392 protein-coding genes, 8 tRNA genes, 1 pseudogene and 1 riboswitch (1 of these 402 cut by a window edge) are annotated in these 453,265 nt (G+C 66.9%); of the genes and pseudogenes, 194 read left to right on the top strand and 207 right to left on the bottom strand.

Annotated elements, in window-relative coordinates; all coding sequences use genetic code 11:
- The 3 genes from ACZ50Q_RS24510 to ACZ50Q_RS24500 form a co-directional block, all read right to left on the bottom strand.
- Positions 1–53 carry the 5' portion of an MSHA biogenesis protein MshH gene (locus tag ACZ50Q_RS24510; RefSeq protein WP_076518890.1) on the bottom strand. Its footprint begins 238 nt before the window's first position, so only the first 53 of its 291 coding nucleotides appear in the window; it begins with the start codon at positions 51–53; the stop codon falls past the left edge of the window.
- 102 nt (positions 54–155) lie between these two features.
- Positions 156–575 carry a hypothetical protein gene (locus ACZ50Q_RS24505; protein WP_464079811.1) on the bottom strand — a complete coding sequence of 140 codons (420 nt, stop codon included), beginning with the start codon at positions 573–575 and terminating at the stop codon, positions 156–158.
- Positions 572–1,012: a Fur family transcriptional regulator gene (locus ACZ50Q_RS24500; RefSeq protein WP_092581207.1), complete on the bottom strand. Its 441-nt coding sequence runs from the start codon at positions 1,010–1,012 to the stop codon at positions 572–574. Before ACZ50Q_RS24500 ends, ACZ50Q_RS24505 begins: the two co-directional genes overlap by 4 nt.
- Before the next feature lie 107 nt (positions 1,013–1,119).
- Here ACZ50Q_RS24500 and ACZ50Q_RS24495 point away from each other — a divergent pair, with 107 nt between their 5' ends.
- Positions 1,120–1,902, top strand: a complete 783-nt coding sequence (locus ACZ50Q_RS24495) for a helix-turn-helix domain-containing protein (RefSeq protein WP_464079810.1) — start codon at positions 1,120–1,122, stop codon at positions 1,900–1,902.
- Between the two features lie 39 nt (positions 1,903–1,941).
- On the opposite strand, the gene ACZ50Q_RS24490 is transcribed toward ACZ50Q_RS24495, so the two are convergent.
- Positions 1,942–2,403 (bottom strand): YkgJ family cysteine cluster protein, encoded by a 462-nt coding sequence (locus tag ACZ50Q_RS24490; protein ID WP_076518894.1) that lies wholly within the window; start codon positions 2,401–2,403, stop codon positions 1,942–1,944.
- A gap of 218 nt (positions 2,404–2,621) precedes the next feature.
- Between ACZ50Q_RS24490 and ACZ50Q_RS24485 the strand changes: the two genes are divergently transcribed.
- On the top strand, positions 2,622–3,233 hold the full coding sequence (locus tag ACZ50Q_RS24485) for a DNA-3-methyladenine glycosylase I (RefSeq protein ID WP_092581205.1): 612 nt from the start codon (positions 2,622–2,624) through the stop codon (positions 3,231–3,233).
- A gap of 46 nt (positions 3,234–3,279) precedes the next feature.
- Here ACZ50Q_RS24485 and ACZ50Q_RS24480 read toward each other — a convergent pair whose 3' ends face one another.
- On the bottom strand, positions 3,280–5,202 hold the full coding sequence (locus tag ACZ50Q_RS24480) for an LTA synthase family protein (RefSeq protein ID WP_464079809.1): 1,923 nt from the start codon (positions 5,200–5,202) through the stop codon (positions 3,280–3,282).
- Positions 5,203–5,545: 343 nt separating this feature from the next.
- Between ACZ50Q_RS24480 and ACZ50Q_RS24475 the strand changes: the two genes are divergently transcribed.
- Positions 5,546–7,624: an AsmA family protein gene (locus ACZ50Q_RS24475; protein ID WP_464079808.1), complete on the top strand. Its 2,079-nt coding sequence runs from the start codon at positions 5,546–5,548 to the stop codon at positions 7,622–7,624.
- A gap of 29 nt (positions 7,625–7,653) precedes the next feature.
- Here the strand turns inward: ACZ50Q_RS24475 and ACZ50Q_RS24470 are convergent, their stop codons facing one another.
- Both ACZ50Q_RS24470 and ACZ50Q_RS24465 read right to left on the bottom strand, forming a co-directional pair.
- On the bottom strand, positions 7,654–9,246 hold the full coding sequence (locus ACZ50Q_RS24470; RefSeq protein ID WP_464079807.1) for a GGDEF domain-containing protein: 1,593 nt from the start codon (positions 9,244–9,246) through the stop codon (positions 7,654–7,656).
- An 11-nt stretch (positions 9,247–9,257) separates the two neighbouring features.
- Positions 9,258–9,905 carry a TetR/AcrR family transcriptional regulator gene (locus ACZ50Q_RS24465; protein WP_076518899.1) on the bottom strand — a complete coding sequence of 216 codons (648 nt, stop codon included), beginning with the start codon at positions 9,903–9,905 and terminating at the stop codon, positions 9,258–9,260.
- Positions 9,906–10,019: 114 nt separating this feature from the next.
- Between ACZ50Q_RS24465 and ACZ50Q_RS24460 the strand changes: the two genes are divergently transcribed.
- The 6 genes and pseudogenes from ACZ50Q_RS24460 to ACZ50Q_RS24435 all read left to right on the top strand — a co-directional run bounded on the left by ACZ50Q_RS24460 (position 10,020) and on the right by ACZ50Q_RS24435 (position 18,550).
- A complete protein-coding gene (locus ACZ50Q_RS24460) occupies positions 10,020–10,766 on the top strand; it encodes an SDR family oxidoreductase (protein WP_092581200.1) in 747 nt (248 codons plus the stop codon).
- Positions 10,767–10,906: 140 nt separating this feature from the next.
- A tRNA-Lys gene (locus tag ACZ50Q_RS24455) sits at positions 10,907–10,982 on the top strand.
- Positions 10,983–11,141: 159 nt separating this feature from the next.
- A pseudogene (locus tag ACZ50Q_RS24450) lies at positions 11,142–11,592 on the top strand (DDE-type integrase/transposase/recombinase); the annotation flags it as partial.
- A gap of 159 nt (positions 11,593–11,751) precedes the next feature.
- Positions 11,752–14,010, top strand: coding sequence for a type I restriction-modification system subunit M (locus ACZ50Q_RS24445; protein WP_464079806.1), 2,259 nt, complete (start codon positions 11,752–11,754; stop codon positions 14,008–14,010).
- Complete coding sequence (locus ACZ50Q_RS24440; protein WP_464079805.1) at positions 14,007–15,233, top strand: restriction endonuclease subunit S; 1,227 nt, start codon at positions 14,007–14,009, stop codon at positions 15,231–15,233. Before ACZ50Q_RS24445 ends, ACZ50Q_RS24440 begins: the two co-directional genes overlap by 4 nt.
- Positions 15,234–15,250: 17 nt before the next feature.
- Positions 15,251–18,550 (top strand): type I restriction endonuclease subunit R, encoded by a 3,300-nt coding sequence (locus ACZ50Q_RS24435; RefSeq protein ID WP_464079804.1) that lies wholly within the window; start codon positions 15,251–15,253, stop codon positions 18,548–18,550.
- Between the two features lie 299 nt (positions 18,551–18,849).
- Here the strand turns inward: ACZ50Q_RS24435 and ACZ50Q_RS24430 are convergent.
- Positions 18,850–19,991, bottom strand: a protein-coding gene (locus ACZ50Q_RS24430; protein WP_464079803.1) for an IS3 family transposase whose coding sequence is annotated in 2 segments (ribosomal slippage) — positions 18,850–19,739 and positions 19,739–19,991 — 1,143 coding nt in all. Because the reading frame shifts where the segments join, the coding sequence is not laid out codon by codon here.
- Positions 19,992–20,277: 286 nt separating this feature from the next.
- Between ACZ50Q_RS24430 and ACZ50Q_RS24425 the strand changes: the two genes are divergently transcribed.
- Both ACZ50Q_RS24425 and ACZ50Q_RS24420 read left to right on the top strand, forming a co-directional pair.
- Positions 20,278–21,684: an AAA family ATPase gene (locus tag ACZ50Q_RS24425; protein WP_464079802.1), complete on the top strand. Its 1,407-nt coding sequence runs from the start codon at positions 20,278–20,280 to the stop codon at positions 21,682–21,684.
- Positions 21,681–22,598 (top strand): hypothetical protein, encoded by a 918-nt coding sequence (locus ACZ50Q_RS24420; protein WP_464079801.1) that lies wholly within the window; start codon positions 21,681–21,683, stop codon positions 22,596–22,598. The genes ACZ50Q_RS24425 and ACZ50Q_RS24420 overlap by 4 nt, the downstream gene beginning before the upstream one ends.
- 171 nt (positions 22,599–22,769) lie before the next feature.
- Here the strand turns inward: ACZ50Q_RS24420 and ACZ50Q_RS24415 are convergent, their stop codons facing one another.
- The gene (locus ACZ50Q_RS24415) at positions 22,770–23,069 is read right to left on the bottom strand and encodes a helix-turn-helix transcriptional regulator (protein WP_464082035.1); all 300 of its coding nucleotides are present in this window, start codon (positions 23,067–23,069) and stop codon (positions 22,770–22,772) included.
- Positions 23,070–23,579: 510 nt separating this feature from the next.
- On the opposite strand from ACZ50Q_RS24415, the gene ACZ50Q_RS24410 reads away from it, so the two are divergent.
- Together ACZ50Q_RS24410 and ACZ50Q_RS24405 are read left to right on the top strand one after the other, a co-directional pair.
- On the top strand, positions 23,580–23,780 hold the full coding sequence (locus ACZ50Q_RS24410; RefSeq protein ID WP_464079800.1) for an antitoxin VbhA family protein: 201 nt from the start codon (positions 23,580–23,582) through the stop codon (positions 23,778–23,780).
- A 219-nt stretch (positions 23,781–23,999) separates the two neighbouring features.
- Positions 24,000–24,689: a Fic/DOC family protein gene (locus tag ACZ50Q_RS24405; RefSeq protein ID WP_464079799.1), complete on the top strand. Its 690-nt coding sequence runs from the start codon at positions 24,000–24,002 to the stop codon at positions 24,687–24,689.
- Between the two features lie 115 nt (positions 24,690–24,804).
- Here the strand turns inward: ACZ50Q_RS24405 and ACZ50Q_RS24400 are convergent, their stop codons facing one another.
- Positions 24,805–25,074 carry a PAAR domain-containing protein gene (locus ACZ50Q_RS24400; RefSeq protein ID WP_464079798.1) on the bottom strand — a complete coding sequence of 90 codons (270 nt, stop codon included), beginning with the start codon at positions 25,072–25,074 and terminating at the stop codon, positions 24,805–24,807.
- A 20-nt stretch (positions 25,075–25,094) separates the two neighbouring features.
- Positions 25,095–25,349 (bottom strand): hypothetical protein, encoded by a 255-nt coding sequence (locus tag ACZ50Q_RS24395; protein WP_464079797.1) that lies wholly within the window; start codon positions 25,347–25,349, stop codon positions 25,095–25,097.
- 129 nt (positions 25,350–25,478) lie between these two features.
- Here ACZ50Q_RS24395 and tssA (ACZ50Q_RS24390) point away from each other — a divergent pair, with 129 nt between their 5' ends.
- A complete protein-coding gene (tssA, locus tag ACZ50Q_RS24390) occupies positions 25,479–26,606 on the top strand; it encodes a type VI secretion system protein TssA (protein ID WP_076518905.1) in 1,128 nt (375 codons plus the stop codon).
- Positions 26,607–26,730: 124 nt separating this feature from the next.
- Here the strand turns inward: tssA (ACZ50Q_RS24390) and ACZ50Q_RS24385 are convergent, their stop codons facing one another.
- From ACZ50Q_RS24385 to ACZ50Q_RS24365, 5 genes are all read right to left on the bottom strand, one after another.
- A complete protein-coding gene (locus ACZ50Q_RS24385; RefSeq protein ID WP_076518906.1) occupies positions 26,731–27,525 on the bottom strand; it encodes an OmpA family protein in 795 nt (264 codons plus the stop codon).
- Between the two features lie 3 nt (positions 27,526–27,528).
- Complete coding sequence (gene tagF, locus ACZ50Q_RS24380; RefSeq protein ID WP_464079796.1) at positions 27,529–28,512, bottom strand: type VI secretion system-associated protein TagF; 984 nt, start codon at positions 28,510–28,512, stop codon at positions 27,529–27,531.
- Positions 28,509–32,276, bottom strand: coding sequence for a type VI secretion system membrane subunit TssM (gene tssM / locus ACZ50Q_RS24375; protein WP_464079795.1), 3,768 nt, complete (start codon positions 32,274–32,276; stop codon positions 28,509–28,511). The genes tagF and tssM (ACZ50Q_RS24375) overlap by 4 nt, the downstream gene beginning before the upstream one ends.
- 66 nt (positions 32,277–32,342) lie before the next feature.
- On the bottom strand, positions 32,343–33,704 hold the full coding sequence (locus tag ACZ50Q_RS24370; protein ID WP_464079794.1) for a hypothetical protein: 1,362 nt from the start codon (positions 33,702–33,704) through the stop codon (positions 32,343–32,345).
- A complete protein-coding gene (locus ACZ50Q_RS24365) occupies positions 33,704–34,558 on the bottom strand; it encodes a M15 family metallopeptidase (RefSeq protein ID WP_092581293.1) in 855 nt (284 codons plus the stop codon). Before ACZ50Q_RS24365 ends, ACZ50Q_RS24370 begins: the two co-directional genes overlap by 1 nt.
- Positions 34,559–34,747: 189 nt before the next feature.
- Between ACZ50Q_RS24365 and ACZ50Q_RS24360 the strand changes: the two genes are divergently transcribed.
- The 7 genes from ACZ50Q_RS24360 to ACZ50Q_RS24330 all read left to right on the top strand — a co-directional run bounded on the left by ACZ50Q_RS24360 (position 34,748) and on the right by ACZ50Q_RS24330 (position 44,469).
- On the top strand, positions 34,748–35,650 hold the full coding sequence (locus ACZ50Q_RS24360; RefSeq protein ID WP_464079793.1) for a hypothetical protein: 903 nt from the start codon (positions 34,748–34,750) through the stop codon (positions 35,648–35,650).
- A gap of 57 nt (positions 35,651–35,707) precedes the next feature.
- A complete protein-coding gene (locus ACZ50Q_RS24355; RefSeq protein WP_464079792.1) occupies positions 35,708–38,650 on the top strand; it encodes a type VI secretion system Vgr family protein in 2,943 nt (980 codons plus the stop codon).
- Positions 38,647–39,636 carry a DUF4123 domain-containing protein gene (locus ACZ50Q_RS24350; protein ID WP_464079791.1) on the top strand — a complete coding sequence of 330 codons (990 nt, stop codon included), beginning with the start codon at positions 38,647–38,649 and terminating at the stop codon, positions 39,634–39,636. The genes ACZ50Q_RS24355 and ACZ50Q_RS24350 overlap by 4 nt, the downstream gene beginning before the upstream one ends.
- Complete coding sequence (locus tag ACZ50Q_RS24345; protein WP_464079790.1) at positions 39,629–40,408, top strand: DUF3304 domain-containing protein; 780 nt, start codon at positions 39,629–39,631, stop codon at positions 40,406–40,408. Before ACZ50Q_RS24350 ends, ACZ50Q_RS24345 begins: the two co-directional genes overlap by 8 nt.
- A 96-nt stretch (positions 40,409–40,504) precedes the next feature.
- On the top strand, positions 40,505–41,284 hold the full coding sequence (locus ACZ50Q_RS24340) for a DUF3304 domain-containing protein (RefSeq protein ID WP_464079789.1): 780 nt from the start codon (positions 40,505–40,507) through the stop codon (positions 41,282–41,284).
- Positions 41,277–42,170: a DUF3304 domain-containing protein gene (locus ACZ50Q_RS24335; protein ID WP_464079788.1), complete on the top strand. Its 894-nt coding sequence runs from the start codon at positions 41,277–41,279 to the stop codon at positions 42,168–42,170. Before ACZ50Q_RS24340 ends, ACZ50Q_RS24335 begins: the two co-directional genes overlap by 8 nt.
- The gene (locus ACZ50Q_RS24330) at positions 42,163–44,469 is read left to right on the top strand and encodes a DUF2235 domain-containing protein (protein ID WP_464079787.1); all 2,307 of its coding nucleotides are present in this window, start codon (positions 42,163–42,165) and stop codon (positions 44,467–44,469) included. Before ACZ50Q_RS24335 ends, ACZ50Q_RS24330 begins: the two co-directional genes overlap by 8 nt.
- A 69-nt stretch (positions 44,470–44,538) precedes the next feature.
- On the opposite strand, the gene ACZ50Q_RS24325 is transcribed toward ACZ50Q_RS24330, so the two are convergent.
- The 5 genes from ACZ50Q_RS24325 to tssJ (ACZ50Q_RS24305) form a co-directional block, all read right to left on the bottom strand.
- Positions 44,539–45,042, bottom strand: a complete 504-nt coding sequence (locus ACZ50Q_RS24325; RefSeq protein WP_092581189.1) for a hypothetical protein — start codon at positions 45,040–45,042, stop codon at positions 44,539–44,541.
- Between the two features lie 48 nt (positions 45,043–45,090).
- Positions 45,091–53,760, bottom strand: coding sequence for a type VI secretion system Vgr family protein (locus ACZ50Q_RS24320; RefSeq protein ID WP_464079786.1), 8,670 nt, complete (start codon positions 53,758–53,760; stop codon positions 45,091–45,093).
- A gap of 165 nt (positions 53,761–53,925) precedes the next feature.
- Entirely contained in the window at positions 53,926–54,705 is a 780-nt protein-coding gene (locus ACZ50Q_RS24315; RefSeq protein WP_464079785.1) for a DotU family type IV/VI secretion system protein, read from the bottom strand.
- 16 nt (positions 54,706–54,721) lie between these two features.
- Positions 54,722–56,068, bottom strand: coding sequence for a type VI secretion system baseplate subunit TssK (gene tssK / locus ACZ50Q_RS24310; protein WP_464079784.1), 1,347 nt, complete (start codon positions 56,066–56,068; stop codon positions 54,722–54,724).
- Between the two features lie 88 nt (positions 56,069–56,156).
- Positions 56,157–56,774, bottom strand: coding sequence for a type VI secretion system lipoprotein TssJ (tssJ, locus tag ACZ50Q_RS24305; protein WP_464079783.1), 618 nt, complete (start codon positions 56,772–56,774; stop codon positions 56,157–56,159).
- Between the two features lie 156 nt (positions 56,775–56,930).
- Between tssJ (ACZ50Q_RS24305) and ACZ50Q_RS24300 the strand changes: the two genes are divergently transcribed.
- The 12 genes from ACZ50Q_RS24300 (at position 56,931) to ACZ50Q_RS24245 (ending at position 73,917) form a co-directional block, all read left to right on the top strand.
- Complete coding sequence (locus tag ACZ50Q_RS24300; RefSeq protein WP_464079782.1) at positions 56,931–57,602, top strand: hypothetical protein; 672 nt, start codon at positions 56,931–56,933, stop codon at positions 57,600–57,602.
- Positions 57,603–57,673: 71 nt separating this feature from the next.
- Positions 57,674–58,189 carry a type VI secretion system contractile sheath small subunit gene (gene tssB, locus ACZ50Q_RS24295; protein WP_076518919.1) on the top strand — a complete coding sequence of 172 codons (516 nt, stop codon included), beginning with the start codon at positions 57,674–57,676 and terminating at the stop codon, positions 58,187–58,189.
- Entirely contained in the window at positions 58,182–59,681 is a 1,500-nt protein-coding gene (tssC, locus tag ACZ50Q_RS24290; RefSeq protein WP_076518920.1) for a type VI secretion system contractile sheath large subunit, read from the top strand. Before tssB (ACZ50Q_RS24295) ends, tssC (ACZ50Q_RS24290) begins: the two co-directional genes overlap by 8 nt.
- Positions 59,682–59,726: 45 nt before the next feature.
- Entirely contained in the window at positions 59,727–60,230 is a 504-nt protein-coding gene (locus ACZ50Q_RS24285) for an Hcp family type VI secretion system effector (protein WP_076518921.1), read from the top strand.
- A 79-nt stretch (positions 60,231–60,309) separates the two neighbouring features.
- On the top strand, positions 60,310–60,795 hold the full coding sequence (tssE, locus tag ACZ50Q_RS24280; RefSeq protein ID WP_062685260.1) for a type VI secretion system baseplate subunit TssE: 486 nt from the start codon (positions 60,310–60,312) through the stop codon (positions 60,793–60,795).
- Between the two features lie 51 nt (positions 60,796–60,846).
- Entirely contained in the window at positions 60,847–62,685 is a 1,839-nt protein-coding gene (gene tssF, locus ACZ50Q_RS24275) for a type VI secretion system baseplate subunit TssF (protein WP_076518923.1), read from the top strand.
- A complete protein-coding gene (gene tssG, locus ACZ50Q_RS24270; RefSeq protein WP_076521940.1) occupies positions 62,649–63,740 on the top strand; it encodes a type VI secretion system baseplate subunit TssG in 1,092 nt (363 codons plus the stop codon). The genes tssF (ACZ50Q_RS24275) and tssG (ACZ50Q_RS24270) overlap by 37 nt, the downstream gene beginning before the upstream one ends.
- Before the next feature lie 22 nt (positions 63,741–63,762).
- A complete protein-coding gene (gene tssH / locus ACZ50Q_RS24265) occupies positions 63,763–66,471 on the top strand; it encodes a type VI secretion system ATPase TssH (RefSeq protein ID WP_464079781.1) in 2,709 nt (902 codons plus the stop codon).
- A 17-nt stretch (positions 66,472–66,488) separates the two neighbouring features.
- A complete protein-coding gene (locus tag ACZ50Q_RS24260; RefSeq protein WP_464079780.1) occupies positions 66,489–69,218 on the top strand; it encodes a type VI secretion system Vgr family protein in 2,730 nt (909 codons plus the stop codon).
- The gene (locus ACZ50Q_RS24255; RefSeq protein WP_464079779.1) at positions 69,215–70,162 is read left to right on the top strand and encodes a hypothetical protein; all 948 of its coding nucleotides are present in this window, start codon (positions 69,215–69,217) and stop codon (positions 70,160–70,162) included. Before ACZ50Q_RS24260 ends, ACZ50Q_RS24255 begins: the two co-directional genes overlap by 4 nt.
- Positions 70,159–73,296 carry a T6SS effector BTH_I2691 family protein gene (locus ACZ50Q_RS24250; RefSeq protein WP_464079778.1) on the top strand — a complete coding sequence of 1,046 codons (3,138 nt, stop codon included), beginning with the start codon at positions 70,159–70,161 and terminating at the stop codon, positions 73,294–73,296. The genes ACZ50Q_RS24255 and ACZ50Q_RS24250 overlap by 4 nt, the downstream gene beginning before the upstream one ends.
- Positions 73,297–73,308: 12 nt before the next feature.
- A complete protein-coding gene (locus tag ACZ50Q_RS24245) occupies positions 73,309–73,917 on the top strand; it encodes a hypothetical protein (RefSeq protein ID WP_464079777.1) in 609 nt (202 codons plus the stop codon).
- 36 nt (positions 73,918–73,953) lie between these two features.
- Here ACZ50Q_RS24245 and ACZ50Q_RS24240 read toward each other — a convergent pair whose 3' ends face one another.
- Positions 73,954–74,319, bottom strand: coding sequence for a hypothetical protein (locus ACZ50Q_RS24240; RefSeq protein WP_464079776.1), 366 nt, complete (start codon positions 74,317–74,319; stop codon positions 73,954–73,956).
- A 160-nt stretch (positions 74,320–74,479) separates the two neighbouring features.
- Between ACZ50Q_RS24240 and ACZ50Q_RS24235 the strand changes: the two genes are divergently transcribed.
- A complete protein-coding gene (locus ACZ50Q_RS24235; protein ID WP_464079775.1) occupies positions 74,480–75,124 on the top strand; it encodes a YiaD family glycine zipper/OmpA-like lipoprotein in 645 nt (214 codons plus the stop codon).
- Positions 75,125–75,195: 71 nt separating this feature from the next.
- Positions 75,196–75,522, top strand: a complete 327-nt coding sequence (locus ACZ50Q_RS24230; protein ID WP_175493207.1) for a 4a-hydroxytetrahydrobiopterin dehydratase — start codon at positions 75,196–75,198, stop codon at positions 75,520–75,522.
- Positions 75,523–75,559: 37 nt separating this feature from the next.
- Here ACZ50Q_RS24230 and ACZ50Q_RS24225 read toward each other — a convergent pair whose 3' ends face one another.
- The 6 genes from ACZ50Q_RS24225 to ACZ50Q_RS24200 form a co-directional block, all read right to left on the bottom strand.
- Positions 75,560–76,033 (bottom strand): MarR family winged helix-turn-helix transcriptional regulator, encoded by a 474-nt coding sequence (locus ACZ50Q_RS24225; protein WP_464079774.1) that lies wholly within the window; start codon positions 76,031–76,033, stop codon positions 75,560–75,562.
- On the bottom strand, positions 76,030–76,272 hold the full coding sequence (locus tag ACZ50Q_RS24220; RefSeq protein WP_464079773.1) for a hypothetical protein: 243 nt from the start codon (positions 76,270–76,272) through the stop codon (positions 76,030–76,032). Before ACZ50Q_RS24220 ends, ACZ50Q_RS24225 begins: the two co-directional genes overlap by 4 nt.
- A complete protein-coding gene (locus tag ACZ50Q_RS24215) occupies positions 76,269–77,900 on the bottom strand; it encodes an FAD-dependent oxidoreductase (protein ID WP_464079772.1) in 1,632 nt (543 codons plus the stop codon). The genes ACZ50Q_RS24220 and ACZ50Q_RS24215 overlap by 4 nt, the downstream gene beginning before the upstream one ends.
- Before the next feature lie 119 nt (positions 77,901–78,019).
- Entirely contained in the window at positions 78,020–78,718 is a 699-nt protein-coding gene (locus tag ACZ50Q_RS24210) for a DUF6776 family protein (protein ID WP_092581171.1), read from the bottom strand.
- Positions 78,719–78,865: 147 nt separating this feature from the next.
- Entirely contained in the window at positions 78,866–79,552 is a 687-nt protein-coding gene (gene murU, locus ACZ50Q_RS24205; RefSeq protein ID WP_464079771.1) for an N-acetylmuramate alpha-1-phosphate uridylyltransferase MurU, read from the bottom strand.
- Entirely contained in the window at positions 79,552–80,592 is a 1,041-nt protein-coding gene (locus tag ACZ50Q_RS24200) for an aminoglycoside phosphotransferase family protein (RefSeq protein ID WP_092581169.1), read from the bottom strand. Before ACZ50Q_RS24200 ends, murU begins: the two co-directional genes overlap by 1 nt.
- Before the next feature lie 168 nt (positions 80,593–80,760).
- Between ACZ50Q_RS24200 and ACZ50Q_RS24195 the strand changes: the two genes are divergently transcribed.
- The 3 genes from ACZ50Q_RS24195 to rsmA are packed head-to-tail and all read left to right on the top strand — an operon-like array spanning position 80,761 to position 85,523.
- A complete protein-coding gene (locus ACZ50Q_RS24195) occupies positions 80,761–83,142 on the top strand; it encodes an LPS-assembly protein LptD (protein WP_464079770.1) in 2,382 nt (793 codons plus the stop codon).
- Positions 83,139–84,713, top strand: a complete 1,575-nt coding sequence (locus ACZ50Q_RS24190; RefSeq protein WP_076518939.1) for a peptidylprolyl isomerase — start codon at positions 83,139–83,141, stop codon at positions 84,711–84,713. Before ACZ50Q_RS24195 ends, ACZ50Q_RS24190 begins: the two co-directional genes overlap by 4 nt.
- A gap of 18 nt (positions 84,714–84,731) precedes the next feature.
- The gene (rsmA, locus tag ACZ50Q_RS24185; RefSeq protein WP_464079769.1) at positions 84,732–85,523 is read left to right on the top strand and encodes a 16S rRNA (adenine(1518)-N(6)/adenine(1519)-N(6))-dimethyltransferase RsmA; all 792 of its coding nucleotides are present in this window, start codon (positions 84,732–84,734) and stop codon (positions 85,521–85,523) included.
- Between the two features lie 66 nt (positions 85,524–85,589).
- Here rsmA and ACZ50Q_RS24180 read toward each other — a convergent pair whose 3' ends face one another.
- On the bottom strand, positions 85,590–86,732 hold the full coding sequence (locus tag ACZ50Q_RS24180) for a glycerate kinase (RefSeq protein ID WP_092581166.1): 1,143 nt from the start codon (positions 86,730–86,732) through the stop codon (positions 85,590–85,592).
- A gap of 105 nt (positions 86,733–86,837) precedes the next feature.
- On the opposite strand from ACZ50Q_RS24180, the gene pyk reads away from it, so the two are divergent.
- Entirely contained in the window at positions 86,838–88,280 is a 1,443-nt protein-coding gene (gene pyk / locus ACZ50Q_RS24175; RefSeq protein ID WP_464079768.1) for a pyruvate kinase, read from the top strand.
- A gap of 20 nt (positions 88,281–88,300) precedes the next feature.
- Here pyk and ACZ50Q_RS24170 read toward each other — a convergent pair whose 3' ends face one another.
- Positions 88,301–89,530: a nucleoside recognition domain-containing protein gene (locus ACZ50Q_RS24170; protein ID WP_464079767.1), complete on the bottom strand. Its 1,230-nt coding sequence runs from the start codon at positions 89,528–89,530 to the stop codon at positions 88,301–88,303.
- Between the two features lie 143 nt (positions 89,531–89,673).
- On the opposite strand from ACZ50Q_RS24170, the gene ACZ50Q_RS24165 reads away from it, so the two are divergent.
- On the top strand, positions 89,674–91,986 hold the full coding sequence (locus tag ACZ50Q_RS24165; RefSeq protein ID WP_464079766.1) for an acyl-CoA dehydrogenase: 2,313 nt from the start codon (positions 89,674–89,676) through the stop codon (positions 91,984–91,986).
- On the opposite strand, the gene def is transcribed toward ACZ50Q_RS24165, so the two are convergent.
- From def to glyQ, 7 genes are read right to left on the bottom strand one after another with little or no spacing between them, the layout of a single operon-like run.
- Complete coding sequence (def, locus tag ACZ50Q_RS24160) at positions 91,983–92,516, bottom strand: peptide deformylase (RefSeq protein ID WP_464079765.1); 534 nt, start codon at positions 92,514–92,516, stop codon at positions 91,983–91,985. The two genes, ACZ50Q_RS24165 and def, sit on opposite strands and share 4 nt — an antisense overlap.
- Before the next feature lie 14 nt (positions 92,517–92,530).
- The gene (gloA, locus tag ACZ50Q_RS24155; RefSeq protein ID WP_056320907.1) at positions 92,531–92,926 is read right to left on the bottom strand and encodes a lactoylglutathione lyase; all 396 of its coding nucleotides are present in this window, start codon (positions 92,924–92,926) and stop codon (positions 92,531–92,533) included.
- A 60-nt stretch (positions 92,927–92,986) separates the two neighbouring features.
- Positions 92,987–93,997, bottom strand: coding sequence for a M48 family metallopeptidase (locus tag ACZ50Q_RS24150; protein ID WP_464079764.1), 1,011 nt, complete (start codon positions 93,995–93,997; stop codon positions 92,987–92,989).
- Complete coding sequence (locus ACZ50Q_RS24145) at positions 93,984–94,712, bottom strand: lysophospholipid acyltransferase family protein (RefSeq protein WP_076518944.1); 729 nt, start codon at positions 94,710–94,712, stop codon at positions 93,984–93,986. Before ACZ50Q_RS24145 ends, ACZ50Q_RS24150 begins: the two co-directional genes overlap by 14 nt.
- Before the next feature lie 4 nt (positions 94,713–94,716).
- Positions 94,717–95,256, bottom strand: a complete 540-nt coding sequence (gene gmhB, locus ACZ50Q_RS24140; protein WP_092581160.1) for a D-glycero-beta-D-manno-heptose 1,7-bisphosphate 7-phosphatase — start codon at positions 95,254–95,256, stop codon at positions 94,717–94,719.
- Complete coding sequence (gene glyS, locus ACZ50Q_RS24135) at positions 95,253–97,391, bottom strand: glycine--tRNA ligase subunit beta (RefSeq protein WP_464079763.1); 2,139 nt, start codon at positions 97,389–97,391, stop codon at positions 95,253–95,255. Before glyS ends, gmhB begins: the two co-directional genes overlap by 4 nt.
- Positions 97,392–98,303 (bottom strand): glycine--tRNA ligase subunit alpha, encoded by a 912-nt coding sequence (gene glyQ, locus ACZ50Q_RS24130; RefSeq protein ID WP_025136700.1) that lies wholly within the window; start codon positions 98,301–98,303, stop codon positions 97,392–97,394.
- A gap of 270 nt (positions 98,304–98,573) precedes the next feature.
- On the opposite strand from glyQ, the gene ACZ50Q_RS24125 reads away from it, so the two are divergent.
- The 3 genes from ACZ50Q_RS24125 (at position 98,574) to ACZ50Q_RS24115 (ending at position 101,631) form a co-directional block, all read left to right on the top strand.
- A complete protein-coding gene (locus ACZ50Q_RS24125) occupies positions 98,574–99,341 on the top strand; it encodes a crotonase/enoyl-CoA hydratase family protein (protein WP_076518951.1) in 768 nt (255 codons plus the stop codon).
- Between the two features lie 157 nt (positions 99,342–99,498).
- Positions 99,499–101,022, top strand: coding sequence for a fumarate hydratase (locus tag ACZ50Q_RS24120; protein WP_076518952.1), 1,524 nt, complete (start codon positions 99,499–99,501; stop codon positions 101,020–101,022).
- Between the two features lie 162 nt (positions 101,023–101,184).
- Positions 101,185–101,631, top strand: a complete 447-nt coding sequence (locus ACZ50Q_RS24115; RefSeq protein ID WP_464079762.1) for a carboxymuconolactone decarboxylase family protein — start codon at positions 101,185–101,187, stop codon at positions 101,629–101,631.
- Positions 101,632–101,655: 24 nt separating this feature from the next.
- Here the strand turns inward: ACZ50Q_RS24115 and ACZ50Q_RS24110 are convergent, their stop codons facing one another.
- The 3 genes from ACZ50Q_RS24110 to ACZ50Q_RS24100 are packed head-to-tail and all read right to left on the bottom strand — an operon-like array spanning position 101,656 to position 104,660.
- Positions 101,656–102,879, bottom strand: coding sequence for a CaiB/BaiF CoA transferase family protein (locus ACZ50Q_RS24110; protein WP_464079761.1), 1,224 nt, complete (start codon positions 102,877–102,879; stop codon positions 101,656–101,658).
- Entirely contained in the window at positions 102,876–103,736 is an 861-nt protein-coding gene (locus tag ACZ50Q_RS24105; RefSeq protein WP_464079760.1) for a MaoC/PaaZ C-terminal domain-containing protein, read from the bottom strand. Before ACZ50Q_RS24105 ends, ACZ50Q_RS24110 begins: the two co-directional genes overlap by 4 nt.
- A gap of 9 nt (positions 103,737–103,745) precedes the next feature.
- Positions 103,746–104,660, bottom strand: a complete 915-nt coding sequence (locus tag ACZ50Q_RS24100; protein WP_092581156.1) for an SDR family NAD(P)-dependent oxidoreductase — start codon at positions 104,658–104,660, stop codon at positions 103,746–103,748.
- A gap of 151 nt (positions 104,661–104,811) precedes the next feature.
- Here ACZ50Q_RS24100 and ACZ50Q_RS24095 point away from each other — a divergent pair, with 151 nt between their 5' ends.
- Both ACZ50Q_RS24095 and ACZ50Q_RS24090 read left to right on the top strand, forming a co-directional pair.
- A complete protein-coding gene (locus ACZ50Q_RS24095; protein ID WP_092581155.1) occupies positions 104,812–105,711 on the top strand; it encodes a LysR family transcriptional regulator in 900 nt (299 codons plus the stop codon).
- 219 nt (positions 105,712–105,930) lie between these two features.
- The gene (locus ACZ50Q_RS24090) at positions 105,931–106,953 is read left to right on the top strand and encodes a Bug family tripartite tricarboxylate transporter substrate binding protein (RefSeq protein WP_464079759.1); all 1,023 of its coding nucleotides are present in this window, start codon (positions 105,931–105,933) and stop codon (positions 106,951–106,953) included.
- A gap of 62 nt (positions 106,954–107,015) precedes the next feature.
- On the opposite strand, the gene ACZ50Q_RS24085 is transcribed toward ACZ50Q_RS24090, so the two are convergent.
- From ACZ50Q_RS24085 to ACZ50Q_RS24060, 6 genes are all read right to left on the bottom strand, one after another.
- Complete coding sequence (locus ACZ50Q_RS24085) at positions 107,016–107,687, bottom strand: lysozyme inhibitor LprI family protein (RefSeq protein ID WP_092581154.1); 672 nt, start codon at positions 107,685–107,687, stop codon at positions 107,016–107,018.
- A 505-nt stretch (positions 107,688–108,192) separates the two neighbouring features.
- A complete protein-coding gene (locus tag ACZ50Q_RS24080; RefSeq protein ID WP_464079758.1) occupies positions 108,193–109,167 on the bottom strand; it encodes an NAD(P)H-dependent flavin oxidoreductase in 975 nt (324 codons plus the stop codon).
- Between the two features lie 19 nt (positions 109,168–109,186).
- On the bottom strand, positions 109,187–110,161 hold the full coding sequence (locus ACZ50Q_RS24075; RefSeq protein WP_464079757.1) for a Bug family tripartite tricarboxylate transporter substrate binding protein: 975 nt from the start codon (positions 110,159–110,161) through the stop codon (positions 109,187–109,189).
- Between the two features lie 55 nt (positions 110,162–110,216).
- Positions 110,217–111,734, bottom strand: coding sequence for a class I adenylate-forming enzyme family protein (locus tag ACZ50Q_RS24070; RefSeq protein WP_464079756.1), 1,518 nt, complete (start codon positions 111,732–111,734; stop codon positions 110,217–110,219).
- 16 nt (positions 111,735–111,750) lie between these two features.
- The gene (locus ACZ50Q_RS24065) at positions 111,751–112,923 is read right to left on the bottom strand and encodes a thiolase (protein WP_464079755.1); all 1,173 of its coding nucleotides are present in this window, start codon (positions 112,921–112,923) and stop codon (positions 111,751–111,753) included.
- Positions 112,920–113,324 carry a Zn-ribbon domain-containing OB-fold protein gene (locus tag ACZ50Q_RS24060; protein WP_464079754.1) on the bottom strand — a complete coding sequence of 135 codons (405 nt, stop codon included), beginning with the start codon at positions 113,322–113,324 and terminating at the stop codon, positions 112,920–112,922. Before ACZ50Q_RS24060 ends, ACZ50Q_RS24065 begins: the two co-directional genes overlap by 4 nt.
- 217 nt (positions 113,325–113,541) lie before the next feature.
- Between ACZ50Q_RS24060 and ACZ50Q_RS24055 the strand changes: the two genes are divergently transcribed.
- From ACZ50Q_RS24055 to paaG, 3 genes are read left to right on the top strand one after another with little or no spacing between them, the layout of a single operon-like run.
- Positions 113,542–114,732 carry an acyl-CoA dehydrogenase family protein gene (locus ACZ50Q_RS24055; RefSeq protein ID WP_464079753.1) on the top strand — a complete coding sequence of 397 codons (1,191 nt, stop codon included), beginning with the start codon at positions 113,542–113,544 and terminating at the stop codon, positions 114,730–114,732.
- A 38-nt stretch (positions 114,733–114,770) separates the two neighbouring features.
- Positions 114,771–115,883, top strand: coding sequence for an acyl-CoA dehydrogenase family protein (locus ACZ50Q_RS24050; protein ID WP_464079752.1), 1,113 nt, complete (start codon positions 114,771–114,773; stop codon positions 115,881–115,883).
- Positions 115,880–116,686, top strand: coding sequence for a 2-(1,2-epoxy-1,2-dihydrophenyl)acetyl-CoA isomerase PaaG (gene paaG, locus ACZ50Q_RS24045; protein WP_464079751.1), 807 nt, complete (start codon positions 115,880–115,882; stop codon positions 116,684–116,686). The genes ACZ50Q_RS24050 and paaG overlap by 4 nt, the downstream gene beginning before the upstream one ends.
- A 12-nt stretch (positions 116,687–116,698) precedes the next feature.
- Here the strand turns inward: paaG and ACZ50Q_RS24040 are convergent, their stop codons facing one another.
- Complete coding sequence (locus ACZ50Q_RS24040) at positions 116,699–117,592, bottom strand: LysR family transcriptional regulator (RefSeq protein ID WP_092581869.1); 894 nt, start codon at positions 117,590–117,592, stop codon at positions 116,699–116,701.
- A gap of 190 nt (positions 117,593–117,782) precedes the next feature.
- Here ACZ50Q_RS24040 and ACZ50Q_RS24035 point away from each other — a divergent pair, with 190 nt between their 5' ends.
- From ACZ50Q_RS24035 to ACZ50Q_RS24020, 4 genes are read left to right on the top strand one after another with little or no spacing between them, the layout of a single operon-like run.
- Positions 117,783–118,613 (top strand): HTD2 family dehydratase, encoded by an 831-nt coding sequence (locus tag ACZ50Q_RS24035; RefSeq protein ID WP_464079750.1) that lies wholly within the window; start codon positions 117,783–117,785, stop codon positions 118,611–118,613.
- Positions 118,610–119,803 (top strand): CaiB/BaiF CoA transferase family protein, encoded by a 1,194-nt coding sequence (locus ACZ50Q_RS24030; protein ID WP_464079749.1) that lies wholly within the window; start codon positions 118,610–118,612, stop codon positions 119,801–119,803. The genes ACZ50Q_RS24035 and ACZ50Q_RS24030 overlap by 4 nt, the downstream gene beginning before the upstream one ends.
- Entirely contained in the window at positions 119,800–120,633 is an 834-nt protein-coding gene (locus ACZ50Q_RS24025; RefSeq protein WP_464079748.1) for an HpcH/HpaI aldolase/citrate lyase family protein, read from the top strand. The genes ACZ50Q_RS24030 and ACZ50Q_RS24025 overlap by 4 nt, the downstream gene beginning before the upstream one ends.
- Before the next feature lie 51 nt (positions 120,634–120,684).
- Positions 120,685–121,581: a sugar kinase gene (locus ACZ50Q_RS24020; protein ID WP_464079747.1), complete on the top strand. Its 897-nt coding sequence runs from the start codon at positions 120,685–120,687 to the stop codon at positions 121,579–121,581.
- A 24-nt stretch (positions 121,582–121,605) separates the two neighbouring features.
- On the opposite strand, the gene ACZ50Q_RS24015 is transcribed toward ACZ50Q_RS24020, so the two are convergent.
- From ACZ50Q_RS24015 to hda, 4 genes are read right to left on the bottom strand one after another with little or no spacing between them, the layout of a single operon-like run.
- The gene (locus tag ACZ50Q_RS24015) at positions 121,606–122,094 is read right to left on the bottom strand and encodes a 2-amino-4-hydroxy-6-hydroxymethyldihydropteridine diphosphokinase (protein WP_464079746.1); all 489 of its coding nucleotides are present in this window, start codon (positions 122,092–122,094) and stop codon (positions 121,606–121,608) included.
- A gap of 4 nt (positions 122,095–122,098) precedes the next feature.
- The gene (gene pcnB / locus ACZ50Q_RS24010; protein ID WP_464079745.1) at positions 122,099–123,463 is read right to left on the bottom strand and encodes a polynucleotide adenylyltransferase PcnB; all 1,365 of its coding nucleotides are present in this window, start codon (positions 123,461–123,463) and stop codon (positions 122,099–122,101) included.
- Positions 123,463–124,161 carry an HAD family hydrolase gene (locus ACZ50Q_RS24005; protein ID WP_464079744.1) on the bottom strand — a complete coding sequence of 233 codons (699 nt, stop codon included), beginning with the start codon at positions 124,159–124,161 and terminating at the stop codon, positions 123,463–123,465. The genes pcnB and ACZ50Q_RS24005 overlap by 1 nt, the downstream gene beginning before the upstream one ends.
- The gene (hda, locus tag ACZ50Q_RS24000; protein ID WP_076518976.1) at positions 124,158–124,859 is read right to left on the bottom strand and encodes a DnaA regulatory inactivator Hda; all 702 of its coding nucleotides are present in this window, start codon (positions 124,857–124,859) and stop codon (positions 124,158–124,160) included. Before hda ends, ACZ50Q_RS24005 begins: the two co-directional genes overlap by 4 nt.
- 405 nt (positions 124,860–125,264) lie before the next feature.
- On the opposite strand from hda, the gene purM reads away from it, so the two are divergent.
- Complete coding sequence (gene purM, locus ACZ50Q_RS23995; protein ID WP_076518977.1) at positions 125,265–126,314, top strand: phosphoribosylformylglycinamidine cyclo-ligase; 1,050 nt, start codon at positions 125,265–125,267, stop codon at positions 126,312–126,314.
- Between the two features lie 138 nt (positions 126,315–126,452).
- Here purM and miaA read toward each other — a convergent pair whose 3' ends face one another.
- Complete coding sequence (gene miaA / locus ACZ50Q_RS23990; RefSeq protein ID WP_464079743.1) at positions 126,453–127,412, bottom strand: tRNA (adenosine(37)-N6)-dimethylallyltransferase MiaA; 960 nt, start codon at positions 127,410–127,412, stop codon at positions 126,453–126,455.
- 1 nt (position 127,413) lies between these two features.
- The gene (gene mutL / locus ACZ50Q_RS23985) at positions 127,414–129,405 is read right to left on the bottom strand and encodes a DNA mismatch repair endonuclease MutL (protein ID WP_464079742.1); all 1,992 of its coding nucleotides are present in this window, start codon (positions 129,403–129,405) and stop codon (positions 127,414–127,416) included.
- Positions 129,406–129,504: 99 nt separating this feature from the next.
- Here mutL and ACZ50Q_RS23980 point away from each other — a divergent pair, with 99 nt between their 5' ends.
- A complete protein-coding gene (locus tag ACZ50Q_RS23980) occupies positions 129,505–130,143 on the top strand; it encodes a VTT domain-containing protein (RefSeq protein ID WP_092581879.1) in 639 nt (212 codons plus the stop codon).
- A gap of 73 nt (positions 130,144–130,216) precedes the next feature.
- Here ACZ50Q_RS23980 and ACZ50Q_RS23975 read toward each other — a convergent pair whose 3' ends face one another.
- Both ACZ50Q_RS23975 and tsaE read right to left on the bottom strand, forming a co-directional pair.
- On the bottom strand, positions 130,217–131,599 hold the full coding sequence (locus ACZ50Q_RS23975) for an N-acetylmuramoyl-L-alanine amidase (RefSeq protein WP_139208580.1): 1,383 nt from the start codon (positions 131,597–131,599) through the stop codon (positions 130,217–130,219).
- A complete protein-coding gene (tsaE, locus tag ACZ50Q_RS23970; protein ID WP_464079741.1) occupies positions 131,527–132,066 on the bottom strand; it encodes a tRNA (adenosine(37)-N6)-threonylcarbamoyltransferase complex ATPase subunit type 1 TsaE in 540 nt (179 codons plus the stop codon). Before tsaE ends, ACZ50Q_RS23975 begins: the two co-directional genes overlap by 73 nt.
- A gap of 162 nt (positions 132,067–132,228) precedes the next feature.
- Between tsaE and fumC the strand changes: the two genes are divergently transcribed.
- Positions 132,229–133,626 (top strand): class II fumarate hydratase, encoded by a 1,398-nt coding sequence (gene fumC / locus ACZ50Q_RS23965; protein ID WP_464079740.1) that lies wholly within the window; start codon positions 132,229–132,231, stop codon positions 133,624–133,626.
- 82 nt (positions 133,627–133,708) lie between these two features.
- Here the strand turns inward: fumC and ACZ50Q_RS23960 are convergent, their stop codons facing one another.
- From ACZ50Q_RS23960 to ACZ50Q_RS23950, 3 genes are all read right to left on the bottom strand, one after another.
- The gene (locus ACZ50Q_RS23960) at positions 133,709–134,392 is read right to left on the bottom strand and encodes a hypothetical protein (RefSeq protein WP_464079739.1); all 684 of its coding nucleotides are present in this window, start codon (positions 134,390–134,392) and stop codon (positions 133,709–133,711) included.
- Between the two features lie 11 nt (positions 134,393–134,403).
- Entirely contained in the window at positions 134,404–135,498 is a 1,095-nt protein-coding gene (locus ACZ50Q_RS23955) for a hypothetical protein (protein ID WP_464079738.1), read from the bottom strand.
- Positions 135,499–135,762: 264 nt separating this feature from the next.
- Positions 135,763–136,662, bottom strand: coding sequence for an AEC family transporter (locus ACZ50Q_RS23950; RefSeq protein ID WP_092581884.1), 900 nt, complete (start codon positions 136,660–136,662; stop codon positions 135,763–135,765).
- A gap of 243 nt (positions 136,663–136,905) precedes the next feature.
- Between ACZ50Q_RS23950 and ACZ50Q_RS23945 the strand changes: the two genes are divergently transcribed.
- Positions 136,906–137,898 (top strand): tripartite tricarboxylate transporter substrate binding protein BugE, encoded by a 993-nt coding sequence (locus ACZ50Q_RS23945; RefSeq protein ID WP_464079737.1) that lies wholly within the window; start codon positions 136,906–136,908, stop codon positions 137,896–137,898.
- A gap of 85 nt (positions 137,899–137,983) precedes the next feature.
- On the opposite strand, the gene ACZ50Q_RS23940 is transcribed toward ACZ50Q_RS23945, so the two are convergent.
- On the bottom strand, positions 137,984–138,889 hold the full coding sequence (locus tag ACZ50Q_RS23940) for a LysR family transcriptional regulator (protein ID WP_464079736.1): 906 nt from the start codon (positions 138,887–138,889) through the stop codon (positions 137,984–137,986).
- A gap of 154 nt (positions 138,890–139,043) precedes the next feature.
- On the opposite strand from ACZ50Q_RS23940, the gene ggt reads away from it, so the two are divergent.
- On the top strand, positions 139,044–140,807 hold the full coding sequence (ggt, locus tag ACZ50Q_RS23935) for a gamma-glutamyltransferase (protein WP_464079735.1): 1,764 nt from the start codon (positions 139,044–139,046) through the stop codon (positions 140,805–140,807).
- A gap of 39 nt (positions 140,808–140,846) precedes the next feature.
- Here the strand turns inward: ggt and ACZ50Q_RS23930 are convergent, their stop codons facing one another.
- From ACZ50Q_RS23930 to ACZ50Q_RS23915, 4 genes are all read right to left on the bottom strand, one after another.
- Positions 140,847–142,256, bottom strand: coding sequence for an APC family permease (locus ACZ50Q_RS23930; RefSeq protein WP_464079734.1), 1,410 nt, complete (start codon positions 142,254–142,256; stop codon positions 140,847–140,849).
- A 204-nt stretch (positions 142,257–142,460) separates the two neighbouring features.
- Positions 142,461–143,588: a CaiB/BaiF CoA transferase family protein gene (locus ACZ50Q_RS23925; RefSeq protein ID WP_464079733.1), complete on the bottom strand. Its 1,128-nt coding sequence runs from the start codon at positions 143,586–143,588 to the stop codon at positions 142,461–142,463.
- Between the two features lie 12 nt (positions 143,589–143,600).
- Complete coding sequence (locus tag ACZ50Q_RS23920) at positions 143,601–144,590, bottom strand: Bug family tripartite tricarboxylate transporter substrate binding protein (RefSeq protein ID WP_464079732.1); 990 nt, start codon at positions 144,588–144,590, stop codon at positions 143,601–143,603.
- A gap of 70 nt (positions 144,591–144,660) precedes the next feature.
- The gene (locus ACZ50Q_RS23915; RefSeq protein WP_464079731.1) at positions 144,661–146,361 is read right to left on the bottom strand and encodes an acyl-CoA dehydrogenase family protein; all 1,701 of its coding nucleotides are present in this window, start codon (positions 146,359–146,361) and stop codon (positions 144,661–144,663) included.
- 121 nt (positions 146,362–146,482) lie between these two features.
- On the opposite strand from ACZ50Q_RS23915, the gene ACZ50Q_RS23910 reads away from it, so the two are divergent.
- A complete protein-coding gene (locus ACZ50Q_RS23910; RefSeq protein WP_464079730.1) occupies positions 146,483–147,391 on the top strand; it encodes a LysR family transcriptional regulator in 909 nt (302 codons plus the stop codon).
- A gap of 3 nt (positions 147,392–147,394) precedes the next feature.
- On the opposite strand, the gene purU is transcribed toward ACZ50Q_RS23910, so the two are convergent.
- The 6 genes from purU to ACZ50Q_RS23880 form a co-directional block, all read right to left on the bottom strand.
- Positions 147,395–148,249: a formyltetrahydrofolate deformylase gene (purU, locus tag ACZ50Q_RS23905; protein ID WP_464079729.1), complete on the bottom strand. Its 855-nt coding sequence runs from the start codon at positions 148,247–148,249 to the stop codon at positions 147,395–147,397.
- Positions 148,250–148,288: 39 nt separating this feature from the next.
- Positions 148,289–149,398: an NAD(P)/FAD-dependent oxidoreductase gene (locus ACZ50Q_RS23900; protein ID WP_464079728.1), complete on the bottom strand. Its 1,110-nt coding sequence runs from the start codon at positions 149,396–149,398 to the stop codon at positions 148,289–148,291.
- Complete coding sequence (locus tag ACZ50Q_RS23895) at positions 149,395–149,919, bottom strand: flavin reductase family protein (protein WP_464079727.1); 525 nt, start codon at positions 149,917–149,919, stop codon at positions 149,395–149,397. Before ACZ50Q_RS23895 ends, ACZ50Q_RS23900 begins: the two co-directional genes overlap by 4 nt.
- A gap of 75 nt (positions 149,920–149,994) precedes the next feature.
- On the bottom strand, positions 149,995–150,624 hold the full coding sequence (gene pdxH / locus ACZ50Q_RS23890) for a pyridoxamine 5'-phosphate oxidase (protein ID WP_092581895.1): 630 nt from the start codon (positions 150,622–150,624) through the stop codon (positions 149,995–149,997).
- Positions 150,625–150,739: 115 nt separating this feature from the next.
- Positions 150,740–151,402: a gamma-glutamylcyclotransferase gene (locus tag ACZ50Q_RS23885; protein ID WP_464079726.1), complete on the bottom strand. Its 663-nt coding sequence runs from the start codon at positions 151,400–151,402 to the stop codon at positions 150,740–150,742.
- A 2-nt stretch (positions 151,403–151,404) separates the two neighbouring features.
- Positions 151,405–152,613 (bottom strand): MFS transporter, encoded by a 1,209-nt coding sequence (locus tag ACZ50Q_RS23880; protein WP_464079725.1) that lies wholly within the window; start codon positions 152,611–152,613, stop codon positions 151,405–151,407.
- 291 nt (positions 152,614–152,904) lie between these two features.
- Here ACZ50Q_RS23880 and ACZ50Q_RS23875 point away from each other — a divergent pair, with 291 nt between their 5' ends.
- The 3 genes from ACZ50Q_RS23875 to ACZ50Q_RS23865 are packed head-to-tail and all read left to right on the top strand — an operon-like array spanning position 152,905 to position 157,488.
- Entirely contained in the window at positions 152,905–154,092 is a 1,188-nt protein-coding gene (locus tag ACZ50Q_RS23875; protein ID WP_464079724.1) for an efflux RND transporter periplasmic adaptor subunit, read from the top strand.
- A gap of 1 nt (position 154,093) precedes the next feature.
- Entirely contained in the window at positions 154,094–156,052 is a 1,959-nt protein-coding gene (locus tag ACZ50Q_RS23870; RefSeq protein ID WP_464079723.1) for a MacB family efflux pump subunit, read from the top strand.
- A gap of 5 nt (positions 156,053–156,057) precedes the next feature.
- The gene (locus tag ACZ50Q_RS23865; protein WP_464079722.1) at positions 156,058–157,488 is read left to right on the top strand and encodes an efflux transporter outer membrane subunit; all 1,431 of its coding nucleotides are present in this window, start codon (positions 156,058–156,060) and stop codon (positions 157,486–157,488) included.
- Between the two features lie 412 nt (positions 157,489–157,900).
- Here ACZ50Q_RS23865 and ACZ50Q_RS23860 read toward each other — a convergent pair whose 3' ends face one another.
- Positions 157,901–159,937, bottom strand: a complete 2,037-nt coding sequence (locus ACZ50Q_RS23860) for an alkaline phosphatase D family protein (protein ID WP_464079721.1) — start codon at positions 159,935–159,937, stop codon at positions 157,901–157,903.
- 238 nt (positions 159,938–160,175) lie between these two features.
- Here ACZ50Q_RS23860 and ACZ50Q_RS23855 point away from each other — a divergent pair, with 238 nt between their 5' ends.
- Positions 160,176–161,015 (top strand): tRNA threonylcarbamoyladenosine dehydratase, encoded by an 840-nt coding sequence (locus ACZ50Q_RS23855; RefSeq protein WP_464079720.1) that lies wholly within the window; start codon positions 160,176–160,178, stop codon positions 161,013–161,015.
- 20 nt (positions 161,016–161,035) lie between these two features.
- Here the strand turns inward: ACZ50Q_RS23855 and ACZ50Q_RS23850 are convergent, their stop codons facing one another.
- Genes ACZ50Q_RS23850 through ACZ50Q_RS23840 form a run of 3 tightly spaced genes read right to left on the bottom strand, consistent with a single transcriptional unit; the run spans position 161,036 to position 163,098 of the window.
- The gene (locus ACZ50Q_RS23850) at positions 161,036–161,347 is read right to left on the bottom strand and encodes a non-heme iron oxygenase ferredoxin subunit (protein ID WP_076519001.1); all 312 of its coding nucleotides are present in this window, start codon (positions 161,345–161,347) and stop codon (positions 161,036–161,038) included.
- Positions 161,348–161,363: 16 nt separating this feature from the next.
- Entirely contained in the window at positions 161,364–161,837 is a 474-nt protein-coding gene (locus tag ACZ50Q_RS23845) for an aromatic-ring-hydroxylating dioxygenase subunit beta (protein WP_076519002.1), read from the bottom strand.
- 1 nt (position 161,838) lies between these two features.
- The gene (locus ACZ50Q_RS23840) at positions 161,839–163,098 is read right to left on the bottom strand and encodes an aromatic ring-hydroxylating dioxygenase subunit alpha (RefSeq protein WP_464079719.1); all 1,260 of its coding nucleotides are present in this window, start codon (positions 163,096–163,098) and stop codon (positions 161,839–161,841) included.
- 218 nt (positions 163,099–163,316) lie between these two features.
- Between ACZ50Q_RS23840 and ACZ50Q_RS23835 the strand changes: the two genes are divergently transcribed.
- Complete coding sequence (locus ACZ50Q_RS23835; RefSeq protein WP_464079718.1) at positions 163,317–164,219, top strand: LysR family transcriptional regulator; 903 nt, start codon at positions 163,317–163,319, stop codon at positions 164,217–164,219.
- A 58-nt stretch (positions 164,220–164,277) separates the two neighbouring features.
- Here the strand turns inward: ACZ50Q_RS23835 and ACZ50Q_RS23830 are convergent, their stop codons facing one another.
- The 3 genes from ACZ50Q_RS23830 to uvrA form a co-directional block, all read right to left on the bottom strand.
- The gene (locus tag ACZ50Q_RS23830; RefSeq protein WP_464079717.1) at positions 164,278–164,910 is read right to left on the bottom strand and encodes an aminotransferase class IV family protein; all 633 of its coding nucleotides are present in this window, start codon (positions 164,908–164,910) and stop codon (positions 164,278–164,280) included.
- 68 nt (positions 164,911–164,978) lie between these two features.
- Positions 164,979–166,115, bottom strand: coding sequence for an aminodeoxychorismate synthase component I (locus tag ACZ50Q_RS23825; RefSeq protein ID WP_464079716.1), 1,137 nt, complete (start codon positions 166,113–166,115; stop codon positions 164,979–164,981).
- A gap of 6 nt (positions 166,116–166,121) precedes the next feature.
- On the bottom strand, positions 166,122–171,914 hold the full coding sequence (gene uvrA, locus ACZ50Q_RS23820; protein ID WP_464079715.1) for an excinuclease ABC subunit UvrA: 5,793 nt from the start codon (positions 171,912–171,914) through the stop codon (positions 166,122–166,124).
- A gap of 225 nt (positions 171,915–172,139) precedes the next feature.
- Between uvrA and ACZ50Q_RS23815 the strand changes: the two genes are divergently transcribed.
- The 4 genes from ACZ50Q_RS23815 (at position 172,140) to ACZ50Q_RS23800 (ending at position 174,781) form a co-directional block, all read left to right on the top strand.
- Positions 172,140–172,925, top strand: coding sequence for an IclR family transcriptional regulator (locus ACZ50Q_RS23815; RefSeq protein WP_464079714.1), 786 nt, complete (start codon positions 172,140–172,142; stop codon positions 172,923–172,925).
- 22 nt (positions 172,926–172,947) lie between these two features.
- Positions 172,948–173,598 carry a bifunctional 4-hydroxy-2-oxoglutarate aldolase/2-dehydro-3-deoxy-phosphogluconate aldolase gene (locus ACZ50Q_RS23810; protein ID WP_076519008.1) on the top strand — a complete coding sequence of 217 codons (651 nt, stop codon included), beginning with the start codon at positions 172,948–172,950 and terminating at the stop codon, positions 173,596–173,598.
- Positions 173,591–174,520 carry a sugar kinase gene (locus ACZ50Q_RS23805; protein ID WP_464079713.1) on the top strand — a complete coding sequence of 310 codons (930 nt, stop codon included), beginning with the start codon at positions 173,591–173,593 and terminating at the stop codon, positions 174,518–174,520. The genes ACZ50Q_RS23810 and ACZ50Q_RS23805 overlap by 8 nt, the downstream gene beginning before the upstream one ends.
- 132 nt (positions 174,521–174,652) lie before the next feature.
- Positions 174,653–174,781: a hypothetical protein gene (locus ACZ50Q_RS23800; RefSeq protein WP_006226408.1), complete on the top strand. Its 129-nt coding sequence runs from the start codon at positions 174,653–174,655 to the stop codon at positions 174,779–174,781.
- Positions 174,782–174,879: 98 nt separating this feature from the next.
- On the opposite strand, the gene ACZ50Q_RS23795 is transcribed toward ACZ50Q_RS23800, so the two are convergent.
- The gene (locus ACZ50Q_RS23795; RefSeq protein WP_464079712.1) at positions 174,880–175,845 is read right to left on the bottom strand and encodes a LysR family transcriptional regulator; all 966 of its coding nucleotides are present in this window, start codon (positions 175,843–175,845) and stop codon (positions 174,880–174,882) included.
- Between the two features lie 222 nt (positions 175,846–176,067).
- Between ACZ50Q_RS23795 and ACZ50Q_RS23790 the strand changes: the two genes are divergently transcribed.
- Positions 176,068–177,003, top strand: a complete 936-nt coding sequence (locus tag ACZ50Q_RS23790; RefSeq protein WP_464079711.1) for a glycosyltransferase family 2 protein — start codon at positions 176,068–176,070, stop codon at positions 177,001–177,003.
- A gap of 58 nt (positions 177,004–177,061) precedes the next feature.
- Here ACZ50Q_RS23790 and ACZ50Q_RS23785 read toward each other — a convergent pair whose 3' ends face one another.
- The 14 genes from ACZ50Q_RS23785 to ACZ50Q_RS23720 form a co-directional block, all read right to left on the bottom strand.
- The gene (locus ACZ50Q_RS23785) at positions 177,062–177,799 is read right to left on the bottom strand and encodes an ABC transporter ATP-binding protein (RefSeq protein ID WP_092581911.1); all 738 of its coding nucleotides are present in this window, start codon (positions 177,797–177,799) and stop codon (positions 177,062–177,064) included.
- Complete coding sequence (locus ACZ50Q_RS23780; RefSeq protein WP_464079710.1) at positions 177,799–179,592, bottom strand: branched-chain amino acid ABC transporter ATP-binding protein/permease; 1,794 nt, start codon at positions 179,590–179,592, stop codon at positions 177,799–177,801. Before ACZ50Q_RS23780 ends, ACZ50Q_RS23785 begins: the two co-directional genes overlap by 1 nt.
- On the bottom strand, positions 179,589–180,629 hold the full coding sequence (locus ACZ50Q_RS23775; protein WP_092581913.1) for a branched-chain amino acid ABC transporter permease: 1,041 nt from the start codon (positions 180,627–180,629) through the stop codon (positions 179,589–179,591). Before ACZ50Q_RS23775 ends, ACZ50Q_RS23780 begins: the two co-directional genes overlap by 4 nt.
- 188 nt (positions 180,630–180,817) lie before the next feature.
- Positions 180,818–181,969, bottom strand: coding sequence for an ABC transporter substrate-binding protein (locus ACZ50Q_RS23770; protein WP_076519015.1), 1,152 nt, complete (start codon positions 181,967–181,969; stop codon positions 180,818–180,820).
- Positions 181,970–182,137: 168 nt separating this feature from the next.
- The gene (locus ACZ50Q_RS23765) at positions 182,138–182,866 is read right to left on the bottom strand and encodes an SDR family NAD(P)-dependent oxidoreductase (protein WP_092581915.1); all 729 of its coding nucleotides are present in this window, start codon (positions 182,864–182,866) and stop codon (positions 182,138–182,140) included.
- Positions 182,867–182,903: 37 nt separating this feature from the next.
- Positions 182,904–183,689: a cyclase family protein gene (locus tag ACZ50Q_RS23760; protein WP_056568924.1), complete on the bottom strand. Its 786-nt coding sequence runs from the start codon at positions 183,687–183,689 to the stop codon at positions 182,904–182,906.
- Positions 183,690–183,741: 52 nt separating this feature from the next.
- Positions 183,742–184,992, bottom strand: a complete 1,251-nt coding sequence (locus ACZ50Q_RS23755; protein WP_464079709.1) for an SDR family NAD(P)-dependent oxidoreductase — start codon at positions 184,990–184,992, stop codon at positions 183,742–183,744.
- A complete protein-coding gene (locus tag ACZ50Q_RS23750) occupies positions 184,989–186,158 on the bottom strand; it encodes a thiolase family protein (RefSeq protein WP_464079708.1) in 1,170 nt (389 codons plus the stop codon). The genes ACZ50Q_RS23755 and ACZ50Q_RS23750 overlap by 4 nt, the downstream gene beginning before the upstream one ends.
- Positions 186,155–187,795 (bottom strand): AMP-binding protein, encoded by a 1,641-nt coding sequence (locus ACZ50Q_RS23745; protein ID WP_092581918.1) that lies wholly within the window; start codon positions 187,793–187,795, stop codon positions 186,155–186,157. Before ACZ50Q_RS23745 ends, ACZ50Q_RS23750 begins: the two co-directional genes overlap by 4 nt.
- 9 nt (positions 187,796–187,804) lie before the next feature.
- On the bottom strand, positions 187,805–188,296 hold the full coding sequence (locus ACZ50Q_RS23740) for an aromatic-ring-hydroxylating dioxygenase subunit beta (protein WP_464079707.1): 492 nt from the start codon (positions 188,294–188,296) through the stop codon (positions 187,805–187,807).
- Complete coding sequence (locus ACZ50Q_RS23735) at positions 188,293–189,612, bottom strand: aromatic ring-hydroxylating dioxygenase subunit alpha (protein WP_092581920.1); 1,320 nt, start codon at positions 189,610–189,612, stop codon at positions 188,293–188,295. Before ACZ50Q_RS23735 ends, ACZ50Q_RS23740 begins: the two co-directional genes overlap by 4 nt.
- Before the next feature lie 21 nt (positions 189,613–189,633).
- Positions 189,634–190,611 carry a PDR/VanB family oxidoreductase gene (locus ACZ50Q_RS23730; protein WP_464079706.1) on the bottom strand — a complete coding sequence of 326 codons (978 nt, stop codon included), beginning with the start codon at positions 190,609–190,611 and terminating at the stop codon, positions 189,634–189,636.
- 27 nt (positions 190,612–190,638) lie between these two features.
- On the bottom strand, positions 190,639–192,183 hold the full coding sequence (locus tag ACZ50Q_RS23725; RefSeq protein ID WP_464079705.1) for an indolepyruvate oxidoreductase subunit beta family protein: 1,545 nt from the start codon (positions 192,181–192,183) through the stop codon (positions 190,639–190,641).
- 12 nt (positions 192,184–192,195) lie between these two features.
- Positions 192,196–194,442 (bottom strand): indolepyruvate ferredoxin oxidoreductase subunit alpha, encoded by a 2,247-nt coding sequence (locus ACZ50Q_RS23720; protein WP_076519024.1) that lies wholly within the window; start codon positions 194,440–194,442, stop codon positions 192,196–192,198.
- Between the two features lie 367 nt (positions 194,443–194,809).
- Here ACZ50Q_RS23720 and ACZ50Q_RS23715 point away from each other — a divergent pair, with 367 nt between their 5' ends.
- From ACZ50Q_RS23715 to ACZ50Q_RS23690, 6 genes are all read left to right on the top strand, one after another.
- A complete protein-coding gene (locus ACZ50Q_RS23715; RefSeq protein WP_076519025.1) occupies positions 194,810–195,307 on the top strand; it encodes a MarR family winged helix-turn-helix transcriptional regulator in 498 nt (165 codons plus the stop codon).
- A gap of 183 nt (positions 195,308–195,490) precedes the next feature.
- Positions 195,491–197,062 (top strand): ABC transporter substrate-binding protein, encoded by a 1,572-nt coding sequence (locus ACZ50Q_RS23710; RefSeq protein WP_464079704.1) that lies wholly within the window; start codon positions 195,491–195,493, stop codon positions 197,060–197,062.
- A gap of 58 nt (positions 197,063–197,120) precedes the next feature.
- Positions 197,121–198,110: an ABC transporter permease gene (locus ACZ50Q_RS23705; protein WP_076519027.1), complete on the top strand. Its 990-nt coding sequence runs from the start codon at positions 197,121–197,123 to the stop codon at positions 198,108–198,110.
- The gene (locus ACZ50Q_RS23700) at positions 198,110–199,024 is read left to right on the top strand and encodes an ABC transporter permease (RefSeq protein WP_076519028.1); all 915 of its coding nucleotides are present in this window, start codon (positions 198,110–198,112) and stop codon (positions 199,022–199,024) included. Before ACZ50Q_RS23705 ends, ACZ50Q_RS23700 begins: the two co-directional genes overlap by 1 nt.
- Before the next feature lie 122 nt (positions 199,025–199,146).
- A complete protein-coding gene (locus ACZ50Q_RS23695; protein WP_464079703.1) occupies positions 199,147–200,133 on the top strand; it encodes an ABC transporter ATP-binding protein in 987 nt (328 codons plus the stop codon).
- On the top strand, positions 200,130–201,125 hold the full coding sequence (locus ACZ50Q_RS23690) for an ABC transporter ATP-binding protein (RefSeq protein ID WP_092581925.1): 996 nt from the start codon (positions 200,130–200,132) through the stop codon (positions 201,123–201,125). The genes ACZ50Q_RS23695 and ACZ50Q_RS23690 overlap by 4 nt, the downstream gene beginning before the upstream one ends.
- Positions 201,126–201,176: 51 nt before the next feature.
- Here the strand turns inward: ACZ50Q_RS23690 and ACZ50Q_RS23685 are convergent, their stop codons facing one another.
- Together ACZ50Q_RS23685 and ACZ50Q_RS23680 are read right to left on the bottom strand one after the other, a co-directional pair.
- Positions 201,177–201,695 (bottom strand): hypothetical protein, encoded by a 519-nt coding sequence (locus ACZ50Q_RS23685; RefSeq protein WP_464079702.1) that lies wholly within the window; start codon positions 201,693–201,695, stop codon positions 201,177–201,179.
- A 134-nt stretch (positions 201,696–201,829) separates the two neighbouring features.
- A complete protein-coding gene (locus tag ACZ50Q_RS23680; RefSeq protein ID WP_076519032.1) occupies positions 201,830–202,621 on the bottom strand; it encodes an AraC family transcriptional regulator in 792 nt (263 codons plus the stop codon).
- Positions 202,622–202,720: 99 nt separating this feature from the next.
- Between ACZ50Q_RS23680 and ACZ50Q_RS23675 the strand changes: the two genes are divergently transcribed.
- The 4 genes from ACZ50Q_RS23675 (at position 202,721) to ACZ50Q_RS23660 (ending at position 206,545) form a co-directional block, all read left to right on the top strand.
- Positions 202,721–203,644 carry a DMT family transporter gene (locus ACZ50Q_RS23675; RefSeq protein WP_092581928.1) on the top strand — a complete coding sequence of 308 codons (924 nt, stop codon included), beginning with the start codon at positions 202,721–202,723 and terminating at the stop codon, positions 203,642–203,644.
- Positions 203,645–203,736: 92 nt separating this feature from the next.
- Positions 203,737–205,410 (top strand): energy-dependent translational throttle protein EttA, encoded by a 1,674-nt coding sequence (ettA, locus tag ACZ50Q_RS23670; protein WP_076519034.1) that lies wholly within the window; start codon positions 203,737–203,739, stop codon positions 205,408–205,410.
- A 184-nt stretch (positions 205,411–205,594) separates the two neighbouring features.
- Positions 205,595–206,128 carry an isochorismatase family protein gene (locus ACZ50Q_RS23665; RefSeq protein WP_092581929.1) on the top strand — a complete coding sequence of 178 codons (534 nt, stop codon included), beginning with the start codon at positions 205,595–205,597 and terminating at the stop codon, positions 206,126–206,128.
- 192 nt (positions 206,129–206,320) lie between these two features.
- Positions 206,321–206,545, top strand: coding sequence for a glycine zipper 2TM domain-containing protein (locus ACZ50Q_RS23660; protein ID WP_056321146.1), 225 nt, complete (start codon positions 206,321–206,323; stop codon positions 206,543–206,545).
- 86 nt (positions 206,546–206,631) lie between these two features.
- Here ACZ50Q_RS23660 and minE read toward each other — a convergent pair whose 3' ends face one another.
- From minE to ACZ50Q_RS23640, 4 genes are all read right to left on the bottom strand, one after another.
- On the bottom strand, positions 206,632–206,889 hold the full coding sequence (minE, locus tag ACZ50Q_RS23655; RefSeq protein ID WP_006217654.1) for a cell division topological specificity factor MinE: 258 nt from the start codon (positions 206,887–206,889) through the stop codon (positions 206,632–206,634).
- 3 nt (positions 206,890–206,892) lie between these two features.
- Complete coding sequence (minD, locus tag ACZ50Q_RS23650; protein WP_056569518.1) at positions 206,893–207,708, bottom strand: septum site-determining protein MinD; 816 nt, start codon at positions 207,706–207,708, stop codon at positions 206,893–206,895.
- Between the two features lie 152 nt (positions 207,709–207,860).
- Entirely contained in the window at positions 207,861–208,748 is an 888-nt protein-coding gene (minC, locus tag ACZ50Q_RS23645) for a septum site-determining protein MinC (protein ID WP_464079701.1), read from the bottom strand.
- 159 nt (positions 208,749–208,907) lie between these two features.
- Complete coding sequence (locus ACZ50Q_RS23640; protein ID WP_464079700.1) at positions 208,908–210,674, bottom strand: glutamine--tRNA ligase/YqeY domain fusion protein; 1,767 nt, start codon at positions 210,672–210,674, stop codon at positions 208,908–208,910.
- A gap of 136 nt (positions 210,675–210,810) precedes the next feature.
- Between ACZ50Q_RS23640 and ACZ50Q_RS23635 the strand changes: the two genes are divergently transcribed.
- Together ACZ50Q_RS23635 and ACZ50Q_RS23630 are read left to right on the top strand one after the other, a co-directional pair.
- On the top strand, positions 210,811–212,154 hold the full coding sequence (locus ACZ50Q_RS23635) for a cytochrome ubiquinol oxidase subunit I (protein ID WP_464079699.1): 1,344 nt from the start codon (positions 210,811–210,813) through the stop codon (positions 212,152–212,154).
- Complete coding sequence (locus ACZ50Q_RS23630; protein ID WP_076519039.1) at positions 212,151–213,206, top strand: cytochrome d ubiquinol oxidase subunit II; 1,056 nt, start codon at positions 212,151–212,153, stop codon at positions 213,204–213,206. The genes ACZ50Q_RS23635 and ACZ50Q_RS23630 overlap by 4 nt, the downstream gene beginning before the upstream one ends.
- Positions 213,207–213,225: 19 nt before the next feature.
- On the opposite strand, the gene recQ is transcribed toward ACZ50Q_RS23630, so the two are convergent.
- Together recQ and ACZ50Q_RS23620 are read right to left on the bottom strand one after the other, a co-directional pair.
- Positions 213,226–215,055 (bottom strand): DNA helicase RecQ, encoded by a 1,830-nt coding sequence (recQ, locus tag ACZ50Q_RS23625; RefSeq protein ID WP_464079698.1) that lies wholly within the window; start codon positions 215,053–215,055, stop codon positions 213,226–213,228.
- A 91-nt stretch (positions 215,056–215,146) separates the two neighbouring features.
- Complete coding sequence (locus tag ACZ50Q_RS23620; protein WP_464079697.1) at positions 215,147–216,481, bottom strand: fimbrial protein; 1,335 nt, start codon at positions 216,479–216,481, stop codon at positions 215,147–215,149.
- Positions 216,482–216,710: 229 nt separating this feature from the next.
- Here ACZ50Q_RS23620 and ACZ50Q_RS23615 point away from each other — a divergent pair, with 229 nt between their 5' ends.
- The 5 genes from ACZ50Q_RS23615 (at position 216,711) to ACZ50Q_RS23595 (ending at position 222,286) form a co-directional block, all read left to right on the top strand.
- Complete coding sequence (locus tag ACZ50Q_RS23615) at positions 216,711–217,412, top strand: response regulator (protein WP_076521949.1); 702 nt, start codon at positions 216,711–216,713, stop codon at positions 217,410–217,412.
- Positions 217,412–219,007, top strand: a complete 1,596-nt coding sequence (locus ACZ50Q_RS23610; protein ID WP_464079696.1) for a sensor histidine kinase — start codon at positions 217,412–217,414, stop codon at positions 219,005–219,007. The genes ACZ50Q_RS23615 and ACZ50Q_RS23610 overlap by 1 nt, the downstream gene beginning before the upstream one ends.
- A gap of 73 nt (positions 219,008–219,080) precedes the next feature.
- On the top strand, positions 219,081–220,154 hold the full coding sequence (gene ruvB, locus ACZ50Q_RS23605; protein WP_076521950.1) for a Holliday junction branch migration DNA helicase RuvB: 1,074 nt from the start codon (positions 219,081–219,083) through the stop codon (positions 220,152–220,154).
- A 141-nt stretch (positions 220,155–220,295) separates the two neighbouring features.
- Positions 220,296–221,261, top strand: coding sequence for a threo-3-hydroxy-L-aspartate ammonia-lyase (locus tag ACZ50Q_RS23600; protein ID WP_464079695.1), 966 nt, complete (start codon positions 220,296–220,298; stop codon positions 221,259–221,261).
- Positions 221,262–221,365: 104 nt separating this feature from the next.
- The gene (locus tag ACZ50Q_RS23595) at positions 221,366–222,286 is read left to right on the top strand and encodes a complex I NDUFA9 subunit family protein (protein WP_464079694.1); all 921 of its coding nucleotides are present in this window, start codon (positions 221,366–221,368) and stop codon (positions 222,284–222,286) included.
- Between the two features lie 26 nt (positions 222,287–222,312).
- Here ACZ50Q_RS23595 and ruvA read toward each other — a convergent pair whose 3' ends face one another.
- The 6 genes from ruvA to ACZ50Q_RS23565 all read right to left on the bottom strand — a co-directional run bounded on the left by ruvA (position 222,313) and on the right by ACZ50Q_RS23565 (position 227,803).
- Entirely contained in the window at positions 222,313–222,885 is a 573-nt protein-coding gene (ruvA, locus tag ACZ50Q_RS23590) for a Holliday junction branch migration protein RuvA (protein ID WP_076521951.1), read from the bottom strand.
- Between the two features lie 69 nt (positions 222,886–222,954).
- Positions 222,955–223,503, bottom strand: a complete 549-nt coding sequence (gene ruvC / locus ACZ50Q_RS23585) for a crossover junction endodeoxyribonuclease RuvC (RefSeq protein WP_076519045.1) — start codon at positions 223,501–223,503, stop codon at positions 222,955–222,957.
- Positions 223,503–225,092, bottom strand: a complete 1,590-nt coding sequence (purH, locus tag ACZ50Q_RS23580) for a bifunctional phosphoribosylaminoimidazolecarboxamide formyltransferase/IMP cyclohydrolase (RefSeq protein ID WP_092581938.1) — start codon at positions 225,090–225,092, stop codon at positions 223,503–223,505. Before purH ends, ruvC begins: the two co-directional genes overlap by 1 nt.
- A gap of 100 nt (positions 225,093–225,192) precedes the next feature.
- On the bottom strand, positions 225,193–225,432 hold the full coding sequence (locus tag ACZ50Q_RS23575; RefSeq protein WP_006217670.1) for a helix-turn-helix domain-containing protein: 240 nt from the start codon (positions 225,430–225,432) through the stop codon (positions 225,193–225,195).
- Positions 225,433–225,468: 36 nt separating this feature from the next.
- Entirely contained in the window at positions 225,469–226,494 is a 1,026-nt protein-coding gene (dusB, locus tag ACZ50Q_RS23570; protein WP_076519047.1) for a tRNA dihydrouridine synthase DusB, read from the bottom strand.
- Between the two features lie 139 nt (positions 226,495–226,633).
- Positions 226,634–227,803 carry a UbiH/UbiF/VisC/COQ6 family ubiquinone biosynthesis hydroxylase gene (locus ACZ50Q_RS23565; RefSeq protein WP_464079693.1) on the bottom strand — a complete coding sequence of 390 codons (1,170 nt, stop codon included), beginning with the start codon at positions 227,801–227,803 and terminating at the stop codon, positions 226,634–226,636.
- A 68-nt stretch (positions 227,804–227,871) separates the two neighbouring features.
- Here ACZ50Q_RS23565 and ACZ50Q_RS23560 point away from each other — a divergent pair, with 68 nt between their 5' ends.
- Positions 227,872–228,336: a TM2 domain-containing protein gene (locus ACZ50Q_RS23560; RefSeq protein ID WP_092581974.1), complete on the top strand. Its 465-nt coding sequence runs from the start codon at positions 227,872–227,874 to the stop codon at positions 228,334–228,336.
- Between the two features lie 69 nt (positions 228,337–228,405).
- Here ACZ50Q_RS23560 and ACZ50Q_RS23555 read toward each other — a convergent pair whose 3' ends face one another.
- Positions 228,406–229,749, bottom strand: a complete 1,344-nt coding sequence (locus ACZ50Q_RS23555; RefSeq protein ID WP_464079692.1) for an aminopeptidase P N-terminal domain-containing protein — start codon at positions 229,747–229,749, stop codon at positions 228,406–228,408.
- 136 nt (positions 229,750–229,885) lie between these two features.
- Positions 229,886–230,083, top strand: a riboswitch (yybP-ykoY riboswitch).
- Positions 230,084–230,126: 43 nt separating this feature from the next.
- Between ACZ50Q_RS23555 and ACZ50Q_RS23550 the strand changes: the two genes are divergently transcribed.
- From ACZ50Q_RS23550 to ACZ50Q_RS23530, 5 genes are all read left to right on the top strand, one after another.
- The gene (locus tag ACZ50Q_RS23550; RefSeq protein ID WP_464079691.1) at positions 230,127–231,134 is read left to right on the top strand and encodes a sodium:calcium antiporter; all 1,008 of its coding nucleotides are present in this window, start codon (positions 230,127–230,129) and stop codon (positions 231,132–231,134) included.
- A gap of 438 nt (positions 231,135–231,572) precedes the next feature.
- On the top strand, positions 231,573–231,905 hold the full coding sequence (locus tag ACZ50Q_RS23545) for a hypothetical protein (RefSeq protein WP_076519051.1): 333 nt from the start codon (positions 231,573–231,575) through the stop codon (positions 231,903–231,905).
- A 428-nt stretch (positions 231,906–232,333) separates the two neighbouring features.
- Entirely contained in the window at positions 232,334–235,132 is a 2,799-nt protein-coding gene (mgtA, locus tag ACZ50Q_RS23540) for a magnesium-translocating P-type ATPase (protein ID WP_464079690.1), read from the top strand.
- 51 nt (positions 235,133–235,183) lie between these two features.
- Positions 235,184–236,287 (top strand): porin, encoded by a 1,104-nt coding sequence (locus tag ACZ50Q_RS23535; protein WP_464079689.1) that lies wholly within the window; start codon positions 235,184–235,186, stop codon positions 236,285–236,287.
- Between the two features lie 107 nt (positions 236,288–236,394).
- Positions 236,395–237,267 carry a cytochrome c oxidase assembly protein gene (locus tag ACZ50Q_RS23530; protein ID WP_092581944.1) on the top strand — a complete coding sequence of 291 codons (873 nt, stop codon included), beginning with the start codon at positions 236,395–236,397 and terminating at the stop codon, positions 237,265–237,267.
- A gap of 53 nt (positions 237,268–237,320) precedes the next feature.
- On the opposite strand, the gene galU is transcribed toward ACZ50Q_RS23530, so the two are convergent.
- A complete protein-coding gene (gene galU / locus ACZ50Q_RS23525) occupies positions 237,321–238,172 on the bottom strand; it encodes a UTP--glucose-1-phosphate uridylyltransferase GalU (RefSeq protein WP_092581975.1) in 852 nt (283 codons plus the stop codon).
- A 56-nt stretch (positions 238,173–238,228) separates the two neighbouring features.
- Here galU and ACZ50Q_RS23520 point away from each other — a divergent pair, with 56 nt between their 5' ends.
- Positions 238,229–239,752: a M48 family metalloprotease gene (locus ACZ50Q_RS23520; RefSeq protein WP_464079688.1), complete on the top strand. Its 1,524-nt coding sequence runs from the start codon at positions 238,229–238,231 to the stop codon at positions 239,750–239,752.
- Positions 239,753–239,758: 6 nt separating this feature from the next.
- On the opposite strand, the gene ACZ50Q_RS23515 is transcribed toward ACZ50Q_RS23520, so the two are convergent.
- From ACZ50Q_RS23515 to ACZ50Q_RS23500, 4 genes are all read right to left on the bottom strand, one after another.
- Entirely contained in the window at positions 239,759–240,859 is a 1,101-nt protein-coding gene (locus tag ACZ50Q_RS23515; protein WP_464079687.1) for a YheT family hydrolase, read from the bottom strand.
- Positions 240,860–240,876: 17 nt separating this feature from the next.
- Entirely contained in the window at positions 240,877–241,299 is a 423-nt protein-coding gene (locus tag ACZ50Q_RS23510) for a YybH family protein (RefSeq protein WP_092581947.1), read from the bottom strand.
- Positions 241,300–241,338: 39 nt separating this feature from the next.
- A complete protein-coding gene (locus tag ACZ50Q_RS23505) occupies positions 241,339–241,560 on the bottom strand; it encodes a zinc-finger domain-containing protein (protein WP_076519057.1) in 222 nt (73 codons plus the stop codon).
- Positions 241,561–241,645: 85 nt separating this feature from the next.
- Positions 241,646–242,566 carry a branched-chain amino acid transaminase gene (locus tag ACZ50Q_RS23500; RefSeq protein WP_092581948.1) on the bottom strand — a complete coding sequence of 307 codons (921 nt, stop codon included), beginning with the start codon at positions 242,564–242,566 and terminating at the stop codon, positions 241,646–241,648.
- A 234-nt stretch (positions 242,567–242,800) separates the two neighbouring features.
- Between ACZ50Q_RS23500 and ACZ50Q_RS23495 the strand changes: the two genes are divergently transcribed.
- The 3 genes from ACZ50Q_RS23495 (at position 242,801) to ACZ50Q_RS23485 (ending at position 245,754) form a co-directional block, all read left to right on the top strand.
- Entirely contained in the window at positions 242,801–243,550 is a 750-nt protein-coding gene (locus ACZ50Q_RS23495) for an AzlC family ABC transporter permease (protein ID WP_076519059.1), read from the top strand.
- On the top strand, positions 243,547–243,882 hold the full coding sequence (locus tag ACZ50Q_RS23490) for an AzlD domain-containing protein (protein ID WP_076519060.1): 336 nt from the start codon (positions 243,547–243,549) through the stop codon (positions 243,880–243,882). Before ACZ50Q_RS23495 ends, ACZ50Q_RS23490 begins: the two co-directional genes overlap by 4 nt.
- A gap of 381 nt (positions 243,883–244,263) precedes the next feature.
- Positions 244,264–245,754, top strand: coding sequence for a DEAD/DEAH box helicase (locus ACZ50Q_RS23485; RefSeq protein WP_464079686.1), 1,491 nt, complete (start codon positions 244,264–244,266; stop codon positions 245,752–245,754).
- Positions 245,755–245,835: 81 nt separating this feature from the next.
- On the opposite strand, the gene ACZ50Q_RS23480 is transcribed toward ACZ50Q_RS23485, so the two are convergent.
- Entirely contained in the window at positions 245,836–246,219 is a 384-nt protein-coding gene (locus tag ACZ50Q_RS23480) for a thioredoxin family protein (protein WP_092581950.1), read from the bottom strand.
- Between the two features lie 63 nt (positions 246,220–246,282).
- Between ACZ50Q_RS23480 and ACZ50Q_RS23475 the strand changes: the two genes are divergently transcribed.
- The 3 genes from ACZ50Q_RS23475 (at position 246,283) to ACZ50Q_RS23465 (ending at position 248,955) form a co-directional block, all read left to right on the top strand.
- On the top strand, positions 246,283–247,092 hold the full coding sequence (locus ACZ50Q_RS23475) for an EI24 domain-containing protein (protein WP_254792102.1): 810 nt from the start codon (positions 246,283–246,285) through the stop codon (positions 247,090–247,092).
- A gap of 33 nt (positions 247,093–247,125) precedes the next feature.
- The gene (locus ACZ50Q_RS23470; RefSeq protein WP_092581951.1) at positions 247,126–247,941 is read left to right on the top strand and encodes a competence/damage-inducible protein A; all 816 of its coding nucleotides are present in this window, start codon (positions 247,126–247,128) and stop codon (positions 247,939–247,941) included.
- Between the two features lie 150 nt (positions 247,942–248,091).
- Entirely contained in the window at positions 248,092–248,955 is an 864-nt protein-coding gene (locus ACZ50Q_RS23465) for an IclR family transcriptional regulator (RefSeq protein WP_076521955.1), read from the top strand.
- A gap of 102 nt (positions 248,956–249,057) precedes the next feature.
- On the opposite strand, the gene ACZ50Q_RS23460 is transcribed toward ACZ50Q_RS23465, so the two are convergent.
- The gene (locus tag ACZ50Q_RS23460; protein WP_076519065.1) at positions 249,058–250,035 is read right to left on the bottom strand and encodes a tripartite tricarboxylate transporter substrate binding protein BugD; all 978 of its coding nucleotides are present in this window, start codon (positions 250,033–250,035) and stop codon (positions 249,058–249,060) included.
- Positions 250,036–250,414: 379 nt separating this feature from the next.
- On the opposite strand from ACZ50Q_RS23460, the gene phaP reads away from it, so the two are divergent.
- Positions 250,415–250,993, top strand: coding sequence for a TIGR01841 family phasin (gene phaP, locus ACZ50Q_RS23455; RefSeq protein WP_092581953.1), 579 nt, complete (start codon positions 250,415–250,417; stop codon positions 250,991–250,993).
- Positions 250,994–251,160: 167 nt separating this feature from the next.
- On the opposite strand, the gene ACZ50Q_RS23450 is transcribed toward phaP, so the two are convergent.
- From ACZ50Q_RS23450 to ACZ50Q_RS23430, 5 genes are all read right to left on the bottom strand, one after another.
- A complete protein-coding gene (locus tag ACZ50Q_RS23450) occupies positions 251,161–252,204 on the bottom strand; it encodes a quinone-dependent dihydroorotate dehydrogenase (RefSeq protein WP_076519067.1) in 1,044 nt (347 codons plus the stop codon).
- 62 nt (positions 252,205–252,266) lie between these two features.
- The gene (locus ACZ50Q_RS23445) at positions 252,267–253,004 is read right to left on the bottom strand and encodes an arginyltransferase (RefSeq protein WP_076519068.1); all 738 of its coding nucleotides are present in this window, start codon (positions 253,002–253,004) and stop codon (positions 252,267–252,269) included.
- A gap of 55 nt (positions 253,005–253,059) precedes the next feature.
- Positions 253,060–253,830, bottom strand: a complete 771-nt coding sequence (gene aat / locus ACZ50Q_RS23440; protein ID WP_464079685.1) for a leucyl/phenylalanyl-tRNA--protein transferase — start codon at positions 253,828–253,830, stop codon at positions 253,060–253,062.
- Positions 253,827–254,408: an NUDIX hydrolase gene (locus tag ACZ50Q_RS23435; protein ID WP_076519070.1), complete on the bottom strand. Its 582-nt coding sequence runs from the start codon at positions 254,406–254,408 to the stop codon at positions 253,827–253,829. Before ACZ50Q_RS23435 ends, aat begins: the two co-directional genes overlap by 4 nt.
- 10 nt (positions 254,409–254,418) lie before the next feature.
- Positions 254,419–255,351 (bottom strand): LysR family transcriptional regulator, encoded by a 933-nt coding sequence (locus tag ACZ50Q_RS23430; protein ID WP_076519071.1) that lies wholly within the window; start codon positions 255,349–255,351, stop codon positions 254,419–254,421.
- Positions 255,352–255,482: 131 nt separating this feature from the next.
- Between ACZ50Q_RS23430 and ACZ50Q_RS23425 the strand changes: the two genes are divergently transcribed.
- A complete protein-coding gene (locus tag ACZ50Q_RS23425) occupies positions 255,483–255,884 on the top strand; it encodes a DoxX family protein (protein ID WP_076519072.1) in 402 nt (133 codons plus the stop codon).
- Positions 255,885–255,966: 82 nt separating this feature from the next.
- On the opposite strand, the gene ACZ50Q_RS23420 is transcribed toward ACZ50Q_RS23425, so the two are convergent.
- The 6 genes from ACZ50Q_RS23420 to ACZ50Q_RS23395 all read right to left on the bottom strand — a co-directional run bounded on the left by ACZ50Q_RS23420 (position 255,967) and on the right by ACZ50Q_RS23395 (position 257,740).
- On the bottom strand, positions 255,967–256,566 hold the full coding sequence (locus ACZ50Q_RS23420) for a DUF2946 family protein (RefSeq protein WP_464079684.1): 600 nt from the start codon (positions 256,564–256,566) through the stop codon (positions 255,967–255,969).
- 2 nt (positions 256,567–256,568) lie between these two features.
- Positions 256,569–256,907 (bottom strand): hypothetical protein, encoded by a 339-nt coding sequence (locus tag ACZ50Q_RS23415; RefSeq protein ID WP_076519074.1) that lies wholly within the window; start codon positions 256,905–256,907, stop codon positions 256,569–256,571.
- Positions 256,908–257,010: 103 nt separating this feature from the next.
- Positions 257,011–257,084: transfer RNA gene (locus ACZ50Q_RS23410), tRNA-Cys, on the bottom strand.
- A 55-nt stretch (positions 257,085–257,139) separates the two neighbouring features.
- Positions 257,140–257,215 (bottom strand) — tRNA-Gly (locus tag ACZ50Q_RS23405).
- Positions 257,216–257,342: 127 nt separating this feature from the next.
- Positions 257,343–257,418, bottom strand: a tRNA-Gly gene (locus tag ACZ50Q_RS23400).
- A gap of 246 nt (positions 257,419–257,664) precedes the next feature.
- Positions 257,665–257,740 (bottom strand) — tRNA-Gly (locus tag ACZ50Q_RS23395).
- A gap of 205 nt (positions 257,741–257,945) precedes the next feature.
- Between ACZ50Q_RS23395 and murB the strand changes: the two genes are divergently transcribed.
- On the top strand, positions 257,946–259,004 hold the full coding sequence (gene murB, locus ACZ50Q_RS23390; RefSeq protein WP_092581962.1) for a UDP-N-acetylmuramate dehydrogenase: 1,059 nt from the start codon (positions 257,946–257,948) through the stop codon (positions 259,002–259,004).
- 56 nt (positions 259,005–259,060) lie between these two features.
- Here murB and dapB read toward each other — a convergent pair whose 3' ends face one another.
- Positions 259,061–259,852 carry a 4-hydroxy-tetrahydrodipicolinate reductase gene (gene dapB / locus ACZ50Q_RS23385; RefSeq protein ID WP_092581963.1) on the bottom strand — a complete coding sequence of 264 codons (792 nt, stop codon included), beginning with the start codon at positions 259,850–259,852 and terminating at the stop codon, positions 259,061–259,063.
- A gap of 15 nt (positions 259,853–259,867) precedes the next feature.
- Positions 259,868–260,404, bottom strand: coding sequence for an outer membrane protein assembly factor BamE (locus tag ACZ50Q_RS23380; protein ID WP_464079683.1), 537 nt, complete (start codon positions 260,402–260,404; stop codon positions 259,868–259,870).
- A gap of 154 nt (positions 260,405–260,558) precedes the next feature.
- On the opposite strand from ACZ50Q_RS23380, the gene fur reads away from it, so the two are divergent.
- A complete protein-coding gene (gene fur / locus ACZ50Q_RS23375) occupies positions 260,559–260,978 on the top strand; it encodes a ferric iron uptake transcriptional regulator (protein WP_056321269.1) in 420 nt (139 codons plus the stop codon).
- Positions 260,979–261,116: 138 nt separating this feature from the next.
- Here fur and recN read toward each other — a convergent pair whose 3' ends face one another.
- Both recN and ACZ50Q_RS23365 read right to left on the bottom strand, forming a co-directional pair.
- Positions 261,117–262,778, bottom strand: a complete 1,662-nt coding sequence (gene recN / locus ACZ50Q_RS23370; RefSeq protein ID WP_092581965.1) for a DNA repair protein RecN — start codon at positions 262,776–262,778, stop codon at positions 261,117–261,119.
- A 12-nt stretch (positions 262,779–262,790) separates the two neighbouring features.
- Positions 262,791–263,690 (bottom strand): NAD kinase, encoded by a 900-nt coding sequence (locus tag ACZ50Q_RS23365; protein WP_076519078.1) that lies wholly within the window; start codon positions 263,688–263,690, stop codon positions 262,791–262,793.
- Between the two features lie 142 nt (positions 263,691–263,832).
- On the opposite strand from ACZ50Q_RS23365, the gene hrcA reads away from it, so the two are divergent.
- The 7 genes from hrcA (at position 263,833) to dnaJ (ending at position 270,589) form a co-directional block, all read left to right on the top strand.
- Positions 263,833–264,837 (top strand): heat-inducible transcriptional repressor HrcA, encoded by a 1,005-nt coding sequence (gene hrcA, locus ACZ50Q_RS23360; protein ID WP_076519079.1) that lies wholly within the window; start codon positions 263,833–263,835, stop codon positions 264,835–264,837.
- Positions 264,838–264,882: 45 nt separating this feature from the next.
- Positions 264,883–265,998 carry a ferrochelatase gene (gene hemH, locus ACZ50Q_RS23355; RefSeq protein WP_464079682.1) on the top strand — a complete coding sequence of 372 codons (1,116 nt, stop codon included), beginning with the start codon at positions 264,883–264,885 and terminating at the stop codon, positions 265,996–265,998.
- Positions 265,988–266,224 carry a hypothetical protein gene (locus ACZ50Q_RS23350; RefSeq protein ID WP_092581967.1) on the top strand — a complete coding sequence of 79 codons (237 nt, stop codon included), beginning with the start codon at positions 265,988–265,990 and terminating at the stop codon, positions 266,222–266,224. Before hemH ends, ACZ50Q_RS23350 begins: the two co-directional genes overlap by 11 nt.
- A gap of 140 nt (positions 266,225–266,364) precedes the next feature.
- Positions 266,365–266,922 (top strand): nucleotide exchange factor GrpE, encoded by a 558-nt coding sequence (grpE, locus tag ACZ50Q_RS23345; protein ID WP_464079681.1) that lies wholly within the window; start codon positions 266,365–266,367, stop codon positions 266,920–266,922.
- Positions 266,923–266,936: 14 nt separating this feature from the next.
- The gene (locus tag ACZ50Q_RS23340) at positions 266,937–267,341 is read left to right on the top strand and encodes a thioredoxin family protein (RefSeq protein WP_076519083.1); all 405 of its coding nucleotides are present in this window, start codon (positions 266,937–266,939) and stop codon (positions 267,339–267,341) included.
- Between the two features lie 84 nt (positions 267,342–267,425).
- Positions 267,426–269,351, top strand: coding sequence for a molecular chaperone DnaK (dnaK, locus tag ACZ50Q_RS23335; RefSeq protein ID WP_076519084.1), 1,926 nt, complete (start codon positions 267,426–267,428; stop codon positions 269,349–269,351).
- 110 nt (positions 269,352–269,461) lie between these two features.
- The gene (gene dnaJ, locus ACZ50Q_RS23330) at positions 269,462–270,589 is read left to right on the top strand and encodes a molecular chaperone DnaJ (protein WP_076519085.1); all 1,128 of its coding nucleotides are present in this window, start codon (positions 269,462–269,464) and stop codon (positions 270,587–270,589) included.
- A gap of 115 nt (positions 270,590–270,704) precedes the next feature.
- Here the strand turns inward: dnaJ and ACZ50Q_RS23325 are convergent, their stop codons facing one another.
- From ACZ50Q_RS23325 to ACZ50Q_RS23315, 3 genes are all read right to left on the bottom strand, one after another.
- Positions 270,705–270,986, bottom strand: coding sequence for a DUF4148 domain-containing protein (locus ACZ50Q_RS23325; RefSeq protein ID WP_076519086.1), 282 nt, complete (start codon positions 270,984–270,986; stop codon positions 270,705–270,707).
- A 970-nt stretch (positions 270,987–271,956) separates the two neighbouring features.
- Positions 271,957–272,346, bottom strand: coding sequence for a DUF4148 domain-containing protein (locus ACZ50Q_RS23320; RefSeq protein ID WP_092582365.1), 390 nt, complete (start codon positions 272,344–272,346; stop codon positions 271,957–271,959).
- Positions 272,347–272,638: 292 nt separating this feature from the next.
- Complete coding sequence (locus tag ACZ50Q_RS23315; protein ID WP_464079680.1) at positions 272,639–275,395, bottom strand: M16 family metallopeptidase; 2,757 nt, start codon at positions 275,393–275,395, stop codon at positions 272,639–272,641.
- 124 nt (positions 275,396–275,519) lie between these two features.
- On the opposite strand from ACZ50Q_RS23315, the gene ACZ50Q_RS23310 reads away from it, so the two are divergent.
- The 3 genes from ACZ50Q_RS23310 (at position 275,520) to ACZ50Q_RS23300 (ending at position 277,470) form a co-directional block, all read left to right on the top strand.
- The gene (locus ACZ50Q_RS23310; RefSeq protein WP_464079679.1) at positions 275,520–276,119 is read left to right on the top strand and encodes a GNAT family N-acetyltransferase; all 600 of its coding nucleotides are present in this window, start codon (positions 275,520–275,522) and stop codon (positions 276,117–276,119) included.
- 283 nt (positions 276,120–276,402) lie between these two features.
- Complete coding sequence (locus tag ACZ50Q_RS23305) at positions 276,403–276,783, top strand: hypothetical protein (protein ID WP_076519091.1); 381 nt, start codon at positions 276,403–276,405, stop codon at positions 276,781–276,783.
- Between the two features lie 129 nt (positions 276,784–276,912).
- On the top strand, positions 276,913–277,470 hold the full coding sequence (locus ACZ50Q_RS23300; protein WP_464079678.1) for an N-acetyltransferase family protein: 558 nt from the start codon (positions 276,913–276,915) through the stop codon (positions 277,468–277,470).
- Between the two features lie 27 nt (positions 277,471–277,497).
- On the opposite strand, the gene ACZ50Q_RS23295 is transcribed toward ACZ50Q_RS23300, so the two are convergent.
- Positions 277,498–278,670: a vWA domain-containing protein gene (locus ACZ50Q_RS23295; RefSeq protein ID WP_464079677.1), complete on the bottom strand. Its 1,173-nt coding sequence runs from the start codon at positions 278,668–278,670 to the stop codon at positions 277,498–277,500.
- Positions 278,671–278,695: 25 nt separating this feature from the next.
- Positions 278,696–279,577, bottom strand: a complete 882-nt coding sequence (locus tag ACZ50Q_RS23290) for an AAA family ATPase (RefSeq protein ID WP_076519094.1) — start codon at positions 279,575–279,577, stop codon at positions 278,696–278,698.
- A gap of 175 nt (positions 279,578–279,752) precedes the next feature.
- Between ACZ50Q_RS23290 and ACZ50Q_RS23285 the strand changes: the two genes are divergently transcribed.
- The 3 genes from ACZ50Q_RS23285 (at position 279,753) to ACZ50Q_RS23275 (ending at position 281,940) form a co-directional block, all read left to right on the top strand.
- Positions 279,753–280,106: a c-type cytochrome gene (locus ACZ50Q_RS23285; RefSeq protein ID WP_076519095.1), complete on the top strand. Its 354-nt coding sequence runs from the start codon at positions 279,753–279,755 to the stop codon at positions 280,104–280,106.
- Between the two features lie 12 nt (positions 280,107–280,118).
- Complete coding sequence (locus ACZ50Q_RS23280) at positions 280,119–280,481, top strand: c-type cytochrome (RefSeq protein ID WP_076519096.1); 363 nt, start codon at positions 280,119–280,121, stop codon at positions 280,479–280,481.
- A 110-nt stretch (positions 280,482–280,591) separates the two neighbouring features.
- A protein-coding gene (locus ACZ50Q_RS23275) for an IS3 family transposase (RefSeq protein ID WP_464079392.1) occupies positions 280,592–281,940 on the top strand; the annotation gives its coding sequence in 2 pieces (ribosomal slippage) (positions 280,592–281,039 and positions 281,039–281,940; 1,350 coding nt in all).
- Between the two features lie 66 nt (positions 281,941–282,006).
- On the opposite strand, the gene ACZ50Q_RS23270 is transcribed toward ACZ50Q_RS23275, so the two are convergent.
- A complete protein-coding gene (locus tag ACZ50Q_RS23270) occupies positions 282,007–282,432 on the bottom strand; it encodes a DUF1841 family protein (protein ID WP_076519097.1) in 426 nt (141 codons plus the stop codon).
- A gap of 204 nt (positions 282,433–282,636) precedes the next feature.
- On the opposite strand from ACZ50Q_RS23270, the gene icd reads away from it, so the two are divergent.
- The 3 genes from icd to ACZ50Q_RS23255 all read left to right on the top strand — a co-directional run bounded on the left by icd (position 282,637) and on the right by ACZ50Q_RS23255 (position 287,069).
- Positions 282,637–283,893 carry an NADP-dependent isocitrate dehydrogenase gene (icd, locus tag ACZ50Q_RS23265; RefSeq protein ID WP_076519098.1) on the top strand — a complete coding sequence of 419 codons (1,257 nt, stop codon included), beginning with the start codon at positions 282,637–282,639 and terminating at the stop codon, positions 283,891–283,893.
- A 159-nt stretch (positions 283,894–284,052) separates the two neighbouring features.
- Positions 284,053–285,312: an O-antigen ligase family protein gene (locus tag ACZ50Q_RS23260; protein WP_464079676.1), complete on the top strand. Its 1,260-nt coding sequence runs from the start codon at positions 284,053–284,055 to the stop codon at positions 285,310–285,312.
- Positions 285,313–285,527: 215 nt separating this feature from the next.
- The gene (locus ACZ50Q_RS23255) at positions 285,528–287,069 is read left to right on the top strand and encodes a methyl-accepting chemotaxis protein (protein ID WP_464079675.1); all 1,542 of its coding nucleotides are present in this window, start codon (positions 285,528–285,530) and stop codon (positions 287,067–287,069) included.
- On the opposite strand, the gene ACZ50Q_RS23250 is transcribed toward ACZ50Q_RS23255, so the two are convergent.
- The 9 genes from ACZ50Q_RS23250 to kdpF form a co-directional block, all read right to left on the bottom strand.
- Positions 287,047–287,946: a 4-hydroxy-tetrahydrodipicolinate synthase family protein gene (locus tag ACZ50Q_RS23250; RefSeq protein ID WP_464079674.1), complete on the bottom strand. Its 900-nt coding sequence runs from the start codon at positions 287,944–287,946 to the stop codon at positions 287,047–287,049. The genes ACZ50Q_RS23255 and ACZ50Q_RS23250 overlap by 23 nt on opposite strands.
- A 3-nt stretch (positions 287,947–287,949) precedes the next feature.
- Complete coding sequence (locus ACZ50Q_RS23245; RefSeq protein WP_231952094.1) at positions 287,950–288,273, bottom strand: hypothetical protein; 324 nt, start codon at positions 288,271–288,273, stop codon at positions 287,950–287,952.
- Between the two features lie 139 nt (positions 288,274–288,412).
- Complete coding sequence (locus ACZ50Q_RS23240; RefSeq protein ID WP_092582372.1) at positions 288,413–289,183, bottom strand: TorF family putative porin; 771 nt, start codon at positions 289,181–289,183, stop codon at positions 288,413–288,415.
- Positions 289,184–289,346: 163 nt separating this feature from the next.
- Positions 289,347–290,039, bottom strand: coding sequence for a two-component system response regulator KdpE (kdpE, locus tag ACZ50Q_RS23235; RefSeq protein ID WP_092582373.1), 693 nt, complete (start codon positions 290,037–290,039; stop codon positions 289,347–289,349).
- Between the two features lie 22 nt (positions 290,040–290,061).
- Positions 290,062–292,848, bottom strand: a complete 2,787-nt coding sequence (locus tag ACZ50Q_RS23230; protein ID WP_464079673.1) for a DUF4118 domain-containing protein — start codon at positions 292,846–292,848, stop codon at positions 290,062–290,064.
- A gap of 48 nt (positions 292,849–292,896) precedes the next feature.
- Positions 292,897–293,508 carry a potassium-transporting ATPase subunit KdpC gene (gene kdpC, locus ACZ50Q_RS23225; RefSeq protein WP_464079672.1) on the bottom strand — a complete coding sequence of 204 codons (612 nt, stop codon included), beginning with the start codon at positions 293,506–293,508 and terminating at the stop codon, positions 292,897–292,899.
- A gap of 28 nt (positions 293,509–293,536) precedes the next feature.
- Positions 293,537–295,609, bottom strand: coding sequence for a potassium-transporting ATPase subunit KdpB (gene kdpB, locus ACZ50Q_RS23220; protein WP_464082034.1), 2,073 nt, complete (start codon positions 295,607–295,609; stop codon positions 293,537–293,539).
- A gap of 150 nt (positions 295,610–295,759) precedes the next feature.
- Positions 295,760–297,538 carry a potassium-transporting ATPase subunit KdpA gene (kdpA, locus tag ACZ50Q_RS23215; RefSeq protein ID WP_464079671.1) on the bottom strand — a complete coding sequence of 593 codons (1,779 nt, stop codon included), beginning with the start codon at positions 297,536–297,538 and terminating at the stop codon, positions 295,760–295,762.
- On the bottom strand, positions 297,538–297,627 hold the full coding sequence (kdpF, locus tag ACZ50Q_RS23210; RefSeq protein ID WP_076519108.1) for a K(+)-transporting ATPase subunit F: 90 nt from the start codon (positions 297,625–297,627) through the stop codon (positions 297,538–297,540). The genes kdpA and kdpF overlap by 1 nt, the downstream gene beginning before the upstream one ends.
- 775 nt (positions 297,628–298,402) lie before the next feature.
- On the opposite strand from kdpF, the gene ACZ50Q_RS23205 reads away from it, so the two are divergent.
- Positions 298,403–298,681, top strand: a complete 279-nt coding sequence (locus ACZ50Q_RS23205; protein ID WP_092582378.1) for a DUF4212 domain-containing protein — start codon at positions 298,403–298,405, stop codon at positions 298,679–298,681.
- Positions 298,681–300,771, top strand: a complete 2,091-nt coding sequence (locus ACZ50Q_RS23200; protein ID WP_076519110.1) for a sodium:solute symporter family protein — start codon at positions 298,681–298,683, stop codon at positions 300,769–300,771. The genes ACZ50Q_RS23205 and ACZ50Q_RS23200 overlap by 1 nt, the downstream gene beginning before the upstream one ends.
- On the opposite strand, the gene ACZ50Q_RS23195 is transcribed toward ACZ50Q_RS23200, so the two are convergent.
- The 5 genes from ACZ50Q_RS23195 to trxB all read right to left on the bottom strand — a co-directional run bounded on the left by ACZ50Q_RS23195 (position 300,765) and on the right by trxB (position 304,529).
- Complete coding sequence (locus ACZ50Q_RS23195) at positions 300,765–301,916, bottom strand: hypothetical protein (protein WP_464079670.1); 1,152 nt, start codon at positions 301,914–301,916, stop codon at positions 300,765–300,767. The genes ACZ50Q_RS23200 and ACZ50Q_RS23195 overlap by 7 nt on opposite strands.
- Positions 301,903–302,496 (bottom strand): hypothetical protein, encoded by a 594-nt coding sequence (locus ACZ50Q_RS23190; RefSeq protein ID WP_464079669.1) that lies wholly within the window; start codon positions 302,494–302,496, stop codon positions 301,903–301,905. Before ACZ50Q_RS23190 ends, ACZ50Q_RS23195 begins: the two co-directional genes overlap by 14 nt.
- 86 nt (positions 302,497–302,582) lie before the next feature.
- On the bottom strand, positions 302,583–302,912 hold the full coding sequence (locus ACZ50Q_RS23185; protein WP_056321352.1) for a DMT family transporter: 330 nt from the start codon (positions 302,910–302,912) through the stop codon (positions 302,583–302,585).
- A complete protein-coding gene (locus ACZ50Q_RS23180) occupies positions 302,909–303,583 on the bottom strand; it encodes a Smr/MutS family protein (protein WP_464079668.1) in 675 nt (224 codons plus the stop codon). The genes ACZ50Q_RS23185 and ACZ50Q_RS23180 overlap by 4 nt, the downstream gene beginning before the upstream one ends.
- Positions 303,570–304,529, bottom strand: a complete 960-nt coding sequence (trxB, locus tag ACZ50Q_RS23175; RefSeq protein WP_076519114.1) for a thioredoxin-disulfide reductase — start codon at positions 304,527–304,529, stop codon at positions 303,570–303,572. The genes ACZ50Q_RS23180 and trxB overlap by 14 nt, the downstream gene beginning before the upstream one ends.
- A 42-nt stretch (positions 304,530–304,571) precedes the next feature.
- Between trxB and ACZ50Q_RS23170 the strand changes: the two genes are divergently transcribed.
- Together ACZ50Q_RS23170 and lolA are read left to right on the top strand one after the other, a co-directional pair.
- Entirely contained in the window at positions 304,572–306,956 is a 2,385-nt protein-coding gene (locus ACZ50Q_RS23170) for a DNA translocase FtsK (protein ID WP_464079667.1), read from the top strand.
- Positions 306,956–307,579: an outer membrane lipoprotein chaperone LolA gene (gene lolA, locus ACZ50Q_RS23165; RefSeq protein WP_076519116.1), complete on the top strand. Its 624-nt coding sequence runs from the start codon at positions 306,956–306,958 to the stop codon at positions 307,577–307,579. Before ACZ50Q_RS23170 ends, lolA begins: the two co-directional genes overlap by 1 nt.
- A gap of 116 nt (positions 307,580–307,695) precedes the next feature.
- Here the strand turns inward: lolA and ACZ50Q_RS23160 are convergent, their stop codons facing one another.
- The 9 genes from ACZ50Q_RS23160 to ACZ50Q_RS23120 all read right to left on the bottom strand — a co-directional run bounded on the left by ACZ50Q_RS23160 (position 307,696) and on the right by ACZ50Q_RS23120 (position 317,413).
- Entirely contained in the window at positions 307,696–308,133 is a 438-nt protein-coding gene (locus ACZ50Q_RS23160) for a RidA family protein (RefSeq protein ID WP_076519117.1), read from the bottom strand.
- 39 nt (positions 308,134–308,172) lie between these two features.
- Positions 308,173–309,642 carry an N-acyl-D-amino-acid deacylase family protein gene (locus ACZ50Q_RS23155; RefSeq protein WP_464079666.1) on the bottom strand — a complete coding sequence of 490 codons (1,470 nt, stop codon included), beginning with the start codon at positions 309,640–309,642 and terminating at the stop codon, positions 308,173–308,175.
- Between the two features lie 13 nt (positions 309,643–309,655).
- On the bottom strand, positions 309,656–310,528 hold the full coding sequence (locus ACZ50Q_RS23150; protein WP_076519119.1) for a MurR/RpiR family transcriptional regulator: 873 nt from the start codon (positions 310,526–310,528) through the stop codon (positions 309,656–309,658).
- A 29-nt stretch (positions 310,529–310,557) separates the two neighbouring features.
- Entirely contained in the window at positions 310,558–311,556 is a 999-nt protein-coding gene (locus ACZ50Q_RS23145) for an ABC transporter ATP-binding protein (RefSeq protein ID WP_092582386.1), read from the bottom strand.
- Positions 311,553–312,560: an ABC transporter ATP-binding protein gene (locus ACZ50Q_RS23140; RefSeq protein ID WP_464079665.1), complete on the bottom strand. Its 1,008-nt coding sequence runs from the start codon at positions 312,558–312,560 to the stop codon at positions 311,553–311,555. The genes ACZ50Q_RS23145 and ACZ50Q_RS23140 overlap by 4 nt, the downstream gene beginning before the upstream one ends.
- Before the next feature lie 2 nt (positions 312,561–312,562).
- Positions 312,563–313,438 (bottom strand): ABC transporter permease, encoded by an 876-nt coding sequence (locus tag ACZ50Q_RS23135; RefSeq protein WP_092582388.1) that lies wholly within the window; start codon positions 313,436–313,438, stop codon positions 312,563–312,565.
- 1 nt (position 313,439) lies between these two features.
- Positions 313,440–314,381 (bottom strand): ABC transporter permease, encoded by a 942-nt coding sequence (locus ACZ50Q_RS23130; RefSeq protein WP_092582389.1) that lies wholly within the window; start codon positions 314,379–314,381, stop codon positions 313,440–313,442.
- A 90-nt stretch (positions 314,382–314,471) separates the two neighbouring features.
- Positions 314,472–316,031 (bottom strand): ABC transporter substrate-binding protein, encoded by a 1,560-nt coding sequence (locus ACZ50Q_RS23125; RefSeq protein WP_076519124.1) that lies wholly within the window; start codon positions 316,029–316,031, stop codon positions 314,472–314,474.
- Positions 316,032–316,144: 113 nt separating this feature from the next.
- Positions 316,145–317,413, bottom strand: coding sequence for an amino acid deaminase (locus ACZ50Q_RS23120; protein ID WP_464079664.1), 1,269 nt, complete (start codon positions 317,411–317,413; stop codon positions 316,145–316,147).
- 176 nt (positions 317,414–317,589) lie between these two features.
- Here ACZ50Q_RS23120 and ACZ50Q_RS23115 point away from each other — a divergent pair, with 176 nt between their 5' ends.
- From ACZ50Q_RS23115 to ACZ50Q_RS23100, 4 genes are all read left to right on the top strand, one after another.
- Complete coding sequence (locus ACZ50Q_RS23115; protein WP_092582392.1) at positions 317,590–318,381, top strand: deaminated glutathione amidase; 792 nt, start codon at positions 317,590–317,592, stop codon at positions 318,379–318,381.
- A gap of 149 nt (positions 318,382–318,530) precedes the next feature.
- Positions 318,531–319,871, top strand: coding sequence for a replication-associated recombination protein A (locus tag ACZ50Q_RS23110; RefSeq protein ID WP_464079663.1), 1,341 nt, complete (start codon positions 318,531–318,533; stop codon positions 319,869–319,871).
- Positions 319,872–319,913: 42 nt separating this feature from the next.
- The gene (gene serS / locus ACZ50Q_RS23105) at positions 319,914–321,260 is read left to right on the top strand and encodes a serine--tRNA ligase (RefSeq protein WP_464079662.1); all 1,347 of its coding nucleotides are present in this window, start codon (positions 319,914–319,916) and stop codon (positions 321,258–321,260) included.
- A gap of 233 nt (positions 321,261–321,493) precedes the next feature.
- Positions 321,494–321,742 (top strand): hypothetical protein, encoded by a 249-nt coding sequence (locus ACZ50Q_RS23100; protein ID WP_083714258.1) that lies wholly within the window; start codon positions 321,494–321,496, stop codon positions 321,740–321,742.
- Positions 321,743–321,979: 237 nt separating this feature from the next.
- Here ACZ50Q_RS23100 and ACZ50Q_RS23095 read toward each other — a convergent pair whose 3' ends face one another.
- Complete coding sequence (locus ACZ50Q_RS23095) at positions 321,980–322,306, bottom strand: virulence factor (RefSeq protein ID WP_076519129.1); 327 nt, start codon at positions 322,304–322,306, stop codon at positions 321,980–321,982.
- Positions 322,307–322,602: 296 nt separating this feature from the next.
- Entirely contained in the window at positions 322,603–323,115 is a 513-nt protein-coding gene (locus ACZ50Q_RS23090) for an ASCH domain-containing protein (protein ID WP_076519130.1), read from the bottom strand.
- Positions 323,116–323,310: 195 nt separating this feature from the next.
- On the opposite strand from ACZ50Q_RS23090, the gene ACZ50Q_RS23085 reads away from it, so the two are divergent.
- Complete coding sequence (locus tag ACZ50Q_RS23085; RefSeq protein ID WP_076519131.1) at positions 323,311–323,508, top strand: hypothetical protein; 198 nt, start codon at positions 323,311–323,313, stop codon at positions 323,506–323,508.
- Positions 323,508–324,698, top strand: a complete 1,191-nt coding sequence (locus ACZ50Q_RS23080; RefSeq protein WP_464079661.1) for an amidohydrolase family protein — start codon at positions 323,508–323,510, stop codon at positions 324,696–324,698. Before ACZ50Q_RS23085 ends, ACZ50Q_RS23080 begins: the two co-directional genes overlap by 1 nt.
- 20 nt (positions 324,699–324,718) lie before the next feature.
- Here the strand turns inward: ACZ50Q_RS23080 and ACZ50Q_RS23075 are convergent, their stop codons facing one another.
- Positions 324,719–325,597 (bottom strand): LysR family transcriptional regulator, encoded by an 879-nt coding sequence (locus ACZ50Q_RS23075; protein ID WP_464079660.1) that lies wholly within the window; start codon positions 325,595–325,597, stop codon positions 324,719–324,721.
- A 159-nt stretch (positions 325,598–325,756) separates the two neighbouring features.
- Here ACZ50Q_RS23075 and ACZ50Q_RS23070 point away from each other — a divergent pair, with 159 nt between their 5' ends.
- Together ACZ50Q_RS23070 and ACZ50Q_RS23065 are read left to right on the top strand one after the other, a co-directional pair.
- Complete coding sequence (locus ACZ50Q_RS23070) at positions 325,757–326,884, top strand: mandelate racemase/muconate lactonizing enzyme family protein (protein ID WP_076519134.1); 1,128 nt, start codon at positions 325,757–325,759, stop codon at positions 326,882–326,884.
- A 151-nt stretch (positions 326,885–327,035) separates the two neighbouring features.
- On the top strand, positions 327,036–328,016 hold the full coding sequence (locus ACZ50Q_RS23065) for a Bug family tripartite tricarboxylate transporter substrate binding protein (protein WP_464079659.1): 981 nt from the start codon (positions 327,036–327,038) through the stop codon (positions 328,014–328,016).
- 120 nt (positions 328,017–328,136) lie between these two features.
- Here ACZ50Q_RS23065 and ACZ50Q_RS23060 read toward each other — a convergent pair whose 3' ends face one another.
- Positions 328,137–328,985 (bottom strand): IclR family transcriptional regulator, encoded by an 849-nt coding sequence (locus ACZ50Q_RS23060; protein WP_076519136.1) that lies wholly within the window; start codon positions 328,983–328,985, stop codon positions 328,137–328,139.
- A gap of 160 nt (positions 328,986–329,145) precedes the next feature.
- Between ACZ50Q_RS23060 and ACZ50Q_RS23055 the strand changes: the two genes are divergently transcribed.
- From ACZ50Q_RS23055 to ACZ50Q_RS23040, 4 genes are all read left to right on the top strand, one after another.
- Complete coding sequence (locus ACZ50Q_RS23055) at positions 329,146–330,798, top strand: MFS transporter (protein WP_464079658.1); 1,653 nt, start codon at positions 329,146–329,148, stop codon at positions 330,796–330,798.
- Between the two features lie 37 nt (positions 330,799–330,835).
- Positions 330,836–331,798: a carbon-nitrogen hydrolase family protein gene (locus ACZ50Q_RS23050; protein WP_092582399.1), complete on the top strand. Its 963-nt coding sequence runs from the start codon at positions 330,836–330,838 to the stop codon at positions 331,796–331,798.
- A 3-nt stretch (positions 331,799–331,801) separates the two neighbouring features.
- Positions 331,802–332,419: a flavin reductase family protein gene (locus ACZ50Q_RS23045; protein WP_464079657.1), complete on the top strand. Its 618-nt coding sequence runs from the start codon at positions 331,802–331,804 to the stop codon at positions 332,417–332,419.
- 350 nt (positions 332,420–332,769) lie between these two features.
- The gene (locus ACZ50Q_RS23040) at positions 332,770–334,368 is read left to right on the top strand and encodes a methyl-accepting chemotaxis protein (RefSeq protein ID WP_371467647.1); all 1,599 of its coding nucleotides are present in this window, start codon (positions 332,770–332,772) and stop codon (positions 334,366–334,368) included.
- A 115-nt stretch (positions 334,369–334,483) separates the two neighbouring features.
- On the opposite strand, the gene ACZ50Q_RS23035 is transcribed toward ACZ50Q_RS23040, so the two are convergent.
- Together ACZ50Q_RS23035 and ACZ50Q_RS23030 are read right to left on the bottom strand one after the other, a co-directional pair.
- Positions 334,484–335,692: a hypothetical protein gene (locus ACZ50Q_RS23035; protein ID WP_464079656.1), complete on the bottom strand. Its 1,209-nt coding sequence runs from the start codon at positions 335,690–335,692 to the stop codon at positions 334,484–334,486.
- Between the two features lie 411 nt (positions 335,693–336,103).
- Positions 336,104–336,194, bottom strand: a tRNA-Ser gene (locus tag ACZ50Q_RS23030).
- A gap of 244 nt (positions 336,195–336,438) precedes the next feature.
- Between ACZ50Q_RS23030 and ACZ50Q_RS23025 the strand changes: the two genes are divergently transcribed.
- From ACZ50Q_RS23025 to yaaA, 3 genes are all read left to right on the top strand, one after another.
- Complete coding sequence (locus tag ACZ50Q_RS23025; RefSeq protein ID WP_464079655.1) at positions 336,439–337,656, top strand: cation:proton antiporter domain-containing protein; 1,218 nt, start codon at positions 336,439–336,441, stop codon at positions 337,654–337,656.
- A 115-nt stretch (positions 337,657–337,771) separates the two neighbouring features.
- Entirely contained in the window at positions 337,772–338,554 is a 783-nt protein-coding gene (locus tag ACZ50Q_RS23020) for a 3-hydroxybutyrate dehydrogenase (protein ID WP_464079654.1), read from the top strand.
- A 15-nt stretch (positions 338,555–338,569) separates the two neighbouring features.
- Positions 338,570–339,343 (top strand): peroxide stress protein YaaA, encoded by a 774-nt coding sequence (yaaA, locus tag ACZ50Q_RS23015; RefSeq protein WP_464079653.1) that lies wholly within the window; start codon positions 338,570–338,572, stop codon positions 339,341–339,343.
- Between the two features lie 82 nt (positions 339,344–339,425).
- On the opposite strand, the gene ACZ50Q_RS23010 is transcribed toward yaaA, so the two are convergent.
- Positions 339,426–341,651, bottom strand: a complete 2,226-nt coding sequence (locus ACZ50Q_RS23010) for an FUSC family protein (RefSeq protein ID WP_464079652.1) — start codon at positions 341,649–341,651, stop codon at positions 339,426–339,428.
- A gap of 470 nt (positions 341,652–342,121) precedes the next feature.
- Between ACZ50Q_RS23010 and ACZ50Q_RS23005 the strand changes: the two genes are divergently transcribed.
- From ACZ50Q_RS23005 to pssA, 4 genes are all read left to right on the top strand, one after another.
- Positions 342,122–343,837 (top strand): acetolactate synthase 3 catalytic subunit, encoded by a 1,716-nt coding sequence (locus ACZ50Q_RS23005; RefSeq protein ID WP_092582405.1) that lies wholly within the window; start codon positions 342,122–342,124, stop codon positions 343,835–343,837.
- A 12-nt stretch (positions 343,838–343,849) separates the two neighbouring features.
- Positions 343,850–344,341, top strand: coding sequence for an acetolactate synthase small subunit (gene ilvN / locus ACZ50Q_RS23000; RefSeq protein ID WP_006223608.1), 492 nt, complete (start codon positions 343,850–343,852; stop codon positions 344,339–344,341).
- Positions 344,342–344,415: 74 nt separating this feature from the next.
- Positions 344,416–345,432, top strand: coding sequence for a ketol-acid reductoisomerase (gene ilvC, locus ACZ50Q_RS22995; protein ID WP_076519147.1), 1,017 nt, complete (start codon positions 344,416–344,418; stop codon positions 345,430–345,432).
- A 188-nt stretch (positions 345,433–345,620) separates the two neighbouring features.
- Entirely contained in the window at positions 345,621–346,394 is a 774-nt protein-coding gene (gene pssA / locus ACZ50Q_RS22990; RefSeq protein WP_076519148.1) for a CDP-diacylglycerol--serine O-phosphatidyltransferase, read from the top strand.
- A gap of 120 nt (positions 346,395–346,514) precedes the next feature.
- Here pssA and ACZ50Q_RS22985 read toward each other — a convergent pair whose 3' ends face one another.
- Entirely contained in the window at positions 346,515–347,033 is a 519-nt protein-coding gene (locus ACZ50Q_RS22985) for a hypothetical protein (RefSeq protein ID WP_076519149.1), read from the bottom strand.
- A gap of 315 nt (positions 347,034–347,348) precedes the next feature.
- On the opposite strand from ACZ50Q_RS22985, the gene rpsO reads away from it, so the two are divergent.
- The 6 genes from rpsO (at position 347,349) to ACZ50Q_RS22955 (ending at position 354,538) form a co-directional block, all read left to right on the top strand.
- On the top strand, positions 347,349–347,618 hold the full coding sequence (gene rpsO / locus ACZ50Q_RS22980; protein ID WP_006223612.1) for a 30S ribosomal protein S15: 270 nt from the start codon (positions 347,349–347,351) through the stop codon (positions 347,616–347,618).
- 90 nt (positions 347,619–347,708) lie between these two features.
- A complete protein-coding gene (gene pnp / locus ACZ50Q_RS22975) occupies positions 347,709–349,871 on the top strand; it encodes a polyribonucleotide nucleotidyltransferase (protein WP_464079651.1) in 2,163 nt (720 codons plus the stop codon).
- A 206-nt stretch (positions 349,872–350,077) separates the two neighbouring features.
- Positions 350,078–350,800 (top strand): hypothetical protein, encoded by a 723-nt coding sequence (locus tag ACZ50Q_RS22970; protein WP_076519151.1) that lies wholly within the window; start codon positions 350,078–350,080, stop codon positions 350,798–350,800.
- Positions 350,801–350,813: 13 nt separating this feature from the next.
- Positions 350,814–352,031: a threonine ammonia-lyase gene (locus ACZ50Q_RS22965; protein ID WP_464079650.1), complete on the top strand. Its 1,218-nt coding sequence runs from the start codon at positions 350,814–350,816 to the stop codon at positions 352,029–352,031.
- 569 nt (positions 352,032–352,600) lie between these two features.
- Positions 352,601–353,023 (top strand): tripartite tricarboxylate transporter TctB family protein, encoded by a 423-nt coding sequence (locus ACZ50Q_RS22960; RefSeq protein WP_464079649.1) that lies wholly within the window; start codon positions 352,601–352,603, stop codon positions 353,021–353,023.
- Between the two features lie 9 nt (positions 353,024–353,032).
- Complete coding sequence (locus ACZ50Q_RS22955) at positions 353,033–354,538, top strand: tripartite tricarboxylate transporter permease (protein WP_076519154.1); 1,506 nt, start codon at positions 353,033–353,035, stop codon at positions 354,536–354,538.
- 72 nt (positions 354,539–354,610) lie between these two features.
- Here the strand turns inward: ACZ50Q_RS22955 and ACZ50Q_RS22950 are convergent, their stop codons facing one another.
- The 10 genes from ACZ50Q_RS22950 to tssB (ACZ50Q_RS22905) all read right to left on the bottom strand — a co-directional run bounded on the left by ACZ50Q_RS22950 (position 354,611) and on the right by tssB (ACZ50Q_RS22905) (position 365,089).
- Entirely contained in the window at positions 354,611–355,153 is a 543-nt protein-coding gene (locus tag ACZ50Q_RS22950; RefSeq protein ID WP_464082033.1) for a PIN domain-containing protein, read from the bottom strand.
- 164 nt (positions 355,154–355,317) lie between these two features.
- Positions 355,318–356,145 (bottom strand): type IVB secretion system protein IcmH/DotU, encoded by an 828-nt coding sequence (gene icmH / locus ACZ50Q_RS22945; RefSeq protein WP_464079648.1) that lies wholly within the window; start codon positions 356,143–356,145, stop codon positions 355,318–355,320.
- Position 356,146: 1 nt separating this feature from the next.
- A complete protein-coding gene (gene tssK / locus ACZ50Q_RS22940) occupies positions 356,147–357,484 on the bottom strand; it encodes a type VI secretion system baseplate subunit TssK (RefSeq protein WP_464079647.1) in 1,338 nt (445 codons plus the stop codon).
- Entirely contained in the window at positions 357,481–358,491 is a 1,011-nt protein-coding gene (tssJ, locus tag ACZ50Q_RS22935; protein ID WP_464079646.1) for a type VI secretion system lipoprotein TssJ, read from the bottom strand. The genes tssK (ACZ50Q_RS22940) and tssJ (ACZ50Q_RS22935) overlap by 4 nt, the downstream gene beginning before the upstream one ends.
- Positions 358,488–359,852: a type VI secretion system-associated FHA domain protein TagH gene (tagH, locus tag ACZ50Q_RS22930; protein ID WP_464079645.1), complete on the bottom strand. Its 1,365-nt coding sequence runs from the start codon at positions 359,850–359,852 to the stop codon at positions 358,488–358,490. Before tagH ends, tssJ (ACZ50Q_RS22935) begins: the two co-directional genes overlap by 4 nt.
- Positions 359,849–360,868, bottom strand: a complete 1,020-nt coding sequence (gene tssG, locus ACZ50Q_RS22925) for a type VI secretion system baseplate subunit TssG (RefSeq protein WP_092582412.1) — start codon at positions 360,866–360,868, stop codon at positions 359,849–359,851. The genes tagH and tssG (ACZ50Q_RS22925) overlap by 4 nt, the downstream gene beginning before the upstream one ends.
- Positions 360,832–362,598: a type VI secretion system baseplate subunit TssF gene (tssF, locus tag ACZ50Q_RS22920; RefSeq protein ID WP_092582413.1), complete on the bottom strand. Its 1,767-nt coding sequence runs from the start codon at positions 362,596–362,598 to the stop codon at positions 360,832–360,834. Before tssF (ACZ50Q_RS22920) ends, tssG (ACZ50Q_RS22925) begins: the two co-directional genes overlap by 37 nt.
- Before the next feature lie 26 nt (positions 362,599–362,624).
- A complete protein-coding gene (gene tssE, locus ACZ50Q_RS22915; RefSeq protein ID WP_464079644.1) occupies positions 362,625–363,053 on the bottom strand; it encodes a type VI secretion system baseplate subunit TssE in 429 nt (142 codons plus the stop codon).
- 6 nt (positions 363,054–363,059) lie between these two features.
- Positions 363,060–364,502: a type VI secretion system contractile sheath large subunit gene (gene tssC, locus ACZ50Q_RS22910; RefSeq protein ID WP_231952096.1), complete on the bottom strand. Its 1,443-nt coding sequence runs from the start codon at positions 364,500–364,502 to the stop codon at positions 363,060–363,062.
- A gap of 80 nt (positions 364,503–364,582) precedes the next feature.
- Positions 364,583–365,089 (bottom strand): type VI secretion system contractile sheath small subunit, encoded by a 507-nt coding sequence (tssB, locus tag ACZ50Q_RS22905; protein ID WP_076519162.1) that lies wholly within the window; start codon positions 365,087–365,089, stop codon positions 364,583–364,585.
- 370 nt (positions 365,090–365,459) lie between these two features.
- Here tssB (ACZ50Q_RS22905) and tssH (ACZ50Q_RS22900) point away from each other — a divergent pair, with 370 nt between their 5' ends.
- From tssH (ACZ50Q_RS22900) to tssM (ACZ50Q_RS22880), 5 genes are read left to right on the top strand one after another with little or no spacing between them, the layout of a single operon-like run.
- Positions 365,460–368,051 carry a type VI secretion system ATPase TssH gene (gene tssH / locus ACZ50Q_RS22900; RefSeq protein WP_464079643.1) on the top strand — a complete coding sequence of 864 codons (2,592 nt, stop codon included), beginning with the start codon at positions 365,460–365,462 and terminating at the stop codon, positions 368,049–368,051.
- A 3-nt stretch (positions 368,052–368,054) separates the two neighbouring features.
- The gene (locus tag ACZ50Q_RS22895; protein WP_464079642.1) at positions 368,055–369,626 is read left to right on the top strand and encodes a sigma 54-interacting transcriptional regulator; all 1,572 of its coding nucleotides are present in this window, start codon (positions 368,055–368,057) and stop codon (positions 369,624–369,626) included.
- A complete protein-coding gene (gene vasI, locus ACZ50Q_RS22890; protein WP_464079641.1) occupies positions 369,623–370,312 on the top strand; it encodes a type VI secretion system-associated protein VasI in 690 nt (229 codons plus the stop codon). The genes ACZ50Q_RS22895 and vasI overlap by 4 nt, the downstream gene beginning before the upstream one ends.
- Positions 370,309–371,751 carry a type VI secretion system protein TssA gene (gene tssA, locus ACZ50Q_RS22885; protein WP_464079640.1) on the top strand — a complete coding sequence of 481 codons (1,443 nt, stop codon included), beginning with the start codon at positions 370,309–370,311 and terminating at the stop codon, positions 371,749–371,751. The genes vasI and tssA (ACZ50Q_RS22885) overlap by 4 nt, the downstream gene beginning before the upstream one ends.
- Positions 371,752–371,776: 25 nt before the next feature.
- Positions 371,777–375,442: a type VI secretion system membrane subunit TssM gene (gene tssM, locus ACZ50Q_RS22880; protein WP_464079639.1), complete on the top strand. Its 3,666-nt coding sequence runs from the start codon at positions 371,777–371,779 to the stop codon at positions 375,440–375,442.
- A 9-nt stretch (positions 375,443–375,451) separates the two neighbouring features.
- Here tssM (ACZ50Q_RS22880) and ACZ50Q_RS22875 read toward each other — a convergent pair whose 3' ends face one another.
- The gene (locus tag ACZ50Q_RS22875; protein ID WP_464079638.1) at positions 375,452–376,117 is read right to left on the bottom strand and encodes an SOS response-associated peptidase; all 666 of its coding nucleotides are present in this window, start codon (positions 376,115–376,117) and stop codon (positions 375,452–375,454) included.
- Positions 376,118–376,350: 233 nt separating this feature from the next.
- On the opposite strand from ACZ50Q_RS22875, the gene ACZ50Q_RS22870 reads away from it, so the two are divergent.
- The gene (locus ACZ50Q_RS22870; protein WP_076519169.1) at positions 376,351–376,629 is read left to right on the top strand and encodes a type II toxin-antitoxin system RelE/ParE family toxin; all 279 of its coding nucleotides are present in this window, start codon (positions 376,351–376,353) and stop codon (positions 376,627–376,629) included.
- A gap of 10 nt (positions 376,630–376,639) precedes the next feature.
- Positions 376,640–376,924, top strand: coding sequence for a HigA family addiction module antitoxin (locus ACZ50Q_RS22865; protein ID WP_076519170.1), 285 nt, complete (start codon positions 376,640–376,642; stop codon positions 376,922–376,924).
- A gap of 25 nt (positions 376,925–376,949) precedes the next feature.
- Here the strand turns inward: ACZ50Q_RS22865 and ACZ50Q_RS22860 are convergent, their stop codons facing one another.
- From ACZ50Q_RS22860 to ACZ50Q_RS22835, 6 genes are all read right to left on the bottom strand, one after another.
- Positions 376,950–377,192: a helix-turn-helix domain-containing protein gene (locus tag ACZ50Q_RS22860; protein ID WP_464079637.1), complete on the bottom strand. Its 243-nt coding sequence runs from the start codon at positions 377,190–377,192 to the stop codon at positions 376,950–376,952.
- Complete coding sequence (locus ACZ50Q_RS22855) at positions 377,185–377,883, bottom strand: Rha family transcriptional regulator (RefSeq protein ID WP_464079636.1); 699 nt, start codon at positions 377,881–377,883, stop codon at positions 377,185–377,187. Before ACZ50Q_RS22855 ends, ACZ50Q_RS22860 begins: the two co-directional genes overlap by 8 nt.
- Before the next feature lie 3 nt (positions 377,884–377,886).
- Positions 377,887–378,180, bottom strand: a complete 294-nt coding sequence (locus ACZ50Q_RS22850; protein ID WP_464079635.1) for a helix-turn-helix transcriptional regulator — start codon at positions 378,178–378,180, stop codon at positions 377,887–377,889.
- Positions 378,181–378,267: 87 nt separating this feature from the next.
- Positions 378,268–378,942 carry a hypothetical protein gene (locus tag ACZ50Q_RS22845; protein WP_464079634.1) on the bottom strand — a complete coding sequence of 225 codons (675 nt, stop codon included), beginning with the start codon at positions 378,940–378,942 and terminating at the stop codon, positions 378,268–378,270.
- A gap of 296 nt (positions 378,943–379,238) precedes the next feature.
- Positions 379,239–379,433: a hypothetical protein gene (locus ACZ50Q_RS22840; RefSeq protein WP_464082052.1), complete on the bottom strand. Its 195-nt coding sequence runs from the start codon at positions 379,431–379,433 to the stop codon at positions 379,239–379,241.
- Between the two features lie 486 nt (positions 379,434–379,919).
- Positions 379,920–380,843: a carbon-nitrogen hydrolase family protein gene (locus ACZ50Q_RS22835; protein ID WP_464079633.1), complete on the bottom strand. Its 924-nt coding sequence runs from the start codon at positions 380,841–380,843 to the stop codon at positions 379,920–379,922.
- A gap of 84 nt (positions 380,844–380,927) precedes the next feature.
- On the opposite strand from ACZ50Q_RS22835, the gene ACZ50Q_RS22830 reads away from it, so the two are divergent.
- Positions 380,928–381,863: a LysR family transcriptional regulator gene (locus tag ACZ50Q_RS22830; RefSeq protein WP_464079632.1), complete on the top strand. Its 936-nt coding sequence runs from the start codon at positions 380,928–380,930 to the stop codon at positions 381,861–381,863.
- Positions 381,864–381,887: 24 nt separating this feature from the next.
- On the opposite strand, the gene ACZ50Q_RS22825 is transcribed toward ACZ50Q_RS22830, so the two are convergent.
- On the bottom strand, positions 381,888–383,423 hold the full coding sequence (locus ACZ50Q_RS22825; RefSeq protein WP_464079631.1) for a tetratricopeptide repeat protein: 1,536 nt from the start codon (positions 383,421–383,423) through the stop codon (positions 381,888–381,890).
- Positions 383,424–383,448: 25 nt separating this feature from the next.
- The gene (locus tag ACZ50Q_RS22820) at positions 383,449–384,510 is read right to left on the bottom strand and encodes an RDD family protein (RefSeq protein WP_464079630.1); all 1,062 of its coding nucleotides are present in this window, start codon (positions 384,508–384,510) and stop codon (positions 383,449–383,451) included.
- A 170-nt stretch (positions 384,511–384,680) separates the two neighbouring features.
- On the opposite strand from ACZ50Q_RS22820, the gene ACZ50Q_RS22815 reads away from it, so the two are divergent.
- From ACZ50Q_RS22815 to ACZ50Q_RS22800, 4 genes are all read left to right on the top strand, one after another.
- Positions 384,681–385,604, top strand: coding sequence for a LysR family transcriptional regulator (locus ACZ50Q_RS22815; protein WP_464079629.1), 924 nt, complete (start codon positions 384,681–384,683; stop codon positions 385,602–385,604).
- 176 nt (positions 385,605–385,780) lie between these two features.
- Positions 385,781–386,989: a CaiB/BaiF CoA transferase family protein gene (locus ACZ50Q_RS22810; RefSeq protein ID WP_464079628.1), complete on the top strand. Its 1,209-nt coding sequence runs from the start codon at positions 385,781–385,783 to the stop codon at positions 386,987–386,989.
- Positions 386,990–387,064: 75 nt separating this feature from the next.
- On the top strand, positions 387,065–388,024 hold the full coding sequence (locus ACZ50Q_RS22805; protein ID WP_092577504.1) for a Bug family tripartite tricarboxylate transporter substrate binding protein: 960 nt from the start codon (positions 387,065–387,067) through the stop codon (positions 388,022–388,024).
- A 25-nt stretch (positions 388,025–388,049) separates the two neighbouring features.
- Positions 388,050–388,967, top strand: a complete 918-nt coding sequence (locus ACZ50Q_RS22800) for a hydroxymethylglutaryl-CoA lyase (RefSeq protein WP_464079627.1) — start codon at positions 388,050–388,052, stop codon at positions 388,965–388,967.
- 2 nt (positions 388,968–388,969) lie between these two features.
- Here ACZ50Q_RS22800 and ACZ50Q_RS22795 read toward each other — a convergent pair whose 3' ends face one another.
- The gene (locus ACZ50Q_RS22795) at positions 388,970–389,407 is read right to left on the bottom strand and encodes a universal stress protein (protein WP_076521963.1); all 438 of its coding nucleotides are present in this window, start codon (positions 389,405–389,407) and stop codon (positions 388,970–388,972) included.
- Between the two features lie 63 nt (positions 389,408–389,470).
- Positions 389,471–389,558, bottom strand: a tRNA-Ser gene (locus tag ACZ50Q_RS22790).
- A gap of 109 nt (positions 389,559–389,667) precedes the next feature.
- Here ACZ50Q_RS22790 and ACZ50Q_RS22785 point away from each other — a divergent pair.
- The 10 genes from ACZ50Q_RS22785 (at position 389,668) to ACZ50Q_RS22740 (ending at position 399,423) form a co-directional block, all read left to right on the top strand.
- Complete coding sequence (locus ACZ50Q_RS22785; protein ID WP_076519226.1) at positions 389,668–390,645, top strand: NAD(P)H-quinone oxidoreductase; 978 nt, start codon at positions 389,668–389,670, stop codon at positions 390,643–390,645.
- Positions 390,646–390,850: 205 nt separating this feature from the next.
- The gene (tpiA, locus tag ACZ50Q_RS22780) at positions 390,851–391,597 is read left to right on the top strand and encodes a triose-phosphate isomerase (RefSeq protein WP_076519227.1); all 747 of its coding nucleotides are present in this window, start codon (positions 390,851–390,853) and stop codon (positions 391,595–391,597) included.
- 21 nt (positions 391,598–391,618) lie between these two features.
- The gene (secG, locus tag ACZ50Q_RS22775; RefSeq protein WP_092577513.1) at positions 391,619–392,113 is read left to right on the top strand and encodes a preprotein translocase subunit SecG; all 495 of its coding nucleotides are present in this window, start codon (positions 391,619–391,621) and stop codon (positions 392,111–392,113) included.
- Positions 392,114–392,190: 77 nt separating this feature from the next.
- A complete protein-coding gene (locus tag ACZ50Q_RS22770; protein WP_092577515.1) occupies positions 392,191–393,132 on the top strand; it encodes a LysR substrate-binding domain-containing protein in 942 nt (313 codons plus the stop codon).
- An 83-nt stretch (positions 393,133–393,215) separates the two neighbouring features.
- Positions 393,216–394,613 (top strand): 2-oxoadipate dioxygenase/decarboxylase HglS, encoded by a 1,398-nt coding sequence (gene hglS / locus ACZ50Q_RS22765; RefSeq protein WP_464079626.1) that lies wholly within the window; start codon positions 393,216–393,218, stop codon positions 394,611–394,613.
- Complete coding sequence (locus ACZ50Q_RS22760; protein WP_464079625.1) at positions 394,610–395,803, top strand: alpha-hydroxy acid oxidase; 1,194 nt, start codon at positions 394,610–394,612, stop codon at positions 395,801–395,803. The genes hglS and ACZ50Q_RS22760 overlap by 4 nt, the downstream gene beginning before the upstream one ends.
- Before the next feature lie 84 nt (positions 395,804–395,887).
- A complete protein-coding gene (locus ACZ50Q_RS22755; protein ID WP_076519232.1) occupies positions 395,888–396,877 on the top strand; it encodes a Bug family tripartite tricarboxylate transporter substrate binding protein in 990 nt (329 codons plus the stop codon).
- 141 nt (positions 396,878–397,018) lie between these two features.
- Positions 397,019–397,103, top strand: a tRNA-Leu gene (locus ACZ50Q_RS22750).
- A 421-nt stretch (positions 397,104–397,524) separates the two neighbouring features.
- Positions 397,525–398,670, top strand: a complete 1,146-nt coding sequence (locus ACZ50Q_RS22745) for a glycosyltransferase family 4 protein (protein ID WP_076519233.1) — start codon at positions 397,525–397,527, stop codon at positions 398,668–398,670.
- A 9-nt stretch (positions 398,671–398,679) separates the two neighbouring features.
- On the top strand, positions 398,680–399,423 hold the full coding sequence (locus ACZ50Q_RS22740; protein WP_175493104.1) for a YrbL family protein: 744 nt from the start codon (positions 398,680–398,682) through the stop codon (positions 399,421–399,423).
- A 135-nt stretch (positions 399,424–399,558) separates the two neighbouring features.
- Here the strand turns inward: ACZ50Q_RS22740 and ACZ50Q_RS22735 are convergent, their stop codons facing one another.
- From ACZ50Q_RS22735 to ACZ50Q_RS22720, 4 genes are all read right to left on the bottom strand, one after another.
- Positions 399,559–400,191: a helix-turn-helix domain-containing protein gene (locus ACZ50Q_RS22735; RefSeq protein ID WP_464082032.1), complete on the bottom strand. Its 633-nt coding sequence runs from the start codon at positions 400,189–400,191 to the stop codon at positions 399,559–399,561.
- 41 nt (positions 400,192–400,232) lie between these two features.
- Complete coding sequence (locus tag ACZ50Q_RS22730) at positions 400,233–400,634, bottom strand: RidA family protein (protein WP_076519236.1); 402 nt, start codon at positions 400,632–400,634, stop codon at positions 400,233–400,235.
- Between the two features lie 29 nt (positions 400,635–400,663).
- The gene (locus ACZ50Q_RS22725) at positions 400,664–401,800 is read right to left on the bottom strand and encodes an NAD(P)/FAD-dependent oxidoreductase (protein WP_464079624.1); all 1,137 of its coding nucleotides are present in this window, start codon (positions 401,798–401,800) and stop codon (positions 400,664–400,666) included.
- Positions 401,801–401,938: 138 nt separating this feature from the next.
- Positions 401,939–402,430 carry a MarR family winged helix-turn-helix transcriptional regulator gene (locus ACZ50Q_RS22720; RefSeq protein WP_464079623.1) on the bottom strand — a complete coding sequence of 164 codons (492 nt, stop codon included), beginning with the start codon at positions 402,428–402,430 and terminating at the stop codon, positions 401,939–401,941.
- Between the two features lie 137 nt (positions 402,431–402,567).
- On the opposite strand from ACZ50Q_RS22720, the gene ACZ50Q_RS22715 reads away from it, so the two are divergent.
- The 3 genes from ACZ50Q_RS22715 to ACZ50Q_RS22705 are packed head-to-tail and all read left to right on the top strand — an operon-like array spanning position 402,568 to position 405,325.
- Positions 402,568–403,833 (top strand): flavin-dependent oxidoreductase, encoded by a 1,266-nt coding sequence (locus ACZ50Q_RS22715; RefSeq protein WP_464079622.1) that lies wholly within the window; start codon positions 402,568–402,570, stop codon positions 403,831–403,833.
- Complete coding sequence (locus ACZ50Q_RS22710; protein ID WP_464079621.1) at positions 403,830–404,315, top strand: DUF3237 domain-containing protein; 486 nt, start codon at positions 403,830–403,832, stop codon at positions 404,313–404,315. The genes ACZ50Q_RS22715 and ACZ50Q_RS22710 overlap by 4 nt, the downstream gene beginning before the upstream one ends.
- A 44-nt stretch (positions 404,316–404,359) precedes the next feature.
- On the top strand, positions 404,360–405,325 hold the full coding sequence (locus ACZ50Q_RS22705) for a Bug family tripartite tricarboxylate transporter substrate binding protein (RefSeq protein ID WP_464079620.1): 966 nt from the start codon (positions 404,360–404,362) through the stop codon (positions 405,323–405,325).
- A gap of 60 nt (positions 405,326–405,385) precedes the next feature.
- Here the strand turns inward: ACZ50Q_RS22705 and ACZ50Q_RS22700 are convergent, their stop codons facing one another.
- Complete coding sequence (locus ACZ50Q_RS22700) at positions 405,386–406,201, bottom strand: aminotransferase class IV family protein (protein WP_464079619.1); 816 nt, start codon at positions 406,199–406,201, stop codon at positions 405,386–405,388.
- A gap of 132 nt (positions 406,202–406,333) precedes the next feature.
- On the opposite strand from ACZ50Q_RS22700, the gene ACZ50Q_RS22695 reads away from it, so the two are divergent.
- The 7 genes from ACZ50Q_RS22695 to ACZ50Q_RS22665 all read left to right on the top strand — a co-directional run bounded on the left by ACZ50Q_RS22695 (position 406,334) and on the right by ACZ50Q_RS22665 (position 413,917).
- A complete protein-coding gene (locus tag ACZ50Q_RS22695; RefSeq protein WP_464079618.1) occupies positions 406,334–407,260 on the top strand; it encodes a LysR substrate-binding domain-containing protein in 927 nt (308 codons plus the stop codon).
- A gap of 168 nt (positions 407,261–407,428) precedes the next feature.
- Positions 407,429–408,028 (top strand): nitroreductase family protein, encoded by a 600-nt coding sequence (locus ACZ50Q_RS22690; RefSeq protein ID WP_464079617.1) that lies wholly within the window; start codon positions 407,429–407,431, stop codon positions 408,026–408,028.
- Positions 408,029–408,291: 263 nt separating this feature from the next.
- On the top strand, positions 408,292–409,119 hold the full coding sequence (locus ACZ50Q_RS22685) for a lysozyme inhibitor LprI family protein (protein WP_464079616.1): 828 nt from the start codon (positions 408,292–408,294) through the stop codon (positions 409,117–409,119).
- A gap of 221 nt (positions 409,120–409,340) precedes the next feature.
- The gene (locus ACZ50Q_RS22680) at positions 409,341–409,769 is read left to right on the top strand and encodes a VOC family protein (RefSeq protein WP_076519245.1); all 429 of its coding nucleotides are present in this window, start codon (positions 409,341–409,343) and stop codon (positions 409,767–409,769) included.
- A 13-nt stretch (positions 409,770–409,782) separates the two neighbouring features.
- Positions 409,783–410,709 (top strand): LysR substrate-binding domain-containing protein, encoded by a 927-nt coding sequence (locus tag ACZ50Q_RS22675; protein ID WP_464079615.1) that lies wholly within the window; start codon positions 409,783–409,785, stop codon positions 410,707–410,709.
- Positions 410,710–410,831: 122 nt separating this feature from the next.
- A complete protein-coding gene (locus tag ACZ50Q_RS22670) occupies positions 410,832–412,913 on the top strand; it encodes a DUF4387 family protein (RefSeq protein WP_464079614.1) in 2,082 nt (693 codons plus the stop codon).
- Positions 412,914–413,176: 263 nt separating this feature from the next.
- Positions 413,177–413,917, top strand: a complete 741-nt coding sequence (locus ACZ50Q_RS22665) for a DUF4377 domain-containing protein (RefSeq protein ID WP_464082031.1) — start codon at positions 413,177–413,179, stop codon at positions 413,915–413,917.
- 25 nt (positions 413,918–413,942) lie between these two features.
- Here ACZ50Q_RS22665 and ACZ50Q_RS22660 read toward each other — a convergent pair whose 3' ends face one another.
- The 6 genes from ACZ50Q_RS22660 to ACZ50Q_RS22635 form a co-directional block, all read right to left on the bottom strand.
- Positions 413,943–414,386 carry a CopD family copper resistance protein gene (locus ACZ50Q_RS22660; RefSeq protein ID WP_076519249.1) on the bottom strand — a complete coding sequence of 148 codons (444 nt, stop codon included), beginning with the start codon at positions 414,384–414,386 and terminating at the stop codon, positions 413,943–413,945.
- 155 nt (positions 414,387–414,541) lie between these two features.
- A complete protein-coding gene (locus tag ACZ50Q_RS22655; protein ID WP_464079613.1) occupies positions 414,542–417,004 on the bottom strand; it encodes a penicillin acylase family protein in 2,463 nt (820 codons plus the stop codon).
- Positions 417,005–417,273: 269 nt separating this feature from the next.
- Positions 417,274–417,606, bottom strand: coding sequence for a DUF4148 domain-containing protein (locus tag ACZ50Q_RS22650; RefSeq protein WP_464079612.1), 333 nt, complete (start codon positions 417,604–417,606; stop codon positions 417,274–417,276).
- A gap of 298 nt (positions 417,607–417,904) precedes the next feature.
- Positions 417,905–418,990, bottom strand: a complete 1,086-nt coding sequence (locus ACZ50Q_RS22645; RefSeq protein ID WP_076519252.1) for a LuxR C-terminal-related transcriptional regulator — start codon at positions 418,988–418,990, stop codon at positions 417,905–417,907.
- Between the two features lie 299 nt (positions 418,991–419,289).
- Complete coding sequence (locus ACZ50Q_RS22640; RefSeq protein WP_464079611.1) at positions 419,290–420,993, bottom strand: DUF6138 family protein; 1,704 nt, start codon at positions 420,991–420,993, stop codon at positions 419,290–419,292.
- Positions 420,994–421,063: 70 nt separating this feature from the next.
- On the bottom strand, positions 421,064–422,053 hold the full coding sequence (locus ACZ50Q_RS22635) for an AraC family transcriptional regulator (protein WP_464079610.1): 990 nt from the start codon (positions 422,051–422,053) through the stop codon (positions 421,064–421,066).
- 166 nt (positions 422,054–422,219) lie between these two features.
- Between ACZ50Q_RS22635 and ACZ50Q_RS22630 the strand changes: the two genes are divergently transcribed.
- Entirely contained in the window at positions 422,220–422,972 is a 753-nt protein-coding gene (locus ACZ50Q_RS22630) for an SDR family oxidoreductase (RefSeq protein ID WP_464079609.1), read from the top strand.
- Positions 422,973–422,981: 9 nt separating this feature from the next.
- Here the strand turns inward: ACZ50Q_RS22630 and ACZ50Q_RS22625 are convergent, their stop codons facing one another.
- Genes ACZ50Q_RS22625 through ACZ50Q_RS22615 form a run of 3 tightly spaced genes read right to left on the bottom strand, consistent with a single transcriptional unit; the run spans position 422,982 to position 426,196 of the window.
- Entirely contained in the window at positions 422,982–424,064 is a 1,083-nt protein-coding gene (locus ACZ50Q_RS22625; RefSeq protein WP_464079608.1) for an ABC transporter substrate-binding protein, read from the bottom strand.
- Entirely contained in the window at positions 424,057–425,481 is a 1,425-nt protein-coding gene (locus tag ACZ50Q_RS22620; protein ID WP_464079607.1) for a sensor histidine kinase N-terminal domain-containing protein, read from the bottom strand. The genes ACZ50Q_RS22625 and ACZ50Q_RS22620 overlap by 8 nt, the downstream gene beginning before the upstream one ends.
- Before the next feature lie 10 nt (positions 425,482–425,491).
- On the bottom strand, positions 425,492–426,196 hold the full coding sequence (locus tag ACZ50Q_RS22615; RefSeq protein ID WP_464079606.1) for a response regulator transcription factor: 705 nt from the start codon (positions 426,194–426,196) through the stop codon (positions 425,492–425,494).
- 166 nt (positions 426,197–426,362) lie between these two features.
- Between ACZ50Q_RS22615 and ACZ50Q_RS22610 the strand changes: the two genes are divergently transcribed.
- Positions 426,363–427,700 (top strand): CitMHS family transporter, encoded by a 1,338-nt coding sequence (locus tag ACZ50Q_RS22610; RefSeq protein ID WP_092577582.1) that lies wholly within the window; start codon positions 426,363–426,365, stop codon positions 427,698–427,700.
- 42 nt (positions 427,701–427,742) lie between these two features.
- Positions 427,743–428,483: an SDR family oxidoreductase gene (locus ACZ50Q_RS22605; protein ID WP_092577585.1), complete on the top strand. Its 741-nt coding sequence runs from the start codon at positions 427,743–427,745 to the stop codon at positions 428,481–428,483.
- Positions 428,484–428,532: 49 nt separating this feature from the next.
- On the opposite strand, the gene ACZ50Q_RS22600 is transcribed toward ACZ50Q_RS22605, so the two are convergent.
- Both ACZ50Q_RS22600 and ACZ50Q_RS22595 read right to left on the bottom strand, forming a co-directional pair.
- Positions 428,533–429,501: a tripartite tricarboxylate transporter substrate binding protein gene (locus ACZ50Q_RS22600; RefSeq protein WP_464079605.1), complete on the bottom strand. Its 969-nt coding sequence runs from the start codon at positions 429,499–429,501 to the stop codon at positions 428,533–428,535.
- 42 nt (positions 429,502–429,543) lie between these two features.
- On the bottom strand, positions 429,544–430,875 hold the full coding sequence (locus ACZ50Q_RS22595; RefSeq protein WP_464079604.1) for an arylsulfatase: 1,332 nt from the start codon (positions 430,873–430,875) through the stop codon (positions 429,544–429,546).
- A gap of 122 nt (positions 430,876–430,997) precedes the next feature.
- On the opposite strand from ACZ50Q_RS22595, the gene ACZ50Q_RS22590 reads away from it, so the two are divergent.
- Complete coding sequence (locus ACZ50Q_RS22590) at positions 430,998–431,900, top strand: LysR family transcriptional regulator (RefSeq protein ID WP_464079603.1); 903 nt, start codon at positions 430,998–431,000, stop codon at positions 431,898–431,900.
- A 12-nt stretch (positions 431,901–431,912) separates the two neighbouring features.
- Here the strand turns inward: ACZ50Q_RS22590 and ACZ50Q_RS22585 are convergent, their stop codons facing one another.
- Positions 431,913–432,350: a hypothetical protein gene (locus tag ACZ50Q_RS22585; protein ID WP_464079602.1), complete on the bottom strand. Its 438-nt coding sequence runs from the start codon at positions 432,348–432,350 to the stop codon at positions 431,913–431,915.
- Between the two features lie 444 nt (positions 432,351–432,794).
- On the opposite strand from ACZ50Q_RS22585, the gene ACZ50Q_RS22580 reads away from it, so the two are divergent.
- The gene (locus ACZ50Q_RS22580; protein ID WP_006223700.1) at positions 432,795–432,998 is read left to right on the top strand and encodes a cold-shock protein; all 204 of its coding nucleotides are present in this window, start codon (positions 432,795–432,797) and stop codon (positions 432,996–432,998) included.
- Between the two features lie 41 nt (positions 432,999–433,039).
- Positions 433,040–433,297, top strand: coding sequence for a hypothetical protein (locus ACZ50Q_RS22575; protein ID WP_464079601.1), 258 nt, complete (start codon positions 433,040–433,042; stop codon positions 433,295–433,297).
- Positions 433,298–433,384: 87 nt separating this feature from the next.
- Here ACZ50Q_RS22575 and norR read toward each other — a convergent pair whose 3' ends face one another.
- On the bottom strand, positions 433,385–434,914 hold the full coding sequence (norR, locus tag ACZ50Q_RS22570) for a nitric oxide reductase transcriptional regulator NorR (RefSeq protein WP_464079600.1): 1,530 nt from the start codon (positions 434,912–434,914) through the stop codon (positions 433,385–433,387).
- Between the two features lie 151 nt (positions 434,915–435,065).
- Between norR and ytfE the strand changes: the two genes are divergently transcribed.
- Together ytfE and ACZ50Q_RS22560 are read left to right on the top strand one after the other, a co-directional pair.
- Positions 435,066–435,737, top strand: coding sequence for an iron-sulfur cluster repair protein YtfE (gene ytfE, locus ACZ50Q_RS22565; RefSeq protein WP_464079599.1), 672 nt, complete (start codon positions 435,066–435,068; stop codon positions 435,735–435,737).
- A gap of 218 nt (positions 435,738–435,955) precedes the next feature.
- Entirely contained in the window at positions 435,956–436,873 is a 918-nt protein-coding gene (locus ACZ50Q_RS22560; RefSeq protein ID WP_464079598.1) for a DUF808 domain-containing protein, read from the top strand.
- A gap of 10 nt (positions 436,874–436,883) precedes the next feature.
- On the opposite strand, the gene ACZ50Q_RS22555 is transcribed toward ACZ50Q_RS22560, so the two are convergent.
- The 3 genes from ACZ50Q_RS22555 to ACZ50Q_RS22545 are packed head-to-tail and all read right to left on the bottom strand — an operon-like array spanning position 436,884 to position 442,632.
- Entirely contained in the window at positions 436,884–438,344 is a 1,461-nt protein-coding gene (locus tag ACZ50Q_RS22555) for an efflux transporter outer membrane subunit (RefSeq protein WP_464079597.1), read from the bottom strand.
- Positions 438,345–438,346: 2 nt separating this feature from the next.
- On the bottom strand, positions 438,347–441,544 hold the full coding sequence (locus ACZ50Q_RS22550) for an efflux RND transporter permease subunit (RefSeq protein ID WP_464079596.1): 3,198 nt from the start codon (positions 441,542–441,544) through the stop codon (positions 438,347–438,349).
- Entirely contained in the window at positions 441,541–442,632 is a 1,092-nt protein-coding gene (locus ACZ50Q_RS22545) for an efflux RND transporter periplasmic adaptor subunit (protein ID WP_464079595.1), read from the bottom strand. Before ACZ50Q_RS22545 ends, ACZ50Q_RS22550 begins: the two co-directional genes overlap by 4 nt.
- A 243-nt stretch (positions 442,633–442,875) precedes the next feature.
- On the opposite strand from ACZ50Q_RS22545, the gene ACZ50Q_RS22540 reads away from it, so the two are divergent.
- The 7 genes from ACZ50Q_RS22540 to ACZ50Q_RS22510 all read left to right on the top strand — a co-directional run bounded on the left by ACZ50Q_RS22540 (position 442,876) and on the right by ACZ50Q_RS22510 (position 453,098).
- The gene (locus tag ACZ50Q_RS22540) at positions 442,876–443,499 is read left to right on the top strand and encodes a TetR/AcrR family transcriptional regulator (RefSeq protein ID WP_464079594.1); all 624 of its coding nucleotides are present in this window, start codon (positions 442,876–442,878) and stop codon (positions 443,497–443,499) included.
- A 120-nt stretch (positions 443,500–443,619) separates the two neighbouring features.
- Positions 443,620–445,590, top strand: a complete 1,971-nt coding sequence (locus ACZ50Q_RS22535) for a BCCT family transporter (protein ID WP_464079593.1) — start codon at positions 443,620–443,622, stop codon at positions 445,588–445,590.
- 161 nt (positions 445,591–445,751) lie between these two features.
- Positions 445,752–446,888 (top strand): efflux RND transporter periplasmic adaptor subunit, encoded by a 1,137-nt coding sequence (locus tag ACZ50Q_RS22530; RefSeq protein ID WP_464079592.1) that lies wholly within the window; start codon positions 445,752–445,754, stop codon positions 446,886–446,888.
- Positions 446,889–446,903: 15 nt separating this feature from the next.
- Positions 446,904–450,014, top strand: a complete 3,111-nt coding sequence (locus ACZ50Q_RS22525; protein ID WP_464079591.1) for a MexW/MexI family multidrug efflux RND transporter permease subunit — start codon at positions 446,904–446,906, stop codon at positions 450,012–450,014.
- Between the two features lie 10 nt (positions 450,015–450,024).
- Positions 450,025–451,485 (top strand): efflux transporter outer membrane subunit, encoded by a 1,461-nt coding sequence (locus tag ACZ50Q_RS22520; protein ID WP_092577632.1) that lies wholly within the window; start codon positions 450,025–450,027, stop codon positions 451,483–451,485.
- A gap of 57 nt (positions 451,486–451,542) precedes the next feature.
- Entirely contained in the window at positions 451,543–452,202 is a 660-nt protein-coding gene (locus tag ACZ50Q_RS22515; protein WP_092577635.1) for a helix-turn-helix transcriptional regulator, read from the top strand.
- On the top strand, positions 452,199–453,098 hold the full coding sequence (locus ACZ50Q_RS22510) for a LysR family transcriptional regulator (RefSeq protein WP_464079590.1): 900 nt from the start codon (positions 452,199–452,201) through the stop codon (positions 453,096–453,098). The genes ACZ50Q_RS22515 and ACZ50Q_RS22510 overlap by 4 nt, the downstream gene beginning before the upstream one ends.
- Positions 453,099–453,265 lie beyond the last annotated feature (167 nt).

Below are 453,265 nucleotides of genomic sequence, written 5' to 3'. Positions count from 1 at the left end.
GCGCCCTGCGCGAGCGTGGATTGGCAAAACAGACAGGCGAGGGCGTGATTCATCGGGGCGGCCGGGACGGGGTGGGCGAAAAGCGGCCGCGCAAGGTCGGCGCCTGCCTTGAACAACGGCCGCGCGCGCCCAGTCTTAAATCGGCGATCCGACCCTTAATCCACGTTGAAGCCACCCGGCCCCGCCTGCCCCAGCAGTTCGCGGGCGCATTGCAGGGCTTCGTCCGGCGTGGCCACGGTCAGGAACGGCAGGCCGAAGGCGCGGGACATCTTTTCGGCGCGCTTGCGCAGCGTGTCCCGCGCGGCGGGATCCCGCTCCACGCCGATGAACGCCCGGCAGCGCGCCCGCAGACGCGGCAGGTTGGCCGTCTGCCACGCAATCATGGCCTTGCGGTCTTCGTGCGCGGCCTCGCGCCGCATGTCGGGCACCACCATGACAAAGCGATGCGGGTTCTCCACCAGCCACTCCATTTCCCGGATCCACCCGGTCGAGTAACCCGGTTGCGCGCCGTCGTGGCGCGCCGTGACGATGGGAAAGTGCGTCAGGTCGTGGAAGAAAAACTGATCGGGGTTCATTCGAAGGCTCCGTGGGGCAGGGCGGGTTGGTCGTCGGCGCAGCCGCAGCTGCCATAGAGGACGAGGCTGTAGGAATCCAGCGCGAAGCCGCTGCGCCGGGCGATCTTTCCGACCCGTTGCGCCATGGCGGGATCGCTGGCTTCCCGGATCTGCCCGCAGCGCGTGCAGACCAAGTGGTCGTGATGGCCTTTGTCGCTGAGTTCGAACACCATGTTGTGCGTATCGAGCTGGGTGCGCCGGAGCAGGCCCGCCTGTTCCAGTTGCGTGATCACCCGGTAAACCGTGGCCAGGCCGATATTGCTGTGGTCCGAGACGAGGCGGCGGTGGATGTCCGCGGCGCTCATGTGCTGGTCCGCGTGGCGGTAGAAGATGTCCAGGATCTTCAAACGCGGGAAGGTGGCTTTGATACCGGCGTCGCGCAGCCGTGTGTGGTCCATGAAATTTCTCCATTCGGGGGCTGATGTCCGATTGATGAGAATGATGTACATTTTCAAGTAGACCCGCTAACGGGAACCCGACAACCTGTAGCTCAAACCTGCCAATCATGCTTGAAGCGGCCGCCGCTCCCGCCTTGCCCGACGTCCTCCTGACGCCGTCCAGCGTGCGCAGGCGGCGCGAATCCAAGGGCATTTCGGTGCCCGCGCATGTGCATCAGGAGGGCATGCTGGTGCTCGTCCACGAAGGGCTGGTGGTGGTGCAGTCGGGCGGGCGCGTGCTGTCGGTGCTGCCGGGCACCCTGGGCTGGGTGCCGCCGGGCGTGCTGCATGGGGCGCGTTGGTTTGGCGAGGCGCGCGGATCGTTCCTGCATGTGCACCCCGGCATCTGCGGGCGCTTGCCGCCGGTCTGCCGGTCGTGGCCTTCTTCCCGGCTGATCGAGGCGCTGGTCGAGCGCTTCACCCAAGGTGCGTGGCAAGACGCGCCGCCGTCCTATCAGGCGCAATTGTTCGACGTGCTGCTGGAAGAGCTCAGGCAGCGCAGCGGCGAGGCGTGCGTGCCCTTGCCGATGCCGGCCGATCCGCGCCTGCAGGATCTGGCGAACACCCTGCTGGACACCCCGGACGACACGGCCGGCATCGACGAATGGGCCCATCGGCTGAACATGTCTTCGCGCACACTGATGCGGCGCTTTCGCCGGGAAACCGGCGTGACGCTGGGGCAGTGGCGCCAGCAGGCGCGGCTGTTGCGGGCGCTGGAAATGCTGTTCCGCGGCGGGTCGGTCACGCAGGTCGCGCTGTCGGTCGGCTACGAGAGCACCAGCGCGTTCATCGGCAGTTTCCGCACGGCCTTCGGGATGACGCCCACGCGATATCTCGCGGGTCGCGCCTAGGGCGTCCCCGCGCGGCGGCAGGGCGGGGCGGTGCGGAATTCAGGCCGCGGCGGGCTGGTCCGGATGCAGCGGCCCCTCGGGATCGTTCTCGGCATCGGGCCGGGGCGGGACGGGCGCCAGCCCCAGTCCCAGGCGCAGGCGCTGGCAATCCGGGTTGGGCGAGCCGTCCGGCATCCAGATATCGAATTCGCGGCAGGGCGTGGGGCGGTTCTCGTAGATGGCGCAGTGGATGCCGGGCTTGCCCAGTTCGCCGCGCAGCGAAATGCAGCGTCCTCCACCCAATTCCGTGCCCTTCATGCAGGCTCGCAATGGGCTCATCTGGGTGACGAGGTCCAGCGGCACCTGGCCGCCGTTTTCGCCGGCCAGCTCGCCGATGTAGAAGGACACGCGGAAGTGGGCGCAACAGGCGCCGCAGTCCAGGCAGGGATTGGCGGCGGGATCGTCGCCGGCCAGCACGGCGGGCGATACGAACGAGATGAGCGTAGTCAGTGGCAGGGACATGGGGCAGAAGTCCGGGTTGGCCTGTCCGGCTCCCCGCATTGACGCATGGGGCCCGCATCGCGCCGGCCCGCCATGCTGATCCGGGGTGCGCGCGGCCCAGGCCGGCGCCGAATCAAGGCGGGAAATATTATCTGGATTTGAATGCCGGCCGCTACGACTTTTTCCAGGGACGTTGCTGGAGTAGCATCGGTGGCCCGTCTGCCCTCAGGAGCATTCCCTTGTCCGCCAAAACCGATTTTCCCGATGGCCTGGCCCGCTGCGGCTGGGTGGACACCTCCCCCGAATACATGGCCTACCATGATGCCGAATGGGGCCGCCCCGAGGCCGATGATCGCGCGCTGTTCGAACAGCTCTGCCTGGAAGGCTTCCAGTCGGGCCTGAGCTGGCGCACCATCCTGAACAAGCGCGAGGCCTTCCGCCGCGGTTTCGCCAACTTCGATCCCGCGGCGCTCGCCCGCTTCGGCGAAAAGGAAGTCCAGGCGCTGCTGGCCGATCCGGGCATCGTGCGCCATCGCGGCAAGATCGAAGCCATGATCCACAACGCGACCCGGGCGCTGGAAATGGTCGAGCGCGAGGGGTCGCTGGCGGCCTACTTCTGGCGCTTCGAAGCCCCGGCCAGCGACGCATCCACCTACGGCGCGTCCACCTCCGAGCAGTCCGAAGCCCTGTCCAAGGCGCTCAAGAAACTGGGTTGGAAATTCGTCGGGCCGACCACGGTCTATGCGTTCATGCAGTCCGTGGGCATGGTCAACGACCACAGTCCCGATTGCCATTGCCACGCCGTCATCGAGAAAAAGCGCAAGGCGTTCGTGCGGCCGGCGGGGCGGTAGCTGGGAGCTGGTCGCCCGTCGCCCGTCGCCGGGCCGCGGCGCCGGCTCAGCTGGCCGGCTGCGTGCGCGGCTCGGTCTGCACCGGAGCCTGCGACGGCAGGCAATACCGGCCCTCGCGGTAAGCCCAGCTCGGCCACAGCGCATGCGCCAGCGCCTCGGTGGCCAGCCCCGCGTCCAGCGGCACGGGCGCGTAGTCTTCGGGCGCCGTGTAGCGGTACTGCACCGGGGTCTTGTTGGGCGCCAGCACCAGCAGGTCATCGCCCTTCAGGTAACCGTAGGTGTTGTCGTACTGCATGATGGCGCGCCCCGGCGTGCTGCGCGTGAGGTCGTGCCCGATCATCGGGTGTTCCGTATCCATGCCGATCAGCGACAGCAGCGTCGGCGGCAGGTCGATCTGGCTGATCAGGCGGTCGTCGCGCCGCGCCTCGATGCCGGCGCCCAGGATGACCGCGGGGATATGGAAATGGCGCACCGGCACCAGGCTGGCGCCGAACACGCGCGAGTCGTGGTCGGCCGCCACCAGGAAGACGGTGTTTTCCCAGTAGGGCGAGGCCTTGGCCCGTTCAAAGAAGCGGCCCAGCGCCCAGTCCGCGTAGCGCACGGTGTTTTCCACCGTGGCCGGATTGCCCTCGGTCTGGATGCGGCCCTCCGGGTACTCCCAGGGCGAATGGTTGGATACGCTGAAGGCCAGCGTGAAGGAAGGCCGGTCGCCGTCCTCGCGCAGCAGGCGGTCGAGCTGGTTGAACATGTCCTCGTCCGACGCGCCCCAGGTGCCGACGAAGGCGGGGTCGACGAAGTCCGGCCGGTCCACGATCTCCCGGAAGCCGTTGCCCAGGAAAAAACCCTTCATGTTGTCGAAGTGCGACTCGCCGCCATAGATGAAGCGCGAATGATAGCCATGGCGGCCCAGCAGGTCGGCCAGCGAGAAAAAGCCGCGCTGCGACCGGGGCAGCTTGAGCACCGCCTGCGCGGGGGTGGGCAAAAAGCCGGTGGTCACGGCCTCCAGGCCGCGCACCGAGCGGGTGCCGGTGGCGTAGGCGCGCGTGAAGGTCCAGGCCTCGCGCGCCAGCGCGTCCAGCTCCGGCGTGAGATCGGCTCCGCCCAGCGCGGCGCTGTACTGCGCGCCCAGGCTCTCTTCAAGAATGATCACCAGGTTGAGCGGACGCGGCGTCTGGCGCGTCGCGGGCTGGGGATGCAGGCTGGGGAAGTCGGGATTGGGCGGCGGATACGGCAGGCCGGACTGCGCAAGCACGATTTCGTGCATCTTGTCGTCGTCCATGCCGCCATACACCGCGGACGCCGACTTCTCGTTCTTCATGCTGTAGACCGCATAAAAGACGTTATAGAGCGAGTTCAGCGCCAGGGTATTGAGCATGCCGTCAGCGCAGTAGGCCACCGACGAGGGATTGATGGGGCGATGGCTCAGGGTGCCGCGGATGGCCAGGATCACCACCGCCAGGATCGCGACGCTGGCAAGCGGCATCTGCCACCACGTCAGGGGCGCATCGGGGCGCGCATGGCCGAGCAGGGCCCAGGCGGCCCAGCCGATCACCGCCAGGGCGCCCAGTCCGCCCAGCAGTGCGCCCTTGTAGCCGCGCCAGAGCATGCCCGAGACCTCGCGCGGGTGCTTCAGGTATTCCACGAACAGCCGGTTGGGGCGCGAGTCGTACTCGATGATGAAGGGCGGCGTGGCCACTTCCAGGAAAGCCAGCAGGACGAAGGCAACCAGGTACCACACCGAAGTCACGGCGGCGGCGGCGGGGATGTGGCCGAACAGCGGCGACAGCACGGCCGGCAGCGCCGCCAGCACCGCGATCTGATGCGCGTCGATGCGCAGCCCGCGCAGCAGCAGGGGCGCTAGGCCGCCCGCATTGCGCACGCGCTGCCATTGCCAGAGCGCCAGGGCCAGGCGGCTGAGCGTCAGCAGCGCAAAGGCCGCCACTACGAAAATCAGGGTTGAATGCCGCATCGGGCCTCCAGGTTGTTCTGCTTTCCGGCCCGGCTCGGGCGGATTCGATCAAATGCCATTGGAACCGCGCCGTCGTCAAAAATTCGGCAATTGCGGGGAATCCGGCTGATTCCGCCCGCCCGAGTCATCTCTCTTTGTAACGGTCGCGCGCAGCCCGGGTACGGCACTTGCTGCCCCGTCACGCGGGCGCCTGCGCCGGGCCGGACATCTCCGATGCGACGCCTGGAAAAATCCGTACACATTATGGCGCTGCCCAGTCCGGCCGGCGCTGCGGGCCGCGATACCCTTGGGTGGTAACCATGGCCGGCACCGGGTGGCCGGCAGCAAGCCAAGGATAGTAACCATGACGCGAACAAGAAAAATAGCGATCGGGATTGTAGGGGGCATTGCCCTGTTGGTGGCTGTCTTGGTGGTCGTGATCGCCACTTTTGATTGGAACCGCGCCAAGCCCATGATCAATGAGCGGGCCAGTGCCGCCCTCGGCCGGCCCTTTGCGATCAACGGCGACCTGAGCGTGCGCTGGGAGCGCGAAACCGGCGAAGGCGGCTGGCGGTCGTGGGTGCCCTGGCCGCGCGTGGTCGCCCACGACATTACGATCGCCAACGCGCCCTGGGGCAAGGCGCCGCATTTCGCCACGCTCAAGCGCGGCGAGTTCAGCCTGGCGCCCTTGCCGCTGCTCGCCCAGCGCGTGGTCATCCGCCGCATCCAGCTGACCGAGCCGGCCGCGGACCTGGAGCGTCTGGAAGACGGCCGCGCGAACTGGGTCTTCACCCTTCCCGAGTCGGGCGAGCCGTCGCCCTGGGTGCTGGACATCAACGAAATCGGCTTTGACAAAGGACGCGTCGGGCTCGTCGACCAGATGCTCAAGGCCGACCTGACCGTGCTGGTCGATCCGCTGGGCAAGCCCGTGCCGTTCGCCGACGTGGCCGGCAAGTCCTTCGTGCCGCAGGACGGATCGGCCCCGGCGCCCCGCGATTATGTGTTTGGCTGGAAGGTCGACGGCAAGTACAAGGGGCTGCCGACCAAGGGCGAGGGCAAGGTCGGCGGCATGCTGGCAATGCAGGATCCCCGGCAGCCATTCCCCTTGCAGGCCGACGTCGCCATCGGCGGCACGCGCGCGTCGGTCGCCGGCACGCTGACCGATCCCGTCAACCTGGGCGCGCTCGACCTGCACCTGAAACTGTCGGGCGCCTCCATGGCGCAGCTCTATCCGCTGACCGGCGTGACGCTGCCCGACACGCCGCCCTACAGCACCGACGGCCATCTCGTGGCCAAGCTGCAGAATCCGGGCGGCGCGGTGTTCGAGTACCGGGATTTCAACGGCAAGGTCGGCGACAGCGACCTGCGCGGGGACATCACTTTCGCGCTGGGTGCGCCGCGTCCCAAGCTGACCGGCAAGCTGTCCTCCAAGCTCCTGCGCATGGCCGACCTGGGGCCCCTGATCGGCGTGCCCTCGGGCGGGGGGGCGTCCGCCGCCTCGGACAAGTCCGCGGACGCGCCCGCCAAGCCCAAGGGCGGCAAGGTGCTGCCCACCCAGGCGTTTCGCACCGACCGCTGGCGCGACATGGATGCCGACGTCTCGCTGGACGCCGCGCGCATCGTCCACGACAGCAAGCTGCCGCTGTCCGACCTGTCGGCGCACGTCGTGCTGCAGGATGGCAAGCTCACGCTCGATCCGCTGCGCTTCGGCATGGCGGGCGGAACCATGAGCGCCACGGCGCGGCTGGACGGGTCCGGCACGCCCCTCACGGGCCGCGTCGATATGCGCGCGCGCCGCCTGCAGCTCAAGCAGCTCTTTCCGTCGGCCGAATCCATGCAGAAGACGCTGGGCGAACTGAACGGCGACCTGGCGATAAGCGGCGCCGGAAACTCCGTCGCCGCCTTGCTCGGCACCGCGACGGGCGACGTGAAAATGCTGGTCAACGATGGCGTGATCAGCCGCAGCCTGATGGAGCTGGCGGGCCTGAACGTGGCCAACTACGTCGTCTCCAAACTGTTCGGCGACGACGAAGTGCAGATCAACTGCGGCGCGGCCGACCTTGAACTCAAGCGTGGCGTAATGACCCCGCGCGTCTTCGTCTTCGATACCGAGAACGCGCTGATCAGCATTTCGGGCACGGCCAACTTCAAGGACGAGACGGTGGACCTGGACATCTCGCCCGACAGCAAGGGATTCCGCATCTTTTCGCTGCGCTCGCCGCTGTACGTGCGCGGGTCTTTCGGGTCGCCCGACGTGGGCGTGCACGTGGCGCCGCTCGCGGCGCGCGGCGCGGGCATGGTGGCGCTGGGGGTGTTGCTGACGCCCGCGGCCGGCCTGCTGGCGCTGATCGCGCCCAGCACCACGGACGAGAACGCCTGCGGCCCGCTGCTGGAGCAGATGCGCAAGCCGCCGAAGGCGCCCGCGCCCGCCAAGGGCAAGTAGTTCAGGCGCGGAGCGGCCGCGAAGCCGGGTCAGGGAGCGGATACCCGCCGGAAACCTTCCGGCACGGCATCGTCCGCCACGCAAACCCCGTCCCGCCCGTGGTTCTTGGCGTAGTAGAGCGCCTGATCCGCCCGCTGCAGCGCGGCGTCCAGCGTCGCGCCCTGTTCCGGATGGTGCGCCACGCCCGCCGAAATGGTGATGGGGGCGGGCAGCGGCGAGGCCTCGCTGGACGCCAGGCGCATGCGCAGCCGCTGCGCGATGGCAATGGCCGCCGTCATGCTGGCGCCCGGCAGCAGCATGACGAATTCCTCTCCACCCGTGCGCGCGAGCACATCGCCGCCGCGCGAGCACTCGCGCATGACTTGCGCCAGCGCCTGCAGCGCCCGATCGCCCGCGGCGTGGCCATAGCGGTCGTTGATGCGCTTGAAGTGGTCGACGTCCACCGCCACGATCGCCACCGGCGTGCCCTCGGCCGCCACGAGGGCAAGCGCCTCGTCCATGCCGCGCCGATTCAAGAGCCCCGTCAACGTATCGGTCGTGCTTTCGCGGCGCAGGTCGGTGAGCTTGTGGTGAATCGACGCCAGCCCCATCGACAGCGCGCGCTTGAGCTGCGCCGCCTCGAAATACCATGAGCGCACCTCGCGGATGCGGTCGGCGGAATCCGGATCCTGCATGCGCTTGGCGATGCTGGCCATCTGGCCCAGCGGCCGCGCGATCCAGCGCGACAGCAGCCAGATCAGCGCCACGGCAAGCAGCAACAGCGGCAAGGTGTTGCGCGCCGTGGCCATCAGCAGGTCGCCCAGCGGCTGCAGCGTGCTGGCCACGGGACGCTGGGCGATGATGCTCCAGCCGGTGCTGGCCACGGGCGCGTAGCCCGCCACCATCTCTTGCCCCTCGGCGTCCACAAAGCGCCGTCCGCCGGCCTCTCCGCGCCGGGCGGGCGCGAACACCTCGCTGTCGGGCGCGGTCTTGCCAAGCTGGCTGCGATCGGGGTGGTAGATCAGCGTCCCCTTGCGGTCGATGACGTAGAGAAACGACCCGTCGCGGTAGAAGTGCCGGTCCAGCAGCCGGTCCAGCACGTTGTCCTCGTGCAGGTAGAGCGAACCGGCAATGAAACCCAGATACCGGTAATCGCGCGAAAAGATCGGCTGGGTGTAGAGGATCTGCCACCGGCCGTTGCTCGCCTTGAAGGGTTCGCTGATCGTCGGCTGCCGGGCAGCCAGCGCCTCCCTGACCGCATCGCTGACGAGCTGATGCCCCAGCAGTTGCGGGTAGGACGTCGACACCGCCAGCACCTTGCCTTGGGGCGACGCGACGAAGGTGGAATTGAAGTGGCCAAGCTGCTGTTCGAGCCGCCGCGTCTCGGCGGTCATCTGCTCGGGGTGGCTTTCGATGTCGGCGAGAGCGTCGGCGCTGTACGCCAGATAGCGGCGGATGTCGCTGAGCAGGTTGTCGGTGGTGACGGCAAGCTTGGCCGCGTACACCCGGTTCACTTCAAGCGCGTTCTGCAGCAACAGGTCGCGCTGCACCAGGTAACTGGCGTGCAGCCCGCCCGCCAGCACCACAATGACCGACAGCAGGCTGATCCACAGGATGAGACGCCGCAGGTCAACGCGGAACATGACGGTATCCGTCAGTTGCGGGCGCGACCCGGGGGAGCGCCGGAGGGGGGCGTCACGTCGCCGGCCAGTGCGTCCCAGGCGCGCATTGCCTGCCGCGCCACCGCCTGCAGCGTCTTGCGGCTGGCGCCGTCGCGGGCCTGGATGGACATGCCGTGCAGCACCGTCGTGTAAAAGGCCGCCAGTCCCTTCAGGTCGGCCCCGGCGGGCAGTTCGCCTTGCGCGGCGCCCGCGCTCAGGCGCGCCAGGATGCGGCTCTGCATCTCGCGCCGGTTGTCCCCCAGAAAATCGCCCACGCCGGCGTGGCTTTCACAGCCGGCGGGCGCGCCCAGCACGATCATGCAGCCGGGCGGCAGGCCCGGCGTCGTGAAGCGTTCGGCGGACGCAAGCAGCATCGCGTGCATGGCATCGCGCGCGGTCGGGGCCTCGAGCAGCGCGCGCCGCGCGGAACCTCCCTCGGTTTCCCGGTAGAGCGCGACGGCTTCGCGGAACAGGCTCTCCTTGGACCCGAACGCCCCATAAAGACTGGGCGAATTGATGCCCATCGCTTCCGTCAGATCGGTCAGCGATGCTCCTTCATATCCCTTCGACCAGAAAACTTCCATGGCCTTCTTCAAAGCCTGGTCACGGTCGAAGTTCCGGGGGCGCCCACGTTCAGCCATGCCCGCGATTTTACCCGCGCGGCCTATTTTGTGTTGATCGATAAAAAATTGTTGACGCGAGGCGACGGCCGCGGCGATGATATTTGTACTGATCAATACAAAATGAGGTTGAAGATGCAGAACCTGAACGGAAAAGTGGCCTTCGTCACCGGCGGCAGCCGCGGCATCGGCGCCGCCATCGTGCGACGCCTCGCCGCCGACGGCGCGGACGTGGCCTTCACGTACGTCAGCGCTTCCTCCGCCGCGCCCGCGCAGGCGCTGGTGCAGGAACTGGCGGCGCAGGGCCGCCGCGCGCGGGCGATCCAGGCCGATTCCGCGGACGCCGCCGCGGTCAGCCACGCCGTGAAAGAGGCCATCCGCGAACTCGGCCCGGTCGACATCCTGGTCAACAACGCCGGCGTCTTCCTGGCCGGCGCCATCGGCGACGCCAGCCTGGACGACTACGAGCGGACGATGGACATCAACGTGCGCGCCCCGTTCGTCGCCATCCAGGCAGCGCAGGCGTCCATGCCCGACGGCGGACGCATCATCAACATCGGCAGTTGCCTGGCCGCCCGCGCAGGCCGCGCCGGCGTCGCGCTCTACGCCGCCAGCAAGGCGGCGCTGGTCGGCCTGACCCAGGGCCTGGCGCGCGACCTGGGCCCGCGCGGCATCACGGTAAACATCGTGCACCCCGGCCCCATCGACACCGACATGAACCCCGCCGACGGCGACCGCGCCGCGGACCTGGTGGCCGTGCTGTCCTTGCCCCACTACGGCGAACCCCGCGACATCGCCGGAACAGTGGCCTTCCTGGCCGGCCCCGAAGGCCGCTACCTCACCGGCGCCAGCCTCGCCGTGGACGGCGGCTACGCGGCGTGATGCCGATCCGCATCAAATTTTTTGCAGGACGACTTGCACAAAGAAAAAAAGCCCCATATAATCTTTCTTCTTCGCAGCACACACGTATTGAGACGCAACAGCGCAACGCGCTAACCGCGGTCAAAACTGAGTGACTTGCAGGGCTGTTAGCTCAGTTGGTAGAGCAGCGGACTCTTAATCCGTAGGTCGAGTGTTCGAGCCACTCACAGCCCACCAGAATTCTGGATTCTCTCTTGCGGAGAATCTGCAAAAGCCCACCGGAAACGGTGGGCTTTTTGCTTTCTGGGAATTTTGACCGCACTTCTAACGCACTCCGGTGTTTTGGCGGACTCTGGCAGCGACCTCTCAGCGCTGTTACAGAACACGGCCAGTCGACCGTTGGATCGAGTCAGCCGGCAGTTCTGAGCCGATCTGCCAAACCAACTGTGATTCTCGGACTTCACCTACGTCTCGACCCGGCAGGGTTGGCTGTGCGTGGTCTTCCTCATTGACGTCTACGCCCGGCGCATCGTTGGCTGGCGCGTGAGCCAGTCCATGACGACAAACTTTGTGCTTGATGCATTGTGGCAGGCTCTGTATGCCCGTCGGCCTGGCAATGATGGATCTCTGACCCATCGGAATCGCGTAAGTCAGCGTCCGCTATAGCGAACGCTTGGTCGAGGCGATCAACGGCCTGTACAAGACCGAGTTAATGCCTCGCCGCGCACACTGGAAAAGCCGGGAATCTGTCGAAATCGCAACCTCAGAATGGGTCGCCTGGTTCAACAATAAACGTCTGCATTCAGCCATCGGCTATATTCCACCAGTCGAAGCTGAGGCGACCTAATACAACCTATTCGACGAACCTGACAACGAGGCTGTTTTACTTCAATCAAACAGCTCAGCGAACCGGGGCGTTTCAGTCGACCTGCTTTCGATTCGCCATCAACGGCAACTTTCGTTTGACTTTTAAGCGCTATGGCCCAGCGTCTGGCATCATCTCCCCATGGATTACAAAGAACTCAAACAACTCGAAGACGACCTCTGGGAGGCAGCCGATCAACTTCGTGCTAATTCCAAGCTCACGGCCAGCGAATATTCCATGCCCGTGCTGGGCCTGATATTCCTGCGCCACGCCACAACGCGGTTCAACGACCTGCTGCCGGAAGTTGAAAAGGCTGTGCCTGCCCGCGCTACGGGCGCACTGCGTGAAGACCGCATCAAGCTGGGCTTTCAGGGGAGGGCCGCCATATACCTGCCGGAAGCCGCTCGTTATGACTATCTGGCGGCGCTGCCTGCCAGCACCAATGTAGGCGAGGCCATTCGCGACGCCATGATCGCCATCGAGGCGTCTGTGACCGACCAGCAAGGTAACAAGCTGCTGGAAGGTGCGCTACCCAAGGACTATCTCGGCCTCGAGCAAGATCTGCTAGCCGAACTCATCAAAATCTTCAACCGCCCTGCCTTGCAAACGGCCAAAGGCGATGTTTTCGGGCGTATCTATGAGTATTTCCTGAACCAGTTCGCCCAGAGTGGCGCTCAGGAAGGCGGCGAGTTCTTTACTCCTCCCAGCTTGGTTCGCATGATCGTGAATGTGATCGAGCCCGACCACGGCACGGTGCTCGACCCCGCCTGCGGTTCCGCAGGCATGTTTGTGCAGACCGGTCACTTTATTGAAGAGGTGCGTCACAAACATACCGTCGATACCGACATTACATTCTACGGGCAGGAGAAAGCCGACCTCAACAGCAAGCTAGCCCGGATGAACTTGGCCGTCCACGGGTTGGAGGGACAGATTCGCATCGGCAACACCTTCTACGAAGACCATCACAAATTGCTTGGGCAATGCGACTTCGTGATGGCCAATCCGCCGTTCAACGTAGATGGCGTTCAAGTTGCGAAGATCAAAAGCCAGGCGGGTGATAACCACACGGGTCGACTGCCATTTGGCCTGCCGGGCATCGCCACCAAAACAAAAGGCAAGAACAACGGCGACGGCGAAACGATATCCAACGCCAATAGCCTATGGATTCAATACTTCTACAGCTACCTGAATGACACGGGCCGCGCCGGCTTCGTCATGGCGGCCAGCGCTTCGGATGCTGGCAACAAAGACAAGGACATTCGCCAGAAGCTGGTGGAAAGCGGGCATGTGGACGTGATGATATCCATCGGCCCGAAGTTTTTCTACACGCGCAGTCTGCCATGTACGCTGTGGTTCTTCGACAAGGGTAAGCGGGAGGGACTGCTCGACACCGTGCTGATGATCGATGCTCGCAATGTTTACACCGTCGTCTCCGCCCGTTCCCATGTGTTTTCGGAAGAGCAGCTTGCTAACCTGACCGCCATTACCTGGCTGTACCGGGGCGAGCGTGAACGTTTCACGGCGCTGCTGGCCAGCTACCACAACAAGGCTGGGCAGTACCTTGGCACTCTGCCAGAGCGGTTGGCTGCCGATGCGCAGCAGATCAACGCACTCACCAGTGCTTTGCGCAACTTCGCCAAAGCTACTGAAGACGGTGCGGCCATTGCTGCTGTCCGCGAAAAGCTGGGAGAAGAGCACGGCATTACCGACGAAGCACTGGCCCACTTCCGCACCGAACTTGCCAAACTGGAAGCGCAAGCCCCGTCTTGGAATGCCACGCTGGCCCAAAGCTTGATAAACGCCAAGCCAATGCAAGAGGCGATTGCGGCGCTGGCAGATAACGCCAGCTTTGCGAAGCGAAAGGCCTTGCACGAAAAGCTGAATGAAGCCAGCCCCGACCTGAAAACCGCCCTTTCAGTATTGGAGGCACAGCATAAGAGCTGTCTCAAACTGCTGGAACTGGCTGAAAAGAGCTTGCGTGCCCGGCAGTGGGCAGCATATGACGGCGATGCCACTCGGGATGCCAAGAAGGCCTTGCTGCCCCGTGACCCAAAGAAGCGCGAAAAGCCGACCGTGCGAGACATGGGCGTTGAAGTCTTCAAGCGCGTCAGCTATTTCGTGGCCCAAGCACATTGGCTGCTGCACCGCTTCTCAGACGGACTCTACACAGACGTGTCGGGTTTGTGCAAGTGCGTGACACGCCAAGAGATTGCGGACAACGACTATTCACTAACGCCGGGGCGCTATGTGGGGGCAGCTCCGACCAGCCAGTGCGGAGATGACGGAGAGGCCTTCATCACAAGAATGAAGGAAATCCATGCTGATTTGGCAGACCTTAACAAAACAGCCAATCAACTCGCGACCAAGATTCAAGTAGCGTTTGCGGAGATAGGTGAATGACGGTAGAGCCAGTTAAGTTGGGAGATGTCGCCGACATGCTCTCCGGCTTTGCCTTCAAGAGCGCAGGGTTTCTCGACTATTCCGAAGAGGGCGTCTTCTTGGTGCGTGGCGACAACGTGCAGCAGGGTTTCATTCGCTGGGGAGAAAAGGCAAAAAAATGGCGAAGTGATGCCTACGACGATCTTTCACGTTATCACCTGCAAAAAGACGACGTAATTCTGGCGATGGATCGGCCAATTGTGGGAGGCGGTCTCAAGTTGGCATGGATAAAAGATCAAGACTTGCCAAGCTTACTGGTGCAGCGTGTCACTCGCATTCGAGGCATTAATGACAAAACACGGACAAATTTTCTACGTTACGTGCTTTCGACTCCCGACTTCCTTGCTCACATCGACAGGATAACCACGGGCGCGAACATTCCTCACATCAGCAGCAAAGACATTGCGAGCTTTACCTTTCAATTGCCCGAACTTGGTGTTCAAGATCGAATCGTCGATTTCATTGCTGCCTACGATGACTTGATTGAAAACAACCAGCGCCGCATTGCCTTACTCGAGGAGTCTGCTCGACTGCTGTACCACGAGTGGTTTGTGAACCTACGCTTTCCGGGCTTTGAGTCGGTACCATTAAATTTCGGTGTACCAGTGGGATGGAGTAAGACACCAATTGCTGAACAAACTTCCTTTCTAAATCGTGGGATTACTCCCGCATACAACGATTCTGCGCCGGGTCTGGTTATCAATCAAAAATGCATTCGAGAGGGACGCCTTTCGATGTTGCCCGCAAGAAGACAGTCCAAAGAGGTGAATCCTGAACGACTCATACAAGCTGGTGACGTTCTGATCAACTCCACTGGAGCAGGAACGCTCGGACGCGTTGCTCAAGTGCGAACTCCAGTGGAAAACTGCGCCGTAGACACGCACGTCACTATTGCTCGACCAATCGGCGAGGAGTGGGCAACTTACTTTGGTCAGGCCCTAATTAGCCTCGAACCGACGTTCTCGAGGATGGGTAAAGGAGCAACGAACCAGTTGGAGCTGAGCAGATACGACATTGGGTCGATAGAAATATGGCGACCTGCCGTAGCAGTAGCCCACGATTTCCATGAGTTGGTCAGGCCAATGCTTGAGCACGCCGAGAATTTACTTTGTGCCAACCAGAAGTTAGAGGAAGCACGTGATGCACTTTTGCCTAAACTGATCTCCGGCGAAATCCAAGTTTAAAAATAAATGGGAGCACCATGGCCAGCGCCGCCTACTCGGAAGACAACAATATCCAGGAACCCGCCGCCAAGCTGCTCGAGGAAAACCTCGACTGGCGTTCGGTCTTTGCCTTCAACACTGAGACCTTTGGTGCGGGTTCGCTCTTGGGGCGCAAGGATGCGACCGAGGTGGTACTGGTGCGTGAGTTGGATGCAGCACTGTGCAAGCTCAACCCCAAATTGGCGGCGACACCCGAGGGGCGTGCCAAGCTCAACTTGGCACGCGATCAACTGCTGGATGCCGACCCGACCAAGACGCTGCTGCAACACAACGAGGCCAAATGGCGTTTGCTGCGAAACGGTATCACGCTGAAGTCCGTCGGAGATAATGTAGCCGAAGATGTACATGTCACGGTGATCGACTTCCAGAATCCCACCGCCAACGACTTCCTGGTGGTACGTGAGCTATGGGTTCAGAGTGGTCCATTCCGGCGGCGCTGCGATTTAGTGGGTTTTGTTAATGGTCTGCCCTTGGTTTTCATCGAGCTCAAGCGCCACGACAAGGGTTTGAAGGCGGCGTTTGACGATAACTACACCGATTACAAGGACACGATCCCGCACCTCTTCCATTACAACGCGCTGGTGATTGTCTCTAATGGCCTCGATGCCCGCTTCGGTTCAATCACCAGCGGCTGGGATCACTTCTACCGTTGGAAGAGGCTCAACGAGGACGATAGCGACCCAGCGCCCAAGCATGACGAGCCGCCGCTGAAGCCCATCCTGCCGATCCTGCTGCGTGGCATGTGCTCAAAGGGTGCATTGCTTGACCTGGTAGAGAACTACACGCTCTTTGACAGCAGTGAAGAGCACACGCTGAAGGTGGTGGCGCGTAACCACCAGTATCTGGGCGTCAACAAGGCGATTGCCAAACTGAAGGCTGGCGATGCCGATGTGCTGGCGGGCAAGCTTGGCGTGTTTTGGCACACCCAAGGCAGCGGCAAGAGCTATTCGATGGTGTTCTTCTGTCAGAAAGTGCACCGAAAAATCTCAGCGGCCTATACCTTTGTGCTGCTGACCGACCGCAAGGAACTGGACGACCAGATTTATAAAACCTTCGTCGGCTGCGGTGTCTCGACGAACAGAGGTGATAAGGCAACTGGCGCAGAGGGCCTGGAGCGTTTGCTCAAGGACGAAGACCGCCGCTATGTGTTCAGCCTGATTCACAAGTTCCGCAAGCGTGTGACCGAGCCATGGAACCAGCGTGACGATGTGATCGTGGTGTCTGACGAGGCACACCGCACCCAATATGGTCGTCTGGCTCTGAATATGCGCATGGCCTTGCACCGAGCCAAGTTCATCGGGTTTACCGGCACTCCGCTGATCGACGGGCCTGAACGTAGCATGACCGAGCAGGTGTTTGGCCGGTATGTGTCGGTTTACGACTTCCAGCGCGCTGTCTCGGACGGTGCGACTCTGCCGCTGTACTACGAGAACCGGGGCGAGAAGCTGCGCATTGTTGATCCCGATCTGAACAAACGGATCGAGGAGCGCATCGACGCCGCCCGCGCCGATGGCGAGTTGACCGAAGAGCAGGAGGAAAAGCTGTACCGTGAACTGGCGCGGGAGTACCCCGTTTTCACCTCGGACACGCACCTGAATGACGTTGCCACGGATTTCGTCGAGCACTTTCATCAACGCTGGCGCTTAATGGAGTCGCCCGTCAAGGCGGGCAGCCCGTCGAAGTATGGTGGCAATGCCAAGGCCATGCTGGTGTGCATCGACAAGATCACTTGCGCCAAGATGGCCGAGCGCATCAAGGACAAGTGGCAGGCCAAGATGCTGGAGCTAGGAGGCAAGCTCCAAAAGGAAGAAGAGTACTTTGCCAAAGCGGGCAAACCTGAAACAGCGTTTGTGTCCCGTCTGCGGGCGCAGATTGCATGGATGGCCGACACACAGGTTCATCCGGTATTCAGCCCAGAGCAAAACGAAGTTAAAGAATTTGCCGATGAGGGTATCGACGTCAAGCCTTACCGCGAGGTCATGGTCAAAGGCATTGGTGGCAGGGACATTGACGAGTGCTTCAAGGACGGCAAACACCCGTTCCGCGTGGCGGTAGTCTGCGCCATGTGGCTGACGGGCTTCGATGTGAAGTCGCTGGCAACTCTCTATCTGGACAAGCCCATGAAGGGGCATACATTGATGCAGGCCATTGCCCGCGTCAATCGGATAGCGGCCAACAAGAAGAACGGCCTCATCATCGACTACAACGGCATGCTCAAGAGCTTGCGTAAGGCGCTGGCTACCTATGCGCAAGGCGAAAAAGGCACGCCCGCTGATCCGCTATTCGATGAAGATCAGGCACTGGCTGAGTACGCGTCGGCTATCGGTAAGGTGCAGGTCCACCTGAAAACAGTGGGATACGAACTGGGTGCCTTGGTACGCGCCGAGGAGGGCGAAGAGACATGGGCAGAGCTGTTGAATGCCCAAAACGCGATCAGCACATCCGCAGAAAACAAGAAGACGTTTCAGGTTCTGGCTGAGGACGTGTTTGACCGCTTCAGGGGATTGTTCCCGAATCCAGGCGTGTTTGCCTATGAGCCGCAAGAAAATGCCATTTCGGCTATCTACAACCTGCTGCAAAAGCCCAAGCCAAAAGTAGACATCGCCGCAATCATGCAGGAGATTCGCGGTGTGATTGATGCCTCGCTGGAGGTAACGCCCAGAGGGCAAGTGAACCAGCCCACCAAGCAATACGACTTGTCAGGCATCGACTTCGAGCGCCTGCGGGTTGAGTTTGCCAAGTCGCCTTACAAGGAAACGGCAGTGTTGACCTTACAGGAACGTATTCAAGCGCGACTGGATCGCATGATGGCGCAAAATCCGAGCCGGCTAGACCTCTACAAACGCTATCAGGAAATCATTGCCGACTACAACAAGGACAAGGACGACGCTGAGATCCAGCGCGTCTTTGATGACCTGATGACGCTACATGATTCGCTAGATCAGGAAGAGCACCGTTACATCAGGGAAGGCTTCAAGACCGAAGAGGAGCTGGCGGTTTTCGACTTGCTTTCAAAGGACAAGGCCAGCATCACGAGAGGCGACATCGACAAGATCAAGAAGGTCGTTCAGGGGTTGATGGATACCGTGGAACAACGCCGTCAGGAAATGGGCGACTTACGTGACCGTGCCTCATCGCAGGCCCAAATGAAGGCGGCTATCATCGACCGCCTGCTGGAAGGAATGCCCGATGAATTCTCCAGTGAGGACATCGAGGCGCGCGCTGAGGTGATCTACCAATACGTGGAAACGCAGATGCGGTCTGCGGCGGTCAATTGATGTTGTGCTCTGTGCCCCAACTAAAGAAGGCAAGAGGTGAGAATTGATCTTGTATTGATCTCGACTCGACTAGCAGAAGCGAGTCGACGCCGTAATCCCCTCATTCTTAGGGATTGCTTTTAAGGGGGATTGCCAACGACGCAGAGACGAGCGCCTCTGCCTCCTGGACTACGGCCGTATTCTGTGTGTGATAGATAGTCCGCTTGATGCGTCACGCGGGCCACGCGGTGCTTACCGCGCGGCTCTCCCATATCGTTCATATCACTGTGATCTTGACCCTAACTGACCCTAACCCCGAATTAGTCCGGTTCAGAAGTAGAGATTTCCGGCTCATTGAGGTTGATACTATGGCCGCTGGCCAAGTGCTGGCGCGCGTATTCAGCAGGTGCCTGCCACTTCAGCGCGGAGTGGGGACGAACCTCGTTATAGTACGTCCGCCAGGCATCGATTTTCTCCTTGGCATCAGCAAATGACAAGAACCAGTGGCTGTTCAGGCATTCCTGACGGAAGCGGCCGTTGAAGGATTCGCACTGCGCATTGTCCGTCGGCTTGCCGGGCCGGCTGAAGTCGATTTCCACCCCATTTTCGTATGCCCATTTGTCCATGGCTTTGGAGATGAACTCGCTGCCGTTATCGGTTTTGATGACGCGCGGCAAGCCGCGCAGTGCGCATACGCGACCGAGCGTCGCCACCACATCGTCACCCCGCAGGTTTTGCCCAATGTCGATGGCCAGACACTCTCTGGTGTAATTGTCGACCAGAGTCAAAGCACGCAGGCGGCGACCATCGAACAATTGGTCCATGACGAAGTCCATGCTCCAGATGTCATTGATGGCTTGCGCGACCGCTTTGGGTTGGCGACGTTGCGCCGACTTATTGCGCTTGGGGCGCTTGTGCCGCAACGACAAGCCTTGCTCTCGATACAAACGGTAGACCCGTTTGTGATTGTCTCGATAGCCTTCGCGGCGCAGCATCACGTGTACACGCCGGTATCCGTAGTGAACGCGCGTATGCGCTATCTCGTGGATTCGCATGACCAGCGCGCCACTGTCGCGTCGGCACGATTCGTAGCGATACAACGACCGGGAAATCATGACTGCGGCGCATGCCTTGGTCACGCCTACGCCGTAGCGCTTCATCAGATCATCCACGAGTACGCGGCGCCGCGAAGGCTTCAGAGCTTTTTTGCCAGAACGTCCTGCAACATTGCCTTGTCCAGCGACAGGTCCGCGACCAGGCGCTTAAGGCGATTGCACTCCTCTTCAAGCTGGCGCAGCCGCCGCAACTCCGAGGGGCCAAGCCCGCCGAATTTCTTCTTCCAGTTGTAGAAGGTGGCTTCGCTCACGCCCATCTTGCGGCAGACCTCGGGTACGGCCGTACCCAGTTCGGCCTGCTTCAGCGCAAAGGCGATTTGCTCTTCGGTGTATTTCGATCTCTTCACGGCATGGCTCCTATTCCATATGGTGAAATCATGCCGGATTTCTCTAATTTAGATCGGTACTAAAAACTGGGTTAGGGTCAGGGTCAGAACTCTTCTGAGAATCGCTGCTGCGATGTCGTGCCTTCCATACACACCTTTCTATTGTCTCAATTGCTAGGCAACTAAGTTTCTAGGAAATCCAGGTCGATTCAGTCCTTAGTCAAAAGTATTGCTAAATATGGCATTCTGAGATAATGTCTGCTTCCTGCGCTTCGCCCGCAATTCATCCAACAATAGAGAATCGATTATGCAATCTCCGTTTATTTCGAAAGTCCGTGTAGAGGGTATGCACGGCCAGTTCGACATTGAAATAAAACTGGAGGCGGGGCTGAACGTCCTTTACGGGCAAAATGGACGTGGGAAGACTACGCTGCTGCATTTGATTGCGAACGCCTTGGAATTAGATTTTGATCGCTTTAAACACCTACGATTCGACGAGATTACAATCGATGTTTCGAACGGGGCAAATTTGAAGATTCTGCCTGTAAAGGAAGTAGGAGACGTCACAGTATTGCTGGATGACATCGAACTCCAATGGCGCGAGAGCGGAACGGAACTGGTGAGTTCGGATCGTAGTCTTCTGCGGAACGCGTTGGGAAATCGGCCTAACTATCTCCCGGCCTTTAGATCTATTCTGGAACGTGTCAGGAATGATACTTTCTTGCAAGCATTGACCCCGCAGCAGCAACAAGAATTCGACCGAATTCGGGTTGTTGAAGCTCAGATAATAAAGGGCGATGGGGCGTCTCCTAGTCGCTTTGGCGGTCGTACGGACCCCACCGCATTGACTGCGCAAAAGACGCTGCAATGTCGGCAGTGGTTTGGGTCATTCACGCCAATTATTCGCTACCCTTCAATTGGCGAAGTGACGGAAAAAATGGAGACGGAGTTTCGAGAAGCAGAGCTGGACTCCGCTGCGTTTGAACGGCGGATGTTCTCGGATTTTTTCGTCGGTACGATGAGGGCGCTACTATCCAGTAGAGATCTGCCGTCTGAACAAGAGGTCGAAACTCTTTTGCAGCGAATCCGCGCTGCCGTTTACGAAGACGACGACGCTAATTCAGAATTTCATGGGCCTCAAATTATCCATCAATTGGCCCAAGCTGTTGACTCAGTTGCGGCAGAGGCTGCCAGGGCTGGCGCAGCGGAAAAACGTGTGCTTAGGTTGTACGCAGAAATTCTGGAAAAACGCGGCGAAGTGCGACGAAGTTCATTTGAAAAAATAAAGAAATTCGAAACCGCGGTTAATAAGTTCTTGGACGGGAAAACCCTTCACATTGGAGAAGGAGGACGATACGGGCGATCACGCGCGACCTACGTTGAGTCCGAAAACTTACATCGACACTCATTGACATCACTCTCCTCGGGCGAGCGTCAGGTGCTCACGATGCTCTTTTCTGCCAGCCGGCTGAGCGCAACGTCGGGAGCTTTTCTGATCGACGAACCTGAGCTGTCGCTTCATGTTGATTGGCAACGTATTGTTTTATCAGAACTGATGGCTCAAGCGGGGGGGCGCCAAATCATTGCCTGCACCCACTCCCCGGAGGTCGGCGCCGACCATTTGCATTCAGTACAGTTTTTTGAGCCTGTTCCCTCGCGTAGCAGGATCGAGCAAGACGGGAGCTCGGACCCGTTAATGGATGACGCGCTATGACTGCCTACGATTTGAAGTCATATGAGCTCGTTCTCAAGCTCCGTAAAAGAAAGACGATAGTCGTGGAAGGCATCACTGACAAACGTGTGATCTCTCGAATGCTCCTCGAGAAGGAAGAGGCGTCTGGGAAAGCACGTCAATGTGTTGTTGATGAAGTGTCTTTGCTCGCTCGTGAAGGAACTTTTGCAGGCCTAGGGCACCGTCAGCGTGTAATTAACACTGGAATGCACTTCGCTAATGTGGCATCCAATGTGAAATGTCTTGTCGATAGAGAGTGGGATGGTGTGAATTTGCAAAATCTGCAAGATCCACACCCCTTGATGCCTACGCAAGTGTGGGGTGAGGTAACTCATGGACATTCGATTGAGAACTATTGGTTCACCGCGACTGCGGCTTGCAGCTTTTTGAAGATGCAATACGGCGCCGAACTACAAGGGAATTACTTTACTGAGCTCGTCCAACGTTTCGAAGCTATGCTAAGGATCGCGGCTGCATTCTCTCTCGTCGCAAAGAGGCTGAATGTTATAACTACGTGTCAAAAAGGTCTATTGAAGGCAGAGCACGTGGTTTGGTCAAATAATGGCTATGAGCCGACCAATGCGCTCGTTGCGGCAGGTACAGGAAGGGGAATTGCAGCGGACTTGAAGATCGAGACACTGCAAGAACTAAGTCGCGCTGATTTGGCAGCATTATCGGGGCCAAGCATCCAATGGATTTGTCATGGGCATTTGGGCGAGCAAATGCTCAGAGCTTGTGCGGCCAACCTAGCTCTAGAATTTGGCAGTTCAGACATCGCGTCGGCGATTGAGCGAGGATTTCAAGATGCCAAACTTGCCCATGACGCGGATTGGTTGGCAGCCGAACATGCGCCGCTACCTGCTCCGTTAGATCAGCTTGTCGCATGGGCATCCTAGCGGCATATAAATGAAGGCCACAATGCGCAACACGCCGCATGTTTAGATTGGTCGGCCGCGGAGGGCGGTCCCCATCCTAATGGCGTACCGTTGGAATGGGGAAGATATGCTGTCCAATCGAAAGCTGGTCTAGGAAGAGGATGGTGCTGCCGCAGGGGCGCAGCGAGACAGCTAATCGTACTGTGCAAGTTGCCGCCGTCGAATTTGCTCAGCCTTGGTTGGTCGCCCACGTCGCCGTGCAACCTGTGGCGCGGCAGTTCGCTCTGGTGTGGCAAGCGCTACTTGTGGGACATGCTGCGCTTCACGCTGTGATACCAGCGAAGCATGGACCTCCCCTTGCTCATAGCGCAGCAGTCTGCCTTGTTTCACACAAGGAGGGAGCGGCTCCCCGCGAGTGCGCCAGTTGTACAAGGTCTGCACAGACAAGCCCAGGACGGCGGCCAGCTGATCTGAGGTAAGAAGTTTGTCCATCCTTACTTTCGCGAAGGCACTGGCACATGCCAGCAAAAAGTATAGACAGACAAGGGTAGCCATGGCCGCCTATCAGTACCTTCCGGTAGGCCGTACAATCCGCGTCGGCGCCATCGAAATTGACCGCAATTTTTGACGCACTGACCGCAGTAAAGTGCGTTAGGCTGCGGTAAGCTCCGGTAAGCTAAGCTCATGATTTTTTTAGATATTAATGTTGGCCTGTCCCTGGCAAAACACCCCTAAAACGGACTCTTAATCCGTAGGTCGAGTGTTTGAGCCACTAACAGCCCACCAGAATTCTCTAGTAGTATCAATGACAAACGCCACCCGCCTGGGTGGCGTTTGTCATTGCGGGTCAGGATCGACGGTTCCCCGTCGCGGCTTGCGCAGCAATTGACGGCCCCGATCAGGGCAACGCGCATGGACGGCCGGGCGTGCCGAATCGGACGCTTCGCGCCCTGGAACCTTGCCCTCTGGGTTAAAATAGCTTCTCTTAACCAGGGGAACGCCATGTCGACATTTTCGACCCAGTTCGACGCCGACCGTGCGATTCGTAACGCCGTGGCCCATCAGCGCTTCGAAGGAGTCGAGGCCGACCCGCGAACCATCAGCGAATTGCATCGTGTGGCCAAAGGTGAGATCCAATTCGCGGATGTGATTCGACATCTGAAGCAGAGAATCGCCTCGGGCGACTTTCAGAAGCCGGCTTAATCAGCCGGTTTTTTTCTGTCGATCGCTTTCGCTGCCGACGATGGCCAAGTATCCAGTAGACACCTTGGACCCCTATGTGGACCCAGCGACGGGTGTCCTGAAAAATAGGTTGGGAATTTCTGATCCTGAACTGCTGGAGCGGGCTGAAGCAACGTTCGCCGCCGTGCGGTCCTACGAGATGGCTGTTGAGCCGTGCACGGATCATTCGACCTGGCTCACTTGCAGCGCATCCACAAGCGCCTATTTGGCGATGTGTATGACTGGGCTGGTGAGATCCGGACCGTCGATATCTCGAAAGGCAACACGCGCTTCGCAAGCTTCTTGCAGATCACGCCGTACGCGCCGACGATCACCGGCTCCTTGTCCCATGAAAACTTTCTTAAAGGGCTCGACAGCGACGCTTTCAGCGCACGCGCAGGCGAAATCCTGGGCGAGCTGAATGTCCTTCATCCCTTCCGCGAGGGGAACGGGAGATCGCTGCGCGAGTATATAAGCCAGCTTGCACATGGAGCGGGGTACGGGATCGATTGGCAGGCTGTCAACCGCGAGGAAATGATTGAGGCTTCCATTCGTGCTTATCACGGGGACGCTAACGGCCTGATCCGGCTGATACGCGCGAACATTCAGGATCTGGATCAGGAACTTGCCGTGAGCCTGGCGAAGGCCACCGCTGGCGACAAGGTGCAGATCTACTCAGCGATGAATGGGCAGACGTACCAAGGCCCTATCATCGGGACCACGCAACGATATGTGGTACAGGCATCGGGGCCTGCAATGATCCTCCACGCGCGCCAGGCGTTGGAGAATCCTGAGACTTTGGCCCAGAAGGAACCGGTGGAAATTCGATACGCGCTTGGCGGTGTCGGCACCGTGGCGGTCCCTTCGAACACCCGCGAGCGTGACCTATAGCTGCTGCGCGACAGTGCGGCGAATCGCGGACCAGAGCCTGATCACCAATCTCGTTCCGACCTGCCTTTCAAGCGTCCTTTTGAAGGGATAGACCCAGGCACAACCGCACACCCCCTCAACCATATTCCAACTGATAAAAATGCTGGCTAGCGATCAACGTCGCCCCGCACGACGTGCGCATGCCTTCCAGCGCCGTCAAGCGGTCCGAGCTGACGTTCTGCACGCCTTCGACGATGGTGTGGGTGTCGCCGCATTGCGGGCAGGTGACGCGGTCGCCGACGCGGGCCATGGGTTGGCCGAAGATGACGACGGTTTCGTCGCCGGTCACGACGACGCCGCCGTGCGAGGTTCTATCGCCTTTGCGGATGACGGAGCGTTGGGACATGGTGCGCGCGAGAAAGTGATTTACAGATACGAGCCGTCCGGCGCGAGCCGCGCCGGGCCGACCACGAGGGTGCCGTCGGGCGCCATGCGCACGGGGCCGCCGCCGCCTTTGTAGGAGCCGTCCGGCGCGCGTTGCGGGGTTCCGGCCACGTAGGTGCCGTCCGGCGCCCGGGTGATCGGGCCGTCGCCGCCGACGAGTGTGCCGTCGGGTGCGCGGCGCGGGGTGCCGGCAATGAAGCGCCCGTCGGGCAGCATGCGGATCGATTTCGTCGTCATGAAGGCTCCTCGGTAGAGGGCAAATCATAGCGAAGCATCGTGATGCGCTTTGTAATAGGACGTGTCATCTTTGAACCTTATACGTAAACAGTTGTGGGATGATTTGCGCCTACTTACATGCTTGCGCCTATGACCGACATCAACGCCTTGTTGCAACCGATTCCCGGCGACGCGCCTTGCGGCGTCGATCTGGTTTTTTCGCCTGAGTTCGACGCGATACGCGAGGCGCGTCGGCATGATGATCCGCAACTCGACCAGGGCGACTGGGTCATCGACCTGAAAGAGGCCGACTGGCCGGAGGTGACGCGCATCTGCACGACGGTGCTGCGCGATCGCAGCAAAGACATCCGCATTGCGTCCTGGCTGGCGGAAGCCTGGGCCAAGACGCGCGGATTTGCCGGCCTGCGCGATGGGTACCTGCTGATCGATGGGCTTTGCCGCGATTACTGGGAGGGCCTGCATCCGGTGCCGGAAGATGGCGACGTGCAGCAGCGCGTCGGCAATCTGGCGTGGCTGTTGTCGCGGTCGCAGCAGCTCATCGGCGAGATTCCGCTGACCCAGGCCGATGGCGCGCGTTACGGCGCGGTGCTGTGGGAGGCGGCGAGCCAGTTGGCCAATGCCGTCAAACGCACGCCGGACAACGCCCATGAACTGACGCGCGGCAAGCTGACGCTGGACCGCTTCGATGCCGCGCGGCGCGATACGCCGCCGTCGTTCTATTCCGAGCTGGATGTGCAGCTCGACGGTTGCGCGCAGGCGCTCGCGCAATTGGAGCGCACGCTGGACGAGCGGCTGGGCGAAGACAGCCCGGCGTTCTCCCGCGTGCGCGAGTCGCTGCGTACTGTCAGGGAGCTGGTGCATCGGTTCGCGCGCGACGCCGGCCTGCTGGTCCGCGCCGACCAGGCAGCGGCCCCGCCGCCCGCGTCCATCGCGCCCGCGGAGCCTGTCCGAGTGGAGCCCACCTTGTCCGCCACCAATTCTCATCCCGCCGTCGATGCGCCGGCGCACGGCGCTGCACCGGCCGCCGCGCGCGGACCCATCCAGACCCGCGAACAGGCGCTGGCGCAACTGCGCGAAGTGGCCGAATTTTTCCGGCGCACCGAGCCGCACAGTCCGGTCGCGTATCTGGCCGAGAAGGCGGCGAGCTGGGGCGAAATGTCCTTGCACCTGTGGCTGCGCACGGTGGTCAAGAACGACGAAACGCTGTCGGGCCTGGAAGAGCTGCTCGGCATCAAGAAGGCCGGCGAGGGCAGTTGAGGCGGCCTGGCCGCCGCATGACGCGGCGCGCCGGCGCGCAGGGATCGCGGCGCCGGCAGCGCGCACCCCGTGTCATGCGCCGGCATGGCGGGACCGGCCCGGTCCCGCTGCCCGCCACGCAGCCTTACCGCGCGGCGCGGAATTCGATGCGCCGGTTCTTGGCGCGGCCTTCCGGCGTGGCGTTGGTCGCCACCGGTTGGTCTGGGCCCGCGCCCATGGCCTCGAAGCGCGACACCGGCAGTCCCTTGTCCACCAGATAATCCCGCACCGCGTCCGCGCGCGCCTGGCTGAGCGCCAGGTTGGTGCTGCGGCTGCCGGAGCTGTCCGTGTGGCCGATGATCTGGATCTTGTCGGCGCGCAGCTTGGGTACCGCGTCGGCCACCCGGTCCAGCAGCTCGCGGCCGCGCGCCGTCAAGCGGGCGCTGCCGGTCTCGAATTCCACGACCCGATTGCTCAGCAGGTTGTCCAGCACGTCCTGCTCGTCCTTGCTGGCCGACACGCGCAAGCCGTTGACGATCTTGTAGGTGGGATTGAGCGAGGTCGCGAAGGTGCTGGCGATCTGCTGGCGCGAGGCTTCGTTGTCCACCTCGCCGCGCAGGCGGATCTGCGTGCCATCGATTTCAAGCTGGCCGCGGTTGATCTGCTTGAGCGGACTGTCCAGCAGCTTGCCGACGTGTTGCGACCAATTGGGCGGGGCCACGACGCCGCCCACATCGATGCGGTCGATCACGTTGCCCACGCCATACACTTTTTGCAGCCGTTGCAGCACGTCGGCCTTGGTGGCCTCGTCCGGCACCGCGCCGCTGGCGACCACCTGGCCGGGTTGGGGAATGACATTGGCCGGAACCACCGTGGCCGCGTCCTGGGCATAGGCCGACCAGGAGCAGGCGGCGGCCAGGACCAGAGAGAGTGTGCGCATGTCCTAGGCTCCGATAAAGACTTCGCGGAAAGTTTCCAGCGCCTGCCGCAGGGACAGCCGCGGTTGATCCAGATAGCTCGACAGCTTGGCCAGGCCGTGGCTGGCGTTGACGTGGTCACGCACCCAGGGCGCGTCTTCCAGCACGATGTAGTGCTGCGACAGGGTTTGCGGCGTCGACAGCAGCGTCGCCAGCGTCTGGGGCGACGCGCCGCGGAAGCCCACCACCAGCCGGTGCTTGCCCGCGATCCGCCCGATGAAAATGGCGATCTCGAAGTCGGCGCGGGTGAGGAACGGCGCGATGAGCGTCATCCAGTAGGTCGCGACCAGATTGATGTAGAGCGGGTCGTCCGGCAGGGGCAGCGCCAGGCCGGTGTCCAGTTGCGATGAGCCGCTGGACATGACCGGCGCGAGCAGGATGCCCAGCGCCAGCACGATGTCGTGCATGTTGGCGGCGTGGCCGTTGCCGCGCAGCATGGCTTCCACCCGCTCGATCGTCTGCAGGTCGATGAAGGCGTCGAAGCCGTCATCGGCCGCCGTGCGGATTTCGCCTTCCAGGTCATTCAGCGTCTGCAGCACGGCAGCCGGGTCGCCTTCCTGCATCAGGCGCGAGGCGGCCGCATCCATGCGATTCCACATGCGGCTGAAGGCCAGTGGGCTGCGCGCGATGAAGTCCAGCGGGCGCGACACTTCCACGGAGGTCGCGCTGATGAAGGGAAAGCGCCGTCCGGACTGGTCCCGGCTGGGCTGCAGATGGCCGGCGATGGCCAGCTTTCCGCGTGAGCCCAGCACCGCGAACGGCACCGGCTGCGCCTCGTCGTACAGGGCTTTCCAGTGCGGGTCCTGCGCCAGGATCTCCATGGTGTTGGCGACCCAGGCGTCCAGCGTCGCCATCAACTGCGGATGCGAGGTGTTTTTGACGAAGTCGCCACGCGACGGAATCTTGCCGAAGTAGGCCGTACGGAACATGGGGGACTGCGGATGGCTCATTGCTGCGCTCCGGCAGGCGTCGGGGCGACGGAGGGTTGAGAGGACGTGCCCGCGACCGTGGCGGGCAGGCGCAGGTTGCGCAGGCCCTGGCTGCCCGGCTCGGTGCCGCCGGCGCTGGCGGCCTGGGCATTGCTGATGATGCGCAGCCGGACCGGGACGGTGATGTTGGACTTGGTCCAGCTCATCTCGAAGCTGCCGTCCGGGTTGGGCTTGCGCTGGGCGCCGGAAATCAGGCGCTCCAGGCCGAAGCGGCCGGGCTCGTTCACGATTTCGACCACGGTGCCATCGAAGGCGGTGGCCGTGATGCGCGCGCCGGGCGCGCCTTGCGCGTTGGGCCAGACGAAGTTGACCCATTGCGGCGGCGTGTTGCGGTAGCGCAGTTGCTGGCCGTCGATCTCGATGGTGTATTCCGTGATCCCGCCCGCGGGCTTGGGCTGGATCTGGAACAGGGTCTGCGGCTGGCTGGCCGCGCCCGAACCGGCCGCGCCGCCCGACAGCGGCGCGACCCATTGCGCGAAATTGGCGGTGAACGACGGTTGCAGATCGATGCCCATGTCGCCCCACGTGCGGGCCGTGAGGATGTCGCCCCGGCGCACGGTCAGCGGCCCCAGGGTTTCATTGACGTACTTGGCGATGCTGCCCTGCGGGCCGAACATCTGCGCGATCTCCTCGCCGCTGGCTTCCAGGCCCGCCTTGGTCGAGAACGGATACTTCTCCGACAGGTTCTGCATGAAGGCCTGATAGACCTGCGCGTTCCAGACCTTGTTCAGCTCGGCCTGGGCCGGCTGCATGACGACGGCGTAGCCCTGGATCAGCGGGCGCACCAGCAGCGGCCGCAGCGTCTCGCGCTGGGCCGGCGTCAGGCCGGCGAGCATCTGCTCGTCCACCAGCTTGAGCGCGTCGGCCAGTTCCGAATCCTTGCCTTCCAGCGTCTGGCGCATCAGCAGCAACGCGCCCGGGCCGGGATCGCCCTGGTTGTTGATCTGGTTAAAGCGCGTGCGGATCTTGGACAGGGCATTCATGTAATTGCCCAGCAGGGACTGGTTGTCGCGCGTGACGACCAGGCGCGCCACGTCGGAGAACTCGCGGCCCACCGGTCCCATCGGAATCTGCTCGCCGCCGGGCGCGGCTTCGGTCGGCCTGGGTTGGTTCTGGCGCAGGATCACGCGCTTGAACCAGGCCACGACGCCGGTCTGCGCCTGCGCAATGCCGGTGTTGATCAGTGACGGGTTGTCCCAGGAGGTCTGTTCGTACGTGGTGTTGATCAGCTTGACCAGCGGCGAGTTCTGCGGGTCGCCCAGGCGGTTCATGCCTTGCACCGCCTGATCGAAGCTCGTAAAGGGCTTGATGGTGACCCCGCGCAGCATCTTCTGCCACTCCTGCGCGTACTCGGTCTTGTACATCGTCGCCAGGCTCTTCTGGATCTGCTCGGGGCTGCCTTCCAGCGTGAGATCGTCGCGCGCATTCACGCCCAGCACCCAGTCGCTCGTCTGCACTTCGTGGCGCGCGGCTTCGCCGATGGCCGGTTCGATGTACTGCTCCCAGGCCTCGCGCGTGAACGTGCCCGGCACCGCGTAGCTGCCCGCCACGATGGCGGCGTCGGCCTCGCCCATGATGCGCGCGACGGTCATCGCGGGGAAGCGCGTGGCGGCGCGCGCCTTCAGCGTGGCATAGGCGCGTTCGCGCGCCGGCATGCCCTGCATCACGCTGCGCAGGTTGCCGCGCGTGCGTTCCACCATGGCGAGGTTGGTTTCGATCTGCGGCCAGTCCGCATCGGCGGCACGCGCCACGTAGAACGAGATCAGGCGCTCGGCGCTGCGGATCAACTGGTCGCGCGGCATGGCGCCGCGGTTGGTCTCCAGCCATCCGCGCCAGAACCGCGTGATCTGGTCGGACAGGTGCGTGGGGTCCACGTGTTCGCGGTTGGCCATCATCAGGTACGTCTTGAGCGCGTTATAGGCGTCGTCGACGTTGGTGGGCGAGGCGTCCTGGAACAGCGTATCGCCGGCATTGGCGCGCACCGGCTGGGCCTGCGGCGGCGTCGCCGCGCGAGCGGCGCCGGCCGCCGCGGCCTGCGAGACGTCCACGCGGCCCAGATAGTCCTCCAGGCTGGCCTTGACCGGCACCAGCATGAACTGGCGCAGGCCGTTGTAGTACTCGGCCAGCAGGCGCTGCTTGAGCACGTCGCCCTGGTACAGGCCCAGGCCCAGCGACAGCGGCCGGCTCGTCGAATAACGATCCAGCTGCTCGATGCGGTCCTGCAGGATCTCCATGGCTTCCAGGCGGCTTTGCAGGTCGGTGCGTTCGCTTTGCAGGCGCACCACCTTGTCCAGGTCCGCCTGCACATTGCTGGCCAGTTGCCGGTTGCCCAGGTACGACCAGCTCCAGCCGCCCAGCACCAGCCCCAACGCCAGCACCAGGCCGAAGAAGGTCAGGTAGCGCATGCGGACCTTGTTCGGGCTGGCGTGCTGGCGCACCAGTTTCTTGTCGGCGAAGATCACGCTGGAGAACAGGTCGCGCAGGAAGAACCCATTGTGCGAGGTCACGCTGCGCGCCGCTTCGCGCGAGGCGGGACGCAAGGCGAAGCGTTCCGCGAGCTTCTCGGTCGAGGTGCTGCGCGACACGCCTTCCTGCAGCGCGCTGGTGAAGTAAAAGCCCCGGAATACGGGCTTGTACTGGAACGGGTTGGTTTCGAACAGCGTGGACAGAAAGGTGCGCAGCGCCGGCTTGATGCCGGCGAATTCCAGCGGGAAGGTCAAGAGCCCCGGAGGCAGGGCGCCGCTGCGTCGCAGCGAGATCTGCGCCGTGCCCATTTCCTTCAGGCCTTCATAGAGCTCGTCGAAGCGTTCGTCGAACAGCGCGAGCACATCGCGGCTTTCGTCGGCGCCGTACGGCAGCGTCGCGCCCCAGACGCGGTCGCGCTCGCGCGCGTCGGCATCGGCGAAGAACTCGGAAAAGCCCGCGATCAGGTCGGCCTTCGTGAAAATCACATATACCGGCGCGAAGACTTCCAGCCGGTCGGTCAGTTCCTGCACGCGCTGGCGCAGGTTCTTGGCCAGGTTGATGGCGAACTCGGGGCCGGCGTCCGTCAGCTCGCTGATGCTGGCCGCCACGATGATGCCGTTGATCGGCGCCTTCGGGCGATGCCGCTTGAGCAGATCCAGAAAGCTCATCCACTCGTTGCGGTCTTCTTCGTGCACCGAATAGCGGCCGGCCGTGTCCAGCAGAATGCCTTCGGTGGTGAAGAACCAGTCGCAGTTGCGGGTGCCGCCGACGCCGCGCACGGCCGCGCCGTTCTTGTCGGCAAAGGGGAACTGCAGGCCCGAATTGATGACGGCGCTGCTTTTGCCCGCCGCGGGGTTGCCGATGACGATGTACCAAGGCAGCTCGTACAGCGCCTCGTTGCCCGACGTCTGCCCGATCTTGGACGTCTTGATGGTGCGCACGGCCTGCGCCAGACGGGTGCGCAGCGCGTCGATTTCGCTGCGGTTGGCGGCGGGGCTGGCGGCGGCCCCCGCCTGCACCTGCTGTTCCAGCATGTCGCCCAGTTTCTGGTTGGCGCGCCGCGTGCGGCGCCGCCGCCAGAGGTAGACGCAGAGCCACAGGAGCAGCAGCACGCCCAGCACCGCGCCCGCCCAGGACAGGCTGATCTGCAGGGTGTCTGCGAACAGGAAAAGGAAAACGGCCAGCGCGATCAGGCCGATGAGCATGAAGGTGCGCGGGTTGGCGAACGCGCGCCCGGTCCAGTAGCGCGCGTCGCTCATGGCGCTGGAAAATCGAGAAAGCAATCCTGATGGGCTACGCATGGTTTTCGCTGTTTTTTTTAGGGGTCAGGCGGTGGCGCTGGCGGCTGGCCGGGAGACCAGCGCGGCAGCGCGCAATGCGGGGTCTTGCAGGGTAAGGGCCAGCACCGGCTGGTCGAACTGCAGGCAGGTTTCGCCGGCCACGGCCAGCGTCAGCAGCGATGCCGCGACGCCGGTGTGGCCACAGGCCACGCCGACGGCCTGGCAGTCTTTGCCGGCATCCAGGTGGGGAAACAATTGCGAGGCCACGCCCAGCGGTTCCAGGGGGCGGCTGCCGCGGTGATCGGCGTCGCTGACGAGGTGCACGACGCTGTCGGGCGAGACGTCGGCGGCGTTGAGCAGATCGCGCGCCAGGTCCGCCAGCGGCGCTTCAGCCTGGGCGCCGCGCGCGTCGGCGGACTTCTGCCGCTGCAACACGGGCGACAGCGTGACCCGCAGGTCCGCGTCGGCATCGGGCGGCGCCAGCAGCAGGCCGGCGGCCGCTTCGCCCGGAACGCGGCCCTGCGGATTGGCGTGCGTCAACAGGATGGACAAGCCATCCCACTGGGCGACCTGTGCCGCGTCGATGTAGCCGTCGCCAGCCAGCACGATGCCCCATTGCGGTTCGGCGTGGGCGTCGCGCGGCTCGCCGGCGAGCTGACGCAGCAGATGGTCGGCGGCCATGGCGTCTTGGGCCGGATGTTCGGCGGTGCTGATGCGGGCATCGGGCCAGGCGCCGGCGGCCGCGCGCACGGCCGCGAGCGCGCGCAGGCGCGCGGCTTCGGGCCAGTGCGCCGGCATCAGCACGTCCAGGCGCAGCAGCGGCCAGTCTTCTTCGCGCGCGGGCACGTCCAGTTCGGTCACGCGCGCATGCGCATCGCGAGTCAAGGCGCTTGCGATCTCGGTCAGCAAGGCGGTGACGCGCAAGGGGGCCGTGGCCAAGGCGTCCGGCGGCGCGCCCAGATCGCGCGCGGCCGCGTACAGCTCCATGTCGTCCATGCCGGGCACGCGCGCGGCGAAGATCGGAAAGCCCTGCGGCGTCTTGAGTTCGGGGTCCAGCTCGGGACGCTTGTGTTCGGCCAGCGCCTCGACGATGGCCGGGGCGTCGGCGCCCGCGGCGGCGCGCGCGGCGACCGCCACGAGCCGCAGCTCGGCCGGGCGGGCCGGCACGTCGGCCGGCACATCTGTTCCGGCCTGGACGGGCGCAGCCTTGGGGGCGCGGGCGGCCCGCACGAGACGCGCGCCCACCAGGAACGCAAGCAGGATCGCCAGCGGCAACGCAAACAGATACAGGCCGATGTCCACGCCGGTGGGCAGGGTGCGCGACTCCTGCCACCAGATGATGACGGCCAGCCATGCGACGGCGAACAGGGCCAGGACGAGCAGCCCCTTTTTCAACGCGCGAGCCATTATTTCGCGGCCTCCCGCGCCCGTTGCATGACGCCAGGCCGGCGCAACTCCACGTGGCCGAAGTCCATCATCTTCCAGCGGCCGCCCCAGGTCAGGCCGACAAGCTCCGCCGTCTCGCCGAACAGCTCATAGCCGCGCATCGCCCAGGGGTCTTTTTCGGAAATCACGATCTTGCCGTCGCGATAGAACGCGCTGTCCGCGGCCAGGCCAAACTGGTGATAGCTCTGGAACGCGCCGGCGTTGGTCACGTGCGAGCCCATGCCGGCCAGCTCTTCCTGCCGCTCGGGACTGCGATAGCCCTCGATCAGCGCCATTTCATAGCCATGCTGCTCGCGCATGATGCGATAGGCCAGCAGCAGCCGCTGACGGAAGTCGGCATCCAGCAGATCCCAGTTCCGGCTCGCGCCACCCAGCTTGGGACGCACCAGTTCCACTTCGCGCGTGGTGAACGCTTCGGGGGGCAGGGCGGGGGGGGGAGCCAGTCGCTCGCCTTCCAGCAAGGCCTGGATCCGGGGGTCTGGACCGGTCATCGAGGTGCTGTAAACGAATGTGTGATTGTGTCGCATGACGAAAGCGAAAAGTGACGGAACGGACACAACTGTCAGCCCGATCGCCACCTGCCACCGGTACCTTGAAACCCAGTCCATCCACGCACCGACCCCTTTGCCGATGGCGCCCGCGGTGCCGCCCACGGCGCCTCCGGCATGGCTTGCGCCACGCGTTGCGCCCCGCGCCACGCCCGTTACGCACGCGCGCAATCCCCGCACGGCGCCTTGTCGCAGAGCCGGGAAAAACAGGAGCGCGGAGACGCCCACCGCCAGTAAAAAATACAGGGGCAGTAGCAACAGCAAGATGTGTCCCTCATGTGAAGGCGTAATCTTTTGTTCTATTCGCCCATGAGGCAAGTGCTCGGGCGTTGCAAACAGCGTCGGAGCCTTAGGAATCGTAACAAGAATCGATGATTGAAAGACCCCTATCGGGTATTCTCGGCGGGCTTGGTTACAGGGGGGCTGCACACGCCTCCTGCTGACACGGGAATCCGCATGGCAGAAGAGAAAAAAGACGCTCGCCCCACGATGACCGCGCCGAGTCTGCTCGGCGCATCACGCGCCGCGCGTGGCGATGCCGACTCGACGCGAATCCTGGCCGCACTGGAAGGACGTGCGCCGCAAATCGAGGTCAACCCCCTGACGACAACGCGCGGCTCGCGCGCCCGCCGCTGGATGGCGCTGGCGGTGGTGCTGGCGCTGCTGGCGGGCGGCATCGTCTGGACGATTCATGAAGAAGGCGCCGCGCCGATGGTGGCGCAGGCCCCTGCCGCCGCGCCCGGGTCCGTGCCTGGGTCCGTGCCCGGGTCCACTCCCGCGCCTTCCGCGCAGCAGGCATCGCATTCCCCGTCGTCCGCGGCCACCGCCAACAATCCGCTCGCCGCCTTGGAAAAGCCGGCCGAAGTGGCCTCCATCATCGATGAAGCGCCGCCCGCGCGCGATGCGAACCTGGGACGCGGCGAACCCGATCCGCAAGGCGAGCCCACCAACCCTCTGTCCGTGCTGGCGATGACGCCGTCACCGGCCGCCGCAGCGCCCGCGCCCGGTCCCACGCGCCAGGCCGCGGCGCAACTCGCGCAGCAGGGCAATGGGCCGCGCGCGGCCAAGCCCGCCGCGCCAGTGCCGGGCAAGAACACCCGGCCCGCCGACAAGGATGCCGCGCTCTTGTCGGCGCTCATGAGCTACGGTCTGCCGCCGGCATCGCCGCCGGGCACGCGCGTCTATAAGACGGAAGGCGTCTTCATGCGCGAAATGCCGGGCTCGCCGTTGTCCGAGCGGCTGAAGGAATGCCGCAGGCTGAGCTTCATCGAGAGCGAGCAGTGCCGCCTGCGCGTGTGCGCGGGCCAATGGGGCACGGCAGTGGAATGCCCCACGCCGCAAGCCACGATCGAACCCTGAATTTCTTCCGGCCGGAATCGGCTGGTATTGCCCACGTCCCCACGAGGTTTTTGTTCCATGGCTGTCAACGCAAGCAGCGGCGGTTTCAGCGCCCAGTCCCGTCTTTACCGGCTCGATGGCGAGGGCGCGCTGTCGTCCCTGCAGGTCGAAGGCTGGGTCGCGCGCGAAGGCCTGTCCATGCTGGGCGAGATGCGCGTGGTCGCGCTGGCCGAAGACGCCGCGCTGGACCTGGACGACATGGTGACGCGGCCCGCCACCCTGTGGACCACGCGCGCCGATGGCACTGAGGCCGGCCGCAGCGGCGTGGTGCGTGCGGCCGAATTGCTGGGCAGCAATGGGGGCATGGCGCGCTATCGCCTGACCGTGGCGCCCTGGCTGTGGCTGGCCACGCAGCGGCGCGACAGCCGTATCTATGAGAACCAGTCCGTCCTGGACATCGTGCGCCACGTGCTGGACGGCTACGAAGGCTACACCTACAAGCTGTCCGCCGACGTCGAGAACCACCTGGCCGACCTGCCGGCGCGCCCGTACACCACGCAGTATCGCGAAACCGATTACGCCTTTCTTTCGCGCCTCCTGGCGGAAGCCGGATTGGGTTGGACCACCGTCGAAGACGACAGCGCGCCCGCGCGCCACGCCGTGCTGATCTTTGCCGATAGCCGCGGCCTGGCCGAAGACGCCGAGTCCGCGGGCGCGGGCGTGCGTTTCCAACGCGCCCATGCCACCGAATCGCGCGATGGCGTGCAGGCCATCGCGCGCCGGATGCGCCGGAGCGTGGAAAGCGTGACGGTGCTGGCCTGGCATGACAGCGGCAAGCACGCCATTGCCGGCCAGGCGTTGGGCGGCGCCGCCAGCGGCGCCGACGACGAGAGCGCGGGGCTGGAATGGTTTGAGCCGCTGGGGCACGGCGGACTGCTGAACCAGACGCATGCCCAGTTTCAGGCGACTTTGCTGATGCAGGCGGTGCAGGCCAGCGCCGAGACCTTCGTCGGGCGCGGCAATGTGCGCACCTTCCGGTCGGGCGCGCGCTTCACGCTGCAAGACATGTCGCCGCTGGGGCCCGCGGGGGAATCCGGCTTCGAGCCCGTCTTCGCGCTCGACCGCGTGGAACATGTGGGCGTCAACAACCTGCCCGGACAAAACGACGCCAGCCTGGCGGACAGGCTGGGCGCGTTGGACGACTTTCTTTGCTTTGAAGATGAGGACGATGCGGGCCAGGGGCAAACGTCGGACGATGACCCGGACTACGATCAGGACCGAAGTCAGGACAGCAGTCAGGACATAAGCCAGGACCAGGACGACGCCGCGATCGGCGTGCGGCGTCCAGAGGCGGCCGTGATGGCGCGCGCGCACGACGTCGGCTATGCCAACCGGTTCCGAGCGGTGCGCTGCGACCGGCCGTGGCGCCCCTTGCCCCGGGCGGCGCGCGGCGCCCGGCTGGCGGGCGCGCCCTCCGCCGTCGGTGTCCACACGGCCATCGTCACCAACGCCGAAGGCGCCACCGAGGCCAGCGGGGAAGACGAGATCCACCGCAACGCGCGCGGCGACGTGCGCGTGCGCTTCCATTGGCAATCCGATGGCGAGGGCCTGGCGAAAAGCCGCTGGGCGCGCGTGGCGCAGCGCCAGGCGGGCGCGGGCATGGGGATGAGCTTCGTGCCGCGCATCGGCCAGGAAGTGCTGGTGCGATTCCTGGATGAAGACATCGACCAACCCCTGGTCGTGGGCGCGCTCTACAACGGGCGCGGCGAAGGCGGCATTCCGTCCACGCCCGGCGGCAAGGCGGGCGAGCCGATGAACACCGAGGTCTACGCGGCGGCCGCCGATGGCAAACCCAGCGCGCAGGCCAACCTGGCCAGCGGCAACGCGCCCGCATGGCATGGCGCGGCAAGCGGCGACGATCAGCATCGCAACGCGGCCGCCTTGAGCGGCTTCAAAAGCAAGGAATTCGGCGGCGACGGCTACAACCAGATCGTGTTCGACGACAGCGACGGTCAACTGCGCATGCAGATCAAGTCCTCGCAGGCGGCCAGCGAATTGAACCTGGGCCACCTGATCCACCAGAGCGGCAACTATCGCGGCAATGTGCGCGGCGTGGGCGCGGAACTGCGCACTGACGCGTTCGGCGCGGTGCGTGGCGGGAGCGGCGTGCTGCTCACCACCTATTCCGCGGGCGGCAGCGAGCCGGCAGGCGACGCCGCGGCGCCGCTGGCGCTGGCCGGGCAGGCCGACATCATGGCCCAGTCGTTCGATGGCGTGATCGGCGCGCACCAGGGCGTGCGGCTGGCCTCGGCGCGCGGCACGGCCTCGGCGGGCGCGAGCCGGCTGGATGGCGAACGTGCGCCGCTGGCCGCCATGGCGCACGCGGTGTCGGGAACAGTGGCGGGTGAGGCAGTGAGCGGCGCCGCGGGCGACGCGTCGGCCAAGCACACCGAAGTGGTCAACGGCAAGGTGCCGCACCTGACCGATCCGCTGGTGTTGATGGCGGGCCGCGCGGGGCTGACGCAGGCGGCGGGGCGCAACGTCCAGGTCGCGGCCGGCGAACTGGTGCATTGGTCGTCGGGCCAGGACCACAACCTGGCCGTCATCGGCTCGCTGCGCGTGCATACCGGGCAGGCGCTGGGCATCGTGGCCGGCGTGCAGAAGGGCGGCGCGGAATCCGGGCTGGATCTCATCGCGGGCACCGGAGAGGTCGACGTCATCTCGCAACACGACACGCTGACGGTGCAGGCGCAGCAGGACCTGCGCATGGTCAGCGCCAACGCCGGCATCGAATACGCCTCGCCCCAGCGCATCCGCATCGCCAACGCGGCGGGCGCCAGCATCGTGATCGAAGGCGGCAACATCACCGTGACGGCGCCGGGCCGCATCGACGTCAAGACCGGCAACAAGCAATTTGCCGGGCCGACGCAGATGCCGTATCCGTTCCCGCAATTCACCGTCTGCAAGACCTGCATCCTGGACGCCCAGGAGAGCGTGCAGTCCATTACCGACAAGGCATGACGGCGATGGAATATTCCTGGCAGGACGCGCTGCGGTCCACCTTCGACGAACTGCCCCATCACCGCGGCCCCTACGGCGAGGCTGCGCGCGCTTATGCGATCGTCGATTTCCGCGGGCATCCCGATCTGCTGGCGCGGCTGCGCACCACGCAAGACCTGAGCTTTGGCTCGATCTGGGCGCAGACGGGCCTGGACATCTATGGCGATGTGGCGCCCTTGCTGATCGAGATCGACGGCGCCTCGCAGGGCGTGTTGCGCGGGCCGCGCTACGAAGACTTCAACACCGTGCTGGTGCGCGTGCTGGAGGCGCTGCACGAACGCCCGGGCGGCCGCTACGCGATGATGAGTTTCGCGTCGGCCGTGCCGCTGGAAAAGCTGATTGCGCACTTCGGCCCCTTCTGCGACTACGCCTTGCCGGACGCCAGCGAGTTCTTCCTGCATTGGTACGACAGCCGCATCCTGGCGCGGGCCTTGCAGGTGTGGACGCCCGAGCAGCGTGCGCGCTTCGCGGCGCCCGTCATCACGTTGCGCTATGCGCAGCGCGATGGCGCGCTGGCCGAGCTGGCCGGCGAGGGCCGGCTCCCGGCCGCGCGTGCGGCCGGGATCGAACGCTTCACGCCCGAACAGCATCAGATGCTGTTCGATCTGGACTACCCCGACAAGCTGGCGGTGCAGCTGCGCCGCCTTTATGCAGGCCTGTTGCCTGGCAATCCCGATCAGGATGCGCTGGTGCCGCGCGTGCAGGCGCAGCTGGAACGTGCGCGTGCGCACGGTGTGGCGGGCGACAAGGACACGTTCGACTACGTGGCCTGGGGCGTGTCGATCTCGCCGCGCTTTGATGAACACGCCTTGATCCGCGAGGGACTGCGCGCCTATCGGCCGGGTGCCGAGGGCGGGCTGGCGCGGGCGTTGGAAGGCGTGCCGGATGCGGTGTGGGATGAGGTTCAGTCGCTGCATCGGGCTGGACGGGATGGCCGCGATGCGTAAGGCATTGGTCGGCGTATTGCTTTGCCTGGGCCTGGTGGCCGGCTGCAATGGCGAACCTACGTATCAAGGCGTGAGCTTGATTGTGTACAACTACACGCCGTGGAATTTGGAATCCGTACAACTTCGTGATGCACACGGAGGCGTGGCGGGCTCCATGGCAATTCGGGCGGGCGGTGGAGAGGGGAGAGTCGCTTGTTGCTACGCCTTCAGGGGAACGGACTTTACCGTGACGTGGAGCGGCGGCGACGCGGTGCTGATGCGCAAGCATATGTTCGACGGCAAGTACGCAGACGTGCTGTTCCAAAAAGAATCGGCGCTGCACTTTCCTGCCACGGAGGTGCCCGAAGGGGAAGGCACTCCGATCCTGGAATTGCACATCTATCCCGACGATCACATGGAGCTTGCTCTGAGCCGCAAACTACTAGGCCAGGTCAGAATCCCAATCGTCGATACCGTGAGGTGGTTGTATGGAAACCACCGGGACGAACTGGTCGGGTACAAGAGTATCCATGAGTTGGCGGACGTGCTTCCCAAAGTCGTTAAGCAGGCATGGACGAATTACAGGATCGAAGAATCCGGCGATATGCGGGCGTATATGTATCTCTACTTCACCGTGGCTTCGGATTTCTACAAAGACGCGGAGATCGCCGGGATTTTGAAAGATCCGAATCGAAATCCGGGTGACTTTGGTAAGGCTGTCGGTGCGCTGCCGGAAGAGAAACTGGCGCAGTTGAAAGCGTCTGGCACGCCTCCTGGAGATAAAGATTTGTGACAGCCATACCGATCATCACGCTGCTGGGATGCGTAAAGAGCTGGTCGTAGATATTACGGCAGCCATTGGGCGCCCTTTGATAATCTGGAGTGATCGATGCGTAAAGGACTTATCGGAATTCTGATGTGGCTTGGCCTGTTAACGGGCTGCCACGCCGAGCCCACTTATCAAGGGGTCAGCGTAGTTACCTACAACTACACGCCTTGGGATCTTGAGCTGGTGCAGATTGTCGACGCTTCGGGCGGGGTGGCGGCAACGGGTATGGTCCCATCAGGCGGTGGAGAGGGAAGTGTTTCCTGCTGCTACACCTTGAAGGGCACGGAGTTCGTCGTAAAGTGGAAAGGCGGCGACGCCGACCTCATGCGCAAACATATGTACGACGGAAAGTTTGACGAGGTGATGTTCAACAAGGAAGCCAAGGTGCACTTTCCCGCCACTGACGTCCCCAAGGGAGACGGACCGGTGATCCTGGAACTGCACATCTATCCCGACGAACACATGGAACTGGCATTGAGCAGAGATCTGTTCGGGCGGGTGAGGATCCCCATCGTCGATACGACACGCTGGTTGTACAAAAACCATCGCGATGCGCTGGGCGATTACCGCAACATCCACGAAGTCGGCAACGTGTTGGCCAAGATCGCCAAGCAGGCATGGACACGCTATCGCATCGAGAACGCCGAGGACATGCGCGGCTACATGTATTTGTATTTCGTTGTCGCCTCGGATTTCGACACGGACCCGGATATCACGGCGTTGTTGAAGGATCCGAACAGAAAGCCCGGCGATTTTGGCCGGGCGGTGTTCAAGTTGTCCAAGGACAGGCTCGCGCAGATCAAGGCTGCGGGAACGGCGCCGGGAGACAAGAATGTTTGACACCGCGTTGCCGCGCATCGTGGCGCATTGTTTGCGCACTTCGCTGGAAGGCAGGGCAACGCGCGGCCAAGCCATTTCTTGGGGGCGAGCAATACGGGAGCTATGGATGCGTAAAGGACTGATCGGAATCTTGATGTGGGTTGGTTTGGTGACGGGCTGCAACGCGGACTCCACTTATCAGGGAGTCAGCCTAATCACCTATAACTACACTCCTTGGGATTTGACATCCGTCAAAATTGCCGACGCGTTTGGCGGCGTGGCTGGTAGCGGCATGATTCGCTCAGGCGGAGGAGAGGGCAGTGTCTCGTGTTGCTATACGTTAAAAGGCACTGACTTCACCGTTGAGTGGAAGGGAGGTGATGCGGATTTGATGCGTAAACACATGTTCGATGGAAAATTCGAGGATGTGATTTTCACCAAAGAGACAAAGGTGCATATGCCACCCCAGGCGTCTCCTCCTGGAGATGGACCCGTTATTTTGGAATTGCACATCTACCCTGACGAGCATATGGAATTGGCGTTGAGCCGAAAGCTTCTGGGGCAAGTCAGAATTCCGATCCCTGATACCACAAGGTGGCTTTACGAACACCACCGAGAGGAATTGGCGAACTACGAAGACATACACGAATTGCGTTATGTCCTCGCCAAGATCGCGAAGCAGGCGTGGGTTCGCTATCGCATTGAAGACGCCCAGGACATGAGAGCGTATATGTATCTCTACTTCACAGTTGCTTCCAATTTTGATGTGGATGCCGAAATTGCAGCCATCTTGAAAGATCCGAAGCGGAAGCCCGGTGATTTCGGCCGGGCCATTACGGCGCTTAGTAAGGAAAAAATTGCACAAATGAAGGCGGGTGGAACTCCTCCTGGAGATAAGAATGTCTAAGTTTCAGTTGCCCGAGCAGGACCGTACTCCTGCATCCGTATTGAAAGCGATCGCGCAAAACGAGGCTGCTTATCCCAAGGATTCGTGCACCGAATGCGGCCTGACGCTGCGGATGGGATTTTTCTTCGATGGATTCGGGCGTAACAAAGACTTGGATGAGGCTGATCCATCGTTCTTGTCGAATGTGAGCAGGTTATGGATGGCGCATTTCGCTGAGGAAGACAGCGAACGTCCGAAGAAGCAACACTGGTTGCGTTTCTACTATTCCGGCATTGGAGTCGAACTCAACCAAGGCGCCAAGGTTGATGAGTTTGTCAATGCGATGGCGATTGCCGGCGGAAAACTCGCTGACAAGGCTGTTTCCAGCGTGAAAGGCGCGGCCCAGAACATTACTCGAGTTGATGAGGTGCCCGATGTCGATGGCATGGGGCGGGCTCGCAGGGCGGTGCAGGAGTCCATCAAGAACGGTTCTTATCAACCTATGGTCAAGGCGTACAAGGACGTCGTCAATGACGTCAGAACGCTACCTGAAAAGGCCGTTCGGATATGGAATGCGTTGGATGTTGATCGTATCGGGGACCGTGCGAAGGCTACCGTTCGAGGCGCCTGGGCGGGGTTCAAAAAGAACCCGTTGAAGGTGGCGTGGACCACCGCCAAAGAGGCCACCAAGGCCACCATGATGGAAGGCACCCCGATCATACGTGACAACGCGGGCGTTGCATTTCTGATGGGAACTGGGGTGGACACACGTCTGGATGCGGCGAAACGCCAGTTCAAGGTGGCCTACGAAGCTGCGAACGCGGGTACGGAAAAGGTCGTGCGTATAGAGATATCGGTTTTCGGTGCAGATCGAGGCGGAATTCTCGCAAAGCAGTTCATCAACGATATCGTTAAAAAGTACAAGCGCCGCCATGATCAGGACCTAGTCATCATCGGCAAGGATGGGGCACCCGATGCCGAGATACGCATACGGTTTTTGGGTCTGTTTGATTCCGTTGCGTCGATCATGGACGAGAATTCGTTCCTAAGCTTCTTTCCGATTGCCGACCTTATAAAACAGACGCACAAGGACCGCACGTTGACCGTTCCTGCTGCGGTCGAGATGGCCGTGCATTTTGCCGCGGCTCATGAGTTACGGCGCAATCAGCGCATGGACTCATTAGAAAAGACGCGCGGTTTGCAGTATCTGTATCCTGGATCGAGTGGCGACGTGACCGGAGTGGCCCCTCTTGGATCGCTCGGAACTCGGGCTTCTTTGTCTCGCGTTCCGCTTCGGGAGATGATGAACCTAGCAATTTCACGCGGAGCCGCAATTCACAGCATGGAGTATTTGGCCAAGACGCTGCCCGCCGCATACAACGCGCTGACCCTCGCCAACCCCATCGAAGACGAAGGCGAGAAACACTATGTCCAGGAACTGGTCGCCGCCTATCGCGAACTCGTCAAATACGAACCCGGCTGCGATTTCGTGCCGCACATGGAAGTCTTCCTGCGCTGGCTCGCCGTGCGTTATCAGGACCCCGTGTTTCGCGCCGGGATGTCGGACCCTGCCGAGCAATGGATCAAGGACCGGGATTTCTTCACCCCGGAGCAGGAGCTCAGGGAAGAACACCGCCGCCTGTCCATGCTGTCGTCCGAGGAACTCGCCAAGCCCGAGACCACGGCGCGCGCGCGCGAGCTGGAAGCGCTGGTGAATGAACGCCGGGAGCGCGCCAATGCCAGCCGGGGCGAAGCGCCGCCGCAGCGCTTTCTGCCGTTGTGGGAACGCCTGGAAGCGGAGTACGAGAGCCTTGAAAAGGCCGAGCGCCAGGATGCGGCGACGGAGCAGCGGCGGCAGGAATGGGAGCGCGACATGCCGGACCGGCTTCGCACTCTCGAAATGTGGGATCGGGACACGATCGTCAACGAAAACATGCGCCATGGCAGAAAGCCGGGCGATCCGGACTATGTGGATAAGCTCCCCGATCCGCTTGCCGACATGAAGGCTGAACGCGCCGTGCAGAAGCGCCTGCTGAACGCCTGGCGCGATGCGCGCGATGGCAAGACGCAATTGCCGCCCAAGGTCATGACGCTGTTCGACTGGCTGGTGCATGACGCCATGCTGAGCAGCTGGCCTGACCATCTGCTGGCCAGCACCTCGATGTATTTCCGCGTGCGCGACAAGGATGTGTTCGCCAAGACCGACACGAAGGCGGAGATGGAACAGCGCGCCAAGGACATGCGTAACGCCGAGCGGGTGGACGCGCTGGCCGCGCGCAACGAGCAGAACCTGCGGCAGATGACGCCCGTGCGGCCCTGAGCGGCGGCGTGGCGGTGATGGCATGACGGCCCTGCGGAGCAGGGCCGTCTTTTTTTGTTTGAACGTCCTTTACTTCTGGCCGTCTTCGACCTCGATGGTCACGGTGTTCGATTTCACGTCCTCGGCCTCGATATAGACTTCATACGTCGCCGGCGTGGCGGGCAGGTGCAGCACGCCGGCCATGTCCGTGGTGAAGCGCGTTTCGACCGTCATGCCGGGCGGCAGGGGGATCTTCGGGGGCGTCGGGCCGCCCTCCCTGGGGTCGACCGACACATTGGGCAGCGTGGGACGCACGTAGTTGAACGCGATGCCGCGATACACCTTGCCGGTGCGCGTATCCACCGCCACGAAACGCGGCAGTTGCGGGTTGTCGACCACGGGCAGGATGCCGCGCGCGCAGATGGGAATGGTGAGCGTGTTGCCGTCGCGGATCTTCACGCGCGAGGGCGCGGCGATGCGCATCTGCGCGTCATAGCCTTGCAGCGGCGGCATGCAGGCGTGCTCTTTCTGCGAGTGCGAGGGCACCGAGGCGAAGGTGGCGGGCTCGATCCAGTCGGTAGTCATGATGGGCATGTCGAAATCGTATTGGGCTGCAATGGTCTTCGGTGGCGGGTGGCGTCGTCAGAATGAGGTCCAGCCTTCGGAGCAGTCCACCTTGCGCACGGCCTTGCTGCAGCTGGGGCAGAAGTGGATGTTGGCGCAGGTGATGCCGTACATCACGCATTGCCCGATCTCATCGCTGTACTGTCCATTCCGGTTGGGCAGGCCAAAGTAGCAGTGCCCCCCCATGTTGTAGTAGAAGTGCGGCGGCGGATCCAGCTTGGAGTCGTCGGCCGAGGGGTCTTCGTTGCGCAGGCCGGGCCAGTCGGGGCCGCTGGGCACCATGCCGAGCAAGTGACCCATTTCGTGCGCCAGCGTTTCCGTCAGGTACGCCTGCGAGTTGGGCTCGTACGGGTCCAGCGTGGACACGAACAGCAGGTTGGTACCCGTGATGGCCAGGCCCGCGTAGCTGGCGGCCACCGTGTTGAACTGGATGTTCAGCACGCCGCGCAAGGGCGTCGACGAAATCTGGGTCAGGTCGACTTTCACGGAGAAGACGGCGCCGGAGCTTTCGCGGATCGGCGTCATCAGGTGGCGCGGGATGGGAATCGACCGTTCCGCACCCGAGGCGTCCGTGTAGATATAACGGGCGTGGACCAGCCAGTCGTCGCTGTCGTCGAACTCGTACCAGAGGCTGGCAAGCGTGCGGTCGTCGTTGACGATGGGGACGGTCATGACGCGCCCGCCGGGGCCGGCGGGCACCGGCATGCGCATGTCGCCGCTGGTGCCGGGCGCGGCCAGGCGGTCGACGTGGCAGACCACCAGGGTGTAGGGCTCGCGCTGCTTGCCGGGGGAGTTGGCGTAGACGCGGCGCACGGCGTCCATGATGGCATGCTGGGCGTCGACGTTGTCCGCGGCGTCCACCGCCGAGCGGCCCCGGAATTGCAGCCGCGGCAACTGGATCATGTCGATGCCGTGCAGCGCGAACTCCGCCGTGACCGGGGTCACGTCGGCCAGGTGGGCCGCCGGGCGCGCGCTCATGCACATGACTTCCTGGATGTACAGGCGGCGCGCGGTCTCGACGCGTTCTGTCTTGATCAGTTGGCCGCGTTCGTCGCGCACTTCGAACAGGTAGACGTTGCGGCCGGCGGCGGGCAGGTCGATGTCATCGACGATGCGGGTGCCGTCGGCGTTCGTGACGTAGCTGCGCGGGTTGGCGTGCGGTTCCTGATAGCTGGCGCGGCGGCCGCGTTCACGGGAGGAGTAGGCGATGTTGCCGGGGTCGGCCTTGACGGTGATGGTGAACCGGTGCGCGCCGGGGCGGTTGAACTCCACGTGGATGCGCGGGCGGCGGGTTTGCCGCTCGGTGGTGGTCAACGCGCTGCCGTCGTTCCAGCGTTCGTCCGCCGTTTCGAGGTTCACGTATTGCAGGCGCGCGCCGTCCTGGCGGCCGCGATACGTCGATATGCCCGGCACCCCGTGGCCGGCGCCGCCCGCCGAGGGCATGCCGCCGGGCAGGTTGGTGCCCTGCGTGCGCGCCACGGGTCCCAGGCCGATCGTGTCCAGCACGTCGCGGGCGATCTGCGGCAGCGGCGAATCCGCCACGCCGGGGATCTTCATCAGCACCTCGGCCACCTTGGGCAGCGTCTCGGTGGCCAGCGTGGGGGACTGCAGGATGGCGCCGATCACGCCCGGCACCGACGAGGACGACAGCCCCGGCATGCTGAGGATGGCGCCGGCGACGGCGGGGATGTTGGCCTGCTTGACGTCGGGCAGGTTGAAGAGGGTGTCGACGGCCGACCCCAGCGCGGCGGCGCGGTCGCCCGCCGCATTCAGCGCCTGGGTCATGACGGGCACGATGGCGGCGCTGACGTTGGCGCTGACCCCGCCGGACATGAGCGTGGACGCGCTGTTCATGGCCGTGGATGCGGCGCTGGCCTGCTGCGCAAAGGCGGCGAGCCCGCCGCCAGCGCCCACGGCGGCGATGCCCGCGGCGCCGGAGCTGCCGGCCGACGCGCCCTCTGCGCCGGCGCTTGCGTTGGTGGCTGCGCCCGCCGCCGCGCCTGCGCCGCCTGCGGCGGACAGGTCGGTGGCGCGGGTGGCCGGCGCGCTGTCGGACATGCCGGCCGCGCGCGCCGTCGTGCTGCCGAGCACGGTGTCAGGGCTGGCGGCCGGGGAGACCGCCGTAGGCGGGGCCGCCGTGGCGGGGCCGGTGTTGGAGGGGGAAATGCCTGGCGTCGCCGCAGGGCCGCTCATCGGGGAAGCGTCGGTGGGGGCGGAAGCCGCGCCAGCGCCGGCGATGGGGGGTGAACCTGCGCCAGTGACGGAGCCTGTGCCTGTGGCCGGACCGGCTTGTCCAACGGCGCCAGCACTTGGGCCAGGGGCAGCATCGGCACCGGGAGCGGCCGTGACGCCGGGATCGGCAGTGGCAGCGGGAGCGGCAGTGGCAGCGGGAGCGGCAGTGGCACCAGCCCCCGCAGTGGCACCAGCGCCCGCAGTGGCACCGGCACCAGCACCGGCACCGGCACCGGCACCAGCACCAGCACCAGCACCAGCACCAGCACCAGCACCAGCACCAGCACCAGCACCAGCACCAGCACCAGCGCCGGCACCAGTGCCGGCATCCGAACCGGCAGCGGCTCCAGCATTGGCACCCGCATCCGCAGCAGCTCCGGCTCCGGTACTTGCGCTTGCTCCGGCATCCATGTCTGTACGGGCGGATGCAGACGCACTGGCGCTCGCGCCCGTCGCCGCCGCTGCGCCCGGACCTGCTTCTGCGCCAACGCCCGCCGCGTTGGCTCCGGTGGCTACCGCGGGCGTAGCATCTGCCGCCGCGGCGCTGCCGGACGTCGCGGTGCCGGCGGCGACGCCGGCTTCTGCGATGCCTACGCCCGTCCCGGGAGGCATGCCGGCGTCTTGCGGCAGGCCTGCCATCCCGGAGCCGGGCACGAAGCCCGGCGTTTGCGCGGAGGCGTCTGCCAAGATGGGCGCCGTGTTCAAGCCGGTATCGGAGGCCGGCAGCGTCTGCGTTGGGGGCAAGACGGCGTCAGACCCGGTGAGCGTTGGGGCTTCGTTCAGGACGGGATCGGACCCGGCGAGCGTTGGGGCTTCGTTCAGAGCGGAATCGGACCCGGCAAGCGACGGCGCTTCGTTCAGGACGGGATCGGACCCGGCAAGCGATGGCGCACCTTGTTGCACCGTGCCGGAAGCAGACGTGGCGGCGGCGGACCCGTCCTGCATCGGGGCGGTCGTGGCCGTGGCGGCGGTGGAAAGATCGCCGTGCATCGCGACGCGCCCGGGCATCCCGGACGTGGCCGCGCCGGACGGCGAGACCGGAGAGGGCGTATCCGCCGCGAAAGGTGTGGCGCCCTTGTCGGTAGATGCGGCGGACGCCAGGTGTCCGGCATCGCTGGCCGCCGACGCCGTGGCGCTGAGCAAGCTGCCCGCGCCCGCAGCTAGCGACGCGAGCAATGCCGCGTCAGGCCGCTTGGCCGGTCGCGCCGTGGTGCCGTCGCGGGCCGTGCCGTGCTGCGCGGTGCCGCCTTGCGAGTCGGTCGGCGGGGTTGCCGGCCTGATGGCGCCGTAGGAGGCCGGTTTGTCGGCGGACGGGGACGAGGCCGCGGAGGAATGCGCCGCGCTGCCCGCGAACAGCGCCATCGCCGCCTGTGCGGTCTGCTTGGTCTCTGTCGATCCAGATTGCGGGTTGAGCGCATCGGGGGCATCGGACGAGAGGGGGGCAAGAGGCGCTGCGTGGGCGGTCTGCGTCAGGCCATGTGGCGCGGGCTGTGTGGAGCCATCAGCGTCGGGAGGCGTGCCGCGTGTGTTTTCGGCATGGCGGCTGTCGCCTTCGGCGTGGGCCGTTGCGGGCTGGGCCGCCGCCATCGCGCCGGCGGCCGTCGCGAGCAGGCTTGCGGCCGAGCCCCACGCGCCGGCGCGGTCCGCATCCGGTTGCGAAGCCGAGACGGCCGCCGCCTGCGGTGTCGTGATGGCGGAATCGGGGGCGGTCCAGGGTCGCGCGGCATTCAGGGCGGAGTCGGACGGCGAGGCACCGGCGCCGTGTTGCGCCGACGCTCCCGTTGTGGCGATGCTGCCGTCGGAGATGCGGGCGGCCAGATGGGTGTTCGTGTTGGTCGTGTCGGTCGTGTTCGTCACGCCGCTGTTTGCACTTGTCGCTCGGGCGTTGGTGCTCGTTGCTCCACTATCGAGGTTCGTCGCATTGCCGGTGCCTGCTCCTGGTCCTGCCATTGCTGCTGCCGTTGTTGCTGGCGTTGCGGCTGCCGTTGTTACTGCCGTGGTTGCTGCGTTTGCTCCTGCCGTTGTTGCTGCGGCTGCCGCTGCTGGTGTTGCGCTCACCCCGGTTCCGGCGGCAAGGTTCGGGCCGTTGCTTGCGGCGGCTGCGCCAGCGAGCGCGCCTGCGGCAGGGCTGGCGGCGAATACGCCAGCCGTGAGCTCCCCGCCCGCAGCCGCGCCTGCCGTTCCTGCGGTGAAGGCGGCGGCGGTACGCGCGCCAACTGCCCCAGCGGTCAAAGCGGCCGGAGTGCTTGCATCGGCGGCGCTGGCGGCCAAGGCCCCGCCCGCGCCTGCAGGCATGGCGTTGGGGGCGACACCCGATGCGGCTCCCGTGGAGGAGGGGTACGAGACGTCGGCGGTCGCGGCGGCGCGGCTGAAAGCGTCGCCTGCCGCTGAGCCCGCGCCCGAGCCAGAATCCAAATCCGAACCCGAACCCGAACCCGAACCCGAACCCGAACCCGAATCCGAATCCGAATCCGAACCCGAATCCGAACCCGAACCGGAGTCCGAATTCAAGCCTGAACCCAAGCCCGACCCAGAATCCGCGTAGGCGACGCCTGTTGTCGCGCTGGCTTGCATCGGCGTCGTGCTGGAGGATGCGTCGGGCGTTGCGGCCGTCGCGGCAGTTGCTAATGGCACGGCCTCTGCATTTGGCGCCGCCGCGCCCGCCGCCGACGCCGATGCCAATGCCGGCGTCGCGGTCATGGTCGGGGCCGTTGACGAAGGGGGCGCGGCCTGCGTTGCATATTGGGTCGCCACGTTGTCTTGGGCGATGTCCATTCCAGTTCCGACCGCGGGACTTCCCGGAGCGGACGAGGCCGCGCCGGCAAAGGCCGCTGCGCCTGCGCCTCCGGTAACAGCGCCAGCAGCGGTTGCGCTTGTGGCCGCGCCTGCGCTTCCGGCAACAGCGCCGGCAGCGGTTGCGCTTGTGGTGGCGCCTGCGCTACCGGCAACAGCGCCAGCGGCGGTTGCGCCCGTGGTGGCGCCTGTGCTTCCGGCAACAGCGCCAGCATCGGTTGCGCCTGCGGTGGCGCCCGCGCTTCCGGCATCACCGCCAGCAGCAGTTGCGCCTGTGGTGGAGCCCGCGCCTCCGGCAACAGTGCCAGCGGCGGTTGCGCCTGCGGTGGAGCCCGCGCCTCCGGCAACACCGCCAGCAGCGGTTGCGCCTGTGGTGGCGCCTGCGCCTCCGGCGACACCACCAGCAGCGGTTGCGCCCGCGTTGGCGCCTGCACTTCCGGCAGTACCGGCTGCGGCCGTCGCGCCCGCAACGTCACCAGCGGCCGACGCCGTCGCCGCGCTTGCCTCTGCTCCCGCACCCACCCCCGCATCGACACCCGCTGCACCGGATCCCACGCCCGCCAGTCCCGCCGCGCTGCGGATCATGTTGGACGCGCCCTTCGGTGCGACGGCCGCCAGCATGTCGGTGGCGGCGGGCAGGGCGGACATCGGGTTCTTGATGAGGTCAGCCGCCTTGGAGACGGTGCCCACGGCGGACGCGGCGCTGTTCAGCATGCCGCTTGCGCCCGGCGCGACCGAGCCCAGCAGGCCGGGGGCGGCCGACAGCGCGCCCATCGGATTCTTGGCCAGGCTGGCCAGCGCGCTTGCCTTGCCGGCCAGCGCATTGGCCTGACCGGCCAGCGAACTTGCCTGTCCGGCCAACTGGGAAAGCTTGCCTGCGGCGCCGGCGGCGGTCTTGCCCAGCGCGCTCAAGCCGCCAGGCACGGCATCGCCCAATGCGCCCATGCCCGTGCCCGCAGCCGCAGCTTCACCAGCCCCCGCACCCGCTGCGCCGCCAAAGCCCGCCATCAGGCTGGCGCCGGCCTTCTTGGCTGCCGCGGCGACGACGCCGTCCTTGTGCACCAGCTCGGCGCTCACGATGAGCGGATCATCGACGGTCGTGCTGGGCAGGGCAGGCAGGCTGGCGGCATCGCTGCCCGGGCCCACGAAATTGTGCGTGGCGCCTTTGACCGAAAACAGGCCAGGACCCTTGAACACGATGTCCGCGCCATCGAGCGTGACGCTGCCGCCCGCCGCTTGCAGGGTGACGCGCTGGTTGCCGAGGATTTCGATGCCCTCGGCCGACGAGGTCACGGTGATGTCCTGGCCCGCCAGCGCCTCCAGGATATCGGTGTGCGCATGCAGGGACACGGGCGCCTGCGCCGAGATCGCGCGCAGCGGACCTTGCTGCGCGAAGACGCTTGCCGACTTGGCCGAAACGGCGGCGTAAGTCTGCGTGGCCGCCACATGGGCGTCGGATTGCGCGGTGGCATGCAGATGTTCGCCCGCGTGCAGCACGGCGCTGGCCGGCGTGGCGAGTTTCAGCGAGTTCGGCGCATCGACCAGCAGGTGCGGGCCATCGATGCGTTCGATATTGGCCTCGGCCGTGCGTTGGCCATTGGCGGCCTTGCCCGCGGCCTGGCCGTTGACCTGGCGCGGGTAGCGGCCGTCCTGCTCGGGGTCCAGCGCCTTGAGCAGGTCGTCGTAGCCGTCGGCGGCGGCCAGGGGCCGCGCCTGATGCTGGCGCGCGCTGTCGTTGAGCCGGCGCGAGGCGTCCTGCGCGCCGCGCAGCAGCAGCAGCGCTTCCTGCGCGTCGGCCTGCGTCGACTTGCCCTGTTCGCGCGCCGTGGCCGAAATCAGCATGCCCTGGCCCGAACGCACCACGGCCCAGGCATCCGTGCGCAGCTCGAAGCCCGTGCCACGCCATTGGCCCCGGCTGGCCTCGTCCAGGCCCTGTTCCACCAGATGGCCCAGCCCCAGCTGCGTGGCCGCCGTGGAGCTGGCCAGGCGCGTGCGCAGCTTGCCCTTGGTGTCGTCGAAGATCCACTGGTTGCGCCCGGCGCCATCCAGCCCCTGGCTATGCCAGCCGCTCAGCACGCCGGCGTGGTTGGCGTCGCTGTTCTCGCCGGCCGACCAGGGCGGCAGGTCGGCGTCGTTGTAAAGCTGGCCCGCGATGACAGGCTGGTCGATATCGCCGTCGAGGAATTCGACGATCACTTCGGTGCCGCCGCGCGGCAGATGGTGGGCGCCCCAGTTGGGCCCCGCCTGGGCGCTGGCCACGCGCAGCCAGGTGCCGGACCGGTCGTCGCCGGGCGCGTTGCCGCTGGCATCGCCATGGGTGCGATGCGGCAGGCCACCCGGCAGCGGCTTCTCGCCACGTTGCCAGGGAAACTGGACCTTCACGCGCAGGTCGCGGTCCGACGTGATGGGCGCGTCCTGCGCGCTGACCACCACGGCGGCCAGGCCTTCGGGCGCGGTGGGACGGGCCCGCCAGGCGGGAACCAGCGCCGCCGCCTCGGGCTGCGCGCGGAAGCGGTTGCGGTAGGTGCCGCGCTCCATGTCGGGCGCGTCCAGGACCTGCGCGGCCTGGCTGCCCAGGTTGTTGGTGGCATCGTGCGTGACGTCGATCAGCACATAGCGGTTGCCGGCAAGTTCGTCGATGGCCTGCCCGCCGCCGCCTTGCGCGTAGCGGTCGTGCTGGCTCAATGCGAAGACGCGGCCCGGGGCGAGAGAACGGGCCGTGCCGGCGCCCTCGAAGCGCACCAGCCGCGATTCGTGCGCGCGCAGCGAACGCGCCGCGCCCTGTTCGGCGGCGTCATCGTCGGCGTAGCGGCCGTGGCCCGCGTAGTCGTAGTCCTCCAGCGTGGGCAGCGCTTCCACGCGGACCTGCGACTGGGATTGGGCGGCGTGCGCGGTCAACGACCGTTCGTTCCAGGCCGCGCGCGTCACGCTGTTCGGACGCACCGACTGCACGGCGGCAAAGCGCGTGATGCTGTCGCTGGCTTCCGTGGCATCGCTGCGATGAAAGCGCAGCGGCGATGACGGGTCTTCCGGGCGCGCCGCGTCCGCATCGAAAATCACCACGCGATGGCGCGCGCCGCCGCCGGCGGCCTGGCCCTCGTCCTGCTGATGCTCGAAGCGGTAGCACAGGCCGGCCTCGGCCAGGATGCGCTGCACGAACTCCAGGTCCGATTCGCGGTACTGCGTGCAGATGGGACGAGGTGGCGGCGCGTCTGTCAGTTCAAAGGCGAACGCCGCCTGGGGATAATCCGAAAACACTTCGCTGACGATGTCCTGCACCGACAGGTCCTGATACACGAAGCTGTCGCGGCGCAAGGCCAGCGCCGCCATCCACGGCGCGGCGTGCAGGCGGTATCGGGCCAGGCCACCGTCGGCGCCCAGCGCGTCCACGCCTTCCACCACCGCATGCCAGCGCCGCATCGAGCCGTCGGCCTGCAGCAGGCTGACGGTGATCTCCTTGCCCAGCAAGGCCGCCACGTCCAGCTCGGCGCTGGCGGCCAGGCAATCCAGCGTCAACGAGAACAGGCGCGAGATGCCTTCACGCAGGCGCATGTGCTCGACGAGCAGCTCGGTGTCCAGCGCGGTGGTCAGGCGCAGCAGCCGCGCGTGTTGCGACAGGGTGGCGATGTTCAGCGAAGAGTAGGCCGGGGCGTTAGAAGGCAAGGCGTTCATAGGGCTAGGCGGTATTCGGTCGGCGGCGCCGACGGCGCGCGGGACGCGCCGGAAGGGACGAAAGGGCTGGCAAACATGGCCGCGCGCGATGTGGTCTTTGCGCGGATCGCGGTTATGGCGCGATCCGCGCGGACCGCGCGGGCCCGCTTGCCGCCGCTAGGGCAGCGAAATCGTCAAATGCGCCGCGCGCGGGCCCAGCTTGACGATGTCGTGATAGGGCGCCATCGCGGTCTGCATTTCGGTGTTCAGGAAGTGGCCCATGCCCAGGAACGCAAGCAGGCCCAGCAATGCGAAGAGCGCCATGATCGACCACAGCGGCACATCGCGCTTGAGCGTGTGCGCCACCTTGTCGGGCAGCGGCCAGTGCGGCGCAAAGCCGGTGCGCTTGCCGCGCAGCAGCGCGATCTCGTCTCCCAGCCGGGCCGTCAGGTATCCCAGCTTTTCCTGGCCTTCGATCAGGTACTTGCCCTGGAAGCCCAGCAGCAGGCACATGTAATAGATTTCCAGCGACTGCAGGCGCGGCGCGCCCTGCGCGCGCAGGTCCTCCAGCCGGGCGAAGAAGTTCTCGCCCGCCAGCTGTTCGCCGAACAGCGTGAGCTGCAACGGCTGAAGCATCCAGGCGTCGCGGATCGCGAAGCGGGAGTTCAGGACGGTCTCGTCCACGGCCGCGCAGAACGCGTACTTGGTGGCGTAGACGTCCTCGGCGGCGATGTCCATTTTCTTGGCGGCGCGTTCGTAGTCCGCCAGGAACTGCTGCACGCGCGCGGAGAAGGCGGCCGCGTCGGCGGGCTCCTGTCCGCGCTTGAGCAGGAACAGCATTAGGAAGCCGTCGTACATCAGGTCCAGCAATGACTTGGCGGGGCGGCTTGCGTGAAATTCTGCCGCGCGCGGCGGCAACGTCGCGCCAGGCATCAGGGAAGGGGCGTCAGCGGTCATGGCGGTGTCGGTCCTGTCAGCGGGTCACTGCGATCAAATCCAGCTTGAGTTCGGGAATGCCTGCGGGCGCATAGATGGCGATGCTGCGCGCCTGCAGCATGCGGTCGTATAGCGAGCCCCGCGTCTGCAGGGCGAAATAGACGGCGCCCGGCTTGACGGGCACGGCGGGCGGCACCTGCGGCGTGTAGGCGAGCGGCACGCCGGGCATGGCGGACAGCACCAGCTTGTCCACGTCTTCGGGCGCGCCCACCTTGAAGCGCATGGGCACGCTCTCCGACAGATCGGCGGCGGGCATCGCGGCCTGCACGGCCAGATACAGCGACGTGGTCTCGTCCAGCTTGTCCGAGTCGAGCCGTCCCATGTGGAACGAGGGACGCAGCTCTTCGAGCATGATGGAGAAGTAGCGGGTCGAGATCACGGTTTCGAGCAGGTCGCGCAGGATCTCGTCCATGCGGGCGAACGCCGGGCCGGGGGCATCGTGGCGATACACGGGCAGATCGGCCAGCGTATGCACCTTGGAGAAGGTCATCAGCGCGCCTGCCAGCCGCGCCAGCTCCTGGAAGAGGCGTTCGGGATGCAGTTGCGGGTGATGGAACAGGTGCGACAGCGTGGCGTAGGCTTCGTTGGCCGTGTGCAGCAGCCAGAACGAGGCGACGTCGCCCGAGCGGAACTCGATGATGTTCTTGCTGGGCTCGCGATGAAAGCCATAGAGCGCGTTGACCTTGGCCTGCAGGGCGTCGAGCAGCCGGCGCAGTTGTTCGTGCAGCGCGCCCGACGCGGTGAGCGACAGGCTGGGGGCGATGAAGGTGGTGTCCAGTTCGTAGCCCGCGCTGGCGGTGCGCCGCACGCGCGCGACGGGGATCGCCAGCAACTCGTCGCGCGGTTCCAATTCGGAAATCAGGCGCACGTCCTTGCGCAGGAACGCCAGCTCGGCGGAGGCGGCGCCCGTGTAGAGATCAGGCGCGGGCGCATTGTCATGCGTGTAGCGCGTGTCGAAGCTGCCCGTGGTCTGTGCGTCGCGGTAGTTGCCGCCGATCGCCTTCAGCGGATGGATCGCCAGATAGAACACGGCTTCGCTCACGCCGTCCAGCGCCGTCAGGGCAACGGGCGGGGGCAGCTCATCGCCATGCGGCGCGCTGTAGAGCTCGCCATCGGGAAACACCGCGCTCATTTCGGTGGCGCGCAACATGCCGTTGGCGAGCGCGGCGGCATCGAAGCGCGCCGAACGCAGACCCCACGCATAGGGATGCAGCGCTCGGGCCATCTCGGCCAGCCGGTCTTCGTGATAGGCATCCTGCCGCTGGAAATGCTGCGGCCGCAGGAACAAACCTTCGCCCCAAAGGACTTTGGCTGAGTAACTCAAAATAAGCGCTCCCTCTTGCTTCTTTCCTGGTTCTATATGGCTATATAGATGAAAGGGTTGGACGAACGGCGCGCGGCCGCGATGCGCGTCAACCCGGACACTGCACGCCGGACAGGCGCGACGGATCGTAGGCGGGCATGCCCGCCGGCAGCGTGGGGCTGCCCGTGGCCACCGTCAACGCGCAAGCGTGCGCGCCCAATACGATGCCGTCGTCTTCCACGCTTTCAACCTTGAATACGTACTTCCACCGCATGGGCGCGGGGGCGTAGAACAGCCCGGCGACAGCGATGTAGTCAGCTTGCTTGGGGACTTTTTCGATGGTTTCGTATCGCTGTCCCGGCGTGAGCGTGAGCTCGCGCGAACCCAGCATCGATTCCCCCAGCGCCGCTTTCTCCCCGGCAGTGTCTATCAATTGCGTGAGCGGCGCACGCTGGAATTGCTCAGGATTCTTCAGGTAGTATATTTTTGTAACTACCGCCATCGGCTGGCCAGCGCCGGCATTCAAATTTTCTCCGGCGTGAATCGCCAATTTCACTTCCACAGGCGCGTTTTCGGGCTTTTTCAGGCCCGCCATCTCGATCGCATTCCCCGTCAAACCGGCGACCGCGCCAATGGCCGAAACGGCCGCACATCCAGTGATGGCGGTGCTTGCAAGCGCGCATGCCATGGCCGTGAACAAACGTGATAAATGGATATGTTTGGACATGGCTCTTTATACCGGAAGTGTGTGAAGCAATACAGATCGCGGCATGATGCGTGCAAATTGGCGCTAAGTAACATGAAGACACTCGCTGTAGCCTTGCACTAACAAAAGGTTGTTGAAATACGGCCCCTAGTTACAACCCCGCTAGGTGCTTAAAAAATGCCCTTTTCCCGCCTCGTTGTTATCGCAGGTGTCGTCGCATTGATGGCCGGTTGCGCGTCCGTCAAGCCGCAGTCGGAAGCCGAATACGAAAAGTCCCTGGCCGCCGCGCAAAAGACGCTGGAGCAAAAGAGTGCCGACCAGGCTGTCGCGCAGTTCGAGGAGATCGCCCAGCGCAATCCGTCCAAGGGCGAGCCGTGGTCCTACATCGCGAAGATCCGCTTCGACCAGCAGAAATACGGCCAGGCGATCGTCGCCGCCGATGAAACCCTGAGCCGCGATCCGGATGACTTCGTGGCCAAGACGGTGCGCGCCGTCGGGGGCCTGCGCGTGGCCATGCAGTCGCTGGCCGACCTGCGCGCCGACGCGCTGCTGGCCGGCAACGCCCGTGCGGATGCCGTGGCGCTGGCTGCGTCGATGCGCGAAACCCTGGGCCAGGACGTGCTGTTCCCCGAAGGCAAGCGACCGCCGCGTCCGCGCCAACCGCGCAAGGTCGAGCCGGTTGCCGCCACCCCGGCCCCGTCCGCGTCGTCGGCCGCTTCTGCCACGCCGGCCGCTTCCGGTACGCCGGCCCCGTCCGCAGCCCCGTCTTTCCCGCAGCAATCCGCCAACCCGCCCGCTCAGCCGCCCAACCGCGCGCCGAATCCGTTCGGCGACCTGCTGACCAAGTGATACCTCCGGGAGCGCGCGGCCCACGGCGGCGCCCCTGACCGACAGACAAGATCCTTTGCACGGAGCCTGCCATGGCCAAGAAAGAAAGCGTTCAGAAACGACTGCAGAAAGTCCGTCCGCCGCGCGTTCAGCTCACGTATGACGTGGAGAAGGGCGACGCCATCGAACAGAAGGAGCTTCCCTTCGTGGTCGGCGTGGTGGGCGACTTTTCGGCGCAGTCTGAAGCAGAGCTGCCCCGCCTGAAGGACCGCAAGTTCGTCAACATCGATGTCGACAACTTCGACGACGTGATGCGCGGGCTGGAGCCGCGCGCGGCGTATCGGGTGAAGAACCGCCTGACCGATGAGGGCGGCACGTTCGGCGTCGATCTCAAATTCCGTTCCATCGAGGACTTTCGTCCCGAAGCCGTGGTGCAGCAGGTGGATCCGCTGCGCGAGCTGCTGGACATCCGCACCAAGCTGGCCGATCTGCGCAACAAGCTTGCCGGCAACGACAAGCTCGAAGACCTGCTGGGCGAAGTGCTGACCAGCACCGAAAAGCTGCAACAGCTGACCAGCGAGACCGACAAGGGAGGCCGCAATGAGTAATTCCGCCGCCGCGCAAAACGCCGCCGCCACCGCCGACGCCACGCAAACGCAGAGCGGGCTGCTGGACCAGATCGTCGAGCAGAGCCGTGTCGCCAAATCCACCGCCGAGCACGACCGCGCCAAGGACATCATTGGCGAGCTGGTGCGCGAAGTCATGAAAGGCACCGTCGTGGTGTCCGACAACCTGTCGGCCATGCTGGACGCGCGCGTCGCCGAGCTGGACCGCCTGATCTCGGCCCAGCTCAGCGAAGTGATGCACGCGCCCGAGTTCCAGAAGCTGGAAAGCACCTGGCGCGGCCTGCACTACCTGTGCCAGGAAACCGACACCAGCCCGATGTTGAAGATCAAGGTGCTGAACACCACCAAGCGCGACCTGGTGCGCGATTTCCAGACGGCGATCGACTTCGACCAGAGCCTGATGTTCAAGAAGGTGTACGAAGAGGAATTCGGCACGTTCGGCGGCGCCCCGTTCGGCGCGCTGCTGGGCAACTTCGAGATCACGCGCCAGCCGGAGGACATGTACTTCATCGAACAGATGTCGCACGTGGCCGCCGCGTCGCACGCGCCGTTCATCGCCTCGGCGTCGCCCGAGCTGCTGGGCCTGGACAGCTTTGCCGACCTGGGACGGCCGCGCGATCTGGCCAAGGTCTTCGACACGGTCGAATACACTAAGTGGCGCAGCTTCCGCGACTCGGAGGATTCGCGCTATGTCGGCCTGACGATGCCGCGCTTTCTGGGCCGTCTGCCGTACGACCCGGTGGAGGGCACGACGGTCGAAGGCTTCAATTTCGTCGAGGACGTGGATGGCACCGACCATTCCAAGTACCTCTGGTGCAACGCCGCGTGGGCCTTCGGCGCGCGCCTGACGGCGGCATTCGCCGACTTCGGCTGGTGCGCGGCGATCCGCGGCGTGGAAGGCGGCGGGCTGGTCGAGAACCTGCCCACGCACACGTTCAAGACGGACGACGGCGAAATCGCGCTCAAGTGCCCGACCGAAATCGCCATCACCGACCGCCGTGAAAAGGAACTGAGCGACCAGGGCCTGATCCCGCTGGTGCATTGCAAGAACTCGGACTACGCGGCTTTCTTTGGCGCCCAGTCCGTGCAGAAGGCCAAGAAGTACAACACGGACAGCGCGAACGCCAACGCGGTGTTGTCGGCGCAGCTGCAATACATCTTCTCGGTGTCGCGCGTGGCGCACTACCTGAAGGCGATGATGCGCGACAAGATCGGCAGCTTCGCGTCGGCGCAGTCCGTAGAGAGTTTCCTGAATCGCTGGGTGTCGCAGTATGTGCTGCTGGACGACAACGCGACGCAGGAACAGAAGGCGCAGTTCCCGCTGCGCGAAGCTTCGGTGCAAGTGGCCGAGGTGCCCGGTCGTCCTGGCGTGTTCCGCGCCGTGGCGTTCCTGCGGCCGCATTTCCAGCTTGACGAACTTTCGATTTCCTTGCGCCTGGTCGCCGAACTGCCGGCCCAGGCCCAGAAATCCTGAGCGTCATTGCACTGACAACTCATCCATTGAAAGAGGTTATCCACAATGAAGGACATCTACGTCAAGTTCGGCAATCCGGCGCTCAAGGGCGAGTCGCAAGACAAGGACCACCCGGACTGGATCGAAGTCAGCTCGTGGCGCCACGAGATCATCCAGCCGCGTTCGGCCACCGCCTCGACCTCGGGCGGCCACACCGCCGAGCGCACCGAACATGGGGAAATGATCTTCACCAAGGACCTGGACGTCGTCAGCCCGCTGCTGTATCAGCACGCCTCGGGCGGCACCACGTTCGATGAAGTCACCATCGATTTCCTGCGTGCCGACGGCGAGGGCAACCGCGTCAAGTACCTGGAAATCAAGCTGAAGTACGTGATCATCGCGCGCGTGGCGCCGGAAGTGGTGGCCGAAGGCCTGCCGCACGAGACCTTCTCGCTGAAGTACGCCGCCGTGCAGTGGAAGTACACGCAGCAGAAGGTGGGCGGCAACCAGGGCGGCAATGCCCAGGGCGCCTGGAGCCTGACCAAGAACGACAAGACCTACTCGGTCTGATCGCGCCCGCTGGCAGGAAGACCGCGGCCCGACGCGGCCGTGGCCCTGCCACGTCGCTGTGTTTGTTTTCGAGGCCCCGATGAAAGGATTCGAACCGAGTCTCTTCGACAAGCTGTTCGAAGCAGAGGGCCAGTCGCCCTATGCGTTGCGGCGCTTGTCGATCGAGGAAATGAAAGAGACGGTGGCGCGCGACATCGAGGCCCTGTTGAACACCCGCATGGTGTTCACCGAGGAAGATCTGCGGCGCTACCCGAACTGCCAGCGTTCGCTGCTGACGTACGGGCTGTCGGACTTCTCCGGGCTGAGCCTGGCGAGCCACTACGACCGCGAGTTCATCTGCCGGTCGCTCGAACAGGCGATCGCGCGGCACGAGCCGCGGCTGACGCACGTGCGGGTCATGCTGCAGGTCGACGGCCGCGCGACGTCGGTGCTGTATTTCGCGATCACGGCCATGCTGGACGTGGGGCCCGCCCACGAGCCCGTGACCTTTGACGCGACGTTGCAGCCATCGACCCTGCAGTACTCCGTGACCAAGGGCTGGGCCAAGAGCCCGGCCACGGTCTGACGCATCGAACCGCGGTGCAGGTGCCCCGGCGCGCCGGACAGGAAGACATCAATGGAAGAACTGCTGCCCTATTACGAGCGCGAACTTGGCTTTCTGCGCACGTCGTCGCGCGACTTTGCCGAGCGCTATCCGAAGATCGCCGCGCGGCTGGGGCTGTCGGGCGAGACCTGCGAAGATCCGCACGTCGAACGCATGATCGAGTCGTTCGCGTTGCTGAGCGCCCGCATCAACAAGAAGCTGGACGACGACTACCCCGAATTCACCGAAGCGCTGTTCGAGGTGATGTACCCGCATTACCTGCGGCCGTTTCCCTCTTGCAGCGTGGCGCAGTTCGACCTGGGCGGCGCGGGCGCGCAGTTGACCGCGCCCGTGCGCATCGGCCGCGGCACCGAGCTGAAATCCCATCCGGTGCGCGGCGTGGCGTGCCGTTTCCGCACGGCGTATGAGGTCGCGCTGGCGCCCGTGGAGGTGCAGCGCGCGGGGTTCGTGTCCAGCGCCACGGCGCCGGCCACGGCCAAGCTGCCCGCCGGCGTCACCGCCCGCTTCTCGGTCACGCTGGGGTGCCAGGGCGAGAACCAGCACTTCGGCATGTTGGGCATCGACCGGCTGCGCGTCTACCTGCACGGCGAACCGTCGTTCGTGGCGGCGCTGCGCGACGCCTTGTTCCTGCGCGCGGCCGCGGCGTATGTGGAGTGGCAGCCGGGGCGCTGGGACCGTTTGCCCGCGATTCCGCTGGCGCAGGTCGGACTGGCCGAGGAAGATGCGCTGATCGACTTTCCGGCCAGCTCGCATCCGGCGTATCGCCTGCTGGCCGAGTACTTCGTCTTTTCCGAAAAATTCAATTTCGTCGACATCGACCTGGCGGCCCTGCGCCCCTATCTGGGCACCGTGCGGCAATTCACGCTGCATCTGCCGGTAAGCGGGGTGCGCGCCGATTCCAACACGGCGCGGCTGCTGGAGTCGACGTCGGCGGACAACCTGCGGCTGGGCTGCACGCCGGTGGTGAATCTGTTCCCCCAGCGCGCCGACCCCATCCGTGTGACGCATGCGGCGGCGTCCTATCCGGTGGTGGCCGATGCGCGGCGCGCCTATGGCTACGAGGTCTATTCCATCGACCGCGTGCGCCAGGTGCGGCAGAACGCGCAGGGCGACGCGGTGGTGGATTTCCGGCCGTTCTACTCGCTGCATCACGGCGAGTCGCCGGAGTCCGCCGGCCATTACTGGACGATGCGGCGCGATGCCGCGATGGCCCAGCGCAGCCCGGGATACGAAACCGAGATATCGATCGTGGATATCGATTTCGATCCGTCGGTGCCGCAGACCGAAACCCTGAGCCTGGACCTGACCTGCACCAATCGCGACCTGCCGTCGCACATCGCGGTGGGGCAATCGGGCGGCGACCTGTTCCTGGAAGGGGGGACGGTGGCGCGCGCCATCCGGATGCTGCGCCGGCCGACGCATTCGCACCGATTCCAGCAGGGGCGCGCGGCGCACTGGCGGCTGATTTCCCATCTGGCCCTGAACCATCTTTCCCTGGTGCAGAGCGGCCTGCCGGCCTTGAAGGAAACGCTGCGCCTGTACGACCTGTCGGGGTCGGCGGTGGCGGCGCGACAGATAGAAGGCCTGGTCGGCCTGGACTACAAGCCGGCCACGCACTGGATGCCCGGCGAGCCTTTCGCGACGTTCGTGCGCGGCATCGAGATCCGGCTGACCGTCAACGAAGACCACTTCGTGGGCACGAGCCTGCATGCGTTCGTGGCCGTCATCAACCGCTTCTTCGGCCTGTACGTGCACGCCAACAGTTTCGTGCAATTGGTCGTGTTGTCGCGCCGCGGCGCGGAGGAATTACTACGATGCCCCCCATGCAACGGCGACGCCATCCTAGCGTGATGGACGCGCTGCTGGCAGAGCCGCAGCGCTTCAAGTTTTTCCAGGCGGTGCGCCTGCTGGAGCAGTGCTTTGCGCGGCAGGAGCGCGGCGCGACGCGCCACACCGTGCCCGTGCATCTGCGCTTTCCCAATGCGCCCGGGCTGGGCTTTCCGCCCAGCGAAATCGTCGACGCGGTGGCGTATGACAAGCATGGCGAGGTGCTGGCCGACGAAGCGGCGCGCCAGGCCGCCGTGGCCGAAGGCCGGCTGGGCCGCGTGGACGTGACGCCGGCGTTCTTCGGGCTGCTGGGCGGGCAGGGCGCGCTGCCGCTGCACTATTCGGAAATGCTGGCGAACCGGGAGAGCCTGCGGCGCGACCGGGGCGCGCGCGCCTTCTTCGACATTTTCTCGAACCGGGCGGCCGCGCTGTTCTACGCCGCCTGGAAGAAGTACCGCATGCCGTTGCGGCATGAAACCGACCAGGACCATCATTTCCTGCCTCTGTTGCTGGCCTTGGGCGGCATCGGCCACCCGGCGCTGCGCGACCGGCTGCACAACGGCGCGGGCAGGGTATTCGATGAGTCCGTTGCCCACTACGCCGCGGCCGCGCGCCAGCGGCCCGTGTCGGCGCCATTCCTGCAGCGCGTGCTGCAGGACTACTTCGGCGTGCCGCTGCGGGTGGAGCAGTTCGTGGGCCGCTGGTATGACGTGCCGCCGCAGAACCGCACGCGGCTCGGACAGCCGGGCGCCGTGCTGGGCGTGTCCGCGCTGGCGGGCGATCGCATCTGGCAGCGCGACCTGCGCATCCGGCTGTGGATCGGCCCCTTGGCGCGCCAGGCCTATACCGACTTCCTGCCGGGCGGCGAGCGCGCGCGGGCGCTGGAGAAGCTGTTGACGATGTTCGGCGGCATGACCTTCGAGTACGAGGTGCGGCTGGTGCTGGCGCGCGAGAGCGTCACGCCGTGCCGGCTTGGCGAAGGCGGCGAGGTCCGCCTGGGCTGGAATTCCTTCTTATGCACCGAGCCGGCGCGCGAGGACCGCGACGACGCCAGCTACGAACTGCACACCATTCACTGACCTCATCACACCACAGAGATTCATGGGCACTCCGCTGAAGACCTTGATCGGGAAGTTGAACCAGACCTGCCGCCAGGCCGCCGAGCGCGCGGCCAGCCTGTGCATGGCCCAAGGCCATTACGAAGTGGATCTGGAGCATCTGTTCCTGGCGCTCCTGGAAAGGCCGGCCAGCGATGTGAGCATCATTGCGCGGCGTTGCCACATCCAGACCGATGCGCTGGAAGCCGACCTGAAGGCCGAGATCGGCCGCTTCAGGAACGGCAATACGCGCACGCCCGTGTTTTCGGCGCATCTGCCCAAGCTGTTCGAGCACGCCTGGCTGATCGCGTCGCTGGATACGCAGACGACCCGCATCCGCTCCGGGCACCTGCTGCTGGCGCTGCTGACGGAGCCCGACCTGGCGCAACTGGCGCAGCGGGGATCGTCCCTGTTCGAGTCGTTCCGGCTGGACGAGCTCAAGCACGATTTCGCCGCCCTGACGCAGGGCTCGGAAGAGGCGGGCCAGGCCGTGGACTTTGCCGAGGGCGCGGCGCAGGAAGGCCAGACCGGCCAGCCCGCGCCGGCGTTGTCGCAGACGCCCGCCCTGGACCAGTACACCACCAACCTCACCGCGCGCGCGCGTGACGGCAAGATCGACCCGGTGATCGGCCGGGACGCCGAGATCCGCCAGATGATCGACATCCTGACGCGGCGGCGGCAGAACAACCCCATCCTGACCGGCGAGGCGGGCGTGGGCAAGACCGCGGTGGTCGAGGGGCTGGCGCTGCGGATCGTGGCGGAGGACGTGCCGCCGGCCCTGGCCGGCGTGACGCTGCGGGTGCTGGACATGGGCCTGCTGCAGGCGGGCGCCAGCGTCAAGGGCGAGTTCGAGAACCGCCTGAAGAATGTGATCGACGAGGTCAAGAAGAGCGCCTCGCCGATCATCCTGTTCATCGACGAGGCGCACACGATGATCGGCGCGGGCGGGCAGGCGGGCCAGAACGATGCCGCCAATCTGCTCAAGCCCGCCCTCGCGCGTGGCGAGCTGCGCACCATCGCCGCCACCACCTGGAGCGAATACAAGAAGTACTTCGAGAAGGATGCCGCGCTGGCGCGCCGCTTCCAGGTCGTCAAGGTCGAGGAGCCGGACGAGGCGCTGGCGGCGTCGATGCTGCGCGGCATGGCGCCGCTGATGGAGCGCCATTTCGGCGTGCGCATCCTGGACGAGGCCATCGTGGCCGCGGCGCGGCTGTCGCATCGCTATATCACCGGCCGTCAGCTTCCGGACAAGGCCGTCAGCGTGCTGGACACGGCCTGCGCGCGCGTGGCGCTGGGCCGCAGCGCCACGCCGGCGCTGATCGACGATGCGCGCCATCGCCTGACGCGGCTGCGCACCGAGCAGGAGGCGCTGCGGCGCGAGGCGGCCACCGGGGCGCCGCAGGCGCGGCTGGCCGAGCTGGACGCGGAGATCGCGGCGGTGGAGGCCACGCTGGCCGAGGCGCAGGCCCGGCACGCGGCCGAGACCGGACTGGTCGAAAGCATCCACGCCCTGCGGGCCGAACTGGAAGCAGCGAGCCCGGAGACGCAGGGCCAGGATTCGCCCGCGCCGCAGGCGCCCGCGAGCCGGCGCAAGGCGGCCTCCGCGCCCCTCGCCCTCACGCCGCGGCAGCAGCGCCTGGCCGGCCTGATGGATGAGTTGCGCGCCCTGCAAGGGGAGCAGCCCCTGGTGCCCGCCTGCGTGGACGCCCAGGTCGTGGCCGAAATCATTGCGGCGTGGACCGGCATTCCGCTGGGCCGCATGGTGAACGACGAGATCCGCACCGTGCTGCAACTGCAGCCCATGCTGGCCGAGCGTGTGATCGGTCAGGACCACGCGCTGCATGCCATCGCGCAGCGCGTGCGCACGGCCCGCGCCGGTCTGGAAGATCCGGACAAGCCCAAGGGCGTGTTCCTGTTCGTGGGCCCGTCGGGCGTCGGCAAGACCGAGACGGCGCTGGCGCTGGCGGACATCCTGTACGGCGGCGAGCGCAAGCTGGTCACCATCAACATGAGCGAATACCAGGAGGCCCACAGCATTTCCGGCCTGAAGGGATCGCCGCCCGGCTACGTCGGCTATGGCGAGGGCGGGGTGCTGACCGAGGCGGTGCGCCGCCAGCCCTACAGCGTGGTGCTGCTGGATGAAATCGAAAAGGCGCACCCCGACGTGCTGGAGCTGTTCTTCCAGGTGTTCGACAAGGGGGTGATGGACGACGCGGAAGGACGCGAGATCGATTTCCGCAACACGCTGATCATCCTGACGTCCAACGTGGGGTCCAGCGCCATCATGCAGGCCTGCCTGAACAAGCCGGCCAGCGAGCGCCCATCGCCCGAGCAATTGTCGGCGCTGCTGGCGCCGCAGCTGTACAAGGCGTTCAAGCCCGCATTCCTGGGGCGCATGAAGACCATTCCGTATTACCCGGTGGACGACGACGCGCTGGCGCACATCATCGGCCTGAAGCTCGGACGCATCGCCCGCCGCGTCCAGGCCACGCACCGCGCGGTGTTCGAATGGGACGAGGGGCTGGTGGACGCCGTGCTGGCCCGCTGCACCGAAGTGGATACCGGCGCGCGCAACGTGGACCACATCCTGAACGGAACGCTGCTGCCGGAGATTGCCGAGCACGTCCTGAGTCGCATGGCGCAGGGTGAGCCCATCGCCAGGATCCGTGTGAGCGCGGGCAAGAACGGCGAATTCCGGTTCCGGATGAGCTGACCAGGAGAGATGCAGTCATGGCCCTAGAACTCGCCGCCGCCAGTCTGCTGGGCGCAGGCTTTACGCAGGCCGATCGCCTGTTGGACCTGACGACGCCGCTCGGGCAGGACAAGCTGCTGGCCGAGCGGTTGCAAGGCACGGAGCAGCTGAGCGACGGCGGCTTCGTGCTGCACGTGGATGCGCTGTCGGACGATGCCCACATTCCGCTGAAGTCGCTGATCGGCCAGGCCGCGCAGGTGAAGCTGCGGACCGCCCTGGGGCCGGACGAGCACCGCGTCTGGTGCGGCCTGGTGACCGAGGCGCGGTTCGAGGGCGCCAACGGCGGCTTCGCGCGCTACCGCCTGCGCATCGAACCGTGGCTGGCGCTGCTGCGCCAGCGGCGCGACAGCTACGTATTCCAGGACCTGTCGGTGATCGACATCGTCGACAGCGTGTTTGGCGACTACCAGGGCCAGGGCGCGCTGGCGCCCCTGTGGCGCTGGGAAGTCAGGGATCGCGATGCCTACGCCAAGCGCAGCCTGACGATCCAGTACCGGGAAACCGACTTCGCGTTCGTCGAGCGCCTGCTGGCCGAAGAGGGGCTGTTCTACTGGGTCGAGCATGAAGGCGGCGAGGACGCGCCCGGCACGGCCACGATCGTCATCGCGGACCACAATGGCGCATTCGAGCCCGGCCCGCAGGGCAGCATCCCGTTTCAACGCGCCGATGCCACCGAGAAGCAGGATTCCATCCAGGGCTGGCGGCAGGGCCGCGCGTGGAAAACCAATGCGGTGCGCCTGGCCACCTGGGACTACCGTGCCATGCAGGCCCGCAAGGTCAGCGCCCAGGTCGAAGACAAATTCGCCAATGCGATGGAACTGGCCGATTCGGACTACCCCGGACAGTACCTGTTCGAGGACGGCGCGCAAGGCGAGCGCCTGGCGCACAACGCGCTGGCGGCGCAACGCGTGCGCCAATCGCTGTACGAAGGCGAAGGCACCGCCCGCACGCTGGCGCCGGGGCAGCGCTTCACGCTGACGGGCCACTGGGGGCCGTCGCAAGGGGCGGGCGCGGATTTCGTGGTGATCGGCATGCGCCACGAGGCGCGCAACAACTTCGACGAAAGCCTGGGGCAGGCCGTGGCGCAAGCCCTGGGCGCGGCGGGCGAACCGGCGGCCGGCGGACCGGCGGCCGACGCACCGGCGGCCGGCGAGGCGGACTTCTACCGCAACCGCTTCGAGGCCATTGCCGCCACGCTGGAATACCGTCCCCGCACGCGGGACGGCCACGGCGCGCGCCTGCATCCCCGGCCCACGGTCCATGGCGCGCAGACCGCGCTGGTGGTGGGGACCGGCGATCCGGTCCACACCGACCGCGATCACCGCATCAAGATCCAGTTTCACTGGCAGCGCGGCAGCGCGTCCAGCAACCGCCAGGATCATCCGGCCGGCGACGACAACGCGCCGGCCAGCGAGGCCCTGGGCGCCTGGGTGCGCGTGGCCGAGCCCGTGGCCGGATCGGATTGGGGAGGCCATTTCGTGCCTCGGCTGGGGCAGGAGGTGCTGGTGCAGTTCCTGCATGGCGACATCGACCGGCCGGTCGTCGTGGGCGCGCTGTACAACGGCGCCGGCGCCGAGAACGCGGCCAACAACCAGGTCCAGGGCGGGGCGGCCAAGGCGACCGGCAACGCGCCTGCCTGGTTCGCGGGCAGCGACGCGGGGCACGCGCACAACGTGGTGATGTCGGGGTTCAAGACCCAGGCGCTTGCCACGAGTGGACAAGGCATGGGCGGCTACAACCAGCTCGTGCAGGATGACACGCCGGGCCAATCGCGGCTGACGGCGTCGACCACGCAGGCCGAGGCGCGGCTGAATCTGGGGCATCTGAAGCAGCAGCGCGACAACGAGCGCCTGTCGGACCTGGGCCATGGCGCCGAGCTGGCCACCAGCGAAGCGCTGGCGCTGCGCGCGGGGGAAGGCCTGCTGATCAGCGCGGACAAGCGCGAGGACGCGGTCGGCGGCCTGCTGGACAGCGAAGAGGCCATCAAGCAGATGGAAAAGTCCATCGCGCAGGCGGGCGAACTGTCCGCCAGCGCCGGCCGCCAGGAAGCCAATCTGCCCGGCGACGCAGACAAGACGCGCGCGCTGAAGGAGCTGGATGCGGTGCGTGAGATCATCGAGGGCACCAAGGCCGAGGCAGAGGTCCGTGTCCCGGCCTACACCACGCCGCACATCCAGGTCAGCGCGCCCAGCGGAATAGGCCAGTACACGCCGCACAACGCATACACGGTCGCCGGCGCCACGCTGTGCCAGATCGCCCCGGACGTGAACTGGGCGGCGGGCGCGAACCTGTCGATGTGCGTGGCGCAAGGCGTCGTGCTGTTCACCAAGGGCCTGGGCGGCAGCGGCCGGGCGGTTGAAGAACAAGGTATCCGCCTGCATGCGGCGGGTGGACAACTGCGGCTGCAAAGCCAGAAGGCGCGCATGCGGCTGGCGGCGGAGAAGGCGGTGACGCTGGCGTCGGCGCAGGGCGCGGTGGACGTGCAAGCGTCGAAGAAGGTGTTGGCGACGGCCGCGGGCGCGTACCTGCGGATCGAGGGCGGCGGCATCCAGCTGCACGCGCCCGGCAAGGTGGAACTGAAGGCGGGCGTGCATAACTGGGTGGGGCCGCAAAGCGGCGCCGGCCCCGCGCAGCCGCCGCAAGGCGATCTGGAAGGCTGCGCCGCGGCGCTGGAGGACGCGGCCGGCAGCGGCGCGTTGGCGGCATGACGATGGACGCGACGCCTCGCCACCCCGAATACTGGACGGACGGCGCCGAAGCCCGCGTCGAGCGCGCCATCGCGGGCCTGCGTGCGGTCCTGGACGGTCGCGCCGACCGGCGCGTGCTGCTGTTGTGCGATTCGACGCTGGGCGATCCGCTGGCAAGGCAGATCGCCTCGGCCGGCCTGGCGCGCCGCGAGGTCGATCTGCTCTCACAAGGCGCGACCGCGCCGCCCCTGTATCTGGCCGAAGTGCCGGACGAAGTGCGGCACGAGCGCCTGGTCAACGCCAGTCTGCGGCTGGCGGTGGATGAAGCCGTGCGCCCGGCGCCGGCCGCCCGGCGGGCGAGGTCGATGTCGGCGTGGCTGGCCACCGACCTGCCGCTGGGGGAAGTGGCACAGCGCCTGGTCCAGCGTGCGCGCCTGCGCGATGCGCGGGGGCGCGTGCGCATCCTGCGGTTCTGGGACCCGCGCACCACGCAATTCCAGAGCGAGCTGTACGCGGGCACGGTGCCGTCCTCCTGGATCGCGGGCGTGACGTGGATGAGCGTGGACGGGTTCGGGCAGTGGCAGGCCCTGCCGGACGCGGGCGGCCCGATGCAGACCGTCACGCCGGACTGGCCCCGGCTGGCGCGGCTGGGCCGCGTCAATGCGGTGCTGCAACGGCTGAACGCGGACGGCCTGCGCCATGGGGCGTCGGCGCTGGAACCCGTGCGGCGCGCGCTGGACGCCGCCGCGGCCTGCGGCATCGAGGATGACGATGACGCGGCGCTGTTCGCCGCCTGGCGGGTGCGCCTGGCGGCGCCGCTGGAACGCGCGCCCTCGTTCCTGGCGCTGCTGCGTGAAGTGCGCGAGGAAGGCGGCCGCCTGTATCGCGCCGCCGAGGACATGGACGACGAGGAATGGCAGGGGTTTGCGCACGAGGCGCAGGCTCGGGAGGATCTGCAAGCATGACGACTGACTACGACGCGCTGCCCTGCAAGGGCAAGTTCTGCGGCCGGCCGGGGCTGCCCATCCTGCCGATGCGGATCGCCTACGTGCCGGGCGGCAAGAACGACCTGCCCGACGGGGTGTACGTGGACCCGGAGCTGTATTACGAGACCCTGCGCCAGGGCGCGTACATGCTGCGCGCGATCACGGCGGGCTATGTGTACATCTGGGATCCGCGCCGCAGCTACGGGTGGCGCGCGTTCGCGGCGACGGCGACCGGCCAGATGAAGGAAGTCCCGGTCGACGACGACAACCGCCCGGCCGAACAGCCCACGTTCACCTGCACGCGGGAAGGCCATGGCCTGGAATCGTCGCTGATCAACGTGGAGGCGCCCGCCAACGCGTCGCGCACGGTGTGGGTGGGTTATTCACGGGTATGGTGGACGCGGGACATCCGCCGCGACCTGGCCCGCGACGACCGCTGGCGCAAGAAGATCATGGTGGAACTGGACGCCAAGGCGGTGTGGGGAGGCGGCCATCCCAAGCCCGAGACCGGCTATCGCGTGGCGGAGGACGGCGCCAACCTGGCCAAGCACGCCATTGAGTTCCGCGATGCGGCGGGCGCCGCCACCCTGTTCGGCAATACGCTGGCGCCGGCCGTGAGCGTATTCGGCGGGCAGGCCGCGGCCATGGCGGCCAAGATGCGGCAGATGACGCCCAAGGGCGGCATCGTGCTGGCGCTGCGCGATCCCGTGGGCATCCTGGCGGACGTGGCGACGTGGCGCAACAAGTGCATGGGCGAACTGGCCGAACACCATCTGGACCCGACGCGCATGCGCGAAGTGGGCGTGGCGCAAATCATCGATGGCCTGCAGAAGCAGATGGGGTCCACGGGCGATGAGATCACGCGCCTGCGCGAACGCATCGACACGGGCAAGGTCGCCAAGACGCTCAGCGACAACAAGGCCGCCATCGGCCGGATGCGCGAAAAGATCGAGGGGGCCGGCAAGGACTGGGCGTGGTGGTATGGCCGCGACACGTTCTGGCTGGCGCTCAAGGCCTATTCGTCCCAGGACGCCGCCGCCGGCGAGCGGTTGGAGGAGGACATGGCGCTGTGCGTAGATGGCGCGGGCGCGATCGAAAGCGAACACAAAGCCATCGACGACTCGCTGAAGGACGAGGACGGCTCCAGCACCTATGCGGCGATCTGGCGCGCGCTGGCGGCGAACGACGGCGAGCTGCTGGGCTTTCTGGACCGCGAGGCCAAGGGCAAGGTCATCTCCAAGCAGATATCCAGCGTGCGCCGGATGATCAAGAGCTACAACGATTGGCTCAAGGAGCGGGCGGCCAAGGGGCAGTTGCCGCCGATGCGGGTGGCCACCGCGGCGATCGGCCGCTTCATGGCGACGCAATTGCTGCGGCTGACCCTGGCTGGCGATCCCATTGCCGAGCGCGTCGCCGCGCGCGTCACGTTGACGATGTCGGCGCGCATGAACATCGTGATGGCGGTGCGCACGCACACCACCACCGTGCCCCGGATGATTGCGGACATGCACCAGATCGTCTGGGAACCGGACCGGACCTCGGTGACGGTGGGCGGCGGGAACGGCATCTATGCGAACTCGCATATGCAGTCTGGCTGGATGGGCACCCAGGCCGAGCGTTCCACGCCGGTCACGCTCAACTACATCATTCCCGAGGAAGTCGACGCGCAATTGAACGCCGCCGCCACGGCGCGGCCGCAGCCCGGGGCCGGCGCAACGCCGCAACTGTCGCTGCCGGCGCCCCCGCCGGTGCTGGCCCTGCCCGCGCCCACCATGTCGCCGCTGGCGGGCCTGGTCAAATGGGCGAAAACCAAGGACGGCGCCAATGCGGGCGCGACGGGCGTGATGACGCTGGTGGCGCTTTATTCATCGGTGTCGGATCTGCGCAAGGCGCAGGTCATCCATGACGCCAAGGCCGCGCGCAAGGCCTGGTTCGGCATCACGTCGGGTGTGCTGGGTGTGGGCAGCGTGGCGATCGAAGTGACGGCGGGCGCGATCGGCGCGCGGGTGGGCGCCAACACGGCCTTCACCATGAATCTGAAGCTGAACATGCGGTTGACGGCCGTGAGGACGGCGGGCGCCGTGTTCGCGGCGGCGGCCACGTTCGTCGACGGGGCCAACAACGCACTGAGCGCGATCGACCAGTACGACGTGAAGAACTACGAGGCGGGCAGTGCCTATGCGACCTCGTCCGTGTTCCTGCTGCTGTCCGGGCTGACCGGCGTCGCCACGGCGCTGGTTTCGCTGGGCGGGGCCTTCAGCGCGGCCGGCGTGGTGGCGGGCGCGGGGGGCTTTGGCAGCGCCATGGTTGGCCTCACCAGCGGCGGCACCGTGCTGCTGGGTATCCCGGTGTGGGGCTGGATTGCGCTGGGCCTGTGCCTGCTGGCGGCCGGGCTGTACTTCAAGTTCTGGGGCGACAGCGCCAAGGAAAGCGAGCTGGAGATCTGGTTCACCTGCTGCTGCATGCGCTCCGCGGCGTACGCGGACGTGAAGGAACGCACCCTCTACGAAACGCGCGTGGAGGAACTGGAGGCGTTCAACCGGGCCGTGTTCGGCGTGCGCGTGACGCTGGACTGGAACGGGCTATGGCAGGGCGAGGTTTTCGGCCGGGACCGCCTGGTGCTGGAAGTGGTGATGCCGGGCTATTCCGAGCATAGCGACTACGCGTATAACCTCAAGCTGGTCGGGCAGGGCGTCAGCGCCGTCGTCGCGAGCAAGGGCTCTGTGCGTTCGCGGGATCCCGAATTGCAGCCGCGCGGGCCGTCCAATGCACAATTCGTGCAGGGCCGTCCGCGCGAGGAAACGTGGGCCGACCGCGTGGACCAATACGTGGACAATATGCAGTCTCGCCCCGGGTGGGCGGATGCCTGGCGCTGGGTACGCAAGGACCGGAGCCAGTCCATTGAATTCACGGCCAAGCCCTGGGACGAGTCGGTGCAATTCCACGTGAGCAATGGCTGCGCGATCCTGCGCACGGAAGTGCTGGTCGATGACGATATCTTCCAGGAAGCGGTCATCAAGGTCGAATACTGGCCCGACCCGGACCGCATGCCCGACATCCGCTCGGTGCCGATGGGCGCCAACGGTTCCAACCTGGTGAAAGCAAACAACTGACGAGATGCAAGCATGAACAGCAACGAAGGGATTCAGGTCTCGGTCTATACCCGATGGCACCAGTTGTCGGTGCCATCGGCCTTCGCGCTGGCGGCAGGCAGTTTCATGCTCGTGGTGTTCAACCGCGGACCGATGGGCCTGGCCGCGGGGCTTGCGCTGCTGGGCCTGCTCGTGCCGCCGCTGATCGCGTACAAGGGCTTTCCCACGCGCAATGCCGTCAGGGTGACGGCCGATGGGTTGGAGTTTTCGCGCCGGTCTTCCGTGGCTTTTGCCGATCTGTCCAGCTGGGGCACGGACGACTATCTCAAGCTGGTCCGCGCCGGCCTGCCGACGTTGCTCGTCAGCGCGGTGGACCTGCCCAGCCGGGAACGCCTGTTGCGCGAGTTCGAGCAGGCATTGGCGGCCTGGCAGAAACGCCAGCCCGCGGGCACGCAGGCGGCGCGCCGCACGCATTTCTACGGGTCCACGGCCGGGCGCCTGGTGGGCTTGTTGATCACGGCCCTGGGGGCGGGGTCGGCGATCATGGCGCTGAACCTGCGCGAGCCGTCGATATCGCTGGCCATCGTCGGCGGGCTGGGGGCGTTGTTCGGATTGGCGATGCTGTTTGGCCGGCGGGGGTGACAGGCGCCGACCGGCGGCGTATTGCCGCCTCGCGGCTCATTGCGCGGTGGGCGGGCGCGGCGCTCGGGAGAACACCACGCTGAGGGAACTGTTAGACGTCACGCGCAACGTCGCGTCGGCACGAGGACGTCCGGTCGATCCCAGCGCGCGCACGGATGCCCAGATCAGGCCGACGGTCGGCGCGACACCCGATAGGAGATCGCCGATGCCAGGGGCCGCGTTGAGCGGGGCGTGCTCCACCTCGCTGCGCATGCCTGCCTGCTTGAGCATGGCCCGGATGCGGGCGACGGCGGATTCCAGGTCGTCGATGTTTTCCAGAAAGAAGTCGTCTTTTGCGCCGCACAACCCGGCCAGCTCGTTGTCGGCCATCCGGTTGAAAAAGTAGGTGCGAGCGACTGTCATGGATTTTTTCTCCGATCGGGCGATCTTAACGTGGCGGGCGTCGGCCGGCCCCGGACGGCGCCGGCGAGGCATACAAAATGTTGCCCGTCGCCCTGGCTCGCCTTGCTAGCATGTTCCACGCCGGAATGAACCGGTTTCTGGATGGACAGTGGAGGTTGCCATGAATTCAAGAACAATCAACCGGATCGCCGTGCTTGCGACGGCGGGCGTGTTGCTGGCAGGGTGCGCCACGCAACAGCAAACGAATACCGCCGTGGGAACGGGCGCGGGTGCGGCGCTGGGCGCGGGCATCGGCGCCTTGATCGGACACGGCAAGGGCGCGGCCATCGGCGCCGGCATCGGCGCGGTGGCGGGCGGCCTGGTGGGCTACAACTGGAAGGTCGTCAAGGACGACGTGCAGAAGTCCGGGGCCTCGTCGCTGGGCATCGACGTCGTGGAAATGCCCGATGGCAGCCTGAAGGTCAATATTCCGAGCGGCGTGTCGTTCGACACGGACAAGACGCAGCTCAAGCCGGCGTTGCTGCCGGTGCTGGACAGCGTGGCGCGTTCGCTGAATCAGCATCCTGAGCTGCGGGCCAAGGTGGTGGGCCATACGGACAGCACCGGATCGCTGGCGCACAACCAGACCCTGTCGGTGAACCGCGCCAAGAGCGTGACGGATTACCTGGCCCGGCAGGGCGTGGCGGTGGGCCGCCTGAGCGTGGAAGGCCGAGGCCCGAACGATCCGATCGGCGACAATGCAACCGCCGAAGGGCGCGCGCTGAACCGGCGCGTGGAGATCTACCTGTACGCGGTCCGGCAGTAGGCTCGGGGCGCGTTCCTTGCTGACAGGCGGCGGGCGCGATGCGCCGCCGCCTTTTCTTTCCGGAGTCTGACATGAGCGACTTTCCTCCCGCCCGCATCGGCACCGAGACCGCCGTCGCCGCGCTCACCGGCTGGCAGGCCGTGGCCATGCGCGATGCCATCGAAAAGCGGTATCGCTTTCCCAACTTCAACGCCGCGTTCGGCTTCATGGCGCGCGTGGCGATGTTCGCGGAAAAGCTCAATCATCATCCCGAATGGACCAACGTCTATAACCGCGTCGACGTGACCTTGACCACGCACGACGCGGGCGGCGTGACCGAGCTGGACGTGCGCATGGCACAGTTCATGGACGAGGTCGCGCAGCAGGCCGGCGCCACCGCGCCCAAGACGCAACCCTGAACCGGGCGACCGGCTGCGGGCGACCGGCGGCGGGCGGTCAGCCGCCGGCTTCGTCCGCTTCGTTCGTCTCGTTCGCCTCGGCCTGCAGGTGGCCGATCAGCCGGTCCAGCATGTCGCCGAACTGGCGCTGTTCCTCGGCGCTCAGGCAGCCGAAGATCTCCTGATTGCGGCGTGCGATGAGATCGATGATGCGGCGGTAATGCGTCATGCCCTCGGGAGTCGGCGCCAGCACCACGCCGCGGCCATCGGAAGCGGAGACCGTTTTTTCCACGAGCCCGCGGTCCACCAGCGCCTGCGCCGAGCGGCTGGCCTGGCCCTTGTTCAGGTTCGCGGCGCGCGCCAGGTCGTTGACCGACAGGGGCGCGTAGCGGCCGATGGCGGCGAGGCAGCGCGCTTCGCCCAGCGGGATGTCGCAGTCCTTGAGATAGGCGCGATTCGTGTCCCGATCCGTGATCTTGTTGAGCACGTGCAGGCGGTAGGTCAGGAATCGTTCCAGGGCAGGCGTTGTCACGTCGGGCGGGCGGGGTTTGGGGCCGTGGGGGCGCAGGCCGAATAGTTTGCCACAGCGCCGTCCTCCAGGCTGGCCGCCTCGGCCTGGTCGAGGAGCGCCTTGGCTTCTTGCGCCGAGGGCAGGCGGCTGAGCAGGGACAATCCCAGTATCGACAGAAAGAGCGGCGCGCGCGATTCGCCGACGCGCGTGAGCGCCTGCGCCATGCTGGTGTAGACCTGGTCCAGTTCTTCGTGGTTCATGCTTGGCCTTTCGTCGTGGCATTCGGGTTCAGGGAAACCGAGGGATAGTAGGGCGCCAGCGCCGCGCGCAGGTCATGGGCGGCGGGCGCCGTCCAGCGGCCCAGCACGTAGCCGTCCGGCCGCAGCAGATAGACGGTGCCGGGCTCGCCGCCATAGCGCTGGCGGAGCTGGCCGTGCGGGTCGGCCAGGCCGCCGTCGCCTGCGCGCAGCACCTGCAGCGGGTGCGGCGCGGCCTGGGTGGTCCGGGCCAGCGCATCCAGCGCCGACGACAAGGCCGCGTCCGGCGCAATGGCCAGCGCAACAAAGCCCGCGCCGAAGCGGGCGGTCAGGTACTGGGGCGCGTCGCCGTCCTGCAGCAGGACATCGGGCGCGGGCTGGCCGGGCGCCGCGGCCGGTCCGGCCTGCGGGGCGCGGTCTTCCTGATTCAGCGGCGAGGTGTCGTACGAAATGGGCGCGGACTGACGCGGATTGATCAGCGACCGCACGCCCTCGTCCACGAGCGCCAGGCGCAGGGCGGCCTCGCGCATGAGGCGAAAGCCGTAGTCCGGCGGCGCCATGAACTCGGTGCTCTTGGCGCCGTAGGCCAGGTTCTGGCGCGTGGCGTGCACGCGTTCGATGCTGTAGCTGTCCAGCAGGCTGTCGGGCGACTGGCCCTTCAGCACCCAGGCAAGCTTCCAGGCCAGGTTGCCGGCGTCGTCCAGCCCGGAGTTCAAGCCGCGCACGCCGAAGATCGGCACGAGGTGGCCGGCGTCGCCGGCGAACAGCACGCGGCCGTGGCGGTAGCTGTCCAGCGTCAGGCACTTGGCGTTGTAGATCGAAATCCAGAGCGGCTTCCAGGGCGCGGTCTCGCCGATCATGTCCAGATGGCTTTGCACGCGCGGCAGCACGTTTTCCGGCTTGACGGCCTCGTCGGGATCTTCGTCGTCGCGGATCTGGTAGTCCACGCGCCATACGTTGCCGGGCTGGCGGTGCATGAGCAGGGTGGACCCCGGGTTGGAAGGCGGGTCGAACCAGGCCAGGCGTTCGACGGGCCGCTGCGACGCCTGCTCGATGTCGACGATGACGTAGCGGCCTTCGTATTGCATGCCTTCCAGCTTCAGTCCCATGGCGTCGCGCACGGTGCTGCGGCCGCCGTCGCAGGCGACCAGCCAGTCGGCGCGCACGGTCTGGCGCGTTCCGCCGGATTCGACCTCGACCGAGACGCCGTCGGGACCGGGCTGCACGCCCACGACGCGCGCCGACCACGCCAGCGTGGCGAGGCCGGGGTGGCGCTGCATGGCCTGGTGCGCGTATTCCTCGACGTAGTACTGCTGGATGTTGACCATGGGCGCGTAGCGCTGCAGGGGATCGTGCGGCATCTGGAAGTGCAGCACTTCGCGGTCGCGGAAGTAGCTGCGCCCGCCGGTCCAGGCCAGCCCGGTGGCCATCAGCGGCCGGTCCGCGCCGATCCAGCCCAGGATTTCCTGCGAACGGCGCGACATGCAGATGGCGCGGCTGCCGCTGCAATAGCCTTCGTCGGCTTCCACGGTGAGCGAGGCGATGCCGTACTCGGCCAGCAGCGCGGCCAGGGTGAGGCCGACCGGACCGCCGCCGGCGATCAGGACGGGAACGTGCGAGGGGAGCGTCATGCTGTCTCCAGGATTTGGTTGTTTGCGCAACTATATGCCTGATAGGTTGCGCGCGCAACTATTTTCGGCGGACGTAAAAAAACCCGCAAAGCGGGTTTTTGAGGGAGGCGAGGCGGACCTCAGTTGCGCACGTTGTAGATGCGCATTGCCTGCTGCTTCTGGTTGCCATCCATCACGCGCAGCACCACGACCCTCGGGGTGAAGCCGTCGGGCAGCTTGAGCTGGCCCAGCGCGTAGTCGTAGCGGTCGACCTTCAGGGCCGGGCCTTCGGGCGTGACCGTGGCGGCGCGCCCGTTGGGATAGGAGCCTTCGATGGCGAAGGTCAGCGTGCCGTTGAAGGGCGCGCCCTCGCGGTCTTCGCGCATGACCAGCACCTGGTAGTCCAGTTGGCCGGGGGCGCGCTTGAAGGTGGCCGAGCGGATGCCCAGGTTGCCGCCGCGGGGGTCGGGCGGCATGGCGTCCTGGAACAGCACCAGTTCCTTGTTCAGGGTTTCGATCCGGGCGCGGGCCTCGGAGAGGTCGCTGGTGAGCTTTTCGTGGCCGGCCTTGTTGGCGTCGCGCTGCTGCGTGGCTTCTTCCAACTGCGCCTGCAGGCGCTGGCGCTCCATGTTGGCGGCGCTCAGTTCAGTGTGCAGCTGTTCGGATTGTTCGACGGTCAGGCGTTGCGGACCGTAGTTGGTTTGCAGGAAGAGCACGCCGCCCGCGCCAAGCGCAATGCCAACCAGCAGCAGGACAAGCCAGCGCGGCATGCGGCGCGTGCGTTGACCCGGCTGGTACACGGAGGGCTTGAATACGGCCCGTTGCGATCTTCCAAACATCCCCATTCCTAGAAAACTTCCTGTGTGTGTGCTCGTGGGCAGGCGGCGCGCGCATGCCAAAGCGTCAGAGAATACCCCGTCAGCCGGGGGCGATGCGTGCGCAGACAAGCCTCGTTGCGCACCTTGATATTGTGAAATATGTGGACGTCAGGCGGTGCCGTCGCCGAGTTCCGCGTCGAGGTCGGCCAGCCGCTGCGGCGTTCCCACGTCGGTCCATCGGCCCGTATGACGGGCACCGCGCGCCAGATCTTGCTCCATGGCCTGCCTGAGTAGCGGCGCCAGGGGCGCTGCCTGGCCGCGCGGCACATCCATGAACAACGACGGATGGTAGACGCCGACGCCGGCAAAGGTCAAACGAGGGGTTCCCTGCGCCTGCACGCGGCCATCGGCCGTCAGGACGAAGTCGCCGGCAGGATGGTGCGCGGGGTTGTCCACCAGCAGCAGCCAGGCGCCGCCCGGCTGCGCGCGCGACGCGAGGTCACGCGCCTGGGCCGGATCCCAGTCGCACCAGATGTCGCCGTTGATGACCAGGAACGGGTCGTCGCCCAGAAGGGGGAGGGCCTGCGCGATGCCGCCCGCGGTTTCCAGGGCGCGGGCTTCGGCCGAATAGCGGATGCGCACGCCCTGGGCCGCGCCATCGCCCAAGGCGCCCTCGATTTCGTGGCCCAGCCAGGCATGGTTGATGACGATGTCGTGGATGCCCGCCGCGGCCAGGCGTTCCAGATGCCAGACGATCAGCGGCTTGCCGCCGACCGGAAGCATGGGCTTGGGCAGGCGGTCGGTCAGCGGGCGCATGCGTTCGCCGCGGCCGGCGGCAAGAATCATGGCGCGCATCAGAACGTGTATCCGACGCTGACCTGGCGGTCGTCCAGGCGGTCCAGCAGCCGCAGGAGCGGCGTGAAGACGCCGTAGCGCTGCGCGACCTGGCGCACGTAGCCGTTCACCCGCGGGATGTGGGCCAGGTAGTGGGCCTTGCCGTCGCGGTGGTTCAGGCGGGCAAAGACGCCCAGGATCCGCAGGTTGCGCTGCAGGCCCATCCATTCATAGGCGCGGTGGAATTCCGCGAAATCGGCATCGACGGGCAGGCCGGCGGCGCGCGCCATTTCCCAGTAGCGGATGGCCCAGTCGAGCTGCTGCGGTTCTTCCCAGGTGGTGCGGGCATCGGTCACCAGCGACGCGAGATCGTAGGTGATGGGGCCCGAGAGCGCGTCCTGGAAGTCGATGACGCCGGGATTGGGGCCGTATTGCGGCTGGTCGCAGACCATCAGGTTGGGCGAGTGGAAGTCGCGGTGCACCAGCACCTGCGGCTGTCCGCCATTGCTGGCCGACAGCAGCGCGAAGATCTTTTGCAGGGCGTTGGCGGTCTTGTCGTCCAGCGTCACGCCGTGATGCTTTTGCACGTACCACTCGGGAAAGAGCGTGAGCTCGTCGGCCAGGCGCGCGCTGTCATAGGTGCCCAGTCCGGCGGTCGAGGCCTGCTGCAGCTTGACCAGGGCGGCCAGCGCCTCGCGGTACAGCGTCTGCAGGGTGGCGTCGTCGAGCCCGGCCTGGATGCGCTGATAGTAGGTCTGCTCGCCCAGATCGGACAGCAGCAGCAGGCCCTGGTCCAGGTCCTGGGCCAGCACCGCGGGCACGTTCAGGCCGGCGTCGGCCAGCAGCTTGTCCACGTGCAGGAACGGGCGGCAATCCTCGTGCTGGGGCGGGGCGTCCATGACAATCAGGGTGCGCGGGCCCGCGTCCAGCCGGAAGTAGCGGCGAAAGCTCGCGTCGGCCGACGCGGGGCGCAGGGTCTGCACGGCCAGGTTCAGGGCGGGAGGCAGGCCTTCCAGCCAGTTGCGCACTTGCGCCAGGCGGGGGTCGTGATCGTTTTTCAAGGAAGATCCGTGTCAGAAGGGCAATATTGCTGAAATTTGGGTCGGGCGAACTTAAGGCTGGGCGTTGTTCGCGGCTTCTCTATAATACCGGCTCGTTTCCGTCAGCATTGGCCCCGCCAGGGAGCCTTTGTCCGGCTCTCCGATGGTCAAAAAGGGCTGTTTTCATTCGTGCGCAAGGTTCCGTGGTTGATCCTCTCCGTTGTCAGCGTCGCCGCCGGAGCCGTCCAGGCTCAAGGTAGCCCGGGCGCCGCTGCTTCCGCGCCGTCGGCCACGTCAACCCCGGAATTGCGCACGTCTCCCGGCCTGCGGATGCACCGGTTGCCGGACGACAGCATTCCCGCCTTCATGGAAGCGGACAGCATCTCGGGCGATCCCGACTACGAGCTGACGCTGTCGGGCAATGCCCAGGTGCGCCGCATCGATGGCGTGATCAAGGGCGACGAGATCAATTACCGCAAGGACACCGGCGAAGTCGACGTCCGCGGCAGCGCGCGCATGATGCGCGACGGCACGCTGGTGACGGGGCCGCGCGCCAAGTTCAACGTGGACCGGTATTCCGGCGAGGTCGAAAAGCCGAACTTCTGGCTGGGCGCCACGGGCGGCTTTGCCGTGGCCGACCACGCGGACATTTTCAGCAAGTCGCAGATGCGGCTGCACACGGTGACGTACAGCGGGTGCTCGTGCGAGACGCCGTCCTGGTACATCAAGGCCAACTCGGTCGACATCGATTTCGACGAAAACGAGGGCGTGGCCCGCGGCGGCGTGCTGTATTTCAAGGACGTGCCGATCCTGGCCTCGCCCTACATGACCTTCCCGGTCAAGCGCGAACGCAAGTCGGGCTTCCTGATCCCGACGTACGGCACGACCAGCCAGGGCGGTTTCGACATCTCGATCCCGTACTACCTGAACCTGGCGCCCAATTACGACATGACGGTGCAGCCGCGCTACTTTTCCAAGCGCGGCATGCAGCTGGGCGGTGAATTCCGATACCTGGGGTCCAGCTACCTGGGGACCCTGAACGGCACCTACCTGCCCGATGACCACGTCACCGGCGAAGACCGCTGGATGTACTGGTGGCGCCACCAGCAGACGTTCTCCCGCGGCTTCTACGCGGATTGGGACATCGCCAAGGTCTCCGACGACAATTACTTCCGCGACATTTCGCAACTGGGCCTGAACCAGGCTTCCACGACCTACCTGCCGCAGCGCGGCCGCGTGGGTTGGGCCTCCGGCTACTGGAGCGCGTTCGCCCAGGTCTACAAGTACCAGACGCTGCAGGACCCGGACGCGCCGCTGGTGCCCCCGTACGACAAGCAACCCGAGCTCTACCTGCGCGGCGCCCGCTACGATTGGGGCGGCTTCGACGTGGACTGGACCTCGACCGCCGTGCGTTTCAGCATGCCGGAATTCGGCGCCGTCGCGCGGTATCCCGACGGCGACCGCCTGCAGACCTATTTGACGGCGTCCTACCCGATCGTGCGTCCGGGCTGGTTCATCATTCCCAAGGCGGGCATCAACTACACCCATTACCAGACCAAATGGTATGGCGTGGACGCGCTGGGCCTGAACAACGGATCGGCGGTGGGATTGCCCCGTTCGCAGTCGCGCACGCTCCCCATCATGTCGCTGGACGCGGGCCTGATTTTCGAGCGCGACACCACGCTGTTCGGCAAGTCCTCCACGCAGACGCTCGAACCGCGCCTGTACTACCTGCGCGTGCCGTATCGCGACCAGTCCACGCTGCCGGTCTATGACACCTCGTTGTCCGACTTCAGCTTCTCGCAGGCTTTCGAGGAAAACATCTACACCGGCGGCTGGGACCGCATCGCCAACGCCAACCAGCTCACGGCGGCGCTGACCACGCGCTGGCTGGATGCCAACACCGGCTTTGAGCGCATGTCGCTGGGCGTGGCCCAACGCCTGTACTTCGAGGACCAGGAGGTCACGCTGCCCGGCGAGACGCCGCGCGAGAACGTGCGTTCCGACTTCCTGGTGGGGGCCAGCGCGGCCCTGACCGACTCGTTGAGCACCGACATCGCCGCCCAGTACAACCCGTACGACAACAACTGGTCGCGCGGGCTCGTCAGCGCCCGCTGGTCGCCGCAGCGTCTGACCACGGTGGCCCTGGCCTACCGTTACCAGCGCGACCCCCAGCCGGGCGTGCGCTACCAGCCGCAGGGACAGAACCAGATCAGCCTGGCGGTCCAGTGGCCGTTCAGCAAGCGCTGGTACGGCGTGGGCCGGGTGGACTATTCTTTGCGTTCGGGCCCGTCCAGCACGGTGGCCAACACGACGGAATCCCCTCGCGTGACGCAGGCCATCGCCGGCCTGGAGTACAAGGGCGACTGCTGCTGGGTGGGCCGCATGGTCTACCAGCGCTACGCCGTATCGGCGGCGGACACTAACTCCGCGCTGTTCTTCCAGCTTGAGCTCACGGGCCTGGGTTCCCTCGGAACCGACCCGATGAACCTGCTGAACAGAAGTATCCCCGGTTACACGCGCATCACGCCGCCCGTGCCTGCCGGGACCACATTTGAAAGGTATGAATGATGCGTAGGTTGCACTCTTTGCGCCGGCTCTCCGGCAATGCGCTGCTGCTGGCCCTGTGCGCCGGCCTGCCCGCCGCGCACGCGGCCGAGCAAGCCGCCCGGGGCGCGAACAGCGGCGCCAAGGCCGCTCCCGTCGCGCAGAACAAAGACGCGTCCGCGCCCAAGGGCGAGCAGTTCGTGGACGGCATCGCCGCGATCGTCGACAAGGACGTGATCACGCTGCGCGAACTGCGCGAGGCCTCCCAGCGCATCGCGAGCGAATTGAAGGCGCGCGGCATCCAGGTGCCGGACGACCAGACGCTGCAGCACCAGGTGCTGCAGCGCCTCATCATGGAGCGCGTGCAGCGCCATGAAGCCGATCGACTCGGCATCCGGGTGGACGACGCGCAGATCGATACGGCCGTCCAGGCCATCGCATCCCGCAACAAGATCACCGTGGCCCAGCTGCGCCAGGAACTGGAAAAGGCCGGCACGTCGTGGGAGGCCTACCGCAAGTCGCTGCGCGACGAGATCCGCACGGATCGCCTGCGCCAGCGCGCGGTGGACTCGACCATCGTCATTTCGGATGCGGAAGTCGATGCCTTCCTGAAGGACCAGCGCCGCAACCCGGCGTTCGGCGCGGCGCCGCAAGCGCAGCCCCAGCCGCAGCCGCAGCCCGCGCCGGAGCAGGCCGCGGTGCCCGCCGGTCCCATGCTGTATGCGCTGGCCCAGATTTTGGTGCGCGTGCCGGAAGGCTCGTCGCCCGAACAACTGGCGCTGTTGCGCAAGAAGGCCGAGGGCCTGCTGGCCCAGGCCAAGCGCGGGGACGACTTCGCCAGCCTGGCCGCCGCCTCGTCTGACGGTCCCGAGGCCCTGCAGGGCGGCGTCATGGGCGTGCGCCCGCTGGACGGCTGGCCCGACCTCTTCGTCAAGGCCATCAGCAACCTGCAGAAGGGCCAGGTCAGCCAGCTCATCCAGAGCGGCAACGGCTTTCACATCATCAAGGTGATGGACCGCGGCACCGCCCAGCCCGCGCCCGGCCGCACCGCCCGCGCCCCGGCGCCGCCGCAGCCCGCGCCGCAGCCCGCCGCGCGTCCGCAGGCGCCGCAGGGTCCCACGCAGGTGGTCCAGACCCGCGCCCGCCACATCCTGATCAAGACCTCGACCGTCATGAGCGACGACCTCGCCCGCCAGCGCCTGCAGCAGGTGCGTCAGCGCCTGGTGAACGGCGATGCCAAGTTCGAGGAAATGGCGCGCCAGTATTCGCAGGACGCCACCGCGCCGCAAGGCGGCGAACTGGGTTGGCTGAATCCTGGCGAAACCGTGCCGCCGTTCGAGGCCGCCATGAACGCCCTGCAGCCTGGCGAGATCAGCCAGCCGGTGCAGACGCCTTTTGGCTGGCACCTGATCCAGGTGGAAGAGCGGCGCGACCACGATGCCACCGACGACCTGGCGCGCATGCGTGCCCGCCAGACGCTGTTCGAACGGCGTGCGCAGCCCGCCTTCGAAGACTGGCTCGAGCAACTGCGTGCGCAGGCTTACGTGGACAATCGTCTCGAAAAGCAGCAGCAAATCCAGCAGAACAACCGCTAAACGCATCACGGGCTTTTCATGTCTCAGCACCAGGCGCGCAAGCGCTTCGGCCAGAACTTCCTGACCGACGACAGCGTCGTCGAGTCCATCGTCCGGGCGGTGGCGCCTGCCCGCGACGATGCGGTGGTCGAAATCGGCCCAGGCCTGTCCGCGCTGACGAGGCCGCTGCTCGAACGCCTGGATCACCTGACCGCGGTGGAAATCGACCGCGACCTGGCCGCCCGGCTGCGCAAGCAGTTCGACGCCGCGCGCCTGACGGTGGTCGAGGCCGATGCGCTGACGATCGATTTCTCGCAGTTCGGCAGCGCGCTGCGCGTGGTGGGCAACCTGCCCTACAACATTTCGAGCCCGCTGCTGTTCCACTTGATGACCTGGGCCGACCATATCCGCGACCAGCATTTCATGCTGCAGCGCGAAGTGATCGACCGCATGGTGGCCAAGCCGGGCTCCGGCGACTTCAGCCGGCTGTCCGTGATGCTGCAATCGCGCTATCGCATGCACAAGCTGTTCGACGTGCCGCCCGAGGCCTTCGATCCGCCGCCCAAGGTGGTGTCGGCCATCGTGCGCATGGTGCCGCTGCCGGCGGACCGCCTGCGGCCCGTCAGCGAGCGCGCCTTCGAAACCGTGGTGGCGCGCGCGTTTTCGCAACGCCGCAAGATGCTGCGCCGGGTGCTGGCGGACTGGGCGCCGCAGGTGCCCTGGGAAGCGCTGGATATCGCGCCGACCGCGCGCGCCGAGGACATTTCGGTGGACCGCTACATCGGCCTGTCGGATGCGCTGGTCCAGGCGGGCGTGCTGCCGCGGGACTGAACCGCCCCGTCGGATTCGCATGCACAAAGGCCCCGCGGGGCCTTTGTGCATTTCACAGATTGCATTTCACAGCATGCGTTTCTGGGCCGCCATCCAGAGCTGCATCACGTCGCGCGCCCGATCCGCAAGCAGGCGTTCGGCGTCCGCCAGGGCCTGCTGCAGCGTGATGGGGCCGGGGGCCAGGCTGAACGCGGCGCTGATGCCGCAGGTGTGCAGGGCCTCGTAGCCTTCTCCCAGCGAACCGGCCAGCGCCACGACGGGCACCCCCGCGCGCTGCGCGATCTTGGCCACGCCGGCGGGCGTCTTGCCGCGCAATGTCTGCGCGTCCATCCGGCCCTCGCCCGTGAAGACAAGGGTCGCGCCCTGCACGGCCTCGGCCAGCCCGCCGAGTTCCGCGACGATCTCCACGCCCGGCCGGAAATGCGCATTGAGGAAGGCCTTGGCGGCAAAGCCTAGTCCGCCGGCCGCGCCCGCGCCGGGCGCGTCGCGGTGATCGGCATGCAGGTGGCGCGCGCAGATGTCGGCGAAATGGCCGAGCATCGCGTCCAGCGTCTGCACCTGTTCCGGCGTGGCGCCTTTTTGCGGACCGAATATGTGGGACGCCCCGTGCGGGCCGCACAAGGGGTTGTCGACATCGGAGGCGATGTCGATGCGGATGCGGGCCAGCCGGGGGTCCAGGCCGCGCGTGTCCAGCGAGGCAAGCTGGCCCAGCGCGCCGCCGCCGGGCGGCAGGCTGTTGCCGCCGGCATCGAGCAAACGCACGCCCAGCGCCGTCAGCATGCCGGCGCCCGCGTCGTTGGTGGCCGAGCCGCCCAGGCCCAGAATGATGCGCGTGGCGCCCGCGTCCAGCGCGGCCCGCATCATCTCGCCGACGCCGTGGCTGCTGGCGCGCATGGGGTCGCGCTTGGAAGGCGAGATCAATTCAAGCCCGGCTGCCGCGGCCATCTCGATGACGGCGGTGCCATCGTCCAGCAGGCCCCAGACGGCGTCGACCTTGTGGCCCAGCGCGTCGTTCACGGTGATCTGCTGCTCCTTGCCGCCGGTGGCCGCCAGCACGGCCTCGACGGTGCCTTCGCCGCCGTCGGCCATGGGCACGCACACGGTGTGCGCGCCGGGGAAGGCGGCCTTGACGCCGCGCGCGATGGCCGCGGCCGCATCGGGCGCGGAAACGCTTTCTTTGAACGAGTCGGGAGCGATGACGATTTTCACGGGTGTCGAGGGGCGCGTTGAAGGTCGATGTGAACCCCATGATACCCGTGCGAACGCGGCCGGCGTACCATAGCGCTTTCGTTGTTTTTGCGAGAGTGGACCGCCATGCCTGTATTGCGCCGCACCAAAATTGTCGCCACCCTGGGACCCTCGACCTCGTCGCCCGAACGCATCGACGCGCTCATCCGCGCGGGGCTGGACGTGGCGCGGCTGAACTTCTCGCACGGCAGCGCCGACGATCATCGCGAACGCGCGCGCCTGGTGCGCGAGATTGCCGCCAGGCAGGGCCGGTTCGTCGCGATCATGGGCGATCTGCAGGGACCCAAGATCCGCATTGCCCGCTTCACCGACAAGCTGGTCCAGCTTCAGGTGGGGCAGCCGTTCACGTTGTCGCGCGCGCATCCCAAGGACGCGGGCACCGCCAGCATCGTCGGCATCGATTATCCGGAACTCGTGACCGACTGCCGCGTGGGCGACGAACTGCTGCTCGATGATGGCCGCGTCGTGCTCGTCGTGGACCGCGTCGACGGCGACGAGGTCCACACCACCGTCACGGTCGGCGGGCCGCTGTCCAACAACAAGGGCATCAACCGCCGCGGCGGCGGCCTGTCCGCGCCCAGCCTGACCGACAAGGACCGGGTCGACATCAAGCTGGCCGCCGAAATGGAACTGGACTACGTGGCCGTGTCCTTTCCCCGCTATGGCAGCGACATCGACGAGGCGCGCACGCTGCTGGCGGCGGCCGGCAGCCAGGCATGGATCATCGCCAAGATCGAGCGCGCCGAAGCGGTGGCCGACGACGAGGCCCTGGACGCGCTGATCCGCGCGAGCGACGGCGTGATGGTGGCGCGCGGCGACCTGGGCGTGGAAGTCGGCGACGCCGAACTGGTGGGCATCCAGAAGCGCATCATCCAGCACGCGCGCACGCTGAACAAGGTGGTCATCACCGCCACGCAGATGATGGAGTCGATGATCTCCAGCCCCATGCCGACGCGTGCGGAAGTCTCCGACGTGGCCAACGCGGTGCTGGACTACACCGACGCCGTCATGCTGTCGGCCGAGAGCGCATCGGGCCAGTATCCGGTCGAAGCCGTGCAGGCCATGGCGCGCGTGTGCCTGGGCGCGGAAAAGCACCCCACCTCGACGAAATCGCATCACCGCCTGGGCGAAACCTTCACGCGCTGCGATGAGACGATCGCGCTGGCGTCCATGTACGCGGCCAACCATTTCCCGGGCGTGAAGGCCATCATCGCGCTCACGGAAAGCGGCCATACCCCGCTGATCATGTCGCGCATCCGCTCGGGCGTGCCGATCTACTGCTACAGCCCGCACAGCCTGACGCAGAACCGCGTGGCGATGTTCCGCGGCGTGTACACGATTCCGTTCGCGCCGTCGGACTACGATCCCGCCGAGCTGTCCAACGCCGCCATCGAAGAGCTGCGCAAGCGCAATCTGGTGCAGACGGGCGACTGGGTGATCCTGACCAAGGGCGATTTCTACCGCGACAGCGGCGGCACCAATGGGATGAAGATCCTGCTGGTGGACTGAGCCCCCGCGAATCGCCCGCCCTATCCGAAGAACCAGTAGCAGACGCCGATCGCGGCCAGCACCCCGGCCAGATCGGCGATCAGCGCGCAGCCCACCGCATGGCGGGCGCGCAGGATGCCCACCGATCCGAAGTACACCGCCAGGACATAGAACGTGGTCTCGGTGCTGCCCTGCATGACGGCGGCCAGCAGCGCGGGAAAGCTGTCCACGCCGAAATGCGTCATGGTCTCCAGCATCATCGCGCGTGCCGCGCTGCCCGAAAACGGCTTGACCAGCGCGGTCGGCAGCGCGTCGACGAAGCGCGTGTCCCAGCTGGCCTGCAGCGCCAGCCAGCGGACGCCGTCCAGCAGGAAATCCAGCGCGCCGGACGCGCGCAGCACCCCCACGGCGCACAGCATCGCCACCAGATAGGGCAGCAGGCTCCTGGCGATATCGAAGCCTTCCTTGGCGCCTTCGATAAAGGCTTCGTACACGGGCACCTTTTTCCAGGCGCCCACGACGAGAAAGGCCAGCAGGATGCCGAAGAGCGCCAGATTGCCCATCAGCGAGGACAGCGAGGCAATGGCCGCGGCCGACATGCTGGCCAGCAGCGCCATGAATCCGCCCAGCGCCAGCGCCGCGCCGCCCAGCCAGAGCATCACGACCGGGTCCGCCAGGCGCAGGCGCTGGCAGAGCGCCACCGCCAGAAAGCCGGCCAGCGTGGACGCGCTGGTGGCCAGCAGGATGGGCAGGAAGACCAGGGTGGGGTCGGGCGCGCCCTGTTGCGCGCGGAACATGAACAGCGTGACGGGCAGCAGCGTCAGCGAGGACGCATTGAGCACCAGGAAAAGAATCTGCGCGTTGCTCGCGGTTTGCGGCGTGGGGTTCAGCGATTGCAGCTCGCGCATGGCGCGCAGGCCGATGGGCGTGGCGGCATTGTCCAGCCCGAGCCCGTTGGCCGCGAAGTTCAGGGTGATCAGGCCGATGGCGGGATGATTGCGCGGCACCTCCGGCATCAGGCGCGCAAACAGCGGCCCCAGCAGGCGCGCCAGCTTTTCGACCAGGCCGGCGCCTTCGGCGATGCGCAGGAATCCGAGCCACAGGGTCAGCGTGCCGAAGAGCAGCACCATCACGTCCACGGACACGCGCGCCATGTCGAACAGGCTGGCGACCATCTGGCGAAAGACTTCGGGATCTCCGATGACCAGCCAGCGGTACAGCGCGGCCGCGGCGGCGGTGAGAAAGAAGCCTAGCCAGAGTTTGTTCAGCATGCGGACGAGCCCGGACAGCGGTTGATTGCGCATCTGCGCGGCGACGCCCATTGTCGCAGAGTCGGCAAGCCGCAGCTTGGCCGGGCAGCGCCAATTCTGGTACTTTGCCCCGGTACGTCCTGTCGCGAATACAAGGGGGATTCATGGATTTCAACGCGTGGCGCCGGCGCCGCATTTCGGAACCCGCATACCGCTGGGCGCGCAACGCGATGCCCGCCATGTCGGCCACCGAACGCGAAGCCATCGAAGCCGGGGACAGCTGGTGGGACGCCGATCTGTTCACCGGCAACCCCGACTGGCGCAAGTTGCTGAGCGTCCCCCCCGCCACGCTGACGCCGGACGAACAACGCTTCATCGACGGTCCCGTGCGCGAACTGTGCGCCATGCTGGATGAATGGGACATCACCTGGAACCGGCGCGACCTGCCGCCGCAGGTCTGGGAATTCCTCAAGTCGCAACGCTTCTTCGGCATGATCATCCCGCGGCGCCACGGCGGCCTGGGGTTCTCGCCCTATGCGCACTCCGAGGTGGTCCGGCGCATTTCCGCCTATTCCATCACCGCGGGCGTGACGGTCATGGTGCCCAACTCGCTGGGGCCCGGCGAACTGCTCATGCAGTTCGGCACGCCCGCCCAGCGCGATTACTGGCTGCCCCGGCTGGCCGATGGCCGCGAGGTGCCGTGCTTCGGCCTCACCAGCCCCGAAGCCGGGTCCGACGCGGCCTCCATGGTCGATACCGGCATCGTGTGCCGCCAGGTCGTGGACGGCCGCGAACTCATCGGTATCCGGCTCAACTGGCACAAGCGCTACATCACGCTGGGGCCGGTGGCGACGGTGCTCGGCCTGGCGTTCAAGATGTCCGACCCCGACGGCATCCTGGGCGGCGCCAAAGAGATCGGCATCTCGGTGGCGCTCGTGCCCACCGACGCGCCGGGCGTGGAAATCGGCCGCCGGCATCTGCCGGCGATGCAGGTCTTTCAGAACGGGCCTAATTCGGGGCGCGACGTCTTCGTGCCCCTGGATGCGCTGATCGGCGGCGTCGAACGCGCCGGGCAGGGCTGGCAGATGCTGATGGGCGCGCTGGCCGCCGGGCGCGGCATTTCCCTGCCATCGCTGTCGGCCGCCGCCACGTCGATGTGCGCGCACACCACGGGCATGTACGCCCGGGTGCGCGAACAGTTCGGCATTCCGATCGGCAAGTTCGAGGGCGTGCAGGAACGGCTGGCCAGCCTGGCCGGCAACGCGTATCTGGTCGAGGCCGCGCGCCGGCTGACCTGCGCCGCGCTCAACCAGGGCGTCAAGCCCGCGGTCGTCTCGGGCATCATGAAGTACCACGCCACCGAACGCATGCGGGTCTCGGTGAACGACGCCATGGACGTGCATGCCGGCCGCGCCGTCATGGACGGCCCCAGCAATTACCTGGGGGCGCTGTACCGCGCCGTGCCCATCGCCATCACGGTCGAGGGCGCCAACATCCTGACGCGCAACCTCATCATCTTCGGGCAGGGCGCCATCCGCGCCCATCCCTACCTGATGCCGGAAATCCTGGCCTTGGGCAATCCGGACGAGGAACGCGGCATCGAGGTCTTCCACGATGTCTTCTGGCGCCATCTGCGCCACGCCGGCCTGAACGCGCTGCGCGCCATCGGCCGCGCCTGGACGGGCGGCCTGCTGGCGCCCGCGCCGGCCTCCGGGCCGGTGGCCGTCCATTACCGCCGGCTTGGGCGCTATGCCGCGGGCTTCGCGCTGCTGGCCGATGCCACGCTGGCCCAGCTGGGCGGCGGGCTGAAGCGCCGCGAGATGATCTCCGCGCGCCTGGGCGACATCCTGTCCGAACTCTATCTGCTGTCCGCCGTGCTCAAGCGCTGGGAAGACGAAGGCCGCAAGCACGATGACCTGCCGCTGGTGCGGTGGTGCATGGAACGCGGCTATGCAAGCATCGAACACAGCATGGACCAGGTGCTGCGCAACCTGCCGGTCAAGCTGCTGTCCTGGGGCTTGCGCGCGGCCATCCTGCCCGTGCGCCTGGCCAAGGGGCCGGGCGACGCGCTCACGCGGGAATGCGCCGACCTGCTGCTCAAGCCGTCGCCGACCCACGCGCGCCTGGCGGCAGACCTGCAGCGCGAGCCGGGCGACGATCCGCTGGGCCTGTTGACCCGCGCGTTCGCGCTGGCCGACGCGGTGCAGCCCATCCGCGACCGCCTGCGCCAGTCCAATGTGCGCGACTGGCGCCAGGCCCATCAGCGCGGGGCGATCACGGACGCGCAGGCGGCGCAGCTCGAGGCCGCCGAAGCGACGGTGCTGCGGGTGTTGCAGGTGGATGATTTCGCGCCGCAGGAACTGACGCCGGACGCACCGATGCCGCAAGCGCGGACGCCCCAAGGCGGCGGGGCGCCGGCCGGCGGGCAGCAGGGGGAGCATCCCCCGGCCGCGCCGGAACCCGGCGACAACGCCTAGTCGTCCTGATTGGGATCCATGCCCGGAAACAGGATTTCAGTGAACCCGAACTTGCTGAAATCCTGGATGCGGGACGGATACAGGCGGCCGATCAGGTGGTCGCACTCGTGCTGCACGACCCGCGCGTGAAAGCCTTCGGCTTCCCGTTCGATCACCTGGCCGTACGGGTCGCGGCCGCTGTAGCGGATGCGGCGGTAGCGCGGCACCAGCCCGCGCAGGCCCGGCACCGACAGGCAGCCTTCCCAGCCGTCTTCCATCTCGTCCGAGAGCGGCGTGATGACCGGATTGCACAGGATGGTCTGCGGCACCGGCGGCGCGTCGGGATAGCGGTCGTTGCGGTCGAACCCGAAGATCACCAGTTGCAGGTCCACGCCGATCTGCGGCGCGGCCAGGCCCACGCCCTGCGCGGCCGCCATGGTCTCGAACATGTCGTCGATCAGGGCGTGCAGTTCCGGGGTGTCGAAGCGCTCGACCGGCGGCGCCACGCGCAGCAGCCGCGGGTCGCCCATTTTCAGGATGGGATGGATCATGGCGGGCGTCCCGGTCAGTCCTGGCGGTCTTTCTTCTGGATGAACTCGATCTTGTAGCCGTCGGGATCTTCCACGAAGGCGATGACCGTCTTGCCGTGCTTCATCGGGCCGGCCTCGCGGGTGACCTTGCCGCCGCGTTCCTTGACCTTGTCACAGGCTTCGTAGGCATTGTCGACTTCCAGGGCGATGTGGCCGTAGCCGTTGCCCAGGTCGTATTTGTCGGTGTCCCAGTTGTGGGTCAGTTCGATGACCGCGCCGTCGGCTTCGTCCTGGTAGCCCACGAAGGCCAGCGTGAACTTGCCGTCCGGGTAGTCGTTGCGGCGCAGCAGCCGCATGCCCAGCACGTTGGTGTAGAAGTCGATGGACTTGTCGAGGTTGCCGACGCGCAGCATGGTGTGGAGCAGACGCATGGGAGGTTTCCTTAAGCGGTGAGGGGTTGGGGGAACCGGGGCGCTGGGGCGCCCCGGGCCTCAGAATTGGGGCAGCGAAGCGGGATCGTGACGTCGCAGGATGTTCTTGGCGTCTTCGAAATCGGGCAGGATCTGGCCCACTTCGCGCCAGAAGTCCTGACTGTGGTTCATCTCGCGCAAATGGGCAAGCTCGTGCGCGATGACGTAGTCGATGATGGCGGGCGCGAAATGGATCAGGCGCCAGTTCAGCATGATGTTGCCGTCGCTGGTGCACGAGCCCCAGCGGGTGGCGGCCGACGATAGGCGCCAGCGGCGGATCTTCAGCCCGCTGACCTGCAGGAAATGCGCCAGGCGCGCCCCGAACCAGGCGCCCGCGCGCTGTTGCAGCCAGGCTTGCGCCGCGTCGCGGATGCGTCCCTGGTCGGCATGGGACGGCAGCGCCAGCCAGAGGGTGTCGCCGTCCTGCGGCGCCTCGGCGTCGCCGGACAGGCTGGCCTGGCGGCTGTCGCCGCCCACGCCGATGATGATGCGCCGGCCCAGGTAGGGCAGCTCGCCGCCGGCCTGCCAGCGGGTGTGCGCCATGGCGAGCTGCTGCTTGCGGGCGTGCCATTCGCGCAGCTTGGTCAGGATCCAGCGCGATTTCTCGCGCACCGCGTCGTCGATCTGCGTCAGCGTCACCCAGTTGGGAGCGGTGACGCGCAGGCCGTCGTCGGTGATCACGAAGCCGATGCTGCGGCGCCGCGAGCGCAACAGAACAAAGCCGATGGGCTGCTGCTCGGTGGGCACCTCGCGCCAGCGCGCGCCGGGCGGCAGCGGATCGGGGCAGGGCGTGGGCACGCGCGCCGTCGCGTTGGGCGACGGCGTCAGCAGCGGTTCGCCCGCGGGCGCGGGGGCCGAGGCGGCGTCGGGAAACAGGTTGGCGGGTGGGACCGGCCGAGGGGCGCCGGGTCCGGAAGCCGGCGGCCGGGGCGCGGCCGGCGGCGTCGGCGCGGCGATCAGCGGCGGCGCGCCCGTGGGCGCGTCGTGTTCCTGCGAGTCGAACAGGAGTTCGAGCTGATCAGTGCTGGGCATACCTTTCTGGGTTGAGACGCCGCATTTCCCCTTCGATCCAGTCCTGGACCTTCTGGTTCAGTTCTTCGGGGGAGAGACCCTTGGATTCTATCGCGGGACCGATCGACAGGGTAATCAGCCCGGGCTGCTTGACGAAGGCGTTGCGCCGCCAGCATTCGCCCGCGTTGTGCGCGATGGGAATGACCGCCGCGCCGGTGCGCGACGCCAGCAGGGCGCCGCCCATCTTGAAGCGTCCGGTCTTGCCCGGCGCCACCCGCGTGCCTTCGGGAAACAGCAGCGGCCAGCGGCCTTCGTCCAGGCGGGTCTGGCCCTGTTTGACCACTTGCTCGAAGGCGTCGCGGCCCTTGGCGCGGTCAATGGCGATCATGCGCAGGAGCGCCAGGCCCCAGCCGAAGAACGGCACCATGTGCAGCTCTTTCTTGTAGACGAAGCAGACCTCGCGCGGCATGTAGGCCGGAAAGAACAGGGTTTCCCAGGCCGACTGGTGCTTGGACAGCAGCACCGCCGGGCCGTCGGGCAGGTTTTCCCAGCCCTTGACCTGCCAGCGGATGCCGCAGATGACCTTGGCGCCCCAGATGGCCAGCCGCGGCCAGCCGACCGTCAGCTTGTAGCGCCAGTGCAGCGGCAGCGGCGCCCACAGGATGCAGGCGAAGGCGTAGGGGATGACCGTGACGGACAGGAACAGGAAATACAGCAGCGAACGGAGCCGGGCCATCGGGTCACGCGTCCTGCAGCAGGGTGTCGACCACGGCCAACAGGTCGTCGCAGACGCGCACGTTGTCAGGCAGTCCGCCCTTGGCAAGCGTCTTGGCGCCATTGCCCGTCAGCACCAGCCAGGGCGAGCACCCGGCGGCGGACGAGGCCTGCAGGTCGCGCAGCGAATCGCCCACCGCCGGCACGCCGGCCAGGTCGACGTCGTAGCGGTGACCGATCTGCTCGAACATGCCGGGACGCGGCTTGCGGCAGGCGCAGTCGTCGTCGGGGCCGTGCGGGCACATGAAGATGGCGTCGATGCTGCCGCCCACGGCGGCGAGTTCGCGTCGCATCTTGGTGTGGATGGCCGTCAGTGTGTCCATGTCGAAGAGGCCGCGCGCCAGGCCCGACTGGTTGGTGGCAAGCACCACTTTCCAGCCGGCCTGCGTGAGCCGCGCAATGGCCTGCAGACTGCCCGGCAGGGCGATCCACTCGTCGGGCGTCTTGACGAAGGCGTCGCTGTCCTGATTGATGACGCCGTCGCGATCGAGAATGATGAGCTTCACTGTGCGAGCCTGGAAATGTCGGCGACCTGGTTCATCAGGCCATGAAGCTGGCCGAGCAGGGCCAGCCGGTTGGCGCGTACGGCAGGATCCTCGGCCATGACCATGACGTCCGCGAAGAAGGCGTCCACGGGTTCGCGCGCCTGGGCCAGCGTGGACAGGCTGCCGGCGAAGTCGCCCGCGGCCAGTTGCGCCTCGGCCTTGGGACGCAGGGCCGCCACGGCGGCGGCCAGGGCCTTTTCAGCCGGTTCCACCAGCGCCGCGTCGTTCACCGCGCCGATCTCGCCTTCGGCCTTCTTGAGCAGGTTGCCGATGCGCTTGTTGGCGGCGGCCAGGCTGGCGGCCTCGGGCAACTGCGCAAAGGCCGCGGCGGCGCGCACGCGCTCGGCCACCTGGTGCAGCGGCGGGGTCAGCGCGATCACGGCCTCGACGGCATTGCGGTCGAAGTCGTTGATGAGCTGGTTGCGGTAGCGTTCGTAGATGAAGGCGCGGACCTCGGGGAGCGTGTCGGCCGGGATCTTGCCCTCGGGGAACGTGCCCGCGGCCAACGCCAGCAGGCCGTCCAGGCTCAGCGGACCGTCCTGGCTGATCTTCAGCCAGCCGCCCGCGGCCAGTTGTTCGAAGGCGCTGATCAGGCCCAGCGCGGCGCGGCGCAGGCCGAAGGGGTCGCGCTCGCCGGTGGGGGCCAGGCCGATCGCCCAGATGCCGACCAGCGTTTCCACGCGTTCGGCGATGAACAGCGTCGCGGCGGTCAGGGTGTCCTGTGTCACCGGCGCGTCGTAACGGTTGCGGTACTGGCTGCGCAGGGCCTCGACGACGCTGGCGGGCTCGCCGTCGCCGGCGGCGTAGTAGGCGCCCATGATGCCTTGCAGCTCGGGGAATTCGCCCACCATGTTCGAGCCCAGGTCGGCCTTGGCCAGCATGGCGGCCCGGTCGGCGGCGGATTGGTCGCCGCCGATCTGGCCGGCGATGCCGCGCGCGATGGCGCGCACGCGCTCCACGCGCTCGAGCTGGGTGCCCAGCTTGTTGTGGTAGACGATGGAGCCCAGCTGCTCGACGCGCGCGGCCAGCGGCGTCTTGCGGTCGGTTTCAAAGAAGAACTGCGCGTCGGCCAGGCGGGGACGCACCACGCGCTGATTGCCTTCGACGATGTTCACCGGGTTGTCCGTGCGCATGTTGCTCACGATCAGGAAGCGGTGCGTCAGGCGGCCGGTGGCCGGATCGAACAGCGGGAAGTACTTTTGGTTCAGCCGCATGGTCAGGATCAGGCATTCCTGCGGCACTTGCAGGAATTGTTCCTCGAACTGGCCCACGTAGACCGTGGGGTGTTCGACCAGCGCGGTCACTTCATCCAGCAGCGCGGCCACTTCGGGGTCGTCGCCCAGGGTGGCCGACAGGCGGGTCGCCTCTTGCTGCAACTGGCGCTGGATCTCGTCGCGGCGGGTCTCGAACGAGGCCACGACGCGGCCCTTTTCGGCCAGCGTGGCGGCGTAGGCGTCGGCATCGGCGATGGACACGGCGCCCTGGCTCATGAAGCGGTGGCCCAGGGTGTCGCGGCCGGCGGTCAGGCCCAGCGCCGACACCGGCACCACGTCCGCGCCGAACAGGGCGATCAGGCCATGCGCCGGGCGCACGAACTTGACGGTGGTGACGCCGTCGGCCAGCTGGTAGCGCATGACCTTGGGGATGGGCAGGCCGTCGATGGCGGCGTCGATCCCTTCCTGCAGGCCGGCGGCCAGCTGGGCGCCCGCGGCGGTGCCGCGCGCGACCAGGTAGTCCTGCTTGCCGTCGGATTCGCGGTCCAGCGTGGACACGTCGATGTTTTCCAGGCCCTTGGCGGCCAGCTTCTTCTGCAGCGCGGGCGTGGCCTTGCCGTCTTCAGTGAGGCCGATCTTCACGGGCATCAGCTTTTCGGCGTAGGCCTGGTCGGGCGCCTGGGCCAGCACGGCCGACAGGTGGACGGCCAGGCGGCGCGGCGTCGAATACGCGGTCACGGCGCAGCCGTCGGCCAGCAGGCCGTGGCGGTCCAGCGTGGCGCGCACGCCTTCGGCAAAGGCCTGGCCGAGCTTTTGCAGGGCCTTGGGCGGGAGTTCTTCGGTCAGCAGTTCGACCAGCAGCGGGCGGATGTTCGTCGTCATTTATGCAGCCTCCCCGGCGGCCTTGTCGCGGCCCAGCATGGGAAAGCCCAGTCGTTCGCGGGAATCGTAGTAGGCCTGCGCGACGGCGCGCGACAGGTTGCGGATGCGGCCGATGTAGGCGGCGCGTTCGGTCACGCTGATCGCGCCGCGCGCGTCCAGCATGTTGAAGGTGTGCGCGGCCTTGAGCGCGGCCTCGTAGGCGGGCAGCGCCAGCGGCACGTCCATCAGGCGCTTGGCCTCGGCTTCGTAGTCGTTGAAATGCGAGAACAGCATCTCGGCCGACGAATGCTCGAAGTTGTAGGTGGATTGCTCGACTTCGTTCTGGTGGAACACGTCGCGGTACAGCACGCGATTGCCGTTGGCGCCTTCGGTCCAGACCAGGTCGTAAACGCTCTGCACGTCCTGCAGGTACATGGCCAGGCGTTCCAGGCCGTAGGTGATTTCACCGGTGGTGGGCGTGCAGTCCAGGCCGCCGACCTGCTGGAAGTACGTGAACTGGGTCACTTCCATGCCGTTCAGCCAGACTTCCCAGCCCAGGCCCCAGGCGCCGAGCGTGGGGTTTTCCCAGTCGTCCTCGACGAAGCGGATGTCGTGCTGCGTGGGATCGATGCCCAGCGCCTTGAGCGAACCGATGTAGAGATCCAGGATTTCGGGGGGCGCGGGCTTGAGCACCACCTGATATTGGTAGTAATGCTGCAGGCGATTGGGGTTTTCGCCGTAGCGGCCATCCTTGGGCCGGCGCGAGGGCTGCACGTAGGCGGCGCGCCAGGGCTCCGGGCCGATCGCGCGCAGGAACGTGGCGGTGTGCGAGGTGCCGGCGCCGACTTCCATGTCGTAGGGCTGCAGCAGGGCGCAACCCTGCTTGTCCCAGTATTCCTGGAGCGTAAGGATGATTTGCTGAAAGGTGAGCATAGGATTCTTGGAATTCGGCCGCCAGGCAAGGGCTGCCCTGCGCGTGGGAAACCCGGCATTTTAACTGGCCCGCGACCGTAGCGGGCCGCGAGGGGGTCATTCCGGTTACATATGTCCGGGCGAAGCGTCCCTGAATGTGCCGCTGGTGGACACGGGCGCCGCCCGCGCCTGCGCCCGCAAACCAATGGTCGTATGATTCCGGGTTGAGCCTGAGTCTTATATAAAACCCGGAACCCGATTCCGAGAAATTCGCGAAAAAGGAGCAGTCCCATGTCCGACCTGATCACGGTGGAAGTCACCGACGGCATCCAGATCATCACGATCAACCGTCCCGAGGCCAAGAACGCCATCAACCTGGAAACCGCCGTGGCCATGGCCGCCGCGCTGGACCAGCTGGACAGCCGTGACGATGTGCGCATCGGCATCCTGACCGGGGGCGGCGGCACGTTCTCGTCGGGCATGGACCTGAAGGCGTTCGCCGCGTCGGGCCAGCGCCCCTACGTGGATGGCCGCGGCTTCGCCGGCCTGAACGAGCGTCCCCCCAAGAAGCCGCTGATCGCGGCGGTTGAAGGCTATGCCCTGGCCGGCGGCTGCGAAATGGCCCTGGCCTCCGACCTGATCGTGGCCGCCAGCAACGCCAAGTTCGGCCTGCCCGAAGTCAAGCGCGGCCTGGTGGCCGGCGCCGGCGGCCTGCTGCGCCTGCCGCGCCGCCTGCCGTACCACATCGCCATGGAAGTCATCCTGACCGGCGAAATGCTGAGCGCCGAGCGCGCCCACGCCTTCGGCCTGGTCAACCGCCTGACCGAGCCGGGCGGCGCCCTGGCCGGCGCGCTGGAACTGGCCCGCGCCATCGTCGAGAACGGCCCGCTGGCCGTCCAGACCGCCAAGAGCATCGTCGCGCAGGCGGGCGACTGGGACCAGGAAGGCATGTTCGACCGCCAGCGTCCGCTCATCGCGCACATTTTCACGTCGGCCGACGCCAAGGAAGGCGCCACCGCCTTTGCCGAAAAGCGCAAGCCCGTGTGGCAAGGCAAGTGAATTGAATTCGAAGCGCCACGCCGCAGCGCCCGAGCCTGTCCCCGGCAACCCCATTTGCCTTCAGGCGGGGCCACGGCAAAAATAGCGTTTACCTCGCGCGGCGGGCAGCCAACGCCCGCCGCGCTTTCACGTTTTCCCTCCAGACCTGCAAATCGCCATGTCCGTCATCATTAAAGAAGAAGACTTCATCCAGTCGATCGCCGACGGGATCCAGTTCATCAGCTATTACCACCCCGTCGATTACATCCGCCACCTGGCGCGCGCCTACGAGCGAGAGGAAAGCCCGGCCGCGCGCGATGCGATGGCGCAGATCCTGACCAACTCGCGCATGTGCGCCGAGGGCAAGCGCCCGCTGTGCCAGGACACCGGCATCGTCAACGTCTTCCTGAAGATCGGCATGAGCGTGCGCTTCGACACCAAGCGCACCCTGCAGGAACTGTGCGACGAAGGCGTGCGCCGCGGCTACCTGAACCCGGACAATCCGCTGCGCGCCTCGGTGCTGGACGACCCGCTGTTCGCGCGCAAGAACACGCGCGACAACACGCCCTGTATCCTGCACGTCGAACTTGTCCAGGGCGACAAGGTCGACGTGCAGATCGCCTCGAAGGGCGGCGGCTCCGAAAACAAGACCAAGTTCGCCATGCTGAACCCCAGCGATTCGCTGGTGGACTGGGTGCTCAAGACCGTTCCGTCGATGGGCGCCGGCTGGTGCCCGCCCGGCATGCTGGGCATCGGCGTCGGCGGCACGGCTGAAAAGGCCATGCTGATGGCCAAGCAGTCGCTGATGGAAGACATCGACATGTACGAACTGCTGGCCCGCGGCCCGCAGAACAAGCTGGAAGAGCTGCGCATTGAACTGTACGAAAAGGTCAACGCGCTGGGCATCGGCGCGCAGGGCCTGGGCGGCCTGACGACCGTGCTGGACGTCAAGATCAACACGTTCCCCACGCACGCGGCATCCAAGCCCGTCGCCATGATCCCGAACTGCGCGGCCACCCGCCATGCGCATTTCGAGCTGGACGGCTCGGGCCCCGCGCGCCTGGACCCGCCGTCGCTGTCCGAATGGCCGGAAGTGCACTGGGCGCCGGACTACAACAAGTCCAAGCAGGTCGACCTGAACACCCTGACCCGCGAAGAAGTCGCCAGCTGGAAGCCGGGCCAGACCCTGCTGCTGTCGGGCAAGATGCTCACCGGCCGCGACGCCGCGCACAAGCGCATCCAGGACATGCTGGCCAAGGGCGAGCAACTGCCCGTGGACTTCACCAATCGCGTCATCTACTACGTGGGCCCGGTCGATCCGGTGCGCGACGAAGTGGTCGGCCCCGCCGGTCCCACCACCGCCACCCGCATGGACAAGTTCACCGACATGATGCTGGACAAGACCGGCCTGATCGCGATGATCGGCAAGTCCGAGCGCGGCCCGGTCGCCATCGACGCCATCAAGAAGCACGGCTCGGCCTACCTGATGGCTGTGGGCGGCGCGGCCTACCTGGTGTCCAAGGCGATCCGCGGCGCCAAGGTGCTGGGCTTTGCCGACCTGGGCATGGAAGCCATCTATGAGTTCGACGTGAAGGACATGCCGGTGACCGTGGCGGTCGACGCCCAGGGCACGTCGGTCCACACGACCGGACCCAAGGAGTGGCAGGCGAAGATCGGGAAGATCCCGGTTGCCGTTGCCTAAGTCCTAAGTACAGATGAATTGGCCGCTGGAGACAGCGGCCAATTTTTTGGGCATTCCGCGCGGATCTTGGCTCAGTCAATACGCCGATTCTTGGACCTGTTTCGCCAGGTCGCCGGCAGGTAAGGTGGCGGTGTTCACTTTCGACGAACGCAAAGGACTGAAATGACCCGCATGAACTGGCAAGAGATCGCACCTGAAGGCGCGAAGGCCCTCTTTGGCGTCTACCACTACGTCACGACACGAACGAACCTGCCGGCGGAGCTGGTGCATCTCGTTTTTCTCCGCGTCTCGCAGATCAATGGCTGCGCGCACTGCATCGACCTGCACAGCCGCGACCTCCGGAAAACCATGTCGGTCGACAAGATCACGCTGCTGCCGGTATGGGACGAGGTGCCTCACCTGTTCTCCGACCAGGAACGTGCGGCGCTTGCCTGGGCGGAGGAGGTGACGCGGGTGAGCGAAACCCATGCCTCGGACGAGGCCTATGCCGCCGCCTCGGCCGCGTTCGAGCCCAAAGACCTGGTCGACCTCACGATCACGATCGCGGCCATGAATGCGTTCAATCGGCTGGGCGCCCCGTTTCGGCTTCCCGTCGCCGCAAAGGCGTGATCGGGCTTTCACGCACCGTTACGCCTATGCGCTGCCCTTGAACGCCGCAATCGCCAGCGCGGTTTTGCCCAGCACGTCGCGCAGCACTTCCTCGGTGTGCTCGCCCAGCAGCGGCGGCGCGCGCCGGTACACCACGGGCGAATCCGAAAACCGCAACGGGCTGGCCGTCACCGGCGCCACGCCGCCGGCCGGATGCGGCATGTCGCGCCGCAACTGCCGCGCCTGCGCCTGCGGGTGCGCGAACGCCTGGGCGATGTCGTTGATCGGTCCGCAGGGCACGCCCACGGCCTCCAGCTTGGCGATCCAGTCGTCGCGGCGGCCTTCGCGCATGATCGCCGTCAGGATGCCGATCAGTTCGACGCGGTTGGTGACGCGCAGCCGGTTGGTGGCAAAGCGCGGATCGTCGCCCAGTTCCGGCACGCCGATGGCGCGGCAGTAGGCGCGATATTGCGATTCGTTGCCCGTGGCCACGATCAGGTGGCCGTCGCTGGCGGCGAATACCTGGTAGGGCACCACGTTCTGGTGCGCATTGCCGGCGCGCGTGGGCGCGACGCCCGAATTGAAATAGTTGGAGTTCTGGTTGGCCAGCAGCGCCACGTGGCTGTCCAGGAGCGCGATGTCCAGGTGCTGGCCCTGCCCGCTGCGATGGCGCTCCTGCAGGGCCGCCAGCACCGCCACGGTGGCGTACATGCCGGTGACGATGTCGGTGACGGCCACGCCCGCCTTCTGCGGTCCGCCGCCAGGCAGGTCGTCGCGTTCGCCCGTGATGCTCATCAGCCCGCCCATGCCCTGGATCATGAAGTCGTAGCCGGGGCGCTGCGCGAACGGCCCGTCCTGGCCGAAGCCGGTGACCGAGCAATAAATGAGGCGCGGATTGACCGCTTTCAGGCTCTGGTAGTCCAGGCCGTACTTGGCCAGGCCGCCTACCTTGAAGTTCTCGACCAGGATGTCGCTGACCGCGGCCAGCTCGCGGATCAGCGCCGCGCCTTCCGGCGTGGCCATGTCGGCCTCGACCGAGCGCTTGTTGCGGTTGGCGCTGAGGTAGTAGGCCGATTCATTGGTGTCCTGGCCGTTGCCGTCCTTCAGGTAGGGCGGTCCCCAGGCGCGCGTGTCGTCGCCCACGCGCGGCCGTTCGATCTTGATGACGTCCGCGCCCAGGTCGGCCAGGTTCTGCGTGCACCACGGACCGGCCAGGATGCGCGACAGGTCCAGCACGCGGATGCCATCGAGCGGAGGCGGGCGGCTCATGATTGCACCGTCGCGGTGCCGTGGCTCATGACCACCACGCCGCGCTCCTTGGCGCGGGCGATGAAGCGGATCTGGCCATCCGGCATGCGCCACATGTCGCATTGCAGCGTTTCGCCGGGGTACACGGGCGCCGAGAAGCGCGTGTTCAAACTGGTGAGCCGCGTCGCGTCGTAGTCGCAGAACGTCTTGACGAGCGCGTGCGCGGCGACGCCGTACGAGCACAGGCCATGCAGGATGGGACGCGGATAGCCGGCCTGGCGCGCGACGTCCGGATCGGCGTGCAGCGGGTTGCGGTCGGCGTTCAGGCGATACAGCAGCGCCGCGCTGGGCGGGATGCGCAGTTCGCAGCGCAGTTCGGGATCGCCATCGGGGGCGGCGGGCAGGGGCTCGGGGCTGGCGTCGCCATCGCCGAAGCCGCCATCGCCGCGGCAGAACGTGCTGCTGCGAAGCGTGGCCAGGCACGCGCCGTCTTCATCGTGCAGCGTGCGTTCGCTGACGATGATGGCGCCCTTGTCCGCGCCCTTGTCGATGACATGCGTGTTGCGCGTGCGGCCAACGACCACGCCCGCCACGGGCAGCGGCGCATGCAGCGTCAGCCGCTGTTCGCCGTGCACCACCTTCACCCAGTCGACGGTGGAGCGCGGGTCGCTGACCCAGAAGCCCGGATAGCCCAGGATCACGCTCATCGTCGGAAACGCGCGCAGGTCTTTTTCGTAGACGTATCGAAGCTGGCCCGTGTCTTCCGGGTCCTGCCCCAGGCCGATGCCCAGCGCATACAGCATCGTGTCCTTCTGGTCGTAGCGCTGGCGCACGTCGTCGAAACGCCAGTCCTTCACGGTTGCATAGTCCAACGGCATGTGGCGGCCTCAGATGGGATCCCAGTCGATCACGTCGGGCGAACGCTCCAACGCGTAGAAGTGCTTGCGCATGGCGGGCGCCGCGATCTCGGCGATGCGCTCCGGCGTCCAGCCTTCGGCGTGGTGCACGGTGCGCAGCGGGCGCGGCTGGCTCATCAGCATGATCTCGTTGGCGCGCACGGCGAAGATCTGCGCCGTGACTTCGCTGGCCGCGTCGCTGGCCAGGAACACCGCCATGGGCGCCACCTTGCCGGCCTCCATCTTCTTGAGCTTTTCGACGCGCGCCTTCTCTTCGTCTGTTTCTGCGGGGATGGAGCTGGTCATGCGGCTCCAGGCAAAGGGTGCGATGCAGTTTGACCGCACGTTGTAGCGCGCCATGTCCAGCGCGATGGACTTGGACAGCGCCACGATGCCCAGCTTGGCGGCCGCGTAATTGGCCTGGCCGAAGTTGCCGATGAGCCCCGACGTGGACGTCATGTGCACGAACGCGCCGGACTCCTGCTCGCGAAAGTAGGGCGCCGCCGCGCGGCTCATGTAGAACGAGCCGTTCAGGTGCACGTCGATCACCTGGCGCCATTCTTCTTCGCTCATCTTGTGGAAAACGCGGTCGCGCAGGTTGCCCGCGTTGTTGATCACCGCGTCGATGCGGCCGAAGGCGTCGATGGCGGTCTGCACCACGCGGCTGGCGCTGTCGTACGCGGCCACGCTGTCGGTATTGGCCACCGCGACGCCGCCCGCTTCGGCGATCTCTTTGACCACGGCCTGCGCGGGACCGTCCGCGCCGCCTTCGCCCGTGAGGGACACGCCGATGTCGTTCACCACGACCTTGGCGCCCGCCTGCGCCATTGCCAGCGCGACGCTGCGGCCGATGCCGCCGCCCGCGCCCGTCACGATCACCACTTTTCCGGATACCAAGCCGCTCATTGCATCTGACTCCTGTGCTGCGGCGCGCACGCCGTGTGTGGAAAACAGTTCCGCATCAACCCGTCTGGTTCATGGGCATGCCTCATGGTAGATTCGACACGGCATTCGAAGAATTCAAAATTAGAAATGCCCCCCTTCTGCGTGGTGGAACATGAGACATGATCTGACTGACCTGCGTTTGTTCTTGAACGTGGGAGAAACACTCAATCTGACCCGTGCGGCGGAGCGCACGTTTCTGTCCCTGCCGGCCGCGAGCGCGCGCGTCAAGCACATGGAAGAGGCGTTCAAGGCCCGGTTGCTGGTGCGCATGGCCACCGGTGTCGCGCTGACGCCGGCCGGCGAGGTGCTGCTCAAGCACGCCAACGCCGTCTTCCGGCAGCTCGAATGCCTGAACGCCGACCTGCAGCCCTATGCGAGCGGCCTGAAAGGCCGGCTCAGACTGCTGGCAAACACCACCGCCACCAACTCCTTCCTGGCCGATGCGCTGTCGACGTTCCTGTCCGAAAACCCGGACGTCGACGTCGAGCTGGAAGAAAAGATCTCCGGCGACATCGTCATCGCGATTCGCGCGGGGGCGGGGGACCTGGGCCTCGTGGCCGGCAACATCGACGTCGAAGGCCTGGACGTCACGCCGTTGTTCCGCGACGAACTCACCGTGGTGACCGCGCTGGACCATCCGCTGGCCGCCCAGGAGACCGCGCATTTCGCGGACCTGGTGGATGCCTATCAATTCGTCGGCATCCATCCCGACAGCGCCATCCAGACCTTCCTGGAAGACATCGCCAGCGGCCTGGGCAAGCGCCTCTGCCAGCGCGTGCACGTGGGCAGCTTCGAGGCCGTGTGCCGCATGGTCGAGGCCGGGGCCGGCATCGCCGTCGTGCCGCGCGCCTGCGCCGCGCGCTACAGCCGACCCGACGCCCTGCACGTGCTCAAGCTCGACGATCCCTGGGCCTTGCGCGACCGCCTGCTGTGCCGCCAGCGCGGCCGCGACCTGCCCAGCTTCGCTGAATGCTTCATCGGCCACGTGCAACGCGCGGCGCGCGGACAATAACGAAAACTGCCGGCCTTGCCGGGCGTCAGGGCGCAGCGGGTTGGGCCGGCGTCCTCGTCCAGATGCCGTAGGCAGTGGGCCGTAGCGGCGTGGCGCAGCGCTTGCCGTGTCCGGTGAGCGAACCTTCAGGCCGCGCGAAAGAGGGGCTTTTGCAAATATGTAGCGGCGGTTTCCTGCATTCGGCAAATAATAAAAAACAGCGGCGGGCGGCAGTGCGCGATGCCCGACCGCGACCAGAACAAGACTCAGGAGACTGCCGTGACCAATCAAGACCGCCGCCGCGTCCTCGCGGGGCTGGGCGCCGCATGCGGCGCCGCCATGCTTCCTTCCTGGGCCCGCGCCGCCACCTGGCCGGGCCACGCCGTGACCTTCATCGTCCCCTTTCCCGCAGGCGGCCCGGTCGACACCACCGCGCGATTCACGACGCAGCCCCTGGGCCAGATGTGGTCCGTGCCCACGGTCGTCGACAACAAATCCGGCGCGGGCGGCATCGTCGGCGCCCAGTTCGCCGCCAAGGCCGAACCCGACGGCTACAACTTCTTTTTCGCGTCCATCCACCACGCCGTACTGCCCAGCTTGCGCGCCAACCTCAGCTACGACATCACCACCGACTTCGTGCCGGTCGGCATGGCGGCGGTGTTTCCCATCATCCTCGTCGTCAATGCATCGCTGCCGGTCAACTCGGTCAGCGAACTGATCGCCTACGCCAAGCAGAACCCCGGCAAGCTCTCTTTCAGTTCATCCGGCACCGGCGGCGGCACGCACCTGGCCGGCGAACTCTTCAACGCCATGGCAGGCGTGCGCATCCAGCACGTGCCCTATCGGGGCAGCGCACCGGCCATGCAGGACCTCCTGGGCGGCCAGGTCCAGGTCATGTTCGCCGACGGCCCGTCGGCGGTGCCCCACCTGAAAGGCGGCAAGATCCGCGCGCTGGGCGTCGGCAACCCCACGCGATCCAGCATGGTGCCCGACATCCCGACCATCGCCGAATCGGGCCTGCCCGGCTACGAGGCCTATTCCTGGAGCGGCGTGATGGCCCCGAAAGGCACGCCGCCCGACATCGTCAAACGCATCAACGCCGACATGGTCAAGGTCTTGTCGGACGCGGGCACGGCCAAGGCGATGATCGCGGCGGGCGCGGAGCCCAAGCCCGGCACGCCGGAGCAGTTCGGGGCGTTCGTGCGGGACGAGATCGTGAAGTGGCGCGATCTGATCAAGACCGCGAACATCAAGCTGGAGTGACCGGACTGCGTGGGTGATCGCGGCTCAGGCCACGGGGGCGTCGACAGGGAAGGGGGCGGCAGTCAGCGCACGGCGAACCAGTCGCCATAAAAGCTGCCGTTCATCCCGCAGAAGGGCGGACCAAAGCCCTCTTCCTTCACGCCAGCCGGCGGCGTTTCACGAGCCACCAGCACCGCGCCGCGACGCGTCAGCGTCAGCGTCCACGGCGCACCGTCCTGATAGGTCACCGTCAGCGTGTCCCCGGACTCGACCGCCTTGCCGCTCAAATCGCAGACCCAGCGCCCGTTGTACGGCTGCGCCGAATTGGCGGCCACCAGCAACTCGCCATGCGCGTTCTGCGTGATCTCGATTTCGCCTTCGATGTTCTTCCACTTGCCCACAAAGCCAGCGGCCGGCTTCGGATTGATGGCCTTCAGGAATTCCAGCCGGTAACGCATAGTGTCGCTGAGCGCCTTGAACGGCGTGGATTGCGAGTAGGGCTCCGCGTAGGCATTGTCGCGCACGCTAAGAAAGTACTTTTGATCGGCATTCAGCGCCTTGGCCGCCTCCGCATCCAGCGCACCGCGCACGGCCTTGTATTGCTGCGCGATCGCCGCGTCCTGGTTCGCCAGCACCGAATTGCCGCAGATGGACTTTTCAACCGGCGTCGCGGCCTTGGCGCAATTGAACGACGGCGCGGCCGCCGCGCTGCCGGCAATCGCCAGAGACGCTGAAAAGATCAGATGACGAATCATGATGCAATGCTCTCCAGATGATGCGCACCCCCGGCCGCCGACTGGCGCCGCGCCGCATGACCGCGCAGTTTACCGGTGTCAGACACCTGGAGACACCTAGAGACGCCCCCGCGAGCGCGCAGCGTCAAAGCAACGACGCAAGCCCTCGCGTAAGCCCCCAAAGGCCGCCCGCGCGGCCGGCCGGGGGCGGGCCCCGCAAGACGTTCCAACACCCAACCAGCGCAGGCAAGAACCTAAAGAACCCACCTCGTCCCAGCGCCCGCAAAGCTGAAACCACCCGAGCCCGGTGTGGCGTGGGCCTGGGGTGGGCGGGGCGTTTAGGTGCGCCCGGCGGAATCCGAAGGCAGCCGCCGGAGGCGGCAACGAGGATGAGCACGGGGCAGTCCGGAGCGAAGGCTCCGGACCGCAACCGGAGCCCCGCCCGCCCCAGGCCCACGCCGCGCCGGGCGTCTAAAGAACCCAACTCACCCGCCCCAGGTCCCAGGCCTCAGCCCTCAGCCCACCATCAGCCATGAACAGCCCCCCGCAGCATCGCCTCCCGAGCCCCCCGGTACTCCTGCGCCAACTGCTCCACCAACTCCCCCACAGCCAGGATCTCCTGCGCCGCGCCGACGCCCTGCCCAGCGCTCCACACATCCTTCCAGGCCTTCGGCCGCGAGTTCTTGTCCATGTTCGGGGGCGGCGCAACGCCGTTGGCCGCCAGCGCCACAGGGTCCAGCCCCGCGGACCGGATGCTCGCCGACAGATAGTTCGCCGGCACGCCGGAAAAATAGGGTGTATAGGTCACATCCGCAGCCTGCGCGGCCAGCACCATTTCGCGGTAGTCGTCCCCCGCCAGCGACTCCTGCGTCGCAATGAACCGCGTGCCCATGTATGCAAAATCGCACCCAAGGATCTGAGCCGCCAGAATGTCCTTGCCGTGGCTGATGCAGCCTGACAACGCCAACTGCCCGTCGTAGAACGCACGGATTTCATTCACCAGCGCGATCGGATTGATCTGCCCCGCATGGCCGCCCGCGCCGGCCGCCACCAGGATCAACCCATCGGCGCCGGCTTCCAGCGCCCGCTTCGCATGGCGCACGTTCGTGACGTCGTGATAGACAAGGCCGCCATAGGCGTGCGCCGCCTTCACCACGGCCTCCGGCGCGTGCAGCGACGTGATCAGCAGCGGCACCCGGCGTTCGGCGCAGATGGCCAGGTCGCCCTGCCAGCGCGGGTTGCTGGGGTGGATGATCAGGTTCACGCCGTAGGGCGCTACTGTCGCCGACGGGGCCTCGCGCCGCGCGTCAGCAAGGCCGTCCTCGATGCGCGTGATCCACTCGTGCAACTGCTCCTGGGGCCTGGCGTTCAGCGACGGAAACGTGCCGATGATGCCCGCCGCGCACTGCGCCACCACCAGTTGCGGCCCCGAGACCAGGAACATGGGGGCGCCGATCACAGGCAGGCGGATCTGGTCTCGCAATGCGGTCGGGGAATTCATCGTGATGCTCCGGAGTAGGTCAGTTGGCCTGGATATTGGCGGTCTGGATGACATCGGACCACAGTGCGTACTCGCGGTCGATGCGGGCCTGCAAGGCGGTGGAATCGCCCGTGTTGATCGTGTAGCCGCCCTCGGTCATCGCCTGGCGGAACGCGGGATCCTTGGACACCTCGGCCAGCGCGCGCGTCAGGCGCGCCGTCACGGCGTCGGGCAGCTTCTTGGGGCCGACCAGCGCGTACCAGCCGACCACCTCGTAGTCCTTCATGCCCGCTTCCATCATGGTCGGCACGTCCGGCAATTCAGGATTGCGCGTCCTGGACGTCACCGCCAGCGCGCGCGCCTTGCCGCTCTTGATGAACGGGATGGCCGTGCTGGTGATGTCGAACATGAACGTCACCTTGCCGCTCACCACATCCATCATGGCGGGCGAATTGCCGCGATAGGGAACGTGCAGCATCGGCGACTGGGTCTGCTTCTTGAGCAGCTCGGCCGACAGGTGATTTGACGCCCCGATCCCGGCCGACCCGAACGACACCGCGTCCGGATGCGCGCGGGCGTAGTCCACCAGTTCACCCACGTTCTTCGCCGGAATCTGCGGGCCGATCAGCAGCACATTCGCGTAATCCACAACCAGCCCGATCAGCGAAAAATCCTTGCGCGGATCAAACAGCGTGCTGCGCTGGACCTGTGGCGACATGGTCAGCGTCGGGCTGGCGGCAAAGCCCAGCAGGTAGCCGTCCGGCGTGGCCTTGGCGGTCGCGTCCGAGGCGATCATGCCGCTCGCGCCGGCCCGGTTCTCCACCACCACGGACTGTCCCAGCTTGTCGCCCAGGTACTTGGCGAAGACGCGCGCCGTCGTGTCCACCGGCCCGCCGGGCGCGTAGCCCACGAGCAGGCGGATGGGGCGGTCGGGATAGGTCTGCGCCTGCACGGCGCTGGCGCCGGCGAGGGCGGCCACGGCGGCGGCCGTGGCGATGAGGGTCTTGAGGTTCACGCTCTTGTCTCCTTGTGCATGGGGGCGGGTCGTGGAGCGGAACACCTGTCCGCGCCTACGCCAGCCTTTCTTTCAGCGGCTGCTTCAGGATCTTGCCGCTGACGGTGGTGGGAATCGTCTCGATGGGAATGATTTGCGCCGGCCGCTTGTACGGCGCAAGCTGGGCGCGCAGGTGCAGCATCAGCAGGTGGGTGTCGACCGTCGCGCCGGGCAGGGCCTCGACGAAGGCGATGACTTCTTCGTTGTGGTCGGCGGTGTCGCGGCCCACCACGGCGGACAGGCGCACGCCGGGAAAGGCGTTGATGACCGACTCGACCTCGATCGGGTAGACGTTGAAGCCCGAGCGGATGATCAGGTCCTTGGAGCGGCCCGATATGAAAAGCGCGCCGCTGTCGTCCACGTAGCCGATGTCGCCCGTGTTGAGCCAGCCGCCCGGCAGCAGCGCCAGCGCGGTCTGTTCCGGATTGCGGTAGTAGCCCAGCATCACGCCGGGACCGCGGATCAGGATGTCGCCGCGTTCGCCGGGGACGGTGGCCGCGTCCGGGCTGCCGATGCGCAGCTCGACGCCGTCCACCGCATGGCCCGCCGAGCAGTCGTCGCGCGGCGCATCGATATCGGTGATGAACATCGACCCCGCATACTCCGTGATCCCGTAGCCGTGGTGCATCGGCACGCCGAAATAGCGTTCGGCGTCGCGCTTCTGGGTCGGATCGAGCGCCGCGCCGCCGGTGTAGAGGTAGCGCAGGGCGGGCGCGCGCAGTTCCGCGCGGGGCGGCGCCGCCGCCATCAGGCGGCTGAACATCGTCGGCACACCCTGCAGGATGCTGACGCCGGGATGCGCCAGCGACTTGAACACGTCGTCCGGATCGAAGCGGCTGCGCAGCACCAGGCTGGCGCCCGCGTGCAGCGTGGCCATCAACACGGTCGCGATGCCGAAGATGTGCGACATGGGCAGCGCCGCGTAGCCGATATCCTGGGGCGTCAGGCGGCGCGAGGCGGCCGACACCCGCGCGAAATGCACCAGTCCCCGATGCGGCACCATCACGCCTTTCGGCGCGCCCGTGGTGCCGGACGTGTAGATCACGGTGGCGACTTCGCCGGCCAGTTCGCCGGTTTCCGGCTGCGTGGGCGCGGCCGCGCGCCAGAACTGCACGCCGGGGCCCCACGCGGCCGCGTCCGCCTCGATGGCGCTGGCGTCCGCGGCATGGGTGGCGGCGGCCGGCGACACGCCGCTGGTGTACAGCGCCAGCTCGGGTTGCGCGTGCTGGCGGATGTTGTCGATCTCGCGGGCCGACAGGCGAGCGTTCACGCCCACCGGCCACGCGCCCGCCACGCCGCAGCCGAACAGCGCGGCGATCATGGCCGTGCAGTTCTCGCCCACCATCATCACGCGGTGGCCGGCCTGCACGCCTTGCGCGCGCAGCCAGTCCGCCGTGTCCTGCGCCCGCTGCCATAACTGGCCGTAGGTGAGCGTGCCGCCGCCTTCCTCGTAAAGGCAGATGGCGTCGGGCTGCCGGCGCGCCTGCTGCGCCAGGACGTGGTGGATGCGGGTGATGGGTTCTGCTTGGGACATGGGTGTTACGGTCGGGTCAGAGTGTTGCCTGGGTGCCCAGGATGGCGGTCGATTGGCTGGACAGCGTACCGCCATTGCCATGCACCAGCGCCAACTGCGCATCCGCAACCTGCCGTTCGCCGCATTCGCCGCGCAACTGGCGCACCGCTTCGATCATGATGAACACCCCATACATGCCGGGATGCACGCAGCACAGGCCGCCGCCATTGGTGTTGACGGGTAGCCGCCCGCCCGGCGCGATGGCGCCGTCCGCGATGAACTCCTTGCTTTCGCCCTTGGCGCAGAAGCCCAGGTCTTCCAGGAACAGCAGCGTATTGATGGTGAAGGCGTCGTAGAGCTCCACCACGTCGATATCCTTGGGGGCCACGCCGGCCATGTCATAGGCGCGGCGGCCGGATTCGGATGCCGCGGTCACGGTCAGGTCTTCCATGGAGGAGATCTGCCGGTTCCAGACCGCCGTGGCATTGCCCAGCACATAGACGGGCGGACGCGGCAGGTCTCGCGCCCGGTCGGCGCGCACCAGCACGTAGGCGCCCGCGCCATCGGTGACCAGGCAGCAGTCGCGCACGCTCAAGGGATCGGACACCATGCGCGCGGACAGGATCTGCTCCAGCGTCGTCGGCTCGCGCAACTGCGCCTCGGGATTGAGCCGGGCCCATTGGTTGGCCGCCAGCGCCACCCGCGCCAGGTCTTCGCGGCGGGTGCCGTACTGGTGCATGTGGCGGGCCGCCGCCAGGGCATACGAGGACAGCGGGCTCAGCGGGTCGTAGGGCGTTTCGTAGGGTTGCGGATCGAACTGCTTGCGCACGCGGCCGATCTCGGCGCGGCTCAGCGTGGACGTGCGCTGCGTGCTGCCATAGCAGACCAGCACCGCATTGCACTGGCCCGACGCCAGCGCGTGCAGGGCGGGCATCAGGTGCGCCACGAAGCTGGAGCCGCCCAGCATGGTGCTGTCGATGAAGGTGGGGCGGATGCCCAGGTGTTCGATCACCGGCATGGCCCACATCGGCGCGGCCACGCTGGCGGTGCAGATGCCGTCGATGTCGCGCATCGACAGGCCCGCGTCCGCCACGGCGCGCTGCGCCGCCTGGACCAGGATTTCCATTTCGGTATAGCCCGCGGCCTGTCCCAGGCCGGCATGGCCCACGCCGGCCACGGCCACGGCGCCGCGCAGATCCTTCAGCGTCATTGCGCCTCCTTGTTGGGGATGAAAACGACCAGCCCGCGCCCGTCCTGCTGGACCACCTGCGCGCGCACCGCCATGCCGATCCGGACCGCGTCCGGCGCCACGCCGTCGACGCGGCTCATGAGCCTGACGCCCTCGTGCAGGTCGATCAGCGCCACGTTGTAGTCGCCGCCCGCCTCGGGCTTGCGCCGCACCACTGTCGTGGAATAGACGGTGCCGCGACCGTCGGGCGTTGCCCAGGCGAGTTTGTCCGCGCCGCAATGGGGGCAGACCATGCGGGGATAGAACACGGCGCGGTCGCAGCCGGCACAGCGCTGGATGAGAAAGCGGCCGTCGTCGAGCGCCTGGCGGTACTGCGCCTCGACGCCTTGCGACACGCTATCCGTCTGATCGGGAGCAGTCATGGTGCGTTGGATTTCCGGTGATGACGGGTTGAATCGGAACAGGCCCCTAGTGTCGGCACTGCGGCCCCGCTTCGGCCATTCTTCATTGCTGAAGCAGGACTTTTGCCAATCCGTAGTGGGCCGCGCGCCCTACACGCAGCGCGAAGCCCGTCTTCGGGAGAGGCAGATTGTCCGGCCGTGCGGGCCGTGGCTAGATACCGGGCAAAGGAGGTGGACCATGAACCTGACCTGGACGCCGCAAGAGCGCCAATTCCGAGAAGACGTGCGCGCCTTCGCCGCCGCCAAGCTGCCGGACGACATCCGCGGCAAGGTGCTGCGGCACCAGCGGCTGGAACGCGACGATTACGTGCGCTGGCACAACATCCTGGCCGACCAGGGCTGGGGCGCGCCCAACTGGCCCGTCGAGCACGGCGGCACGGGCTGGAACGCGCTGCAGCGCCTGATCTTCGAGGTGGAGTGCTTCAAGGCCGGCGCGCCGCGGCTGCTGCCGTTCGGCCTGTCCATGATCGGCCCCGTGCTGATGAAATACGGCAGCGCCGACCAGAAGGCCCGCCTGCTGCCGCGCATGATCCGTGTGGAGGACTGGTGGTGCCAGGGCTATTCCGAGCCGGGCTCGGGGTCCGATCTGGCGTCCCTGAAGACGCGGGCCGTGCGCGACGGCGACGATTACGTCGTCAACGGCCAGAAGACCTGGACCACGCTCGCCCAGTACGCCGATTGGATGTTCTGCCTGGTGCGCACCGATCCCGAGGCGCGCGCCCAGCGCGGCATCTCGATGCTGCTGCTGGACATGCGCTCGCCCGGCGTCACCGTGCGCCCCATCCGCACGCTCGACGGCGGCCATGACGTCAACGAAGTCTGGCTCGAAGACGTGCGCGTGCCGGCGGCCAACCTCGTGGGCGAAGAGAACCAGGGCTGGACCTACGCCAAATACCTGCTGGGCCACGAGCGCACCGGCATCGCGGGCCTGGGCCACTGCCACCGCGAGCTGGGCATCCTGAAGGACATGGCGGCGCGCGCGCAGTCGCGCGGCAGGCCGCTGCTGCGGGACAGCCGGATGCGCGACCGCATCTCGCGCATCGAGGTCGACATCATGGCGCTGGAGATGCTGCTGCTGCGCGTGGCGGCCAGCAACGACGGCACGCCGGGGCCGGAGGCCTCGGTGCTCAAGATCCGCGGCTCGGAAATCCAGCAGGATCTGGCCATGCTGCAGATGGAGGTCGCGGGTCCGGATTGCTGGCCCTACGACCCCGACTGGATGCGGGCGGACGCCGACTTTCACGGCCCGGGGCCCGAGATGGCCGCGGCGGCGGGCGCCGGCTATGCCGATATGCGCAAGACCTCGATCTACGGCGGTACGACCGAAGTGCAGAAGGGCATCATCGCCCGGCTGGTGCTGGGCGTATAGCGCGCAGGCGCCGCCGCAACCCGACAGGAACACGACGCATGGATTTCATCTACACCGAAGAACAGCGCATGCTGGCCGACAGCCTGCGCCGCCTGGTGGACCAGGCATGGACCTTTCCCCAGCGCCGCGCCCGGCAAGCCGCGGGCGCGCTGGACCGGCAGGCCTGGAATGCGCTGGCCGAGCTGGGCGTGCTGGGCCTGAATATTTCGCAGGACCACGGCGGCTTCGGCGAAGTGCCCGCGAGCCTGCTGCCCGTGCATGTCGTGCTGGGCCGCGCGCTGGTGTCCGAGCCGGTCATCCCCAGCGCCGTGATGGGCGCCGCGCTCATCGACGCCTGCGGCGATGCGGCGCGCGGGCGCTGGCTGCCGGCCATCGCCTCGGGCGAGGCCATCGTCAGCGTGGCCTGGCAGGAGCCGGGTCGCCGCTACGCGGCCGAGCCGGTGGACTGCCGCGCCGCCCGCACCGCCGAAGGCTGGCGGCTGGACGGCGCCAAGCACCTGGTGTGGCACGGCGCGGCAGCGGATGCCTGGTTCATCAGCGCGCGCGGCGACGACGGCCAGACCGTCCTGCTGGCGGTGCCGGCCGATGCCGCCGGGGTGCGCGTTACGGACACGCCCACGCTGGACGGCGCGCGCTGCGCGCGGCTGGACCTGGACGCGGTGGGCGTGCCCCAGGACGCGCTGCTGGCGCAGGGCGAGGCCGCCGACCACGCGCTGGCCCAGGCCCTGCAGTGGGGCACGGCCGCGCTGTGCGCGCATGCGGCGGGCGCCATGGAGCGCCTGCTGGAGATCACGGTCGACTATCTGAAGACGCGCAAGCAGTTCGGCCAGCCGCTGGCCGCGTTCCAGGCATTGCAGCACCGCCTGGCCGAGATGCTGGTGGCCAAGGAGCTGGCGCTGTCCATGGCGTACGTGGCGGTGGCGGCGCTGACCGAACCCGACGCCGCGCAGCGGCGCCGCATGATCGCATCGGCCAAGCTGGAGGCCGCGCGCGCCGGGCGGCTGGTGGCGCAACTGGCCGTGCAATTGCACGGGGGCATGGGCATGACGGACGAACTGGAAGTCGGCGACTACTTCAAGCGCCTGACGGTCGTGGACCTGTTGATGGGCGACAGCGCCGAGCAACTGGCCGTCCTGGAGGAACTGGCATGAGCGCGCAGACACCTGAATTCACGCAGATCCGTTTCACGCTTGAGCGCGGCGTAGGCGTCATCACGCTCAACCGCCCCGAGCGCATGAACAGTTTCACCGAGGTCATGCACGGCGAGCTGGCGCGGGCGCTGGACGTGCTGGAAGGCCATGAGGGCCTGCGCGGCCTGGTGATCACGGGCGCCGGCCGCGGCTTCTGCGCCGGGCAGGACCTGGGCGAGCGCAAGCCTGCCGAGGACGGCTCGCGCCGCGACCTGAGCCTCATTCTGGAAAAGTGCTATCGGCCCCTCATCAACCGTCTGCGCGCCTTGCCGGTGCCGGTGGTGTGTGTGATGAACGGCGTGGCGGCGGGCGCGGGCGCCAGCCTGGTGCTGGCCTGCGACGTGGTCTTTGCCGTGGAGTCGGCGCGTTTCGTGCAGGCGTTCAGCAAGATCGGCCTCTTGCCCGATGCCGGCGGAACGTGGTTCCTGCCCCGGCTGGTGGGGTCGGCACGCGCGATGGGCGCGGCGCTCTTCGGCGAATCGGTGTCGGCGGCGCAGGCCGAATCCTGGGGTCTCATCTGGCGGGTCGTGCCCGACGCGGCGCTGGCCGACACGATCGGGCAGGTGACCGACACGCTGGCCGCCGGCCCCACGCGCGCCTACGCGGCCACCAAGGCGGCGCTGCAGGCGTCCAGCGGCAACACGCTGGCGCAGCAGTTCGACCTGGAATGCCGCTTGCAGCGCGAGCTGGGCTACACCGACGACTACCTGGAAGGCATGCGCGCCTTTGCGGAAAAGCGTCCGCCAGCGTTCAAGGGAAAGTGAGGCGCGGCGGACTCAGGGCGCGGCCGGCGACTGGATCTGTTCGATGAGTTCGCGCGCGCAACCGGGCAGGGCGTCGATGTCCCGCACCAGCAGCTTGCGTTCGCGCACCACCCACGGCTCGTCCAGTTCGACGACGCGCAGCGCGGTGTCCGCCCCATAGCGGCGCGCGGCCGAATCGGGAATGACGCCGATGCCCACGCCCGCCTGCACCATGCGGCAGATCGAGTCGAAGCTGTAGAGCTGGATGCGCTGCGGCAGGCGCTGCCCGACGCGTTCGAGCTGGTCGCGCAGAAAGGCCACCAGCGTCGAGCCTTCGTGCATGGTGATGAACGGATAGCGCACCGCGTCCGCGAGCTTGACCTTGTCCTGGTCCTGCAGCGGATGGCCGTTGGGCACCACCAGGACCAGCCGGTCGGTGCTGAAGTGGATGGCCTGCAATTCGGGCGCGTCCACCGGCCCGGCGACGATGCCCAGGTCGGTGGTCCCGTCCAGCACGCCGCGCACGATGTCGCGCGTCAGGCGTTCCTGCAGGTCCACCGTGACGCCGGGATGCCCGGACAAAAATTGCGCCAGGATGTCCGGCATGAATTCCGTCACGGCCGTGGTGTTGGCGAAGATGCGGATGTGGCCCGCGTCGCCGTCCGCCTGTTCCTGGAAGTCGTGCTTCAGGTGATCCACCTGCCGCATGATGACCCGCGCGTGCTGCAGCAGTTTCTGGCCCGCGGGCGTGATTTCCACGCCGCGGCTGTCGCGATACAGCAGGCGCGTGTTGAGCTGGTTTTCCAGCGCCTTGATCCGCACGCTGACCGCGGCCAGGGACAGGTGCGCCCGCTTGGCCGCCTGGGTCAGGCTGGGGGATTCGGCGATGTGGATGAACAGACGGAGATCGGCTAGGTCGAAGTGCATGGCCCATATATTACGGCGCGCCGACGCGCCACGGGCTACTGGCGATACGAGGGTGGCGACCGGCCACCGGTCGCGGCGTGGATGGCCGATTCAGGCGCAGCAAACCCCGCCTTGAGGAAAAACGAATTCACAGGGGCGATGGCTTGCGGGCATGCTTCAGGCTGTGAAAACTCCACCAAAGGGACTCGGCATGACATCTACAGATCCGGCCGCATGGGTCGGCAGCGGCGAGCGCAAGGCGGACGCCATGGATCCCGGCCACGCCGCGCGCATCGCCGCCACGCTGGGCGGGCCCGTGCCGGCCCAGGGGGACGACCTGCCGCCGCTGTGGCAATGGGCGTTCTTCATTTCCACGGTGGGCATGGACGGTTTGGGGACGGATGGGCATCCCTCGCGCGGCGGCTTCTTGCCGCCCGCCCAGGACCGCAACCGCATGTGGGCGGGCGGCCGGGTCGAATTCCGCCAGCCGCTCAAGGTCGGCGTGCCGGCCGAGCGCGTGTCCACGGTGGCCGAGGTCAAGGAAAAGACGGGCCGCACCGGTTCCCTGCTGTTCGTCACCGTGCGGCATGAGTACGTGCAGTCGGGTGAAGTGGCCATCCTCGAAGAGCAGGACATCGTGTATCGCCAGCCGACGCCGCCCAAGCTGACGGGCAGCGAGCCCGCGCCGCGGGCCGAATGGAGCGATACCGTCCATCCGACCCCGGTCCTGCTGTTCCGCTATTCGGCCGTCACGTTCAACGGCCATCGCATCCACTACGACCATCCCTACGTCACCGGCGTCGAGGGCTATCCCGGCCTGGTCGTGCACGGTCCGCTCATCGCCACCGAGATGGTCGCCGCCTTCGTGCGCGCCCATCCCGGGGCCCGCCTCACGCATCTGTCCTACCGCGGCTTGCGCCCGCTGATTTCACCCGCGCCCTTCCAGGTTGCCGGCTGCCTGACCGAGCCGGGCGTCGCCCAGCTCTGGGCCGAGCAGGACGGCACGCTGGCCCACCAAGCCGAACTGAGGTTCACCGAATGAACACGCAGGCCTCCCGACCGCTGGACGGCATCACCGTCGTCAGCCTGGAACACGCCATCGCCGCGCCTTTCTGCACCCGCCAGCTGGCGGACATGGGCGCGCGCGTCATCAAGATCGAACGCCCGGGCAGCGGCGACTTCGCCCGCGGCTACGACGAACGCGTGCGGGGGCTGTCCTCGCACTTCGTCTGGACCAACCGCAGCAAGGAAAGCCTGACGCTGGACCTCAAACGCGAAGAGGCCGCCGGCATCATGGGCCGCCTGCTGGAATCGGCCGACGTGCTGGTGCAGAACCTTGCCCCCGGCGCCGCGGCGCGGCTGGGCCTGTCGTTCGAGGCGCTGCACGCGAAGTACCCGCGCCTGATCGTCTGCGACATCTCGGGCTACGGCGAGGGCGGTCCCTACCAGGACAAGAAGGCCTATGACCTGCTGATCCAGAGCGAGAGCGGCTTTCTGTCGGTGACCGGCACGAAGGACGATCCGGTCAAGGCGGGCTGCTCGATCGCGGACATCGCCGCGGGCATGTACGCCTATTCGGCCATCCTCAATGCCCTGCTGCTGCGCCAGCGCACGGGCCTGGGCAGCCGCCTGGACGTGTCCATGCTGGAAAGCATGGTCGAATGGATGGGCTTTCCCATGTACTACGCCTTCGACGGCGCGGCCCCGCCCGTTCGCGCCGGCGCGGCCCATGCGTCCATCTATCCCTACGGGCCGTTTCCCGTGGGCGGCGGCTCGACCATCATGCTGGGCCTGCAGAACGAGCGCGAATGGCGCGTCTTCTGCGCCCAGGTGCTGCGCCAGGCCGAGCTGGCCGAGGATCCGCGCTTCATCTCGAATTCGCTGCGCACGGCCAATCGCGAGGCCCTGCGCGCGCTGATCGTGGCCGCGTTCGCCGATCTGTCCATCGAACAGGTGACGCAGCGCCTGGAGGACGCGCAGATCGCCAATGCCCGCGTCAACGACATGGCGGGCGTGTGGGCGCATCCGCAGTTGCAGGCGCGCCAGCGCTGGAGCGAGGTGGACAGCCCCGCCGGCGCGCTGCCGGCGCTGCTGCCGCCCGCCAGCAGCAGCGCCTTCGCGCCGCGCATGGGGTCGGTGCCCGCGGTGGGCCAAAACACCGATGCGGTGCTAGCATCACTGGGATACGCGCCGGAACAGGTGGCGCGGTTCCATGCCTCGGAGGTCGTGTGATGCATCCCGTCGTACGTAGCGCGCTGTTCGTGCCGGCCTCGCGGCCCGAGCGCATCCCCAAAGCGCTGGCCGCCGGCGCGGACGCCGTGATCGTGGACCTGGAAGACGCCGTGGAGCACCTGGCCAAGGCGTCGGCCCGCGAAGCCCTGTGCGATTTCCTGGGCCTCAATCCCCAGGCGCGGCTCTGGGTGCGCATCAACGACGCGTCGACCTCCTGGCATGACGACGACCTGAAAGCCTGCCGCGGCCGGGCCAACGTGGCCGGTATTCTGCTGCCCAAGGCCGAAGGCATGATGCAGGTGCGGCATGCGGCGCAGGCCGGCTGTCCGGTGATTCCCATTCTTGAAACGGCGCAGGGCATCCTCAATGCGGGCGAGATCGCCGCGACGCCGGGCGTGGCGCGGCTGGCGTTCGGCAGCCTGGATTACGGCCTGGATCTGGGCCTGACGCCCGACACCCCGGGCGCCGACACGGTGCTGGACCAGGCCCGGGTGCAGGTGTTGCTGCATACCCGCGCCGCGGGCCTTGCGCCCGCGCTGGACGGCGTCTTTCCCGGCGTGCAGGACCTGGCGGGGCTCGCGGCCGCCGCCGGCCGCGCGCAGCAGATGGGTTTTGGCGGCATGCTGTGCATCCACCCGACGCAGGTGCCGGTCATCCATGCCGCCTTCGTGCCGGCGCAACAGGAACTCGAATGGGCGCGGCGCGTCGTCGCCGCCCATCGCGACACGGCCGCGGGCACGTTCATGCTGGACGGCAAGATGGTCGACGCGCCCGTCATCGCGCGGGCCCGGCTGGTGCTGGCGCAGGCGGGCGAACCCGCGCGCGCCTGACGCGCCCGGCGCAGCCAGACTCCTCACACTGCTTCCTGACAAGGCGGGCCCATGGGCGAGGCGCTTTTCATCGGACATACCTACATCGACGTCACCGTGCTGGCCGACGAGTGGCCCACGGGCGACCAGAAGCGCGTGGCGCGGGATTACGCCGTGTCCTTCGGCGGCAACGCGGTCACGGCCGCATTCGCCTGCGCGCGGCTGGGAAGCCCTCCCGACCTGATCTGCACGCTGGCGCCCGACTGGCTGGGCCACATGTACGCCGACATGGCGGCCGCGCACGGGGTCACGCTGCATGCGCGCCAGGTGCGCCGTTCCTCGCTGTCGTTCATCATGCCCAAGGACGGCAAGCGCGCCATCCTGCGCGCGCGCGATGCCGACTACCTGAACGATTTTCCCCGGCTGGACATCGGCCGCTACCGCGTCCTTCACCTGGACGGCCATCAGCCCGACGCTGCCCTGCATTACGCGCGCGCGTGCCGCCAGGCCGGCGTGCTCACCTCGCTGGACGGCGGCGGCGTGCGCGAGAACACCGACGAGCTGCTGCGATATATCGACGTGGCGGTGTGCGCCGAGCGCATGTGCGAGCAGCTTGGCCTGTCGCCCGAGGGGCTGCTGGACCTGCTCAAGGCGCGCGGCTGCCGCATCGGCGCGGTGACGATGGGCGAGCGGGGGATGCTCTGGTACGACGAGACGGGGCGGGTCGACACGCTGCCTTCGCTGGACGTCCCGGCGTCGCGCATCATCGATACCTCGGGCGCCGGCGACGTGTTTCACGGCGCTTACGTGTGGTCCTACCTGACGCGGCCGGAGCAGCCGTGGATCGAACACTTCACGTTCGCGCGCGCCGCGTCGGCGCACAAGATCCAGCATCTGGGCAATGAGGCGGGGCTGCCCCAGGTGGAAGACGTCGAACGCGCCATGATGGCGTTCACGCCCAAGGGATGATGCGCGGGTCCGGCGCCGGTCTGATCAGCCGGCGAGCCGTTCGATCGGCTGGTCGTGGATGGCGTCGATCCACGCCTCGACCGGCTTGCCCAATACCGGAATGCCGGGCGCGAGGTCGCGCAGGGGCAACAGCACGAACGCGCGCAGATGCAGGCGGGGATGCGGCAGGATGAGCCGTTCGTGGTCCAGCCGCGTGTCGCCGTACAGCAGCAGGTCCAGGTCCAGCGTGCGGGGCGCGTTGCGATAGGGGCGCTGGCGCCCATGCTGGTTCTCCAGCGCCTGCAGGACGTCCAGCAGGTCCAGCGGCGCAAGCACGGTATCCACGGCGGCCACGGCGTTGACGAAGTCCGGGCCGGCGGCGTCCACCGGCGCGCTGCGGTAGAACGGCGACGCGGTCACCGCGTTGATGCCGGGCGTCGCCTGCAGTTGCGCCAGCACCTGGCGCAGCGTGGCCGCGCTGTCGCCCAGGTTGGCCCCCAGGCCGACATATGCGCGCACGGTCGGCTGCGGCACGGCGCTACTCGGCGGCGGGCGCGCTGCGCGGGCCGCTGCGGCGCGGACGGCGGCGCCGGCGCGCGGGCGAGGCGGGCACGTCGCCGGCCTCGCGCGGCTGGCGCGAGACTTCTTCGATCATGTCGGCGCGGGTCGCGTCGTCGGCATTGGCCAGGTCCATCCACCACTGCGCCAGCACGCTGTCGAACTCGCCGGCGGCGGCGCGCAGCTGCAGGAAATCGCAGGCGGCGCGAAAGCGCGGCTGCTCGATCATGCGGTAGATAGTCTTGCCCATGCGGCGCTCGAAACGCGGCTGCATGAACCAGATCTCGCGCATGTCGGACGAGAAGCGGCGCTGGATGGCGAGCTTTTCCGTCTGTTCGTCCAGCACCGAGTCCGCGGCCGTCGACAGCGCCGGGATGGTGTGCTCGCCCTGGGCGCGCAACTGCTTCCAGCGCACTTCGACCTGCTGCCACAGCAGCGCGGCAAAAAGGAAGCTGGGGCTGATGGTCTTGCCGGCGCGCACGCGCGCATCGGTGCGTTCCAGCGCGAGTTCCACGAAGTGCTCGCCGCCGGGCTGCTCCAGCACCACGTCCAGCAGCGGCAGCAGGCCGTTGTGCAGGCCGTCGGCACGCAACTGGCGCAGGCAGTCCATGGCGTGGCCGCAGGTCAGCAGCTTGAGCATTTCGTCGAACAGGCGCGAGGCCGGGACGTTTTCGATCAGGTCCGCCATGGTGCTGATCGGTTCGCGCGTGGCCGGATCGATCGTGCCGTTGAGCTTGGCGGCAAAGCGCACCGCGCGCAGCATGCGGACCGGGTCTTCGCGGTAGCGCTTGACGGGGTCGCCGATGATGCGGATCTGGCGCTTTTTCAGGTCGGCCACGCCATCGTGGTAGTCGATGACTTCCTCGTTGTGCGGGTCGTAGTACAGCGCGTTCATGGTGAAGTCGCGGCGCTTGGCGTCTTCTTCCTGCGATCCGAACACGTTGTCGCGCAGGATGCGGCCGTGCTCGTCGGTTTCCTGGTCTTCCGAGGCGGGCGCGCGGAAGGTGGAGGTCTCGATGATTTCCTGGCCGAACACGACGTGCACGAGCTGGAAGCGGCGGCCGATGATGCGCGCGCGGCGGAACAGCGGGCGGATCTGTTCGGGCGTGGCGTTGGTGGCCACGTCGAAGTCCTTGGGCTCCAGGCCGACGATGAGGTCGCGCACCGCGCCGCCGACGATGTAGGCTTCGTAGCCATGCTGGCGCAGCACCTCGCACACCTTGATGGCGTGGCGCGAGACGTTGCGCCGGTCGATGCCGTGCTTGTCGCGCCCGATGCGCAACGGCCCCCTGGGTGTCGGCGCGAACAGCCGGCCGACGAATTTTTTTATGGTTTCAGTGATCATTAGGACTTCGAATCTTCCATGTGGTCGAACAGGTCGATCACTTGCCAGCCGCGTTCCTGGGCGATGGCGCGCAGGGACGGGCTGGGGTTGGCGGCAATCGGACGGGTCACTTTTTCGAGCAGCGGCACATCATTGACCGAATCGCTATAGAAAAACGATTCGGAGAAATCCGCAAGCCCCAGCCCCATGCCGCCCAGCCAGTCGTTGACGCGCACGACCTTGCCTTCCTTGAAGCTGGGCGTGCCCAGGATGCGGCCCGTGTAGCGGCCGCGCAGGTACTCGGCGTCGGTCGCGACCAGGTGGGGCACGCCGAAGGCGCGGGCGATCGGGGCGGTGACAAAGCTGTTGGTCGCCGTGACGATCGCGCAGAGATCACCGGCTTCCAGGTGCGCTTCCACGAGGTCGCGCGCGGCGGGCGTGATGGACGGGCGGATGACTTCGCCCATGAAGGTTTCATGCCAGGCCGCCAGATCATGCGGCGAATGCGCGGCCAGCAGCCCCAGCATGAACTCGGCGGCCTGTTCGGCGGTGAGCTCGCCGCGGTTGTAGCGGTCCATCAGGTCGTCATTCAGGCGGCGGGCCTGGACGGGGTCGCCCGCGCGGCCCGTGCGCGCCAGGTAATCGGCCCATTGGTAGTCGCTGTCGAGCGGCAGCAGGGTGTGATCCAGGTCGAACAGGGCGAGACGTCGGGTGGTCATGTGCGTTGTGAATCAGGATCTGCGAGCATGGCGCGCAGCAGGGGCAGGGTGATGGGACGGCCGGTGGCCAGGGAGTAACGGTCCAGCGCGTCGAGCAGCGCCGCCAGCTTGCGGATGTCGCGCTCGTGGTGCGTGAGCATCCAGTTGATGATTTCGGGCGCCAGGTGCAGACCGCGTTCGGCCGCCTGGGCGGACAGCGCGGCCAGCTTGTCGGCATCGGACAGCGGATCCAGGCGGAACACCAGGTCCCAGCCCAGGCGCGTGCGCAGGTCTTCGCGCAGCGGCATCGACAGCGTCGAGCGGTCGCCCGACAGCGCCAGCGCGAAGGCCCGGCCGGTGGCCGCGGATTCGCGCCAGCGGTTGTACAGCGCGAACAGCGCGGCCTGGCGGCTGTCGTCCATGCGGTGCACGTCGTCGACCGCCACGAACTGGGGCATGGGCGATTTGGAATCGGCCTCGGCCAGGCGGCGCAGCATGTTTTCGCCGTTGGCGGGGTCGATGAAGACGGCGTCGGGGCGCGCGGTCAGCGCGCGCAGCAGGTGGGTGCGGCCGCAGCCGGCGGCGCCCCAGATGTACAGGGCCCGGCCCGGCTTGAGCGCACGCACGGCCGCCACCGCTTCCCCGTTGGGGCCGGCGATATAGTTGTTCAGCGATGGCGCTGGCGCGGGGAGAACGTCGAGCAGAAGCTGGCGGTTCATGAGAGTTAGCAATCGGGCTTTTTCGGAACCACCGGAAATCCGCGCCGCCAGGCAGGGGATTTCCGCGGGCGACATGCCGGGCAAACATTGCCGGGGCGCCGGAAAAGCCAAGAAAATCGGTGATACACGGGTCGAAAAGCGCCCCGGCCTGGCCCATGGGGACTGTGCCGTGGGGCTTGCCGGACGGCTGCCCGGACCCGCCCGGGGGCTTGCCTTGCCAGAAACTGGCAAAATCAATACCGGCCAACCCTACACTTTAAACCACCTGGGGGGCTGGTGTCGCGTCCGAGCGCCTGCACTGGCACGGGTTTGCGCCCCGCATGCCTGTCGGCGCCCGCGTCATCGTAAAATGCAGGGCGTTCCACCAAAATCCCAGCAATTGTTACATACCCCACGGCATTTCTCATGACGAACCAACCTAAAGCCCCCCTGACCTACCGCGACGCGGGTGTCGACATCGACGCAGGCGACGCCCTGGTCGACCGTATCAAACCCCTAGCCGCGCGCACCATGCGCCCGGGGGTGCTGGCCGGTATCGGCGGCTTTGGCGGCCTGTTCGAAGTGCCGAAGACCTATAAAGAGCCCGTGCTGGTGTCCGGCACCGACGGCGTCGGCACCAAGCTGCGCCTGGCGTTCGACTGGAACCGCCACGACACGGTCGGCATCGACCTGGTCGCCATGAGCGTCAACGACATCCTGGTGCAGGGCGCGGAACCGCTGTTCTTCCTGGATTACTTCGGCTGCGGCAAGTTGTCGGTGGACACGGCCGCCGCCGTGGTGGGCGGCATCGCCAAGGGCTGCGAACTGTCGGGTTGCGCCCTGATCGGCGGCGAGACCGCCGAAATGCCGGGCATGTATCCGGACGGCGAATACGACCTGGCCGGCTTCGCGGTGGGCGCGGTGGAAAAGTCCAAGATCATCGACGGCAAGTCCATCAAGGCCGGCGACGTGGTGCTGGGCCTGGCTTCCAGCGGCGCGCACTCCAACGGCTATTCGCTGCTGCGCAAGATCCTCGAACGCGCCAACGCCAAGCCGGACGACGATTTCCACGGCCAGAAGATGGTCGATGTCGTCATGGCCCCGACCCGCATCTACGTCAAGCAGGTGCTGGCCGCGCTGGCCAAGCACGGCACGGCCATCAAGGGCCTGGCCCACATCACGGGCGGCGGCTTGCTGGACAACGTGCCGCGCATCCTGCAGGACGGCCTGGCCGCCAAACTGCACCGCGACGCCTGGGAAATGCCCAAGCTGTTCCAGTGGCTGCAGGAGCAGGGCGGCGTCGAAGACACCGAGATGTACCGCGTGTTCAACTGCGGCATCGGCATGGTGCTGGTGGTGGATCCGGCCCAGGCCGACGCCATCGCCGCCACGCTGCGCGAGCAGGGCGAGACCGTCAGCAAGCTGGGCGAAATCGTGCCCCAGGAAGCCGGCATGGCGCAGACCTTCGTGGTGTGACGCCGCGGCGAATGCGCTGCAAGAAAGATGACCGCCTGATGGCGGTCATTTTTTTTGTGAGTGGGGGGCGGATGGCGGGGCGGCGCTGCGTTGGCGGGGGTGTCTGACACCTTCGCGTACCGCGAGCCCCGCAACCCGTCAGTGCGCCAGCGCCCGCGCCACGGCGTCAATGGTCTGCGCGACAGCGTCGGCGGCCAGGCAATCCACGATGACGCGTTCGGGCTGCGCGCGCAGCCAGGTGATCTGGCGCTTGGCGAGCTGGCGGGTCGCGGCGATGCCCTGTTCGCGGGCCGTGTCCAGGTCGACCTCGCCGTCCAGGTACGCCCACATCTGCCGATAGCCGACGCAGCGCACGGACGGCAGGCCCGGGTGCAGGTCGGCGCGGGCGTGCAGGCCGCGCACTTCGTCGAGCAGGCCCTGGCGCAGCATCGCGTCGAATCGCTGTTCGATGCGCGCGTGCAGGGCGGCGCGATCGGAGGGTTCCAGGCTGATGGTCAGGTAGCGGTTGGCGTCGTCGTCCGGCTTGCGCTGCGCGCGCTGCAGCAGCGCCGACATGGGCTGGCCGGAAAGCTGGCAGATTTCGAGGGCGCGCTGGATGCGCTGGCTGTCGTTGGGCGCGAGCCGCGCCGCGGTGACGGGGTCCAGCGCCGCCAGCTCGGCGTGCAGGGCGGGCCAACCCAGGCGCGCGGCGCGCGCTTCCAGTTCGGCGCGCAGGGCCGGATCGGCCTGTGGCAGGTCGTCCAGGCCGTCGCGCAGCGCCTTGTAGTACATCATCGTGCCGCCCGCCAGCAGCGGAATGCGGCCGCGCGCGCGGATGTCGTCGATCAGGCGCAGCGCGTCGGCGCGGAATTCCGCGGCCGAATACGACTGGACGGGATCCAGGATGTCCAGCAGGTGCTGGGGCACGCGCGCCTGTTCCTCGGGCGAGGGCTTGGCCGTGCCGATGTCCATGCCGCGATAGATCGTGGCCGAGTCCACGTTGATGATTTCGAGGGGCCAGCGGTCGGCCAGGGCCAGCGTGGACGCGCTTTTTCCGGCCGCGGTGGGGCCCGCCAGGCAGATGACCGGAAGCGTTGCGGGGGTGAGGTCGGAGGGCAAGCTACTGTCCGCGCAGGAAAAGCTTGTCGAGGTCCGACATCGACCACTGCACCCAGGTGGGGCGGCCGTGATTGCACTGGTCGGCGCGTTCCGTGGTTTCCATCTGCCGCAGCAGGCCGTTCATCTCTTCGAGGGTGAGCTTGCGGTTGGCGCGCACGGAGCCGTGACACGCCATGGTCGAAAGCAGTTCGTTGCGCTGTTCGGTAAGCAGGCGCGAAACGCCCACGGCGCCCAGGTCGCGCAGCACGGCGCGGGCCAGGGTTTCGATGTCGCCGCGGGCCAGGATGGCGGGCACCGAGCGCACGGCGATGGACGTGGGACCCGAAGGCCGCATTTCGAAGCCCAGCTCGTTCAACTGTTCTTCGTACTCTTCCACCAGGGCCACGTCCTTCTCCTGGGCGTGGAACACCACGGGCACCAGCAGGTCCTGGCGCGGCAGGCTGCGCGCGTCCAGCGCCTGCTTGAGCTGCTCGTACACCACGCGCTCGTGGGCGGCGTGCATGTCCACCAGCACCATGCCGCGCCGGTTCTGCGCCAGGATGTAGACGCCGTGCAATTGCGCCACCGCCATGCCCAGCGGATGCTCTTCGTCGGTGGGCAGCGCGGCGGCGGGCGCGGGAGCCGGCTCGCGCAGCGGCGCGGTCCGGGCGGCGGTGTCGTCGTTCAGCGGGCGATAGAGGGATTGCCAGTCAGCGGCCGGAATGCCGGCGGGTTCCGCGTGCAGACGGAAGGGCACCTGGGTGTGCGGGCGCTGCGGCGCGGGCGACGGACGCAAGCCGTAGGCCGGGCCGTTGCCTGCGCCAGCGCCTGTCCCGCCGTTCATGCCGTTCATGCCGTTCACGCCGCCGTAGCCCGGGCGCGGGGACTCGGACTCGGCCTGCGCGGCGGGGCGGTAGGCGGGCGGGGCGGAAGCGGGCGAAGGCGGGGCCGTTTCGCCCGCGGGTCGCGCGACGGTTTCAAATTCCGCGTCGCCGGTTTGTCCCGCCGGGGCGACCGCCGACGACCCGCCCAACTGCGCCAGCGTCTGGCTGACCGCATGCGAGACGAAACGGTGGACGGCGCCGCTGTCGCGGAATCGGACTTCATGCTTGGCCGGGTGGACGTTCACGTCCACGGCGGCCGGGTCGATATCCAGGAACAGCACGTAGGCGGGCTGCCGGTCGCCATGCAGCACGTCCGCATAGGCGGCCCGCAGCGCGTGGCTGACCGTGCGGTCGCGCACGTAGCGGCCGTTCACATACAGGTACTGGCGGTCGGCGCGCGCGCGCGCGGCGGTCGGCCGGGTGATCATGCCGGCCAGGCTGACCGTGCCGACCGAATGCGACAGCAGCAGGCCGTGCTCGGCGAATTCCGCGCCCAGCACGTCGCGGATGCGCTGGGGCGGATCGGCCGGCAGCCACTGGCGCTGCGCGCGGTCGTGGTGAAAGAGGCGAAAGGCGATCTGCGGATGCGCCAGCGCGATGCGCTCCATGGCATCGACGCAGTGGCCGAACTCGGTGGCCTCGGATCGCAGGAACTTGCGGCGGGCGGGCACGGCGTCAAAGAGCTGGCGCACGTCCACGGTGGTGCCGGGCGGGCCCGACGCCGGACCGACCTGCATGCTGCCGGCGTCGATCTGCCAGGCGTGGTCGCCGTCGCGTGTGCGGGAAATGATGGACACCTGGGCCACCGAGGCGATGGACGCGAGCGCTTCGCCACGGAATCCCATGGACGCCACCGATTCCAGCTCGTTCAGCGATCGGATCTTGCTGGTGGCGTGGCGCGCCAGGGCGAGCGGCAGTTCTTCGGGGGGAATGCCGCCGCCGTCGTCGGTGACGGCGATGCGCCGGATGCCGCCGCCTTCCAGGCGGACCTCGATGGCGCGCCCGCCCGCGTCGATGGCGTTTTCGAGGATTTCCTTGAGCACCGACGCGGGGCGCTCGATGACCTCGCCAGCGGCGATCTGGCTGATCAGCAGGTCGGGAAGCGCGAGGATGGAACGACGTTCGGTCATGTGGCCCAGATCTTGTGTAGCAGTGCGGACGATTTTAGCGTCATGCCCCGGTCGGCTATAGTCGCTGGAAATTTCCCTTCCGATATCGGGGCCGCTTCAATGCTTGAGTTTTTCAATATGGTGCTCCACATCGACCAGACGCTCGGCCTGTGGGTCGAGCAGTATGGGGTGTGGGTGTATCTGGTGCTGTTCCTCATCGTCTTCGCCGAGACCGGACTGGTGGTGCTGCCCTTCCTGCCGGGCGACTCGCTGCTGTTCATCGCCGGCGCGTTCGGCGCGACGGGGCACATCGATCCGATCCTGATGTCGGTGCTGCTCATCGTCGCGGCGGTGACGGGCAATTCGCTGAACTATGCCATCGGCCGCTACATCGGGCCGCGGGTGTTTTCGATGAACCTGCGCTTTCTGGACCGCGGCGCGCTGATGCGCACGCACGCGTTCTACGAAAAGCACGGCGGCAAGACCATCGTCATGTCGCGCTTCATTCCGGTGGTGCGCACTTTCGCCCCCTTTGTGGCGGGCGTGGCCGACATGTCGCTGGCGCGCTTTCAGATGTTCAATATCCTGGGCGCGCTGCTGTGGGTGATCAGCCTGGTGGCGGCCGGCTATTTCTTCGGCAACATCCCGATCATCCGCGATCACCTGAACACCATCGTCCTGGTGGGCCTGGCCGCGGCCATCGTGCCGGTGGTGGGCGCCGCCCTGGTCAAGCTCTTTCGCGCCCGCCGCACGCAGTAGGGCGCCAGATGGGGTAAGCAAAAAGGCTATGCGCCGGGGCGCATAGCCTTTTTTCGTTGGGCCAGGGCCCGGGCTAGCTGATGTCGCCCAGGCGGGCCAGCGGCGGGTTGGCGGTGAAGTAGCGCTGGATGCCGGTCATCATGGCCTGCGCCAGCTTGTCCTGGTGCGAGGAGCTGCGCAGCAGGGCTTCTTCCTGGGGGTTGCTGATAAAGGCGGTTTCGACCAGGACGGACGGGATGTCCGGCGCCTTCAACACCGCAAAGCCGGCCTGCTCGACGCTGTTCTTGTGCAGGCGGTTGATCTTCTTGATCTCGTCCAGGAAGGCGCTGCCGACCTTGAGCGAATCATTGATCTGCGCGGTGGTGGACAGGTCCAGCAGCACCTTGGCGACCTGGCGGTCGTGGGTGCCCAGGTTGACGCCGCCGATCAGGTCGGCCGCGTTTTCCTTGTCGGCCATCCAGCGCGCCTGCGCGCTGGAGGCGCCGCGCTGGGACAGCGCGAACACCGACGACCCGTTGGCCGACGGCTTGACCCAGGCGTCCGCATGGATCGAGATGAACAGGTCCGCGTGCACGCGCCGCGCCTTCTGGACGCGCACGTGCAGGGGCACGAAGTAGTCGTCGTCGCGCGTCAGGTAGGCGCGCATGTAGGGCTGGCTGTCGATCAGCGCCTTCAGGCGACGCGCGATGCGCAGCACCACGTCCTTCTCGCGCAGGCCGGTCTTGCCGATGGCGCCGGGATCTTCGCCGCCGTGGCCCGGGTCCAGCGCGATGGTCAGCATGCGCGGCTTGCCCCGGCTTGCCGTGGCCGGCGGCTTGGGCGGCGTGGGCAGGGGCGGGGCGGGCTGCTGGCCGCGCACGCGGGGCGGCTCGGGGGGATCGGCGCGGGTGACCGGGTTGCGCTGGATGTCTTCGAGGATGCGCGCGAGCGGATCGTCCACGTCGGGACCGCTCGACTTGTTCAGGATCGCGATTAACGGGTCCTGCGCCACCTTCGGGTACAGGTCCAGCACCAGACGGTACTGGTAGTCGGCAACCGGCTTGAGGGTGAACACCTGCGGCGCCACCGGCTGCTTCAGGTCGAACACCAGCCGGACCACGTTGGGGCGGTTCTGCGCCACGCGCAGGCTCTGGATGTAGGGGTCGTCGGGGCGGACCTTGGAGACCAGATCGTTCAGGGCCGCACTGAGGGTCAGTCCCTCGATGTCGACCACCAGGCGATGGGGATTTTCCAGGGTGAATTGTTCCGCCTTGAGTTCGCTGTCCAGTTCCAGCGTGACGCGGGTGTATTCGTCGGCAGGCCAGGTCCGCACGGCCAGGATCGTTGCCGCCTGCGCCAGCGTCGGCACGACAGGCAGGACGAGCAGGGTGGCAGCGACGCTGATCAGGCGTCGGCGGGTGGCGCCTGCCGGGGGGAGGGCGCCGTCAGGGGCGGGGGGACAATCGCGTTCAACCATGTTTGTCCTCGGGCGGTGTACGCGGTCAGGGTGGCGTCACGTCCGTCGCCTGCATAGGCGAGGCTGATCAGCAGGTCGGGCGGGGGCAAAAGACCTTCGGCCCGCTCCGGCCATTCGATCAAAACGACCGCATCCTCACGCAGTAAATCCCGAAATCCTGCGTCCAACCATTCGCGCGAATCACTAAATCTATAAAAATCAAGGTGATAGAAGTATAAGTTAGAAACTTTATAGGATTCAAGCAGCGCGTAGCTTGGACTCTTGATTCGGCCTGTGATGCCGCTTTCCCGCAACAATGCCCTGGAGAAGGCCGTTTTTCCTGCACCCAGGTCCCCTTGAAGGTGAATGCATGCGCCTGCCGGGCCGGTTTTGCCTCCGGACACCATGGGCGCAAGCTGGCGCGCCAGCGACTCGGTGGCGGCTTCGTCGGGCAAGTGCAAAGTCAGGGTGGCGAGGGGGGCGGACATGGCGCGGGGCGAGTGGTAAAAGACGATGATCGGAGCACAGATTGGAGCAATTATAGGAATGCGGGTTTCTGCTAACCTATAACTGATTGTTATTCTCAATAATGTCGTGAACGACGGCTTCCCGCCGCCCGCGACTGACGCCGCCACGGAGTTGTACGCGCCATGAAGACCCGCATCGAAAAAGACACGTTTGGCCCCATCGAGGTGCCGGAAGACCACCTGTGGGGCGCCCAGACGCAGCGCTCCCTGCATTTCTTCGCGATTTCCACCGAAAAAATGCCGGAACCGCTGACCAACGCGATGGCGCGGCTCAAGCGCGCGGCGGCCAAGGTCAACGCCGACCTGGGCGAGCTGGACCCCAAGGTCGCGGACGCCATCATGCGCGCGGCCGACGAGGTCGTCGCCGGAAAATGGCCCAACGAGTTTCCGCTGTCCGTCTGGCAGACCGGTTCTGGCACGCAAAGCAACATGAACATGAACGAGGTGCTGGCCAACCGCGCTTCGGAACTGCTGGGCGGCGTGCGCGGCGAAGAGCGCAAGGTGCACCCCAACGACCACGTCAACCGCGGGCAGTCGTCGAACGACACGTTCCCGACCGCGATGCACGTGGCCGCCGCCGTCGAGGTCGAACATCACCTGCTGCCGTCCCTGAAGGCGCTGCGCGCCACGCTGGCCGCCAAAAGCGCCAAGTTCTATGACATCGTCAAGATCGGCCGCACCCACCTGCAGGACGCCACGCCGCTGACCCTGGGCCAGGAGCTCTCGGGCTACGTGGCCCAGCTCGACCTGGCCGAGCAGCAGATCCGCGCCACGCTGCCGGGCCTGCACCAGCTTGCCATCGGCGGCACCGCGGTCGGCACCGGCCTGAACGCGCATCCGCAGTTCAGCGCCAAGGTGTCGGCCGAGCTGGCGCACACCACCGGCACGGCCTTCGTCTCCGCGCCCAACAAATTCCAGGCGCTGGCGTCGCATGAAGCGCTGCTGTTTGCCCACGGCGCGCTGAAGTCGCTGGCGGCGGGCCTCATGAAGATCGCCAACGACGTGCGCTGGCTGTCGAGCGGCCCGCGCTCGGGCCTGGGCGAGATCAGCATTCCCGAGAACGAGCCGGGCAGCTCGATCATGCCGGGCAAGGTCAACCCCACGCAGTGCGAGGCCATCACGATGCTGGCCGCGCAGGTCATGGGCAACGACGTGGCCATCAACATCGGCGGCGCCAGCGGCAACTTCGAGCTGAACGTCTACAAGCCGCTGGTGATTCACAATTTCCTGCAGTCCGTGCGCCTCCTGACGGACGGCATGGCCAGCTTCGACAAGCACTGCGCGGCGGGCATCGAGCCCAACCACGAACGCATCGCCGAACTGGTCGACCGTTCGCTGATGCTGGTGACCGCGCTGAATCCGCACATCGGCTACGACAAGGCCGCGCAGATCGCCAAGAAGGCGCACAAGGAAGGCCTGTCGCTGAAGGAGTCGGCGCTGGCCCTGGGCTACCTGACCGAAGCGCAGTTCGCCGAATGGGTCGTGCCCGGCGCGATGACTAACGCGCACAAGCCGTCGTAATCCGCCGTCGTAATCCAGCCCGCGTCGCGTCAATCCGGAATGGCCGCCCCCCGGGGCGGCCATTTTCATGGCGCGTGGGGGCTCAGGTCTCGGTGTCGCCGTAGGCGGCATCCACGATTTCCCAGACCAGACGGCGGGACGAGTCGCTCTCCAGATCCACGTCCTGGTGGGGAACGAGCAGCCCCCGATCGCCGGCTGCCACGAGAAATCTCTCCCATGGTGCGTTTCGCGGCCAGCGGGCCAGGTAGGCGCGCCGCTGCGCGGCGTCCAGGGTTTGCCAGAACGCAAGCCAGATGTCGCCGAAGTAGCTGTCCCGGGTTCCATACCGCATCACCAGCGGCAGATTGTCCTCGTCGCCAAACATGCACAGCCAAGGGGGAGGCAGGGCGTAGTCATCCGCGGGAAGCAGGGGAAAGGGCAAGGCGGGCCCCAGGCGATCGTCCTCGCGTCCGAACAGCCCTAGCGTCCAGCGGTGCAGCCGGCGTTCCGCCACGGTGCCGGTCACGCCGGCATAGGCGCGGCGCATCCTGCGCGCGCAGTCCCAGGCCCAGGAAAGCTGCAGGTGGAAGCAGCCGCCCGCCATGCGCCATTGCGCCTCGTAGGCCATCTTTTCGGCCAACGACAAGGATTGCCAATAGGGCCACCAGACGCCGTTGAACCATCGCGATGCGGCGGGCTCGATCCAATCGGTCCAGGCCGCCGGATCGGGAAATTCGATCCAGGGCGGGCGCGGGCTGCGACACGCCGGCGGTGCAGATCGCTTCATGCATTCGTCCTTCAGTTCGGTGATATGTGGTCCGCCAGCCAATCCGCGCCAAAATAGCCGGCCGCGCCAAAAATGAGGGCGCCCAGCGCGCCGGTCACGATCAATCCCGGGCCGGTTTCAATGCCGAGCGCCGCGCCGCCGATGAACCCGATTTTTGCACCGGCCCACGCCCCGCCCCAACCCCCGGCCTGGCGAACCGCTTCGGCCGCAATCGGCCGGAACGATCGTTGCTCAGCGGATTGCCGCGTCGCGCGTGCCACGTCCACCGCGGTGATGATCAACCCCAGCACCGTCAACACCCGGCCGTAGCGGCCAATGGTGCGAGCCAGGGCGTAGGACTTTTCCAGTTGGGCAAGCCGCTGCATGGCCTGGTCGCGGCTGATCTTGTTCGCGCTCAGGTCGTTCCAGACGTTTCGTGCGGCATTGATCTGCACCTGATGCACTTCGCTGGCAACCCGGACGGAGTCGGACGTGAATCTCGTGTTCCGGATCAGCACTTCCTGCTCTGCGCCGACGATGGTGTCGATCAGCCGTTCCACACTGTGGCGGGCAGCAGGATTGGAGGCGACGAAGCGCCGGAGGTCGGCCACCACTTCCGGCACGGAAAACACCTGGGCGCCCGACGCCCTGGCCTTGTTCATGTCGATGATGAGCGGGACGCCGTCCATGGTGGGCGCGCCCAGGCCCTTCGTACTGGCGGAAAGATAGCCGCCCTGGCCCCTGCCCAGGGCATGTTCGGCCGGACTGTACATGGCCGCCGGGTTGGCGGGCGCCATGGAAAAGTCGCGCGGCAAGGCAATGACCTTGACGGTTCCTTTCAGGGAGCCCGCCGGGGGTTGCCCGCCACGCCACACGTTGCCCGCAGACTCCTTGCGGATCACGGCGTCGGCGCCGATGTCTGGCAAGACCTCGACCACGACGAACATATAGCCGCGGGCCAGGGCGATCCGCGCCGTCAGGCGGCCTTCGCCGTCGTCGGTTTGCGGGATCGAGCCTGTGCCGTTTCGCCGCATGCCGTCGGGGATCCAGATCCGTTGGCCGACATAGAGTTTCGTATCGGTAAAGCTGGTGACGGTCAGCCGCTTCCAAAGCCTGCCGTCGCCCATGTGTTTGCGGGCGATGCTCCAGAGTGAATCGCCGGGTTGGACTATGTATTCGCTCATTCCTGGTTCCCCTAAGCCTGGTCGGAAGGTGTGCGTGGCGCGCCGCGCGGCCGGCGCGCCTCGATTTCCGGGGGAATGGGCGATATCCGTCGGCGCGCCGTGCCTCAGACGCCGACGTCATACTGGTCGGCGGGCGCGCAACAGGGCAATCAGGCTTGTCCTGTTTCAGGGGTTTTTTTTCAAGGCGGCTCCGCGCCGTTGCGGGCGTTAGGGGCGGCCCGCCAGCAGCAGCCACATCGGGATCGTGACCGCCGAGAACAAGGTGCCCAGGGAGATCAGTACGGCCACCATGCGGCCGTCGCCGCCCATGCGCATCGCGAGCACGTAGGCGGCCGATGCCGTGGGCAGCGCCGCGAACAGCAGCAGCATGCGGGCCTCCAGGGGCGGCAGGTCCAGCAGGTGCGCCACCAGCAGGGCGACCGCGGGCAGGGCGACGAGCTTGACCGCCAGCATCCAGGCGATGAGCGACCCGTAGCCCTTGCCTCCTTCCCAGGCGAGGCTGGCGCCCACGCAGAGGATGCCCAGCGCGATGGCCGCCGCGCCCAGGCGCGCGAGCACCGTGTCCACGGGGCCGGGCAATTGCAGCCCGGCCAGGTTGCAGGCCAGGCCCAGCACGGTGGAGATCACCAGCGGATTGCGCGCCAGTTCGCGCAGCAGATTGCCGCCGCTGTGCCGCGCCAGGCCGTAGACGGCGGCCAAGTTGGCCATGGGCACGGCGAAGCCGACGATGAGCGCCATCACGGTCTGGCCCTGCGCGCCCGCCAGGCTGGCCGACAGGGCCAGGCCGATGTAGGTATTGAAGCGGTAGCCGCATTGCGCGGAGGACGCCAGGCCCAGCGACGAGGGCCGCAGCACCAGGCCCGCCAGCCAGGCCATCGCCACGCCGGCGGTGATGACGGCGGCGGTGGCCTGCAGCAGGAGCGCCGCGTTGCCCGCCGTGATGGGCGTGCGCAGGATGGACTGGAACAGCAGCGCGGGAAACAGCACGAAGTAGACGAGCCGTTCCGTGCCGGCGAAGAATTCGCGCGAGAAACCGAGTTTGTGACGTAGCGCCCAACCCAGCGCAACCAGCATGAAATCGGGGAAAACCAGGAGGGCTACCGACATGGGAAAAGTGGGTTTTTGTCTGGCGCCAAACGGGGCTCGGCGCGCTATGCGGGTGTAAGCGTTTGCTGCTATTCTCCGACATTCTGGCGGGCGCGTGTGCCACAAGCAACCTATAAATGCAGCGCAGACACGCTGTGCACAAGCAATGCGCCCGCACCGTTATCTGCTGGTCCGCCTACAGGCGGGCACATCACACAACGGTCCGTCTACATACGGGCTCGCAATCTTGGAGGAAACACATCTATGAATAAAGTCCGCACCCTGGCCGTGGCCATCGCCTTTGCTACCGGCGCAGCCGGCATGTTGGGCGCTACGGTCGCGCACGCCGCAGACAAGTACCCCAGCAAGGCCATCCGCGTGATCGTTCCGTTCGCGCCTGGCGGCTCCACCGACATCATCGCGCGCCTCGTGACGCAGCGCATGAGCCAGGAACTCGGCCAGCCCATGGTCGTTGAAAACAAGGGCGGCGCAGGCGGCGCCATCGGTGCGGCCGAAGCCGCGCGCGCGCCGGCCGACGGCTACACGCTGTCCATCGCCACCGTCTCCACGATGGCCGTGAACCCCGCCTGCCGTCCGAAGGACCTGCCGTACGATCCGATCAAGGACTTCCAACCGGTCACCAACTTCGCCAACACCGCCAACGTCGTGGCCGTGAACCCGAAGTTCCCGGCCAAGGACTTCAAGGGCTTCGTCGAAGAACTGAAGAAGAACCCGGGCAAGTACTCCTACGGCAGCTCCGGCACCTGCGGCGTGCTGCACCTGATGGGCGAATCGTTCAAGATGGCCACCGGCACCGACATCGTGCACGTGCCCTACAAGGGTTCGGGCCCGGCGCTGGCTGATGCCGTCGGCGGCCAGATCGAAATCCTGTTCGACAACCTGCCGTCGTCGATGCCGCAGATCCAGGCCGGCAAGCTGAACGCCATGGCCATCGCCTGGCCCGAGCAGATCGGCACGCTCAAGGGCGTCCCGACCTTCAAGGACGCGGGCTTCCCGGTGCTGAACCAGCCGGTGTGGTATGGCCTGCTGGCCCCCAAGGGCACGCCGATGGACGTGGTGAACAAGCTGCGTGACGCCGCTGTCGTGGCCCTGAAGGACCCGAAGGTCATCAAGGCGCTGGAAGAGCAAGGCTCGGCGCCGTCGGGCAACACGCCGGAAGAGTTCGCCAAGGAAATCCAGGAGCAGTTCAACTGGGCCCAGGACGTCGTGAAGAAGCAGAACATCACGCTGAACTGATGCCGCACGGGGCGTTGCGCGCCCCGGCCGACACCACAACGGGCGCCTTCGGGCGCCCGTTGTGCGTTGCGGGCCGCGCGCCCGCTCAGGCGGGCGCTTCCAGCCCGGCCAGCCGCGCGGCGCAGGCCGCCCGCAGGCGTTCGATCAGGTCGCGGTGCAAAGCGGAAAGCGGATCCTGGTTGCGCGTCATGATGCTGATCGGCACGCGCAGGGCGGGCTCCAGGCGGCGCAGGTTCATGCCCGGCCGCAGCATCGCCTGCGCGGTGATGGCGTCCACGATGGCGTCGCCGCAGCCGGCGTCCACCAGTGCGCACGCGACGTAATGCGTCTGCACCTGGATGGCGACCTGCGGGGCCAGGCCCTGCGCATCGAGCGCCAGTTGCAGCAGCGCGCCGGACGCATCGCCGGCATCCAGCACGATCAGGGTGCCGCCCGACGCATCGCCCAGCTCGGACAGCCGCATCGGCCCCTGCGCCGCGGTGCGGCTCAGGTGCACGAGTTCCGTATGGCCCAGCCCCATGCGCGTCAGGCCCGGGTAGTCGTTGGTGTCGAACGTGATGGCCAGGTCGAGCTCGCGGGTCAGCAGTCCCTGCACCAGCTCGGCGCTGTGATGGGTATGGATGTCGAAGGTGATGCCGGGCTGCGCGTCGCGGCTGTCGCGCACCACGCCGGGCAGCAGGCCCAGGCCCAGCGCGGGCGCGCATCCCAGGCGCAGGTGGCCGTGGGGACGGTCGCGCAGATTGGCCGCCAGCCGGCGCACGCTGCTCAGGTCCTGGCTCAGCCGCGCGATCTCGGGCGTGAGGATCTCGGCCTCGCGCGTGGCGACCAGCCGGCCCTTCACGCGGTCAAAGAGCCTGAAGCCGAGCTGGCTTTCGGCGTGGGCCAACAACTTGCTGGCGGCAGGTTGGGAGATGTGCAGCGCCGCGGCGGCTTCCGTCAGGGAGCCGGTGCGGCGGATCGCTTCGAAGATCTCGATGTGGCGCAGGCGCATGGCGCAAACGGGGGCTGTGGTGTTCCGGAACCGCGATTCTATGCCGGATGCGGCCGGCGGACCGCGGCGCCCGCGCCGGCCGCCGCGCGACAGCGGCGCGGCCCTTTGACTATCATGGACGCCTGCCGGACGTCCGGCGCCACCGGAGCCCATCATGCGCCTACGCCGCCACGCCGTCCTGCTGTTTGCCGCCGCGATAGCCGGGCTGCCGTTCGTTTCGTCGGGTTGGGCGCGCACGCCGCAAGCGGCCGAGGACCTGAACCCGGAAGCCGCCAGCGGCGTCCAGGCGCGCCAGCTCGTGCGCGCGCCCCATTTCATGATGGTGACGGCCAACCCGCTTGCCAGCCGGGCCGGTGAAGCGATGCTGCGGCGCGGCGGCAGCGCGGTCGACGCCGCCATCGCCGCCCAGCTCGTGCTGAACCTGGTGGAGCCGCAGTCGTCGGGCATCGGCGGCGGGGCGTTCATGGTGATGTATTCGGCCCAGGACGGCCGCCTGCACACTTATGACAGCCGCGAGACCGCGCCGGCGGCCGCGCGCCCCGACCGCTTCCTGGATGCCGAAGGCAAACCGCTGCCTTTCGCGCAGGCCGTCAACAACGGCATGTCGGTGGCCGTGCCCGGCCTCTTGCGCGGGCTGGAACTGGCGCACAAAGCGCAGGGCAAGCTGCCCTGGGCCGACCTCTTCCAGCCGGCCATCGAACTGGCGGAGCAGGGCTTTGCGGTGTCGCCGCGCCTGCATGCGCTGCTGGCCGGCAACAAGGCCCTGCCGCAGCAGGCGGCGGCCGCGGCCTATTTCTATGCGCCGGACGGCGCGCCCTGGCCCGTGGGCCACGTGCTGAAGAACCCCGAATTCGCGCGCACCCTGCGCGCGGTCGCGTCGCAGGGCGCCGACGCGTTCTACCAGGGCGACATCGCGCGCGACATCGTGGCGGCCGTGCGGAGCCATGACAAGCCGGGCGACCTGAGCCTCGCGGATCTGGCGGGCTATCGCGCGAAGACGCGCGATCCGGTCTGCGGCGCCTATCGCGGCTACCAGCTCTGCGGCATGGGGCCGCCGAGCAGCGGCCCCATCGCCGTGCTGCAGATGCTGGGCGAGCTGGAACAGTTTCCGCTCAGCCGCTATGCGCCCGGCACGGCGCAGGCGGTGCATTACTTTTCCGAGGCGGGCCGGCTGGCTTTCGCCGACCGCGACTTCTACGTGGCCGACCCCGACTTCGTGCGCGTGCCGGTGCGCGCGCTGCTGGACCCGGCCTATCTGCGCGCGCGCGGCGCGCTGATCCAGCCCGACCGCAGCATGAAGGTCGCGCTGCCCGGCGACCCCGAAGGCAAGCTGCTGTCGCTGGGCAAGGACGACGCGCTGGAGCTGCCGTCCACCAGCCACCTGGTGGCCGTGGATGCGCAAGGCAATGCGCTGACCATGACGACCACCATCGAAAGCGAGTTCGGCAGCAAGATCTTCGTGCGGGGCTTTCTGCTGAACAATGAGATGACCGACTTTTCGTCGTCGTTCCAGGACCCCGAAGGACGCCTGGTCGCCAACCGCATCGAACCGGGCAAGCGCCCGCGCAGCTCGATGGCGCCCATGGTGGTGCTGCGCGACGGCAAGCCCTACATGCTGGTGGGGTCGCCGGGCGGCAGCGCCATCATCAACTACGTGGCCAAGACCCTCGTGGGCGTGCTGGACTGGAATCTGGACATCCAGTCGGCCATCGACCTGCCCAACATGGGCAGCCGCAACAAGGACACCGAACTGGAAAAAGGCACCGCGCTGGAAGCGCTGGCGCCGGAACTGGAGCGCATGGGACACCCGGTGCGCATCACCGAGTTTCCCAGCGGCATCCACGGCATCGTGATCGATGCGCAGGGTCTGGAGGGCGGCGCGGACCCTCGCCGCGAAGGGCTGGCGGTGGGGGGCTGAGACGCCCCCTGCTGTGGCGCCCCAGCTACGGCGCCCCCCTCATTCCAGCGAGGACGGATCCAGTTCCATCCGCGACTCGCGCCGCCGCGCGAACCAGGTCACGAACCACATCACGACGCCCAGCAGCAGCAGCCAGCCGGCGACCTGGTACTGGATGACGTCGCGGCCCGTCAGCGGCGTGACGAGGAACAGGCAGGCTGCCGCGCCCAGCCAGGGCACGACGCGGCTGATGGTGAAGTGGCGGTGCTTCACCTGGTCGCGGCGCAGGACCAGCACCGCGATGTTCACGAAGGCGAACACGCCCAGCAGCAAGAGCGCCGTGGTGCCGCCCAGCGCGCGGATCGCCTGGGAATCGGCCAGCGCCACCAGGATGATCAGGCCGAACGCCAGCGCGGTGGTGAACAGGATGGCGGTCCAGGGCGTCTGGTTCTTGCGGTGCACGTGGGCCAGGAAGGCAGGCAGCACGCCCTGGCGCGACATGCCGTACAACAGGCGGCTGGCCATCATCATGTTGATGAGCGCCGAGTTCGCCACGGCAAACATCGAGATGATGGGCATGATGTATTCGACCGGCAGGTTGGGCGCGGCGCGCTTGACCACCAGCACCAGCGGCGTGCTGCTCTTGGCCAGTTCGCCCACCGGCACCAGGGCGACGGCGCAGATCGACACCAGCACATAGATGAGCGCCGTGATGCCCAGGCCCGTCAGCATGACCTTCGGGAAAATGCGGCTGGGGTCGTGCGTTTCCTCGGCCATGTTGACCGAATCCTCGAAGCCCACCATGGCGAAGAACGCGAGCGCGGTGGCCGAGGTCACGGCGAGGAACACGCTCTTGTCTTCGGGCGTATCGAACGCGACGACGCGGGAAAAGTCCGCCTGCCCGCCGGAAATGGCGTAGAAGCCCAGGATGATCACCATCAGCAGGCCTGACAGTTCGATCAGCGTGAGAATGACGTTGGCGCGCACGCTCTCGGTCGCGCCGCGCAGGTTCACCACCATGATCAGCAGCATGAACCCCAGCGCGCCCAGCGTGATCCAGCGCTTGTCGGCCTCGAAGCCCATGGCCACGAAGAGGTTGGCGGCAAAGGCCTGCGACGCGGTCGCGGCCGAGGTCAGGCCGGAACACATGACGGTGAAGCAGACGATGAAAGTCAGGAAGTGCAGGCCGAAGGCCTTGTGCACGTAGAGCGCGGCGCCGGCGGCGCGGGGGTACTTGGTGACGAGTTCAAGATAGGACAGCGCGGTCAGCAGGGCCACCCCAAAGGCGACGAGAAACGGCAGCCAGGCCGCGCCGCCGACCTCGGCGGCCACTTGCCCCGTCAGCGCATAGACGCCGGTGCCCAGGATGTCGCCGACGATGAACAGCAGCAGCAGCTTCGGGCCCATCACCCGTTTCAGCTGTGTGTGGTCTTTTGTGTCTGGCGTGTTTTGCGTGTCTTTCGTGGCCATAGTGTCTTTTTTCCTCTTATGTGGCTCGGGGAAGGCGTGCCTGGGCAACGCAGGGCGCTGAAAAAAGTCTAAGGCGGCAATCGGGCGGTGTCCTGAAACCAAATGTCTAAGTTGTTGGCGGCTGTGTATCGGCAGGTGCGCCCGTCGGCGCGGGCGCTCGCGAAAAAAAAGCCCGGCGCAAGCCGGGCTGAGTCGCAGGCGTGGTCAGGGCTGCCCGGCCGGAGGCGCCAGCGACGGCGGCAGCTTGCGCAGGGTCGCGGGCGTGCGCGACAACTTGATGGGCGAGCCCACGCCCTTGTAGTCGCCCTGTTCCAGCACCATGCCGCGATGGGCGGTATGCGGATGCGCAAGCGCCTGCTCCACCGTCTGCACCGCGGCCGCGGGCACGCCGGCGCGCAGCAGTCGGTCCGAGAGCGCGGCGGCGTCTTGGCGGGCGAGCAGCGCCGTGAGGTCTTCGCGCAGGGCGGGGCGGTTGCGCAGGCGGTCCGCGTTGGTCGCATAGCGCGCATCCTGCGCCAGGGCGGGGGCGTCGAGCGCCTGGGCCAGCATCGCGAACTGGCGGTTGTTGCCCACCGCCAGGAAGATGGGGCCGCTCGCGGTGGGCAGCGTTTCGTACGGCGCGATGTTCGGATGCGCGTTGCCGCTGCGCTGCGGCGCCTTGCCGCTGTAGAAATAGTTGGGCGCATGCGGATGCAGCAGCGACAGCGCGCAGTCGTACAGCGTGATGTCCAGGAACTGGCCCAGCCCGCTGCGCACGCGCTCGTTGAGCGCCAGCAGGATGGCGACCGCCGCGTTCAGGCCGGTCACCATGTCCACCACCGGCAGGCCGACCCGCGTGGCCTCGCCGTCCGCTTCCCCGTTCACGCTCATCAGGCCGCACATGGCCTGGGCGCAGGCGTCATAGCCCGGCAGGCCGCCCAGCGGGCCGTCCGAGCCGAAGCCGCTGACGCGGCAATGGATGAGCGCGGGAAAGGCCTGCTTGAGGTCCTGGTAGCCCAGGCCCCACTTCTCCAGCGTGCCGGGCTTGAAGTTTTCGACCAGCACGTCGGCGTCGGCCAGCAGATGGCGCAGCAGCTCCTGGCCGGCGGGTTGCGACAGGTCCAGCGTCATGCCGTCCTTGTTGCGGTTCACGCCGATGAAATACGAGGCCGTCTCGCCCAGAAAGGGCGGGCCCCAGCCGCGCGTTTCGTCGCCGCCGGGCGGCTCGATCTTCAGCACGTCGGCGCCGTGGTCGGCCAGGATCTGGGTGCAGTAGGGACCGCCCAGCACGCGCGACAGGTCGATTACCTTGCAGCCCGCCAGGGCGCCTGCGTTGGGTAGGGTAGGGGCCATGATGTGTTCGCTTCAGTCGATGGAGACGTTGGCGCTCTTGATGAGGGCGCGCCACTTGGGGACTTCGGTGCCGATGAACGCGGACAGGCCCTGCGGCGTCTTGTCCTGCGCTTCGACGATGCCCTGCGCGCGCAGGGTCTGGCCGATGGCGGGGTCCGACAGCGCGGTCCGGAACGCCTGGTTCAGCGTGCTGACGACCTCGGCCGGCGTGTTCTTGGGGGCGACGATGCCGAAGAAGACGCTGACGTCATAGCCGGCCAGTCCCTGCTCGGACAGGGTCGGCAGGTCAGGCAGCGCGTCGGAGCGCTGCGCGCTCGCCAGCCCGATGGCGCGCAGCTTGCCGGCCTTGACGTACGGCAGCGCGGTGAGGATGTCGGTGAACGACATCGACACCTGTCCGCCCAGCAGGTCGTTCAGCGCGGGGCCGGTGCCCTTGTACGGGATGTGCATGATCTGTGTGTTGGCCATGCGGTTGAACAGGATGCCTGCCAGGTGCGACGACGCGCCGTTGCCCGACGAGGCATAGCTCAGCTTGTCCGGGTTCTGGCGGGCGTAGGCGATCAGTTCCTGCAGATTGTTGGCGGGCACCGACGGGTTCACGACCAGGATGTTGGGCAGGTGGCCGATGCGGATGATGGGCGCGAAGCTGGTCTCGGGGTTGTAGCCCTGGTTCTTGTACAGGCTGACGTTGATGGCGAGCGGCCCCGAGGTGCCGAACAGGATGGTGTAGCCGTCGGGTTTGGCGGCGGCGACGTATTCGGAACCGATGTTGCCGCCCGCGCCGCTGCGGTTTTCGACGATGACGTTCTGCTTGAGCGGCTCGCGCAGCTTTTCGGCCAGTCGGCGCGCCAGCGCGTCGGTCGGGCCGCCGGGCGGGAAGGGCACGACCAGCGTGACGGGCCGCGCGGTCGGGAAGGCGTCGGCGGCTACGGCAGGCGCCGCCGTCACGGCGGCAGCGGCCGCCGCGGCGGCCAGCAGAAGGGGGGCGAAATGGCGTTTCATGGGTGTCTCCGGTGAATGACGCGCCGGCTGTGCCGCCGGCGTCGGGTGAGGGCAAAGCGGGGTGGGCGCACTACAGCGCGTATTGCAGGATGGCCCGGCAGGCCGCGCTTTCGTCGGGGGGGATGGCGTAGGGATCGCGCGGCGCCAGGCGGTGCAGCAGCACCTGATCGGCCAGCCGCGCGCGGCTTTCCAGGCCGGCGCCGGTGGCTTCCCAGCGCAGGGCGGCCATCGAGACAGCGTGGTAAAGCAACGATGCGGCCTGGCGGGCCAGCTCCGCGTGGTCGCCCTGCGCGGCGTGTTCGGCCAGCGCATAGGTCTTTTCCAGGGCGTCGGCCTGCGCGTCGGCCAGTCCGGCCGGGCAGGGCACGCCCTCGGCGAGCAGGCGGTCGATGTGGCTGCGCAGCGCGGGCAGGGAATTTTCTTTCTTGATGGCGCGCAGCACGTCCAGCGCGACGATGTTGCTGGTGCCCTCCCAGATGGAGCCCAGATGCGCGTCGCGGACCAGCCGGGGCTCGGTCCATTCTTCGATGTAGCCGCAGCCGCCGCGCACTTCCATCGCGTCGCCGGTGACCTTGCGCGCGTCGCGGCAGGCGCGGAACTTGATGAGCGGCGTCAGGATGCGGGCCAGCGCGGGATCGGCCGCGCCCTGGTCGGCGTCGGCCAGCGCCCGCGCCGTCTGGAACATGACGCTGCGCGCCTGTTCGGCCCACACCGTCATCTTGACAAGCTGGCGCTGCATCAGCGGCATGTCGATCAGCCGCTTGCCGAAGGCGCGGCGGTGCTGCGACACGTAGACGGCCTCGGTGACGGCGCGGCGCATCAGGCCGGCGGCGCGCATGCCGTTCGATAGCCGCGAGTTGTTGATCATGTCGGCCATGTGCTTGAAACCGCGGCCGCGCTCGCCCACCAGCCACGCCACCGCGCCTTCCAGGCGGATCTCGCCGCTGGCCATGGACCGGGTGCCCAGTTTGTCCTTCAGGCGCAGGATGCGGTAGCGGTTGTGCGTGCCGTCGGCCAGGTCGCGCGGCAGCAGAAAGAGCGACACGCCCTTCAGGCCGGGTTGCGCCTCGCTGCGCGCCAGCACCATCGCGAAACCGGCGTCGGGGTTCGAGCAGAACCACTTGTCGCCGTGGATGCGCCAGGTGCCGTCGTCCTGGGCCTGGGCCGTGACCTCGGTGGCGCTGACGTCCGAGCCCGCGCCTTGTTCGGTCATGAACATCGCGCCCTGGCGCAGCGTGTCGAAATCCTGCGAGGTGACCTGCGGCAGCACGCGCTCGACCAGCGCGGGATCGCCGAACTTGCGCAAGGTGCGCGCCAGCGAGTCGGTCATGCTGACCGGGCAGCACAGGCCGAATTCGGCCTGCACGAAGAGGTGGCTGAGCGCGTACTTGGCCGCCGCGGGCATGGGTTCGGGCCAGCCGAGCACGCCGCCGCGATGGGACAGCGCGGCCAGGCCGAATTCGCTGTAGGCCAGGCGTTCCAGTTCCACGTAGGCGGGGTGCTTGTCGACGCGCGACTCGTCCGTGCCGGCGCGGGTGCGCACCGACAGCGTGGGCGGATGCTTGTCGGCCACGGACGCCAGTTCGTCCATGAGGCCGCCCGCCAGTTCGCCCAGGCGCCGCAGGTGCGGCAGCAGATGCGCCTGCAGGTCGGCGGGCAGGTAGCGGCGGCTGAGCGCCTCGGCATAGGGGTCCGCGTCGAACAGGTTCAGCCCCCGGGAGTCCGGGACGGGCGTGGTGGTGGCGGCAACGGGCAAGACGGGGGTATCCATGGCGGCATCCGGGGACGAGGGCGGGAGATGGCCTATGGTGCGGGGCTTGATTAATCTATTCAAATACTGTTTTGATGTAGATCAATCCAAAGAAAATATAGATACGCCTAGGGAGCGATGCATGGACCTGGACCCGCGCCTGCTGCGGTATTTCATCGCCGTGGCCGAGGAACGCCATTTCAGCCGGGCGGCGGCGCGCCTGCACATTTCCCAGCCGCCGCTCAGCTATGCGATCCGCCAGTTGGAAGAAAACGTCGGCGCGCGCCTGCTGGCCCGCACCAGCCGGCATGTGGAACTGACCGACGCCGGACAGGTGCTGTACCGCGAGGCGCACATCCTGCTGCGCCAGGCCGAGGAGGTGCGCACGCTGGTGCGGCAGGTGGACGCGGGCCTGCGCGGGCGCCTGCGCATTGGCTTCGTGGGATCGATGCTGTACCGGGGCCTGCCCGCGCTGCTGAACGCCATGCGGGCGGCGCTGCCGGATGTGGAACACGTATTGACCGAACTGAACTCGCACGACCAGATCGAGGCGGTGCGGCGCGGCGAGCAGGACCTGGGCTTCATCCACGCCAATCCGGTGCCGGAGGGGGTGCAGGCGCGCGACCTGATGGCCGAGCCCTTCGTGGTCTGCCTGCCGGACGCGCATCCACTGGCGGGGCGCGAATCGGTGGGGCTGGCGGAGCTGGCGTCGGATGATTTCGTGTTTTTCGCCCGCGCGGCCTCGCCCAGTTATTACGAGACGGTGCTGTCGATGTGCGTGTCGGCCGGCTTCACGCCGGCGATCCGGCACGAGGTGCGCCACTGGCTGAGCGTGGCGTCGCTGGTGTCGCAGGGGCTGGGGGTGTCGATCGTGCCGGCCTGCCTGTCGCGCAGCGGGCTGGCGGGCACCCGCTTCATCGCTTTCGAGCATCAGGCGCGCTCGATCAGCCAGGTGATCTGGCCCGATACGGCGCGCTCGCCCCTGCAGGAGCGCGCGGTGGCGCTGGTGGCGCAGGCGTTTCCGCCGCCGCCGAGCGCCGCCGCGGGGTGAGGATCAGCGGAACACGACGGTCTTGTTGCGGTTCAGCAGGATGCGGTGCTCGACGTGGCTGCGCACGGCGCGCGACAGCACCAGCGATTCGATGTCGCTGCCCACCTGGGTGAGGTCCTGGGCGGTCATCGTGTGATCGACGCGTTCGATGTCCTGGTCGATGATCGGGCCTTCGTCCAGGTCCGAGGTCACGTAGTGGGCGGTGGCGCCGATGATCTTCACGCCGCGCGCATGGGCCTGGTGATAGGGCCGCGCGCCCTTGAAGCTGGGCAGGAAGCTGTGGTGGATGTTGATCGCGCGGCCCGTCAGGGCGCGGCACATGTCGGCCGACAGGATCTGCATGTAGCGGGCCAGCACGACCAGGTCGATGTTCGCCTTGTCGACGATCTCCAGGACCTGCTTTTCCTGTTCCAGCTTGGTGTCGGGCGTGACCGGCAGGTAGTGGAACGGGATGCCGTAGGAGGCGGCCAGGCTGGCGTAGTCGTTGTGGTTGGAGACGATTGCCGCCACTTCGGCGTGCAGATGGCCGCTGTGCACGCGGAACAGCAGGTCGTTCAGGCAGTGGCCCTGCTTGCTGACCATGATCAGCAGGCGCTCCTTGCGGCGCGCGTCGTGCAGCTTGAGTTCCATGCCGTACTCGGCGGACATCGCGCCCAGGCGGGCGCGCAGGTCGTCGGCGGACACGCTGACCGGCAGGTCGAAGTGCACGCGCAGGAAGAAGCGGCCCGTCTCTTCGTCGCCGAATTGCTGCGAATCCAGGATGTTGCAACCCAGTTCGAACAACAGGCCGCTGACGCGGTAGACGATGCCGGTGCGGTCAGGGCAGGACAGGGTCAGGATGTAGTCGTTGTGCTGCATGGCGGGGATGGCTGAAAGGGAAAAAAGGAGTCGGGCGGATCAGGCGGACAGGCGCGCCAGGGTTTCTTCCGCCAGGGCCAGGCTGGAGGTCAGCCCGGGGGATTCGATGCCGAACAGGTTCACCAGGCCGGGCACGCCATGCACGGCGGGGCCGGCGATGACGAAGTCCGCGGCCGGCTCGTGCGGGCCGGAGATCTTGGGCCGGATGCCGGTGTAGCCGGGCGCCAGCGCGCCGTCGGGCAGGGCGGGCCAGTAGCTGCGGACGGCTTCGTAGAACACGTCGGCGCGGGCCGGGTCGATCGTGTAGTCCTCGGTGCCGACCCATTCGGTGTCGGGGCCGAACTTGGCCTGGCCGCCCATGTCCAGCGTCAGGTGCACGCCCAGGCCGGCGTGCTGCGGCACGGGGTAGATCAGGCGCGAGAACGGCGCGCGGCCGGACAGCGTGAAATAGCTGCCCTTGCACAGGTAATCGGTGGGGATGGTGTCCGCCGGCACGCCGTCGATGCGGCGGGCCAGCGCCGGCGCCTGCAGGCCGGCCGAATTGATCAGCACGTTGCAGGACAGGGTCATGGCTTCTTCGCCGCCGAATTGCAGGTCGAACCCGCCTTCGGGGCGCACCCGGCCCGACACCAGCGGGGTGTGGAACACGCATTGGGCGCCCGCGTTTTCGGCCTCGCCCTGGAACGAGAGCATCAGCGCGTGGCTGTCCACGATGCCGGTGGACGGCGACACCAGCGCGGCGGTGCATTGCAGCGCGGGCTCCAGGCGCATGGCCTCCGCGCCCGAGATGTACTGCAGGTCGTCCACGCCGTTGGCGCGCGCACGCTGGGCGATGCCTTCGAGCTGCGTCGCCTGTTCCGGGCTGGTCGCCACGATGAGCTTGCCCAGACGCTTGTGCGGCACGCCCCGTTCGGCGCAATACGCATACAGCAGGTGCTTGCCGCGCACGCATAGGCGCGCCTTCAGGCTGCCGGCCGGGTAATAGATGCCGGCGTGGATGACTTCGGAATTGCGCGAGCTGGTGCCGGTGCCGATGGCCTCGGTGGCCTCGGCCACCAGCACTTCGCGGCCCGACTGGGCCAGCGCGCGGGCGATCGCCAGGCCCACGACGCCGGCGCCGATGACGACGCAATCGATGTCGACGCTCATAAGGCGGCCTTTCCGGAACGGGCGCCGGCCGGCGTCAGGTCGAATCCGCCTGCGTGAAAGACCAGCGGCGGCTCGCCGCTATGTCCGCAACGTTCGACTTCTCCCACCATGATGACGTGATCTCCTTCGACATAGCGGCTGCGGTTGCGGCATTCGAACCAGGCGGCGCAATGGCCGTCCAGCATGGGTGTGCCGCCCGGCGCGTGGTGCACTGTCAGCCCCGCAAAGCGGTCCGGCGTCTTGCCCGTCGCGAAGCGGCGCGCCAGCGCGATCTGATCCGCGCTCAGCACATTGACGACGTAGCGCTCGCACTGTTCGAAGGCCGCCAGCGACGACGAGCCCAGCGACAGGCTCCACAGCACCAGCGGCGGATTCAGCGATACCGAATTGAACGAGCTGACGGTCAGTCCGATGGGCGCGCCATCCGGGCCGGCGGTCGTCACGACCGTCACGCCGGTGGCGTAGCGGCCCAGTGCGGTGCGAAAGAAGGCGGAGTCGAAATCAGGGGAGGAGGCGGACATGCAATAGACGGTTCGGTCGGGCGCCCTCGGGTGGCGCGCCCGGCGTAGGGGCGCCCCGCGTGAGGGCGCCCGGTATCAGGGCGACAGGCGTTCGATCTTCCAGGCCGCGCCGTCCGCGACGTAGCGCAGGCGGTCGTGCAGGCGGGACGGGCGGCCCTGCCAGAATTCGAAGGCGGTGGGCTTGAGACGATATCCGCCCCAGTGCGGCGGACGCGGCGGTTGTTCGCCGAAGCGCTCGCGGAATTCTTTTTCGCGGGCTTCCAGTTCTTCGCGGGTGATGGGCTGGCTCTGGCGCGAAGCCCAGGCGCCGATGCGCGAGCCGGCCGGGCGGCTGTTGTAGTAGGCATCGGACTCTTCGGCCGCCACCTTTTCCACCACGCCCTCGATGCGGACCTGGCGCTCCAGCGGCTGCCAGAAGAAGAGCAGGCTGGCGCGCGGTTCGGCCAGGAGGTCCAGGCCCTTGCGCGATTCGTAATTGGTGAAGAACGTGAAGCCCTGTTCGTCAAAGCCCTTGATGAGGACGATGCGGGCGCTGGGCTGACCGCTGGCGTCCACGGTCGCCAGGGTCATGGCGTTGGGTTCCGGCACCTTGGAGGCCAGGGCCTCGTCGAACCAGCGGGCGAATTGCTCGAACGGAGAGGCGGCTGCCTGGCTTTCCAGCAGCACGTTCTTTTCATAGCTTTGACGCAGATCTGAGACGGACATGGTCTTGGGGGTTCAGCGTTGATAACAGGGAGTTTATACCGCTTGGGAGACCGGCTCCCCATTGACCCCGCGCAGGCCCCGGGCAAGTTCGCCGCGCCCGGCCGCCGCCGCGGCGTCAGGCGCCTTCGGGCAGGGAATGGCCGTCCACTTCCAGCCGGCGGGCGATGGCGTCCAGGCGGGCGTCGTGGATCCCGGCGGCGCGCAGGGCCTGGGCGGTCTGCACCACGTAGTCGGTGCAGGGGCCGTAGCGCCCCGCGGCGCGGCGCACGATGGCCAGCAGTTCCGGCTCTGGCAAGGCCCGGATATAGGCCGGGTTGCTGCGGTTCATGATGAAGACCAGCGCGCGGACGGTGCCCTCGTCGGTCGCGCAGCGGATCCAGCGGGGCAGATAGGCGCCGGTGGACATCTCGCGCTCCCAGAGCGCGGGAAAATAATTGGGGACCTGGTCCCCGGCCAGCCGGTAGACGACGCCGCGGCAGGAGCCGCCGCGGTCCAGTCCGAACACGAGGCCGGGACATTCGGGCGTGCCGCGGTTGACCCGCGACCACAGGCAGAGCGCCCGGTGATGGCCGCGCAGGGTGGCCAGCCGGCGTTCCATGAAATCGAAATCGGGACGCCAGATGAGCGATCCGTACCCGAATACCCAGACGTCCTCGCCCTCCTGCCAGTGCCGCAGCGCATCCTCGAGCGAGGCTTGCCGCTCCTCCGGGGTCCAGAGGCGAAAGGGCAGGGAGGCGCCGGAGAGATCCGAGGCGGGTGGGGATGACGCTTTGTTCACGACTACGTTTTCCGTTCAGGCTCGTGCGGAGGATTGCGATTGGCCCAGCCCCCGGCCATCAATGCCACGGAATAGGCCCAGAAAAGCGGGGCAACGCCAATTACCGCACCCAGCGCGCCGAAGGTCAACGGCAGCGACACCTGCGAACCGTTGATCAGGGCCATCCGCAGGCCCACGGCCTCGGCCGCCCGGCCCGGCGGCGAATGCTGGTGCAGCAAGGCCAGCATGCTGGGCTGGCAACAGCCCAGCGCCAGGCCCAGGATGAACGACAGCACGATCAGGACGGTAACGTCGGTGAACAGCGGGTAAAACATGAAGTCGATGGCGGCCGTGGCCATGGCTACTCGCACCAGTGTCCACGAGCGGACGCGGCGCTGGATCAAGGGGAGAACCAGGCGGATGACGAAAGTTGCCGCCGCGAAGGACGCCAGGATGACGCCGATGGTGGTGGCCGACAGGCCGATCGCCACGCCGAAGATGGGCACGACGAACAAATGGGTGTCCCAGGCGCCGGACAGAATGGTGTTCACCATGAGGATGCGGCGCAGGGCGGGGACGGCCAGCAGTTCGGTGACGCGGCGGCGCTGGGCCTCGCGCACGACGGTGATGGCGGCGTCCACGGCCTTCAATTGGTGACGGAGCGCATACAGTCCGCCGGCCGACAGCAGGGGCCCGAGGGCCAGGATGCCGAACGCCGTGCGGGTGCCCAGGTGGTCGATCGCCAGCCCCGCGATGAGCGGGCCGGAGAAACCGGAGCCCGCCAGCGCCAGCGACATGAACGAGAAGTTGCGCAGGCGCTGTTCGGGTTCGGCATGGCCCAGCAGATCCTGCGTGGCGACCTGATGCAGCATAAACCCGATGCCGATGCAGCACGAGGCGACCAGCAGGGCAGCCTGGGTCTGCGAGATGAAGGGCAGAAAGGTGCCGAAGGCGACCAAAGCCGTGCCGATCACCAGGGGGCGCACGATGCCGACCCGATCGACCCAACGCCCCGCGCGCACCGAAAACAGCATCGGCAGCACCGCGAACACGGCGACCAGGGTGCCGACCTTGAATGTCGACAACCCCATCTGCAGCGCGGTCAGGGAAACGGTGATCCGTCCCCCGGTAAGCGCCACGTGATTCATCATGGCCAGCAGGCACAACAGCACCGCCCCGGAAAATTCTGGGGAACTGGATGGCGCGGAGGGGGATCTGTTGGAGGTAGACACGGCTTAACTGCAGCCATTCTGTTCGTAACATCCGCCTATGTCGAGGCGAGGATTTTTTGCGCCGCCGCAATCGGGGGCGGGTCACGGTTGGGAGTTAGCGGTCATCTAGCCGCCAAGTCGTGTTCTTATTCATACAGATGACAGCACGTTCACGGCAGGTGCGGTAAAAAGGGTTCCGTCTTTGATCCGCACTCGTTGTATCGTTCTCGCAACGGAACAATCGTGGCGGGTGTCATTCGCCAGCATCACCGGCGCCGTTCTCGGCGCCAGCCGTCCCTCTTATCCAGTTCAATGAAAAAGTCCCGCAGCAAGCTCAAGCGCTATGGCCTGATCGCCGTCATCCTCCTGCTTCTCGTGTTCGCCGCCCGGGCCGCGTTCTTCTCCGCGCCGCCGCCGCCGACCTTCGCGGTGGCCGAGGTCACCCGCGCCGACCTGGAAGACAGCGTCCTGGCCAGCGGCACCATCGACGCCATCGAACGGGTCAGCGTCGGCGCCCAGGCCACGGGCCAGTTGAAGTCCTTGAAGGTGGAGCTGGGCGACCGGGTCAAGAAGGGCCAGCTCGTGGCCGAGATCGACGACCTGACCCAGCAGAATGAGCTGCGCAACGCCGAGGCCGCGCTGCAGACGCGACGCGCCGAGCGCGCCGCCAAGGTCGCGATGCTGAAACAGGCCGAGCTCGCCTTCAAGCGGCAGCGCCAGATGCTGGCGGCCGACGCCAGCTCGCGCGAGGCCTACGAATCCGCCGAGGCCACGCTGGGTGTGACCCGTGCCGAGATCGCCTCGCTGGACGCGCAGATCGCCCAGGCGGAAATCCAGGTCGACACCGCCCAGGTCAACCTGGGCTATACGCGCATCGTCTCGCCGATCGACGGCATGGTGGTGGCGGTGGTGACCAAGGAAGGCCAGACGGTGAACTCGATCCAGAGCGCGCCGACCATCATCAAGGTGGCGCAGGTGGACACCATGACGATCAAGGCGCAGATTTCCGAGGCCGACGTGACCCGGGTCAAGCCGGGCCTGCCGGTCTATTTCACCATCCTGGGTGAGCCCGACGAGCGCTACCGGGCGACGCTGCGCGCGGTGGAACCGGCGCCGGATTCCATCCAGAAGGACGATGCGACCTCGTCGCTGACCTCGTCCACCAGCACGTCGACCAGCGCGGCGGTCTACTACAACGGCCTGTTCGACGTGCCCAACCCGGACGAGAAGCTGCGCATTTCGATGACGGCGCAGGTGTTCATCGTGCTGGGCGAGGCCAAGAATGCCGTGGTGGTGCCCGCCTCGGCGCTGGGCAAGCGCGGCGAGGACGGGAGCTACGCGGTGCGGGTGGTGCTGGACGGCAACAAGACCGAGACGCGGCAGGTCCGCATCGGCATGAACAACAATGTGCAGGCGCAGGTGCTGGAAGGCCTGGAGGTGGGCGAACGCGTCGTGTCGGCGGACTCTGCCCCGGCGGCCGGCGCGCAGCCGGGGGCCTGACATGGCCGGCCCGTTGATCTCCCTGTCCGGGGTGCGCCGCGAGTTCCCCGCGGGCGACCAGACGATTGCCGTCCTGAAGGACATCAACCTCACGATCGAGGCCGGCGAGATGGTCGCCATCGTGGGCGCGTCCGGCTCGGGCAAGTCCACGCTGATGAACATCCTGGGCTGCCTGGACCGCCCCACGGTCGGCGACTACAAGGTCGATGGCCGCAGCACCGGCGAGCTGGATCCGGACGAGTTGGCCGAGCTGCGCCGGGAGCACTTCGGCTTCATTTTCCAGCGTTACCACCTGCTGGCCGACCTGAGCGCGCAGGGCAACGTGGAGGTGCCGGCCGTGTATGCGGGCAAGCGCCGCGAGGCCCGGCTGGAGCGCGCCTCGACCCTGCTGGCGCGGCTTGGCCTGGCCGACCGGTCCGGGCACCGGCCCGGCCAGCTCTCCGGGGGCCAGCAGCAGCGTGTGAGCATTGCGCGGGCGCTGATGAACGGCGGCGACATCATCCTGGCCGACGAGCCCACCGGCGCGCTGGACACGCATACCGGGCAGGAGGTGCTGCGCATCCTGGAGGAGCTGAACGCGGCCGGGCACACCATCATCATCGTCACGCACGACATGAATGTGGCGCGCCACGCCCAGCGCATCATCGAGATCAGCGACGGCGAGATCGTCGCCGACAAGCGCAATCCGGAAGCGCCGCGGCACCAGGCCGCGCGGGACGAGGCGCCGGCGCTGGCCCAGCGTCCGGCCTGGCAGGCCTATCTGGACCGTTGCGGCGAGGCGCTGCGCATGGCGCTGCTGGCCATGAACGCGCACCGGCTGCGCACGTCGCTGACGATGCTGGGCATCATCATCGGCATCGCCGCCGTGGTGTCGGTGGTGGCGCTGGGGGAGGGCTCGCGGCGCAAGATCCTGGAGGACATCAGCGCGATCGGCACCAATACGGTGGAGGTCTTTCCGGGCAAGGATTTCGGCGATGAGAAGGCGGTCAATATCCGCACCCTGGTGCCGGCCGACGCGGATGCGCTGGCGCGCGAGTCCTATGTGGACAGCGTGACGCCGGAAGTGGCGACCAGCAATACGCTGCGGTATCGCAATGTGTCGGTGAACGGCTCGATCCAGGGCGTGGGGGAGCAGTATTTCCGGGTGCGCGGGATCAAGCTTTTCGAGGGCAAGTTCTTCGACGAGACCAGCGTGGCGCGCCGCGCGCAGGAGGTGGTGATCGACGAGGGTACGCGGCGCAAGCTGTTCGGCTCGCACACCGAGCCCATCGGGCAGGTGATCTTCCTGGGGTCGATGCCGGCGCGCGTGATCGGGGTGACGCAGAAGAAAGACACGGTCTTTGGCAACAATGATTCGTTGAATGTCTGGATTCCGTACACGACGGCGCTGTCGCGCGTGCTGGGCCAGCAGCATCTCAAGAGCATTACGGTGCGCGTGAATGACGCCACGCCGCCCGCGGCGGCCGAGCAGGCCATCGTGCGGGTGCTGACGCGGCGCCATGTGGTGAAGGACTTTTTTGTGTTCAACACGGACGCGGTGCGCAAGACGATCGAGCGCACGACGGCCACGATGACGCTGCTGGTGTCGCTGATCGCGCTGATTTCGCTGATGGTGGGCGGCATCGGGGTGATGAACATCATGCTGGTGTCGGTGACCGAGCGCACGCGCGAGATCGGCGTGCGCATGGCGGTGGGCGCGCGCCGCAGCGACATCATGCAGCAGTTTCTGATCGAGGCTGTGCTGGTGTGCCTGATCGGGGGCGCGGTGGGCATCCTGTTGTCGCTGGGCCTGGGGGTGCTGGTGAGCAAGGCGACGGGCGGCTCGTTCCAGATGATCTATTCCACGGCATCGATGGTGGCGGCGTTTACGTGCTCGACGCTGATCGGTGTGATTTTTGGCTATCTGCCGGCGCGCAATGCGGCGCGCCTGGATCCCGTCGAGGCGCTGGCCCGGGAATGAGGACGATGAAAGCAGTTTTCCCTATGTGCAAACCGGCCGTTCTGGCGCTGCTGCTGGCGCTGGGCGGTTGCGGCGGTCTGCTGCGCACGGATTATGAGCCGCCGGCCGCGAACGTGCCGGCGGCCTGGACCCATGCCGGCGCGGACCCGGACACGGGCGCGCAGGCGATGTTGTTCGAAGGGGGCGCCTGGTGGCGCAATTTCGACGACCCGGTGCTCAATGGGTTGGTCGAGACGGCGCTGGCGCGCAATAACGATCTGGCGGCCGCGGCGATCCGCGTGCGACGGGCCCAGTATCAGGCGGGGCTGGCCGATGACCAACTGATGCCGCAGTTCGGCGGCGACGCGAATGTTTCGCGCATCCGCAATCTTTATGGCGATCGCGCCATTACGCGCGCGAATTCGGCGGAGCTGACGGTGAGCTACCAGGTGGACCTGTGGGGCAAGCTGGCGCGCCAGCGGGATGCGGCGCAGTGGGAGGCGCTGGCGACGGAGCAGGACCGGCAGAGCGCCGCGCTGTCGCTGGTGGGCACGACGGCGACGCTGTATTGGCAGACGGCGTTCATCAATCAGCGCATCGCGAGCAGTGAGGAAAGCATTGCCTATGCGCGCCGCACGCAGGAGCTGGTGCGGGCGCAGTATGCGGCGGGCGGGGCGTCGGCGCTGGAGCTGGCGGAGGCCGAGCAGACGGTGGCGAGCCAGCAGGCGGCGCATGCGCTGTTGGTGCAGCAGCGCGTGGAGTATACGAATGCGCTGGCGATTCTTTTCGACGGTCCGCCGGACCGGATCATGGCCGATCCGGCCCGCCTGCCGTCCAGCGCGTTGCCCGAGGCGCGCGCGGGCGTGCCGGCGGAGCTGCTGGGGCGGCGTCCGGACCTACGCGCGGCGGAGCTGCGGCTGCGGGAGTCGCTGGCGACGGTGGATGCGACGCGCGCAAGCTTTTATCCGCCGGTGACGCTGACCGGGGCGCTGGGCAGTTCTAGCCCGACGCTGTCGGAGGTGCTGCAAAATCCCATTGCGACGTTGGGGGCGGGGCTGACGCTGCCGTTTCTGCAGTGGAACCAGATGCAGCTCAACATCAAGATCTCCAAGGCGGATTACGAGGAGCGGGTGGTGAGCTTCCGGCAGTCGCTGTATCAGGCGATGGCGGATGTGGAGAATGCGCTGTCGAACCGCACGCAGTTGGCGCGGCGGGCTGAGCAGCTGGACCTGTCGTTGCGGTCGGCGCGCGAGGCGGAGCGGCTGTACGAGGTTCGATACCGGGCGGGGGCCGTGCCGTTGCGGGATTGGCTGGATGCGCAGGAACGGCGCAGGACGGCGGAAGTTGCCAGCGACGAGAACATGTTGAACCGGTTGGTGAATCAGGTGACGGTTTATCAGGCGCTTGGCGGGGATGATGTGGTCGGCGTGGATGTGGGTTCGGATTTGAGTTCTTAGGACGTCTGGTGCTGGGGCGGCTTTGGTTGGTTGAGGGTAGGTTCTTTTGACGCCCGGCGCGTCGGCGGCCTGGGGCGCGCGGGGCTACGATTGCGGTCCGGAGCCTTCGCTCCGGACTGCCCCGTCCTCATCTTCGTCACCGCCTTCGGCGGTTCCTTCAGATTCCGTCGGGCGCATCTACACGCCCCGCGCACCCCAGGCCGCCGCCACACCGGGCTCGGGCGGCTGGATCTTGCCGGGCGCTGGGGCGGGTGGGGTTCTTGAGGTTCTTGCGGGTGTCGGGATGGCTTTGGAGCGTCTTGCGGGGCCCGCCCCCCGGCCGGCCGCGCGGGCGGCCTTGGGGGGCTTACGCGGTGTCTGGCGTCGTGGCGGTGACGCTTCGCGTGTGGGCTGCGCAGGGGGGGGCGGGCGTTTAGGTTGTCACGATCACGTCCGGCGTGCCTGATGCCACCTTCAACACGGTTTGCGATGCGACGACGGGTGCCGCCGGGGCTTGCGTGCCGTCCAGCGGTTTGAGCTTGTTGAAGACGCAGCGCAGCTCGGTCTCGGTCAACGTCACGACGGCAAAGCCCTGTGCGTCGGTGTCGATGTGGCGCATCCAGTTTGCGTTGAACTGCCGCAGCGTGTCGTTGAACGCGTTCTGGATCTTGCCCGCCGTCTCGCCGTAGATCAGCGGCTTGGCGGCCGCGAAGCTTGGGTCGGTGTCGACGACATTCTTGAAGTAGCTGAAGAAGGAGTTGCTGGAGATGCCGGCTGTCACCAGGTCCACCATCACGGGCTTGGGGGTAGCGGCGTCGTAGTCGTCCATCACGGGGCCGGCGAAGAAGGCGTGGATGTCGCCCGTCAGCGCGACGAGGTTGCGCACTCCGGTGTCGCGTACGAAGGCCATGAGGTGCTTGCGCTCGGCGTTGTAGCCGTCCCATTGGTCGGCGTTCAGCAGGTATTCGTTCAGCAGCAGCGATGGCGGCAACTGGGCGTCCAGCAGGGGTTTTATCTGTGCGGCGAAGGCGGCGGGGGGGATGCCGGCCTGTATGTCCAGCAGCCCCGACAGCATGGGATACGCCGTGACGGGTTTGCCGCTGGTGTGGTCGGCGGCCGTGAGGTCCTGCGCCAGCGCGGCGGCCATGGCCGTGACCAGGGGGGCCAGCGCGGATTGCGCGGCGGCCAGGCCCTGGGCCAGCAGGCCGGAGACGGCCTGGGTGCCGTTGAACTGCATGCGCAGCAGCGAGACTTCATTTCCCCAGAGGTTCCATGACGTGGTGCTGGCGCCCAGTTGGGCCTTCCACCAGTCGCGCTGGGTGTCGCCCAGGATCGAGACGGGCGTCAACTGGCCGCCGGCGTTGGTCATTTTCAAGGTCTCGACTTGCGACAGCAGGCTTTTGGGCACGAAGTAGCGGCTGCCGATTTCGCTTCCCACTTGTTGTTCGGGAATGACGTGGTCGGTCCGGTACAGGCGTTCGTCCGTCATGAGCAGGGTGGCGAGGCTGCCGAAGCGGAAGGCGCGATAGATCTGGATGTTCTGGAATGACGGGTTGGTCAGGTCCAGCGACACATCGGCCGGCATGAATTCGAACCAGGCCTGGCTGGCGCCGCGGCGGCGCGATGTGATGGGCGTTTCGTCGTCGGCGACGCCGTAGGTCTGGTGGTCCTGCCAGCAGTCGTCCGAGAATTCGTGGTCGTCCCAGATGGCGATGACGGGGAATCGCGCGTGCAGGGCTTGCAGCCGGGGGTCGGAGCGGTAGCTGCGGTACAGGCTGCGGTAGTCGGCGAGGGTGGTGGCGTAGATGGCGCCGTCGGCCCGCGCGGTGCCGTCGGGCAGCGACAGGGGCGCGTGGGCGCTTTCCACGCCGCCGGTCTGGAAGCCCGCCTTGACGGTTTCGTAGATGTAATCGCCCAGGTGCACCACGAAATCCAGGTCCTGTGCGGCGAGGTCGTCGAAGGCCGCCCAGTGGTTCACGCTCCAGTCCTGGCACGAAATGAAGGCGAACTTCAGTTGCGACACGGCGGCGTTTTCGGCGGGCGCGGTGCGTGTCCGGCCGATGGGGCTGGTGCTGCCGCCGGCCACGAAACGGTAGTAGTAGTTGCTTGCCGGGTCCAGGCCCGTGACTTTGTGGCGCACGGTGTGGTCCCAATCCGGTTCGGCGCTGATCGAGGCGTCGACCAGGAGTTGGGTGAAGGATGCGTCGCGGGCCAGTTGCACGCGCACGGGCACGGCCGCGCCATCGTCTCCCAGCACCCGCGTCCACAGGATGATGCTGTCGGGCCGCGGGTCGCCGGAGGCGACGCCTTGCGGGTACTGGAAAAGCGCGGTGGGAGCGCCACCCTCGTCGCCGTCGCCGCCTTCATTGTCGTCATCGTCGTCGTTGCTGCCGTTACAGCCGGCCAGGCCGGCGGTGGCGGCGGAGACGGTCAGGAAGCTGCCCCATTTAAGGAATTTTCTGCGGTCCATGGTGATTACTACGCCCTGTCGGACGATGCCGGCGCGCGGCACCTGATTGGTGGGGAGCGGGCGTGAGGACGGTTCGCGCCGTCGCCAGCCCGCGGCGGCGTATTACCCCATCCGGGCGTTACGTGGGAGTGACAGGATGCGGCGCACGCGATCGGAAGCCCGGCGGATCGCGGCGCCGGTGGAATGTCGCGTATATCGCCAGGCGGGCAGGGTCCGCGCCTGCAATAAAATCCCGTTCATGAACTCGCCCGAACCGCTTCCTGAATCCGCCGACCTCGACCGCCGCTTCGGCGCCCTTTCGCGCCTGTACGGCCCCGAGGCGCCCGCCCGCATCCGCAACGCCCACGTGGCCGTCGCCGGTCTGGGGGGCGTGGGCTCGTGGACGGTCGAGGCGCTGGCGCGCTGCGGCGTCGGGGCGTTGACGTTGATCGACCTGGATCACATTGCCGAATCCAACGTCAACCGGCAGATCCACGCGCTGACGTCCACCCTGGGGCAGTCGAAGGTGGATGCGATGGCCGAGCGGGTGCTGGCCATCAATCCGGAATGCCGGATTACGCGGGTGGATGACTTTGTGTCGCCGGAGAACGTGGGCGAGGTGCTGCCGGGGCCGTATACCGTCATCATCGATTGCACCGATCAGGCCGCCGCCAAGATCGCGATGATCCTGCATGCGCGCACGCTGGACGTGCCGATGCTGTTGTGCGGCGGGGCGGGGGGCAAGACGGATCCGCTGGCCCTGCGGGCGGGGGATCTGTCCGGGGCGGTCAATGACGCGCTGCTTGCCAAGCTGCGCAACAAGCTGCGGCGCGAACACGGGTTTCCGCGGGCGTCCGACAAGAATGGCAAGGCGCTCAAGCGCGTGCCCAAGATGGGCGTGCATGCCTTGTGGTTCGACCAGCCGGCGATCCTGCCCGACGCGTGGACCCGTCCGTTCGAGGGTGAGGACGACATGGGGGCGTCGGGGCTGACGCTGGCGCCGCAGGGGCTGTCGTGCGCGGGCTATGGGTCGGTGGTTACCGTGACCGCCGCCATGGGCATGGCGGCGGCCAACGAGGCGTTGCGCCTGGCGGTCTGAAGGTCGCCAGGCGCGCGCCCTTACATGGCCACGAACACGACGCCGTCCTCGATGCGGACGGGGTAGGTCGCGATGTTGTCGCGCAGCGGCGAGCACAGGGCGCGGCCGTCGCGCACGTCGAAGCGGCCCTGGTGCAGCGGGCATTCGATTTCGTGGCCGGTCAGAAAGCCATCGCACAGCCTGGCGTTGCCGTGCGTACAGAGGTTGTCGGTGGCGTAGACCTCGCCGTCCACGCCGTACAGCGCGATCTCGCGCCCGCCGGCCTGCACGGCAATGACGTCATCTTCCGGGACGTCGTCGCGTCCGATGGCCTTGATCCATTGCACAGTCATTGCGTCGTCTCCTGGGTCAGATGGGATAGATCAGCGAGTTCGGAATCAGCTCGCTGTCGAAGATGCACAGCCGCGACTGGAATTTCAGGCCGTCCGGCGTCTGGCGGATCACGTCCAGGTAGCGCCCCACGTTGAAGACGGTGGTGAGCTGGCTGGGTTTGGTGCGGAATACGGCGTAGTTGGCCTCGGCTTCGATGCGCCCGTCCTGCACCAGGAGCACGCGCGGCGCGCCCACGACGTGGCGCTGGTAGTAGGGGTCGTGGAAGATCGTTTCGGTGGCGCCGTAGATGCGGTCCTTGAGCATGCCGCGGCTTTCGAATGCCATGGTCGCGAGGGGAAAGCCGCGTTCGTAGTTCTCGCGCGGCAGCACTTTGTAGATGCAGTCCTCCACGAAGAAGTCCGGCCACTTTTCCCATTCGCCGGCGTCCAGGGCGGCGGCATAGTCGCTGTACAGGCGGGACAGCTGGTAATAGAGCGGAAAGTCCAGCATGTCAGGCCTCCATCACGCGGCGCCAGTAGGCGTACATGCCGCGTATCAGCGTTTCGGTGACCATGTGGTCGGTGTTCTCGGCGGTCTTGCCGCCCAGTTCCGCGACGCTGCGGTGCCAGGGCTTCTGTTCGAAGCCGGATTGCGAAAACTCGATGACTTCGCCGTCGTCGGCCGACACGAAGCCCGCGGGGCCGAACAGGTTGGCCTGGCGCAGGCGGCGCTGCGTCATTTCCGGGGTGTCGTCCGCAAACCCGAAATGGGTCCAGACAAAGTCGAAGGCGTCGTGGCCCACGGGCTGGATGTGGCGGGTGGACAGGGAATTGACCTGCTGCTGGATGATGACGCTGGGAAACAGCGTCATCAGCACGGCGGTCGGGCCGTTCCACCAGGGCTCCGGCACGATGTCCAGAAATCGGTCGTCGTGCAGCGACATCTGTTCCTTGAAGCTGGACACGCCGCTGGTGACGGTGCTTTTGCCGCCCTGGCCGCGCGTGGAGATCATGGCGGCGTGGCGGAAATGCCGGTCCATCTTCAGTTCGGACCGGTTGTCCGCGCGCCACAGCCCGAAGGTCACGAACCAGGTGTGCAACAGGCCGGGGTGGTAGGGGTCCTTGATGTTCTCCTGCATCAGCTTCCAGTTGCCCGGAATGCGCTGGCGGCTGTAGCCGTGGATCACCAGTTGGCGGCCGTCGAAGACGCGGTCGAAGTAGTGCTGGATGTCCGGGCCCAGGTAGTCTTCCAGCGGCTCGACGTCGTGGTCGAAGGAGGCGAAGACCACGCCGTTGCGGCAGGCCACCGTCAGCTTGGTGAGGCCGTGCTCCTCGGGCTTGAAGTCGGGCGGCATGCCGCCGTTCACCTTGCCGTCCTGCTTGACGCCGCGGCGGAAGGGCACGCCGATCAGGTTGCCCTGCAGGTCGTAGTTCCACTGGTGATAGGGGCAGACGAATTCGCTGCGGTTGCCGGCGCGCTCGCGGCAGAACTGCACGCCGCGATGGGCGCAGACGTTCTCCACGACGCGGACCTGGCCGTCGTTGTCGCGCAGTAGGATGACGGACCGCTCGCCCACCACCGTGCGCTTGAAGTCGCCGGGATGGGGGATTTCGGCCTCCAGGCCCACGTAGCTCCAGTGGCCCCGGTAGAAAAAGCGCTCCAGCTCCCGCTGGTGCAGCGCGGCGTCGGTATAGACGCCGAAGGGGATGCGATGGGAGCCGTCGCCCTGCCAGGGCGGGACGATATGGATGGGCTGCTCGGGGGCGTTCATGGACGGCCCCTTTTACAGGGCGTGGCGATGCGTTGCGTGCAGGCGCGCATGGTGTGTCTCCATTTTTCCATCGGGCCGCGTGGCGGCCGGGCAGAGCCTTGCGCGACATGGGCGCAGGCGTTTGTTGCATCTTCGGGCAGCGCATCAAATTAATAAATAGAATCTGGCTAATTACATAAATCACCAGAATCAATATTGGTGCCGGTGGAGACAAGCGCATGAACCTGAAAGACGTGGATCTGAATCTGCTCGTCGTCTTCAATGAATTGCACAAGCATCGACGGGTGTCGGCGGCCGCCGAAAGCCTGGGCATCTCGCAGCCCGGGGTCAGCAACGCGCTGGGCCGGCTGCGCAAGCTGCTGGGCGACGAGCTGTTCCTGCGGACCTCGCGCGGGATGGTGCCCACGCCGTATGCCGAGAGCCTGGCCCAGCCCATCGCCGATGCGCTCGGCGCGCTGCACGGCACGCTGAATGCGCGCGTGGCGTTCGACCCGGCCCGCAGCGAACGCGCTTTCGTGATCGGCGTGAACGACGTGGGCGAGACCTACTTCCTGCCCCGGTTGATGCGGGCGCTGGACCAGGTGGCGCCCGGCGTCACCATCCGCACCGTGCGCACGACCTCGATCGACGTGCGCGATGAAATGGAACGCGGCCGCATGGATCTGGCCATGGGCTTCCTGCCGGGGCTCAAGGGCGGCTTCTTCCAGCGCCGGCTGTTCCGCCAACCCTACGTCTGCATCTTCCGCCAGGACCATCCGCTGGCGCGCTCGGGCGTGTCGGCCCGCCAGTTCCGGGCGGCCGAGCACGTGGCCATCGTGTCCGAGGGCACGGGCCATGGGGTGGTGGACGAAGTGATCGAACGCGCCGGCATCCGCCGCCGCCTGCGGCTGACGGTGCCGCATTTCATGGCGGTGGGGCCGGTGCTGCAGGCCACCGACATGATCGCGGTGGTGCCGCAGCGCTTTGCCGATTGCGCCTGCGGGCCGTTCGGGCTGGCGGCGGCGCCCTGTCCGGTAAAGATCCCGGAATCCGTGATCAACGTGTTCTGGCACGCCCGGAATCATCGCGAGGCCGCGAACCAGTGGCTGCGGCAGGTCGTCGTGGACGTGTTTGCGGAGTGAGGCGCGTGCAGCAGGCGTGCGCAGCGGCGCGTGCAACAGGCGTCCTGCAATACCCGCCCTAAGCTTCCCGGAACGTCACCGTGAACCACCCGCGCAGCGCATTCGACAGCCGGATCTCGTCGGCGGCGTGCAGGTCCGCCAGCGTCAGCACGCGTTCCTTGGCCTTGCCGGCTTCCAGCAGATGCGCGCGCTGCACGCCCGGCAGGCAGCCGCTGTCCACGGGCGGGGTGTACCAGGCGTCGTCCAGGCGCAGATAGATGTTGCTGCGGCTGCCTTCACACAGTTCGCCGCGTTCGTTCAGGTAGACCAGGTCGAAGATGTGCGGATGCGCGGGCAGCCATTCGATGGTCTTGGTGTACCAGGGCCGGTGCGTGGTCTTGTAGCGCAGCAGCGGCTCCGATGACCGCAGCGCCTCGGGCGCGAGCATGATTTCCTGATGCGCGGGCAGCGGGGGGAGGACGGCGGTCTGGATGTGGCGGCTGCCGTCGCGCGCGACCAGCAGGCGCAGGCGGTGCGGACCGGGCGTGCCCAGGGCCGTCACCGCGACCAGGATGTCGCCTTCGACGTCGCGCCCGCCCCAGACGTAACCCAGCGCCTTGCAGGAGGCTTCGAGGCGGTGGAGGTGGCGCGCCAGCAGAGGCACGCTGCCGGAGGCTTCCACCAGGATGGTCTCGATCAATTCGGGCTGCATGGGACTCTCCTGGAACATGGCGGGCGCGGGCCGCGCTCTATGCTACTACCGGTGGCGGGGTTTGCGGCTCAGGCGCGCAGGATGCGGGCCTTCCAGTGGCATTCCTGCCATTCGCCGGCGGGGTCCGAATCGTAGACGATGCCGCCGCCCACGCTGTAGACCCCGTGGCCGTCCCGGTCCAGGACCAGGGTGCGGATCGCGACGTTGAGCGAGAAGTCCCCATCCGGGGCCAGCCAGCCGATGCTGCCGCAATACAGGCCGCGCGGGGCGGCTTCCATCTGGCGGATGCGGCGCATGGCGGCCACTTTGGGGGCGCCGGTGATGGAGCCGCAGGGAAACAGGGCGTGCAGCACGTCCGACAGCGTCGCGTGCGGGGCCGTCGCCGACACGGTGGACGTCATGGTCCAGACCGTGGGGTAGCGCTCCAGCGAAAACAGCGCATCCACCTTGACCGATCCGGGTTCGGCCAGCCGCCCGAGGTCGTTGCGCAGCAGGTCGACGATCATCAGGTTTTCGGCGCGGTTCTTGTCGCTGGCCAGCAGTTCGCGGCCCAGGCGTTCGTCCTCGGCCGGGTCGGGGTGGCGCGGCGCGGTCCCCTTCATGGGCCGGGTCGTCAGCCGGGGGCCGTCGCGCCGCACGAACTGCTCGGGCGAAAACGACAGCACCGTGCGGTCGCCGTCCTGGATGAAGGCGCCATGCGCGACCGGATTGCGCGCGGCGATGCGGCGGTAAAGCGTGGCCGGATCGCCCTGGAACTGCACGTCCAGCGGCTGCGTGAAATTGACCTGGTACAGCTCGCCGTCGCGGATGAGGCCGCGGATGGCGTCGATCTGGCGCACGTAGGCCGCCTCGGTCATGCGCGGCGCGGGCAGGCTGATGGACGCGGGCGGGGCGTCCGCGTCCGGCGCGGCCCACGGCGCCTCGTCGATCTTGCGCTCGAACACCAGCGCGGTCAGGCGGGGGCGGCCGTCTTCGCGGGGCGGGGTCCACGGGCCAGCCGGCGCGGGCCGGGTGGCTTCGGGCAGCAGCCATTCGCCCAGCTCGTAGTCCAGCAGCAGAGCGATCCAGCGCCCCTGCCGGCGCGCGGCCTCGATGGCAGCCAGCGCCGGGCCGACCTCGGCGGCGGCGCGCGCCTCGATCCGGGAGCAGAAGCCGTCCAGCCGCAACGCGCGGCCGGCCAGCCGGTCTTCAAAACGACAATCCATGATGCGTTAGCGCTGTTGTTGCGCGAGGAACTCCGTCAGGACCCGGCCGGTATGGGAATGGCCGGCCAGCGTCATCACGTGCTCGGGGGAGCCTTCGCCCACCAGTTGCCCGCCGCCCGTGCCGCCTTCGGGGCCCAGGTCCAGCAGCCAGTCGGCTTCGGCGATGACGTCCAGGTTGTGCTCGATCACCACCACGGTGTTGCCCGCCTCGACCAGGCGGTGCAGCACGTGGATCAGCTTTTCGACGTCGGCCATCGACAGGCCCACGGTCGGCTCATCCAGCACGTACAGCGTGTGCGGGATGCGCGAGGCGCGGCCGGTCTTGATCAGGCCGTCGGTCAGGCGCGCCTTGGACAGCTCGGTCACCAGCTTGATGCGCTGCGCCTCGCCGCCCGACAGGGTGGGGGAAGGCTGGCCCAGCGTCAGGTAGCCCAGGCCCACGTCCTGCATCAGTTGCAGCGGCCGGTGGATCTTGGGATGGGCGGCGAAGTAGCCGATGGCGTCGTCCACTTCCATGGACAGCAGCTCGCCGGCGTTCTTGCCGCGCATCTGCACGCTGAGCGTGTCGTTGTTGAAGCGCGCGCCGTTGCAGGCATCGCACGGTACCTTCACGTCGGGCAGGAAGTTCATTTCGATGGTGCGCATGCCCTGGCCTTCGCAGATGGGGCAGCGGCCGTCGCCGGTATTGAACGAGAAGCGCGCCGCGGTCCAGCCGCGCATGCGGGCCTCGCGGGTGTCGGCGAACTGCTTGCGCACGTCGTCCCAGAAGCCCACGTAGGTGGCCGGACACGAGCGCGGGGTCTTGCCGATAGGGGTCTGGTCGACTTCCAGCACGCGGTCGATCGCTTCCCAGCCGGTGATGCTGTCGCAGCCCGCCCATCCCGGCGCCTTGCCCTGCGAGACGGCCTGGGTCAGGTTGTCCAGCAGCACTTCGCGCGCCAGGGTGGATTTTCCCGACCCGGACACGCCGGTGACCACGCTCAAGCGGCCGACGGGAATGCGCGCGTTCACGCTGCGCAGGTTGTGCAGGCGCGCGCCGCGGATCTCGATCATGGGCGTGTCGGCCTCGACCGGACGGCGGCCTTGCAGCGGGTGGGCCAGCGGTGTCTTCAGGTAGCGGCCGGTCACGGATTCGGGAGAATCGATCACGTCCTGCACCGTGCCCTGCGCCACCACGCGGCCGCCGCGGATGCCCGCGCCCGGCCCGATGTCGATGACGTGTGACGCGCGGCGGATGGTGTCGTCGTCGTGTTCGACGACCACCAGCGTGTTGCCGTTGCCTTCCAGGCGCGCCAGCGCGTCCAGCAGGATGCGGTTGTCGCGCGGGTGCAGGCCGATGGTGGGCTCGTCCAGCACATAGCAGACGCCCTGCAGGTTGGAGCCAAGCTGCGCGGCCAGCCGGATGCGCTGCGCCTCGCCGCCGGACAGCGTGGGGGCGGCGCGGTCCAGCGCCAGGTAGTTCAGGCCCACTTCCTGCATGAAGTTCAGGCGGCCGCGGATCTCGGCCAGGATGTCGCGGGCGATCTCGCCTTCACGGCCGCGCGCCACCAGGCCGGTGAAGAAGGTGTGCGCATCGGACACGGGCAGCGAGGCCAGTTCGGCGATCGACTTGTCGCGCCAGCGCACGGCGCGCGCCACGCGGTTCAGCCGCTGGCCGTCGCACTGCGTGCAGGTTTTGGCTTCGCCTTCGTACCACGCGTTCCAGGCGGTTTCCTCGCCGGTCTGTTCTTCGTCGAACCCCTGCAGTTGCAGGCCGGTGCCGTAGCAGCCCGTGCACCAGCCATGTTTGGAGTTGTACGAGAAGAGGCGCGGATCGGGTTCGGGAAAGCTTGTGCCGCACGACGGGCACGCGCGCTTGACCGAGAAATGCTGCTGCTGCAGTTCGCTGTTCAGCGCCTCGTGCAGCTTGTTCACCGGCCAGACCACCGACATCACGCCCTGGCCGTTTTCCAGCGCGCTCTTGACGGCCGCGCGCAGCTCGGCTTCGTTGGCCGGGTCCACCACCACGTCCGCCACGGGCAGTTCGATGGTGTGCTCTTTGTAGCGGTCCAGGCGCGGCCACGGCGCCACGGGAATGAATTCGCCGTCCACGCGCAGGTGGGAATGGCCCTTGGAGCCGGCCCATTTGGCCAGGTCCGTGTAATAGCCCTTGCGCGCGGTGACCAGCGGCGCAAGCAGGCCGATGTGCACGCCCTTGTGCTCGCGCAGCAGGCGCGCCACGATCTGGTCGGTGTTCTGCGGCTCCACCGCCACATTGCAGTCGGGGCAGTACTGCGTGCCCAGCTTCACATACAGCAGGCGCAGGAAATGGTGGATTTCCGTCATCGTGGCCACGGTGGACTTGCGGCCCCCGCGGCTGGTGCGCTGTTCGATCGCCACGGTGGGCGGGATGCCGAAGATGGCGTCGACGTCGGGCTTGCCGGCCGGCTGCACGATGGCGCGGGCGTAGGCGTTCAGCGATTCCAGATAGCGGCGCTGGCCTTCGTTGAACAGGATGTCGAACGCCAGGGTGGACTTGCCCGAGCCCGACACGCCGGTGATGACGGTGAACTTGTCGTGGGGGATCTCGACGCTGATGTTCTTCAGGTTGTGTTCGCGCGCGTTGCGGATTTCGATCGCCATGCTGCCCTGGCGGCGTTTGCGCACCAGCGACTGCAGCGGCGTGCCGACGTCCGCGCCCTCGCCATAATCGGCCTCGGGTTCGGCGATGCGCGCCGTCAGGCCCGCCTGTTCGGCTTCCTGCGCATCGGCGTCGCTGCTGACCACGACGTCGGCCTGTCCGCCGGCGACGGCGTCGGCGGGCAGGATGCTGGTTTCATAGTCGCGCAGCGCGGCGCCCGTGTGCGACTTGGGGTTGTCCATCAGGTCCTGCGGCGTGCCCGTGCCGAGCACCAGGCCGCCGGCGTCGCCGCCTTCCGGACCCAGGTCGATCAGCCAGTCGGCCGCGCGGATCACGTCCAGGTTGTGTTCGATGACGAGCAGCGTGTGGCCCGCGGCCAGCAGCTTGCGGAAAGCGCGCATCAGGCGCGCGACGTCGTCGAAGTGCAGGCCGGTGGTGGGCTCGTCGAACAGGAACAGGCTGCCTTTCTTGGCCACTTTGGCCGTCGAGATGCCGCTGCGCGCGGCCTCGGCCAGGTGGCCGGCCAGCTTGAGGCGCTGCGCCTCGCCGCCCGACAGCGTCGGCACCGGCTGGCCCAGCCGCACGTATTCCAGGCCCACGTCGGCCAGCGGCGCCAGTCCGGTCTGCACGTCGCGCAGGCCCTTGAAGAACTCCAGCGCCTCGCTGACCGTCATTTCCAGCACTTCGTCGATGGACGCGCTCTTGCCCAGGTGCTCGACGCGCACTTCCAGGACCTCGGGGCGGAAGCGCTTGCCGTCGCAATCGGGGCAGCGCAGGTACACGTCGGACAGGAACTGCATTTCCACGTGTTCGAAGCCGGTGCCGCCGCAGGTCGGGCAGCGGCCGTCGCCGCCGTTGAAGCTGAATGTGCCGGCCGTGTAGGCGCGCTCACGCGCCAGCGGGGCCTGGGCGAACAGCTTGCGAATGGCGTCGAACGCGCCGACGTAGCTGGCGGGGTTGGAGCGCGCGGTCTTGCCGATGGGCGTCTGGTCCACCATGACCACGTCGGCGATCTGTTCCGCGCCCAGCAGGCGGTCGAACGCGCCCGGCGCTTCCGACGGTTTGCCCTTCTGCTTGAGCAGCGCGGGGTACAGCACGTCCTGCACCAGCGTGGACTTGCCGGACCCGGACACGCCGGTCACGCAGACCAGGCGGCCCAGCGGGAGTTCGACCGAGACATTCTTCAGGTTGTGGGCGTTGACGCCTTCCAGCAGCAGGCGCGGCGTGTTGGCCGCCACCGGCATGGGACGCGGCGCTTCCACGCGCATGCGGCCGCCCAGGTAGTCGCCCGTCAGCGTGGGCGCCGCGCGCAGCTGCGCCGGCGTGCCGTCGAAGACGATGCGGCCGCCGCGTTCGCCGGGGCCGGGGCCGATGTCGATGATGCGGTCCGCGGCCACCATCACCTGCGGATCGTGCTCGACGACCACCAGCGTGTTGCCGGCATTGCGCAGGCGGTGCATGACCTCCACGACGCGGTGCATGTCGCGCGGATGCAGGCCGATCGAGGGCTCGTCCAGCACGAACAGCGTGTTCACCAGCGAAGTGCCCAGCGCGGTGGTCAGGTTGATGCGCTGCACCTCGCCGCCCGACAGCGTGCGGCTCTGGCGGTCCAGCGTCAGGTAGCCCAGGCCCACGTCGCACAGGAACTTCAGGCGCGCGCGCACCTCGGTCATGAGCAGGTCGGTGGCGGCGTCCAGCGCGCCGGAGAAGGACAGCGTGTCGAAGAATTTGCGCACGCGCTCGATGGGCAGCAGCATCACGTCATGGATGGACAGCCCATCCAGGCCATCGAGCTGCTCGCGGCTCCAGGTGGTGCCGACGGGCATGAAGCGCTTGTAGCGGCCGTCCTCGGGCGGCAGCACCGAATCGGCCTCGTCCTTGCTGCCCAGGCGCCAGAGCAGGGCGTCGGGCTTCAGGCGCGCGCCGTTGCAGGTGGGGCAGGGCGTGTAGCTGCGGTATTTGGACAGCAGCACGCGCACGTGCATCTTGTAGGCCTTGGTCTCCAGCCAGTCGAAGAAGCGCTGCACGCCATACCACTGGTGCTTCCAGGCGTCGTTGCCGCCCTTCCAGTCGGGCGTGCCGTAGAGCACCCAGCGCTTGTGCTCCTCGCTCATGTCCTTCCAGGGCACGCCCAGCGGCACGCCGGCGCGCGGCGCGTATTTCTGCAGGTCGTCCTGGCACTCCTTGTAGGAGGGCGTCGTCCACGGCTTGATGGCGCCTTCCAGCAGGGTCTTTTTCTCGTCGGGGATGACCAGGCCGAAGTCGATGCCGATCACGCGGCCGAAGCCGCGGCAGGCTTCGCAGGCGCCCAGCGGGGAATTGAACGAGAAGCTGCTGGGCAGGGGATCGGTGTATTCGATGTCGCAGTCGGCGCAGTGCAGGCGGTCGCTGTACTTCCAGAGCTGCGCGTTGCCGCCTTCGGCGTCCATGGCGTAAACCGCGATATGGCCGGCGCCCATGCGCAGCGCCGTGTCCAGGGCTTCCATGACGCGTTCGCGCTCGGTGCCGGCAAAGCGGAAGCGGTCCTGGATGACGTGCAGGATGCGGCGCGCTTCGGTGGCTGCCTTGGCGGCCTTGCCCTTCTTGGCGCCCTTGGCGGGCGCGGCGGCGCGAGGAATGGCGTTTTCCTCGGCATGCACGCGTGTGTAGCCCTGCTGTTCGAGAAAGCCGCGCACTTCGTCTTCGGTGAAGTTGGCGGGCACGGCGATCGGGAAGGTCACGACCAGGCGCGGATCGCCCGCGACGGCGGCGCGCTCGGCCAGCGAGTGGTAGACGGATTCAGGGGTGTCGCGCCGCACCAGCTTGCCGCATCCGCGGCAATACAGGCGCGCGCCGCGCGCAAACAACAACTTCAGGTGGTCGTTCAGTTCGGTCATCGTGCCGACCGTGCTGCGCGAGCTGCGCACCGGGTTGGTCTGGTCGATGGCGATGGCCGGCAGGATGCCTTCGATGCGGTCCACCTGCGGCTTGTCCATGCGGTCCAGGAACTGGCGCGCGTAGGGCGAAAAGGTTTCCACATAGCGCCGTTGCCCCTCGGCGTAAAGCGTGTCGAAGGCCAGCGAACTTTTGCCGGACCCCGAAACGCCGGTCACGACGACCAGTTCGCCGGTGGCGATGGTCAGGTCCAGGTTCTTGAGATTGTTCTGGCGGGCGCCAACGATGCGGATATGGGAGCTCATGGACGGTATCGTAGCCTGAGGAGGGAGCATGCCGGCGCGGCGACCCATCGCTGGTTCCGGGCGCGTCGATATGGAATAATTGACTATATTGTGAGGCGGCTGTCCATAATGTGGACAAAGCCCGTCTCGTTAGCTGTACAAATAAACAGTATCGCAGATTCGTCTGAAAATCGCGCTGGGCGTGTTGCGCATCTGCCGAGCCATCACCTTTATTTGGGGACGTTTGTGCAGGAATCCAAGGTCGCCGGCGCGGCGGCATTCGGAAAGTTCATGGCGGTGCTGCAGGCCGTGGCCGATGCGCCGCAGCCCCCCACGGCCGCCTTGCTGGCGCGCGCCTGCGGCTATCCCCGTCCCACCGTCTACCGCATCCTTGCGGCGCTTGCCGAGCAGGGCATGGTGTCCGAGTCCGGCGGCGCGTATCGCCTGGGGCACCGCCTGATGTCGCTGGCCAGCCGGGCGTGGGGCCAGTTCGACCTGCGCGCGGCGCTGGCGCCGGAGCTCCAGTCGCTGCGCGACCAGACCGGCGAAACCGTCCACCTGGCCGTTCCCGCCGGCCACGAAATGATCTACATCGACAAGCTGGAAAGCCCCGGCCCCGTGCGCATGGTGTCGCGCGTGGGCGCCTCGGTCGCGCTGCATTCCAGCGCGGTGGGCAAGGCCTACCTGGCGGCGCTGGACGAGACCGCGCGCGAGCGCGTGCTGCGCGACCTGCCCCTGCCGGCGCGGATGCCCGCCACCTTGAACAGCCTGCCCGCGTTGCGCGAGGCGCTGGGCGAGGCGGCCGCGCGGGGATACGCTATCGACAACGAAGAAAACGAACCCGGCATCGTCTGCTACGGGGTGGCGCTGTGCGACGCGGCCGGCAGGCCGGTCGCTGGCGTCAGCGTCAGCACGCTGCTGTTCCGCCGGCGCGACGATCCGCAGTCGGCCTATATCGAACCCCTGCTGCGGCTGCGCGACGCCGCCGCGGCCAAACTCGCCGTCCTGCCGGTATCGTCCGGCGGCGCCTGACCGTCAGCCCCAGAGGAAAACCATGACCGCAACTGCTGCTCCCATCGCCTCCAAGCTTGCCGCCCTGCTCGCCGCCCGGGTCGTGCCCGTGCTGCGCTATACCGACGCCGCAACCGCGGCGTATGCGGCCGAAGTCGCGGTCGCGGCGGGCTGCACCACGCTCGAGCTCACCTGGACCATTCCGGGGGTGACGGACCTCGTGCGCGCGCTGCGCGACAAGCACGGCGCGGCGCTGCTGCTGGGCGTGGGCACCGTGCTGGACGAGGCCCAGGCGCGCGAAGCGCTGGTGGCGGGCGCGGACTTCCTGGTGTCGCCCGCGCTGTCGACCGAAATCGTGGACATGGCGCACGCCGCCGATGCCCTGTGCCTGCTGGGCGCCTTCACGCCCACGGAAGTGCTGGCCGCGCGCCGGGCGGGCGTGGACGTGGTGAAGGTCTTCCCCGCGGACACCGGCGGTCCCCGGCACCTGGCCGCGCTGAAGTCGGTCTTCCCGGACACGATCTTCTGCCCCACGGGCGGCATCACGCAGGAAAACATGGGCACGTACTTCGCGGCCGGCGCCGGCCTGGTCGGCATCGGCAGCAATCTTTACGACAAGGCCGCGTTCGCCGCGCGCGACACCGCCGCGCTGGTGGCCCAGATCACCCGGACCCGCGAGGCCGCCCATGGCTGACTTCGACATCGTTGCGCTGGGCGAGCCGCTGGTCGAGCTGAACCAGACCCACAAGGGCCAGCGCCAATACTTGCAGGGCTTCGGGGGCGACACCTCCAATGCCGCCATCGCGGCGGCCCGCCAGGGCGCGCGCTGCGCGTACCTGACCCGGGTCGGCAATGACGCCTTCGGCCAGCAGTTCCTGGACCTGTGGCGCTCCGAGAACGTCGATACGTCCGGCGTGCAGGTGGACGACGACGCGCACACCGGGCTGTACTTCGTGCAGCACGGGCCGGACGGCCATGCCTTCAGCTATCTGCGGCGCGATTCCGCGGCCAGCCGGATGACGCCGGCCAGCCTGGACGGCGGACTGATCGAACGCGCCCGCTTCCTGCACGTTTCCGGCATCAGCATGGCCATCAGCACCAGCGCCTGCGATACGGTCTTCGCCGCCATCGCGCGCGCGCATGCCGCCGGCGTCCAGGTCAGCCTGGATTCGAACCTGCGGCTGCGCCTGTGGCCGGTGGACCGCGCCCGCGCCATCCTGCGCGAGGCGATGCGCGCGGCGGATCTCTTTCTGCCCAGCATGGACGACATGCAGCACCTGACGGGCAACGACGACCCCGAGCGCACGCTGGACTGGATCCGCGACGGCGGCGCGCCGGGCGTGGTGGTGCTGAAGCTGGGCAAGGACGGCTCCATCATCGACGACGGGCGTACGCGCACGCCCATGCCGGCCCTGCGCGTGCAGGCCGTCGACGCGACAGGGGCGGGCGACTGCTTTGCCGGCAGCCTGCTGGCGCGCCGGTGCCAGGGGGATTCCTGGGAAGAGGCCGTGCGCTATGCCAATACGGCGGCGGCGTTGTCCACGCTGGGCTATGGCGCGGTCGACCCCCTGCCGCGCGCCGAACAGGTGTGGGAACGCCTCAAAACAGGCGGCTGAGCCTCTGGAATTGGGCCGTTGGCGTGCTTTTCAGATTTCAGGCTAAAATGCCAAGTTATCCGAATTTTTTTCCGCCAGCCCATTTTCCGGTTGTGCGGGCCAATTTCCGCGAATTCAACAGGAGAAATCAACATGGCTGAACGCAAACGCGTGCGTCGTAACACCCTGGAACGCCGTTGCCTGGGCAAGGCCTTCAAGCGCTTGTTCGTCAAGTCGCCCAAGGGTGTGTTCAAGATGCTGGAAAAGATCAAGCGCGTCTAATCGACGTGCCTGGCTGGCGGGCCCTTGGGCCGGCTGGCCGAAAAAAAACCGCAGGGCGCGAGCCTTGCGGTTTTTTTTTTTGCCTGCGCGGGGGCGCCTTAGCCTTGCGGCGGACCGAGCTTGGGCCGGATGAAATCCATGAAGGCGCGCGTCTTGGCCGGCTGGATGCTGGACGGGTACACCACGTAGATCGAGATCGGGTCCACCGACCAGCCCGGCAGCACGCGCCGGAGCGAATTGCGCTGGATGATGGGTTCCAGCGCCTGGCAATGCGGCATGCGGGTGATGGCCAGGTCCAGGCCGGCCAGCGTGCCCGCGATGCTCATGTTGTTGGCGGCCAGATGGCCCTTGACGGGCACCCGCTCCGAGATGACGCCGTTTTGCAGCGTCCAGTAGGAGTGCGCCTCGTCGATGGTCGTGCGCAGGCACTGATGCTGCGACAGGTCGGCGGCCGTCTGCGGTTCGCCGTGGCGTTCCAGATAGCGGTCGGATGCGTACAGGTGGGTTTCCAGCACCACCAGTTCCTGGACCACCGCGCCTTCGATGGCGCGCAGCGGCGTGCCGCTGCCGCTGCCGGTGTCGGTCGACGCGACCGGATAATCGGCCTCCCGGCCAAAGCGCAGCACCACGTCGAACGGCGTGCCCTGCGCATCCGAGGCGGTCATCATGCTCAGGTCGAATTCGCACTCCACGTCGGGATACTGTTCGAGGAACTCGTTGATGGTTTCGGGCAGCAGCCAGATCGCCAGGCTGAACGGCATGGACACCCGCAGGTTGCCCGACGGGCCGCCCGACAGCGACAGGAGCTGCTCGTGCGCCAGGCGCGCCTCGTCGATGAGGCCCTGGCAGCGGCGCATGTAGGCCGCGCCCGCCTCCGTGAGATCGAGCCGGCGCGTGTTGCGGTTGATGAGGCGCAGCCCGATCGCGCGCTCGAGCTCGTTGATCCGGCGCGATAGCGTCGAGGTCGGCATGTCCAGCGCGCGCGCCGCCTGGCTGAAGCTTTTGCGCTTGGCAACCTCCACGAACAGGGCGATGTCATTGAGCTGGACGGGCGAGGCTTCCATAGGCGTTCCGAATTGGGCCGCCCGAGTTTACGCCAGGACGGCGCACGGCCCAATGACCCGCGGCGCGCGGGGCATCGAAAAAGCCGCACGTATTGTCAGATTTGATTGCAAATTCAAATGCCGTGGCATCGGTTCGCCCAGGCATATCCCCTACACTGCAGGCGACAACATAAGAACCAAGACCGCAGCGGTTTCCTGAAGATCGCAAGGGGCTCAGCAGGCATGACCGACACACCGATTTTTTTCACCGTTCTGACGCCAACCTACAACCGGGCAGGCACTCTGCACCGCGTCTATGAATCGCTCTGCCGGCAGAGCTTCCGCAATTTCGAATGGGTGGTGGTGGACGACGGCTCCACCGACAACACGCACGAGTCCATCCTGCACTGGCAGTCGCTGGCCGATTTTCCCATCCGCTACGTCTGGCAGAACAATCAGCACAAGAAGACGGCCTTCAACCGGGGCGTGCGCGAGGCGCGCGGCCAGATGATCGTCGGCCTGGACAGCGACGACGAAATGCCGGCCGACGCGCTGGCCATTTTTCACGAGGCCTGGAACGCCATCCCGCCCGCCCGTCGCGAATCTTATTTCGCCATCACCGGCCTGTGCGCGCGTCCCGACGGCTCCATCGTGGGCGACCGCTACCCGCAGGACGTTTTCGACAGCACAGCGGTCGACGTTTATTTCCGCTATCGCATCAAGGGCGAGAAATTCGGCTGTATGCGCACCGACATCCTCAGGAAGTACCCCTTTCCCGAGGACGTCGCGGGTTTCGTGCCGGAAAGCCTGGTCTGGTGGGCGGTGGCGCGTGCCGGCTACCTGAGCCGCTTCATCAACCGCGTCGTTCGCACCTATCACGACACGCCCGGCGGCCTGAGCCGGGGCGCGGTATCCGTGTCCAACAATGCCCAGGGCCTGTACCTGCTGGCCTGGGACATGCTGCAGCACCACCTGGAATTCTTCCGCTACCGGCCGCGCGAATTCATGATGGCGGCGGCGCGCTACACGCGCTTTCGCCTGCACCTGAAGCACTCGGGCGTGCCGACGGCCGTGCAGGCCTACCGGCTCAACAACCCCCTCGCGGCGTTTCTCGTGGGGGTGATGTATCCGCTGGGCTATGCGCTGTACCGCCGCGACCGCCGACGCGGCGTGGCCTAGCCAAACCGCCGCGCGCGTCAGGCAGGCCGCGGCAGGCCGGCGCTACTGGCCGGCCGCATCAGGCGGGCGCGCCATGCCCCAGCCCCAGGTACACCTCCACCACGCGCGGGTCCTGCGCCACCTCGGCCGCAGGCCCTTCCAGCGTGACCGTGCCGGTCTCCAGCACGTAGGCGTAGTCGGCCACCTGCAGCGCCGCGCGCGCGTTCTGCTCGATGAGCAGGATGGAAACGCCCATCTCCCGCAGCCGCGCCACGATGCGAAACACCTCGCGCACGATGCGCGGCGCCAGGCCCAGGCTCGGCTCGTCCAGCATCAGCAGGCGCGGCTTGGCCATCAATGCGCGGCCCACGGCCAGCATCTGGCGCTCGCCGCCGGAGAGCGTGCCGGCAAGCTGGTCGCGCCGCTCCTGCAGGCGGGGGAACAGTCCATAGACCTCGGCCAGGGTCTGGTCCTGGTCGCGCACGCCACGGCGATAGCGGTCGAAGGCGCCCAGCATGAGGTTGTCTTCCACCGTCATCTCGGCGAAGAGTTCGCGCTTTTCGGGCACCAGGTTCATGCCGGCGGCCACCATTTCCTCGATCTCGGCGTGTTCCTGCTCCTTGCCGCCGAAGACGATCCGGCCTTGCGACGGCAGCACTCCCATGATGGCGGACAACAGCGTGGTCTTGCCCGCGCCGTTCGGGCCGATCACGGTGACGATCTGGCCTTCGCCGACGTCCAGACCGACGCCCGAGATGGCTTCCACCTTGTCGTAGGCCACGCGCAGGTCGCGCACTTCCAGCAGTTTCGCGCTCATCATTCCACTCCGCCCAGATAGGCCTCAAGCACCGCGGGATTCTGCTGGATCTCGGCCGGCAGGCCTTCGGCGATCTTCTCGCCGAAGTCCATGACCACCACGCGATCCACCAGCCCCATCACGAAGTCCATGTCGTGTTCGACCAGCAGGATGGCCATGCCTTCGGCGCGCAGCCGCTTGAGCAGGTCCGCCAGTTCGCACTTTTCCTGGTAGCGCAGGCCCGCCGCCGGTTCGTCCAGCAGCAGGATGCAGGGATCCGAGGCCAGGGCGCGCGCGATCTCCAGGATGCGCTGCTGTCCCAGGGCCAGCGAGCCGGCCTCGTCGTGCAGATGCTTGCCCAGGCCCACGCGCTCGACCTGGCGCGCGGCCTCGGCCAGCAGGCGCGCCTCTTCCGGCCGGTCCAGCCGCCACGCCGCGGGCAGCACGCCGCGATGGCCGCGCAGGTGCGCGCCGATGGCGACGTTTTCCAGCACGCTCATGCGGCCCAGCAGGCGCACGTGCTGGAACGTGCGCGACAGGCCCAGCCGCGCGATCTTGCGGGCGCCCACGCCGGCCACGGGCTGGCCCAGCAGCGTGACCTGGCCCGAGGTCGGCGTGTCCACGCCCGAGATCTGGTTGAACATCGTGCTCTTGCCCGCGCCGTTGGGACCGATCAGCGCCAGCACCTCGCCCGCCCGGATCTCCAGGTTCATGGCGTTGTTCGCCACCAGGCCGCCGAACTTGCGTGTCACGTCCACGGCCTTGAGCACCACTTCGCCGCGCGGCGGCATGGCGCGCCGGGGCAGCGGTTCGGCCGTCATGTCGACATGGCGCGGCTGCCGCTTGACCGGCACCCAGCGCGTCAGCACCGGCCACAGGCCGCTGCGCGCGCGGTGCAGCAGCAGCACCATGCCAAAGCCAAAGACGATCACCTCGAAGTTGCCCGACTGGCCCAGCACCTTGGGCAAGAGGTCCTGCAGCCATTGCTTGAGCACCGTGAAGACGCCCGCGCCGACCAGCGCGCCCCAGACCTGTCCTGCGCCGCCGATGACGGTCATGAACAGGTATTCGATGCCCATCTGCAGGCCGAAGGGGTTGGGATTCACGAAGCGCTGCATGTGCGCGTAGAGCCAGCCCGAGGCGCAGGCCTGCAGCGCCGCGATGACGAAGATCACCATGCGCGAGCGCGCCGTGTCCACGCCCATCGATTCGGCCATCACGCGTCCGCCCTTGAGCGCCCGGATCGCGCGGCCCTCGCGCGAGTCCAGCAGATTCTGCGTGGACCACACCGCGACCAGCAGAAAGGCCCAGATCAGGTAATAGATGCTGCCCCCCTGCGTGAGCGGCCAGCCAAACAGATTGATGGCCGGGATGTCCGGGATGCCGGTGTGCCCGCCCAGGCCCTCGACGGACCCGAAGACGAAATACAGCGACAGGCCCCAGGCGATGGTGCCCAGCGGCAGGAAGTGGCCCGACAGCTTCAGCGTGATGGCGCCCAGCAGGTAGGCCAGCGCCAGCGTCAGGGCCAGCCCGGCCAGGAGCGTGAGCCAGGGCGACGCGCCCAGCCAGGCAAGCCAGGACGGCAAGGTGTCGGCGCGGGTGGTGAGCAGGGCCGTGGTGTAGGCGCCCACGCCGACGAAGGCGGCCTGCCCGAAGCTGGTGAGGCCGCCGACGCCGGTCAGCAGCACCAGGCCCAGCGCCACCAGGGCATACAGGCCGATGTAGTTCAGCAGCGTGACGTAGAACGGCGGCAGCACCAGGGGGCCGAGCGCCAGCAGGGCCAGGAAGGCGAGGAGGATGTGGCGCGGGGTCATTCGTCTTCTTCCTCGACGTGATGGCTTTTGAGTGAACGCCAGAGCAGCACGGGGATGATCAGCGTGAACACGATGATTTCTTTGTAGGCGCTGGCCCAGAACGACGAGAACGCCTCGATCAGGCCGACCAGCACGGCGCCCGCCGCGGCCAGCGGATAGCTCACCAGGCCGCCGATGATCGCGCCCACGAATCCCTTCAGGCTCACCATGAAGCCCGAATCGAAATACATGGTGGTGATGGGCGCGATGAGGATGCCCGAGACGGTGCCGATCAGCGCGGCCAGGAAGAACGTGGCCTTGCCCGCGAAGACGGGCGAAATGCCCATCAGCCGCGCGCCGATCCGGTTGAACGCCGCGGCCCGCAGCGCCTTGCCGTACATCGAGCGTTCAAAGAACTGGTACAGCACGACGATAAGCACCACCGACACCGCCACCACCCACAGCGCCTGGCTGTTCACATTGACGGGGCCCAGCGCCAGGCTGGCGTCGCTGAACGGCGCGGTGCGCGCGCCTTCCGCGCCGAACGCCAGCAGTCCCAGGCCGACCAGCGCCAGGTGGACCGCGATGGACACGATCAGCAGCACCAGCGTCGAAGCCGACGCGATCGGCTGGTAGAACAGGCGATAGAGCTGCGGTCCCATCGGCACCAGCAGCAGCAGCGTCAGCAGCGCCTGCACCGCCATCGGCAATTGCGCCAGCGGCAGCCGGTACAGCAGCAGCGCCAGCGCCAGCGGGTAGACCACCTTGGCCGCCATGCGCCAGTGCGCGCGGCCGCGGCCGGGGCGCTTGCGGCGCGCCATGAGGTCGGCGAGGACCTCGGCCAGCGCGAAGGCGGCCAGCAGCCACACCAGCAGCACGGGCTTGCCGGCCTGCATGGCCGCCATGGTGAGCGCGCCGAAGGCGACGAACTCGCCCTGCGGGATGAACAGCACGCGGGTGACGGTAAAGACCAGCAGGATGGACAACGCCAGGAGCGCGTAGATGGCGCCGTTGGTGATGCCGTCCTGCCCGAGTATCAAGGCAATCTGTGCATTCATGCGAAATTCCGGAAAACGGATTTCCCCCCCGAAGCGCTGCGCGCTCCCCCCAGGGGCATGCCTGCGGACCGGCGGAGCCGGATCCGCGGCATCCCGATGGGACGCGCAGAGACTGCTTCCTGGCGACGCCCCGCAGCGCATCTGAGCGTGGGTGGAAACCCTTTTACTTAACCAGCGTCCAGTTCCTTTTACTTAACCAGCGTCCAGTTGCCGTCCTTGACGGTGATGAGCTCGCGGCCGCGTTCGTCAAAGCCGCTGTGGTCGGCGGCGCTCATGTTGTAGACGCCTTGCGTGCCGACCAGCTCCTTGGTCTGTTCCAGCGCATCGCGCAGCGCGCTGCGGAACTCCTTGGTGCCCGGCTTGCCGGCTTTTTCCGCCAGCGGCACGGCCTTTTCCAGCAGCAGGCCGGCGTCGTAGACGTTGGCGCCGAAGGTGGCGGGCTTGGAGCCGTTGAGCTTTTCGTAGGCGGCGATGTAGTCGGTGGCGACCTTCTTGGACGGGTTGCTGTCCGGCATTTCGGGCAGCACCAGCATCAGGCTGGCGGCCAGCACCGTGCCTTCCACCTTCTTGCCGCCCAGCTTCAGGAAGTCGGGCAGCGCGGCGCCGTGCGTCTGGTAGAACTTGCCCTTGTAGCCCTGATCGAACAACGTCGTCTGCGGCAGCACGCTGGCGGCGCCGGGGGCGGCCACCAGCACGGCGTCCGGCTTGGCGGCCAGGATCTTCAGCGCCTGGCCCGTGACCGAGCTGTCAAAGCGCAGATAGCGCTCGTTGGCGGTGACCTTGATGCCCTTTTCGGTGGCCATGGCGGAGAAGACCTTGTACCAGTTCTCGCCATAGGGATCGTTCAGGCCGATGAAGCCGACCGTCTTGATGCCGGTCTTGGCCATGTGGTCCACCAGCGCGCGCGCAATGATGTCGTCGTTCTGCGTCGTCTTGAACACCCACTTCTTCTGGTCGTTCATCGGCAGCACCACCGCGGCGGTGCCCACCGGCGCCAGCATCGGCACGCCGGCCTCGGCCGCGAACTGGATCACGCCCATGGCGTTGGGCGAGCCCGACGGGCCGATCAGCGCGTCCACGTTCTGCTCCGAGATCAGCTTCTTGAAGGCCGTGACCGAGTTGGTGGAATCGCTGGCGTCATCCAGCGAGATGTATTCCACGGTCAGGTCGCCGATCTTCTTGGGCAGCAGCGGCACCGTGTTCTTCTGCGGAATCCCGACCAGCGCGGTGGGACCGGTGGACGAGGTGACCACGCCGACCTTGACCTGGGCCAGGGCGGGCAGGGCGAACAGGGCGGCGACGGCGGCGGCAGCGGCCAGGGGGAGTTTCTTCGACAGCATGGCAAAACCTCCGGATAGGGAGCAGAGTGGGAGTGCGGCTGGAAAGCGGAGAAGAGCGGGAACTGCGGGAATACTTGTTGCTTAAAATTTCTTACCATCAAGGATCAGCACTGTAGACCCGGGTCCCGGTGCTTACCTATCCGTCAAAACCCGAAGCGCGACGGGCGATCAGATGGTGATGGCGCTGACGCTGGCGCCGCCGCAGACGAACAGCGTCTGGCCGGTGACGAAGCTGTTGGCGGGATCGGCGAAGAACATGACGGCGCGCGCCACGTCGTCCGAACGGCCCAGGCGCTTGACCGGGATGCCTTCGGCCAGCTTCCTTTCGCGCTCGCTGCCGGCCTCGATCACCTCGTAGAACATGTCGGTCTGGATGGGGCCCGGCGCCACGACGTTGACCGTGATGCCATACGGCGCCAGTTCCAGCGACCAGGTGCGGGCCATGCCCACCATGCCGGCCTTGGTGGCGGAATAGGCGGTGCGCGTGGGCAGCCCCAGCGCGCCGCGCGACGACATCATGACGATGCGGCCGAACTTGCGTTCCTGCATGCCCGGCAGGGCCGCCTGCACCAGGCTGATGGCCGCGCCCAGGTGGATCTGCGTGAGGCCGTGCAGTTCCTCCTGCGTGACCTGCGGCAGCAGGTTGGGCCAGATCACGCCTGCGTTGTGGATAACGTGGCTGACGGGGAATTTCGCCGCCACCTCGGCGCTGGCCTGCGCGGTGGCCGCCGCGTCCAGCAGGTCCACCTGCATGTTGTGCAGGCGCGGATGCGTGAAGTCCGCCGCCCGGCGCGCCATCGAGATCACCTCGTAGCCCGCGTCCAGCATGCTGCGGCAGATCTCCGCCCCGATGCCGGCGCTGCCGCCGGTCACGATGGCCACATGGGTTTGCGTCATGTTTTCCCCTTGATTTATTGGTCTGGGCCGAAACGGATCAGGCCGTGGGCGCCAGCGCCAGCACGCGCAGCGGACTGCCCGAGCCGCTGCGTATCTTGAGCGGCGCCGAGAAGATCACCGCGCCCGTGGCCGGCAGCTGGTCCAGGTTGGTCAGGCACTGCAGGCCGTAGCGGTTGTTGCCGTGCATGTAGTAGTGGCAGGGGTAGGGCGGATCCAGGTGCTGGGCCTGGCCGGCGTCGGTGCCCACCGACTCGGTGCCAAAGCCATGCACGTCGCGCTCCTTGATGAGCCAGGGCACGACCTCGGCGTCCGGGCCCGGCGAATGCGCGCCGTCGGCCTGCATGTTCAGGTATTCGGCGGGCTTGGCGCGCTTGGACCAGTCGGTACGCATCAGCACCCACGACCGCGCGGGAATGCGCCCGTGCTGTTCTTCCCATTTCTTGACGAAGTCGATGGTCAGCAGAAAGTCCGGATTGCCGGCCGCTTCCGCCGAACAGTCGATCACGCAGGCGCTGGCGATGAAGGCGTCGATGGGGATCGTGTCCACCGTGTTGTCCGGCTGGTCCTTGCCCGTCACCCAGTGCGCGGGCGCGTCGAAGTGCGTGCCGGTGTGCTCGGAGCACGAAAAGTTGTTCCAGTACCAGGCCGGCCCGCGTTCGTCGTAGCGCGAGATTTCTTCGATGCGGAACGGCCAGGCCTGGCCGAATTCCGGCGGCAGCACGATGGTCGGGAATTCCGGCGTCAGGGTTTCGGTCAGGTCCACCAGGCGGATGCGTCCGGAGACCAGTTCGGTCATGAATTGGGCAAGAATGGGTTGACTCACGATGCGCTCTCCTGTTGGTTCTTTAGTTGTCAGACACCGGGTTGGCGGGGTGTCAGACACCGCCCGCGCCCAGTTCTCTTTCCAGTCCCTTCGGGTTCTCGGCCAGTCTTGCGCGGAATTCCTGCGCCACGTCGCCGACATACACGTCCTCGGTGCCGTCCTTCAGCGCGCGCACGATGGCCGCCGCGATCGCGGCCGGCGCCACGCGCGGCGGCGGCGTGCGCTGCTCCCATTCGTGGTCGACCGGGCCCGGGAACACGTTCACGACCCGCACCCCTGCCGCACGCATCTCCGCGCGCAGGCATTGCGCCAGGGAGAGTGCCGCGGCCTTGGATGCCGACCACATGCCGCGGGACGGCAGATTCATGTGCGCGTAGATCGACAGCACGTTGACCCACGCCGCGGCGCTGTTCACGCCATCTGCCGCCCGGCCGCAGAGCGCGGGGCCGAAGCTTTGCGCCAGCCGCATCAGGCCCAGCACGTTCACGTCCATGGCGTCGCGCGCGGTGTTCACGTCCTTGCGGTTCAACAGGCCGCCTTCGCGCTCCAGGTCCGCCGTGTTCACCAGGATCTCGACCTTGCCGCCAATCGAGGCGGCCACGCGTTCGACGGAATCGGTGTCGGTCACGTCCAGCGTCACGGCCTGCACGCGCGGATCGGCCGCCAGGGCGTCGAAGGCGGCATCGCGCTTCCAGGCCTGCGGATCGCCCAGGAAGACCAGCGGGCTGCCCGCGTCCAGCAGCGCGCGCGCCACCGCCTGGCCGACGGCCGATTTGCCGTCGGTGACCAGCGCGCGGCGGAATTTCGGGTCGCACGAGGTTTCGCGCAGCGTCTTGTCGTCTTCCATGTTCGGGGTATTCCTTTCGGGCAGGGCGATCATCACGGCCTGGCCGCTGCGGTCCAGTTTCAGGGCCAGGCGCACGCGGCCGCCGTCGATGCAGTCCTGGTGGACGTGCGCCACGACGGAAGGACCGGCGTCCATCCGCACCGTGCCCACGCGCCAGGGCAGGCGTTCGCGGAAGTACAGGTCGTTGCTGTGATGCAGGGTCGTGCTGACCAGCAGCGCGCCGTTCGGGTCGGCGGGCCGCCAGGGCAGCGTGTCGGACAGGCAGTGGCCGCAGACCTCGCGCGGCGGATACTGCACCGTGCCGCAGTCGGCGCAGGTCTGAAGATCGAAGCGCCCTTCGGCGGCGGCGGCGGTCAGGCCCAGCGCGCTGCGGCTGCGCGAGCCGGGCGGCAGCGTGGGCTGCCGGGTCCGAGCGACGGGATTCTTGCGGGGCGGCTTGGCCAGCGGCTCGGTCATGCGTCGCTCCTTGTCAGAATGGCCGCGGCCGTGCACAGCCCGCGGTCGTAATTGATCATGCCGAAGCCGCTCACCAGCCCCAGGCGCGCATCGGCCACCTGGGTGCCGCCCGCGGTGCCGGTCAACTGGCGCAGCGCCTCGATCAGGCCGAGATACCCCCCGGCCGCGCCCGCCTGGCCCACCGACAGCTGGCCGCCGTTGGTGTTGAACGGGAAGCTGCCGTCCACGGTGAAGGTGTTGTCCCGCACGAACTGCGGGGCCGCGCCCTTGTCGCAGAAGCCCAGGTCTTCGATCTGCATCAGGTTGATGACCGGATAGTCGTCGTAGGCCTGCAGGAAATCCATGTCGGCGGGGGCGGCCCCAGCCTGTCCGTACAGCTCGTCCACGTCCAGGGTCCAGCCGCCTCGGGTCTGGATCGGGTCGTCGATCCAGGCGTTGTGGCGTTCGATGGTGGACAGGATGCGAGCGTAAGGCAGCTTCAGCGCCCGTGCGCGGTCCTCGCTCATGACCAGGAAGGCATCGGCGCCGGCGCAGGGCATGACGCAGTCGAACAGGTGGATCGGCTCGGTGATGACGCGCGCGTCCAGATACTGCGCCAACGTCAGCGGCTTCTTCATGAGGGCGTGCGGATAGCGCAGGGCGTTGTCGCGCTGCGCCACGCAAAGCTTGCCGAAATCCTCGCGGGTGGCGCCGGTCTGGCGCATGTAGTTGGCCGTCAGCAGCGCGAAGCTGGCGTTCGGGCCGCCCGCCCCATAGGGGTAGACGGCGTCCTGCGCAAAGCGCGAAAACTGGCTGACCGTGTTGCGGAACGAGTCCACGTGGTTGGTGTCGCCGGCCAGGCAGGCCACGACCTCGGCGTCGCCCGCCTGCACGGCGCGCGCCGCGCGGCGCAGCGCGGCCACGCCGCTCGCGCCGCCCATCGGAATGTGGTCGAGCCAGCGCGGCGTCATCCCCAGGTGCTGGACCAGGCCGACCGCGGTGTCGGGCGCGAGCGTGAAGCTGGACACGCACAGGCCGTCGACGTCGGTCTTGGCCAGGCCGGATTGCCGGATCAGCGCGCCCAGCGCGCGGCCCAGCCACCAGTGCGCGGCATGCGTGGAGTAGCGTTCGTACGGAATCGTGACGGGCAGGGCCGCCACGACGCCGTTGTAGCCCAGGCGGCTCATCGGTGGGTCCCCTCGGCCGGGCGCTTCTTCATGTGGCAGGTGTCCACGCAGCGGGCCGTGCCCGGCAGGGTGGGCGCCAGCGCCTTCATCTCGCCACGCTGGATCTTGTTGGTGGTGGTCAGCGGCAGGCTGTCCACGAACGCGACGTAGCCGGGCGCCTTGTAATAGGCCAGTTGCTCCAGGCTCCATGCCACGATGGCGCGCGCGGCCTCGGCCATTGCGGCCGCGTCGGCGGGCGCGGTCTCGGGCACCACGCAGGCCAGCACTTCGTCGCCGCGCACCGGGTCCGGCACGGCGGCCACCGCCACCGCCTTGACCAGCGGGTGCTGCATCAGCACGCTTTCCACTTCCACCGCGGAGATGTTCTCGCCGCTGCGGCGGATGACGTTTTTCTTGCGGTCCACGAAACGCAGGGCGCCGTCGGCCTCGCGGCGCACGATGTCGCCGGTGTGGAACCAGCCGCCTTCCCAGGCCTCGTTGGTGGCCGCCTCGTCCTTCAGGTAGCCGGCGAAAAAGCCGTAGCGCGGATCGTCGCCGGCGTGGCGCACCAGCAGCTCGCCGGGTTCGCCGATGGCCGCGGGCTCGCCCGCGTCGGTCACGATGCGCACTTCCACGTCGTCTTCCTCGCTGCCGAAGCTGCTGGTGCCGACGTGGCGCGGCTCCTGGTTGGCGATGATGACGGCGCCCGCGCCGGTCTCGGTCATGGCCCAGGCCTCCAGCAGCGGAAAGCCGAAGCGCGCCTCGAAGGGCGCATGCAGCTTGCGGTCCACGCCCGCGCCGAAGCCGAAGCGGATGGCGGGCTGCCGGTCGCGGTCGGACGGCTCGGCCTTCATCAGGATGGCGGGCATGACGCCCAGGTAGTGCAGCACGGTGGCGCGCGATTCGCGCACGCTGTCCCACCAGGAACGGGGATGGAAGCGGTCCAGCGGGATCAGGCAGCCGCCCGTCAGCACCATCGCCATCGCCGAATACGCCATGGCGTTCATGTGCACCAGCGGCAGCGGCGTCAGCATGCGTTCCTGCCCGGGCCGCAGCGCGGCCAGCCCGCCGATGCGCGCGTACCAGCCGCCCGCATGCAGGAAATAGCGGTTAGGCAGGATGCAGCCCTTCGGGCGGCCGGTCGTGCCGGACGTATAGAGCAGGGCGCACTCGGTCAGTTCGTCCGGCGCCGCGCCTGGGCGGGGCGGCGGGAAGGGCGCGGCGGGCGGCGCGTCGTCCGGCCCCATGACGCGCAGCTCACGACCCGCCCGGCCTGCCGCGGCCAGCAGGTCCGCGTGGCGGCCGGGCAGCGCCACCGCCAGCGCGATCTCGGAGTGGCCGGCCAGGTATTCGAGTTCGGCGGCGCGCAGGTCCGGGTTGATCGGCACCACCGACACGCCCAGCGCGTTCAGCGCGAACCAGTGCAGGAAAAAGGCGGGACGGTTTTCCAGCAGCAGGCCGGCGCGGTGCCCGTGGCCGTAGCCGGCCGCGGCATAGGCGGCGCGCAGGGTCTCGATGGCGTCGGCGGCCTTGCCGTACGTCAGTTCGCCCGCCTCGATGCCATAGGCGGCGGCCGTTTCCGGCAGGATGCACAGGAACGGCTGGCCGCCATGGCGGGCGGCGGTGTCGGCGAAAGCCTGGTGGACGGTGGCGTTCAAGCTCCGCTCCTACATGAACAATTGGATGTTGCCGAAGGCCGCGTCGCAGTTGACGAGGTCCACGCGCTTCAAGCGGATGCGCAGCGCGCCGTCCTGCTCCACCAGGTGGTGCGTCGTCCAGCCCGCGTACAGGGTCTGCGCGTCCAGCCGGGTCTCCACGTAATGGAAGGCGGTGCGCACCACGTGGCGCCCTTGCGCGGGCGCGGATTCGGGATGGCCGTGTTCGACGGTGGGCGCCTGCAGCAGATGATGGCAACGGCTCTTGGGCTGCTGCGAGAACGTGCGCTGGCCCGCCAGCCGCTCCACGCGCACGCGCAGCAGCAGTTTGTCCTCGTACATCAGCGAGGCATGCAGCTTCGGGTCGGTCTGGCCGTGGGCCAGCGGCATCCAGTAGTAGCCGTCGTCGGTGTACAGGTCCAGCCAGTCCTCGAAACGCAGCTCGTCCAGCATGCGCGCCTCGGCATAGACAAAATCGATCAACTCGCGGTCGCTTGCGCTCATACCGACTCCGGTCCGGTCATGTAGCGGCCCCATGCGCGGTACTGGTTGCGCATCTGCCATTCGTTGGTGCCATTGGTGACGACGTTCTTCTGGCCTTCCTCGCCGGGCGTGAAGAGCCGCCCCACGTTCACCCAGTCGCGCGCGCGCGAATGCAGCCCGTCCTGCGCGCGTTCGTACATTTCCAGGTCGTCGTGGCCCACCACCGACGTGGGCGCGTTGATGAGCCGGTTGTACATGAGCGTGCGCTCCAGCAGCAGGTCCGGCGCGCCGACCAGGCGGAAGGTCCAGGACTCCACCAGCGTGCGGTCGGCGGCGATGGGCTTGAAGATCCGCAGCGTCTGGATCGGGCCTTTGACCATGATGTTGGGGAAGTACACCGTGTTGTGGCGCACGTCGCCCAGGATTTCCTTGGCCCGCGCTTCGCCGTAGGCCTGCACCATCGCGTCCCAATAGCCGGGAATCCCGGAGTACGAGGCGTGGATCGAGTCCGAGACGCCGGTGTGGCCGTGTCCGTTCTCCCAGACACGGATGCCCATGTTCTCGAAGAACTCGTAGGGCGAGATGAATGGCGCAAAGAGCTCCACCGCCATGGGCTTGGGCGTGCCTTCGGGCGCCTGCTCCCAGACCTTGACCGCCGTGCCCGCCGAGGATTCGTGGGCAACCATCGGATGGCAGGTGTCGGTCTGGTTGTCGACCAGCATCTTCCAGTTGCAGCGGTGCATGTAGCGCAGCACGCCGCCGGCGACTTCGAGGCGGCCTTCCGGCGAACGGTCGACCATGTTGTCCAGCGTGGACAGCGAGTCGCCGAAGAATTCCTCGAACGACTGGCCTTCGGGATTCAAGCGGCAGAACACGAAGCCGCGATGGTTGCGCACGTCCTTGACGGCGGCCATGCCCTGGCTGGCTTCGCAGTTTTCCAGGCCGGTGTTCTCGTAGCCTTTCTTCAGCGGGATCGACAGCAGGCTGCCGTCGGTCTTGAAGGTCCAGGCGTGGTAGGGGCAGCGGAAGAACTTGCCGGTGTTGCCGCAGGCGTCCCCCGCCACCATCGTGCCCTTGTGCGGGCAGCGGTTGTGCAGCACGCGCACGCTCTTGTCGCTGTGGCGCACCATCACCACGGGCTGGTTGCCCACGGTGGTGGTGATGTAGTCGCCCGGATTGGGCACCTGGCTGTCGTGGCCGACGTAGACCCAGGTGTTGGCGTACAGGCGCTCCATTTCCAGGTCGAACAGCTCCTGGTCGATGAAGAGATCCTTGTGCACCTCGGTGTCGCGCAACAGGGCGCGTATGGCGTCGGGATTGTCGCGGTACTTGGCCATGGTCGCTTCCTTGTCGGGGGCTTACAGATCCAGCACCAGGCGCGCGGACTTGGCGCGCGAGATGCAGATCTGGATGATCTTGCCGCTGGCCTTTTCGGTGTCGGAAAGGTAGTAGTCCCGGTGGTCGGGTTCGCCTTCCAGCACGGTGGCCTGGCAGACGCCGCATTCGCCGCGCTTGCAGTCGAACATCGGGTCGCAGCCTTCTTCTTCCATGACCTCGACGATCGTCTTGTCGGCGGGAATCGTCAGCGTGCGGCCGGACTGGCGCAGTTCGACCTCGAAGGGCTGGTCGCCGGCTTGCGGCGCCGCCGTCGCGAAGAGTTCGAAATGGATGTGGGCGTCGGGCCAGTGGCGCGCGTGCGCGCTCTGGATGACGGCGTCGATCAGGCCCTTCGGTCCGCAGACGTACAGATGCTGGCGCGGCGTGGCCGATTCCAGCAGCGCCTGCAGGTCGAAGCGGCTGGACGGATCGTCGTCGGCGTGCAGCGTCAGGTCGCCGCCCGCCAGCGCCTGCAGTTCGGGCAGGAACGCAAGCTGGTCCTTGCTGCGGCCACAGTAATGCAGGTGGAAGGCGCGGCCGGCGGCCTTGAGCGCGGCGGCCATGGACGCGATGGGCGTGATGCCGATGCCGCCCGCGATCAGCACGACGGGCTCGTCGCCCGCGGGCGATTCATGCAGCGGGAAATCGTTCTTGGGGCCTTCGACGCTCAGCGTGTCGCCCTCGGCCAGCGCGTGCATGTGGCGCGATCCGCCCTGGCTGGTCTCTTCCAGCCGCACGCCCAGGCGGTATTCGGCGGGCTCGGCGAAGCGTCCCGTCTCGGGGGCGAGCTGCACCAGGGAATAGCAGCGCGGGTCGCGCAGACCCGGGACCGTCACCTTCAGGTGCGCGCCGGGGCCGAAGGCGGGCAGCGCGCCGCCGTCTTCCCGCGCCAGCCGGAACGAGCGGATCAACGGTGATTCCTGCCGGACTTCCCGGACGATCAGTTTGAGTGTTTTCACGATGTCTGTCTCTTTCTGGTGTCGGCCTCAGGCGGCCAGTTTTTCCGCGATCTGGCGTTCCATCGGCTCGCATTTCACGTTGGCGAGCGCGGTGTCGCGCAGCGCGCGCAATGCCTCGGCGGCGTCGGGACGGCCGGCAAGCTGGTCTGCCGCGGCGATGAGCTGGCGGTACTTGCCGCCGCCGCGTGCATGGGTATCGCTGTAGCCCTTGACCAGGCGGCGGCAGTTGACGGTCTCGACCGCCAGCGCGTAGTCGCGCGGCGCCAGCCGTGAGACCAGCGCCAGCCAGGTTTCAAGGGATTCGGTCTCGATCCGGTGGCGCAGCGTGCTGCGCCGGAAGCGGCGCATGCCCGCGAGCGCGTACAGCATCAGGAATCCGCCCAGGGTGCCGCTGCGCAGGCGGCGGCCCTTGCCGAGGCGGCGCTCCACGAAGCCGCCGAACGCCTTGGATCCTTCGAGCCAGCGGCCCAGCCGCGTGGGCAGGGTGCCGCAGATTTCTTCCAGTCGGGGGTACATGAACTCGGTCGTGTCGACGAGCTGGCCGGGGCGCGCGCCCACTTCGGTGCGCACGCGGTCAAAGCGCGTGCCGCGCGTCTTCAGGTCGGCCACGCGGATCACGTCGTCGTAGGCCATGGCCGTGGCCACGTAGCGCGCCGCCGCACAGGTCAGCGCCCATTGCCGGGCGTCGCCGCCGTGCTGGGCGTCCAGGTCGCGGATCGCCTTCATGCGGCGCAGGTAGTCCTCGGCGTAGGCCAGGTCCTGGAACTCGATCTGGCGGCGCACGCCCGCGGTCAGCATGGGCTGCGCACAGGCGGGGAAGTCGCGGCGTATCGCGTCCAGCAGGGCCTGCGCGCGCGGACTGGCCGCGCGTTCGGGCACGGACGGCACGGGCCGGGCCAGATCGATGGCGGCGGGCTGCCCCGGCGCCTTGTCGGCCGACTCGAAGCCCAGCGCAAAGGCGCGCAGGCTTGCCTCCACGCCCAGACCGGCGCGGCGGACGGTGGCCTCGAAGTCCTCTCGGGCGAAGGGCAGGGCGCCGCTGCCGGCCACCGCGCCGAACAGGCTGGCGCTGATCACGCTGCCGGCGCGATCGGCCAGGTCCTGCAAGTCGAAACAGAGGAAGCGCCGGGCCGCAGCGCGTCCGGCTTCCAGCACCTTGTTCGGATCGGCGATGCCGTTGCCGGGCGCGGATTTTTCACTGACCGCGTAGCTGCGGTGCGAGGACGTGATCAGCACCGTGCGTTCGGGCGTCACCAGGCCGCGCTGGATGGCGCGGCCGCCTTCCATCAGTTCGGCGGCGACCACCAGGTCCACGTCGCCCGGGGTGGGCATCAGGGCCAGCGCGGGCTGGCGGCCGGCTCGCTGGACATCGGCCTCCGGCAGCAATTCCAGGTAGTAGATCGTCGCGCCCGTGCGCTGGGCCACGCCCGGCACCGAGGTGGTCTGCGCCCACCAGCCGGCATGCTCGGCCATGTCGACGATCCAGTCGGCCAGCACGCCGCCGCCCTGGCCGCCCATGGCCAGGATGGCGATCTTGATGGGGTTGCCTTGCTGCATCACCGCCGCGTTCATGGGGCTGGTTCCTTAAAGGGCGTTCTGGGCCAGGCGCGCCGCGCGGCGGCGCTGCAGAAAACCGATCACCGCGCCGCGCATGCGCGCCAGGAAACGGTCGGCGCCGGTCGGGTTGTGGATGATGTCGGCGCGGTAGAACGACGGGCACAGCACGGCGGCATGGGCGACCTCGCCGCAATTGCCGCAGCCCACGCAACTGCTTTCCACGTGCGCGACGGGGTCTTCCTTGAGCGGATCGCCGCTGTCCTTCACCGTCAGCGACGGGCAGCCGGACAGCCGGATACAGGCGTGGTCGCCGGTGCAGACGTCGGGATCCACGCCGAAGCGTTCCTTCACCACGCGCTTGCCTTCCTTGACCGCCTTGTTGAAGAGCGGCTTCACGCGCCGCTGCTTGTTCAGCATGCATTCGGACTGCGCGATGATGACCTTGGGGCCCTTGATGTCGGTGGTCAGCGCCTCTTCGAGGGTGGCGCGCACCTTGGCCACGTCGTAGGTCCGGTCCAGCGTGCGCACCCACTTCACGCCCACGCCGCGCACGGCGGCGTCGATGGGGTTGTTGGTCGAGCGGTCGGGATTGTCGGCGCGCGACGACAGGATGTCCTGTCCGCCGGTGGCCGAGGCGTAGAAGTTGTCGACGATGACGATGACGCCGTCGTACTTGTTGAAGACCGCGTTGCCGATGCCGGACGCCAGCCCGTTATGCCAGAACCCGCCGTCGCCCATGATGGAGATGGGCCGCTTGGCGGCGGGCACGTTGAAGGCCGCCGCGCTGGACGCGCCCAGTCCGTAGCCCATCGTGGTGGCGCCCAGGTTGAAGGGCGGCAGGATGGAGAACAGGTGGCAGCCGATGTCGCAGGAAATGTGATGCTGGCCCAGCGTTTCCTGCGCCAGCGTCAGCGCGGAAAAGATGGGCCGTTCCGGACAGCCCGTACAGAAGCCCGCGGGACGCGGCGGCACCACTGCGGCCAGGTTCTCGACGTGCTTGTGGAAGGTGATCGGCTGTTCGGCGGGGCGCGCAGGCTTGGGGCGCGACACTTCCGTAATGGTGAGCTGGCGCGCGTCGTCCTGTGTTTGGCCCGTTGCCTGCGCCTGCGCGTCCGCCGCCACGGCCGGATGCGTCTGCAACGATTCGGGCCGGTTGCGCTTGAGGAATTCGCGCAGGCCGTCGCGCATGACTTGGGTGGTGTATTCGCCGGCCATCGGCAGCACGTCCTTGCCGGACAGGCGCGTGCCCACGCCCGCGCGGCGCAGCACCGCATGCAGGTTCTGCTCGATGTAGTCGGGCTGGCCTTCTTCCAGCAGCAGCACCGCGCGCTTGCCGCGGCAGAAATCGATGACCTCGTCCTCGATGACGGGGTAGGTCACGTTCATGACGTAGAGCGGGATGCGGCTGTTGCCGAAGTTGTCGGCCAGGCCCAGAAGCTGCAGCGCGCGGATGACGCCGTTGTACAGGCCGCCCTGCAGGATCAGGCCGATGTCGTCCTGGTCGCCGTCGAAGTGCTCGTTGAGCTGGTGTTCCTTGATGTAGCGGATGGCGGCGGGCCAGCGCTCCTTGATCTTTTCCTGTTCGTGCAGGAACGACGCGGGCGGCAGCACGATGCGGCTGGTGTCGCGCGCCGGGCTTTCCAGCGCCTCGGCCAGCGAGAAGGCGGGCCGCTTGTTTTCCTTGGCGATGAAGCGTCCGTGCACGTGGCAGCCGCGGATGCGCAATTGCAGCATCACGGGCGTCTTGCTGGCTTCCGACAGCGAGAAGCCGTCTTCCACCGCCTTGACCATGCTTTCCAGATTGGGACGCGGGTCCAGCAGCCAGATCTGCGACTTCATGGCGAACGCGTGCGAGCGTTCCTGCATGATGGACGAGCCCTCGCCGTAGTCTTCGCCCACGATGACCAGCGCGCCGCCCGTGACGCCGCCCGAGGCCAGGTTGGCCAGCGCGTCGGAGGCGACGTTGGTGCCCACGGTGGACTTCCAGGTGACGGCGCCGCGGATGGGGTACATGACCGAAGCGGCCAGCGTGGCGGCGGCGGTGGCTTCCGAGGCGCTGGCCTCGAAGTGCACGCCCAGTTCCTGCAGGATGTCGTTGGCGTCGGCCAGCACGTCCATCAGGTGCGAGATCGGCGATCCCTGATACCCGGCGACGTAGCCCACGCCCGATTGCAGCAGCGCCTTCGTGACCGCAAGAATCCCTTCGCCGCGGAATTCCTCGCCCGCGCCGATACGCAGTTGCTGGACTTCTTTCTTGAAAGACCTTTCTGCCATCTGGATCCCTTTCGCGGACCCTGCCGGGTCCTTAATCCGTGCTGCCCCGCAGCATCGCATTGCCACGAAAACATCGCTTGAAAAATACTTTAGGAGTCAACGTTTTAGCTGTCAATAAAAAAGATGAAATTTCATGGAAATTAAAAAATATCACGCTAAAACAAGGGTGTATATACTGGTTGTTCTCTAGGTTTTTGGTCGGGGCGGGGCGCTGAGATGGTGCAAAAACGGGTTGCGATTTGGGGTATACCCTGTGCTGCGCAACAGCATTGCGGTACATCATGGCGCGTGGCTGCGCCGTCGTGGTGCAATGCGCTTTTCGGCAAAGGGGCGGGCCTTGGAAACCAGTGCGTGGGAGCAAAGCAACATGCGGCCAGATAAGCCACGCGGCGCGCGCGCGGCCGTCGCGGGCCCCCGGTTCGTCGACGGCTACCTGGCCTATCTGCTGGCGCAGGCCAGCCAGCGCATCTCGGCGGAATTCCACCAGCAGGTAAAGGCTGCCGGCTTGTCGGTGACCGAATGGCGGGTGCTGGCCAGCCTTCAGGGCAGCGCGGGCGAAACCATCGGCAGTCTGGCGGTGCTGGCCATCACCAAGCAGCCCACGCTGAGCAAGGTGGTGCAGCGCATGGAGGCCGACGGGCTGGTGGCCCGCACCGGCGTGCGCGCCGACCGGCGCCAGACGCGGGTGTGCATCACGGCCAAGGGCTCGAACCTCATCGGCGGCCTGTGCGAGCAGGCGTTGCAGCACCAGAAGGCCGTGCTGGCGCCCTTCGGCGAGGAAAAGGCCGCGCTTCTGATCGAAATGCTGGATGTGCTGATGACCGAGCACGTCCCCCTGGAGCTTCCGCTGGACGCGGACGACTAGGGCCGATGCTTGCGGGCAATCGAACATTGTTCGGTTCAATTGTTTTGTTACAAGCTTATATGTCCCTGATTGCGTTTCCTCTGTGAAAACCCCCTCCGGTACGCATAAACCCTGAATTGACGCGGTTCTCGCGGGTAGGCACACTCGCGCCGGTATTCAGACTACTGTCAGGAGTTGATACTTATGCGCCGCACTCTGATTGCTATCGCGATCGCCGCCGCCGTGGCAGTGCCCTCGATCGGGCAAGCCAAGACCTTCCGCTGGGCCGCTCAAGGCGACATCCTCACCTTCGACCCGCACTCGCAGAACGAAGGCATGACGATCGCCGCCAACAGCTACATCTACGAGCCCCTGGTCGACTACGACAAGTCTTTCAAGCTTTCCCCGCGCCTGGCCACCGAATGGGAACAGGTGTCGCCCACGCTGTACCGCTTCAAGCTGCGGCCCAACGTGAAATTCCATGACGGCGCCGCGTTCACCGCGGACGACGTGGTGTTCTCGATCCATCGCGCCATGGCGCCGACGTCGAACTACAAGGCCTACACCACGGGCATCAAGGAAGCGCGCAAGGTCGATGACCTGACCGTCGAGATCGAAACCTCGGCGCCCAACCCCGTGCTGCTGCGCCAGTTGACCAACGTGTTCATCATGAACAAGGCCTGGTCCGAGAAGAACAACATCGCCAAGCCGCAGGACTTCGTCAACAAGGAAGACACCTTCGGCGCGCGCAACACCAACGGCACCGGTCCCTACAAGCTCAAGAGCCGCGAAGTCGACGTGCGCACGGTCTTCGAGGAAAACAAGGACTGGTGGAACAAGGCCGGCAAGGTCGGCAACGTGACCGAAGTCGTGTTCACGCCGATCAAGCAGAACGCCACGCGCACCGCCGCGCTGCTGTCGGGCGAGATCGACTTCGTGCTCGACCCCGCCGCGCAGGACCTGGACCGCCTGCGCCAGTCGCAGAAGGTGGTCGAGGGCAACGAATACCGCACCATCTACCTGGGCCTGGACCAGAAGCGTCCCGAGCTGCAGTACTCGAACATCAAGGGCAAGAACCCGTTCCAGGACATCCGCGTGCGCGAGGCGCTGTACCGCGCCATCGACGTGGACGCCATCAAGCGCGCCGTGATGCGCGGCCTGTCCGCGCCCACCGGCACGATGATCGCGCCGCAGGTGCATGGCTGGACGGAATCCCTGCACAAGCGCGTGCCGTACGACCCCGAAAAGGCCCGCGCGCTGCTCAAGGAAGCCGGCTACGACGGCACGCTGAACTTCACGCTGGACTGCCCGAACAACCGCTACATCAACGACGAAGCCATCTGTCAGGCCGTGGTGGGCATGTGGGCCAAGGTCGGCGTGAAGGCGACCATGAACGCCATGCCGCGCTCCACCTACTTCCCGAAGGTGCAGTCGTTCGACACCAGCGCCTACCTGTTCGGCTGGGGCGTGCCCACCTTCGACGCCATGTACACGCTGCAGAACCTGATCCGCACCAAGGGCGAGGGCGCGGACGGCATGTACAACCTGGGCAACTACAGCAACAAGGAACTGGACGTCATCATCGATCGGATCAAGACCGAGACCGATCCGAAGAAGCGCGACGCCGATATCGTCACGGTGCTGGAAGGGCACGCCAAGGACTTCGGGCATATCCCGTTGCATGACCAGGTCATCCCCTGGGCGATGCGCAAGAACGTCACGGTCGTCCACCGCGCCGACAATCGCCTCGTTGCCGATTGGGTCAAGATCGACTGATCCAGGCTAACCAGACGGCGGGACCTGCCCGGTTCCGCCGTCTTGCTTTTTTCCGCCTATGTTCGCTTTCATACTGCGTCGCCTGTTGCAGGCCGTAGCGGTGATGCTCACCGTCGCGCTACTGGCCTTCGTGCTTTTCCAATACGTGGGCGACCCTGTCACCATCATGCTGGGGCAGGACGCCACCGATGCCGAGCGCATCGAACTTCGAGAACGCCTGGGCCTGAACGACCCCGCCATCGTGCAATTCGGCCACTTCGTGGTCAACGCCATGCAGGGCAATTTCGGCATTTCCCTGCGCCAGAGCGAACCCGTTTCCTCCCTGCTGAAATCCCGCCTGCCGGCCACGCTGGAGCTGTCCATGGTGGCCGCGCTGCTGGCGCTGGTCGTGGGCGTGCCGCTGGGCGTGTACACGGCCCTCAAGCGCAACAGCCTGTTTTCGCAGCTGCTGCTGGCCGGCTCGCTGCTGGGGGTGTCGCTGCCCACCTTCCTGATCGGCATTCTGCTGATCCTGGTGTTTTCGGTGCAGCTGGGCTGGCTGCCCAGCTACGGGCGCGGCGAGACGGTCAGCCTGGGCTGGTGGACGTCCGGACTGTTCACCGCGACGGGCTGGAAGCATCTCATCCTGCCGTCCATCACGCTGTCGCTCTTTCAGATGACGCTGGTGCTGCGCCTGGTGCGCTCCGAAATGCTGGAGGTCCTGCGCTCGGACTACATCAAGTTCGCACGCGCCCGGGGATTGAAGCGCCGCGCCATCCACTTCGGCCATGCGCTCAAGAACACGATGGTGCCGGTCATCACCATCACCGGCCTTCAACTGGGCGGCATCATCGCCTTCGCCATCGTGACCGAGACGGTGTTCCAGTGGCCGGGCATGGGCCTGCTCTTCATCCAGGCCGTGCAATTCGCTGACGTGCCGGTGATGGCCGCGTACCTGTGCCTCATCGCGCTGGTGTTCGTGGTGATCAACCTGATCGTCGATCTTCTGTATTTCGTCGTGGACCCGCGGCTGCGTTCCGGGCTGACTCGCGGCGGGGGGGCTCACTGATGCGCGCCGTACTCAAACGCTGGTGGGACAGCGACATCGCCTGGGCCTGGCGCCGGGCGCCCGTGGCCATCGCGGCCACGCTGCTGCTGGCGGCCCTGCTGATCGGCTCCTTCGGGGCCGGCTGGGTCGCGCCGCACAATCCGTTCGACCTGACCAAGGTGGAACTGCTGGACGCGCTGCTGCCGCCGGCCTGGGAGCCCAACGGACAGGCCACGTACCTGCTGGGCACCGACAGCCAGGGCCGCGACCTGTACTCGGCCATCCTCTACGGGACGCGCGTGTCGCTGCTGATCGGGCTGGCGTCGGTGTTTTTGTCGATGCTGATCGGCATCGTGCTCGGCCTGGTTTCGGGCTATGCGGGCGGGCGCATCGATGCCTTCATCATGCGCGTGGCCGACGTGCAGCTTTCGTTTCCCGCCATCCTGATCGCGCTGCTCATCGACGGCGTGGCGCGGGCGGCGGTGCCCCGCGAGATGCACGAGCTGATCGCCTTTCCCGTCCTGATCGGCGCCATCGCGCTGGCCGGCTGGCCGCAGTACGCCCGCACGGTGCGCGGCTCGACGCTGGTCGAGAAGAACCGCGAATACGTGCAGGCGGCGCGCGTGATCGGCGTGGCCTCGCCCGTCATCATGTTCCGCCACGTGCTGCCCAACGTGCTGGGGCCGGTGCTGGTGCTGGCGACGGTACACCTGGCCACCGCCATCATCACCGAGGCGACGCTGTCGTTCCTGGGGGTGGGCGTGCCGCCGACCGCGCCGTCGCTGGGCACGCTGATCCGCATCGGCAACGATTTCCTGTTTTCCGGAGAGTGGTGGATCACCATTTTCCCGGGTGCGGCGCTGGTGTTGCTGGTGCTGTCGGTCAACCTGCTGGGCGACTGGCTGCGCGATGCGCTCAACCCACGCCTGAATTGACCCACCCCCGAAGCGCCTGCGGCGCTTCCCCCTCAAGGGGGCGCCGCGAGCGGACCGGGAGACCCGGATCCGCTGCGGCCCCGCTGGCGTGTGCAACAGGTATTTGAATAGAGGTATCGCGCATGAGCGTATTACTCGAAGTCCGCAACCTGCGCGTGGAATTCCCCACGCGCCGCGGCACGCTACGCGCCCTGGACGACGTGTCGTTTTCCATCCAGGCGGGTGAAGTCCTGGGCGTGGTGGGCGAATCCGGCGCCGGCAAATCGCTGACCGGCGCCTCCATCATCGGCCTGCTCGAACCGCCGGGCCGCATCGCGGGCGGCGAAATCCTGCTGGCGGGCCGGCGCATCGACAACCTGCCCGACGAACAGATGCGCCGCGTGCGCGGCCGCGAGATCGGTGCGGTGTTCCAGGACCCGCTGACGTCGCTGAATCCGCTGTACACGGTGGGCAGGCAGCTCGCCGAAACCATCGTGACCCACCTGGACATGTCGTGGTCGCAGGCGCGCAACCGCGCGGTCGAGCTGCTGGCGGCCACGGGCATTCCCGCCGCGCGCGAGCGCATCGACCACTACCCGCATCAGTTTTCCGGCGGCATGCGCCAGCGCGTGGTGATCGCGCTGGCCCTGGCCGCGGAACCGAAGCTGGTGGTCGCCGACGAACCCACGACCGCGCTGGACGTGTCGATCCAGGCGCAGATCATCGAGCTGCTCAAGCGCCTGTGCCGCGAGAACGGCACGGCCGTCATGCTGATCACCCACGACATGGGCGTGATCGCCGAGACCGCCGACCGCGTCGCGGTAATGTACGCGGGCCGCGTGGCCGAGATCGGCCCGGTGGCCGACGTGATCCACCATCCGCGCCACCCCTATACGGCGGGGCTGATGGGATCCATCCCTACGCTGGAAGGCCACGCCGAAAGGCTGGTGCAGATCGACGGCAGCATGCCGCGTCTGAACGCCATTCCGCCGGGATGCGCGTTCAATCCGCGTTGCAGCCAGCGGCTGCCGCGCTGCGCACACGAACGGCCCGAGCTGATGCCCGCGGGCACGTCGCGCGCGGCCTGTTGGCTGCATGACACGGGCAATACGTTGGAGGTGGCCGCATGAGCACGCCCTTGGTGGAAGTAAAGGACGCGGCGCGCTGGTTCGATGTGTCGCCCCCCTGGCTGGAGCGCACGCTGGCGCGCAAGCCGAAAGTGATGCTGCGCGCGGTCGATGGCGTGTCGTTCGACATCGCCCGCGGCGAAACGCTGGCCCTGGTGGGCGAATCGGGCTGTGGAAAGTCCACGGTGGCGCGCATGCTGGTCGGGCTGTATGGCCTGACCCGGGGCGACATCCGTTTCGACGGCCAGCCGCTGTCGCGCATGTCGGAGCCGGGCGGCCGCGCCTTGCGCAAGCGCCTGCAGATGATTTTCCAGGACCCCTATGCCAGCCTGAACCCGCGCTGGCGCGTGGGCCGCATCATCGCCGAGCCGATGCTGACCCATACGCAGATGACGCCCGACGCGCGGGTGGCGCGCGTCAGCGACCTGCTGCGGCAGGTGGGCCTGGACCCGGCCGACCAGGGGCGCTACCCGCACCAGTTCTCGGGCGGCCAGCGCCAGCGCATTTCGATCGCGCGCGCGCTGGCGGTCAATCCGGAGTTCCTGGTGTGCGACGAGCCCACCTCGGCGCTGGACGTGTCGGTGCAGGCCCAGGTGCTGAACCTGATGAAGGACCTGCAGCGCAAGCTGGGGCTCACCTACCTGTTCATTTCCCACAACCTGGCCGTGGTGCACCACGTCGCCGATCGCGTGGGGGTGATGTACCTGGGCCGCATGGTGGAAGTGGCGCCGCGCGACGAACTGTTCGCCCGGCCGCGGCATCCCTACACGCGGATGCTGCTGGAAGCGATCCCCGACATCAATGGCGCGGGCAAGCCGCGCACGGCGGTGGCCGGAGAGGTGCCCAACCCGTTGAATCCGCCGTCCGGATGCACCTTCCATCCGCGCTGCCCGCACGCCAATGACCGGTGCCGGGCCGAGGCGCCGGTGGCGATGCTGGCCGGCGTGTCGATCGTGGCGTGCCACGCGGTGCAGGAAGGCCGGATCACGGCGTGATGCGGCAAGCGCCGTGGCCGGGGCGCCCGCCCGGGCCGCGGCGCGCGCCGCTCAATGACGGTGATTATGGACGTCGTCGTACGGAATGTCGTCGTCCGCGCCGTCCGCCTCCTCATCGTCGTCTTCTTCTTCCTCGTCCGGGTCCGGCTGCGGTTCTTCGCTGAGGGCAAAGGGCAGCACGTCTTCGAGGCTGTCGGACCAGGCGGATTCTTCGCCGTCGTGGTCCAGCTTGATGAAGCGCTCGCCGTCGTTCAGCGAGATCTGGATCGCCCAGAGGTACAGGCAGTCGTAGGTGTCGTCGTCGGACTGGGGCAGGCCGCCGCGGTTGCCCAGCAGCCGCGCGCCGGGCCCGCCCATCTGCACGTGCGTCTGTTCCTCGTCGGTTTCGGCTTTCTCGTCCATCGGGACGCCAAAGGTCACCCATTCGGTGCCTTCGTCGCCCAGCACCACTTCGGCCAGCACGGGCTTGCCCAGGTAGGCGCTGAGCGCGTCCGCGGTCTTGGCCAGCATGTCCAGTTCGGGTGCGCTGAAATGGGTCAAGGAGGCGGGGGGAGTGGCAGAAGCGGACATGAAGATTCCTGGGCGCGATGAAGCCGCGACGGCACGGCAGATACGTCAGCCGCTATTGTCGCGCGAACTGCGCTGCGGTGCATCGGACGCTTGGATTACGAACAAACGCGGGCACGGCAGGCAAACGCGGTACGTCAGGCGCCCGCGGGCAGGCCGCGCTTGCGGGCGCTGTCCGGCGATTCGCCGGTCAGCCGCTGGAACATGGCGATGAAGGCGGAGGGACTGCTGTAGCCCAGCTCGCGCGCCACCGCCTGCACCGGACGGCCTTCGTCCAGCAGGCCCAGCGCGCTGACCACGCGCAGCCGCTGGCGCCAGTCGTTGAACGACATGCCCAGATGCTGCTGGCAATGGCGCAGCAGCGTGCGCTCGGTGATCCCCGCGGTGCCGGCCCAGTAGGCCGCGCCGCGCCGGTCGCCGGGCGTGCGCTGCAGCGCGGACAGGACCGGCGCCAGGATGGGATCGCTGGTGGAGGGCAGATAGCTGGCGTAGGCGCGCGCCTGGCGGGCCTGGTCGATGACGATCTGCGCCATTCTCCGGTCTTCCGGCGTCACCGGATGGCAGATGCCGCGCCGTTCGAAGTCCGCCAGGATCGCCCGCATGACGGGGCTGATCTCCAGCGTGCAGGGCGCGTCGGGCAAGCCCGCGCAGGCCCCCGCCGGGATGTCGATGCAGGCGTAGTGCACTTCGCCTGCGTTCTGGCAGCAGTGCTCCACCCCGGGAGGTATCCAGATGGCGTACTGCGGCGGCGACAGATAGGTCACGCCGCGGATGCCGATTTCCATGATGCCGGAGATGGCGAAATTCAGCTCGGCCCAGGGCGAGGTGTGGCGCTTCATGCGCGAATTGGGCGTGAAGTGCAGGATGCGGCAGGCCAGCGGGTAGGGCAGGTGTTCGGCCAGGATCGGGAAGTCGACGGCAGGCGCCATGTCGGATGTTCGCGTGGTTTTGTCTGTTTTTCAGTATATACATCATGTCGGACGCGGCCTACACTGGCCTGCCTTTCGTATCCCCGCTGGTCAGTTTCGATGACGCGCTCCGACGCCCCGCACACCCCGTTCCGATTCTTCCTTTTCCCGCTCCTGGCTGCCCTGATCTGGTCGATCAACATGATCGTGACCAAGATGGCGGCCGGGGTGATCGCGCCGGCCGCCATCGGCTTTTACCGCTGGGCGCTGGCGGGCGCGGTGCTGACCCCGTTTGCGCTGCCGGGCGTATGGGCCCAGCGCCGCCTGGTGCTGGCGCATTGGCCCAAGTTCGCCGTGCTGGGCGGACTGGGCATGGCGCTGTACCAGGGGCTGGCGTACGTGGCCGCGTCCTCCACCACCGCCACCAACATGGGCTTCATCACCGCGATGATTCCGCTGCTGACCGTCGCGGTCATGGCGGTGGTGATGCGCGAACGGCCGTCGGCCATGGCGGTGCTGGGCGGCCTCGTGTCGCTGGCCGGCCTGGCGCTCCTGATCGGCGAGGGCGATCCGGCCCGGCTGCTGTCCCTGGGCGCCAATCGCGGCGACGTGCTGATGGGGCTGGGCGCGCTGGCCTACGCCCTGTATGGCGTGCTGCTCCGGCGCTGGTCCTTGCCGGTCGGACCGTGGCAATCGCTGTACGTGCAGGTCGCCTTCGGCATCCTGTTCCAGTTGCCTGCCTTCCTGCTGGCGCCGCCGTCGCCGCTGAACGCCGCCAACGTGCCGCTGGTGCTCTACGCGGCGGTCTTCCCGTCGCTGTTCGCGCCGTACCTGTGGATGCAGGGCGTGCGGCACCTGGGACCCAACCGCGCCAGCATCTTCCTGAACGTCATGCCCGTGTTCACCGTCGCGATCGCGGCGCTGTTCCTGGACGAGAAACCGCATCTCTTCCACATCGCGGGCGGCGCCCTGGCGGTGGCCGGCGTGATGCTGGCGCAGATGCGCACGCCGGGCCTGCCCCGGCGCGCCCCCAAGGCCGGCTGACGCAAGACGGGGGCGGATCGCCGCCGCCGCACGCCGGCCGGGGTTCCGGCCTACAATCAACGGTTTCTCAGCTATATCTCTTCTACGAGCCCATGGCCCAATACGTCTACACCATGAACCGCGTCGGCAAGATCGTGCCGCCCAAGCGGCAGATCCTGCGCGATATCTCGCTTTCGTTTTTTCCTGGCGCCAAGATCGGCGTGCTGGGCCTGAACGGCTCGGGCAAGTCGACGCTGCTCAAGATCATGGCGGGCGTCGACCGCGAGATCGAAGGCGAAGCCATCCCCATGCCGGGCCTGAACATCGGCTACCTGCCGCAGGAACCGCAGCTCAACCCTGAGCACACGGTCCGCCAGGCCGTCGAAGAAGGCCTGGGCGCGGTCGTCACCGCCAAGAAGCGCCTGGACGAGGTCTACGCCGCCTACGCCGAACCCGATGCGGACTTCGACGCGCTGGCCGCCGAACAGGCCGAACTGGAAGCCATCATCGCCGCGGCCGCCTCCAGCGGTTCGGACGATATCGAGCACCAGATGGAGATCGCCGCCGACGCGCTGCGCCTGCCGCCCTGGGACGCCATCGTCGGCAACCTGTCCGGCGGTGAAAAGCGCCGCGTGGCCCTGTGCCGCCTGCTGCTGTCCAAGCCCGACATGCTGCTGCTCGACGAACCCACCAACCACCTGGATGCCGAAAGCGTCGAGTGGCTCGAGCAATTCCTGCACAAGTTCCCCGGCACCGTCGTGGGCGTGACCCACGATCGCTACTTCCTGGACAACGCCGCCGAATGGATCCTCGAACTGGACCGCGGCTACGGCATCCCCTGGAAGGGCAACTACAGCTCGTGGCTGGAACAGAAGGAAGACCGCCTCAAGCAGGAAGAATCCTCGGAATCGGCACGCCAGAAGACCATCAAGAAGGAACTGGAGTGGGTGCGCCAGAACCCCAAGGGACGCCAGGCCAAGGCCAAGGCGCGCCTGGCGCGCTTCGAGGAACTGTCGTCCTATGAATACCAGAAGCGCAACGAAACCCAGGAAATCTTCATTCCGGTGGGCGAGCGCCTGGGCAACGAGGTCATCGAATTCAACAACGTCAGCAAGGCCTACGGCGACCGCCTGCTGATCGACAACCTCAGCTTCAAGGTGCCGCCGGGCGCCATCGTGGGCATCATCGGCGCCAACGGCGCCGGTAAGTCGACGCTGTTCCGCATGATCTCGGGCCGCGAGCAGCCGGATTCGGGCGAAGTCAAGATCGGCCAGACCGTCAAGCTCGCCTACGTCGACCAGTCGCGCGATGCGCTGGAAGACAAGAAGACCGTGTTCGACGCGGTGTCGGACGGCGCCGACATCCTGACCGTGGGCAAGTTCGAAATGTCGTCGCGTGCCTACCTGGGCCGCTTCAACTTCAAGGGCGGCGACCAGAACAAGGTCGTGGGCCAGCTCTCGGGCGGCGAACGCGGCCGCCTGCACATGGCCAAGACGCTGATCGCCGGCGGCAACGTGCTGCTGCTCGACGAACCGTCCAACGACCTCGACGTCGAAACCCTGCGCGCGCTGGAAGACGCACTGCTGGAGTTCCCGGGCAGCGTCATGGTGATCAGCCACGATCGCTGGTTCCTGGACCGTATCGCCACGCACATCCTGGCTTTCGAAGGCGACTCGCAGGTCGTGTTCTTCGACGGCAACTACCAGGAATACGAAGCCGACAAGAAGCGCCGCCTGGGCGAAGAGGGCGCCAAGCCCAAGCGCCTGCGCTACAAGGCCCTGAAGTAAGCCGGCTCGCGGCTGATCGCTGATCGCTGATCGGCACCACGGATCCCGGCCTGCGCGCCGGGATTTTTTTGGCGTCTGGCGCCCTGCAGGCATGGACTTTCAGTTCGCAACGTTGCCTACCGGGTGCCAGACACCGCCCGCCGCGCGGGGTTATCCTGGGGCATTGTCCTGGGAGCCTTTCATCATGCTGCTGTCCGCCTCCGATTCCACCCTGCTGATCGTCGACATGCAGGGCCGCCTGATGCCCGCCATCCACGACGGCGATGCCGTGCTCAACGCCGCGCACAAGCTGGCGCAGGCCGCCCGCCTCCTCGACGTGCCGGTGGTGGCCACCGAGCATCACGGCAAGATGCTGGGCGTCACGGTGGACCCGTTGCGCGAGCAGGTGCAGGCCACTTTCCAGAAAATGCACTTTTCCTCGGCCCGCGAGCCCGGGTTCGATGGCTGGCTGCCGGCCTCGCGCCGGACGGTGCTGGTGGCCGGCTGCGAGGCGCACATCTGCGTCCTGCAGACCGTGATCGGCCTGATCGAGCTGGGCTACAAGGCGGTGCTGGTGGCGGACGCCGCCGGCTCGCGCAAGCCCTCGGACCACCACGCTGCCCTGCGCCGCGCGCGCGCCCATGGCGCCGAGATCGTCACGTCGGAAATGGCGATTTTCGAGTGGATGGAGACCTGCGAGCATCCGCGCTTCCGCGACGTGTTACGTCTGGTCAAATAGCGGGCCGCCCCTGCAACATGGTTCCCTGGGGAGTGCAAAGATCCGCTCTCCCTTTGACACAATTCCTGGGCAAACCTAACAGTGTGTCCCCGGATATTTTGCGATCCTGAAGGCTCTGAATCCCAAAAGGTCCGCGCGCTCGCGTCACGGTTCACCGGTGCGGCCCCCGGGTACAAGAACAGGAGCTTCATCATGAAAATCGCATCGCTTTCCAAGATCTGTGCCGCCGTGGCCTTGGCCGCCACCATGGCGGGTTGTTCATCGTGGGATGGCATGAGCCATCGCCAGAAGAGCACGGTGGGGGGCGCCGCGCTGGGCGGTGTCGCCGGCGCCGTGATCACGAACGGCGGCGTGCTCGGCACCGTGGGCGGCGCGGCCATCGGCGGGGTGATTGGCGATCAGGTCGGCAAGCGCTGATCTTTCCACGCCCCAAAAGCAACGCCCGGCAATGCCGGGCGTTTTTTGCGCGGTGCGCGCGGCCAGGCCGCGCGCGCGACGAGGCATCAGGTCTCGTTCTGCGGCATCTCGATCTTCACTTCCAACACTTCCAGCGTGTCCTGGCGTTCCAGGTGCACCTTGATGTCTTCAGGATTGATCTTCACGTACTTGGAGATGACCGCGATCAGTTCCTGCTGCAACTGGGGCAGGTAATCGGGCGAATCCCCGCGGCCACGCTCGTGGGCCAGGATGATCTGCAACCGTTCTTTGGCGACGGACGCGGAGGTCTTCTTTTGACCGAGCAGAAACGACAGGAAGGACATCGCTTACTTTCCTCCGAACAGGCGCTTCAGGAAACCGGGCTTTTCGTAGTCGGTAAAGCGCAGCGCCTTGTCTTCGCCCAGGTAGCGGCTGACGACGTCCTTGTAGGCTTCCGAGACGTCGGTGTCTTTCAGGTGAATGGCGGGCAGGCCCTGGTTCGACGCCTGCAGCACGGCTTCGGACTCGGGGATCACGCCGATCAGCTTGATGCGCAGGATGTCTTCGATGTCGGTCAGCGACAGCATCTCGCCGTCGGACACGCGCTTGGGGTTGTAGCGCGTCAACAGCAGGTATTCCTTGACCGGTTCGTCGCCATCGACGGCGCGCTTGGACTTGGCCGCCAGGATGCCCAGGATGCGGTCCGAGTCGCGCACCGAGGAGACCTCGGGGTTCGTGACCACCAGCGCGTCGTCGGCGAAGTAGGCCGCCATCAGCGCGCCGGTCTCGATGCCCGCCGGCGAGTCGCAGACGATGTAGTCGAAGCCCATTTCCTTCAGGTCGTTGATGACCTTTTCCACGCCTTCCTGCGTCAGCGCGTCTTTGTCGCGCGTTTGCGAGGCGGGCAGGATGAACAGGTTCTCGAGCTGCTTGTCCTTGATCAGCGCCTGCTTGAGGGTGGCCTCGCCCTGGATCACATTGACGAAGTCGTACACCACGCGACGCTCGCAACCCATAATGAGGTCGAGATTGCGCAGGCCGACGTCAAAGTCGATGACAGCCGTCTTGTGGCCCCGCATCGCGAGGCCCGCGGAAAAACTGGCGCTCGTCGTGGTCTTGCCCACGCCGCCTTTGCCGGAAGTCACCACAACAATGCGTGTCATGACGATCAAACCCTTATGTTCGAATAAATCGCGTTATCGTAAAGCAAAAAGCCCATGTAAGGCTTCTTACAGGATGTGTTGAGATTTGAGCGGGCAGCGGCCGCGCCGCCGCCTCGCAACCAGACGCAAACCGAGGCGTCCGGGGGCCGGCATCAAGCCTTGAGGGCCTCGATGCGCAAGGTGTCGCCGTCCAGGCGGACCAGCGCGGGCTGGTTCTGCAGCGCGCCGTCGAGCTTGTCTTCGACCACGCGGTACACGCCCGCCACGGCCAGCAGTTCCGCGTCCAGATGCGTCGTGAAGATGCGCGCCGACGTGTCGCCGCGCGCGCCGGCCATGGCTTTGCCGCGCAGCGGACCGTACACGTGGACGTTGCCATCGGCGATGACTTCCGCACCCTGGCTGACCATGCCGATCACCACCAGGTCCGTGTGGCGCGCATAGATGCGTTGCCCCGAGCGCAGCGGCCGCGTGACCACCAGCGCCGAGGACGAGTGCGGCGCCGACGGCGTGGGACTGGCGGCCGACGTCGTGCTGCTGGCGGCGCGCGCCGGCAGCGGCTCTGCCGCGGGCTTGGCCTGCGCGTCGGCATGGGCCGCGGGCGTCTCCGCCGCATTGGCCGAGGTGTCGGTGGGCGCGGGGGCGATTTCGACGGCGGCGGCCGGCACGGACGGCACCGGCGTCGCGACATCGTTGGGCGGCGCGGTGTCGACCACGGGGGCGGGGCGGGCGGCAGGCGTGGACAGTTCGACCGGCGTCAGGCCCGCGTCGCGCGCGGCCTGCAGGTTCACGCCTTCGGCCACGACGCCGATCGGGGGCAGGTTGTGGCCGCGCAGCGATTCCACCAGCGCCGGCCAGTCGATCTTTTCCTCGACCCGGCTGGCGTCGATGACGACGGGCTCGTTTTCAAAGAAGCTGCCGGCATCCGCCATGCGCTTGGTGAGCGCTGCGTTCAGGCGTTCGGGGTCGGCGCTATGCAAAACCACCCGGATGGCATAAAGGGTGGCGCTCTTGAAGTCCAGGGCTAGGGATTCAGTGTTCATCTTGATTGTGGCTGGCGGTCCGGGCGCCGAAAAACGGCGCGCTCAACCGGCTGCGGGATGTCGGGGATGATAACCCGCCCAGGGCGGGCTGAGCCGGCCGCACAGCGAAAGAAAAAGGCGTCGCAAGACGCCTTTTCCCCGTATTGCGCGCGCGGGAGGTCAGCCCTGGGCCCAGGAATCGCGCAAGGTCACGATGCGGTTCAGCACCGGCGTCTGCGGCGTCGAGTCCTTGAGGTCGGCCGTGAAGTAACCCAGGCGCTCGAACTGCCAGGTGGCGCCCGGCGTGGCGACCGTGCCCGGTTCCAGCCAGGCCGTGACGGTCTCTTTGGAATTGGGGTTCAGGCAGGCCAGGAAGTCCTTGTCGCCGCCATCCGGACGCGGATCGGCGAAGAGACGGTCGTACAGGTGGATCTGCGCGGGCACCGCGTGCGCGGCGCTGACCCAGGTGATGTTGCCCTTGACCTTGACGCTGTCGGCGCCCGGCGTGCCGCTCTTGGTGTCCGGCAGGTATTCGGCCTGCACTTCGACGACCTCGCCGGCCTCGTTCTTGGTGAAGCCGGTGCAACGCACGACGTAGCCGTACTTCAGGCGCACGGTGTTGCCGGGGAAGAGGCGGAAATACTTCTTGGGCGCTTCTTCGCGGAAGTCGTCGCGTTCGATCCACAATTCGCGCGACAGCGGGAACTCGCGCACGCCGGCCTCCGGATCATGCGGGTTGCGCGGCGCGGTGCAGGTCTCGGTCTGCCCTTCGGGGTAGTTGGTGAGGACCAGCTTGATCGGATCCAGCACGGCCACCGAACGCGGGGCGATGGGGTCCAGGTCGTCGCGCACGGCCTGCTCCAGCAGGCTGTAGTCGATGCGCGAATCGGACTTGGACACGGCGGTGCGGTCGCAGAAAAGGCGGATCGAGGCGGGGGTGTAGCCGCGGCGGCGCAGGCCGAAGATGGTGGGCATGCGCGGATCGTCCCAGCCGTCCACATGGCCTTCCTTCACCAGTTGCAGCAGCTTGCGCTTGCTGGTGACGACGTAGCTCAGGTTCAGGCGGGCGAACTCGTACTGGCGCGGCAGCGGCTGGGCCAGCTTGCCGAGTTCGGCCAGGCGCGCCAGGATCCAGTCGTAGAACGGGCGCTGGTCTTCGAATTCAAGCGTGCAGACGCTGTGCGTGATGCCTTCCAGCGCGTCTTCCACCGGATGCGCCCAGCTGTACATCGGGTAGATGCACCACTGGTCGCCGGTGCGGTGGTGGGTGGCGTGGCGCACGCGGTACATGACCGGGTCGCGCAGGTTGATGTTGGGCGACGCCATGTTGATCTTCGCGCGCAGCACCAGGCTGCCGTCCGGATGCTTGCCGTCGCGCATTTCGCGCAGCAGCGCGATGGATTCGGCCGCCGGGCGGTTGCGCCAGGGCGAATCCGTGCCGGGTTCGGTCAGGGTGCCGCGGTTGGCGCGGATCTCGTCCGCGCTCTGCGCGTCGACGTAGGCGTGGCCCGCTTCGATCAGGGCTTCGGCGAACTCGTACATATAGCCGAAATAGTCGCTGGCGAAGTACAGGTTCTCGCGGCCGTCGGCCTTCCAGTCAAAGCCCAGCCAGTGGACGGCCTCGATGATGGCGTCGACGTATTCCTGGTCTTCTTTCTCGGGGTTGGTGTCGTCAAAGCGCAGGTGGCAGACGCCGCCGAAGTCGCGCGCCAGGCCGAAGTTCACGCAGATGCTCTTGGCGTGGCCGATGTGCAGGTAGCCGTTGGGCTCCGGCGGAAAGCGCGTGCGGATGCGGGCCGGGTCCGCGTCTCCCTGCTGCTGCAAGGCCGCCGGGCCAGGCTTGCCCGCCCAGCGCTTGCCCTGGAAGCGATTGGCTTCGAGGTCGTCTTGGACGATGTTGAGCAGGAAGTTTGATGCGGCGGGGGTCGGCGTCGTGGCGGAGGTCATTCTTGAAAGAATAGGAAAAAGCAGCGACAAAGCGTCAATTTTGCCACGTTCCGCCGCACGCCCCTTTTCGTCACGCCTGCAACCGGTTTCAATCCGCCCCCATCGTCATGTAACTGGCTCTACACTACGGGCCATTATGGATATCTCGACCCTATCCCTGGCCCGGGCGCAGTTCGTGGCCAGTCTAAGCTTCCTGGCAATTTTTCTCGCCGTTTCCCTGGCGCTGGCCTGGGTGCTGCTGTTCTTCAAGATCCGGGCCCGGTGGTCCCGCCATGGCGGCTGGACGGCGGCCTACCGCTTCTGGGTCCGCATTTTCGCGCTGGCCTTCGTGCTGACGCTGGCGGCCAGCGTGCCCGTCCTGATCCAGATCGGCAGCCTGTGGGCGGGCCTGATGGACAAGATCGGCAATGTGGCCGGTCCGCTGCTGGGCTACGGCATCCTGTCGGTATTCATCCTCAAGTCCTGCTTCCTGGGGGTCATGCTGTTCGGCCAGCGCCGCGTGTCGGACGCCGCGCACACGCTGGCCGTGCTGATGGTGGCGGTGGGACAGCTGGTTGCCGTGTTCTGGGTCCTGGCCCTGCAATCGTGGATGCAGACGCCGGACGGCGCGCTGCTGGTGGACGGCCGCTATCAGGTCTATGACTGGGTGAAGGTCGTGCTGAATCCGTCCATCGGCTGGCGCATGGCCGTCGTGATGGTCGGCGCCGCCCTGGCCGCCTCGTTCCTCATCATGGGGGTGACCGCGTTGCAGGCCTTGCGCCGACCGCTGGGCGAGGGCGAGCGCAGCGCGTTCAAGACTGCCCTTGTCGTGGCCGTGGTGGGCGCCTTTCTGCAATTGCCGGTCGCGACCGGCGCGGGGCAGATGATGGCCCAGCTTCAGCCGGCCAAGGCCGCCGCCGCGGCGGGGTTCTGGGAAAGCGGGCCCGTGCCGCAACTGGTGTTGTTCGGCTGGCCCGACGCCCGCGCCCACACCAACGTGGCCGACCTGACGCTGAACAATGCCGGCGGGATGTGGCTGCACCGCAATGCGGATGGCACCTACCAGGGGTTGGACAAGTATTCGGGCATGTTGCCCCCGGTCGCGCTGACCTTCTGGTCGCTGCGCGTGGCGGCGGGGCTGGGCCTGCTCATGCTGGTGGTCGCGTGTGTGACGTTCCTGTGGACGTTCCGGCGCGGGATGGATCCCTCGTCCCTGCCGACGTGGTGGCAGCGGGTCCTGTGCGGCATGATGTTTTCCGGCGGCATCGCCGTCGTGGCGGGCTGGTGGGTGTCGATCATCGGGTTGCAGCCCTTCGTCGTGAACGGCACCGTCACGCAATCCGAGGTCCTCGGATCCATGCCCGCGAGCACCGTGCTGTATGGCCTGGCCGGCTACGTGCTGCTGTATGCGCTGCTGTTGGCCGCGTTCGCCGGCATGCTGTTCCATGCCGCGCGCTACGGCGTGGTGCCGGTGCGCAAGCTGATCGGAGGTGCGCCATGATCGCGATGCTGGCCGCCTCGCAGGGCCTGAGTCCCGACGATCCCTCGTTCTGGATGCCGCTCGCCTTCATGGCCCTGCTGTTCGTCGTCATCGCCGCGGGCATGGTCCTGGACGGCTTCGATCTTGGCGTCGGCATCCTGCTGCAGATCGCGCCCGAGCACGAGCGCGGACGCATGATGAGCCTGCTGAGCCCCTGGCGCGACGCCAACGAATTCTGGCTGCTGCTGGGCATGGGGCTGTTCGCGGCCGCGTTCCCGTTCGCGTGGGGCGCCGTGCTGGGCAAGCTCTACGGGCCGCTGACCTTTATGGTGCTCGGCGTGGTGCTGCGCAGCGTCGCCTTCGAATTCCGCATCCGTGCCCGCACGGAACTCAAGCCGCGCTGGATCTTTGCGTTCTGGGCCGGCTCCATCATCACGGCGTTCGGCCAGGGCATGCTGCTGGGCCGGATCGCCACCGGATACCAGTCCGACGCCGGCTACGGTTGGTTCGCGATGTTCGTGGGCCTGTGCGCGGTGGCGGCATACGTGCTGCTGGGCGCGTCGTGGCTGGTCATGCGCGTGGACGGCGACCTCCAGCGCCGCGCCGCGAACTGGGCGCGCCATGCGATCCGCTGGACGGCGGTGGGCATGGTGGCGATCGCGGTCACGCTGGGCCTGGCCAACGCCGGCATCTTCTACAAGTGGAGCAACATCGCGCACCTGAGCCTTGCGGCGTCGGTGTGGGTGCTGATGCTGGCCGGTTTCGTGGCCGCGGAAATGCTGCTGGCGCGGCTGCCCGGCAGGGCCGACCGCTTCAGCTGGCTGCCGTTCGTGCTGACGGTGGCGCTGTTTCTCCTGATGCTGAGCGGGCTGGCCTACAGCCTGTTCCCGTACCTGATCCTGGACGACATGACGCTGTGGGACGGCGCGGGCGCGCTGGGGTCGATGCGGCTGGTGATGGCGGGCGCGGTCGTGGGGATACCGGTGGTGCTGGTCTTCAACATCCTGGCCTACCGGTCCGTGTTCGGCAAGGAGCGCCGCCCGGTGCCGCTGCTGCCGCCGCCTTCGTACTGAGCGGGGCCGGAACCGGCGGCTACAGGACGGGTCGGGCCACGCGCTGCAGGATTTCTTCGCCGTAGGCTTCCAGCTTGCGGGCGCCCACGCCGTTGATGTGGCTCAGATCGTCCATGGACGCCGGCCGGGCCAGCGCGATTTCCCGCAGCGTGGCGTCGTGGAAGATCACATAGGCCGGCACGCCATGGCTCTTGGCGACCTCGCCGCGCCACGCCCGCAATGCCTCGAACACGGGCTGCAGCTCGGGCGGCAGGTCGATCGCCGCGGCCTTGGGACGTCCGCTGCCGGTCTTGCCGGCGCGCGCCTTCTTTTCGGACTCGCGCCGCAGCATCAGTTGGCGTTCGCCCTTGAGCACGGCGCGGCTGCCTTCGGTGAGGGCCAGCGTGCCGAAGCCTTCGTTGTCCACCGTGAGCAGGCCCTGCGCCAGCAACTGGCGCAGCACGCCGCGCCAGGCGGTGTCGCTCAGGTCCGCGCCCACGCCGAACACGCTGAGGGTCTCGTGGCCATGCTGCCGGGTGCGGTCGGTGACCTTGCCGCGCAGGATGTCGATGATGTGGCCCGCGCCGTAGCGCTGGCCGCGTTCTTTCCAGAGCCGATATACCGCCGACAGCACCTTCTGCGCCGCGACGGTGCCGTCCCAGGCCTGCGGCGGATCGAGGCAGACGTCGCAGTTGCCGCAGGCGGTGATGTGCTGGCCAAAGTAGGCCAGCAGCCGCACGCGACGGCATTCCACCGTTTCGCACAGGCCGAGCATGGCGTCGAGCTGTTGGCCCAGGCGCCGGCGATAGGATTCGTCGCCGGGCGATTCGTCGATCATGCGGCGCTGCTGCACCACGTCCTGCAGGCCGTAGGCCAGCCAGGCGGTCGCGGGCAGGCCGTCGCGGCCGGCGCGGCCGGTTTCCTGGTAGTAGCCTTCGACCGACTTGGGCAGGTCGATGTGCGCCACGAAGCGCACGTCGGGCTTGTCGATCCCCATGCCGAACGCGATGGTGGCGACCATGACCACGCCGTCCTCGCGCAGGAAACGGGCCTGGTTGGCCGCCCGCACCTGCGGACTGAGGCCCGCGTGGTAGGGCATCGCATCGATGCCCTGGTTGCAAAGGAACTCCGCCGTTTCCTCGACGCGGGCGCGCGACAGGCCGTACACCACGCCGGATTCGCCGTCGTGTTCGGTGCGGATCATGTCCAGCAACTGCTTGCGCACTTCGTTCTTTTCGACGATGCGGTAGCGGATGTTGGGGCGGTCGAAGCTGGAGACGAAATGGCGCGCTTCGTCCAGGGACAGGCGCTGGGCGATTTCGGTGCGAGTGACCGCCGTGGCCGTGGCCGTGAGCGCGATGCGCGGCACGTCCGGCCAGCGCTCGTGCAGCATGGACAGCCCCAGGTATTCGGGCCGGAAATCGTGGCCCCATTGGGACACGCAGTGGGCTTCGTCGATGGCGAACAGCGCAATGCGGCCGCGGTCCAGCAATTGCAGGCAGCGGTCGGTCAATAGGCGCTCGGGGGCCACGTACAGCAGGTCGAGCTCACCGTCCAGGAAGGCCTGTTCCACGTCTCGGGCCACCCGCCATTCCTGCGTGGAATTGAGGAAGGCCGCGCGCACGCCCAGTTCGGTCAGGGCGTCCACCTGATCTTGCATCAGCGCGATCAGGGGCGACACGACGATGCCGGTGCCTTCGCGCACCAGCGAGGGGATCTGGTAACAGAGCGACTTGCCGCCGCCGGTGGGCATGAGGACGAGCGCATCGCCGCCGCCGATCACCTGTTCGACAATGGCTTGCTGGTCGCCGCGGAAGGATTCGTAACCGAAAACGCGCTGCAACACGCCGAGGGCGCGCGCGTCAGACATGGGGGTAGGCCGGGAGCATCATGGCAGGGATTTTAAGCCCCAATTCCGGCAGGCCCCGCGGGCGGGATATTTTCGTCCGTCTGCCAGGCGCCTACCAGCTGAGCCAGGTGCCGCGCATGAAGGTGTCGACGGGCATGCTCAGGTTGGCGCGCCAGCCGTAGTCGCCCGTGACGATGTCCCGGTCGGCGCCCACGGCCAGCTTGACCTTGGGCGCGACGAACATGCTGTGGGACAGCCCCACGCGCTGCTCGGCCAGCACCGAGCCCTCGCGCAGGCCGGAATACGTGCCGCTCAACGTGCCCCAGCCCGACAGCGGCACCCCCGCCGACACCGTATTGCGTGTCTGCGCGGCGGACGCCACGCCATCGGAATAGGTCGACAGATCGCCGTAGCCCGCGCCGATCTGTTCATTGGTGTAGCCCAGGGTCACGGTGTCGGCCAGGGCCACGCTGTAGCCGAAGCGGTAGCGGTAACCGTTGGCCGCGTCGAACGTGCTCTGGGTGGCGCCGGCCTGGAACGTGCCGAACTCGCCGGCGGAATACGTGGTGCCCACGCCGCGCGTGGTCAGCGACGGCGCGCTCTGCACCTGGCCCTCCAGCGTCATTTCCGGCGTAAGCCCGTAACGGACGCTGCCGCTGCCCACCGAGGCGCCGTAGTCGACGGGCCCGGACAGGGCGGCGGGGTCCATGAGGTTGAGCCTGCCCAGCGAGGACGAATAACCGAAGCTGCCTTCTGGCAGCGTAGCGCCGGTGCCGCCCCAGTTGGCGATCTGCAGCCCGCCCACCGGCGCGGCGCTGCCCCAGGCGGGCGCGTTGGGGCTGACGTTGCCGACCGTGAGCGAGGGGCCCGAGGTATTGCGGTAGACCCAGTTGCGGCTGCCGCCGTAGCGCAGGCCGTCCTGTCCGCTGACGGACGCGAACCAGGGCCGGCTGGGGCGGGACACGCCCGAGATCACCACCACCGGCACGCTGGAAATGTCGCCGTCTTCCAGCGCGAACGAGTAATCGGGAGGGATGTCGACCGCCGAGGCGGGCGCGGCGAGCGGGTCGCAGGACAGCGGGGCCGGCAACGCGTCGCCCGCCAGGCCCAGTCCCGTGCCGGGGACGTATCCCTCCTGCGGTTCCTGGGCGCCGCCTTGCACCGTCGTGTCCATGCCGGGTTCCGTCGCGTGCAGGTCGCAGGGCGTGGGATCCAGCGGGACGGCGCGATCGTCCAGCGACGGGGCGGGGCGCACCGGGATGGACTGGACCGGGGACAGCACCCCGATGCCGCGCGCAACGTGCGTGACTTCACCTGCCGGAGGCGGCATCAGGACAAATGGGGTCGCATCAGGCTCGGCACTGGAAGCAGGCGCCAGCGGCCAGGCCAGGCCTGCCGTCAGCGCCGCGTGCAACAGCCCTCTGCGCCAGGTGATAGTGGCGACCATGGGGACAGTGTAGAGAACGTCCCGCCCCGCATCTGTAAACGATCTTTAGAAAACCCCACGAGCGGCGGCAGGCGAGGCGCCATTTTAGGTCCAGATGACCGCGGCGGGCAGGCCCGCCGGAACCACCCGCCAAATGCCCGAAACATCCGCCCTACATCGTGCAACGGGTATATTTCAGATGATTTCTTGCCTCTTGCGGGCGAAGGCGGCGCGCCGCACTATGACGCCCATGGACAATTCCCACACCAAGCTGCTGGTCGTCGACGACGACCCGGCCTTGCGCCAACTGCTGGCCGACTACCTGAATCGGCACGGCTACGACACGCTGCTGGCGCCCGACGCGACCGATCTCTCGTCGCGCATTACCCGCTACGCACCCGACCTGCTGGTGCTCGACCGCATGCTGCCCGGCGGCGACGGCGCCGACGCCTGCCGCCGCCTGCGCGAGCAGGGCGAAGACATTCCCGTCATCCTGCTGACCGCGCGCGACGAAGCCGTCGACCGCATCATCGGCCTGGAAGCCGGCGCCGACGACTACGTCGGCAAGCCCTTCGACCCGCGCGAACTGCTGGCCCGGATCGAGGCGGTGCTGCGCCGCAAGCGCGGCCCGTCCGCGCTCACCAAGGACGCGCCCGTTTCGTTCGGCCCCTTCGTCTTCGACCCCTCCACGCGCCAGCTTTCGCGCGAAGGCACGGTCGTCAAGCTGACCGGCGGCGAAATCAACCTGCTCGAGGCCCTGGTCCGCAACGCGGGCAAGCCGCTGTCGCGCGAGCGCCTGCTGGCGCTGGCCCGCGATGACGACGCCGGCGAGCGCAACGATCGCGCGATCGACATCGCCATCCTGCGCCTGCGCCGCGTGATCGAAGACGATCCCAAGCAGCCGCGCTGGATCCAGACCGTCTGGGGCATCGGCTACCGGTTTTCCCCCTGATGCGCTTTTCCCCCGGCTTTCTGGTGCCCCGTTCGCTGCGGGCGCGGCTGATCCTGCTGATCCTGGGATCGGTCCTGCTGACGCAGGCCGCCACCCTGGTGACGGTGTCGTACTTCCGGCACAAGTTCATGGAAGACGTGGCCATCGGCTACATCGTCACCACGATCCGCACGCTGCGCGCGGCCGTATCCCAGGTGCCGGCGGAAGACCGCGCCGATTTCGTGCGCGCCGCGTCCCAGAACCAATGGCGGCTGTGGTCGCGCGTGCTGCCGGCCGAAGCCAAGCTGCAGCGCTTCAATGGCCGCCGCCCGCCGCCGCCCCGTTCGGCGCCCCGTCCGCCGCCGCCTCCGCCGCCCGCGCCGTCTTCCCAGGATGCCCAGATGCACGGCCCCCCGCCGCCGCCGCCGCCCGAGGTCCGGGGCGATGAGGGCGAGTCGGGCGCCGCGCGGGCGGACGATCGCAGCGACGAACAGCGCGAGGCCGATCGCGCGCGCGAACGCGAAGAGCACAATCGCCGCTACAAGCCCGAGCCCGATGATATCCGCCGAGACCTGCGCGTGCTGGTCCAGCAGCTCAATGAACGCCTGAACGACGGCACCCGCGTCGCGCTGTCGCGCGGCCCCACGCCGGAGATCTTCATTTCCCTGGCCCCCAATCCCGCCACCGAGGACGCGCCGCGCCTGCGTGAATGGCTGGTCATCCCGCTGGACCGGCTGGATCCGCCCGTTGCCACGCCGTTCATCGCCGCCTGGCTGGGCGGCCTGGGGCTCCTGCTCTTGCTCGCTGTGGGCTTTTCCTGGCACATCACGCGGCCGATCACGCGGCTGGCCGACGCCGCCGACCGCCTTGCCGCCGGACAGCCCCAGCGCGTGGAGCCCTCGGGCCCGCACGAAACGCGCGTGCTGGGCGAACGCTTCAACGCCATGCTGGACGCCCTGTCCGAATCCGACTCGGTGCGGCGCACGCTGCTGTCCGGCCTGCCGCATGACCTGAAAGGGCCGCTGTCGCGCATGTGGCTTCGCGTCGAGATGGCCGACGACTCCACGCTGAAGGAAGGGCTGCGCACTGATCTGCGCGACATGCAGCACATGGTGGACCAGTTCATCGGCTTCGTGCGCGGCACCGATCCGGCCGCCTACCGCTATGCCCCCATCGTGCTGGCCGAATGGCTGACCGAGCGCGTGGGCGCCTGGCAGGGCGCGGGCACCGACATCGGCCTGGATGCCGCGGCCGAGGCCAGCGGGCTGGTGGTGCAGGCCGACGCCGTCGCGCTGGGCCGCCTCCTGGACAACCTGATCGGCAACGCGCTCAACCACGGCGCGCCGCCGGTCGAGATCGTCTTGCGCCGCGAGGACGGGCAGGCGGTGCTGGATGTCGCCGACCACGGGCCGGGCATCGTGCCGGAGCGCCGCCAGGAGGCGCTGCGCCCGTTCAGCCGGCTCGACGACGCGCGCACGCGCACCGGCAGCGTGGGCCTGGGCCTGGCGCTGGCCGAGGCCATTGCCCGGGCGCACGGCGGGTCGCTGGAACTGCGCCAGGCCGACGCCGGCGGCTTGTGCGTGCGCGTCAGGCTGCCGCTGTCCCCGGCCGCCTGACAGGGGCGCCCCCGGCGCGGCCCGCGCTACGGTACGATGCATCCTGCTTCGTCCTTTGCACGTTTTCCGCACCATGGCCATCCAGTCCGATTCGCTTTCCTCCCGTCCCGACGCGCCACGTATCGTGGCGCCGCAGCCGGTGTCGCCCAACGAGGAGTCGATCGAACGCGCACTGCGGCCCAAGGCGCTGGAAGAGTACGTCGGGCAGCAGCGCGCCCGCGAACAGCTCGAAATCTTCATCGCCGCGGCCAGAAAGCGCGGCGAGGCCCTGGACCACGTCCTGCTCTTCGGCCCTCCGGGCCTGGGCAAGACCACGCTGGCCCACATCATTGCGCATGAAATGGGCGTGCAACTGCGCCAGACGTCCGGCCCGGTCCTGGAACGCCCGGGCGACCTGGCCGCGCTGCTGACCAACCTGGAAAAGAACGACGTTCTCTTCATCGACGAAATCCACCGCCTGTCGCCCGTGGTCGAGGAAATCCTCTATCCGGCGCTGGAAGACTTCCAGATCGACATCCTGATCGGCGAAGGCCCGGCCGCGCGCAGCGTGAAACTGGACCTGCAGCCGTTCACGCTGGTGGGCGCCACCACGCGCGCCGGCATGCTGACCAACCCGCTGCGCGACCGCTTCGGCATCGTCTCGCGGCTCGAGTTCTACAACGCCGAAGACCTGGGCCGCATCGTGACCCGCAGCGCGGGATTGCTCAACGCCGTCATCACGCCGGACGGCGCGGCCGAAGTGGCGCGCCGCGCCCGCGGCACGCCGCGTATCGCCAACCGCCTGCTGCGCCGCGTGCGCGACTACGCCGAGGTCAAGGCCGGCGGCACCATCGACGCCGACGTCGCGGGCCGCGCGCTCGCCATGCTGGAGGTCGACCCGCAGGGCCTGGACCTGATGGACCGCAAGCTGCTCGAAGCCATCGTCCACAAGTTCGACGGCGGTCCCGTGGGCGTGGACAGCCTGGCCGCCGCCATCGGCGAAGAGCGCGACACGATCGAGGACGTCATCGAGCCCTATCTGATCCAGCACGGCTACCTGCAGCGCACCCCGCGCGGCCGCACGGCCACGCTGACCACCTGGCGCCATCTGGGCCTCGCCCCGCCCGCCGGCACCACCGGCGGCAGCGGCGACCTGTTCGGGAAGTAGGCGCGGCCGGCTAGGCGCGGCCGGCGAGGCGGCCCCTGGACCGCTTGGCGCGCCGTCATGCATTCGGGCGGCGCGCAACCCGCCTCGCGGGTTTATGATCCCAGGGTTTCGTTCCCCCTTGCGATCAAAGGACCCCATTCCATGCTGCCCGAATTGCCCTCCTATGATGATGTCGCGCGCGCCAGCGAGCGCCTGGCCGGCAACGCACACCGCACGCCCGTCATGACCTCGACGACCGCCGACGCCATCGCCGGCGCGTCGCTGTTCTTCAAGTGCGAGAACTTCCAGCGCATGGGCGCCTTCAAGTTCCGGGGCGGGTACAACGCGATCGCGCGCCTCACGCCCGAACAGCGTGCCGCCGGCGTCGTGACGTTTTCATCGGGCAACCACGCGCAGGCCATTGCGCTGGCCTCCCGGCTGCAGGGCGTGCAGGCCACCATCATCATGCCGCTGGACGCCCCTGCGGCCAAACGCGCGGCCACCGAGGGCTACGGCGGCAAGATCGTCACGTATGACCGCTACACCGAAGACCGCGAAACCATCGCCCGCCGCATCCAGGCCGAGACCGGCGCGACGCTGATCCCGCCTTACGACCACGAAGACGTGATCGCGGGGCAGGGCACCGCGGCCAAGGAATTGTTCGAGGAGGTCGGCGAACTCGATTACCTGTTCGTGTGCCTGGGCGGCGGCGGCCTGCTGTCGGGCTCGGCCCTGTCCGCCTTCGCGCTCAGCCCGCGCTGCCTGGTGTACGGCGTGGAGCCCGAGGCCGGCAACGACGGCCAGCAGTCCTTGCGCAAGGGCGAAATTGTCCGAATCCCCGCGCCCAAGACCCTGGCCGACGGCGCCGCGACGACGCACCTGGGCAATCTCACCTTCCCGCTCATCCAAAAGTACGTCCGCGACATCGTCACGGTGACGGATGAACAGCTCGTCACCACCATGAAATTCTTCGCCGAGCGCATGAAGATGGTCGTGGAACCCACGGGCTGCCTGGCCGCGGCCGCCGTCATGCAGAACGTCGTACCGGTGCGTGGGGCCCGGGTAGGCGTCATCATCAGCGGCGGCAACGTCGACCTGCCGGCCTACGCCCGCCTTCTCGCCGGCTGACGCGAATCAAGCGGCGCGCGGGGCAGACCGCCTGCGCGCGCTTGCGCCTGCCGACCTGGCAGGGCAGAATCGAATCTCGATCCTGACAAACCGGAGGCGACGCCATGCGTATCCTTGTCATTGGCGGCACGGGCTTCATTGGCCGCCACTTGGTAGCACGGCTTTGCGCGGACCAGCATCAGATCGTCGTTCCCACGCGGCTTGTCGCCCGCGGACGCGACCTGCAATTACTTCCCACCGTCACCCTCATGCAGGCCGACGTCCACGACGACGCCGCGCTGGACGGCCTGGTGCGGGGCTGCGATGCCGTCATCAACCTGGTTGGCATCCTGCACGGCAACACGGGCCGGCCGTATGGCTCGGATTTCGCGCGCGCCCATGTGCTGCTGCCGCAGCGCATCGCGCAGGCCTGCGTGCGCCACGGCGTGCACCGGCTGCTGCACGTCAGCGCGCTGGGCGCCGATTCCAGCGGCGACAGCATGTACCAGCGCTCCAAGGGCGACGGCGAGGCCGCCATCAAACAGGCCTACCAGGACCGCCGGGACATCGGCTGGACGATCTTCCGCCCGTCGGTCCTGTTCGGACCCGACGACAACTTCACCAATATGTTCGCGTCGCTGGCGCGCTGGCTGCCGGTGCTGCCGCTGGCGGGCGCGGATGCGCGCATGCAGCCGGTCTACGTGGGCGATGTGGTGACGGCCATGGTGTCGGCGCTGGCCGATACGCATACCTGTGGCAAGACGTACGAACTGGGCGGGCCGCAGGTCTACACGCTGGGCGAGATCGCGCGGCTGTGCGCCGCCTGGAGCGGCCATCCCCGTCCGGTCATCGGCATGCCGATGGGCGTGGGGCGCATGCAGGCCCGGCTGTTCGAATGCATGCCGGGCACGCCCCTGATGTCGCGGGACAACCTGGACTCGCTGCGCCGCGACAACATCTGCAGCGGTCCCATCGCGCCGGAACTGCATGTGGTGCCGACCGGCCTGGAGGCCGTGGCGCCGCGCTACCTGCACGGCAAGGCCTGAGCGGGCGGTGAACCCGCCCGCTATCCCTAGCGCACCAGCGCCTTCAGCGCCTGCTTGATGCCGTCGGACACGCCTACGCCCTCGGGCAGGGTCTTGAGCGCCGACAGCGATTCCTTTTCGGAGTAGCCCAGCGCCAGCAGCGCGTTCAGGATGTCGGACTGGTTGTCGGGCGTGGCGTGCGGCGAGGCGCCGATGTCCGCGCCCAGCTTGCCGCGCATTTCCAGCAGCAGGCGTTCGGCGGTCTTCTTGCCGATGCCCGGCACGCGGGTCAGGCGTCCCGATTCCTGCAGCGTGATGGCCTGGGCCAGGTCGGCGACCGACAGGCCCGACAGCACGGACAGCGCCGTGCGCGCGCCGATGCCGCTGACCTTGATGAGTTCGCGGAACGCGCTGCGTTCGCCGGCGGACGCAAAACCGTACAGGATGTGGGCGTCTTCGCGCACGGTCAGGTGCGTGTAGAGCGTGACGCGCGCGCCCGTCTCGGGCAGCGAATACAGCGTGCTCATGGGCACGTCGATGTCATACCCCAGACCGCCGACGTCCACGCAGATCGTGGGGGGCAGTTTCTCGATCAGGGTTCCGGTGATTCGTCCGATCATGGTGTAGGCCTGCAAGGGTGGGGCCGCGCGAGGCGCGGCGAATGCGGGGATTCTATACGCGCGGGCGCGTCAGCCGATCAGGCGGCCGTTGCGCAGGCGGGTCTTGCCGCCCATGCGCAGGGCGCTGCCCAGGCGTTCCAGCTTGTCCTGCAACGGGCCCACGTGAGCATGGCAGATGGCGCAGGCCAGCGCGTCAGCCGAGTCCGGCGCGGGCATGCCGTCCAGCGCCAGCAGGTGCTGCACCATCATCTGCACCTGCTCCTTGGCGGCGCGACCGGTGCCGACGACGGCCTTCTTGATCTGCAGCGCGGTGTACTCGTGCACGTCCAGCGAACTGTCCGCCAGCGCGCACAGCGCGGCCCCGCGCGCCTGGCCCAGCAGCAGGGTGGACGCGGGATTGGTGTTCAGGAAGACGATTTCCAGCGCGGCCACGTCGGGCCGCGTGTCGCGGGCCACCTGGCGCAGGTTGTCCAGGATGACCTTCAGGCGTTCGGACAGCGTCAGCGCCGGCGGGACCACGATGGTCCCGCTGGCCACATAGCGCAACCGCGAACCTTCGGCATCGATCACACCGAAGCCGGTGCGGCGCAGGCCGGGATCGATGCCGAGGACGCGCATCAGTGGCGGAAGTGGCGGGTGCCGGTCAGCACCATGGCGATGCCATGCTCGTCGGCCGCGGCGATGACTTCGTCGTCGCGCACGCTGCCGCCCGGCTGGATCACGCAGGTCGCGCCCGCGGCAACGACCACGTCCAGGCCGTCGCGGAACGGGAAGAAGGCATCGGACGCCACGGCCGAGCCCTTGAGCGTCAGGCCGGCGTTTTCAGCCTTGATCGACGCGATGCGGGCCGAGTCGATGCGGCTCATCTGGCCGGCGCCCACGCCCAGCGTCATGCCGCCGCCGACGAACACGATGGCGTTGGACTTGACGTACTTGGCGACCTTCCAGGCGAACGACAGGTCGCTCATTTCCTGTTCGGTGGGCTGGCGCTTGGTGACGACCTTCAGGGCGTCGCGCGGCACGTTGTAGGCGTCCGGCGTCTGCACCAGCCAGCCGCCGCCCACGCGCTTGACGTCGAAGGCGTTCTGGCCCGTGCCCATGGGCACTTCCAGCACGCGCACGTTCTTCTTGGCGGCCAGGATGGCCAGCGCGGCGCCGTCATACGCCGGGGCGAGCAGCACTTCCAGGAATTGCGCGCTGACGGCTTCGGCCGTGGCGGCGTCCACCGGACGGTTGAAGGCGATGATGCCGCCGAAGGCCGACGTCGGGTCGGTCTTGAAAGCCTGCTGGTAGGCGCCTAGCGTATCGGCCGCCACGGCCACGCCGCAGGGGTTCGCGTGCTTGACGATGACGCAGGCGGGCGCCTCGAAGCTGCGCGCGCATTCCCATGCGGCATCCGCGTCGGCGATGTTGTTGTAGGACAGTTCCTTGCCCTGGAGCTGGCGGTAATTGCCCAGCAGCCCGGCCGGACGCTGCGCGTCCACGTAGAAGGCGGCGCTCTGGTGGGGGTTCTCACCGTAGCGCAGCGCCTGTTCCTGCTTGACCTGCAGGGTCAGCGTGCCGGGCCATTCGTTGCGCGCGGGCACGGCGTCCTGGGCCGGCTCGGCTTCGGACAGGCTGGTCAGGTAGGCGGCGATGGCGCCGTCATAGGCGGCCGTGTGCGCATAGACCTTGGAGGCCAGCGCCAGGCGCAGGCCATAGGAGGTGCTGCCGCCCTTGTCCATTTCGGCCAGGACGCGCGAATAGTCGACGGGGTCGATCACGACGGTGACGCCGCCGGCTTCGGTGCCGTGGTTCTTGGCGGCGGCGCGCAGCATGGCCGGACCGCCGATGTCGATGTTTTCGACGGCGTCGGCGAACGAGCAGTCCGGCTTGGCGACGGTTTCACGGAACGGGTACAGGTTGACCACCAGCATGTCGATGCGATCGATGCCAGCCGCCTTGATGGTGTCCATGTGCTCGGCGCTGTCGCGGCGGGCCAGCAGGCCGCCGTGGATTTTCGGGTGCAGCGTCTTGACGCGGCCGTCCAGGATCTCGGGCGAGCCGGTGTGGGCGGCTACTTCGGTGACGGTCAGGCCGGCCTCGGCGAGCAGCTTGGCGGTGCCGCCGGTCGACAGCAGGCGGACGCCGCGCGCCGCCAGGGCGCGGGCAAATTCAACGATGCCGGTCTTGTCGGACACCGAAAGCAGGGCGGTTTCGATTTTCATGATGGGACGGGAGTGGGGCGGGGACGCCTTTCTCGTTCTGGTCGGATGGGAAATCTGGAAGGAGGGGCGGGCGATGCAGCCGCCGCCCGCGCAGGGAAAGCTATACCTGGATATTGTGCGCCAGCAACTTCTTGCGCAGGGTGTTGCGGGTGATGCCCAGCATCTCGGACGCCCGGGACTGGTTGCCGCCCGACCGCTCCAGCGCTACTTCAAGCACCGGGCGCTCCACGCAGCGCATGACCATGTCCCACATATCGTGGGGCTCGGACTCGCCCAAGTCTTCGAAATAGCGCTCCAGGCTGGCGCGCACGCATTCTTCCAGGACATCTTTCTTGCTCATTTGAGTACAAATATTTTTATGTTGGTGTTCAGGCGGTCATGCCGCCAGCAGGGCTTCTGCGACCGGCGCCGGGGTGGGGCTGCCGTCGCGTGAGAGAGAGTCGAACCAGTCCGCCACCGCCCGCCACTGGTCGCGGGTGTTGTCGATCAGGTTCATGCGGGCGCAGAACGAATCCGCGCCCGGCAGGCCGTCCACATACCAGCCGATGTGCTTGCGCGCCGTGCGTACGCCGGTGTGCTCGCCATAGAAGCGGTAGTGGTCGTCGAGATGTTCGAGCAGCAGCTCGCGCATTTCCCCATGGGTGGGAGGGGCCAGTGTTTCGCCCGTGCGCAGGTAGTGGTCGATTTCGCGGAAGATCCACGGACGGCCCTGGGCCGCCCGGCCGATCATGACCGCGTCGGCGCCAGTGTAATCCAGGACGTGCCTCGCCTTGGCGGGCGAGTCGATATCTCCGTTCGCGATCACGGGAATGGAGAGTTCGGCCTTGACGGCGCGGATGGTGTCATATTCCGCCTCGCCCGTATAGAGGTCGGCCCGGGTCCGGCCATGCAGGGTGAGGGCGGCGATGCCGGCGTTTTCGGCCAGCTTGGCCACGCGCACCGCGTTGCGGCTGTTGCGGTCCCAGCCGGTGCGGGTCTTCAGGGTGACCGGCACGCCCAGCGGCGCGCAGGCGGCCACCACGGCGTCCAGGATGCGGACGATCAGGTCTTCGTGGCGCAGCAGCGCCGAGCCGGACGCCACGTTGCACACCTTCTTGACCGGACATCCCATGTTGATGTCGATGATCCGGGCCCCCTTGCTGGCGTTGAACGCGGCGGCCTCGGCCATCATGGCGGGGTCGGCGCCGGCGATCTGCACCGAAATGGGGGCGATCTCGCCGTCGTGGTTCAGCCGGCGCGAGGTCTTGACGCTGTCCCAGAGCTTCGGGTTGCTGGCGGCCATTTCCGACACCGCATAACCCGCCCCCAGCTTCTTGCAGAGCTGGCGGAAAGGACGGTCCGTCACGCCCGCCATGGGCGCGACAAGAACGTTGTTGGGAAGGGTCCACTGGCCTATGCGCATGCTCACATTTTAACCGGCTCGATCGCACCCCCGTTTTCGGGGTGCGACGGCTTGTTAGCAAACCGGGAAGAAAAAGGGGGAGAAGAGGGGCGAAAAACGGGAACCCAGCCCCTTTACGGGGCCGGATCCGTGCCCGGAATCAGGAGCGGAATCCCTGCAGCAGGTGTTGCGCCAGGGGCGCGCGCAGGGGGGAAGCCAGGTCCATCCCCAATAACGCGGCGCCGCAGGCATGCTCGACCGGCGCCAGGCCGGTCGCGAAGATGCGCGGCATGAGGTCCGTGAGCCCGGCCGTGATGAAACGGTCCAGGTGGCGCGCGCCGGCGAACTCGGCCAGGGCGGGCCCGGGGTTGGTGGACGGACGGGCGAGCCAGCCGGTCAGCGTCTGGGCCAGCCTGGCCGCGTCGCGCAGGCCCAGGTTCAGGCCCTGGCCCGCCACCGGATGCAGCGTCTGGGCGGCGTTGCCGATGGCCGCCACACGGCCATGCACCTGGGCGCGGCGGGCGGCCAGCGCCAGCGGAAAGACGTGGCGCGGGGCATGGCTGGACAGGCGGCCGAGGCGGTCGCCGAAGGCTTGCGTCAGCGCATGGGAAAACGCGGCATTGTCCAGCGCCGCCAGTTCGGCCGCGCGCTCGGGGGCGCTGCACCAGACCACGGAATAGGCGTCCGGGGTCAGCGGGTGCGGCAGGAGCGCCAGCGGCCCCTCGGAGGTGAATCGCTCCCAGGCCCAGCCGCGCCGCGGCAAGGTGGCGTGCGCGGTGGTCAGCACGGCGTGCTGGTCGTAGTCGCGCCGCACGTCGGTGGCGCCGGCGCCATCGGACTGCACGGCCACCTGGCAGCGCAGCTCGGCGTCGCCGCGCTGGATCCGCACGCCTTCGGCGTCCTGCAGGCCGATCTGCGCCGCCGGGCCGGCAAGCACCGTGACGCCGCTGGCGGCCACGCACTCGTCCAGCCTGGCGTACAGCCCGGAGTAGGCCACCACGCTGCCCAACTGGGGCACGCCGAAGTCGGTGTGCTGGATCAGCGTGCGGCCCAGCCGGCCGCGCTGCGACACATGGATGTTGCGGATGTCGGCCGAGCGCTCGGGCCAGGCATGCAGCGACTCCAGCAGCACGCGGCTGCCGTGGTTCATGGCCAGGACACGGGGATCCGCCGCGGGGACCGCCGCGGCCGGCGTGACCGGGGCCGGCGCGCTGGCGGCCAGCAGGGCGATGCGCGCCGGGTCCGGCGCCACGCGCGCCAGCATCAGGGCCAATACGCGGCCCACGGGGCCGGCGCCAAGAATCGCGATGTCGAAGGCGGATGCAGTCATGTCCGGATTTTAACCGTCCACTACAATCGCGGCAGCCGGCTCCGCGGCTCCCCTACCGGTTGATCGACATGACGCAGGCCCAGGCTTCCTCTTCGCTTTCCGCCGTTTCCGCGCGCCGCCCCCGCGGCAAGGTCGCGGTCGGGCTGCTGGCCTGCCTGTTCGGCGCGGTCGGCGCGCACTGGTGGTATCTGGGCCGCCGCCACGCCTGGCTGGTGACCGCGTTCGCGCTGGCCTGCCTGTTCTGCGCGATCCGCTTTTACCCGGTCTGGTACGACAACCCCGCCTTCTTCCTGCTGTTCGTGCCGATGATCGACGGATTCATCGAAAGCGCGGTGTTTTCGCTGATGCCCGACGAGAAATTCGACCGGATCTACAACCCGGGCCTGGGCAAGGTGTCGTCCACCGGATGGGGGCCGGTGCTGGTCGCCATCCTGGCGTGCCTGGTCGGGGCCATCGTCACCATGTTCGCCATCGCGATGGTGGTGGTCTACGTGTGGGTGGCCATGGGCTGGCTGGACGGCTACGTGCTGTAGCGACGGGTTTCGGCGAGGTGTTCCGGGGACCTGCCCTGGCGACGTGTGTCGGCGGCCCCTCCGGCCGCGCTATTCGCGCATCAGCGCCTCGATCTCGGTGGCCTGCACCGGCACGCCGCGCGTGATGAGCTCGCAACCCTCGTCGGTGACGAGCGCATCGTCCTCGGTGCGGATGCCGATGTTCCAGTAGGCCTCGGGCACGTCGTCCGCGGGGCGCACGTAGATCCCCGGTTCGATGGTCAGCATCATCCCGGGTTCCAGCCTGCGCCAGGGGCGTTCGGCGCCGCGCGCGGCGCCCTGCTCGCGATAGTCACCGACGTCGTGGACGTCCAGGCCCAGCCAGTGGCCGGTCCGGTGCATGTAGAAGCGGCTGTAGTCGCCGGATTCCAGCACGCCGTCCAATGAGCCCTTCAGGAGTTTCAGGTCCAGCATGCCCTGCGCCAGGACGCGCAAGGCGGCTTCGTGCGCGTCGTTGAAGGCGCGGCCCGGCGCCGTGGCCTGGGCCGCCGCGTCCTGGGCCGCCACGGTCAGGTCGTACAGCGCGCGCTGCGGGCCGCTGTAGCGGCCATTCACCGGAAAGGTGCGGGTGATGTCGCTGGCGTAGCTGTCCACTTCGCAGCCCGCATCGACCAGCACCAGGTCCCCGTCGCGCAGCACCGCCTCGCCGGCGGGGTAGTGCAGGACGCAGGCGTTCGCGCCCGCCGCGACGATGCTGTTGTACGCCACGGACTGGGCGCCGTGGCGCCGGAATTCATAGAGCAGTTCGGCCTCGATCTCGTATTCGTGCATGCCGGGCCGCGCGACGCGCATGGCGCGCGCATGCGCGCCGGCCGAAATCTTGGCCGCGCGGCGCATCGCCGCGATTTCGGTGGCGTCCTTGATGAGCCGCATTTCCGCCAGCAGCGGGCGCAGGTCCTGCTGGCGCGTGGGCGGGGCATGTCCGCCGCGGCTCGCCTCGCGCGCCGCGGCCAGCCAGCGGTGCAGGCGGCCATCTGTGCGCTTGTCGCCGGCCAGCGGCGCATACAGGGTCGGGTGGTCCAGCATCAGGCCGGGCATCAGCTCGTCCAGCGCATCGATGGGATGGGCGTCGTCGAAGCCGAAATGGGAGGCGGCGGCCTCGGGACCGAAGCGCTTGCCTTCCCAGAGCTCATGCTCCACATGGCGGGCGCGGCAGAACAGCACCGCCCGGTCCGTCGCGCCCGCGACCAGCACCACCCAGGCGTCCGGCTCGGTAAAGCCCGTCAGGTAGAAAAAGTCGCTGTCGTGGCGGTAGGGGAATTCCGCGTCGCGGTTGCGGATGGCCTCCGGCGCGGTCGCCAGGATGGCGATACCGCCTCCTTCCGCGCGCATGCGTTCCATCAGGCGCTGGCGCCGCGCGGCGAAAGGGGCGATGTCGTCGGGAGGCAGGCTCATGGCGGGCCGGGGCGGGCAGCCCCGCAAAGGCGGAAGATGGGGCTTACTTTACCTGCCAACCCGCGAATGCGACACCCCGAGGACGAATCCGCGAGGGCGGTACGGGTATGGCTGCGCGGTCTGGAATCCGCTGCTACAATCGCGGCTCTGTCATTGGGGAGTAGCCATCCTTTGCCCCCAAAGGAGTCAGCGTCAACAGACTTGGCGGTTCAGTGCTGCGGAGCAGCCACTAGAACCCCATGGCGCTGACGGCACCCACGTCCGGCATGCCGCCGCGTGGGTCAGCCAGGCGAGACCTTTGGCCGCGTAGCGTTCACCCTTGGCCGGGCGAGCCGCTGCGTCGCGCCAATGGTATCTGCTCGTCCGGCCGCGTTCCCATGTTGCTCACCCTGTTTCTGTTCTTCCTGTCCGCGGCAGTGATCTATGTCGCGTGCGAGTTCTTCGTCAATGGCGTCGAATGGGTCGGTCATCGATTCCAGCTGGGCGCCACAGCCACCGGCACCGTGCTGGCGGCCTTCGGCACCGCGCTGCCGGAAAGCGCCGTCACCTTCATGGCCGTCGTCTTCGGCAACACCCCAGAGCAAAAGGATATCGGCGTCGGCGCCGCGATGGGCGGTCCGCTCGTGCTCGCCACCCTGGCCTACGCCGTGGTCGGCCTGGCGCTGTGGCGCGCCCGCCGCGGCCAGACCGAGCAGGCGGACTGTATCAACGCGGACCAGCGCCGGCTGGCCCGCGATCAGGCCTGGTTCATGGGCATCTTCGTCTTCAAGGTGGGTCTGGGCCTGCTGGCCTTCGCGTGGAAGCCGTGGCTGGGCTTCGTGTTCCTGATCACCTACGCCCTCTACATCAAGCGCGAACTCAGCAACGACGAGGAGTGCATGGACGGCGATGACCTGGAGCCGCTCAAGCTGCGCCCGCGCGACGAAAACCCCACCATGTTCTGGGCCGCCACGCAGACGATCCTGGCGCTGGTGGTGATCGCCGGCGCCTCGCACGTGTTCGTGAACCAGATCGAGGCGTTGGGCATCGCCATGGGCGCCTCGCCGCACGTGGCGGCGTTGCTGCTGGCGCCCGTGGCCACCGAGCTGCCCGAAATCATGAATGCGCTGATCTGGGTGCGCCAGGGCAAGGAGCGTCTCGCGCTCGCCAACATTTCGGGCGCCATGATGATCCAGGCCACCATCCCGAGCGCGCTGGGCATCTTCATGACGCCGTGGCTGCTGGACGCGCCGCTGCTTGCCGCGGGCCTGTTCACCATGCTGTCGATCGGTCTGCTGTGGCTGCGCTTCCGCCGCGCGGCAATGAGCGTGCCGGCCCTGTCGGCGGTGGCCGGCCTGTACGCCCTGTTTGCCGGCTACCTGGGCTGGCATTTCCACGCGTACTGATGCCGGGACCGGACAAGCGCCCGCGCGCTTGTCCGACTTTCGCCGCATTTGTGAGCCGAAAGTTGGCCCAACCCTTGTCCATCAGTACAAACCCGCGTAAAATCGCCCTGTTTTCCATCCCAGGAGCAGTCTTCGTGAATACCGATTCCGGCGAAAGTTGTCGATCTTGCATCGACGTCGCTGTCTGACAGGATCCACGCAGAACTCCGTCTGCCGCATCCTGTCATTCAGGTTGCGGTGTTTCCCAGGCGCCAGGCTTAACCTGGCGCAATAGCGCAGGCCCTCGGCCTGCCGGGACCCTCCCCAACACAAACCGCCAGAACCGCCGCTAGTCGCAGCGCCAGCGTTCGCGCACGTTCGTCGTGTCCGTCCGTCAGGCGCCGCCGGGCTGCGCTCGTGTTCGCGATCACGCTCCGCCTTCTTGCCATGGAGGTCGTTATGCGTTTCTTCGACTTGTTCCTGCGCCGCGCCGGCGTGGACCGTGCCACCGCCCTGGGCCGCCGTCGCGGCACGTCCCGGCTGACGGTGATCTGTCCGCGCGGTGAACTGGGCGCACTGCGCAAGCAGATCTGCCTGGACTTCAGCGCCGCCGGCCTGGATGTCTCGCAAGTGCAGATCGACCAGGGCAAAGACCCCGATCTCGCGTCGGCTTGCATCACCGTCAATTGCCCCCCGGAACTGCGGGCGGAATTGATGTCGCAAGCGCGCCGCCTGAGCGCCAATCCCGTCGTGCGCCGCGTGCATTTCGGCGCGCAGGCCGCGATGGCCTGAACACCCGTCCCATCCCTCCCAGGAGAAATCATGCCTAGCGCCTTAGACCCAGAGCCTCGATTGCGCCCTGTGCGCGGCTCCGGCATGCTTATCTGACCCGTCCTCTCACTGCGAGCCGACTGGCCGGATAGACATCCCGGTCCGTACGGAACCCGCAGCCAAGAATCCCCGGCCTGATCCGCGCCATGCGCGACGCAGCGCCCGGTCCCGGTTCCCCCGCTGACTTTCCCTCCGTTCTCCGCACCCGGCGCGCCATAGACGCGATCCGGACACCGGCAACATTGCTCCGGCGCCTGCGCACGCGCGCACGCGGCGGCCCGACGACGTTTCCCTTGAAGCGCCGCGGACCGCTGCTGCCCGCGCGCGGCCGCCGCCGGCAGGGTCGTCCGTGTCTCCCGCAACAACACCAATAAATGCGGAGCACTCCCATGTTTGCTTTCCTCAAATCGTTTTTTTCGTCCGCCGCCCGCCTGCGCCGCACGGGCAGGCACTTCCGCCGCGCGCCGATCCTGGAGCGGGGCGGCGACGTCGCCGCCGCCTCGTCCGAGGCATCCCGCCGTGCCAGCCTGCGCATGGTGGAAACGTCCCGCCTGGGCTTTGACTCGCTGTTCGCGCGGTTCGGCAGCGGCTGGGGCGGCTTGTCCGAAGCGCAGGCCCTGGCCGCGCGCGAACGCCACGGCGCCAATGAGGTCGACCACGAAAAGCCGCTCTCCTGGCCGGCCCATCTGTGGCTGTCCTACCGCAATCCCTTCAACCTGCTGCTGACCGCGCTTGCCGTGTTGTCCTGGCTGACCGATGTGCGCATGGCCGTGCCGGAAGACCAGTCCTGGACGGCGGTCGTGATCATCGGCGCGATGGTGGCGATTTCGACCATCCTGCGCTTCGTGCAGGAGCAGCGCTCGAACCGTGCGGCCGAAGCCTTGAAGGCGATGGTGCGCAACACCGCGACGGTGCTGCGCAGCGACGCCGGCTCGCCCGACGCGGGCGATGGTCGCCGCTTCTTCGGCGCCGCCTTGCACGCCACGGGATCGCGCCAGCGCGAAGTGCCGCTGGCCGACCTCGTGCCCGGCGACGTCGTGCTGCTTTCCGCGGGCGATATGGTCCCCGCCGACTGCCGCGTCCTGAACGCCAAAGACCTCTTCGTCGCGCAGGCGGCGCTGACGGGGGAATCCCTGCCGGTGGAAAAGCACATGACCCCGCGCATGAACACGGGCAATCCGCTGGAACTGGAGAACATGGCGTTCATGGGCACCAACGTCGTCAGCGGGGCGGGCAGCGCGCTGGTGGTGGCCACGGGCGCCGATACGGTCTTCGGCCAGTTGGCTGGCCGCGTCACGCAGACCTCGCGCGCGCCCACGCAATTCCAGCAGGGCATCAACCGCGTGAGCTGGATCCTGATCCGCTTCATGCTCGTCATGGCGCCCGTCGTGATGCTGATCAACGGATTCACCAAGGGAGACTGGCTGGAAGCGCTGCTGTTCGCGCTGGCCATCGCGGTGGGCCTGACGCCCGAAATGCTGCCGATGATCGTGACGGCCACGCTGGCCAAGGGGGCGGTGCGCATGTCCCGGCGCAAGGTGGTGGTCAAGCGCCTGGATGCCATCCAGAACCTGGGCGCGATGAATGTGCTGTGCACGGACAAGACCGGCACGCTGACGCAGGACCGCATCGTGCTGGAGCGCCATACCGACGTCTACGGCGCGCCCAGCGACGATGTGCTGGCCTATGCCTACCTGAACAGCTACTACCAGACGGGCCTGAAGAACCTGCTGGACGTGGCGGTGCTGGAGCATGCCGAAGTGGCGCGCAGCCTGGATCTGGCGGGCCGCTACCGCAAGATCGACGAGATTCCGTTCGACTTTTCCCGCCGCCGCATGTCCGTCGTGGTGAACGAGACCGAGAATGGGCGCGACCATCATGAGCTGATCTGCAAGGGCGCGCTGGAGGAAATGCTGTCGGCGTGCACCCGGCTGCGCGTGGGCAGCGAGGTCCATCCGCTGACCGAGGCGCGCCGGGCCGACATCCGCCGTGTGGCGGCCGGGTTGAACCGCGACGGCCTGCGCGTCATCGCGGTGGCCGTCAAGGAGTTGCCGCCCACGCAGCAGGCCTACGGCGTGGCGGACGAATCCGACCTGGTGCTGGTGGGATACATCGCATTCCTGGATCCGCCCAAGGCGTCGACCGGCCCCGCGCTGGCCGCGCTGAAGGCGTCGGGCATCGAGGTCAAGGTGCTGACCGGCGACGTCGAGCTGGTCACGCGCAAGGTCTGCCGCGAAGTGGGCCTGGACGTGCGCAAGGTGATTCTGGGCGCCGAGATCGAAGCGATGGACGACGCGCAGCTTGCCGTTGCCGTGCGCGAGGCCAACGTGTTCGCCCGCCTGGCCCCCATCCACAAGGAGCGTATCGTGCGCAGCCTGCGCGCGCAGGGCGACACCGTGGGCTTCATGGGCGACGGCATCAACGACGCGCCGGCCCTGCGGGCGGCCGACGTGGGCATTTCGGTCGATTCCGCGGTGGATATTTCCAAAGAGGCCGCCGACATCATCCTGCTCGAAAAAAGCCTGATGGTGCTGGAGGACGGCGTGATCGAAGGCCGCAAGACCTTCTGCAACATGCTCAAGTACCTGAAGATGACGGCCAGCTCGAACTTCGGCAACGTCTTCTCGGTGCTGGTGGCGAGCGCCTTCCTGCCGTTCCTGCCGATGCTGCCCATCCATCTGCTGCTGCAGAACCTGATGTACGACATTTCCCAGACGGCCATCCCGTTCGACAACGTCGACGAGGAATTGCTGAAGCAGCCGCAACGCTGGGATCCGGACGGCCTGGGCCGCTTCATGGTGTTCTTCGGTCCGATCAGTTCGCTCTTCGACATTGCCACGTACGCCGTCATGTGGTTTGTCTTCCAGGCCAACGCGCCCGAGCACCAGACGCTGTTCCAGTCCGGCTGGTTCGTCGAGGGGCTGTTGTCGCAGACGCTGATCGTGCATATGATCCGCACGCGCCGGATTCCCTTCCTGCAAAGCCGCGCGTCGTGGCCGCTGATGGGGATGACGCTGATGGTGGTCGCGCTGGGCCTGCTGCTGCCGTTTTCGCCGCTGGCGGCGTACTTTCAGTTGCAGCCGCTGCCCTGGAGCTACTTCCCCTGGCTGGTGGGCATCCTGCTAGGCTACTGCGTGCTGACGCAGATGCTCAAGCGCATCTGGGTCCGCCGCTACGGCTGGCAGTAGGCAGATTCATCTCGCGGCGGGCGCTGCTCGCCGCCAACGCGGAAAACCATCATGAGAATCGCACTGTTGGCCGCCTTCGCGGCGGCCGGCTTGGTCCAGCCTTGGCAGGCCCGGGCCGCGGAACCGGGCCCCGGGCTCCAGTTCTACGGCATCGTCGATGCCGGTATGGCGGTGACGAAGACCTCGGGGCAGGGCAGCCGCAGCGGTCTGCTGGACGGCGGCCTGACGGACTCGCTTTGGGGGCTGCAGGGCACGGAAGATCTTGGCAGCGGCTGGTCTGCCCGCTTCCAGCTCGAAAGCGGCTTCGATCCTTCCAGCGGCAACGCGGCCGATGACGCCAGCCTCTTCAACTACGGCGCCTGGGTCGGGTTGGCCCACGAGCACTATGGCGACCTGCGGCTGGGCCGCCAATACACCGTCGGCCAGACCTACGGCAGCGCGCTGGAGATCGCGTCGTGGAAGGACATGGGCATGGGCGCCACCTTCAAGGCCTCCGACAACTACCAGTTCAGCAATATGGTGAACTGGTATTCGCCGCAATGGCGCGGGTTTCAGGCGGGGGTGGGGTATGCGTTCGACGCGGACGGGCAGGAGCGCTTTCGTACTAGCCAGAACACTCGTGCAATCAGTGTCGGCCTGAAGTATGAGGACGGCCCGTTGCTGGCCGTGGCGACCTGGGAGCAGCTTCGCCTGGCCAATCCGCCCGCGGACGCCAGTGGACGTCCCCAGGCGATGCAGGTGGGGGCGTCGTACGACTTCGAGGTGCTCAAGCTGTCGCTCGCGTGGTCGCGCCAGCGCAATGGCTACGTGGGGCTGGATGGCGGGGATCCTGACGGCCTGGGCGTCGGGCTGGGGCCCGCGGCCTTCGTGCAGGGCGGAACGGTCGATGCCTGGCTGGTCGGGGTCAGCGTGCCGGTCGGGCGGGGCGCGGTGCTGGTGCAGTGGTCGTTGGCCAGGCCCGACTGGCATTGGGCCGATGGCATGACGGCGCGCAATGCGCAGGTCGCGACCTTGGGCTATACCTACGACCTGTCCCCGCGCACCACGCTCTATGCCTTTGCCGGCTATGCGTCGAACTACACGCTGGACAACCAGTTCGACCCCGCCAACGGGCACACCGTGCGCGTGGGCACGGGGGTATCGCACCGATTCTGAACGGGTTGGCTGCGGGCCGGCGTCCGGCAGCGGGCAATGGCCGGCTCTACTACAATCGTTGGGGAATGGCGCTAGGCGCCGGTCCTTGTCTTCGCGTCGTTTCTCGGATGGCCCGCATGGATAGTCTCGAATGGCTCGTACCCTGGGAGTTCTCTCCCACGCTGGTGGCTTCCTTCCTGGTTGCCATCGCGCTGTTCGTACGCGGCCAGCGGGTGCACCACGTGACGGTTGCGCGCCGCATCCTGTTCTGGACGGGGATGGTGCTGCTGTACCTGTCCCTGCATACCCGGCTCGACTACTACGCCGAGCGCATGTTCTTCATCCATCGCATCCAGCATCTGGTCCTGCACCATCTCGGGCCGTTGCTTGTGATGGCCGCCTTTCCCGGCCAGGTGATGCGCGCGGGCCTGCCGATGGCCTGGCGCATCCGGCTGCGCGATTTCCTGCGCGGCGGCGCGGGCCGCGCCACGGTGGCCGTGCTGACCCACAAGGTCTTCGTGCCGGCGCTCTTCGTCTTCCTGGTGCTGGTCTGGCTGATTCCGTCGGTGCAGTTCTATTCGATGCTCGACTGGCGCCTGTACCGGCTCATGAACTGGTCGGTCGTGATCAGCGGCTTCATGTACTGGAACCTGATCCTGGACCGCCGTCCCGCGCCGCCCGCGGCCATGTCGCCGGGCGGCCGCGTGATCTCGCCGGTGGCGACGATGCTGCCGCAGATGGTGGCCGGCGCCGTCATCGCCTTCACCGAAAGCGACATCTATCCGCTCTTCGAGTTGTGCGGGCGGGCCATCGCCATGTCGGCCCAGACCGACCAGACCATCGGCGGGCTGACCATGTGGATACCCGCCGCGCTGGTGGAGGTGATCGGCCTGATGGTGGCCCTGGGCACCTTGATGCGCCTGTCGGCAAAGGGACGCCTGCGCAAGGCGGACCGCGATGCGCGCGCGCGCGCCAAGTCGGGCGCGGCGCTTTCGTCCTGAATCCGGCGGCAGACGCGGCGCAGATTTAGCCCGTCCCCGCCGGATCGCGCCGGTTACTCCGGCTGCAGCCCGTGATACTTCTTGCCCAGCGCCACGGTGGCCTGGAACATCCCGGCCTTGTTGCCGCAGTCGTAGCGCACGCCTTCGAAACGGTGCGCGTAGACCTCGCGCTCGCGCATCAGCGAGGCGATGCCGTCGGTCAGCTGGATCTCGTTGCCCGCGCCCATCTTGGTCGAACGCAGGTGGTCGAAGATCGCGGCTTCCAGCACATAGCGGCCCACGACGGCCAGCGTTGACGGCGCGGCCTCGGGCTCGGGTTTTTCCACGATGTGCGTGACGCGTTCGGTGCGTCCATCCTGGGCTGTCTCGCCGCGATGGGTCGCCACGATCCCGTACTTGCGAGTGTCGGCGCGCGGCACGTCCTGCACGCCCAGGACGCTGGCATTGCGCGCCACGGCCACGTCCACCAGTTGCTTCATGGCGGGCACATCCGCGTCGATCAGGTCGTCGGCCAGCAGCACCGCAAAGGGCTCGTCGCCCACTGCGGGCGCGGCCGACAGCACAGCGTGGCCCAGGCCCAGCGGCGCCGATTGGCGGATATAGAGGCAATTGACGTGCGCGGGTAGAATGCCCCGCACCATCGCCAGCAGCTCATGCTTGCCCTTGCTTTCCAGGTCGGATTCCAGCTCGGGCGCGGAATCGAAATGGTCTTCGATGGCCCGCTTGTTGCGGCCGGTCACGAAAATCAGATCGGTAATCCCGGCGGCCACGGCTTCTTCCACCGCGTACTGTATGAGGGGCTTGTCGACCACGGGCAGCATTTCCTTGGGCATCGCCTTGGTGGCGGGCAGGAAGCGCGTGCCCATGCCGGCGACAGGGAAAACGGCTTTACGGACGGGACGCATTGACACCTCGTTGAGGATTCGATGAAACATTTTAAGCTCATCGCTATCATAGGCTTATGAACCGCAGGAAAATGCCATCCATTTGCTCGATTGCGAAACGGGGCGCGATCGCGAGCCTTTGCGCGGCCCTCGCCATGCCCGCGGCGCCGATCGTGGCGTGGGCGCAGCCGGTCGGGCTGCCCTCCATGGGCTCCGCGTCGTCGGCCGACCTGTCCCCCATGCTGGAACGCAGCCTGGGCGAAGCCATCATGTCCCAGGGGCGGCGCGACCCCACGTATGTGGACGATTCCGAACTCAGCCAGTACCTCACCACCATGGGCCGCAAGCTCGCGGCATTCGCCCCGGGCGGTGTGCCCGATGTCGAAATGTTCGGCGTGCGGGATCCCGAGATCAACGCGTTCGCCATGCCGGGCGGCTTCATCGGCGTGAACACCGGCCTGATCGTATCGTCGGCCAGCGAGTCCGAGCTGGCGGCGGTGCTGGCCCACGAAATCGGCCACGTCGTGCAGCGGCACATCGCACGCGGCATGACGCAGCAGAACCAGAACGGCATGCTGATGCTGGCCAGCCTGGCGGGCGCGTTGCTTGCGGCGCTGGCGGGCGGGGGCGGCAATCTTTCCATGGGCGTGGCCGCGTTCGGCCAGGCCGCGGCTATCAACCGCCAGCTCGGCTTTTCGCGCGACGCGGAGCGCGAGGCCGATCGCGCCGGCCTGCAAATGCTGACCAAGGCGGGCTATGACGCCGATGGCATGAGCCAGATGTTCGCCCGCCTGATGAACGCGTCGCGCCTGAACGAAGGCGCGGGCGGCGGCTCCTGGGCCAGCACCCACCCGCTGTCGATCGAACGCATGTCCGATGTGCAGAACCGTGCGCGCGCGCTGCCGACGTCGCGCCATCTGGATAGCGACGACTTCTGGTACATCCGCGCCAAGATGCGCGTGGTGCAGGGCCGCGACGCCGTCAGCCTGCGCACGGCGGGCCAGCAGTTGCAGGACGAGGCCCAGGCCCTGTCGGGCGTGCGGCAGTCCGCCGCCTACTACGGGCTGGCGCTGCAGAACTATCAGCGCAACAACCTGTCCGAAGCCGACCGCTATTGGAAACTGGCGTCGGCCAATGGCCGCAGCTCGCCCCAACTGGACAAGCTGGCCGTCGACATCGCGCTCGCGCGCAAGGATTATCCGCAGGCGCTGTCGCTTGCCCAGACGGGCACCAAGCGCTATCCCGACCATCGCGCGCTGGGCATCGCCTATGCCCAGGCGCTGCAAGGCAACGGCCGTCATGCCGAAGCCCAGGATTATCTGCGGGCCAGGATCAAGCAGTGGGGCAGCGACGAACCCAGCCTCTACCAGATGCTGGCGCAAAGCGAAGAGCGCAACGGCAGGCCGGTGCAGGCGCGCCGCGACCTGGCGCGCTACTACGTCATGACGGGCGCCTACGCGGCCGCCGAGTCGCAGCTCCAACAGGCGCGGGGCTTGTCCAAGGATTTCTACGAGCAGTCGCAGATCGACGTGCAGATCAAGGAAGTCAAGGACAAGCTGGCCGAAGAGCGCCAGCTGCTCGAGCGGTTCAAGTCCGGCTGAGCGGCCTCAGAGGCCGGTTTCGAAGAATCGGCCCAGCCGCTGGGGCAGCCAGTTCAGGTGGCCCGGAAAGGCGCCGGTGGGAAAGCCCGCGTGTCCGCCATCCGAAGGCTGGTGCAGCAGGATGCCGGGGGCGCAGTCTTCGGGCTTGGGCAGCGATGCGGACGGGATGAAGGGATCGTTGCGCGCGTTGAGCACCAGCGTCGGCACGGAAATCTTGGGCAGCCACGGCTTGCTGGACGCTCGCGTCCAGTAATCCAGGGCATTTCGAAAGCCATGCATTGGCGCGGTATAGGTGTCGTCGAATTCTCGCAGGTCGTGCGCATGCGCGATCCGCATGACGTCGATCGAGCCGGGAAAGCGATGCGCCTTTTCCAGCACCTTGTGCTTGAGCGTCTTCAGGAAGTGCGCGGTGTACACGCGCCGGTTGAAGAGCCCCGTGGACAGCGTCTTGCCGCAGGCGACCAGATCCAGCGGCGCCGACACGCCGGCGCAGGCCGTCAGCCAGGTGGTGTCCTCCTGGTGTTCTCCCAGGTACTTCAGCAGCGCATTGCCGCCCAGCGACACGCCCACGGCGTGCCAGCGCGCATGGGGAATGCGCTGGCGCACGGTATGCAGCAGGAAACCGACCTCGGCCGAGTCGCCGGAGTAATAGGCCCGCGCCAGCCGGTTCGGCACGCCCGAGCAACCCCGGAAGTGCGCGATCACGACGATCCAGCCGCGCGCCCGGAAGTAATGCGCGATGGACTGCGCATAGCGGCTGGTGCTGCCGCCTTCCAGGCCGTGGAAGAGGATGAGGGCAGGGGTGTCGGGCGTCTGGGGCAGGGACGTCCAGTCGGCGTCCGTCATCCAGCGCGCGGCGGCCGTCTTGCCGTTGGCGACCGGCCGCTGCCCGCTCACCGGCGCGCCGTCGGCGGCCTTGTGCGGAAACAGCCCCGGGCCGGTCCAGTCGAAATCCACGAAATCCGTGTCGGGCGTGTCGACCCGGTCGCGCACGAACGCGATGCGGTGATACTGCGCGAACAAGGCGGCGTACACCGTCTGGCTGTCGCCCCCTGGCAACCAGGGAGGGACGGGGCAGGGCGTTGTATCAAGACGAGCAGCGGCCAACTGGGAATCCACCCGGATCAATGAAGCATGTCGGGCACGTCGTGCAGGTCGAGCACCCCGGCTTCCGTGGGCGCCGGCGAGGCATGGTGCATGACCATGCGCCAGCCGGTGGGGCCCTTGTGGTAGATGTTGGTGGCGTAGCAGTTGGCGAACTGCGTGCCTTCACGCGTGCGCACCGCCACCTGTTCGACCAGCACATGGACCGCGCACATCATGCTGAGCATGACGAGCGGGCGCAGCGGCCGGACATGCAGCGGACCGTTGGACAGCACCTGTTGCCAGGACTCGTGCACCGCGGAGTGGCCGACGATGCGCAGGCCGCCCGGATGGATGCAAACGACTTCCTCGTCGTCGGCCCAAACCTGCATCAGGCGGACAGCGTCCGCCTGCTCTAGGGCTTCGTAGAACGCGTGTTCTGCTTCTTCGGGCGTGGCAAACATGGCTGCTGAAACGGATAAGCGTGTTATGGGGCAGTGGGCTCAGTGCCCGTGGCCGTGCAGCACGGTGCCGGCCTTCAGACGGTACTCGGCGCCACAGTAGGCGCAACGGGCCGAGCCGGTGCGGGCCACATCCAGGAAGACGCGGGGATGCATGCTCCAGAGCGGGGCCTTGGGGCCTGGACAGAACACGGGCAGGTCTTCGGCGCCGACCTCGATGACTTCGTGAGCGCGGGAGACGGCGGCCGGGGCAGCAGCGGTCATGGATATTCCTGAAAAAAGAACCGATATACGGCAGGTTGAAACAATGATGCGGTCTTGCTTCGCAGAACAGCGCGAATCAGACGGATCAGACTTTACTTAGCCAGTGATGGTACTTCGGGTTGCGGCCATTCACCACGTCAAAAAACGCGTTCTGCAAGCGTTCGGTGACCGGGCCGCGCCGGCCCGAGCCGATCTGGCGGTTGTCGACCTCGCGGATGGGCGTGACTTCGGCGGCCGTGCCGGTGAAGAATGCCTCGTCGGCGATATAGACGTCGTCGCGCGTCAGCCGCCGCGTCACCACGGGCAGGCCGAGGTCGGCCGCCAGGGCGTGGATGGTGGAGCGCGTGATGCCCGTCAGCGCGGAGGCGATCTCGGGCTCGCAGAGCACGCCGTCCTTGACGAGGAACAGGTTTTCTCCCGAACCCTCGGCCACGAAGCCGTCGGTATCCAGCAGCAGCGCCTCGTCGTAGCCGTCCTGCAGGGCCTCGGTGTTGGCCAGGATGGAATTGGCGTACGTGGTGGCGACCTTGGCGCGCGGCATCGTGACGTTCACGTGCTGGCGCGCGAATGACGACACCTTGACGCGGATGCCGTTGGCCAGGGCATCTTCGCCCAGGTAGGCGCCCCAGGGCCAGGCGGCGATGGCCACGTGCACCCGGGCGCCCTTGGGCGACACGCCCATTTTTTCGGGACCGTAGAACACCAGGGGGCGGATGTAGCCGGCTTCAAGCTGGTTCTCGCGCACGACCGTCCGCTGGGCTTCGTTGATCGTGTCGCGATCGAACGGCATGGGGATCTGGTAGATATGCGCCGAATTGAAGAGGCGCCGGGTGTGGTCTTCGAGGCGGAAGATCGCGGTGCCCAGGGTTGAGCGGTAGGCGCGCACGCCCTCGAAGACGGACAGCCCGTAGTGCAGGGAATGCGTCAGGACATGCGTCGTGGCGTCTCGCCATGGAACGAGCTTGCCGTCATACCAGATGAAACCATCGCGGTCAGCCATCGACATGGTCTTCTCCACACAGTGCGCGCCAGACCTGCCGCCGCGCGCCAGGCCCCAAGGGGTCAAGAATCTTGAGGCCGCTATTGTATCAAGCAGCGAGGTTACAATACGGGCCTATTCGCGCACCGAAGTGGGGCGGTCCGCCCCGCGCATGCTGATTCTGGTGGGCGAACGGGCTGCCGCGTGTTTCTTCCCATCGAGTTTTCATGTCGTCCTGTCTGAATCGCCAGGGGCCAGCCGTTGTCCTCTGAATCCGCGTTGCCTGAATCCGAAAACCCAGGCCAGGTCCGCCAGGAACGCCTGACCGCCTTTCGCGCGGGCGTCCATGCCATCGTGCCCGCCCTGATCGCCACCGCGACCTGGGGATTGGTCACCGGCGTGGCCATGGTCAAGTCCGGGCTCACCGAATCCATGGCACTCGCCATGACCCTGCTGCTGTACGCGGGATCGGCCCAACTCACCTCGCTGCCCCTGATCGCCGCCGGCGCGCCCCTGTGGCTGGTCTTCGCGGCCGGCTGCGTCGTGAACCTGCGGTTCATCATCTTCGGCGCGGCGCTGCAGCCCTACTTCCGCCATCTGTCCTGGCCCAAGCGCCTGGGGCTGGGCTATTTCACGACCGACATGGGCTTCGTCCTGTTCATGCCGCGCTTTGGCGATTCCGCCGAGCGCGGCACCCGCGAGCAGCTTTGGTTCTTCATGGGCACGATCGTGCCGGGCTGGCTGGTGTGGCAGTCGTCGTCGATCGTCGGCATTTACCTGGGCGCCATGGTGCCCACCAACTGGTCGCTGGATTTTGCCGCGGTGCTGGCGCTGCTGGCCATCACGGTGCCGCTTGCCAGTTCCAAGCCCATGCTCGTGTCCATGCTGGCGGCAGGCGTCGTGGCCTGGGTCGGGCAGGCGCTGCCTCTGCGCCTGGGCCTGGCGGCGGCGGTCATCGCCGGCGTCGTGGCCGGCATCTGGGCCGAACGCTTCTTCAAGGCGCGCCCATGACGCTCTGGCCCTCTGAAATCTACGTCTATTCCGCCATCCTGCTGCTCGCCCTGTGCAGCGTGCTCACGCGGGCGGGCTTCATGCTGTTCGGCGACTACATTCCGTTGCCCGACAACGTGCGCCGCGCCTTGCGCTATGCGCCCGCCGCGGCGCTGACCGCCATCGTGGTGCCCGATCTCCTGCCCTGGAAGGCAGGCCTGGGTCCGGTCTTCGATTACAAGCTGGTCGCCGGCCTGGTCGCCATATTGGTGTTCCTGCGCACGCGCAGCGCCGTCTTGGTGATCGTCGTTGGCATGCTGGTGCTCTGGGGCCTGCGCTGGCTGGCCGGCTGATGGCCAGGAAGTATCTGGCAATGTGTCCATCAGGTGGACGTTGCGGCGGCTTTTTTCGCCTCGCCAGCCCCTGCGAAGGGCGGTCGACGGGGGCCGGCCCAGGACCTTTTGCGCGTGTGTTAAGGCGGCTGCGCTAAAATTCATCAATCCACAGCAATCCGGGCCTGGTACTGCCCACATAAGTATCGAATCCAAAATGCGCCTCTTGGCCTGCAAGGCAAGGTGCGGATTGCCCGCGTAGCGTGCTGGCGACCCGCGGCGATTTGCGTGCCATCGCGATGCGATCGCGCGTTTCGGGTTGCCCCGATGCATATGTAGAGCAGTGCATGTAGCACTCTCGTTTTGTTCTTTTTCACTGGTCCCGGTATCTGCCTAACCCTGATGACTGAATCCAATCAAACCGTAGCACCCACTGCTGACGCTGACGCGCCCGCGCCGACGTTCGACGATTTCGGGCTGCACCCCCTGTTGCTGCAGTCCATCGCCGAAACCGGCTACACCATCCCGACGCCCATCCAGGCGCAGGCCATTCCCGTCGTGGTGGCGGGGCGTGACGTCATGGGCGCCGCCCAGACCGGCACCGGCAAGACGGCGGCGTTCACGGTGCCCATCCTGCACCGCCTCATGCCGCTGGCCAACACCAGCGCATCGCCCGCACGGCATCCGGTCCGCGCGCTGATCCTCGCGCCCACGCGCGAACTCGCGGACCAGGTCTACGAAAGCGTCAAGCGCTACAGCAAGCAGACGCCGCTGCGTTCGGCCGTCGTGTTCGGCGGCGTGGACATCGGCCCGCAGAAAGAGGCGCTGCGCCGCGGCTGCGAAGTGCTGGTCGCCACGCCGGGCCGCCTGCTCGACCACGTCGAGCAAAAGAACGTGAACCTCAGCCAGGTCGGCATCCTGGTGCTGGACGAAGCGGACCGCATGCTCGACATGGGGTTCCTGCCCGATCTCGATCGCATCGTCCGCCTGCTGCCGGCACAGCGCCAGGGCCTGCTGTTCTCGGCCACCTTCAGCAACGAAATCCGCAAGCTGGGCCGCTCGTACCTGAACCACCCCGTCGAAATCGAAGTCGCCGCGCGCAATGCGACCGCGACGACGATCACGCAGATCGCCTACAAGATGACCAGCGACGCCAAGCGTGCCGCCGTCGTCCACCTGGTGAAGTCGCGCGGGCTCAAGCAGGTCATCGTTTTCTCGAACACCAAGATCGGCACCGCGCGCCTGGCGCGCGATCTGGAGCGTGACGGCGTCAAGGCCGAATCGATCCACGGCGACAAGACCCAGGCCGACCGCATGAAGGCGCTTGAAGCCTTCAAGGCCGGCGAACTGGAAGTGCTGGTCGCGACCGACGTGGCCGCGCGCGGCCTGGACGTCGCCGGCGTGCCCTGCGTCATCAACTACGACCTGCCGTACAACGCCGAAGACTACGTGCACCGCATTGGCCGCACCGGCCGCGCGGGCGCGTCGGGCGAAGCCATCGCCCTGTTCACCGCTGACGAAGAGCGCTTCCTGCTCGACATCGAAAAGCTCATCAAGCGCGAGGTGCCGCGCGGCACGCTCGACGTGCCGGCGGACCTGATCGCGCGCAGCCATCGCCGCAGCGACGGCCCGTCGCATTCGCGCGAAGGCCGTGAATCAGGCCGCGATGCCGGCCGCGAAGGCCGGGGCGATCGTGGCCGCTCGTCCGACCGCCGTTCCAGTCATCATTCGGGCGGCTCGCGCCAGCCGGTCGACGACTTTTTCTTCAAGCCGTACGAGCCCTCCGCGCCGTCCGACCGCGCCGAAGAACAGGAATCGCGCAGCAGCGCCTCGCCGGCGGCGACGCCCAAGCGCCAGCTCGCCGTCCTGCTCGGCGGCAGCCGCAAGCCCTGATCGCGTCCGGCGTCGACGCAAAAAAACCCGCAAGGCCGATCGGCGTTGCGGGTTTTTTTTCGCCTGCGGAACGGCGCAATCTCAGGCGGCGAGCATCCGCGGCAAGTCGGGCAGGGCGGTCTTCACCGGGGCGCTGTCCGCGTTCAGGCTTGCCAGCAGGCGCTCCAGGTGGCCGATGTGCGGCAGCATGGGACCGTAGAACACCACGCGATTGCCGATCTGCACCAGCAGCGTGGGGAAGTTTTCGATGTCTTCGTCGCCCAGCAGCTCGGCGTGGTCTTCGATGTCGATCCAGGCGAAGACGTGCTGCGGCAATGCCGCAGCCAGGGACTCGAGCTTGGGCTTGTACTCTTCGCAGGTGTCGCACCAGGCCGCGCAGAAGCAGGCGATGAACCAGGCGTCGGAGGTGGCGCCCAGCCGCGCGCGCAGGGCGTCAAGGTCGGTACCGGGGGTAAGCAGGGGCATGTGAGCAGATCGGGACGTGTTTGACTATCATACCCGGGTTGTCCACCCCTCATTCCGACTGCCATGACCGCCTTGCGCACAGATCCTCCCACTCCTGGAAACGGCCGCTTGTCCGGCGCGGGGGCGGGCACCGCAGGCGTGGGACAGGCGTTCAAGCGCGCCTTGGTATCGCAATGCCACCCGACGATGCTGTTCGCGGTGTTGCTGCCCTTCCTGATCGCGCTGATCGGCGCCTTCCTGCTGCTGTGGCTGTTCTGGACGCCCCTGACCGAATGGCTGCGCGCCGAGGTGTCGCACTGGGAGTTCGTGAACCGCGTTGACGAATGGCTGGTCGCGGTGGGCCTGTTCTCGCTCAAGATCTACCTGATTCCCGTGATCGCCGCAGCCATCCTGCTTCCGGTATCCGGGATTCTCGGGCTGGCGATCGCCGCGGTCTTCGTCATGCCGCTGGTGCTGCGCCATGTGGGCCAGCGCGAGTACGCCACCGTGGGCCGACGCGGCAAGTTTTCCACGGCGGTCAGCGTGTGGAATGCCGTCTGGGTCTCGGCGGCGTTCGCCGCCGGCTGGATTCTGACGCTGCCGCTGTGGCTGGTGCCGCCCATGGCCGTGGTGCTGTCGATCTTCTGGTGGGCGTTCGCGTTCTCGCGCATGATGCGGGTGGACGCCATCGTCGAACACGCCAGCCCGGATGAGCGCAAGCTGATCCTCGAACGAAACAATGGCGGCTTCTGGACCATCGGCCTGATCTGTTCCCTGCTGAACCTGCTGCCGCCCGCCTGGATTATCTTGCCGGTGTTTTCCGCGCTGGTATACGCGCATTACGGCCTGGAAGCCCTCAAGCGCCTGCGCCAGGACCGCGTCATCGACGTCTGACCGGCGTCTTTTTTCTAACCTATGGAATCGGACATGGCTGCAGAATCCAACGCCCGCCGCATCGGCCTCATCATCGTCGGGGACGAAATCCTCTCGGGCCGGCGCCAGGACAAGCATTTTTCCAAGATCGTCGAGATGCTGAGCGCGCGGGGCATGCACCTGAGCTGGGCCGAATTCCTCCCGGACGAGCGCGACCGCCTGGTGGACGCCTACAAGCGCAGCTTCGCCAGCGGCGACGTGGTGTTTTCCTGCGGCGGCATCGGCGGCACGCCGGATGACCATACCCGCCAGGCCGCGGCGGCCGCGCTGGGCCTGCCGCTGGCGCTGCACCCGGAGGCCGAGGCGGCCATCGCGCTGCGCACCCAGGAAATGGCCGCCAAGGGGCAGGGCACCGCCGACATGAGCGCGCCCGAAAACCAGCAGCGGCTGCAGATGGGCATGTTTCCCGCAGGTTGCGAGATCGTCCCCAATCCGTACAACCGGATCCCCGGCTTTTTCATCAAGGACCATACCTTCGTGCCGGGCTTTCCCGTGATGGCCTGGCCAATGCTGGAATGGACGCTGGATACGCGCTATCGTGCGCTGCAACATGTGCGTGCCCACGTCGAGCATTCGTTCCTGGTTTTCAGCATGCCCGAATCGCGCATCACCCCGTCGATGGTCAGCGTCGAAAGCCGTTGGTCCGGCGTGCGGGCCTTCAGCTTGCCCAGCGTCGGCGAGGCCGGCGGCATGCCTCACATCGAGCTCGGCGTTAAGGGCGAACCCGAGGCGGCGGCCGAGGCGCTCGAGTTTCTGCGCGCTGAAGTGCTGCGCCTGGGTGGCAAGCTGGCCCCGCCCGCGGCGGCCTGATCCGCGTTTTTGCAAGACACCGCCGGTTGCGCCTTTTAATCAAATTCTGATTGCCAAACGCCGCGCTAAATTTCACAATACGGGAAAGAACTGTTTGCTGCAATGCCGCAACGCGCACCCCGGGCGCTGCGGCGCCAGCCCAAATTTTCCATGGCCCGCCTTCCTACTCCCCGTAATCCGCTGGACGCCGAGACCGAAGGCGCTTCCGCGCATCCCATCGCCATCCAGGTCATCGAACGCGCGATGCGCCTGCTCGACGCCCTGGCCGCGCAGCCTGATCCGGTCACGCTCAAGGAACTCTCCGCGACCACCGGCCTGCATGCGTCGACGGCCCACCGCATCTTGAATGACCTGGTGGTGGGGCGCTATGTCGAACGGGTCGACAACGGCCTGTACCAGCTTGGCATGCGTCTGCTGGAACTGGGTTCGCTGGTCAAGGGGCGGCTCAATGTGCGCGAAGCCGCCATTCCCGCCATGCGTTCGCTCCACAAGCTCACCGGTCAGACCATCAATCTTTCGGTCCAGCAGGGCGACGAGATCGTCTACATCGACCGCGCCTGGAGCGAACGCTCGGGCATGCAGGTGGTGCGCGCCATCGGCGGGCGGGCGCCACTGCACCTCACGTCCACCGGCAAGTTGTTCCTGTCCACCGGCGACACCCGCCAGGTGCGCGCCTACGCGCTGCGCACGGGCCTTGCCGGCCATACGCGCAACAGCCTGACCGATCTGGACAAGCTCGAACGCGAACTGGCCCTGGTGCGGCGTCATGGCTACGCCCGCGACAATGAAGAGCTTGAACTCGGCGTGCGCTGTATCGCGGCCGGCATCTTCGACGATACGGGCAAGCTGGTGGCGGGCCTTTCCATCTCGGCTCCCGCCGAACGCCTGCAGGATGACTGGATCAAGGCCCTGGTCGACACGGCCGCCAGCATTTCCGAAGCCCTCGGCTACGAGCCCTCGGTCTCCACCGGCTTTAACGGCCTGGGCATGGCGGCCGAAGCCATGCGGACGTAGTCCACGGCAAGCCGAAAAAACGAAGCCCCCGCAAGGGGGCTTCTGTTTTGGGGCGATCATCGCAAGAGGCCGCCCGCGTGGCGGACGGCCTCGCGGCCGCGCTTATTGCTTTTCGATGCCGGCCTTCTTGAAGAGCTCGGCCCACTGCGGAACCTGCTGCTTGACCTTGGCTTCCAGCGCCTGCGGGTTGGCTTCGGACGTCAGCACGGTGGCGCCCAGCTGCTTCATGCGATCCTGGAACTTGGGATCGGCCAGGCCGGCCTGCAGGCTCTTGACCAGCTTGTCCACGACGGGCTGGGGCGTGCCCTTCGGCACCCACATGCCATGCCAGATACCGACTTCAAAGCCCTTGTAGCCGGACTCGTCCATGGTCGGCAGATTGGGCAGCGTGGGAACGCGCTTCAGGCTGGTCACGGCGTAGGCCTTCACCTTGCCGGCTTCGATCTGCTGCGTCGTGTTGGTGGTCTGGTCGCACATCAGGTCCACCTGCTTGCCCAGCAGGTCGTTCATGGCGGGCGCCGTGCCCTTGTACGGGATCGTCAGCAGTTGCACGCCCAGGGCTTCGACCAGCATGGTGCCGCACAGGTGGCTGGCGGCGCCGATGCCGGCGTTGGCGAGGGAAACCTTGTCCTTGTTCTTTTTGAGGTAGTCCGCCAGCTCGCCGATGTTGTTGGGCGGAAAATCGGAGCGTGCGACGATGGTCATCGGCACGTCCACCACGAGGCCGATCGGCTGGAAGCTGGTGTAGGGGTCGTACCCCGGATTCTTGTAGAGCGAGGGCGCGGTGGAGAAGCCCGCATGCATCAGAAGGATGGAATAGCCGTCCGGTTGCGAGCGCGCGACCTGGGTGGTGCCGATGGTGCCGCCGGCACCGCCTTTGTTTTCGACCACGACCGTTTGGCCCAGGCTGGCGCGCATGGCTTCCGCAAGGGAGCGGGCGACGTTGTCGGTCGGGCCGCCTGCCGCAAACGGCACCACCATGTTGATGGGGCGCTCCGGGAATTCCGCGTGTGCGGTGCCGGCCGCGAGCAGGGCGCCGGCCGCGAGCAGGGCCGAAAGCGTGCGGGGGATCAGGGTCATGAAGTCTCCGATTGCAGGTTTATGCTTGCTGCGATGTAGTTATCAACCGCTGACATGTCATTGGTATTTGTCTGTCATCAGCGTGAAAGCAGTGTAGAAAAGAATTGATACCGCGTCATGTCCGGTATTTCCCGAGTCATGGGAATTCGTTGAGCAGGATCAAGCGCGGCGGGCGGGCGCACCGGAAAAGTGCAAACAGTTGTTGCGCTGCACAAAAACTGCTTGACAAGTTTTTTGCTCGGCCTAGAATGGCAATTGTGCAGTGCATCAAACGGGCCGGCGGTAGCTTGTAGTACCAGTTTCCGCGCACGTTTATTTCGTCGCAGACAACCATCCTTACTCGCCGGACATCCTCCGGCTACCCTAAGAGGAGCATTCTATGAGCGCTATTCCGCAACAAGTCCTGGACCGTCAAAAGGCCAGCATCAATACCATCGTGGCCGCCCAGACGGCCGTGTTCGCCGGCTTCGAAAAGCTGGTCGAGCTGAACCTGAAGGTCGTCAAGGCCACGCTGGACGAAGTCGCCCAGAAGTCGCAGCAAGCGGCTGAAGTGAAGGATCCGCAGGAAGCCGCGGCGTTCGCCACCGGCCTGCTGCAACCGGGCGCCGAAAAGGCCCTGGCCTACACCAAGCACGTGTACGACATCGTCGCCGGTGTGCAAGGCAGCCTGGTCAAGCTGACCGAAGAACAGATCGCCGAAAGCCAGCAGCAGCTGAGCGAAGCCGTCGACCAGTTCTCCAAGAACGCCCCGACCGGCTCCGAAAGCGCCGTGGCCCTGATCAAGTCCTCGCTGGCCACCGCGACCAGCGCCTACGATTCGATGACCAAGGCCGCCAAGCAGGCCGCCGAAGTCGCCGAGTCGAACCTGAATGCCGCCGCCAACGCGACCTTCAAGGCTGCAACGGATGCTGCCGATGCCGCCACCAAGGTTGCCAACCGCACCCGCCGCAGCGCCTAAGTATTTGGCGCGCAGTGATGCGCAAATCGCAGTAATGTAGTACTGTTGAGTGACAGAGCAGAGCTGGAATTAGGGCCACCCACAGGGTGGCCCCTTTTTTTGTCCAAGCCTTTTGCCTGAACTGCTGCCGGGGCCTTTGCCGGCGCTTTGGCCGGTGCCCCTGCCGGTCAGCGGCGCGCCACGGCGCGCACGCACTCACCCACCAGCGCCGGCCCGCGGTAGATCAGGCCCGTATAGAGCTGGACCGCGTCGGCGCCGGCGTCCATTTTTTCGCGCGCCTGGCGGCCCGACAGCACGCCGCCCACGCCGATGATGGCAAGGCTGCCTCCCAGCTTTTCCTTCAGGCGGCGAATGACCGCCAGCGAAAGCTCATGCACGGGCGCGCCGGACAGGCCGCCGGCCTCTTCCGCATGGGCCTGCCCCTGCACCGCATCGCGCGACAGCGTGGTGTTGGTGGCAATGACCGCGTCGATGCCGTGCCGCGGCAGGATTTCGGCGATGGCGTCGATCTGCTCGTGCGTCAGGTCGGGCGCGATCTTCACGGCCATGGGGACGCGGCGCTGGTGCCGGTCTTCCAGCGCGCGCCGCTTGTCGGCCAGTTGGCCCAGCAGCGCGGAGAGCTCGTCGCCGCTTTGCAGCGCGCGCAGGTTCTTGGTGTTGGGCGACGAGATGTTCACGGTGACGTAGTCGGCATGCGGATACACGCCTTCCAGGCCGATGAGGTAGTCGTCGGCCGCCCGCTCGATGGGCGTATCGGCGTTCTTGCCGATGTTCAGGCCCAGGATCCCGCCTTGCTGGCGCCATGAACTGCGCTGCACGTTGGCCAGGAAGGCGTCCAGGCCCTGGTTGTTGAAGCCCAGGCGATTGATCAGCGCATTGGCGCGCGGCAGGCGGAACATGCGGGGTTTCGGATTGCCGGGCTGCGCGCGCGGAGTGACCGTGCCGACTTCGATGAAGCCGAAGCCCAGGTTGCCCAGCGCGTCGATATAGGCGCCGTTCTTGTCCAGGCCGGCCGCCAGCCCGATCGGATTGGCCATCTGCATCCCCATCAGCGTGCAGGGCGCCTTGGGTTGCGCGTGCAGGAGCTTGCGCGTGGCGCCGCAGTCATAGGCGCGCTGCAGGCCGGACAAAGTGACGTCGTGGGCGGTTTCCGCGTCCATGGCAAACAGCGCCGGGCGGGCCAGGGGATAGGCGTGGAAGAGGATAGACATGGGGCGGAATTGTAGAGGGAATTGATCCGTCCCTGGCGGCCGCGGCATGGCTGCCGGGGAAATCAGGCGGGCGCGCGCTCCGCGTTGTCGCGCCATTCGCCGTCGACCAGGAACTGGGCCGGCCGGAAGGCAGACTTATAGGACATCTTGCGGCTTTCCGCGATCCAGTAGCCCAAGTAGAGCCACGGCAGGTTCAGCGCGCGGCATTGTTCGACCTGCCACAGGATGCTGTAGGTGCCCAGGCCGTCGGCGATATCGGGGTCATAGAACGTGTAGACCGAGGAAAGGCCGTCGTCCAGCACGTCGATGATGGAGACCATCACCAGCACACCCTCGGGGTCGCGGAATTCCACCAGCCGGGTGTTGACGCGGCTGGTCAGCAGGAACTGGGCGTATTGCGTGCGGCTGTCTTCGTCCATGCCGCCGCCCGGATGGCGTCCCTGCTGGTAGCGCGTGTACAGCCGGTAGTGCTCGGGAGACCAGGCCAGCTCCGCCACGAACGACTGCAGGTGCTGGTGGTTGCGCCACGCGCGGCGCTGGCTGCGATTGGGCGCAAAGCCCGCCGTATCCACGCGCACCGGAATGCACGCCTGGCAGTTGTCGCAATGGGGGCGGTAGGTAAAGAGGCCGCTGCGGCGAAAGCCCTGTTCGACCAACTGGGAATACGTGCCCGCGTTGATCAGATGGCCGGGCGCGGCGACCTGCGACCGGGCCTGCCGCCCTGGCAGATAGCTGCAGGGGTAGGGGGCGGTTGCATAGAACTGCAGCGTGGAGAAGGGAAGTTCTTTGAGCTGGCTCATTGGAAATCCCGCATGACGGCGGCAAGCCCGTGACGGGAATGGCTAATATTAACGCCTAACCCGCCCTGCAATCCGCGTCCCCGGCTGCGTCCGGATGCAGCCGGCCCTGGCTGTCCAGCGTGCCGCGGGACCACGGGATGCCCGGTTGCGCCGTGGCGGTGCGCACGTGCCGCAGAAAACGTTCGCGCGGCAGCGGGCGGGCGCCCATGCTGGCCAGGTGGCGCGTCTGCTGCTGGCAATCGATCCATTCGACCCCCTGGGCATCCAGGTAGCGCACCAGGTAAGCCAGCGCCAGCTTGGACGCATTGGGCACGCGCGTGAACATGGATTCGCCGAAGAACATGCGTCCCAGGCTGATTCCATACAGCCCGCCCGCCAGTTCGCCGTCGATCCAGGTTTCGATGCTGTGCACGACCCCGGCGGCATGCCAGTCCCGGTAGGCCTCCTGCATGGCCGTCGTGATCCAGGTGCCGGGCTGGCCATCGCGGGGCGCCGCGCAGGCGGCCATGACCCGCGCAAAGGCGGTGTCGACCCGCACCTGCACGCGCGGGGTGGCGTCGTGTTCCCGGGCGGTGATCTGCCGCAGCAGCTTGCGCAGCGAGTGGGACGGCGCGAAATCCTTGACGGCCAGCACCATCCGCGGATCCGGGCTCCACCACAGGAGGGGCTCGCCTTCCGAGTACCAGGGGAAGATGCCGTTGGAGTACGCCTGGGTCAGCCGGGCCGTGGACAGGTCCGCCCCGGCGGCCAGCAGGCCGTCCGGATCCGTCAGCGCGAATTCCGCAGGAGGGAACGGGGTATCGGCGGCAAGCCAGGGCAGTTTCAACGGTGCGATTCTAGGGTGTAGTGGTGAGGACCGAAGGTGCCGCGCTTGCGGTCCTCGAAAAAGAGGCGCAGGGTGCTCGCGACGGTGCGAAAGGCCAGGTCGTCCCAGGGAATGTCGGCCTCGTCGTAGTAGCGGGCCTCCAGGCTTTCGGGGCCGGGATCCAGCTCGGGACCCAACGCCTGCGCCAGGTAGAACACATGCACCTGTTCGATCTGCGGCACGTCGATGATGGTGTAGATCTCTCCCAGCTGGATCTTTGCGCCGGATTCCTCCAGCGTTTCGCGCGCCGCGCCCTGTGCGGTGCTCTCGCCCAGCTCCATGAAACCCGCGGGCAGCGTCCAGGTGTTGTAGCGCGGCTCGATCGCGCGGCGGCAAAGCAGCACGCGGTTGTCCCAGACGGGCACGGTGCCGACCACCAGCCGGGGATTCTGGTAATGGATCGCACCGCAGTGATCGCAGATGTCGCGCTCGCGGTTGTCGCCTTCCGGCACCCGGCGGTTTACCGGCGAGCCGCATTGGCTGCAGAAATGGGAACGGCGCGGGGCGGGGAAGTATTCGAGGGGCGGTTTGGCGGTCATGGGTACGATTCTAACGGCTGCGGCGGGGCGTGGCGCGCCGGCCCGGCGGCGTGGCGGCGGGGCTGCCGAAGCGCGCTTCCAGGTGTTCGACGAAGGACCTCACTTTCGGCGACAGGAATCGCCGGTGCGGGTAGACGGCCACCATCGAGATGGGCGTGTGGGCATAGTCCGTCAGGAGCGCCGTGAGGCGTCCCGCGCGGATATCCTCGCCCACCAGGAATTCCGGCTGCAGGATGATGCCGTGGCCGGCCAGCGCCGCCGTGCGCAGCACGTCGCCGTTATTGGCCCGAAGCGCGGCATTCACGCGCACCAGGTGGGTCACGCCGTCCTTCTCGAAGTGCCATTCGTTGCCCGTGCTGGCGTAGGCATAGTGCAGGCAGCGGTGCTGCTTCAGGTCTTCGGGCACGCGGGGCGCGCCGTGCTGTTTCAGGTAGGACGGCGCGGCGCAGACCAGCAACTGCTGGGGAGCCAGGGGACGGGCCACGAGCGACGAATCCACCAGCGGCCCGATGCGCACGGCGACGTCGTAGCCGTCTTCCACCAGGTCGACCACGCGGTCGTTCAGGTCCAGGTCGATCACCACGTCGGGATAGCGCAGGAGGTACTCGGCAATGGCCGGGCCCAGGTGCAGGATGCCGAAAGACACGGGCGCGCTGATCCGCAGCCGGCCGCTGGGCCGCTGGCCCTCGGCCTGCAGCGACAGCTCCAGGTCGGCGACTTCGGCCAGGATGGGGCGCACGCGCTCGTAGAATGCCCGGCCCGCATCGGTCATGCTGAGCTTGCGCGTGGTGCGGTTGAGCAGCCGCACGCCGTACTTCTGTTCCAGGTAGGCGATCTGCCGGGTGACCACGGAACGCGCCTGGCCCATTTTGTCGGCCGCCGCCGCGAATGAGCCCAGTTCGACGACCTTGGCATAGGTCTGCATGGCAGTATGGGTATCCAAGATTGTTTCCTTTCGGGGAACAATAATTTGCAATTCTGCATGTTTATCTTTGTTTTTGGAATCGCAAGAATACGCCCCAGAAGAATTCTCCCGAACCGGGAGCTTCGCTTTTCCGCACAAGGATGACTGCAATGATCGATACCCGTACCGCGCCCTACGCCGCGCTGCTGCTGCGCGTGGCGCTTGGCGTGATGTTCCTGGCCCATGGCCTGACCAAGCTGCTCGTTTTCACGCTGCCCGGCACCGCGCAGTTCTTCGGGAAGATCGGCTTTGCCGGATGGCTGGCCTATCCCGTCACGTTCTTTGAAGTGGCCGCGGGCATCCTGTTGATCCTGGGCGTCGTGCCGCGCTGGGTGGCCGCTGTGGCGGTGATCCAGCTTTTCGTTGCCTCGACCGTCCACTTCGGCAATGGCTGGGGGTTCGGCAACCCGGGCGGTGGCTGGGAATACCCCATTTTCCTGACCGTGGCGGCGGCTGTGCTGGCGCTGCTGGGCGACGGCAAGTTCGCGCTGGTCAAAAGCGGCCGCCGCTGATCGCAAGGATCAGCCTGCCGGGCCGCAAGCGGCCCGGATGCGCCATCCCTGATCGGGACTTTCGCAGGCAGCCCTGACGCAGTCAGGCCGGATCGGCCTGCGGGCGCGGCTCAAAGCCCAGCCGTCCGGCAATATCCGCCTGCGCGATCGATTCCAGCGGCGCGGCCGCGTAGACATCGTCGTACACCGCAGGGACCGATTGGCCAGGCGCCATGGTTGCCAGGGCGTCCAGCAGCGGCGCCCCGTCTGCCGTCCGCAGCTTGTCGAGCAGCGGTTGCAGGTCGCGGTCCAGCACGAGGCCTGCGCCCAGGGGCGTCGTCGCGTAGAGCCGGCCCTCATCATCGAGCCACCAGCCGCTGACCGATGCGACGCGCGCGTTCGTGTGCGTGACCAGTCCGCGGCCGTCGTCCGCGAGGCGCAGCACATAAGGCGCCGCGTCCAGCCGCACGTAGACCCGTTGCGGGCCGTTCTGGAAAAACCAGCGGCCTGAATCATCGTGGTCGTAATTGCGGCTGATGAAATCCAGGATCTGCGTGTTGGTGATCGGTTCGCCCGGCGCGCCTTCGTTTGCCAAGCCCTGCGGATGCAGGCGCCAGCGTCCGCGCGCATCGAGCGACAGCCAGCCGTACACCGCCGGCACGTTCGGCCAGCGGGCGAGGGCGTCTTTCACCGATTGGTCCATGGTCAGGGGCGAATGATGATCGGGGGCGGGTTGATGACGATGGCGGGCGCTGCCGGCATCACGGGCACCGCCACGGGCTGCGGCGCGTAACCATAAGCATAGCCGTCGCGGCACTTGCGCTTTTCGCTGTAGTCGCCGTTGCGCTTCCATTTGCGCTCGACCTTACAGGCGCCATCCCAGTACTTTTCCTTGTACTCCCCGCCTTTGTGGCGGTGGTGATGATGGTGCCGGTCGCCCGCCTCGGCGGCAACCGGCGCCAATGCAATCAGCGCGGCGGCGGACAGGGTCAGGAAAGAGGCGCGATGGCTCGCGCGCGGCTGCGAAACCGGGATGTTATGCATGGACTCATCGTTCAAATGAAAACGGGGTCACCATAGCAATCATCCGGCTGACCGGGCGTAGTGATGGGTAACGAGATGCTGGGGGAGGGGGAAGAAAAGATGCTGGAGGCGCAAGCCGGAATCGAACCGACGTACACGGATTTGCAATCCGCTGCATAACCACTCTGCCATTGCGCCAGCACTTGCAAGAAAAAAGGAAGCGCGGTGTTGGCCGTTGCTTCCTCTTTGTATTTGGAGCGGGAGACGAGTCTCGAACTCGCGACCTCAACCTTGGCAAGGTTGCGCTCTACCAACTGAGCTACTCCCGCGGAGGTACTGCTATCTGCTGTACCGCTGATGAAAACCTGTTTTGCCAACAGGGCTGTTCACCAAAGACAGCGATTATACATGCTTTTCGGGGCTTCGCATTCAGACCGAACGCATTCAGGCCGAAATTGGAGCGGGAGACGAGTCTCGAACTCGCGACCTCAACCTTGGCAAGGTTGCGCTCTACCAACTGAGCTACTCCCGCGATTTGCACCGCGTCCCGCATTGCTGATTGACCGTTGAACCTGGCGAATGCCTTGCGGATTCGTCGTCGATTCGGGCGGCTGCCCAATCAGCGAGGCGAGAGTATACATTACTTTCTTCATTCATCAAGCCGGGCGCTTGCGCGGACCTGGCTGGCTTTCTGGCATGAAATTCACGCATGAAAAAAGGGCCTTTCGGCCCTTGTCTCAATGCACTGCAGAATCAAAAAACGCTGCAGCGCTGAATTTGGAGCGGGAGACGAGTCTCGAACTCGCGACCTCAACCTTGGCAAGGTTGCGCTCTACCAACTGAGCTACTCCCGCATTGGTTCCGTAAACTGCTCAGAACCGCATTTCTTATTCACTCTGATCAACTTGGTTATCGATCAGAAGGCGCGCAGTCTAGCACGATTTTTTGAGCTTGTCCTGAGCTTGATTTAAAGCCTGTCTTGCCGGCTTTGGTTCGGGTCAAGCACTCAATCAAGTAAACTGAGCGAAGACCGCAACTATAGCACACCTCGTAGCATCCATGTCAAATTCCTTCGGGGGGCTCACGCCCGAATCTGTCGCGTCCGAGTCCTTGTCCCCGGCCGTGCAGGACCTCACCGGGCTGAATACGCTGGGGCTGGCATCCCGGGCCGACGCCTTCGTCACGCTGCGCGACCCCGCGCAACTGCCCGCCCTGTCGGCGCTGGCAAGCCAGGCGCGCTCGCTGCTGGTGCTGGGCGGCGGCAGCAATCTGGTGTTGCCCGAACGCGTGCCGGGTCTGGTTGCGCGCGTGGCGTTCCAGGGCGTGCGTCTGTTGGAGGCCGGACCGCAAGCGTGGCTTGTGGAAGCCGCGGGCGGGGAGAGCTGGCATGGCTTTGTGTCGGCATGCGTGGCGCAAGGATGGGATGGCCTGGAAAACCTGGCCTTGATTCCCGGCACCGTGGGCGCCGCGCCCGTGCAGAACATCGGCGCCTACGGCGTCGAACTGCAAGAGCGCTTTCACAGCCTGACGGCCTGGGATGTGCGCGAAGGGCGCTATGTCGACATGCAGGCGGACGATTGCCGTTTCGCTTATCGGGACAGCGCGTTCAAGCATGACGAGCCCGGCCGCTGGATCATCGTGCGTGTGCGTTTTTCCCTGCCGCGGCCGTGGCGTCCCGTGCTGGCGTATCCCGACCTGCAGCGCCACGCGCGGCTGTCGGGCGCGGCGCCCAGCGCCCGCGATGTGTTCGAGGCGGTCTGCGACATCCGTCGGACCAAGCTGCCGGACCCGGCAGTCACCGGCAACGCGGGCAGCTTCTTCAAGAATCCCATCGTCCCGGCCGCGCAACGCGATGCGCTAGCGGGGCGTTTTCCGGGTCTGGTGTCGTATGCGCAGCCAGACGGCCGCTATAAGCTGGCGGCGGGCTGGCTGATCGACCAGTGCGGCTGGAAGGGCCGGGCGTTGGGCGCGGCGGGCGTGCATGACCGCCAGGCGCTGGTGCTGGTCAATCGTGGCGGCGCCACCGCTGTCGACATCATGGGCCTGGCGCGCGCCGTGCAGGATGCCGTGGCCGAGCGCTACGGCGTGAAACTGGAACCAGAACCCGTGGTGGTCTGATCCGCCGGCCCAAAAAAACAGGACCCCGCGGGGTCCTGTTTTTTTGGCGCCAGGACTCAGAGTCCCAGCACGGATTGCATGTCGTAGAGCCCGTTGTGCTTGCCGTCGAGAAAGCGCGCCGCGCGCAGCGCGCCTTCCGCGTAGGTCGCGCGGCTGGACGACTTGTGCGTGATCTCGATGCGCTCGCCGATGCCGCAGAACGAGACGGTGTGGTCGCCGACGATATCGCCGCCGCGCAGTACCGAAAAGCCGATGGTGCCGGGCTTGCGCACGCCGGTGTCGCCATGGCGGCTCCAGGTGGCCACGTCAGGCAGCGCGACTTCCCATGCGGACGCGATGGTTTCACCCATCTTCAGCGCGGTGCCCGAAGGCGCATCCACCTTGTTGCGGTGGTGGGCTTCGAAGACTTCGACGTCGTAGCCCGAGTTCAGGATGCGGGCCGCCATGTCCAGCAGCTTGAGCGTGGCGTTGACGCCCACGCTCATGTTCGGGGCGAACACGATGGCCGTTTTCTGGGCGGCCACTTCGATCGCGGCGCGGCCGTTGTCGTCAAAGCCGGTGGTGCCGATGACGGCCTTCACGCCGTGCTTGACGCAGGCCTGCAGATGCTTGAGGGTGCCCTCGGGACGGGTGAAATCGATCAGGCAATCGGCGCCCGCCAGCGCATCCAGGTCGTCGGTGATGGCCACGCCCGTCTGCTTGCCCAGCGTGGCGCCGGCATCGCGCCCGACCGCGCTGGAGCCGGGGGTGCCCAGCGCGGCGGCCAGTTCCAGGCCGTCGGCCTTCAGGACGGCTTCGATCAACATCTGGCCCATGCGGCCGTTGGCGCCGGCAATAGCAATACGCATAAGAAATCCTTGGTGTCAGAGCAGCGGCTCGGGCGCATTGCCGGGCTGGCCGGGGTATTGGTTGATCGGACTGACGGGCGCATCGGCGTCCCGCTTTTTCTCGTCCTGCTCTTGCTTCATGCGGGCTTCGTCCTGGTCCAGGCGCAGGTCGGTCTTTTCGTCGGCGACGGAGTCCGGGGTGTTGATCTGGTAGGGCTGCAGGTCGGGCTGCTTGTCGCCTTCCCATCGCACGAGTCGGTCGTTTTCGAACCAGACGGTGAACTTGCGCTCCTGCGCGTCGCCGTAGCCGGGTTTGAAGTAATACGGGTAGTCCCAGCGGTTGGCGTGCAGCACGCTGGTGAGCGTGGGACTGCCAAGGGCGAAGCGGACTTGCTCGCGGGTCATGCCGGGCTGAAGCAGCGCAACCTGCTCCTGCGTGATCCAGTTGCCCTGCTGGACGGGGGCTTTGTACGGGAAGCCCCATTTGGTCGAGGTGCAGCCGGCCAGGGCAACGGCCAGGGCGGCGATGGCCAAACTGGTCTTCAGCGTGCGGGAGGGAATACGTGCAAACATGGACACTACGCGCCCCTATTATTTGGAAGCAAGCAAAACCGTTATCATAAAGGTTTCATAAGGATAGTTCCGCGTGGCGGCATGAATTCGGCGAGCCGTCTTGCGGTGACCCCTGTCCTTGCCCATGCCAACGCGGACGGAGAGCGATTACACCATGAGCGACCAAAGCGAACTGAAAAACATGGGTTTGAAGGCGACTTTTCCTCGCCTGAAGATTCTTGATATTTTCCGCAAATCCGGTGAGCGTCACCTGAGCGCCGAAGACGTCTATCGCGCCCTGATCGGCGAAAACGTCGAAATCGGCCTGGCAACCGTTTACCGCGTGCTGACGCAGTTCGAGCAGGCCGGCATCCTGGCGCGCAGCCAGTTCGACAGCGGCAAGGCCGTTTTCGAGCTGAACGACGGCGACCACCATGATCACCTGATCTGCACCAACTGCGGCAAGGTCGTCGAGTTCTCGGATCCCGAGATCGAAAAGCGCCAGCAGAAGATTGCCAAGGACAACGCCTTTGCGCTGGAAAGCCACGCAATGGTGCTGTATGGCATTTGCGGAAGCTGCCTGAAGGGTCGTTGAACCCGGATCGGCAAGCGGGAGGCCGGGCCCTCGGACCACGGCCCCGCCAAGCGCAAAAGCCCCTTCATTGAGAAGGGGCTTTTTGTTGTCCGTAGACGGGCGGACCAGGGCGGGTGCAGTTTCCTGGGCGGGCGCGGCTTAAGAGGCCGCCTGTCCGAAACCTTCCAGCATTTCGCGCGCATGTTCGCGCGTGGTGGCGGTGAGCGTCATGCCGCCCAGCATCCGCGCGATCTCTTCGACGCGGGCGGACGGGTCCAGTTCTTCGATGCTGGAACGCGTGGTGCCGCGCGACTCGGTCTTGCTGACCAGGAACTGGTTGTTGGCGCACGCCGCGACCTGGGGCAGGTGGGTGACGCACAGCACCTGATGGCGCTCGCCCAGTTCACGCAGCAGCTTGCCGACGGCTTCGGCGACCGCGCCGCCCACGCCGCTGTCGACTTCGTCGAAGATCAGCGTCGGGACGCGCGCCGCACGGCTGGCGATGACCGACAACGCGAGCGAAATCCGCGACAGTTCGCCGCCTGACGCCACCTTGGCCAGCGGGCGCGGCGTGGTGCCGGCATGGCCGGCCACCAGGAATTCAACCTGTTCGCTGCCATGCGCGGAAGGGGCGGACGGCGCAAGGGTGGGCTCGAAGCGGCCACCCTGCATCGCCAGCGTCTGCATGGCCTGCGTGACCTGCTTGCCGAGGTCCTTGGCGATCTTGCGGCGCGCCGTGCTGAGCTTGGCGGCGGCCGTGTCGTACTGCGCCTGTGCCGCGGCCGCCTGGGCGCGCAGGGCGTCGATGTCCCCGGCGGCCTGCAGGGCGGCAAGTTCCGAATGCAGGGATTCGCGCAGGTCGCACAGCGCGTCGGGTTCGACGCGGAACTTGCGGGCGGTTTCGAAGACGAGTCCCAGCCGCGCTTCCACGTCGGCGAGCCGCTTCGGGTCCAGTTCGACGCGGCTGACGTAGTTGTTCAGGTCCGACACGGCCTCGCTGATGGCGATGCGGGCCGATTCAAGTTCGTCCTGGACGCCCTTCAGACCGGGATCGTGCCGCAGCATCTGCTGGATGCGCTGGTTGGCCGCCGTCAGGCGGTGATGGGCGGAGTCGCCTTCGCCATCGAGCGCTTCGAGGATCTGCGAAGCGCCGTCGAGCAGCGACTGCGAGTGGGAAAGCCGCGTGTGTTCGGACTGCAGGGCTTCCCATTCGTCCGGCCCGAGGTTCAGTTGGTCGAGTTCATCGACCTGCCATTGCAGGCGCTCGCGTTCAGAGGCCAGGCTTTCGGCGTCTTTCTCTGCGGATTCCAGTTGCCGCGCCAAAGCGCGCCACTGCTTCCAGGCCTGACCCACGGCGTGGCGAAGCTCGGCATGGCCGCCGTGGGCGTCCAGCAGGTCGCGTTGGGCGTCGGGGCGCATCAGGCTCTGGTGCGCGTGCTGTCCGTGGATGTCGACCAGGCTGTCGCCGAGTTCGCGCAATTGTGCGACGGTGGCGGGGGTGCCGTTGATATAGGCGCGGCTGCGGCCCTGCGCGTCGATGACGCGGCGCAGCGAGAGTTCTTCGTCGGCGTCGATTTCGCGCTCGGCCAGCCAGGCATGCAGCGCCTTGGGCGTGTCGAAGACCGCCGTGATGTCGGCACGGGCCGCGCCTTCGCGCAGCATGCTGGCGTCGCCGCGTTCGCCCAGCGTGAGCGCCAGCGCATCCACCAGGATGGATTTGCCCGCGCCGGTTTCGCCGGAAAAGACGGTGAAGCCGGGACCGAAGTGGATCTCGGTCTGTTCGACGATGACGAAGTCTCGGATGTGCAGGGTGCGCAGCATGGGGGGCGCCAACTACTCTACGTTGTCGGAGGCTTCGGGCATCAGGTTCCAGTGCAGCTTGCGGCGCAGGGTGGAGAAGAAGCTGTAGCCTTCGGGATGCACGAAGCGGATGGTATAGGGCGCGCGCTGCACGACGATGCGGTCGCCCGGTTGCAGGTCGGACCAGGTCTGCATGTCGAAGTGCACGCTGGCGCCGACTTCGACGCGGCCCATGGCCGTGAGGGTCATGTTCAGCACGCCCGTGTCCGGGATGACGATGGGGCGGTTCGACAGTGTTTGCGGCGCCACCGGCACCAGCACCAGGGCGTTCATGCCGGGGTGCAGGATGGGCCCGTTGGCCGACAGCGCATAGGCGGTGGACCCGGTGGGGGTGGCGATGATCAGGCCGTCGGCGCGCTGCGTGTACATGAAGGCGCCGTCCAGCTCGACCCGCACCTCGATCATGCCGCCGCGTCCCGCGCGATTCAGGACCACGTCGTTCAGGGCCGATGCGGAATACATTTTTTGGTCGCCGCGCCAGACGCTGCCTTCAAGCAGCATGCGGTCTTCGATCTGGAAGCTGCCTTCCAGCACGCGGGCAAGCGCGGCGTGCGCGTCCTGCAGGGCGATGTCGGTGATGAAGCCCAGCCGCCCGTGGTTGATGCCCACCAACGGCATGCCGTAAGGCGCGAGGTGGCGGCTGGCGCCCAGCACCGTGCCGTCGCCGCCCATCACGACGGCGAGCGAGGCGGTCTTGCCGATTTCTTCGAGCGTGGCGATGGGGTATTCGGTCAGCCCGGTGTTGCGCGCCGTGTCCGCGTCGATCAGCACCTGCCGGCCCGCCTGCGTCAGCGCGTGCGCAAGCGCTCTCAGCGGTGTATCCAGGCCAGTGTCCTGGTATCTGCCGATCAGGGCGACGATAGGAAAATGCATGGCTGCGTCAAAAGTGAGAAGGGCGAAACCGGAAAGCCGAATCCAGCCCGAAATGAGCCGGTTAGCCGATTATATGGGGCCGTATATCGGGTTGCGGGACAAAAATCGCCTCAATTGGAAAAGATTCCCTAAAATAGCCGTTATGGATGACCGCGCACGCGCATTACTGAAAGCGTTGATAGAACGCTACATCGCCGATGGGCAGCCAGTCGGCTCGCGGACGCTATCTAAAGTCTTCGATTTGTCCCCGGCCACCATCCGCAACGTCATGGCGGACCTGGAAGAGCTGGGGCTGATCCATAGTCCGCACACCTCGGCCGGCCGCGTACCCACGCCGCGCGGCTACCGCATGTTCGTCGATTCGCTGCTGTCGGTGCAGTCGTACCAGCTGCAGCCGCACAACATGGGCGAAATGCTCTCGGCGGCCGAGCCCACCCGCGCCGTCAACGCGGCCGCGGCGCTGCTGTCGAACCTGACCCAGTTCGCGGGCGTGGTGCTCACGCCCAAGCGCGCGCAGGTCTTTCGCCAGATCGAATTCATCCGCCTGTCGGACAAGCGCGTCCTGCTCATCATCGTGACGCCCGACGGCGACGTCCAGAACCGCATTCTTTTCGTGCAGCGCGATTACTCCGAATCCGAGCTGCTCGAGGCCGGCAACTTCTTCAACATGCATTTCGCCGGCAAGTCCTTCAATGCCGTCCGGCAGACGCTGTCGACCGAACTGGCCCAACTGCGCGAAGACATCTCGCGCCTGATGCAGGCCGCCGTCGAGGCCAGCGCCGAAGCCGCCGAAGACGGCGATGCCGTGGTCATTTCCGGCGAACGCAAGCTGCTGGACGTGACCGACATCGCGTCCGACATGGACCGGTTGCGCAAGATGTTCTCGCTGTTCGAGAAAAAGACCGATCTGCTGCAGTTGCTGGACGTGTCCAGCCGGGCGCAGGGCGTGCAGATCTACATTGGCGGCGATTCGCAGCTTGTGCCCATGGAAGACGTCTCCGTCATCACCGCCCCATACGGCGTGGATGGCAAGGTGGTGGGCACCCTGGGCGTGATCGGCCCGACCCGCATGGCCTACGAACGCGTCATTCCCATCGTGGACATCACGGCGCGTTTGCTGTCCAACGCCCTCAGCCACAATCAGTAGTTCCATTCAAAGCTACATCCTCCTTGCGGAGGAACGGGAGTTTTTGTGTTTCTTCGCCTGTTCAAGTATCTCTGGCCTGAGCGCTACCTTCCTGAACCGCAGCAAGAAGACCCCTTCAACGAAGATCCGCCGCCGCGCGTGCCGGGCAAGGTCGGCGTGCTGCTGGTGAACCTGGGCACGCCGGACACCCCGACGGCCAAGGACATCCGCAAGTACCTCGGTGAATTTCTTTCCGATCCCCGCGTCATCGAGATCCCGCGCTACCTCTGGAAGCCCATCCTGCACGGCATCGTGCTGGTCCGCCGTCCCAAGCGGCTGGAGCCGCGCTACGCCGGCATCTGGATGCAGGAGGGCTCGCCCCTGATGGTCTACAGCAAGCGGCAGGCGGACGGCGTGCGCGCCGCTTTGCACGCCGCGGGCGTGGACGCCGTGGTCGAACTGGGCATGCGCTACGGCAATCCCTCCATTCCCGATGCCATCTCGAACCTGCGCAAGCAGGGCTGCGAAAGCATCCTCACCGTGCCGCTGTATCCGCAGTACGCCGCCAGCACCACCGCCACGGTGGTCGATGCGGTCACCCGCCATGCGGGCAGGCTGCGCGACCAGCCCGAGATGCGCTTCATCAAGCGCTTCCACGACGATCCGGCCTACCTGGACCCGCTGGCCGCGCGCATCGAGCGATACTGGCTGGAGCAAGGCAAGCCCCAGAAGCTGGTCATGAGTTTTCACGGGCTGCCGCGCTACTCGATCGAGCTTGGCGACCCCTACTACCGCGATTGCCTGGAGACGGCCCGGCTCCTGACGCAACGCCTGTCCCTGCCGCGCGACCAGATCGAAGTGACGTTCCAGAGCCGGTTCGGCACCGCCCGCTGGCTGGAGCCCTACACCGAGCCGACGCTCAAGGCGCTGGCCGCCTCGGGCGTCACCGAGGTCGATGTGGTGTGTCCGGGATTTGTGGCAGACTGTCTTGAAACCCTGGAAGAAATCAGCCTGGAATGCCGGGACGCCTTCCTCGAAGCCGGGGGCAGGCAGTTCCGTTACATTCCGGCCATCAACGACGACGAAGCCTGGATCGCGGGGCTGTCCGGACTGGTGGCACGGCACTTGCAGGGGTGGGTACCAGGCACCACGGACTTGAAGGAGAAGGCGCATGCAGCATGATCCCAAGACTGGAAAGTCGACGAAAAAGGGGAGCGTAAGCACCCCGGTCGATGAAGACCACATCGAACACGAGCTGGACGAAGCCCTGGCCGACACCTTTCCGGCCAGCGACCCGGTCGCGATTCCCTCCAATCCGGATGCGGACGACAAGCGTGTCGACCGCGCATTGAAGGAAAGTTTTCCGGCCAGCGACCCCGTCGCGCCGGCGCAGCCCAGCAAGAAGTAAGCGGTTCGAGACCCAGGGCGGTCCGTTCGCGCGGCGCCCTGACCGCCGCCGTGTGGGAATTTTTCACTTACCCGGGCTTGAAATAGGGGTATTGGCCCCCATTCATGTCTGCGAAAGCCATTCTTTTTGGAGGATTCCCCATGACGGCACCCCACGAGCCTGCTGAGCAGGCGCCCGAAGTCGGCCAGAGCGCCGACGCGGCACCCGCCGCCCAGGACGCTACGCAGGCCGAGCTGAACGAGTTGCGCGCCCAACTGGACGCCGCCCAGGCTACCGTCAACGAGCAGCACGACCAGCTTCTGCGTGTGCAGGCCGAAGCCGAGAACGTGCGCCGCCGCGCCCAGGAAGAAGTGTCCAAGGCGCGCAAGTTCGGCATCGAATCGTTCGCCGAAAGCCTGGTCCCGGTCAAGGACAGCCTGGAAGCCGCGCTGGCCCAGCCTGACCAGACGGTCGACACGCTGCGCGAAGGCGTCGAAGTCACCCTCAAGCAGCTTGCCGCCGCCTTCGAGCGCAACCTGCTCAAGGAAATCGCGCCGGCGCAGGGCGACAAGTTCGATCCGCACCAGCACCAGGCCATTTCGTCCATTCCCAACGAGCAGCCCGCCAACACGGTGGTGCAATTGCTGCAGAAGGGCTACGTGATTGCCGACCGTACCCTGCGCCCGGCGCTGGTGGTCGTGTCGGCCGGCCAGGGCTGATTGGTTTCTCCGCCATGACGGACCCCCGCTTCGATCCGGCGCAGGTATTCCAGGTGTTCGGCATGCGTCATGTCGACACGGCCGGATTCGATGCGGCGGTCGTGCAGGCGCCCGGCTCGGACCTGCGCTGCGTGTTCCTGTGGGGGCAGGACTGCTACAACTGCAACCTGTTCAAGCAGGCCGCGCTGCTGCACCAGGAAACGCTGCTGGGCCTGGGCCTCACCTGGTTCGAGGCCGACGTCTATGCGGATGAACCGCTGGGCCGGCGCTTTTCGTTGCATGGCGTCCCCACTTTTGTGCTTTACCGGTCCGGGAAACGGCTGGGGCGCATCACCGGCTGGCCCGGATTGCCCCAGTTCACGGCGGCGATCCACCGCCTGCAGGAACCGGGCGCGGAAATTTCCCGCCCGGCGTCTTGAAAAACCCCTCGGGCAACCCCAGTTATGGGGGGACAAGCAGTTTTCCCCAAATTTTCATAGATTTAATAATCAAGGTAACCCACCATGAGCAAGATTATTGGCATTGACCTGGGAACGACCAACAGCTGCGTGGCTGTCATGGACGGCGGGCAGGTCAAGATCATCGAAAACGCGGAAGGCGCTCGCACCACTCCCTCCATCGTTGCCTACATGGATGACGGCGAGACCCTGGTCGGCGCGCCGGCCAAGCGCCAGGCCGTGACCAACCCGCGCAACACCCTGTATGCGGTGAAGCGCCTGATCGGCCGCAAGTTCGAAGAAAAGGCGGTGCAGAAGGACATCAACCTGATGCCCTACGCCATCGTCAAGGCCGACAACGGCGACGCCTGGGTGGAAGTGCGCGGCAAGAAGATGGCGCCTCCCCAAGTGTCGGCCGACGTGCTGCGCAAGATGAAGAAGACCGCCGAGGACTACCTGGGCGAAGAAGTGACCGAGGCCGTCATCACCGTGCCCGCCTACTTCAACGACAGCCAGCGCCAGGCCACCAAGGACGCCGGCCGCATCGCGGGCCTGGAAGTCAAGCGCATCATCAACGAACCCACCGCCGCGGCGCTGGCGTTCGGCCTGGACAAGACCGAAAAGGGCGACCGCAAGATCGCCGTCTATGACCTGGGCGGCGGCACGTTCGACGTGTCCATCATCGAAATCGCCGACGTGGACGGTGAAAAGCAGTTCGAAGTGCTGTCGACCAACGGCGACACCTTCCTGGGCGGCGAAGACTTCGACCAGCGCATCATCGACTACATCATTGCCGAGTTCAAGAAGGAACAAGGCGTCGACCTGTCCAAGGACGTGCTGGCCCTGCAGCGCCTGAAGGAAGCCGCCGAAAAGGCCAAGATCGAGCTGTCCTCCGCGCAGCAGACCGAAATCAACCTGCCGTACATCACGGCGGATGCCTCCGGTCCCAAGCACCTGAACCTGAAGATCACGCGCGCCAAGCTGGAAGCGCTTGTCGAAGAACTGATCGAACGCACGATCGAGCCCTGCCGTGTCGCCATCAAGGACGCCGGCGTGAAGGTTTCCGACATCGACGACGTGATCCTGGTCGGCGGCATGACCCGCATGCCCAAGGTCCAGGAAAAGGTGAAGGAATTCTTCGGCAAGGATCCGCGCAAGGACGTGAACCCCGATGAAGCCGTCGCCGCGGGCGCCGCCATCCAGGGCTCCGTGCTGTCGGGTGACCGCAAGGACGTGCTGCTGCTGGACGTGACGCCGCTGTCGCTGGGTATCGAAACCCTGGGCGGCGTGATGACCAAGATGATCCAGAAGAACACCACGATCCCGACCCGGTTCTCGCAGACGTTCTCCACTGCCGACGACAACCAGCCGGCCGTGACCATCAAGGTGTTCCAGGGCGAACGTGAAATCGCCGCGGGCAACAAGGCCCTGGGCGAGTTCAACCTCGAAGGCATTCCGCCGTCGCCGCGCGGCATGCCGCAGATCGAAGTCACGTTCGACATCGACGCCAACGGCATCCTGCACGTGTCCGCCAAGGACAAGGGCACCGGCAAGGAAAACAAGATCACCATCAAGGCCAACTCGGGTCTGTCGGAAGACGAGATCCAGCGCATGGTCAAGGATGCCGAGGCCAACGCCGAGGAAGATCACCGCATTGCCGAGCTGGCCCAGTCGCGCAACCAGGCCGATGCCTTGGTGCACGCCACCCGCAAGTCGCTGACCGAGTACGGCGACAAGCTCGAAGCTTCCGAGAAGGAAAGCATCGAAGCCGCGATCAAGGACCTGGAAGACACGCTGAAGGAAGGCGACAAGGCCGCGATCGACGCCAAGGTCGAAGCGCTGTCCACGGCATCGCAGAAGCTGGGCGAGAAGATGTACGCCGACATGCAGGCGCAACAGGCCGCTGGCCAGCAGCAGGCCGCCGACAACGCGAAGCCGGTGGACGACAACGTCGTCGACGCCGACTTCAAGGAAGTCAAGCGCGACCAATAATGGCCGGGCGCTGACCTGCCTCTGCCGCCCGGTAGCCGGAGAAATCCGTCTACCGGGCGAACTCATTCTGTAGCACTGAAAAGAAGGCTCGATTTTTGAGCCCACGGATCATGGCAAAACGCGACTATTACGACGTCCTGGGTGTGGCAAAGAATGCCTCGGACGACGATCTCAAGAAGGCCTATCGAAAGCTGGCCATGAAATACCATCCGGACCGCAATCCGGACAGCAAAGAAGCCGAAGAGAAGTTCAAGGAAGCCAAGGAAGCCTACGAGGTCCTGGGCGATGAACAAAAGCGCGCCGCGTACGACCGCTACGGTCATGCGGGCGTGGACCCCAACGCCGCCGGCATGGGCGGCGCGGGCATGGGCGGCGGCTTCGCCGACGCATTCGGCGACATCTTCGGCGAAATTTTCGGCGGCGGCGGCGGACGTCGCGGCGGCGGCCCGCAGGTCTACCGCGGCGCCGACCTCAAGTACGCGCTGGAAATCTCCCTGGAACAGGCCGCAGCCGGCTTCGACACCGAGATCCGCGTTCCCAGCTGGGAAAACTGCGACACCTGCCACGGTTCCGGCGCCAAGCCCGGCACCTCGCCCAAGACCTGCCGCACCTGCGGCGGTTCCGGCGCCGTGCGCATGCAGCAGGGCTTTTTCAGCGTCCAGCAGACCTGCCCCACCTGCCACGGCAACGGCAAGGAAATTACCGATCCGTGCCAGGCCTGCGACGGCGTCGGCCGCATCCGCCGCAACAAGACCCTGCAGGTCAAGATCCCGGCCGGTATCGACGACGGCATGCGCATCCGCTCCAGCGGCAACGGCGAACCTGGCATCAATGGCGGTCCTCCGGGCGACCTGTATGTGGAAATCCACATCAAGCAGCACAAGATCTTCCAGCGCGACGGCGACGATCTGCACTGCGAACTGACCATCCCGTTCACCACGGCGGCGCTGGGCGGCGAGCTCCAGGTCCCCACGCTGGGCGGCAAGGCCGAAATCTCCATCCCCGAAGGCACGCAATCCGGCAAGACCTTCCGCCTGCGCGGCAAGGGCATCCGCGGCGTGCGCGGCAGCTACCCGGGCGACCTGTACTGCCACGTCGTGGTCGAAACGCCGGTGCGCCTGAGCGACGACCAGAAGAGCATCCTGCGCCAGTTCGAAGCGTCGCTGAACGACGGCGGCGACCGCCACTCGCCGCAGAGCAAATCCTGGACGGACCGCGTGAAGGAATTCTTCAGCTGATCGCGCTGCCGATCAGCGCAAAAAAGCCGCGACGTTCGTCGCGGCTTTTTTTTCGGGCAGGCGTGCCTGGCGCGCTACGGATGGGATTGCGGGATCCCGTAGAACGGCGAGCCGCTTAGCGGGTGGCGGGCGGGTAGTCGAGCTCGCCGAAGGTGTATTCGCCGTTGACTTTGGCTTGTTGAAGCTGGGCGCGCACGTCCTGTTCGGTCAGGCTGGAGGTGTGAGGCTGCGCCGCGGGATAATCCAGCTCGCCGAAAGCGTATTGGCCGCTGAGCTTGGCTTCTTGCAGTTCGGCTGCGACCTGGGCGCGGGATTTGGATTGTTCATCGCCAGCTGCGTGAGCGCCGGCACTTGCCAGGGCCAGGGAAAAAAACAGCGTCGTGGCCAGTATTTTCATAAGTGAGACCTCCAGATTGTTTTAAATGAGACCGAGCCCGGCGGCCTTCTGTCGTGGTCCATCTGTTGATTCCGATGGCCAGGCGCTGGACGCCAAAATCTCGGCAAAGACCCGCACGGGATGAAATCACCTCCCACGTTTGCGAAAAATCGAAGGGTTTCGAAAATTTGCAATGCAGAATTACGAAGCCAAGGCGCCCTCCACCAGCAAAGCGACGCTCAATCCTGAAGCGGGCGCTAAATCAGCACGCAGTGCCCCCCTTGACGCAGGCTCTCCATCAAGCGCGCAGCGGCCTCCCCCTGACGCGACTCATTGCGTAAGCGCTGCCAGGCCGCCCGCGCGGCCGACGCAGCGCGGGCCACGCAAGATCTTCCTGCCAGCTCAAAACGCCAAGAAGAACGCCAAGAAAACCACCCGTCCCAGCGCTCGAGGCCATTCAACAACGCAAGCCTGGTGTGGCCGTGCCCCCCAGCGCGCGGGGCGTCGATAAGCCCAACGGAATCCGAAGGAATCGCCGCAGGCGATGACGAGGATGAGGCAGGGGAAGTCCGAAGCGAAGGCTCCGGACCGCAATCGTGGCCCCGCGCGCTGGGGGGCGCGGCCGCGCCGGGCGGCTAAAGAACCCGCGCTCGCCCCAGCCACTCATGCACACAAAAAAGGGACCGCGGCTCGCGCCCCGGTCCCTCCGCTACTGCAACTGCAACTGCTACTGCTACTGCTGACTACAACTACCAACTGCATCACAGCAACTTCAACTTCAACTTCAACTACTACTACTACTACTACTACTACTACTACTACTACTACTACTACTACTACTACTACTACTACTACTACTACTACTACTACTACTACTACTACTACTACTACTACTACTACTACTACTACTACTTCAACCGCCGCTGTACGCCGAAAATACCGGCCTCAGGCCATGATGCCACCCGAGGCCGGCCGGGCTACAGCAAGCAGCTCACCGGCTGATCGGCGGGTACTCGAGCTCGCCGAACGTGTATTGACCGCTGGCCTTCGCTTGCGCCAGCTCCGCCTGGACATCGGCGCGCGACTTGGCGCTGCCGGTCGCCGCGGCGACGGGGGGGTATTCCAGTTCACCGAAGGTGTATTGGCCGCTGACCTTGGCTTGCTGCAACTGAGCCTGCACTTCCTGCGCGCTCAGGCTGGTCGTCTGGGGCAGGGCGGGCGGATAGTCCAGCTCGCCGAACGTGTATTGGCCGCTCGCCTTCGCTTGTTGCAACTCGGTCGCCACCTGGGCGCGGCTCTTCGCTTGTTCGACGCCTGCGGCTTGCGCGCCGGCTCCGGCCAGGGCCAGGGATAGGAAAAGGGTAGTGGCTAGGGTTTTCATGGTGAGACCTCCAATTCGTCATTAGGTGGGACCGAATCCGGCGGCACTCCGTCGTGGTTCGTTTGCTGTTCCCGATGACTGAATTGTGCGCGTCATCCCACCTGGGATAAACCCTGATTCCTTGAAAACATCTTTCCAAATAACCGAGTAATCGGATTTGGATGCCGAAATTCACCCATTATTGGCATGGTCATGACCCCTGCCGCCCATGACAGGCGCCTTTTCCACCCCTCATCATGCAAAAAAACCCCTGCCGAAGCAGGGGTTTATCCAGCAGCCAAGCCGGCCCGTATCAGGGCTTGGCGGGCTTCTTGAAGTCGCCCGCGAGCGCCGTGCTGAATCCTTCCGGACGCAGATACTTGCGCAGCGCCGAATTCACGGATTCCGGCGTCAAGGCGGCAATCTTCTTGTCCATCTCCGCGGACCAGGCAAACGTGCGGCCCCTATCCAGATAGTCCACCCACGTGCTCGCCAGCACATCGTCCTGGGCGCGCGCCAGATTGCGATAGTTCAGCAGCGCCGTGATGCCTTCCGTGATTTCCTTGTCCGAAAAGCCATCCTTCAGCGCCCGCGCCAGTTCCTCGTTGACCGCCTTCTCCAGGCGTTCACGATTCTGCGGCGCATAGATGGCATAGATGCTCCAGCTGGCCGACGGCTCGAACGACGACACCGACAGCGAACTGCGCACGTTGTAGGACAGGCCCTCCGTCTCGCGCACCCGGTTCCACAGGCGTGACGTCTCCGAGGCGCCGAACAGGTAATTGGCCAGATACAGCGCCGCGTAATCCGCGTCCGTGTCCTGCAGCTTCAGCGGCAGGCGCGACAGATAGAACGCATTGGCCTTGTCCGGCGTATTGATGTCGAACTGCTTGGGCGGCACGTCGCGGTACGGATTGGGCACACGGGTGTAGGCCGGCGCCTTCTTCCAGCCGGCAAGGCCCGTGCTGAGGGCCTTTTCGACGGCCTGCGGCTCGAAATCGCCCACGGCGGAAAACTCGATGTCCCCCGCGCCATAGAACTGGGCATGGAACTTGGCCAGCGCCTCGCGGTTCAGCGCGCGCACGCCCGCCAGCGACTCCTCGAAGGTGGGCACATAGCGCAGGTCGTCGGCAGGCCACGGATTGTCGTGGCGGGCCAGGGTGCGGCCAGCCAGGGCCGAGGGTTCGGTCATGGCGTTCTGGATCGACGTTTCAAGCTGGCGCTGGTATTCCTCGACCTGTTCCTTCGGGAAGCTGGCGTTGCGGATGATCTCCAGGGCCAGCGCCGTCAGTTCCGGCAGGTTCTCGCCCTTGGTCGACATCGCCACCTTGAGCGTCGTGCCGCCGCCGCTGAACCCCAGCTCGGCCTGCAGCTTGTCCAGCTGGTCCTGGATGTCCTGGCGCGACAGCTTGTCCGTGCCGCGCAGCAGCAGATCGGCCGCCGCGCTCGAATTCACGCGCTGGCCCAGCAGGTCCTTCTCGTTGCCGAACTGGATCAGCATCTGCGCCTGCACGCGGCTGCCGCGCGTCGCCTTGGGCAGCAGCGCCAGCTTCACCGGGCCATTGGGCAGTTCCAGCGTCTTGCGCTGGGTGAGCTTGTCGATGTTTTCCGGCGAGGGATCGAACGCCGAAGCGGCCTTGAAATCCGGATCGCCCTTGTAGTCCTTGAACACCGCGCTCAGGTCCACGCGCTGGGTCTGCGGCGCGCGCTCGGGCTTTTCCGTGGGGATGTAGCGGCCCTCGACGCGGTTGCTCTGCACCAGATAGGTCGTCGCGGCCTTTTGCACCTCGGCCAGCGTCGCCTGGCGCGCGCGGTCGCGCTGCAGGAAGAAGAGACGCCAGTCGCCCGCGGCGATGGCCTCGGACAGCGCCACGCCCACCTGTTCGGGATCGCTGTACGTCTGCTCCCAGGCGGTCAGCCACTTGCTGCGCGCGCGGTCCAGCTCCTGCTGCGTGAAGGGCTTCTTGTCCAGGGACTCCAGCGTGCCCGTCAGCGCCTTCATCGCCGCGTCCAGGTCCTTGCCTGGCGTCAGTTGGGCGGCGAACATCGCCAGCCCCGGGTCCAGGTTTTCCATCGTGAAACCGAACACGCCCGAGGCCAGCTTGGTCGGGACCAGCGCATGGTAAAGGCGGCCCGACGGCGTGTCGGACAGGATCGTGGTGGCCAGGTCGAACGGCACGAAATCAGGGCTGGCGCCCGCCGGGATGTGGTACATCGCCGCCACCAGCGGCGTGCCGCCCGTGCGGCGCAGCGTCACCGAGCGCTCGCCGTCCTGCACCGGTTCCACCGTGTACTCGGGCGGCAGCTTGCGGTCGGGCTTGGGCAGCTTGCCCAGCGTGGCCTCGATGTCCGCCAGCGTCGTCTGCGGATCGAACTTGCCCGCCACGATCAGCACGGCGTTATCGGGCTGGTAGTACTCGTGATAGAAGGCGCGGAGCTGGCCGATGTCCACGTTCTCGACGTCGGAACGCGCGCCGATCGTGTTCTTGCCGTAGCTGTGCCACTGGAACGCCGCCGCCTGCATCTTCTGCATCAGGATGCGGAACGGATTGTTCTCGCCGCTTTCCATTTCGTTGCGGACCACGGTCATTTCCGAGTCCAGGTCTTCCTTGGCGATCAGCGAATTGACCATCGCGTCGGCCTGCCAGCCCAGATACCACTTCAGCGTCTCGGGATTGGCCGCGAAGCTGGCGAAATAATTGGTGCGGTCGCTGGAGGTCGAGCCGTTGGCCTGCAGGCCGCGGCGCGAGAACTCGCCCATGGCGTTGCGGGTGGTCGAGGTGCCCTTGAACAGCATGTGCTCCAGCAGGTGCGCCATGCCGGTCTGGCCGTAGTTCTCATTGCGCGAGCCCACCAGGTACGTCATGTTGACCGTGGTGGACGGCTTGGATTCGTCGGGCACCAGCAGCACCCGCAGGCCATTGGCCAGCCGATATTCGGTAATGCCTTCGATCGAGGCGGCCTCCGTGACGCCTGCCGGCAGGCTGGCGGCCCCGGCCTGGAAGGCCAGGAAGGAGGAAAACAGCAGCACGCCCAATGGGCGTGGCAGCTTCGACAGGGACAAGCGCATGGCGGATCATTCCTTTGGCATGGCAGAATCCGTTGGAGTGTATACGTTGGCAATGGTTCAGGCGGGCATGCCGGCCGCCCTGGACGCGGCGCGCCGGCGCCGGCCGCAATCTGAGGAAGCCCCTATGTCCCTGACCGTGGAAGTCGAAACGTCGCGCCTTGTGCTGCGGCAATGGCGGGCCGCCGACCGCAAGCCGTTTGCCGCGCTCAACGGCGATCCGCAGGTGACGCAGTTTCTGCTGCCTCTCACGGCGCAGGAGAGCGATGCCCTGGCCGACCGGCTGGCGGCGGGCATCGACGAGCACGGCTGGGGGTTCTGGGCGGTGGAAGCGCCGGGCGTGGCGCCCTTCATCGGCTTCGTGGGCATCAAGCCCCTGGCGAGCAGCCTGCCGTTCGGGCCGGGTGTGGAGATCGGCTGGCGCCTCGCCCAGCCATTTTGGGGACGGGGCTACGCCAGCGAGGCGGCCGACGCGGCGCTGCGCGTGGGCTTCGAACAGGTCGGGGCGGATGAAATCGTCGCGTTCACGGCCACCGGCAACCAGCGGTCCCGTGCGGTGATGGACCGCCTGGGCATGACGGCCGACGCCGGCAGCTTCGACCATCCCGCCGTCCCGGCCGGACATCCGCTGCGCGCGCATGTCCTGTACCGCATTGCCCGAGCCAGCTGGCGCCGCCAGCAGGACGGCGACTTCGCCCGCGACGGCGAGGTATTCCCGGCCGCTTAAGGGGCGCCGGGGGGGGGGCACCGGGGGTGGCACCGGGCTGCGCCAAGCCGCGCCAACTGTCATGCTGCGATGCAGCAGGCCCGTTTTCCCTGGGGATTTGAACCCGTCCGGCGCGCGGGTGTAAGCTCTTATGGACGAATTCGCTGTTGTTGACGGGATGCGCGACGGCCGTCTTACCGGCTTCCCGTCCAACGCCAGACGCCGCCGCAGCGCGGCGCCGGTGCTTGTCGTTCGCGCCTTCGCCGCCGGCATCCTGCCGGCGCATTCTACGGAGGAACGACCCATGCTGACCGAGCTCGTCACGCGTGCCTTGTCCCAATTGACCGGCAACGCCCTTAGCGGCGATGGCATCAAAGGACAGTTTCAATACGCATATGCCAGTGATGACGGCCAATACGTGGCCATATTGACCCATGACCTGACCACGTACGTGGTGGACTTGAATACGCAGCGGTATTTCGCGGAGTGTGGGGGATCGCCCCGCGGATTTGCCGGCCATGTGCTTGAAATGGAGGGCGCCTCCGCGCGCACCCATCCGTGGCCCGCCGCGCAGGATTTGTTCGACCTGGATATGGACGCCGATGAACTGGCCTGGCGGCAATGCCCAGGGTTGCGCCACACGGCGCAAAACGTCCAACGATCTGTGGAGAGCCGCGCCGCCTGAGAGTGGCCAGAAGCGGCAACACCTCCCTGAACCGGCGTCATCGCCGGTTTTTTTTTGCCTGTGGCGGCCGCGCCGCATTTTTGCCCTGAGCCGGGCGCGCCGTCCGCCGCACTGGCTAAAATCCCGGGCATGAACACGCCCGCCGAACTTCACGCCCCGCAAGGCACCGCACTGGTCGACTGCACGCACGCGCGCCATGCCGACCAGATCCTGGCCATCTTCAATGACGCCATTGCCACGTCCACCGCGCTCTACGACTACAAGCCGCGGCCCCGCGAGGCCATGCAGGGGTGGTTCCAGGCCAAGCAGCAGGGCGGCTTTCCGGTCGTGGGACTGGAGAACGAGGCCGGCGAACTGATGGCGTTCGCCAGCTACGGCACGTTCCGCGCGTGGCCCGCCTACAAGTATTCCGTCGAGCACTCGGTGTATGTGGATGCGCGCTTTCGGGGGCGCGGGCTGGGCGAAGCGCTGATGCGCGTACTGATCGAACGGGCGCGCGCCAATGGGGTGCATGTCCTGATCGGCGGCATCGACGCGTCCAACCAGGGGAGCATCCGGCTGCACGAAAAACTGGGCTTCGTGCACGCTGGCACCATTCGCGAGGCGGGCTTCAAGTTCGGGCGCTGGCTTGACCTGGCGTTCTATCAGCTCACGCTGGACACGCCGGAAAACCCGGTGGACGGCTGATCGGCCGAATCCGCGCAGGGCCCCGCTTTACTTGGACAGCATCCGCATCGCCTGCTCCAGGCCGGCGACCGTCACGGGATACATGCGGTCCTGCATGATGTCGCGCATCAGCGCGATGGACTGGCGGTACTGCCACGAGGCCGTGGGCTCGGGATTCAGCCAGACCGACTTGGGCCAGGCGTCCAGCAGCCGGCGCATCCATTCGGCGCCCGGCTCCTTGTTGTAGTGCTCGACGGACCCCCCGGGCTGCAGGATTTCGTAGGGGCTCATGGTGGCGTCGCCCACGATGATCAGGCGCCAGTCGGGGTTGTACTTGCGCAGCACGTCCCAGGTGTCGAAGCGCTCGCTCTGGCGGCGGCGGTTGCTTTGCCAAAGGCTTTCGTATGGACAGTTGTGGAAGTAGTACACCTCCAGGTTGCGGAACTCGCTGCGGGCCGCGGAGAACAGTTCTTCGACGCGGCCGATGTGGTCGTCCATGCTGCCGCCCACGTCCAGCAGCATCAGCACCTTGACCGTGTTGTGGCGCTCCGGGACCATGCGCAGGTCCAGGTGGCCGGCATTGCGCGCGGTGCTGGCGATGGTGTCGTCCAGGTCCAATTCCATGTCGGCGCCTTCGCGCGCGAAGCGGCGCAGCCGCCGCAGGGCCACCTTGAAGTTGCGCGTGCCCAGTTCCACCTGGTCGTCGTAGTCCTTGAACTGGCGCATGTCCCAGACCTTGACCGCCGTGCGGTTGCCGGCCGACGCGCCGCCGACGCGGATGCCTTCGGGGTGGTAGCCGCCGTTGCCGAAGGGCGAGGTGCCGCCGGTGCCGATCCATTTGCTGCCGCCCGCGTGGCGTTCCTTCTGCTCGTCCAGGCGCTCCTTGAAGAGCTCCATGAGCTTGTCCCAGCCGTGCTTTTGGATGGCGGCCTTGTCTTCGGGCGACAGGCTTTTTTCGAACTGCTTGATCAGCCAGTCGAGCGGGATCTCCTTGCCCGCCGGCAGCGCGGCCTCGATGCCCCGGTAATAGGCGCCAAACGCCTTGTCATAGCGGTCGTAGAGCGACTCGTCCTTGACCAGCGTGGCGCGCGCAAGAAAGTAGAACTCGTCCAGCGTGGGCGACATCAGGTCCTGGCGCAGGGCATCCACCAGCGTCAGGTATTCCTTGACCGAGACGGGCAGCTTGTGCGCCCTGAGGTGGTAGAAGAAGTCGATCAGCATGTGTGGGCCGCCCGTGGATGCCGGATCAGCGGCGCTGGCCGCCGCGCGTCATGGCAGCCAGGCGTTCGAGCAGATGCACGTCCTGCTCGTTCTTGAGCAGCGCGCCGGCCATCATGGGCACGGCCGTGGCGGCGTGCGCGTCGATCTGCGCGGCCGAGACGTCCTCGGCCAGCAAGAGGCGCAGCCAGTCCAGCAATTCGGACGTGGAGGGCTTTTTCTTCAGGCCGGGCGCATCGCGCAGCGCGAAGAACGTGTCCAGCGCGGCACGCAGCACGTCCTGCTTCAGGTCGGGGTAGTGGACGGCCACGATGTCGCGCATCGTGTCGCGGTCCGGGAAGCGGATATAGTGGAAAAAGCAGCGGCGCAGGAAGGCGTCGGGCAGGTCTTTTTCGTTGTTGGAGGTGATGATGACCAGCGGACGGTGGCGCGCGGCGATGGTCTCGCGCGTTTCGTACACGTGGAATTCCATGCGGTCCAGCTCGCGCAGCAGGTCATTGGGGAATTCGATGTCGGCCTTGTCGATTTCGTCGATCAGCAGCACCACCGGCTCATGCGACTGGAACGCCTGCCACAGCGTGCCCTGCACGATGTAGTTGCGGATGTCGCGGACCTTTTCGTCGCCAAGCTGCGAATCGCGCAGGCGCGACACCGCGTCGTATTCGTAGAGGCCCTGGTGCGCCTTGGTGGTGGATTTGATGTGCCATTGCAGCAGCGGCCGTCCCAGCGCGCGGGCGACTTCTTCGGCCAGCATCGTCTTGCCGGTGCCGGGCTCGCCCTTGATCAGGAGCGGGCGCTGCAAGGTTAGGGCGGCGTTGACGGCGAGCTTGAGGTCATCGGTGGCGACGTAGGTGTCGGTGCCATCGAAGCGGACTGGCTTGGCGGATGAGGCGGTCTGGGCTGCGGGCATGGTCTGATGGCTTCTGTGGTTTGATGGGGATCAACACTAACGCAAGGTATTAATCCTGAGCAATTATCGTACAATCAGGCGGTTTTGCTTTGGGTTCCACCCGCAACGTGTTTGCAGAGGGCCTTTTCGTGTGAGCAGGCCCTAGTCCTTAGCCATACCAAGAAGAGTCATTCCAATGAAGTTGCGAACCTCTCTGAAGTACACGGTTTCCGTGTTGGCCACGATGGCATCCTGTGCGATCGCCGGCCAGGCTGTTGCTGCAGACGCAGCGCCGGTCGGTAATGCCCAGAACGCCCGCGACAAGGTCTCCATGTGCATCGGTTGCCATGGCATTCCGGGCTACAAGGCGACGTTTCCCGAGCTGTACCATGTTCCGATGATTGCTGGCCAGAACGCCAAGTACATCGAAACCGCCCTCAACGAGTACAAGAAAGGCGCGCGCAGCCATCCCACGATGGACGCCATTGCCGGCAGCCTGTCCGACCAGGACATCGCCGACCTGGCCGCGTACTACTCGAATCTCAAATAAGGGGGCAACACCATGAATCGCACCATGCTTGCCCTTGCGGGCGCGACCCTGGCCATCTCGGGCGCAGCCGCCCAGGCGCAGGACCTGGCGGCCGGCAAGGCCGTCTTCGAAAAATTCAATTGCGCATCCTGCCACGGCGCCGATGCCAAGACCGCGGTGGATCCCGCGTATCCCACGCTGGCCGGCCAGCATGCCGACTATCTGGCCCATGCCCTGAAGGCCTACAAGCGCGGCGCCTCCGGCAGCGCAGCCACGGCCAATGTGCGCAAGAACCCCATCATGGGCGCCTTCGCCACGCAACTGTCCGACCAGGACATCTCCAACGTGTCGGCCTGGCTGGCATCGCTGCCCAGCGACCTGGGTGTGCGCCGCTGAGGCAGGCGCACGCCAAGGCAGGCGCAAGGCGCCGGCCCATCAAGAAAACCCTCGGAAATGAACTGACCCCCGAAAGTTGGACTTTGATCCATCCTTCGGGGGTTTTTTGCATGGCAAAGTACGACGAGCAGTTCAAACTGGACGCTGTCCGGCGGTATCTGTCTGAACAGCATAGTTATGCGGAAGTGGCGCGGGAGGTCGGCGTGGACTATGCGTTGCTGCGGCGATGGGTGGCTGTCTACCAACTGCATGGACGGGCTGGTTTAGTCAGGCCGCGCAAGCGGTATTCGGCGCAATTCAAATTTGAGGTGTTGAAGCGCATCGAGCAGGACGGCTTGTCGGACAGGCAGGCTGTGGCGGTTTACAACTTGGGCGATTCCGGGACCATCGGCAAATGGCGTCGTGGGTATGATGAGGGCGGAATGGGCGCATTGGAGCCCAGACGTCGAGATAGCCCCGCCATGCCACACAAGTATCCACCCGAGCCAACAGCCAAGGACATGACAGAGAAGCAGTTGCGCGAAGAGAACGCGTACCTGCGAGCGGAGCTCGATTACCTAAAAAAACTCGATGCCTTGATCCAAGCGGAACGGACCGAAGCGCTGGTGAAAAAGCGCAAATGGTCCAAGGGTTGAGGCATCGTCATCCGCTGGCGCTATTGCTGAGAGCAGCCAAGCTGTCGCGCAGCACGTTCTATTACCACCTGAAGGCGCTTGGCGCCGTGGACCCGTACGCCGAGCTCAAGCAGCGCATCGACGCGGTCTATGCGCAACACAAGGGCCGCTATGGTTACCGCCGGATCACGGCGGTGCTGCGCCAGGCAGGTGAGCTGGTGAATCACAAGACGGTGCAGAAGCTGATGCAGGCGCTGGGCTTGAAGTCGCTCGTGCGCGCCAAGAAGTACCGGTCCTACCGAGGTCAGTCGCATCATGTGGCGGCCAACGTGTTGGCGCGTCGCTTCGAGGCCGAGCGTCCGAACGAGAAGTGGGTCACCGACGTGACCGAGTTCAACGTGCGTGGCGAGAAGCTGTACCTGTCGCCGGTGATGGACCTGTACAACGGCGAGATCGTGGCCTACGAGACCGCTCTGCGGCCGGTGTTCAAGCTCGTGGGCAGCATGCTGAAGAAGGCGCTGGCGCGGCTGCGGCCGACGGAGCGCCCCGTGCTGCACTCCGACCAGGGCTGGCAATACCAGCAGCCCATCTACCGGCGCATGCTGGCCGCCCGGTCCGTCACGCAGAGCATGTCACGCAAGGGCAACTGCCTGGACAATGCCGCCATGGAAAGCTTCTTCGGCACGCTCAAAGCAGAGTTCTTCCACCTCAACCGCTTCGAGAGCATCGAGCAGTTGCAGGCCGGCATCCGGCAGTACATCCATTACTACAATCACAACCGCATCAAGCTCAAGCTAAAAGGCCTGAGCCCGGTGCAATACCGAGCTCAGGCCTTCGGGCTTTAGTTGACCGTCCAACTTCTGGGGGTCAGTTCAGAAACGAGGGTTTTTATTTGCCCGCAGGGCAGGGCTTCAGAGACTGGCGCGGCGGCGAATCAGGTCGATGTAGGTGTCGCTGTCCAGCGGCGTGCCCAGGCGTTGCGCTTCCCAGACCACCTGTCCCAGGCATTCCATGATTTCATGGGCGGCGTGGTGCGCGTCCGAGCGCGCGGTGAGCTGCTGGTAGGCCTGGCGGATGCCGGGCGGATGGTCGATCGACAACTGTTCCGCGATGGCCAGGTGCATGGACAGGTGCAGGAAAGGATTGGTCCGGCCTTTTTCCACGGCGTATTCGGTGGCCATGGCTTCCGGGCTTTCGAGGTCGGCGTGGTATTCCGGGTGTTCGATGATCCAGTCCAGCGCGATGGCCTCGAGCGGGGTCAGCACCTCGCTGGCGCGATGCTTGCGCCAGGTTTCGATAAAGAATTCGCGGACTTGGTCGCGGGAGGGATTGAACATCGGGAGGGGGCCAAAAGCAGGATGTGGTCGCATTATTTTACCGCCCCATGGGGACCGCCGGTTTTGCCCGCCGCTTTGCGATATAGAATGGGTTGCTATCCGCCATCCGGTGTGCGGTTCGCAGGAGGCGGTACGACCCGCGGAATCGGACGCTGTCCGATTCTGGCGCGTGCAGAAAAACCACCCGGAGCAAATGGAGCATTCATGTCCTACCAACATATCAAGGTTCCCGCCGGCGGCCAGAAAATCACGGTCAACGCCGATTTCTCGCTGAACGTGCCTGACCAGCCCATCGTCCCCTTCATCGAAGGCGATGGCACGGGCGCCGACATCACCCCCGTGATGATCAAGGTCGTCGACGCGGCCGTGCAGAAGGCCTACGGCGGTAAGCGCAAGATCCATTGGATGGAGGTCTACGCCGGCGAAAAGGCCACCAAGGTCTACGGTCCGGACGTGTGGCTGCCCGACGAAACCCTGGAAGTCGTCAAAGACTACGTGGTTTCCATCAAGGGTCCGCTGACCACGCCGGTTGGCGGCGGCATCCGGTCGCTGAACGTGGCGCTGCGCCAGCAGCTCGACCTGTACGTGTGCCTGCGCCCAGTGGCGTACTTCAAGGGCGTGCCGTCCCCGGTGCGCGAACCCGAAAAGACCAACATGGTGATCTTCCGCGAGAACTCGGAAGACATTTACGCCGGCATCGAATACATGGCCGAAAGCGAGCAGGCCAAGGAACTGATCCAGTTCCTGCAGACCAAGCTCGGCGTGAAGAAGATCCGCTTCCCCAACACCTCGTCCATCGGCATCAAGCCCGTGTCGCGCGAGGGCACGGAGCGCCTGGTGCGCAAGGCCGCCCAGTACGTCATTGACAACGACCGCTCGTCGCTGACGCTGGTGCACAAGGGCAACATCATGAAGTTCACCGAAGGCGGCTTTCGCGACTGGGGCTATGAGCTCCTGCAGAAGGAATTCGGCGCGCAACTGATCGACGGCGGCCCGTGGTGCAAATTCAAGAATCCGAAGACCGGCCGCGAGGTCATCGTCAAGGACGTGATTGCCGACGCCTTCCTGCAGCAGATCCTGCTGCGCCCGGCCGAATACGACGTCATCGCCACCCTGAACCTGAACGGCGACTACATCTCTGACGCGCTGGCCGCGCAGGTGGGGGGCATCGGCATCGCCCCGGGTGCGAACCTGTCCGATTCCGTGGCCATGTTCGAAGCCACCCACGGCACGGCGCCCAAGTACGCCGGCAAGGACTACGTGAACCCCGGTTCCGAGATCCTGTCCGCCGAAATGATGCTGCGTCACATGGGCTGGACCGAAGCCGCCGACCTCATCATCTCCAGCATGGAAAAGTCCATCCAGTCCAAGAAGGTCACGTACGACTTTGCCCGCCTGCTCGAAGGCGCGACGCAGGTGTCGTGCTCGGGCTTTGGCCAGGTGATGATCGAAAACATGTAATCCGCGGCCAGGGCCGTCGCGCGAGGCTGTCCGCCCCGCGCACCCGGCCTGGTCCCGCATGTTCCGCCAAACCCGCCCGCCGTCATGGCGGGCGGGTTTTGTCTAACCGACCGGCATGACGCGCGACGCGCGTGCTCAGTTTTTTCCAGGTTGATTGTTGTGCCCCGAATGTATGTAACCCTGGCCGCCTGGCTGGTGCTGCTGATGCCCGCCCTGGCGTTGACCAGTCCGGTGGGCGGCCCCGCCGTGCTGTACCTGAGCGCGCTGATCGCGCTTTTCGCCATCGCCGCGAATGCGGTCAGGCGCTATGAGCCCATGGACTTGCGGGCGCTATGGCCCATGGCGTTGGCGTTGCTGTCGCCCCTTGCCTGTATGCTGATCACGTCCTCGGTGCTGGGCGTGTGGAGCAATTCCGAACTCGAAAAACTGCTGCGCTTTGCGCTGGCGCTGCCCGTGCTGTGGCTGTTGCTGCGCGCGCCGCAACGGCTGCTGCGCCACGTTGAATGGACCCTGCTCGCGGGGGCGCTGGCGGGGTCCGGGCTTCTGATTTTCACGATGATGACCGGCGGCCGCGGGGCGGTGGTCGAGGTTGGCGGTCGCTACAACGCCGTGGCCTTTGCCAACATGGTGCTGCTGTTCGGCAGCATGACCCTGCTGTCGCTCGGCTGGGGGCCCGGATCGCGATGGCCGCGCCTCGAGACCGGCCTGAAGCTGCTGGCCGCGGCCCTCTCCGTGTGCGCCACATGGATGTCCGAAACCCGCAGCAGCTGGATGCTGCTGCCCATCCTGGGATTGGTGTTCCTGCTGGGCCTGCGCAATTGGCGGCGGCGCCACAAGGTGTACTGCGCGCTGGCCGTGGGCGTGGCGCTGGTGGCCAGCGCGGCCGCCATCTGGAACTACAGCAGCCGCATGCAGGAGATCACCCACGACGTGCAGGGCTTTGCCACGTCGGCCAATCGCGACACCTCGTTCGGCATCCGGCTGCAACTGTGGCATGCCTCGATCCTGATGTTCGAAAAGAGCCCGATCGTCGGCATCGGCCCCAGCAAGTTCCGCGAAGAGCTGCGCGTGCTGCAGGGGCAGGGCATCGTGACACAGGAGGTCGTGGATGGATTCGGCGAGCCCCACAATGATCTGCTGGCGGCCCTGGCCGGTTACGGCCTGCTGGGCCTGCTGAGCATGCTGACGCTGTACCTGCTGCCGGCGGCCATCTTCTTCCGGCGCCTGGCCAGCGACGACCGGGTCATCCGTGTGGGGGCGCAGATGGGGCTGCTCTTCTGCCTGGGTTATTGCGCCTTCAGCCTGACCGAGATGATGTTCCGCAACATGCGCAGCGTGCCGACCTACGCGCTGATCACGGTGACGCTGATTGCATTGACCACGGCGCGTACGCAACGCGCCGACCGCCCCGGGCCGTAGGCGGCGCGGGCGCAAGGCCCGCCGTCCGGCTTCCCGACAACGCAAGGCGCGACCCGCCTTGCGTTTTTTTATTGGCATTGGATTTGAGCTAGATCAAAGTGACTAGTCAATTCTTATCAAAACAAAGTTTGAAACGGTATGCTGGCCAACCTTTGGTAAATAAAACGTCATATTTCGCAGTGATTTGTTTCGGCTGTGGATGCAGAAGAGAGTCGATGAGTCGTTCCAGCTTGCGTAGGGAATTGTTGTGGTTCGTGTTTGCCATCGGCGCCGCCGTCCTGGCGCTGGGCGTATGGGACGCCTGGCAGCGCCGCGCCGAGATGGTGGATGACCGCAAGGCGGCGTTGCGCCACGTGCTGGATCTGGCCGCGGGCGTCGTGCGCGACGGCAAGCAGCGGGTGCGGGAGGGCGTGCCCCTGGCCGAGGCCAAGCGCGATGCCGCGCGTCAGCTGTCGCAGATGCGATACGGCGAGGACGGGTACGTGGGCGCCTTTGGCGACGACTACGCGCTGCTGATCCATCCCGACGCCAAGCTGGTCGGCACCAACGTGCGGGGCATCCGCGACAGCGACGGCCAGCCGCTCTTCGAAAACCTGTATGCGCAGGGCAAGGCGGGCGGGGGCTACGTGCGCTACCTGTTCCCGCGCCCCGGCGCCGACGACGCGCTGCCCAAGATCACCTACGCGGCCTACGACCCGGACTGGGGCTGGCTGATGTTCACGGGCCTGTACGTGGACGACGTCGACGCGGCCTTCTACGGCACGCTCTGGCGGCAGGGCAGCGTGACGCTGGGCCTGCTGGCCCTGGTGCTGGCGGCGGCGCTGCGCTTTTTCAGCACGCACATCCTGCGGCCGCTGGACGAAGCGGTGGCGGTGTGCGAGCGCGTGGCCAACGGCGATCTGTCCAGCGCCATCTCGCGCCATCACCGGGGCGAGATCGGCCAGTTGTTCGACGCGATGGCGCGCATGCAGCAACGCCTGGACACGGCGGTGCGCAGCATCGTGCATTCCACCGCTTCGATCGCGGCCGCTTCCCGCCAGATCGCCGCAGGCAGCATGGACCTGTCCGATCGCACGGAAAAGCAGGCGGCCGCCCTGGAACAGACGGCGGCCAGCGTGGAAGAAATCACCGCGACCGCGCGGCAGAGCGCCGAGCATGTGCGCGAGGTCAGTGCGCTGGCCGGCGAGGCGGCCCGGCTGGCGCAACAGGGCAGCGACGAGACGCAGCACGCCATCGATGCCATGCGCGAGATATCGCGCAGTTCGCAGCGTATCGACGAGATCATCCGGTTGATCGATGAGATCGCATTCCAGACGAATATCCTGGCGCTGAACGCCGCCGTCGAAGCGGCGCGGGCCGGCGAGCAGGGGCGCGGGTTTGCGGTGGTGGCGGGCGAGGTGCGGGCGCTGGCGCAGCGTTCGGCCACGGCGGCCAAGGAGATCAAGACGCTGATCGAAGCGTCGTCCGACTCCGTGACGCGGGGCAGCCAGCGGGTGGAGCAGGCGAGCGCCACGATGGGCAGCGTGCTGGAATCGGCCGCCACCAGCGCGCCGCTGATGCGCGAGATCGCCACGGCGTCCGGCGAGCAGAGCGCGGGGATCGAGCAGATCAACCTCACCGTGACGCACCTGGACGGCGCGACCCAGCAGAACGCGGCGCTGGTGCAGGAGTTTGCCGCCTCGGCGGCCACGCTGCACGACCAGGCGGGAGACCTGGCGCGCGCCGTGTCGATCTTCAGGCTGTCTGCAGCCGGCTGACCGGATCCGGCATCCGCTTCATCGCGCGTTGCAGCCGCGAGCCCAGCTCGCGGCTGGCGGGCGTCATGGGCATGCGCAATTCGTCGGCGATCAGGCCCTGCATGGCGAGCGCGCGCTTGATCGGCGCGGGGTTGGGTTCGCTGAACAGCAGGCGGATCAGGGGAACCAGCGGTTCGAACAGTTCCCGCGCGGCGTGGGCCTGGCCATCGCGCGCAAGCTGCATGATCTCGACGAAGCGCTCGGGATACAGATGCGCGGCCGCCGGTATGGCGCCCCGGCCGCCCGCCAGGAAGTGGTCCAGCAGGGCCAGGTCCTCGCCGCACAGCGCATCCAGGCGGCCGCGCGCATTCAGCGCGGCCAGCACCGACGGATTGCACTCCTTTACCGCGCCGAAATTCGGCATCGCGGCCAGGGCCTCCATGGTCTCGACCGTCATGGCGACGCCCGCGCGCTTGGGAATGTTGTAGAGAATGATGGGGCGCTCGGTGGCCCAGGCGATCTGGCGGTAATGCCATGCGATGCCCGCCTGCGAGGGGCCCAGGTAATACGGCGGCGGCACCAGGTAGCCGGCGGGCGCGTACCGGTCCAGCCGGCGCACCGCCGCCGCCACGCCGCGCGTGTCGACGCCGCCCACGCCCAGGACCAGCGGCAGCGCATGCGCGTCGCTGGTAATGGCTTCGATCATGTCGATCTTTTCCGGCGTGCCGACCAGGTTGCCCTCGCCGGTGGAACCGAAGAGGACGAGGCCGGCCATGCCGGCATTGCGGTAGTAGCGGGCCAGCGCCTGCGCGGCGTCCAGGTCCACATGGCCGCCGCGCATCGGCGTCACCATGGGCAGCCAGATGCCCTCGAACACGGGTTTGGCGGGCATGTCCATGGCTCAACGCTCCGTCAGGGCGGCGGCGGGCCGCAGCTGGCCGAATTCCGCCCGGGGTAGGCCGCGCATGACGGCACGCATCAGCGTGTCCAGTTCGTCCCGTTCGCATTGCAATTGGAGCGTGCTACGCGCATGGGCGTGGTCCACGGACAGCAGGTACACGCCGATGCGGTCGCCCAGCTCGCGATGCAGCGCCAGGCGCACATTCAGGGCGTCCAGCGTATCGATGCGCACGGTCAGCGCGACCAGGCTGCATCGGGGCTGCGGCGTGGAGGCTGCCGCGGGGGATTGGGACTTGCGATCATGGCGTAGCGGTCGGGGAATCATGGCGGTCGGGGGCGGGGGCCTTGGCAGGCGACCCGAGGGTCCGGTGGTTGGCGACGATTCCACTATAGGAATCGCGCCGTAAAACCTGCCGATAAAAGCGTGCGCGTCGCGTAAAAAACGCGTCAACGCGCGCGGCCCCTCAGAACGTCTTGGTCACCGACAGCAGGCCTGTCGCGCGGCCCATGTCGCGGCCGCGGGTGTTGGTGTAGACGGCGCGGTCGGCATTGGTGTCCAGATAGGCGAGCGACACCGACAACCCATCGCCGAAGTCCTTCGTGAGGCCCAGCTTCCAGTCGGTGTAGGAGCCGTTGTCCACGTTGCGCACGATCTGGCGGCCCACGTGGGCATTGACGGTCAGGCCCCAGAGCCCGGTGTCGAAGTTGCCCGACAGGTCGAAATACTGGCTGTACTTGCTGTCGGCAAAGCCGAACAGGTTGGTCAGCGCGATGGAGTACTTGAAGGACATCGGACCATAGCCGATGCCGGCATAGAGTTCGGTCGTGTCGGGGCTGGTGTAGCCGGACGGAAAGTCGCCGGGGTAGTAGTACTGCAGCACACCCAGGTCCACGGGCACGCCCTCGACGATGTTGCCCTTGTAGCCGCCGTAGAAATCCATTTCCACGGGGGCGGACACGTCGCTGTTGCTGTCGTCCAGCCAGCTTATGCTGGAGTTCCAGTTGCCGATGTAAAAGCCGCTGGCGTGCGCGAGATCGAAGCCCCCCTGGATGGCGGGCTGGTTGTTGGTCTGCATGAGGCCGCGATAGCGGTACTGGCTGGCGAGCGTGACGTTGGCCGTCAGCGTGTAGCGCGATGCGGTGTCGGCGGCGTCGGCGGCCGGCGGGGCGTCGCTGGCGTGGACCGTGGGAACGATGGCAAGCAGCGCCAGCGCGGCGAGGGTGTTGCGGGACATGGAAGCCTCCAGCTGTTGAACGGACCGCAACAATAGGAGGATCGGCATAAAGCGCGAGTCAAGACACGCGCCCTGCGCGTAAATGGCGCGTCAATGGCCGGCTTAATGGCTGCGTCAATGGCAGTGTCAATGGCCGCGCCAATGCAGCGTATCGCGGCCGCGATCAGCCCGCGAAGCGGTAGCCCACCCCGATCTCGGTCAGCAGAAACACCGGCTGCGCGGGGTCGGCTTCGAGCTTCTGGCGCAGGTGGCCCATGTAGATCCGCAGGTAGTGGTTGCTTTCGACATGGGACGGCCCCCAGACCTGCCGCAACAGCTCGCGATGGGTCATGACCTTGCCGCGATGGGCAAGCAGCGCCGCGAGCAGGCGGTACTCCATGGCGGTCAGGTGAATGTGCTGGCCCGCGCGCTCGACGGTGCGCCGCGAGAAGTCCACGCGCACGTCGCCGAACGCGATCTCGGCTGCGTTGCCCGCGCCGCCGCGGGCGTGGCGGCGCAGCAGGACGCGCAGGCGCGCCAGCAGCTCGCTCAAGCCGAAGGGCTTGGCCAGGTAGTCGTCGGCGCCCGCGTCCAACGCCGCCACCTTGTCCGCCTCGGCGCTGCGCGCCGACAGCACCAGCACCGGCACCTCGGTCCAGCCGCGCAGCTCGCGGATCAGCGTCATGCCGTCTTCGTCGGGCAGCCCCAGGTCCAGCACGATGGCGTCGGGTTGCCGGGTGCCGGCCTCGATCAGGCCGCGCTTGACGGTGTCGGCCTCGTGCACGACGCAACCTTCGCTCTCCAGGGCCTGGCGGACGAACCGGCGGATGTTGGCGTCGTCTTCGATGATCAGGACCACGGGCTGGAAATCGAACATGGAATGGCTCAAACAGGTTGAATCAGGCGGTTTCGGGTTTGATGTCGGGCGGCGTGCCCAGCGGCAGGCTGAAGACGAACTGCGCGCCGCTGGCTTGCCCCGGCGCATGCTCCACCCAGATACGGCCGTGATGGGCGGCGACGATGGCTTCGCACACGGCCAGTCCCAGTCCGACGCCGGGCGTGGCGGATTCGCGTTCTCCGCGGGTGAATTTCTCGAAGATGCGGCGCTCGGCGCCCGGCGCGACGCCCGGGCCGTTGTCGGCGATGGCCACGTGCATCTCGGCTTCGTGGACCGACGCGTGGATGCGCAGGGTGCTGCCGGGGGGGGTGTACTTGGCCGCGTTCTCCAGCAGATTGCACAGCACGCGCTCGATCAGCACGCCGTCGCACTCCACCAGCGGCAGTGCCGACAGGCTGTCGACCTCGATCCGGTGGCCCGCCAGCGGTTCGCGCATGGCGGCCAGCGCGGCGCCGACCAGTTCTTCGATGGACTGCCACTCCAGGCGCAGCGGCGCGTCGCGGCTTTGCAGCCGCGCCATGTCCAGCAGGTTGGCCACCAGCGCGTGCATGCGCTGGGCCTGGTCGCGCATGGCGCGCACCGTGTCCAGCACGCCCGCGGGCAGTTCGGCTTGCTGGCGCATCAGCGTATCGGTCATGCCCACCAGGCTGGTCAGCGGCGTGCGCAGGTCGTGCGACACCGCGGCCAGCAGGGAGTTGCGCAGTTTTTCGGACTCCATGCTGACCAGGGCCTGCTGCGCCACCTCGACGTAGTGCAGGCGCTCGAGCGCGATGGCGATGAGGGTGGCGTAGGCCTCGATCTGCCGGCGCGTGTCGGGGTGCGTATAGAGGCTGCGGCGCGGCGCGGCCAGCACCAGCACGCCCCGTGTGCGCATGGGCGCCTTGAGCGGCATGTACAGCAGGTCGGTGTTGGACAGCGTGGTGGTGCCCGCGCCCGCCGGCTGGCCGTGGTCATGGACCCACTGCGCCAGCGCGGACGCCGGCGCCGGCATCTCGCCATCGACGGGCGGCGCCAGCCGCAGGCGGTCGTCCAGGCCCAGGATGTAGAGCGCGCAGCGCGAGCCGAACGTGGCATGCACGAAGGAGCCGGCCAGCGCCACGATCTGCTCGGGCAGCAGGGCGGACGAGAGTTCACGCGCAAATTCGTACAGGCTGCGCGCATCGGCCTCGCGCTTGACCGAGGCCTGCGCCTGCAGCCGCAGGCCGGCGGTGAGCTGGCCGATCAGCAGCCCCACGCCCAGCAGCACGGCGAAGGTCAGCAGGTATTGCACGTCGGACACGGCGAATGACGACAGGGGCTGCACGAAGAAAAAGTCGAACAGGCCCACGCTGACGACGGAGGCAAGCGCGGCCGGCCCCCGGCCATGGCGCAGCGCGACCGCCACCACCGCCAGCAGAAAGAGCATGACGATGTTCGTCTGGTGCAGGGCCGGAAACGCCAGCGCGGACAGGGCCGTGGCCGCGGCGCAGTAGCTGAGCGCCCAGGCATAGCCCGCCAGCGGGCGCATCCCGCGCTCGTCGTCGGCCGGTCCGGCGCGGCGGCCGGCCGCGATCGGATGGCGGCCGGCGGGCGCACGCGCGGGGATGGGGGGCGCGCCCAGCCGGATGATGTCGATTTCCGGACAGCCCGCGGCCAGCATGTCGGCAAAGCTGTGGCGCCGCCACAGCCAGCCGGGGGACATGACGGCGGTCAGGAACGCCGACAGCGACGGGCGCAGGCGCTGCAGCCCGCCCGCGCGCGTGCGGCCGACGATCGCTTTGGTGATGTTGTGGCGGCGGACATAGCGGACCACCGCGTCTACCATGTCGCCGCCGGCCAGCGTCTCGGACCGCGCGCCCAGGGAATCGGCCAGCGCCAGGCTGTGCTGCAGCCGCTCGATCTCGGCCGGCGCGGGCGGCGCGGCGCGCGGCGTGTCGATGGTGACGACGTGCAGATCGCAATCGAGCTGCTGGCTCATGCGATGGGCGCTGCGAATCACGTATTCGGCGTCGGCGTCTGGCCCGATGCAGGCCACGATGGCCTCGCGCGTGCGCCACACCGGCTCGATGGCGCGGTCGCGGCGGTAGGCCTGCACGTCATCGTCCACGTGCTCGGCCGTGCGCCGCAGCGCCAGTTCGCGCAGCGCGATCAGGTTGCCCTTGCGGAAGAAATTGCTGGCGGCGTGGCGGGCCTGTTCGGGCAGGTAGACCTTGCCTTCCTTCAGGCGGCGCAGCAGTTCATCGGCAGACAGGTCGACCAGCATGACCTCGTCGGCCGCGTCGAACACGTCGTCGGGCACGGTTTCCCAGACCCGGACGCCGGTAATGCTGCCGACGGCTTCGTTCAGGCTGTCCAGGTGCTGCACATTCAGCGTCGTCCAGACGTCGATGCCGGCCGCGAGCAGTTCCTGGATGTCCTGCCAGCGCTTGGCGTGGCGCGAGCCCGGCGCATTGGAGTGGGCCAGTTCGTCCACCAGCACGAGGGCGGGGCGGCGCTGCAGGGCGCCGTCCAGGTCGAATTCCTTGAGCACGTGGCCCCGGTAGGCCACGTCCTTGAGCGGCAGGACCGGCAGGCCTTCCAGCAGCGTCGCGGTCTCGCGGCGGCCGTGCGTTTCCACGATGCCGGCCAGCACGTCCACGCCCCGCGCGGCCTGGGCGCGCGCGGCCGCCAGCATGGTGTAGGTTTTGCCCACCCCGGCCGACGCGCCGAAGTACACGCGCAGCTTGCCGCGCACGGCCTGCCGCTCGGCGGCGTCCAGGGTTTTCAAGAGCGCGTCCGGATCGGGACGCTCGTCAGCAAGGTCAGCCATGAACGCGCAGGTGAGGGGAGGGAACGGCTGGCAATACTATACGCCGCGTCATTGTCGTGCCGCGCGCTGCTTGTCCAGCGCCAGATTCAGCGTCAGCACGTTGACCGAGGGTTCGCCCAGCACGCTCAGCTGCGGCTTGGCCGTGTGGGCCTGGATCAGCGCGTCGACCTCGGCGCGCGGCAGGCCCCGGACGCGCGCCACGCGGGCGGCCTGGTAGGCCGCGGCGGCGGGGCTGATGTGGGGATCCAGTCCGCTGCCGGACGCGGTGACGAGGTCGACCGGGACCGGCGCGGCATTGTCCGGGTCGACCGCCTTCAGGGCGTCGACCCGCGCCCGGATGGCCTCGGCCAGCGCCGGATTGCTCGGGCCGAGATTGGAGCCGCCCGAGGCCGCAGCGTTGTACGGCATGGGGGCGGTGGCCGACGGGCGGCCCCAGAAGTACTGCGGCGAGGTGAATGACTGGCCGATCCATTCCGAGCCGACGACCTTGCCGTCCCGCTCGATGAGCGAGCCGCCCGCCTGGTGCGGAAAGACGGCGGAGGCGACGCCCGTGGTGAGCAAGGGGTAGGCCAGGCCGGTGACGAGCGAGAGCGCGGCAAAGATGGTCAGGGCGGGGCGCAGGATGCCGCCCTGGCGCGGCGTGGGGGTAGTGGCGTTCATGACGATTTCCTTTTGGTGGCGGCGGGCGTTACGCCCAGCCCAGCGCGGCCAGCACCATGTCGACCAGCTTGATGCCGGCGAAGGGCACGAGCAGTCCGCCCAGGCCATAGATGAGGAGGTTGCGGCGCAGCAGCACCGATGCGCCCAGCGGACGGTAGCGCACGCCCTTGAGCGCCAGCGGGATCAGCACCACGATGATGAGCGCGTTGAAGATCACGGCCGACAGAATGGCGGAGGACGGCGTCGCCAGGCCCATGATGTTGAGCACGCCAAGCTGCGGGTAGACCGTGGCGAAGGCGGCCGGGATGATGGCGAAGTACTTGGCCACGTCGTTGGCCACGCTGAACGTGGTCAGCGCGCCGCGCGTCATCAGCATCTGCTTGCCGATCTCGACGATCTCGATGAGCTTCGTGGGATTGGAATCCAGGTCCACCATGTTGCCCGCTTCCTTGGCGGCCTGGGTGCCCGAGTTCATCGCGACGGCCACGTCGGCCTGTGCCAGCGCGGGCGCGTCGTTGGTGCCGTCGCCCGTCATCGCCACCAGCCGGCCTTCCGCCTGGTAGTTGCGGATGAGCTTGAGCTTGGCCTCGGGCGTGGCTTCGGCCAGGAAGTCGTCGACGCCGGCTTCAGCAGCGATGGACGCGGCGGTCAGCTTGTTGTCGCCGGTGATCATCACGGTCTTGATGCCCATGCGGCGCAGTTCGGCAAAGCGCGACTGGATGCCGGGCTTGACGATGTCCTTGAGCTCGACCACACCCAGCGCGCGGTTGCCGTCGCTGACCATGAGCGGCGTGCTGCCGCGTCGCGCCACGTCTTCGGCCAGGCGCAGCGCCTCGTCGGGCACCGTGGCGTCCTGCGCGGCGAGCCAGGCCTGGATCGCGTCGACCGCGCCTTTGCGGATCCTGCGCTCGCCCTGGTCGACGCCGCTCATGCGCGACTGCGCGGTGAACGGCACGAATTCCAGGCCGGTCAGGGTCGGCGCGGGCGCCTGGATGCTCTTGTCCGCCAGCGCCACGATGCTGCGGCCTTCGGGCGTCTCGTCGGCCAGCGAGGCCAGGCGCGCGGCCTGCGCCAGCTCTTGCGGCGACACGCCGGGCGCGGGCAGGAAGGTCGACGCCTGGCGGTTGCCGAAGGTGATGGTGCCGGTCTTGTCCAGCAGCAGCACGTCGACGTCGCCGGCGGCTTCGACCGCGCGTCCGGACGTGGCGATCACGTTGGCGCTCATCATGCGGCTCATGCCCGCCACGCCGATGGCCGACAGGAGGCCGCCGATGGTGGTGGGGATCAGGCAGACGAGCAGCGCCACCAGCACGGTCACGGTGACCACGGCGCCGCCGCCCGCCGCGGAAACCGCGTAAAGCGAGAACGGCATCAGGGTGACGACGACCAGCAGGAACACCACCGTCAGGCCCACCAGCAGGATGGTCAGCGCCAGCTCGTTGGGCGTCTTCTGGCGCTTGGCGCCCTCGACCATCGAGATCATGCGGTCCAGGAAGCTTTCGCCGGGATCGGCCGCGATGCGCACGAAGATCCAGTCGGACAGCACCCGCGTGCCGCCGGTGACGGACGAGAAGTCGCCACCGGATTCGCGGATGACGGGCGCCGATTCACCGGTGATGGCGCTTTCGTCCACCGAGGCCACGCCCGCGATCACCTGCCCATCGCCCGGCACGGTGTCGCCGGCTTCGACCAGCACGACGTCGCCGCGGCGCAGCAGGCCCGAGGGCTGGCGGGTGGCCTGCGCACGCCATTGCGCGGGATCCGCGTCATGCACGTCCGCGTCGCGAAAGCCTTTGAGCAGGCGCGCGTCGATGGTGGTGCGCAGGCCGCGCAGCGTGGCCGCCTGCTGTTTGCCGCGGCCTTCGGCCAGCGCTTCGGCGAAGTTGGCGAACAGCACGGTGAACCACAGCCACACGGTGATGCCCAGGATGAATCCCGCGGGCGCCTCGGCCTGGCCGCGTAGCGCCATGATCCACAGCACGGTGGTGAGCAGGCTGCCCACATAGACCACGAACATCACGGGGTTCTTGAGCTGGGCGGCCGGCGACAGCTTGCGCAGGCTGTCGACCAGGGCGGGCCCGACCAGCGCCCGCGACCACATTCCGAAGGGACGGGCCGCGTTAGGCGGGGCCGCGTCAGGCCGGGCCGCGTGAGGCCGGGCTGTGTCGGGCCGGGCCTTTTGGGCGGCGGCGCCGCCCGTGCCGGTAGTTTGCATTTCAATCTTGGCCATGTTCTTTCCTAGCCTGTTGCATCAGGGTTGCAGGTGTTCCGCGACCGGGCCCAGGGCCAGCGCGGGCACATAGGTGAGCGCGCCAACCAGCAGCACGGCGCCGATCAGGAGCGTCACGAAAAGCGGGCCCGTGGTCGGCATGCTGCCGGGGCCGGCGGGCAAGCGGCGCTTGGCGGCCAGGGAGCCGGCCATGGCCAGCACGGCCACGATCACGGCGAACCGGCCGAACCACATCGCGATGCCCAGCAGCACGTTGTAGAACGGGGTGTTGGCCGACAGTCCGGCAAAGGCGCTGCCGTTGTTGTTAGCTGCCGACGAGAGCCCGTAGAGGATTTCCGAGAAGCCGTGGATGCCGGGGTTCAGCACGCCGGCCTGACCGGCCGACAGGGAGACGGCCAGGGCCGTCCCGCCCAGCACCAGCACCGGCGTGGCCAGGATGACGATGGAAACCATCTTCATGTCGAAGGCCTCGATCTTCTTGCCCAGGTATTCCGGCGTGCGTCCGATCATCAACCCGGCGATGAAGACGCCCAGGATCGCAAAGGCCAGCATGCCGTACAGGCCCGAGCCGACGCCGCCGTACACCACCTCGCCCAACTGCATCAGCAGCATGGGGGACAGCCCGCCCATCGCCGTCAGCGAGTCGTGCATGCCGTTCACCGCGCCGCAGGAGGCTGCCGTGGTGATCGTGGCAAACAACGAGGTCGCGCCGATGCCGAAGCGGGTTTCCTTGCCTTCCATGTTGCCGCCGGGCGTGGTGACGCCGGCCTGGACGGCCATGGGATTGGCCTGCTGCTCGAACCACGCGGTGGACAGGGCGAATGCCACGAACAGCGCCGTCATCGCCGCCAGGACCGCGATCCCCTGGCGCCGGCTGCCCACCATTTCGCCGAACGTAAAGCACAGCGCGGCGGGTATCGACAGAATGGCCAGCATCTGCAGGAAGTTGGACAGGGGCGTGGGATTTTCGAACGGGTGCGCCGAATTGGCGTTGAAGAAGCCCCCGCCGTTGGTGCCCAGCAGCTTGATCGCTTCCTGCGACGCGACCGGTCCCATGGCGATCAGTTGCGTATTGGCGGTGACCGGGTCGGTGACCGCGTTGCCGGCCGCATCCAGGACCGGCTGGCCCTGCGCATCCACGCGCGGCGCGTCGTAGCGCACGGCTTCGACCGTCTGGACCTCCTGGTACGGGCTGACGTTCTGGATCACGCCCTGGCTGACCAGCGCCAGCGCCAGCACGAGCGAGAGCGGCAGCAGCACGTAGAGCGTGCAGCGGACCATGTCGGTCCAGAAGTTGCCCACCGTGGCGGAACAGTGCCGGGCGAGCCCGCGGATCAGCGCGAACAGCACGGTGATGCCGGTCGCGGCCGACACGAAGTTCTGCACCGTGAGCGCCAGCATCTGGGTCAGGTAGCTCATGGTCGACTCGCCGCCATAGCCCTGCCAGTTGGTGTTGGTGACGAAGCTGATCGCCGTGTTCAGCGCGGAGTCCGGCGTCACGGCGCCCATGGCGGCGGGATTCAGGGGCAGGGCGCCCTGCAGGCGCTGCAGCGCGTAGACGGCCGCGACGCCGATGATATTGAAGGCCAGCACCGCCAGGGCATAGCGCTTCCATCCCATTTCGGCCTGGGGATCGACCCCCGCCAATCGGTAGATGCCGCGCTCGATCGGCCGGCCCCAGGCGGTCAGGCGGGAGCGGCCATCTTCCATGGCGATGCGGATGTAGCGCCCGAGCAGGGGCGCGATCGCAAGCAGGACCGCAAGGTACAGGCCCAGCAGCCCGAGGTATTCGGGAGTCATCAGAATTTCTCCGGTTTGAACAGCGCGACCAGCAGGTACACGAAGAGGAACGCGGCCGTCAGGCCGCTCAACCAATAGAGCCCGTTCATGGCTGGGCTCCAGTGGACAAGGCGGCGCAGAAGCGCAGCAGGCCCCAGGTCAGCCCGGCCAACGCGGCGAAGAGGGCGATATAGATGAGATCCACGTTTTTCTCCCCGGGAGGCGTGCTCCCTTCGAATGACAGCCTGCGCGGCAAGGGTGGATGCGCGCCGGGCAGGCGAAGTAACCCGTCAGCAGACGGCGGCCAGCAGTCAGCGGTCGCCAATCAGGACACGGGCAGGTTACGGAGCGGGGGATAAAAACGGGGTATAGCTTGGGAGGCGGGGTGTAAACAGGATATAAAGACGGCCGCGCGGACAGCGGGGTGCGCCGTGCCCGGATTCGGGCATCGGGCGCGGCACCGGCTTGTGGCGCGCCGCCATCCGGCATGCTCACTATCTGAGCAACGCTCAAGATCTAGGCCGAAAGCCGGGGGAAAAATCGGGAAAAATCCCAATATTTAGTACGGGCGGCCGAAATTGCACTTATATGGTGCAGGGAATATGTAAATGAATGCTCCGTCTTAGGGCATTCCCCTAGTGTGACATTCCCGCATCTGGTGCAGAATCTCTTCCCATGCAGGTGAGGAGACAAAGCCCTGCATGGGCAAATACCGGCGGCACCGGTACATAAAAAAAGTAAAGCAGTACTCAAAAAAAGCAAACGCACAACGGCTGGCACCAGGAAGTGCCAGCCGTTGTCGCATAAAAAGCCGGCATTTCCCGATTCAGGGCTTTTCAAGCGCTGCGTTTCGCGATATTCAGATGGGATCTGCTCATCCAAGCTATGCCGCAAACGCGCCTTCCTCCATCCCCGACATCCGTCACGCCCTATTGGCGCCGCAACCGGCGGCTGATCCTGCTGCTGCTGGTCGCCTGGGCGGCGCTGACCTTCGTTCCTTCCTATCTTGCGCGCAGCCTGAGCTTCGATTTCATCGGCTGGCCCTTCGCCTTCTGGATGGCCGCCTATGGCGCCCCGCTGGCCTACCTGATCATCATCGCCGTCTACGCCCGGGTCATGAATCGCGCCGATGAGCGCGCCGAAGAAACCGGGGAGCCGCGCTGATGCCGTTTTTCAGCGGAGACACGCCGCATCAGTTCCGCATCCGCCTGCGGCGCATCTATGTGCTGTACACGGCGGGCTTCGCGCTGATGATCCTGCTGATGGCGCTGGCCGAGATCCTGGGCATGCCGCGCAATTGGATCGGGTATGTGTTCCTGCTGGTCACCGTCAGCCTGTACGCCGGCATCGGCATCGTCTGCCGCACCTCCGACCAGGTGGAGTATTACGTGGCGGGGCGCCGGGTGCCCGCCATCTACAACGGCATGGCCACGGCCGCGGACTGGATGTCGGTGGCGTCCTTCATCGGGGTTGCGGGCACCCTCTACCTGACCGGCTACGGCGGACTGGCCTACATCATGGGCTGGACCGGCGGCTACGTGCTGGTGGCCATGCTGCTGGCGCCCTACCTGCGGCGCTTCGGCCAATACACCCTTCCCGATTTCATGGGCGCGCGCTACGGCGGCAACCTGCCGCGCCTGGCCGGCGTCGCCTGCGCCATCCTCTGTTCGTTCACCTACCTGGTCGCCCAGATCTACGGCGTGGGCATCATCACCACGCGCATGACCGGCATTTCCTTCGAACTGGGCATCTTCGTGGCGCTGGGGGGCATGCTGGTCTGCTCGTTCCTGGGCGGCATGCGGGCGGTCACCTGGACGCAGGTCGGGCAGTACATCATCCTGGTCATCGCCTATCTGGTGCCGGTGATCTGGCTGTCGGTCAAGCACACCAACATGCCGCTGCCGCAACTGTCGGGCGGCGCGGTGCTGCAGCAGGTCACCGAGAAAGAGGTCTACCTGCGCAACGACCCGTCCGAGATCGAGGTGCGCCGGATCTGGCAGGAGCGCGCCGACCAGATGTCGCGCCGCCTGGAGGCGCTGCCCGATTCCTGGACGCTGGAAAAGGACAAGCTGCGCAGCCGGCTGGCGCAGTTGAACGCCGGCGACGCGCCCATGGTCGAGATCCGGTCGGCCGAGCGCGAGCTGGCCGCCTACCCGCCCACGATCGAGGACGCGCGCGTCACCTGGTCGCAGGCCAAGGCGACCTTCGAGGCCCGCGCCGCGCCGCCCACGCCGCACGCCGAACCGTTCCCGGCGGAGGATCCCCAAGAGCGCAGCAACACGCGCATCAATTTCCTGGCGATGGTGCTGTGCCTGATGCTGGGCACCGCGGGCATGCCGCACATCCTGATGCGGTCCTATACGACGCCGTCCGTGATCGAGGCCCGCAAGTCGGTGTGCTGGTCGCTGCTGTTTATCCTGCTGCTGTATTTCATGGCGCCCGCGCTGGCGCTGCTGGTGAAATTCGAGATCTACACCCAGGTCGTGGGATCGAATTTCCTCAGCCTGCCGAACTGGGTGCATGCCTGGAGCGCGGTCGACACGAACCTGCTCGACGTCTCCGACATCAACCGCGACGGCGTCGTGCAGCTCAGCGAGATCAGCATGGGGGCGGACGTGGTGGTGCTGGCCATGCCCGAGATCGGCGGCCTGCCCTATGTGATTTCGGGGCTGGTGGCGGCGGGTGGGCTGGCCGCGGCGCTGTCCACGGCCGACGGGCTGCTGCTGACCCTGTCCAACTCCCTGTCGCACGACATGTGGTATCGCGTCGTCTCGCCCCGCATGTCGGCCGCGCGCCGGGTGATGGTGTCCAAGATCCTGCTGCTGGTGGTGGCCTTCGGCGCGGCGTGGGTGGCGGCGCGCAAGCCCGCGGACATCCTGTTCATGGTCTCGGCCGCGTTCTCGTTCGCGGCCTCGTCGTTCTTTCCGGCGCTGGTCATGGGGGTGTTCTGGCGGCGCGCCAACAAGTGGGGCGCCACACTGGGCATGGCGGCCGGCCTGGCCGTGACGTTTGCCTACATGACGCACACGCATCCGTGGCTGCGGGAATCGGTGCTTGGCATTGCGCGCACGCAGCCAGTGGACCTGTGGTGGGGCATCCAGCCCATCGCGGCGGGCGTCTTCGGCGCGCCGGTGGCGTTCCTGACGATCGTGGTGGTGTCGCTGCTGACGCCGCCGCCCGACCGGGCGACGCTGGCGCTGGTGGACTACCTGCGCAATCCGGGCCCGGGCAACCCGCCTCCCAAGAGTCAGTAGGGGGCGGGGCAGGCGGCCGGACCGCGGTTGCGCGGATCGGCGCACGATGCCCAGGCGGCGTCGGGCATGGCCTGCAACAGGGTCAGCACCTGGCCGGGGGCCCAGAGCCACTGCACCCGGCCCGGATGGCGGCCCGCGGCCGCCCAGACGCGCTGCCGTGCGTCGTCGCTCATGTCGAATCGCCCGCCGTCGCCGCTGTTGCCGCTGGCCAGCACGGAGGACGGATCGCGCCTGGCGTCGTAGACGTCGGCGCCGGGGCGCCGCTGCACGATGGCCCAGTCGTAGTGGTAAGACCCCAGGGCGGGGGGCTGCCAGGCCGGTCCCGGCAGCACCAGCACCCGGTGCTCGGTCTGCACGGCGCGGTACGGCAGCGCGGACGTCACGACTTTTCCGTCCGCGCCTTCGCGGACCGGGCGCAGGTAGCGCTGCACGGGCTGGCCCGTGGCGTCATGGACGATGACCTCGCTCGCGTCGCCGTTTTCCGGCGCATGGCGGATGGTGCGCAGGAGGCGGCCGGACGCGTCATGCACATAGCTTGCCTGTGGCCGCCATGTGCCCTTGCCCTCGCAGTCGCCGTCGGCCAATTGCGCCAGCCAGCCGTTGTCGTCGTAGCGCAGGCATTGGCGGACGGCGGGATTTGCGCGGCCGTCCCAGGTGCGCGAGCGCAATTCGTAGCCGGTCAGCCGGCCGGACGGGTCATAGCGAAAGCGCGTTTCATTGTCCGGCGGCGGCAGGGCCGTGCCGGGCGAGGCGCGCGCCTCGTCCACGCGACGCGGACTGTATTGGGCGATGCCGCAAAGATGCCGGATGCCGTCGGCGCCGCGCTCGAAGCGCAGCACCGTGACGCCGATGCGGGCGCCGGGGTCGGCGGCGTAGACGGACCAGTCCACGCTTTCGGCCCAGATCACGGGCGTGGCGCGCGGCCCGGCCTGCACCTGCACCTCCACCTGCACCGGCGGCAGCCAGGTCCGGATGCGGGAGCCGTCCAGACCCAGCAGGGTGTTCGTGTCGTCCAGCCGGATATCCGCGACGATCATCTGGCGGTCGCCGGCGGCCAGCGGCGCGCACAGCGCCCAGCTCAGGCCCGGGAGCGCGGACAGCGCGGCTACGGTAAGCAGGCGCAAGGCCGGATCAGTGCGCGGCATTGTGCAGCCAGGTGACCAGGCCCCACAGCTCGGCGCTGACGCCGCCCAGCCGCAGCGCCCCTTCGCGGGACTCCATCAGCAGGAAGGGATAGGCCTTGCGTTCGAACGTGCCCGCGGGCGGCAGCCGGTACGGGGTGAACTGACCGGACGAGAGCAGATAGGTGTTGGTCATGTCGCCCACGTCCACGTGCAGGTACCAGACGGTCAGGTCCGTGCTGGCGAGCGTGTCGTCCGTTTCGGGATAGCGGCCGCCCTGGCCGGCGGGGATGCCGCTCTCGAGCACGCCCATGAAGACCGGACGCGGTCCGTAGTGCGACCGATACGCGCCGTCGCCGGTCTGGCGGGCGAAGGCCCCGCGGATGAAACCCGCTCCGCGCGAACCGGGCACCACGGACCGCTCGAACAGGGCGTCCAGTTGCGCATCGGTCAGGGGCTCGCGGGTGGCTGCCAGCCGGTCCATGTCCTGCGTGAAGACACTCAGCCAGGCGCGATAGCGTTTGAGTTCGGCGGCGCGGTCGAATTCCTGGGCCATGGCGTTGCCCGCCAGCAACCAGGCCAGGCACAGGCAAGCCGTCAGCACACGCCGCAGGATGCCTGGCGCCCGGAAGCCCGGCGCCCGGATGCCCGGCGCCCGCAGGCACTGCGCGAGGATCGCCGCGCCCGCCATCAATGCGAAACGGACTTCGAGAAGACGTTCATCACCACCACGCCGGCGATGATGAGGCCGATGCCGATGAGCGCGGGCGTATCCAGGTGCTGCTTGAACAGCACGGCGCCCACGATGGAAATCAGCACGATGCCGACGCCGGACCAGATGGCGTAGGCAATGCCCACGGGAATCTCGCGCAGCGTCAGCGACAGGAAATAGAAGGAGATGAGGTAGCCGAAGACGGTGATCACCGAGGGCACGAGGCGCGTGAAGCCCTCGGAGCCCTTGAGCGCGCTGGTGGCGAAGATCTCGGCGACGATCGCCACGGCAAGGTACAGCCACTTCATTTGCGCGGTCCCTCGGACTGCCGCAGCAGCACCAGCAGGGCGCCGGCGCCGCCTTCGCGTTCGGGGGCTTCGGAGAACGCCATCACCTCGGCCTTCTGGACCAGCCAGGTGCGCGCCTTGTCCTTGAGCACCGGCTCCAGGCCCTCGGAGTTGTAGCCCTTGCCGTGCACGATGCGCACGCAGCGGATGCCGTGTTCCTGGCATTCGTCCAGGAACGACAGCAGGGCATGGCGGGCCTGTTCGACACGCAGCCCGTGCAGGTCGAGTTCCGCGCCCGCGCGCCACTGGCCGCGGCGCAGGTTGCGCGCGGTGTCGGGCGCGACATCGCCGCGCACGAAGGCCGTGCCGCCTTCCGACAGCAGGTGCGTGATCTCGCCGCCATCGGACACGCCCGCATCGGCCCGGGCGGGCGTTTCGCCCAGCGCATTGGCGCGGCGCAAGGCGGGCGCGGGCTCCGCGACGGGCTTGTGCGCGACGCGGGCCGCGTGCCGGATCGGCGTGACGGACTTCATCGAGCGCTTGAACGCCGCCAGATCGTCCTCGGGGGGCGATTCCTTCGGGGCCTTGGCCACCACCGCCCGCGCCGGGGCAAGGGCGGCGCGCTCGCGCTCGTCCTGCAGGTCCTTCTTCAGGCGTTTCAGGTCGGCCAGGCCGACCTTACTGCCCCGCATTCTCCAACCACCGCTGAGCATCCAGGGCGGCCATGCAGCCGGTGCCGGCGCTGGTGATGGCCTGGCGGTAGACGTGGTCCTGCACGTCGCCGGCAGCGAAGACGCCGGGCACCGAGGTCATGGTGGCCATGCCGGACAGGCCGCTCTTGGTGACGATGTAGCCGTCCTTCATCTCGAGCTGGCCCTGGAAGATTTCCGTGTTGGGCTGGTGGCCGATGGCGATGAACGCGCCCGTGACGGCCATGTCTTCGGTGGCGCCAGTGTCCACGTGACGGACACGCACGCCGGTCACGCCGCTGTCGTCGCCCAGCACTTCTTCCAGCGTGTGGAACAGCTTGAGTTCCATGTTGCCGTTTTCGACCTTGCTCATGAGCTTGTCGACCAGGATGGGCTCGGCGCGGAACTTGTCGCGGCGGTGAATCAGGGTGACCTTGCGGCAGATGTTGGACAGGTAGAGGGCTTCCTCGACGGCCGTATTGCCGCCGCCGACCACCACCACGTCCTGGTTACGGTAGAAAAAGCCGTCGCAGGTGGCGCAGCCCGACACGCCGCGGCCCATGAAGGACTGCTCGGACGGCAGGCCCAGGTACTTGGCCGAGGCGCCGGTTGCGATGATCAGCGCGTCGCAGGTGTAGATCTTGCCGGTGTCGCCGGTCAGGGTGAAAGGGCGCTTGGAGAGGTCGACCTTGGCGATGTGGTCGAACAGCATTTCGGTGTTGAAGCGTTCGGCGTGCTTCTGGAAGCGCTGCATCAGGTCCGGACCCTGCACGCCGTCCGCGTCGGCCGGCCAGTTGTCGACGTCGGTGGTGGTCATGAGCTGGCCGCCTTGGGCCAGACCTGTAACAAGAACAGGGTTCAAATTGGCGCGTGCCGCATAGACGGCCGCCGTGTAACCGGCGGGGCCGGAACCGAGTATCAAAACTTTAGCGTGCGTAGGCGTGGACATGGGCGGGTATCTTTAGGGTAACGCCCAATTATAATGAGCCGCATGCCGCGTATCTCCACTGCTTCTCCGCGCGCCTCGCGCAACACCCGCAACGGACCCTCGCCGCTGCAAACGCGCATTTCCGCGTTGCTGCGCGAAGCCCGCTGGATCCTGTTTGCCGCCCTGGCGGCCTGGCTTACCCTGGTGCTCGCCACCTGGAGCGCGTCCGACCCCGGTTGGTCGCACTCGGTGCCGGGCGACGTGGTGCGCAACCAGGGCGGCCGGCTGGGCGCCTATCTGGCGGACATCCTCCTTTATTTGTTCGGTTTTTCGGCCTGGTGGTGGGTCGTCCTGCTGCTGCACCGCGTGCGCGCCGGCTACCGCCGTCTGGCGGCGCAGTTGCGCGTGGCCAACAGCAAGCAGCCCGAAGTGCTGCCGCGCGTCCACTGGGAAGAAGGCATCGGCTTTTTCCTGCTGATGGTCGGATCGCTGGGCATGGAAGCCCTGCGCCTGGCCAGCCGCGGCACCCATCTGCCCGGCGCATCCGAAACCGCCAGCGGTGCGGGCGGGGTCATCGGCCAGATGCTGTCCGACCTGATCGGCAACAGCATCGGCTTCACGGGCGCGACGCTGGCGTTTTTGGTCATGCTCGCGATCGGACTCAGTCTGTTTTTCTCGTTCTCCTGGCTCGCGGTCGCCGAGCGCGTGGGGGCCTGGCTGGAAGGCCTGGTCCGCAAGGTGCGCAATTCCTATACCGCCCGCCAGGACCGCAAGGTCGGTGAAGTCGCCAAGACCGTGCGCAATGAGCAGGTCGTCGCCAAGCAGGAAAAGCTGGTGCACGAGCAGCCGGTCCGCATCGAGCCGGCCATCACCGTGGTGCCCAAGTCCGAGCGCGTCGAAAAGGAAAAGCAGCAGTCGCTGTTTTTTGCGCCCGCGCCCGGCGCCGAAGGCGACCTGCCGGCCATCAGCCTGCTGGATCCGCCCCTGAACAACCAGGAAACCGTCTCGGCCGAGACCATCGAGTTCACCTCGCGCCTGATCGAAAAGAAGCTCGCCGACTTCGGCGTCTCGGTCACCGTGGTGGCCGCGCAGGCCGGCCCGGTCATCACCCGCTACGAAATCGAGCCGGCCACCGGCGTCAAGGGCAGCCAGATCGTCAACCTGGCCAAGGACCTGGCGCGCGCGCTCAGCCTGGTCAGCATCCGGGTCGTGGAAACCATTCCGGGCAAGAACCTGATGGGCCTGGAGTTGCCCAATCCGCGCCGCCAGATGGTGCGCCTGTCCGAAATCCTGGGCTCGCAGACCTACCACGCCAGCCATTCCGTGGTGACCATGGCGCTGGGCAAGGACATCGCCGGCAATCCGGTGGTCGCCGACCTGGCCAAGATGCCCCACCTGCTGGTGGCGGGCACCACGGGTTCGGGCAAGTCCGTCGGGATCAACGCCATGATCCTGTCGCTGCTCTACAAGGCCGACGCCTCGCACACGCGCCTGATCCTGATCGATCCGAAGATGCTCGAAATGAGCGTCTACGAAGGCATTCCGCACCTGCTGGCGCCCGTCGTCACCGACATGCGCCAGGCGTCCAACGCGCTGAACTGGTGCGTCGGCGAAATGGAAAAACGCTATCGCCTCATGAGCAAGATGGGCGTGCGCAACCTGGCGGGCTACAACACCAAGATCCGCGATGCCATCAAGCGCGAGGAACCGATCCCCAATCCGTTCTCGCTGACCCCGGACCAGCCCGAGCCCCTGACGCCGCTGCCCACCATCGTGGTCGTCATCGACGAGCTGGCCGACCTGATGATGGTGGTCGGCAAGAAGATCGAAGAACTCATCGCCCGCCTGGCCCAGAAGGCGCGCGCGGCCGGCATCCACCTCATCCTGGCCACGCAGCGTCCCAGCGTGGACGTGATCACGGGCCTGATCAAGGCCAACATCCCGACGCGCATCGCGTTCCAGGTGTCGTCCAAGATCGACTCGCGCACCATTCTTGACCAGATGGGCGCGGAAACCCTGCTGGGCCAGGGCGACATGCTGTACATGCCGCCGGGCACCGGCCTGCCGGTGCGCGTGCACGGCGCCTTCTGCAGCGACGACGAGGTCCACCGCGTCGTCGAAAGCCTGAAGGCGCAGGGCGAACCGAACTACGTGGAAGGCCTGCTCGAAGGCGGGCTGGAAGGCGACGGGGCCGAGGGCGCCAGCAGCGTCACCGGCATCGGCGGCGATGCGGAATCGGACCCCATGTACGACCAGGCCTGCGAGGTCGTGCTCAAGCACCGCCGCGCGTCCATCTCGCTGGTGCAGCGGCATCTGCGGATTGGTTACAACCGTGCGGCCCGGTTACTTGAGCAGATGGAGCAATCGGGTATGGTGTCGGCGATGCAGTCCAATGGCAACCGCGAGATCCTCGTTCCCGCCGCTGCCGCCGCCCGAGAGGAAGCATGATGAAGACGTTTACCCGCCTGGCCGCCGTCGCGCTGCTGGGCCTGTCGCCGGCCCTGGCGCTTGCCGCCAGCGCGCAGGAACAGTTGCGCGCCTTCGTGTCCACGGTCACGTCGGCCACCGGTTCGTTCTCGCAGTACACCGTGAACAACCAGGGCCGCACGCAGCCCGCGCAGACCGGGGTGTTTTCGTTTCAGCGTCCCGGCAAGTTCAAGTGGGCCGTGCAAAAGCCCTACGAACAGCTGGTCATCTCCGACGGCCGCCAGGTGTTCCAGTATGACCCCGACCTGGCCCAGGTCACCGAGCGCAAGGTCGACGCCGCCATCGGCACCTCGCCGGCCGCGATCCTTTTTGGGTCTGGCTCGCTCGAACAATCCTTCGATGTCTCCGCGCTGCCGGCCAAGGACGGCGTGGACTGGCTGCGCGCCAAGCCGCGCACGGCAGACGCCGGCTTTTCGCGCGTCGACATCGGCATGAAAGACAACCTGCCCGTGCGCGTGGAACTGCTGGACTCATTCGGCCAGACCACCCGCGTGGACCTGTCGGGCATCCAGGCCAATCCGCAATTGCCCGCCAAGGAATTCCAGTTCACCGCGCCCAAGGGTGTGGATGTGGTGAAGATGTAGGGGCGGTGTTGGCGCCAGCCCCCTCGGGGGGCAGCTAGCCCACGTTAGTGGGTGCGGCGTGGGGGCCGCCCCGCCGCCGGGCCGCCCCAAGGCGGGGCAGCCCCCTCGGGGGGCAGCTAGCCCACGTTAGTGGGCGCGGCGTGGGGGCCCTTATACGCCACACAATCCACTTCCACCTTCGCATCCACTACCAGGCTCGACTGCACGCACGCCCGCGCGGGCGGGTTTTCGCCGAAGTATTCCTTGAAGACCTTGTTGAACGACGCGAAGTCGCGCGCGTCGTCCAGCCAGACGCCGCAGCGCACTACGTGTTCGGGGCCGTAGCCGGCTTCCTTCAGAATGGCGAGCACCTGCTGGATGGCCTTGTGGCTTTGCGCCACGATGCCGCCTTCGATCACTTCGCCGTTGTCCATCGGCACCTGGCCGGAAACGTACAGCCAGCCGTCGGCCGCGACGGCGCGGGCGAAGGGCATGTGCGAGCCGCCCTGGCCGGTGCCGCCTGCCACGCCGTAGCGGGTGATGCCGTTGTTGTCGGGAGTGGGGGTCGCGCTCATGATGGTTCTCCTGGTGGGATAGGGAATCGGCGGCTGGGGTCAGCCCGCGCCAGGCCGGGGATAGGACGCGCGCAGGTCGCCATTGCGCGGCAGCCAGCGGCCGGCGCGCTCGCCGGTGGCCTGGCCCTTGCGATACGACAGGACGCCGTTGACCCAGACGCCTTCGATGCCTGCGGCGGTCTGCACCGGGGCGGCAAAGGTGGCGCGGTCGATGACGGTGTCCGGATTGAACAGCACCAGGTCCGCGTGGTAACCCTCGCGCACCAGGCCGCGCTCGGCCAGGCCGAAGCGCGCGGCCGACAGGCCCGTCATCTTGTGCACCGCCTGCGCCAGCGGGAACAGTCCCACGTCGCGGCTGTAATGGCCCAGCACGCGGGGAAAGGCGCCCCACAGGCGCGGATGCGGCATGGGATCGTTCGGCAGGCCGTCCGAGCCCACCATCGTGAGCCGGTGCGACAGCACGCGGCGCACGTCGTCCTCGTGCATGTTGTGATAGACGGCGCCCGCCGGCTGCAGGCGTTGCGCCGCCTCAAGCAGCGTGACGCCCCAGTCGGCCGCGATGGCCGCCAGCTTGCGGCGGGCCTGTTCCGGATGCGGCTCGGACCAGGTGATGTCGATGTCGAACTCGTCCGTGACCTGCTTGAGGTCCAGCGTGGACGAGCTGGCGGAATAGGGATAGCAGTCGCAGCCCACGTGCTGCATGCGGCCCGCGTTCTCCAGCTTGAACAGCACCTCCTTCGTGCGGCCCCAGTTGCCCGCGCCGGCGCATTTCAGGTGCGACACGACCACCGGCACGCGGGCATGCAGCGCGATGTCGAACGCCTCCTGCATCGCCTCCAGGATCGCGGCGAACTCCGACCGCAGGTGCGTGGTGTACAGCGCGCCGAACTCGTCCAGCGTCTCGGCCAACAGCTTGACCTCGGCCGTGTCGGCGTCGAACGCCGAGGCATACGCCAGGCCGGTGCTCAGGCCGATCGCGCCGTGCGCCAGGGCGTCGCGCAACTGGGCGCGCATCGCCATCACTTCGTCGTGCGTCGCGGACCGGTCCAGCCGGTCCATGTGGTTGTTGCGCAAGGCCGTGTGGCCCACCAGCGCGGCCACGTTCACCGCGGGGCGCGCGGCGTCGATCGCGCGGGTGTAGTCGGCAAAGGTCGGATACTGGAAATCTTCCCGCTTGCCCAGCAGGTTCATCGGGTCCGGCGGGTCGGCCCGCAGCGTGACGGGCGACGCGCTGATGCCGCAATTGCCCACCACCACGGTCGTCACGCCCTGCGACAGCTTGGGCAGCATGTCCGGCGTGCGGATGACGTTGGTGTCGTCGTGGGTGTGCACGTCGATGAAGCCGGGCGCCAGCGCGAGGCCGGTGCCGTCGACGATCTGTCGCGCCGGGGCGCCGGGCAGGTCGCCGATGGCGGCAATGCGGCCGTCGGCCAGCGCCACGCTGGCACGGATTTCCGGGCCGCCGGTGCCGTCCAGGATCCGGACGTTGCCTATGAGGGTGTCGTACATCTTGGGTTCCAGATCAATCGCCCAGCGGCAGGCGGTTCGGCCCGCCGCGGTGCTCGTCCAGCGCCAGCTTGATGCGGCGCAGGCGTTCGCGGTTTTCTTCCTGGTTCAGCATGGCCAGTTCGGTCGACAGCAGATCGATGGCCAGCATCATCGCGTAGCGCGAGGCGGACGGCTTGTAGATGAAGTCGGTCTCGTCGGTGCGGATCGGCAGCACCACGTCGGCCAGCCCGGCCAGCTCGGACGACGCGTCGGTGATGGCGACGATGCGCGCGTTGTATTGCTTGACGATGCGCGCCGCGCCCACGATCTCGGGCGTGAGGCCCGACGCCGACAGCACCAGCACCGCATCGCGCTCGTCCAGCGTGGCCGCCACCATGCGCAGCAGCACGGCGTCGCTGTACACGGCGATGGGATAGCCCAGCCGCACCAGGCGCGACTGGACTTCCTGCGCCAGGACGGCCGACGCGCCGCCCATGCCGAAGACGTAGATCATGCGCGCGCCATCCACGATGGACGCGGCCGCTTCGAAGAGCGGCTCGGTGAAGGTCGGCAGGTGCGCGCGCAGCGTGCTTTCGATGTCGGCGTAGATGCGCGCGTAGAACGTGCTTTCCTCGGCCGGCGCGCTGGGATCCAGGAAGCGGCTGCCCACCGTGCTGGCCTGCGCCAGCTTCATTTTCAGGTCGCGCGTGTCGTCGCAGCCGACCGTGCGCGCGAAGCGCGAGATCGTGGCGATGCTGACGCCCGCCTTGGCCGCCAACTGGTCGACGGTGGCGCTGGCGCTCCAGATGATGTCGTCCAGGATGGCGTCGGCCACCTTGCGTTCGGTCACGCTCAATGCGTCCCGCCGACTGCGTATCTGGAAGACGATGTCGCGGATGATGTTCATGTGGGATTCCTGGATCAAATCGGGCGGGCCTAGGCCGCGAGCGCGGGATCGTCGAGGCGGATGCAGGACACGTAATGGTCCGCGCTCACGCCCACGGCCGGCGGCACGGCGGCCGCGCAGGCCTCGATGGCGTGCGGGCATCGCGTGCGGAACACGCAGCCGGAAGGCGGGTTCACCGGGCTGGGGATGTCGCCTTTCAGGAGGATACGCGAACGCGGGGCGCGCGGATCCGGCACGGGCGCGGCGGACAGCAGGGCGCGCGTATAGGGGTGGCGGGGGCGGGCATAGACCTCGCGGGTCGGGCCGCGCTCCATGACGCGGCCCAGGTACATCACCACCACGTCGTCGCACAGGTAGTCCACCACCGCCAGGTCGTGGGCCACGAACAGCATGGTCAGCCCCAGGTCGCGCTGCAGGTCCTGCAGCAGGTTCAGCACCTGCGCCTGCACCGAGACGTCCAGCGCGGACACCGGCTCGTCGGCCACGATGAAATCCGGCTCCACCGCCAGCGCGCGCGCGATGCCGATGCGCTGGCGCTGGCCGCCGGAAAATTCATGCGGATAGCGGCGGCGATGGTCGGCGTTCAGGCCGACGCGTTCCAGGAGTTCGCCGATCCGCTCGGCGCGGCGCTCGCGCGCCAGCTTGTGGGTGTCCAGCGCCTCGCCCAGGATCTCGGCCACCGTCATGCGGGGGTTGAGGCTGGCGTACGGGTCCTGGAACACGATCTGCATGCGGCGGCGCCACGGCAGCATCTGCTTTTCATTAAGCGTCGTGATGTCGTGCCCGTCGAACACGATGCGGCCGGCGGTGGGCGCGAACAGGCGCAGCAGGGCGCGGCCGGTCGTGGTCTTGCCGGACCCGGATTCGCCGACCAGGCCGACGATGGTGTTGCGGGGCACCTCGAAGCTCACCCCGTCCACCGCCCGGACCACGGGCGCGTGGCGCGACTGCGAGGTGGGGAAGTGGACCTTCAGGTCCTCGATGCGCACCAGCGGATCGCCGGCGCGCGGAGTCGGGTTGCTCGTCATATCGGATTCACCTTGATGCAGCGCGCGCGGTGTTCGGCCTGCACGGTCACCAGTTCGGGCACGGCGGCGCGGCAGTCGTCCGCGGCCAGCGGGCAGCGCGGCGCGAAGGTACAGCCCGCGGGCAGGGACAGCACGCTGGGCACGTTGCCGGGAATGGCGCGCAGGCGCTCGCCCGAGGCCAGCAGCGCGGCGGTCGGCAGGCAGGACAGCAGGCCGCGCGTGTAGGGATGCGTGGGCTTTTCAAAGAGGTCGTAGACCCCGGCGTCTTCCACCACGCGGCCGGCGTACATGACGGCCACGCGGTGCGCGATCTCGGCCACCACGCCCAGGTTGTGCGTGATGAACAGGATGCTCATGTTCATCTCGGCCTGCAGCCGGCGCAAGAGGTCCAGGATCTGCGCCTGCACCGTCACGTCCAGCGCCGTGGTGGGCTCGTCGGCGATCAGCACGGCCGGGTTGCAGGCCAGCGCCAGCGCAATCATCACGCGCTGGCGCATGCCGCCCGACATCTGGTGCGGGTATTCGTTGACGCGCCGGTCGGCCGCGGGAATCTCCACGCGCTCCAGCATCTCGCGGGCGCGCTTGAGCGCCGCGGCGTGCGAGCCGCCCTCGTGCTGCAGCACGGCCTCGGCGATCTGGTCGCCTACCGTGTACAGCGGGTTCAGGCTGGTCATGGGCTCCTGGAAGATCATGGCGATCTCGGCCCCGCGGATCCGCTGCAAGGTGGCGGGCGTGGCGCGGGCCAGGTCGTGCTGCGTGCCCTGGCGGTCGCGGAACAGGATACGGCCCGCCTCGATGCGGCCGGCCGGCTTGGGCAAGAGGCCCATGATGGACAGGCTGGTCACCGACTTGCCCGAACCGGACTCGCCGACGATGGCCAGGGTTTCGCCGCGGGCCAGGTCGAAGGTGACGCCGTCCACGGATTTGGCGATGCCGTCGCGGCTGTGGAACCAGGTCTTCAGCCCTTGCACGGACAGCACGATGTCTCGGGTGCTTGCCGTCATGTTTACAGCTCCTTGCGCAGGCGCGGATCGAGGACGTCGCGCAGGCCGTCGCCCACCAGTTGCAGCGACAGCACGGACAGCACGATGGCGATGCCGGGAAAGATCATGATCCAGTCCGCCGAGCCCATGTACTGCTGGCCGGCGTTGATCATGGTGCCCCAGGTCGGGATGTCGGGCGACACGCCCACGCCCAGGAACGACAGGCCCGCCTCGGCCAGGATCGCGTAGGCGAAGATGAACGTGCCCTGCACCAGAATCGGCGACACCAGGTTGCGCAGCACGTGCACGGTGACGATGCGCCAGGTGGGCACGCCCAGCGCGCGGGCGGCTTCCACGAAGGGCAGTTCGCGGATCACCAGCGTCGAGGCCCGGACGATGCGCGCCAGGCGCGGCGTGTAGACGATGCCCAGCGCGATCACCACGTTGACCAGCGACGGTCCCAGCGCCGCCACCAGCGAGATGGCCAGCAGGATGTCGGGGAACGCCATCATCGCGTCGATCAGCCGCGACACGAACTTGTCGGCGGTGCGGAAAAAGCCCGCGACCAGCCCCAGCGCGATGCCCAGCACGCTGGACAGGATGACGACGGAAAAGCCCACCATCAGCGACAGGCGGCCGCCGTGGATCACGCGGCTGAACACGTCGCGCCCGAAGTCGTCGGTGCCGAACCAGTGCGCGGCGCCGGGCGCCTTCAGCCGGTTCATGATGGACAGCTTGAAGGGATCGTACGGGCTGATCCACGGCGCCAGCAGCGCGGCGACCGTGAGCACGACGATCACGATCAGGCTGATCAGCACCGTCTTGCGCGCCACGAGCAGGCGCAGGACTTGCCAGCGGTCGGCGCCGGCGCCGTTATGAGCGGAAGTTGCGATAGCCATTCTAGTAGCGCACCCGGGGATCGACCACCAGGTACAGCAGGTCGATGAGCAGATTGATCAGGACGTAGATCGCCGCAATGATGAGCAGCGCGCCCTGGATGACGGGATAGTCCCGGCGCAGCACGGCGGAGACCACCAGGCTGCCCACGCCGGGCAGGCCGAACACGGTTTCGGTCACGACCGCGCCGCTGATCAGCAGCGCCGTGGTCAGGCCCAGCACCGTCAGGATCGGGATCAGCGCGTTGCGCACCGCATGCTTCAGGATGACCTTGCGTTCGGGCAGCCCCTTGGCCCGCGCCGTGCGCACGTAGTCGTCGCGCAGCACATCCAGCATGCTGGCGCGGATGAAGCGGGTGATCAGCGCCGAATTCACCAGGCCCAGCACCACGGCCGGCAGGATCAGGTGCGACAGGCGCGTGGCCAGAGAGGCGTCCGGGCCGCCATAGCCGGCCACCGGCAGCCAGCCCAGCTTGACCGAGAACACCTGCATCAGCAGCAGCCCCAGCCAGAAGCTGGGCACGCTGGACGTGAACATCGAGAACGACAGCACCGACTGGTCCAGCGCGGTGCCCCGCTTGACCGCCGACAGAATCCCCACCGGCAGGGCGATGGCGCTGGCGATCAGCAGCGACATCAGCGTCAGCAGGATCGTCGGCTCGGCGCGGTCGGCCAGCGCCGACAGCACCGGCTTGTTCATGAAAATGGACTGGCCCAGGTCGCCTTGCAGCAGCTTGCCCAGCCAGGACACATACTGCACCGCCACGGGCTGGTCCAGCCCGAGCTGCGCGCGCAGCGCGGCGATGTCCTGCTGGCTGGCCTGCGGCCCCAGCATCACGGCGGCCGGGTCGCCGGGCGTGAGACGGATGATCACGAACACGATGGTCGCGACGATGAACATCACGGCCACCAGGCCGACCAGCCGGTTCAAGAGATAACGCAACACGGTGGAGTCCTAGAAGTCATTGCGCGGGCGCGAACGGATCGCGTGCGGGTGCCGGCGGCGGGCGGCAGGGGCCGCCCGCCGGGCCGGCGCTTACTTGGGCGCCTTCCAGGCGTTCCAGAAGTACGGCCACGGCACCGCCCGCGTGCCCTGCAGCGCGGGTGAGCGCGCGGCCTGCGCATTGAAGTCGCCGACCTTGATGAACGGCACCTCGTCATACACGGCCTGCTGCACGTCGGCCCAGCGCTTGACGCGCTCTTCCTGCGAACCGGCCTGGTTGAAGGCGTCCAGCACCTGGTTGCGGCGCGGCGTGTCCCACCAGCCCGGCGCGTCCTTGGACGGGAAGTCGATCAGCGCCGGCTCGGGCAGGAAGGGGCTGTGGGTAATGAAGATGTCCCACACGGCCGGATCCTGGCGGCGCTGCGTCAGCGTGGCCCAATCCACGACCTGCATGTCCACCGTGAAGCCCGCGGCCTTCAGGTACTCGGCGGCGACCAGCGCCATCTTGTAGTGGAACTCGTACTGCTGGCTGGTCAGGATGCGGATCTTGCGGTCCTGCACGTTGGCGCCGTCCACCAGTTTCTTGGCGGCCGCGGCGTCGCCCTTGTTGTAGACCTTGCCGCCCAGCGACGTGGCCCACGGATAGCCTTCCGGATACAGGTCGCCATTGAGCTTGTAGAAGTTCTTGTCGCCAAAGGCCGCGAACAGCATGTCCTCTTCGTTCAGGGCAAGCTGCACCGCCTGGCGCACGGCCTGGTTCGACATGATGCCCTGCTTGGTGTTGAGCACCAGGCGGGGCCAGCCGAAGGGCTTGAGCATCACGGGGTCCGAGCGGCCGTTCTTGAGCTTGGCCAGGGACTCCACGGGCAGCGAGTCGACGTAATCGAACTGGCCGGCCACGGCGCTTTCCACGCGGGTGTTGGCATTGCTGACCGGCACGAAGCGGATCTCGTCCAGGTATTGCTTGCGCGCGCCGCCGTAGCCGTCGGGTTCGCCTTCGCGCTGCTTGTAGCCGTCAAAGCGCACCAACTGCACGTACTGGTCGGGCACGCGGGCCTTGAGCTGATAGGGGCCGGTGCCGATGAATTCGGTCAGGGCCGGCGCGATCTTGCCCTTGGGCATGACCACCGCGGCGCTGTTGTTCATGGCCAGCAGCGCGGTCAGCGGCGCATAGGGCTGCTTGAGCGTGATGCGGATCGTGTTCGCGTCCGGGGCTTCGATGTTCGCGATGATCTTGGCGGCCATCTTGCCGCGCGTGGCGGTCTCGGTCCAGCGCTTGAGCGACGCCAGCACGTCCGACGAATCCATCTTCGAGCCGTCATGGAACGTGATGCCCTGGCGCAGCGGGATCGTGTAGACCAGCCCGTCGGCGCTGACTTCCGGCATCTTGTCGGCCAGCAGCGGCGTCAGGTTCCACTTGGCGTCAAAGGTGTACAGCGTTTCGAAGAAGTGCTGGGTCAGGATGCCCACCAGGTCCGCGGTGCTGGTCATCGGATCCAGCGTGGGCGGCTCGCCGATGGTGGCGACGGAGATCGTGCCTCCCTTGACCGGCGTGGCACAGAGGGCGGGGGTCGACAAAGCGGTCAAGCCAATTGCGCCGGCCGCGAGCAGGCTTTTCAGCCCGCCGCCTCGCCGGGAGGGTCGGAAGTTCATGATTCTCTCTCCAGAGGGTCAGAAACAGGTTGTCTCGTGGTATCGGTTGAGCGCCGGGTGCCCTGATGCTGCGGGTCCCCTTGGGGCCAGGCGCGGTGCCGCGGGCAGGGGGACTAGAAAAAGGTTTCGGCCACGCCGGTGACGCCGTATTGCTCGTCCACCAGCAGGACCTGACGCCACTTGTCGAACGTCAGGCAGGGATGGGAGATGTCGAAGGCGATCATGTCGCCCACCTGGATGTCGTCGGACTCGCCGATCTGCATGAAGGCGTGCTGGTCCATCATGGCGGACAGCTTCCAGTGGCCGGGCGCGGCGCCCGGCTGCGGCTGGCCGGGCCGGTACACGAGCGCGGGCGTGGGCAGGCCCGCGTCGAAGGCGGCGTCGCGCTTGCCCAGGGCGATGATGGCGCGTCCCGGTTCGGGCAGGGACTGCACGTAGGCCCAGACCTGCAGGGCGGGCTGCAAGCCGGGCTCCATCTTGCGCGCCACCGGGTTTTGCGCGTTGATGCGTTCGGCCGCCGTGCGGTAGATGCCCACGTCGTGCGACAGGTAGCAACCCGGACGCAGCACCACTTCCAGCGGTCCGCCGATGTCCAGTTGCGAGAATTCCTCGGCCACGACGTCAAACCACGCCGAGCCCGCGCCGGAGATCAGGGCCGGGCCGTGCTTGCGCAGCCGGCCGGCCGCGGCCAGCCCGCGCAGCGCGTCGGTGGCGCGGCGCAGGAACGCGCGGATGGCGCCTTCTTCCTGCAGCACACCCTCGTAGACTTCAATGCCGGCCAGCGCCAGGCCGGGCCAGCGAGCGATCTCGTCGGCCACCGCCTGCAGCTGCGCCTCGTCGCGCACGCCGGTGCGCCCGCCCGCCGGGCCCAGTTCGATCAGGACCGGCAGCACCAGCCCCTGTTCGCCAAAAAAGCGGCCAAGCTGCGCGGCATTGGCGGCCGAATCCACGATGCAGAAGAACGTGAAGGCCGGGTCCTGCAGGAGGCGGGCGATGATGGCCATGTTGGCGCGGCCCACCAGCTGGTTGGCCATCAGCACCCGGCGCACGCCGTGCTGATAGGCCGCCAGGACCTGCGGCGCGGTCGCCAGGGTGATGCCCCACGCGCCGTTGTCGATCTGGCGCTTGAAGAGGGCCGGGCTCATCGTCGTCTTGCCGTGGGGTGCCAGCCTGACGTGATAGGCCTCCATGAACTGCTGCATCCACTGCAGGTTATGGCGCATGCGGGCTTCGTACAGCACGGCCACGGGCAGGCTCACGTCCTCGGCCAGCAGATTCCAGTTCAGCGCCGCCACGTCGGCGGTGGTACAGGACTCGGGGAACGCGCCCAGGCCTTTGCCGTTCACATCCAGAAGCGCTGCGGGGGAGGAGGAATTGGTCATGGCGGTCGCCCGATTTGGAAATTATTTACGTGTCTCGTGATTTTTTTAATTATCGTGAAAGAAATTTTCAAGCGGGAGCTAGGAGTTTCCCGTAGCCGGCGCCGCGCCGACGATGGGAAAATAGGTCCATGCCGCGCGCCGCCCAGGCGCGCCCGTGCCCCAACCAAGGAAAAGCCATGCTGAAAGTCGCCCTGGGCCAGTTCGCCGTCAGCCGCGTCTGGGAAGAGAATGCGCAGGTCTGCGTCGACCTGATGGAACGCGCGCGCGCCGGCGGAGCCGGCTTGCTGGTCCTGCCCGAAGGCATCCTGGCCCGCGACATCACCGATCCGCAGATCGTGCTGAAGGCGGCGCAGCCGCTGGATGGCCCGTTCATCACCCGCCTCGTGGAGGCCAGCCGCGGCTCGGACCTGGCGACCATGATGTGCGTCCACGTCCCGGCGGGCGACGGGCGGGTGTGGAACACGCTGGTCACGATCCGCGACGGCCAGATCCTTTCGCAGTACCGCAAGCTGCATCTGTACGATGCCTTCACCATGAAGGAATCCACCAACGTCACCCCCGGCGCCGAGATTCCGCCGCTGCTGGACATCGCCGGCCTGCGCGTGGGTCTCATGACCTGCTATGACGTGCGCTTTCCCGAACTGGCCCGCCGGCTGGCGCTGGATGGCGCGGACCTGCTGGTGCTGCCCGCCGCCTGGGTGCGCGGCCCGCTCAAGGAAATGCACTGGGAGGTGCTGGTCACGGCGCGTGCGCTGGAGAACACCTGCTACGTGGCGGCCACCGGCGAATGCGGCGAACGCAACATCGGCTGCAGCATGGTGGTGGACCCCCTGGGCGTGGTCACGGCCCGGGCCGGCGAAGCGCCCGCGCTGGTGTTTGCCGACATCGACCCCGAGCGGCTGGCCCATGCCCGCAAGGTGTTGCCCGTGCTGGCCAACCGGCGGTTCGCGCCGCCGGAACTGGCTTAGGGCCGGCCGAGTCCGTCATTCCGTGGGGGAAGGCTGGAACGGTGCGCGATGCGCGGCGTCGGCCCCGGGGCCGCACGGCAGGGGCGCCGGCGCGCGGCATGGTGTAATGCGGACTTGAAATCCTTGCTGTTTCCCTTCATCTGCTGCCAATGAGCAACGATCTCTTCGCGGCCGATCCTGCGCATCGGCCCTACGTGCCCCTGGCCGAACGCCTGCGTCCGCGCACCCTGTCCGACGTCGTCGGCCAATCGCACCTGCTGGGCGCCGACAAGCCCCTGCGCGTCGCCTTCGAGTCCGGCCGTCCGCACTCCATGATCTTCTGGGGGCCGCCCGGCGTGGGCAAGACCACGCTCGCGCGCCTGATGGCCGACGGCTTCGATGCGCAGTTCATCGCCATTTCGGCCGTGCTGGGCGGCGTCAAGGACATCCGCGACGCCGTGACTGTGGCGCAGGTGGCGCAAGGGCAGGGCCGCCGCACGATCCTCTTCGTCGACGAGGTCCATCGTTTCAACAAGGCCCAGCAGGATGCCTTCCTGCCCTATGTGGAAAGCGGCCTGTTCACGTTCATCGGCGCCACCACCGAGAATCCGTCGTTCGAGGTCAACTCCGCGTTGTTGTCGCGGGCGCGCGTCTATGTCCTGCAATCGCTGACCGCCGAGGAACTGCAGCAGCTCGTCGACCGCGCCGTGCAGGCGCTCAACGAAGGGCTGGAGGCCGGCGAGGCCATCCGCATCGAGCCCGACGCCCGCGAACAGCTTGCCGCCTGGGCCGACGGCGATGCGCGCCGCCTGATCAGCGCGGTGGAAGTCGTGGCCGAATCGGCGCAGGCCGCGGGCCGCGATACCGTTGACGCCGCCTGGCTGGAGATCTCGCTGTCGCAGAACCTGCGGCGCTTCGACAAGGGCGGCGACGCCTTCTACGACCAGATCAGCGCGCTGCACAAATCGGTGCGCGGCTCCAACCCCGATGCCGCGCTCTACTGGTTCTGCCGCATGATCGACGGCGGCGCCGATCCCAAATACCTGTCGCGCCGCCTGGTGCGGATGGCGGTCGAAGACATCGGCCTGGCCGACCCGCGCGCCACCGACCTGGCGGTCAACGGCGCCGACATCTACGAACGTCTCGGGTCGCCCGAAGGCGAGCTCGCGCTGGCGCAGGCGGTGGTCTACATGGCGTGCGCGGCCAAATCCAACGCCGTCTACAACGCCTACAACCAGGCCCGCAAATTCGCCGCGGAACACGGCAGCGCGCCGGTGCCCATCCACCTGCGCAACGCGCCGACCAAATTGATGAAGCAACTGGGCCACGGCAAGGCCTATCGCTACGCGCACGACGAGCCCCACGGCTACGCCGCGGGCGAGCAATATTTCCCGGATGGACTCAAGCCTTCCTTCTATCGGCCGACCGATCGCGGCCTGGAGGCTAAAATCCAGCAGAAGCTGGCATTCCTGCGCGAGCTGGACGCGCAGGAACGTGCCAAGAACCGGTGACGGGCAAACCCCGTCGCCTCTCGCAACCTCACCGACCTCACCATGCTAGACCCGATACTGCTGCGCAAAGACCTGCAAACCGTCGTGGACCGCCTCAAGACCCGCGGCGTCGCCTTCGACACGGAACGGTTCAACGACCTGGAGTCTCGCCGCAAGGCCGTCCAGACCGAGACCGAATCCCTGCAAGCCCGCCGCAATGCGCTGGCCAAGCAGATCGGCCAATTGAAGGCCAAGGGCGAGGACGCCAGCGCCGTCATGGCGGAATCCCAGGCCGTGCCCGAGCGCCTGAAGCAGCTCGAAGAAGAGCTGGCCGCCCTGCAGCAGCCCCTCAATGACCTGCTCATGTCGGTGCCGAACCTGCCGCACGCCAGCGTGCCGCTGGGCGAGTCTGCCGACGACAACGTCGAGGTCCGCCGCTGGCTGCCCGCCGAGGCCGGTCCCGACGGCAATCCGCCCGCGCTGGGCTTCGAGCCGCGCGATCACGTCGCGCTGGGCGAACCGCTGGGCCTGGATTTCGACATGGCCGCCAAGTTGTCGGGCGCGCGCTTCTCGTTCATGCGCGGCCCCATCGCCCGCCTGCACCGCGCGCTGGCCCAGTTCATGCTGGACCTGCAGACCGGCACGCACGGCTATACCGAGTGCTACACCCCGTATATCGTCAACGCGTCGACGCTGTTCGGCACGGGCCAGCTCCCCAAGTTCAATGACGACATGTTCGCGGTCTCCAAGGGCGGCGGCGATGACGATCCCAAGGTCGACGACCAGGGCAAGCCGTATGTGCGCGAAGACCAATACCTGATCTCCACGTCCGAAATCACGCTGACCAGTGTGGCCAGCGGCGCCATCCAGGCTGCCGCCGACCTGCCGCTCAAACTGACGGCCCACACCCCGTGCTTCCGCTCCGAAGCCGGCAGCGGCGGCCGCGACACGCGCGGCATGATCCGCCAGCATCAGTTCGACAAGGTCGAAATGGTGCAGATCACGCAGCCGGACCAGTCGTACGAGGCCCTCGAGGAAATGGTCGGCCACGCCGAGCGCGTGCTGCAACTGCTGAACCTGCCCTACCGCGTCGTGCTGCTATGCACGGGCGACATGGGGTTCGGCTCGGCCAAGACCTACGACCTGGAAGTGTGGCTGCCGGCCCAGAACACGTGGCGCGAAATCTCGTCGGTCTCCAATTGCGAAACCTTCCAGGCCCGCCGCATGCAGGCCCGTTTCCGCAACGCGCAAGGCAAGCCGGAATACGTGCACACGTTGAACGGTTCGGGATTGGCCGTGGGCCGCGCGCTGGTCGCCGTGCTGGAAAACCACCAGCAGGCCGACGGCAGCGTGCTGATTCCCGAAGCGCTGCAGCCTTATATGGGCGGTCTGACGGTGCTCAAGCCCTGATAACCGCGCCGTGTCCATCGGCCATATGGCCGATAAAAAGACGGAGCCTTCGGGCTCCGTTTTTTTTTATCATTGCGACATAATCCTGTCGCTTTGGAACGCTATTCTGCTCGCGTGAGTGCTTGATTTTTGATGTGAGCAATTGTGTATTTGCCATAAAAGGGCCGGATAGTTACGGCACAATACACCGGCGTTCTACACGCTTCATTCACTTATATAACAAGGAGTTGTCCATGACTTCAAGAATGATTGGAGATTTTCGTGTGAGATGCTCTGTGGCCAAGGAAGACGAGCAAGGCTACCGCGTGCAAATATGGACGCGCCGTATCGGCGGAACCGCACCGGAAAAATGCTGGACCGTGCCGGGACAGGCGCCGTTCGCAGACTTGCACGAAGCAGAACAGGAAAGCCGTCACTTGTTCCAGGGTATCAATGGTGTGCGTTTCAACGGTGAACCGGAGTTTGCTCATGCGTCCGCATAATGGCTGGTGGCGGGCGTCGAGTGCGCCCCGTCGATGGATCGATCTCGTTCAGGAATCACCGCGCTGGGCCGATGACAAGGCCAAGCAGGTGCCGCAGCAACCGGCTCCGCTGGCCGTTAAACCCGTCCAGGCTCCCGCAGCCTGACAGGTCAAGCGCAGGGGCACCGGACATTGCCCCCACGAAAATAAGGCCACTCATCGAGTGGCCTTTTTTTGTTCCCGCGGGATTGCGCGGGTTCAGTCGTCGCGTCCGTGTCCATGACCGCGGCCGCGGTAATGGCCATGACCATGCTTGGGCCCGTGATAATGCCCGCGATCATAATAGCGGCCGCCGCGGTAATACACCGGCGCCGGATAAACCACGGGCGGCGCCACGTAGACAGGCGCGGGCCGGTAATAGACGGGCGGCGGCGGCACGTAGACCGGCTGCGGCGCGACATAGACGGGCGCCGGGTAGACGACGCCCGGGATGCCGATGGAGATGCCGACGTCCACGCGCGCCATGGCGACGCTGGAGATCAGCAAACCCGCGGCACCCACACTTGCGATAAGCCATTTTTTCATCTTGCACCTGCCTACTGCCTGACGCAGCAAAGTTGAGTATTCGTTGACGCTATTTTCGGCGGTTTGCGCCAGCTATTCGTAAGCAACGCGGGCGCAATGGCGACAATCCGCAACCGCACCCCATTTCAGATGCAAGCAGTTGCTGCACTGCGGCAGCGGGCGCCCGCTCTGGCGGATCCGGTATTGAAGTCGATTGAAATAGCCTGGAATGTGCTGAAGCGGGGCGCCCGGGTTACATGTCGTCACTATGTGCGGACCGTCACGGGTAACGCATGTTGCGGCCGTGCCCCGGCGGTTCACGCGTCCGCGGATTCGTAGGGCACGGATTGGCGATATTCGACCACCCATACCCACGGATTCGCGGCCCAGGCGTGGGCTCCGTAGCGCTCACACCACATCAGGGCAAACGCGGTCTGCAGCGGCACGCCGGGCAATAGCGCCGAACTCTGATAGAGGGCGTGCGTGCCTTCGGCACGCGCGTCGGCTTCGGTCAGGTGCTGCAGGCGCTGGATGCGCACGCCCACCACGACGGCGGTGGCAAATGGGGTGCCCGCTTCGTCGGTCAGGATGATGGTTTCCCCGGATTTTCCGTAGGGGCAGCGCACCCAGCTGGAGGTCTTGCGCAATTCGGAAGGATTATCGGGCGAGGGGCCCATGGCCACCCACCTGCCCGAATCCGCGGCGTCCGCATACCAGACCGTGGTGAACTTGGACGGCTGCGGCTTCAGGATGCGCCGGCTCTGCACCTTTGCGCCATCCAGGACGGCCTTTTTAAGCGGTTCGCTAAACTGAAGTGACTGCCGTTTCATGTGCTAGCTGTTTCCCTCGCGATCAACGCTTGCGCGCCTCTTGCTGTTGTGGCCGGGGCCGGCACCTGCCATCTGCCAGAGGTTTATTCAAGCTCTGCAGAAGGAGTATGACGTGTCACGACCTGACTGTCAGGATGCGGCCTCGGGAGTGTTGTCTTTTTGAAAACGGCGAGGCGTTATTTGTATACTCGACGCATGACTACTGACCTGCACGATCTCAAGCCCGGTTACTACTGGTACACCATGGCCAATGACCCGTTGGCCGTCATCCATATTCATGAGGATGGCGGCGCCACGCTCATGGGCACCGACTATCGCATCGGCGCCGAAGGCGTGGCCGACATGGTCCGGCAAGGCGAACGCTTCTTCTGGATCGAGCCGCCCCAAGTCTGATGGCGGATCTGCTCCTGACGAACGTCCGCACGCCGCAAGGCGAGGCCGTCGACGTTCTGGTGCGCGGCGGCCGCATCCTGCAAGTGGGCCCGGGACTCGAAGCCGACCCCGCCGTCGCGCGGGAAGACGGCGGCGGCGCATTGCTGCTGCCGGCTTTCATCGAAGGGCACACCCACCTGGACAAGACGACCTGGGGCTCGGCCTGGTACGTCAACAAGGTCGGACCGTCGCTCACCGACCGCATCGACAACGAGCGCAAGTGGCGTGCCGACACCGGCCACGATGCCGCGAGCCATTCGCGCGCCCTGGCCCTGGCCTTCCTGCGCGCGGGCGCCACCCGCATCCGCACCCACGTCGACATCGACACCGAGGCCGGCCTGAAACACCTGGACGGCGTGCATGCCACGCGCCAGGAACTGGCTGGCCGCGTAGAGATCCAGACCGTGGCCTTTCCGCAGTCCGGCCTGTTGGCGCGCCCGGGCACCGCGGAGTTGCTGGACAGGGCTCTCGCGGAAGGGGCCGATGTGCTCGGCGGGCTGGACCCGTGCGCCATCGACCGCGATCCCGTGAAATCCCTGGACGTCCTCTTCGGGCTGGCCGACAGGCACGGCAAGCCCCTGGACATCCATCTGCACGAGCCCGGCGAACTGGGCGCCTTTACCCTTGAATTGATTCTGGATCGCATCCAGGCGCTGGACATGAAGGGCAAGGTCGTCATCAGCCATGCCTTTTGCCTGGGCGGGGTCGACGCCCGGCGGCTGGATGGCCTGCTGCGCCGGCTTGCGCTGCTGGATGTGGCGTTGCTGACCACCGCGCCGGCGTCCCGGCCGGTGCCGGCGGTGCGCGCCTGCCGCGAGGCGGGAGTGACGATTTTCGGCGGCAATGACGGCATCCGGGATACCTGGACGCCGTACGGCAGTCCCGACATGCTGGAGCGCGCGGCCTTGATCGGCCTGCGCAACGACCTGCGCCGCGACGATGAAATCGAATGGGCGTTCGATTGCGTGACCGGCGCCGCCGCCCGCGCCTGCGGGTTTGCGGACTATGGCCTGGCGCCCGGCGCGCGCGCCGACTTCGTGCTGGTCGATGCCGGCTACATCGCGCAGGCCGTGGTGCAGCGCCCGCCCCGGCGCCTTGTGGTGTCAGGCGGCAAGGTCGTGGCGCGCAACGGCGAAGACGCCATCGCCTAGCGGTTCCGCGTCCCGCCCGCTCATCCCAGGCCGAGCTGCGACTCGGCCAATTCCACGAACGCCCGCATCAATTCCGACCGCACTCCCGACCGGAGCCAGATGGCGCCCACCGTGCGCACCGGGCAGGGCGCGGGCAGCGGCCAGCGCTTTACGTGCGCCGGCGGCGTGGCGGTGCTGGCCCAGTCGGGCAGCAACGCCACGCCCAGCCCCTCGGACACCAGCTTGGCAATGGACTCGATGCCGTCCAGTTCAAACCGGACCCGGGGCCGCAGGCTGCGCGCGCGCAGGTAGTCATCGGCCATCTTGCCGCCCACCACGCTGCGGTCATAGCAGATGTAGGGTTCGCGCGCGATGACGGCCAGCGGATCATCCACCCTCATGTCAGCCGGTGTGACCAGCACCAGCGGTTCGTGCCGCAGATCGCGCCAGGCGCAGGTCTTGGGAATGGCAAACAGCGGATGCACCAGCAGCGCGCCGTCCAGTTCGCCCGACAGCACCTTGCTGTAGAGCAGCGTGGTGGGCGCGGGCTCGATATAGATTTCGATGCCCGGGTGCCGCGCCGCCCAGGTGCGCAGCACGGGCGGCATGATGCCGGTCAGCGCGGTGGGCGTGGCGCCTAGCCGCAACGGGCCGGCCGGCAGGTCGGTCTCCGAAGCGGCAGACCGCAGGTCGCGCACGTCGCGCAGGATGGCCCGCGCGCGTTCCAGGATGCGCACGCCGGCCGGCGTGGGCTTGACCGTGCGCCCCGAGCGCGCGATCAGCGCGCTGCCCACGTCCGCCTCCAGCGCGCGCAGCCGCTGCTGCACGGTGGCTGGCGTCAAACCCTGGTGCCTGGCGGCCTGGGCGATGGAACCCAGCTCCACCACGTGCACATACGTTTGCAGAAAGCGCGAGTCCACGGCGGGCTGTCTCCTTGAAAGATGTTTTTTCCATATTCTAAAGATGCATGAAGATAATTGTTGTTTTCTTTGGCGGCGGGAAGAATACGTCCAGGCGATCAGGCAGCGCACGGCGCGCCGGTCGGCCCTGTCGACTTCACTGCTACCAAGGAGCCCCCCGTGCCCATCATTGAATCCATAGACGTATGCGCCGCGGCGGTGCCTCTGGATAAGGTCACCTCGTTTTCCAACCGCACCGTGTCCACGCGCCACTACGGCCTGGTCAAGGTGCGCTCGACCGACGGCGTCGAGGGCATTGGCTTTTGCTACGTCGGCAGCGCCGGCGGCGCCATCTTCGAGGCGGCCGTCCAGAGCCTGCTGGGCCCGGTGCTGCTCGGCAAGGACTCGCACGCGGTCGAAGGACTGTGGCAGGCCATGTACCAGGAGGCGTTGCTGCAGGGCCGCCAGGGCACGGTGATGCGCGCGCTGAGCGCGCTGGACATCGCGCTGTGGGATCTGAATGCCAAGACGGCGGGCTTGCCGCTGCACAAATTCCTGGGCGCGGTCGAGCTTGAATCCGTGCCGGCCTATGCCAGCGGCGGCTATTACCTCGATGGCAAGACCCCGCAGCACCTGGGCGAGGAAATGGCCAGCTATGTGGAAAAGGGCTTTGGCGCCGTCAAGATGAAAACCGGCCGCCTCACGCCGCGCGAAGAAGAAGCGCGCCTGAAGGCCGCGCGCGAGGCCGTGGGGCCGGACGTCGAACTGATGATGGACTGCAATAACGCCTGGCAGGACGTGACGCAGGCCATGCAATACATCCGCCGCTTCGAACAGTACGAACCGTATTTCATCGAAGAGCCCTTCGGTCCCGACGATATCGACAGCCACGCCAAGCTGGCGCGACTGACGCACCTGCCCATCGCCACCGCCGAGATCGGCTACGGCCGCTGGTATCACAAGGAGCTGCTGGACAAGGGCGCCGCCGGCATCCTGCAGACGGACGCCGCGGTCTGCGGCGGCATCACCGAATGGAAGCGCATCGCCGCCACCGCGGCCAGCTACGGCGTGGTGGTGTGCCCGCACTGGTTCCACGACGTGCACGCGCCTCTGGTCGCGGCCACGCCCAACGCGCGCTATGTCGAATTCTTCTGGGACGACCAGGTGCTGAACTTCCGCAAGCTGGTCGACCGCCAACTGTCCCACAAGCAGGGCCGCGTGATCCTGCACCAGGAACCGGGCCTGGGCTTCGGCTTTGATGAGCGCATGGTCGACCGCTACGGCAAGTGGACGCGCGTCGCCCGCTGACCGGGAAGCAAGGCACGCGCATCGCGCGTGCCCGCAGGTGTCGTGCAGCAGTCCCGCATCCAGGCCGCGACAGACGGCCGGATGCATCTGAAGGAGGCAGTGTCCACATAACCCGATGCCGGCCCTTGGACCGGCGCGCGAGGAGACAACAATGCAACGTAGGCAATTCATGACCGGCGCCGCGGCGCTGGGGGCGGCGCTCGTGCTGCCGGCGGCGGCGCGGGCGCAGGACATGCCGTCCGGGCCGGTGAAGATCGTGGTTGGCTTTCCCGCGGGCGGGGGCACCGATGTGCTGGCTCGGCTGCTGGGCCAGAAGCTGGGGGTGTTGTGGAACCTGCCCGTCATCGTGGAAAACCGCGCGGGCGCGGCCGGCGTCATCGCGGCCGAGCAGGTCGCCCGCCAGCCCAACGACGGCAATACCTTGCTGATGGCGCACGTGAATAGCCACGGCATCGCGCCGGGGCTGCAGCCCAATCTGGGGTATTCGGTGGACAGGGACTTCACGCCGATCGCCCTGGTCGGCAAGACGCCCACCATCCTGATCGGGGGCGCTGGCCAGCCGGCAAAGACCCTGCCCGAACTCGTCCAGCTTTGCCGCGCGCAGCCGGGCAAGATCGTGTTCGGTTCCGCGGGCAGCGGATCGGCGCAGCACCTTGCGCTGGAAATCTTCAAGGCGCGCGCGGGCATCGACGTGCTGCACGTGCCGTACAAGGGATCGGCGCCGCTGATGAACGACCTGCTGGGCGGGCATGTGCAGTACTGCTTCGAGGGCATGACGACCGCCACGCCGCTGATCCAGTCGGGCAAGGTCGTCGCCCTGGCGCAGACGCTGCAGCAGCGCTCCAAGAGCCACCCCAACGTGCCGACGGTGGCCGAGCAGGGCTATCCGGGTTTCGAGGCCAGCATCTGGTTCGGCATGGTGGGTCCTGGCGGAATGCCCCCCGGCATGGTCCAGCGCATGAGCCGCGACATCGACCAGGTCCTGGCGATGGCCGACGTGCAGCAGAAGCTGGCGCAGGTGGGCGCGGAAGACGGCGGCGGGGGCGCGCAGCGCTTTGCCGACTTCATGAAGAGCGAGCAGAAGAAGTACGCAAAGACGATCCAGGACGCGAAGATCGTCGCGCAGGGGTGATGCTGTTCCGGTGTCTGACACCCGACCAAGACGGTCTTCAAATGTCAGGCGCGCGCCGCGGGTGTCAGACACCGGGAAAGGCAGACACCGTGACAGCCGGCCTCCCTCAGCGCGCCTCCCTCAGCGCGCCTCCGGGTCCACCCAGCCCGCCGTGGCCGAGATCGAACGGGCCTTCTCGCTGAGCAGCCGGGCGGTGTCGGACTCCAGGTCGTCATCCACGGCGCCCACCGGCCCCATCAGCGTGATGGCCGCCTTCATTTCGCCGAGCATGTCGAAGATGGGCGCTGACAGCGACGTGAAGTGAGGCAGCAGCGCGTGGCGGCAACGGCTGATGTGGTGCTTGCGCACTTCGTCGCGGATGGCCTGCACGTCCGCCATTGTGTAGGCGTTGCCCGCCGTGCCGCCGTGGCTCTCCGGCACCGACGAGGCCATTTCCTGTTCCAGCAGTTCACGGGTCAGCGCATCCGGCAGGTGCGCGAGGAAGTTGCGGCCCAGCGCCGACGACAGCAGGGGCATCACCGTGCCCACGCGCAACTCCAGCAAGGGCCGGCTGCGGCTGCCTTCGACGCGATAGACGATGGTCGGCCCCTTGTTGCCCCACACCCCCAGGAACACGGTATGCCCGGTGGCCGCGGCCACCTCGGCCATGATGGGCCGGGCCGTCGTGAACACGTCGAACTGTTCCAGGGCCGCCAGCCCCAGCCGCAAGGCATAGGGCCCCAGGCCATAGTGGCCGGTGTCGGCATGCTGCTGCACCACGCCCACCTTCTGGAAGCTCACGAGGTAATAGTGGACGTTGGGGACCGTCAGTTCACAGGCGTCGGCGATTTCCTTCAGGGGCAGCGGGCGGCCGGCCTTGCGGATCACGTCCAGGATCCGGAACCCCACCTCGATCGATTGGATGCCCCTGCGCGCCGTGGCCGGCGCCTGTTCCGAATTTTTCTCAGCCTTGCCGGCGGGCCTTGCCATTGCTGCCTCCACTGTGTTTGTGGCGGCAGTGTAGCAGCGGCTTTTGCCGGCTTTGCCGCGCCGCGCCGGGTTTCCCCTAGCTTTTACCAGTCCCGCTATAAGTTTGATAATAGTTAATGCATACAGCAGTATCAATCTAAAACGACAGGGGAAAGCAAGCATGGAAGCAAATGTCGCACTGCCCAGGCTCGACGCCGGGCCTACGCTGAGCCGCAAGGAAGAACGCCAGGTCGTGGTCGCCTCGACCCTGGGCACGCTGTTCGAGTGGTATGACTTTTTCATCTACGGAACGCTGGCCGTCTTCATGAGCCAGGTTCTCTTCCCGCAGGACAACCCGACGGTCGCGCTGCTGGCCGCCCTGGGCGCGCTGGCGGTGGGCTTCATCATCCGGCCGCTGGGCGCGGTGATGTTCGGCTACCTGGGCGACAAGCTGGGACGTAAATACACGTTCCTCATCACGGTCGTGATGATGGGCGGGGCCACGGTGCTGATCGGATGCCTGCCCACCTACCAGTCGGCGGGCCACCTGTCGTGGATCCTGCTGCTGACGCTGCGCGTGGTGCAGGGCCTGGCCGTGGGCGGCGAATACGGCGGCGCCGTGATCTACGTCGCCGAGCACTGCGAGCCCAGGCGCCGGGGGCTGCTGACCGGCTGGATCCAGATCACCTCGTCGGCCGGCCTGATCCTGTCGCTGGTGGTGATCCTGTGCGTGCAGGCGTCGATGAGCGCCGAGGACTTCCGCCAGTGGGGATGGCGCCTGCCGTTCATCCTGTCCATCGTCATGCTGGCCATTTCGATCTACGTGCGCGCCAAGCTGCACGAGTCGCCGGTCTTCACGCGCATGAAGCAGCAGAACCGCCTGTCCAAGAACCCGGTCAAGGAAACGTTCGGCCAATGGCCCAGCCTGCGCCTCGTGCTGCTGGCGCTGATCGGCGTCACCGCCGGGCAGGGCGCGACCTACTTCACCGGCCAGTTCTACGTCATGATCTTCCTGCAGCAGGCCGCGCAGCTTGACCAGACCACTGTCTACACGCTGATCCTGATCGGCTTCATCATCGGCGCGCCGACCTTCGTGCTGTTCGGCTGGCTGTCCGACAAGATCGGCCGCAAGTGGATCATGATGGCGGGTCTGTTCATCGGCGCCGTGGGCTACCACGCCATGTTCGACGTCCTGCTCAGCGCCGGCAACCCGGCGCTGGCGCAGGCCATGCAGACAACGCCCGTCCGTGTCCATGCCGATACCGGCGGCGGCGCGTGCGACTTCGGGCTGCAGGCGGCCATGATCGGCAGCCACGCCGACCACAAGAAGGTCTGCGTGCAGGCCAAGAAATTCCTGGTCGGCAAGGGCATCAACTTCGAATACGCCGCGCCGATTCCGGGGCAGGAGATCGCGATGAGCGTGGGCGGCGTCACGGTCAACGGCTTTGACCGGGCCGGCTACGCCAAGGCGCTGGCCGCGGCGGGCTACCCCGACAAGGCGGACCCCGCGCGCATCGACCGCGCCACCATCATCCTGATCCTGGTGCTCATGACCGCCGTCGTCGCCATGGTGTATGGACCGGTCGCGTCCTATCTGGTCGAATTGTTCCCCGCGCGCATCCGCTACACCGCGCTGTCGTTTCCGTATCACATCGGCGCCGGCATATTTGGCGGTATCGTCCCCTTTACGGCCACGTACCTGGCGCAGGCCAGCGGCAATATCTTCGGCGGCCTGATGTATCCGGTGACGGTGATGGTGATCGTGGGCATCATCGGCAGCCTGCTGCTGCCCAACACGCGCGCCCAGGCCATCGACGAAGACCCGGCCCATTAACGAAAAAAGCAGAATTCCGAGACAAGCGAGCAGACACATGTCCGAGCAAAAAACCTTCAAGGCCGCCGTCATCCAGGCGGCGTCCATTCCCACCGACAGCGTGGCCTGCGCCCGCAAGGCGGCTTCGCTGATCCGCCAGGCGGCCGAGCAGGGCGCCCGCGTGCAGGTGTTCCCGGAGGCCTTCCTGGGCGGCTATCCCAAGGGCAATTCCTTCGGCGCGCCCATCGGCATGCGCAAGCCCGAGGGCCGCGACGCGTTCGCCAGCTACCACCAGCAGGCCATCCGGCTGGACGGCGAAGAGGTCGCGCTGGTGGCGCAGGCCGCGGCCGACACCGGCAGCGTCGTCGTCATGGGCTGCATCGAGGCCGACGGCGGCACGCTGTATTGCACCGTGCTGTACTTCAACGGCCAGGAAGGCCTGGCCGGCAAGCACCGCAAGCTGATGCCCACCGCCGGCGAACGCCTGATCTGGGGCTTTGGCGACGGCTCGACCATGCCCGTCATCGACACGCCCTACGGCAAGATCGGCGCCGTCATCTGCTGGGAAAACTACATGCCCATGCTGCGCATGTACATGTACAGCCAGGGGGTGGCGCTGTACTGCGCGCCCACGGCCGACGATCGCGACACCTGGCTGCCCAGCATGCGCCACATCGCGCTGGAAGGCCGCTGCTACGTGCTCACGGCCTGCCAGCACCTGCGCCGCAGCGCCTACCCCGAGGACTTCGAATGCGCGCTGGGCGACGCGCCGGACACGGTGCTGATGCGCGGCGGCAGCGCCATCATCGGCCCGCTGGGCGAGGTGCTGGCCGGCCCGGACTTCTCGGACGAGACCATCCTGTACGCCGACATCGACCCCCACCAGATCCTGCGCGGCAAATACGATTTCGACGTCTCCGGGCACTACGCCCGCCCCGACGTCTTCCAGCTGCAGGTCGACACCCGCGAAAAGCGCGCGGTGTCGGCGGTCGGCGCCGCCGCGCCGCAGCAGGAGGCCTGATCGATGCATTTTGATTTCAGCGCCTTGCCGGCGCAGACGGTCTACAACATCCTTACCTCGACCGTCACGCCGCGTCCGATTGCCTGGGTCACCACGCTGTCGGACAAAGGCGTCGTCAACGCGGCGCCGTTCAGCTTCTTCAACGTGATGGGGCACCAGCCGCCCACCGTCGCCATCGGCCTGATGCGCCATCCCGACGGAGATTTCAAGGACACCGGCGCCAACATCATCGAGAACGGCGAATTCGTGGTGAACCTCGTGCCCGAGTCGCTGGTGCGCGAAATGAACCAGACCTGCGCCGACTATCCGGCCGACGTCGACGAATTGGCGGCGGCGGGCCTGACGGCGCTGCCGGCCACGCATGTGCGCCCGCCCCGCATCCAGGGCAGTCCCGTGTCGCTGGAGTGTGTCAGCCAGGCAACGGTCGTGACCGGTCCGCGGCAGATTGTCGTCATCGGACGGGTGCTGGGCGCGCACGTGGACGACGCTTGCGTGCGCGACGCCGAACGTGGCCACGTGGACACGCCGGCGCTGGGTTTGATCGCCCGCATGCACGGCGGTGGCTGGTATGCGCGCAGCACGGACACGTTCCAGCTCGCGCGGCCGACCTTGCCGACGTAGGCGGTTGGCGGCCTGCGGGCCGACATTTTCTGCCGCCGGCAGCGGCTTTTTTACAACGTTGCCGGCGTGCCGGGCGCAATGCGTAGAGCTTGCGTCAATAAGGTCCCCACTTCGCCAGATGTCCCCTAAATCCGGGCTGCTAGCATCCGTTGGACCGTCGCGGGAACCCTCGAAACCGAACTCCCCGACGGCATTTCTCAGACACAACGGACACCTTTATTGGGGGCGGATAACCAGGGGCTTGCGAGCATCTGGCTTGAATTGGCGGCGGCGCAATCCCGCCGCCGAGGCATCCGCCCGAGCACGCATTCACACTCGCCCTGGAAGCCGCCGGAGGCAGTATGAAAAACATGAAGCTTGGAACCCGCCTGGCGGGTGGTTTCGCGATCCTGCTGGCCATGATCATGGTCATGAGCATCGTCGGGCTGGTCAGCCTGGCCAACATCAACGACTCGGTCGAAACGCTGACGCAGCGCTCCCTGACCAAGGAACGCCTGATCAACGACTGGGCGCGCAATATCCATTCCGGCGTGACCCGCACCACCGCGATCGCCAAGAGCGCCGACGCCAGCCTGGCGGGCTTTTTCGCCGAGGAAGCGGCGGCGTCGACCCGCAATTCGTCGGCCTTGCAGAAAAGCATCGAGCCGCTGATCGAAACCGACGAGGAAAAGGCGCTGTGGCAAGGCATAAGCAAGGCGCGCGGCGACTACCTGCGCACCCGCGACGGCATCTTCAAGGCCAAGCAGGAAGGCAACGTGGACGCCGCCAACAAGATCTTCACCCAGGAATTCCTGCCGGCGACGCGCCAGTTCATCGACCAGATCACGCGCCTGTCTGATCTGCAGCGCGCCGACATCGACGCCCGGGCCACGGAGATCGAAGCCTCGTACGGCGCCGCGAACCTCTGGATGATCGTCATCGGTTCGATTGCCGTCGTGAGCGGCCTGCTGCTGGCCGTGCTGCTGACGCGCAGCATCACCCGTCCGCTGTCCGACGCCGTGCGCGTGGCGCGCACCGTGGCCGCCAACGACCTGACCAGCACCATCGTCGTGACGTCCCGCGACGAGATCGGGCAGTTGCTGCGGGCGCTGGAAACCATGAACGCCAATCTGGCGGGCACCGTCGCCCGGATCCGCACCGGCGTGGACAGCATCGCGTCCGCCTCCAGCGAGATCGCGGCCGGCAATACCGACCTGTCCACCCGCACCGAGCAGCAGGCCGCGTCGCTCGAAGAGACCGCCGCCTCCATGGAGCAGTTGTCGTCCACCGTCAAGCAGAACGCCGACAGCGCCAAGCAGGCCAACCAGCTCGCCGCGGCGGCCTCCGAAACCGCCTCGCGCGGCGGCGCCACCGTGTCGGAGGTCGTGAGCACCATGAACGCCATCTCCGCCAGCTCGGTGAAGATTTCCGACATCGTGTCCGTCATCGACGGCATCGCATTCCAGACCAACATCCTGGCATTGAACGCCGCCGTGGAAGCCGCGCGGGCCGGCGAGCAGGGCAAGGGCTTCGCCGTCGTGGCGGCCGAGGTGCGCACGCTCGCACAGCGCAGCGCGCAGGCGGCCAAGGAAATCAAGATCCTGATCGAAGACACCGTCCAGAAGATCGGCCAGGGTTCGGGCAGCGCCGAACGCGCCGGCACGACCATGCAGGAAATCGTCAGCTCGGTGCAGCGCGTGACCGACATCATGGGCGAGATCGCCGCGGCCTCGGCCGAACAGGCCGACGGCATCGAACAGGTCAACCGCGCCGTCTCGCAGATGGACGAAGTCACGCAGCAGAACGCGGCGCTGGTGGAAGAAGCCGCGGCCGCCGCGGGTTCGATGCAGGATCAATCAGCGGAACTGACGCGGGCGGTCAGCGCGTTCAGGCTGCCGGGGGCGGGGCACGGGGGCGCGCAGGATGGTGCGCGGCGGTCCACAGCGGCGCTTCAACTGGCGGCGTACTGAGACTGTGCGGGCAGGCCGGGAATAGGGCAGCAACGTCCTGCCCGGCGCTGCGCATCAACTTGCTGCACAGCCTTGGGCGATTCGCGTTGATCCCATTCCGTTCATGGTGATGCGATCATTTGTCGGCGCCGGCCCGCACCCGGCTGCGAGCACGAGCGCGTTCTTCCGCGGCCGAGCCGGCGGGCTGTTGGGAGGCTTGGTTCGCTTGACTCGACGCCGGATTTGGCACGGGCGGCGGGCTGGGTGCCTGGAACGTGCTCGCCAACGGGTGTTCCGCCATCGCGCTACGCCGCAGCACCAATGCCGCCACATCGCTATCAGGACATTCCTTGAGCGCCCGCGACCCAATAAAGCGCAATGCGCCTTGGCGGTCGCGGCTCATGGCCGCGTCGATGTCTCCGGGCGTCTTGTCGTACCAGAATGAGTACGTCACATAGCCCTTTTTTCCACCGGTGGTGAGCGAGGGGCCATAGGTGCACTGAATGGTTTGCTGCCCGCCATTTCCTGCGTTGGTCATCCATCCATATAGCTCCCCCTCCACCCGCCCATAGAAATCTCCTGGGTAGACTTGATTCAATTCCATCTTGAAGAGACGAGCCCCGCCGTCCGGCATGACGGCATCCTTGATCTCCTGGGCGATGGCTGCCTGGGCGCGTTGCGCTTCCCCCGTGCCGCCATTGATCTCCTGGCGATCGCGCAGCTGCTTGTACTGTTGATAAAGGGGCTCATTAGCCTGCAGGGCCTCCTGCAAGCGGCCAGGCTGGATTACCGCGACGGCGATTTGCCCGTCACGCGGCGCTCCCAGCGAAGCGCGTACCCCTCGCACCCAAGCTTCGAATGCGGGCCGGCCATCGGATGGGATGCCGTTGTCCAGCGGACCGCCGGTAATGCCGTCCAATCCTCGGGCGATGGCGAGGCTACGCTCGGAAAATCCCTCGTTCAGAAACTGGATGAGAAAGGCGATGTCTTTCTCCAGCAGCAGGCCGGCAAAATCAGCCTCGGCTTTCGCCCGCGCTTGAGGCGTCTGTGCGGTATCAAGGAAAGCACGGCGGGCGTGGGCGATACGGAGGTTGAACTTAGCCTTGTCGAGGGTGGCTTGCTGCTGAGCGGCCAGGACATTGGCAACCTCGTGCCGAACGATGTCCCCAATGGTGACTTTCCCGATCCAAACCGTCGTTTGAGCGTTAGCCGACGACAGGGTGGCAATGGCGAGGGCAAAGGCAATGAGATGCCCCCAGCGTCGGCTGCGGCGCGCGGCATTGCGATGCTGCTTGCCAGCAATGATGTCGGCGGGATGGGGGCTCAACAGATTGGAAGTAACCATCCGGCCAACTCCTGGTTGGATTGGGTGCTCTCAGACGCAGGGGCTTGCGGCGCAGGCGCTTGCGATGCAGGGGCTTGCAATGCAGGGGTCTGTCATACCGCTTGTGAAGCTGCTTGTGAAGCTGCTTGTGAAGCTGCTTGTGAAGCTGCTTGTGAAACTGCCTGTCAGGCAGCTTTCGGACGATGAGAGCCGCGGCGCTCACGGTTGGTCGACGGCTATTTGGCATTGTTTTTATCACCGGCGGGCAGGCCTTACCATCCCTCATCTGCGGGATTGCCGTGGGCCGCGGCGCTCGTGTAGCCCCGGCGCAGGGGAAGGCTCTCGCAATGCCAATGTCCGCGAAAGGATGCGGCTGGCCCCGACCGAAAAGAAAAAAGCCCCTGATTTCTCAGGGGCTTCGTTCTTGAATACTGGCGGAGAGGGTGGGATTCGAACCCACGGTACGGGGATACCGTACGCCTGATTTCGAGTCAGGTACATTCGACCACTCTGCCACCTCTCCGTGGCTGGATTCCGTAACGTTGAAATCGCCGTTGTTTTTAAGAACGGGTCTTTCACAAGAGATCCCTGGTCGGAAGGATCTTCGTTGTCGGAGCAGCGAAGCCCGCAATTCTACAGGATTTTTTTTGTTTGTGTAAAGCGGTAGCCAACAAGCAGGGGTAAAACGTACACAGCGGGTTTCATCCGGCTTCCAGGCCGGCCGAAGTTTGGACAGAATTCTCCCCATTCCGCATAACGGCCCCTCCATGGACCTCATCCTCATCCTTCTGCTCGCGGCCGTGCTGTGCGTGCCCATCACCCAAATGCTCGGGCTGGGCGCCATTCCCGGATACCTGGCGGCCGGCGTGCTGGTCGGACCCTCGTGCCTGAAGCTGGTCACGAACGTGGACACGATGATCGGCGTGTCGCAGTGGGGCGTCGTGATGATGCTGTTCATCATCGGGCTGGAACTGTCGCCCAAGCGCCTGTGGGCGATGCGCAGCGAGGTCTTCATCCTGGGCACCCTGCAGATGCTGGTGTGCGGCCTGCTGCTCGGGCTGGTGTTCGGCGCGGCCTTGCGGCACCTGGCGGGCATGGAATGGCAGGCGGCGGTGCTGTGCGGCCTGTCGCTGGCGCTGTCGTCCACGGCGGTGGCGCTGCGCCTGCTCGATGAACGCCAACTGACCCGCACGCCGCTCGGGCGCTCGGCGCTGGGGGTGCTGCTGTTCCAGGACATGGCCGCCATCCCCATGCTGGTGGCCGCGGGCCTGCTGGGATCGGACGGGACGTCGGCCCCGTCCTTCAAGGAGGCGCTGGTGGCCGTGGCGGTCGTGGCGCTGGCCTACCGGCTGCGGCTGCTCGGCTGGGCGGCCAAGGCCGAATTGAACGAGCTCTTCACCGCCGCGGCGCTGCTGATGGTGGTGGGCGCCGCGCAGCTCTTCGACTATGCGGGCCTGTCGGCCGGCCTGGGCGGGTTCCTGGTGGGCGTGATGATGGCCGAGTCGCGCTACCGGCACGACCTGGAAAAGGCGATCGACCCCTTCAAGGGCTTGCTGCTGGGGCTGTTCTTCGTGGCCATCGGCATGTCGATCAACCTCAAGGTGGTGGCGCATCACTGGATGTTCATCTGCGCCGGCGTGGCGGCGCTGCTGGCGGTCAAGGCCGTCATCCTCTATGGCTTTGCGCGATTCCTGGGCTTGCCCCGCTACCATCGGCTGCTGTTCGCGCTGGTGCTGGCGCAGGGCGGCGAGTTCAGCTTTGCCATCTTCAACGAAGCGTGGGACAACCATCTGGTCAACCTGGAGCAGCGCGACGTGCTGTCGGTGATCGTGGCCATCTCGATGGGCGTCGTGCCGGTGCTGATCAAGCTGCTGGAACGGGTGCCGGAAAAGTACGGCGGCATGGCGGACCTGCCCGTGGCGGACGCCGCCCCGGCCGTGGACGCCGGGCCGTCCTCCGGCGCGGACAAGCCCCCCGCCGGTTGACCCGCGTCAGGCCAGGGCATGGCATGATGACCGCCTTGCCGGGCGGCTACACTTGAAGCCCATTCGCTTCCCGTTCCGTTTCCCCATTTATGCGCCCGCTCACAGGAGAAAGCTCATGCTCAAAGGAAAAGTAGCGCTCGTCACCGGTTCCACCAGCGGTATCGGCCTGGGTATCGCCACGGCATTCGCCCAGCAGGGCGCCGACATCGTCCTGAACGGTTTTGGCGATGCGGCTGAAATCGAAAAGCTGCGCGCGGAACTGGCGGACAAGCATGGCGTGAAAGTCATCTATGACGGCGCGGACCTGTCCAAGGGATCGGCCGTGCGCGAACTGGTCGAAAGCACCGTACGCCAGCTGGGCCGCATCGACATCCTGGTCAACAACGCCGGCATCCAGCACACCGCGCTGATCGAGGACTTTCCGGCCGAGAAATGGGACGCCATCCTGGCGCTGAACCTGTCCGCCGTGTTCCACGGCACCGCCGCCGCCTTGCCGCACATGAAGAAGCAGGGATCGGGCCGCATCATCAATATCGCATCGGCGCATGGCCTGGTGGCCTCGGCCAGCAAGTCGGCCTACGTGGCCGCCAAGCACGGCGTGGTGGGCTTCACCAAGGTCACCGCGCTGGAAACCGCGGGGCAGGGCATCACGGCCAACGCCATCTGCCCGGGCTGGGTCCGCACGCCGCTCGTGGAAAAGCAGATCACCGCGCTCGCGGAAAAGAACGGCGTGGACCAGGAAACCGCCGCCCGTGACCTGCTCAGCGAAAAGCAGCCGTCGCTGCAATTCGTGACGCCGGAACAGCTGGGCGGCACCTCCGTGTTCCTGGCCTCGGACGCCGCCGCGCAAATCACCGGCACCACCGTCTCCGTCGATGGCGGCTGGACGGCGCGCTAAACAAGGAAACCCTGAATGCTGTTGTTGCTTTCCCCCGCCAAGAAGCTGGACTACGACTCGCCGCTGCACATCGAGACGCACACCCAGCCCCTGTTCGTGGATCAGGCCGCCGGCCTGATCAAGGTCCTGAAGACCAAGACTGCCGAGGACATCTCGGACCTCATGAGCCTGAGCCCGGCCCTGTCCGAGCTGAACGTCCAGCGCTACGCGCACTGGAAGCGCAGCTTCACGCAGGCCAACTCGCGCCAGGCGGTGCTGGCCTTTAACGGCGACGTCTACGAAGGCCTGGACGCCGCCACCCTGTCGGCAAAGCAGCTGGACTGGGCGCAGGAGCACGTCGCGATCCTCAGTGGCCTCTATGGCGTGCTGCGCCCGCTCGACCTGATGCAGCCTTACCGCCTCGAAATGGGCACGCGCCTGGAAAACCCCAAGGGCAAGAACCTGTACGAGTACTGGGGCAGCACCATCGCCGACTACCTGAACGAGCGCCAGGCCGGCCAGAAGTCGCCGGTCATCATCAACCTGGCGTCCGAAGAGTATTTCAAGTCGGTCGACCAGAAGGTCTTGAAGGCGCGGGTGGTGCAGTGCGTGTTCCAGGACTGGAAAAACGGCGCCTGGAAGGTAATCAGCTTCCATGCCAAGCGCGCGCGGGGCCTGATGGCCCGTTACGCCATCCAGCACAAGGTCGCCAAGCCGGAAGGCCTGCAGGGCTTCGACCTGGAAGGCTATGCGTACGACGCGTCGGCCTCGTCGGACGACAAGCTGGTGTTCCGCCGCAAGCTGGATTGATTGCTGTCGTCAGGCACCCATCGAATGCCGGCCCGGGATTCCCGGGCCGGCATTTTTTTCGCCGCGGTTCGACGCGCGGAAGCTAGGACGCCGCCGCTGCCACCGGCGGCGCATGCAGCGGATCGGCCAGCGCCTGCAATTCCTGGCGGATCATGTGCGCGGCCTTGAGCATCTGCTTGAGCGGATAGGCCAGCGCGGCCTGGTCGCCCGAGGTGTCGAATTGCGTGGGCAGGTCCAGCGGCGCGCGCGGACTGTTTTCATCGAGCAGGACCGCCATGCCGTCCAGCGCCTGCCGTATCGGCTCGGGCGTGGCGGGCAGCGCCGCCAGGATCGGAATCGCCGCGGTGATCTGCGACGCCAGCACATGGTTCTGGATCAGCAGATTGTTCAGCTCGGGCACGTCCACCTGGTGCGACTTGGGTTCGCTCATCATCCGGTAGAACGCTTCCGCGAAATTGCTGAACGCGATGTGCACGTTCTTGCGGGCCAGGCGCCACGCGAGGTCGGCGTCCGTCACCGCGGGCGTCTCGGCGGCGGCCGCGCCCATGGGCGCGCCGTGCGCCTGCATGGCGTCGACATAGCGCAGCCCCGCCAGCAGGTATTCGCGGTTGGCGCGCGTCGCGGCCGAGGCCAGCGGCTTGAGGTAGCGCGCTTCCCACCACGGCAGGATGTAGCTGCAGACCAGCGCCAGCGCGCAGCCCAGCAGGGTGTCGATGGCGCGTTCACCGATCACCGACATGGATACGGTGCCCGGCGACACGAAGTGAAAGACCAGCACCACGAACAGGGTGTTGAAGATCGCGCTGGCCATGTAGTTCAGCTGCACCAGGCTGTTGCCCATGATGCACGCGCCCAGCAGGACGGCGAACAGGATGCTGGGCTCGTCGGTCAGGCTAAAGAGCAGCAGGGCGGCGATGCAGCCGATCAGCGTTCCCATCAACCGCCAGCCGTTGCGTTGGCGCGTCAGCGCAAACCCCGGCTTCATGATGATGACGATGGTCAGCATGATCCAGTAGTTGTGCGCCGAGAACGCGGGCGACAGCCAGCGGCTGGCCAGCGTCATGGCGATGGCCGCCGCGGCCGTCACCCGCAGCGCATAGCGGAAATGCGGCGAATCGAGCCGCAGGTTGCTGGTCAGGAGGCCGAAGCGGAACTCCTGGCGCGAGATGAACCGCGTCAGCGATTTGTTGATGCGCAGCACGTCGGTGGGCTTGGCGTCGGGCGACGCCGCGGTGTGGTCGGCCAGCCGGTCCACGATGCGCGCCGAATTGCGCAGGCGCCGCAGCACCTGGATGATGAGGGCCAGCATTTCCGGGTCGCGTTCGCCCAGGCCCTGTTGCTTGAGCTGTTCGATCTCGTATTCGATGGCGCGCAGCTCGGCCTTGGCGCTGCTGCGGTACTGCACCTTGCGGCCGCGCGACACGTCCAGCGCGATGCGGTTCAGCTCCAGCGACATCTTCACCAGCGCATCGCGCATGAACATCAGACAGTCGTTGCCGGCCAGCGTGCGGCGCAGGGCCGCGTAGTCGGTATGCGTGGCGACCAGCGTGTCCAGCAGCTGCAGCATGTCCACGAACATGTTCCAGATCATCACGCGCTGGCGGTCGCCCAGCCCCTTGCCGCGAGGCAGGGCGCGCAGCACCATGTCGCGCGCGGCCTGGTGCTTCTCGGTCATGACGGACTGGCGTTGGATCAAGGTCCGGTAGGCTTCGTCCAGGTCGGACGTCTCGTCGTAGAAGGACGCCCGCGCGGCCACGTAATCGGCGGTCGCAAAGAGCGCCACCGACATGGCCTGCTGCTCTTCGCGCAGCCAGAACAGCCGCGAAAAACCCAGGCTGAACACAACGTAGAACAGCGCGCCGCCCAGCGTGGCGGCGGCGTGGGCCAGGACCTCGTGCGGCGCCAGCGGCGAATGCATGGTCAGCGTCATCAGCAGCAGACCGGCAAAGCCGATCAGGCCGCCGCGCTTGCCGAAGACGGTGAACATCGAATAGACGAAGCACTGCACGATGACCGCCAGCCAGATCAGCACGGGGTGCGTGGACGCCAGCCCGGTGATGATGACCGTGATGGTGCCCAGCGCCGCGCCGCCCAGCATTTCATTGGTGCGGTGCCGCTGCGGGCCGCCCGGCTGGTCGATGATGGCCAGGCACTGCGCGCCGAACGTCGCGACCAGGCCGGTCGTGTAATTGCCGAATATGCCTCCCAGCACCAGCACGGGCAACAGCATGCCGACTCCCTGGCGCACCCCTCCGAAGAAGTAGTGGCTATAGAGAAAGCGGCGAATGCTGGCGATGCGCAAATCCATGGGCGGCGGCTCGGTTCTGGACGACGGAACAAGTATAGAGAGGCCGCCGTGGGTTTTGGGGTCGGATGGTTACCGAACCTTCCGTGCAACGGTCGGCAAAAGCCGATTTGCCACCGTTGACGCAACGCGGTAAATTGCTCCACTTGCTTCGGTCTGCCTATCCGAAACCGGAGCGTTGATGCGAACGGCCAGGGTCACATCCCAGCCGTCCTGCAGCAAGTCATATTTGCCGTTGGCCGCGCCACAAGCGTGTGTTGCCAAGGCTTCCATTTCGACCTCCAGCGTCCCCAAGGGGCGTTTGCACTGCGTTCTGTCGAGCGTGTGCCGGGTCGGCAAGGTGTCCGGGTGGCGTGGCTCCGTGAGCCGCTAAGCGCCGGATATGTTGTCGTAACCGGTATGGGTTCAGTTGCCGCCGTATCCGGGCGCGCAGCAGTCAGGGTTGCAGGGCCGGTTTTGAAAGGAACTACAACATGGAAATGAATGGCGCCGATATCGTCGTGCGCTGCCTGGCCGATGAAGGCGTGGAACACGTTTTCGGCTATCCCGGCGGCGCGGTGCTTTACATCTACGACGCAATCTTCAAGCAAGACAAATTCCAGCATATCCTGGTTCGTCACGAGCAAGCTGCCGTGCACGCGGCCGATGCCTATTCGCGCTCGTCGCAGAAGGTCGGCGTCTGCATCGTGACCAGCGGCCCGGGCGTGACCAATGCCGTGACCGGCATCGCCACCGCCTACATGGACTCCATCCCGATGGTCATCATCAGCGGGCAGGTGCCCACTGCGGCCATCGGCGAAGACGCCTTCCAGGAATGCGACACCGTCGGCATCACGCGTCCCTGCGTCAAGCACAACTTCCTGGTGCGCGACGTCAAGGACCTGGCCGAAACCATGCGCCGCGCGTTCTACATCGCGCGCACGGGCCGTCCCGGTCCGGTGCTGGTGGATATCCCCAAGGACATCACCGTCGCGCAGTGCAAGTACGTGCCGCCCAAGGGCGAGATCTCGATGCGTTCCTACGCGCCCGTCAACAAGGGCCACCAGGGGCAGATCAAGAAAGCCGTGCAGATGCTGCTGGCCGCCGAGCGGCCCATGATCTACACCGGCGGCGGCGTCATCCTGTCGAATGCCGCGCCCGAGCTCAACAAGCTCGTAACGCAGCTGGGCGCGCCCTGCACCAGCACCCTGATGGGTCTGGGCGGCTTCCCGGCCAGCAGCGGCCAGTTCGTGGGCATGCCCGGCATGCACGGCACGTACGAGGCCAACATGGCCATGCAGCACTGCGACGTGCTGCTGGCCATCGGCGCCCGCTTCGATGACCGCGTGATCGGCAACCCCAAGCACTTCGCGCAGAACGCCCGCAAGATCATCCACATCGACATCGATCCCTCGTCGATCTCCAAGCGCGTGCGCGTGGACGTCCCGATCGTGGGCAACGTCAAGGACGTCCTGGCCGATCTCAGCGCGCAATTCGAGATCGCCGCCGCCGAGCACAAGCCGGCCTCCATCGCCAAGTGGTGGGATCAGGTCGAGACCTGGCGCGGCAAGGAATGCCTGAAGTTCGCCAACTCGAACGAAGTCATCAAGCCGCAGTACGTGGTGGAAAAGCTCTGGGAAGTGACCGGCGGCGACGCCTTCGTCACCTCCGACGTGGGCCAGCACCAGATGTGGGCCGCGCAGTACTACAAGTTCGACAAGCCGCGCCGCTGGATCAACTCCGGCGGCCTGGGCACCATGGGTGTGGGCCTGCCGTACGCCATGGGCGTGCAGATGGCCAATCCGGGCAAGGACGTCGCCGTCATCACCGGCGAAGCCTCGATCCAGATGAACATCCAGGAACTGTCGACCTGCCACCAGTACCGCCTGACGCCCAAGATCGTCTGCCTGAACAACCGGTTCCTGGGCATGGTGCGCCAATGGCAGCAGATCGATTACGGCTCGCGCTATTCCGAGTCGTACATGGATTCGCTGCCCGACTTCGTCAAGGTCGCCGAGGCCTACGGCCACGTGGGCCTGCGCATCGAGCGTCCGGCCGACGTCGAACCGGCGCTGCGCGAAGCGTTCGGCAAGCACAAGGAGCGCCTGGTCTTCCTGGACTTCATCACCGACCGCACCGAAAACGTGTGGCCGATGGTCAAGGCCGGCCGCGGGCTGACTGAAATGCTGCTCGGCTCTGAAGACCTGTAAGGAGGCCCCGCAATGAAGCACGTGATTTCCGTCCTCCTCGAAAACGAACCCGGCGCGCTGTCGCGCGTGGTGGGCCTGTTTTCGGCACGGGGCTACAACATCGAAACCCTGACCGTGGCGCCCACCGAGGATTCCACGCTGTCGCGCATGACCATCGTCACGACCGGTTCGGACGAGGTCATCGAACAGATCACCAAGCACCTGAACCGCCTGGTCGATGTCGTGAAGGTGGTGGACCTGACCGAAGGCGCCCACATCGAGCGCGAGTTGATGCTCGTGAAGGTGCGCGCCGTGGGCAAGGAACGCGAGGAAATGAAGCGCATGGCGGATATCTTCCGCGGCCGCATCATCGACGTCACCGACAAGTCCTACACCATCGAATTGACCGGGGTGCAGGAAAAAGTACAGGCCTTCCTCGAGGCCCTGGACCGCAGTGCCATCCTTGAAACCGTGCGCACCGGCGTGTCCGGCATCGGACGCGGTGAACGGATCTTGAAGATTTGACCGGCCTGCCAGGCGCGGCCACCCCCTACATCTGAATCAAACGAATATCCAAATACTGGAATCTGGAGCACACCATGAAAGTTTTCTACGACAAAGACTGCGATCTGTCCCTCATCAAAGGCAAGACCGTTGCCATCATCGGCTACGGCTCGCAAGGCCACGCGCACGCGCTGAACCTGCATGAGTCGGGCGTGAAGGTCGTCGTCGGCCTGCGCAAGGGCGGCGCCTCGTGGAACAAGGCCGCCAACGCCGGCCTGGAAGTCAAGGAAGTCGCGGACGCCGTCAAGTCGGCCGACATCGTCATGATGTTGCTGCCCGACGAAAACATCGCCTCGGTCTACAACAAGGAAGTCCACGGCAACATCAAGGCCGGCGCCGCCCTGGCGTTCGCCCACGGCTTCAACGTCCACTACGGCCAGGTCGTGCCGCGCGAAGACATCGACGTCATCATGATCGCCCCCAAGGCCCCGGGCCACACGGTGCGCAACACGTACAAGCAGGGCGGCGGCGTGCCCCACCTGGTGGCCGTGTACCAGGACAAGTCGGGCGCCGCGCGTGACGTGGCCCTGTCCTACGCCAGCGCCAACGGCGGCGGCCGTGCCGGCATCATTGAAACCAACTTCCGCGAAGAAACCGAAACCGACCTGTTCGGCGAACAGGCCGTGCTGTGCGGCGGTACCGTCGAACTGATCAAGGCCGGTTTCGACACGCTGGTGGAAGCCGGCTACGCGCCCGAAATGGCCTACTTCGAGTGCCTGCACGAGCTCAAGCTGATCGTCGACCTGATCTATGAAGGCGGCATCGCCAACATGAACTACTCGATTTCGAACAACGCCGAATTCGGCGAATACGAAACGGGCCCCAAGATCGTCACGGAAGAAACCCGCAAGGCCATGCGCCAGTGCCTGACGGACATCCAGACCGGCGAATACGCCAAGAAGTTCATCCTGGAAAACGCCGCCGGCGCCCCGACGCTGACCTCGCGCCGCCGCATCAACGCGGAATCGCAGATCGAGCAGGTGGGTGGCAAGCTGCGCGCCATGATGCCCTGGATCGCCGCCAACAAGCTGGTGGACAAGTCCAAGAACTGATCCGCCTGGGCGGGCGGGGCGCGGCCCCGCTGGCCTGGACCGAAGCGGCATGCCTGCACGGGCATGCCGTTTTTTTTGGCCGTTTGCGTCGCAGGCCCCCATTTCAGGCAGGCACGAGGCTTGCTGCGGTCCCGCAAGCCGTGCCAGATAGGTTAACCTTTCAAAGTCCGTTGTAAGTTATTGAGACCATGCCCAATTTTTCCATGCGCGATTCCGAGAACCGCCACCGGAGCATCTACCTGCTCCCGAACGCGTTCACCACCGCCGCTTTGTTCGCCGGGTTCTATGCCGTTGTGCAGGCCATGAACGACCGCTTCGAAGTCGCCGCCATCGCCATTTTCGTCGCCATGGTCCTGGATGGCATGGACGGCCGGGTGGCCCGCCTGACCAATACGCAGTCCGCGTTCGGCGAGCAATACGACTCGCTGTCGGACATGACGTCCTTTGGCGTGGCGCCCGCGCTCGTCATGTACGAATGGATCCTGAACGACCTGGGCCGCTGGGGCTGGTTGGCGGCGTTCGTCTACGTCTCCGGCGCCGCGCTGCGCCTGGCGCGCTTCAACACCAATATCGCCGTGGTCGACAAGCGATTCTTCCAGGGGTTGCCCAGCCCGGCCGCCGCGGCGCTGGTGGCGGGCTTCGTCTGGCTGGCCGTCGACAACAAGTTGCCCATCCATGACAGCCTGATGGCCTGGGTGGCCTTTACGCTCACGATGTACGCGGGCATCACCATGGTGTCGAACGCGCCGTTCTTCAGCGGCAAGAGCTTCGCGCTGGGCCGCAGCGTGCCGTTCTGGGGCATCCTGCTCGTCGTCGCGGTGTTCGTGTTCGTGTCCAGCGATCCTCCGGTGGTCCTGTTCGGCCTGTTCGTGCTCTACGGCCTGTCGGGCTGGGTCACGTGGGCATGGCGCTGGAACAAGGTGCGCCGCCTGCAGCAGGAGCGCCGGGGCCACTCGTCCTGATTGCGTGACGGCCTGATAGGCTGACAGGCATGCGCAAAGCAAAACCCGCCAATTTCCGGATTGGCGGGTTTTTCGTTTGGGTGGCGGGCAGGCCGGGCAGGCCGCAAGGCCTGCCGGCATTTACCACCAGTTGAAGCGGTCGGCGTCGTACATCGGATCGGGACCGGGGTGAAAGTGCGTCACCTTGCTGCCGTCGCGGCTCATGTACACGTACATCAGCGAATTCCACACGCTGTTTTCTTTATAGCGGTACGACCAGACGACTTCGCGCTTTTCGCCCAGGCCCACCAGGTCGATGCGGGCCGGCGGCCCGAATTCGCATCGGACCCGTTCCGGCCCCCAATCTCCCGTTTCCAGCACCTTGAAGTGCGCGTCGGTCAAAAGCGGCAGCACGCGGTCGACGCGCCCGTCCGGGGCGACGTTTGCGCCCCAGGCGTACTGGCCCATCGGTTGCTGCGTCCAGATCACCCGCCGTCCGCCGCCCGCCTGCGGACATTCGAAGTTGGGCGCGCCGAATTGCGCCTGCACCTGCGAGAGCGGCGTGCCGGGCGGAACCTGGGCCATGTTTGCACAGGCGGCCAGCCCGGCCAGAGAGATCGACGCCAGGGCCACGCGGGCCGTTCGGTAAAAGCTAGTCATGTCCATGCTCCTGTCGGGTGCGCCCGGCCCCGGGGTTGGCCCTGGGCCGGGGCCGGTGTCCTTGCTGGGGTAATTCTAGCGAATCGGCTATAATCATCGAGCTTTATCAAATGTATTGATTCTGCAAGATCCTTTGCGCCAGCCGCAGGGGGATAGCGCAGACGCCCTCAACATGGCGCACAGCCCCATGTACAGGCGTTGCCCGATCCCGCCAACGGCAGCAGTGAGAAAGCGAATTCAAGCCTGGCTCGCGCAAATTTTTTCCAAACCACGTCAGGGCGCCTCGGCCCTGTCGCATGTCCGAAGAGGTCATCAATGTCTGTAGCTGACATCAAGAAATCCGATATCGTTGCGCAATTCCAACGCGCTCAAGGCGATACCGGCTCCCCCGAAGTCCAGGTGGCTCTGCTCACCGCCCGTATCAACGAACTGACTGGTCACTTCAAAGAACACATGAAGGACCATCACTCGCGCCGCGGTCTGCTGCGTATGGTCAGCCGTCGCCGCAAGCTGCTCGACTATCTCAAGGGCCGCAATCCCGATTCGTACCGCGCACTGATCGAAAAACTCGGTCTGCGCAAGTGATCGACGGGGCTGGCTCCCCATGACGCAACCGTGGTCGGTGCGACGTATGTCGCAGCGGCCACGGTTTTTCATTTGTAAGGAATAATCGTCATGTTCAATAAAGTGACTAAATCGTTCCAGTACGGCCAGCACACGGTCGTCCTGGAAACTGGCGAGATCGCTCGCCAGGCCTCCGGCGCCGTGGTGGTGTCGATCGAGGACACCGTCGTCCTGGCCACTGTCGTGGCTTCCAAGAAGGCCAAGCCGGGCCAGACGTTCTTCCCGCTGACCGTCGACTACATCGAAAAGACCTACGCCGCCGGCCGCATCCCGGGCGGGTTCTTCAAGCGCGAAGGCAAGCCGTCCGAAAAGGAAACGCTGACCTCGCGCCTGATCGACCGTCCCCTGCGTCCGCTGTTCCCCGAAGACTTCTACAACGAAGTCCAGGTGGTCCTGCACACGCTGTCGGTCAATCCTGAAATCGATCCCGACATCCCCGCCATGATCGGCGCCTCCGCCGCGCTGGCCATCTCGGGCATCCCGTTCAACGGCCCGATCGGCGCCGCGCGCGTGGGTTACATCAATGGTCAGTACACCATCAACCCGACCGCCTCGGACCTGAAGTCGTCCAAGCTGAACCTGGTTGTCGCCGGTACCGAAAACGCCGTGCTGATGGTGGAATCGGAAGCTGACCAGCTGTCCGAAGAAGTCATGCTGGGTGGCGTGGTCTACGGCCACCAGCAAATGCAGACCGTCATCAACGCCATTCACGAATTGGTGAAGGACGCTGGCAAGCCCGATTGGGAATGGCAAGCTCCCGCCAAGGACGAGGCCCTGATCACCGCGGTCACCGCCGCTGCCCAGGACGGCCTGAACGCCGCCTACCAGATCCGCGAAAAGCAGGCTCGCACCACCAAGCTGCGCGAAGTCTACTCGGACGTGTCGGCCAAGCTGGCCGCCGCTGCCGCGGAAAAGGGCGAAGCCGCCCCGGACGCCGTCACGGTCGACAACATCCTGTTCTCGCTGGAATCGGCCATCGTCCGCGGCCAGATCCTGAACGGCGAGCCGCGCATCGACGGTCGCGACACCCGCACGGTGCGCCCGATCAGCGTGCGCCTGGGCGTGCTGCCCCGCGCGCACGGCAGCGCCCTGTTCACCCGCGGTGAAACCCAGGCGCTGGTCGTGGCCACGCTGGGCACCAAGCAGGACGAGCAGATCATCGACGCGCTCATGGGCGAATACCGTGACCGCTTCATGATGCACTACAACATGCCTCCGTTCGCCACCGGCGAAACGGGCCGCATCGGTGTGCCCAAGCGCCGCGAAATCGGCCACGGCCGCCTCGCCAAGCGCTCGCTGGTGCCGCTGCTGCCGGCGCCCGAAGACTTCCAGTACACGATCCGCCTCGTGTCGGAAATCACCGAATCCAACGGCTCCTCGTCGATGGCCTCGGTCTGCGGCGGCTCGCTCGCCATGATGGACGCCGGCGTGCCGGTCAAGGATCACGTGGCCGGCGTGGCCATGGGTCTGATCCTGGACGGCGGCAAGTTCGCCGTGCTGACGGACATCCTGGGCGACGAAGATCACCTGGGCGACATGGACTTCAAGGTTGCGGGCACCGAAAACGGCGTCACCGCACTGCAGATGGACATCAAGATCCAGGGCATCACCAAGGAAATCATGCAGGTTGCGCTGGACCAGGCCCGCGAAGGCCGTCTGCACATCCTCGGCAAGATGAAGGAAGCCCTGGACGGTTCGCGCGGCGAGCTGTCGGCTTTCGCGCCGCGCATGCTGACCATCAAGATCAACCCCGAGAAGATCCGTGACGTGATCGGCAAGGGCGGCGCCACCATCCGCGCGCTGACCGAAGAGACCGGCACGCAGATCGACATCTCCGACGACGGCACGATCGTGATCGCCAGCGTCGACGAAACGCAGGCCAAGGAAGCCCAACGCCGCATCGTCGAACTGACTGCCGACGTCGAAGTGGGCCAGATCTACGAAGGCTCGGTCCTGCGCCTGCTGGACTTCGGCGCCATCGTGCAAGTGCTGCCGGGCCGCGACGGCCTGCTGCACATCTCCGAAATCGCCAACTACCGCATCGCGAACATCAACGATGTGCTGAAGGTCGGCCAGCAAGTCCGCGTCAAGGTCATCGAGGCCGACGACAAGGGCCGCCTGCGCCTGTCCATCAAGGCGATCGGTGGCATCGAGCAGCAGCAGCCCGCTGCCGCTCCCGAAGCTGCCCCCCAATCGGAACCGCAAGCCGAATAAGCCTGCAGCATCCTGATTGAAGAACGGCGCCGCGATGATCGGGCGCCGTTTTTTTTCGCCCTCGTCCAGGCGGACGCGTCCCTGGTGCCGAGGTTCCCCTGTCCGCCTGGCTTACGGTAAAGTCTTGCGCGAGAGAGGCGCCGCCCGTTTGCCGCAGGCGCGCGCTCGAGGCATCATCGAAAAGGGGGCATTCGGATGAGCAAGGCATGACGGCGTGGCCGATAACCGCAGCCACGGCGGCGCTGCTGGCAGCGCTGCTGACCGGGTGCATGACGCCCACGGCGGGCCAGCGCGGCCCCAAGGGCGAAGACATGTCCGCCGACCAGTTCGCGCAGACGGACTTCAACCGCACCGTCACGCTGGAAGTGCGCGACAACCTTGCCAGCCTGTATGCGCTGCTGGACAAGCTGTACCGGCGCAATCCGCGCGAATGGCGCAAGACCGGCGTGCCGGACCTGGCCGCCGCGGTCAACCGCGTCAAGCATTCCATCGAAGTCCGCGTCCCGCCCAGCGACCTCGCCGGGCTGCGCGACATCCAGATCCTGGCGGTGGCGCTGGATCCCAACTATTCGGGCGACCGGGTCGGCGCCTTCATCTACGGCCTGGCGGACACCATCATCGCCGCCCACAACGGCAAGACGCGCCTCTACGCCACCGACGCCCTGGACGGCCAGCGGGTCTACAATGCCGCACGGAACGTCGAGGCGGCGGCCTGGCTCCTGGCCACGCGCCGCAACAACCAGGGCGAATTGCTGCTGCTCGCCAATGAAATTTCCCCGGACGCCACCAATCTCAGCTTCGAGCGCGAGTTCGGCGCCATCATCGGCCGGCTGGACCTGATCGCCAACCTGTTGGGCGAAAACTCCCGGCGCATCGGCATCAACTACGCCCAGGGCCTCTTGCTATTCAACTTCCTGCCTGTGCGTTAACAGGATTTCCATCGTGATCGATATCGCCTCCATCCAGACCGCCCGCGAAAACCTGCGCGGCCAGGTGCTGAAGACCCCATTTACCCTGTCGCGCACGCTGTCCGACATCTTCGGCGCCGAAATCTGGCTGAAGTTCGAGAATCTGCAGTTCACCGCCTCTTTCAAGGAACGGGGCGCGCTGAACCGCATGCTCACGCTCTCGGACGAGGAGCGCGCCAAGGGCGTGATCGCCGTGTCGGCCGGCAACCACGCGCAGGGCGTGGCCTATCATGCGCAGCGCATGGGCGTGCCCGCCGTGATCGTGATGCCGCGCTTCACGCCGACCGTCAAGGTCGCCAACACGCGGCGGTTCGGCGCCGAAGTCGTCCTGGCGGGCGACACCTTTGACGACGCCAAGGCGCGCGGCTACGAGCTGGCGCGCGAACGCGGCCTCATCATGATCCATCCCTACGACGACGAAGCCGTGATCGCGGGGCAGGGAACGGTTGCGCTGGAAATGCTGGAAGACCAGCCGGCGCTCGACACGCTCGTCATCGCCATCGGCGGGGGCGGCCTGATTTCGGGCATCGCCACGGCCGCCAAGGCGGTCAAGCCCGGCATCGAAATCGTCGGCGTCCAGACCGAGCGCTTTCCCGCCATGTACGCGGCGGTCAAGGGGACGACCATGCCGCCCGGGCAGTACACCATCGCCGAGGGCATCGCCGTCAAGTCGCCCGGCGACCTGACGCTGCCCATCGTGCAGCGGCTGGTCGATCGCATCGAACTGGTCAGCGAGGCGGACATCGAACACGCCATCGTGGTGCTGCTGGAAATCGAAAAGACCGTCGTCGAAGGGGCGGGGGCCGCCGGCCTGGCGGCGCTGTTGCGCGCCCAGGAAGAAGGCAGCGACCGCTACAAGGGCAAGCGCATCGGGCTGGTCCTGACCGGCGGCAATATCGATCCGCTGATGCTGGGCGAACTCATCGAGCGGGGCATGGTGCGCGCCGGCCGCCTGGCCCGCATTCGCGTCGACCTGCGCGATCTGCCGGGGGCGTTGGCCCATGCCACCAAGCTCATCGCCGATGCCCAGGCCAACATCACCGAGGTCCATCACCAGCGCGCGTTCACCTCCTTGCCGGTGCGCAATGTCGAGGTCGACTTCGTGCTTCAGACGCGCGGTCCCGAGCACATTCAGGAAGTGATCGACATCCTGAATGCGGCGGGCTTTGCCGCCAGCAATCACGATCATTGATCGGTCCGCCGGCGCCAGGCGCCGGCATGAAGCTTTCAAATTGCTTTAACCCGCCTGTCAATCTGTCCGCCAGCCGGCATGCGCAATCGAGCGCCTGCCGGCTGAATTTTTTTGCGCGTCGAGACACCCCATTGCGGCTTGTCCGCGCGCGATGCATGCGCTTGGCAAGACCGCTCGGGCAGGCGGCTGTGGAAAGGGAAAATGCATCTTAATGTTTCAGCAAAAATTATTTTGGCGAAACCGGGAACTTTCTTGAATTTGTGAAACCCGTAGCATCCGCGCGCTCTCCCGGCCGGTTCTGGTGTGAAACCACCCTTGCGCAAGCACCATCCGACCCCCTGGCGTCCGGTCCATGGTCACGGGAATATCCCCAACAAAATCATGGTTGGTACGGATAGGAACTGTGTCGTTCCACGATTTACCATCCGGCGTTCATGACGTTGCCGCCGCTTCCGGGCGGTTGCGTTGGATGAGAAATACGCGCCTTGGCAGACATCGATCCGCCCCGCGCGGCAGTTAAGGGAGACAGCAGCTTGATAAAAAACCGACAGGATTTCTGGTCCGGTGTGATGTTCATTGTTTTGGGGGGAGCCTTTGCCGTGCAGGCTACCCAGTACTCCATGGGCAGCGCCGCCCGCATGGGGCCGGGCTACTTTCCGTTCTGGCTGGGCATCGTGCTGGCGCTGATGGGCGCGACGGTGCTGATGAGCGCCTTGTCGCCGCGCGCCGAGACCACCACGGTCAGCCGCTACGACTTCCGCATCCTCTTCCTGGTGGTCGGCTCGGTCTTTCTCTATGGCTTTGCGCTGCGCTATCTGGGGCTGTATCTCTCGGTCTTCATGCTGGTCGTCATCAGCAGCTTCGCCAGCCACGAATTCAACTGGAAGGTCGCCGTCGCCAACGGCCTGTTCCTCGTGGCGTTTTCCTACCTTGCGTTCATTCGCGGGTTGGGACTGATCTTTCCGCTGTGGCCCAGCGTGTTCACCAATTAAGGACCGGACATGGAACTGCTTCAGAACCTGATGCTGGGGTTTTCGGTGGCTTTCACGCCGGAAAACCTGACTTACGCCTTCATCGGCTGCCTGCTGGGCACGCTGGTCGGCGTGCTGCCGGGCCTGGGCCCGGTGCCCACCATCGCCATGCTGCTGCCCATCACCTATGTGCTGCCGCCCACCGCGGGCCTCATCATGCTGGCCGGCATCTATTACGGCACCCAATACGGCGGATCGACCACGGCCATCCTGGTGAACCTGCCGGGCGAGACCTCGGCGGTGGTGACCGTGCTGGACGGGCACCAGATGGCCCGCAACGGCCGCGCCGGCGCCGCGTTATCGCTGGCCGCCATCGGTTCGTTCTTTGCGGGCAGCGTGGCCACCGTGCTGATCGCCGCCTTCGCGCCGCCGCTGGCCGAAGTCGCTTTCGCGTTCGGCCCGGCCGAGTACTTCTCGCTGATGGCCCTGGGCCTGATCGGCGCCGTGGTGCTGGCCTCGGGCTCGCTGCCCAAGGCCATCTGCATGATCCTGCTGGGCCTCTTGCTGGGCATGGTGGGCACCGACGTCAACTCGGGCGTCGCGCGCTATGACTTCAGCATCCCGGAACTGCAGGACGGCATCGACTTTGCCATCGTGGCCATGGGCGTGTTCGGCCTGTCGGAAATCATGAGCAACCTGGAGCTCAAGGAGAACCGGGTCGAGATCACCGACAAGGTCGGGTCGCTGTATCCCAGCCGCCAGGAATTCCGCGAGGCCGCGCCGGCCATCGTGCGCGGCACCGCGCTGGGCTCGGCCCTGGGCATCCTGCCCGGCGGCGGGTCGGTGCTGTCGGCCTTCGCGTCCTACACGATGGAAAAGAAGCTCTCGAAGGAACCGGAGCGTTTCGGCAAGGGCCATCCCGCCGGGCTGGCGGGTCCGGAGTCCGCCAACAACGCGGGCGCGCAGACCTCGTTCATCCCGCTGCTGACCCTGGGCATCCCGGGCAATGCGGTGATGGCGCTGATGGTGGGCGCGATGACCATCCACAACATCCAGCCGGGGCCGCAGGTCATGTCCAGCCACCCCGAGCTCTTCTGGGGCCTGATCGCCTCGATGTGGATCGGCAACCTGATGCTGGTGGTGCTGAACCTGCCCCTGATCGGCATCTGGGTGAAACTGCTGCGCGTGCCTTATCGCATGCTGTTCCCCGCGATCCTGGTGTTCTGCACGATCGGCGTGTATTCACTGAACTACAACGCGTTCGACATCTTCATGTTCGCCATCTTCGGCATCGTGGGCTACGTCTGGAGCAAGCTGGGCTGCGAAGGCGCGCCGCTGCTGCTTGGCCTGGTGCTGGGTCCGATGATGGAAGAGAACTTCCGCCGGGCGCTGCTGCTGTCGCGCGGCGAGTTCTCCACCTTCGTCACGCGGCCGCTGTCGGCCACGCTGCTTGGCTTGGCCGTCATTCTGCTGGTGCTGGTCGCGTTGCCCGCGCTGCGCAAGAAACGCGAGGAAGCCTTCGTCGAGGTCGACTGACCGACTGACTGACTTTCCGGCTATTGGTTGGCTCCGGGTCTGGTTTGGCGCAAGCTGGCCAGGCCCTTTTTTTTACTGCCGGGCCACCAGGTTCTTCAGGCCGTACAGGCGCTCGCGGTGCAGGGTGGCGGTCAGCGGTTCGGGCTCGCGGCCCAGCGCCACATAATCGGCCGGGATCATGGCGATGGCGTCCTGCATGTTCGCGGACCCCGCGTGCCACCACTGCACCAGCATCCGGTCCGGGTTGTAGACGTCCAAACCCTGGCGGCGCAGCTCCGACCGGTTGAAATCCTTCAGGTTCCAGGTCAGGACCTGCACCGTCGGCGTCTGAGGCAGCCCGCAACGCGCGCGCCGCGCCAGTCCCGCCGCGATCACATGGAAGTCCTTGGGGTCGCTGTAGCGCAGCGACGCCTCATAGACCTGCGTGTCGGTTTCCATGGCCCCCGGAAACCGCGCATTCATGTCGGCCCAGAAGTCGGCCATCACCTCTGGCGGGATGTCCCAGATGCGGCAGGCATTGCGGCGCCATTCCTCGCCGATGCGTTCGGTCCAGACCGGCTGGAACACCCCGGCCTCGGCCAGCCGCAGCAACAGCCGGCGCAGGATTCCAGACATGAGGACGCAGGCGTCCAGGACGATGAACGGCGGGGAGGACGGGGGGGAGGTCAAGATGTGATCTGTCACCGGCTTGGGCAAGGCGCGCGGGCGGCCGGGCCGGGCTTGAATTGAGGGCAAGGCAGAAGAATAGTGTTTTTTTCGGCGCCTTGCCGCCGTGGACGTCACTTTTTGAGTATTTCGTCCAGCGACTTCAGCACCAGCTCGCTCGTGCCGTGCAGGCTGGTCGCGAAAACCGCATAGACGACCATTAACACCGCCAGCGCGCCCACCCATGGCGTCCACCACGGCCACAGCCGGCCCACGCGATAACGGCTGGACACGATGTTTTCCTGTGCGTCGGTCAGGGCCTCCGGCGTTTCTCCCCGCATCGCCCGCAGCTCCCGGTGCAGTTTGGTAATAATCGACTGGAGCGCTTCGACCTGATTATGTTGCATGCCGTATTTGCCTTTGAATCCCAGGCACAGGCACAGGTATTTGAATTCCAGCACGTCGCGGTATTTGGCCGGGTCCATCATCATGCGCGAAAGCACCGTGAAGAACTTTTCCCCGCCCCAGGTTTCGTTGTGATTCACGCTGAGCAACGACCGCTCGGCCCAGCGCGAATGCGCGCCCCACGGCGTGCCCATGACCGCCTCGTCGATGAAGGTGCACAGCGCATAGCGATAGGCGAGTTGCGTGGCGCTGTCGTAGCCGTGCTGGCGGATTTCTTCGTCCAGCGCGGAAATCTGGTCGCGCACGGCGCCGTACAACTGTTCGATGCCTTCGTAGGCGTCAAGCTTGCGCAGGCGGATGACCAGTCCGAACAACGGCAGCGCCCCGTCCACCAGGGGGTTGTAGCCGTGTCCGCGAAGCTGGAATCCCAGATCGGCGTCGCGGTCGATATTCTCGATGGTGTCGAACGCGATTATTCCTTTCTGGTCGATCACCGCGACGGGACTGGTGCGCAAAAATCCGCCAGGACCGGAATGGGCATTCTCGATGGGTTTCATGTCATTGGCTCCTGATTGCCCAGAACTGCAATTCCATCTCGGGATAGTCCCCCGCAATGTGGAAACCAAAGCCGGCGGTCTCGCGCATCATCTGCCAGCTCGGGTGGCTGCGGTCGAACTGGAAGTACGTGAATCCGGCATGAAACGGCAGATGCCGGGGCGCGACGGGCAGGGGCAAGAGGGGGATGCCGGGAAGCTGCAGGCTGACCAGTTCGCCCAGCCTTTCCATCGATGTCACCTTCGCCTGCTGCACAAACTGCTGCCGCAGCTTGTCCAGCGGCATGCGCGCACGCACGGCCAGGATGAAATCGGCCTCGGCATACAGGCGCCGGTCGTGCACGGCCGCGGTCAGCACGCCGTATTGCTGGCGCTCGATGGGCAGCGATACGGCGCGGGGCTGCAGCACGGTGCTCAGCGCGCGGCGCAGCGTTTCCTCGAGCACCCGGAACGAGGCGCGCGGGTCGTCGTGCTGGTAGGCCGGATACTCCTGGGGCAGGCGGCCTTCGTCGGTAAACGTGACCAGCTCGCCGCAGGCCTGGCTGAAAGCGATGTAAAGCTGTTCCGGGTGGACGCGCCTTAATCGGGACAGGTGCAGGAACAAGGGGTGCAGGCGGTTGAGCACCAGCAGCAGATTGAAATCGGTCACGTCGGCCACGCCAGCTTGGCCGGGCGAGCCGATGCGCTCGGCGATGTTCTTCGCGCGCTCTCGCATCAGCCCGGCAATTTCCCCGAGATAGCGCTTGAGCGGCGGAATCGCGTTCAGCGAAATGCCGGTGGGATAGAAAGTCTCGTCCAGCAGCAGGCTGCCGTCGGGCCGCCGGTCCAGCAGGCGGCACACGGCAATGCCGGTAAACGCGCTGCGGTCGTCGCGCTCCAGCGCCAATTGCAGGTTCAACGCGGCCAGGTTCATGGGCACGTAGTCGCCTTCCTGGCTGTGCGTGTCGCGGACCTCTTCGCTGCGCGTCACGTAGCGGGCATTGGCGTAGGTGTCGGGCCATTGCACCTCCAGCACGCCGTCGGAGCGTAGCGGCAGGGTCAGGTACACCGTCTGGTTGACGGCCGACGCGTCGGTGATGGGCAGGGGCACGGGCGGCGGCTGATCGTTGGGGATGTCGAACACGCTGCCGTCCGGCATGACGCCGCGCGCGCGCACGATCGCGATCTTGCCGAAGCTCAGGTACTCCTGGTTGAGCTCCAGCTCGCTGAAGCCATAGAGGTGCTCGCTGACGCCGTTCACGCGCTGGTTGACGTGATGCTCGGCGACGCGGGCGTGCTGCTGGAAATGCTGGGGCTTGACGAAAAGCCCCTCGCTCCAGATAACGGGATTGCGTGATGTCATGGTTGGGGACTCGAAGGCGAGAGGCGGCGGCTTTCGTCGGTGATGGCGACGCGGGTACCGCGCAGGGTCAGCAGCAGGGCGTATTTGCGCCCTTTGGGCTCGATCCGGAAGGCCTGCTTCCACACGGCGCCATTTTGTTCATGGAAGTCGGCCACGATGGCGACGTAGCGCGTGTCCTCCTGGATGCGCGCGAAATCGATGTACTTGAACTGTCCTGGCTGCAGGACATAGTCGTCCTCGGTCACGAACGTGGTGCCCAGCGCCTTCTTCAGGTCCCGCGCCAGCAGCAGCGGGTCCGCGTTCAGCAGGAGCGAATCATCCTTGAGCTGCAGCACCTTGAAGGCGATGGGCGTGGCCATGCTGCGGGCCGGCGCGGCCGGCTCCGTGAATGCATGGCTCGTGCCCTGGCTGTACTGGCCCAGACCGCGCTCCAGGCCCTGCGCGTCCGCATCGGCCTCGTCCCCGCTCTCGAGCGCCAGCGGCAATGGCGCACGCGTCACGCCCTGGTTCGCCAGCGCCGGCCCGGCGCCGAACCGGCGGTTGGGCAGGTAGTGAGGCGACGCGGCGAGCGCCTCGGGCAGCGGCGCGGGGGCCGTGGCGGCCTGGGGCTGCGAGATGCGAGACGATCCCCGATCGACGCGGCTGAGCGGCTGCGACGCGGGCGCGGTGTCTTCCAGCTCGTCCAGCAGGCCGCGCAGGCCGGCGATCAGCTCGCGGCGGCTGCCTGATTTGAGATTGACCTCGAAAGGGCCCTCGCCGCTGTCGCGCGCGAGCGCGGCGGCCGCGGGCGAGTCGATCGGCTGCGGCGCGGGGGCGCTTTCGGGGTTGGGGTTGACGTCTTCGGCGGCGAACAGGCTCAGGCCGATCTGGCTGGGCTGATCGTCGGGCGCGCCCACCGGGATCGATGGGTCCATCAGGATCTGCCCGGTCTTGGTCAGGACCTCGCCCACCGAGCCGCAACCGGCCAGCAGGCTGCACGCCAGCCCGAGGGGAACCAGGCGCCTCATTGGGCCTCCGCGCGCAGTGCGCGGTCATAGGCCTGCGCAAAGATTTCCCAGAAGAGCTTTTCGAACCCGCGTTGGCGCGCCGAGCTGAGCTCATCGTAGTAATGGGCATACATGCGCCACGCCCAATCGGCGTCGTCGCCCTGCGCCGGCTGATCGGGACGATAGCGGCGAAAACGCTGCAGCAGGTGCTCGGGCGAGAAGGCGTGCAGCAGGGCTTCCAGCCCGGACTCTATGCCCTTGACCACCGCTGCCTGGTGCAGCTTCAGTTGCGTCATGCTTTCTTCGACCGCGGCCATGGGCGACAGATGCACGACGCTGCGCTTGCTGGAGAACATGGCGCGCAGGGTGTCCGGATAGCTCTGGCCTAGGCGCAGCGGATTGTCTTCGATGGGCTGCAGGGTCAGCGCGTTCATCGCCATGCGCGGCGCCGGGTCTCCCCCGGCGCCGTACAGCGCGGCAATGCCGCGTATGGCCGCGCCCAGCGCCTGCCCGGCTTCGAGCAGCAGGGTCCGGCTGGCCGGGGTATCCAGATCGTCGAGCGCAATGCCCATGCCCTGCAGCAGCGCCGCGGCCGCCTGCGGCGTATCGCCGGCGGCCTCGGGCGATGCGGCCGTCCAGGCCGGGTCGGAAAGATAATGTTCGCGTGACTGCGGCATGCGGAAATCTCCAGTAGGGGTCTTGGGCGAGCCGGCGACCGCGGCATAGCGGGTGGAGGCCAGGTCCGGTTGGGTGGGCACGTGGGCCGCGTACGGCTTCAGCGCGTCGGCGGCGTCGGGCGACATCGGCGCAGCCGACGCGGCCTGTTCCGCGGCATCCAGGGCGCGCAATGGGTCCAGGTCGGCGTGGGGATCGTGCGGCGCAGCCAGGGCCCGGAAGACGGCGTCCTGCGCAGGCGCGCCGCCTTCCCGCTCGAATACGTAGCGGTCCCGTGGCAAATCGTCCATGCCGCCGCTCTGGTCGTTGAGGATTTCGCTCACCTCGTACTGCGCAAGGTGGCGGGACGCGTCCGGCAGCGCGTGCTGCGCATCGTGCAGATGCACGGCAACCTGATAGGGGCCGATGTGCAGGATGTCGCCGTCGCTCAGGCGTGCGCCGACCTGTGCGCCCAACGGATCGCGCGCGCCGTTGACATGGGTAAGGCCCGAACGGTCGATCACGCAGAAGGCGCCGTCGCTGTGGCGGATTTCGCAGTGGACCGGCTGCACGCGGCCGGCCTTGTCGACCAGCGTCCAGCTCGCGCCGTGGCTGCCGATGGTGCCGCCGGCGATGCCGAACCGGTGCCGGGGCGTGCTGCCATGCTGCAGCGCCTGGGGATTGGCGACGACGAGCGCGATGCCGCACTCGGAGGGGGCGGGTGTCATAGGCGCGCCTTTATTCTGACGTGGGAGGACCGGCGCACGACCGTGTGCGCGACAAAGCTCGTCCAACCCAGATGGGCGCCGCTGGCGCGCCCCAGGTTGAACGGCGGCACTTCTTCCTGACGCAGGCCCAGGTCCAGGTCATAGGCGGCGGGGTCGCGCAACAGGAAGTCGATCAGCTTGCGCAGACGCTCGAAGTTCTCGCCGCTGGGCAGGAATTCGCGAAAGCGCCGCTGGTCGAGGTCGGGAATGACGATGGTGAACTTGCTGTAGCGCGTGCGCACGCGGCCGCCGATGACAAAGGTGTCGCCCAGCACCCCGTTGCGTTCGCCCAGCGCGAGCCGCTGTCCCGGCGTGATGTGCATGTACCGGGGTTCGAATTCGCGGATATGCACCGTCTTCAAATCAAAGCAGTGCGCGATGATGCCCGCGACGACCTGCGCGGAGCGGCTGCGGCCCGCAATCGCGCCCGCATAGCTCAGCAACCGGCTCCAGGCGATGGGCGTCACGCCGCGCAACTCGACGTCGCCCAGACCCACCATGGCAAAGACATAGCGCGAGAACCGATCCTGCGCCTCGCGCCGGAATCGCACGTAGTACCGGTATTTGCGCCACGCGTGATGCAGCAGCGTCAGCAGCCGGTGGTGAAAGAAGTCCAGGAATGCCGGCCGTATGCCGACGCCCTGGCCGTACTCGTAGGCCAGGCGGTCCAGGTAGTGGCCGGGCAAGGGCGAGTCCGGCCCGTGCAAACCGAAGAACGTCGCCTGCACGCGGTAGTCGCTGCTGGCCGATGCGGGCATACGTTCGGCCAGCGAGACGTCCGACGCCGGGAAGCCCAGTCCGGCATAGCTGCTCAGGCGGACGCGCTGACGCTCCGGTTCCGCGCTCTCGGGCGCCTCCAGATTGTCGTCGTGCAAGCCGTGCAGTTGCTCGAGCAGGCGGAAGAAGTCGTAGTTCTTCGCGTCGGCCAGCAGATGGTCGGCTAGATCAACGGTTGTTTGCCGGTCTGCAGGGGCCATTCGTAGTGCTCGTTGTTGCCGGTGTTGGTCGCTTCCAGCAGATGAAAGGAATTGATGCTCGCGTACAGGGCAAGAAAGTGGCTGAGTACGGTGCCAAAGAGATACAGGTCGCCTTCACACAGGAAGGCCTGCGGGTCCAGCCTGATGCGGGTTTTCAGCCCGCGGATCGGCAGGCCCTTCATCAGCAGGTCGGTGGGCGTGGTGACGGCGTCCTCGATTCCGTCCAGCCGCTTGCGGGTGGCGCGCGCGCGCTGGATGTCGTGCAGCGCGGCGAAGTCGTAGCCGCGCAGGACCGCCTTGAGCGGTTCCGTGGACAGCAGCGACAGGTAGTTGAGCGACAGGTTGGAAATGAGAGTCCATTGCAGTTCCCCGTCCAGCACAGGGCGATAGGACGGCGTCGGGCGCGTGACGTTGCTGTAGCTCGCAAACGTGGGCGTGGTCTGGGTTTGCAGGCAGATGTCGCCTACGCCCAGGGCCAGCGGAAGATCCTTGTTGGTGCACGTCAGCGCCAGGGAGACCGTCTCGTCCTCGTCGATGTAGTCGGTCTCGTCGCTGCGGATGAACGACACGCGATGCAGCACCCCGTCCGAGGCCAGCGCCTTCTCGATCCGCGTGCGGTAGTAGAGCGCCGAGCGGCCCTGCGCGTGCTCGATCTCGTGCTGCAGGGATTCGAAGGGATGAAAGGTGCGCAGGAATTTTCCGCGTTGTCCATCGGTCTTGCGATGCCAGCCGCTCACGTCGTCGATGCTGAAGATCTCGTAGGCGTCGGGCCGCTGTCCGCCTGGCACGATCCGCTGTTCGGCAAGGCGACCGTTCAGGTTGATGGGCTCGGCGTCATGCGCGAACAGGTTCACGGCCGGCGTGCAATACAGCATCAGGTCGCCATTGCGCAGCCGTATGTCGGCCGGCATGGGGCGATTGAAATGGAATTCGATCCGGACGGCGCTGGTGCTCTGCGCCGGCCACAGCGAACGCAGCCCCGTCAGGCTGAAGAATTGGAAGCGGCGCGGAAAGATGAAGTATTCCTGCAGAATCCGATACCCGTCGAAGACGTTCTTGGGATACGGCAGCAATGCTTCATCGGCGCAGAAGCCGGGAAAGCTGACCTGGCGCGGCGACAGCCGACGCGTCTGCCCGTCGACCTCGACCCGTATCTCGCCCAGGTAGCGCGACAGCCACAGGTACAGGGTGAGAGCGGTCGTGTCGTCTCCGCTCAGGTGAAAATCCAGCTGATCGCAGTCGAAGCTGTCCAGCGCATTGCCCGCCATGGGCGCCAGGTCGACGCGCACGATGGACTTTTCGCGCGTGTGCGCATCGCTGACGTCCTGGATCCGCAGCGGATAGATCGTGACGTCCGAGCAGGTGCGGAATTCGCAGCGCATGCCCTCCACGGGCCGGGACAGGACCTGCGTGCCCTTGGGGATAACCTGCCGCGTCGTGATGGCGCGGTCGATGGGATCGAAGCGCATGATGGTCACGCTGGGCAACGGACGCAGGTAATTCGGCCACAAGAGCTGCAGCAGCGAATGCGTCAGTTCGGGAAGGTCGTCCTCGATCTTCAGGCGCAACTTGGCGGTGAGGAACGCGAAGCCTTCCAGCAGCCGCTCCACGTCGGGATCGGCCGCCTCGTCGCCCAGGAACTGGGAGAGCTGTGGATTGTCGCGCGCGAACTCGCGGCCGAGCCGGCGCAGGTAATCCATTTCTTCGCGGAATTTTCCCCGCAACGGCATGTTCTATGCGCCTCCTTGGGCGTTGGCTATACGATCTGCGCGTAGCGGTCCGGGCGGTGGATGATGAGGTCGATCTCCACCTGTTCCTCGGCGTTGGCCAGCGGCACCAGGCAGTCCAGGCGGAAGGTCAGGTCCAGCGGCCGCGCGCCGTCCGGGCGCGCATGCACCGCCAGCACCCGGACGCGGGGTTCGAACTCGGCCACGGACTGGCGGATGTCCTGGCTGATGCGCAGCAACAGGTCGGCGCTTCCGGTCGCGGCGTCGTTGAAGTCCAGCAGGCCCAGGCCAGGCGAACTTATCGAGCAGCCTCGCCGGCTGTTGAGGATGAGTTCGAGATGCCGCTTGATGGCGCGAATGCGCGCCGCCGCGGCGTCCTGGCGGGACCGGACGCGCCGCGGCGGCGCGTCCGGCTCCAGCCGCTCGAACAGGCTGCCCTGTCCGGATGACCTGGGCATGCCGCCTTACTCCTTGTCCAGGCGGCCCACCAGCGACAACTCGAAGTTGGCGCCCATGTACTTGAAATGCGGCCGCACGGCCAGCGCCACCTGGTACCAGCCCGGGTTGCCCGCGACATCCTGCACCTGCACCTTGGCGGCGCGCAGCGGGCGGCGGCTGCGCACGTCGGAAGACGGGCTTTCCTGGTCGGCGATGTACTGCTTGAGCCATCCGTTGAGCTCGCGCTCCAGGTCCTGGCGCTCTTTCCAGCTGCCGATCTGCTCGCGCTGCAGCACCTTGATGTAGTGGGCCAGGCGGTTGATGATGAACATGTAGGGCAGTTGCGTGCCCAGCTTGTAATTGGTCTGCGCGGCCTGGCCTTCGGGCGTCTTCTGGAAGAGTTTGGGCTTTTGCACCGAATTGGCCGAGAAGAACGCGGCGTTGTCGCTGTCCTTGCGCATGGTCAGGGGAATGAACCCCTCTTCGGACAATTCGAATTCCTTGCGGTCCGATACCAGCACTTCGGTGGGAATCTTGGCCTGCAACTGGCCCAGCGATTCGTAGAGGTGCACCGGCAGGTCGTCGACGGCGCCGCCCGACTGCGGTCCGATGATGTTCGGGCACCAGCGGTACTTGGCGAAGCTGTCGGTGATGCGGCTGGCAAGCAGGTACGACGTGTTGCCCCACAGATAATTCTCGTGGTCGCCGTCGATCGTTTCGCGGTACACGAAGCTGCGGGTCGGGTTTTCGAGGGGATCGTAGGGCTGGCGCAGCAGGAAGCGCGGCATGGTCAGACCCAGGTAGCGCGCGTCTTCGGATTCACGCAGGCCGCGCCACTTGGCAAAGCGCGGGCCTTCGAAGATGTCCTTGACCTCTTTCAGGTTAGGCAGGTCCTGGAAACTCTTGAGGTTCAGGAATTCGGCGCCCGCCGCCGCCAGGAACGGGGCGTGGGACATTGCGCCGACCGAGGCCGCGTAGCTGAGCAGCTTGATGTCGGGCGCGGACGGGCCGAACGTGTAGTTGCCCATGATGGCGGCTATCGGCTCGCCGCCGAACTGCCCGTATTCGGCCGTGTATACGTGTTTGTAAAGGCCGCTGCGCGTGATGTCGCCGCAGCTTTCGAAGTCATCCAGCAATTCGTCTTTCGTGACGTGCAGGATTTCGATCTTGATGTTCTCGCGGAAATCGGTGCGGTCGACCAGAAGCTTCAGGCCGCGCCACGCGGATTCGAGCTCCTGCAGCGGCTTCTGGTGAAGAATCGCATCCATCTGGTGGCCGATCTTGCGGTCGATCTCGGCGATCATCTGGTCGACGAGCTGCTTGTTGACCTGTTGCTCGCGTTCTTCGCTCTTGAGAATTTCGCCGATGAATGCCGCGACGCCGCGTTCGGCGACCGCGTAACCCTCATGGGTGGGTTCGATTCGGGTTTGCGCCATGATCTGCTCGAGCAGTCCTTGGCTTTGTTTCATTTCCGGTGCAACGCTGGCTTGGGCCTTCATGCGCTTGTCCTTTTATACCGAGGGGGCGGGGAGTGAAAAGGGGCGGAGGCTCAGGAAGCCGCCGAATCCAGGACCAGGTCCAGTTCCTTGGCCAATGCGCTGCGCGCCTTGTCGTCGGCGAGCAGGGCCTGCAATTGCTTGCGGAATGCGGGTACGTTGCCCAGTGGTCCCTTGAGCGCCACCAGCGCTTCCCGCAGTTCGAGCAGCTTGTTCAGTTCCGGCACCTGGCGGGCAATGGAATCCGGCGAAAAGTCCTTGATTCCCTTGAATTGCAGGGCGACGCTCAGCGTGTCCTCATCCTGCCCTTCGCCCAGGCGCGAAGGCACCTGCATTGCGACCTGCAGCCCCGCACCCGCCATCACCTCGTCGAAGTTGTCCTTGTCGACGCGGACCAGCGGACGCTCTTCGAGCGCGGCCTCTTCCCCATGTCCCTTGAAATCGCCGGTGACGAGCAGCTTCAGCGGCAATTCCATTTCAGTTTGCTGATCGCCAGTCGCTGGCACGTACTTGATGTTGATCCGTTCTTGCGGGGCGACCGAGGCCGATTTTTTTGCCATGTGAATTCCTGGTTAATAACGCGGAAACAACAACGGGGTTTGCCCTGAATAAACAGGGCGGTGTTTCGGAAGTTTTTGGAGATTATTTGAGGTTTGCCGGACGCCGTTCAGTTTTGGGTTGTGGACGGAAAATCGGCTTTATTAATGCAGTATTTTGAAATACGAATTGGGGCGATCCTAAAGGGATTGGAGTGCGCCAAAAATAATAGAAATTCGAAAAATAAATGCTTGTTTATCTTGTGTTTGATCGCATATTCTTGCCGCGTATTTCGGGTTGTTCCTATAACCGCCGGGATTAAGTTTTTATTAACCGGACGGTTCAGGAAATATCAAGAATAAAAACCCTCACGACGTCGGATGAGTGCAATCCATGATCAGAATTGATTTACCGGCAGTTATTCAGCGTTTGAATCCAGCGTGCCGGCAGGCGCTGGAGGAAGCGGCCAGTCTGTGCATCAGCCAGCGCGGTACGGAGGTGACAGTCCCCCTGGTGGTATCAAAGCTGTTGGACCAGCCGCTGGGCGACGTGAGGCTCCTGTTGCGGCATGCGGGTCTGGATGTCGACGACGTTCGGCGCGCCGTCTCGGGCGGCCCTTCGTTTCAGGCCGACAATCCGGACCAGTACCCGACCTTCTCCCCGCTGTTGATCGAGCTGTTGCAGGAAGCCTGGCTGATCGGGTCGCTGGAACTGGGCCTGACGGATATCCGGGGAGGCAGCCTGCTGCTGGCGGCGCTGCTCAACCCGGGGCGCTACCTGCCCCTGGCGGCGGCGTCGCTCTTTGAGAACGTCAACCGCGAAGCGCTGCGCAAGAACTTCGGCACGCTGCTGGCCGATTCCTCGGAGGCGCCCGCCGATGCGGCGTCCGGCAGGGCGCCGGCGTTGGCCGCCGCCGGCGACGACAGCGCGCTTGCCCGGTTCGGCCACGACCTGACTGCCCAGGCGCGCGACGGCCGCATCGATCCGGTGCTGTGCCGGGACGCGGAGATCGACCTCATGATCGATATCCTGTCGCGCCGCCGCAAGAACAATCCCATCGTGGTCGGCGATGCCGGCGTCGGCAAGAGCGCGGTCATCGAGGGGCTGGCGCTGCGCATCGTCCAGGAGCGTGTGCCCGAACCGCTGCGCCAGGTGGCGGTGTGGGTGCTGGACCTGGGGGCCCTGCAGGCCGGCGCTTCCGTCAAAGGCGAGTTCGAAAAGCGTCTGAAGGCGGTCATCGACGAGGTCAAGGCATCCAGCCGGCCGATCATTCTTTTCATCGACGAGGCGCACACCCTGATTGGCGCGGGCAACGCGGCCGGCGGCGGCGATGCCGCCAATCTGCTCAAGCCCGCGCTGGCGCGCGGCGAACTGCGCACCATCGCCGCGACGACATGGTCGGAGTACAAGAAGTACTTTGAAAGAGACCCCGCGTTGGCGCGGCGCTTCCAGCTTGTGAAGCTGGACGAGCCCAGCCAGGAAAGCGCCGTCCACATCCTGCGCGGCCTGCGCCAGACCTATGAGCAGGCGCACGGCGTCGACGTCAGCGATGACGCGGTGCAGGCGGCGGTGGCGCTTTCCGCTCGTTATCTGTCCGGGCGCCAGTTGCCGGACAAGGCGATCGACGTCCTGGACACGGCATGCGCGCGCGTCGCCACCGCGTTGGCGGAGCCGCCCCGCCGGCTGGCGCGCCTGGAGCAGCAGCAACGCCAGATTGAAGCGGAGACGGCCGTATTGCAGCGCGACGCGCGCGCGGGCCGGAAGGCCCAGAACGGACGCCTGGCGGCCCTGGAGGCGGCAGCGCAGGACGTGCAACGTCAGACCGAGGCGCTGCGCGCGTCCTGGACCCTTCAGAAGCAGCTCGTCGACGAGATTCGGGTGCTGCGTAGCCGCCAAGGCGATGGCGACGGCGAACGCGAATCGGCGGGCGACGAGGGTGACCTTGTGGCCAAGGTCGCGCAATTGTCGGAACTGCAGCGCGACGGCGCCTTGCTGCACGCCGACGTGGGCCGGGAACAGATCGCGCAGGTGATCGCGGACTGGACCGGCATCCCCGCCACAACCATCAACCGTAGCCAGATGGAGCGTCTGGCGCACCTGCCCGCGCTGCTGCATGAGCGGGTCAAGGGGCAGGATATTGCGATCAAGCGCGTGCACAAACACCTGCTCACCGCGATGGCGGACCTGCGCCGGCCGGGCACGCCGCTGGGCGCCTTTCTGCTGGTGGGACCCAGCGGGGTGGGCAAGACCGAGACGGCGCTCGCGCTGGCCGATGCGATGTTCGGCGGCAAGAATTTCCTCACCGTCATCAACATGTCGGAGTTCCAGGAAAAACACACGGTGTCCCGCCTGCTCGGCGCGCCGCCCGGCTATGTGGGCTATGGCGAAGGCGGCGTGTTGACCGAGGCCATTCGCAAGCAGCCTTATTCGGTGGTGCTGCTGGACGAGGTCGAGAAAGCCCATCCCGAAGTGTTGAACATCTTTTATCAGGCCTTCGACAAAGGCGAACTGGCCGACGGGGAGGGGCGGCAGATCGATTGCAGGAACGTGCTGTTTTTCCTGACGTCCAATCTGGGCTTCGACCAGCAGGATGGCGCGCTGACGGATCTGTCCGAGGAAGCCCTGCGGCAGCGCCTCCTGGCGTTCTTCAAGCCCGCGCTGCTCGCCCGCATGCAACTGATTCCGTACCGGTATCTGGACGAGACCGTGCTGGGCGAGATTGTCGACGGCCGGCTGCTGCGCCTGCAGCAGCAGTTCCGCGCGCGATACGAGGCCGTGCTGGACATCGACACGCAAGCGCGCGACGAGCTGCGCCGCCGCTGCAGCCGTCACGAGAACGGGGCCCGCCTGCTCGATGCCAGCATCGACGGCGAGCTGCTGCCGCCCTTGTCCCTGGCGGTGTTGCAGCGCCTGGCCAGCGGCGCGCCCTTCGGCAACGCGCGGCTGCAGTGGCAGTCCGGCGCGTTCACGGCGAGCGTGGACTAGGGCATGCCGATGGATGCGCTGGAAGTGGCAGCAATTGCGCGGGACCTGATCCTGGCCGACAGTCCGCACGGGCTCGCGCTTGCCTTTCTGTCCGCCGCGACGCGCCAGGCCGGCCTGCGCGCCGCCTGCGTGTACAGCCGCGACGCGGCGGGCGACAAGCTGCTTCCCCTGGCCTGTGCGCCATTCGCGCTTGAACGGCTTGCCGCGATCGACATGGAGGCCCTGGACGATCCGCTGGTCTACAGCCTGACGACGGGCCAGCCGTGTTTCGTCGAGCGCCTGTCCGGCATGGTGGGCGTGGGCGCCGGCTTCGAGCGGCTGGCCGAATGCCTGGGGCCACGCCATGCGCTGCTGACCTCGCCGCAGCGCGACAGCCGCCAGCAGGTGGCGTCCGTTCTCGCCGTGGCCGGCGACGCGCGCAACCTCGCCGCCTGGCGCGACGATCCGTTGTGGCAGATGCTCCTGCAGGTCTACGAAACCCTGTCCGCCCGCCTCTACGACCAGATGAGCGCATCGGAAAGCGCGCGCTACCAGCGCAGCCTGCGTCAGCCGCAGGAAGAGCGCCGCAGCTTGCGCGCGGCCCGGCTGCTGGCGGCTGAATTCATCGGGGCCAGCGCGGACGCAAAGCGCGTGCGGGAAGACATCCTGCGCTTTGCGGAATCCACGCTGGCGGTGCTGCTGACGGGGGAAACCGGCACCGGCAAGGACCATGCCGCCTGGCTCATCCATCAGGCGTCGCCGCGCGGCGGCAAGTTCGTGCCGGTGAACTGCGCCGCCATCCCGAAGGACCTGATCGAGGCGGAGCTCTTCGGCAATGTCCGCGGCGCCTACACGGGCGCGACGCAGGCGCGCGCGGGCCTGGTGGCCGAAGCGGACGGGGGCACGCTGTTCCTGGACGAGATCGGCGACATGCCGATGGCGCTGCAGGCCGCCTTGCTGCGCCTGCTCAACGAGAAAAAGTACCGGCCGCTTGGCGGCGCGCGCGAATTCCCATCGGATTTCCGCCTTATCTGCGCCACCCACCAGCCGCTGGCGCAACTGATCCAGGAAGGCCGCTTCCGCGAAGACCTGTACTTCCGAATCCGGCAGCAGACGCTGCACCTGCCCGCGCTGCGCGACCGTCCGGATGACATTGCGCCCCTGGCTGCGCACATCATCCTGCAGCACAACCGCGAGCGGCGCACCCGCGTCGGGGGCCTCGCGCCCGATGCGCTGTCGTACCTGGAAGGCCAGGCTTTCCCGGGGAACGTGCGTGAGCTGCGCAGCCTGCTGCTGGTTGCCGCGGAGCGGGCGGGCCCCGGCGTCTCGATCAGCCGCCAGATTCTGCGGCAACTGCAGGATGGCGGCGCCGAGCGCGGCGCGGCCAATGGCCTGGACCGCAACCTGCACGGCCTCTTTCAAACCGACAACCTGCCGCACGCCCTCGATACGTTCGAGCGGATGCTCGTTACGGCGCGCCTGCAGGCGCTGGAAGGCTCGCGCAGCCGCGCCGCGCAAAGCCTGGGCATACCGAAGCGCACGCTCGCGCGCCGATGCCAGGCGTGGAATCTGGACCGCGAGGACTCCCACTCATGAAATTTTCTAGCGCATTACTTGTTTCGCTGCTGGCTGCAGCCATCTGCCAGGCCGGCCCGGCGCCCGGCACCGCGAAAGACGATTGCCGCGCGATCGTGTCCGATCTGGAGCGGCTGGCGTGTTTCGACCGCGCCGCGGGCACGCCGCCGTCGCCCATTCCCGGCGACGCCGGACCCGCTGCCGCCCCATCGGCAAGGCCCGGCCCTCCGCCGCCCGCCCCGCAGATTGCCGATCTGGTCCGGCAGAACGAAGCGGGGCGCGCGGCCGGGGACTTTTCATTTCTGATCTCTCGCGTTGAAGACGCGCTGCCCGGGCAGACCCGGGTCCTGATCTCGGCGCCGGCGCTGGATGGCGCTGCCGAATCGGCGTTTCTCGCGATCAGCTGCATTGCGAACATCTCCCGGCTGCAATTGCTCCTGCCCCGGCCGTCCGACCGCAATCAGATTCGCATCCGGCTGTATATCGACGACCGGCCCCTGTCGTCCCCTCGGACCTGGCAGGCGATGGAGCCGGGCAATGTGATCGACGCCGGGCGCGGACTGGTGGCCGTCGATCTGTTGCGGCAGTTCTCCTCGGGCGGACGGCTGCGGCTGGAAAGCGACGATGCCGCCGTTCATGGACTGATGTTCGATGCGACCGGCCTGCACGGCCTGATCGCGCAACAGCGGGAGGCGTGTCATTGGTGATCGATTACCCACCCCTGGACCTGGAAAAGCTGGCTGCGCCGCTGGATGCGATCGACCCGGCGGGCTACTTCGATGAAGAAGACGAGACCTTCCAAGGCATCGACCACGAGATGGTCAAGCTGGGCGGTCTGCACGAGCCGCGCATGGATTGGGCCTATGTCGATGAGGCATCGCGCCAGTACCTGTCTTCGCAATGCAAGCATTTCCGCGTTGCCGGGCATCTGATCGCGGCGCGCCTGCGTGCAGGCTCCTGGCGCGGCTGGGCCGAGGCCGCGGGCGTGCTGGCCAGCATGGTGGAAGGATATTGGGAAACAGGCCACCCCAAGCCGGGCCCGACCGGCTACCTGGGCAAGCGCAAGTTCGTGGCATTGCAGGTCGAGCGCCTGGGCGCGGCATTGGCCGGCCTGGAGGCGCAGGACGATGCCCGCGAGCATCAGGAAGCGGCGCGCAAGGCGCTGGATGCGCTGCAGGCGCAAGCCCCCGTGGCGAAGCTGGAAGTCGCCATGCTGACGCGGCTGGAGGCGCAGTTCGCGCGCCGCGTGGAACAGCTTCGCTATCCCGAGCCCGCGCCGCCGCCGGCCACGCTGGACCGGCGGGGCGGGTCGGCGATCAGCGAAGCGTTTTTCAGCGCGCCCGACGAGGCCCTCAAGCTGGGAGACGAACGCGAAAGCCGGCGCTCGCTGCTGAGCGTGGCCGAATTCATCAACCAGCAGGACGCGTACGACCCCACGGGCTACCAGCTGCGGCGCTTTGCGCTGTGGGCCCATCTGCATGCGGCGCCGCCGGTGCGCAAGGAGATGCGCACCGAGTTGATGGCCGTGCCCGCGGACATTGTCGAAGGCTATCGCGAAGCCCTGTCGGCCAACATCGTCAATCCCGCGCTGCTCCAGCGGGTGGAGAAAAGCGTGGTGGCCTCGCCTTACTGGATCCGCGGCAGCTTTCTGGCGGCCAGCATCGCGCAGCGCCTCGAAATGAAGGAGGTCGCGGTGGCCATACGCCTGGCGACCGAACGCTTCGTGCGCCGCATCCCCATCCTGGTCGACCTGCAGTTCAACGACGGCCGCGCGTTCGTCGACAGCGAGACGCGGGGATGGCTGAGCGGCGCGGACGCGGATGGGCAAGGGCGGCAGGCGCCCCTGGAGTTCCGGGCCTTGCGCGAGGAGCTGGCGGCACAGCTGGAGAGCGAGGGCGTGGAGGTGGTGTTGCGCCGCCTGCAGGAGATGCAGGGCGACGACGCGACCCCGCGGTGGCGCGGGCATGCCCGCGTGATCGCGGCGGACATGCTTGCGGCGCGCGGGCTGACGTGGCTGGCAGAGGACCTGTATGCCGGCGTGGACCGGGTCATGCGGGACATGCCGGCCAGCCTGTGGGAACCCGAGCTGTTCGGCCTCCTGGGGCAGCACCTGGCGGGCCGGCAGGGCGCCGAAGATCAACGCTAGAGCGGAATTTTTAGAAGGAAACACGATGTCTAGGATCTGGGCTTATCTCAAGCGCTTTGGCTTGCCCGTGCTGCGCCAGTTCAAGAGCGCAATGCCGGTGCTGCTGCTGTTGGGCGTTCTGTTCCTGTTGATCGGCATTTGGTGGCTGGGCCCCGAGCTGAACTGGAACGCGAGCCGGCCGCTGGCCGACATGCCGGCGCGCCTGCTCGCGACGGTGGGGGTGCTGATGGCGCCGCTGCTCATGTGGCTGTTCGCGTTGCGTCGCCGCAATCGGCGGCTGGAGGCGGAGCGCGAACACGCGGCGCAGCGCAAGGAGGATCCGGCCCTGCGGTACGTGCAAGCGCAGGAACGCGCGCTCGATTCGAGCCTGGCGGCGCTGCGCGCGAACCTGAAGAGCCGCAACGCCCTGTACGAACTGCCGTGGTATCTGGTCCTGGGCCAGCAGAACTCGGGCAAGACCAGCTTCATCAACCGGTCGAGCCAGAGTTTTTCGCTGACCGGAGAGATCAAGGCGGGCAGCAGGCGCGTGTTCGTGGATCCGGACCTCGCCTACAGCATCGACTGGTGGATGGGCGACGAGGCCGTGCTGATCGATCCGCCCGGCGAGCTGATCAGCCAGACCGAGCCCGCCGCCGCCGAGCCTGCCGCGGCATCGGAGGACGCGCCGGCGGCGCCGCCCGCGCCCTCCGGAAAAGCCTTGCCCGCCGGCCTGCACGGGCGCCTGTGGGAAGGGCTGATCGACTGGCTGGGCCGCAATCGCAGCCGGCGGCCCCTCAATGGCGTGGTGCTGATGGTGGACCTGGTGACGCTGCTGAACCAGAAGGCCAGCGACCGCAAGGCGCTTGCCATTCTGCTGCGCACGCGCCTGAGCGAACTGAGCCGGCATTTGGGCACGCGCCCGCCGCTTTACGTGGTGCTCAGCAAGTTCGACCTGCTGGCTGGATTTGAGCCGTTCTTCGCGCGGCTGCCGCGCTCGGTGCGCGAAGAGATCTTCGGCTTCACGTTCACCCTGGATTCGGTGAAGAACTACGACGCCTGGCTGGCGGAGCTGGCCAGCCGCTACGACGGCTTCATCGCCCGGCTGAACGAGCGGGTGTTCGACGCCCTGAGCGACGCGAACGCGCTGGAAACGCGGGAGGCGCTGTTCTCGCTGGTGGGCCAGTTGGCCGGCATGCGTCTCGTGCTGCTGGGCTTTCTGGCCGACGTCCTGGGCAGCGACCGCTACATTACGCCGGCGCTGCCGCGCGGCGTGTACTTCTCCTCGGTCTATCAGCAGGGATTGCTCTGCAACGCCTTCATCAACGCCGCGTCGCAGTCGTATGGCCTGAGCGAGCCGCTGGCCGACACGCAGCCCGCCGGGCGGGCGGTGGTCTATTTCGCCCAGCGCGTGTTCCAGCGCATCATTTATCCCGAGGCCGGCCTGGCGGGCGACAACCTGAAGGTGCTGGCCGACAAGCGGCGCGTCCTGCGGGTGGGGTTCGCCGTGGCGGCGCTGGGCAGCCTGGTGCTGATCGGCGGCTGGTACCGCTACTACGGCATCAATCGCGACATGGCCACGCGCGTGCTCGAACGAAGCCGGGACTTCAGCGTCTTCCAGATCGACGGCCGTTCCGATCCGACGGGCCGCAATCTACTGGCGCCGCTGGACCAGATCAGCAGCGCGGTCGCGGTATTCGGGGACTACCGCGACGCCTGGCCGGTCGTGGCGGACCTGGGGCTGTACCAGGGCCGCAAGATCGGCCCGAAGGTGGACGAGGCCTATCTGCAGTTGCTGTCCCGGCGCTTCCTACCCGAACTGGCTGGCGGCGTGATGCAGGCCGTGAACGCGGCGCCCGCGGATAGCGACGAGCAACTGGCCGCGCTGCGCGTCTACCGGATGATCGAAGACATCGACAACCGCCGCGCGCCCATCGTGCAGGACTGGATGAGCCGCCAATGGCAGGCGGCGTTTCCGGGCGACGGCGCGGTGCAGGGCGGTCTGATGCGCCATCTTTCCTATGCCATGAAGTACGCGCGCGCCGACCTGCCCATGTACCGCGAGCGGGTGGAAGAGATCCAGCGGCGCCTGCGACAGGTGCCGATGCCGCAGCGCGTGTACATGAGCATGCGCGAGCAGGCCGGCAAGGCGCTGCAGGCGCCGCTGGACCTGCGCAACGAAGTCGGTCCGGCCTTCGACATCGTGTACGGGGGCGCAGGCCACGCCGAACGCGATACGCGCATCGATGCCTTGCTCACGGCGCGGGGCTATCGGACCTACTTCGAGCCGCGCAGCCAGGATTTTACCGATCTGGCCCTGATCGACCAATGGACGCTGGGCGAGCGCGACCGCATCGATTATTCCGAGGCCGACAAGCAGGCGCTGGCGGTCCGGGTGCGCGCCATCTACAACCGCGACTACGTCGACACCTGGCAGCGCAGCCTGAACCGGCTGGAGGTTGCCGACTTCGACGATATTGCGCAGGCGGTCAGCGTGCTGGGCAGCGTCACCAGTCCGGCCGCGCCATTGCGCCGGCTGGTGGAGACGGTGCGCGACAACACCAGCCTGCAGCCCCTGGACGTGCGCGTTGCGTCGGCCAAGGGGGATGGCCCCGCGCCGACGCCCGCGGGCGTCGCGCAGGCCCAGCAGGTGGCCGCCATCGCGCGTCCTTTTGCGCCGTTGACCGATGTGCTGGTTGCCACGGAGAACAAGCCTTCGTATCTGGACGAAAGCATGGCGGCCGTCGCCCGCGTTCATGACGTGGTCAAGAGCGTGCAGGACAGTCCCGATCCGGGCAAGGCCGCGTTGAGCGTGGTGCTCGACCGCTTTGCGCTGAAAGGCACGGACCCGATCGGGAACCTGCAGCGCATCGCCGCCGGCATGCCCGAACCGCTCAACCGGCAGGTGAAGAAGCTGGCCGACGAGTCGTCGCAGGTCCTCGTGATCGAGGCGCTGAAAGAGCTGGAGCGCCGCTGGAACACCGAGGTCTACCGTTACTACGACGAACGGCTCGCCAACCGCTATCCGTTCAACCCCGCCAGCCGAGTCGATGCCTCGCTGGAAGACTTCACGGTCATGTTCGGTCCGCAGGGGCGGTTGGCGCAGTTCAAGGACCAATATCTGAAGCTGTTCCTTGAAGACAATCTGGAGGCGCTGTATTCCGAGCGTCGCGGCGGGTATCTGGTGCGCATGGATGTGCTGAAGCAACTGGAGGCCGCCGACCGCATCCGCGACGCGTTCTTCAACAGCCGCGGCGCGCTGGGCGTGCAGTTCAGCGTCGAGCCCCTGGGACTGGCGCCAACGCGGCGCAGCAGCGTGCTGAGCGTGGAAGGCCAGTTGATCTCCTACAGCCACGGCGCGGCCAACAGCGTCGGGCTGATCTGGCCCAACAGCCTGGGTGCCAACACCGAAAGCCGCATCACCCTGGTGGGCGGCGGCACGAGCAGCAGCCTGGTGTACCGGGGGGCCTGGTCCATGTTCCGCCTGCTCAGCCAGGCCCGCCTGGACAGCGCCACGGCCACCAGCGTGGACCTGAGTTTCGCGGCCAGCGATGGCGCGATGCGCTACCGGGTGTTGGCGGAGAAGGCCAACAATCCCTTCACGCAGCCGTTGTTCGATGGCTTCGCGCTGCCGCGCACGCTGCTGGCGGAATGGCCGGGCAAGGCGAAGGCGGACGCAAAGGTGGCGGCGGGCAAGGGCGCGCCGCGGCGCTGACGGTCGGGTTCACGGCATCGGCGTGGCCATCAGCTTGTCAGCCGGGAACGGGACCAGAAACTCGCGGCTCTGTTGCGCCGTGGCCGTCATCCAGTCGCTCCAGGCGCCCTCGGGCAGGATGACGACCATGCGCTTTTCCTTGCCCGCCTGGTGGTACTGGCTGAACAGCGGATCGTTGTCCGCGTTGATGGTCAGCATGGTGTAGCTCTCGCGCCATTGTCCGGCGGCATCGCGGTACCGGTCCCACAGGCCCGCGATGCCCAGCGGCTCGCCGTTGGTGCGGGTGAAGCGGGTGGGGACGGCCTTGCCGGACCGCCAGTCCGGTTCGAAGATCGCATCGGCCGGAATGACGCAATGCTGCGCGCGGCGCCAGGCGTTGCCGAAGGTGTACGAGGCGGCGGCCGTTTCGGCGCGGGCGTTGAAGGTGGACAGCTTGCCGGCGCGGTCCAGGCCGTCCGGCCGGGTCATGGCGCTGATCAGGCCCCAGCGGCCGGCGACGGCTTCGCGCTCGGGCACGGCGTCGTCGCCGGCGTCGTGTTCGGGCGGGCGGCGCAGGAACACGCCTTCGTATCTGGGCCACATGTCGTACTTGCCGATGGCGGCGGGCCTGCGGCGCGCGCCGAATTTCTTCAGCAGCAGCTCGGCATCCTTAAGCGTCTGATAGTGCGAACACATGCACGGCTCCCGGACGGCGGGAGGCGAGGGGCGCCTCCTGGACGTCCAAGCTTGCCGCGGCGGCGCGCGGTTTGTCTAGCTGGGCGAGGGGCGGGGAGGGAGACCGGAATAAAGCGTCGCGCTTCGCAGGCCCTGCCAGAATTCGGCAAGGGGGCGCGAAAGGCAGTACAACCATAGAGAACGGCAGACCGTATCGGATTGTGCGGTGTAGCCCCATGGGCTACAATTTGCCGATGATTAAGAGCTTCCGGCATAAGGGTCTTGAGGCGTTCTATCTGACGGGCAGCAAGGCGGGTATCCAGGCCCACCACGCCAACAAGCTGACGATCTTGCTTACCGCATTGACCCATGCAAAGGGGCCGCAGGATATGGCCGCGCCGAATTGGAAGCTTCACCCCTTGAGCGGCGGCTTGGCCGGACATTGGTCGGTGTGGGTCAACGGCAATTGGCGCTTGACCTTCACTTTCATTGGGCAGGACGCCGAACTGGTCGATTACCAGGACTATCACTAAGGAGCCATCGATGAAGATGCACAATCCGGCGCACCCCGGCGAGGTGCTGCGCGACTGGATCCCCGACGATGTGACCGTAACGGAGGCGGCGCAGGCGCTTGAGGTCAATCGCGTCACGCTGTCCAACCTGCTGAACGGAAAAGCGAACGTGACGGCCAATATGGCGCTGCGCCTTTCCGCTTGGTTGGGCACGACGCCTGATTTCTGGATGGGAATGCAGGCGCATTGGGACTTGTGGCAGGCAGAGCAGCAGCCGCGCCCAAAGATCGCTCCACTTTCGAAAAGAGCGGCCTGAGCTTCGTCCGATCTGGTGGGGGCGCTCATGCCCCGCCCCCATGCAGCGAATACAGGGCCACGCCGTCATGCCGGTAACCCTCATCGTCCCAAATGCTCACGCGTTCGGTGCTGATGTGGTGGCCCTGCCGGCGCAGTTCAAGAATACGCGTGTTGGCTTGATAGCAGCCCAGCTTGCGCAGCTCGTACGAGGTATGGGGGCGTAGCGCCAACGCAGCCAGGATACGCGCGCGCTGCGAGGCGCCAGACGTGGATCGGTCGTTACGCATGGCGGCCGCTCCCAAACAAGGTCACGCTGAATCGGTCCAAGGCGTCCTTGGCTTGTACATACCCTTCATGGTGGTCTGCCGCGCCGCGCATCGCCGTGCTGGCCACATACTGCGCCGCGACGAGCAGCGAGCGGCGGGGCGCGTCCAAGCGTCCCCGTTCACCCGCGCCGATGCCCGCCGCCTTGTTGACCAGCTTATTCACGTTCATATGAATGAACCGTTCGTTCGGGGACTGCGCGGCCAGCGCATGAATCTCGTTGTGCAGCGCGTGGTAGGTGGGCAGGTACTCGGCTCGGGTCAGGTCTTGCGCCTGGCGGGCCTCGCGAAACGCTTTCACCAATCGAACCTTGAGCGCGCGAACCGCCACCATGTTTCGGCTGTAGGTCAGCAGCAAATACGCCTGATCTTCGTTCAGCATGGCGTACTTCTCGGGACGCCCGCCGGCCGATCCTGCAGCGGGCTTCCCGGTTTGAAACCGGAGTATTCCCAGCTCGCGGAAGTCGCCGGCATAGCCGGTCAGCAGTTCGCGCACATGCTGATGAGTGTTGCCCAGGTACTGCGCCAGGATCCGGCTATCGATGCGCGGCTCGCCCTTGACGGGGTGAAGCGTCAACGCGGTATCATTCGCCGCGGTGGTCTGGGTCGCGTCCTGTACAGGGGCGCGGCCCTTTTGCTTGGTGGTGGTCTGCACGGCTCATCCCTCCGCTTTGGGGGCGTGGGCAGCCTGCCATGCGGCCGGATCGGCCAGGAAGGTGCGGACCTGGGAAACCGGCCAGGCCGTGACCCGTGGCGACATTTTCACGGGTTTGGGGAATCGGCCCTGCGCTGTCCAAGCCCACAGGGTGGAAACCGCGATACCCAGCACGCCGGCCACGACGGGGGCGCGGGCATATCCGACTGCGGGCAATGCGGCGGTGTAGATTTCGGTGGTGTGTACCGGCTTGCTAGGCGGTGCGGTACGGACCGGCTTGGTCGTTGCGGCTTGCATGTTTGATGCGCTCCTGTGAGGTGTCACGGGAGGCAGTTTGGACAATCCGCAATGACGATGCGAAAGGGTTAAATCGGCGATTTCTCCCTATCGTTCGTTCAAGACGATGCGCCTAACCAGGCAGTGCCATGCGGGCACCTGCTCCAGGGTGGTTACTCGATCACCCCATATTTCGGCAATCGTGGACTCATCCTTGAAAATGGCATTAGCTATCAACGCGGGGCCGCTCTCCATGTCTCCGGTGAGCTCGGCGGGGTAATAGCCCGCACAGCGCAACGCGGCGAGCCCAATGCAGCATATGGAGTTTCTGTGTATGAGGCGATTGCCTGGCCGCCCCGGGCGAATGGGGCGCTTTACCTCACCTCGCAGAACTTGGGCTACCAAGCGATTCAGGATGGGGGGCGGGCTGCCTCCATCCTCGATAGCATCCGCAGCTATTCGCATGACATGATCAAAAACTATGGGGTCTTGATTTGCCGCCTCCGCTGCATCGACCATCTTGCCCCCTACTAACAGCTTGATCTCGGCCACCCCTTTGGCTGCATCCCATTGGTAAACCGTCTTCCCTCCATAAGACCCTGGGTCCGCCCGAATGGCGCGCTTTACCCAGCTCAATACCTGCTCGGTGATTTGGCTGCGGAGGTCCGGGTGCCTTGCCAGCAGTTCGCGGGCATTTATGACGATGGATCGTGTGGCTTCGGCTGATAAATCATCGCACTCGGCGATGAGGCGCCTTAACAGTTCGTCGCTGTTGAAAGACATATGCGCGCCGTCCTATGCGCCGCCCAAGGAATAAGGGCCAGCGCCGGGCCGGTGGACGTTCCGGCTATTCGGGGATCAGCCTAGGCGCTGGCGTAGACGTACCAAGACGATGATAGATTGCATTGGACAACGCCGGGGGCGCGGATGCGTCCTGCAATTGAGGGCGGACAAGGGCCGCAAACGTTAGCCTGGATTAGCACGCAAGGCGCCCTGACCGGCGGGCGGCACCGATTTTTCCGGAACTATAAAAGGGGTGCCGCGGCTGGAAGATGCCCGCCATTTTTGTTGCCCCTGGCCTAAGTCGCCGGCCGGGTCATCGGGATCACGTTCCCGCCGATGCGCAGCACGTCCAGATAGTCTGCCCCGGCCTGCATCATGGCGCGGCGTTCCTTGATGAATTTGGTGCGGTTGTAGGCCGCGCGGGATGGCGGTGTGCGCGACCTACCGACAGAAATACCGGCGCGAGGCGGTATATGACGGTAGACGAACATAGATTACCCCAGACAACAAAAAACCCGCACAGCCTTGACTGGTGCGGGTTTGAAGTACTGTGCTAGATCAATCTAGACGGTAATTTGGTGCCCGAGACCGGAATCGAACCGGTACGGCCGCGAGGCCGAGGGATTTTCTTACCACTTCGGCTTTCGCCGCCAGCAAGGGCTTGCTGTTCGTGGTCTGGAGCACGCCTTCACCATAGCCTGTCGGCCTTAGGTGCCCGCCGTCTGCTCTCTACACCTTCCCCGGTTGCGGAACCGGGGCTTGGCTCGGCGTTAGCGCGGAACGGGTCCAGGGCCTTCGCCGAGTTTGACGGGCTTCACCTTTGGAGTTTCCTCCGAAGGGCTCAAATTAGTTCAAGTCCCTTGTGTCTACCAATTTCACCACTCGGGCGTTGCGCGGCCCGTGGCGGGTCGGCAGCGGGCGAGACTATACCATCTTGCCCGCAGGGATTTTGACGGGCAACGCCAAAGCGAGGGTAATCACGAAATGAATCGCACGGGCGGGCGGGGGCGTTCGTCCACGGTCAGCGAGAAGATGTCGGGGCGGGAATAGTGGCCCACCACGTCGAAATCGTAGCGGGCGCGCACAAGGTCCGCCGTGTCGATCCGGGCGGTCAAGAGGCCCGTGCCGCCACGCAGCGGGCCGGCCAGCACGTCGCCCAGCGGCCCGACGATGACCGAGCCGCCGTTGATCAGCGGACGGCCGGCGTCCCAGCCGGGCACGTCCACGCCCAGGTCGGCGGGCGAGGGCTGCACCTGGCAGGCGCTGACGACGAAGCAGCGGCCTTCGTGGGCGATGTGGCGCATCGAGCATTGCCAGATGTCGCGTTCGTCGACCGTGGGCGCGCACCAGATCTCGACGCCCTTGGCGTACATGGCGGTGCGCAGCAGCGGCATGTGGTTCTCCCAGCAGATGGCGCCGCCGATCCGCCCCGCCGCGGCGTCGATGACGGGCAGGGTCGAGCCGTCGCCCTGGCCCCAGATCAGGCGTTCGGTGCCGGTCGGCATGAGCTTGCGATGCCGGGCGGCCAGGCCGATGCCGGGTTCGAAGAACAGGGCGGTGCAGTAGAGTGTGTTGCCGCCGCGCTCGATCACGCCCACCACCAGGCTGGCGCCCGTGCGCTGGGACAGGCCGGCGAGCGCCTCGGTCTCGGGGCCGGGCACGTCGATCGCGTTGTCGTAGTAGCGCGCAAACGCCTCGCGTCCTTCGGGGAGCCGGTAGCCCAGACGGGTGCCGAAGATCTCGCCCTTGGGGTAGCCGCCCAGCAGCGCCTCCGGCATGACCACCAGCGAGGCGCCCGAGGCGGCGATGTCGGATTCGAACGCAAGGATCTGTTCCAGGGTGCGGGCCTTGCCCTCGGGGGTGGAGCCGATCTGCAGGGCGGCGACGGTGGTGGCGGTCATGGCGATTCCTAGGCGGAAGTGGGCGGGAGCAGGTAGTGTCTGGCCCGTCCTAAAATCAATCAATCCCGCCTAAAGATAAATGATATGAACCAGATCGATATCGAGTCGGCCGACCTGAACCTGCTCAAGGTCTTCGAGGCCATCTATGACGAGGGGGGCGCGGGCCGGGCCGCCCTGCGGCTGGGCGTGACGCAATCGGCCGTGAGTGCGGCGCTGGGGCGGTTGCGCGCGCTGTATGGGGACGCGCTGTTCACGCGCACGGGGCGGGGCCTGACGCCCAGCCTGCGCGCCCGCGAATTGCGGCCGATCATCGGCGAGGCGCTGGACAAGTTCCGGCAGAGCCTGTCGCTGGTGCGACCCGGCGCGCAAGGCTATGAGGGGCGGTCGGTGACGCTGGGCCTGTCGGACGATTTCGAGATCGCGCTGGGGCGCGAGGTGATCCACGCGTTGGCGGACAGCGCGCCCGGCCTGCGCATCATTTTCCGCCAGACGCACAGCAGGCTGGCGGCCGAGATGCTGATGGCGCGCGAAGTGGATCTGGTGATCGCATCGGGCGGCCTGACTGCGCCGGCGCTGCAGCACGTGACCGTGGGGCAGGGCGGCTATGCCTGCCTGCTGGATCCGGCCACGCTGGCTCCGGGCCAGTCGAGCCTGACGGTCGAGGAGTTCACGCGCCGCCAGCATGTGCTGGTGTCTTCGGGCGGCTTTATCGGGGTGGTGGACGAAGTGCTGCACGGCCTGGGCCTGACGCGCCGGGTGCAGGCGTCGACCACGCATTTCTCCGCGCTGGCCTTCCTGCTGCGCGGCGGCGAGTCGCTGGCGACGCTGCCGACGCATGCGGCGCGCGGCCTGGCCGAGGCGTCGGGCCTGCGGCTGCTGCCGTGCCCGGTCGCGATGCCCGGGTATGCGATCGAAATGGGCTGGCGCGGCGACGCCCTGCGCGATCCGGCGGTGGCGGCCGTCAGGCGTACCCTGCTGGGCCTGCTGAACAGTTTTGACTGGGCGGCCACTCAGGAATAGGGCGCCGCGATTTGCGCGCTGCGCCTATTTGCGGCCGAACAGGCGGCCCAGGAGTCCGCGCGGAGCGGCCGCGGCGGCTTCGGCAGCCAGCGCATGCTTGAGGGACAGCTCCTGGAAGTGGGGCTTGCCGTTCTGCTGGTAAGAGGCCGATGCCTGACGGAAGGCCATGGCCGACTCGGCATGGCGCTTCATGTGGCCGTAGGTTTCGCCGCGCGAGAACAGGGCCCAGCTGCGGAAACCCGGATCCAGCGCGATGAGTCGGTCGCAGGCGGAGAGCGCCTCATCGTACCGGGCCGCGGCGACAAGCGCGTTGATGCGGTCGGCATGCAGCGCCCCGTTATCCGGCCAGCGCTCCATGGCCCGGTCGGCATCGGCGACGGCTTCGGCCGCGCGGCCCAGGCCGGTCAGCGCCTCGATGCGGGCGCGGCGCCATTTCAGCCAGTCCGGATCCAGAGAGATCGCGACTTCCGACAAGGGCAGGGCTTCATCGTAGCGTTCCAGCCGGTTCAGCATGTCGGCGGCGTTGCCGGGCAGGAAGTCGTTGCCGGGTGCAAGCGCATAGCCGCATTGGTAGTAGGCCAGCGCCTCTTCCCAGCAGCGCTGGTCGCGCTGGGCATTGCCGGCCACGAACAGCAGTTCGGAGTCGCCGCTGGTGAGCGGGTCCAGTCCCTGCAGCACCTCCTCAGCCAGTTCGGGATTGCCGCTGCGCACATATTCCCGGGCCTGTTCGCGGCGGCCGTCCCAGCCGCTGTCCGACAGCGCGTCCAGATGCCGCCACAGCGGCGCCGCCTCGTCAGCCCGCCCCAGCCGATGCAGCGAACGCGCCTTGCCTTCCAACGGCCAGTCCCAGTCGGGTTCGCGGCGCAGCAGGCTGGTCCATTCTTCGACCGCGTCTTCGTGGCGTTCCAGCGCCTGCAGGCAGGAAGCCCGATTGTGCTGGATGGCGTTTTGTTCGCCCAGGATGGCGCGGGCGCGGTCGAACATCGCGATGGCGTTGTCCAGGTCGCCCAGGCGGCGGTAGTTGTTTCCGGCGTCGTACAGGAAGTTGCCGTTGTTGGGCGCCAGCGCCACGGCGCGCTGATGGTAGGGCAGGGCCTCCCGGTAGCGGCCGGCGTTATGCAGGTTCGATCCGATATAGCAGTGCGGCGCCGCGGCAGAGGGCCGCACTTGCGAGGCGGCGGTCCAACTGGCGATGGCGTCGTCGAGCCGGCGGTCGTTGATCAGCAGGTAGCCTTCAGCCATCAGCAGCCCGAAGTGCGACGGCGCGCGTTGCCGGGCGTCGCGCAGGATGCGCCAGGCTTGCTCGCGCTCTCCCGCGTCGTAGAGCGCGGTGGCGCGCACGCGGATGGCATCGCTGCATTGCGGGTCCAGCGCCAGCGCGCGGTTCAGGTCCGCATCCCGTTGCGCGTGCGCGCGGCGCTTGTCGTGATAACGGGCGCGCAACGCCCACATGACCGCCGAAGCGGGCTGTTCGCGCAGCCCCTGTTCGCAGAGGGCCAGCATCTGCGCGTCGTCGTGGCCGTCATCGGCACGGTGTATGGAGTCGATCAGGCTGGACATGCGGTTCCGTATTCAGGGGGTCGGGTCAACGCGCCAGGGCGCCGGCTTCGTGACGGCAGCTGTAGGGGCGGTCTGCGCGGGGGATGTCGTCGCTGCCGCACTGCCAGCGCCGTATGCCGCCGCCCTTTTTTTCGGAGCGCAGTTCGGGCAGGTAGACCAGGTGCTTGCCGCCCAGCGTGGGCGCGTCCGCCGTGCCGGGCTCACCGGCGATGGTGAAGCGCAGCACGCCGTTGACCGGGTTCATGTCCAGCTTGCTGAAGCCGCTGGCTTGCAGCGAAGCCTGCGTCACGCCGAGGGCGGCCATGTCGGGCGCGAACGTCCGCGTGCGCTGGTAGTGGCTTTCCGCCAGCCTGCGAACGGGATCCGACACCCGATCCAGATGGATGACCTCGGATCGCAGGGGATTGTCGCCCTCGTCCTTGTCCAGTCCGACCACGCCGATGACCACGCCGGCCAGGACCAGGGCCGCGACGCCGAACACAATGAACAGGAATTTGCCGGCGCCCGTGACGGTGCGGGCCTGGGCCAGCGCGGGCAGCACGGCGCGGGGATCGGCCTGGCTGGATATCACATGCGTGCCCGCCAAGGCGTTGTGCATGGCGCGTTCGCCAAAAATGGTCTGCTGCAGGTGGTGGAAGATGCCCGGCAGCGCCACGTTCAGCGTGAATTTCAGGTTATGCCGCCAGATCGCGCGCAACAGCCCGGGAGCGCTGCCCTTGCGGGTGACGACCCGCAGCTTCAGGAGCCGCTTGCCGGGCGAACCATTGCCCCAGGCGTCCATGAAGGCGGGCAGCAGCCATCCCAGCAGCCCCGCTGCCGCCATCAGCACCAACGGCCGGTTTTCGCCCGTCAGGCCTTGATAGGTATATGAGGCCGCCAGGCACAGGACGGCGATCGTCGCCAGCATGAAAAGGGCGTCGATCGCCGTGGCGCCAAGCCGCGGCCAGATGCCGGGAAACACCGGGGCATTGCCGGTCCGGGCGCGCTGGGCCGGCGGCGTGGCGGATTTGACCGGCAGGGGGCTATTGCAGCTGAAGCACACCGTGTGGGCGGCCGGATTCTGCCAATTGCAGCGGGGGCATTGCATGGAGCGTGTGGCGCGGATATCGGGGCCGGGGCGGCGGGACTGCGGATGATACGCGCGTCTACCGGTTCCGGCGAATGGCGACCGGCGTGGATCGCCGGAAGCTGAAAACCGGCTGCGGCCGGGAAAACCCCGATCCCGGCCGGGGTAGCCCAGGGACGACACTTTGCGCCATGAAGCCGACCCCGCCCGCCCCGCCCCTCCGAGATATCGATCCCGTTTCATTGCGCCTCTTCCTGGCCGCGCTGGAAGAAGGGAGCCTGGCGCGCGCCGCCGCGCGCGAGAACATCGTGCCGTCCGCCGTCAGCAAGCGCATGTCGGAAATGGAGGACGCGTTCGGCGTGCCGCTGCTGGAGCGCGGCGTCAAGGGCGTGCAACCGACCCCGGCCGGCGACGCGCTGGCCGCGCACGTGCGCCGCGTGCTGGAGGACATGGACCGCATGCGCCGCGACATGGCGGGATTTGCGACCGGCGTGCGCGGGCATATCCGGCTGGCGGTGAGCTTTGCCGCCCTGTCGGGCGATCTGCCGGCGCAGATCCAGTCGTTCCGGCGCGCGTATCCGCAGATCGATATTTCGCTGGAAGAAGACACCACGCAGACGGCGTTTCGCGCCGTGCTGGACGGGCAGGCGGACGTGGCGGCGGGTTCCGATTTCGGCCACGAGGGGCTGCAGGTGTTTCCTTTTGGCCGCTGCGAACTGGCGGCGGTGGTGCCGGGCCAGCACCTGCTGGCGGACCGCGAGGCGCTGGACTACGCGCAGTTGCTGCCGTTCGAGCAGATCGAGCTGAACCGCGACAATGGCATCAGCAGCGTGTTCGAGCAGGCGGCGCGGGACGCGGGCATGACGCGCCGCATCAGCGCGCGGGTCAGTTCGCACGAAACCATCTGCCTGCTGGTGGCGCGCGGCATGGGCGTCGCCGTCGTGCCGCATTACCTGAAGCCGCGGTTGGCGCATCTGGACATCCGCTTCATTGCGCTGAAGGGGCCGTGGTCCAGCACGCCGCTCTGTATTGCCGTGCGGGATCCGGACGCACTGTCGCCGGCCGCGCGGGCGCTGCTGGCGCACCTGGGCGTGCTGCCTGCCGCGCCGGGCTGAACCGCGTCGCGCCTCAGGGCTAACCCGGACGTTCCGAAACGAGAATGCCCCCGTGCTGAAAGACCGCTACCCGACACGGCCGCAGGCGCCGGATCATGGGCGCATGCCGGCGGCGGCGAGCGAGCTTTCCCTGCCGCCGCGTCTCCGTCGAACTGGCAGGCAAGAGGACACCGCAGATGACAGCAGCACCGGCTTCACCCTTCATGGACAGCACCGAACTGCCCCTGCGCGGCATCAAGGTCCTGGAACTGTCCCACATGATCATGGGGCCGGCCGCCGGCCTGTCGCTGGCGGACCTGGGCGCCGAGGTGATCAAGGTCGAACCCATCGACGGCGACCGCACGCGGCGGCTGAAGGGGTCCGGCAGCGGCTATTTTCCGGTCTTCAACCGCAACAAGCAGAGCCTGGCGATCGACCTCAAGTCGCCGGCGGGGCAGGAGGTCGTGCGCAAGCTGGCGCTCCAGAGCGACATGATCGTGGAGAACTTCCGCGACGGGAGCCTGGCGCAGTACGGGCTGGACTACGAATCCCTGTCGGCCGGAAATCCGCGGCTGATCTATGTGTCGCTCAAGGGGTTTCTCTCCGGCCCCTACAAGCACCGCACGGCGCTGGACGAGGTGGTGCAGATGATGGGCGGGCTGGCCTATATCAATGGCGGCGCGGACACGCCCCAGCGGGTGGCGGCCTCCGTCAATGACATCCTGGGCGGCACGTTCGGGGTGGTGGGCGCGCTGGCCGCGCTGCATGACCGCCACGCGACGGGCCGGGGGCGCCATGTGCGATCCGGCCTCTTCGAAAACAACCTGCTGCTGGTGGCGCAGTTCATCGCGCAATTCCAGTTGACGGGCGCCGCGCCCCGGCCCATGGGGGCGGAACGCAAACCGCCATGGGGCGTGTACGACGTTTTCGAGACTGCCGACGGCCGCGTGTTCGTCGCCGTGGTGGGCGATGCGCAATGGCGCAGCTTCGCGCAGAAATTCCTGCCGCCCGAATGGTCCGCGGACCCGCGCCTGGCCACCGCCGTCGACCGAGAGGCCGCCCGGTCGTGGCTGGTGCCGGGCGTGGGCGAAATCCTGAAGACCTGGAAAACCGACGAACTGTGCGCCGCGCTCGAGGCCGCCAATCTGTCGTATGGCCCGATCCGCCAGCCGCACGACCTGCTGGACGACGTCCACCTGAACGCGGGCGGCGCGCTGCTGCCGACCCGGCTGCCGGACGGCGGCGAGATCTCGGCCGCCGCGCTGCCCATCGAGTTCGATGGCCGCAAGGCGGGCAAGCGGTCCGATCCGCCCGGCCAAGGCGCCCAGACCCACGCCATTCTGCAGGGACTGGGCCTGGATGCCGCGCGCATCGACGCCTTGCGCGCCGCGGGAGTGATCGCATGAATACCGGGCATTAGCGCTTTACCCCTGTCGAGGCGGCGCCAGACCGCCAAGACGTCCATCGAAGAGGAGACACCCATGATCCGCAAACTCGTTGCGCTGGCCGCGCTGGCGGTCGCATGCGCCGCCCATGCCCAGGATTACCCCAGCAAGCCCATCCGCATCATCATTCCGTCCACACCGGGCGGTGGCACGGATTACATCGGGCGGCTGATGAGCACCAAGCTGCACGAACTGAACGGCTGGGCCGTGGTGCCGGAGAACAAGCCCGGCGCCGGCACCGCGCTCGGCCTGGCCGAGGCGGCGCGTGCGCCCGCGCAGGGCTATGACCTGGTGATCGGCCAGTCCGACAACGTCACGCTGATTCCGCTGCTGATGAAAGTGGCCTACGACCCGGTCAAGGACCTGACGCCGGTGGCGCTGGTGGCGACCACGCCGATGGTGCTGCTGGTGGCCGAGGGCTCGCCCTACAAGACGCTGCCCGAGGTGATCGAGGCGGCCAGGAAGGCGCCCAACACGATCTCGTACGGGACGTCCGGCACGGGCGGCGGCGTGCACATCGCCATGGAAATGCTGCAGCACGCGGCCGGCTTCAAGATGCAGCACGTGCCGTACAAGGGGTCCGCTCCGGCGCTGGCCGACCTGATGGGCGGCCATCTGCAGTTCGCGGGCTCGTCCATCTCGTCGGCGGCCACGCTCATCAAATCCGGCAAGGTGCGCGCGCTGGCGGTGACCTCGCCCAAGCGCAACCCCGCCTTGCCCGACGTGCCCACGGTGGCGGAGCTTGGCTACAAGGATTTCAGCGTGGTGACCTACTACGGCGTGCTGGCCCCGGCCAAGACGCCCGATGCCATCGTCTCGCGGCTGAACAGCGATTTCAACAAGCTGCTGGCGCGCCAGGATGTGAAGGAGGCGCTGGCGTCCCAGGGGCTGGAGACCGACCCGGTGTCCAGCGCGCAGTTCGCCGCGCTGATCCAGTCGGACATCGGCAAGGCGCGGCAGACCATCAAGAGCGCGGGCATCGTCATCCAGCAATAGGCCCGCACGGACGACAGGACAGCACATGAACCAGGAAGTCAGGCTTTGCGAAGTGGGGCCGCGCGACGGGCTGCAGATGGCCAAGGGCATGATGTCGCGCGCCGACAAGTTGCGCTGGATCCGGCAACTGGCCGACGCCGGCCTGCGCGAGATCGAGGTGGGCAGCTTCGTGTCGCCGCGGCTGGTGCCGCAGATGGCGGACACGGGCGACATCCTGCCCGAGGTCCTGAAGATCGACGGGCTGACCGTCTGCGCGCTGGCCTGCAACCTGAAGGGCGCCATCGCCGCCTACGAGGCGGGCGCGCACGTGCTGGCGTTTCCGGTGTCGGTCAGCGACACCCACAGCCGCGCCAACGTCGGCAAGGGCACCGACGCGCAGATCGCGATGCTGGAATCGATCGTGGACTGGGTCCGCGCGCAGGCGCGGCCCATGCGCATCGATGCCGCCGTCGCGACGGCGTTCGGATGTTCGCTGGAAGGGCAGGTGCCCGTGCGGCGCGTGGCCGAGGTCGCTGCGGCGGCGGCGCGCGCGGGCGCCGACGAAATCGCGCTGGCCGATACCGTGGGCTACGCGCATCCGGGGCGGGTGCGCGAGGCGGTGCGCGCCACCCAGGACGCGGTGGGCGCCGCGCTCACCAAGCTGCACCTGCACGACACGATGGGGCTGGGCCTGGCCAACGCCCTGGCCGGGCTGGACGAAGGGATCCGCGCCTTCGATGCGTGCCTGGGCGGCCTGGGCGGTTGCCCGTTCGCGCCGGGCGCCTCGGGCAACATCGTCACGGAGGACCTGGTGTTCATGCTGGAAAGCATGGGCTACCGGACCGGGATCGACCTGTCCCGGCTGCTTGAGGCGCGGCCGCTGCTGGCGGGCGCGTTGCTGCAGGAAACCCTGCGCGGCGGCGTGGCCGCCGCCGGCATCCCAGGGACCTACTCAGGCGGATAGGATCAGCGGTACACCAGCACCGGCAAGGTGCTGTGCGCCAGCACCTTCTGCGTCTGGCTGCCCAGCAGGAAGGCCGCCACCCCGCCACGCCCGTGCGACGACATGGCGATCAGGTCGCAACCGCGCGTCATCGCCACGTCGACGATCACCTGGTGGGGCGAATCGCTCTCGCGCATTTCGGTGGCGCAGGCCACGCCCGCCGCGCTGGCCTTGCCGGCGGCTTCGGACAGGTAGGAGCTGGCCAGTTCGCGCGCCTGGTCTTCGTAGACTTTGCGCATGCCTTCGAGGTGGACGGTCTCGATGGAGGGCATCTGCAAGGCGCTGTACACCGTCAGCACCGTCACGCTGGCGCCCAGTTCGCGGGCGAGCGCAAGGCCTTGCTCCAGGCCGGAATTGGCCAGGCTGGATCCGTCGATGGGGATGAGTATGTGCTTGAACATGGCAACCTCCAGGGTGGAATCTGCGTCCATGGTACGCCCGCTGGGGACGGTTGCCTTTGATTTTGGCGGAAGCGGTGAGATTCGAACTCACGAACGGTTGCCCGTTGCCGGTTTTCAAGACCGGTGCAATCGACCACTCTGCCACGCTTCCGGGGTTTGCCGCGATATTGCGGCCGCCAGGCAAACATTCTGCCCGAACGAAAACGCGATATGCCGCAAAGGGCGCAATAATAATCCATTTGCTGCAAAGGAGGCACGCGATGCACGCTGTTGAAATCACCCGCCCCGGCGGCCCCGAAGTCCTCGTCCCCGTGGAGCGTCCCACGCCCGAGGCAGGCGCGGGGGAAGTTCTGATCAAAGTGACCGCCGCGGGCATCAACCGCCCCGACGTGTTCCAGCGCAAGGGCAACTATGCGCCCCCGCGCGGCGCTTCCGACCTGCCGGGCCTGGAAGTGGCCGGCGAGATCGTGGGCGGCGATGTGGCCGGCAGCGGCTTTGCCGTGGGCGACAAGGTGTGCGCCCTGGTGGCGGGCGGCGGCTACGCCGAATACTGCGTCGCGCCGGTGGCGCAATGCCTGCCCATCCCCAAGGGCTTGTCCGACATCGAGGCCGCCGGCCTGCCGGAAACCTATTTCACGGTCTGGAGCAACGTGTTCGACCGCGGCCGCCTGTCCGAGGGCGAAGCCCTGCTGGTGCACGGCGGCGCCAGCGGCATCGGCACCACGGCGATCCAGCTCGCCCGCGCCATGGGCCACAAGGTCTATGCCACGGTCGGCAGCGACGACCGCGCCCGTGCCGTCGAGGCGCTGGGCGCCGACAAGGGCATCAATTACAAGACGCAGGATTTCGTGAAGGAAGTCCTGGACGCCACCGGCGGACGCGGCGTGGACGTGATCCTGGACATGGTGGCCGGCGACTACATCGCCCGCGACATGCAGTGCCTGGCCGACGACGGCCGCATCGTCATCATCGCCCAGCTCGGCGGTTCGCATGCCAACGTGGACACGGCCCAGGTCATGCGCCGCCGCCTGACGATCACCGGCTCCACCTTGCGTCCCCGTCCTGTGGCGTTCAAGGGCGCCATTGCCCGCGCGCTGCGCGAGCACGCCTGGCCCCTGCTGGAAAAGGGGGCCATCAAGCCGATCGTCCACGCCACCTTCCCGCTGGCCGAGGCCGCCAAGGCCCACGCCATGATGGAAGGCGGGGAAAACATCGGCAAAATCATCCTGACTATGTAAGAAACGCGCGGCGTTCGGCGTATCGCCGCGCAACAGGATACAATCTCGGGTTTCGCCTGGAATTTTTTCCAGGCAGGCCCGTGGGCGGTTGCTGCACCAGGCCCCTCTTTCAGGTCCTCCAGGCCCGGTTCGGCGTGGGGCGTCTTGCCAGGGGCAACCCGAATCCGGCTCACCACCTCAGACCCAATCGTCAGACAAATTCGCCATGACTTCAGTCGAAAACCGCGCCCGCCTCGTGCTGGGCAACTGGAAGATGCACGGCAACCTGGCCGAGAATGCCGCGTTGCTGACCGAGCTTCGTGCCGCGGATGCTGCGGGCCACTGCGAAATCGGCATCTGCGTGCCGTTTCCCTACCTGGCGCAGGCCGCCTCGGCCCTGACCGGCAGCAGCGTGTCCTGGGGCGCGCAAGACGTCAGCGCGCACGACAAGGGCGCCTATACGGGTGAAGTCTCCGCATCGATGCTGAAGGAATTCGGCTGCCGCTGGGCGCTGGCCGGCCACTCCGAGCGCCGCGTGCTGCACGGCGAAACCGACGAGATCGTCGCCGCCAAGGCCCAGGCCGCGCTGGCCGCCGGGCTGACTCCCGTGGTCTGCGTGGGCGAATCCCTGGCCGACCGCGAAGCCGGCAACACGCTGGCCGTCATCGAGCGTCAGCTCAAGCCCGTGCTGGCTCTGGGCGCCGACGCCGTCTCCCGCATGGTCCTGGCCTACGAGCCCGTCTGGGCCATCGGCACCGGCCGCACGGCCACGCCCGAGCAGGCGCAGGAAGTCCACGGCGCCATCCGCGCCGCGCTGCGCGCCCTGGGCGCCGCCCAGGTGCAAGTGTTGTACGGCGGCAGCGTCAAGGCCGCCAACGCCTCCAGTTTGTTCGCCATGACTGATATCGACGGAGCCCTGGTCGGCGGCGCGTCGCTCGTGGCTGAAGAGTTTTTGCGAATTGCCGCCATCTAAGTTTCCGTTCCGGAGTCTGTAATGCCCCTGATGCTCAAAATCCTGCTGGCCGTCCAAGTGATCTCGGCGCTGGCTATCATCGTCCTGGTCCTGCTTCAGCAGGGCAAAGGCGCCGACATGGGCTCCGCTTTCGGTAGCGGCTCGTCGGGCAGCCTGTTCGGCGCCACCGGCGCGGCGAACTTCCTGTCGCGCGCGACCAAGTGGTCCGCCGTCGTGTTCTTCGCGTCCACCGCCGGCCTGGCCTATGTCAGCCACAAGGGCAGCAGCGGCCCCGCCGTGGACTCCGGCGTGATGCAGAGCTTCCCGGCCGACCGTTCGGTGCCGCAGGCGCCGGGTTCGGTGCCTGCCGCCCCGGGCGCCTCGTCGGTGCCGGGCGCTTCGTCGGTTCCCGGCGCAGCCCCCGCTCCCGCCGCCAAGCCCGACGCCTCGGTGCCCTCCGCGCCGGCTGCTCCGGCCGCGCCGGCCGCGCCCGCTGCCGAGAAGCCGGCGGAAACGCCCGCCGCGCCGGCAAAGTAAGGTGGCAGGACAAGAAAGCCGGCGCATGCCGGCTTTTTTTTCGCTTGCAGCAATGACGTGATCCGCGCGGAGGCCCCATGGAAAAGCGATTGATGCCGTCGATGATGGCGCTCCAGTGTTTCGAGGCGGTGGCGCGGCACATGAGCGTCACGCGCGCCGCCGAAGAACTCCACATGACGCAGAGCGCGATCAGCAAGCAGATCGCGCAGCTGGAGGCGCTGCTGCGCAACCCGCTGTTCCTGCGCGTGCGCCGCCGGCTGCAGCTGACCCCCGCGGGCGCGCTCTACCAGTCCGAGGTCAGGGCGATCCTGAACCAGGTGGACATGTCCTCGCGCTACATCCTCACCTACGGCAGCGAGACGCAGGTGCTGACCATCGGCACCCAGCCCACCTTCGGCGCGCGCTGGCTGATCCCGCGCCTGCAGCGCTTCATGGCGGCGCATCCGGACATCCAGGTGAAGGTGCGCAGCGAAACCCGGCCGTTCGACCTGATGCAGGCCAAGATCGACATTTCGTTCTTCTTCGGCCATGGCACGCTGCCCGGCGCGCAATGCCTGGAGCTGTTCGAGGCCGACGTCGTGCCGGTGTGCGCGCCCGGATTCCTGCGCGGCGACAAGGTCGCCAGCCTGGAAGAATTGGGCGCCCAGACGCTGATCCAGTGCGCGTCGCGCCCGGAGGCCTGGCACGATTATTTCTCCCACCAGCAATTCCAGTCCGACCGCAGCTACCACGGTCCGCGCTTCGATACCTTCTACATGTGCGTGCGCGCGGCCGAGGGCGGCTGCGGCATCGCGCTGACGCCGCGCCTCTTGGCCGAAGAAGAGCTGCAGGCCGGCAAGCTGGTCATTCCCTGGGGCTATGTGCAGCCCAGCGGCGGCGCGTATTTCGTGGCGTATTCCGAACACTCCGCCGAGGTGCCGAAGATCAAGCAATTCGTGGCGTGGGTGCAAGACCAGGCGCGCCAGCAGGACGGCCGCGGCGGGCCGCGCGGGCGGTCCATGAAAAAACGGACTGACTAGGCCGAATTTTTTCATTTGATCGCGCCCCGCCAGGCGTGATTTCATGCGGGCCATCCTTTGTTCACCGATGTGCCGAGCCCGCCATGAGTCAGAATTTCGTCAATCCCGATCAGATCCGCGCCTGGTTTTCCCGCGCCATGTCCGACATGTACAAGCAGGAAGTCCCGCTGTACGACACGCTGCTGGACCTGGTCGCCCAGGTCAACGCGAAGACGATGGCCGAGCAGCCGGACCTCGCCGCGCAACTGGCACGCACGGGCGAGATCGAGCGCCTGGACATCGAGCGCCATGGCGCGATCCGTGTCGGCACGCCACAGGAATTGGCCAACCTGCGCCGCGTGTTCGCCGTGATGGGCATGCAGCCGGTCGGCTACTACGACCTGTCGCCCGCCGGGGTGCCGGTGCATTCGACCGCCTTTCGCGCCACGCACGAAGCCGCGCTGCAGGCCAGCCCGTTCCGCGTCTTCACCTCGCTGCTGCGCCTGGAACTGATCGACGATGTGGCCCTGCGCGAGAAGGCCGCGCGCATCCTGGCGGCGCGCCGGATCTTCACCGAGCGCGCGCTGGCGCTGACCGCGCGTTTCGAGACGCAAGGCGGACTGGACGAGTCCGATGCCCGGGAATTCGTCACTGAGGCCCTGCACACCTTCCGCTGGCACAGCGAGGCCACCGTCAGCCTGGACGACTACCGCGAACTGCACGGCCAGCATCGCCTGATCGCCGACGTGGTGGCGTTCAAGGGTCCGCACATCAACCACCTGACGCCCCGCACATTGGACATCGATGAAGCGCAGGCCGAGATGCCGCGGCGCGGCGTGTCGGCCAAGGCCGTCATCGAAGGCCCGCCGCCGCGCAAGTGCCCGATCCTGCTGCGCCAGACCAGCTTCAAGGCGCTGGAGGAGCCCGTGCGCTTTGCCGGGCCGGACGGCGCCAGCTCCGTGGGCAGCCATACGGCCCGTTTCGGCGAGATCGAGCAGCGCGGCGTGGCGCTGACCCGCAAGGGCCGCGCCCTGTACGACCAACTGCTGGATCTGGCGCGCAGCCGCATCAGCGGCGCGCCCAATGAAGGCAACGCGGCTGCCTACATGCAGAACCTTCAGGACTGTTTTGCGGCCTTTCCGGACGACTACGCGCAACTGCATGACCAGGGGCTGGCGTACTTCCGCTATTTCCTGACCGGCAAGCAAGGCGCCCCGGACACATCGACGCTGCCGGCCCTGATCGAGCAGGGCTACATCCAGTTCGAACCGCTGGTGTACGAAGACTTCCTGCCGGTCAGCGCGGCCGGCATCTTCCAGTCGAACCTGGGCGACAAGGCGCAGGCCGAGTACGCGCAGAACGCCAGCCAGGTCGCGTTTGAAGCGGCGCTGGGCGCCCCGGTGATGGACGAGCTGGCGCTGTACGACGACACCCAGGCGCGCTCGCTGGCGGGCTGCCTGCAGGCGCTGGGCGTGCAAACCGGTGCGCCGGTGGCCGCATGAGCCGGCTGGACCGCTGCCTGTCGGTGGGCGACTTCGAACGCGAGGCGCGGCGCATCATGCCGCGCTGCGTCGAAGGCTACATCTGCGGCGGCACGGAGGACGGCGCCTCGCTCGCGGAAAGCGTCCGCGCCCCGCGCGACATCGGCTTCCGGCCGCGCGGACTGCGCGTGGTGGACCAGCGCAGCAGCCAGGTCAGCCTGTTCGGCGAGGACTACGCCATGCCCGTCGGTTTCGCGCCGACCGGCTTTTCGGCCATCGTCATGCACGAATGCGATCTGGCCCTGGCGCGCGTCGCCCAGGAAGCCCGGATTCCGTTCATCATCAGCGGCGCCTCCAGCGTGCCGCTTGAACGCCTGCAGCAGGCCACCGGCAACCGCTGCTGGTACCAGGCCTACCTGCCGGGCAACATCGAGCGCATCGGCAAGCTGCTGGACCGGCTGCGCCAGGCGAGCATCCCGGTGCTGGTCGTCACCATCGACACCTGCGTGGGCGCCAATCGCGAGAACCTGCAGCGGCTGGCGTTCACCGTCCCGTTCAAGATGAGCGCAAGCGTCGTGCTGGACGGCATGCGGCATCCGCGCTGGACCCTGAACGTCTTCATGCGAACCCTGCTGGGCAGCGGCGTGCCCCGGTTCTCCAACCTGTACGAAGAGATCGGCCCGCCCATCACGCAGGATCCGCCCAACGGATTCCGGGGCGAGCGCGACAAGCTCTCGTGGGACCACATCCGCTGGATCCGCCAGAACTGGCCCGGCAAGCTGGTGCTCAAAGGCGTCATGCATCCCGACGACGCGCAGCAGGCCTGCGCCGCGGGCGTCGACGGCGTGATCGTGTCGAACCACGGCGGGCGCCAGCTCGACGGCTGCATCTCGCCCTTGCAGGCGCTGCACGACGTCGTGCAGGCGGTGCCGGCGGATTTTCCCGTGATGGTCGACGGGGGCTTCCGGCGCGGCGCCGACGTGCTCAAAGCCGTGGCCCTGGGCGCGCGCCTCGTGTTTACCGGCAGGCCGCAGCTCTTCGGCGCGGCCGTGGCCGGGGCGGCGGGCATTCGCAAGGTCGCGCGGATTTTCCACAGCGAGATCTCCACCAATATGGCGCTGCTCGGCTGCGCCACGCTGGGCGAGGTCACGCCGGACCTGATCGCGCCGGTGCGCCCGAGCGGCCCCTGGCACCCGCCGGCCCCTGCCTGAACCCAGCCGGCTCAGCCGGCACCACAACAAAAAAATGCGGCGCGCACGACCCGTCGCGCCCCACCGTTCTCAAAAGGAGGAAACATGAGAAAGATCCATTCCAGGCTCGCCGGCATTGCGGCGGCGCTTGCCTGCGTCGTCACCGGGCCCGTCCAGGCCCAGGCGGACGCCTATCCCACCAAGCCCGTTCGGCTGGTCGTGGGCTACGCGCCGGGCGGCACGACCGACATCAGCGCCCGCATGATCGCGGACGTGCTGGGCAAGGAGTTCGGGCAGACCTTCGTGGTGGAGAACAAGCCCGGCGCCAACAGCAACATCGGCGCCGAATCCGTCACCCGCTCGCCCGCCGACGGCTACACGTTTTTCGTGGGATCGATCTCCACGGCGATCAACCAGTCCTTGTATTCCAAGATGTCCTACGACGCGCTCAAGGACCTGGACGCCGTCGCGCTCCTGAACGTCGTGCCCAACATCCTGGCGGTCAACGCGAACGTGCCGGTCAAGACCGTGCAGGAATACATCGACTACGCCAAAAAGAACCCGGGCAAGCTGACCTGCGCCTCGCCTGGCAACGGCTCGTCCGCCCACCTGGGCTGCGAGCTCTTCAAGATGAAGACCGGCATCGACCTTCTGCACGTGCCGTACCGCGGCAGCGGTCCCGCCGTGGCCGACCTGCTGGGCGGGCAGGTGGACTCCATCTTCGACAACCTGCCGCCGCTCCTGCCGCATGTGCGCGCGGGCAAGCTGACCGGCCTGGCCGTCACCACCGGCAGCCGCGTGCCGTTCGCGCCCGACATCCCGACCATCGCCGAATCCGGCGTGCCGGGCTTCGACGTCGCCGCCTGGTTTGGCCTCTTCGCACCGGCTGGCACCCCGCCCGAAATCGTCCAGAAGGTCAACGCCGCCATCAACAAGGCACTCACCTCGGACTCGGCCCTGGCCGCCAGCTACCAGACCAACGGCTTCCTGCTCCCGCCGCCGCCCAATACCCCGCAGGCCTTCAAGGCCTTCATGGAAAGCGAGACCCGCAAATGGGGCGAGGTCGTCAAGGCGACCAACCTGCAGATCAACTGATCCCGCAGGCGGTCCGCGCCGGCGCCGGGACAGGGCCGGCGCGGACCCGTCACGGATAAAGCGGGACAGCTTTCCCGCTTTCAAATTTACGTGATAGAATGCTCGACTTTCCAGCAAGGTACGCCTTGCCGTGATGGTCAAGCCGACGTGGTGAAATTGGTAGACACGCTATCTTGAGGGGGTAGTGGCGAAAGCTGTGCGAGTTCGAGTCTCGCCGTCGGCACCAAGAATTTGTCCAGGTTGTCCCTGGGCGCAAAGAACCCGCATCTCTCCTATGAGGATGCGGGTTTTTTGTTGTAGGTTTCTGGGTTGCCTCTTGCTGCGTTGCTCGCTTCGCCATGGGGCAGGGGAGCGGAAACGACGTCCCGGCGCGACATCCCCGCCCGGCGCTGGAAAACACATTTCCACAATCCGGAATAAAGACGCGCGGCGACGCCAATCCCGTGAAAATACGGGGAATTCAGGGGAAACCCCATCCTCTTGCGCTGCAATGCTCGCTTGTGCGGGCGAACTCCCGCGAATACCATGTGCCCACCGAGCTAACAAGAAAATATTGCAGTCTTTCGTCTTTCCTCCTTCGTCTTACCTCTTTCGTCTTTCGTTCGAGTCCTTTCGTTCGAGTCGAGAGGCTGCCTCTCCCTCTCCTAATGTCTTCCGATACATCAAGACCTTTGCGCATCGCGCACGCTGAAGCGGCTTTGGGCTATGCCGGGCAGGAACGCCGAATCCTCAAGGAAATGCAGGCGATGCGCGAACGCGGGCATCATGTGGAACTGATCTGCCGGCCGGAGGCGAAACTCGTCCAGGCCGCGGCGGATGCCGGCATTACGGTCCACACGCTGCGCATGGGGGGCTTGGTGAATCTGCTCCGGGGCGCACCCAAGGTTGCCCGCATCCTGCGCAAGGGGCGTTTCGATGTGCTTAACACCCACAGCCGCATCGACACCTTGCTGGCGGGCCTGGGGGCGCGCATGGCCGGCACCCCGCTGATCGTGCGGACGCGGCACCTGACCAATCGGGTGAATTCGATGCTGGCCTATACCTGGGTGCCGCATCGCATCACTACCGTCAGCAATCATGTCAGGGAATACCTGATCGAGCGGGGCGTGCCTGCGGATCGCGTGGAAACCGTCTATTCCCCCATCAACTTGCCGCCGCCCGGCATCACGTCCGGCCTGCGCGAGGAACTCAAGCTGCCGGCCGATGCCATCGTGGTTTGCTGTGTGGCCATTCTCCGGGCGACAAAGGGGCATCGCGAGCTTATCGAAGCGCTGCGGCCCCTGATGGCGCAGCGGCCTCAGGTGCACCTGGTGCTGGTCGGCAACGGCGCGCCGTTGTTCGAACAGCTGCAGGCGCTGATCGCCGAGATCGGCCTGGCCGACCGCATCCACATGCTGGGATTCCGCCATGACGTGCCCAGCATCCTGGCTGGCAGCGACATCTTTGCGCTGGCGACGCAGAAAGAGGCCTCGGGCACTGTCTACGTCGAGGCCTCGGCCGCGGGGCTGCCCGTCGTCGGGGTGGACGTGGGGGGCGTCAGTGAGATGGTGAACGACGGAGAGACGGGAATCCTGGTGCCGGCCGGCGATATCGCGAAACTCCGTGCGGCGCTGGCCAGCCTGATCGATGACGAGGCGCTGCGGGCACGCATGGGGGAGGCCGGCAGGCGCATGGTGTACGGCGAGGGCAAGTTCTCGCTGGCCGGGCTGGCCAAGCGCACGGAACAGGTCTACCAGACATGGCTCGCGCAACGCGGGGCCTGCGGGCCGGCCGCGGTGCAGCAGTCGGGTTGAACGCTTGCCATGCTAAATGTATCTGTCCGGCAGCGCATCACCCAAGCGGCCGCTCCCTATAGCGGCCTGGAGGTCATGCCTCGGCTGGCGCTTGCGTCTCCCGGATCATTCAGCCCGTTCGAGGTCCTGGACCTGAGGCAGCTGACTGTCGCCGCGGCCGGCAGCGAGCGCGATGTGTATCTGCACCCCGCCGACGACGCCCTGCTCATCAAGACCATCAATCGCGCGCGCAGCAGCGAGCTGCGTCGTAAGCGACCCTGGCACAAGCGTTTCCAGCGCGAGGACGCGCATCGCGTTTTCATTGCGGAAACGGTCGAATACATCGCCACCACGGCGCAGCAGGGGGCCCACATGGGCAACATGCTGATGGCGCGCATCTTCGGCCTGGTCCTGACGTCCAAGGGCCTGGGCCTGGTCGTGGAACGGATCGTCGACGCGCACGGAAACCTTGCCCCCACGCTCAAGGAAGTGGTGGCGCGTCAGGGATACAGCCCGCAACTGCGTTATCTCGTGCATGAATTCTTCATGGCGTTGATCGATGCGCACGTGATCTTCAACGACGTCAGCGCGAGCAACATCGTCCTGGGATTCAACGCCAACGGGCGGGAAGGGCTGTATCTGGTGGATGGATACGGGTCCAAGCAATTGTTTCCGCTGTATTCGTGGAGCAAGGCGCTGAACGGCCGGCGCATCCTGCGCAAGTACGACACGATGACCAAGAAACTCATGGCGGCGGGGAAGAACCGGCGCTAAGGGCCATCGGCGAATCGCTGGTGGGCACTCGCCGCTTCGACGTGCTCAACCGCGAGAACGACCGGCAGAAACGAGAAACGGGCCCGACCAGGGCCCGTTTCCGTGTTCGGGATGCAACGTCCCGGCCCTAATCCGTTATCCGCCCTTCAGCCTGTCCGCCACGTCCTCCGCCTCGCTGCACACCGCCAGCACCTCCGCGGGCTTTTTGCTCAGCGACAGGTACACGTGCCCGATGCTGCTGTCGAAATACGCGGACTCCAGCCGGTTGAGCACGACGCTGTCGCCGTTCTCGAACTGGATCCGGACCTTGCCCGATAGGACCACGACGAATTCCTGCCCCGGGTGGCGGATGTAGTCTTCGAACTCGACGACCTTGCGCGAGTCGATCATCGCGACCATGGGCAGCATCTTCTTGCCCGGGTATTCGCCCATCAGCAGGCGGTAGTGGTAGTTCTCGGTGATGTAGTCGCGCGCGTCGCTGAGCTTGTTCTTGACGTAGGTGGGGGCGACGGCGGCCTGGGCCGCGTCGCGCAGCATGAACAGGCGCGTCATGTCGATGTCGAGCGCGCGGGCCAGGGCGGCGAATTTTTCGTAGCTGAGGGCGATCTGGCCGAGTTCGGCCTTCGATAGCGTCGATACCGCGATGCCGCTGGCCTTGGACAGCGCCTGCAGGGTCATTTTCCTGGCCTTGCGCTCGGCGCGCAGGCGGGCGCCCATTTCTTCCTTGCCCACGATTTCAGGCGGGGATGTGTTGCCGGTTGGGGCCATGTGGCGGTCTGGCGGTGTCATGCTATCGATCGGCGACGGCTTCAGGCGGCGGCCGCGGGGCCCTTGGCCGGGGCATCGCCCAGCCACGCCTGCACTTCGATTTCCACGTCCACGTCCATGGCCAGCTTGGCCTCGACGGTGGAGCGCGAGGGGAAATCCGACGAAAAATGGCTGCGATAGGCGTCGTTGAACTGCGCGAAAAGCGCCAGGTCCGACAGCCACACCGTCACGCGCACCACATCCTTGAGGCTGGCGCCGGCCACCGCCAGCGTTTCCTTGATGCGCTCGATGGCGGCGTGCGTTTGGGCGGTGATGTCGCCGCGCACGACCTGGCCGGCTGCGTCCATCGGGATCTGGCCGGACAGGAACAGGAAGCCGCCCGCCTGGGTGGCGCGCGAGAAGGGCAGGGGCAGGGTGCTGGGGTAACGGGTGATGGCGGTCATGTCGGGATCTCGGTCGGTGGAAAGCAGGGTCAGCGCAGGCGCTCGGGGCGCATCGCGTCGGCGTCGACGCCATGGGCCTGCAGGGGGTCGGGGATGGGCTGGCGCGTCAGGACCGCCGCGGCCAGCTCGGAGGCGGCCGCGGCGGTCTGGATGCCGTAGCCGCCTTGCGCCGCCAGCCAGAAGAAGGCGGGCGTGTCCGCGTCCCAGCCGATCACGAAATCGCCGTCGCGCACGAACGAGCGCAGGCCGGCCCAGGTGTGTTTCGGGCGCCGGATCGTCAGCGTGGTGGCGGTCTCGATGCGGTAGATGCCGGTGGCCACGTCCAGCTCCTCGGGGACGACGTCGTGCGCGTCGACCGGGTCGGCATTGGCGGGAGACCCCAGCAATTGGCCGGCGTCGGGCTTGAAGTAGTAGCTCTCGTCCACGCCGACGACGGCGGGCCAGTGGGAGAAGTCGACGCCCTCGGGGCCGCTGAAGGTGAAGGCGGTGCGGCGGCAGGGCTGCAGGCCGATGGGCGCCGCGCCGCACACCGTGGCGGCGTGGTCCGCCCATGCGCCCGCGGCGTTGACCACGGCGCGCGCCCGCAGGCTGCGGCCATCGGCCAGGGTCAGCGTCCAGACGCCGTCGGCGTACGCCGCCGCCACGAGTTCGGCGTTGTTGTGCAGCACGGCGCCCTGGCGGCTCATGCCCCGCAGGAAGCCCTGGTGCAGGGCGTGCACGTCAATGTCGCGCGCATCCGGCTCTTCGATCGCGCCGCAGAGCTGGTCTTCGCGCAGGCAGGGCACACGCGCCAGCGCCTGTGCGGCGTCGATCAGGGTCACGTTGGGGGACTGGCGGTGCAGGTCGTCGAACACCTCCCGCAGCAGATCCTTCTGCTCCGGCGTGGCGATGTACAGCACGCCGCGCGGGGCCAGCAGCGGGTGTTCGCAGAAGCCTTCCGGGGGATGCTCGTAGAAGTCGCGGCTGGCGCGCGTGAGCGCCTTGATCTGCGTCGTGCCGTAGGTCTCCATGAACATGGCGGCGGAACGGCCGGTGGAGTGATACCCGGGTTGGGATTCGCGCTCCAGCACCGCCACGGAGGCCGTGGCGCTCAGGCGGTAGGCCACGGAGGCGCCGGCGATGCCGGCGCCGACCACGGCAAAATCGTATAGGGTTTCAGCAGTCATTGTGTCGGAAGCGAGAATTCTCGTATTAGATAATTCTCTTATTTGATAATTCTCGAATACGATAGTTTTTCGGCGCGACGGGAGTAATAGGGGAATGCCCTGATAGGGCGTGCGGGGCCGCCGGAGAACGCGCGGCCGCTAGCCCAGCTTGCCCAGCAGTCCGATCAGCATGCGGCGTTCGGCCGCGCCCAGCTTGGCGCTGATGCGCGCGTCGTGCGCCTGGACGGCGCGGGTGATGGCGGCCAGCGCTTCGTGGCCGGCCCGGGTCATGGCCAGGGAGTAGGCCCGCCGGTCGCGTTCGGCCTCCTGGCGTTCGACGTAGCCCAGTTCCTGCAACTGGTTGACGATCTGCACCGCGCCCGAGCGCGCGATGCCCAGGATGCGGGCCAGATCGGTCAGCTTGAGATGCTGGTTGGCGGCGATCAGCGTGAGCGCCGAGTAGCGCTGCGGCGTGATGTCCCACGGCGCCAGCGCCGCGAGAAAGTCTTCGTAGATCAGGATCTGCGCGCGGCGGATGGCGTAGCCGACCAGATCGTCCAGCGCCCCGTACTGGATGCCGGGAACGTGCGGATCGAAGTGTTCGCCGCGGGCGGCAGGGCGACGAGGGTGTTGGACGGAAGCTCTGGACATTGGGGGCGGATGGCGGCTCGGGGGCCTCAACACTAATGCAGGCATTGTCGCCGCGCCACCGGATTGCGGGAAATCCCTCGTGCGGAAAGCCGGTCTTATTTGTTATGTTGCATAACAAATAAGACCAGGAGGTAGACATGCAAATCGTCATTGCCGGGGCCGGCATCGGCGGGCTGACCCTTGCCTTGATGCTGCATCGGCGCGGCATCGGCTGCCGCATCTATGAAAGCGCGCAGGAACTGCGGCCCTTGGGCGTGGGCATCAATCTGCTGCCGCACGCAGTAAGCGAGATCGAGCAACTGGGCCTGATGCCCGCGTTGGCCGAACGCGCCATCGAGACCTCGCAGCTCCATTACTACAACAAGTTCGGCCAGCCCATCTGGCGCGAGCCGCGTGGGCTGGAGGCGGGCTATCCGCTGCCGCAGTTCTCGGTGCACCGCGGCGAATTCCAGATGCTGCTGGCGCAGACCGTGCGCGACCGGCTGGGGCCGGATGCCATCGTCCCGGGGATGGTGCTGGAATCGGCCAGCCAGGACGCGTCCGGCGTGCAGGCGCAATTTCGCCGCCGCGCCGATGGCGAACTGCAGACCGTGCGGGGCGACATTCTGGTGGGGGCGGACGGCATCCACTCGGCGCTGCGTCGCCAGCTCCATCCCGTGGGCGACGAGCCGCGGTTTTCCGGGCGCATGCTGTGGCGCGCCGTGACCGAGGCGCCGCCCTATCTGGATGGGCGCAGCATGTTCATGGCGGGCCATCAGGATCAGAAATTCGTCTGCTATCCGATCTCGGAACCGCTGCGCCGGCAAGGCCGTTCGCTGATCAACTGGATTGCCGAGCTGTCGATTCCCGGCGCGGAACTGCCCGCCACGGACTGGAATCGCAAGGTCGACAAGTCCGTGTTTGCCGACCGCTTCGCCGACTGGCGCTGGGACTGGATCGACATCCCCGCCATCATCGACGGCGCGCAGGCGATCTACGAATTTCCGCTGGTGGACCGCGATCCCCTGCCGCGCTGGACGCGGGGCCGGGTCACGCTGCTGGGCGATGCCGCGCATCCGATGTATCCCATCGGCTCGAACGGCTCGGCCCAGGCGATTCTGGACGCGCGCTGTCTGGCCGACTGGCTGGACCAGGCGTTGCGGGGCAAGACGCGTTCGCCGGAGATCGCGCTGCTGGAGTACGAGGCCGAACGGCTGCCGCGCACCGCGGGCATCGTGCTGCGCAACCGCCTGAACGGGCCGGAGCAGGTCATGCAGATGGCCGAAGAGCGCGCCCCGGCAGGGTTCGCGGACGTGAACGACGTGATTTCGGGCGAGGAGCTGGCGGCGGTGTCGCTGCGCTACAAGCAGCTTGCGGGTTTCGACCCGGCGGCGCTGCGCCTGGCCCGCGGAGAAAAGCCATGAGCGGCAACACGGCAGTCAACGAGATCCCCCCGCCCCGGCTGGAGCATGTGGCCACCGTGGTGGTCGACGTGGGCGCGCCGCAGGAAGTCGGCGATACGCCGCAGGGCCGGCGCCGCGTCATTCCCATCACCGGCGGTACGGTCGACGGGCCGCGCCTGCGCGGCAAGGTGCTGCCGGGCGGAGCGGACTTCCAGATCATCCGGTCGGCCACGTATACGGACATCCACGCGCGCTACGTGATCGAAACGCCCGACGGCGAACGCGTCTACGTGGAGAACACCGGCATCCGCACGGGCAGCGCCGAGGACATCGCGCGCCTGGCGCGCGGCGAGGCGGTGGATCCCGCCCGCATCTATTTCCGCAGCTATCCGCGCTTTGAAACGTCGTCGCCCGCGCTGGGCTGGATGAACGAGAGCCTGTTCATCGGCACGGGCGCGCGGTATCCCGACCGCGTCGAGCTGCGCTTTTATCGCATTTGCTGACCCCGCGGCATGCGCCGCGGCATTAAAAAAACCAGGAGACAACCATGCAAACAATGCTGCGCCGCCTGCTGGGCGGATTCCTGCTGTGCGTGCCGCTTGCGGCGGCCGCGCAGTTCCCCAATGGGCCGGTGCGCCTGAACGTGGGCTTTCCGCCCGGTACGGGACCGGACATCGTGGCCCGGACGCTGTCCCAGCACATGGGGCCGCTGCTGGGCGAAAGCGTGGTGGTGGAAAACAAGGTCGGCGCGGGCGGGCAGATCGCGGCGCAGACCGTGGCGCGCAGCCCGGCGGACGGGCAGACCCTGCTGCTGGGCGAGGTGGGCTCGATCAGCATTTCCCCCGCGACCTACCGCAACCTGAACTACGACCCGCCGCGCGATTTCGCCCCGATTTCCGAGGTGGTGCGCGCGGACTTCGTGCTGGTGGTGCCGGCCAGTTCGCCGTATCGGGACCTGACCGCTTTCATCGACGCGGCCAAGAAGGCGCCGGACCGCCTGAACTTCGCCACATTTGGCGCGGGCACGCCGGGTCACTTCGGCGCCGAACTCTTTGCACGCGAGGCGGGGCTGAAGATCGAGGCGATCCATTACCGCTCGACCGGCGATGCGGTGTCGGGGCTGGTGTCCGGCGGCGTCCAGGCGGCCTTCGTGACGACCGCGCTGGCCGCGCCCCAGGTGCAGGGGGGCAAGCTGCGCGCCCTGGCCACCACCGGCGCGCAGCGATCGCCCGCCCTGGCCGACGTGCCGACCTTCGCCGAGCGCGGCTTGCCGGCGGTCAACTTCGGGGCGTGGTTTGCGCTGTTCGCCCCGGCCGGCACGCCCGAGGCCGTGCTGACGCGCCTGCAGGCGGACAGCGCGGCCGCGCTGCGTCAGCCGGCCGCCGTGAAAACGCTGGGGGACGCGGGCTTTGCCGTCGTGGGCTCGGATCGGCAGGCGCTGCAGGCCTTGCTGGCTTCGGAATCGAAGCGCTGGGCGGACGTGGTGAAGGCGACGGACTTTCGGGCCGATTGATGCAACGCGCCGGACGTGCCGCGCCCCATCGGGCGCTGCACGACCGGCCGCCCGGCAGCTTCAGGGCGCGGCAATCGGCTCCGCGGCATAGGCCTGATGCAGCCATTGCAGGAAGGCCGGCGCGGGCGGCATCCGGGCTTCCCCAATCCGGCTGACCGCCACCCCGGGCGTCCACGAGTTCATCACGGCCGCGCCGCGCAAGCCGGGCAGGTCCGCCAGCGTGATCCCACGCCTGTGCTGCGGCACGCCCAGTCGCGCGAGGTGCCGCTGCACGATGCCCATCGTCGTGCCGCGCAGCATGGCCGCTTCCGGCCAGATCACCGCCGCGCCGTCCCAGAACGCCAGATTCCAGATCGACGCCTCGCTCAGCCGTCCCTGGCGGTCCATGAAGGCCGCGTCATCGAAGCCCCGTGCGGCGGCCTGGCGCAGCAGATACGTCTTCGCGATTTCACCCACGTGCTTGACCTGCGGCAGCATGCGTTCGTGCTCGAACGCCGCCAGCGCCAGGGGGCCCGATGGCCCATCGGCAGGCGGGCTCGTGCGCACCAGGATGTCCAGCCCGGCGTCGGGGCCGGCCACGGTGAACTCGCCGGCCGGCGTGTAGACGGTGGCGACCAGCGAATGATCGGCGGGGCTTGCCTGGATCGCCGTGCGCAGACGGTGCCGCACCGTGTCGTCGTGCAGCGCCTGGCCGAACATTTCCATCGACGCCGACCGCAGCCGGGCCAGGTGCAGGTCCAGCCCGCGCGCCCGGCCGTCGCGCACCTGCATCGCGGTGAAGTGCGCGTAGCCCGCGAAGGCGAGCGGCCCCAGATCGGCGGCGCTCGCGGGCTGGCCGTTGCGGTGAATCACGAAAGTTGCCGGGCTGGCGGACATGGGAGACTCCAAGCGTGAAGGGGGACGATGCCGTCCCGCCGGGTTATCTTCAAGAATTCCTACTATCCGCGATTGCCAACACCAGGGGAAACCAGTAGTTTTCAAGTCATCATCAAATCTGGCTTGAAGATCATGAATCGACCGCTGCCCGGCACGCGCACCTTGCGAACCCTCGAGGCCGCGGGCCGGCACCTGAATTTCACGCGCGCGGCGGACGAGGTCGGGCTGACCCCCGCCGCCGTCAGCTATCAGATCAAAGAGATCGAAGACCAGCTCGGCCTGGTGCTGTTCACGCGCACCAGCCGGACCATCCGCCTGACGCCGGCCGGCGCCGTGCTGGTCGAGGCGGCGGGCGAAGCGCTGGACACCTTGCGGCGCGCCGCCGCGCGTGCGCGCAAGCTCGGCCGGGACACGCATCACCTGCGCCTGTCGGTGGGCGCGCGATTCGCCACCAACTGGCTGCTGCCCCGCCTGCCGCAATGGCGCGCCGCGCATCCGGGGCTGGACCTCACCTTCGACATCAGCGACGACGTGCGGGATTTCGCGGGCGACGACGTGGACGTCGCCATCCGCTACGGCGCGGGCCGGTACGCCGGGGCGGTTTCGCATCGGCTGTTTGACACCGTGGTCGTGCCCGTGTGCAGTCCCGCCTTGCTGGCGCGCGGACCCGCCATCGCCCGGCCCGAGGACCTGGCCGCCCACACGCTGTGCTACGTGGACTGCCGGCCCGGCGGTATTGTGTGGCCGGACTGGCCCATGTGGATGGCGGCGGCGGGCGTGCCGGACTTCGACGGCAGCCGCTGCGTGGCGTTCGCCGAGTCGAGCCACGTGGTGCAGGCGGTGCTGGAGGGCGGGGCGGCCGGCCTGGTCGAACTGGAGCTGGTGGACCGCGAACTGGAGCAGGGCCGGCTCGTCCGGCTGTTCGACGTGGGCGTCAAGGTCGCGCCGGACTATGCCTATCACCTGGTGTATCCCGCCGGCAGCCGGGACGATCCGCGCGTGCAGGCGCTGCAGGACTGGCTGGACGGCGAGGTCCGCCGCCGGCAGTCCGGGGCCTGATCCCAGCGATTGATTCAGCGCAGGAATGCGCACTTTTCCCGCTTTATTGCCATCAATGGAACAGTTTGTTCCGGCGAACGTGCGGCTGAACGGGTGTTCGTGTCATGGGTCAGCCAGTAGAATGCCTTTCATCGTCACCTCTATCTACTGGTCGAAAGGTCATATCTCATGAGCAACGCATATCTCGACGCACTCAAGAAACGCCGCACGCAGTATTCGCTGGGCCGCAACCTGTCGGCCTCCAAGGAAGAACTGACGGCCCTGATCCAGGACGCCATCAAGCACAGCCCCTCGTCCTTCAATTCGCAGAGCTCGCGCGCCGTGATCCTGTTCGGCGCCGAAAGCGACAAGCTCTGGAACCTGGCCACCGAGGAAGTGCGCAAGGTTGCGCCGGCCGAGGGTTTCGACAAGACCGAAGCCAAGCTCAAGAGCTTTGCCGCGGGCGTGGGCACGATCCTGTTCTTCGAAGACCAGGACGTGGTGCGCAGCCTGCAGGAAAAGTTCGCGCTGTACGCCGACAATTTCCCGGTCTGGTCGGAGCAGGCGGGCGGCATGGCCCAACTGTCGGTCTGGACCGCGCTGGCCAATGCCGACGTCGGCGCGAGCCTGCAGCACTACAACCCGCTGATCGACGCCGCCGTGGCGCGCGAATGGAACGTGCCGGCGTGGTGGAAGCTGCGTGCGCAGATGCCGTTCGGCTCGAACGAAGCCGGCTTCGGCGACAAGCCCTTCATGGACGACGCCGAACGCTTCCGCGTGTTTGGCTGATCGCCCCGGGGCGTCCCGGGGCGTCCCGTAGGCCCCTGCATGACCGCGGTATCAGGCCCGCATTGCTCGCAAGAGGAATGCGGGCCTCGTTTTTTCCGGGGCCGGACGCGGCGGGTGGACACCATTTGATCGAGCCCCCGGTTGGCAGGCCAGGTCCGCCACCGAGCGAGGCATGTTCGGGACGGACCCCGTTTCATGCCAGAATGGCGGGCACCTCAACCGCCATGCGCGGCGGCCCCGCCACTGAACCCAAGAAAGATCGGATGAAACCTGGAACTCCCGCGTTGCGCCTGTTGTCCCTGGCCGGGGTGTTTGCATTGTCGGCCCCCGCGTTCGCCATCGATTGCAAGAAGGCCGCCACGGACGTCGAGAAACTGATCTGCTCGGACCGCGGTGCGGTCGCGGCCGATGCCGAGTTGAACCGGAACTACGCCGCGCTGCTCAAGCAGGCGCCCGACGCCGAGATTCGCGCGATGCTGGTGAACAGCCAGAAGCGCTGGCTGGTCGCGCGGGATAAGGCGCTGGAGTCGCTGATCGACACGCCCGACGCGCTGCCCGACGGCAAGACCGCCGCCCAGGCCGGGCGCGAGCTGATCCGCGCGCGCAGCGCGCAGTTCAAGGAAACGGAAAAAGGCGACGCGGCGCCACGCATGATCCGCCGCGCGCTGGAACAACGGCAGTTCCTGGCCCAGTTCACCGGCGGGGCGTTCGCGGGCTATTGGACCTCATGCGACGTCCTGCCGCGCGACTACACGGATTACGCGTGCTTTGCGATTCGCCATTACCAGAACCACGACCACGTGTGTTCGATCGACGAGTCGTGGGCATCGGGCGGCGTGTATACCCGGCGCTACGTCGCCAATGTCGTGAACGGCAAGCCCAAGGTCGTCGCGTCCTGCTCCTACAACGATGCGGACCAGCCATGCTCCGACAGCGAAGGCAAGACGAAATGGAATCGCACGCCGGCCCAGCCGGAGTACGTGTATGCGTCCAGTCCGCTGCCGAAGATCGACGGCGAGATTTACGATGCGGACGACTACGAATGGGTGCAGGCCTGCCTGGCCGACCCGGCGTATCCGGCCGCGAAGTAGCGGCGAAGGTGCGAGTGCGCCACCGTTCGCGGCACGACCTGCCGGGCGCCGCTCCGGATACCTGAGGTTCACTTCAGGCCCGCATTGCTCGCAAGAGGAATGCGGGCCTCGCTTTTTCCGGGGCCGGACGCGGCGGGTGGACACCATTTGATCGAGCCCCGGTTGATCCGCGGCGGATGGCGCTATAGTCAACCGAGCCTTTTCACCAGGACGGAGACCTCATGCAGACCCACGAGATCCATCGCGGCCGCCTGATCGATCACATCCAGCTCGTCGTGCGCGACCTGCCCGCCAGCCTGAGGTTCTACCAGGCCGTGTTCGACGCCCTGGAGGTGCCGATGGGCGGCACGGCGGACGATTACTTCTGGGCCGACGAACTGTTCGTATCGACGGCCGACAGCCAGGCCGCGCTCGGCCAGTTGACCGGGCGCCATCACCTTGCGTTCCAGGCGCGCGACGCCGCGATGGTGGATGCGTTTTACCAGGCGGCGCTGGCCCACGGCGGCAAGGACAACGGCGCGCCGGGATTGCGCGATTACCACCCCGGTTATTACGGCGCATTCGTGCTGGACCCGGACGGCAACAACATCGAGGCGGTGTTCCATGGCGCAGCCGAGCGCAGCGCGCCGTCGGTCAAGGTGACGTTCTGACCGGAGCCCGTCCGTGCAATTGCGCCACCTCCGGTATTTCGTGAAGATCGTCGAGGCGGGCAGCTTCTCCCGCGCGGCGGCGCTCATTCCGGTGGCGCAGCCGGCGCTCAGCCAGCAGATCGCCGCGCTGGAAGAGGAACTGGGCGTGGTGCTGCTGCACCGCAGCGCGCGCGGCGCGCGGCCCACGGCGGCGGGCGCCGCGTTTTACACGGAGGCGGCCTCCATCCTGAGCCGCATGGAGCGCATTCCGCAGATCGTCCGGTCGCTGGAAGGCGAGATCCAGGGCGTCGTGCGTATCGGCATGTCGTCCACGCTGGCGTCGTTCCTGGCCGGCGAACTGATGGAAAAGTGCCGGGCCGTGCTGCCCAAGATCAGCCTGCGGTTCAGCAGCGACGCCAGCGGCCAGTTGGGCGCGCGCATCCGCGACAGCTCGCTCGACCTGGCGCTGGTGTTCGAGGACCAGCCGACCACGGGGTTCGCGCGCGAACCGTTGTTCCGGCAGCGGCTTTTCGTGGTCAGCCCGTGCAAACCCGGGCGACGGCCATCGGCCTTGCGGTTCGAGCGGCTTGCGGACATGCCGCTCATTCTGCCCGCGCATCCCAACATCACGCGCGGGATGCTGGACCGCCTGTTCTCCGAGGCCGGCATCGTGCCGCAGGTCGTGGCGGAGACCGAGGTGTTCTCCGGCATGCTGTCCGCGGTGCAGGCCGGCATCGGCCACACGATCCTGCCGCGGGGCGATTTTTCCGGCCTGCCCGGACGCGCCATGGTGTCGGCGGCGCTGATCGAGCCGCCGGTTTACCTGACGGCGGCGGTCATCGCGTCGGCCGATGTGCCGCTGGCCCCGCCCGCGGAGGCGGTGCGGGGGCTGCTGAGCGACGTCGTCATGCAGCAGGTGCGGGAAAAGGGGCTGGCGGGCGCGGAGCTGCTGACGCCCTGACCATATCGCCCGCCTATACCTGCATATCGACATAGTATTTTTTGGGCGCCCCAGACCGGCGCAAGCTTCACTCCCATGCAGGTTCCCCAACCTCGGCGGCCTGCGCGACAAGGAGAGTGACGATGGCAAAGCTGGTTTATCGCGTGGTGTCCGCGTGCGGCGCGCTGGGATATGGATTTCCCAAGGAATCGCTGCAAAAGGCCCTGGAAGGGCGCATCGACGCCGTGATCTCGGATGCGGGGTCGATGGACGCCGGCCCGTATTACCTGGGTACCGGAACCGAGTACTTTGAACGCGAAGCCGTGAAGGCGGACTTTCGCAACATGGTCGAGGCGGGCGAACGCATCGACGGACCGGTCATCCTGGGGAGCTGCGGCATGGCGGGCGGCAACCGCAACCTGGACTGGATGATCGCCGTCGCCAAGGAAGTCTTCGAGGAGCTGGGCGTGCGCGACCGCAGCGTGGCGGTCATCCGGTCCGAGCTGGATCCGGCGAGCGTCATCCGCGAATACCGGGCGGGAGCGCTGCGGGCCACGGGCGCCGGTCCCGAATTGGACGAAGCGGCGCTCGAAGAGAGCGTCATCGTGGGACAGATGGGCGTGCATCCCCTCATCACCGCGCTGGAAAGCGGCGCCAAGTACGTGCTGGCTGGCCGGGCCTGCGACATTGCGCTGTTCGCGTCGGACATGATCCGCCGCGGCATCGATCCCGGCCTCGCGTACCACGTGGGCCATGTGCTGGAATGCGGCGCGCTGGCGTGCGACCCCGGGTCGCCGTCGGATTGCCTGGTGGCGGAGATCTATGACGACGGTACGGCGCTCTTCGTGGCGCCGGATCCGGCGCGGCGCTGCACGCCCTATTCGATCGCGGCGCATTCCCTGTACGAGGAAAGCCATCCCCAGCTCCAGTTCTACCCCGAGGGCATCCTGGCGATGGAACACACCGAGTTCTTCGCGCGCGACGCGCGCACCGCCGGCATCCGCAACAGCCAGTTCGTGCATGCGGGCAAGCCATGGCCATGGAGCATCAAGCTGGAGGGCGCGCGCTTGCTGGGCAAGCGCAAGGTGTCGCTGGTCCATCTGGACCCCGCCGACCTGCCGCGCGTCCCCGAGGACGTCCTGGTGTATGGCCGCAACGGCGTGCAGGCCACGCCCGTGCGGGACGGCGAAGAGGAGCTGGGCCTCATCGTGGAGACGCGCGCCGCCACGCCCCAGGCCGCCGAAACACTGGCCAGCCTGCTCACCCACTACCTGATCCACTACGGCTATGCCGGGCGTAAGGCCACCGCCGGCAACATTGCCTATCCGCTGTCGCCCAATCTGGTGAGTTTCCAGCGCGAGGACGGGCAGTACGGCGCGGTCGTGCCCAGCGGCACGCGCGATCCGGTGTTCCAGGCGAATTACGCGATGATCAGGGAGGCGGTGATCAAGCTGGTGCAGGCGGAGTTTCCGGATGCCTTGCGCGACGCGGCCTGGCAGATCCATGAAGCCGGGGCCGACCGCCCGGTGGCGCTGCTGCGCACCATCGACCGCGATCCCGCCCGGCTTGCCGCGCGCCATAGCGCCGACCTGGACGGCCTGCTTGCGCTGGCCCCCGCCCGCGAAGGCTCGCGCATGAACCTGGACGCTGGCGACGCCTATGAATGGACGCTTTACCACCTGCTCCAGAACGAAGACCTGATCAAGCAGCGCATGTTCCCGATCACGTACTTTCGCGCCAATGGTTCGGCATGGACCGAAAGCGGGTCCGGCCGGCCCCGCTACGACGACATCGGCACCACGCGCTACGAAGGCAACCTGGATGACCGCACGCTGTCGCTGATCGCCGACGCGCCGCCCGACGGCAGCCCCCAGCGCGAACAGCCGCTGCTCGACATGGCCGTGGTGATCCGCAGCAAGGACGCGGGCATCAACCGGCTCACGTTCGACATCGTGTTCAACTCCGCCGCCGACTACGAGGCCGCGCTGCGTTCCAACGTGTTCTGCCCCGCCAATGTGGCGCGGGTGCTGGGGGTGCCGCCCGAGCGCGTCGTCGGCGCGTTTTTCGTGGATAGCTGCAACGCGATCAAGCTGACGATCGACCGTCCGAATATCTCGGCCTCGCCGGACGAGCGCGATGTGTTCGGCGCGCAGCAGCAGGCCGTTATCGAGCGCCTGTCGATTCCGCACTACGCGGAGCGGCTGGCGATGGCCTCGGCGTTGTAGCGCGGGGCCCGCGCGGCCGGTGGCGAAGGTGTCAGACTGTAATCGCTCGCCGGCCGCACGCACGGGCCGCAAGATTTGGAAACTGTCTGGTCCGCCGTTCGCCGATTTCGTCCATGCCGCGGACGTAGAATGCCGCTTTTCGATCAGGGCCATCCGGCTGACAGGAACCAATCATGAAAAAAACCATCCTTCTTGCATCCGTATTCGCCGCGCTGCTTTCCGCCTGCGCGCCCGCTACCTCTCCCCGCGAAGGATCGTCCGCCATGCCTGCTTCCGCCGTTACGCCGTCCGCCGCCGCCGAGACCCAGGCGACCCTGACCGCCTACCACTGGCGCCTGACCTCGGCCACCGATGAGGCGGGCCAGTCGATCGCCGCCCTCCAGAAAGGCATCGAGCACCAGGTGCGTCTGAGCTTCACGGCCGATGGCCTGAACATCCGCGGCGGCTGCAATGCGCAGTTCGGCGGCTACATCTATAAGAACGGGGTGCTGACCATCGCGAACCTGGCGTCCACGATGAAGGCCTGCGAACAGAGCCTGATGCAGCTGGACGCCGAAATCGGCCAACGCCTGAAGGGCGAGCTGCGCGTCGCGCTGTCGGGCGACAAGGCCGAGCCGGCGCTGGAACTGACGGCGCAGGATGGCACCGTGCTCAAGTTCGTGGGCGAGCCGACGCCCGAGACGCTGTATGGCAGCACGGGGCAGATCATGTTCCTGGAAGTGGCCGCCAAGCGCGCCGAATGCAGCCATCCCATGATTCCGCACTACCAGTGCCTGATGGTGCGCGAGCGCAAGTTCAACGAGGCGGGCATCGCGCTGCCGGCGCCGGACAAATGGCAACCGCTCTATCAGTCCATCGAGGGATTCGAACACCAGGACGGCGTGCGCACCGTGCTGCGCGTCAAGCGCTATGACTGGAAGAATCCGCCGGCCGATGCGCCCTCCAAGGTCTACGTGCTGGACATGGTGGTGGAGCAGGACGCCTCGGGCAAGCAGGCCCGCTAGCGCATAGCGCCCCGCACGGCCCGGCTCACCACGTCAGGTAGAACATCGCCTTCGCCAACACGACGATGGCGATCATGTGGCAGAAGACGCTCAGGTGCATGCGGCCCTGCACCGCGCCCGTCAGCCGGCGGCGACGGGCCAGCGCCAGCGCACTCGCCACATGGACCAGCACGCTGAGCGCCAGCGCGATCTTGATCGACAGCAGCAGTCCGAAGGACGATGCCCAGGGCGCGGACAGCGCGCCCCGGTGCTGCCACGCGAGGCCGATGCCGGCCACGTACAGCACCAACACCGACCACGGCGCCACGCTGCGCACACGCGGACCGAGCTGGCTGCCCAGCGCCTTGCGCACGTCGGGCGGCAGGCGCCGCTGCACGGGCTCCAGGAACAGCACCTCGAAGGACACCGTGCCGACAAAAAGAAAGGCGGCAAGCAGGTGCAGGATGAGCAGCACGGGATAGACGGTCATGGCGGCGCCCGGGGTATGGCGGACGCGAGAGCGGCAGGGGCGCCGCAACGGCGCGGCGCCTGCCGCCCTGGTCCCGGAGGTTCCGCGGGACATTGTCCGCCCGCGGCGCGGCGGGCGGCATGACGAACATCAAGCCGGACGCCCGCGGCGTCCGGTCAGTTCCCCGCCGGCGTGAGCGTCAGCGTGTCCGAGCGCTGGCTGTCCACTTTCGCCCGGCTGAACGCCATCGGAAAGTATTCCCCGGTCGCCCAGCCCTTGAGCAGGTCCTGATAGTGCGGGCTGCGCGGATCCGCGGACTGGCCCGGCACGTTCTGCACGCGCGAGTTGTCCCAGTCGGACACGTCGATCACCTGCCGGTACGACGCGCCGCTGGTCTGGCGGAAATCGCTCTTGCGGAACGTGGCGCGATGCACCGTGTCGTTGTCGCCGCCGACCGGATAGCGCGGCGTGCCCCACGCCTTGGCGGTGTCGGGCGGCAGCAGGGCGGCCAGGCTGTGATCGAACTGGATGTGGTGCAGCTTGCCCCATTGCCACTGCGTCGAATCCGGTCCCATCTTGGCGCTGAGCTTCTGCAGCCCGTCCGCCAGCGCCTGCAGCAAGAGGGCGTCGCGGCCCTGTTCCGGCCGGGCGCCGAAGGCGGCATCGGGCGTGGCGAGTTTTTCCAGGGTTTTGCGGGTGGAAAGCTCGCCGAACGCCGCACGTCCGCTTGCCGGCACGTACAGGTCGGTCACGCGCTTGACGACTTCGGGCAGCCAGAACGCATAGACCGTCGCGGCCCGCGAATCGGTGTCCATGCGGTAATCCCAGTCCTTCAGCAGGCGCAGCGCCGCGCCGACGTTGGCGTCAGCCGAGTTCAGGGCCTTGGCGTAGCCCCCCAGCGTACGGGCGGGAATCGACAGGTTGTCGAACTGCAGGTCCTGCGACTGCTGCACGGTCAGCCCGCGGCCTTCAGCCACCACCTCGCGGATGCGCTGGACGCGGTAGGGTTCGGCCCAGGTGCGTGCCGACATGTCCCGGTAGGGGTAGTCGGCGGGCAGGTTGTACTCGTTGGCCGTGGCGACGTAGCCCTCGGGCGGGTTGTAGACGCGGGGCAGGGCGTTGCCGGGCAGCACGCCGCGCCATTCGAAGTCGCCGTTGCCGGGCACGGGCAGCATGCCCGACCAGTCGTTGCGCGGACGGATCGGCGCGATGCTGCCGCCAAACCAGCCGATGTTGCCGTCCACGTCCGCGTACACCATGTTTTCGCTGGGCGTGTAGTGCTTTTCCATGCCCGCCACGAACTCATTCCAGTTCTGCGCCTGGTTCAGCCGCAGGCTGGCCAGGTAGGCCGCCGTGCCCGGGAATTCCAGGTAGGCGGCGCGCACCGCGTAAGCCTTGCGGCGCACCGGGTCTTCGTGGATGACGGGTCCGTGGCGCGTGAACTTCAGGCTGCGCACGGCGGGCGCGGCGCCGCGCACCGGGATGGTTTCGTCGACCTGGCGCATCTTTTCCCACCGGCCCTGGTAGCGGTATTCGCCGGGGTTCGCAGGATTGGTGTCGTAGACGTAGAGATCCTCTTCGTCGGCGAATGCAAAGATGGTCAACCCGAACGCGATGCGGTCGTTGTGGCCCATCGAGACGCCGGGCAGCGACGGTTCGCCCGCGCCGATCACGTTCCAGCCCGGGGCGTTCAGGTGGACCATGTAGCGCAAGGACGGCATGGCGATGGCCCGGTGCGGGTCGCCTGCCAGGATGGGCTTGCCGGTGGCGGTGCGCTCGCCGCTCAGGGTCCAGTTATTGCTTTCGTAGCGGGCGGCCAGGGGGTCGAAGCCGGGGTCCAGCGACGCGAGCCTGCCCTCGGACAGGGCGCTCGCCAGCCTGGCGCGGTCGTCGGCGGCGAGCGGGCTGCGCGGGAAATCGCCGGCCTCGAACTTCTGTCCGTCGCGCGCAAGCCGGTAAGTGGCCAGCACCGATTTGTCGATCTGGCGCACGTCCAGGCCGGCGGGAATCTGCAGCGCCAGGGGCGGCTCGAAGGTGCTCAATCCCTGCACGGTGTTCAGGCCCAGGGCCGCAATCCGCTCCGACATCCGGACCTCCTCGCTGAGATTGCGCGTCAGGCCGTAGATGCGGATCAGCGAAGTCTCCGCGCTCCAGTAGCCGGGCTCGGTGCCCGTCAGCTTGAACTCCGGCGGCATCTGGTCGGGATTGGCCTTGACCCAGTTCACGTAGGCGTTGATGCCGTTGGCGAACGCGGTGAGGATGGCCTTGCCTTCAGGGTGGTAGCTGGCGAATTCCGCCTGCATGTCGCCGCGATACAGGAAGAGGCGCGCGGCGCGGTCCTGTTCGATGAAGCGCGGTCCGAACTGCTCGGCCATCTTGCCTTCGCCCTGGCGGCGCCACAGGTCCAGTTGCCACAGCCGGTCGCGCGCGGCGGAAAAGCCCTGCGCGAAGAACAGGTCCGCCTGGTTCTTGGCATAAATGTGGGACACGCCGTGCTTGTCCCTGACGATCTCCACGGGCTGCGACAGGCCCGCCATGGCAACCGTGTCTTTCTTGCCGCCGGGCGCGGCGCAGCCGGCCAGCACCGCGATCAGGCCACTTGCCAGCAATGCGGCGGCCCTGCGTTTGAACGTACGCATAGACTTCTCCTCCGGGTTATTGATTTTTTCTCTGCCCGCGGTACGCAGGCGCTGAAAGTCGCGCCGGACGCCACAGCAAGCAACGAGTAGAACTAAATCAGAAGCGGAGGAGGAACTGTGTCATTTGGCTAAATGTGGAAGGACCTGTAACGAGGTGGACGCACGGGGCGCCAAGCCGGGCGGGCAGCCCGGATAGGTTTGGTCACACCGACGACGCGCGGGCGCAACTGCGCGCGCGCGTCGTGGGCAGGGACGGTGCAGAGGCCGAGTCACCAGCGACGCTGCGATTCCGTCTGGGACTGCGATGCCGGCTGCGACATGCCGCTGCCGTGGACGGTGCTCTGGTACTTGCGATAGTCGGAGATGTACACCGGACTGTTGATGTCCGGGGTTTCATCGCCAGCCCACTGGGCTTCCAGCCCTGACTCTCGCCATGCGGCGAGGTCGCGCTCGACGTCGGCGCGGGTGGGGGTGTAGTCGGGGGCGGGCGCGGCAGTGGTGGGCGCGGAGGCGGCCGACTGGGCGCCGGCCGTGCCGGACAGCACGGCGAACACCGCCAGTGCGACCGGGACGAGGGCGCGGAATGTCAGGTCAGGCTTCATGGATGACTCCTAGGGGTACAGGGGGGAGACGCAGCATTGGGGCCGGTGTCCTCGAAGCGCGCGCCGCGGCGCGGCGCTGGCCGAAGATAGCTGCGGACCGGATACGCGACGGTCATGGTCCGGCGTGGCGCGCTGGCGCGATGGCCTGTTCGGCGCGGGGGTGCAGGCCGGGAGGGTGACCCGGCGGGGCGCGGCGGCGCGGGTCTCATGCCTTTGTGCTCATCGTAGGACCGCATGGGTGCAGCCCGCATACTCAAATTTGAGTACGCTCCCGGCGGCCTCGGCCGTCGTCCTGCGCCTACAGCAGCGAGGCGAGCCTCACCAGTTCGGACTGCCGGCTGCACTCCATCTTGGTAAGCAAAGAGGCCACCTGCTTGCGCACGGTAAGCACCGAGGCATGGCGCAGGGTGGCGACCTCCTCGACGCTGTGCCCGGCGGCCAGGCCCGCCAGCACCGCGGCCTCGGCATGCGTGATGGAGAACACGGATTGCAGCTTGGTGACGTCGGGCATGGCGAAAGCGCTTTTCTTGCGCAGGCGCACCAGCAGCATCCTGCCGCCGATCAGGCTGAGCGCCTGCGGCGCCGCGCTGATGTCGACCCAGAAGAGTTCCCCCCAGCCGGAGGCCGTGGCCATCGAGCGCATCTGGCCGTCGCGCGCCACGGCGGCGCAATGCGCATCGAACAGCCGCTGCACCTTGGCATCCGCGTGGCGCAGCCGGCGGCCATGCAGGGTCCAGCCGTTGGTGTCGCCCAGGTAACCGACCGCCAGCGGCGACAACTTGTCCACCATGCAATCCATGCTGATGAGCAGCACGGCTTCCTGCACTTCCGAGAAGGCGCTTTCCAGCGATTTCCATCCGATGGTCCGATTGCGCTCGCGCAGCGCCAACTGGTTGCGCAGCGTGCGAAAGTACCGGGCATAGTCGCCGGATTGCAGCCGCTCGCTGGCCTTGAGATCGACGGACGACCGCTGAAAGCCGATGGCGGCGTGCAGCACGGTGTTGGATTCGATGATGAGCGCCAGCACTTGCGCCATGCGGTGCTTGGTCATGAAGTCCGCGTAGAACTCGGTGCGGCGCAACTGGGCCGCGTCGTACATGCGCGCGGTGTCCAGCCAGGTGCCCGCGGGCGCGTTGCGGGAGTCCTGTTCCACGATGTCGCAGCTGAAGTAGTGCGCCTGGTAATCCGCCGCGCACGCATCGGACAGCCCGATGGCCGACAGGGTCAGCAGCTTGTTCCGGGCATCGAACACGATGAGGGCGCCGCTGTCGGCGCCGACCAGGTCACGGGCCGTGCTGAGGATGTCGGCCCATGGCGGATCCGGGTCGGTCAGATGGTCCACGGCCTCGACGGCGCGGCGCATTGCGATTCGATGATCGGGCATGGCGTGCCTCCAACTCTGGTTCAGACGTAAACGTTGCTACGTGTCACAGATGGTGGTAGGTGGCGCCGGCCTGTCAGGGATGGCGGCGCACCGCTGCTGCGGATCAAAGCGGCTGGGCGCGCCGCGCATGAACGCGTGATCGGCAGCGGGCCCAAGCGCAAATTATCGTCGCAAATCCTCGCGCACGGCGAGATTCCCTGCGAATACAGGCCATGAAAATCGGGGCGGCGCGCGTGGTGATGCGGCGATACCGGGATAATTCAACCGGCGCGCAACGGCGTGCGCGCCGCGCCGCCCGGCTAGGGCTCCAGCAGCCGCAGCAGCGGCGCCTTGCGCGCATCGTCGGCCTTGCGCGCCAGCGCGGCCAGCTTCTTGTCGGATCCGAACAGCCGCGCACGCACGTGTGCACGCATATGCGCTCGTTCGTGCTCGGGCAGGGCGGCAAGCGCGTCGGCCAGTAGTGTCAGTGTCTGCGCATCGTCGACCGCGAACCGGGCGGGCAGCTTGAAGCCGTCGGTGCAACGGCGCAGGCACGCGACCGCGGTGGAGACGGTGTCGGGCGTCAGCCCATGGTGTTCAAGAAAGACGGCGGTATAGCGGTCCTGCACCGACTGATGTTCGTCATCCACCTGATCCATGTAGTGCCGCAGCAGCGCAAAGCGGCTGGCGTCGGCCAGGCCCAGCGCAAAGGCGGCATAGGTGCCGGACAGGCAGGCCTTCTCGGCTTCGGCGTCGGTGTACCACTCGTAGGGCTGGATCGCGGCGCAGGCATAGGCCTGCAGCGCGTCATGCGCCTGCGGGTGCTGCGCGGCGTTGGCAAAGAAGCGGTGCATGTCGGACCGGGCGAGGCCCTTGACCGGCAGGTAGTGGCGCGCCGTGCTCTTGAACGCGATGCGGTAACCGGCGGGAAAGCCTGCGCGCAGCAGGCGCGTGATGAATTCCAGCGACCGGACGTAGGCAGCCGGCGTTTCCTGCCGGATCGCGATGGTCACGGTGGCGAGCACGTCGTTGGCCGCGCAATCCACGAGTTCGTCCGTCAGCCGGGTGCATTCGGCCGGATGCGCGCCGCTGCCTTCGGCCAGCATGGCCGCCGCGCGCGCGCTGCCCAGTTCGCGCGCGATTTCCAGAAATCCCAGGCCGGTGGGACGCGCATAGCCGGGCTCGTGGCGCAGGATCAGCGTCGCGGCGTAGAGCAGCAGGTCGATGCCGCGGTCCTCGGGATCGAGCGCGGCGCCGGGTTTGCGCGCATAGATGTTCTGGCGGAAGGGGTCCTGCGAGACGTCGACGTAGCGCGGCAGGTACTGCTGCTCGGACCAGCAGCGCAGCGCGTGGATGAGGGAGCCGCGCAGCTCGGCCAGCGACGGCTGTCCCGCGTTCAGGGCGAGCAGGCGCTGGAAGATGCAGACCAGCCGCGCGTGGTCCGGTTCGGGAAAGAGGCGCGCATCCAGCAGGTGGCCGCACAGCAGGCTGACATGCAGCGCATCGGTGGGCTGGCTGCCATTGAGCACGGCTTGGTCGATGTACTGCGCCACGCGCTCGCGCAGCCACTGCTGCTTGTGCGCGTCGGTGTGGTCGACCAGCGTCAGGCGCAGCCGGCCCCCGGTCGTGGGGAACTGCGCGCGAAAACGGAAGTGGTGATTCAGGTGCGGCTTGCCGGCAAGCCGGGCGATGCGTTCGAGCACGGCCTCGCGCAGCACGGGCGCCAGGGATTCCTGGACCGCTTCGGGGCTGAGCGGACCGCCGCCGCCCTCGGCGTGCAGCCCGTCCTCATCGTCCGGCTCCCATCCCGGCATGACATCGAACACGATGCGCGTGGGCTCGTATTCCAGCAGGATCTCGCTGTGGATGCCGGCTTGCAGCGGGGTGCGGGCCACGATGGCATCGACGTCCTCGCGCGCTTGCAGCTTGTCGAACCAGTCGTGGATGGCGGCGAGCGCTTCATCCTGGATCTGGCGGGCGGTCTTGTGATGCACGCCGATGGCGCGGGATACGTCAGAGCTCATGATGCATGGAGTGGCTGCAAGTGCGCGGAATGCTACACGATGCGGCGCAAGCCCTGGGCATCCGGCAATTTCAATGCGGGGCCGCGAACTCGCCGATGGCGACGGCGGGCGACAGCGCGAACGACGCCTTCATGTCGCGCACTTCCTCGACCGGCGCGCGGCCGAAGAAGCGCTTGAACTCGCGGCTGAATTGCGACGCGCTCTCGTAGCCCACGCGGGCCGAGGCCGACGCGGCGGTCAGGCCGTCGCGGATCATCATGAGCCTTGCCTGGTGCAGCCGCGTCGATTTGATGTACTGGATCGGCGAGGTCTGCGTGACCGCCTTGAAGTTGACGTGAAAGGCAGGAACGCTCATGCCGGCCTCTTGCGCCAGGTGCGTCACGTCCAGCGGCTGGGCGAAGTCGGTATGGATGCGGCGCAGCGCCCTGGCCACGCGCCCGAAGCGTCCCTGGTGCGCCAGCGCGGCGCGCAGCGCGCCGCCTTGCTCGCCGCTCAGGACGCGAAAGCCGATCTCGCGCACCAGCGCCGGGCCGAGGACCTGGGCATCGAGCGGACTGCACAGCGCGCGCAACAGGCGCACCGTGGCATCGGCCAGTTCGCCGGACAGCGGCGTGGACGCGATTCCCAGCGGCGCGTGATCGCGGGGGGCGCCCTCGCGGGGGCCGCCTTCGTGGGGGGCGCCCTCGCGCCGCGCGGCGTCGTGCGCGTCGATCGCCAGCGCCAGGTCCGCCACCGTGGCCAGGTCCAGCCGGATGGAGACGGCCAGCAGAGGCTCTTCCTTGCTGGCCTGCGTTTCCGTGGAGAAGGGCAGGGGCACGGACAGCACCAGGTAGTGCTGCGCGTCGTAGACATAGACCTCATCGCCCAGGAAGCCCAGCTTGCGGCCCTGGCACACGATGACGATGCCGGGTTCGTAAAGCACCGGCGTGCGGCCCAGCGGCCGGTCCGACCGCATGAAACGCACCCCGTCCAGCGCGGACAGGCTGTATCCCTCGTTGGGCGCCAGGCGCTCGACCAGGGCGATCATCTCTTGCGACAGCGGATTGGGCGGCAGTGTCATGGGGCCTCCGTGATTCGGTTTCCGGTTCCGGGCATTCTACCGGTCCGCGTCCCCGCAAAAAACGGCCTTCAATAGGAATGGGCAAGCGTGCGATAGGGCCGGGTATTCGCGCGAGGCGGCGCCGTCCTTAGCATTCCAGTCATGGTTTCAACTTAGGAGAACGACCATGACCACGACGCAATCCCAACAATCCCGTCAATCCAAAGTGGTGCTCATCACGGGCGCCAGCAGCGGCATCGGCGAGGCCACCGCGCGCCTGCTGGCCGCGCAGGGCCACCGCGTGTATGCGGGGGCGCGCCGCACCGACCGGCTGGAACGGCTGGTGCAAGAGATTCAGGCAAAGGGCGGCAAGGCGGCGTTTCGCGCGCTGGACGTCACCTCGGCCGGGGACATGCAGGCCTTTGTGCATGCCGCGGAAGCGGCCTACGGGCCGGTCGACGTGATCGTCAACAACGCCGGGGTGATGCCCCTGTCGCCCTTGTCCTCGCTGAAGGTGAACGAGTGGGACCGCATGATCGACGTGAACATCCGCGGCGTGCTGCACGGCATTGCCGCGGTGCTGCCCGGCATGGAAAGCCGGGGCCGGGGACAGGTGATCAACGTGTCGTCCATCGGCGGGCTGAGCGTGTCGCCGACGGCGGCGGTGTACTGCGCGACGAAGTTCGCGGTGCGCGCGATCTCGGACGGCCTGCGCCAGGAGACCGACAAGATCCGCGTGACGGTCGTCTGCCCGGGCGTGGTCGAGTCAGAGCTGGCGGACACCATCACCGATGACACCGCGCGCGTGGCGATGCAGGAATTCCGCCGCGTGGCGCTGCACCCGGACGCCATCGCCCGCGCCATTGCCTATGCCATCGATCAGCCCGACGACGTGGACGTCAGCGAAGTGGTGGTGCGGCCGACGGCCAGCCCGTATTGAAGGGCGGCGTCAGCGCGGCGGCAGGATCGCCGCGCGCCACAGGTCCAGAAAGTGGCGCTTTTTCAGCGGGTCCAGGTACACCAGCAGGCCGACGCCCAGCGCCATGGGCCGCACGCCGGCCGCGGGCACGACCGAAGCGCTGACCGGCCGCATGCCGGAGACCCGCGCCAGCGTTTCCTGGCCACGCGCGGACAGCAGATAGTCGAGAAACAGCGCGCCCAGGTCGCCGCGCGGCGCCTGCCGCGGAATGATGGCCGAGCGCGACAGCATCAGCGTGTAATCCTGCGGATAGATGATCGCGAGCGGCGCGCCCTGGTCGATGCGATGCCGGGTATAGGATTCCAGCAGGTTGTAGGCCAGCGTGACGTCGCCGCTTTCCAGCTTGTCCAGCGCATGTTCGGTGGACGCGTGGAGCGTCACGCCGTTGCGTCCGAAGGCGGCAAGGAGCGCGCCCGCCATGCTGTCCAGGCGCGTGTCCTGCGTGGCGGCCAGGTAGCCGATGCCGCTGCCTTGGACGTCGTAGGTGGAGATCCGTCCGGCCAGCGGCTGGTCGGGCGCCTGCAGCAGCGACAGCAGTTCGCGGCGGGTGTGCGGCGCGCGGGCGGCGTCGAGCCTGCGCGTGTCGTAGACCATGACGATGGGATCGGTGCCGATGCTGAACACTTCGTCGCGCCAGTTGGCCCAGCCGGGCAGGGACCGCGTCTGCGGCGACACGTGGGGACGCGCATAGCCGTCGTTGACGAGCTTGGTCTGCAGGTCCATGGCGCTGCTGATGACGAGGTCCGGCCCGGACGGCACGCCGGGCGCCTTCGCGGCGCGGTCCACGGCGTCGTTGTAGAGATCCTGCGTGGACAGTTCGGTGTATTCCAGCCGCACGGACGGGTTCAGGCGGCTGAACTCTTCCAGCACGCCCCGAAACACCTCCACGCTGTTGGACGCATGCACGACCAGCACATCGCTGCTGTCGGCGGGACCCAGCACCAGGCCGCCGTCGCTCACTTGCGCGGCGTGGGCCGTGGGCGCCAGTGCCATCGCCACCGCCAGCGCGGCGCTGGCGGCCAGGACGCGCAGGAAGGACAGGACGCTACGCATGGCCGGCGCTCGCAGGCAGGGTGATGACGGCGTCCAGGCCGCCGCCCACGCGGTTGCTCAGGCTGAGGCTGCCGCCGTGGATGTCGACCACCCGCTTGATGATGGACAGGCCCAGGCCGGCGCCGGGAGAGCGGGGATCGGGACCCCGCGCAAAGCGCTCGAACGCGGTGTTGGCCAGCGCGGGCGGGATGCCCGGGCCCTGGTCGGACACCATGATGCGCCAGCCGCCGTCGTGGCGGTCCAGCCGGACGTCGATGTGGCCCGCGTCGTTGGCGCCGTGGCGCAAGGCGTTGTCGATGAGGTTCTTGAAGGCCTCGCGCAGCATCAGGCTGTCGCCCGGCACGCGCGGGGCGTCGCCGGCGCCGGCGGGCGGCAGGTGCAGGCGGACGTCGGGCTGCGGGTCGGCCTGCGGCACGGTGTCGTACACGGCCTGGCTCAGCAGCTCGGCCAGGTCGACGGGGTGGAACTGCCTGACGTTGCTGCGATGGATGACGCTGGCGTCGCTGAGCAGCTGGTTGACCAGGCGCGAGAGTTTTTCGGCGTTGCGCAGCACGGCCAGCAGGCTGCGGCGCTGCTCGGCCGGATCGTCCTCGTCCAGCGCCACCTCCATCTGCGCATGCAGCGCGGCCAGCGGCGTGCGGAGCTGGTGCGCGGCTTCCGCGATGAACAGGCGCAGCGTGTCCAGGTTCTCGGACAGCCGGGCCATGAAGCCGTCCAGCGCGTGCACCAGCATGTCCAGTTCCTCGGGCACGGGCGCGGCGATGGGATGCAGGTCGGACGCGCTGCGCCCGGCCAGCTCGCGCTCGACGCGCCGGATCGGCGCCAGGGAGCGCCGCAGGCCCCAGTACGCCAGCGCCAGCGCGGCGGCGGCAAATCCGATGAGCGCCAGCGTGCCCTGCCACAGGATGCGCCGGGCCAGCGCATTGCGCGCCTCGCGCGTCTGGGCGACCTGGATGATCGCGGTTTCGGTCTCGCGCGGGCCGGCGATCTTGCGTTCCATCCAGGCGATGCGCACGGGCTCGCCGCGGTAGGTGGCGGCGTATAGCTGCGGGGTGCTGGCGTCGCCCTGGCCGCGCGCGGGCGGCGCAGGCAGGTCGCCGTATCCCGAGATGAGCGCGCCGCCGCCGGCGGCGACGCGGTAGAAGACGCGGTCGCGCGGCGCCTGTTCCAGCAGCGCGAGCGCCGCATACGGCATGTCCATCTGCCAGGCGTCCTGCACCAGTTGCAGGCTGTCGGCGATCGACAGCGCGGAGGCGCGCAGAAGCTGGTCGTAGGTGGTGTCGGCCGTCTGGTTGGCGTAGCCGCGCACCAGCAGGAAGATCGCGCCCAGGCCCACCGCGAACAGCGCCAGCAGCACCGTCAGCAGGCGGCGGCGGATGGAAATGCGGCGGGGAGGCGGGGTGCGCGGCCGGTCCATGCGTCGGCGCCTAGGCGCGCGGCGTGGCGGCCGGATCCCCATCCGCGCCGCCCGTCGCCGTCAGCAGGTAGCCCGTCCCGCGTTGGGTCTCGATGCGCAGGGGCGACCCTTCCAGCTTTCGGCGCAGCCGGGCGATATAGACCTCGATGGCGTTGGGCGCGGCATCGTCGTCGAAGGCGAACAGCTTGTTCGCGATTTCCGTCTTGCTGACGGCGCGGTTCATGCCGGCGAGCAGGATTTCCAGCAGGCTGAATTCGCGCTTGGGCAGGTCGATGCGCCGGCCGGCCAGCGTCACCTGGCGCGCCGCGCTGTCGATCACCAGGTCGCCGAAGCGCAGGGTGCCGGCAGCCTGCGGGCTGGGACGGCGCAGCAGGGCGCGGCAGCGGGCTTCCAGCTCGCGGAAGTCGAAGGGCTTGGCCAGGTAGTCGTCCGCGCCGGTATCCAGGGCGTGGACGCGGTCTTCGATGTCGATGCGCGCGGTCAGCGCCAGCACCGGCGTCTTGCTGCCGCGGTCGCGCAGCCGGTGCAGGATGTCGAAGCCCGACATGCGGGGCAGGCCGATGTCCAGGATGACGAGGTCGAAGGTCTCGTATTGCAGGACGCCGTCGGCGCTCAGGCCGTCGCTTTGGCAGTCGACCGCATGGCCGAGACGGCGCAGCCGGCGCACGAGTGCGTCGGCCAGATCCTCATCGTCTTCGATCACCAGGATGCGCATGCGGCGATTGTCGCATGGTGGACTGCCCCCACCCACGCCGCCCACGCATCTGCGCAGCCAACAAAAAGCGACAGGTTCCAGACAGCTTTTCTTCCTAGCCTTGCGGTCTTGCTTCCCAGGCCGGAGGCACGCACACATAACAACGACTAGCTGGAGATAACCCCTCATGCTTCTGACCCTGCTTGGCTTCGGCATGGTGATCACGTTCATGACGCTGATCATGACCAAGCGCCTGTCGCCTCTCGTCGCGCTTATCCTCGTCCCCATTATCTTTGCCCTGCTGGGCGGCTTCGGCGCCGGCATCGACAAGATGATGCTGGACGGCATCCGCAAGATCGCGCCCACGGGCGTGATGCTGATGTTCGCCATCCTGTACTTCGGCGTGATGATCGACGCCGGGCTGTTCGACCCGATCGTCGGCCGCATCCTGCGCGCGGTGAAGGGCGATCCGCTGAAGATCGTGGTGGGCACGACGGTGCTGGCGCTGGTGATCTCGCTGGACGGGGATGGATCGACCACGTACATGATCGTGGTGGCGTCGATGCTGCCGCTGTACCGGCGCCTGAAGATGAACGCGCTGTCCATGACCTGCCTGGCGATGCTGGCCAGCGGCGTCATGAACCTGACGCCGTGGGGCGGGCCGACCGCGCGCGCCGCCAGCGCCTTGCACGTGGACGCGGGCGACATCTTCGTGCCGCTGGTGCCGGTGATGGGCGTGTCCATCGTCGCCATCCTGGTCCTGGCGTTCTTTCTTGGCCTGCGCGAGCGTCGCCGGCTGGGCGTGCTGTCCCTGCCCGAGGGCGCGTCGCTGCATGCCGGCTACGACGAGGACGGCCCCAAGAACCTGCCCGAGATCGAAGTCGATCACGACCTGCGCCGCCCCAAGCTGCTGTGGGTGAATGCCGGCCTGACGCTGGCGCTGATGGTAAGCCTGGTGCTGGGCGTGCTGCCGCTGCCGGTGCTGTTCATGATCGCGTTCGCGGTGGCGCTGATCATCAACTACCCGAACCTGGCCGAGCAGCGCCGCCGCGTGGCGCAACATGCGGGCAATGTGCTGTCGGTCGTGTCGCTGATCTTCGCGGCGGGCATCTTCACCGGCATCCTGTCGGGCACCGGCATGGTCGAGGCCATGTCGCGCAGCCTGCTCGCCGTGATCCCGGACGCGCTGGGCCCGTATCTCGCGGGCATCACCGCGCTGGTCAGCCTGCCGTTCACCTTCTTCATGTCGAACGACGCCTTCTACTTCGGCGTGCTGCCCATCCTGAGCGAAGCCGCTCAGGGCTACGGGATTACGCCCGTCGAGATGGCGCGCGCCTCGCTCATCGGCCAGCCGGTGCATCTGCTCAGCCCGCTCGTGCCGTCCACCTATCTGCTGGTCGGCCTGGCCGGCGTGGAATTCGGCGATCACCAGCGCTATGCGCTGAAGTGGGCCACGATGGTTTGCCTGGTCATGCTGGCGGCCGCCCTGGCGTTCGGCCTGTTCCCGCTGGTGGGCGCCGCCTGATCTCCCGCGGCGCCAGCCGCACGACTTTCAAAAGGAAGAACCATGGCTTTGCGCATTGCCTACGTCACCAGCGGCATGGGCCACACGGGCACCGCGATCTGCCAGGCGCTGCATCGCGCCGGGCATCGCGTGGTCGCGGGCTGCGGGCCGCGCTCGTCCCGCAAGGACCACTGGCTCAAGGAGCAGAAGTCGCTGGGCTACGACTTCATCGCCTCGGAAGGCGACGCCACCGACTGGGCCTCCACCGAGGCCGCGTTCGCCAAGGTGCGGCGCGAGGTCGGCGAGATCGACGTGCTGGTCAACAACGCCGGCTCCATGCTGGACATGCGCTTTCGGCAGATGACCCACGCCGACTGGTCCGCGGTCCTGCGCAGCAACCTGGACACGCTGTTCAACAGCACCAAGCAGGTGGTCGACCGCATGGCGGACCGCGGCTGGGGGCGCATCATCAACATCGGGTCGGTCGCGGCTGAGAAGGGCCAGATCGGCCAGATCAACTTCGCCACGGCCAAGGGCGCGGTCATCGGCTTTACGCGGTCACTGGCCCAGGAGGTCGCGGCGCGCGGCGTGACGGTGAACCTGGTCTCGCCGGGCTTCATTGCCGACGACACCGTCCGGGCCTTCCCGCCTGCATTGCTGGACCGCATCGTGGAAAGCGTCCCGGTCGGCAGGCTGGGCACGGCCCAGGACCTCGCCGGGCTGTGCGTGTGGCTGGCGTCGGACGATGCGGCGTTCGTCACGGGCGCCAACTACGCGATCAACGGCGGCGTGTACATGAGCTGAACCCAAGAGCTGAACCCAAGCGCTGAACCCAAGCGCTGAGCCGCGCCGTTCAGTTCGCCAGCTTCACCGCGCCGCTGTCGATCAATGCCTTCCATTTGGCGTTGTCGGCCTGGATGAATTTCATCAGGTCTTCCCGCGATCCGCCGCCCGCCAGCATGCCGGCGTTGTCCACCGCGGCCTTGAATTCGGGCGTTGCGACGGCGGCGCGCAGCGCGGCGTTGATCGGTTCGAGCTGTTCGCCGGTTATCGCGTTGCTGGCCGCCACCGAGAACCATTGGGTGGCGGCGTAGCCTTTGAATCCCGATTCCGCCACGGTCGGCACGGCGGGCAGGCTGTCCAGGCGATAGGGCGTCGTGACCGCGTAGGCCTTCAAGGCGCCGGCCTTGATCTGCGGCATCACCGGCGCGGAGCCCAGGATGGCCAGCGGAATCTGCCCGCCCGCCACGTCCGCCACCGCTTGTCCGCCGCCCTTGTACGGCACGTGCACGATGCGGGTTCCGGCGTACTGGTTCAGGAGTTCGCCCGCCAGGTTCTGCGAGGTGCCGTTGCCGGAGCTGCCATAGCTCCAGGCTTCCGGCCTGCGCTTCGCGTCGGCCAGCACCTCCTGGAGGCTGTCCTTGGCGTCGCGGGCCGGGCCGACGATCACCATGGGGCCTTGCGCCATCAGCATCACGGGCGCCAGTTCGCGGCCGATCTCGGGTTGCGGCGTGGGATAGATCAGCGGTCCCGGCACGGTGATGAGATAGCCGTCGGCGGGCTTGCTGCGCGCCACCAGTTGCAGGGCGATCGCGCCGGATGCGCCCGGACGGTTTTCCACGATGACGTTCAGGCCGGTCTTGCGCGCCAGTTCCTGCGCGGCGATGCGCGTCAGTACGTCCGCGGTGCCGCCGGGCACGAAGCCCACGACCCAGGTGATCTGCTTGGCCGGCCAATCCTGCTTGCCGTCGGCCGCGCCGGCCGCGGCGGCGGGCAGTGCAAGCGCCAGGACCAGCGCGCCGCATGGGATAGCGAATTTCATGTTTTCCCCTTGATTTCTGCTATCGAGTGAACCGCCACGGCGTCAACTGGGGTCCAGTTTTCCGGGCGGGGTGTTCGGATGCGCGGCGCAGGACTGGTTGAAGGCCTGCACCATTTTCAGGATGGGCCCCAGCACCCACGTATTGAAGATGAGGACATCGCTTTCCTCCTTGGGGTCCTGCTTCACGTTGAAGAGATAGGGCGATTCCAGCTTGCCCTTGCCCTCGTTGACCTCGGGCTCCCAGTAGAAGTGCAGCTTCCAGTCGCGCCATTTGACGGCGCGCAGGTCGTTCTTGATGTAGAACAGAAAGCCCTCCCGCAGCGACGTCGCGCTGGCCCCCGTGAAGAAATCGGTCTGGTCGACGCCGTCGATGGGACGGTCCTGCGGAATCTCCGCGCCGCCGATGCGCGACAGCGTGGTGTACAGGTCGGTGACGTGGACCATTTCGTTGGACACCTGGCCGGGCTGCACGCGGCCAGGCCAGCGGATGATGAAAGGCACGCGCAGGCTGCCTTCCATGGCGGTGTGGTACGTGCCGCTCCAGGGGCCGGCGGTGCCCCGGTAGGGCCTGCGGTACTCGGGGCCGTTGTCGCTGCAGAAGATGAACACGGTGTCGTCGCGCAGGTCCAGCGCATCCACGGCCTGCACGATCTGGCCGACCCGGTGGTCCATTTCGACCATCGAATCCGCGAAGTCCCCCGCGCCGGTGCGCCCGGCAAAGTCGGGATGGGGCAGGGTCGGAAAGTGCAGGTGCACCAGGGGCAGATACAGGAAGAACGGACGCGCGGCCTGGGCGTTCCTGCGCATGAAGCCGATGGACCGGTCCACCAGTTCCGCGTCGATGCCGCGGCGCGTGTCCAGGTCGTAGACCTTGACGTTTTCCGACGGTCCGCCCGCCTGGCCCTGCATGATGTGCGGGATATCGGCCACCGCCGGATCGAAACCCACCGATGCGGTGAACTGGCTTTCGTCGGTGGTGCGCGGGATGCCATACCACTCGTCGAAGCCGCGGTCCGACGGGTAGCGCCCGGGCACGTCGCCCAGATGCCATTTGCCGAAGTGCGCGGTGGCGTAGCCCTGGCCCGACAGTTGCTGGGCCAGCGTGATCTCGTCGCGCGTGAGCCCCTGCGGCAGGCCCGGCGGCACGGATTGCAGGCAGCCGGTGCGGATCGGATGCCGCCCGCTCATCAGCGCCGAGCGCGTGGGCACGCAGTCGCTTTCCACGTTGAAGTTCTGCAGCAGCAGGCCTTCGGTGGCCAGGCGGTCGATGTGGGGCGTGGGCGCGCCGCGCAGGGCGCCGCCGCCGTAGCAGCCGAGTTCCCCCCACCCCAGGTTGTCGGCCACGATCAAGACGATATTGGGCTTCTTGTCCAACTGCGGTTCCCCCTTTTTTCCATGTCCTGCGCCGTTGCGAATGCTCGGGTTGATCCCAGGATTCTAGGAGGGGAGGGGGAACATAAAATTCCCAATACGGAGCTTATGGATAACCAAGAGTTATGAATCTGTCGTTGCGGGACATCGAATACTTCCTGGCTGCGGTCGAGCATGGCAACCTGGACCGCGCGGCGGCTTCGTGCGGCGTGAGCCAGCCCGCGCTGTCGAAGTCGCTGCAGCGGCTGGAGGCCGACACGGGCCTGGGGCTGCTGGACCGCAGCCGCCGCGGACTGCGCCTGACGTCGTCGGGGCTCGTGTTCCTGGAACACGCAAGAAAGCTCTGGGCGGAATACCGGGATGCGGTGCGGCACGCGACCGAATTGCGCGTGGGGCAGGCGGGGCTGCTGCGCGTGGGCGTGACGGGCGCTACGGTCGACAGTGTGGCGATGCCAGCGATGCGCCGCCTGCTGCCGCGGCGTCCCGCGCTGCGGGTGCAATTGACGCAGGGCCTGTCGGATGATTTGAACGAGCAGGTCGCCAGCGGCGCGCTCGACCTGGCGGTGACGCCCATCTACGCCGACGTGCCCGTGACGTTGCACCAGGAATTGATCGTCGAGGACCGGCTGTGCGTGGCCGCCAGCCGCCGGCATCCGCTGACCGCGCGGCGCAAGCTGGCGTTGCGCGACCTGGCGGACCTGCGGTGGATTCTGCCCAAGCCCTCATCCATCGCGCGCAATGCGCTGGACGCGCGTTACGCGGAAAACGGCCTGCCGCTGCCGGCGGCCGCGCTCGAAGTGGAGCATTTCTCCAAGGGCACGCTGGAGCTGCTGGCGCATTCCGACCTGGTGGCGCTGTTGCCGCAAAGCGCGCTGGCGGCCGCCAGGGATGTGGTGGCGCTGCCGGTGGCGCTGGGGCCGCCGCTGCCGCGTTCGATCGCGCTGATCTCGCGGCAAGGCACGACCTGGTCGCCGCTGATGAACGAGTTCCGGCGCGCCATCCTGGATACCGCGGCGGATATGGCCTGAGCCGGGCCGCGCCTAGCGACCCAGTTTCATCGACACGTCCGTATGCGTGCCGCGATCGAGGTCCGCGCCCATCGGCTGGTCCCATTCGGGCAGGCTGAGCAGTTCCTTGCAGACTTCGCCGGCTTCGATGCGCCGTGCGATGTCGTCCAGCAACTGCGTGCGCGTGGCAAAGCCCTTGCCCTGCAGATCGCGCGCGAAGAGGCGATAGGTCAGGTTGGGTTCGGCGCCTTTCATCACGCCCAGGTTCAGGATGTGGCCACGTTCGTCGCGCATCAGCAGATGGCCGGGACGGGCGTAGATGCGGTAGATGCGCCACGGCGATGAAATCGCGGCGTGGACGGCGCGGGGCTCGCGCTTGGGTTCACCGCCGCCCGGGGGCGGAGGCGCCGAAGGAAGCCGTTTGACGCACGCGTTTGCGAATCGGGCGATGGACCTTCCGATGGCGCTCAAAGCGCGGCTGCCATCAGCCCGTGGGCATCGAGGAAAACGAGGACTTGCGGCATGCGCTTGCGCGGTATGGCCATGTTGGAACTCCTGTATGGCGATACGGCGAGGCGACGCGCGTTCAAGCACCACGCGTCGAGCATACGCCCTTTATGCGCCGGCACGGTGCAAAAGACCGATTGGTTACGCATTTAGCGCAATCAGGCTCGAAAACTCGCGCATTGCATCGGAAAGCCGCGGAAAACGCGCGCATCGGGGCATTGGGGTGGTATTTGGAAACGCCGGTTGACATTACCCCGGCCTGCACCCATAGTGAGTTTGAAGCTTTTCGAGCATCGTGATTTTCGTCCGGTCTTGCACCCTTTGCGGGGCGCTTCATTGTTCGCGGTCCTTTCCTTGACTGGCTCATTTCGCGGGGCAACCCGCAGCCCGCAGTCAAAGGAAAAAATCATGGAAACCGGAATTGTGAAGTGGTTCAACGATGCCAAGGGTTTTGGCTTCATCATGCCCGAAAATGGCGGCAAGGATTTGTTCGCGCATTTCTCGGAAATCGTCAGCGACGGCCATAAGGTGCTACTCGAAAACCAGCGTGTCAGCTACGTGACCGCGCAGGGCGCCAAGGGTCCTCACGCCACCCAGATCCGCGCGCTGTGATCAAAAGGCCGCAAGGCCTTTTGATCCGTATTGGAGGTCACATGCTTCATAACAACATGGTCTACAAGGGATACCGCCTTACCGCGCGCGTCTCCCGCGCTGATGCCGCAAGCGGCAGCCAGCCAGCCTTTACCGCCACCGTCGCCGTGGAACTCGCGGGCGACCAGGACAGGCTCGGCGAGCCTCACCTCGTGCCGCTGTTCGTCTCGGGCGGCGTGGTTTCCAGCCCCGGCATGGCGGTGGATGCCGCGATCCAGCACGGACGCAGCGTGGTCGATGCGCATGCACGGCCGGTTTAAGCCCGCTTTTTGCCCGTTTTTGCCTGTTTTTGCCCGGTCAATCCCGATTGACTGAACCGGCCCGCGAGCGCGGGCCGTGCCTTCGCCTCAGGGCTTCAGGCCCAGCCGCCGCGCCAGCTTGTGCAGGTTGCTGGCATCCACCTCCAGCGCCCGCGCCGCCATGGCCCAGTTGCCCTGGTTGGCGTCCAGCGTCCGCCGGATGACCTGCCGCTGGCAGGCGTCCACCGCGTCGCGCAGCGACTGCGCGGGCCCGGCCGGCGCGCACGCATCCGCCGCTTCGCTTTCCACGGCAAGCGGCATATCGCCATCGGACAGGTCCAGCAGCTTGGCGCCCAGCGTCACGATTTCGTTGCGGCTGGCGCCGTGGCTGACCGCCTTGATCGCGGCGCGGCTGATGACGTGTTCAAGTTCTCGCACATTGCCGGGCCAGCGGTATCGGCGCAGCATTTCCTCGGCTTCGGGCGACAGCCGCAGGCTGCGCAGGCCGAGCCGCGCGCGGTTCAGTTCCAGATAGCGGCCGGCCAGCAGCAGCACGTCGTTGCCGCGGTCGCGCAATGGCGGAATCGGAATCGGATAGACCGACAGCCGGTGGTAGAGATCGGCGCGGAAATCGCCCGCGCGCACCAGGTCGCGCAGGCTGCGGTTGGTGGCCGCCACGATGCGCACGTCCACCGTGCGTGGACGGTCGTCGCCCAGCCGCTGGATCTCGCCGTTCTGCAAGGTGCGCAGCAGCTTGGCCTGCACCAGCAGCGGCAGCTCGCCCACTTCGTCCAGGAACAACGTGCCGCCATTGGCGGCCTCGAAACGGCCCGGACGGTCGGCGACGGCGCCTGAAAACGCGCCTTTCGCATGGCCGAACAGTTCGCTTTCGGCCAGGGACTCGGGCAGCGCGGCGCAGTTCACATGGATCAGCGGCCGGTCGCGGCGGCGTGACAGCGCGTGCACCCGGCGCGCGAACAGCTCCTTGCCGACGCCAGTCTCGCCCAGCAGCAGGATGGGCAGTTCGGAGTCGGCGACGACCGCGATCTCGTGCAGCAGCCGTTCGATTGATTCGCTCTGGCCCAGGATCTCGCTGCCGGCGGGCGCGGCGCTGTCCGCCGGCGCCTGCCCGCGCGCCCCGCGCAGGGCGCGGATTTCAGCCTCCAGGCGGGTGGTGCGCAACGCGGCCTCCAGCAGCACGATGTAGTCGCGCAGGTCGGCCTGGGCGTCCATGTCGAAAGTGCCGACCTCCAGCGCGTCCAGTGTCAGCACGCCCCAGGTCTTGCCTTCGACGTGCAGGCTGGTGCCCATGCAGTCGTGCACCGGCAGCGGCTCGCCCGCCATGCCGTTGATGAGGCCATCGTACGGGTCGGGCAGGGTGCTGTCGTGATGGAAACAGGTGACGCCGCGGCGTGCAAGGATGGCCGCGAGCCGCGGGTGCTGCTGCACCGCGAAGCGGCGGCCCAGCGCGTCCTGCGTCAGGCCGTCCACCGCAATGGGGCGCAGGTGGTCTTCTTCAAGCTGCAGCAAGGCCACGGCGCCGCAGCGGAAATGGGTGCGCAGGCTGGAGACCAGGCGCTGCAGGCGGATGGCGGGGGGCAGGTCCGCGACCAGGTCGGCAAGCAGGAGGTTTTGCATGGGTGGATTCTACCGTCGCTGGGTGAATGAAACCCTGGTTATCAATGGTGAAATTCACCCTTTAATTTGCAGGTGATTGATAAATCGCAAGTTTTTCCTGGCACGGTTTTCGCATGGGTAGATGCACCGTCATGATCAATGGAGAGACGCGATGAGCATGGTTGAGCAATCCCTGGGGCAGTTGGCCCGCAGCATTCCGGGCGCCACGCAGGTGTTTCATGAATTCGAGCTGGACTTCTGCTGTGGCGGCAAGAAGAGCCTGGCCGAGGCGGCCGCCCAGCGTTCGCTGGATCCGGCCACGATCGAAGCGCGCCTGATGGCCCTGGCGCAAAACCCCTCGCAGGAGACGGACTGGAGCCAGGCCTTGCCGGCCGAACTGGTCGACCACATCCTGGCGCGCTATCACGAGGTCCATCGCCAGCAACTGCCCGAACTGATCCGCCTGGCGCTGAAGGTCGAGCAGGTCCACGCCGACAGCCCGGATTGCCCGGCCGGCCTGGCCGACCACCTGCGCACCATGCAGCAGGAACTGGAAAGCCATATGCAGAAGGAGGAACAGGTGCTGTTTCCGATGCTGGCGCGCGGTCACGGGGCCATGGCGACCATGCCGATCATGGTGATGCGCATGGAGCACGACGACCACGGCGTCGCGCTGGAACGCCTGCTGGCGCTGACCAACAACGTGACGCTGCCGCGCGCGGCCTGCAATACGTGGCGCGCGCTGTACCTGGGCATTCGGCAATTCAAGGAAGACCTGATGGCGCACATCCATCTGGAAAACAACATCCTCTTCGACAACGCAGCCGCGCGCGCGCAGGCCTAGCGGCCTGCCGGTCCTCGGGCGCCACGCCCTCAAGGGCGCGGCGTAGCCCGGCATGCGCTTGGGCGTCCACCGGACGGTGCCTGCGCTCGGTGCTGGCGGGATAGCGGCCCAGGAAGTTGCCTGCCCTGCGGTCGCGGGCCGGACGCACGGGCGGGGGCGTGAATCCGCCGCCCGCCGCCTGTACACTCGGAACACCTTACAGGGGAGAGGGGGTTTCGATGGCCGGAAGCAGTTTCTTTGCGTTGTTCGACGATATCGCCACCATCCTGGATGACGTTTCCGTGATGACCAAGGTGGCGGCCAAGAAAACCGCGGGCGTGCTGGGCGACGACCTGGCGCTCAATGCCCAGCAGGTCACCGGCGTACCAGTCAACCGCGAACTGCCCGTGGTCTGGGCGGTGGCCAAAGGCTCCTTCATCAACAAGCTGATCCTGGTGCCCGCGGCGCTGCTGATCAGCGCGTTCGCGCCCTGGGCCATCACCCCGCTCCTGATGCTCGGCGGCGCGTTTCTCTGCTATGAAGGCGTCGAGAAACTGGCGCACAAGTACCTGTCGCACGGCGAATCCCCCGAAGGCCACCACGCCGCGCGCGCCGAGGCGCTGCAGAACCAGTCGGTCGACATGGTCGCGTTTGAGAAGACCAAGATCAAGGGCGCGGTGCGCACCGACTTCATCCTGTCGGCAGAAATCATCGTCATCAGCCTGGGGGCCGTGGCCGGCGCTGACTTCACGCGGCAGGTCGCAGTGCTGTCGATCATTGCCATCGGGATGACGGTCGGCGTCTACGGCCTGGTCGCCGGCATCGTCAAGCTGGACGACCTGGGGCTGTACCTGAGCCAGAAATCGTCGCGCGCGCTGGCGTGGCTGGGCGAGCGCATCGTGGGCGCCGCGCCTTACCTGATGAAGACGCTATCCGTGGTGGGCACGGCCGCCATGTTCATGGTCGGGGGCGCCATCCTGACCCACGGCATCCCGCCGGTGCATGCGGTCATCGAACACGCCGCCGCCGCGGTCGGCGGGGGCGGCGTCGTGCACGCGCTGGTGTCCACCTTGCTCAACGCCCTGTTCGGCATCGTGGCGGGGGCCGTGGTGCTGGGCGTGGTGAACCTCGCCAAGCGCCTTTTCAAGAAGGGCTGACGCCGGGGCGCTACGGCTTCTGGGGGGCGCTGGCGGGCGAGCCCATGGCCTGGAACAGCGCCGCCGTTTCCGTCATGCGGTTGTTGGCGTACTCCAGTTCGCGCAGGCGGGCCGCCACGTAGTGCTGTTCGGCGGCGTATTCGGTGTAGGGCGCCAGGGCGCCCAGCCGCACGCGCTTGGCCGTATTCCGATAGGACTGCTCCGCGGCCAGGCGCGAGGCTTCGGCCGACGCCAGCGACTGCCCGCCGGCTTCCAGGCGCGACAGGGTGTCGGCTACGTCGCGAAACGCCGTCAGCACGGTCTGCTTGTACTGCAGGACAGCTGCTTCGTACCGGTCCCTCGCCGCGTTGCGCTCTGCCAGCAGCGCGCCGCCATGGAAGATGGGCTGGGTCAGCGATGCCCCGATGGCCCAGATGGCGCCGGCCCCGGACAGCGCGTCCCCCCACGCAAAGCCGCCCTTGCCCATGGACGCCGACAGCGACAGGCTGGGAAAGAGCTGCGCGGTCGCCAGCCCCACGTCGGCCGCGGCGGCCTGCACCACGGCCTCGGCCACCTGGATGTCGGGCCGCGCGGCCAGCAGTTCCGAGGGCACCACCACCGGCACCGCGTCCGGCACGGCTAGCGCGTCGAAGGCGAGGTCCGGCGGCGCCTGGTCCGGGCTGCGCCCCAGCAGCACGGCCAGCGCGTGGCGCGTGGCATGCCACTGCGCGCGCAGTCCCGGCAGCGCCGCCTCCAGCGTGGCGGCGTCCTGGTCCGCATCCAGCGCGTCGTTCTGCGAGGCCGACCCCAGCTCGTACCGGCGCTGCGTGTCGCGCGCCACCTGGCGCAGCAACACCACCTGCTTTTCCGTTAGCGCCACGCGCTCGGCCAAAGAGGCCGAGGTGATGGCGCCGGTGACGATATTGGCCGCCAGCGAACGCCGCGCGGCTTCCAGCTGGTAGGCCTGCTGCTCGACCTGCGCCGCCAGCGAGGTATTGGCAAAGCGCGCCGCGCCGAACAGGTCCAGGTCATACGTGGCCTGGATCTGGCCGGTAAAGACGTTGTAGAGCGCCGTGGGTTCGGGCAGTTCAGGCATCGTCACCGCGCGATTGCGCGTGGCGCTGGCGCCCGCGTCCACGGACGGCAGCAACGACGAATTGACCTGTCCGCGCAATTGTTCGCGCGCCCCGGCCAGATTGCGCTCGGCCGCGGCCAGGTCGGGACTGTTGGCCAGGCCTTCCTCGACCAGCGCATCGAGCGCGGCGGAACCATAGCGTTTCCACCATTGCGGCACGGGGTGCGCCCCGCGCTCGAAACGCTGCGCGACGCCCTGCGCGGCCGCGCCGGCGGGGGGCACGGCCTGCACGCCGTACTGCGCGGGCGGCGTCACCTCGGGCGGCTTGCTGTCCGGTGCGAAGGCGCATGCGCCCAGCATCAGCACCAGCGGCAGGACGGTGAATCGACGGCTTGCGCGGGTGAAATCCATGGTCATGATCAGGCTCCTCGCTCCGCCGTGTCGCCCGCGTTGGCGCCGGGCGGCACGCCTTCGGGTTCGTCGCGTTCGTCGTGCCGCACGCGGAACCAGGCGGCATACAGCGCGGGCAGGAAGAACAGCGTCAGCACCGTGGCGCTGGTGATGCCGCCCATCAGGGCGGTCGCCATGGGGCCGAAGAAGTTGCTGCGCAGCAGGGGTATCAGCGCCAGCACCGCCGCGGCGGCCGTCAGCGTGATCGGCCGGAAGCGCCGGACGGTGGCGCCGACGATCGCGTCCACGCGCTTGTGGCCCGCGCGGATGTCCTGTTCGATCTGGTCCACCAGGATGACCGAATTGCGCATGATGATGCCGAACATGGCGATCACGCCCAGCATCGCGACAAAGCCGAAGGGCTTGCCGAACAGCAGCAGCGCGGCCACCACGCCGATCAGTCCCAGCGGCGCCGTCAGCACCACCATCAGGACGCGCGCGAAACTCTGCAGCTGCACCATCAGCAGCGTCAGCACCGCCACCACCATCAAGGGCATCTGCGCATTGATGGACGACTGGCCCTTGCCGCTTTCCTCCACCGGTCCGCCGACCTCGATGCGAAAGCCCACTGGCAGCTCGGCGCGCAGCGCGTCCAGCTTTTTGTCGATGGCGTGCGTGACGTCGATGCCTTGCGCGCCGGCGGTCACGTCGGCCTGCACGGTAATCGTGGGCTGGCGGTCGCGTTCCCAGATGACGCCGTATTCAAGCCCGTAGCGCACCTGCCCCAGGCTGCCCAGCGGCACCGGGCCATTGGCGGTGGGCATGGCCAGCGTGGCGAGGCGGGCCGGGTCGATCCGCTCTTCGCGCGGGGCGCGCAGGCTGACGTTGATCAACTTGTCGCGTTCGCGGTATTGCGTCACGGTGTAGCCCGACAGCGTCATCGCCAGGAAGTCGGCGATGTCGGCCGAGCTGATGCCCAGTTCGCGCGCTTTCTGCTGGTCGACCTCGAAGCGCACCGAGCGCTCGGATGGCTCGTCCCAGTCGAACTGCACGTTGGCCGAGCGCGGGTCGGCGCGCACCTGGGCCGCCACCTTCTCGGCCACCGCGCGCACCTCGGGAATCTTGTCGCCGCTGACCCGGAACTGCACCTGATAGCCGACCGGCGGTCCGTTTTCCAGCCGCGACAGGCGGCTGCGGAAGGCGGAGAAGTCGCTGCGCAGCATCGGCTCCAGCCACTGCGCGAGCTTCTCGCGATCTTCCACCGAGTGCGTGGTGATGACGAGCTGGGCGAAGTTGGGCGTGGCAAGCTGCTGGTCCAGCGGCAGGTAGAAGCGCGGTGCGCCGGTGCCGACGAAGCTCACCGAATGCGCGATCTCGGGCCGGCCTTCCAGGGCTTTTTCCAGGCGCTCGACCTGCCGCAATGTCGCGGCGAACGACGCGCCCTCCTGCAGGCGCACGTCCACCAGCAGTTCGCTGCGGTCTGAGCTGGGAAAGAACTGCTGCGGAACGAAGCGGAACCCGGCCATCGCTACGGCGAACACCAGCACGGTGCCGGCCAGCACGAGATAGCGGCGGTCCACGCACCACGCGACCCAGCCGCGCAGGCGCTGGTAGAACCGGGTGTCGTAGATGTCGTGCTCGTGGTCGTGGGGCAGGTGCGCCTCGCGCTTGCGCTCGGGCAGCAGGCGATAGCCCAGCAGCGGGATCAGCACCACCGCGGCGAACCACGACGTGATCAGCGCGATGGCGGACACCTGGAAGATCGAGCGCGTGTATTCGCCCGTGCTGGACTTGGCCAACGCAATGGGCAGGAAGCCCGCCACCGTGACGAGGGTGCCGGTCAGCATGGGAAAGGCGGTGCTGGTGTAGGCATAGGCCGCGGCGCGCGTGCGGTTCCAGCCCTGCTCCAGCTTCACCGCCATCATCTCGACGGCGATGATGGCGTCGTCGACCAGCAGGCCCAGCGCCAGCACCAGCGTGCCCAGCGAGACCTTGTGCAGGCCGATGCCGAACATCTCCATGAAGAGCGCCGTGATGGCCAGCACCACCGGGATGGAAATCACCACCACCATGCCGGTGCGCAGCCCCAGCGACACCAGGCTCACCGCCAGCACGATGGCCACGGCTTCCGCCACGGAGCGCAGGAATTCATCAACCGAATGCGACACGGCCGTAGGCATGCTGGAGACTTCGTCCAGCGTCAGGCCCGCGGGTAACTGGGCCTGCAGTTCCTTGAACTTCACGTCCAGCGACTTGCCCAGGCGCACCACGTCCTGGCCGGGCTGCATGGTGATGCCGATGCCCAGCACGGTCTTGCCGCCAAAGCGCATCTGCTGCGTCGGCGGATCGTCGTAGCCGCGGCGGATCGTGGCGATGTCGCCCAGCCGGATGGACTTGTCGTTGACGCGGATCAGCGTGTCCGCCAGCGCACGGCTGTTGGCGAACTGGCCGGTGGGCCGCACGAAGATGCGGTCGTCCGCCGTGGTCAGCGTGCCAGCGCCCTGCACGGCGTTCTGGCTGTTGATCGCCTGCGCGATCTGCTGCGGCGACACGCCCAGCCGGGTGAGCTGGGTGTTGGTGATTTCGATGTAGATGTGCTCGGGCTGGTCGCCGAAGTAATCCACCTTGGCCACGCCCGGCACGCGCAGCAGCACCGTGCGCAGCTTGTCCGCGTAGTCGTGCAACTGCGCCGGGGAGAACCCGTCGCCCTGCAGGGTGTAGATGTTGGTATAGACGTCGCCGAACTCGTCATTGAAGAACGGGCCCTGCACGCCCTGGGGCAGCGTGGCCCGGATGTCGCCGACCTTCTTGCGCACCTGGTACCACTGATCGGCCACGGTGCTGGCGGGCGCCGAGTCCTTCATCGTGTAGAAGATCAGCGATTCGCCGGGCCGCGAGTAGCTGCGCAGGAAGTCCGTGTTGGCGGTCTCCTGGAGCTTCCTGCCGATGCGGTCGGTGACCTGTTCCTGCACCTGCTGCGCGGTGGCGCCGGGCCAGAGGGTCTGGATGACCATGACGCGGAAGGTGAAGGGCGGGTCCTCGGACTGGGCCAGCCGCGAATACGACAGCACGCCGAACAGCGTGACGAGCGTGATGATGAAGATCACCAGCGGCTGGTGCCGCAAGGCCCAGGCCGACAGGTTGAAGCTGCCTTCCTCGTGACGGTGGGCGTCGTGCCCCGCGTCTTGCACCGCGTCTTGACCGGCGTCCTGGCCGGGGGCGCTCATGATGCGAAGTCCTCGGGATGCAGCGGCGGCACCGCGCGCACCTTTTCGCCGGCCGACACGGTGTGCACGCCTTGCCACACCACGCGCTCGCCTGCCTGCAAGCCCGCCGACAGGGTTATGGTGCGCGCGTCGTAGCGCAGCACCTGCACCCGCCGCAGCTCCAGCGTGTCGGCGTCGGGCTTGACGATCCAGATCGCCGGCTCGCGCCCGTCATGGAAAAGGGCCGTGGCCGGCACGGTGTAGGTCGCCTGGCCGTTGGCCGAGCGATTGTCGAAACTGATGTTGGCGGTCATGCCCAGGCGCACCTCGGGCGTGGGCGACTCCAGCGTGAGCTTGGCGCGGTAGGTGCGGCTTTGCGGGTCGGCCGCCGGCGCGATCTCGCGCAGCACGGCCGTGAACGTCTGGCCGGGCAGCGGCCCCAGCGTGACGGCGGCGCGCTGGCCGATGGCCAGGCTGGCCAGCAGGTTTTCGGGCACGTCGCACAGCGCGTCGATGTCGCCCGACCACGCAAGCTGATAGACGGGCGTGCCGGCCGCCACGTTCTGCCCGGTGTCGGCCTCTTCGGCGGTGATGACGCCGGCGTGGTCGGTCTGGAGCGTCGTGTACTTGAGCTGGTCCGCCGCCAGCGCCGCTTCCTGCGCGGCCTGGTCCCGCTGCGCGAGCGCCGAGGCATAGGCGTTGCGGGTCTGCTCGAGCTGGGTGGCGGCGATCAGGTTCTCGCGCGCCTGGGCCCGGTCGCGGTCCAGTTGCTGGCGGGCGTAGTCAAGCTGGTGCTGCGCGGCGGACAGCGCCGCGCGCGCGGCGGCGGCATTCTTGGCGGCGTCCGCCGGATCCAGCCGGGCCACCACCTGTCCGGGCTTGACCGTGTCGCCCAGCCGGACCTGCCGCTCGATGATCTTGCCGCCCACGCGGAACGACAGCGGTGTGCTGTAGCGGGCCTGGACTTCGCCGGGCAGCGTCCACGCGGGCAGGGCCGCGTCGGCCTGCGCCGGCATGGCGACCACCGGGCGCGGCGCGGGGGCGGATGCCTGTTCGCGGCCGCATCCGCTCACGGCGGCCGCCAGCGCCACCAGCGCGGACAGGGCCATCAGCCGTGTCCGCCGGCGGGACGGGGCGGGGGAAAGGGGCGGCGCTGCATCAGCAACGGCGTCGCGCGCAATGGAGCGCGCGCACGGGCCAGGACAATTCACAAAACACCTCGCGGCGCGGAACGGCGTAAAAGGGGGGTGAAAAAGGGACGAGCCGGACTCGATACGGACTGGATTCTAATACAGTCATGTATCTGGATTCAATGTTGAATTTGAAATGCGCACCGATGCTAAACTCGCGCCATGTCAAAAGTCCGCCTAACTCGAGAGCAGAGCCGTGACCAGACGCGTCAGCGTCTGCTCGACGCCGCGCAATCGATTTTTCTATCCAAGGGCTTTGTGGCCGCCAGCGTCGAAGACATCGCCGAGCAGGCCGGCTACTCGCGTGGCGCGTTCTATTCGAATTTCGGCAGCAAGTCCGAGCTCTTCCTGCAACTGCTGCGGCGCGACCACGAAAGCGTCATGGCCGACATGCGCGCCATCTTCGCGGACGGCGAATCGCGGTCGCAGATGGAAGCGCGCGTTCTGCAGTACTACAGCACGCATTTCCGCGAGAACGACTGCTTCCTGCTCTGGATGGAGGGCAAGCTGCAGGCGGCCCGCGATCCGGAATTCCGCGTGGGCTTCGCGGCCTGTCTGCGCGAGCTGCGCGAAGCCACCACCGAATACGTCAAGCAATTTTCGGTGCACGTGGGCACCCCGCTTCCGCTGCCGGCGGAGCAGCTTGCGCTGGGGCTGCTGGCGCTGTCGGACGGCATGCAGTTCAGCTATGCCTTTGATCCGCAGGGCGTCACGCCCGAGATGACGGAGGCCGTGCTGGCCGGGTTCTTCCGCCGCGTGGTCTTCGGCGAGGCCACACCGGATTGAGGCCGCGCGGCCGCGAGTTGTCAGGCAGGTTTGTCCCGTGATAGTAATAGCCACGGCGTGCGGCCGGACTGAGGGGGCTCGCGCCGCAGGATCTCACCCTCGGGCGTAAGGAGCAGCCGCATGACTTCGGAAACCCGGACACCCAACATCAATCGGCCCGTTTTTTTTCCGGCGGCCATCGTCACCCTGCTGCTCGTGGGCTTTGCCATCCTGGCGCCCGACTCCGCGCAGACGCTGTTTGACTCCGTTCAACGCTGGATTCTCGGCAACGTCAGCTGGTTCTACATCCTGGTGGTGGCCATCATCCTGTTGTCGGTGATGTTCCTGGCGGTGAGCCGGTACGGCGACATCAAGCTGGGGCCCGACCACAGCGAACCCGACTATCGCAACTTCACCTGGTTCGCCATGCTGTTTTCCGCCGGCATGGGCATCGGGCTGATGTTCTTCGGCGTGGCCGAACCCTTGATGCATTTCCTGTCTCCGCCCTTCGGCGAAGGCGGGACCGTCATCGCCGCGCGCGAGGCCATGAAGATCACGTTCTTCCATTGGGGGCTGCATGCGTGGTCGATCTACGCCATCGTGGCGCTGATCCTGGCGTTCTTCAGCTATCGGCACGGCCTGCCCCTGACGCTGCGCTCGGCGCTGTACCCCTTGATCGGCAACCGGATCCACGGGCCGATCGGTCACGCCGTCGACATCTTTGCCATCCTGGGCACGGTGCTCGGCGTGGCGACCTCGCTGGGCCTGGGGGTTGCCCAGATCAACAGCGGGCTGAACCATCTGTTCGGCGTTCCTGTCGGCGTGACGTCGCAGATCATTCTGATCGTCATCACATGCGGACTGGCGACGGTGTCAGTGGCAAGCGGCCTGGACAAGGGAATCCGCATCCTGTCCGAGACCAATCTGGCATTGGCCGTGGTGCTGCTGCTCTTTGTGCTGATCGTGGGACCGACGGTGTTTCTGCTCCAGACCTTTGTGCAGAACACGGGCACCTATCTGTCCGATATCGTCAACAAGACCTTCAACCTCTATGCCTATGAACCGACAGACTGGATCGGTGGCTGGACGCTGTTCTACTGGGGCTGGTGGATCGCCTGGTCTCCCTTCGTGGGCCTGTTCATCGCGCGCATTTCCCGCGGTCGCACCATCCGCGAATTCGTCACCGGCGTCCTGCTGGTGCCCGCGGGCTTCACCCTGTTCTGGATGACGGTGTTCGGCGACACGGCCATCCACATGATTTTCGTCGACGGGGTGCAGGGGCTCGCGGAGGTGGTGGAGGCCGATTCCTCGCTGGCGCTGTTCGCCTTTTTCGAGCATCTGCCCTTGAGCGGCGTGCTTTCGCTGGTGGCCATTGCGATGGTCGCCGTGTTCTTCGTCACTTCGGCGGACTCGGGGGCGCTGGTGGTGGACTTGCTGGCTTCCGGCGGCCAGGACCGCACGCCTGTCTGGCAGCGCATTTTCTGGTCGCTGCTGATGGGCGCGGTCGCCATCGCCCTGCTGCTGGCCGACGGCCTGACGGCGCTGCAGACCGCCACCATCGCCAGCGCGCTGCCGTTCTCGATCATCCTGCTGCTGTCGCTGTGGGGCCTGTTCAAGGCGCTCAAGCTCGATGCGACCAAGCGCGGCATCCGCTACCAGTCGCTGACGCTGTCGCGGCCGGCGCGCGGCGGGCAGTCCTGGGAGAGGCGCCTGCGCAACATGGTGATGATGCCTCGCCGCGCCCATGTGCAGCGCTTCATTTCCGACGTGGTGCGGCCGGCCTTCGAAGACGTGGCCGACGAATTGCGCAAGCAGGGTTATGCGGTGCAGGTGCGGGAAGACCAGGACGAGGGCGGGGCGATCCTGGAGGTTTCCCATGGCGAGCACCTGGATTTCTCCTACGCCGTGCAGCCCCAGGCCTTCGTGCGGCCCAGCCTGACGCCCGACGAGGCTGCCGACGAAGAAGAGCGCAAATACTTCCGCGCGGAAGTCCACCTGCGCGAAGGCGGCCAGGATTACGACATCATGGGCTGGAGCCGGGACGCCGTGATCGGCGACATCCTGGACCAGTACGAACGCCACCGGCATTACCTGCATATGGTGCGCGCCTGATCGGCCCATCCTCGCTTGCCCGATTCCGCCACGCCGCCCGCGTGGCTTTTTTTCGTCCATAGCCCGGCCCTATCCGCGCCATTGCTTCATCCGCTTTGACGAAAAGCCGCGAATCGTGGATTATCCAAGCAAATTCTTGTTTAAATAAAGTGAGCGATGACATGAAGGCGAAAGCAGGGGCATGGGCGGCGGGCGCCCTGGCGTTGGCGGCGGCATTGGCCGGCGGGGCGCTTTACTGGAAGTCCGGCGGCGCGGCGCCGGGGGGCGGGTGGACGATGGCGCCGGCCAAGGTGGCCGTGGCCACGGCGGTGCAGGCGGATTTCCCGGTGGTGTTGAGCGGCATCGGCTCGCTGGAGGCGACGCGCCAGGTGCTGGTGGCGGCCGAAGTCGACGGGCGCGTGGCCCAGATACTGTTCACCCCGGGCGAAGCGGTCAAGGCAGGGCAGTTGCTGGTCCAATTGAACGACGCGCCCGAACAGGGCGAACTGGCGCGGCTGCAGGCGCAGGCGCGCAACGCGCGGGCCTTGCTGGATCGCACGCGCCGGCTGGCGCCGCTGCAGGCCGCCACGCGCGAGCAGCTCGACCAGGCGCAGGCCGACTACGAGCAGGCCGCCGCCGACGTGCGGCGCGTGCAGGCGCTGATCGACCAGAAGCGCATCAAGGCGCCGTTCGACGGCGTGCTGGGCGTGCGCCGCGTGAACCTGGGGCAGTTTGCGCGCGCCGGCGACCCGCTGGTGTCGCTGACCGACGGCGCCTCCATGTACGCCAACCTTACGCTGCCCGAACAGGCGCTGGGGGCGCTGCGCGTCGGCCAGCCCGTGACGGTGACGGTGGACGCGCACGCCGGGCGCGAGTTCCAGGGCAAGGTCACGACCGTGGAACCCCAGGTGGACCCGGGCACGCGCACCGTCCGTGTTCAGGCCCAACTGGCCAATCCCGACGGCGCGCTGTCGGCCGGGATGTACGCGCATGGCCGGATCAGCTTGCCCGACCGGCCTGGGGTCATCACCGTGCCCGAGACGGCCGTGAGCTACAGCGCCTACGGCGATTCCGTCTATGTCGTGGCGCCGCCCGAAGCCGGCGCGGCCCCGGCCCCGACCCCGACCGTCAGGCAAACCTACGTGAAAACGGGCGAGCGCCTGCGCGGCCGCGTGGTGGTGACCGAGGGGCTGAGCGCGGGCGACCGTGTCGTGACGTCCGGACAACTGCGGCTGCACAACGGCGCCGCCGTCGAGATCCTACCCGGCGACACCGTGGCGCTGGATGCGCCCCGCCAGGCCGTGGCGCAGGCGCGGTAAGGCCCGGAGGCAGACATGAAGTTCACCGATCTGTTCGTGCGCCGCCCCGTGCTGGCGCTGGTAGTCAGCACGCTGATCCTGCTGCTGGGCATCAAGGCCTTGAGCGGGCTGCCCGTCAGGCAGTATCCCCTGACCGAAAGCACCACCATCACCATCACCACCCAGTACCCGGGCGCCTCGCCCGATCTGATGCAGGGCTTCGTCACACAACCCATTGCGCAGTCCGTGGCCACGGTCGAAGGCATCGATTACCTGTCCTCGTCGTCCACCCAGGGCCGCAGCGTGATCACCGTGCGGATGAAGCTGAACGCCGATTCCAATAAGGCCATGACCGAGGTGATGGCCAAGGTCAACGAAGTCAAGTACCGGTTGCCGCAGGACGTCTACGACCCCGTCCTGGTCAAGTCCGCCGGCGAGGCGACCGCCGTCGCCTACGTGGGCTTTTCCAGCACCGACCTGTCGCTGGCCGCGCTGACCGATTACCTGTCGCGCGTGGTGCAGCCGCAGTTGTCGTCCATCGACGGCGTGGCCAGCGTCGAGTTGTACGGCGGCCAGACGCTGGCAATGCGCGTCTGGCTGGACCCCAACCGCATGGCGGCGCGGGGCATCTCCGCCGGGGAACTGGCCGAGGCGCTGCGCGACAACAACGTGCAGGCGGCGCCGGGCCAGGCCAAGGGCCTCTTCGTGGTGTCCAACATCCAGGTCAACACCGACCTGGTCAGTGTGGCCGAATTCCGCGACATGGTGGTCAAGCGCGAAGGCGACGCCATCGTCCGGCTGGGCGACGTGGCCACCGTGGAACTGGGCGCCGCCTCCACCGATTCCAGCGGTCTCATGGACGGCGAGCCCGCCGTGTATTTCGGCCTGAACGCCACGCCGGTCGGCAATCCGCTGGTCATCGTGAAGCGCCTGAACGAACTGCTGCCCAACATCAAGCAGAACCTGCCGCCGGGCACCAGCGTGCAGGTGCCGTTCGAGCTGGCGCGCTTCATCAGCGCGTCCATCGACGGGGTGACGCAAACGCTGCTCGAAGCCATCGTCATCGTGGTGGCGGTGATCTTCCTGTGCCTGGGATCTTTGCGCGCCGTGCTGATCCCGGTGGTGACCATCCCGCTGTCCATGCTGGGCGGCGCGGCCATCATGGCGCTCTTTGGCTTCAGCGTGAACCTGCTGACCCTGCTTGCCATGGTGCTGGCGATCGGGCTGGTGGTGGATGACGCCATCGTCGTGGTCGAAAACGTGCATCGCCACATCGAGGAGGGCAAGTCGCCCGTGCGCGCCGCGCTCATCGGCGCCCGCGAAGTGGCGGGCCCGGTGATCGCCATGACCATCACGCTTGCGGCGGTCTACGCCCCGATCGGGCTGATGGGCGGGCTGACCGGCTCGCTCTTCAAGGAGTTCGCGTTCACGCTGGCGGGGGCGGTGGTCGTGTCCGGCGTGATCGCGCTGACGCTGTCGCCGGTGATGAGCTCATTCCTCCTGAACGGCCGGGTCGCCGACGGTTGGATGGCCCGCAAGGCGGAACACTTCTTCGGACGCCTGGGCGACGCCTATGGGCGCGTGCTGGACGTGTCGCTGCATCATCGCTGGGTCACCGGCGTGCTGGCGGTGGCGGTGCTGGCCAGCCTGCCGTTCCTGTACAACGCCGCGCAACAGGAACTGGCGCCGGTCGAGGACCAGTCCACGGTCCTCACCGCCATCAAGTCGCCGCAGCAGGCCAACATCGACTATGTCGAAAAATTCGGCAGGAAGTGGGACGACGTCATGAAGACGCTGCCCGAGCAAAAGGGGCGCTGGCTGATCAACGGGTCCGACGGCGTCTCCAACAGCATCGGCGGCGTGGACTTCGTGGACTGGCAGGACCGCACGCGCTCGGCCGACGAGATCCAGGCCGACATGCAATCCATGGCGAACCAGATCGAGGGCAGCAACATCTTCGCCTTCCAGTTGCCGTCGCTGCCGGGGTCCACCGGCGGGCTGCCGGTGCAGATGGTGCTGATGAGCGCCTCCGACTACGCCGTGGTCTACGAGGCCATGGAAGGCCTGAAGCGGGCCGCGCGCGAAAGCGGCCTGTTCATGGTGGTGGACAGCGACCTGGACTACAACAACCCCGTCGTGCAGTTGAAAGTGGACCGCGCCAAGGCCAACAGCCTGGGCGTCACCATGAAGGCCATCGGCGACACGCTGGCGGTGCTGGTGGGCGAGAACTACGTCAACCGCTTCGGCATGGATGGGCGTTCCTATGACGTCATTCCGCAAAGTTCCCCCGAGCAGCGCATCTCGCCGCAGGCGCTGGCGCAGTACCACGTCAAGAGCGCCACGGGCGCGCAGGTGCCGCTGTCCAACCTGGTGTCGGTCTCGATGGGCGTGGAGCCCAACAAGCTTACGCAGTTCAACCAGTTGAACGCGGCGACGTTCCAGGCCATACCCATGCCGGGCGTCACCATGGGCGACGCCGTGCAGTTCCTGACGCAGCAGGCCCAGGCGCTGCCCGCGGGCTTCAGCTATGACTGGCAGTCCGATGCGCGCCAGTTCTCGCAGGAAGGCTCGGCCCTGATGATCACCTTCATCTTCGCCATCATCGTCATCTACCTGGTGCTGGCCGCCCAGTACGAGAGCCTGCGCGATCCGTTCATCATCCTGGTGAGCGTGCCCATGTCCATCTGCGGGGCGTTGATTCCCCTGGCGCTGGGCATGGCCACGGTGAACATCTACACGCAGATCGGCCTGGTGACGCTGATCGGGCTGATCAGCAAGCACGGGATCCTGATGGTGGAATTCGCCAATGAAATGCAGGTCAGCCATGGCCTGGACCGGCGCGCGGCGATGGAGCAGGCCGCGCGCATCCGCCTGCGGCCCATCCTGATGACCACGGCCGCCATGGTCATGGGGCTGATCCCCTTGCTGTTCGCCACCGGTGCGGGCGCGAACAGCCGCTACAGCCTGGGCCTGGTCATCGTGGTGGGCCTGCTGGTGGGCACGCTCTTCACGCTGTTCGTGCTGCCCACCGTCTACACCGTTTTCGCCCGGGACCACCGGGCGGCCCACGACACGCCGCGCGCCCGCGAACTGGCGCAGGCCGACGCCGAGGACGCGCGCGCCACGGGCGCGGCCGCCTGGCACTGAGGAATCGATCATGGACACGCTTCATCTCTCCCCCCGGCTGCGCCGCGGCGCCATCGTGCTGCTGGCGGCCCTGGCCGCCGCCGGCTGCGCGGTCGGCCCCGATTACCGGCCGCCGAACCCGGCGCCCGTCGTTCTGACCAGTCCGGAGCAGGCGCTGTTTCCCACCGACCAGCTCCAGCGCGACTGGTGGAAGCAATTGCAGGATCCGCAACTCGACCGCCTGATCGACCTGGCGCTGGCGCGCAACCACGACATCCGCATCGCGCAGGCGCGCCTTGCCGAATCGCGCGCGGCCCTGGACGAAAAGGAACTGGACAAGCTGCCCGTCGTGACGCTGGGCGGCGGCTACGAACGCAGCCTGTCGCAGGCCAACCCCGGCACGGCCGGCGAGCGCAATCTGGCCGAGAGCTACCGCGCGGGCTTCGATGCGGCCTGGGAATTGGACCTCTTCGGCAGGCTGCGCCGCGCCGCCGAGGGCGCCGCCGCCCGCAGCGAAGCGCAGGCCGCCGATCTGGCGCAGGCTCGCATCGTCGTCGCGGCCGAAGTGGCGCGCAACTACTTCGAGCTGCGCGGCGCGGAGCAGCGGCTGGCGGTGGCGCGCGCCAACCTGGCCAGCCAGCAGGACAGCCTGCGCGTGACCCAGGCCCTGGTGTCGGCCGGCCGCGGCGACGAGGGCGATCTGGCCAGCGCGCGGGCCGAACTGGAAACCGTACAGGCCAGCGTGCCGGTGCAGGAGACGGCGCGGCGGCTGGCGCGCTACCGGATCGCGGTACTGGTGGGCCTGCGCCCCGTCGAACTGGGAGCGCTGGAAGCGGCCGGGCCGCTTGCGCCCCTGACGGCGCGTCTTCCCATCGGCGACGTGGGCACCTTGCTGTCGCGGCGCCCGGACGTGCTGGCCGCCGAACGCAATCTGGCCGCCGCGAACGCCGACGTGGGCGTCGCGACGGCCGACCTCTACCCGCGCATCGACCTGGGCGGCTTCCTGGGCTTCGTCGCGTTGCGCGGGGCGGACTTCGGTTCGGCGGCCAGCCGCGGATTCAGCGTGGCGGCCAGCGCCAACTGGCCAGCCTTCCATCTGCCGACGGCCTTCGCCCGCAAGCGCGGGGCCGAGGCGCGTCTGGACGGCGAGGCGGCGCGCTACGAACAGACGGTGCTGCGGGCGGTGCAGGAAGTGGAATCCGCGCTGGCGGAGTTCGGGCAGACGCAGCAGCGCCTGGGCAGCCTGGCGCAGGCCGCCGCGCACAGCGGGCGGGCCGCCGAACTGGCGCGGCTGCGCTACCGCGAGGGCAGCGCCCCGTATTTGACCGTCCTGGACGCGCAGCGTACGCTTTTGCGCGCCCAGGACGCCGTGGCCGTCGCCGAGACCGAGTCCTATACGCGCCTTATCGCGCTGGTCAAGGCGCTGGGCGGCGGCTGGCAGGCGGCATCGGCGCCATCGCCGGCATCGGGGACGGGCGCCGGCCCCGGCTGACCCAGGCCCGCCGTCCGTGGCACCATAGGCACTTCTTCCGGAGCATCGATACCCCTCATGTCTGACAGCCTGTCCCACCCGGCCGCCGCGATGCCGCACCAGCCCGCGGACCGCGTGCTCATGACCCTGAAGACGCGCGGGCCGCAATCCATCGCGGTCATCGCGCGGGCGATGGACGTGACGGCCGAGGCGGTGCGCCAGCAGATGACGCGGCTGCACGCGGACGGGCTGGTCGACGCCGAAAGCCGCAGCGCGGGCCGAGGCCGGCCCACCCAGATCTGGTTCCTGACCGAGGCCGGCCACGGCCGCTTCCCGGACACCCATGCCGAAATGACGGTGCAGATGATCGCCGCCGTGCGCCAGGTGTTCGGCGAGGAAGGCATCGACAAGCTCGTGCAGGTGCGCGAAAGCGCCATGTTCAGCAGTTACCGCCAGGCGATGCGGGACGCGCCCGGCCTGAAGGCGCGGCTCGAGCGCCTGGTCGGCGTGCGGTGCGCGGAAGGCTACATGGCCGAACTGCGCCAGGACGGCGCCGATTTCATCTTCATCGAAAACCATTGCCCCATCTGTTCGGCCGCCAAGGCCTGTATGGGCTTTTGCCGCAGCGAGCTGGAGCTGTTTCGCAAGGTGCTGGGCGAGGGCGTGCGGGTCGAGCGCGAAGAGCACATCCTGGCGGGGGCGCGGCGCTGCGCCTACCGCGTCAGCGAACGCCCATGACCCTCAAGCAGCTCGAAGCCTTCTACAGGGCCGCCACCTGCGCCAGCTTCGCCGTGGCTGCTGAACGGCTGCATCTGTCGGTGTCCTCGCTCTCCAAACGGCTCACCGAACTGGAAGACGCGCTGGGCCAGCCGCTGTTCGACCGCAGCGGCCACAAGGCCGTACTCACCGACGCGGGCCAGCGGCTGGTGCCGCAGGCCCGCAGCCTGCTGGCCGCCGCCGACCAGCTTCGCGCCTCCATGGCCGAGACGCCGGGCCTGCGCGGCCGGTGCCGTTTCGGCGTGGGCGAACTGACCGCGCTGACCTGGCTGCCGCGCCTCATCGGCGCCGTGCGCGCCGCCTATCCGGAGCTGGTGCTGGAACCCTATGTCGACATCGGGCAGGTGCTGGAGCAGCGCGTGGCGGACGGCGAACTGGACTTCGCCGTGATCGCCGGGCGCTCGTCCCGGGCGGGCATCGCCTCGTCGCCCATCGGCGAGGCGCGCTTTTCCTGGGCGGCGGCGCCCTCGGTGCTGCAACCTGGCGACACCCGCATGACGATGGCCTTGCTGGCCCGGCTGCCGCTCGTGACCCTGCCGGAAGGCGCGGGCACCACGCGCATCATCGACGACTGGCTGGGCGGACGAGAAGCCGCGGGCGAGCGCCTCTGCTGCAACAACTGGGGCGCCATCGTCGGCCTGCTGATCGAAGGGACCGGCGTGGGGCTGCTGCCCAGCCACTGGGCCGACACGCTGCAGGCCGAAGGCAGCCTGCGCGTCCTGCACGGCGAGCCCGAGCTGGCCGCCTTGCCCTATGCGTTCCAATACCGGCGCGACGACGCCCGGCCGCTGGTCGCCATGCTGCGCGGCACGGTCGCCGCCTCCGCCGATTTTTCGGCCCCTTGCCGGATCCCCTGAATCGGGGCGTCCGCAAGGCGGCCGCCACGGGCGTATAGTGGGCGGCGCGCCCACGCCGGTCTATACAATCGCCGCGCGCCTGGCGCAGAATCCAACAACAACGTGCGCAGCGGGGGATGGACCCGGCGACGCGGCACGACCCCGGGGTCTGTCCTTCCCGCCAGGCG

Source organism: Achromobacter sp. T5-5 (assembly GCF_055397965.1).
The sequence above is the reverse complement of the archived record's forward strand: the minus strand, read 5'-3'. Positions and strand labels throughout refer to the sequence as shown.

Excerpts from the sequence above, each read along its gene's own strand:
- ACZ50Q_RS23810 (WP_076519008.1), top strand. The coding sequence starts at position 172,948 with ATGACCGCAACTGCTGCTCCCATCGCCTCCAAGCTTGCCGCCCTGCTC.
- kdpE (WP_092582373.1), bottom strand. The coding sequence starts at position 290,039 with ATGTTCGATTTCCAGCCCGTGGTCCTGATCATCGAAGACGACGCCAAC.
- ACZ50Q_RS22865 (WP_076519170.1), top strand. The coding sequence starts at position 376,640 with ATGAAGATGCACAATCCGGCGCACCCCGGCGAGGTGCTGCGCGACTGG.
- ACZ50Q_RS23535 (WP_464079689.1), top strand. The coding sequence starts at position 235,184 with ATGAGAATCGCACTGTTGGCCGCCTTCGCGGCGGCCGGCTTGGTCCAG.
- ACZ50Q_RS23300 (WP_464079678.1), top strand. The coding sequence starts at position 276,913 with ATGAACACGCCCGCCGAACTTCACGCCCCGCAAGGCACCGCACTGGTC.
- ACZ50Q_RS22950 (WP_464082033.1), bottom strand. The coding sequence starts at position 355,153 with ATGTCTGGAATCCTGCGCCGGCTGTTGCTGCGGCTGGCCGAGGCCGGG.
- dusB (WP_076519047.1), bottom strand. The coding sequence starts at position 226,494 with ATGCGCATAGGCCAGTGGACCCTTCCCAACAACGTTCTTGTCGCGCCC.
- ruvC (WP_076519045.1), bottom strand. The coding sequence starts at position 223,503 with ATGCGCGTCCTCGGCATCGATCCCGGCCTGCGCCGCACCGGCTTCGGT.
- ACZ50Q_RS23465 (WP_076521955.1), top strand. The coding sequence starts at position 248,092 with ATGGCCCGCCTTCCTACTCCCCGTAATCCGCTGGACGCCGAGACCGAA.
- tssC (WP_076518920.1), top strand. The coding sequence starts at position 58,182 with ATGAGTAATTCCGCCGCCGCGCAAAACGCCGCCGCCACCGCCGACGCC.
- ACZ50Q_RS22635 (WP_464079610.1), bottom strand. The coding sequence starts at position 422,053 with ATGACACTGCCGCCCAATCCGCTGTCGCAAGAGATGATCGCCCTGGTC.
- ACZ50Q_RS24100 (WP_092581156.1), bottom strand. The coding sequence starts at position 104,660 with ATGAGCGGCTTGGTATCCGGAAAAGTGGTGATCGTGACGGGCGCGGGC.
- ACZ50Q_RS23545 (WP_076519051.1), top strand. The coding sequence starts at position 231,573 with ATGCGTTTCTTCGACTTGTTCCTGCGCCGCGCCGGCGTGGACCGTGCC.
- ACZ50Q_RS24060 (WP_464079754.1), bottom strand. The coding sequence starts at position 113,324 with ATGACTGCTCCCGATCAGACGGATAGCGTGTCGCAAGGCGTCGAGGCG.
- ACZ50Q_RS23975 (WP_139208580.1), bottom strand. The coding sequence starts at position 131,599 with ATGGTTGAACGCGATTGTCCCCCCGCCCCTGACGGCGCCCTCCCCCCG.
- ACZ50Q_RS23930 (WP_464079734.1), bottom strand. The coding sequence starts at position 142,256 with ATGGCCACGAAAGACACGCAAAACACGCCAGACACAAAAGACCACACA.
- ACZ50Q_RS23445 (WP_076519068.1), bottom strand. The coding sequence starts at position 253,004 with ATGAGCCAGCTCAAAGAACTTCCCTTCTCCACGCTGCAGTTCTATGCA.
- grpE (WP_464079681.1), top strand. The coding sequence starts at position 266,365 with ATGACGGCACCCCACGAGCCTGCTGAGCAGGCGCCCGAAGTCGGCCAG.
- mutL (WP_464079742.1), bottom strand. The coding sequence starts at position 129,405 with ATGACCGAACGTCGTTCCATCCTCGCGCTTCCCGACCTGCTGATCAGC.
- ACZ50Q_RS22725 (WP_464079624.1), bottom strand. The coding sequence starts at position 401,800 with ATGACTGCTGAAACCCTATACGATTTTGCCGTGGTCGGCGCCGGCATC.
- ACZ50Q_RS23915 (WP_464079731.1), bottom strand. The coding sequence starts at position 146,361 with ATGGATACCCCCGTCTTGCCCGTTGCCGCCACCACCACGCCCGTCCCG.
- ACZ50Q_RS23025 (WP_464079655.1), top strand. The coding sequence starts at position 336,439 with ATGGACCTCATCCTCATCCTTCTGCTCGCGGCCGTGCTGTGCGTGCCC.
- ACZ50Q_RS24505 (WP_464079811.1), bottom strand. The coding sequence starts at position 575 with ATGAACCCCGATCAGTTTTTCTTCCACGACCTGACGCACTTTCCCATC.
- ACZ50Q_RS23150 (WP_076519119.1), bottom strand. The coding sequence starts at position 310,528 with ATGAACATCATCCGCGACATCGTCTTCCAGATACGCAGTCGGCGGGAC.
- ACZ50Q_RS22515 (WP_092577635.1), top strand. The coding sequence starts at position 451,543 with ATGTCTGACAGCCTGTCCCACCCGGCCGCCGCGATGCCGCACCAGCCC.
- ACZ50Q_RS23435 (WP_076519070.1), bottom strand. The coding sequence starts at position 254,408 with ATGACCGCCAAACCGCCCCTCGAATACTTCCCCGCCCCGCGCCGTTCC.
- phaP (WP_092581953.1), top strand. The coding sequence starts at position 250,415 with ATGAGCGCTATTCCGCAACAAGTCCTGGACCGTCAAAAGGCCAGCATC.
- ACZ50Q_RS24065 (WP_464079755.1), bottom strand. The coding sequence starts at position 112,923 with ATGACGCTGAAGGATCTGCGCGGCGCCGTGGCCGTGGCCGGCGTGGGC.
- ACZ50Q_RS23255 (WP_464079675.1), top strand. The coding sequence starts at position 285,528 with ATGAGTCGTTCCAGCTTGCGTAGGGAATTGTTGTGGTTCGTGTTTGCC.
- recQ (WP_464079698.1), bottom strand. The coding sequence starts at position 215,055 with ATGTCTGACGCGCGCGCCCTCGGCGTGTTGCAGCGCGTTTTCGGTTAC.
- ACZ50Q_RS23365 (WP_076519078.1), bottom strand. The coding sequence starts at position 263,690 with ATGCATTTTCCTATCGTCGCCCTGATCGGCAGATACCAGGACACTGGC.
- ACZ50Q_RS24190 (WP_076518939.1), top strand. The coding sequence starts at position 83,139 with ATGATGCGTAGGTTGCACTCTTTGCGCCGGCTCTCCGGCAATGCGCTG.
- ACZ50Q_RS23805 (WP_464079713.1), top strand. The coding sequence starts at position 173,591 with ATGGCTGACTTCGACATCGTTGCGCTGGGCGAGCCGCTGGTCGAGCTG.
- ACZ50Q_RS22625 (WP_464079608.1), bottom strand. The coding sequence starts at position 424,064 with ATGCGTAGCGTCCTGTCCTTCCTGCGCGTCCTGGCCGCCAGCGCCGCG.
- ACZ50Q_RS23860 (WP_464079721.1), bottom strand. The coding sequence starts at position 159,937 with ATGGACCGCAGAAAATTCCTTAAATGGGGCAGCTTCCTGACCGTCTCC.
- ACZ50Q_RS23910 (WP_464079730.1), top strand. The coding sequence starts at position 146,483 with ATGGACCTGGACCCGCGCCTGCTGCGGTATTTCATCGCCGTGGCCGAG.
- gloA (WP_056320907.1), bottom strand. The coding sequence starts at position 92,926 with ATGCGTCTGCTCCACACCATGCTGCGCGTCGGCAACCTCGACAAGTCC.
- ACZ50Q_RS22630 (WP_464079609.1), top strand. The coding sequence starts at position 422,220 with ATGACCACGACGCAATCCCAACAATCCCGTCAATCCAAAGTGGTGCTC.
- ACZ50Q_RS23060 (WP_076519136.1), bottom strand. The coding sequence starts at position 328,985 with ATGGCAAGGCCCGCCGGCAAGGCTGAGAAAAATTCGGAACAGGCGCCG.
- ACZ50Q_RS24445 (WP_464079806.1), top strand. The coding sequence starts at position 11,752 with ATGGATTACAAAGAACTCAAACAACTCGAAGACGACCTCTGGGAGGCA.
- ACZ50Q_RS24035 (WP_464079750.1), top strand. The coding sequence starts at position 117,783 with ATGACATCTACAGATCCGGCCGCATGGGTCGGCAGCGGCGAGCGCAAG.
- icmH (WP_464079648.1), bottom strand. The coding sequence starts at position 356,145 with ATGAAACCCATCGAGAATGCCCATTCCGGTCCTGGCGGATTTTTGCGC.
- ACZ50Q_RS24110 (WP_464079761.1), bottom strand. The coding sequence starts at position 102,879 with ATGAGCCGCCCGCCTCCGCTCGATGGCATCCGCGTGCTGGACCTGTCG.
- ACZ50Q_RS24495 (WP_464079810.1), top strand. The coding sequence starts at position 1,120 with ATGCTTGAAGCGGCCGCCGCTCCCGCCTTGCCCGACGTCCTCCTGACG.
- ACZ50Q_RS23955 (WP_464079738.1), bottom strand. The coding sequence starts at position 135,498 with ATGGGCGACGGCAGGCTTTGGAAGCGGCTGACCGTCACCAGCTTTACC.
- ACZ50Q_RS23775 (WP_092581913.1), bottom strand. The coding sequence starts at position 180,629 with ATGAATGCACAGATTGCCTTGATACTCGGGCAGGACGGCATCACCAAC.
- ACZ50Q_RS23035 (WP_464079656.1), bottom strand. The coding sequence starts at position 335,692 with ATGGTTACTTCCAATCTGTTGAGCCCCCATCCCGCCGACATCATTGCT.
- ACZ50Q_RS23020 (WP_464079654.1), top strand. The coding sequence starts at position 337,772 with ATGCTCAAAGGAAAAGTAGCGCTCGTCACCGGTTCCACCAGCGGTATC.
- ACZ50Q_RS22825 (WP_464079631.1), bottom strand. The coding sequence starts at position 383,423 with ATGTCCAGCCTGATCGACTCCATACACCGTGCCGATGACGGCCACGAC.
- glyS (WP_464079763.1), bottom strand. The coding sequence starts at position 97,391 with ATGACGACGAACATCCGCCCGCTGCTGGTCGAACTGCTGACCGAAGAA.
- ACZ50Q_RS23875 (WP_464079724.1), top strand. The coding sequence starts at position 152,905 with ATGAAAAAGTCCCGCAGCAAGCTCAAGCGCTATGGCCTGATCGCCGTC.
- ytfE (WP_464079599.1), top strand. The coding sequence starts at position 435,066 with ATGAGCATGGTTGAGCAATCCCTGGGGCAGTTGGCCCGCAGCATTCCG.
- fumC (WP_464079740.1), top strand. The coding sequence starts at position 132,229 with ATGAAGACCCGCATCGAAAAAGACACGTTTGGCCCCATCGAGGTGCCG.
- ACZ50Q_RS24350 (WP_464079791.1), top strand. The coding sequence starts at position 38,647 with ATGACGGCGATGGAATATTCCTGGCAGGACGCGCTGCGGTCCACCTTC.
- recN (WP_092581965.1), bottom strand. The coding sequence starts at position 262,778 with ATGCTGCGCACCCTGCACATCCGAGACTTCGTCATCGTCGAACAGACC.
- ACZ50Q_RS23660 (WP_056321146.1), top strand. The coding sequence starts at position 206,321 with ATGAAAATCGCATCGCTTTCCAAGATCTGTGCCGCCGTGGCCTTGGCC.
- pssA (WP_076519148.1), top strand. The coding sequence starts at position 345,621 with ATGCCCAATTTTTCCATGCGCGATTCCGAGAACCGCCACCGGAGCATC.
- ACZ50Q_RS23870 (WP_464079723.1), top strand. The coding sequence starts at position 154,094 with ATGGCCGGCCCGTTGATCTCCCTGTCCGGGGTGCGCCGCGAGTTCCCC.
- ACZ50Q_RS24435 (WP_464079804.1), top strand. The coding sequence starts at position 15,251 with ATGGCCAGCGCCGCCTACTCGGAAGACAACAATATCCAGGAACCCGCC.
- ACZ50Q_RS24040 (WP_092581869.1), bottom strand. The coding sequence starts at position 117,592 with ATGCACTTCGACCTAGCCGATCTCCGTCTGTTCATCCACATCGCCGAA.
- ACZ50Q_RS24215 (WP_464079772.1), bottom strand. The coding sequence starts at position 77,900 with ATGACGCTCCCCTCGCACGTTCCCGTCCTGATCGCCGGCGGCGGTCCG.
- ACZ50Q_RS23005 (WP_092582405.1), top strand. The coding sequence starts at position 342,122 with ATGGAAATGAATGGCGCCGATATCGTCGTGCGCTGCCTGGCCGATGAA.
- tpiA (WP_076519227.1), top strand. The coding sequence starts at position 390,851 with ATGACTTCAGTCGAAAACCGCGCCCGCCTCGTGCTGGGCAACTGGAAG.
- ACZ50Q_RS24085 (WP_092581154.1), bottom strand. The coding sequence starts at position 107,687 with ATGATTCGTCATCTGATCTTTTCAGCGTCTCTGGCGATTGCCGGCAGC.
- ACZ50Q_RS23895 (WP_464079727.1), bottom strand. The coding sequence starts at position 149,919 with ATGTCCGCCTCCTCCCCTGATTTCGACTCCGCCTTCTTTCGCACCGCA.
- ACZ50Q_RS23735 (WP_092581920.1), bottom strand. The coding sequence starts at position 189,612 with ATGGCCAAGTACCGCGACAATCCCGACGCCATACGCGCCCTGTTGCGC.
- ACZ50Q_RS22645 (WP_076519252.1), bottom strand. The coding sequence starts at position 418,990 with ATGCCCGATCATCGAATCGCAATGCGCCGCGCCGTCGAGGCCGTGGAC.
- ACZ50Q_RS23245 (WP_231952094.1), bottom strand. The coding sequence starts at position 288,273 with ATGATTCCCCGACCGCTACGCCATGATCGCAAGTCCCAATCCCCCGCG.
- ACZ50Q_RS23830 (WP_464079717.1), bottom strand. The coding sequence starts at position 164,910 with ATGCAGCCCGAATTGATCGAGACCATCCTGGTGGAAGCCTCCGGCAGC.
- kdpA (WP_464079671.1), bottom strand. The coding sequence starts at position 297,538 with ATGACTCCCGAATACCTCGGGCTGCTGGGCCTGTACCTTGCGGTCCTG.
- vasI (WP_464079641.1), top strand. The coding sequence starts at position 369,623 with ATGAAATTTTCTAGCGCATTACTTGTTTCGCTGCTGGCTGCAGCCATC.
- def (WP_464079765.1), bottom strand. The coding sequence starts at position 92,516 with ATGATCCATCCCATCCTGAAAATGGGCGACCCGCGGCTGCTGCGCGTG.
- icd (WP_076519098.1), top strand. The coding sequence starts at position 282,637 with ATGTCCTACCAACATATCAAGGTTCCCGCCGGCGGCCAGAAAATCACG.
- ACZ50Q_RS23510 (WP_092581947.1), bottom strand. The coding sequence starts at position 241,299 with ATGTTTGCCACGCCCGAAGAAGCAGAACACGCGTTCTACGAAGCCCTA.
- ACZ50Q_RS24440 (WP_464079805.1), top strand. The coding sequence starts at position 14,007 with ATGACGGTAGAGCCAGTTAAGTTGGGAGATGTCGCCGACATGCTCTCC.
- ACZ50Q_RS23280 (WP_076519096.1), top strand. The coding sequence starts at position 280,119 with ATGAATCGCACCATGCTTGCCCTTGCGGGCGCGACCCTGGCCATCTCG.
- ACZ50Q_RS22620 (WP_464079607.1), bottom strand. The coding sequence starts at position 425,481 with ATGGACCGGCCGCGCACCCCGCCTCCCCGCCGCATTTCCATCCGCCGC.
- ACZ50Q_RS23115 (WP_092582392.1), top strand. The coding sequence starts at position 317,590 with ATGCTGAAAGTCGCCCTGGGCCAGTTCGCCGTCAGCCGCGTCTGGGAA.
- ACZ50Q_RS23315 (WP_464079680.1), bottom strand. The coding sequence starts at position 275,395 with ATGCGCTTGTCCCTGTCGAAGCTGCCACGCCCATTGGGCGTGCTGCTG.
- ACZ50Q_RS24230 (WP_175493207.1), top strand. The coding sequence starts at position 75,196 with ATGAGCGACTTTCCTCCCGCCCGCATCGGCACCGAGACCGCCGTCGCC.
- ACZ50Q_RS23305 (WP_076519091.1), top strand. The coding sequence starts at position 276,403 with ATGCTGACCGAGCTCGTCACGCGTGCCTTGTCCCAATTGACCGGCAAC.
- ACZ50Q_RS23180 (WP_464079668.1), bottom strand. The coding sequence starts at position 303,583 with ATGCGGGGCAGTAAGGTCGGCCTGGCCGACCTGAAACGCCTGAAGAAG.
- ACZ50Q_RS22710 (WP_464079621.1), top strand. The coding sequence starts at position 403,830 with ATGAGCGGCAACACGGCAGTCAACGAGATCCCCCCGCCCCGGCTGGAG.
- ACZ50Q_RS24465 (WP_076518899.1), bottom strand. The coding sequence starts at position 9,905 with ATGGCTGAACGTGGGCGCCCCCGGAACTTCGACCGTGACCAGGCTTTG.
- ACZ50Q_RS23765 (WP_092581915.1), bottom strand. The coding sequence starts at position 182,866 with ATGACGCAAACCCATGTGGCCATCGTGACCGGCGGCAGCGCCGGCATC.
- ACZ50Q_RS24125 (WP_076518951.1), top strand. The coding sequence starts at position 98,574 with ATGTCCGACCTGATCACGGTGGAAGTCACCGACGGCATCCAGATCATC.
- ACZ50Q_RS23940 (WP_464079736.1), bottom strand. The coding sequence starts at position 138,889 with ATGCGCCTGCGCCACATCGAGATCTTCGAAGCGATCCGCCGCACCGGC.
- ACZ50Q_RS23085 (WP_076519131.1), top strand. The coding sequence starts at position 323,311 with ATGACTACTGACCTGCACGATCTCAAGCCCGGTTACTACTGGTACACC.
- ACZ50Q_RS24460 (WP_092581200.1), top strand. The coding sequence starts at position 10,020 with ATGCAGAACCTGAACGGAAAAGTGGCCTTCGTCACCGGCGGCAGCCGC.
- tssM (WP_464079639.1), top strand. The coding sequence starts at position 371,777 with ATGTCTAGGATCTGGGCTTATCTCAAGCGCTTTGGCTTGCCCGTGCTG.
- ACZ50Q_RS23680 (WP_076519032.1), bottom strand. The coding sequence starts at position 202,621 with ATGGCGCCTGCCGTCGACTTCCCGATCCTGGCCGAACACCTGCCCTAC.
- ACZ50Q_RS23325 (WP_076519086.1), bottom strand. The coding sequence starts at position 270,986 with ATGAAAATACTGGCCACGACGCTGTTTTTTTCCCTGGCCCTGGCAAGT.
- ACZ50Q_RS22540 (WP_464079594.1), top strand. The coding sequence starts at position 442,876 with ATGTCAAAAGTCCGCCTAACTCGAGAGCAGAGCCGTGACCAGACGCGT.
- ACZ50Q_RS24245 (WP_464079777.1), top strand. The coding sequence starts at position 73,309 with ATGAACAGCAACGAAGGGATTCAGGTCTCGGTCTATACCCGATGGCAC.
- ACZ50Q_RS23685 (WP_464079702.1), bottom strand. The coding sequence starts at position 201,695 with ATGTCCGCTTCTGCCACTCCCCCCGCCTCCTTGACCCATTTCAGCGCA.
- ACZ50Q_RS23170 (WP_464079667.1), top strand. The coding sequence starts at position 304,572 with ATGCCGCGTATCTCCACTGCTTCTCCGCGCGCCTCGCGCAACACCCGC.
- purM (WP_076518977.1), top strand. The coding sequence starts at position 125,265 with ATGACGAACCAACCTAAAGCCCCCCTGACCTACCGCGACGCGGGTGTC.
- ACZ50Q_RS22665 (WP_464082031.1), top strand. The coding sequence starts at position 413,177 with ATGCCTGCTTCCGCCGTTACGCCGTCCGCCGCCGCCGAGACCCAGGCG.
- ACZ50Q_RS22820 (WP_464079630.1), bottom strand. The coding sequence starts at position 384,510 with ATGCAATGCCCCCGCTGCAATTGGCAGAATCCGGCCGCCCACACGGTG.
- ACZ50Q_RS23925 (WP_464079733.1), bottom strand. The coding sequence starts at position 143,588 with ATGGCCCCTACCCTACCCAACGCAGGCGCCCTGGCGGGCTGCAAGGTA.
- ACZ50Q_RS23795 (WP_464079712.1), bottom strand. The coding sequence starts at position 175,845 with ATGGAAGCCTCGCCCGTCCAGCTCAATGACATCGCCCTGTTCGTGGAG.
- ACZ50Q_RS23340 (WP_076519083.1), top strand. The coding sequence starts at position 266,937 with ATGACGGACCCCCGCTTCGATCCGGCGCAGGTATTCCAGGTGTTCGGC.
- ACZ50Q_RS22815 (WP_464079629.1), top strand. The coding sequence starts at position 384,681 with ATGAAGCCGACCCCGCCCGCCCCGCCCCTCCGAGATATCGATCCCGTT.
- ACZ50Q_RS24340 (WP_464079789.1), top strand. The coding sequence starts at position 40,505 with ATGCGTAAAGGACTTATCGGAATTCTGATGTGGCTTGGCCTGTTAACG.
- ACZ50Q_RS23470 (WP_092581951.1), top strand. The coding sequence starts at position 247,126 with ATGGCTGCAGAATCCAACGCCCGCCGCATCGGCCTCATCATCGTCGGG.
- tssJ (WP_464079783.1), bottom strand. The coding sequence starts at position 56,774 with ATGTCCAAACATATCCATTTATCACGTTTGTTCACGGCCATGGCATGC.
- ACZ50Q_RS23205 (WP_092582378.1), top strand. The coding sequence starts at position 298,403 with ATGCCGCAAACGCGCCTTCCTCCATCCCCGACATCCGTCACGCCCTAT.
- minC (WP_464079701.1), bottom strand. The coding sequence starts at position 208,748 with ATGAACACTGAATCCCTAGCCCTGGACTTCAAGAGCGCCACCCTTTAT.
- ACZ50Q_RS24425 (WP_464079802.1), top strand. The coding sequence starts at position 20,278 with ATGCAATCTCCGTTTATTTCGAAAGTCCGTGTAGAGGGTATGCACGGC.
- ACZ50Q_RS22830 (WP_464079632.1), top strand. The coding sequence starts at position 380,928 with ATGAACCAGATCGATATCGAGTCGGCCGACCTGAACCTGCTCAAGGTC.
- ACZ50Q_RS24315 (WP_464079785.1), bottom strand. The coding sequence starts at position 54,705 with ATGACCGCTGACGCCCCTTCCCTGATGCCTGGCGCGACGTTGCCGCCG.
- ACZ50Q_RS23845 (WP_076519002.1), bottom strand. The coding sequence starts at position 161,837 with ATGCTGGACTTTCCGCTCTATTACCAGCTGTCCCGCCTGTACAGCGAC.
- ACZ50Q_RS23800 (WP_006226408.1), top strand. The coding sequence starts at position 174,653 with ATGGCTGAACGCAAACGCGTGCGTCGTAACACCCTGGAACGCCGTTGC.
- ACZ50Q_RS23010 (WP_464079652.1), bottom strand. The coding sequence starts at position 341,651 with ATGGATTTGCGCATCGCCAGCATTCGCCGCTTTCTCTATAGCCACTAC.
- glyQ (WP_025136700.1), bottom strand. The coding sequence starts at position 98,303 with ATGCTCACCTTTCAGCAAATCATCCTTACGCTCCAGGAATACTGGGAC.
- ACZ50Q_RS23145 (WP_092582386.1), bottom strand. The coding sequence starts at position 311,556 with ATGACGAGCAACCCGACTCCGCGCGCCGGCGATCCGCTGGTGCGCATC.
- ACZ50Q_RS23160 (WP_076519117.1), bottom strand. The coding sequence starts at position 308,133 with ATGAGCGCGACCCCCACTCCCGACAACAACGGCATCACCCGCTACGGC.
- ACZ50Q_RS23185 (WP_056321352.1), bottom strand. The coding sequence starts at position 302,912 with ATGAAGTGGCTGTACCTTGCCGTGGCGATCGTCGCCGAGATCTTCGCC.
- ACZ50Q_RS22545 (WP_464079595.1), bottom strand. The coding sequence starts at position 442,632 with ATGGCCCTGTCCGCGCTGGTGGCGCTGGCGGCCGCCGTGAGCGGATGC.
- ACZ50Q_RS24250 (WP_464079778.1), top strand. The coding sequence starts at position 70,159 with ATGACGACTGACTACGACGCGCTGCCCTGCAAGGGCAAGTTCTGCGGC.
- ACZ50Q_RS23900 (WP_464079728.1), bottom strand. The coding sequence starts at position 149,398 with ATGAGCGTCGACATCGATTGCGTCGTCATCGGCGCCGGCGTCGTGGGC.
- ACZ50Q_RS22690 (WP_464079617.1), top strand. The coding sequence starts at position 407,429 with ATGAGCAACGCATATCTCGACGCACTCAAGAAACGCCGCACGCAGTAT.
- tssA (WP_076518905.1), top strand. The coding sequence starts at position 25,479 with ATGACCGACATCAACGCCTTGTTGCAACCGATTCCCGGCGACGCGCCT.
- tagH (WP_464079645.1), bottom strand. The coding sequence starts at position 359,852 with ATGACACCCGCCCCCTCCGAGTGCGGCATCGCGCTCGTCGTCGCCAAT.
- ACZ50Q_RS23480 (WP_092581950.1), bottom strand. The coding sequence starts at position 246,219 with ATGCCCCTGCTTACCCCCGGTACCGACCTTGACGCCCTGCGCGCGCGG.
- ACZ50Q_RS22575 (WP_464079601.1), top strand. The coding sequence starts at position 433,040 with ATGCTTCATAACAACATGGTCTACAAGGGATACCGCCTTACCGCGCGC.
- ACZ50Q_RS23720 (WP_076519024.1), bottom strand. The coding sequence starts at position 194,442 with ATGGCAGAAAGGTCTTTCAAGAAAGAAGTCCAGCAACTGCGTATCGGC.
- ACZ50Q_RS22600 (WP_464079605.1), bottom strand. The coding sequence starts at position 429,501 with ATGAAATTCGCTATCCCATGCGGCGCGCTGGTCCTGGCGCTTGCACTG.
- tssB (WP_076519162.1), bottom strand. The coding sequence starts at position 365,089 with ATGGCAAAAAAATCGGCCTCGGTCGCCCCGCAAGAACGGATCAACATC.
- tssH (WP_464079643.1), top strand. The coding sequence starts at position 365,460 with ATGATCAGAATTGATTTACCGGCAGTTATTCAGCGTTTGAATCCAGCG.
- ACZ50Q_RS23520 (WP_464079688.1), top strand. The coding sequence starts at position 238,229 with ATGAACCGCAGGAAAATGCCATCCATTTGCTCGATTGCGAAACGGGGC.
- ACZ50Q_RS22970 (WP_076519151.1), top strand. The coding sequence starts at position 350,078 with ATGACGGCGTGGCCGATAACCGCAGCCACGGCGGCGCTGCTGGCAGCG.
- ACZ50Q_RS23840 (WP_464079719.1), bottom strand. The coding sequence starts at position 163,098 with ATGAACGCCCCCGAGCAGCCCATCCATATCGTCCCGCCCTGGCAGGGC.
- ilvC (WP_076519147.1), top strand. The coding sequence starts at position 344,416 with ATGAAAGTTTTCTACGACAAAGACTGCGATCTGTCCCTCATCAAAGGC.
- ACZ50Q_RS24370 (WP_464079794.1), bottom strand. The coding sequence starts at position 33,704 with ATGGCTCGCGCGTTGAAAAAGGGGCTGCTCGTCCTGGCCCTGTTCGCC.
- ettA (WP_076519034.1), top strand. The coding sequence starts at position 203,737 with ATGGCCCAATACGTCTACACCATGAACCGCGTCGGCAAGATCGTGCCG.
- ACZ50Q_RS23550 (WP_464079691.1), top strand. The coding sequence starts at position 230,127 with ATGTTGCTCACCCTGTTTCTGTTCTTCCTGTCCGCGGCAGTGATCTAT.
- minD (WP_056569518.1), bottom strand. The coding sequence starts at position 207,708 with ATGACACGCATTGTTGTGGTGACTTCCGGCAAAGGCGGCGTGGGCAAG.
- ACZ50Q_RS23310 (WP_464079679.1), top strand. The coding sequence starts at position 275,520 with ATGTCCCTGACCGTGGAAGTCGAAACGTCGCGCCTTGTGCTGCGGCAA.
- ACZ50Q_RS23090 (WP_076519130.1), bottom strand. The coding sequence starts at position 323,115 with ATGAAACGGCAGTCACTTCAGTTTAGCGAACCGCTTAAAAAGGCCGTC.
- ACZ50Q_RS23700 (WP_076519028.1), top strand. The coding sequence starts at position 198,110 with ATGCGCGCCGTACTCAAACGCTGGTGGGACAGCGACATCGCCTGGGCC.
- kdpC (WP_464079672.1), bottom strand. The coding sequence starts at position 293,508 with ATGAACGCCACTACCCCCACGCCGCGCCAGGGCGGCATCCTGCGCCCC.
- ACZ50Q_RS23135 (WP_092582388.1), bottom strand. The coding sequence starts at position 313,438 with ATGGCTATCGCAACTTCCGCTCATAACGGCGCCGGCGCCGACCGCTGG.
- murB (WP_092581962.1), top strand. The coding sequence starts at position 257,946 with ATGTCAAATTCCTTCGGGGGGCTCACGCCCGAATCTGTCGCGTCCGAG.
- ACZ50Q_RS24080 (WP_464079758.1), bottom strand. The coding sequence starts at position 109,167 with ATGAATTCCCCGACCGCATTGCGAGACCAGATCCGCCTGCCTGTGATC.
- ACZ50Q_RS23475 (WP_254792102.1), top strand. The coding sequence starts at position 246,283 with ATGACCGCCTTGCGCACAGATCCTCCCACTCCTGGAAACGGCCGCTTG.
- pnp (WP_464079651.1), top strand. The coding sequence starts at position 347,709 with ATGTTCAATAAAGTGACTAAATCGTTCCAGTACGGCCAGCACACGGTC.
- ACZ50Q_RS23785 (WP_092581911.1), bottom strand. The coding sequence starts at position 177,799 with ATGAGCGCGAAACTGCTGGAAGTGCGCGACCTGCGCGTGGCCTACGAC.
- ACZ50Q_RS22680 (WP_076519245.1), top strand. The coding sequence starts at position 409,341 with ATGCAGACCCACGAGATCCATCGCGGCCGCCTGATCGATCACATCCAG.
- ACZ50Q_RS23610 (WP_464079696.1), top strand. The coding sequence starts at position 217,412 with ATGCGCTTTTCCCCCGGCTTTCTGGTGCCCCGTTCGCTGCGGGCGCGG.
- ACZ50Q_RS24030 (WP_464079749.1), top strand. The coding sequence starts at position 118,610 with ATGAACACGCAGGCCTCCCGACCGCTGGACGGCATCACCGTCGTCAGC.
- ACZ50Q_RS23050 (WP_092582399.1), top strand. The coding sequence starts at position 330,836 with ATGTCCGAGCAAAAAACCTTCAAGGCCGCCGTCATCCAGGCGGCGTCC.
- ACZ50Q_RS24090 (WP_464079759.1), top strand. The coding sequence starts at position 105,931 with ATGCCCGACCGCGACCAGAACAAGACTCAGGAGACTGCCGTGACCAAT.
- fur (WP_056321269.1), top strand. The coding sequence starts at position 260,559 with ATGAGCGACCAAAGCGAACTGAAAAACATGGGTTTGAAGGCGACTTTT.
- pyk (WP_464079768.1), top strand. The coding sequence starts at position 86,838 with ATGCCTGTATTGCGCCGCACCAAAATTGTCGCCACCCTGGGACCCTCG.
- ACZ50Q_RS22745 (WP_076519233.1), top strand. The coding sequence starts at position 397,525 with ATGTCTTCCGATACATCAAGACCTTTGCGCATCGCGCACGCTGAAGCG.
- ACZ50Q_RS23640 (WP_464079700.1), bottom strand. The coding sequence starts at position 210,674 with ATGACCTCCGCCACGACGCCGACCCCCGCCGCATCAAACTTCCTGCTC.
- ACZ50Q_RS22685 (WP_464079616.1), top strand. The coding sequence starts at position 408,292 with ATGAAACCTGGAACTCCCGCGTTGCGCCTGTTGTCCCTGGCCGGGGTG.
- ACZ50Q_RS23420 (WP_464079684.1), bottom strand. The coding sequence starts at position 256,566 with ATGGACCAATCGGTGAAAGACGCCCTCGCCCGCTGGCCGAACGTGCCG.
- ACZ50Q_RS23195 (WP_464079670.1), bottom strand. The coding sequence starts at position 301,916 with ATGCCGCGCACTGATCCGGCCTTGCGCCTGCTTACCGTAGCCGCGCTG.
- uvrA (WP_464079715.1), bottom strand. The coding sequence starts at position 171,914 with ATGAGCTCCCATATCCGCATCGTTGGCGCCCGCCAGAACAATCTCAAG.
- ACZ50Q_RS24050 (WP_464079752.1), top strand. The coding sequence starts at position 114,771 with ATGGATTTCATCTACACCGAAGAACAGCGCATGCTGGCCGACAGCCTG.
- ACZ50Q_RS23950 (WP_092581884.1), bottom strand. The coding sequence starts at position 136,662 with ATGTCGGTAGCCCTCCTGGTTTTCCCCGATTTCATGCTGGTTGCGCTG.
- ACZ50Q_RS24385 (WP_076518906.1), bottom strand. The coding sequence starts at position 27,525 with ATGCGCACACTCTCTCTGGTCCTGGCCGCCGCCTGCTCCTGGTCGGCC.
- ACZ50Q_RS22555 (WP_464079597.1), bottom strand. The coding sequence starts at position 438,344 with ATGACCATGGATTTCACCCGCGCAAGCCGTCGATTCACCGTCCTGCCG.
- ACZ50Q_RS22610 (WP_092577582.1), top strand. The coding sequence starts at position 426,363 with ATGCTTCTGACCCTGCTTGGCTTCGGCATGGTGATCACGTTCATGACG.
- ACZ50Q_RS24095 (WP_092581155.1), top strand. The coding sequence starts at position 104,812 with ATGAGACATGATCTGACTGACCTGCGTTTGTTCTTGAACGTGGGAGAA.
- ACZ50Q_RS23500 (WP_092581948.1), bottom strand. The coding sequence starts at position 242,566 with ATGTCGATGGCTGACCGCGATGGTTTCATCTGGTATGACGGCAAGCTC.
- ggt (WP_464079735.1), top strand. The coding sequence starts at position 139,044 with ATGCGCCTACGCCGCCACGCCGTCCTGCTGTTTGCCGCCGCGATAGCC.
- tssE (WP_464079644.1), bottom strand. The coding sequence starts at position 363,053 with ATGCCCAGGTCATCCGGACAGGGCAGCCTGTTCGAGCGGCTGGAGCCG.
- ACZ50Q_RS23320 (WP_092582365.1), bottom strand. The coding sequence starts at position 272,346 with ATGAAAACCCTAGCCACTACCCTTTTCCTATCCCTGGCCCTGGCCGGA.
- ACZ50Q_RS22660 (WP_076519249.1), bottom strand. The coding sequence starts at position 414,386 with ATGACCGTCTATCCCGTGCTGCTCATCCTGCACCTGCTTGCCGCCTTT.
- ACZ50Q_RS22785 (WP_076519226.1), top strand. The coding sequence starts at position 389,668 with ATGCACGCTGTTGAAATCACCCGCCCCGGCGGCCCCGAAGTCCTCGTC.
- kdpF (WP_076519108.1), bottom strand. The coding sequence starts at position 297,627 with ATGAACGGGCTCTATTGGTTGAGCGGCCTGACGGCCGCGTTCCTCTTC.
- ACZ50Q_RS24220 (WP_464079773.1), bottom strand. The coding sequence starts at position 76,272 with ATGAACCACGAAGAACTGGACCAGGTCTACACCAGCATGGCGCAGGCG.
- ACZ50Q_RS24480 (WP_464079809.1), bottom strand. The coding sequence starts at position 5,202 with ATGCGGCATTCAACCCTGATTTTCGTAGTGGCGGCCTTTGCGCTGCTG.
- ACZ50Q_RS23490 (WP_076519060.1), top strand. The coding sequence starts at position 243,547 with ATGACGCTCTGGCCCTCTGAAATCTACGTCTATTCCGCCATCCTGCTG.
- ACZ50Q_RS23715 (WP_076519025.1), top strand. The coding sequence starts at position 194,810 with ATGCGGCCAGATAAGCCACGCGGCGCGCGCGCGGCCGTCGCGGGCCCC.
- ACZ50Q_RS22985 (WP_076519149.1), bottom strand. The coding sequence starts at position 347,033 with ATGACTAGCTTTTACCGAACGGCCCGCGTGGCCCTGGCGTCGATCTCT.
- ACZ50Q_RS23065 (WP_464079659.1), top strand. The coding sequence starts at position 327,036 with ATGCAACGTAGGCAATTCATGACCGGCGCCGCGGCGCTGGGGGCGGCG.
- ACZ50Q_RS23865 (WP_464079722.1), top strand. The coding sequence starts at position 156,058 with ATGAAAGCAGTTTTCCCTATGTGCAAACCGGCCGTTCTGGCGCTGCTG.
- ACZ50Q_RS22760 (WP_464079625.1), top strand. The coding sequence starts at position 394,610 with ATGAGCCGGCTGGACCGCTGCCTGTCGGTGGGCGACTTCGAACGCGAG.
- hglS (WP_464079626.1), top strand. The coding sequence starts at position 393,216 with ATGAGTCAGAATTTCGTCAATCCCGATCAGATCCGCGCCTGGTTTTCC.
- ACZ50Q_RS23855 (WP_464079720.1), top strand. The coding sequence starts at position 160,176 with ATGAACTCGCCCGAACCGCTTCCTGAATCCGCCGACCTCGACCGCCGC.
- ACZ50Q_RS23110 (WP_464079663.1), top strand. The coding sequence starts at position 318,531 with ATGAGCAACGATCTCTTCGCGGCCGATCCTGCGCATCGGCCCTACGTG.
- ilvN (WP_006223608.1), top strand. The coding sequence starts at position 343,850 with ATGAAGCACGTGATTTCCGTCCTCCTCGAAAACGAACCCGGCGCGCTG.
- ruvB (WP_076521950.1), top strand. The coding sequence starts at position 219,081 with ATGGCCATCCAGTCCGATTCGCTTTCCTCCCGTCCCGACGCGCCACGT.
- minE (WP_006217654.1), bottom strand. The coding sequence starts at position 206,889 with ATGTCCTTCCTGTCGTTTCTGCTCGGTCAAAAGAAGACCTCCGCGTCC.
- ACZ50Q_RS24210 (WP_092581171.1), bottom strand. The coding sequence starts at position 78,718 with ATGTTTGGAAGATCGCAACGGGCCGTATTCAAGCCCTCCGTGTACCAG.
- rsmA (WP_464079769.1), top strand. The coding sequence starts at position 84,732 with ATGTCTCAGCACCAGGCGCGCAAGCGCTTCGGCCAGAACTTCCTGACC.
- ACZ50Q_RS24145 (WP_076518944.1), bottom strand. The coding sequence starts at position 94,712 with ATGGCCCGGCTCCGTTCGCTGCTGTATTTCCTGTTCCTGTCCGTCACG.
- ACZ50Q_RS22650 (WP_464079612.1), bottom strand. The coding sequence starts at position 417,606 with ATGAAGCCTGACCTGACATTCCGCGCCCTCGTCCCGGTCGCACTGGCG.
- ACZ50Q_RS22705 (WP_464079620.1), top strand. The coding sequence starts at position 404,360 with ATGCAAACAATGCTGCGCCGCCTGCTGGGCGGATTCCTGCTGTGCGTG.
- ACZ50Q_RS23740 (WP_464079707.1), bottom strand. The coding sequence starts at position 188,296 with ATGAGCGCAAGCGACCGCGAGTTGATCGATTTTGTCTATGCCGAGGCG.
- ACZ50Q_RS22695 (WP_464079618.1), top strand. The coding sequence starts at position 406,334 with ATGAATCGACCGCTGCCCGGCACGCGCACCTTGCGAACCCTCGAGGCC.
- ACZ50Q_RS24285 (WP_076518921.1), top strand. The coding sequence starts at position 59,727 with ATGAAGGACATCTACGTCAAGTTCGGCAATCCGGCGCTCAAGGGCGAG.
- ACZ50Q_RS23230 (WP_464079673.1), bottom strand. The coding sequence starts at position 292,848 with ATGGCTGACCTTGCTGACGAGCGTCCCGATCCGGACGCGCTCTTGAAA.
- ACZ50Q_RS23530 (WP_092581944.1), top strand. The coding sequence starts at position 236,395 with ATGGCCCGCATGGATAGTCTCGAATGGCTCGTACCCTGGGAGTTCTCT.
- ACZ50Q_RS23630 (WP_076519039.1), top strand. The coding sequence starts at position 212,151 with ATGATCGCGATGCTGGCCGCCTCGCAGGGCCTGAGTCCCGACGATCCC.
- ACZ50Q_RS23560 (WP_092581974.1), top strand. The coding sequence starts at position 227,872 with ATGACGCAGGCCCAGGCTTCCTCTTCGCTTTCCGCCGTTTCCGCGCGC.
- dnaJ (WP_076519085.1), top strand. The coding sequence starts at position 269,462 with ATGGCAAAACGCGACTATTACGACGTCCTGGGTGTGGCAAAGAATGCC.
- ACZ50Q_RS24420 (WP_464079801.1), top strand. The coding sequence starts at position 21,681 with ATGACTGCCTACGATTTGAAGTCATATGAGCTCGTTCTCAAGCTCCGT.
- ACZ50Q_RS23770 (WP_076519015.1), bottom strand. The coding sequence starts at position 181,969 with ATGCTGTCGAAGAAACTCCCCCTGGCCGCTGCCGCCGCCGTCGCCGCC.
- ACZ50Q_RS24400 (WP_464079798.1), bottom strand. The coding sequence starts at position 25,074 with ATGTCCCAACGCTCCGTCATCCGCAAAGGCGATAGAACCTCGCACGGC.
- ACZ50Q_RS23155 (WP_464079666.1), bottom strand. The coding sequence starts at position 309,642 with ATGTACGACACCCTCATAGGCAACGTCCGGATCCTGGACGGCACCGGC.
- ACZ50Q_RS24055 (WP_464079753.1), top strand. The coding sequence starts at position 113,542 with ATGAACCTGACCTGGACGCCGCAAGAGCGCCAATTCCGAGAAGACGTG.
- ACZ50Q_RS23695 (WP_464079703.1), top strand. The coding sequence starts at position 199,147 with ATGAGCGTATTACTCGAAGTCCGCAACCTGCGCGTGGAATTCCCCACG.
- ACZ50Q_RS22520 (WP_092577632.1), top strand. The coding sequence starts at position 450,025 with ATGGACACGCTTCATCTCTCCCCCCGGCTGCGCCGCGGCGCCATCGTG.
- ACZ50Q_RS23675 (WP_092581928.1), top strand. The coding sequence starts at position 202,721 with ATGACGCGCTCCGACGCCCCGCACACCCCGTTCCGATTCTTCCTTTTC.
- ACZ50Q_RS24170 (WP_464079767.1), bottom strand. The coding sequence starts at position 89,530 with ATGCTGAACAAACTCTGGCTAGGCTTCTTTCTCACCGCCGCCGCGGCC.
- pdxH (WP_092581895.1), bottom strand. The coding sequence starts at position 150,624 with ATGTCCGTCTCAGATCTGCGTCAAAGCTATGAAAAGAACGTGCTGCTG.
- ACZ50Q_RS24150 (WP_464079764.1), bottom strand. The coding sequence starts at position 93,997 with ATGCCCAGCACTGATCAGCTCGAACTCCTGTTCGACTCGCAGGAACAC.
- ACZ50Q_RS22955 (WP_076519154.1), top strand. The coding sequence starts at position 353,033 with ATGGAACTGCTTCAGAACCTGATGCTGGGGTTTTCGGTGGCTTTCACG.
- ACZ50Q_RS24260 (WP_464079780.1), top strand. The coding sequence starts at position 66,489 with ATGGCCCTAGAACTCGCCGCCGCCAGTCTGCTGGGCGCAGGCTTTACG.
- ACZ50Q_RS23485 (WP_464079686.1), top strand. The coding sequence starts at position 244,264 with ATGACTGAATCCAATCAAACCGTAGCACCCACTGCTGACGCTGACGCG.
- ACZ50Q_RS22580 (WP_006223700.1), top strand. The coding sequence starts at position 432,795 with ATGGAAACCGGAATTGTGAAGTGGTTCAACGATGCCAAGGGTTTTGGC.
- ACZ50Q_RS24070 (WP_464079756.1), bottom strand. The coding sequence starts at position 111,734 with ATGTCCCAAGCAGAACCCATCACCCGCATCCACCACGTCCTGGCGCAG.
- ACZ50Q_RS22845 (WP_464079634.1), bottom strand. The coding sequence starts at position 378,942 with ATGTCTTTCAACAGCGACGAACTGTTAAGGCGCCTCATCGCCGAGTGC.
- ACZ50Q_RS22835 (WP_464079633.1), bottom strand. The coding sequence starts at position 380,843 with ATGACCGCCACCACCGTCGCCGCCCTGCAGATCGGCTCCACCCCCGAG.
- ACZ50Q_RS24115 (WP_464079762.1), top strand. The coding sequence starts at position 101,185 with ATGACCCGCATGAACTGGCAAGAGATCGCACCTGAAGGCGCGAAGGCC.
- ACZ50Q_RS24500 (WP_092581207.1), bottom strand. The coding sequence starts at position 1,012 with ATGGACCACACACGGCTGCGCGACGCCGGTATCAAAGCCACCTTCCCG.
- ACZ50Q_RS23350 (WP_092581967.1), top strand. The coding sequence starts at position 265,988 with ATGCAGCATGATCCCAAGACTGGAAAGTCGACGAAAAAGGGGAGCGTA.
- ACZ50Q_RS22735 (WP_464082032.1), bottom strand. The coding sequence starts at position 400,191 with ATGGCCCCAACCGGCAACACATCCCCGCCTGAAATCGTGGGCAAGGAA.
- dnaK (WP_076519084.1), top strand. The coding sequence starts at position 267,426 with ATGAGCAAGATTATTGGCATTGACCTGGGAACGACCAACAGCTGCGTG.
- ACZ50Q_RS23290 (WP_076519094.1), bottom strand. The coding sequence starts at position 279,577 with ATGCCCGCAGCCCAGACCGCCTCATCCGCCAAGCCAGTCCGCTTCGAT.
- ACZ50Q_RS22770 (WP_092577515.1), top strand. The coding sequence starts at position 392,191 with ATGGAAAAGCGATTGATGCCGTCGATGATGGCGCTCCAGTGTTTCGAG.
- tssE (WP_062685260.1), top strand. The coding sequence starts at position 60,310 with ATGAAAGGATTCGAACCGAGTCTCTTCGACAAGCTGTTCGAAGCAGAG.
- murU (WP_464079771.1), bottom strand. The coding sequence starts at position 79,552 with ATGCGCGCCATGATTCTTGCCGCCGGCCGCGGCGAACGCATGCGCCCG.
- ACZ50Q_RS23125 (WP_076519124.1), bottom strand. The coding sequence starts at position 316,031 with ATGAACTTCCGACCCTCCCGGCGAGGCGGCGGGCTGAAAAGCCTGCTC.
- ACZ50Q_RS22560 (WP_464079598.1), top strand. The coding sequence starts at position 435,956 with ATGGCCGGAAGCAGTTTCTTTGCGTTGTTCGACGATATCGCCACCATC.
- ACZ50Q_RS22960 (WP_464079649.1), top strand. The coding sequence starts at position 352,601 with ATGTTCATTGTTTTGGGGGGAGCCTTTGCCGTGCAGGCTACCCAGTAC.
- ACZ50Q_RS22840 (WP_464082052.1), bottom strand. The coding sequence starts at position 379,433 with ATGTTCGTCTACCGTCATATACCGCCTCGCGCCGGTATTTCTGTCGGT.
- ACZ50Q_RS23980 (WP_092581879.1), top strand. The coding sequence starts at position 129,505 with ATGCTTGAGTTTTTCAATATGGTGCTCCACATCGACCAGACGCTCGGC.
- ACZ50Q_RS24240 (WP_464079776.1), bottom strand. The coding sequence starts at position 74,319 with ATGACAGTCGCTCGCACCTACTTTTTCAACCGGATGGCCGACAACGAG.
- ACZ50Q_RS24410 (WP_464079800.1), top strand. The coding sequence starts at position 23,580 with ATGTCGACATTTTCGACCCAGTTCGACGCCGACCGTGCGATTCGTAAC.
- ACZ50Q_RS23705 (WP_076519027.1), top strand. The coding sequence starts at position 197,121 with ATGTTCGCTTTCATACTGCGTCGCCTGTTGCAGGCCGTAGCGGTGATG.
- ACZ50Q_RS23200 (WP_076519110.1), top strand. The coding sequence starts at position 298,681 with ATGCCGTTTTTCAGCGGAGACACGCCGCATCAGTTCCGCATCCGCCTG.
- tssF (WP_076518923.1), top strand. The coding sequence starts at position 60,847 with ATGGAAGAACTGCTGCCCTATTACGAGCGCGAACTTGGCTTTCTGCGC.
- norR (WP_464079600.1), bottom strand. The coding sequence starts at position 434,914 with ATGCAAAACCTCCTGCTTGCCGACCTGGTCGCGGACCTGCCCCCCGCC.
- ACZ50Q_RS22715 (WP_464079622.1), top strand. The coding sequence starts at position 402,568 with ATGCAAATCGTCATTGCCGGGGCCGGCATCGGCGGGCTGACCCTTGCC.
- ACZ50Q_RS22670 (WP_464079614.1), top strand. The coding sequence starts at position 410,832 with ATGGCAAAGCTGGTTTATCGCGTGGTGTCCGCGTGCGGCGCGCTGGGA.
- ACZ50Q_RS22605 (WP_092577585.1), top strand. The coding sequence starts at position 427,743 with ATGGCTTTGCGCATTGCCTACGTCACCAGCGGCATGGGCCACACGGGC.
- ACZ50Q_RS24300 (WP_464079782.1), top strand. The coding sequence starts at position 56,931 with ATGCCCTTTTCCCGCCTCGTTGTTATCGCAGGTGTCGTCGCATTGATG.
- tssC (WP_231952096.1), bottom strand. The coding sequence starts at position 364,502 with ATGAAACAAAGCCAAGGACTGCTCGAGCAGATCATGGCGCAAACCCGA.
- ACZ50Q_RS23045 (WP_464079657.1), top strand. The coding sequence starts at position 331,802 with ATGCATTTTGATTTCAGCGCCTTGCCGGCGCAGACGGTCTACAACATC.
- ACZ50Q_RS24345 (WP_464079790.1), top strand. The coding sequence starts at position 39,629 with ATGCGTAAGGCATTGGTCGGCGTATTGCTTTGCCTGGGCCTGGTGGCC.
- kdpB (WP_464082034.1), bottom strand. The coding sequence starts at position 295,609 with ATGTGGTCGCGGGCGCTGGTCGGGCCCGCCCTGGTCGACAGCCTGCGC.
- ACZ50Q_RS23710 (WP_464079704.1), top strand. The coding sequence starts at position 195,491 with ATGCGCCGCACTCTGATTGCTATCGCGATCGCCGCCGCCGTGGCAGTG.
- galU (WP_092581975.1), bottom strand. The coding sequence starts at position 238,172 with ATGCGTCCCGTCCGTAAAGCCGTTTTCCCTGTCGCCGGCATGGGCACG.
- ACZ50Q_RS22895 (WP_464079642.1), top strand. The coding sequence starts at position 368,055 with ATGCCGATGGATGCGCTGGAAGTGGCAGCAATTGCGCGGGACCTGATC.
- hda (WP_076518976.1), bottom strand. The coding sequence starts at position 124,859 with ATGAACCGCCAGCTTCTGCTCGACGTTCTCCCCGCGCCAGCGCCATCG.
- ACZ50Q_RS23595 (WP_464079694.1), top strand. The coding sequence starts at position 221,366 with ATGCGTATCCTTGTCATTGGCGGCACGGGCTTCATTGGCCGCCACTTG.
- ACZ50Q_RS24165 (WP_464079766.1), top strand. The coding sequence starts at position 89,674 with ATGGATTTCAACGCGTGGCGCCGGCGCCGCATTTCGGAACCCGCATAC.
- ACZ50Q_RS22730 (WP_076519236.1), bottom strand. The coding sequence starts at position 400,634 with ATGACCGCCATCACCCGTTACCCCAGCACCCTGCCCCTGCCCTTCTCG.
- ACZ50Q_RS22640 (WP_464079611.1), bottom strand. The coding sequence starts at position 420,993 with ATGAGCTCTGACGTATCCCGCGCCATCGGCGTGCATCACAAGACCGCC.
- tssH (WP_464079781.1), top strand. The coding sequence starts at position 63,763 with ATGGGCACTCCGCTGAAGACCTTGATCGGGAAGTTGAACCAGACCTGC.
- ACZ50Q_RS23295 (WP_464079677.1), bottom strand. The coding sequence starts at position 278,670 with ATGCTGATCGACTTCTTCTACCACCTCAGGGCGCACAAGCTGCCCGTC.
- ACZ50Q_RS23270 (WP_076519097.1), bottom strand. The coding sequence starts at position 282,432 with ATGTTCAATCCCTCCCGCGACCAAGTCCGCGAATTCTTTATCGAAACC.
- tssK (WP_464079647.1), bottom strand. The coding sequence starts at position 357,484 with ATGACATCACGCAATCCCGTTATCTGGAGCGAGGGGCTTTTCGTCAAG.
- ACZ50Q_RS23920 (WP_464079732.1), bottom strand. The coding sequence starts at position 144,590 with ATGAAACGCCATTTCGCCCCCCTTCTGCTGGCCGCCGCGGCGGCCGCT.
- ACZ50Q_RS23040 (WP_371467647.1), top strand. The coding sequence starts at position 332,770 with ATGAAGCTTGGAACCCGCCTGGCGGGTGGTTTCGCGATCCTGCTGGCC.
- serS (WP_464079662.1), top strand. The coding sequence starts at position 319,914 with ATGCTAGACCCGATACTGCTGCGCAAAGACCTGCAAACCGTCGTGGAC.
- ACZ50Q_RS23425 (WP_076519072.1), top strand. The coding sequence starts at position 255,483 with ATGATCGATACCCGTACCGCGCCCTACGCCGCGCTGCTGCTGCGCGTG.
- trxB (WP_076519114.1), bottom strand. The coding sequence starts at position 304,529 with ATGTCCACGCCTACGCACGCTAAAGTTTTGATACTCGGTTCCGGCCCC.
- ACZ50Q_RS23055 (WP_464079658.1), top strand. The coding sequence starts at position 329,146 with ATGGAAGCAAATGTCGCACTGCCCAGGCTCGACGCCGGGCCTACGCTG.
- ACZ50Q_RS24120 (WP_076518952.1), top strand. The coding sequence starts at position 99,499 with ATGTCCGTCATCATTAAAGAAGAAGACTTCATCCAGTCGATCGCCGAC.
- ACZ50Q_RS23790 (WP_464079711.1), top strand. The coding sequence starts at position 176,068 with ATGACCGACACACCGATTTTTTTCACCGTTCTGACGCCAACCTACAAC.
- mgtA (WP_464079690.1), top strand. The coding sequence starts at position 232,334 with ATGTTTGCTTTCCTCAAATCGTTTTTTTCGTCCGCCGCCCGCCTGCGC.
- ACZ50Q_RS23100 (WP_083714258.1), top strand. The coding sequence starts at position 321,494 with ATGACTTCAAGAATGATTGGAGATTTTCGTGTGAGATGCTCTGTGGCC.
- ACZ50Q_RS22720 (WP_464079623.1), bottom strand. The coding sequence starts at position 402,430 with ATGTCCAGAGCTTCCGTCCAACACCCTCGTCGCCCTGCCGCCCGCGGC.
- paaG (WP_464079751.1), top strand. The coding sequence starts at position 115,880 with ATGAGCGCGCAGACACCTGAATTCACGCAGATCCGTTTCACGCTTGAG.
- dapB (WP_092581963.1), bottom strand. The coding sequence starts at position 259,852 with ATGCGTATTGCTATTGCCGGCGCCAACGGCCGCATGGGCCAGATGTTG.
- ACZ50Q_RS22805 (WP_092577504.1), top strand. The coding sequence starts at position 387,065 with ATGATCCGCAAACTCGTTGCGCTGGCCGCGCTGGCGGTCGCATGCGCC.
- ACZ50Q_RS23575 (WP_006217670.1), bottom strand. The coding sequence starts at position 225,432 with ATGAGCAAGAAAGATGTCCTGGAAGAATGCGTGCGCGCCAGCCTGGAG.
- tagF (WP_464079796.1), bottom strand. The coding sequence starts at position 28,512 with ATGAGCCATCCGCAGTCCCCCATGTTCCGTACGGCCTACTTCGGCAAG.
- ACZ50Q_RS24105 (WP_464079760.1), bottom strand. The coding sequence starts at position 103,736 with ATGCCGTTGGACTATGCAACCGTGAAGGACTGGCGTTTCGACGACGTG.
- ACZ50Q_RS23615 (WP_076521949.1), top strand. The coding sequence starts at position 216,711 with ATGGACAATTCCCACACCAAGCTGCTGGTCGTCGACGACGACCCGGCC.
- ACZ50Q_RS24330 (WP_464079787.1), top strand. The coding sequence starts at position 42,163 with ATGTCTAAGTTTCAGTTGCCCGAGCAGGACCGTACTCCTGCATCCGTA.
- ACZ50Q_RS24360 (WP_464079793.1), top strand. The coding sequence starts at position 34,748 with ATGGCAGAAGAGAAAAAAGACGCTCGCCCCACGATGACCGCGCCGAGT.
- ACZ50Q_RS24355 (WP_464079792.1), top strand. The coding sequence starts at position 35,708 with ATGGCTGTCAACGCAAGCAGCGGCGGTTTCAGCGCCCAGTCCCGTCTT.
- tssG (WP_092582412.1), bottom strand. The coding sequence starts at position 360,868 with ATGGCCCCTGCAGACCGGCAAACAACCGTTGATCTAGCCGACCATCTG.
- ACZ50Q_RS24325 (WP_092581189.1), bottom strand. The coding sequence starts at position 45,042 with ATGCCCATCATGACTACCGACTGGATCGAGCCCGCCACCTTCGCCTCG.
- tssM (WP_464079795.1), bottom strand. The coding sequence starts at position 32,276 with ATGAGCGACGCGCGCTACTGGACCGGGCGCGCGTTCGCCAACCCGCGC.
- ACZ50Q_RS23635 (WP_464079699.1), top strand. The coding sequence starts at position 210,811 with ATGGATATCTCGACCCTATCCCTGGCCCGGGCGCAGTTCGTGGCCAGT.
- ACZ50Q_RS24395 (WP_464079797.1), bottom strand. The coding sequence starts at position 25,349 with ATGACGACGAAATCGATCCGCATGCTGCCCGACGGGCGCTTCATTGCC.
- ACZ50Q_RS24490 (WP_076518894.1), bottom strand. The coding sequence starts at position 2,403 with ATGTCCCTGCCACTGACTACGCTCATCTCGTTCGTATCGCCCGCCGTG.
- ACZ50Q_RS23750 (WP_464079708.1), bottom strand. The coding sequence starts at position 186,158 with ATGAGCCGCCTGGGCTACAACGGCGTCGTGGCGGCCCTGCCCGTCACG.
- tssG (WP_076521940.1), top strand. The coding sequence starts at position 62,649 with ATGCCCCCCATGCAACGGCGACGCCATCCTAGCGTGATGGACGCGCTG.
- ACZ50Q_RS23835 (WP_464079718.1), top strand. The coding sequence starts at position 163,317 with ATGAACCTGAAAGACGTGGATCTGAATCTGCTCGTCGTCTTCAATGAA.
- ACZ50Q_RS23095 (WP_076519129.1), bottom strand. The coding sequence starts at position 322,306 with ATGAAAAAATGGCTTATCGCAAGTGTGGGTGCCGCGGGTTTGCTGATC.
- ACZ50Q_RS22535 (WP_464079593.1), top strand. The coding sequence starts at position 443,620 with ATGACTTCGGAAACCCGGACACCCAACATCAATCGGCCCGTTTTTTTT.
- ACZ50Q_RS23240 (WP_092582372.1), bottom strand. The coding sequence starts at position 289,183 with ATGTCCCGCAACACCCTCGCCGCGCTGGCGCTGCTTGCCATCGTTCCC.
- ACZ50Q_RS24005 (WP_464079744.1), bottom strand. The coding sequence starts at position 124,161 with ATGACCACCCGACGTCTCGCCCTGTTCGACCTGGATCACACCCTGCTG.
- purU (WP_464079729.1), bottom strand. The coding sequence starts at position 148,249 with ATGCAGCACAACGACTACATCCTGACCCTGTCCTGCCCTGACCGCACC.
- ACZ50Q_RS23665 (WP_092581929.1), top strand. The coding sequence starts at position 205,595 with ATGCTGCTGTCCGCCTCCGATTCCACCCTGCTGATCGTCGACATGCAG.
- ACZ50Q_RS23850 (WP_076519001.1), bottom strand. The coding sequence starts at position 161,347 with ATGACTGTGCAATGGATCAAGGCCATCGGACGCGACGACGTCCCGGAA.
- ACZ50Q_RS23080 (WP_464079661.1), top strand. The coding sequence starts at position 323,508 with ATGGCGGATCTGCTCCTGACGAACGTCCGCACGCCGCAAGGCGAGGCC.
- ACZ50Q_RS23285 (WP_076519095.1), top strand. The coding sequence starts at position 279,753 with ATGAAGTTGCGAACCTCTCTGAAGTACACGGTTTCCGTGTTGGCCACG.
- ACZ50Q_RS23460 (WP_076519065.1), bottom strand. The coding sequence starts at position 250,035 with ATGACCCTGATCCCCCGCACGCTTTCGGCCCTGCTCGCGGCCGGCGCC.
- ACZ50Q_RS23725 (WP_464079705.1), bottom strand. The coding sequence starts at position 192,183 with ATGAACGCGGCGGTGATGCAGCAAGGCAACCCCATCAAGATCGCCATC.
- ACZ50Q_RS22655 (WP_464079613.1), bottom strand. The coding sequence starts at position 417,004 with ATGCGTACGTTCAAACGCAGGGCCGCCGCATTGCTGGCAAGTGGCCTG.
- ACZ50Q_RS24235 (WP_464079775.1), top strand. The coding sequence starts at position 74,480 with ATGAATTCAAGAACAATCAACCGGATCGCCGTGCTTGCGACGGCGGGC.
- ACZ50Q_RS22800 (WP_464079627.1), top strand. The coding sequence starts at position 388,050 with ATGAACCAGGAAGTCAGGCTTTGCGAAGTGGGGCCGCGCGACGGGCTG.
- ACZ50Q_RS22875 (WP_464079638.1), bottom strand. The coding sequence starts at position 376,117 with ATGTGTTCGCACTATCAGACGCTTAAGGATGCCGAGCTGCTGCTGAAG.
- ACZ50Q_RS24470 (WP_464079807.1), bottom strand. The coding sequence starts at position 9,246 with ATGTTCCGCGTTGACCTGCGGCGTCTCATCCTGTGGATCAGCCTGCTG.
- ruvA (WP_076521951.1), bottom strand. The coding sequence starts at position 222,885 with ATGATCGGACGAATCACCGGAACCCTGATCGAGAAACTGCCCCCCACG.
- ACZ50Q_RS23600 (WP_464079695.1), top strand. The coding sequence starts at position 220,296 with ATGCTGCCCGAATTGCCCTCCTATGATGATGTCGCGCGCGCCAGCGAG.
- ACZ50Q_RS22525 (WP_464079591.1), top strand. The coding sequence starts at position 446,904 with ATGAAGTTCACCGATCTGTTCGTGCGCCGCCCCGTGCTGGCGCTGGTA.
- ACZ50Q_RS23380 (WP_464079683.1), bottom strand. The coding sequence starts at position 260,404 with ATGTTTGCACGTATTCCCTCCCGCACGCTGAAGACCAGTTTGGCCATC.
- ACZ50Q_RS22530 (WP_464079592.1), top strand. The coding sequence starts at position 445,752 with ATGAAGGCGAAAGCAGGGGCATGGGCGGCGGGCGCCCTGGCGTTGGCG.
- ACZ50Q_RS23755 (WP_464079709.1), bottom strand. The coding sequence starts at position 184,992 with ATGACCGAGCCGCTGGCCAAGCCGCCCCGCAAGAATCCCGTCGCTCGG.
- tssJ (WP_464079646.1), bottom strand. The coding sequence starts at position 358,491 with ATGAGGCGCCTGGTTCCCCTCGGGCTGGCGTGCAGCCTGCTGGCCGGT.
- ACZ50Q_RS23250 (WP_464079674.1), bottom strand. The coding sequence starts at position 287,946 with ATGGACATGCCCGCCAAACCCGTGTTCGAGGGCATCTGGCTGCCCATG.
- ACZ50Q_RS22615 (WP_464079606.1), bottom strand. The coding sequence starts at position 426,196 with ATGCGCATCCTGGTGATCGAAGACGATGAGGATCTGGCCGACGCACTC.
- ACZ50Q_RS22510 (WP_464079590.1), top strand. The coding sequence starts at position 452,199 with ATGACCCTCAAGCAGCTCGAAGCCTTCTACAGGGCCGCCACCTGCGCC.
- ACZ50Q_RS24255 (WP_464079779.1), top strand. The coding sequence starts at position 69,215 with ATGACGATGGACGCGACGCCTCGCCACCCCGAATACTGGACGGACGGC.
- ACZ50Q_RS22810 (WP_464079628.1), top strand. The coding sequence starts at position 385,781 with ATGACAGCAGCACCGGCTTCACCCTTCATGGACAGCACCGAACTGCCC.
- ACZ50Q_RS23780 (WP_464079710.1), bottom strand. The coding sequence starts at position 179,592 with ATGACCCCGCGCCACATCCTCCTCGCCTTCCTGGCCCTGCTGGCGCTC.
- lolA (WP_076519116.1), top strand. The coding sequence starts at position 306,956 with ATGAAGACGTTTACCCGCCTGGCCGCCGTCGCGCTGCTGGGCCTGTCG.
- ACZ50Q_RS22850 (WP_464079635.1), bottom strand. The coding sequence starts at position 378,180 with ATGCAAGCCGCAACGACCAAGCCGGTCCGTACCGCACCGCCTAGCAAG.
- ACZ50Q_RS22870 (WP_076519169.1), top strand. The coding sequence starts at position 376,351 with ATGATTAAGAGCTTCCGGCATAAGGGTCTTGAGGCGTTCTATCTGACG.
- ACZ50Q_RS23505 (WP_076519057.1), bottom strand. The coding sequence starts at position 241,560 with ATGACCGCTGCTGCCCCGGCCGCCGTCTCCCGCGCTCACGAAGTCATC.
- ACZ50Q_RS22550 (WP_464079596.1), bottom strand. The coding sequence starts at position 441,544 with ATGAGCGCCCCCGGCCAGGACGCCGGTCAAGACGCGGTGCAAGACGCG.
- ACZ50Q_RS24020 (WP_464079747.1), top strand. The coding sequence starts at position 120,685 with ATGGGCGAGGCGCTTTTCATCGGACATACCTACATCGACGTCACCGTG.
- ACZ50Q_RS23565 (WP_464079693.1), bottom strand. The coding sequence starts at position 227,803 with ATGACTGCATCCGCCTTCGACATCGCGATTCTTGGCGCCGGCCCCGTG.
- ACZ50Q_RS23620 (WP_464079697.1), bottom strand. The coding sequence starts at position 216,481 with ATGGTCGCCACTATCACCTGGCGCAGAGGGCTGTTGCACGCGGCGCTG.
- ACZ50Q_RS23945 (WP_464079737.1), top strand. The coding sequence starts at position 136,906 with ATGAATAAAGTCCGCACCCTGGCCGTGGCCATCGCCTTTGCTACCGGC.
- ACZ50Q_RS22590 (WP_464079603.1), top strand. The coding sequence starts at position 430,998 with ATGAATCTGTCGTTGCGGGACATCGAATACTTCCTGGCTGCGGTCGAG.
- tssF (WP_092582413.1), bottom strand. The coding sequence starts at position 362,598 with ATGCCGTTGCGGGGAAAATTCCGCGAAGAAATGGATTACCTGCGCCGG.
- ACZ50Q_RS23450 (WP_076519067.1), bottom strand. The coding sequence starts at position 252,204 with ATGTCTATCCTCTTCCACGCCTATCCCCTGGCCCGCCCGGCGCTGTTT.
- ACZ50Q_RS23825 (WP_464079716.1), bottom strand. The coding sequence starts at position 166,115 with ATGGATTGTCGTTTTGAAGACCGGCTGGCCGGCCGCGCGTTGCGGCTG.
- pcnB (WP_464079745.1), bottom strand. The coding sequence starts at position 123,463 with ATGATCACTGAAACCATAAAAAAATTCGTCGGCCGGCTGTTCGCGCCG.
- tsaE (WP_464079741.1), bottom strand. The coding sequence starts at position 132,066 with ATGTCCGCCCCCCTCGCCACCCTGACTTTGCACTTGCCCGACGAAGCC.
- ACZ50Q_RS22740 (WP_175493104.1), top strand. The coding sequence starts at position 398,680 with ATGCTAAATGTATCTGTCCGGCAGCGCATCACCCAAGCGGCCGCTCCC.
- ACZ50Q_RS22755 (WP_076519232.1), top strand. The coding sequence starts at position 395,888 with ATGAGAAAGATCCATTCCAGGCTCGCCGGCATTGCGGCGGCGCTTGCC.
- ACZ50Q_RS24335 (WP_464079788.1), top strand. The coding sequence starts at position 41,277 with ATGTTTGACACCGCGTTGCCGCGCATCGTGGCGCATTGTTTGCGCACT.
- purH (WP_092581938.1), bottom strand. The coding sequence starts at position 225,092 with ATGAAAATCGAAACCGCCCTGCTTTCGGTGTCCGACAAGACCGGCATC.
- secG (WP_092577513.1), top strand. The coding sequence starts at position 391,619 with ATGCCCCTGATGCTCAAAATCCTGCTGGCCGTCCAAGTGATCTCGGCG.
- ACZ50Q_RS23960 (WP_464079739.1), bottom strand. The coding sequence starts at position 134,392 with ATGAAGCGATCTGCACCGCCGGCGTGTCGCAGCCCGCGCCCGCCCTGG.
- ACZ50Q_RS23690 (WP_092581925.1), top strand. The coding sequence starts at position 200,130 with ATGAGCACGCCCTTGGTGGAAGTAAAGGACGCGGCGCGCTGGTTCGAT.
- ACZ50Q_RS22700 (WP_464079619.1), bottom strand. The coding sequence starts at position 406,201 with ATGTCCGCCAGCCCGGCAACTTTCGTGATTCACCGCAACGGCCAGCCC.
- ACZ50Q_RS22860 (WP_464079637.1), bottom strand. The coding sequence starts at position 377,192 with ATGCGTAACGACCGATCCACGTCTGGCGCCTCGCAGCGCGCGCGTATC.
- ACZ50Q_RS23555 (WP_464079692.1), bottom strand. The coding sequence starts at position 229,749 with ATGAGCCTGCCTCCCGACGACATCGCCCCTTTCGCCGCGCGGCGCCAG.
- rpsO (WP_006223612.1), top strand. The coding sequence starts at position 347,349 with ATGTCTGTAGCTGACATCAAGAAATCCGATATCGTTGCGCAATTCCAA.
- yaaA (WP_464079653.1), top strand. The coding sequence starts at position 338,570 with ATGCTGTTGTTGCTTTCCCCCGCCAAGAAGCTGGACTACGACTCGCCG.
- tssB (WP_076518919.1), top strand. The coding sequence starts at position 57,674 with ATGGCCAAGAAAGAAAGCGTTCAGAAACGACTGCAGAAAGTCCGTCCG.
- hrcA (WP_076519079.1), top strand. The coding sequence starts at position 263,833 with ATGGATGACCGCGCACGCGCATTACTGAAAGCGTTGATAGAACGCTAC.
- ACZ50Q_RS24415 (WP_464082035.1), bottom strand. The coding sequence starts at position 23,069 with ATGGACAAACTTCTTACCTCAGATCAGCTGGCCGCCGTCCTGGGCTTG.
- ACZ50Q_RS23120 (WP_464079664.1), bottom strand. The coding sequence starts at position 317,413 with ATGACCAATTCCTCCTCCCCCGCAGCGCTTCTGGATGTGAACGGCAAA.
- ACZ50Q_RS23415 (WP_076519074.1), bottom strand. The coding sequence starts at position 256,907 with ATGCATAACATCCCGGTTTCGCAGCCGCGCGCGAGCCATCGCGCCTCT.
- ACZ50Q_RS23140 (WP_464079665.1), bottom strand. The coding sequence starts at position 312,560 with ATGACGGCAAGCACCCGAGACATCGTGCTGTCCGTGCAAGGGCTGAAG.
- ACZ50Q_RS24475 (WP_464079808.1), top strand. The coding sequence starts at position 5,546 with ATGACGCGAACAAGAAAAATAGCGATCGGGATTGTAGGGGGCATTGCC.
- ACZ50Q_RS22795 (WP_076521963.1), bottom strand. The coding sequence starts at position 389,407 with ATGTTCAAGCACATACTCATCCCCATCGACGGATCCAGCCTGGCCAAT.